Here is a 461,373-nt window from a genome sequence, read left to right as displayed (position 1 = left end):
GTGCTGAACATTGCTCAGCATCAGGCAGCCCACTACGATAAGCGAAGGGGCTGTAATGGCGGACAATCCGGCAACCGCGCCGATCAGCGGACTGAAGAAGGCGGCAACAACGAACAACGCGGCAACGACGACCGCCGTCAACCCTGTCCGACCGCCTGCGCCGACGCCGGCTGCAGATTCCACATAGGCGGTGGTCGGGCTTGTACCGACCATGGATCCGGCCACGGTTGCCACCGAATCGGAGAACATGGCGCGTTCTGCACGAGGCAGCTTGTTATCCTTCATCAGCCCCGCCTGCTCCGCCACACCAACGACCGTGCCTGTGGTATCGAACAGCGTCACCAGGAGGAACGAGAACACAACGGCATAAAGTCCATGCCTGATCACATCGGAGGCAGCGGTAATCGGGTTCCATACCAGAATGCCTTCCGGCAGCGTAGGAACCGACATAATCCCGCTCGTAAAGGACAGCATATCGGCAAAATAAGCAATAATCCCGGTAATAATCATACCGATAAACAAAGCACCCTTTACATCGCGGGACAGCAGCACAAGCGTAACCGCCAATCCCACCAAGGCGAGCACAACCGATGGCTGGTGCAGATCACCGAGCGCTACCAGATTGTCCGGATGCGCTGTAATGATGCCGCTCATCCGCAGACCGATAAAAGCAATAAACAGGCCGATTCCGACCGTGATCGCATGCTTCAAATTCGACGGGATCATCTCAATCAACCTACGCCGCAGGGAAGTCATCGACAATACCAAAAACAGAATACCGGCTATAAAAACAGCCGAGAAAGCCTCAATATACCCAAGTCCGGCATGTCCTTGAACAACGGAATAGGTGAAGTAGGCATTCAAGCCCATCCCCGGCGCCACTGCGATCGGGTAGCGGGCTACGAGCCCCATCAGCAGTGTACCAATCACAGCGGCAATAATCGTTGCCGTGAAGCTCTGCTCAAAAGGTACACCCGCTTGCGACAGAATCAGCGGATTCACAACGGTCACATACGCCATCGTGAAAAACGTCGTGGCCCCGGCAACAACTTCTGTCTTCACCGAGGTACCATTAGCTTTTAAATCAAACACAATATATCCTCCATTCATGTTGCTTGGCCTGGCTTTGTGCTAGACCCTTTTGGTAAGTTATGCAATATTTGATATACTCAAAAACAAATGTACTGTACATCTCTACGTAGCCATTTCGTTCTGAACTCGATAAAAAGTCTTAATTAGTCGCTATATTCAAAATCTTAAGCGAGAGCAAATGACAGGAGGTTTGAATCCATGTGCGGACGCTTTACACTCACGGTCACTTGGGAAGAATTAATGACACGGTATCTCATCGATCCCGAATCGGTATCTCCCTTTCACATTCCCCGGTACAACATCGCTCCTACGCAGATGGTCACGGCGATTATCAACGACGGCAGCGCCAACCGGATCGGTCAGCTGCAATGGGGGCTTGTCCCATCCTGGGCCAAGGATCCCTCAGCCGGAGCCAAAATGATCAATGCGCGCAGCGAAACGCTGGAAGATAAGCCTGCATTTAGGATGCCCTTTTATCGGAAAAGATGCCTGATACCTGCAGACGGTTTTTACGAATGGCAAAAAAACGGCAATGGCAAGCAGCCTTTTCGCATCGGCTTGAGGAACGGGGAAATATTCAGCATGGCAGGTCTGTACGATACCTGGATCACCCCAAGCGGAGATAAACTCAGCACCTGCACCGTCATTACAACCGCACCCAATCGACTCATGGAACCGATCCATAACCGGATGCCGGTCATTCTGAGCCCCGCAGACGAAGCACTATGGCTTGAACGGCAGACATCTTCCCAAACCAATGAAAGCAGCCCTTCCCTTTTGCAAACCCTCAAAGAGCTTTTGAGGCCTTACCCCGCGGAGGAAATGCAGGCCGTACCGGTTAGCACAACCGTAAATTCCGTTAAAAATGACACGGAAGCTTGCATCCGTTCCATTACGGACAGCTAAATACTACGGAAAGATTGGGGGGGCCTCTTCAACTTCCGCACTTTTTCTTAGCTCCCCGGTTCCTCTGCTATCGGGTAGACCACAAATCAAGGGACTTCTTTTATAAAAGTCCGCCAGGAACGTTTCATCCCTGCACATGCCAAATCAAAAGCCCCTGCTCATAAGGAGAAAACACTCCCGAGAGGGGCTTCTTCTATGCAAAGTAAAACCTTGATGTCATCCAATTGTTATCGAAACATCCCCCACAGCTTGATCAAATGGAAGGTGTTGTTCGGATCGATGCGCTGTGCAAGGACGAATTGAACCATTTGCTGCTCCTGCGCGGAGCTCAGCTTTTCATTCATGATGCCGCTGGCCGTCCGGATCAATTGATGTACTTTTGCGCTATTTTGAAGATCTGCCTTGGTCAACCCCTGAGTCAGCCCTTTGATTCTTTCCTTGACTGCCGGGTTTTTCATTTTCAGCTTGATTCGCTCCACCAGCTGCGGACTAATCCCGTACTGCTGATAACTCAATGTTGAAGCACCTCCAGTCATAAATGCTGCTACCCTTTTTGAGTATATGACGAAGGTCTGTCCATTGTGCTAACAGATTCATGTCATTAATCCATGATATCGCCCTGGAAGATCTTTTCCTGCTGCAAAAAGTCGCGCAGCGGCTCATATTCCGGCGACGTCCAGAAAGAACTGTCGCTAACGAGAGCTGCCGCGTCTCCCCGGGCCTCTTCGACCACTTTGAAATCCGCGACCATGTCGGCCAGCCGGAACTCCGGCAGTCCGCTCTGCTTCGTACCGAAAAAGTCGCCCGGTCCCCGTAGCTCCAAATCCCTCCGGGATACCTCGAAGCCGTCCTCGGTTTCCGTCATGACCTGCATCCGCTCCTGGCCCACTTCCGATTTTGGATCAGCCACAAGGACGCAGTAGGATGCATGCTGCCCACGGCCTACACGGCCCCGAAGCTGGTGAAGCTGGGACAGACCGAAGCGATCGGCATCCATAATGATCATCAACGTTGCGTTCGGCACGTCAACGCCAACCTCAACAACCGTCGTAGAAATCAGCAGCTGGACCTCATTGCTGTAGAATTGGCGCATGACCTCATCCTTCTCGGCAGGCGTCATACGACCGTGCAGAAGTCCGACAGCATACGTGGGAAAGGCCTGCTGCATCTGGACATGCAGGTCAATCGCATTCTGAACGTCCAGCTTATCCGATTCTTCAATCAAAGGAGCAATCAAATAGGCCTGACGACCTTGATTTACTTCCCGGGAAATAAATCCAAGCACACGGTCCATGAGTTCATGTTTGACCCAATAGGTCGTAATGGGAATACGACCTTTCGGACGCTCCGACAGCGTGGATACATCCATATCCCCAAAGGCGGTAATCGCCAGCGTTCGTGGAATCGGCGTTGCCGTCATCGTGAGCACATCCGGGTTATAGCCTTTACGGCGGAGTACGCTTCGCTGGTTCACGCCAAAACGGTGCTGTTCGTCCGTCACGACGAGTCCCAGCTCCCGGAAGTACACATCATCCTGGATGAGGGCATGGGTGCCCACGACAACATCCGTCAGCCCCATCTGTAAGGAAGCCAGCAGGTCTTTACGCTTCTTCCCCGTTACACTGCCTGTCAACAGGCCAACGGTAATGCCGAAGGGCTCAAACAGCTTCTGCAGCGAACGCATATGCTGTTCGGCAAGAATCTCCGTTGGCACCATCAAGGCCCCTTGAAAGCCTGAGCGCACCGTTGTAAACAGAGCGATGGCGGCAACAATCGTTTTTCCCGAGCCGACATCCCCTTGAAGCAAGCGGTTCATGCAGTAAGGGGAGCGCATATCATGCAAAATCTCCAGCTCCACCTTCTTCTGCGCATCGGTAAGCTCAAACGGGAAGCTGCGCACGAACTCCCGGATCGTTGCATTGTCAGCCGTATGTACAACACCGTCCATCCGTCCCCGGTTCAGCGCCCGGAACGCCTGCATTTTCAACTGGAACAAGAAGAGCTCCTCATACACCATCCGGCGCCGCCCTTCCTGGCCTTCCCGGGAGTCGACAGGCTGATGGATCGTCATGATCGCCGCTTTACGAGGCATCAGATCATATTTTCGGAGCAGAGATTGCGGCAAAATTTCGGGAATCATTTCCCCGTATTGCTCCAAAGCCTGTCCCATCGTTTTTCGGATCCAGGATTGCGTGATCTTCCCGCCGATGGAATACACCGGCTGCAGCGTTCCGCTGCGGAAGGCTCCCTTATCCGGGAACTCGGACTCGGACACCGTAAGCTGCATTCTGCGCTGATCCCACTTGCCCGTCAGCACGATCTCCCGGCCGGCCGTAAGCTGGTCCTTCAGAAAATGCCGATTGAACCAGGTTGCGGTGAACATCCAGTTTTCGGCCAGCATTTTGCAGGTGAGACGGGATTTGCGCCCGTAGCGCTGCAGTACCGGCACGCTGGCTATCTTAGCTTGTATGGTGATTTTGTCCCCGTCCTTGACTTCGCTTAATGACCGTAGCCGGTAATCCTCATACCGGAAGGGGTAATACTCCAAAAGATCCTTGACCGTAGAGACGCCAAAGGCGTGAAGCTCCCCCTCTTTCAGGGCGCTCACGCCGTTGATCTGTCTGACGGATATTTGATCGAGTTTGAGACTCATATCATCTACCTCACTTAAGCAGGCCATATATATGCTGCAATGGTTCCCGGACCAACGTGCGTACCGATAACCGGACCGATCTCGGAGAACACCGTTTCCTCGATCGTAAACACAGCGGACAGCTGCTGCAGAAAATCCTCAACCTGAGCAGGGTCAGCTGTATGACCCACAGCCACTTTAATATTTTTCACACCGGATAGATCCTGTTGAAACAGTTCAATGATTTTGGCCGTCGCTTTCTTACGACCGCGGACCTTGTCTACCGGAAAGATAATCCCTTCGCCATCAATGGACAGGATTGGCTTAATGTTAAGCAGTGTACCAAGCACGGCTGAAGCCTTGCCGATCCGTCCGCCCTTCTGCAAGTACTCCAGTGTGTCTACCAGGAAGTAGAGGCGGCGCTTAGAGCGAAGGTCCTCAAGCGACGAAATAATATCTGGAACAGCGGCTCCTTCTTGTGCGAGCTTCGCTGCATGAACCACGAATAGTCCGAAACCGTAAGAGGCCGATTTGGAATCCCATACGGTGATATCCGCTTCTCCTTCGATAAGAGAGGTGGCAAGCAATGCGGACTGATACGTTCCGCTCAAGCCGGATGAGATGTGAATGGACATAATGGAGCAGCCGGGGTGCTGTTCCAGAATGGACTCATACACAGCTACAAAATCTGCGGGTGAAGGCTGGGAGGTCGTCGGAAGCTGGGGTGACTGCACCAGCTTTTTGTAGAACTCTCCCGGCGTGATTTCGACTCCGTCCAAATACGTATCTTCCCCGAACATAAGTCTCAGCGGCACAATATGAATGTTGTGTTGCTTCGCCAGGTCTGCCGGAATATCCGCTGTGCTGTCTGTCACAATAACGGTCTTATTCACCGGAACCCCTCCTAATATACCTTGCATAATGTCAAAGCGTTATAAGAAAAACTTTATCGACGTACTTCCTTAGAAGTCAGACCGCATATAGCGGAAGTTTTTCTTGCGAGATAAGGAAGGGAAAACCTCGGAAGTGTATACTTCCTTATCTCTTAGATCAAGACTCCACGGAGAACAGATAGGAATAAATCGGCTGTCCGCCGTAGTGAACCTCAACCTCTGCGTTAGGATACTGCTCGCCAAGCCACTCCGTGAGTGCGTTGGTCGATTCCTCAGTTGCGTCCGCGCCGGTAAGCAGCGTCACGATTTCATCGCCGGACTCCAGCATTTTACCCAGCAAATCCTGGGAGGTCGTAATCAGATCCTCGTTTGCTGCAACGATGTTGGAATTGCGAATACCGATAAACTGGCCAGCCTTGATCTCGAGATCATCAATCGTTGTGTCCCGAACGGCATAGGTTACCTGCCCCGATTGCACGCGAGTGATCGCATCCAGCATGTTGTCGGTGTTCATATCCGCATTCTCGTCTTCCTGGAAAGCAAATGCCGCCGCGATCCCCTGCGGAATCGTCTTGCTCGGTATGACCGTTACGCTGCGTTCGCCTTCAAGAAGCTCTCTCGCCTGCTGGGCGGCCAGCACGATGTTGGAGTTGTTCGGCAGGATGTAAATCTGCTGCGCCGAGATCGAAGAAATCGCATTGACAAAATCCTCGGTGCTCGGGTTCATCGTCTGTCCCCCGGAGAGAACAACGTCTACGCCCAGGCTCTTGAATATATCGGAGATGCCTTCCCCTGACGATACCGCTATGAAGCCGTACGGTGCAATCTCGTCTGCCGGAGGAACAGCCGGAGCTTCCGGCGTCACGGTCTCTGCCGGAATATCTGCAAACAACTCGGGCATCGGTGCAATATCCATTCCCGTTGTCAGCAAATCACGATGCTGCTCGCGCATGTTCAATATATGAACCTGAGTGATCTCTCCATACATTAGCGCCAAATTCAACACTTCACCCGGAGCCTTGGAATGCACATGAACTTTGATCGTCTCGTCATCGGCGATGACAATGATGGAATCACCATTCACTGCAAGCGCTTTCCGGAACTTATCTTCATCAAAGTCTGCGCCCGTTCCTTCTCCGAGCTGCCTATTAATAAAGAATTCCATGTCATATAAAAATTCAATGTCCTCTGTGGACAGTCTGGACTGGGCAGAAGCCGGAGCTTGAACCGCCGAGAAGTCAGGGGCCGCTTGAAAGGCGGGGGCCTTGTTGCTCTGTTCGGCTTGTCCTTCCGCAACAGCAAACGATCCGGTTGGAGCGTCTTTTCTAAGTGCCTGCAAGAAACCTTCATAAATGTAAACCAAGCCCTGTCCACCCGAATCCACGACGCCAACCTGCTTCAGAACAGGGAGCATATCCGGCGTCTGGGACAGTGTTTCTTTGGCTTTGGCCAACACCTGCTCCATCAATTCCACGATATCGTTGTTGCGGCGGGAGAAATAGACCGCATGCTTGGCCGCTTCTTTAGCTACGGTAAGGATGGTACCTTCAACAGGCTTCACAACAGCTTTATACGCAGCTTCTACGCCTGTCTGCAGTGCTGCGGCGAATTGATGAGAATTTAGTTCTGTATAAGGTGCCGCATATCGGCTGAAACCACGGAACAGCTGGGACAGAATAACCCCCGAGTTCCCTCTGGCTCCCATCAGAAGCCCCTTGGACAGCACACCGGCACTATGCCCGACGGACTCCGAGTACTTACTCTTCAGTTCTGCCACACCTGCCGTCATCGTCAAATTCATGTTGGTCCCCGTGTCGCCGTCCGGCACCGGGAACACATTCAGGGAATTGACGTGTTCTGCATGCTGCTGCAGCTGCTCCGCTCCGGCTAGGACCATCGCGGTAAATTCTGTTCCATTCAAAGAACGCTTACTCAATGAGAATTCCCCTTCCTGGCTTGATACCCATAACACTACTTGTTGTAAATTTCATATCTATTTCATAGCTTATAGCTGACGAAATGCCCAGGCAGTAAATAAAAGACTTACCGTGATTAATGGATCATAAATCTAGGTTGGGCTATCCTCTCGTCCTCTACGCTTTCCGGCGGTTCCCAAGCCTCTTGAGAGCCCTGCCGAGCAGCCCACGAACTATTTCTTCGGAAATATTATGGACTAATCAACATTGTACTATAATGGCAAAGAGAAATAAATGTTTTTAGGACAGTTGACGGAGCAATTTTTACTGTGATATTATATTTAAGTATTGTTTCATGCAGGGTTAGGAACAAGGAGGTGTAATGAATGGCTCGCAAATGTTATGTAACTGGCAAGAAACCAAGCAGTGGTAACCATGTTTCTCACGCTAACAATCACAACAAGCGTTCTTGGGGTGTCAACGTTCAAAAGGTTCGCATTTTGGTAGATGGCAAGCCAAAACGTGTATACGTCAGCACTCGCGCTTTGAAATCCGGTAAAGTGACTCGCGTATAATCATCTTGTGTTATATGAAGAAAAACTTCTTAATCTCCAGGCACCATTTGTGGGCGATCCGGGACAAGGAAGTTTTTCTTGCGTTTAGATACATATTCTTCTTCTAAACAAAAAGCACCCTGAGCAGTTAGCAGGTGCTTTTTTTATTTAGATATAAGAAAAATGAAAGAGCAAAACTTCCGCTTTCTTATATCGCAAGAAAAACTTCCGGTCGAACGCGGTCTGTCCTCGATAAGTACGTCGCTAGACACTCTTCTTTTGATATAAGAAAGCGAAGGAGGACTAACGCGTTTTTTGGCTTTCTTATACCGCAAGAAAACTTCCGCATACAGATGCGGTATGTCCTCCATGCGCTCTATCGGAGTGTTCTTGCCTCTTTCCCCAGAACCGGCTAGGCGGCGTCAGTCCCAGGCGGAGGTTTTGTTACGCCGGGACAAGCTGTCAGCTCTTGTGAAACGTATTTAAGATGGCCTTCACAAAACCTCCCAAAAACTTCGGCAGCTTGAACGTATAGAATTTCATGTCTCACCCTCCCCATCATTCTCATGCCTTCCTAGATTATGTTATGCACCAAGCCCTTAGATGTGAACACAGACAAAAAAGGCTACATGAGAACCCAGCTCATGTAACCATATTTATGCGGGAACCCCGCGCCCTATGCATCCCGTTGCTCACGTTCTGGTCAAGATGTTACGCTGTCACGGATTTTGGCAATGGCTGCCGCGCGATCCGGCATGCCGAATACCGCGCTGCCCGCAACCAGGACATCCGCTCCCGCTTCCACCACAAGCGGCGCTGTCTCCGCTGTAATGCCGCCATCCACTTCAATATGGATATTCGGGTTGTCGGAGTTAGAAATCCATTCACGCAGCTGTGAGATCTTGTTTACCGTCCGCTCGATAAAAGCCTGTCCGCCAAACCCCGGGTTCACGGTCATTACCAGTACCAAATCCAAGTCAGGAAGCACTTCCTGAAGGACATGGGCCGGCGTAGCCGGATTGATCGCGACGCCGGCCTTCACGCCAAACTCTTTGATCAGATGGATGACGCGATGAAGATGCGGGCAGGTCTCGGCATGAACGGTGATCAGATCGGCTCCAGCCTTGGCGAAGTCCGCAATATACAGCTCCGGTTGCTCAATCATCAAGTGCACATCAAGCGTCAGGCTCGTATGGGGCCTGATCGCTTGGACGATCGGCGGCCCCAGCGTAATATTGGGTACAAAGTGTCCGTCCATAACGTCCACATGAATCCAATCGGCTCCGCCGGCCTCAGCCTCTTTAATTTCTTGTCCCAGCTTCGCAAAATCCGCTGACAATATGGATGGGGCAATTTTTATCATCATTCAGTACCTCCGTTTCTTGTCTTTCATCTCCGTATAAAACTCCACATAATGCTCATAACGGCTAGCCAGGATGATTCCATCCTCTTTGGCTTGGATCACCCGGCAGCCCGGCTCCTGCAGATGGCTGCAGCCTCTGAATTTACATTCGGCAGCATAAGGAGCAAATTCTCTGAAACAGGTCGATAACTCCTCGACACCCAGCTCCAGAAAATCCAGCTGGCTAAAGCCGGGTGTATCGGCAACATACCCCCCGTTATCAAGCTCAATCAGCTCCACATGACGTGTCGTATGCCGACCGCGGCCAAGACGCAGGCTAATTTCGCTCGTCTCCAGCGAGAGGCCTGGCATTAACGCATTCAGCAGGGACGATTTCCCGACACCGGATTGACCGGAGAAGACACTGATTCGACTGGCCAGGCGTTTCTTCACCTCTTCCGTCCCGATCCCTTGCAGAGAGCTGGTAATCAGCACTTCGTAACCAATCTCTTCATACTGGCGCTTCACCTGCTCCAGCACATCGTCGGTGGCGTCCACAAGATCCTGCTTCGTCAGGCAGATCAATGCCTCAAGGCCCTCATGCTCTATATGTACCAGAAACTTGTCCAGCAGATGCAGGCTCAGATCCGGTTCTTTGACCGAAAACAACAGCACCGCCAAGTCGACGTTCGCGACAGGCGGGCGAATTAGTTGGGAAGACCGTGGAAGAATTTCATCCACGGTCCCTTCCCCATTTTCAGTCAATGAGTACATCACGTGATCTCCAACGAGCGGAGAGATACCTTTCTTTTTGAAAATGCCGCGGGCTCTGCATTGAACCGCTGGGTCCTCCCCGGATATAATGTTGCCATCCTGCAGTGGTTTGACATAATAATATCCGCTTAGTGCCTTCACGATCAGTCCCTCTAGCATATAATAGGCCTCACCTTTCTTGTTGAAATTTAGTGTTCTCACGACTTGTTTCTAATCGTTACCATTACCTTTGCCATTACCCTTACCGTTTCCGTTGTTCCCGGAGTCCCAATGATAAGCAGCATCATCTTCCTCATTCGAGCCTTCCTCGCCATTTCCTTCATCCGGATTCGTGTCCACCGGTACATCAGGTTCAACAGGCGGCTGCTCAAAGGTCGGCTGCGGCACGGTACCATTCTTGACATCGCTGTAACTTACGCTGTACGTATCCACTTGGCGACCGTCACGGAAGATCATGACCGTTGCATGCTTGTCGGGAGCCAGCAGCAGCTTAACAGGTACCATTTCGGAAGTCGTAATGGTCTTATTCACGGCTTCCTGATTTTCTCCCAGCGCATCGCTGAAGACCACCCGGATTTTGCTTTCTTGACCTTCGACGCTCGGCGACACCGGTACGCTGTAATTATACTCAAGCGCATCCGAAGGATAGCCTGAGCTGACGAACAACGTGATTTTGGAGCCTGGAGCAACCTGTTCATTGGCCTCATGCGGCCACTGCTCTACTACGATGCCCTTCTTCACTTCATAACTGGATTTCTCTTTGATTGCCTCAACCTTAAAGCCATTGGATTCCAAAATATTGACGGCATTCTCCTGCTCTAAGCCAACCACGCCCGGCATAGGGACGAAATTCTTCCCCTCACTTACCGTTACGCTGATTACTTCCGTTTCCGGATCGATTTTTGTAGTGGCTTCCGGACTTTGTTTAAAGATCTTGCCTTGTGGCACTTCATCATTTTTTTCGGACGATCGTTTAATGGAGGTTTCCTTAACGCCAATCTCTTTTAACGCAGCAACAGCCTCATCAAACGTCTTCCCATTAAGGTCCGGCATTTCCGGAAGCGGCTTCGCATCCCCAACCGACAATTGAACCGGTGCCCCCTGCCTGAGCATGGTCTCTGGTTCCTTATCCTGGGCAAACACAATGCCTTCATCGACATTTGGTTTATATTCACGAATGACTTCCTCATCCACCGTCAAACCTTGGGCCTCAAGCGTGCGGATCGCATCCTCTTCCGTCATGCCTACTACTGGCGGCACCTTGACCTCCGGCACCTCCAGCATATTGTTCACATACATGACGACACCAAACATAATGCCGAGGAACAGGAGCACTGAGCCGATGATGATGGTCGGCTTGACCCATTTTTTCTTCGGTTTACCTGTCGGCTTTTCCTCAAAGTCCTCATCATCCGAGTCATCGTCTTCGTCATGATGCTGGCTGCTGCGCTGCATCGTTTTGAGCGCCGGCATGACCAGGGTAGAATCGGCATCGTCCTCGAACTCCATCTTCGGTTCGTTGAGTCGCATCGGCATCAAACACGTCTCGAGATCGTCCATCATCTCTTCGGCAGACTGGTAACGCTCCTCCGGGTTTTTGCGCATGGACTTCAGGATGATGTTCTCCACGCTTTGAGGAATGAGCGGATTCACTTCTCTAGGCTCATCAAATTCCTCCTGGAGGTGTTTCAGAGCAACACTAATGGGGCTCTCGCCCAGAAATGGGAGACGGGCCGTGAGCATTTGATATAACACAATACCAAGTGAGTATAAATCCGATTTTTCGCCCGTAACGACGCCCTTGGCGTGCTCCGGGGAAAAATAATGCACAGAACCCACAACAGAGCCTGTCTGCGTAATGGTTGTCGACGTGACCGCTCTGGCAATGCCAAAGTCGGTTACTTTGACCCTCCCATTACGGCCAATCAGAATATTATGCGGTTTAATGTCCCGGTGAATGATCTGGTTATGATGAGCGTGCCCCAGTGCATCACAGATCTGGGTAGCAATCCGCACAGCTTCTTCCACCTGCAGCGGTGCCCGTTCTTTTATAATTTCATTCAAATTCTGACCTTCGATATATTCCATGACGATGTAATGCACATCTTCCTCTTGGCCCACATCATAGATGCTGACCACGTTGGAATGCGACAACGAAGCCGCTGATTGTGCTTCACGCCGGAAACGGCGAATAAATTCCTCGTCGTGCACAAACTGCTGGCGCAGCACTTTGATTGCTACATTCCGGTTCAGCAAAATATCCTGAGCCTTGTAGACCAGCGCCATGCCACCGCCACCGATGCGTTCTATAATTTTATAACGACCAGCCAATTCATGTCCGATCATGAATCCCACCCCTTTATACGTTGCCCGACAACTTCTTCTTGATGTTCAAACATGGCGACCGTGATGTTGTCCTCACCGCCGGCAAGAAGTGCCAGTTGAAGCAGGCGATCCGCTCTTTCTTCCAGAGGAAGGTCAAGTGAACCGGAAATCTGTCCGATCAGCTCGCGGCTGACCCGGTTGCTGAGCCCGTCACTGCAGAGCAGCAGCACTTCGCCTTCTCCGATCGTAACCGGTGTAAGCTCAACCGTCACATCCACATCCGTTCCTAGCGCCCGGCTTAATACATTTTTCCGGGGATGGGTCTCCAGTTGATCTTCCGTAATCTGACCACTCTTAAAAAGCTCATTGACCAATGTGTGATCATCTGTGAGTCGAATCACTTGTCCGGGAACGACTTTGTAAGCCCTGCTGTCCCCGATATGTCCGATATAGCCTTCGGAACCTCGCAGCAGCACCGCTACAATCGTCGTGCCCATATTGTGAAGCCGCTCATCAGCCGAGGCTTCCCGATAGATAACGGCATTGGCATGCAATATGGCATCACCAAGCGCAGCCCGGATACTTTCCATGGACATGTCCTGTTCCAAAGAGGACAAATCCTCGGCCACGGTATCTACCGCAAGCCTGCTGGCGGTGTCACCCGCAAGGTGACCTCCCATACCGTCAGCAACCACACCCAAGGTATAGCCATGCTCCAGTGTGCTAACAAATACCGAATCTTCATTAACAGGACGAACGCGTCCCACATGGCTTACATGAACCGTCTTGATCAAATCTTCTCACCTCAACTCCATATGCTTGGCCCGCAGCTGACCGCAAGCGGCAGCGATATCATGGCCTTGTTCACGACGGATGGTCACATTGACCCCCTTGTCTGCTAACGCACGTTGAAATTTGAAAATATCGTTACGCGATGTGCGAACATATTTCCGTTCCGGCACATGGTTAACCGGAATCAGATTGACGAAGCAGTTCATATCCTTAATGACGTCCGCAAGCTCTTCGGCATGCTCAACCTGATCGTTTACGCCGCCGATCAAGGCGTATTCAAACGTAATGCGCCGCCCGGTTTTTGCCTGGTAATAACGAAGCGACTCAATCACGTCGTCGAACGGGAACCGGCGGTTAACAGGCATTAGCTTGGAGCGCAGCTTATCGTTCGGTGCATGTATGGAGATGGCCAGATTAATCTGGGTATCCTCTTCCGTGAATTTATAGATGTTAGGCACAATGCCACTCGTCGAAACGGTGATGTGGCGCTGGCCGATATTCAATCCTTTTTCATGGATCATCGTGCGCAGAAACTTCATCGTCGCTTCATAGTTCTCAAACGGTTCGCCCGAGCCCATGATCACGATGCTGCCGACACGTTCTCCCGTTTTATCGAGAATCTTCTGCGCCTGAACCACTTGGGCAACAATCTCGCCGGAGGTCAGATTTCGTTTCAAGCCACCCAGCGTGGATGCGCAGAACGTACATCCGATACGGCAGCCTACCTGCGTTGTCACGCAGATGCTGTTGCCGTAATTGTGCCTCATGATGACGGTCTCGATCGCATGGTCATCATGTAAGCCGAACAGAAACTTGACCGTTCCGTCCTTCGACTCCAGCTTGGTGATTTCCGTCAAGGTAACAAAACTGAACTCCTGCTCCAGCTTCGAGCGAAGCTCCTTGGATAGATTCGTCATTTCCGCAAAGTCGTTCACCCGCTTCACGTACAGCCAGTCATAAATCTGGGTTCCGCGAAACGCCGGCTCCCCATTCTCTTGAGCCCATGCTTGAAGCTCTTCCAGTGAATAATCATATATAAAAGGTTTCATTCTCACCACACCTGTCTAATTTAGAGGATGTCCAGCCAGCATTCTTCCGAACTCTCCCTATTACATTCATATGCATCTCTTTTTTCATTCTTCCTATTCTAACATAAATAAAAGAGACGGTAAAAGAGGAAAACCCGCCGGCATTGGCGGGATACGACTATAGTCATGGCGGCAGCGCCCTTATGAGGGGCGTCTGCCGAGTCTTGCAATGTAAAAACCGTCACTATGATAGTGCTGGGGCAGAATTTGAATCCCGCCTCCTTGCAGAAGCGATTTCTTTTCCAGCCGGCTTAAGGCGCCAAGACCATCTTCCGCGATTTCAAACTCGGAATGGCCTTCCAGAAAAGCAGATACAACGCCTTCATTCTCCAGCGGTTCAATCGTACACGTGCTGTATACCAAGAGTCCTCCGGGACGAAGCAAGGTAGAGACCGACTCCAGCAGCCTTAGCTGCAGCGCCGCAATTTCATGAATGTCCTCCTGTGACTTGCCCCACTTCAGATCGGGCTTGCGGCGGATGACGCCAAGGCCCGAGCAGGGAGCATCCAGCAAAATTCGGTCAAAAGACGCAGGCTCGAAGCGGTCAACCAAATCCAGCGCGTCCCCGGTCACGATCGAAATGCTGTCCAGTCCCAAACGGCTGGCCTGATCCGAGATCAGCTTGCCTTTATGCGCATGAATGTCGTTAGCGACAATGCTGCCTTCATCCTTCATCAGCTCGCCCATGTGGGCACTTTTCCCGCCCGGGGCCGCGCAGCAATCCAGCACCCGCATCCCCGGCTCGGGCTTAACAGCCTCGGCGACCAGCATGGAGCTTTCATCCTGGATCGAAATCATTCCGTCCCGGTACCATTCGGTCAAGGCCATATTGCCCGCTCCTTTTACGACAATCCCATAGGGGCTGAGCGACGAAGGGGTGGCATCGAGGCCGTGGCTGCTCATTAATGTCAGCATGTCCTCACGGCTGATCATCGTGGTATTCACCCTGACGCTGACTGCCGGCGGTTCATTGTTTGCGGCACAGATCGCTTCTGTCGTCTCGATCCCGTACTGGGATATCCAGCGCTCCACCAGCCACTGCGGATGGGAGTGCAGCAGAGAAATGCGCTGAGCAGTCGGCATATTCTCCGGAATCGCCAAGCTTTCCTTCTGGCGCAAAATATTCCGAAGCACCCCGTTCACCATACCGGAAATCCCTTGATGCCCGCGGCGCTTCGCCAGATTAACGGCCTCGCTGACAACCGCGTGATCCGGAATCCGATCCAGATATACGACCTGATACAGACTGATGCGAAGCAGCGCCCTTACCCACGGCTGAAGCTTCTGTACCCCTTTTTTGACAAACTTGTCCAAAAAATAATCAAGCGTGTTCAGCCGCGAGATCGTGCCATAGATCAGCTCCGTGGCAAGTCCCGCGTCGCTCTTCGCAAGCGAGGACTTCTGCAGGGCCGTGTTGAGCAGGAGATTGCTGTACGCTCCCTCCTGCTCAACCTGTGTCAATACATTCATCGCCAGCTCCCGCGGGGAGTCCAATCGCCCCTTCGGGCTGCGGTTTCCGCTCACGTCAGCACCGTCCCGGCCGTCAGGCTCGTCCCGCGCACGAATTGCGCTGCATCCATTGCCTTCTTGCCGCTGGGCTGAACCGTAAGCAGCGTCAGCGCGCCGTCTCCTGTTTTCACGACGATCCCTTTCTCCTGCAGCTCAAGCACGGTCCCGGGTTGCGCATCGCCAGCTGGCTTCTGGGCGCTGTCCGGCTTAGCTGCTGCCCATACTTTAAACACTTCGCCGTTCCACAGCGTGAATCCGCCGGAATAAGGAACCAGGCCGCGAATCTGATCGTAGATTTCGCGGGAAGTTCGGCTCCAGTCGATTCTCTCGTCATCCCGGGTCAAATTCGGAGCATACGTTGCCTTCGAATCATCCTGAGGCTCGGCCTCCACCTTGCCCTTCACGAGCCGCGGCAGCTCCCGCCGAAGCAGCTCGGCGCCGGCTTGGCTCAGCTTCTCGAACATGGTTCCGGCCGTATCGTTGTCTTCGATAGGGACCTCGGTGCGGGCGATCATGTCCCCGGTGTCGAGTCCCTCCGCCATATACATCAGCGTGATGCCTGTGACGGACTCTCCGTTGATGATGCTCCGCTGAATCGGCGCTCCTCCCCGGTAAGCGGGGAGCAGCGAGCCGTGGACGTTCAGGCAGCCAAGCGCTGGCATATCCAGCACGGATTTCGGCAGGATTTGGCCGTAGGCGGCCGTGACAATCAAGTCAGGCTTATATTCGGCCAGTTCGGCCACGGCTTCCGGATTCCGCAGGCGCTGCGGCTGCAGAACAGGGATGCCGTGACGAAGAGCGGCTTCCTTAACCGGCGTTGGAGTCAGCACTTTTTTACGCCCTTGCGGACGGTCAGGCTGAGTAACAACGGCAGCTATGGAATAACCTTCGGCAATCAACATTTCCAGGCTGGGTACTGCAAAGGCCGGGGTGCCCATAAATACGATATTCATCGATTCTCCAGCTCTTTTCTCGGCTGTTCCGGAACATACTCATACACCCGGTCAGCGATTTCCGTAAACAGCACCCCGTTCAGATGATCGATTTCATGTTGAAACGCTCTCGCAAGCAGCCCGGTACCCGTAATGACAAGCTCTTTGCCTTCGCGGTCAAGCCCCTTAACCGTCACTTTCTCCGCACGGCGCACATCCCCGTTCCATCCCGGAATGCTCAGGCAGCCCTCCGGCCCGAATTGCTCGCCTTCGCTCTCCACGATCTCCGGATTGATCATCTTGATCAAGCCATGCTCGTCACCGGCATCGATTACGATCAGACGCTTCAAAATGCCGACCTGCGGCGCAGCCAATCCGACGCCTTCCGCATCGTACATAGTGTCGGCCATATCGTCCAGGAGCTTTTGAACGTTCGGCGTAATTTTGGTAACTTCCTTTGCCTTTTTATGAAGAACCTCATCCGGTTCTTTAACGATAATTCGAATCGCCATGTCTATGACACCATCCTTGTGCTTTTCATCATTGTATGCTGTATTACATTAACATTTGCGGATCAACGTCAATACTGATCTGGAGCTTGCTGTCCCGCGCCGAATCCTGAAGCTTCTCGGCAACCGAACGCACCAGCGAGACAGCATCCATCGTTCCCCGCCATTTTATCATACATTGAAATCTGTATCTATTTTTCAACCGTGGAATGGGAGAAGCTACCGGACCCAATATATCGAGCGCGCTGGCGTCGAATCGGTCCAGGCTTCCAAACCATCCCCGGCGGTCGGATTCGCTTTTGATCGTCGCGGCGAAATTCTCCGCCATTCTTACCAGCAGCGGCAGCTGTTCATGCGACAGCGTCACCAGGATCAGCCTGCAATACGGCGGATAATGGAGCGCTTTGCGGTGCTTCAGCTCGTCTTTAACGAAGGATAAATAATCATGGCTGCTTGCATGGATAATCGAATAATGCTCGGGCGTATAGGATTGGATAACCACTTCACCCGGCAGCTGATGGCGGCCTGCTCTTCCGGCAACCTGAGTGAGCAGCTGAAACGTCTTCTCGGCCGCCCGGAAATCGGGCAGGTTCAAGGCCGAATCGGCCGTAATGACACCGACCAAGGTGACATCGGGGAAATCCAGGCCTTTGGCGACCATCTGGGTGCCTAGCAGCACGTCCCCCTTTTTATCCCGAAACTGCTTCAGCAGCTTCTCATGGGAGCCCTTCTCGGTCGTCGTATCGACGTCCATCCGAATGACGCGAATGCCGGGAAACAGCTTGGCCAATTCTTCCTCGACACGCTGCGTCCCCGTACCGAAATAACGTATATGCTCGCTTCCGCAATCCGGGCAAACCTCCGGCGCTTGTGCGGCATAACCGCAATAATGGCATCGCAAATTATTCGATTTCTGATGATAGGTTAGCGAAATGTCGCATTCCGGACAGCCTGCCACATATCCGCAGCTCCGGCACATGACAAACGTGGAGTAACCCCGCCGATTCAACAGCAGCACCGTCTGTTCACCGCGTTCCAGCCTTGTCGAAATCGCGGCATGCAAGGAGCGGCTGAACATGGATCGATTTCCTTCACGGAGCTCCTCCCGCATATCCACGACCTGGACCTCCGGCAGCTTGTTGCCCAGCGCACGGCTCGGCATCTCCAGCAGATGAGGCGCAAAATCATCCTGAGCTTGCGATCTCGCCGCATGGTAGCTCTCCAGCGAAGGGGTTGCCGAACCCAGAATGACGGCTGCACCGGTCAGCCGGGCACGGTGAATCGCAACATCCCTGGCATGGTACTTCGGCGTCTCTTCCTGCTTATAAGAGCCTTCGTGCTCTTCATCCATAATGATCAGGCCCAGACGGTCAAACGGCGCAAATACCGCCGATCGCGCACCCACGACAACGGACGCCCGGCCTTCTCTTATTTTCCGCCATTCATCATAACGCTCCCCATCCGAGAGCCGGCTGTGCATGACAGCTACACGGTCGCCAAAACGGGCTTTGAACCTCTCCACCATTTGCGGTGTCAGCGATATCTCAGGTACCAGGACAATCGCTTGACGCTCCTGTTCGAGACAGCGCTGAATGGTCTGCAAGTAGATTTCGGTCTTGCCGCTGCCGGTTACCCCGTGCAGGAGAAACACGCCATGCTTGCGTTCATCCAGCTTGTGCACGATACTGCGGTACACCGCTTGCTGCTCCGGTGTGAGCGCCAATGGGGTGCTGGGCGTAAAATGCCGCCCTCGATACGGATCCCGGAACACTTCGATATCCTCAAGGGTAATCAGCCCTTTGTCAGCCAGCGCCTTTACGGTGCCTGCGGTGACGCCCAGCGTCTGCAGCAGATCCTTCTGCGATATCGGCAGAAATGCTTCCATCTCCAATATATATTGGAGCACTTCCTTCTGACGCTGGGCCTTGGCAGGAAATGAAGCCAGCGCCTGTTGCGCTTCCTCGCTCGATACGGCAAGCTCTACCGCTTTCATCGTTTTTTTCTGCAGTTTATCCTTGATTTGCTGAAACTCACTCAGCCGTCCTCGGCCGATCAGCGCTTTAATGGTAGCAACTCCATCCGGAAATGCTCGGGTTAACTGCTGGAGCGAAACCTCGCCTCTCTGACTGACAAACCGGATCATTTCCTGCTCCGACTCGCTTTCCGGCAGCAGCGCAAATAATCCGTCGCTTTCCTCCGTCAGACCTGCGTCTGGCTCGCTAAGGGAAATATATCGCTCGGCTTTCCCCTTCAGCGCCGTTGGCAGCATCGATTGCAAGACCGATATATAACGGCATGCATAACGCTCCTTCATCCATTCTCCAAGCTCAATCAGTTCAGGCGAAAGAGGCGGCATCACATCGAGCACTTCCTGAATCGGCTTCATTTTGGCCGTATCCATCTCGGGCCTTGGATGCAAAGAGACCACGAACCCTTGGAGCGTACGGTGCCCAAACGGCACGCCGACCCGGCTGCCTACCTCAACCCAGGGCCGGAGTTCCTCGGGAATCAAATAATCAAAAGGTCGGTCCGTATCCTTGGACGGCACGTCCACAATCACGCGGGCCATTTCCATCAGGATGACCTCCCGGACAACCGATCAGCCGCCAGCGTTAACAGCCTCTGGGCCACTTCCTCCTTGGACATCACTGGGAGCTGGAGGACCAGTCCTTCTGCATCAAAAATATGAACGCTGTTCGTATCCGTGCGGAAGCCCGCTCCTTCCTGTGTAACATCGTTAGCAACGATCAAATCGCAATTTTTACGTTTCAACTTTTCCCTGGCGAACTGCTCCACCGTATCGGTTTCAGCCGCAAATCCGATTAAGAACTGGGAGGTTTTTTGGCGTCCCAGACTCTCCAGAATGTCCGTTGTCTTGACAAGATCCAGCGTCATGGTCTCCCCGCGCTTTTTGATCTTTGATGTCGCTACCTCCGCAGGGCGATAATCGGCAACCGCCGCCGCTTTGACCACGATATCGCTATGATCGAACACGCGCAGCACCGCTTCGTACATATCTTGGGCCGATTCCACCTTTTCCGTCCGGATTCCCTCTGGTGGAGCTTCATCGGTATGAGCGGCAATCAGGTGAACATCCGCTCCCAGCTGCTTGGCCGCTTTCGCGATCGCAAATCCCATTTTTCCGGAAGAATCATTCGTTATATACCGGACCGGATCAATGCGTTCGATCGTGCCGCCGGCCGTGACAACTACCTTTTTACCATGCAATATGCCTGTGGTGCTGCTCGCTATTTCTTCATTCAACGCCACAGGCTGTACTGCACGTTCTCGGAAAAACCGTTCAACCACATCAACAATCGTATCAGGCTCTTCCATCCGTCCCTTTCCGACGTATCCGCAAGCGAGAAGCCCCTCCCCAGGTTCAATCATGGACACCCCGCGGGAGACCAGCGTCTCCATATTCGCCATGACGGCCGGATGCGTGTACATATGCACGTTCATTGCCGGCGAGATCATGACAGGTGCCGTGGTCGCTAGCAGCGTCGTGGTCAGCATGTCATCCGCCAGGCCATGTGCCATCTTGCCGATGACATTGGCTGTGGCCGGAGCGATCAACACCAAATCGGCCAGATCGGCCAAGTGGATATGCGAGACGACCGATGGGTCCCGTTCATCAAAGGTATCGCTATAAACCGGGTTTTTGGTCAGCGTTTGAAGCGTTAATTCCGGAATGAATTGCTTCGCGGATTCCGTCATAATGACATGCACATCCGCCCCCCTCTGGACAAGCCTGCTGCATAAAGTCGCTGCTTTATACGCGGCAATGCCACCTGTAACGCCAAGCACAATGACTTTTCCGTTCAACATGACAATCCCCCGCTTTCCATTGTATAAAGGCTACATTCTCATATCTTCTCAAAAAAATAACAACCTTTCGGTTGTCACATTTTCGCGCGCTAACGCATGTTATTCAAATATTGAAGAAAAAGTCTTAGTCCTGTCCCTTCTCGATTTTCACGTAGTCGCCATAGATTTCTTCCAGAGCGACACCGACAAACTTATGGGATTTCGGATTCTTCAACTCGCTGACTCCGCCTTCACGCAACTGGCGTGCACGGCGGGAAGCCGCAACCACAAGAGAATATTTACTGTCTACCTTATTCATCATTTCATCAATGGATGGATATAACATGGCGAAGCACCTCTTCTTCTTTTACTTGAAAGTTAACACCGTCTATGAATAGACAGGTTACTTTCTCACCTTACAATGTTCGGCAATAATGATAGATTGTATTCTCTCACAAGCGAGATTGATTTCATCGTTCACTACCGCATAATCATAATGCTGCAGCAAATTGATTTCGTCAACCGCTACGGACATGCGGTGGTCGATGGTCGCTTGACTCTCTGTTCCCCGGCCCTGGATCCGATCTTTCAGCTCATCCAGAGACGGCGGCATCAGAAACACAAAGATACCTTCCGGAAACTTCTCCTTGACCTTCAGTGCACCCTGCACTTCGATCTCCAGTATAATATCCTTGCCGGAGGCTAAAGTTTCTTCCACAAAATCACGCGGGGTTCCATAATAGTTCCCGACGTATTCCGCATATTCGAGAAGCTGGTCGTTCTCAATCATATCCATGAATTGTTCCCGACTTTTGAAAAAATAGTTCACACCATTTACCTCACCGAGCCGCGGCGAACGCGTCGTAGCCGACACCGAATACACCAGCTCCGGAACCCGGCTGCGAAGCGCCGTACAGACGGTTCCTTTTCCCACCCCGGAAGGACCGGACAATACAATCAATAATCCTCTAGACATAGTACTCCTCATCTTATTCGTCGTTGTCGTCATCTTTGCTGGACAGACGGTGAGCCACCGTTTCTGGCTGCACAGCCGATAAAATCACGTGGTCGCTATCCGTAATAATAACAGCCCGTGTCCTTCGGCCATATGTAGCATCAATCAGCATATGACGGTCCCGTGCTTCTTGAATGATCCTCTTGATCGGAGCCGATTCAGGACTCACGATTGAGATGATCCGATTGGCCGATACGATGTTTCCGAAGCCAATATTAATAAGTTTGATTGCCATAGTGCGGTTGCTCCCCCTATACATTTGACTCTTACTTGCCGATGAAGCTGCGGTCATTCCACATTAGCGGCTTGTTCACGAATCTTCTCCAGTTCCGCTTTCATTTCGACAACACGGTTTACCAGAGTCAGATGATTGGCTTTCGATCCAATCGTATTGACTTCTCTGTTCATTTCTTGAATCAGAAAATCCAGTTTACGGCCTACAGGGCTCTTCTGATGAAGCAGCTCTCTGCATTGCTCCAAATGGCTGTGAAGTCGAATCAACTCCTCGTCCACATTGGAACGTTCAGCAAACAGCGCGACTTCCATTCCGAATATATGTTCATCAACAGCAAGCGATCCGTCATCAAGAGATTCTATGCGCTGCCGCAGACGCTTCCGGTACTCTTCCTGAACTGCCGGAGCAAGTTCGGTCATCTCTCGGTGAAGCAGCATCAATCGGTCAAGCCTCTGCCCGATATCCTTCACGAGAAAAGAGCCTTCCCTGCTGCGCATCTGGATCAGACCCTCCAGCGCTTGTTCAAGACCTTGAAGAAGCGCATCATTCCATAACTTCTGCTGCGCTTCATCCATGGGAAGTCCGCTCGGACTAACAAGAACATCTGGCAGCGACAAAATATCCCGCACCGCCAGATCTCCCTTGATTCCATATGACTTCAAATCCTCGGCTGCCTGTAAATACGCCTGAACCATGGCGTGGTTCAGCACGGCACCCTGGGACTCGCCGTTGTTTTCCTTGTTAATATAAACATCAATCCGTCCGCGTCCGATTCGGCTCTGTACCATCCGTCGAAGTGAATCCTCGAAGAGAGCCCATTCACGGGGCATACGAAAGACGATTTCACAATACCGATGATTGACTGACTTCACTTCGAAAGAGATACTGTAACCTTGAAAATCGACAACGGATTGCCCATATCCGGTCATGCTCAATGACATCGGAATCACATCCATTACACTATTGTAATTGATAATTATTAATGAAACAAGGGGGTCAATCGGCGGCCCGATTTCTCCCAGACATACTCCATTAATTGTACGCTCATTTCATAGAACATAAACGGCGTCATCAAATATATGCCGTTAAAATGCGCTGTTGCAACATCCAGCAGCTCCTTGCCGATCTTAACGCCCATCGCCCGGCCCGCTTCGCCTTCAAGCCCGGCCATGCGGCTGCGGACTTCGTCCGACAGTTGAATGCCAGGCACCTCGTTATGCAGATACTCTGCGTTCCGTCCGCTTGCCAGCGGCATGATGCCGATAAAGATCGGAATATCCAGATGTGCCGTCGCTTCCCTCAGCCTAACCATTAACTCGGGATCGTACACGGGCTGCGTCATCACATAATCCGCACCGGAAGCAATCTTCTTCTCCAAGCGGGCAACCGCCTTGTCCAGATGCCTTACATTGGGATTGAACGCTGCACCGACAACGAATTTGGCCTTTTGCTTCAGCGGCTTTCCGGAAAAAGCAATGCCCTCGTTCAGCTGTTTAATCATGCGGATGATTTCAAATGAGGTCATGTCGTACACCGAGCTGGAATCCGGCAAATCCCCGAAGCGTGCCGGATCACCCGTCACCGCAAGCACATGGTCGATGCCGAGCGCATCAAAGCCCATCATGTGCGACTGCGTACCGATCAGGTTTCGGTCACGGCAAGCGATGTGAATCAGCGGCCGCAGTCCCGTGCGTGCTTGTACCAGATGTCCAAGGGCCATGTTGCTCATACGGGTTACGGCCAGCGAGTTATCCGCAAGGGTCAAGGCGTCGGCTCCTGCTTTTTTCAAAGCTTCCGCGCCCTTCATGAACTTGGTGATATCCAAATCCCTTGGTGGGTCCAGTTCCACGATCACCGTATGCCGCTCCTTCACGATATCAACAATCGTCGGCTCCCCGCTGCGCTCGTAAAACTGCTCCTGGGCCGTCTCGTGAATCACGATCCGGTTGACCTCAGCCTCCTCGACGATGGGAAGCGGCGCAGGTACATAACCGGACAACGCCGATGAAATTTCAGCGATATGCTCCGGCGTCGTTCCGCAGCAGCCGCCGACAATCCGGGCGCCGCGATCCGCAAACTCCAGGGCTGTCCTGCCGAAATACTCGGGACTCGCACCATACCGGTATTCCCCGTCCACATAATCGGCGATCCCCGCATTAGGGTAGACCGAAGCCGGAAGATTCATCATGCCGTTCAGAGTCTCCAGCGCACGCATAATGCCGTTTGGACCTGTCCGGCAGTTAAAGCCGATCACGTCCGCCCCTTCTTGACTCAGTATGCGGTATGCATCCGGCATCGTGAAGCCGTCCAGCGTGCGGGCAATATCCTCTACCGCAAACTGGCAGATCACCGGCAGGTCGCTTAGCATCCGAGCCTGCGCCAAAGCCAATTGAATTTCATCCACGTCATAGAACGTTTCGAGCAGAATGCCGTCAACGCCTTCCGATATGAGTACCGACAGCTGCTCTTCGAAATAACGCTTGAGCTCGCTCGTGGAGATGTTGCTTCTTTTGCCCGCGCGAATGGAGCCTACCGCACCCACTACATATCCATGATCACCGGCAGCTTCACGCGCAATTCTCACGCCTGCACGGTTAATCTCCCCTACCTTCGCCTCCAAACCGTATTTGGACAGCTTGTCATAATTGGCAGAGAACGTGTTCGTCTCTATGACCTGGGCACCCGCCTCAACATACTGGCGATGAACGTTCCCGATGACCTCCGGGGAGGTTAAATTCAGTTCTTCATAAGAAATGCCTACAGGAAATCCTTTTTGATATAAATAAGTACCCATCGCGCCGTCACCGACCAGTACCTGATTCTCCCATGCCTGCCGAAGATTCGGTTTCATCGCGTTTCTCCTCCACCCGACGTTTATTTTCAACTAATGTATCATAAAACCTCTCAAAAGATAAAGAGACAAAAGGGAGGCCTTCCGAAGGCCTCCCTAATGTGTCCACCCCTACAGGACAAACTTTAGATCATACTGTTTTTTGCTTTTGCGGGCGGGGATTGTCGCGGCTGGCGAAGGCTCTACAAGGCAAGCGTCCCTGCGTACACGACTTCGGCCGGCCCTGTCATGTATACATGATTGTCGGACTCATCCCACTCGATGAATAAGTCCCCGCCTTTAAGAGAGATCGTCGCGCTGCGGTCTGTCAATCCGTTCAGCACCGAGGATACCAATGTTGCGCAAGCGCCGGTCCCGCAGGCCAATGTCGGTCCTGCACCGCGCTCCCATACCCGCATGTCCACTTGACTCCGTGAATTCACCGTCGCAAACTCCACATTAATCTTTCTCGGGAACAGCGGATGCACCTCCAGCTTGGGTCCCCATACACCAAGGTCGAAGTTAATTGCATCGTCCACATAAATGACGCAGTGCGGATTGCCCATGGACACCGCAGTGAAACGGAACTCCTTGCCGTCCGCTTCAATGGGATGATTCACTACCGGATGGAGATCGATTGTCGTGGGCACGCTCAATCCATTCAGGACCGGTTCACCCATGTCTACCCGCACACTGCTTACTTGACCTTCCTGCACCGTAAGGCGTACTTGCTGTACTCCGGCGCCGATCGTTTCTATGGTAATCTCCTCTCGGTCAATATGGCCGTGATCATACACATATTTCGCGACACAACGAATGGCATTGCCGCACTGCTCCGCTTCGGAACCGTCTGAATTCATTATGCGCATCATGAAGTCAGCCTTCGTGGAAGGCAAAATATATACAAGTCCGTCTGCACCGATGCCGAAAAAGCGATTGCACAGCTTCACGGCCCGTTCGGATGCATTGGATGGAAGTTCTTGCTCGCCGTATACAACAACGAAGTCGTTGCCAAGTCCATGCATTTTCGTAAATTCCATCATAAAACCCATCTCCTCTGCAATTGCTATGCTCGTGCTTAGCATATCGCAGAGGTGATGGGCTATCCATTCAATTTATGCCGAAATATTTGCACTCTTCGTCATCATGCTGCGGCGGTTCCGGTTGCGGTTACGTCTGCCGCCCCACACGCTTCCAGCCCCCATCAGGAAGGTAGGGATGCCGGCTGCCACGAGTGTCAGTGCCCACTCCTTCAAGCCAAGCGGAACCGTCTTGAAGATCGGCTGGAACGCCTCGATGTACATGACGCCAAGCATCAGCAATACCGAGGACAGCACAGCCAGAACCAACGCTTTGTTCTGAAGCGGATTGCGGTGGAAAATTGAACGCGAGCTGCGGCAGTCAAACACATGGATCAGCTGGGCCATGACGAGGGTAGCAAAGGCAACGGACTGCGCTTTAGCCAACTGGCCCGCATCATTCGGTGCGATGCGCAGCGTAATCCAAAATGCGCCGAGTGTACACAGGCCGATCAAGATGCCGCGGCTGATGATTTTCCAGCCAAGACGTCTGGCAAAAATATTTTCCTTGGCTCCGCGGGGCTTGTGCTCCATCAGATCCTTCTCCGGCTGATCCACCCCGAGCGCCATCGCCGGCAGCCCGTCGGTAACAAGGTTCACCCACAGAATCTGGATCGGAACGAGCGGAAGCGGCAGACCCATCATCATCGCGAAAAACATCGTCAGAATTTCGCCGACATTGGAAGCCAGCAGATAACGGATAAACTTGCGAATATTTTCATAGATGCTGCGCCCCTCCTCAATCGCCGAAACAATCGTGGAGAAATTATCGTCACTGAGCACCAGCGATGACGCTTCCTTCGTTACGTCCGTACCGGTAATGCCCATGGCAATCCCGATATCCGCGGCTTTGATGGCCGGAGCATCGTTCACACCGTCCCCCGTCATGGCAACCACATGCCCCTTACGTTGAAGCGACTTCACGATGCGGAGCTTATGCTCGGGAGATACGCGGGCATAAACGAAGGTCTGATCCACCCTCGCATCCAGCTCCTTGTCATCCATCCGGGATAACTCCTGTCCCGATAGCGACAGGCCGTTCCTTGGCAGGATGCCGAGCTGGGCCGCAATCGCTTCTGCCGTTGTCCGATGGTCGCCCGTGATCATGACAGTCTTGATGCCCGCGCGGCGGCATGTCGCAATCGCATCGCGCACTTCACGGCGCGGCGGATCGATCATTCCGGCAAGTCCCACAAAGATAAGCTGGCTCTCGGCCTCTTTCTCCGTTTCCGGCTTGTCATAGGAACGCAGATCCCGATATGCCAAACCAAGCACGCGCAGCGCATCGGAAGCCATGCCTTCATTGGCGGTCAGCACCTTCTGGCGGAGCGTGGCGGTAAGCGGCACAACGTTTCCGTCCCACAAAATATAAGTGCATGCATCCAGCAGGACGTCCGGCGCGCCCTTCGTGCAGAGCAAGCGCCCGCCCTGATGGCTGACGATAACGGACATCAGCTTTCGCTCCGAATCAAACGGAAACTCTTTGTCTCTCTGATAGATGGTGTTCAGGCTTCCCTTTGTCAATCCCATTTTGGACGATAGCGTCAGCAGTGCTCCTTCTGTCGGGTCCCCTTTTAACTCCCAAGCAGCAGCTGCCGGCTCTTCCTTGCCCTTGCGCTTGTTCCGGGCTTCCTCCTGCACGTTCTCATAAATCTCCGCATTGTTGCACAGCCCGCTGATTTGCAGCAGTCGGCGAAGCCCCTGATCGGATCTCAGCTCCACCGGCTTGCCTCTGTGAAGAATTTGACCCGTCGGGTCATACCCATGCCCGGTCACTTCCAGCGAGCGTCCTCCCAGCCAAACCTGGGTTACGGTCATTTTATTCTGCGTGAGCGTCCCCGTTTTATCCGAACAGATCACGGATGCGCAGCCCAGGGTCTCCACGGATGGCAGCTTGCGCACGATCGCTTTGCGCTTGATCATGCGCTGCACGCCGAGGGCGAGGGCAATCGTAACGATGGCTGGGAGCCCCTCTGGGATGGCCGCAACCGCCAGGCTGACTCCTGCAAGGAACATGCCTGCGGCAGGCTGTCCATGCAGAATGCCTGCTACGACGACCAGAATCGTAAGCCCCAGCGAAACGGCAATCAGAATTTTGCCCAGCTGTTCCAAGCGATGCTGCAGCGGCGTCTCCTGTGACTCCGTGTTCTGGATCAAATCGGCGATTTTGCCCATCTCCGTATCCATTCCGGTTCGGATGACAACGCCTTTTCCCGTACCCCGGGCCACCATCGTGCCCATAAAGCCGATGTTCTTGCGGTCGCCCAGCGGAACATCCGCATCGTGAATCGGCTCGGCATGTTTGTTCACCGGCAGGGACTCGCCGGTCAAGGCCGATTCCTCGACACTGCAGCTGTTGATCTCGAGCCAGCGAACATCGGCCGGAATGCGGTCTCCGCTCTCCACGAGCACGACATCGCCAGGGACAAGTTCCCTAGCCGCAACCTGTACCACTTTACCGTCCCGGATGACCCTGGACGTCGGCGCAGACAGCTGCTTCAAAGCCCGAAGCGACCGTTCCGCCCTGAATTCCTGGACGAAACCAAGGATCCCGTTGATCAGGATGATAGCTACAATCGTGACGGCATCCAAATACTCGCCCAGCAGACCGGATACCAGGGTGGCGCCAAGGAGCACCAACACCATGAAATCCTTAAATTGATTCAAGAACAGAACAAATGGAGAAATTTTAACGCCCTCGGAGAGCTCATTATAGCCACTGTTTTTTCGTCTCTCCCCGGCTTCCTCTTCCGTGAGGCCCTGCTCCGGATGCATATGCAGCACTTGCTGCAATTCATCCGTATCCATTTGGTGCCATTGCTTTTGTTCCATGCTTCCTTTCCCTCCCGGTTGTTTGCTCCGGCGGATGACAGCTTTTCCACCCTTTCTACGTAAATGTATTCGGACAGGTCCTGAATTATCACAGAAGGGGCCTTAAGTTTTTGAGGGAAATATGGCATCATAGAGAAGTACGATAGGAAGGGTAACAGACAGATAGGAGAATGAAGGATGGCATTAGACGGCATTGTCACGCGTGCGATCGTGCATGAGCTTCAATCATGCCGGGGCGCACGGATCAATAAAATATATCAACCGAACGATCGGGACATCGTATTTCATATACGCACCCAGCAAGGTAACGCCAAGCTGCTGCTATCCGCAAACCCCACGTATCCCAGGGTGCATCTGACGCAGGAGACCTTTCTGAATCCGGCCGAAGCCCCCATGTTTTGCATGATTCTGCGCAAGCATTGCGAGAGCGGCATTATCGAGGACATCCAGCAGGTGGGCATGGAACGGATTATTCATCTTACGATCCGGCAGCGTGACGAACTCGGCGATATTTCCTCCAAAAAAATCATCGTGGAGCTGATGGGCAGACACAGCAACATCATTCTGCTCGATCCCTCAAGCGGCACCATACTGGATGGCATCAACCATGTGACGCCTGCCATCAGCAGTTATCGAGTGGTCATGCCGGGATTCTCTTATACGAATCCGCCGGAGCAGCACAAGCTCAATCCGCTCGAAACCGGGCAGGAAGCCTTCCGGGAATCTTGTCTGATGAACGAGGAGCAGGCCGTTCCATGGCTGGTCGGCGCATTCAGCGGCCTTAGTCCGCTCGCGGCCCAGGAAATTGCCCAGCGCGCAGGGGGAAGCAGTCCAGGCGGGCTTGAAGGGGAAAAAGATTGCGGCAGCCTGTGGAGCGCATTCGATGAGATCATGGAACAAGTCCGCAACCATCAATATACGCCGGTTACAGGCGTCAATGCCAAGGGGAAGTCGGTGTTCTCCGTCATTCCGCTGACATTGCTGGTGGACGAGACTACAACCTACGAATCGGTCAGTCGATGCATGGAGGATTATTACGGAGATAAAGCTCAGCGGGATACAGTTAAACAGAAGGTCAGCGACCTCCTCCGATTCCTGCAGAATGAACGGACGAAGAACATCAAGAAGCTGGATAATTTAAACAAGGACTTGGAAGAAGCCGGGGATGCCGACCGGTATCGGATCTTTGGCGAGCTTCTCTTCGCCTCGCTCCACCAGATTCAGAAGGGCGACCGTGAAGCCAAGCTGGTTAACTTTTATGATGAAGAGCAGGCGACCGTCACCATCCCGCTGGATCCGCTCCTGACTCCGTCGGACAATGCGCAGCGCTATTTTAAAAAATATAACAAGTACAAGAACAGCCTCGCGGTCATTGACGAACAGTTAATCAAAACCCGCGAAGAGATCAACTATATCGAGAATCTGCTGCAGCAGCTGTCGCATGCTTCCTTGAGCGACATCGATGAAATCCGGGACGAGCTGATCCAGCAGGGATACTTGAGAGACCGCAATCGTAAAACGAAGAAAAAGAAGAAAACCGACAAGCCGACGCTCCACGTCTATACTTCATCCGAAGGCATCGAGCTTTATGTAGGCAAAAATAATCTTCAAAACGAGTACGTAACCAACCGTCTCGCTTCCTCAAACGATACGTGGCTGCACACCAAGGATATCCCGGGATCCCACGTGGTCATCCGAAGCAGCGAGTACGGGGATGCAACGCTGCAGGAAGCGGCACAGCTGGCTGCTTATTACAGTCAAGCCAAAGAATCCAGCAGCGTGCCCGTTGACTACACGCTCATTCGCCATGTACGCAAGCCGAATGGAGCCAAGCCCGGATTTGTCATTTATGACAATCAGAAAACGCTGTTCGTCACGCCGGACGAGCAGCGAATCAAAGCGATGCCCAATTCGGTAAAAAACAATCGCAATTAAGATGAACAAAGAACTGGATATATCGTTGGCTTAACCAATAACGGGTACCCAAAAGGTCGTATGACCAGCCGGGATACCCGTTATTTCTTACTGTCATGCCGGGATTCACCAATACGAATCCGCGTTAGCAGCACCAACTTAATCCGCTCGAAATCATGTCGATCTTAGCTCCTTGCCCGCACCTGTTGAAGCTGGTTCAATACCTCGATGGATACCTGACGGCTGCCGATATCCCCATGGAATACCTGGCCCTGCCTCTCGCCATGGTAATCCGATCCGGCGGTCACGATCAAACCGTATTCTTCGGCCATCGCCAAGTAGCGTTTCTCCTCCGCTGCCCCATGGTCCGAATGATAGACTTCAATCCCTTTGAAAGCAGCCTCTTCAATGATAGCTCTCACCAACGCATCATCGTCGTAGAGTCCAGGGTGTGCAAGCACCGGCACGCCCCCGGCTTCACGTATCCATTCGCAGGCCTCCTTGGGATGAATCCGCGGCTGCGGCACATAAGCAGCTGCGCCCTGTGCGAGATAACGGTCGAAGGCATCCCTTAGATCGAGGGCATGACCCTTAAGGACCAGCGCATCCGCAATATGCGGGCGTCCGATGCTCTCATCGGGTTCCAGCGGCCGTCCCAAGCCTCCGATCACTTCTTCCATCGTCAGCTCGATGCCCAGCTCACGGAGCTTGGCCATGATCTTTTCATTGCGCTTCTCCCTCGTTCGACGCAGCTCTGCCAGCCGCTCCAGAAATACGGGATCCCGGTAATCCATGTAATAACCCAGAACGTGAATATCCGTCCCGCCTGCCATGGTACTAATTTCTACGCCAGGGACCACGACCATGTTCAGGCGTTCTCCGGCTTGCAGCGCCTCCTCGACACCGGCTACGGTGTCATGATCCGTTATAGCTAGAGCCCCAAGTCCCCGCTCGAAAGCAAGCTGCACGTTCTCCGAAGGTGTATTCATCCCGTCCGAAGCCTGGGTGTGGGAATGCAGGTCGCAGCCCGTCCGCTCCATCGATTTATCCATGATATTCAATCCCCTTTCGTTGTAAGTGCGGGTGTACTTTATCGCTGGGTTCGCTGGCGTTCCCTTAAATAGGCCAAAAACGTCATTGCCGACATCGGCAGCAGCGCCGACCGTAACTGAATGGAATAAAAGTTACGTTTAAACGAGGCATCCGCAATATCGATCATTTTGACTAACCCGAGCGCGGTTTCATGCTTGACCGTTGAGGTCGACAGCATCGTAATGCCGAGCCCTTCCTCTACCGCCGATTTCACCGCTCCCGTACTCCCAAGCTCCATCACCGTTTGGATGCTTTCCGGATCGTACCCCCGCTCCATCAGCACATCCTCCATCACCTTCCGTGTGCCAGACCCCTTCTCGCGAAGCACAAACGGATACTTCAGCACATCCTCCAAATATATTGCATCCTCCCTTGTTGCTAAAGGATGGCCGGAGGGAACGATCAGTTTCAGCTCATCCTCCATGACCGAATCCAGGACCATATCCGGATGCTCCACAGGTGCCTCAATCAGCCCAAAATTCAATTGATGGCCAGCGATTTCCTCGAGAATCTGCGTGGTGTTCATCACTTTAAGCATGATGGATATATCCGGATATTCCCGGCCGAAGGGCCCCAGCAATCGGGGCAGCACGTACTCCCCAATGGTCAGGCTTGCCCCCAGTTGCAGCCTTCCCTGAAGCTTATTCGAGAAAGCCGCCATCGCCGCGTCCGTTTCCTGTGACAGCTCCAGGCTCTTGCGGGCAAAAGGAAGCAGCGTCCTTCCGGCCTCGGACAATTCCATGCGCTTGGTGGAACGAATGAGGAGTTTTGTCCCAAAATACTCCTCCAGCGATTGCACCTGCATCGTTACGGCCGGCTGGCTCATATGAAGCGCCTGGGCAGCAGCGGAAAAACTCCCGCGCTCTGCTACCGTATAAAATATATGTAGCTGATGAAAGTTCATAGCATCGGTTCCCCTCTCGCTGCCTCTTTTGTTTTTATCATTGTACCGGATCACGGCGGAGCATACAAAAAAGACATCCGCGCTTACGCTCGCATGCCATATGATGACTCTATTTCTTTATTTACGTTTACGGCTGTTCTTAATCAGTGTCATACGACGTGAATGGCGAAGCCATGAGTAATACGACTTCAGGTCTCGAAGCTCAATGGTTTCTGACATACGTCCCAAAAAAGTTACAATAATCATCCGATGCAGCGGATTGCCAATCAGATCACGTTCATGCTCCAGCTCCGAAAACTCCGCCACAACAACCAGGTCGTCGTCAATCAGATAGACATCCTGTTCGTTGCGGTAATAGGGCACGATCCGGTCCTGCTTCAGGCACTCCCACATCCAAGTCCCGATTTCCTCATGGGATGTGTCATTGCCTTGAACCCGGTCCGTATAACGGCTCTTTGCATGATTGGTAATGACGATGTCGGCTACCTTTTTATCATTTAACGTAATATAAAACGGCTCATAGGTGCTCCACCGCTCAGTCCCTTTGTCGCGCATGGAATATCACTCTCCACCAAATGGGTCTTTGTATCTATGTATATATACCCAACATATTACATCATTCCACTGGCATTCACAAGATTGAAACCTCGCTTCTTGTGAACAATCACCGAAAATTTAGAAATATCTCTAGTTGTATCCTGTGCACGGAGGTGCTGCCTGGAATGATGGGTTTGATTAAAATGTAAATTGTACCTTACTTATACTATTTTATCAAACAAGTTTCTGATTTATGCCAATCTATCGCCATCCATCCGTAATAAACTTTATGAGGATATACACATGCTCGAATTTAATACTTTCCGGTATCTTAAAAAAAGCGGCCCCTGCGGGGGCCGCTTTACGCTCTTTTCGCTAACTTATGCGATTTGCGTTAGATTCTCGACAGGCACGTCATGCTAAGGACCGTAAAACTTCGCTTTATCCGGCCCTTTGCTGCTGTATTCCGTCTTTATCTCATTCCGGTAGGAGCGCTCGATCTTACGAACGTAGGACAATCTCCGGATGTTCTTCATTGTTTCCTCGGCGCGGTCAGCATTGACGTACATGACAACATAGTGCATGCGGCGTGATATATAGTGCACGCTGCCGTATTTCTCCAGATTCCTTGCCGCCTTTACATCGCTGACCCATATAATAAAACCGGTCCGTTCAGCCAACATCCTAAGCTCCTCGCCTCACTTTCGTCTCTATCTCTAGTCTATGCCTATTATCCGCACGAACAAGCTCCGCCGCTGCCGCACCCCTTCTTGGGAAGAGGATCGTTGCCCGGAACCTTGATGCTCTCCGAAACCGAAAAAGCAATCTTCTCCGACATCGAATGCAGCAGATCGTCCAGATTCTTCTCCGCCTGCTTGAATCGGGCTACAGGCTCGAAAGCCTCAAGCTCCGCTTCCACTGCGGCTACTTCATCCTTGGCCGAATGGTAATTCGGGTGAAAGTGACCGAACCGCTGAGTCTCTTCGAACAGTTCTTTTTTGGAATCAAGCTTTCTGATCAAAGCCTGAATCGTAGGGTCACCCTCAACTGCCTGCTTCCAATATAGATAATCCGCCACTTCGACGGAAGCATTAATCATGTCGCCTATTTCATAGGCATAGGTGAGCACCTCGGCCATATCGACCGTGTTTATTTCCGATACGCTCATGAACTCATCCCGCTTTTCTATTAGTTTGGCCCACGCTTTGTTCGTGGACTCTTTCATCATAGCATAACGCTCGTATCTTAAGAAGGGGGAATTCATACGCTTTTACGGAATCACAAGCCGCATTTCCCTCCATTCCCCTTCACCCAACTGCACCACGGTTCCCGTCATTTCGGAATCGGAATCGGAATCCGGATCGTATAACGCTCCCGAAATTTTCCATGGCTGCCGCTCGAGCTGAAATGGAATAAACTCCATCCGGCTGCCGTCGACCGCTATTTCTAATTTGACTGACAATTCAAGCGCCTGCTCCATCATTTGCTTGGCCGTCGAACCGTGATAAGAACGCCAATCCCGTGTCCACATGATGGGAATCCGGTTCAAATCCGGAACGATTGACGCTTTATCCGGAAGGCTGTCGTCCAATTCAAGAGCAAGCTCGCTGCGCGTTGGGCGAATCAATCCGCAGGAAGCGCTGCCGGGATAACCCGGTGAAGCGTAACGGTTATCTCCTTCATCACCGGCCCCGATTGCCGTTTCATCATTCGGAACTGCACCGGTATAACGTAAAGGCTCATTCTTCCCCGCGCTCTCAAACTCCTTGCCCCACTGACGCAGAGCGGCGTGCACGTTCTCGGGAATTCCCGCGGCTGCATGCTCCGTGAAAAATGCCGTGATCGCTTCCGGCCCCATTCCTGCTATCGCCGCCTGAAACACCGAATCCCTGGTTAGACGATAGACCGTCATTACGTCATCCGAAAAACGCTCCGTGCAGCAAGCAGCCGTGAATTTGACCGTATAAGGCACGTCAGGCGGAATCAATATATCAAAATCAGGCTGAATAAACAGCCCCGAAGATCCGGTGTTATCCTGGCCGCTTCCACTCAACAAGGAGCAGGGATCCATACGCCACCGGAACAGTAATTGACCATCGTGATCCATGCCAAGATCGGTGTAACCGCAGCCGGTCAATAAACGGAGCCATGAAGCTGCATCCTCCGCGGACAATGCCCTTCCGCTAAGAGGCTCCCCTTTCAGGGGAGCCTTGTCGTTTGCAGACAAGTGCTGAGCATAATACCACATCCCGCCGATCCGTGATGAGTGACAAATCCGCCATGTGAAATGCTGATACTCGGCCGAACCCGGAACATAGCGCTGCATCATGCGCAAAAGAACCAATCGGTCCATCGCTTCGCGCGAGAGTGCGAGCCAATGGCGCAATGCAGTCATGTTCAGCTTAAGCTCCCCTTGCTCCAGGGCGACCAGCTCCAACGAAAACAGCAGATCCAATACGATCGCAATATGCGGTGGGTAAACATCAGCATGGTCATATTGGAGAGCGAGCCCCTCGACATCGGATGGCGTTAGTCCGACCACGCTCCCCAGTTTCTGAATAAACTTCTTATGCAGAACCCCTTTACCGGTCATTGTCACGCGGTTCTTGGCCATATATACGAGAACATTGAACATATCGACTGCTATGCCGCTTCTTCCCTCTTGCTGCAGCTTCACGGCAGCAGCGGGAACGGAACCAGCCTCAAGATCGCCAAAGGCCTCCTGAAGAATCTGAAGCTTATCAAAGGGAATGAAATAGAGCCTCTCGCCCCAGCCCTGTTTTACCGCTTGAACCCACCGCTGCTGCCTCAAGGATAAGAAGGCAAGTTGTACTTCCACGCCGCTTAGGCGCCGAACGCGCAGCGAGCGAAGTTTGTCGTCATCAAATCTCTGCCCGGCAAAGCGAGTCCAGATATGCTGTAGGACCGACCGCTCCTTCAGAAGAAGCCGATCTAAACCTATGGCTTCCGTCACGTCCTGCTGTTCCATCATCTCCACGAGGCCTCCTTCCCGTCAGGGATCTGCAAGCGATTCGTATGCCGCATCGCAATGAGGTCAAGGGAGGCCGGGTGCTTCGCTTGAAGCGCGTGATATTCATACCCCTGCTCGATCAGGAACAGCTGGCGCCGGATCGCAAACATCTCCTCCCGGCTGTCCTCCGTCACCAATGCATAGAAATAAGCCCGATTCTCCCCTTGCTTCGGGCGCAGCAAGCGTCCGAGGCGCTGCGCCTCCTCCTGCCGCGAGCCGTAGCTGCCCGAAACCTCGATCGCAACGGAAGCATCGGGCAGGTCAACCGCGAAGTTAGCCACTTTTGAAACGACAAGTACACGGACGGCTCCTTCCCGGAAAGCCTTATACCATTCATTGCGCTGATCCTGCGTCATCTGCCCCGTAATGAGAGGGGCCTGCAGTTCCTCGGCAATGGCATGAAGCTGATCCAGGTATTGACCAATGATCAGCGTCTGTGCATCCCTGTGGAGATCCACGAGCTGCCGGATCACGCGGAGCTTGGAGGGATTCTCGGCCGCCAGCCGATACTGCTCCCTTTTGCCAGCCTTCTTGCACGCTTCTCTGATCTCATCCGGCAGCGGCACCTTAATCTCCGTACAGTCCACCGAAGCAATCCAGCCCTGCTCCTCCAGCTTTTTCCACGGCATTTCATACCGTTTGGGACCGATCAGCGAGAACACGTCATGCTCCCTTCCATCCTCGCGAACCAAGGTGGCGGTCAGTCCAAGCCTGCGGGTCGCTTGAATATCGGCCGTCGCACGGAATACCGGGGCCGGGAGAAGATGGACCTCATCATAGATGATTAAGCCCCAGCGACGCTCATTAAACAGCTTCATATGCTGCTGTTCATCCCCCTTACCCTGACGGTGGGTCAAGATTTGATAGGTGGCGACCGTTACTGGCCTCACCTCTTTGCGCTGACCGGAGTATTCACCGATTTCCTCCGCGGACAGCGTGGTTTTCTGCAGCAGCTCGGCGATCCACTGCCTTACAGACGTTGTGTTGGAGGTGAGAATCAGGGTCTCGCACTGCAGATCGCGCATGGCAGCGATGCCAATCACCGTTTTCCCTGCACCGCAAGGCAGGACAAGCACCCCGTTGCCGCCTTCACCGCCGACATCCCGAAAGGATTCGGCAGCCTTCTGCTGATAGTCGCGCAGCTTGAATCTCGGATCATTTGAGCCGCCGTTTGAATCCTCGTCTTTCTCCGTGCGCGGTGTTTCGCCTCGCCAAAGGAGGTTCAGATATTGCCCGTCCAAATATCCCGCCTGGTCCAGCACAGGATAACCAAGCCGGGTCAGCTCCTGCTTTAATACGCCGCGGCGGTCTGAGGGCACCTCTGCTTCGTTTGCCGAAATCCACCGAACGCCGATTTCCATCAGGGAACGCTTGGACGTGAGCTCCTGCATCAGGGCTTCCCCATTGCTATGCAGCAGCAATGAACGAGCATGCGTTGGATGCGGGAGCAGCGACAGCTGTCCGTAACGCCCAACGAGCTGGAAAACCTCTTCCAGCAGGGCAGCCGGCACGTCCCAACGTGACAGCGACTGAAGGCTCGAACAAATCGCCTCAGCCGTCATTCCTCCGGCAGCGGCGTTCCATAAGGATAACGGGGTCAGTCGATATGTATGAAAAGACGTAGGACTTTTGATCAAATCCGCATACTGGGCCAGTTGTTCACGTGCGGCCTCAGCATCCGCATGAGCGGTTTCCAGCAATATGGTCCGATCACGCTGGACGATGCATGGCTTGTTATGCACCTTATTCCCTCCTCGTAACCTTTGGTTCTCTATTTTTCATGGCCTGGGTTAAGAAATACGCATATCAACGACCTTTCTCAGAAGACAGACCCGAATTTCTTGCGAGATAGGATGGGATGCCTCTGAAGTCGATACGCTCTTATCCCTTAAAAAAAAGAAGCCCACATCCATATTCATGGATCTGAACTTCCCCTATGATCAATAGGATTTCCAAATTACGAGCGTTCATGCGCTAGGATTGCGATTTTCTTAGAGTCTAGTCCCCGTTCTGATAGCTCGACACCATCTCAACCAGCAGCTTCGCCCCATAACGCATGGCGTCTTCATCAAAGTCGAACATCGGATGATGATGCGGATAGATTGCCCCCTTGTTCGGGTTACCGGCTCCAACGAAAATGAAGCAGCCCGGAATTTCCTTCAAGTAATAAGCAAAATCCTCTGCCGGCATCAATTTGGGCGAGACCTTGACCTGGTCCGCTTCGAAGACTTTAGGTGCCGTACGGAAAAACCGCGCGGTTTCGGTCTCATCATTCACTACAGGCGGATAACCGACGAGATATCGGACCGCGGCCTTCGTGCCGTAGGTTTCCGAAACCGTCCGGGTCATATGCTCGATCCGCTCCCGGATCAGCGTCCGGGTAGATTCGTCAAAGGTGCGTACCGTTCCCGTGATCCGGCAAGAGGAAGCAATCACGTTTTGCGCCGTGCCGGCTTGCATCGTGCCTACCGTAACCACGGCAGGCTGCAGTGGATCTACCGTGCGGCTTACAATGGTCTGGAGCTGCATGACCAGCGCTGCCCCTGCTACCAGGGCATCGGCCGTCACATGCGGCATACCGCCATGTCCTCCGCGCCCTGTAATATCAATGAAAAACTCATCCGCCGCCGCCATTAGCGGACCCGGCGCGCTCGCTGCGGTACCTACTGGAAACGGCGTCCATAAGTGGAGACCATAAACGACGTCGGCTCCGTCAAGCGCTCCATCCTTGATCATCTCGATTGCTCCGCCGGGACAGACTTCCTCCGCCGGCTGGAACATAAAACGAAGCTCGCCCTGGACTTCTTCCGGGTACGTGCTGTAGTATGCTGCGGCCCCCAGCAGCATGGAGGCATGCCCGTCATGCCCGCAAGCGTGCATCACGCCTTGCACCCGGGATTTGTACTCGCAGCTCTTGCCGTCTTCAATCGGCAGCGCATCCATGTCGGACCGCAGCACAACGGTCTTGCCGGGTTTATCCCCTCTTAGAATTCCTATCACTCCATGCCCGCCCACATCGGTCTTGACCTCCAGACCAAGCTCCTGCAGCCGGGCTGCTATAAACGTCGAAGTTTCCTTCTCCTGGAACGAAAGTTCAGGATGCATATGTAAATGACGCCGCCACTCCACCATCCGTGGATACCATTGTTCCCAAAATGCTTCCTTCATCAAGTTCCATCATCCTCCCCCGCGATATGCGGCTCAATCGATCGCAAGAAACCCGTAAAGCTTGCTCAGCAGCAGCCCGTGCCCAACCATGGCATCCATTCGGCCGCCTTCCTTGATCTTGCGATACACATCCCTGAGCGGGACCCACACAGCTCTAACATCCTCGTCCTCATCTTGATTCGACTCTTGTCTCCCGGACACCTTCAAATCGTCGGTGAAATAAAAATGAACGTTCCGGTTGGCCAGAGAAGCCATCGGATAGGCACTGCCCATGTAGGACAGGTCCTTGCACAGTACGCCTGCCTCTTCCTCAAGCTCCCGCTTTACGGCAAGCTTCCGTTCCTCACCAGGTTTCACCGTTCCGCCGGGAAGCTCCCAGGTGATCTCATCCACCGCTTCCCGGTGCTGGCATACCAGGAGCAGGCACCCTTGATGAACGGCCACAACCGCTGCCGATTCCGGAATCTGGTCCATGACGACAATTTCCTTCTGCCCGTTCTCTTCCACTACATAATAATCCGTGCGGTAAACGACGCGATTCATCGGCCATATCCACCCTTCGCTTGAATTGAGGTCCTATGAATATATAACCACCAGGATGGAAAGCGTACATTTCACAGCGTTTTCACTTTCTTTTATTTTAGCAGAAAAGAAGAATGCCTGTCGTTATCAAAATCTCACCCTGGATAAAAGGTCTCAATTGAAGCGTGACGGGCGGTACAGGCTTGCACAAGTTCCTGAAACATACTATCATATTAAAGAACTTTGCAAGGACTATTAAGGGGGTTACGACCACATGATTTTCGAAAATACAGGCTTGGACGGATTGCACAGCGATTTAGCTTACCTCGATGAATGTGCCGAGAAAGTAGGCTTCATTCGTTGGCAGTGGGAATACTACCGCGCTACATATGACTTGAAAATCGAAGATAAAAAGAATCAGGCTGAATATTTCCTGCGCATTAACACCCGCGCTGTTGAAGGCAAGCTCGAAAAACCGGACGCCATCCTCAAAATCGAAGCGGTATACCTGGGTAAAGCCACGTTCCCGCATGGACTCGAATATGAATCCATGGCTCCACAGCCCGTTATGAATGTGGCCACCAAGAAGCTTCAAGAGCTCAAAGCTCTTCTGGAAGCGTAAGGTCGAACATTATGAATACGACCAAACCTCAGCCGAAGAGAGGGACGCCTGATTTTCAACTGCTGATCCTTACCTTGCTGTTAGTGGGATTCGGACTGATCATGGTGTTCAGTTCCAGCTCCAGCTTGGCCGTTTTCAATGAAAAATTCAATAACGACCCGCTGCATTTTACGAAGCGGCAAGCCGCGTTTGCCGTCCTAGGCACGTTGGTTATGTTTGTTGCCATGAACATCAACTATAAGAAGTACAAGAAGCTATTCATACCGGTGTTTTTTCTAACCCTGATGCTGCTGATTCTTGTGGTGATCATCGGTTCCGCAACCAACGGAGCCACAAGCTGGTTTAACCTGGGGAAATTCGGCATCCAGCCGACCGAACTGGCCAAAATAGCGACCATTGTCTATCTGGCAGCGCTGATCACCAAAAAAGGGGAACGAATCCGTCAATGGAAGGGCGGTTTCTTCCCCGTACTCATTATTGTAGGGATTGTAGCGGGCCTGATCATGCTTCAGCCGGACTTGGGGTCCTGCTTCATCCTCGTGGCTACCAGCGGGCTGCTGATCTATGCCGGCGGCGCCAGCCTCAAGCATATCCTCGGGTGTATCTCGCTTGTCGCGCTTGGCCTGGTGCTCACACTGGGGGTCGGATCACTCTTTAACTCCAGCGGAGATCAGGAGCAGGCATCCAAGAACTACAAGATGGGCCGGATCGAGGCTTTCATGGACCCGTTCCACGATGAGTCGGACACGGGCTACAATCTGGTCCAATCGCTGATTGCCATAGGCCAGGGCGGTGTCACTGGGGCCGGTTACGGGGAGAGCGTGCAGAAGCTGCATTACCTGCCGAATCCTTACAACGACTTTATCTTTTCGGTCATTGGCGAAGAATTCGGTTTTATCGGAACCGCGATATTCCTCTTGCTCTACTTATACTTTATCCTGCGAGGGATCATTGTGTCGCTTCGCTGCTCGGATCCGTTCGGAACCTTGACCGGCGTCGGCATCATGGGACTGATCGCCATCCAGGCCTTCATCAATATCGGCGGGGTTACCAATACCATTCCGATTACGGGCGTTACCCTCCCGTTCATCAGTTATGGCGGATCTTCGCTGCTGGTCATGATGCTGAGCATGGGCATCGTGCTTAGCATATCCCGGGACAGCAACCGTCCGATGAAAGAGGAGCAGGTTAAATCCGTAATTAAAAAAGACTACCGGGCAACCGTGTAGTCTTTTTTCTCGATTTTTTTCATCATCAGCGGGGAACGATCCCCCTATGGTTCGTCTTATTTGGTTCGAAGCTGAATATCGTCGATTTCATCGTCTTTAAACGCTACGCCTTCGACCTTCACGTTGACCTCAACCACACGAAGCCCTGTCATGCTTTCGACAGCTTCGCGGACATTCTGTTGAAGCATGCGGCACACTTCATGTATTGGTGTCTCATAGAGCACGATAATCCGCAGGTCGATCGCCGCTTCCAGCTGACCTACTTCTACGGTAACACCCTTTTGCACATTTTTGCCGCTCAGCCGCTTAGCCCAGCCCTCGGACAATCCACCGGACATTGCTGCAATACCTGGGGTTTCCAAGGCAGCCAATCCGGCAATTTTCGAGACGACATCATCCGATATTCGAATCAAACCGTTATCCAGTTGAAGTTGTTCCGTCATGCCATATCCTCCTTCACCTCATTATCCGTTATTGTAAATGGTAACGGACCTAAAAAGCAAATGCTCCCTTCACAAAAGAGGGATAATTTTTCGAAAAATTTGGGTATATTGTAGAAAGCGATACGAGAATCGTCGATTCCACTCGCGCGGACTCATCAGTACATAAACCATAAGGTAGGTGTCGGTTATGAAAAAATGGCTAAATCCCGCGCTTCTCATCTTCACTTTTTTGCTTAGCGCGCTGGGCCACTTTGCAAATTGGAACTTCACGCTCCAATTCATTCTGTCTTCCATCTCGGTTATTTTTGTCGCCGGTTTTCTCGGCAAAGCAACCGAAAGCGTTGCGCATTACGCCGGTCAACGGCTCGGGGGTTTCCTGAACGCCACCTTCGGTAACGCGGCGGAGCTGATCATTGCTATCCTGCTGATCAAGGAAGGCTTGTACGATATGGTCAAGGCAAGCATCACCGGCTCCATTATCGGCAACCTGCTGCTCGTCCTCGGGCTCAGCTTGTTTGCCGGGGGCCTCAAATTTAAAATCCAGAAATACAACGTGACGCTGGCAGGCCTGAACGGATCCCTGATGACGCTGGCCATTATCGCGCTCTTTATCCCTGCTGTCTTTCTCAATACCCACTCTATTACGGAGAGTGAGACCAAGACGCTCAGCCTCATTGTGGCGGGAATTCTGATCGTGGCCTACATCGCATGGCTTGGATTCTCGATGATCACCCACAAAAATTACTTGGCAGATGTCAGCGACGATCACGACCAGGATGCGCTGCCGCATGAGCACGGTCCCACCTGGTCCAAGAAACGCTCGATTCTATACCTTGTTGTCGCCACCGTGATGGTTGCGTTTGTCAGCGAATGGCTTGTCGGGGTGCTTGAGCCCATCAGTCACGAGTATGGCCTCAGCGAGCTGTTTATCGGGGCATTCCTGGTCGCGATTATCGGTAACGCCGCCGAGCACAGTGCAGCCATCATGCTTGCCATGAAGAACAAAATCGGCGCCGCCGTTGAAATTGCCGTCGGCAGCAGCCTGCAGATCGCCCTGTTTGTTGCTCCCGTGCTCGTGTTCATCAGCTTCTTCCTCGGAGATACGATGGATCTCGTGTTTACCACGCTGGAGCTGGTTGCTATCGGTGTCGCCGTATTCATTGCCAGATCCATCACGCAGGACGGTGCCTCCAACTGGTATGAAGGCCTGCTGCTGCTCGCCGTTTACGTCATACTGGGCGTCTCCTTCTTTCTCGTCTAAAGTAAGGAACGCTCAGCTCACACAGCTGTATACATGATGTAGGATCCACAAGTGAAAAAAACGCATGCCGCCTGAGTGCGACATGCGTTTCTCTATGTATGCGCCTGTACAAGTACAGGCTATTTGGATTGATTCATGGCTTCGTACAGGACCGCCAGATTGCGTTCAAGCTTGCTGATCAGCTGCTTTCCCGTACTTTCCGGAAGAAGCCCGGCCCGCACCGCGAAATCAACCTCTTTTGAAAAACCGTACATTTGGGTATCCAGCACTTCCTCATAGAGAGGGCAATAACGGGTCGCCAGATTCTCCATCTGTACTTCAATAAGCTTTAGGATTTTATCTGCATCTTCATGAAGAAGACTGATCGCTTTGAGATTCAGCTGTTCCTGTAAATCAGATGAAGTCATGATCTTCCCCCCTATGTCAAAAATCACAGCACAGTTACTATCTTTAATATTAGTCGAAATCGTTTCTCAATACAAGGACCTGAACAAAATAGACCCTTTCTCTACGAAAAAACACCCTTCCATTCTATGGAAGGGTGTTTTTGGCGACTGTTATTCAGCCACGACGGATACATTCAAACCATGCTTGGTGAATACGTCGATCATTGCTTTTTTAGCTGCATCAGCATCAGGTCCGTGTACATGCAGTTCGTAGCTTTGGCTGTTGACAAGCGTTGTGAACAGACCCAAGATGCTCTTAACATCAATGTACTTGTTCTCCGCCTGCAAAACGATGGAGGATGAGAACTGGCTAGCGGTTTGCGAAATTTCTACGATAGATTGATTGTTATTGGACATACGAATCCCTCCGTAACTTTAGGATCTGAATAAAGCTCATCACTGCACCTTCATGATACATTGAATCCGTTTTCTTATGCAACATTTTTTCCAATCTATTTAAGATTTTCCGGATTTAACGCTGCCAGCTCTGGAATAACAAATATACCATCCTTGCGAATCAGGCGATCGTCAAAGTAGATTTCCCCGCCGCCGTACTCCGGACGCTGGATCAAAACGAGATCCCAGTGAATCGAGGAGCGATTGCCGTTGTCTGTTACATCATATGCTTGACCTGGCGTAAAATGCAGGCTTCCGGCGATTTTCTCATCAAACAGAATATCTTTCATCGGTGTCAAAATGTACGGGTTGAAGCCGATGGCAAACTCGCCGATATATCTTGCACCTTCATCCGAATCCAAAATCTCGTTCAAACGTTTCGTGTCGCTGCCGGTTGCTTCAACAATTTTTCCGTTTTCAAAGCGGAATTTAATATTCTCGAAGGTTACGCCATTGTACAGGGTCGGTGTATTGTATGAGATCGTTCCGTTAACCGAATCACGAACAGGCGCTGTGTACACCTCGCCATCCGGAATGTTTTTCTGACCGGAGCATTTCTCCGCGCCGATGTTTTTGATCGAGAAGCTGAGATCCGTTCCCGGTCCCACAATGCGAACCTTGTCGGTATTTCTCATCAGCTCGGCCAAAGGATCCTGGGCGCGGTCCATTTTGGAGTAATCCAGATTACACACATCGAAGTAGAAATCCTCAAATGCCTCCGTGCTTGTGTTGGCAAGCTGCGCCATGCTGGCGTTCGGATAGCGGAGAACCACCCATTTCGTACGCTTGACACGCTCTTCGCTATGTACGGGGTGCGAGTAAAGGGCATTGTACAGCTTCATGTTTTCCTCAGGCACGTCAGCCATATCGTTGACGTTCTCGCCTGCGCGGATACCGATGTAACAATCCATTTTCTTCATGCGCTCAAGATCCAGCTCAGCCCACAGCTCAAGCTGCTCCTTATTTGCGTTCTTCAGCATTGCACGTTGAACCGTACGATCTGTCAATTGCACGAACGGGCGGCCACCTTGATTCGCAACCTCCTCAATGATGGCATTCAGCAGATCGCGCTCCGATCCAATCATTTCGATGAGCACATTTTCGCCTGGCTGCATATCTACCGAATAGTTCACGAGATTTTGAGCCAGTTTTTGAATTCTGGGATCACGCATATGTCATATCCTCCTTATGATGACTGTTCCCTACATGAATTGAACAGTGGTAAATTTATAAATTATTGTAGCATGCGAACAGCCCTAAGTCAGCGTTCATCGTTAAAAAAATTTTCATGGTTATTCCTTCAATAACCGGTAAACGTAACATCGGACAGCAGTGTTTCCGTGCGTGTTCTGCCTTGTTCGTCTACAAAAAACAATGTTCGTTCCATAGTCAGTTTGGTAGGAAGTTGCTTTTTTTTATTAATGGTTACATGAGAGACCGAAACGGTATCGGCCTTGCTCAACATGTTCTTCATTTCAGTATAGTCCCGCTCCCACACGGCCTTCAGTTGTTTACGAACCTTCGGATCTTCACTGTACAGCGGATCTCCTTTGCGTTCGATCCTCTCCGCCAGCGCCTTCATCTGCTCATCCAGCGATGCGTAGACCATATTGGCAGCCGCCTCCGGCGACAACTCAATGCGCAGCACCTTGGTTCCTCTTGCCGCCCCCAGTTCCTGGGTTACCGTCTTCTCCGACTTTCCGATATACTCCAGCAGTTCAAGCGGATTCAGGCGGGTCATCCACAATTCCTCGGCATGTCCCGAAGAGAGCGTGCTCCACTTGCCTTCCTTGCGCTTCAGCGCCACGGTAAGTCCATCCGATTTATATACCGAATCCGCAGATACCTTATCACTACGAATTGTTGTGCCCTTGTCCCTTGATGATAGTGTCAGATCCTTATGATGCTGCAAATTGCCTTCAAATGCCAAACTTTGCTGAAACGGTCCGTTTTCTCCGCTCCGAATCGCCGCTTCTCCCCGAAAAGAGAAATTATCAATGCCGGACAGCCCCGATAGGGCGCGGTTAAACGATTCTTCGGCAGACAATTGTTCCTGCCAGGCACATCCGGTTAAGCAAAAGACGAACAAAACCATTCCGATGACGCTCCGTGATCTTCCCATTCTCATAATCATCAGCCCCTCGTTGATCTTGTTCTTAGGCTATCCGCGGCTCATCACATTATGCAGATTACATAAAAAACCCTGCAGCCACTAAATAGCTGCAGGGTATTTAATCCAAACCGATTTCAGCCTCGGCTCGCTCCACGACAATCCGGTTGCGGCCGCCGTTCTTCGCTTCGTACAGGGCCATATCCGCTCGATAAAAGAGGGTCTCCACGCTGATCTTCTCATTGGTCCAATTCCATTCAGAAATTCCGCAGGACACCGTTACGCGCGGATCGGTCTCTTCCGATACCCTTATGCGAATCCGTTCGGCGACCTGCATCGCCTGCTGAATGCCGAGTCCCGGCAAATACACGGCAAGCTCCTCGCCGCCCCAACGGGCCGGAATATCGCTGTGACGAATCGTAGTCTTCACGATACTGCTGACCTGCTTCAAAATTTTGTCCCCCCGCTGGTGACCGAACGTATCATTGACCTGCTTGAATTCATCGATATCCACCACAATGAGAGAACCGCAAAAATCACGGTTCTGACATTCATGAATCATTTCATCAAGATAATGCCTCGCATACAGTTCAGTCAGCATATCCCGGTTTGCCATTCTTCTCACTTCCGCATGCAAAAAGGCATTGCCGATAGCCAGACCAATATGGCTTGTCAGGGCTTGAAGCAACCGATAGCTGTCATACGAAAAATAATGCCGCTTCGCATGGGTGAGAAGGACAACGCCCCGTACCTCACCGTTTACAGTAAGCGGAGTAGCAATCATCGAGCTGGAATGAGTGCTCTCCATCAGCCGGGATTCCGCCGGACGTTCTTCGTGATAGTCTGACAGGATGAGCGGCTCCTTGGAATGATAGACTAGGCCGCCTAAACCGTAATCCTTCTCAAAGACCTCTTTGGCAAGCCACTCGGCGTTACAGGATACCACTTCAAGACCGCCAAGCTCCTCGTTATAAATCAAAATGCAGCAGTAATCGGCCTCTAGAATCTTTAGCAGCTCATGGTTGGCAAATTGGAAAATCTCCGCCAAATGCAAGCTTTTGTTCAATCGCTGTGTCAGTTCATTAATCATACGGAGCTCATGAATCATCAGATTGGACTGCTCGTACAATTTGGCATTCTCAAACGCGGTGCCCGCAGCATCGGCCATCATCCCGAGGAGTTCCAGATCCATATCGGGCAGCTCAGACTTGTCCACTTCCACATGGAGCACGCCATAAACGCCCTGCTTGCCTCCCATGGGAATCCCGATTTCCACGATCGAATCGGGTTCCTCATGTTCATGAATCGTGAGGGTACCCTCCATAAATGTGCGGACATAAACCTCTTTCTGCCAATGATGGAGCAGCAGGGGACGCACCAGCGGATGTCCGCTCTCATGGTCCTGAGACATAAACAATTCGACTTTGGCCTTGGGATACAGCGCCAGAACACTGTCTATAGCCTCCACCAGCACACTGTCCACATTAATCTGGACATGCATCCGCTTTACATACTGAAACATGATGGAACGCCTGTGCACCTCACGCTCAGCTTGAGTGTGAACGTTCTCCAGATCATCAGCAAATACGTATTCCAGCTTCCGATAGAAGCAGGAACGAAACAATAACGCGTACGTTTCTGTCAGCATAAGTGACTGTTCCGGCTCCATCGCATGCGAGGAAACACTGACCATCACCGCAAATACATCACCATGAATGCGAGTGAAGAGCGGGACAGCGCACAGCACTTTTCCCTCAAACGAACCTTTCCCCATCCCTTGGGCGGCTTCTTTGGAGTTTAAAACAAGCGATAACGTCTCATCTTCTCTTGCATTAAGGTATTCCGTTATTTCGGACGCCCCTGTCAGCCAAGCTCCCTCATGAGAAAGAAGGGCCCAGCTGAATCTCTTCATCGCCTGTGTGCCTGTGCTTTCTCTTAGCCACTCCAGATAGCTGTCTGATATGAGAGGCTGAATATAAGGGAAATCATGAGGTGTAATATCCAAGCTCTGAAGCCAAAAACGAGGCTCGTTTCCGGGAATTGGCCCGGCATCATTAAACGTAACTGCATCGCCGGGAGAGCTTTCATACACTTTCCGTTGATCTTCTGACATATTGGGCGCTCCTTTGCACCATTATAAAAGGCCTATCCAAGACTGGCGTTCCGATTCATAATGTAAGGATCCTTTTGGCTGCCGCATGAATGGCGGTAACCCAGCTGTTCAACATGTTGGGAGGGTGATGATATACATCAAAAGATGTTACGATATGTAACTAGATAAATGAGACTACTTAATCCAATATCATCTTACTCTTTTCTACCCATTTTTGCATTAGAATTTATGCGTTTTTCACAATAATTTTAGGTCCATGGTCCTATCGACAAAATTAGACAAAAACCAAGTTATAGTAAGTTGCAGGTTGAACTTGACTTTATATCATTACTTCATATAATATTTATTGTTGAGTAAGAATGCAATGCATTCCATGAATTTGGGCGGGTTGTGTCACCCTCACGTTATTTGTTACTGACAGGACAGCGGCTGAACTTTCCTGGCAGATCTTCCGGCGATTACGGTTAGAGCAAACAAATACGGCGCAAATAGAGCCCTAATGAAACTTTAATTAAAAAGGAGTCTATATAACATGGCACGTTACACCGGTCCTAAATTTAAATTAAGCCGTCGTCTGGGAATCTCCCTGAGCGGTACAGGTAAAGAATTGGCTAAACGCCCTTTCCCTCCAGGTCAGCATGGTCCTAACCAACGGAGAAAAGTAAGCAACTATGGTATGCAGCTTCAAGAAAAGCAAAAGCTGCGTCATATGTACGGCTTGGGCGAGAAGCAATTTAAAACTCTGTTTAACAAAGCAACTGGCATGAAAGGTATCGCTGGTGAGAACTTTATGTTCCTGCTTGAGAGCCGTCTGGACAACCTGGTTTACCGTCTTGGCTTCAGCAACTCCCGTGCGGGTGCTCGTCAATTGGTAGCTCACGGTCACGTGACTGTGAACGGCAAGAAAGTCGATATCGCTTCTTACGCTGTAAGCACTGGCGATGTAATCGGTCTTCGTGAAAGAAGCCGCAGCCTCTCTTCCATCAAGGAAGCTTTGGCTAACCGCGTACATCTTCCAGCTTACCTCGAGTTTGATGAAGCAGCAATGGAAGGGAAATACATCCGTCTTCCAGAACGTTCCGAACTTTCCCAAGATATCGATGAGAAGCAAATCGTCGAATTCTACAACCGTTAAGATTAACTCGGAACCCAAAAAACCTGAAGGCCTCGGCCTTCAGGTTTTTTTTATGTGATTAGAGGTATAAACTTTAGTTTTTTTATCCTTTTCTCGCAAGAAAAATCACAGCTAAGTGCGGACTGTCTACTGAGAAAGACATCGACAGTCGTTTTATGAATCCTCTGCATTTTCAATAACCTCAAAAAAGCTTCAATCTGGCAAATTTACGCCTGCCCAGTTGAACCACATCCCCATCCCGAGGAACGATCTCACCGTAGATGTCGCTGCACTTCTCAGCATTCCATTTTACGGCCCCCTGCTGGATGCTCCGTCTGGCCTCACCATTGGAAGCGGCAAAACCGAGCAGTGTCAGCAGTTTGATAAGCGTAATCTTTCCATCTTCCAGTTCTCCGCCCGGTACAACGTAATCCTCGATGTTTTCAGGAAGTGCCTTCCGCTGGAAGACGGTCACAAAATGCTGCTGTGCAGCATCCGCAGCCTCCCTCCCATGATACATGCGAACGAGCGTGTGCGAGAGACTCATCTTGGCATCCCGGGGATGAACGCTTCCGTCCCGAAGCCCCTTCTCCAGTCTGGTTACCTCCTCGCCGGCCATATCCGTGGCCAAGCTGAAGTATTTGAGCGTGAGCTCATCCGGAACGGACATGGATTTACCGTAAATCTCATTCGGCTCTTCATCGATACCGATGTAATTGCCCAAGCTCTTACTCATCTTCTGTAAGCCGTCCAGCCCTTCGATAAGCGGCATCATGATCGCAACCTGAGGTTCTGAGCCATATTCCTTCTGCAGGGTGCGTCCCATCAGCAAGTTAAACTTCTGGTCCGTCCCCCCAAGCTCGACATCGGTCTTAAGCGCCACGGAATCCATACCCTGCATCAACGGGTAAAAAAACTCATGGATGCTGATCGGAAGTCCGCCCTGGTAACGTTTTGTAAAATCATCGCGCTCCAGCATCCGTGCCACCGTAACCTTTGCGGGATAAGCTGACCACTTCGGCAAAAGTCATCGGCGCAAGCCACTCGGAATTGTAGTACACCTTCGTTTTCTCAGGATCCAATACCTTGTATATTTGTTTTTTGTACGTTTCCGCATGCCGCCTCACATCCTCTTCCGACAATTGCTTACGCGTTTCGGATTTGCCTGTTGGATCTCCAATCCTGCCCGTAAAGTCCCCATATGCTTTCCGAAAAAGTCAATCTTCCTCAAAAAAGGACACGCTATATAGGGACACATGATTCAAAACCTTCGATTTATGCTATAATAGGTGCGTTAAAAGGAGGAGTATACATTCATGGTTGAGGAGAAAAAACAAGAGCCTGAAAAACAGAAGAAACCGCGTAAACGGTCCTTTCTGCGGGTGCTCGGATCCGTCATCGGATGGCTCTTTGTGGTAGGTCTGATGGGCGTTTTGTTCGCCGGCGGAGCCGTAGCTGGCTACGTGACCTCTATCGTTGAGAATGAGCCGGTAAGATCCAGGGCTCTCATCGAGAATACGGTGAACGACAATGCCATAACGGGCTTCGCCTACTTCGCGGATGGCTCACCGATCGGGCAGCTTAGAACCGAAGAAGACAGACGACCTGTGGAATTCAAGGATATTCCCCAGCTTGTTAAGGATGCCGTCGTATCCATAGAAGACAACCGTTTTTATACACATAAGGGTGTTGACATAAAAGGTACCGCTCGGGCCGTGAAGGAACGCGTTCTGAACGAGCCGGTTCAAACCGGCGGCAGCACGTTGACACAACAGCTGGCCAGGCTCACTTTTTTAAGTCGCGACAAAACCGATAACCGCAAGGTAAAAGAAATGCTGCTTGCCATGCGGATGGAACGCTTTTTGAGTAAAGACCAAATTTTAACTGCCTACCTGAACAAGGTTCCTTACGGCAACGGTTCCAGCGGATACCAACTGTTCGGGATCAAAGCTGCGGCAAGAGGTATATTTAACATCAACAATCTGAATGATCTGAATGTGGCCCAAGCTGCATATTTGGCAGGTCTTCCGCAGCTGCCGTCCTCCTACTCTGCTTTCAACGGCAAGGGGGAATTTGACGAGAAATCATTCAACCGGGCAATAAACCGCCAACACCGCGTGCTGGCAAGCATGCTGGAAGAAGGTAAAATAACGCAAGCCGAGTATGAAGAGGCCAAGGCATTCGATATCAAAAAATCGCTTGCTCCTCGCACGCAGAAGGCATATGTGACTTATCCTTATCTCATGATGGAAGTAGAACGCCAAGCATCGAATATCCTGATGCAACTGGGCGAGGAAGCCGAAGAGAACGCTAAAGGCACGCAAGCAAACTCCGATCTGATGGATGCTTCCCGAGCTCAGCTCAGCACCGGCGGTTACCGTGTTTACACCACCATCGACCGGACATTATACAAGACCATGCGCTCGATCGCAGAGGATAACAGCAACTACTTGCCTGACAGCGCCGAAAAAGGAATGGAGCAAACCGCCGCGATGATGATCGACAACAAAACCGGCGCCATTCTCGGTATGATTGAGGGCAGGGATTTTAACACAGAACAAATGAACTACGCGACACAAATGAAACGACAACCTGGATCTGCCATGAAACCTATTGCTGCGTATTTACCGGCACTCGATTCGGGAGCGATTCAGCCTGCCAGCGTGGTCGATGATTCACCGATCATCTTAAAGGACTACAGCAAAGTATTCCATATCCCTAAAAACTCGTACGCCGGGTACAGAGGATTGATGACCGCAAGACAGGCGCTGAACGATTCGACCAATACGGTGGCGCTCAAGCTGTTTAACAACACGGTCGGCATTGAGAAGGCCTGGGAGTTTTCCAAGAAGCTGGGCATCACGACCTTGGAGAAAGACGATTATAATGCTTCAACCGGTGTACTGGGGGGATTGCATTACGGCGTGACAGTGGAAGAGCTTACGAATGCATACAGTTCCATCGGCAATCAAGGCAAATTCACGGACGCTTTCATGATTGAGAAAATCGTGGATTCCAAAGGCAATATTGTCTATAAACACGAAGTGAAACCGGAGCAGGTGTTCTCCGAACAAACCGCGTATCTCATGACGGATATGCTGCGTACCGTCATCACGAACGGAACAGCCAGCAAGGTCAGGGACACGTACAAGAAATTCAATGAGGTTCCGGTCGTCGGTAAAACCGGCTCCACCCAGAACTACGGGGATGTCTGGTTCATGGGGTACTCGCCCGATGTTACGCTTGGCGTATGGGTCGGATATAAGGAGCAAAAAAATACGCTCGTTGGAGACCAGCGCAAGCACGCCCAGGCCATTTGGGCCAGAATCATGAACGAAGTGACGGACGTTAAGCCGGAGCTGTTTCCAACCAAAACGTTCGAGAAGCCTGAAGGCATAACGTCCAAGACGGTTTCCGCTTACAGCGGCAAGCTTCCGACTTCCTTAACGGACAAATTCGTAACGGATCTGTTCAACGCGAAGTTTGTGCCTACCGAAAGCGATGATGGTATCGCAAAAGCAAAATACCTCACCTATCGGGGTGTAAATTACATTCCACAGGAAGCAACGCCGTTGGATATGTTGAGAGAACAAATCGTAATCAAGCGTGAAAAGCCTATTGATGAGCTGATTGTGGAGCTCCAGAACGCCCTGAAGGTCATGAAAGGTGAAAAGAGATCGCTGGAATCTTATCTCCCGCAGGACGCGAAAAAAGGGATGCCGAGCAAGGTCGATCCTAGAACAGATGACGGCAAAGCCCCTACCCCACCGAAAAACGTACATTATTCGATGGGCAGCGGGTCCATCAGCTTTAATGCCAGCGGATCTCCTGATGTTGTCGGATACCGGCTCTTTAAGTCCGTTAACGGCAGCCCGTTTACACATCAAGGGCAAGTCGTGCTTGGCGACGAGAGCCTTGTCTTCTCGGGACTTGGAGCTGACGGAATGTTTACTTCCTATTACGTTGTCGCCGTTGACGTAGCCGGCAAAACATCTGAGCCAAGTGCAATTGTGGGCGGCACAGCACCTGGATTCGAAGTTCCAGGCGATAACGGCACGAATCCGGACGACATCGAAAATCCTGGTGACGGCGTCACTGAGGGAGATCCGAATATCGACCTGGAACTTGGGAATGAAGGTGCTGCTACCGTACCGTCTGCACCAGGTCAGCCGACCCTCGCAGCTACCCCTGAGGGCTTTCAAGCCACTTGGAGCGGTAATGCTCCAGAGGAAGAAGTGATGGTCTACAACATCTACATCAGTCCAAACAGTGACGGCAATTACCAGATTCTTGGCTCAAGTAAGAGCACGGAGTTCTACTACTCCTCTGGTAACCCGATCGGCGGTACCTTTAGAGTAACTGCCGTCAATCCAATCGGTGAATCTGCCGCTTCACCGGCCGTATATTTTGAGAAAAAATAGATGATTATATTAAAAAGCCAGCCCCTCTACAGAGATCATCTGTTAGAAGGGCTGGTTTTATTATTAGCTGAAGCAGATGCTTGCAGTTAGTCCATGTCGAAGTTTATACTCTTCGATATCTAAAGAAAAACGTTTATCGACGAAATTCCAAGAGGACAGACCACGCTAAGCTGTACTTTTTCTTGCGACAGAAAAGAAAAAAGACTGACTATGAAAATGGCGGTCACCATCTTCATAGTCAGCCCTGTCTTGATCATGGTTTTAATCTTCAATCGTGGACAGATCGCCTGTCGGAAGATCCAGTTCCCACGCTTTCAATACACGGCGCATGATCTTACCGGAGCGCGTCTTCGGAAGTTTATCCTTAAACTCAATTTCACGAGGCGCTGCATGAGCGGAAAGTCCTTCCTTCACAAAACGGTAAATTTCATCCTTGAGCTCCTGAGTAGGTGTATACCCCTCACGTAAGGAGATAAAGGCCTTAATGATCTCGCCACGGGTTACATCAGGCTTGCCGATCACTCCTGCTTCAGCGACAGCCGGATGCTCAACCAGCTTGCTCTCGACTTCGAACGGTCCGATTCGCTCACCGGACGAATTAATCACGTCGTCTATTCTACCCTGGAACCAGAAGTATCCTTCTTCATCCATATAGGCCGAATCACCTGAAATGTACCAGCCCGGAATTCGGAAGTATTCTTCATACTTCGCCTCGTTATTCCAGATCGCTCTCATCATGGACGGCCAAGGTGTCTTGATTGCCAAGTTGCCCATCGTATACGGAGGAACTTCTTTCCCTTGATCATCCAGGATAGCGGCTGTAATGCCTGGCAGCGGTCGTCCCATGGATCCTGGCTTGATTGCCATCCCCGGGTAGTTACAGATCAGCTGTCCGCCGGTCTCCGTCATCCACCATGTATCATGGATACGCTGGTTATAAGCCTTGTGTCCCCAACGCACTACCTCGGGGTTAAGCGGCTCGCCAACGGATAAAATATGCCGTACATGGCTCAAATCATATTGGTCGATAAGCTCGGAACCCGCACCCATCAGCATGCGGAATGCGGTCGGAGCGCTGTACCATACCGTTACCTTATTGTTTACCAAAGTGCTGTACCAATCCTGCGGGCTGAAACGGCCGCCGCGAATGACATTGGTGACACCGTTCAACCATGGTGCAAAAATGCCGTAGGACGTACCGGTTACCCAGCCCGGATCGGCTGTGCACCAATATATATCATCTTCCCTTAAATCCAATACAACCTTGCCCGTATAATAATGCTGAATCATGGCATTCTGTACGTGATACACGCCCTTCGGTTTCCCGGTAGAGCCTGATGTATAGTGCATGATCAATCCATCTTCCCGCTCAAGCCATTCAATGTCCAGCTCACTTGATGCAGCCTCTACTTCCTCGTGGTAGCTTACTAGCCGCGAGTCCTCTTCCTCAATATCGCCAACGACAAAAATATGCTTCAGTTCAGGCAGCTCATCCCGCTTCACGCGTGACAACAGTGCAGGCGTCGTAATCAGTGCAACAGCTCCACTGTCCTCCAGACGGTCCTTTACAGCCGTCTCCATAAACGCCTCGAACAATGGGCCGACCACGGCGCCAACCTTCAGAATGCCCAGCAAACCGGCATAGAGCTCAGGGCCGCGCGGCATAAAGATAAATACCCGATCACCTTTGCCAACGCCATATTTGCGGAGTACATTACCGAACTTGTCGGATTTCTCTTTCAGCTGCGCATAAGTAATAGATTCCTCACGATTGGCGTCACTGTACAGGAGAGCTACCTTATCTCCTCGCCCCTCTGCTACATGACGATCAATAGCTTCATACGCCATATTCACTTTGCCCGTCTCATACCAAGTAAAATGTCTTTCGATTTCGTCCCATGAAAACTCGGAGCGTGCCTGCTCGTAACTCTTCATATTGGAATGCGAAACTTCACTTGGCAATATTTCGCTATGCGTTTGATTCATGATAACATCCTCCTCATTCTCAAATCGGTCTCCTCATAGTGGACAGCGCTTACAAAATGATTGAATGAAACATACATTTTACACATTGCGGTGGGTCGTCACGTTGTCGCAGTCATCGAGTCATTAACCCCTAGAATTCGCAAGGAAACATATCGTTAAGTACGACACAAATGTGAAGATTTTATGTCGAAAAGATTATATCATAGCTCTTGTTTGCCTGTCATTGCTTTTCATTTTTTTATTTTTTTGCTATAAGTAGGGTATGGAATTGAAAGGAGCGTAACGGATGGAACACTGCAAGGTATACCAGTCTCATGTTCTGTTCCCTGAAGACCGCCGCCTGATCATCGAAGGACCTGTACCTCCCGAGCAACTATCCGAACTAACCATGCACCCTGATCTCAAGGCTTTTCGTCGTCCTGCGGAGCAGCATGAGGCATTGGTGGAAATTGCAGGCCTGCCCGAAGGCAGAATCATCATCACGAGAGACCAAGATATGATCGTTGGATATGTAACGTTTCATCACCCGGATGAGCAGGAACGCTGGTCTGAGGGCAATATGGAAGATTTGATTGAACTTGGTGCCATCGAGGTAGCGAAAGACTACCGTTCTCTGGGACTTGGGCAGCAGATGATCAAGACTGCATTTGAAGAAGAACAGATGGAGCGTTACATCGTGTTTACGACCGAGTACTACTGGCATTGGGATCTAAAAGGAAGCGGCCTTAACGTATGGGATTACCGCAAAATGATGGAACGGTTAATGAAAATCGTGGATATGGAGTGGTATGCAACCGATGATCCTGAAATCTGCTCCCATCCCGCCAACTGTCTCATGGTCAGAATCGGGCGGCACGTACCGCTTTCGTCACAAGAACAATTCGATCGTATCCGTTTCAGACAGCGGTTTATGTATTAAGTTGATATCAAATAAATAAAAAAAAATAAACTCCCCTGAGCTTGCTCAAGGGAGTTTGTTTGAATGCCGGCGCATACTGGAAATGCATACCTACCAAATCCACAAAGTTTTTACTAGAGTTTGCCCAGCATGTAGTTCACGATTTCGTGTGAACGCTTGGAGGCTTTCACTGTAAACTCAGGGAAGTTGACATGGGCAGAGCCGTCTGCCTTATCCGACATGGATCTGATCACCACATAAGGCACACTGTTCATATAACATACCTGGGCAACGGCAGAACCTTCCATTTCCGCGCAAGCTCCGTTCAGATCTTCGTAGAGCGTACGTACCGTTTCACGGCTGGCAATGAACTGGTCGCCGGACAGAACCTTCCCGATGACGTAATGATTCACCGCCTGCTCTTTGCACGCTTCCTGTGCCAGCTCGATCAACGACGGATCTGCGGGAAAATCGGACACTTCCTGATACGGAATTACCCCGCGCGCAAAACCAAGCGGAGTCACGTCCATATCGTGCTGCATGCAGGAGGAAGAGATGACGATATCGCCAATGTTCAGCTCCGGATGCAGCGCACCCGCTACGCCGGTAAACAATATTTTGGAAACGCCATAGGTGTCAATCAAGATTTGCGTGGTAACCGCGGCATTCACCTTACCCACCCCGCTCTTGCATACAACGACTCTCTTGCCATGAATCGTTCCTGAAGCATATGTAACCCCTGCACGGACTGCTGTTTCTTTATTCTCCAGTTGACTGAGCAGCAATTCCACTTCTTCGTCCATAGCCCCGATTAGGCCGATAACCTGTGTTGTCATACCGATATCCCTCCTGAATTCAAGACCACATAAAAAACCCACCAGAAAAAAGCCCCTTAAACCCAGGAGCTTTCTTCAAGTCAATAGATGTCTAAACAACTTTCATTCACACTTCTTACTCGTTCACATGACTAACCGAGAGGCGAAGAATCGTTTCATGCGGCAGAATCACGCGAGGATTCTCCACATTCTCCTTCTTCATCAGCTTGGTAAGCAAACGCATCGCTACGGCTCCAAGATCATACATCGGTTGAGCCACCGTTGTCAGCTGTGGACGAACCATCGAAGCCATCCGGATATTGTCTACGCTGATGATTGAGAAATCATCCGGCACTTTGTAGCCTTCATCCTGAATGCTATGAATAGCGCCAATCGCCATCTCATCGGTAGCAGCAAATATAGCCGTTGGTTTCTTTTTGAGGCCCAGGAAGTACTTCATCGCTTCCACACCGGACTCATAGCGGTAGTTACCGATCCGCACCAAATCCTCTTGATACTCGATCCCTGCAGCTTCCAGTGCTTTTTTGTAGCCTTGGAAACGCGCATAACCGTTCGCCGGATCCTGCAGCGTGCCGCTGATCATAGCGATCTCGCGGTGTCCGTGCCGGATCAGTGTGTTTACCGCATCAAACGCAGCCTGTTCATGATCAATGTCGACCGAAGGATAAGAGCCTCTCTCGTCGCTTGTCGCACAAAGAACAATCGGCACAGCCGATGTTTGGAACGCCTGGATATGCTCGTCCGTCACCGTTCCACCCATAAACAACAACCCGTCCACTTGCTTCTCAAGCAAGGTGTTGATAACGCGGATTTCTTTTTCCTTACGTTTGTCGGCATTACACAAAATTATATTATAGTGATACATGTTAGCAATATCCTCAATACCACGGGCAATCTCCGCAAAGATCGAGTTCGAAATGTCAGGGATCACAACGCCGACGGTTGTGGTCTTCTTGCTGGCCAGTCCTCTGGCTACCGCATTCGGACGATACCCTAAACGTTCAATCGCTTCGTATACTTTTTTCCGGGTCTGAGGCTTAACGTTCGGGTTATTGTTTACAACCCGTGATACCGTCGCCATGGAAACGCCTGCTTCGCGCGCAACATCGTAAATGGTTACCGTCAAATTCCTTCTCTCCATTGCCAATAGATTTTCATTCGTTCAATACCAATTGAATTTATGATACGACAAATTACTGCTTTGTGCAACGACACGGCATTAGATGCCGTCCAATTGAGCTTTCAGCGCTTCAGCCGTAATATGGGAATGGGATGTATGCCAGACTGGCGCTCCTTCTTTTACAAGAATAACTTGTGGCGATTCGTGCTGTATGCTTAGAGTTTCCGCAGCCTGACCCGACACCGGACGGTCGGCAATGACATCAATCCATACATAGTCGATCCGCTCGTTCGGCTGGTCCTCCAGGTAAGCTTGCACTTCCCTATAAGCTCCGGCACTAATTGGGCATCTGGTACTATGTTTGAACAACAGCAAGGGCCTCTGATCCGAAGATTCAAGCGTGTTGCGTAACTCTTCTATAGTAGTCATTTTCGTCAACGTCGCCATAGGATATACATTCCCTTCATTGTATTGAAGTTCCTATCCTCTATCCTAACAAAAAGTGCGTGAAAAATCCAACAACCGCGAAAATTTTCTGAAAATCATCTTGCATAATTGCCCGAATTTTCAGGAATGAGAGATTTTATGGTACTTAATTGTTCAAGACGCCCCTCAATTTGTCTCATCCAATCACCGTCGCCCATGCTCTGGGCATAACGAAATAGATCCAACAGCATATTGATTCGCTCGTCAAAGACTTCCATGCAGCGTGCCTGCCATTCTACCGACGAATCATCATCGTATGTACGGAACACTTCTCGAAGTACGTATGCAGACTCATTAACATCTGCGAACGAAACGTGTATTCGACCGGTCTCATTGCTAATCGATGCGAGATAGCCAAGTAAATCCGGTTTAATAAGAGGCAGAAGCTCATACTTCTTGCAAGCCTGACAGGCATAAACAGGAACATCACATATTCGAGTCTTTCTTTCATGAATCAGCTTTCTTAATTCCAACTTCATCCATTGTCCGCAGTTGCAGGTTTTGAACAAAATGCCCACCCCAAATCCTATCACGTAATCTAATACCAACAGCCCTATGTCACAAATCTGTCACCTGAACTAGTTCTATTCGACTATCATACCAAAGAATCCTGCAAATTTGTGATAATGCTTTATTTACCAGATATGTTTCCAAATGTTTGTCCTTTGGTCGCTCCTATGAAACTGCCCTCCATATTTGTTACAATGAGTACAGTCTTAAGAGACGTATTCGGTCGTTTTACGGATATATCAAGAAATCTGAAGAGAAAGGGGCTATATCGATCATGAGATTGGCTGGAAAAAAAGTGATAGCGCTTGTAGACGAAGAGTTCGAGGATCTGGAACTATGGTATCCCGTTTACCGAGTCCGTGAGGAAGGGGCCGAAGTCCATCTTGCCGGATTGGAAAAAGGAAAAACTTACACGGGCAAATATGGCGTTCCCGCTCAAGCCGAGTATTCGTTTGAAGAGCTGAACAGCAAGGATTATGATGGAATTCTCGTTCCGGGAGGCTGGGCGCCGGACAAGCTGCGCCGTTATGATAAGGTGCTGCAGCTGGTTAAAGAAATGAATGCGGACAAAAAGCCGATCGGGCAGATTTGCCACGCCGGATGGGTGCTCATCTCGGCCAAAATCCTGGACGGCATCACGGTAACTTCCACACCGGGAATCCGGGACGATATGGAAAACGCCGGTGCAATCTGGAAGGATGAAGCGGTCGTCACCGACGGTCATATTATTTCCGCCCGCCGTCCACCGGATCTGCCGCCGTACGGCAAAGCCTTTTGCGATGCATTGGCACAGCAAAGCTAGTAGCTCCCCCTGCACCACGAAAAACAGCCGCTTATTTCACCAAGAAGAGCTCTGGTGAGATAGGCAGCTGTTTTTTTGTGAATATAGCTTGTCCACTCAAAAAAGAAACATGAAAAATTGGAATGTGATCCCGTTTCTTGAAGCTTTTTAAGAGGCCGTGCTGTCCGTACCGTTAGTTCCGTTCAGATAACTGCTCCGTTCGGCAAAGGCGCTTAGACGCTCTTCGACAGCGGAGCTGGTACGCAATTTGAAGCATGCCGCTGCCTCCCCCTTCGCTTCTGCCGCATTGGTATTCAAGATGCGATGCTTCACGCGAAGCAGGGATTGCGGAGACATGCTTAGATCCTTAACGCCAAGCTCCAGCCATATCGGAATCGCCCGCTCGTCCCCTGCCATTTCTCCACACACGCTGACCGGTATGCCTGCCTCATGCGCAGCCTCCACCGTCGTCCGAAGCATGCGCAAGACCGCAGGATGAAACGGATGGTACATATGCGCGATCTGCTCGTTCATCCGATCCACCGCCAGCACATACTGAACCAGATCATTCGTCCCGATGCTGAAGAAATCGGCTTCCTCTGCCAACAAATCCGAGATGGTGACTGCTGCCGGCACCTCAATCATGATGCCGACCTTAATGTTCGGATCGTATGCAATGCCGCGTTGGTCCAAATCGGCCATCGCACACCGCAGCACGGCATTAGCCTGTTTGACTTCATCTACCGAGGATATCATCGGATACATGATTTTGACGTTACCAAAAGCGCTGGCCCTCAGAATAGCGGACAGCTGGGTCTGGAACGGCTCTGTTCGATCCAGACTGATACGGATGGCGCGATATCCCAGGAAGGGGTTCTCTTCTTCCGGCAGCCCGAAATAATCCAGCTGCTTATCGCCGCCAATGTCCAGCGTACGGATCACGACCGAGGCCTGACCTGCGTTCTCGGCAACCAGTTTATACACTTCAAACTGCTCTTCTTCCGAAGGAAAGTTGTGGCGGTCCATGTATAAGAATTCCGTCCGGAACAATCCGACTCCCTGCGCGCCGTTCTTCAGCGCAATCTCCATTTCTTTCACGGAGTTCATATTCGCTGCCAGATTAAAATAGGTTCCATCCTTCGTAACCGCATCAACCGTTGCCAGGAGCTGCAGCTGCTCTTTCTTTTTCCTTTGTTGCTCGCGGATCCCTTCATAACGATCCACGATCAGCGTGTCGGGCTCCAAATACAGCAAGCCTTCATCTCCATCCACAACTAAATGCTGTCCGGTCTGGATCGGATGATCCAGCTTGTTCTCAATCCCGGATACAAGCGGTATGCCGAGAGCGCGGGCCATAATCGCCGAATGAGAGGTCTTGCCACCCGTCATCGTCACTATGCCAAGAACATGGGAAGGGTTAAGGTGCACAAGCTGAGACGGAGAAAGTTCCTTCGCAACCAAAATATAAGGCTGCGTGTCAGCCGGTAGCTTGACTTCCGGAGCACCGAGAAGATGTTTGAGCAGCCGATTGCCAACATCCTTAATATCCAGCGCCCGCTCCTTCATATACTCGTCGTCCAGCAAATCGAACATGGATACGAAGTGATCGATCGCCTCTTTAACCGCCACCTCGGCAGCCTTGTACTGGCGCTCGATGATCCCTTGAATTTCGTTCATGAACACGGGATCCTCCAGTATGGCCAGATGCGCATCAAAGATCTGCGACTCCTCGTGCCCCACCATTTCCTTGAATTCGTTCTTGATATATTCAATTTCATTCTTGGAGGTTCGTATGCCTTCATATAAGCGCTCGAACTCTTTGGCTAAATCGACAGCATCCATTTCGGAATCCGGAAGGTCCAGCTCCCAATGCGGCAGTACGAAAGCCTTACCGATCGCTACGCCTGTTGCTGCGCCAATGCCTTGTATCATGATTCTCTACCCCCAGCATTACTCTCATTTAATACGACGGACATGACAGATGACTGTCCTCTCTTAACGGACTTGAATGGAGCAAAGCTCCAAGATCTTACTTTATCGGGATTGGTGATCACCATAGGTGTGGCCAATGAAGCGGCATGTGTCTTTAAATACGCCAAATCGAACTTGACCAGCAGTTGCCCCGGCTCAACGGTATCCCCTTCGCTTACCACAGCTGTAAACGGTCCTTTCAGTTGAGAGGTATCGATTCCGATATGGATCAACACCTCGAGCCCATCCGGCGTTGAAATGCCAATGGCATGCATCGTCGGATAGACATGCATCACGGTTCCGTATACCGGAGACACAAGTTCCCCTTTTTCCGGAATGAACGCAACGCCGTTGCCGACAAGCTTGGCGGCAAAAATATCATCCGGCACTTCGTCAATCGGAAGCATGCGTCCCTGTACGGGCGCGCTAAACAGAACGCGCGGCAAATCTTGCTGCATCAGCTTATTTATCTCTTCGCGGATGAGCTCAGAATACGTCCCGAATACCACCTGGACGTTACCGCCGCCCAGCTTGATGATGCCGGCTGAACCGAGCAATTTCAGTGCGTCCGAATCAATCTGGCGGTCATTGTATACGGTCAATCGAAGACGCGTCATGCAGGATTGGACCTGAACGATGTTGTCTTTCCCCCCAAGCGCCTCCAGAATAAGCGGTGCCTGATAGGGAATGTCTCCTGCCCGGCCTTCCAGCGCCGAACCTTCTTCACGCCCCGGTGTCGGGATTTCGAAGGTGCGAATGGCCCAGCGGAACAGAAAATAGTAAACGATGCCGTATACCGCCCCGATCGGTATGATGATCCAGGCGTTCTGCGACAAATGAAAATTGAGTACATAATCAATAAATCCGGCTGAGTACGAAAACCCGTGATGGATATCAAACGCATAGGTAAGCACCATCGCGAACCCGGCCATCAGGGCGTGGAGCACATACAGATAAGGAGACGCAAATAAGAACGCGAATTCAATCTGCTCCGATACCCCGGTCAAAAAACAGACAAGCGCAGACCGCATGAATGTTTTTTTCACCTTCGGCTTCAAATCTTCTCGTGCCTCTTGAATAATCGCAAATGCAATCGCCGGCAGGGCAAACATCATAATCGGGAATAACCCCGCCATGAAGTCGCCTGCTGTTGGATCACCCGCGAAGAATCGGGGGAGATCTCCCTGAACGACGGTACCGTCTTCCGTCTCGTACGAGCCCAGCTGAAACCAATACACGTTATTCAACAAGTGATGCAGGCCGAAGGCCGTCAGTACCCTGTACAAAATGCCGTAGAGAAATAATCCGAACGCCCCCATATGTACGGTCAGATCATAAAAAGCATCTAATCCGCGCTGTACAATGGGAGCCATCCCCAGCATGATCCATGCAAATATTGTGGAGAACAGTCCCATGAACAAAAGTACAAATCGGGAGCCCCCAAAAAACTGTATAGCTTCAGGAAGCTTAATATGTTTGAACCGGTTATAAACGTAACCGGACATTACCCCAAAAATAATACCAATCAAGGTCGAGGGCTGTACACTCCCGTCTCCCAGACGGGATATAACCTGATCATAGATGAACATGCCAGCCAAAGCGGCAAGCCCTGCGGGTCCTCCCTGGTTCGAGAGCCCCCATGCGACACCGATGGCAAATAAATACGGCATATAATAAAACACGCCGTGCCCCGCTGCCTGGGCAATCTCGCCCAAGGTTCCGAAGCCCCACGCCGACCATGGCAGACTTCCCACGCTAAGCAGGAGAGCTGCCGCCGGAAGCGCCATTGTAGGGAGCATAACTGCTCTGCCCAGCTGTTGTAATGATCCCAACCAATTCAAGGCGAGCCCTCCTTTCTATCCTTGATGGTAAGCGCTGCGCCTGTTTTTGTCAAAAAGAAATCAGGGCAAATACCACATAGAAAAGCAAGCCTCGCAAGCAGTACGACGGCAGGCACGGATCGTGTCCAGTCTGCCACGGCTGCTTCAACATAAGGCTTGCTCCTAATTCCAATGCACTAATTAAATGTTAACGTCCGCCCAAAGCGATGGAATCCTCCACCTTAATGCAGCGGTCCATGATGGCAATCATGCCGCTCTTCTCCGCGATAGCCGCCGCCTCTTCGCTAATAATTCCCTGCTGCAGCCACAGCACCTTGGCGCCAATCTCGGCAGCTTCCCGCGCCACGTCGGCACAATATTCACTGCGTCTGAACACATTGACGATATGGATCGGCTCCGGAATGTCCTTCAGGGACGGATAACTCTTCTCCCCAAGGATTTCTGTTGCTCCAGGGTTAACCGGGATAATCCGGTATCCGCGTTTTTGCATCGCAGCAGAAACCATATGAGATGTACGGTCCGGCCTGTCGGACAGACCGACAACAGCGATATTGCCTGCGTTTCGCAAAATATCCGCGATTTCTTCGCGCGTAGGATTTTCAAATGCCATGCTTCAAGACCACCTCTCCATTCGTAATAGACGAGCCGCTTGGCTATTCCTTTATTTTACCCATTCTACGTTAGCTCCAAGCGCCTTCATGTGATCAAAATATTGCGGGTACGACTTGGCCACATGATGCGCGTCCTTAATCCGGATCGGCTGATGTGCGCGAAGCCCGACCACCGTCAGAGCCATGATCACCCGATGATCATAATGGGCATTGATCTCCACACCACCCTCAACGCCTTCCGGACGGCCGTGAACGATGATCTCGGCCTGGCGCTCCTCAACGTTGGCTCCTGCTTTTCGCAATTCATTCAAATAATCCGTAATCCGGTCGCATTCCTTATAGCGGAGATTCTCCACGTTGTAGAATCGGGAGGTTCCTTCCGCAAACACTGCGGCCGCTACCATCGCAAGCACCGCATCGGTCGCTGCATCTCCGTCAAATTCCAATGCCTTGAGGGTACGGTTGCCCTGCACATGGACATTTCCGTTCTCGTGCGTGAGCGGTACCTCCATCATCCGAAGGACGTCAATAATGGCCCGCTCCCCCTGCTTGCTGTCCTCCGACAGATTGCGGATGGTTACATCCGACTGCGTAACCGCAGCCGCCGCCAGGACGGCAGCGGAGCCCGGATAATCGCCTTGAGCCGTATAGGTCTTCGCTTCGTAGGATTGACCGCCAGGAACCCGGAAGAAGGTATAATCGTCCTGTGCGTGAATCGTAATGCCCGCCTGCTCCAGCACTTCCAGGGTCTGACCGATAACGACCTTGGATTTCAAATCTCCGGTAACGGTAATTTCGCTGTCTTCGGCAAGCAGTGGCGTTAAGAACAGCAGTGCGCTTAAGTACTGCGAACTCACTTCGCCAGAAACGGTGAGCTGTCCGCCCTTAGGCTGACCGCCACGAATCGTGATCGGCAGCTTGCCCTCGTTATGCTCCACTTCCACACCCAATTGACCAAGCGTATCAATGAGATCATCATGAGGACGTTTGCCCAGTGATTCCGGATAGGTATTGACGAAGGTAACCTCTTTCGACAACGCCGTGATTCCCATCAGGAAACGCAAAACGGCACCGGCATTACCGACATTCAGTTCCTTCACATCCCGCGGCGATTTGCCAAAGCCCGTAATGACCGCCTTCTCCTCGTCCTCCTCGATCACGGCTCCGAGATCTCGAATACAGCGTCTCATGGCATCGCTATCCTCGCTATGTGCTGGGTAATAGATCGTGCTCGTTCCTTCCGCAAGTGCAGCCACCAGCAGGTAACGGGTAGTATAGTTCTTGGAGGATAACGCTCCAATCTCTCCGTTTAATATAGGCGTAGGCTTGACGATTACATCCATCGTATGTATCTCTCCTTGTGTATATTATGTTACGATAACCAACCTTGAAATCTCCCCTAGGATAAATTGACAGGGAAAGAACCGCTTGGTTATCATAGTCATGTGAACTGGAAATTCAGATCGTTACGATCTTAATCATTTATTATCAGAAAAGAGGTCTATATGATGAAACCGATCCCTCAAATGGAAACATCGGAGCTTAGAAGCCGGCTTCAAAACGGCGAAAATGTGTACATGATTGATGTCCGCGAGGATGAGGAAGTTGCCGCCGGCATGATCAGCGGCGCCAAGCATATTCCTATGGGCGAGATTCCGAATCGCCTGGACGAAATTCCACGCGATCAAGAGGTTGTCTTCATCTGCCGCAGCGGTGGACGCAGTCAACATGTATGCGAATTTTTGAATCACCAAGGCTTGACTAATGTAATCAACATGAAGGGCGGCATGCTTCAGTGGCATGACGATGAAGAATAGACAAGCTTATGGAAGGTGCGGGATGATCGTTATCCCCGCCTTTTTTGCTTGTTCCAAACCAAATGCGGTCCCCAGATTCCCCCATAGAGACTAATCCATGATCATCATTCCAAACCCGTTCGCTGACCATCTTAGCCGCGGTAATGCGTTAAAATGTCAGTCGCCACTTCCCCTGCGGATCGGCCAACCGTATCCACGATTACATCCGCAAACAGGTATTTGTCCTTTCGTTCATCCAGGATACGCCGAACTCTATCTTCGACATCACCCGCAAGCAGCGGTCGATTGGCATCGCCCCGTACCCGTTCGACAATGCTGGCAGCATCGGCTGTAAGAGCAGCGACCCAGCCACCACGTTTCATTTGGTCACAGTTCTCGGAACGAAGCACAGCCCCTCCGCCGGACGCTACGACAATGCCTTTCCGTTGCAAAACGCTGCGCAGTGCAGCAGATTCAGCCTCACGGAAATAAGCCTCCCCATCCGCTTCAAACATCTCGGAAATCGTTCTGCCTTCCATCCTCTCAATTTCCGCATCCAGATCAATCAGGGTGTAGCCGAGCGTGTCTGCCAGAAGACGCCCTACAGTTGACTTGCCCGTACCCATCATCCCGATCAGAATGATGTTCCTACCTATCTTATCCAATTTGACACCCCATTTGCTGCTTCACTGTAAAGGTTGCTCATATCATACCACAGCCCCAAATCTTTCGACAATGGACCTGACTCTCTAAATTGTTGTAATGCGAGTAACCCAAGTAAAGCTCCAATTTTAACGAGTCTATCTGGTTCCCTATTGTCATATACTAATTACAAGAATACAAGATTAAAAGAAAGGAGTGAAATTCATTATGTCTTCTCGTCCAACCGGTCTCTCTTCCGCTGCCAAGCGCATCCGCCGGATCCTCGACCCATCCTACCCGCTATGCCGCGAAGATGTGATCTGGGTGCTTCATTTTGTCCAAAAAAAAGTGGCTCTGAAGGATCCTGCACTGCTGGATCTTTCAAAGCCACGTTTGCTGCAAAATTTCAACAGTTACTGCGAAGCCGCGCTGCTCCTGCTCGGAAGCGGAAACCACATCCATACCAAGAACCACGACATCCGCACCTGTCTCTTAGAAGCCATGCACGGACTTCCTGAGCTGGCGGAGGCACACTCCCCTTCTCAAGCCTGCACGGTTGAATCTCTGATCTCTCCCCCGGCGAATGGAATTCGTCCTACCTCCGAGAGTGAAATTAACCCATCCAGCGAGGATGGTATTCATACTCACGTGAAAGAGCAGGATTAATCCATCCAGCGAGGATGGTATTCATACTCACGTGAAAGAGCAGGATTAATCCATCCAGTTATAGTGGAAGGTTCCTTCTTTGTCCACGCGTTTAAACGTATGCGCTCCAAAGTAGTCACGCTGTGCCTGCAGCAGGTTCGCTGGCAGGTTTGCAGTGCGATAGCTATCGTAGTATGCAAGCGCGCTGGAGAAACCAGGAACCGGAATGCCCAGGGACACCGCGGAAGCAACTACCTTACGCCATGCATCTTGATAGGATTCAATAATATCGGTAAAGAACGGATCCAGCAGCAGGTTCTTGAGCTCAGGATTGTTCTCGTATGCATCCGTGATGTTCTGCAGGAAACGGGAACGGATAATGCAGCCGCCGCGCCAGATTTTAGCGAGGTTGCCGTATTGCAGGTTCCAGCCGTACTCATCGGACGCCACGCGAAGCTGTGCGAACCCTTGAGCGTAGGAAACGATCTTGCTTGCAAACAGCGCTTTGCGTACATTTTCAATGAACTCGGCTTTGTCGCCGTCAAATGCAGCCGTTTTTGGACCATTCAGGATTTTGCTTGCGGCCACGCGCTCTTCTTTCATCGCGGAAAGGAAACGGGAGAACACGGATTCGGTGATCATGGAGAGCGGCACGCCCAGGTCCAAGGAGCTTTGGCTTGTCCATTTGCCTGTTCCTTTTTGACCCGCCGTATCCAGGATGACGTCAACCATCGGCTTGCCGGTTTCTTCGTCATATTTGGAGAAAATGTCCGCCGTAATCTCGATCAGATAGCTGTCAAGTTCGCCTTGGTTCCACTCCGTGAAGATTCCGTGCAGATCCTTCGCGTCAAGGCCGAGTACGTCCTTCAGCAACTGGTAAGCTTCGCAAATAAGCTGCATATCGCCATATTCGATACCGTTGTGAACCATTTTTACATAATGGCCGGCACCGTCTGGTCCGATATATGTACAGCAAGGCTCTTCGTTAACTTTAGCAGAAATGGCTGTCAAAATAGGCTCAACCAGCTTGTAGGCACTTTCTTGTCCGCCAGGCATGATCGATGGACCTTTCAACGCGCCCTCTTCGCCGCCGGAAACCCCAGCGCCGATAAAGTTAAAACCTTTTTCAGCCAGTTCTTTGCTGCGGCGCTGTGTGTCAGGGAAATAAGCGTTACCGCCGTCGATGATGATATCGCCTTTGTCCAAATGTGGAATCAGCTGTTCAATCGTAGCATCCGTAGCTTGTCCCGCCTGTACCATGATCAGGATTTTACGAGGAGTTTCAAGGGAATCCACGAATTCTTCGATCGAGAACGTCCCCTTCACTTGCTTGCCTTCGGTTTCCTTCAGCATATCTTCCGTTTTTTGCGGAGAGCGGTTATATACGGAAACGGTGAAGCCTTTGCTTTCGATGTTCAGGGCCAGGTTTTTTCCCATTACAGCAAGGCCAATCACACCGATTTGTTGTTTTGACATCTGGTTCTCCATCCTTTGCTCCAATATATTTTTAAACAACCCATCCCTATCCGAGATGATTTGCAATAATCTTATATTAACGTTTTTCATTTGACAAGTGAACCCCTGTCACAAAATCAGAACACGCGCGAAAACACCCCTTCTGTTTCGGAGTGTTGTTCGTGCTTTAAACTTGTATCCGGGTTGAAGTCATCACCACTCCAGTCTCATCAGCTCCAAGGAAAGCTCACGGAGTCTTTGCTTGCAAGCCGAAATTTTGTCTTCGTCCCCCTCTTGCAGAGCCGCATGGAGCTTCTCAAGCTCATCATCGGTTTCCAGTCTGGACAGCAGTAATCGCTGTTCCCCTACATCCGATTCAAACAACCGCAGCATTTCCTGCTCCGTCATCGGCGTCCCCTTCTGAAACAGCACCCGCTGCCGGTAACCGGATATTTCCACGAGTCTTATGACCTCACCGAACAAAATATTCTCGATCAATATTTGCCGATCCTTGAAACGTTTCACGACAGCATGGCCACGGGTATTCTCGATCAATTTCTCCATCCATTCCGCGAGTTTGGGATCACGGATCATATAATCGCCTACCAGTTTAAAACCGCTTCCTGTTCGTTGAAACCGCAGCTTTACCAGCTTGCGACCTGTTCGGATTGAAATGACAAACTGCGTATCATTCTCGCTCCAATAAAGCGAATATCCTTCCTGGATCAATTCCTTGATTAGGTCCTGGATATGCCGGCGATCAAACCGGAGCTCCAGGTTGCAATACTCCACTTCCTCGCTCTTATTCACGGCACTCCCTCCTCCGGTTTACTACCGATCATTAAACGGCGGTGAAGATTTCCCCCATGGCTGGTTTTGATGTTGTCTTATCTATATCTTATACTCCATCTTATGTAACGGTAACTTGGTTTATTGACTATTTTTAACCCACATGAACATACGGTGAAGCTTTTCTGGGCAATGCGTGATGTCCGTTCGCCTTATGGTATAATAAGTTATCCAAAAACCGAGTTTAGTAACGATATCATCAACAACAGGGAGGCCATCACATCCATGACGGTTACCGGATTTACAGATCAAGATTTCGACGTATTCTCCGTTCCCGGGCTTGAAGCCCGTATGGAGGTTCTCATTGAACGGGTAAGACCCAAGCTGGAAGTGCTAGGGGCTGAGCTCGCCCCCTATGTATCCGCATTGGCTGGGGAAGAGATGTTTGTGCATGTGGCCAAGCATGCTAGACGCACTGTCAATCCTCCCATTGACACCTGGGTCGCTTGGGCTGCGAGCAAACGCGGCTATAAAGCACTGCCTCATTTTGAGGTAGGCATGTTCGGAACCCATCTGTTTGTCATCTTCGCGATTATTTACGAAAGCCCCAACAAAACCGTGTTTGCCAGCAACCTGGAAGCCAAGCTGAAGAAAACAGCGAAGGCGCTGCCTAAACATTTCTACTGGTCCATGGATCACATGAACCCGGCCGGCACCCCTCATCAGGATATGAGCGAGGAGGATTTCACGCGTCTGATTGAGAAGCTGAAGCAGGTGAAAAAGGCTGAAGTCATGTGCGGACTGCGCATCCCGCGCGAGGAAGCCGTCAAGCTTGAAGGGGACGAGCTGGTGCATAAAGTGCAGGAGACGTTTGAGACGCTGCTGCCGCTTTATAAAATGGCGTTTTAATGAGCATGATATGTGGATGAAAAGGGCTGCTGATGCAGCTCTTTTTTTAAGATTATAGAATTTATAAATTTTCAGCGAAGCTGAACAATTCTATAATCGCAAGAAAAACTACCTTTAACCGCGGTCTGTCTTCTGAGAAAGTACGTCGATAGACGTTTTTCTTATGGATGATATTTTAATGAAGGAACGATGAAGATCTTGTTGCTCCTCCGTAATATGTCTAAAGTTTGAAGCGTTGCCGGACAAAGCAAAAAAAGCCGTTCATTCTCCTTGCATTCCCCCCCTATTTTGCTATACTCAATTTTGTTTATATAAAAACAGAAATCAACAAATCATAAGAAAATAAACATAAGGAAAGGTTGTGACAACGTCCATGGACCACAGTCGTACACCGCTCTTCACCGCACTTAAAGAACATGCGGCCAAAAACCCCGTGCAATTTCACATTCCGGGACATAAGAAGGGCCTCGGCACCGATGCCGAATTTCGGGAATTTATAGGGGATAACGCCTTTTCTATAGATTTGATCAATATTGCGCCGCTGGATGATTTGCATCAGCCTACGGGCGTCATCGAGGAAGCCCAAAAGCTGGCCGCCGACGCATTCGGTGCCGATCACACCTACTTCAGTGTCCAAGGAACAAGTGGAGCGATCATGACCATGATCATGTCGGTATGTTCGCCCGGCGATAAAATCATCGTACCGCGCAATGTCCATAAATCCGTGCTTTCCGCCATCATTTTTACCGGGGCCAAGCCTGTATTCGTATCGCCTGCCCAGGATTCCAATGTGGGTATCGATCACGGAATCACCATCAGCTCGGTCCGAAAAGCATTAAAACGTCACCCTGACGCCAAAGCCGTTTTGGTCATTAACCCAACTTACTTCGGGGTTAGCGCGAATCTGAAGGAAATCGTGGATTTGGCTCACAGCTACAATGTGCCCGTTCTCGTGGATGAGGCGCACGGAGTATTGATCCACTTCCATGAAGACCTTCCGATGTCGGCAATGGAAGCCGGAGCCGATATGGCTGCGACCAGCGTTCACAAACTCGGCGGCTCGATGACGCAGAGCTCCGTACTGAACGTGAATACCAAGAACGGATACATCAATCCTTACCGCGTACAAACAATCATCAGCATGCTGACCACAACCTCAACCTCCTATATCCTGCTGGCATCGCTTGATACTTCACGCCGCAGTTTGGCGCTGCATGGACGCGAAATGGCTGCAAGGACGATTGAGTTGGCGCAATATGCACGTCATGAAGTTAATAAAATCGAAGGTTTGTACAGCTTCGGTGAAGAAATATTAGGCGGAGAAGCAACGTACTCCTATGATCCAACCAAATTGACGATCCATGTACGTCATCTTGGCATTACAGGATATGAAACCGAGAACTGGCTGCGGGATCACTACAATATTGAGGTGGAGCTCAGTGATATGTACAATATTCTGTGCCTCATTACACCGGGGGACAATCGGGAGACCATCGATATTTTGCTGACAGCGCTCCGCGAGCTTTCGGATCAGTACATGCATGTGAATGAGATTAACGAGCTGGTTGTGAAGACACCAGAAATTCCGCAGTTATCGCTTATCCCTCGCGATGCGTTTTACGGAGATACGGAAGTTGTGCCTTTCAAGGAATCGGCAGGACGCATTATTGCCGAATTTATCTATGTCTACCCGCCAGGGATTCCAATTCTGCTTCCGGGCGAAGTGATTTCCCAGGAAAACATCGATTACATTATCGATCATGTCGAGGTAGGCCTTCCGGTTAAAGGTCCTGAAGACCGCAGCATCCAAAATGTGAAAGTCATCGTGGAAACAGACCCTATATTCTAAAATGGCAGCTGTAAATACAATAAACCCGGTGCGAGAGGTTCGCACCGGGTTTATTGTTTGGGAGTCTTATTCCTGGTTTGCAGCAGCGACCAGTTCGTTGTAAACCGCCTCTACTTCATTCCATTCTTCTTCGTCCTCAATATTGTAAAGAACCATTTCCTCGTTCTCTTCTTCCATACGTAGAATGACGCCGTCCGCTTCCGGATTTTCGCGTTCAAGCAAAAGCGCGTAAAGTTTCTCGCCGACATCAAATGTCTCCACAAGAACCATCTCTACTTCTTTTCCTTCTTCATCCGTCAATGTCAGCACAAACTCTTCATGTTCGTGATCGTGGTCATGGTCATGACCGCAACCGCAAGCATCTCCGTGTTCATGTTTGTGTTCACTCATTGAAAAAACCTCACTTCGGTTAAATTATCATACTTTCGTATCGTATCACGGATAGCTTCTTCAGGTCAATTTCTGCCAATGGTTTTATCCCCATCAGTTGAGCGTTGTAATGACTTTTTCAGCAATTTTCACAAAATCCGAATCCGCTTTTACTTTTACATAAAAACCAACCGAATACTTACCTGTTGTTTTAAAATCGTACGTGAAGTCATAGGTTCGGAACCAAAAGTTATCCTTGCGGTCCTTCACAACCTCGGATTGAATATCCTTGATATTGCCCGAAGGATCCTCAATCGCTACTTTCACGGAATGAATATCGTTGTTTAAGCTGTCTACCTGGCTAAAAACATTGAATTTCAGCTTCCCCTTGTTCACGTTGCCGAATACAGTATCTCCTTTAAACAGGAAAATATGCACGTTCGGCTTGATGACTTGAACTTGTCCATTCGCGGGATTCCAATCTACAGCCCCGTCAAATTCCCGAACCGGCACATAGGTTTTGCCGTCAATTAAATATCCGCCATCCTTCAATTCATGACCGTTCAGCCAGACACGGACACGCTCATTGACGGAATCTGCAAACAAAAGGGTGCTGCCACCCATTAAAGAGAGCACTAGCATACATGCCATCACTTTTTTCCACTTCATAATAATCATTTCCCTCCATTGGCTCATCTTGTTGTTATATGTGTATACTACATGTCAAAAAACAAGTTGCGGACAATTTTGCACTTTGTGGTAAAATTTTTTCCTCATGCTTTAAGGTTTGTTCCTCTCACGAATTATCCTGCATTTCAGCCCCGATTCGATCATATAATCCGTGTAAATCCACGTGGAATTCGTTAAAATATACATTAGCATACTGGACTGCACATCAAATCATCAGGAGGTTTCATCCATTGACACTGAAATTGCAAATGCTTGGCACCGGCAGTGCGTTTGCCAAGAACTACTATAACAATAACGCACTGATCCATGACGGAAATTTCACACTGCTCATCGACTGCGGCATTACCGCTCCCATGGCACTTCATCAGCTAAATAAAACATTTAACGACCTGGATGCCGTGCTTATCACTCACATTCATGCTGACCATGTAGGCGGACTTGAGGAGCTTGCCTTTATTATGAAAATGAAATATAACCGCAAGCTCCCGCTCTACATTGCTGAATCGCTGGTGGAACCGATATGGGAACATTCACTCAAAGGCGGCTTATATCAACAGGGACATATCTCCTCCCTGGATGATGTATTTGACGTACGCCCTTTGAAACCGGGAGTAAAGGCCAATATTTCATCAGGGATCTCGGTAGAGTTGATTCATACGCAGCATATTCCCGGCAAGGACAGCTATTCGCTTTATCTGAATGACCGGATTTTTTACAGTGCTGACATGGTATTCGATCCTATACTGCTCAACCAATTGGTGAATGAGCGGGATTGTGAAGTGATTCTGCACGAATGTCAGCTGCAGGGCCCGGGCGAGGTTCATACGACACTGGATGAACTGCTGAGCCTCCCTGAAGAAATTCAGGAACGCACCTATCTCATGCATTACAGCGATGAGGTCGAAGCTTTCATTGGCAAGACCGGTATCATGGAATTTGTGGAGCAGCAGCGGGTGTACGAATTGTAGAACAATATAGATGAATAGTTTATGAGGTTTCCCGGGAACACTAATGCCGGGAGGCGATTCATATGGATAATGCACAACAAGAAGTCGTAGGCGTCCGTAAAAATGGCGATGGCGACATCATCGAACTTAAACTGGATAACGGTAGTGTCGTTGACTACAAGACAGCTCAACAGATGGCCAAGAATAAAGAAATTAAAAACCTGAACGTATTCCGTGGACGTGACGGAGACGAACATCTTCGTTCCAATGCGGATGGCGATCCCAGCAACAACCTGGATAATTTGCCAAACTTTTAATTCATGCCTAAAAAGACCTCGAGTCGATACTCGAGGTCTTTTCTTTTTAGAACGATGGGATCATTAGCACCTTATAGTTAAGAAGCCTACAGTTCCTTTTTCATACGAACGTGGGGAATGCCAGCATCATCAAACGGCTCGTCCGAAATCGTTTCATACCCAAGCTTGCGATAAAATGCCTCCGCTTGCACCTGCGCATCCAGCACGGAATACTGCAGTTTCAATTCACGCGCCTGCGCTTCCAATGCCATCATGAGCACACGCCCTATCCCTTTGGAACGGAATGGCTTACGTACTGCGATTCGCTGCATTTTGGCGGAATCCTTATTGTAATAGGTGATGCGTCCGGTTGCCGCGTACTGTCCCTCTGATTTGATCAAGATATGATGCGCATCGGATTCGAGGCGATCGTAATCATCAATCTCCAGGTCAATCGGAACCTTCTGTTCAAGCACGAAGACATCCTTCCGGATATCCAGCGCCTGCTGCAACTGCTCTTCTGTTGATACATTTATGATTTCTGCTGCCATTTCAACACCTCTTTATGTAGAATCAATTCCTTGTGATAACGCAGATCGAGATATTATACAAAATAATCATTTTCCTGTATAGTATAAGCTAACGTTTTCTTGAAAGGAGCATGGCCTTTATGGGCATGGGAACCACGATATTTTGGGCTGTTATCATCTCAGCCATCATCATCTACCCTATTTTTTGGGCGATCAAAAAAGGTTATTCCCGTAAATGGGATGAGGAATAGCATCGGCCGTTTTACAGCAAACCGTCAGCTTGAGAGCCGACGGTTTGCTCTGCTCACTGTTGAGCAAAAGATAAAGACATTGATAGGATCAATCTGTTACAAAACGTTACTGACCCCTTTATGGTTGGAGGTCGCGTAATGTATCTACCGAATCCATCGGCGGCACCGGCTCCAGTGCCCCGCTTCCCTGGTTAGAATAAACGTCCTGATCTACAGAACGGCCGTAAACATCGAGCAATACAGGCGCTGCAGGCCCATGCAGCGGCTCCAACTGCACCGACGTTCTCTCCGGGATACTGCAACCGCTCCCCAGTACAGATACCCCCAGCAACGAGAGCACCAGTCCGGCTCGTTTGAAATAATGGGATTTCCCACCTGCCATGCCATTCACGCTCCTCCATTGGCAAAATCATGCTGTATTTAGTCTGAACCGGAATGTGATTTTTTATAACGAGAAAACCATTGACAGCCACATGGTCTGCTGGTAATATATGAATTACCTTTTTAAATATTTCATGATCTGTTAGCTCAGCTGGGAGAGCACTATCTTGACAGGGTAGGGGTCAGTGGTTCGAGCCCACTACAGATCATAGCCTAGAGCCCTTGCGTAGCAAGGGCTCTTTTCTTTTTCATTCGCAACTATTAGCTCTAAAAATTAAGTGAGGGTAGGTAAAATGAGTTTTTTAGAAGCTATATCGGCTGAAGATTGTATGTATGTCGAACGATATATTATTGCAGTTGGTTATAGCTGCATATGAACGCGATTGTTGTTATATAGAAGCGAATCTGAAAACACCTGAACATATGTCGATACAATAAAATTAGCTGTAGACCGAGCATTGTACGCCAGACCATTTTTACCATCCTCAATTTTGTTCAATCTATGGTGAGCTGACCTAGCAGAGGCCAGTGCTTCTGCTGATGTTTCGTTAGCATTAATCGCTCTGCCTAATTTTCCATCCATGTTGTCCACCTTCGTTTCTACTCTGGTGATTTTTTAGCATTTCGGACTGTACACCGTCCATACCCTTTCCCCCATTCTCTCTAAATAGAACAAATTATTACGCATATAAAAAAAGCAGGCCACATATGACCTGCTTACGTTTAGGTTAATCTCACTGTAAAGTTTTTGCTTTTGAAACAACTACAGAACCCTCTTTTGTTACCTTGCTTTTAAAACTCCAATTCTTTAACTTCATCGCTGGCTTTTCAATAAAATGCCACGACAAGAATGCAAGCCCGAGGACAACAGGGATACTAATTAATATGTTTGCAATCACTGGTATCCCAGCACCCCAAAGATAAGTTACTGTTTGTTGTACAGGAAATGCGTAAATGTATATACCATAAGATAAATCACCGCGCTTCCCAAAATTATGGAATCTAATTTTATTATGGTATGAAAGATAAAATATCAGATATCCACCACAAACAGTAAACACATCGATCAAACCACCAAACTTAATGCTAGTGATAATTAACACCAACGATATGAGTGCATACCATTTATTTAATGGTATCTTATCCCTATATGAATATACCAACATACCGCTTGCAAAAAAGGGAAACAAGTCAATGAGTGATGGGAGATAAACCCAACTTATGTTTTCTGGGACATACGATCTTAAAAAAAGTCTACCGTAAATTGAAAAGACAAATAAAAACAGAAGAATTTCTTTTCTTTTTAAGGCGCCAAATATTCCGATTACTGCGACAATTGCATAACACAAAATTTCGTAAGGGATTGTCCATAACGACCCATTAATAGAGTTATTAAATGAGAATGTATCTTCAAAAACACCTGGCAATGTCCAATGCATCGGAAACATGAAAACCACTTTTAAGTATTCATATGTTCTTTCGTCGCCTAAATAATCTTTCATAGACAGAGTAGTTACTATGGGACCAACAACAAAAGCACAAAAAAACGTAGCTGCAATTAACCCAGGGTAAATACGCAATACTCTAGATTTAGTAAAGGTCCAAAAGTTATTTGACTTGTCGAAGCTTTGAGTTACTAGAAAGCCGCTGATAGTAAAAAATATGGCTACAGCCATTGATCCTAAATCCCACTGTCCATTCGATAATTTTGAAAACAACTCGCCGTTATGAGCAGTCAGAGGATAAGCATGAGAAAAAATCACTAAGACAGCTGCCAAAAACCGCATGATGTTGTAGTTATTGCTTTTATGCGATAACTGTATCCGACTTCCTACCGTTTGTTCTTTACTGATAGTAATTGCCCCCTAGCTGATGTTTGTTCACAATCATAATTATCAGCTAAGGAGGCTAAAAATACCATATATTTTTTTATGTTTCTGGTTTCTATTTTCCACCTATCTCTTCTACTCCTGGGTTTGTTTATCAGCACGAACAAACTTCTAATTTCCTCGATTTTCCATCCTGAATAATCTCTAACAATTTCACCTCCTGACCAGGGTAAAAAATTCCAACCGCCGTGATAACCTAATTGGAAACACTGTGCTCAGTATCACAACGATAAATGAATCGGTTTGAAATACAAGTATAAAAATTCTTTATTTTGGATCAACAAAAATGGCACCCTGCCAGCATTATGCTGGTAGGGTTTTGCTTGTTCTATATTATAAAGATCAAATCTCGATTGATCTTACAAAATCTAACACACTTCGACATATAGATCTGTAGATCAACAAATCGAAACATCCATTATTGTTCATAATATCCCAATGTAATCCAAAATCACTATATACTCGGTGTTAGGTGTATGTTACGGTTAGATCAAGGTTGGCCAACTGATAACTGATATTCTTTTACATCTTGATATTTCACACACGCTAACATACACTGTTATGGTAACGCCACCTGCCAATTTCGATATAGTGCGTGGAGTTATTAAGATGAAAGCAGACGGTGAAGGGACCCATATAGATATGCTCAATGGCAACGGAAGAGGATATCCTGAATCTATTAGTTGGAACGCCAAACCTGGGGAGAAAATTTATTTTAGAGTACTTGATAACGGCTTTAATAATTTCAATGAACCTTATACAATCCAGTTTACAAAAACATAGAAAAGCCTCTGCTGGCGTTTTGCTGACAGGGTTCCTCTACTTCTGCTTCTTTATATCATTACTGAATTGTCGAATACTGACACACAATTTAAAATAGCTATCGGTGAGTAAATTTAATATGTTATCATTCTTAAAAACAATATCTTGCATCAGTAATTCTAAATTCATCAACAGTAGATACTATCCCACGACATCACAATGCTTGTAGATATAAAAAACGTGTTAAATAATGCCCCTTTTGTTTGTTTTCATAAGTGACGTACGCATCGCAAGATCAAACGACACCAAACTTCTACTTATCCATATAAAAAAACGGTACCTAGAAAGGTACCGGAAACCATAACCCACATATTCATACATCGTTTATCTATATCATAACTAAAACGTACCTCAGTCCCCTTACGGATAGGGTCATGGCTTATTTCAAAAGTTCTTCCGGTGTCTCTCCGCTGTACACAAATACGGGACTTGCTGTATTCACTACGAATACGGCTACCATCGTCAGAGCAGATGCGATAAAAGAAAACAACCGATGTCTAATCCTGTGGATCCATAACATGAGCTTGTCCTCCTTTCCAGCGTAATAAACTAATAGCCTGGACCAAATATATGACAGCCAATGTTGGGGACTGAAGTCCAAAATTAAACATAACAATGAGACTGCTAATCATGCGGAGTTTTGCGTAATGCTTCTTCGGTATTCGGGACTGCCTCTCGATTCGGCTGGGAGCGAACACCATCACCAGCAACAGACTGAGAGCATTAAGGATGAGCACACCTTCGGTATCAATATCTACAAAAGATACCAGGGTGAATAATGCTGTCGTGAATGCAATGCAGCCGGCCCCCGTCTTAAGGTGATACCCTCCTGAAAATTGCCTTAATATCGCGAAACCCATCAAGGCTAAAACAGCCTGCTTCACGTTACCCGTTAATATAGAGATAACTAGCGTGAAGACCACAATAAACAATACGTTTAAAATGATGGCGATGGCATGGCTCAAAACAGGAACAGAGGACTTATGGTCGGGTACCTGGCGTTTGATCCCCTCCGCTATCCGCTTTGATATTCCTTCTATGATCATAAGAATCCCGCTCCTCTGTATTGATGGCATAATACAAGAAGATTCCAAATGTTATTCCAAAGAAGAGAAGATGCAGCCATAAACGGTTGAGGTAAAATAGAATCGCAATTAATATCAGCACCACGATAATCAAAGCGATCAGTAGAACATGTTCAAATTTAATCCGCAGCTTTTCCAGATCATACTTAAACCCAATACCAAATCTGTACATAATATAGGATATCAATAGTCCTGTCGCTCCTGACAGGATTTGAAGAATATAACCATTGGCATGATCGGTCTGAATGGAGTCAATCGATCCGAATATCGTTGTCAAATAGGCCGTCTGTACCAACGCATAAAGCATGTATCCAATAATGGTACATATCGCCGACCAGATAACTGGAATCTTAATAATGGCAGAAAATAAGAAAACGAAGATCAGCACGGTAATGAGAGGGGCGAGAAAATCCAATTGCAGCTCGTTGCGCATAATGAAGCTTTGTAAGTTGGCAAGTATCATGACAATCAACGCCTGCCATATGTACTCTGTTGTCTTAAATCTAAGCAATGACATGATTAGTGAATAAATCGCCAGTGTTTCAAATGTTGAAAACACCATAAACCAAATAACTTCCATTCAAAGCTTTCCTCCCTACACCCAAGAAATGGTTAAATGTGTACTACGCCACTTCCCGATTTATCCTGATTACACTGGTGTGTATATCGTCCATAAAGAAACGGTATACCGACAGACCCTCAGTTTTCTATCGAGTCGTCCTAAATGATGCATATTCTTGAGGTCAATTCCGATGGCGCCTGCCACTTCTTATATGTCTGGAAACTGTGATGGAAAATGCCAAACTTTAAACGTCGTTTATAGCTCCGGCTTGGCTCAAAAATTCTAAAACAGAACAGCTTAGAATTTATACACCAACCACTTGCAACGTTCAATCCATATACCAAACGAAAACCAAGCATTAGTTATCAAGAATCCACGACCTTGTGAATATGACTAAGCCAGAATAAACTCAGTTTCTACCATTTAACATCCTGACATCATCTAATTCGATTATATAAGGCCCGGAAGGCATAACAACAGGTAATAAAATACATAAGTGGGGGAATCCATCATGGATCTATGAGGTGAAGAGTGAAATAGGAAGTTAATTTGCTATAATTCTATTATATACGAACATACATTCTTATTCAACTACTATAACATGCAAAAATACAATTATCTAAAAAAATCAAAGAAGAGGCATCGCCATCAACTGCCCCTTCCCTTCTCCATCCACGACCATCTAAAGAGGTTGGTGCCCCTTCTTGTTAGCACCCCCTCATCTTCCCTCTGCTCTTCCTGCCATCCCCAACTTACCTATACAGCTTGGTCCATGCCAAGCCATTGGCAACGAGCAGCAGTAGGATATATGCCAACATACCATAGGGAAACGTGCTGCTTACATAATGCAAACCGCATAATCCACCCACTACAATCATAAATAGCAGCACCCACCAGCCGTCTTTCTGCTGAGCCATATGAAACGCTTGAGAGAACGGCGGATTGCGCAGAACAGCCTTGGCTGTTAGAGGAATCAACACCAAGCCGGTAAGGAATATGATGAGAACATCCGGGAAAATCCGGATACCGAACAGGATCAGGAATACGATCGCATTCACAGCGAACAACGGTAGGAACATTTTTATAGCAAAAGCCTTTAAAGCACCTTGGTATAAGGGACTCATGTTTGACATGGGGGCTGCCCCAAACAACCAGAAAGCCTTGGGCTTCCCTGAGAATTTCAGCATCATCACGACCGTTACAATCATGATGAGCATGACGTGCAGCACATAGTACGACGATCCCCTGCCGATTTCCGCCAGAGAGGAATTGCGGATCGTGGAGAAAAAGAACAAATAGGGCAGCAGTACGGACAATCCGAGTGTAGGATACACCTTCAGCTTGAATTCTCTCTCGTTCTTCAACATGCTGGCAGATAACCGAAAACATGCCTGCTCTGTACGCGAACGGCTTACGATTTTGGCCAAAAACCTGTCAAACCGTCCGCGCTCTCGCCCTTTTCCCGCTTCGCTGTGAGCCAGCTTTTCCAGATACTGCTCGAAGGATGGAATATAACGGAGGTACACCATCATGAGCAGAATCGGAACGAACACGGCCAATAAGGAGAGAACCATCAGCCACCCGCTCCCCTCGCCGAACATCCATTCAAACGGAGCCGCAAACCAGACGGGCGGAAGCAGTACCTGCCACCAGGCCGGCGTAAATACCAAATCGAAATCGATCAGATCAAACGAACGGATCACGAACTGATAGCCGATGGCCAGCGTAGCGGAAAGCCCAATCTGTACATAATTGATCAGATCCTTCAGTTTCTCTCCGTCCCAATATTTAAGCAGCACCAGATAAATCATGGAGGTGCTCACCAGAATGAGCATATTCATCAGAATAAGCTCAAGGATGCAGATCAGAAAGAACAGCACGCCATGCTTAAACAGCCCCACGGCAAGTGAAGCAGCCGATAGCGCCCCGGTCAGCAGCAGCAAATAAATGCCGGCATGAATCGATCTCGCCAACCCGACCGTACGACCGTCGATAGGCTTTGTCATCAAAATGCTGCGATCGCGCACATCCAGCAGCACGGATGAGAAATCCGAAATCATGGAGGTCATGATCAGGAACATGAGGATGGCGGACAGGATGCTCATCGGCATCAGATATTCCGGATCGCTCCAGAACACAAACGGAGTCAGGACAAGCCCGATTAAGCCATACAACCAGAGGGAGCTGACAAACAGATTCTTGTCCTGTTCTTCCGCCTTCCGGCTGTTTGAAGATAATATGACGGGTGCCCGCCTCGAGTCCATGAGCAGCTTGACATGCAGGATCCGACGCAGCGTTTCATAGTCAACGCCCATTCTCGAGATAACCCCTTGAAATCGATCCAACAACTTCAGCATTCGAAATGATGATTCCGATCCGGCCATGTCAACTTCCCTCCCGAACGATCGATACGAACCGTTCAGCGATGCTGGCATGGTCATTGAAGCCCGTCAGCTGATTGAACACCTCTTCCAGCGACCCCTCATGGGAATGCTGCTGCAGTTCTTTGAATGTTCCGTCCGCCACCACCCGGCTGTCGGCGAGCAGGATGATCCGGCTACTGATTTTCTCAACAACGTCCATGATATGTGAGGAATAAAAAATCGTCTTTCCCTGGGCCGAGAGCTGGGCCAATACTTCCTTGACCACCATCACGCTGTTCGCATCCAGCCCGCTTAAGGGCTCATCCAAAAACAATAGATCAGGGTCATGCAGCAGGCTCGAGATCAGGAGCACCTTTTGCCGCATTCCTTTTGAAAAGGTTGCGATCCGTGAGTGATAGGCCTTTTCCATGTCAAAACAGCCCATCAATTGCTTCGCTTTATAATCCGCTGCATCATATGTAAGTCCGTACAACTCGCCTATAAAAGTCAAATACTCGGCAGCGGTTAACTGATCGTACAATTCCGCCACCTCGGGCACATATCCGATTCTCCGTTTATAATCGATATTCCCGTCGGAAATATCCTGACCGAATATGCGGACGGTCCCCGTGTACCCCTCAACCAGCCCGAGCATAATTTTTACCGTCGTGCTCTTCCCCGCCCCGTTCGGACCGATATATCCTATCATCTCACCGCGGTTGACCTTCAGATCAATCCCGTTCAATACATAACGGTTATCATATTTCATGCGCAGGTCTTGAATCCATAACACTTCATTTTCGGACATGATATTATTCTCCCATTCTCTCATTGTCTTCACATACCCACCTTATTATGGAAGTGGAGGAAAATCAACCTTTTGACGCATACTCGCTCTGCAGTATCCCCATATGCACGATGTCATGCCAGACGCCATTCCGATACAAACTTTGTCTGGAGCTGCCTTCGTGGACAAATCCGATTTTTTCATACAGCTTAATAGCTTTATGGTTGAAGGAAAATACCCGTAAGTTCACCCTGTGCAGATTCAGCTCCAAAAAAGCATAATCGAGCAAAAGCGTCATCGCTTCAAAACCGTACCCTTTGCCCCAATAGGTCTTTTCGCCAATGTCGATGATACACTCCGCATTCCGGTTCTTGGTATCGATATGAATCAATGACATAATGCCGATCGGTCTGCCCGTTTCCTTCAACAGGATCAGATAGCTCTTCGAGGAGGAAGAGCCCAGGATCACATGCTGAACAAAGTCCTTTGTTTCCTCCAGTTGATAAGCATCCAGGCAGGGACTGGTGGATTGCATCACTTCGAGATCATTCCGCCAAGTATGATACAGATCCGCGTCATTCAACGTCATTTTTCGACAAGTCAATCTAGCAGAATCAAATAGCATTCAAAAAGCACCCTTTCTATAATCATAATTCTATTGTTATAGGATTTAACATTGCGCAGAGAGATTGAATAAACGTTTCCAGCTGCTCCGGCACGCAAGTCACCGTCGGTCCGAGCTGGAAGGTATCCAGCATGAGCCCGTTCAGAAACGAGATCATATACCGCGCTATGGCTTCCGGTTCCAATCGAGGCCGAAACTCCCCTTGCTCCCGACCCTTCCGAATGACCCGGCCCATGGCCTCAACGGTCAGCTGATAACGTTCGGTTAAATAGGGATAATCCTTCTTGGCATGAACATAAGAGGAAGACAGGAAAAATTCAGCCCTGGCCAATACAAGCGAATGCTGGATTAGCGCAATATCACCCTGCTGTTTCCGAACCCAGTCCATCAACTGATTCCATATCGGATACTGCGGATCCGGTTCAAAAAAACGGAGCGTCTCTTGGTCATCAAAACGCAGGACCTCTATAAAAACATGCTCCACATTATCAAAATACGCATAAACGGCCCCCCGGGACATACCCGCTTCATCCATAATGTCCTGCATCACCGTGCGGGTATAGCCCTTTCTGATAAAGACCCGTCTGGCTGCCGTCAATATTTCAAGTTTCTTCTCCCGTTTGTATTCCTCACTAACCCGTGGACACATAAGTCATTCCTCCCCCGACCTTTATCATGAATATCGATTCCACGAACTTCACCTCATCATAAACGACATCAGTGTCGTTTTTTTAACTCATTTCATCATAAACGACATTAATGTCGTTTTCAAGAGACATCCGTAGTAAACACGAAAAGCCTCTTGAAGAAATCCCTTCAGGAGGTATTTGCGTACAGCCAAGCCACGATCCATGTTAGATAGAATGTTCCTTCCCCCTCCTTATATTTCTCTTTGAAAACAACTTGTTCTATTTTTCGGCTTATGCACATTTCCGTCAACATTCGCGAATAGCTGCATATATATGGGGGAGAACGAAAAGAGGTGATCGGACATCATTAAGAGCATTAGCCGCATACTGATCTTCACCTTACTGCTGGTTTTCTTTTTCCCCGCCGTATCCCAAGGCGCTACCGGACAGAAGCTGGACAGTAAGTACACCAAGTACGCACAGTTTATCGTCATTGATAAATCCACCAACAAACTGACGTATTACGAAAAAGGCAAGGTCATAAAAACGTTTCCCGTCGCCACAGGCAAAAAGCCCTCTTATACGCCGGAAGGCCTGTTCAAAATCCACGAAAAAGTGAAGAACAGACCTTACTACAAGGAAGGCATCAAGGGAGGAGACCCGCGTAATCCGCTTGGGGACCGCTGGCTCGGCATTAATGTGAAAGTGAACGGCAGAGTTAGCTACGCGTACGCCATTCATGGAAACAACAACGCGAATTCGATCGGCAAGTACGTGTCGGCAGGTTGTATACGGATGCATAATAAAGACGTTCGCTGGCTCTACGACAAGGTGAAAATGAACACCCCCGTCCTCATCCAAAAATAAGAGCAAAAAGCCAAACACGTTTATGTGTCTGGCTTTTTTAAAATTTGACGTTTACGATCCATACTTCGCTCCGAATTCAATAATATTGCGGTCTGGATCCAGCACGAAAACTTGCGCAAAGCCGGCAACGCTGTCGGGATTAGCTACATACTCAACGCCCATTCGGTCCAGCCATTCCTTCGTTTCGCGGTAACTTTTCACCCAAATCGAGAAATGCCCGTCCGTCGTATCGATCCCACGCTCCCGCAGCGTATCACTGATCGGATGCTCCAGCAGATGGAGCTGCTGGTCTCCGACAGCGTACCAGACACCCTTGGAGGCAAACGGCGGGCGCGGCAGCTCCTGAAACTTCAGCACCTCCGAATAAAACACCTTTGCTTTCTTCAGATCGCGAACCGCCAAGCTAACATGGTGCAGCCCTTCAAATTGAATCATGAATCACACCCCCAGGTATGTAACTTTATTCTAAAGGATACCTTATACATTATATAACATGAATTAACCATCTAAGGGGGGAGTTTACCATGGACATCCATTCGGAGGAATATAAAATCGCCTCACTCAATGGGAATGAAGGTACCTTGAAAGCGATTGAAGACGCTGAGACCAAGATTGCCGAGCTTACAGGCAAAGACATCACCCTGATTGCTTACGAGAAAGACCAGATCCAAGAGAAGAATCAATAATTAAGCCGAGTAAAATAAAGAGCTGCCCTCCAACCGTCCGCTAAAGACCTAGGGAGAGCAGCTTCTTCATTATAGAAAACAGGATGCGGTCACGGCAGCTTGATAGGTCACGTTAACCTCCAGCGGCTTGTCGGTAAGACCATTCTGATCGAACAGCAGCCGGTCCACCTCAAGCTCCTCAATCTCTTCGATACGTCCCTCCACATAATCCGCAAGCCGGTCCCTCGTGGAGGAGATTCGTGCTAACAGTCCTCCGTAGCGGAGATCCAGCACTTCCCAGCCAAAAGGCTTGTACGTGTCCATCCAAAGCGCCCGGTGCGAAATGCGCAGTGTCTCGATGCGCTGCTTTAATGCGGACAACGGGGAAGCTGCGGCGTTAGCAAGTTCGGCCAGCAACTCCTTTTCTCCTGACTGGTACAGCCTTCTGAGTGTAACGCCCAACGTGCTTTTGATAATGAGTGCCGACGCCAATTTTTCATAAAAATCATACAAGCGGCTAAACGGTGCCGGAAACTGCTCCTTACAGTGCCTCCATTGCTTCTCCAGCTCGGCATAATGTCCAGGCAGCACAGATTCCGCTTCACCTTCAACATGCTTGTCCAGCAGTCCCAGCAAAGGATCCTGCCACAGCAAATACTTCGAGGGATTGGCCATCCAGTGGTTTCCCTCCGATACGCCGGGAACCTCATCCATATATTTCAGCGTGTTCAGCGATCCGAACAGATCGATGCCCGTGCAAGCCGCAAGCCGTCTTCCCAGAAGCTCGTCACTGATATCGTCTCCGTACCCATGCTCGGCAAACAGCTGCAGGCCCGCAAGAACGACCAGGTGGTTGGTTTCGTTGCCGTTATCCCCCCAGGCGGTGGCGATGACTTCGCGGATTCCTTTCGTTTTGGCGGCGCGCAGGGCAGGATGGCTGGTCATCCACGTCTTGCCGTTGTTCGGACTGATGCTGTTCCACATATGAATGCCGCCTGCAAAAATCGGCTTGGAGCCCAGCTTCATATGCTTCTCATACAGCCGCTCATAACCCTGTTCATCCCTACGTCCGTAATCCCAGTACACGAATTGAACGCCTTTGGGAATGCGGCTCATGTTATCGTCCGAGAAATCCGCGTCCACGTTGTACAGCGCCCCCTGATAATCGTTGGCCAGCAAATTAAAGTACATGTCGCTCCAGATCATCGGCTGGAGTCCGAGACGCTCGGTGATGGCCAGCACTCGACTGACATGATCATTCATGATCTGAAACCGGTCCTGATTTCCATTCAGCTTTAAATACTTCCCAAGGCCGACCTGAAACGCCTCGTCCATTCCGATATGAATTCGTTTGGAACGGAACATGCCGGATGCAGCGGTGATCATCTGCTCGATAAAAGCATACGTCTTCGGCTCGCCTGCAAGCAAAATATCGGGATGATCCTTGATATCCGCGGCATACCCCCATTTCAGCGCTTGCTGCAAATGCCCCAGTGTCTGAATGCACGGAATCATCTCGATGCCGAACAGCTCCGCGTAATCGTCACATTCCTTCATTTCCGAAGCCGTGTACCGGCCGCGCATGTATCCAAAATAGGGCTGCTCTTCCACCTCATAGGTATCCTCCGTATACATCATCAGCCCGTTCAGCCCCATCAGGGCCATGTAACGGATAAACTGCTTGATCACCGGGACCTTGAGAACGCCATTGCGCGAAACGTCGAGCATCGTGCCGTTAAAATCGAACTTCGGTTCCTCCGTTAGTTCGAATTGCGCTCGCTCCCTGGCCTGCTCCAGAAACACACCCATGGCACGGAAAAAGTGTATGGTTTCTTGGTAACGGATCGTCCCCTGCCCATCCTTCAATGACACCTGAATCGGTCCTTTCGCTTGAATGGCCCGAATTTGTAAGCCCTCTCCCTCTGTGATTCGGATGTCCAATATTTCCGAGAGTTCGCTGATCCCTTCAAGCAATTTCCCCGGCAGGTTATCAAAATGAATCTTCATGTCATTCCTCCATTATCCACTATCCCATTTTTGAGATGCTGCCTATCATTATGCAAGACAGTAAAGCCCGATCCCTGTAATCTCGGAATCGGGCTTTACTGGGCTGGGACGTTCATCATTCCCAGTGCTAGATAATAAATGCTTACTTGACCGAAACTTTAACGCCCAGTGTCACGATTTCGTGAGGCTTAACCGCCAGCGTGAAGCTTTCTTGATCATCAAAGCTTTGAACCGCTCCCTCTACTTCCAGAATAGAGCTCTTATAAACGCCCTGGGAAGGTAGAGAAGATTTCAGCTTCAGCTCTGTATCCGTGCCTGCCATATTGAACCAGCGCAGCATCAGATCACCGGTCTTCGGATTCACCTTCAGGGAAGAGAACGCAAGTTCTTCATGGCTCCATTCAAGCGGTGCAGATGTCGATGCGACAGCCCCGGCATGGACCCCGGTCTGTGCAACCGTCCATGGGATCTGGAACTGGTAAGCCTCCGCGTATGCGCCTGACTTCATGCCGTCGCCTTGATGCGGAATGACCTCCATACGTACCGTATGAACGCCGATGCACTGAGCTTCAGGCGTAGGGAAGTACCCCCAATCCCCGAGCTCGCCTACGGAACGAAGCAATGTAACAGCGATGGTATTCCGGCCGTCACGCAGGACTTCATATTCATTCAAGCCCTGGTTAGCCACCGTCAATCCTGCAGTAGCTGTCGTAACGTCAACGAAAGCCTGTTGGTGAGCCGTATAGCTCGGGTTCTCCCATTCGGCAGCAGGTTCGTTATCCCGTGTCGCCACTTCAAACATGGAATCCACGTTATGGGACGATGCCTGCAGATCCGTTGGGAACAATGCGCGCACCCGATGATCCTTCGCCTGATTATCCATCGTGGCTTCGATCTCCACGCCTTTGCCGCTGCGGTTCAGACTGACCACGGTACGAATGCGCATTGGCACCATCTCGCTCGATCTTTGCGCTTTGCGGTTCGGATAATATACGAGCTCATGCTGCTCTTCATTCAGCTTGCTGTCCGCCATAGCCGGAATGGACCAGTTATGAACGATTTCAATGGACGCGCGGTAAGGCGTATCTTCCAGAACCGAAATTTGGGCGGTTTGGCCTTTCGTAGTCAATGCAGCTTCGCCATCCGGCTGTTTGTACATATATTCGTTACCGATATCTCCGGTATTTTCATAGACGCCCAGATCGCGGTATACTTGTCCGTTCTTTTTATCCGTCAAGGAGAAGGAGCCGTCTCCTTGGATCTCGACCTTGATCAGCTCATTCTCCATCACATTGGCCTTGCTGATTAAGGATTCTACCTCGGCAGGCTGCACATCGCTCTTCACCCAAGCATACGTGGTCAAGCCCATTGCAGGAATCGCGCTTGCCTCGAAGGTAAGTCTCACACGGCGGCACATATACGGCTGGCGGAAACGGTCGTCCGGCAGATCGTACCCGAACTGAAGACCCAGATCCTCAACGGTGCAAGGTACAGCTTGACCTTGAGCGTTAACCAGCACACGGCCGGACAAATCGATTTCCTTCATTCGGCGGCTGGTTTCCTCCAAAGAGTAACCTTCCCGGAAATAAAGCCGTTTCGCGTCCAGCTCGATGCTGACCGTACCGCTGCGGCTCCATCCTGTCGTATTGAATACAACAAGCGGCAGCGGATCGGATCCCCACTGATCGAAGGCGGTCGTGTCAACTGCATCTGCAATGACGCGAACGCTGTCGTCCACGATATTTTCGGCCACGTGTGCGCTTTTCTCAAAGCGGGTAACCATCTCGCGGTGAACTTCGTCCACGCTGCAGCCGCAAATGCTGTCATGCGGATGATTCTGCATCAGCGTCTTCCACGCATAGGTGAACAGATGATGCGGATACTCTTTGCCCAGCAGACTGGCGTAGGATGCAAGCGGCTCGGCCACTTTTTCCAGTATGGTCTGACCGCGCTGGTTCATCTGCTTCAGGTATACGCGTGCCGAAGCGGTATTCACGAGCGTTCCCCATCCATCGGTACGCTGGCTGCGCAGCTCTCCTTTTACGGAGGAAAGATCCTGCGGCAGCTTCTCGCGAACGGCTTTCAGGTAATCGTCAAAATTGGAATGAATAAACTCCGTATCCGGATACAGCTTCTTCGCTGTACGGATGCCTTCCGGAAGATCGGTCTGTATCGGCTGATGGTCACACCCGTTCATATAGAGCAGCTCAGGCGTGGAAGCATACTTCTCGGCATCCGCCAGCTTGCGGTCCCAGAATGCCTTCGCTTCCGCTTCATCAACGGGAACCTCGTTTCCGTTACTGTACCAGTTGGCAAACAGGATGCCCAGCACCTTGGAGCCGTCCGGACCTTCCCACATCAGCTCTGAGAATGAGGACTCATAGCCGCTGTCGGAGACGGTATTGTTAAAGCCCGTTGGCTTCACGCCCCGGCCAAAGAAGGCATTATCAATGCCGGACTGCAGCATCAACTGCGGAATTTGGCCCGTAAGTCCAAATGTGTCCGGGAAATAACCGATTTTGGCAACCGTGCCATAACGCTCGGCATCCTGGTGCCCGATCTGCATATTTCTCACGTTGGCTTCACTGCTTGTCAGATAGGCATCCTGCAGAATGTACCATGGACCGATAATGATGCGTCCATCCGAGATCAGCTTCTCAAGCTGCTCTTTCTTCTCCGGTCTCACCTGCAAGTAATCTTCGATAATAATCGTCTGGCCATCAAGGAAAAAGCTGCGGTATTCCGAGTCCTTCTCCATCGTCTCAAGCAAGCTGTCCATGAGCTCGATCAGCCGCACATGGTGCTTTTCATACGGTAAATACCACTCGCGGTCCCAGTGAGTATGCGAAATAATATGTGCTTTTCTGGATTGATCCATCTCTGCTAAGTCCCCCTTATGTTAGCCCTTCGATACCGTGATTTCGACCTCATCCGGACGGTACACCGATAACAGGTCACCGCTCGCATCTACTGCGAACAAGACTGAACGATCCGCTTCCAGAACGAATGAATAGATGAGGCCTGTTGAAGGATCCTTCACCTCAACGTTCGTATCCCATGATTGCTCCGAGCCGAATACGAAGAGAGCTCCTTCTTCAAACGTTACCTTGCGTCCATAAACGCCGGAATGTTCTCCGCCTTGATTCCAGATCAGCCCTGTATCGGCAGCAGATAGCTCCAAAGCATACCGATATAAAGCCGCGATGGTGTCGATTCGATCATTTAATTCTACAGGAAGCGGGCTCCAGAGAAGACGTCCTGCCCCGAGCTTCACGTCCACGATGGAGTCGCCGGCTGCATCGGCCGGTTTCGCCCCGCTGCCTGCCGGAATTTCTTTGCTCAGCTCGGCAATCTTCCGATGACCATACGATGCAGACCAAGCGCGTTCCCCAATGCGCAAGCTTTCTTCCCGGCGCACATTCGCCAGCTTACGCTCGCCCAGTTCCTCCGTCATTCGATCGACCGGATGCCAATATGCATCCAGACCAATAGGACCTGTCAGGAGGAGCGTAGCTCCCGTTTCCTTCACGATATCCATCAGCTCAGCAAACGCCTGGTCATCTACATTGTGCGCGCTCGGCAAAATAATGAACTTCACCGGTTGGTTACGCAGCGAGCTTAAATCATACTCTCCGACAGCACGGAATGGCACGTTCAGCTCGTAAGCAAGCGCCCGCGTCGCCTTCGTCGTTGCTTCAAAAGCGAGCTTCCGGTTAGAGAAATCGTTGGAATAAGGGAAAATGACCGCGGTCTCTTCCAGCTTCCGGCCTTTAAACATGTCCCGGATGCCTTCCATGAAGGCGCCGAAATCATACGACACATCCGCTTCCGGCTTCTCCGTGCCGTCAGCGCGGACGGCTCCGATATGCGATTCATTGGCATTATCCATGTAGAAATTCGTGTTCCAGATCCAATGAATGGCTCCTGCGCCCCCTGTGGAGAAGGCGTAAGCATACTTGCGCTCCAGCAGGTTCCGAAGCTCGGCTTCGCTCCGCTTCGCCCGGCCGTCCGGCGTTTCCACGTACATGATGCCCGTTTCCTGAATCAGGTTCGGTTTATCCGGCGTTTTGGCAAAGATGCCGTCCCAGATCAAATAGTCGTTGAACCACCAGGAATGGACCGTCGTATAATCTACGGCTTCGGCATAGAAGAACGGAGATGGACGCTGTGCGCCAAGCGCCTCGTCCTGTCCGACTGTAACCATATGATCCGGGCATACCTCTTTGATATCGTCATATAATTCCTTGGCCCAACGGTTATGCATGTCCATGGAGAACAGGACATAATCGAGCCATTGCGCGCCTTTTTTCCCTTGATGCATGTCTTGAACGTCAAAATTAATGAGTTGAGGCTCCGGAGGAACCACGGAGTCAAAACCCGGCAGCTGATCCGCTGTCATATTCCAGCGTTCCTGCAAACGTTCAATCGAACCATGACGCTTTTTCAGCCAGTCGATATAAGCTTGTCTCTCAAATGGATCCTTCGCGGAGCGCGGACCGTCCGAGAAAATCTGCGGCGGATCGAACATGGATGGTTCGTTAATCAGATCCCAGTCCACATTCTTCGTATCTTTATGTCTAGTAATGATGGAACGTATGAAACGCTTCTGCGCTTCCACGCTTCGAGGGTCGAGGTAAGGATTTTGGCCTTCCCAAGTCTCCGGCGTGAAGGAGAAGAAGGTGAATGTTACCTGCAAATCATGCTTTTTCGCCGTTAACAGGAAGGCGTCGATCGAACGCAAAACCTCTTCGGATGCATGCCCGTCCACCTGCATGATATTGCGGTATGCGGTCCAGATACCGGTACGGATCCAGTTGATGCCGGCATTACGCATTTGCGCCATATCGCGATCCCATACATCCGTATTCGGAAGGAACAGGAACTTACGCGCGACATCCGACGTCATGTAAGTCATCCCGACAACAGGCAGCGGGCGACCGTCCTTAATGAAGTAATCCCGATTGCAGGTTACAGGCGTACCCGCCTGCAAAAGCTCGGGATCTGCTCCCCAGAACCCTTGTCTCAGTCTGCGGATTTCTCCATCTGGTCCTTCGGCCTCGCACACCACGCGATAGGATCCCGGCTTGATATCCAGCATAACCGGAATACGCTCTACATGAAATTGTCCGGTCACATCGACCGTCACGGAATGATGCCATGATAAGGAGTCATCTTGGTCGTGCTTAACGGAGATGCGGAACGTCCAGCTCTGCGGCTCTTGTACGGGCAGATTCCGGCCAAGCCGTTGTGCCTGCAGGGTCAGGATCGCACGCTCACCGGACTCGTAGGCCGCATAATTCGGCTTGATCCACAGCTCGGTAATCCCTTTTGCGCAGAATGCCGCCCAGCTGCGGACCTCTTCTCCTCCATCCTGTTCCCAGAAAGAAGCGGTGAGCGGCTGATTCACAAACAGCCAGCGTCCGCCCAAGAAAGGTCCGCCGACATTTTCCCATAGAACAACCGGAGCGGCGACTTCTCTCCCCTTCGCCGTGCTCCCCTTAAGAAGCGGATAAATCCGGGTATCCATCGGTCCTGCCGATCCCATCTGATGCGGCAGGTCACTGCTTTTGGTAACATGCGGAACCAGGTTCCACGTATCGCTGATGGATAATCGCTCCCGGCTGCTCTCCATCAGCGGTATCACGTCGCTTGCTATCAAATGGTCGACGCGCCCGCTGTCCACGGGCAGCACCTCATGAATATGAAGCTGCTGGTGGTACGCTGTCTGTTCGTGCTCCACCACCCAAGCGCCGTCCTCCTTACGGACAGGACGCTTGAAGGGTGCGCCGCCAACGCTGACCAAGCCGCCGCCGTTTCTCAGAAAGTCCAGAATCGCTCTCCAGGCGGATTTCGGAAAATAAGGCGCGTGCAAATTGACAAAGGTTGCACCTTGTCCGCCTGACGATGCCAGCGCTTCAGCGAGGTCCTCGGCGCCGCACACCGCATCGAATGCATTCAGAGCCGCGGCGCTAGCCGGCAAACCGGCAGCTTCTGCTGCCGGAAAGGACGGATCATAGAATACAATCAGGCGCCCGCTCATAGAATCCCTGCTTTCATCGCCTGGTACACCAATTGCGAGAAGAGGCTGTTGGACCAGGCAAACCAAGATCTGGTGAAGACTTTCGGATCGTCGGCATGGAAACCTTCATGCATAAATCCGGTATCCGCATCGGTCGCTTCCAGCAATGCAATCATCTCCAGCTTCTCTTCTGCCGTCTGTGCCGTAATTCCCTGCATGGACAAGGCCATATGCCAGATATAATCCGGCGGCGTATGCGGACTGCCGATGCCTTTGGCAACAGCGCCCTCGTAATAGAAAGGATTTTCTTTACTGAGTGCAAACCGTCTGGTGTTTTGGTAGATCGGATCATCGGCAGAGCAGTACCCCAGATAAGGAATGGACATCAAACCAGGTGTTCCCGCATCATCCATCAAACAGTAATTTCCGTATCCGTCCGTTTCATAGGCGTAGATCGGTCCAAACTCCGGATGGCGGTAAATGCCGTACAACTGAATCCCATGATCCACGTCGGCTTCGAGACGCTTCAGTTCATCCAGCAGCTTCATATCCCGGAATACCCATTCCGCGAATTCCTGCATTTGACGCAGAGCGACAACGGCAAACATGTTGCCTGGAATATTGTAGTGGAAATCGCAAGCATCATCGCTTGAACGGAAGCCGGACCAAATCATGCCCGTATAATTCACCGGCATGCCGAGCCCGTTATTACGCAAGGAATCCGTTGGAATTCCGTTATCCCGCGTGAAACGGTAAGGCGATTTCTCGAAATGGTGCTGCTCGGTTTTAAACAGCTCGATGATCTTGATCATAGCCGACTTGAAGTTGGCGTCAAACACATCCGTCAGGCCGGTTTCCTTCCAGTACAGGTAGGCCAAGCGGACAGAGAAGCATAGCGAATCAATCTCAAACTTGCGCTCCCATACCCATGGGGACATTTCGGTTTCGTCGGTTGTGTTCCAATGCCAGTCATTCGCCGATTCATTAAAGGCATTGGCATAAGGATCGATATGAATATATTGAAAATGGCGTTTGATCAATCCGCTTAAAATCCGCTGCAACTGCGGATCATTTTTTGCAAACGGAATGTAATGGATCACCTGTTCTACCGAATCGCGCAGCCACATGGCCGGAATATCACCGGTAATCACAAATGTCGTGCCATCCTCCATCAGTTTGGTTGTTGTCTCCAGCGTGTTCGGGAAACAGTTCTTGAACAGCTGAAGCAGCTTCGGACGGTGCGCTAGCTTTTCTTCAGCCTCTTGCAGAACCGCCTGAATCGATTGCGGCAGCTCAAGCTCCGGCATTGGTATTTTGGGGAGTCTGAATTGTTCCATGGTTGTTCTGGCTCCTTTGATTAAGTATGATGTGTAGTCAATTTGATGGTTTTGATCTCATACGGCAAGAATGGAAGGGTTAACCTTCCTTCCGCGATATCCAGTTGTTCGAGTTCTTCTTCCAAGGCGTTGGATAAATGGATGCTCTCATAAGGATAAGGCCAGCTCAGTGCAGCTTCGCCTCTGCCCCCGGCGGATTCATACATCCGAAGGATATACCCTGAACCGTCTTCTGCCGGTTTAACCGTATCCAGAATGACATGATGGCTCTCGAACGGAATAAACGATTGAACAGCAGGCCGAGAACCTTTATTCGAGCTTGTTCTTACGCATGGAAGCTCATGATTGAGCTCGGCAGCTTTACGGACGATTCCAGCACTTCTCCAGTCTCCGTTATGCGGGTATAAGGAATACGTGAACTCATGCTCACCCAAGTCTGCCGTGACATCGGGCCACTTCGGCGCACGCAGCAGGGACAACCGGATCGTGCTCTCCTGAATGTCATACCCGTACTTGCAGTCGTTGATAAGGCTGACACCGTATCCATGCTCCGACACATCCGCGAAGCGGTGGCCGCAGACTTCATATTGCGCCTGCTCCCAGCTTGTATTGCGATGGGTTGGTCTCTCGATGGTTCCAAACGGTATCTCATAAGTAGCCTTATCGGCAACGACCCCGATCGGGAAGCCGACTTTCAGCAGTTTATGTGATTCATTCCAACTGACAAACGTCTTGAAGTCGATCCGCCGGTCATGATGATAAAAAATCATGTCCTGCATGATCTCCGAGTTATGGATGCGCCATCGGAAACGCAGCACATCCTGTACCTCACCCGCATGCACCAGCTTCTTCTCGATCAGCTCCGCCTCTCCGGCCAATTGCTCCTCGTAACGGGTATCGATATCCCATGCGTCCCACAGCGTCGGACGGTCATGGAAGAAGTGGAAGCGGTTCGCGGCTTCGCCCGGCTTGACCACTTCCCGATGAGCCTCTTTATCCCACAGGCTCGTGATTTCGCCGCGCTCATTGAAGCTGACCTTATAAAAATCCGTTTCCCAGGAATCTGCGAATACTGTAGTAGAATTCTCCGCCACCGCTTTGTTTCCTGCCGGCTGCTTTAACCAAATGGTCTTGTATCCCAAAGCCGGGATGCCTTGAACATGAACATTCAAGCGGTGAGAGACTTTACCGTTCTCTTCGGTTTGGGCATCGTACTGCAGCAGCGCTCCATCTGAATCATACGGGGCGAGTCCCTGCCCTCCTTCAATCGAAATGACGGCATCTCTGCTCCATCCAAGTCCGTTGAAGATGACATACGGAATGCCTTCCCCTTCTGTATCGACCTGATCCGCCAATACCTGAAGCCCAACATGGAGGCTGTGGTTTCCTTTTTGGAACACCTCTGCGTATTCCTTCTCAGAGGTGACGTAAGACTCCGTAATGGCAGAGCCCGGAATAATATCATGAAATTGATTCAGCAAAATCAACTTCCAGCCGTCATGCAGCTCGCTCATAATTGCCTGCCGCTTCTCATTGTCCATCGACGGAAATGCCACCGAATTCCATAGCTCCGCCTCGCGGTACAGGATTTCTGCTTTCCGGTTATGACGCTTGTTCCGCGCATGCGTTGTATAGGTACCGCGATGAAGCTCAAGGTATAAGTCCCCGCGCCATTTCGGCAGCTTCGGCTGTGTTTCCTCGATCCCGCCGAAAAACTCGGCAGCCGTGCTGTACTTGCTGGCCGGTTGACCCACCATAAGCTCGGCACGGTCGATATATTCCAACATTTCGCGGGTTACGCCGCCTCCGCCGTCACCATGTCCATAAAGCAGCATCTGCTCCGGATGAACGGCTCTTTGGCGGTAGGACTGCCAATGCTCGTGAACATCTTTTGGCAGCGTGTTTTCGTTCACGCCGTGATTGAGATAGGATAACATCGGTGTTCCATCGATCCCAACCCAATGGAACAGGTCGTAAGGAAACACATTCGTATCGTTCCAGCCAAGCTTGGTTGTCATGAAATAACGAATGCCGCCATGCTTCAAGATCTGAGGCAGGGATGCACAGTATCCGAACGTATCCGGCAGCCATTCAATATGAGATGTCAAGCCAAACTCTTCTTGATAGAAGCGTTGCCCATACAGCATTTGACGCATGAGGGACTCCCCGCTCGGAATGTTCAGGTCCGGTTCGACCCACATCCCGCCGACAAGCTCCCAGCGTCCCTCCTTGATTCTGGCCTTCACTCTCTCGTACAGCTCGGGATCGTGATCCTTCAGGAATTGGTACAGCAAAGGCTGGCTCTGCGCGTACTTAAATTCGGGATACTCATTCATCAGCGCATCCATGCTGGAGAAGGTCCGGCTGGTTTTCCGCACGGTTTCCCGGACGGGCCACAGCCAGGCGATGTCGATATGCGACTGACCCACCATATGCTCGGTGCCTTCGGCATGGCCGCCAATGGCAGTAACCGCCTGTTTCAGATCTTGCTCAATCCCGGTTACCTGAGCGCCATCCCGGATGGCGGCGTCATCCAGGCTGACAAAGCGGTCCATCGCCTGATACAGCGCCTCCAATAAACGGATGCGCCGCATATCGCTATCCGGCAGCAGGATAAGCGAATCCCGAATCACGGTTGCGGTGTACATCAGGCTCTGAACCGGAACATTTACGTTGACGAGCATGCTTTGCACCCTAGTAATCGGAGGCTGTATGACAGCCTGCTGATTCAGCGGGTCCACCGGCTCCGGAATCGGATCGTACAACTCGATCTCAAGCTCCATATTCATGCCGGTGCGTTTCGGATCGAGCTTGACGAAAGTATGATTCCGGTCTAATCCCTGATAAGATGCGCCATTAATGCGCAGTAAGCCCTCGCCCCCGGAGTGGAACACAAGTCCGATCGCACCGTCCACCCAGTGCGTGGGCAATTCAAGGTTTCTCCGAAAAAAGTAGGTTGTCCCTTGCGTACTCGGGAACCTGTTGAAATCTTGTCCTTCAGCATAAGGGGCCGTATCTTCGTACACGCCCGGAACCATGTAAGTGGTCCGGGTAATGTTCCAATCTCGAAGCTCCGTCGACTCGAGCCACTGCCGCTCCGACAGTTCGCGTATAAAGCGTCGAATCCGTTCCATTCATTTAACCCTCCTGTACGGTCAGATCTGCACTCAGCGTATCGTTCACGTGTCTGCCTATCATCATACGGAACAGCCCAGGCTCAACCACCTGCTGGTAATCTTGACCGATATATTGAAGCTGTTCCGGACCGACGGTAAATTCCACTTTGCAGCGCTCTCCAGGCTGCAGGAAAATTTTCTGGAAGCCCTTCAGCTCACGCGCCGGTCTCGTATATTTGCTGGCAGCATCGCTTACGTATAATTGTACAACTTCGGAGCCTTCGCGGTCACCGCTATTTGTAACGTTCACAGAAACAACGGCCGTACCGTCTGTTCCGATCACTTCAGGAGTAATCTGAATATCCGAATAACTGAATTCGGTATAGCTAAGCCCGTATCCGAACGGATAACGCGGCTGAGAATCCTCTTCGAGGTAACGCTTACCGCGCGACCGCTTGCCGTTATAGTAAACCGGCAGCTGTCCGACATGCTTCGGTATCGACATCGTCAGTTTGCCGGACGGATTCACATCGCCGAACAAAATGTCCGCTACCGCATGGCCGCCCTCCTGACCCGGATACCACGCTTCAAGGATGGCATCGGCATGCTCGTCGATCCACGGCTCCGCAATTGGCCGGCCGTTGATATACACAACGATCATCCGCTTTCCAAGCTTATGAATCTCTTGGGCCAATTCCAATTGAACGCCAGATAACTGGAGCGTCATCCGGTCGATGCCTTCGCCGCAATCCATGTCACTTAAAGCGTCATCCGTAACCTTTGATGCCCCTGTGCGCAAATCGATCGTGCCTTCGCCAAAGTCGCGTGCGCTGGAACCGCCCAGTACCATGACCACGGTATCGGCCTGATCCGCACAAGCTAATGCCAATTCAAAGCCCTCCCTGGAATCGTCCTTAATGCGGCAGCCCGGAGCATATAATACACGCTTCGCTTCATCCCCCAGTTTCGCACGAATTCCGTCCAGTACGGTGGTCACGCTTGCCGGCGGCTGAGGAGAAGTATAGTCCCCAAGCTGATTGTATCCTTGATCGGCATTAGGTCCAATGACGGCAATCACGCCGCCTTCCTTGGATAACGGCAGGGCCTTTGCTTCGTTCTTAAGGAGAACGATGCCTTCCGCCGCAAGCTGCCTGGCAAGTCCGACATGCTGCTCGCTGCCGATCACTTCCTCGGCTACCTGCGGATCCACATAAGGATTCTCGAACAATCCAAGTTTGAATTTTAACGTCAATACACGGCGTACAGCCTCGTCCAATACGGAGACTTCCAGCTTATTTGACTCGACTGCCTTCAGAAGGTGCTTGCCAAACATCTCGCCCGACATCTCCATATCGATGCCGGCACGAATGGCCTGAACGGCGGCATCCATTCCGTCTTCAGCGGTATCATGGCCGCTCGCCAGCATATCGATGGCACCGCAGTCGGTGATTACCATGCCGTCAAAGCCCCACTCCTTGCGGAGAATGCCGTCAAGGAGCTCGGTATTGACGGTGCACGGCACGCCGTCAATCTCGTTATAGGCCGGCATAATGGATGCAGCTCCCGCTTCCACGGCTTTCTTGAACGGCAGCATATCCACTTCCATCAGCTCGCGCGTGCCCATATGCACGGGTCCGGCATTTCTTCCGCCTTCGGAGCTGCCATAGCCCACAAAATGCTTCAACGTCGCCGCAACGCTGCTCGGGCTGTCCAGGGACTCGCCTTGAAGGCCTTCGACCGATGCGGCCGCATATTCGCTGATCAGGTATGGATCTTCACCGAAACACTCCTCGGTACGTCCCCATCTTGGATCGCGCACGACGTCGAGCACCGGCGAATAGGTGACCGCTCCGCCCTGGCTGCGTGTTTCCAGCGCGACGGCACGGCACATATCGCGGTATAAATCCACGTTCCATGTGCTCCCGATAGACAGCGGCACCGGGAAGACCGTGCCGCCGATGGCCATATGCCCATGCGAGCATTCCTCCCCGATCAGGATCGGAATACACAGACGCGATTGCTCAATAGCGTAGCGCTGGATGTGATTGACGGCTTCCGCTCCTTCACGCGGAGAAAGACCGGTCTCAAGTGTTACACCGGTCCATGGATCGGCGCGTAGGGTCCCGTAAAGGGATCCGACGCCGCCATTTTTCACTTGCTCTTTAAATGAATCCGTTAAGGTAATCCGGCCTTCATTCACTTCATAGGTCTTCCAGCCGAACGGCTGGATCAGCTGCCCAACCTTTTCCTCCAGGTTCATCAGGCCAAGAAGATGTTCCACTCTTTCCGTAATGGGTTTACTGGAATCTTTATATGTCATCTCATACCCTCCGGTACATGAAGAATTTATTCTTTAACCGCGCCGATGGTCAGACCTTGAATGAAATAGCGCTGGAAGAACGGATAGGCCAGAATAATCGGTCCGGTTGCCAGAACGACCATCGCCATCCGCGAAGTATCCTGCGGCATGCTCTGCAGAGCGGCCATGCTAAGTGATGAATTCTGAGAGTTCTGCAGGATGAACTGCATGCTGGTCTCAATCCGCATGAGCATGGATTGCAGCGGAACCAGGTTCGGATCATCAATGTAGAGCAATGCGTTGAACCAGTCGTTCCAATACCCCAAGGTGCTGAACAACCCGATGGTTGCCAGACCCGGCAGGGATAGCGGCAATACCAGCTTGTAGAAAATTTTAAACTCGCTCGCACCGTCGATTTTACCGGATTCAATGATGGCATCCGGAACGCTGGTGCTGTAGAAGGTTCGAAGAATCATAATATAGAAAGCATTGACCGCCAATGGCAGGATCAAAGCCCAGATCGAATCTTTTAGGCCGAGCAATTGCGTTGCAACGATATAAGTCGGTACCAGACCCCCGTTAAACAGCATCGTGAAAAATGCAAAGAACGAGAAGAAGTTCCGGTATCTGAACCCTTTACGGGAGACAGCATAGGCATACAGCGAAATAATAAACAAACTGATCAGCGTACCCACTACCGTGACAAAAATCGTAACGCCGTAGGAACGAAGAAGCGTATCGCCTGTCTGGAATACATATTTGTAAGCTTCAAGACTCCATTTCTCCGGCCAGATTTGGTATCCGTTGCGGGCCAGTGAGCCTTCATCTGTAAATGAAATGATCATAACGAATAGGAACGGAAATACACACAGGAACGCGAAAATACCGGCAATCAGGTTGAATACGACATTCCACCCGGATGAAAGCTGATGGAAATCCTTCATCTTGCTTTTAGATTTGAACACATCACATACCCCCTTCTTGGTAGATTGATCGATTAGAACAATGCGTTATCCTTGTCATATTTACGAACGACATAGTTCGATACCATAACCAGAATAAATCCGACTACCGACTGGTACAGACCCGCAGCAGTACTCATTCCGATCTCGCCTGTTGTTTTCAGACCACGATATACATAGGTATCAATGACGTTCGTTACGGAATACAAGGTTCCCGAATCCCTTGGCACTTGATAGAAGAGACCAAAGTCTGCGTAGAAGATTTTACCGATCGCAAGAAGAGTCAAAATGGTCATCAGCGGTTTCAGCATCGGAAGCGTGATGGCTTTAATCTGCTGCCATTTGTTCGCTCCGTCAATCATGGCCGCTTCGTACAGGGATTTGTCGATCCCCATAATCGCCGCCAGATAAACGACACTGTTATAACCAACGGATTTCCACAAACTGATTAACGTCAGGAATATCGGCCAATACTTGGCTTCGGAATACCACTGAACCGGCTCCATGCCAAACCAGCCCAAAATCTGATTGAGCATCCCTTTATCCATGCTCAGGAAACTGAATGCGAAATAACCTACGATAACCCAAGACAAGAAATACGGCAGAAACATACCGGTTTGATAGACTTTCGCCAATTTCTTATTCACGATTTCAGACAATACGATAGCCAGCGCTACGGATAGAATGAGACCCAAAATGATGAACACGAAATTATAAAGAACGGTGTTGCGCGTAATGATGTAAGCATCGTTGGTACTGAACAGGAATTTAAAGTTTTGGAACCCTACCCATTCACTATTAACGATACTTGCCCAGAACCCGTCACGGCTAAAGCGGTATTCCTTAAATGCAATAATGGTCCCGAACATAGGCAAATATGAGAATAAGAGAAACCACAGGGTCCCCGGCAAAACCATGAACAGCATGGCCTTATTCGTCATAATATTTTTGAAAAACTGTCCGATCGCTCTCACGCTTACCCCTCCTCGTGATGTGCATGAAATGAACAAAAGAAGGGCGGTGAACATCCGCCGCCCCGTCCTTGTTCATGCTGCAGCGGTATCTGCTGTCCTTGGGACTAGAGAACCGCTTCATGCATTGTTATTACTTGCTTGCTTTCCAAGCATCAATTTGGCTTTGTGCTTCAGCGATGATCTTATCCAGACCAGCAGCTTTCAGCTTTTCATTCGCTTTTGGCAGGAACTCTTCAGGATTCACGGTACCTGTCATCAGCGGCGCCCAGAACTCTTCTTTTACGTTGTTGACAGCTGCGAGCTCTGTGGATACTTTGGTTGGATCGAAGTTGAAACCGAGAAGCGGAGCAGCCTGACCGGACTCGTTAAACTTCTTGAACTCTTCCCATTTGTTCTCAGGATCCTCAGGATTCAAGTAAGTCAGCATGACATTACCAAGCGCGAAGGTAGGCATGTCGTAGTTTTTCGATTCTGGCAAGTTTTCCATTACGTTCTCGCTAAGCTTTTTGTAGTGCACGCCTTCGATACCGGAGTCAACCAGGTTGCGAAGATATACGTCTGTGTTCAGCAGGTTCAGGAACTCCATGGCTTTCTCAGGGTATTTCGAGTTAGCGGAAATCGCTTGCATCGAACCCATTACCGACCAGTTAAAGATTGTTGCGTCGCCAGCCGGAGTGGATACGACCGGATAGCCGTAGCTTTGGCTCCACAGATTGTCTGCGAACGGCTGCGTTGCCGCACGATCCGTGAACCAGTTTCCGGAAGTCATCAGATCTTGCGTCGAAGTTGTTGTAGCTGCTTCTGGGGAAATGTATCCCGCTTTGTAGTACTTGTTCATCAATTTCAGCATGTCCATCGTTTCCGGCATTTCGAGGAAGTTCACGACTTTCAGCTCTTCCTTGTCATCCAGGTATACGGCCATTGGCATTTTTTCGATGATGTAGTCAAACGGAAGCAATGGACCGAAGTCTTTGCTGATCGCCAAAGGAACAACGTTTGGTTCTTTTTCCTTGATCGTTTTCAGCAGTGGCTCCAAGCTTTCCATCGATTTCACGTTCGAAATATCGAGGTTGTATTTATCAAGCAATGTTTTATTAAAGCGCCATGCTTCTTGAGCAGGAAGCTCTTTGTTTGCCGGAATCGCATAATTGTGACCGTCAACCTTGGAACCTTCCAGGAACGCAGGGTCAATCGCGTCTTTAATGCCTTGTCCATGGCTTTCGATCAGCCCGTCCAATTCCATGAATGCGCCTTTACGTGCATTTTGCACATAGTCAAACGCCCATGAGCTTGTGAACAGGATATCCATCGGTTCGCCGGAAGCTGCCATGACTTGCATCTTCTGGTTGTAATCACCGAAGTCGATCATTTTCATGTCAACGGTTACACCAATCTTCTCAGCCGTGTATTTATTGATTTCTTCTTCAACCTTGTCGACATCCTTTTGAGGTGTTCCGATGGTGTACCAGATCAGCTCAACCGGTTTCTCGGCAGTTCCCCCGCCATCTCCTGCACTCTCTTTATTACCCCCACATGCCGACAACAGCATGGATGCGGACAATAGAAGCGTTAGCGGCAGGAGCCATTTCTTTTTCGATTTACTCATGTTTATCCTCCCTTTTGAATCCTTGTGTCTCTACACTTCTAAGGTTATCCCATGAAAGCAGTTTCACATAGGCGAAAAATTAAAGGTATTATGGTGAAAATAAAGAAAAAAAACTCTGATTAAATCAATCAGAGCATTCCTCGAAAATCCCTCGGCGATACGCCGACAAATTTTTTGAACTGTTTATAGAAATAACCAGTTTCCCAATAACCTACATTTTTTGCGATATCTTGTACTTTCGTTGAAGAGTTTCGGAGCAGCTCCTTGGCTCTTTCAATCCGGTACCGGTTAATATACTCCGTAAAGTTCTCTCCGGTCTCTTTATGGAACAGATGCCCCAGATAGACGGGATGAATATGATATTGGGCGCCTAACACCTTCAGCGACAAATCCTCGTTATAATGGTGCTGGATATGATGCAGAATCTGCTGGATGACAGGGCTCTTCACGTCATTGTTGAGCGAATCGACCAGCCCGCCGACCCCGTCCTTCACGGCCGTAATCAGATCGTCGATCGATACGGAATCCATAATATCGGTAATCGTATTTTTCACAAAATCAGGGGCTGCAGTATATTGAATATCGTTCAGCTCCAGTTTCAGGCGAATGACCATCTCGACCGCAATGCTCTTGAGTGTTGTCGGTATCATCCCCTGCGTATGGCGAAGCCGGTCAAAATCACTGTCGATCAAATCAAACAGCACCTGCTTGTCCCTTCCGGCGATGCCTTTGGCATATTCGGGCCACTGTACGGAATAGGATTCCGCCGCTTCTCCCTTCTTGGCTTGAACATCAACATAATCCACGTAGGAAGGCTGCTCCAGAACGAGATAGTATTCCTGTGCCTCCTTGGCGTGAAGATAACTGTCCTTATAATTACCGCCGAGGCTTTCCACGCTGCCAAGCGAGATGGACAGCTCCTCTTCATAGCAGTACTCGCGCACCTGCTGCAGGAGCCGGATGGCTCTCGCTTTTTCCGTGTCCGGATCTTTCATCATAAAAATCACCACGTGATCGCCGTCGTTGTCCCGGAAATATAGGACGCCCGGCTCCTGGTCCATTAATTGATACAGACAGCTCTCCAGCGGCGTGAAATCCGCTCTCAGAATAGACGCCATGACGTAAGGCAAATTCAGATTCAGCCCCAGAAGGGTCGCCCGCTCCTCCAGCTCCTCCGGCTCAATCCGGTCCGTGATCCAGCGATACAGGATATTGCTGCGCAATATGTTAATGTCGTACTCGTCCAGTCTCATTTCTCTTCTGGATTTGTTCATTTTATCCGTTGTGCTGGCAATCGTTTCTTCCAATTCCTTCAGATTGATCGGCTTGAGCAAATAATTCTCGATCCCAAGACGCATGCCTTCCTTCAAATAGGCAAAGTCGTCGAATCCGCTCAGGATAATCACCTTCAGATTACGGTTTAATTTTCGTGCGCCTTCGATCAATTCAAGTCCCGTCATCACAGGCATCGATATATCCGTTATGAGAATGTCAACCGGAATGACCGCCATCTTCTCAAGTGCCTGACGACCATTCTCCGCATGACCGACCACCTCAATGCCATATTTCGACCAATCCACGACATCAACCAATCCCTCGATAATGAACGGCTCATCGTCCACGATAAATACCTTATACATCGTTATTCAGCTTCCCTTCTGCCACCGGAAATTTCACTGTCACCGTCGTTCCGTTACCCGGCTCACTCTGGATGTCCATTCCGTACGAACTTCCAAACGTCAGCTTTAATCGCTCGTTCACACTCCGCAGACCAAACGATTCTTCACTTGATTCGGCCATGTCCAGCCGGGATTTGATCTCTTCCAGCTGCTCCGGCTCGATCCCTTTCCCGTTATCCTTAATCTCGATCACGACATCATCATCCTGCTGGATCGCGTTAATCGTCAGCCAATTGTCATCCTGATCGCTGCGCAGGCCGTGAACGATATAATTCTCAATCAGCGGCTGCAGCGACATTTTGATCATCGGCACATGTTTGATTTGATCGTCGCAGTGCATTTTGTATATATACTTGTCCTTATAGCGAATGCGAAACAGCTCCAGATAGAGCCTGCACGCCTCCAGCTCATCCTTCAGCGTATAGTGGGACTTATGCTGAACGATATTCTTGAACAGCATCGACAAGCTGTAGATCATATCGCCGACATCCTGCGCCCCCTGCGAGAGTGCTCTCATTCGAATCACTTCGAGTGTGTTGTATAGAAAATGGGGGTTAATTCTTGCCTGCAGTGCGGACAGCTCCGCATTCTTCTGGTTAATCTCTGCTTTATACACCTTGTCGATATAACGGGTAAGCTCATCCAGCATTTCATTAAAGCTGCCTGCGATTTGCCCTAGCTGATCCTCCTTGGTATCCTGCATCCGGGCAACGAATTCCCCCTTCTCTACCTTGCGCATAAAGCGGATAATGTTATCGGTACGCTTGGAGTAATTGACGATCGTCAGCGAAGGAATGGATACCGCAATCACGATGCACAGCAGGGCAACAATGATGATGGTGTTTTGCAGGCCATGGAAGGACTCAGCAATCTCACGCTTGGGTGTGATTCCAACCACCGTATAACCTGCCTGATTGTGAGCTGCCGTTGTAATATACGATTCTTCATCGAGGGTCACGGTTTCTTTGGAATTCAGCAGCCGGTCGGCATAAGGATACTTCTCGCCGTAATATTTACCGGAGGAGTCAAACATCACGCGGCCGTCACCCGACAAGACCAGTACGGATCCCTTCAAGGGATCGTCCCCGCTGTTCAGGACGGCATCCAGTGCTTCCGTTCGATATAAAATAACCAGCTGCCCCAGATTCTTGTATGTGGTCATATCATTAATCGGGCTCCGGATCGAGAATAACGGCATACTCACGTCTCCGGCCAGCTTGCGTATCCAGAGATTCGGCAATGTGACGCTTTGGCTTTCGAGCGCCATCACGTCGGGGATGTATGAATGTGTAGCATTCGCCTGATAGAGCCTTGTCATGCTGCCCTGCTTGTATACATACACATACTGTTTCTCCGCGCTGTACAGCATGATATTCTCAATATCCGGGTCATCGTCCAGCCTCTGCTTGAAATAAGCGACCACGCTGTCCGAATTGGACTGCCCGCCGCCCGCGATCCGATCCATTCGCTTGGCCATGTACTCATTAAACGAGTTCATGAGGAAATAGGAAGTGTCAAGGCCTAGAGAACTGTTGCGGTACAAGTCATTTACATAGGACTGCGCATTCTCATATTTTTGATTCAATTGCCGCTCCACCCGCTCTACCGCTCTTCGCTGAATGTCCAGTTCGCTGCGAACGGCCGATTGAAACAAGAAGTAATACATGATGTACGACAAGGAGACAATGGTAACCACCGCAATCAAAGAGATTAACAGCAGCATTTTGGTAAACATATTATTTTTAATATATTTTTGATAAAACCTAGCAGGAGACATTGGTTTCCCCTTCCTGATGTAAACGTTGTTAATGCTTATCCTAAATATAACATCGGTTGGCCGTCATCAATGGGTGAAATTTCTACCAAGTCATGAAGGTGTAATTTGCCTATTTTAGGTCAATTTAGGGGCCGGTCTTCGCCCTGATTCATAGCATGAATCATGAAGGAGATGGATTAAGATGCCCCAATACCGCATTATTGTCGATTTATCCGATTTTCAGCTGCATCTGCTGGATGGCGACATCGTGGTGCGTACGTTCCCGGTCGCCATTGGTAAAATGGCTACACAGACGCCGCCAGGCAGTTACACCATCGTCAACAAGCAGCCGAATCCCGGAGGACCTTTCGGAGCCTATTGGTTAGGGTTGTCCAAACCCCATTACGGCATCCATGGCACAAACGACCCTTCATCCATCGGCCGCTCCGTTTCCCATGGCTGCATTCGGATGTACAACGAGGATGTGATGGAGCTGGCCTCCCTCGTGCCCATCCATACCCGGGTCACCATACGAAACTGATAACATAATCTGGTGATTTCAAATCCCCCCAAATTGGTTAAATACAAATGTTACATGGTATCTATGTATTTTACCTATTCGTTGTTATGGAGGGATTTGCCCATGATGCAGAGCAAATATTTCAGGACATGCTTTGGCATAATCGCACTGCTCTTGATCATTTATCTAGGATCCGAAATCAGCTTTTTGTTCCGGCCAATCGTCTCCATGTTCAATATGCTGATCGTTCCCGTCGCGATGGCCGGCTTCTTTTATTATCTGCTCAGGCCGATCGTCGACTACCTGGAGCGGCGGAAAATCAAACGATCCATTGGCGTCCTGATGCTGTATTTCGTATTTGCCGGTCTCTGCGCCATCTTCGGCATCGTGGTGTGGCCGACACTCCGCGAACAGATCGAAAATTTTATCAGCAATACCCCCTTTCTGGTAGAGGGTGTACAGGAACAGATCGACCAGCTGCAGCAGAATCGATTCTGGTCACGCTATATACCAACGGAATCCGAGCTGTCTACCTCACTGACGGAGTACATGAATCGGATCATTACCTGGATCAGCAACTCCATCAATAACCTGATCACCGTTGTATCCAGCGTTGTCGTTATTATTGCTACGATTCCGATCATTCTGTACTACATGCTGAAGGAAGGCAGCAAGCTTCCGCCCAGGCTGCTCAGTGTCCTGCCAAGACGATACCGCCGTGACGGCAACGAAGTGCTGGGTGAGATCGATACGGCACTCAGCAATTTTATTATCGGCAAAGTGATCCTGAATCTTATACTTAGCATCATGATCTATATCGGATTTCTGATCATCGGGCTGCCCTATTCGCTGCTCTTAACGGTGATCTCCTTCTTCTTGAATTTCATTCCGTATATCGGTGCGCTGCTGGCGACCATTCCTGCCGTCATTATCGGATTTATCGAATCTCCTTCCATCGCGATATGGTCCGTTGTTGTTATTGTCATCGCGCAGCAGATCCAAGATAACATTCTGACACCGGTTATCTACGGGAAACAGCTTGATATTCACCCGTTGACCACGATTGTCCTCATACTTGTAGGCGGCGATTTCTTCGGGCTGCTTGGCATCCTGCTCGCCATTCCAGCCTACATGATCGTCAAAATTATCGTGGTACGGATTTACGAACTGTTCCTTGCCGAAAAAGTAGAGGACGCATAATAAACTCGAGTTACTGGAGACAAACAACTTCCATTTGCAAAAAAAAGGATGTCCCCGCCAACTTCACGATGGCTGCTGGGGACATCCTTTATGTAAAAGAATCACGCATTGCCGCGCAGGGATCGAACCACAAAATCATGCTCGTCCTTGCGCAAAATCATCCCGTTTGACAGGGTAACGGTATCCTCGTCGTGAGAAGTCAGGATGGCCTGTGATGACACCAGTCGATTGTCCCTCCATATCATCACAGAAGATCCAAAATAGACGGCATTATCGAATTGAATGGTATGATTCACGACATAACCGATGGAGTTCAAGGCCGGGTATGCGTTTCTCGGCATAATTCTATGAATAGCGCGAAACGGTATTACAAGCTCACCCGGGCCTAGAATCACTTTTTCCTGAACGGGATCCCACCCTTTCAACACACCTTCAACCGTGCTTTTCGCCCCGTCTAAACGCTGAATGACTACATGACGACCAATCCAATGCTTCATGAAGGTCACCTCTCGCGGATTATTCATCTCCATCGCCCGGTGTGCTCGGGATGTCCCAATTCACCGGATCCATACCCTTTTGCATTAAAAAAGCATTCGATGCTGAAAATGGACGACTACCGAAGAATCCTTTATGTGCTGCAAACGGACTCGGATGACTGGACTCAAGCACCTTGTGCCGGCTTCGGTCTATGAAGGAACCTTTCTTCTGTGCGTAACTTCCCCATAATATAAAAACCATTGGCTGATCACGTTCATTCAGTTTCGTAATGACCGTGTCGGTGAATTTCTCCCACCCGATCCCTTTATGCGAGTTCGGCTCGCTTTCGCGAACCGTAAGCACTGCATTGAGAAGCAAGACTCCTTGATCCGCCCACGATTGTAAGGAGCCGTGATGGGGAATCGAGATTCCCAGATCCGAAGCAAGCTCCTTATGTATATTTCGTAAAGATGGAGGAATCGCAACCCCGGGCGAGACGGAAAAGCTCAGTCCCTGTGCCTGCCTACGACCGTGATACGGGTCTTGTCCCAAAATAACGACTTTGGTTGATTGGTACGATGTTTGCTGAAGAGCCCGAAATATATCTTCCTTGGGGGGATACACCGTGCTGCGCCGGTATTCCTCGTCCACCCGTTCCATCAAATCTTGAAAATAAGGCTTATCCATTTCTCCCTGCAGAATAAGGTCCCAATCATTGTTAAACATCCGCATGTCTCCTCTCTCCTCCTCACACAGGCCAGCATGGAATCATAAAAGAATGCGATTTCTATAATCGGAACACCATTACAACTTCCGTTCATTTTGAATCCAATAACAACACTCATCATGAATTGACCTTGTGTCGATTTAAAAAATAAGCCGGCACCCATACGGGGGCCGACTTATTTTGCATCTTACCAGACGCTGTTATAATGCCGAGGACGGGGGTCGAACCCGTACGGTAGTCACCTACCGCAGGATTTTAAGTCCTGTGCGTCTGCCAATTCCGCCACCCCGGCATATTTATCCGCGCATGTTCCTAGCGTCGTTCACGTTCACTTCCATAGCCTAAGGTACGCGTCGAATTCGCAATAGGTTGCGATCTCATTCCGATATCTAGGTGTGCACATTTCGTCTTAGCGACAAAATTGATAATACCATGTCCAACCATATGATGTCAATATATGAAACTCATAATTTTTCGCATCACCCCCATCTAGGCCTCATTCTCGATTGCTTCGAGCAGCCGCTCTAATTCATCGATTCAAATGCTTCAGTTTGTCATAAAGAATAATTTTACCGTTATCACCAAATGATAAATAGGCTTGCATTGTCATATGCGAAGACTAGAACAGCAGAGAAAAGGATACCGCCCACCATGAAAAAACTCTCAACCATCATATTGTTCGCTATCTCCGCCTCCCTTTGCTACCCGAATGTTGTCAACGCCGAGCGTGCGCCATCCACTTCCAAAGGCAGGGGTTATTATGAAGAACGCGGCGAGATTGTATGGGAAGTCCCCACACACAACAAGGTAATTGCCCTTACCTTTGACGATGGCCCGGACGAGCAGAATACCGTTCAAATTCTGGATCTGTTACAGCAATATAACGCCAAGGCCACCTTCTTCGTTGTTGGCAGCCGGGTGGAGAAACACCCTGAGATCGTAGCGCGAGAGCTGCATGAAGGACATGAGATCGGCAATCACTCTTACTCCCATCCTCCCTTTCACAATATTGACGTCAGCAAGTTAACGAGCGAACTGAACCGGACGCAGGATGCAATCTTTCATGCAACCGGCATTCGAACCGCTCTCTTTCGTCCACCCGGAGGCAGCTATAATGAAGCGATTGTTCGAACGAGCAAGGATTTCGGTATGCTGACCGTATTATGGTCATGGCACCAGGACACGCTGGACTGGCGAAAGCCCGGCGTTAACCGGATTGTCAAAAAAGTGCTGGATAATGCTCACAATGGAGACATCGTACTGATGCACGACTTTGTGCCAAGCAGTACACAGACGGTAGAGGCTCTCAAAGTGATTTTACCGGAGCTGCAAAAGAGAGGCTACGAGTTTGTGACCGTTTCGGAGCTGCTCTCCTATCACGAGAAAACGCGTAAGTTCATTGAAGTTAACCATTAATGAAACAGATGCCACGTTCTGCAATAACCGCTGCCTCCTAATGGTAACGGTTATTTTTTGAAGCTGCTGGATCCGAAAACACACAGTCCAATTTTCTCTTGAACTTATCAATTTCATCTGATAAGATACAGAACGAACGTTCAGTATATAAATTTTGAATATGGCCGAGGGTTATGAGGGGGTGCATGCGTGAACAAAAAACAACAACAAACCGAAGATACCAAGCGACGCATAGCCGAAGCCGCCAAGGCGCTTTTTATGCAGAAGGGTTACAAATCAACGTCTATAGAGGAGATCGTTGAAGCCACCGGAAGCAGCAAAGGGAATATCTATTATCATTTTAAGAGCAAGGAAGGGCTGTTTCTGTATCTGATCGAGGAATGGGACCTCGAGTGGGAACAGAAATGGAACAGTAAAGAGCAGCATTACACCACCACCGTCGACAAGCTGTACGGAATAGCCGAACAATTGGTGTTTGATGATCTGAACCACCCCTTCTCCAAGGCACTTGATGAATTTATGAACAGCAATGGAGCTGTTACCGAGGAAGTAGAGCAACGAATCGTCCAGATTATCCGGAGCCATTTGGAATTCAATCAGAAATTGCTGCAGCAAGGGATGGATCGCGGGGAGTTTGAGAATCATAATGTGGAGCAGCTGTCCGTCATCTTTGAGAGCCTCATTGTTGGCTTAAGCCAGATGTCCCGTATAACTAAGGTGGAAAATGCCCTTTCCCTTTATCATGCCGCCATCAAAGTATTTCTGCATGGCATTGAAAAGAAATCATGAAAAACTGGCCCCTTTTTCATGCTCTATTATAAACCGAACGTTCAGTATATAATCAATCGAATGACGATCATTTTCATCATGGCCTTATTAAATCGTCTTTTATTTTTGGAGGAATCATCATGTCATTACTGATGCGAAACAATGGAGCCATTCTGCTCCTCATGTTCAATATATTTCTAGTCTTCACCGGGATCGGGCTCGTCATACCTATTATGCCAACCTATATGACGGAACTGCATATTAGCGGAAGCACGGTAGGTATGCTCGTTGCCGCTTTTTCATTAACACAGCTGTTATTCTCGCCACTTGCGGGAAGATTGTCCGACACCATCGGACGTAAAAAAATCATCATCTCCGGCATGATTGTGTTCGCCGTATCGGAATGGTTGTTCGGAGCTGCCAGCACACCGCCGCTCTTGTTCGCCTCGAGAATGCTGGGCGGAATCGGCGCTGCACTGATTATGCCCGCTGTCATGGCCTACACGGCTGATGTGACTTCGAATGAGGAACGCGCCAGGGGTATGGGGTTCATTAATGCTGCGATTACGACAGGCTTCATCATCGGACCGGGCATCGGTGGATTTATCGCCGAATTTGGCATTCGCGTTCCTTTCTACGCCGCGGCCGTTGCGGGAGGAATTGCTGCGCTGGTCACACTGCTGCTGCTTCCGGAATCATCCGCCAAGCAGGAAGCACCTACCGTACTGGGACGGAAGAAGGAGAGCCTGGCTGTCCAGCTGGTGCGTTCTTTCAGGGAACCTTATTTCCTGAGTTTGATTATTGTATTTGTGCTCTCGTTCGGTCTTGCCAATTACGAAACGGTGTTCGGCCTGTTTGTAGATCATAAATTCGGGTTCACCCCTAAAGATATTGCCATGATCATCACGTTCGGATCGATTGCGGGTGCCGTCGTGCAAGCGACGATATTCGGTTGGATCCTGAACCGGTTCGGTGAGAAAAGAGTCATTACACTCAGTTTGCTTACCGCGGGGATCTGTATCCTGTTAACCCTGTTTGTGCATAAATACTGGCTGATATTCCTCGTTACCTTCCTGGTCTTCCTGTCGATCGACATCCTGCGTCCCGCCATCGGTACGCAAATGTCCAAACTGGCGAAGGATCAGCAGGGCTACGTGGCCGGCTTGAACTCGGCCTACACCAGTCTGGGGAATATTGCCGGACCGCTGGTGGCAGGGTACCTGTTTGATGTGGACATCAACTTTCCCTACATTTCCGCGTCCATCGTCCTCATCCTCTGCTTCTTCCTGGCCATGCGCGCCGGCAGAGCCTGGGCGGCTACGGAAGCCGTCATGAATGAGCGTTGACGAAGGGTAACGGCCTTCCTCAACGTTTACAGCCAATCATTGAGCAAGACCCCGCCGTAAGCTTCTGGCGGGGTCTTGCTTTTTTTATTTTCCTTCAGGCTATCCACTTATTTGTCAGTAATAATACAAATGGCGACTAATAAAACTACTAAACCATATACTCTATTTAACTATTTTTAGTAGAAACCCAAGCCAGCTTACGATATTTGAATATGTTGAATTATCTAGCAACGGGAGGTGATTTCTATGTCTTGTCGTAAACAAAAGAAAGTAGTCATCATCATCGTTGTAAAGTAAATAAAGGCGTTGTAAGATCGCTTCAGAAGAATCACAATATTATCATTCTTGCTAAAGAGGGCCATTCGCTGGCCCTCTTTAGTCGCTGCTTTGTTCTAACCATTTTCCATTTTGGGCATATTAAACACAAACACGTAAAACACTAATCATCTATTTCTTTGATAGATAGACCATTCCAAAGAGCTCTATAAAACGATGGCCTTCATCTTTAGAAACAAACCCAGTGCCACGGTGCTGGGTCTTATTTATACTGTATTTTCGATTCCTTTGGTTGTTTCTTACGACTTGATGTTAACAGTTAACATTGTATGTATAGGGCTTGTTACAGAATTACATTCAGTAAGCCACCAGGACGATCATCGCCAATAAAGCCACAAGCGCAAACAATAGAGACCATCCCAATTCAAAACGTCGTTTTTCTTTATATGCCTTGAAGGCTTTCCTCGATTCAAATACAAAAACGATCACCAAGAAGGCGAGTAAGACCGGCAATCCCCAAGACTGATTCAATACCCATTCTGACACCTTGATCCCCCATTCTAGATACTAATTTAAGCTGCATCCAACCAGCAGCAGCCGTATAAATAGCTTGTCCCCAACGACTCCATTAAAATGTACCGTAAGTCGCCTCCGATTACAAATCTCGCTTGTCGGAATCTCTGATTGATCTTTCAGGTTCCTCTGGATTTGAACTCCATTTGAATAATGATCATGTTCATTGCATTTTAACTGGCCGGTGCGGACTTAAGCACATTTTTCAGAACAAATTAATACTCTGAATTAATTCATTTCCAAGAGGAGTTCGTTGATGGAGAAAAAATCAACTTATGATTACATTGTGGTAGGCACAGGCCCGGCAGGAGCCGTTATCGCGAAGTCACTTACTGATGACATGCGAACTTCCGTGCTTGTATTAGAATCCGGTGGAAATCATGACAAAGACAAACCGATCAAGGATTCAACCTTTGCACTTGAGCTTGAAGAAAGTTTCTTTCCGAATTACTTCTGGCAGGGAGAAGGCGTTCCCCAAGAAGAACTTGATGGACGCGCATTCGAATGGACGACGGGGCGACTCTCGGGTGGCGGTTCTTCAATCAACGGGGAGCAGTATGTACGACCGACAGCTGCCGTGCTCCTGAAGTGGGAACGACTGCTTGGACCTCAATGGTCACCTGAAAAAGCCACGCAACGATTCAAATCATTGGAGAATTATAACGGTGAAACCACAAATATCAATGCGCATGGGTATCGAGGAAGAATTAACATCAGGCAAGCACCCGAAACTCCGACACCGATGGCTCACAAGCTGACAACTGCGATCGAGCGGGCAACAGGTTATCCTATAATTCTTGACTACAATGATCCGGATACTCCCATGGGACCGTTCACCCGTTGGCAATTATACCAACAACCTGATGGTCGTAGGGAAAGCTCATCCACAGCCTTCCTGTCTCCCGACATTATGACGCCAACAGGTCGGGGAGTTCATAACCGAAAATTAACTGTAATGTTTCGGACAACGGCTCTCCGTATTCTCTTCTCCGGCAAACGTGCCGTTGGTGTTGAATATTTGAAGGATGGCAAATGCATCCGTGCATATTCCCGTAAAAAGGTTATTATATCGGCAGGAATAAATAGCCCTCAGTTGTTAATGTTGTCTGGAATTGGATCCGCTAAAATGTTGAAAAAGGCTGGAATCCCTGTCATCTTCGATAACCCAAACGTAGGGCAAAGATTAAAAAACCATACGCTAAACTTCGCTGTATTTGCTACCAATTCAGAAGATCGTCCCCTCCCTACCCTTGATCCAAATGCACTTTATACGGGAGGAGCTTTCTTGCCAGATCCATCTGGTATCGATCCGGATGAACGGGCGGTTCAACTCGTTGGCATCGATTCTGAAGAAGAATTGACCATAGCGATTTTGTACTTGCGGCCAAAGAGCAAAGGGACGATCCGCATCCAAAGCAAAGATCCGCTAAATATCGTATTGGCAGACGAAGGATTTCTCTCAAATCCAGACGACATGGAGGCTGTAAAAAGAATTTATCGAACGTATATCAGAGATATTGCCTTAGAGTTGGAACAGATTGATTCTTCGTATCAGCTCCTATCCCCAGCATTCGATGTGATTGATGATGATGACAGACTCGAAGAATTTATTAAGGAAAATTTCGACCACAATCATCATCAGCAAGGATTTCTGCGTATGGCTCCTTTATCAAAAGGAGGAGTCGTTAACCGTAAAGGAAATGTACATGGGGTTCAAGATTTGATCGTTGCAGATGCGTCCATAGTTCCATATACAGTCGATGGAAACACCTCTTCAGCTGCATATCTTATCGGCTATACCATAGCGAAGCAATTATGTAAACGCAAAAAAAATCAACGACCACATACGGAATTAGGGGAAGAATGAAAACTGAACATAAAGGGGCAGGATAGCCCCTTTTTCAGTTTCCCGCAAAGGCGATCGGTTTGCACATCGGTTCCCTGTGAATGTACATTAATCGAGGTTTTTCGTATAACCAGCGGCCCTGCTAGCCGATATGGCGTGTAGATGTCGGATGTCTGCATAAAGCTGGACGGGCCCGCTATCTCAGCCGTCGAGAGCCGCGTCCTCATTTATTGATTGACTTCAGCCCCCCTTTTTTTCAATAAATATCATTATGATCAATGGTTTATCACCAAGAATTCACATGTTGCTTATTTCTTCGCGTTAAAGTAGTGCCGGTAGCTTCATAGCACTTCGGTTCATGCCCCTTTAAACAGAAAAAAACCCTTGCTTCCGCAAGGGTCTTCGATAAAGCGGGCCCTAAGGGACTCGAACCCCCGACCAGTCGGTTATGAGCCGACCGCTGACCAATCAATAATGCCATATTACTCTATGTCAATTGGATGTTGAATTTTATCCTTGTAAAAATCGATATATAGTTGTCCGTCGCTCCCCTTCACAGCATAAAAAACATCCTCAATTCTTCTTCCCCGAGTTTTTAATTTTTCCATCATCCAATCTGGTGGTATATTATTGGCTTTTAGATTACCTTCTAATAGCCGACCGTCCATGATAAGCTCAATCGGGAATTTCAAATCCCCTTTCACTCCATTCTTCAAGTCTTTTAATGTTACATTCTGATATTCCTTTTTCTTCATCACTGATATTTTTCCGTTTACCTCCATTAACGCGTACTCAATTTCACTGTAATCAAAAATATCTTTTTGTCGTAACATCTGATTCAAAGTATCTAAAGTCATATTATTTTTCTTAAGATTGTCTTCAAGGATGTTCCCACCCTCAATTAAAATAGTAGGTGTCCCTGCAGTCCACATTCGGAATTTTCTGCTTTTTAAAATGATCTTTGATAATAGGTATGAAGTAACTGTAAAAACTCCGAGAGAGATTAATAAGTGAAGTATTTGTATTTTTTCATTAAAGGCTAAGTTTGCAGCAATTGCTCCCAAAATAACTGCTGTGACAAATTCATGAAAATTCATGTTAGAAAGCGTTTGTTTCCCTAGGAACCTCGTGATAATCATTAGAATTATAAAAGCTGATATACTTCGAATTAATATTATTAAATCTTCAACCATACTCAGGTACACTCCCATATTTCTTTTTTTCTTTTAGCCTAAGTATGATCTTTTATTTATAAAACAATAACAACGAACGGATATGTTCCTCTAATCATGTGCTCGTGTTGGTCATTAAATGATGTTCGGGCATGATAGTTATGGACGTGTGGAACGCCACTTGGAGCTGGTTTAGTTATACCTCCCTTATATTAATGCATGATTTCTTTCTTGTTTACCTTCATGCCAGACAATGAACGATCGAACATGTCAAGAATAAATAAGAAGCGTTCAGCTTCACGAAAAACGTGATCTGCTAATAAAGGGTGAATGATACTTTTAATTCGACACTCCTCAATTAAGTCACGTGCAGTCTTTTTAAAATCTCGCAATGATTTGACTGAAACGCGGTTTTCATCCACAAATTGACTTAGTAATGGATGGGTTTGCGATTGTGGACGCATGGAACTTAAGTCAATGGCTTGAAACATCAGCGTATCAAAGTCTTGGCTAAACTCCCTAGCTTGCTTCACTAATTTTCGCTCGGATGGATCAAGTAGATGACCTATAAATTTTGCATGGTCAGCCATGATTTTTAGGAAAAAGACATTTTCATCGATAATTGCATCAGGTAATGGTTCAAGTCTCCCGTTATTCAGTTCCTCTAGCCGATTTTTAAAATAATTTGCTTCTCGGCTAACATGATCTACAAGCAGAGGGAAATTTGTTCCCCCGGGAAGTTGGCACCGTAATATAAGCCCAAGTACCTTTCTCTTAAATGCCCAAATGTGTGCAGCCGCATTGTGAACTTCTGAATTAAACTGTCTAATGATTTGGGGATCAGTATCTGCTTGAAATGAATGTGATCTTCTTTCAATATCCTCAAAGATTTTATGAAATTGATTTGCCTCATTAATTAACTGCGTGTCCTCGCACCTAAATCCTAGTCGAAGAAAAAAGGAATGTTCTTTCATTATGCGTGACCAAAAACGTATCTCATCTAATGATCTGATTACAAAAGGATCCGACAACCCATATCCCACCTTTCGGGCCACTTAATAAGACAACCATTGATATTTGCTTGATAGCAGAGTATATGGGGATGACATGTTTCAATATGCTATCGGATAATAAAAATCAAGATCAATTAGGGTAAAAAAATTAAAAAGCCTCTCCGGCTTATTTGCCATCTGAGGCAGGAAAATTAACAAGCGAAATCATTATTGTTCTACAATTAAGTTTCGATTTACAGCCTTTGCCGGGTCGCCCTCACCGCCAGTTCTTTTATGCATACCCTGTTATGTATCTTAAAATTGAGGAGGATGTGCAATGAGCGGAGTTGGAGGGGCTTATGGTGGAGGCTCAGTCGGTACAGTGTTGGTCCTATTTATTTTGCTGGTTATTATCGCTGGAGCGTTTTTCGTTTAATTAAGTTGCACGTTCTTAGAAAAAGCTATTTCTACCTAACGGAAACGTTAGTTCAAAAAAGAAAACGGCAAACTAAGACTTAATTCCACTTCTTAGTTTGCCGTTTTTTTGTGTGAGTTCGTAGAACAAGCTTTTTTCAATTATTTATATCCCTAATTGGGATTTGCCCATAGATATGATACTAGGCAAGTGTCGTGAGCAGTTCAGGTTATAGTCCATAGACTGATGTTGTATTACATTTACCTAAGGAGGTTAACTATGGAAACTGATTATAAACAATTATGTTGGAGATTGATGAATCAATATGTTGGAATTAATACAACAGATGGTCACTCTTATGATGGATTTATTACTCATGTCGATAATGAGTATGTCACTCTTGCTGTTCCAACGGATGAAATGATTGAGGAGATGCGTGGGATGCCTGCACAGGAATCAACCTACAGACAATTCGGTTTCCATCCAGGCTTCTTCCCTCGTCGTCGTTTCTTGCAGCGCCGTATTCCTTTTCCCATTAGTGCTATATTCTTGCTTCCATTCTTCATATGATCCAATGGCTGAGAGGGATATGGAGAAAACATATCCCTTTCTCTCTCTATTAAGGCTTTGTCCTTTATATGTACCCTATTATTGTTCTCCGCATAACAGCCCTTTAAACAGCAAAAAACCCTTGCATCGCAAGGGTCTTCGATAAAGTGGGCCCTGAGGGACTCGAACCCCCGACCAGTCGGTTATGAGCCGACCGCTCTAACCAACTGAGCTAAGGGCCCTGAACATACATGTACACATAAACATAAGGACGTCATACATACATCGTTTAAAAATTGGTTGCGGGGGCAGGATTTGAACCTGCGGCCTTCGGGTTATGAGCCCGACGAGCTACCGAACTGCTCCACCCCGCGTCAATGCTGTATCAAACAGCGACAAGGATAAATATACACCATTACCCTGCATCAAGTCAAGTGCTGTTTTAATGGAATTTCCTCAAGGCATAAACCGCACGCCATAGCGGCCCTTTTTGGATCGGTAAACCTCCACCATCCGCGGGTCATGGTATCCGAACAGCCAGCCATCCTGCTCCAAACGTTTAGCAAAGCACCCTGCCTGAAATTTGCTTGTATACAGCTTTCCGTAATATACCCAGTTCATCCTATGCGACTCCTTGCCCGAATGATAATGTGGTGCTGTCATATTATGTCCAAACTTCCACAAAAAAACCGCAGCCTAACAAACTTCTCCATGATTTCCCGATAAAAAAACAATCAGCCATACCTCGTACCACATCGGGATACGAATACGATTGATTGTCACCTTAAGTAAACCGTGCCTATTGGCCGTCAGCCTCCGCAAACCGGGCAGCAATGCTCATAAGCTCCTGCTCCATCGAATTCATCATCTGGATAAAATTCATCAGCTGCGCTTTCGTTTCCTCGGCCTCCGTACGAAACCGCTGCTGGGAAACGCCTTCCCATTCGGCATTCAACGTTTCAATGACCTGGGACAATCGGGCGACCAATTCCCCGCCGTAGTCACTCCCGCTTCGAATGTCTGCCGCAGCCCGGCGCAGCTCCTCGGGGGATACCTCTATACGTCCTGACATGGATCTACCTCACGCTCCTCCCTTTATGGATATACTCTCGTTTGTTATGTAGCCTTCGTCTCAGCCAGTACGGCCTGAAACTGTTCTTCCTCTTCATCCTGGTAACCGGTAAATATAATCTCCTGGATATCCTCATGATTAAAAACGTAGGCAAACTCCGGGCTCACATACCCTTCCGGATACGGGCAAGCCAGATAGTCGAACAATTGCGGCTCCTCTAGCGCCAGAATTTGCTTGCGCCCATAGATCACCAGCTTTTTCTCGCCTTCCTTCAAAATGACAATCGATCCGTTCGGCAGCAGCTGCTGCGTCATAATTACCCTCTCCTTTTCTTGCTCTTCCGGTGCGGTGCCGCCGGCGTGCGGCCCTGATTTATTTTGTTCAGAAACGCGGCGTTCCGCTGCTCCTTCGGCAATCCCAGTACAGGATAATGAGCTTTTAGCTTATCCATATTATTTTGGATGAACCTATACCGATGAATGAACACAACGGCCATGTACAGACCGAGAATCAACAGAACGGAAAAGGCCGCCATGCCCATCACAAATCCGCCAAGATCGCCGGTTACCGCCACCACGACGTAATACCCTGTGTAACCGATGGCCGCTAACAGCAAGGCGGCTTTGCCCGCTTTTCCGACGCCGCCTTTGCGCTCCATGGACTGGTACGTCCCTTGCTGCAGCGCTCTGAAATGCAAAACATAAAACACAACGAGCAGCAGCAGCATCACCGCGATCGAGCTAAGCCCATACCCCATGGAATCAACTCTGGCCATGTCATACATCATTTTCAGTATAGCAAGCTGGCAAGTGACCGCCAGCGCCAATCCGTATATCCCCAAGTACAGCACAAAACCGACCTCAGACCGGTACGGATTTACGCTCAGACCAATCCCCCACAGCAGCATAACCGCCCATACCGCCGCCGCCGCATAAAAATAAACCGACATCATCGGCGCTGCCAGCGTGACTAGTGCGGGGATGAGCATTATAAATAAAAAACATACGATACCGCCCCGAATTTGCTCGGCGGGGATTAACCGGAAATGAAACTGTTCTTCCTCTGAAATCTTCGTGCTCATCTTTGACACTCCCCTTATTTGAACCATCCGGCTATCGTAGAACCTAACTTCTCTGCCCCCATTTTCAATCCTTCGGTGACAGTATCCTTTTTCCCGTCCCCGTCAAAATCCGTGAACTTGATGCCGTCCATGACATAGGAAGCGCCCACCGACACGCCGAAGCCGATAGCCGCACCCGCAAGAGTGCCGATGGGACCGCCTACCGCTGTTCCAATGAGGGCTCCTGCCTTGGCGCCAGCCGCTGCGGAAGCCACGACGGTTCCCACGCCGACACCCACGTCCACAACGGCGTCTCCGGCAATTTTTGCCCCGCTCTTATTGTCGTTGATATTCGTGACCAGATTCCCCACCGTTTGCATGGCGATGCCTGCATAACCAAGCTTGCCACCCTTCCAGCTGAGCGAGTCTTTCACGGCTGCGCCGGGAAGGACGTATTTTGGAATTCGGGGGTGATTCCGCCAATTGTACTCGGCATAGGATTTTTTGCGGATATTGGCCAGCATGCCGTTCGTCACATTGGCTCGCATATTGCCGCGCTTGTCTTTCTCAAGCCACACGCCAAAGCCGTTCCGGTACATATCCCAGTATTTGTACATCGTCCCGGACGCGGTTACCGTACCGAACAGTACGCCGGCGGACGCGAGCGGGTTACCGGTCCATTGATCCGCCGTTCCGCCGAAAGGCGCAAGCGCATTGAATTCAACGCCCGCTGCCGTCACGGGTGGATCCGTTTTCTTATTCCCGTTCTGTGCCAGACTCGCCTGAAGCAGCAGATGCGGACTAACCTGGGCAATCGATTGTTTGCCGAAGGTAAGATTGTTCCCGAGCGATTGATCGGTCTGCGAAAAATCCCCCGCCTTTTTCACCAGGTGCCCTCGATTCTGCTCCAGACGGCCTACCACCGACTGGCAGGCAGCCCTGCATTGGGCCAGGCGCTGTTCGACCTGGGCACGATGACGCGACTCCCAGGACATGCTCTGGATACGCTGCTGCATGCGTTCCTGGAGCTGCTGGACTTCCCGTGCAATATCAGATACCGCTGCTCCTTGCTGGTTCAGCATTTCGGGTACCACACGTATTTTGGTCATATCTAACAATCCTCCATGTCATTGATCGAGAAGGCAAAAATTACAGTATGCGGGATCAGGATGCTACGTTTCTCACTTAATACGCTCGATGACTGCGCCGAGTTCCCGGATGATCTCAGTTACCGTCGCGCCCCAAATTTGATCCTGTTCGCCTTCATTGCGAATCAGCCAATTGGAATGCTTTCCTCTCAACAGTTCGATTCCCTGTATTCTGCAGTTCAGATCCGGACAATAGTACGCCGTGAAGGCAGCATATCTCTCCGGATCGGTGACGCAATCGGCCAAGGCGGAAACGACGGATTCCGGGCAGCCTTGTGCAAGCAAGTACTTCCGAGGCTCCTGCTCCCCTTGCTCGGCACTCATCCATTGCTGGAACCAGCCTTTAGGCATAGCCAATGGAGCTGTATCACGGTTCTTCCTATCCTCCAGCTGCAGGTGACGGATGATTTTAAGCCAAGCTTCCGAAGGGGTTCCCAGCGCTTCCAGCACATAGGCTCTCGCACCGTCAGGCCCGCTTTCAATATCGGCCTTTACCACCAGGCTTGAACTGTAATAAATGAAGCACTCCTTCTGCCCTTCGTCGGAACCGGACACCCTCATATGTATCGTTAGCAGGGTCCGGCTGCATACTTCTATGTATTCCAGCAGTTCCTGCACAAGAACCGGCTCGTTATCAGCCGTATCAATCAAGCCTTTCTCCTGCAGCTCCTGCTCAATCTTAGCCACTTCTACAGGCATCTCCTCGGCCAGCGTTCCGCGAAAAGGGTCCTCTAACCCAATGACAGCCCGCGCACCGACAATGCCGGTTAGTACAAAGAATTGTTTGCCGGTCAGTTGGATCCTGGACGGAATTTCCAAAGATCTCTCCTCCTTACGGTCAGCCCCGCCTATTTTGTCATTATCTTGAGGTTATCATTACTATTATAGGTGAGACATCTCCTTCCCCTCTACCAAGTCGTGGCCCTAAATTTATAGGAACATATACCCAAATCAGCCGGTTTTCAAACCGTTCAGCCATAAAATTTCATAAAAAAACATTCCCGGGTCGAGATCACCTCTGGAATGTTTTTGTTCTCATGTTAGATTAGACGGATCTTCCTGCTGGATTATACCGTGATAAAGAATCGTCATCAGCTGTTCACTGACCGCGTTCAGGCTTCCCAGACCATGGTACCATTCATTCCGTGCCGTAAATTCCTTGATAAAAGTAAGGAACGCGACCAATACCTGGGGAGAGATATCTTTCCGTATTTGTCCAAGCTGCTGACCTTTAAAGATCAGCATTTCAAATTCCGGAACAACGAATTTCTGGTTGAATTGAAGCAGCTTGTCCATCTGCTCCGGGAATTTGGCCAGATCCGCCACAAATTTCTGCGATACAAACGCCGAAAATTTGTGCTGATCCTTGTAGAAGACGGTTAACGCCTCAAGCGGATCATTTGCCTGATCCATGATATCGCGGTAAATCGCCATGAGCTCCTCGACCATCCGGTCCACGACATGATCCAGTAAGCCCTCTTTGCTCTGATAGTAGTTATAAATCGTCATCTTGGAAACCGGGACAGCTTCGGCAATCTGCTCCATACTCGTATGCAAAATCCCCTGCTCCATGAACAGCCGCTTCCCGGCTTCAAGCACCGCTTCTTTCTTTGCATTCATCTGTTAGACTATATCCCTTCTATATCAGCATAAGGACATCATGGCTGGCTACAGCCGCTTACAGTCCTAATGTAACGATCCGGCCTACCGCTGTCAACCCGGCGCCCATCATCTTCGGCCTCGGTATAAAAAAAGCTGTCGCTCTGCGATAACTCACAAAGACGACAGCCTGATTCCTAGCTGGTTTAAGTTGTTTACATGCCAAAGGACGCAGGATTCGATCTCCAGGATTGAAGAAGCTCCACATCCTGTTCCTGAATCCGATTCTCGGATAGCGCTACATCAATCAGCGCACCGTAGTTGGACAAGCTCTGCAGCGGAATCCCGGCTTCGGCGAAGGCTTGTACCGCTTTATCCAGCTGATAGCTGAATATAGCCAGTACCGCCAGCGGCTCGGCCCCTGCATCCTTAACCGCTTGTGCCGCTTTAAGCGAGCTGCCGCCCGTGGAGATCAGATCCTCGATCACAACCACCTTCTGTCCCGGCTTGATCAAGCCTTCAATCAGGTTTTCCTTGCCATGACCCTTTGCTTTGTCCCGAATATAGGACATCGGCAGGTTCATTTTCTGGGATACAAAGGCCGCATGCGGAATCCCGGCTGTGGCCGTTCCGGCAATGGCCTCGGCTTCCGGATATTGCTCCCGGATGACGGCTGCGAACGATTCAGCAATGTAGTCGCGAATCTCGGGATAAGACATCGTCAAGCGATTGTCACAGTATATCGGGGATTTCATTCCCGACGTCCATGTAAACGGCTGATGAGGTCTAAGGGAAACGGCCTCAATCTTCAGCAAATAAGATGCGATCTGATGTGGAATATTCGCGAGTGTACTCATGCTTGAATCATCTCCTCAATAATCTGTTCTGCAGCATGTCTCGGGCTCGGGGATTCCGTGATTGGGCGGCCGACAACCAAATAATGACTGCCCTTGCGAATGGCTTCCCCTGGTGTAAGAACCCGAGCCTGGTCTCCGATATCCGCACCGGCCGGACGGATACCCGGTATAACGGTCTTAAACGCTTGGCCGCATGCGGATCGAATGGCCTCCACTTCAAGCGATGAAGCGACGACGCCATGCAGCCCCGCTTGCTGAGCCAGCTTCGCATATCGTACGACCGCATCCGCTACCAAACCCGGAATGCCGATTTCGTTATTCATGACATCCTGACTCGTACTAGTCAACTGGGTTACAGCTATGATGGTAGGCATGGCAAGACCCGGGGTGTCCGCCACTGCGGCCTCCGCCCCGGCTTTTGCCGCCTGCATCATAAGAGCGCCGCCGCTGGCATGGACGTTAAACATGTCCACACCCAGCCGCGTTACGCTGTCCGACCCGCCTTTTACCGTGTTCGGAATATCATGCATCTTCACGTCCAGAAACACGGAATAGCCTTTGGCTTTCAATTCTTTGACAAAATCAGGACCGGCAGCGTAGAACAGCTGCATGCCGACCTTCATATAACACGGGATACCTTCCAGCTGACGTACCAATGCTTTCGCACGTTCGGCATCCGGGTAATCCAGGGCCACCATCAGGCGGCCCGCCATTTCGTTGTAGCTGGTGTTCATCTATATCCCTCCTTCTCGATTAAACCGGCATCGCTTCAGAAGAGAAGTTGATGGTCTCCAGCATCGTGAGAAGCTCACGAACCGTATCGAGCGAGGTCATACATACCACACCGTTTTCTACCGCTTCACGGCGGATTCGGAATCCGTCACGCTGCGGCGTTTTCCCTTTGGTCAATGTGTTGAAGACGAAATTCGCTTCACCTGTGCGGATCATATCCAGAATGTTCGGCGTTCCCTCGGACAGCTTATGGATGGTGGTCACATCAAGCCCCGCTTCTTTCAATGCTGCTGCCGTGCCGCCTGTGGCGATGATTTTATAACCAAGCTTATGGAAGCCTTTCAGCAGTGCCGCAGCTTCTGCTTTATCTTTATCTGCGATGGTAGCGATAATGGCACCCGTTGAAGGAATTTTCATGCCTGCACCGATCAGACCTTTGTACAGCGCTTTGGCATACTTCACGTCACGGCCCATAACCTCACCGGTGGATTTCATTTCCGGTCCAAGGGTAGGCTCAACGCGGCGAAGTTTAGCAAAGGAGAACACCGGCACTTTAACCGATACATGTTCGCTTTCCGGCCACATGCCTTCCTCGTATCCAAGATCCTTCAGCTTGCTGCCCATGATCGCCTGTGTTGCCAGGTTGGCCATCGGGATGCCTGTAACCTTGCTCAGGAACGGAACCGTCCGGGAAGAACGCGGATTCACTTCGATCACGTACACTTCATTTTTATAGATAACGAACTGGATGTTAACAAGTCCGCGTGTATTCAGCTCTTTGGCAATCTTGATCGTAATTTCGGCAATCTTGTCTTTCAGGTCCTGGGACAAGTACTGAGGAGGATATACCGCAATCGAGTCACCGGAGTGAACGCCTGCGCGCTCTACATGTTCCATGATGCCTGGAATCAGCACCGTATCGCCATCGCAGATCGCGTCAACTTCCACTTCTTTACCCATCATGTAACGGTCGATCAGAACCGGATGGTCCGGGTTGATCTTAACCGCCTCTTTCATGTAGCTCAGCAGCTCGCTGTCAGAGTATACAATCTCCATGGCGCGTCCACCGAGTACATAAGATGGTCTTACCAGAACAGGGTAACCCAGCGATTGCGCGGTTTCTACAGCATCATCAACCGAAGTTACGGTTTTTCCTTTCGGCTGGGCAATCTCCAGTCTGGACAGGAGCGCTTCGAATTTTTTACGATCCTCGGCTTCGTCAATGCTTTCCAGGCTGGTACCCAGAATTTTCACGCCCGCTTTGCTGAGCGGCTCAGCGAGGTTAATTGCTGTCTGCCCGCCAAACTGTACGATGACACCGATCGGTTTCTCCTGCTCGATGACATTCATGACATCTTCAAGGAAGAGCGGTTCGAAGTAGAGACGGTCCGACGTATTAAAGTCAGTGGAGACGGTCTCCGGGTTGTTGTTAATGATAACCGCTTCGTATCCCGCCTTCTGGATTGCCCATACGGCGTGCACCGTGGAGTAGTCGAACTCAATCCCTTGACCGATCCGGATCGGTCCGGAGCCCAGCACGATGACCTTCTCCTTGGCGGATTCGATGACTTCATTCTCCGTTTCGTACGTCGAGTAGTAATACGGCGTCGTTGCTTCAAACTCCGCGGCGCAAGTATCCACCATTTTGTAAACCGGGCGCAATCCATGCTCGCGGCGCAGGAATCCGATCGACTCCTCGGTTGTGTGCGTGCTGGCTTTACCTTCCGTGCGCAGCTCAGCGATGGCGCGATCCGTAAAGCCGAGTCGCTTCGCTTCGTACAGCGTTTCGTAAGTCAGTGACGCTTCGCTGCGAATGTGATCTTCGTATTGGATCAGGCGCTCGATTTTGTCCAGGAACCACCAGTCGATCTTCGTCAGGTCTTGAATCTGCTGAAGTCCATACCCCCGGCGGAACGCTTCCGCGATCAGGAACATCCGCTCATCGTCGGCTTTGATCAGACGCTGCTGGAGCACTTCATCGCTCAGCTCGTTAGCACCTTTCAAGTAGAGGCGGTGTACGCCGATCTCCAGAGAACGAACCGCTTTATGGATCGACTCCTCGAAGGTGCGGCCGATCGCCATCACTTCGCCGGTTGCCTTCATCTGAGTTCCCAGCTTCCGGTTTGCGTGGATGAACTTGTCGAATGGCCAGCGTGGAATTTTGCTGACGATATAATCCAGCGTAGGCTCAAAGCAAGCATAAGTCTGTCCCGTTACCGGGTTGACGATCTCGTCCAGGGTGTAACCCATCGCGATTTTTGCTGCCATCTTCGCGATCGGGTAGCCCGTTGCCTTGGAAGCAAGGGCGGAAGAGCGGCTGACCCGAGGGTTTACCTCGATGACATAATATTGATAGCTGTTTGGATCCAGCGCGAATTGCACGTTGCATCCGCCCTCGATGTTCAGGGCGCGGATGATTTTCAGCGATGCGGATCTGAGCATTTGATACTCGCGATCGGATAGGGTCTGGCTTGGCGCCACGACGATGCTGTCGCCGGTATGAACGCCGACCGGATCAAAGTTCTCCATGTTACATACCACGATGCAGTTATCATTCGCATCGCGCATAACCTCATACTCGACTTCTTTCATTCCCGCGATGCTCTTCTCGACCAAACATTGCGTGATCGGGCTGTAGCGAAGTCCGGAGCTGACGGTTTCACGCAGTTCCTCCTCGGTTGCGCAGATACCGCCGCCGGTGCCGCCCAAAGTGTAGGCCGGGCGCACGATCAGCGGATAACCAATCTCATTTGCGAAGTCAAGCGCCTCTTCCAGGGTCGTTACAATCGTGCTTTCCGGTACGGGCTGATCGAGTTCGCGCATCAGATCACGGAACAGGTCGCGGTCTTCCGCTTTCTCGATGGACTCCAGCTGCGTTCCGAGCAGCTTCACATTCTCCTGCTCCAGAATACCGGCGCGTGCAAGCTCAACCGCCATATTCAGACCCGTTTGTCCTCCAAGCGTCGGGAGCAATCCGTCCGGACGCTCTTGACGGATAATCTGTGTAACAAAGTCGAGGGTGATCGGCTCGATATATACTTTATCCGCCATGTTCGTGTCGGTCATGATGGTTGCCGGGTTGCTGTTAATCAACACAACCTCGATACCTTCTTCTTTCAATGCTTGGCAAGCCTGTGTTCCAGCGTAGTCAAATTCCGCTGCTTGCCCGATGACGATCGGACCGGAGCCGATGACGAGAATTTTTTTCAATGTATCATTTTTAGGCATATTAATGAGCTCCTTTCACGGCTGCGGCCAGAACCGCTTGGCGCGGTTTCCGGATTTCATTCTGTTTATGGTCTCTTATCATCTCAAGGAATTGATCGAACAGATAGCTGCTGTCTTGCGGACCAGGTGCAGCTTCAGGGTGATATTGCACGGAGAAGGCAGGGAATTTCGAGTGCTTCAAGCCTTCGATCGTTTTATCGTTATTGTTGATATGCGTGACTTCCAGATCCGTCCCTGTGATGGATTCTTCGTTGACGGTATATCCGTGGTTTTGGGAAGTGATGTAGCAGCGTCCGCTGGCAAGCTCTTTTACCGGATGGTTCCCGCCACGGTGTCCGAATTTCAGCTTCTCGGTGTCCGCGCCCGCAGCCAGTGCAAACAATTGGTGCCCCAGGCAGATGCCGAAGATCGGATATTCGCCAAGCAGTTCTTTGACCATGTCCACCGCGTAAGGAACATCCTTCGGGTCCCCAGGGCCGTTGGACAACTGAATGCCGTCCGGGTGAAGTCTGCGGATTTCATCAGCCGTCGTGTCATGCGGAACGACCATCACATCACAACCGCGGGAAGTCAGTTCGCGCAGAATTCCGCTCTTTGCACCGAAGTCAACCAGAACGATCCGCTCCTTGGAGCCCGGGCTTGTAAACATTTGCGGTGTAGAGGTTTTTGCCACCTGGTTGCGGAGTTCGGCGATCGTCGTATCGCCGAGCATTTCCTTAAGTTCTTCCACCGGCTTGTTGGAAGTTGTCAGAATGCCCTTCATCGTACCGTAGTGACGGATGATCCGGGTCAACATCCGTGTATCAATCTCGCTGATTCCTGGAATGCCATATTCTTTCAATAAGCTGTCAACGCTATATTCTGCACGCCAGTTGCTAGGAACAGGCTCATGACGACGAACAACGAATCCGTGGACGAACGGCCGGATGGATTCAAAGTCATCCCGCGTGATGCCGTAGTTTCCGATCAAAGGGTACGTCATGGTCACGATCTGTCCACAGTAAGACGGGTCGCTCAGCACCTCTTGATATCCTGTAATTCCTGTATTGAAAACAACCTCTCCGGTCATTTCAGCATCCGCGCCGAAGGATTTTCCGCTGAACAGCGTTCCGTCCTCCAGTAACAATCTTGCCTGCATCCCGATCACTCCTGTCATCTATGTGTAATTTATTTTATAAGTCTTTTGCCTACGTGTTACTCAAAATCCGTTTTGCTCTGACCATTTCACTTCGCCGTCCACCCAAGTCATCACGGGCCAGCCTTTCAGCTTCCAGCCCGTAAATGGCGTGTTGCGGCCTTTCGTTGCGAACTCTTCCGGATTCACTTCTTTCTCTGCATCGAGATCAATCATGGTCAGATCCGCTGCTTTACCGGCCTCCAGCACGCCCGTTGCAAGACCGAATACTCTTGCCGGATCGCTGGTCATCCGCTTCACGAGCAAGGCGAGATCCCATTTGCCTGTTGCGACGAATTTGGTATAGAGCAGCGGGAAGGCTGTTTCGAATCCCACGATACCGAATGGTGCAAGCTCCATGCCTTTCGCCTTCTCTTCCGCGCTGTGCGGTGCATGATCCGTTACGATCATATCGAGCGTTCCATCCAGCAGACCTTCTATACAAGCCTCCACATCACGCGGGGTGCGCAGCGGCGGGTTCATCTTCCAGTTGGCATCCAGGCCGGGAATATCTTCGTCCGAGAGAACCAGATGGTGCGGGCATACCTCGGCCGTTACCGAGATGCCAATCGCTTTTGCCTGGCGGATCAAGCGTACGGACTGCTCTGTGCTCACATGGCATACGTGGTAATGTACGCCGGTGGCTTCGGTCAGCAGAATGTCCCGTCCAACATGGATCGCTTCCGACTCGTTTGGTATTCCTTTCAGGCCGTGCTGCTGAGCGAATTTGCCTTCGGTCACGAAAGCTCCTTTTACCAGCGAGTCATCCTCGCAGTGCGCAATGACCGGCATGCCCAGCGCTTTCGCTTTGTTCATGGCATCTTTCATCATCTGTGCGTTCTGCACACCAACGCCGTCGTCCGTAAACCCGATTGCACCCGCGGCCTTCAAGGCCTCAAAGTCCGTCAGTTCGCGGCCCAGCTCGTTCTTCGTAATGGCTGCATAGGGCAGCACCTTCGCAAGACCAGCCTCGCTAGCCTTATCCAGCACAAGCTTCACCGTTTCCGGCGTATCGGTCACCGGTCTTGTGTTCGGCATGCAGGCAATGGTTGTAAAGCCGCCTTTGACTGCCGAGCGGCTGCCGCTCTCGATCGTTTCCTTGTGCTCATATCCCGGCTCTCTCAAGTGCACATGCATATCGATGAATCCCGGTGTGACCAGTTTCCCCTCGGCATCGATTATCTGAACGTTATCGCCCGGTTCCGGCAAGGCTGCGATATCACTCGCAACCGAATGAATCAATCCGTCTGCAATGACGATATGTTTATCTTCGAGCTGTCCTTGTTCATTGATCACTTTGGCATTCTTTATCACTTGCATTTGCATCTTGGTTCCCCTCCGCAGCAGAAGCACCGCTCGCTTCTTAGTATATTGTATAATAAAAATACATATTTGTGTATAAATATTAATATTTATTCATTCTGTAAACCGTATTCCGCGTTTTCGAATCAGACCATCGCCCGTTCCATGACTGCCATGCGAATCGGCACTCCGTTCGCCATCTGCTTGAATATCATCGATCTTGCGCTTTCCACGACCGCGTCGTCGATTTCTACGTTCCGGTTCACCGGTGCCGGATGCATAATGATCGTGTGCCCCGACAGCTTGGCCGCCCGCTCTTCCGTCAAACCGTACTGTTCCCGGTATTCCGCGCTGGATTTGAATACTCCTTCATTATGCCGTTCCAGTTGAACTCTCAGCATCATCACTACATCCGCCTTGAGTGCCGTTTCCATCGATACGTAAGGTGCATACCGGGCCAGCTCCGGAGCCTGCATCGTTTCCGGTGCGCAGAACTGTACATGGGCACCGAATTTCTGCAGGGCCCACAGGTCCGAACGAGCAACCCGGCTGTGCTTGATGTCTCCGATGATGGATACCGTTAATCCCTTAAGCTCGCCGAAGCTTTTCTTCATCGTATAAAGATCAAGCAGCGCCTGCGTGGGGTGCTCATTGTTGCCGTCGCCCGCATTGACCAGCGGAATCGAGATCCGCTCCGCTAGCTCCTGCAGTACTCCGGCTGGCTTCAGCCGGATGACGCCCGCGTCGATTCCCATGGATTCCAGCGTTCTAACCGTATCGTAGATCGACTCGCCTTTCTCGACGCTGGATGCTGCCGCCGCAAAGTTCATGACCTCAGCACCGAGTCTTTTCTCAGCCATTTCAAACGAAAATCTCGTTCTGGTGCTGTTCTCGAAGAACATATTAACCGCAAATTTCGATTGAAGTACCGGCACCACTTTCTCGGACTGCGCTTCCCAATATGCCGCCCGATTCAGGATCGATCCGATTTCGTCTCTGCTAATATCCTTCAAACCTAAGAGGCTGCGTTCTTTCAATGAAATGGCTGTTGTCATGATTATCGTTCCTCTCTTTGGCTAATGGTCACTTCGTCCTTGCCGTCGATTTCGGTTAATGCCACCGTAATTTCCTCGTGTTTGGAGGTAGGAACGTTCTTTCCGATATAATCCGGCCGGATCGGCAGTTCGCGATGTCCCCGGTCTGCCAAAACCGCAAGCTGTATCATTCTTGGCCGTCCGCAGTCCATCAGGGCGTCCATTGCAGCACGGATCGTCCGTCCGGTGTACAGCACGTCATCAAACAAAATGACCTTCTTGTCATGAATGTTCAGATGTGCAAGGCTGAGCTTCGCTCCTTCTCCCCGTTCAGCAGCGGCTCCCTTGCTGTCCCGGTCATCGCGGTAGGAAGTCACGTCGATCTCTCCCCATGGAATCGGCGTACCTTCAATCTCATTCATTCGCTCAGCGATCCGCTGGGCAAGGAACACGCCGCGTGTGCGGATGCCGACCAGGACGCAGTCCTCAATCCCTTTATTCTTTTCCAATATTTCATGGGCAATTCTCGTTAGGGCGCGGCGGATGGCCGTCTCGTCCATAATCACATGCTGTTCGTTGCTCATCCTTAAGTCCTCCTTCTAAACGTTTGATTAGCCCTTTTTAGTTCAGACGATCCGTGAGTTCATTACACACAAAAAAACTCCTTGCCCGGCTGGACAAGGAGTTGATCTCATAGAGATAGTGTGGAAAGCGCAGCATCTATCCGCAGACAGAACTATGCCTCCTGTTAATGAACCTCGGTTCACGTTACCTTGCCAGCCTCACGGGACTGATTTAAAGGTGCTATTCGATTGATTTCATTATGACAGACCCTACAGGAGCTGTCAACAGCAATCATGTCGAATGATGTCACGTACTACGCGGAGTTTATAACATGTCATTAAAATTCAAATTCAACATCGCTAAGTCTTCTGCGAATTTCGGAAATGACGCGTTTCTCTTCTTCCTCACCGTCAGCAATGAAGGTAACGGAGAAGCGTACGAAATGTCCCGCATCATCCCAAGGCACGGTGGAGATCAATTTCTCGCGAATCAGATACTGGGAGAAATCTTCGCCGGATTCAAAGCGGCGCCCGCCTTTAACGCCTTTTGGAGCTTCAACGTAGAGGAAGAAGGAGCCCTTCGGCTTCTCGGCCTTAAAACCAAGCCCGTTCAACACGTCTACCAGCATGTTGTGGCGGCGGGAATACTTCTCAGCGATCTTCTCCGTAATTTGCGGATTGTCCAGACCGTATGCGGCAGCCTTTTGAATGGCTATAAATTGTCCTGAATCGTTGTTGTCCTTCACATCGCCAAACGCTTTAACCACAAGCGGATTACCGGCGATGAAGCCAATGCGCCATCCCGTCATATTGTAAGATTTGGACAGGGAGTGAAGCTCCACGCCAACATCCTTCGCACCGGGGACGGAGAGAAAGCTGAGCGGCTTCAAGCCATCGTAAGTCAGCGCTGCATAAGGAGCGTCATGGACAACAACAACACCATACTTGCGGGCCCACTCGACAACCTCGGTGAAAAACTCGACCGTTGCGCTGGCACCCGTCGGGTTGTTCGGATAGTTCAGGTAGAGCAGTTTGGCACGGTGGGCAATGTCCTCAGGGATCGAGCTGAGATCCGGAAGGAATCCGTTCTCTTTTTTCAGCTCCACATTGTAAACCTCACCGCCCAAGTACTTGGTATGCGTACCGAGTACAGGATATCCAGGAACCGTCATGATGGTGATGTCCCCAGGGTTAATGAAGCAGGACGGCAGCATGGCCAGTGCCGGCTTGGAACCGATGGAATGCAGAACTTCTGTAGCGGCATCAATGCCTTCAACCCCAAATACATTCTTCAAGTAGCGAACAGCTGCTTCCTTGAACTCCGGAATTCCGTTATCCGCATAGCCCCGGTTTTCCCGCTTCGCTGCTTCTTCTGCCAGCTTCGCCACGATGCCTGCATCGGCCATCTCATCCGGCTCGCCAACCCCCATATCGATCAGCTCCGTCCCAGGATGTTCCTGCTTCGCAGCTGCCTTCGCTCTTTTGATTTTCTCGAATTTATAAATGGCTGTATCTTTGCCATAATTAGCGCCGCCGATCCGGTTGGCAAAGCTCTGTTGAATGTACGTTTCCTGATACTTATCCATACTCATGATTTGTATTCATCTCCTACTCTAGCTTTCATACTCATCCTAAATATGCAGGAAAATCACAACGGGAGCCATGCATTATATATCAAATGATTTGTACTTTTTCGGCTGGGTGGAGCTGGTAGATCCTATGGTGTTCCTATTTGAAAACACACTTAAGTTAGCTCCAGCCATTCCGCGAGAAGCTCGTCACGACTCGCGGATAGCGACTCCCGCTCGTTCCACCGCTGCTCGAGCAGTGACAGATCCGTATCCTCGTGTAAATCGTCGCCTTCCATCTCAAGCCAGCCGTCAAGCTGCCGGATACGGGTTTCTAGACGAGCAATCTCCTCCTCCAACCATTTGGACCTTTCGGCGGAAGAGCGATCCGGGTTTACGCGTTTGGAAAGCTGAGCAGAGCTATCCTTCGCTTGGGCCTGCTGGATCACCTTCTGTTTGGGAATAACATCAAATCCCGCTGATAGCTCCCTTGCCTGCAATTCCGCGTCAAGCCGGTCTTTCTTATCCCGGAAATCATCATAATTTCCATGATAGACAGTCAGCTTCCCTTGATTCAAATCCCATACTTTACGAGACACTTGATTCACGAAATAACGGTCATGGGAAATGGCAAGAACGGTCCCCGCATACCCCTGCAGCGCATCCTCCAACGCTTCGCGGGAGGCAATATCCAGATGGTTCGTGGGTTCATCCAGAAGCAGCAGGTTCGGCTTCTGATGGATGAGCAGCGCGAGCCTCAATCGTGTCCATTCCCCGCCGGACAGCTGCCCCACCGATCTGAACACGGCCGCACCATAGAACAGATACCTTGCCAATATCCCTCGAGCTTCCCCCTCTTCAACTCCGGCCTTCTCCCGGAAATATTGAAGCACCGTTTCCTTCGGATTGTCCGGTTCCTCCTGCTGAGCCAAATAACCCACATCGACACGCGAACCCCATTCAAGCGAACCGGAATCGGGCGTCAGCTCACCCAACAGCACTTTGAACAGCGTTGTTTTCCCGCTGCCGTTCGAGCCCATCAGTGCAATTTTTTCGCCGAATTCGATTAGACCGGATGCGCCTCTCAGCACCGCCTGATTCCCATAGGAAACCTTAACTTGATCAAAGTATGCCACGCGGCGACCGGAACGATCTTGAGGATTCAGTTCAAAATCAGCCTGTCTGCGTTCCAGTACGGGCCTCTTGACCCGCTCCATTCGCTCCAGTGCTCGCCTCATGGAAGCCGCGCGCTTGAAAAACTTCTCATTGCCGCCAATCCGGCCGAACTCTTCAAGCTGCTTGATGGATTCCTTCATCTTCTTGATTACTTTCTGCTGTTCTTGGTAGTCGGCGAACTGCTGCAGCAAACGCTCTTCCTTATCTTTCATGAACGTGGTGTAGCCACCTTGCGCAGTGAAAGCTTCGCCATCTTCAAGCTCAATCGTTTTGGACACGACCCGATCCAGAAAATATCGGTCGTGAGAGATCATGACGCAGGTTCCCGGATATTCGCGCAAGAATTCCTCCAGCCATTCCGTGCGTGCCAAATCCAGATGGTTGGTCGGTTCATCGAGCAGGAGCAAATCCGGCTGTACGATCAGCTGCGATGCCAGCACGACTCGAGTCTGTTCTCCACCGGACAACGAGCCAAAGGCCAGTCCGTATTCGCTCTTGGGTATTTGCAGCCCGGTAGCGATTTTGTCGATGCTTGCTTCCAGCTCATAGCCGCCCTCTGTTTCAAAGCGTTCCTGAAGGGCTGAGTATTTCCGCAGCACTCGATCGAGCTGCCCAGCATTTCCGGCAATGTCCGGGTCACTCATTTTTCTCTCAAGCTCCGTCATTTCCGCTCGGTAATCCTTTAAGTGACTCAACCCCTGTTCAAGTACATCCAGCACCGTCCAGGAATCCATATGGCTCGGAATCTGCTCCAAATATCCGATTTTTGCCCCCTTCTTTATGGCCAGCTGCCCTTCGTTTGGCTGATCGAGACCCGCAAGCAGGCGCATCAGCGTCGACTTTCCGCTGCCGTTCCTTCCGATAAGCGCGACCTTCTCGCCTTCCTGTATTTCAAACGATATCTGGTCCAGTACCAGATGAGCACCGTGATATTGCGTCAGTTTCTGTACATTGATCATATTCATTCTAGGTTTCCTCCTGTATGCTGCGAACAGTCAACCTGTTCGCTAAAGCGTATAGATTAGGGAGAAGACCCGGACTGCAAACGCAAAAAGGGCCCACAGAGCAAGCTCCGCGGACCCTTAAGAATGGTAAGCCTAAATAGGCTTAATCCGTGCAGGCAGGCAGGTGACTTCTCGCGATGGTACAAACCGTATCATTAAAATTGGACAGACCTCTCCCGTTGTAGAGAAATGCATGAACAATGCCAGCCATAGCTATAGGCAGCTGGCTAATACGGTTGTTAACCATCTCGATATTCATCCTGCTCACCTCCTTCATCAAAGTTATCGTCACTATAACATTCCTTGGATAAAATGGCAAGGAAAATAGCCCCACAAAGTAGAGCCAATACTTCGATGCTTTCTCCAAATACTTTGCGGGGACCCAAAACATCTAAATGCAAAAAGGAACCGCTAGCGGCCCCTTAGAATCGTCAGCAGTTCTTCCATATCATTCGGCATCGGTGCCGAAAACTCCATATACTCCCCGGTCGAAGGATGGACAAAGCCCAAAATGGCGGCATGAAGCGCCTGACCGTTTAATTTAATCCCCTTGCTCTTGCCGTATACAGGATCACCTACGAGAGGATGGCCGATATACTTCATATGCACGCGGATTTGATGCGTACGTCCCGTCTCCAGCTTCAGCTCGAGAAGACTGTAATCCCCGAACCGTTCCACAACGGTAAAATGAGTAACCGCATGTTTGCTGTTCCGGTCCGTGACGGTATACAGTTTACGATCCTGCGCGTCACGGCCGATAGGGGCATCAATGGTGCCTTGATCATGACTGATGTTGCCGTGCACCAAGGCCAAGTAACGGCGGTTCACGCTGTGATCCTTCAGTTGGCCGGCAAGAGAAGCATGAGCTTTATCATTCTTCGCTGCCATGATTAGACCGGTTGTATCTTTGTCAATCCGATGGACGATGCCAGGACGAAGCTCCCCATTAATTCCCGACAAGTCTTTGCAGTGAAACATCAACGCATTCACAAGTGTACCCGACGAATGTCCCGGAGCCGGATGGACAACCATCCCTCGAGGTTTGTTTACAACAATCACATCCACGTCTTCAAACGCGATCTCAAGCGGGATGTCCTCCGGAATAATCTCTACTGCCGATGGCTCAGGAACTTTCAGCAGGATGCGGTCACCCTGACTCACTTTGTAATTGGACTTAACCGGACCTTCATTAACGATGACATGTCCATCCGTAATCCATAACTGCACCTGGGAGCGTGAAACATCCTCACCAAGGTTCTCCGTTATGTATTTATCTATGCGGGTTTTGGCAGATTCGGCATCCACCGTCCACTCACAGGTTTCCGATTCGTGCCCCGTTTCGCCTGTCCATTCCGTATCAGTATCCATACCGTCTTGCAACATTATTCATTCCCTTCTGTGCCAGAAACTTCACTTGTTGTCTGTATCTTCTCGCGTCTTCCTTCCAGAAGCGTGTCCAATATGATCAATCCCACACCGATGACGATACAAGAATCGGCGATATTAAAAATCGGGAAGGTGTAGCTGCCAAAATTAAATTGCAGGAAATCGACAACCTCTCCCATCAACAAGCGATCGATGAAGTTTCCAAGTGCCCCGCCCAGTACAAGCGCAAGAGCCGTAGGCAGCAGCTTACGTCCTTCTTTCGATACCTTCCGGAGGTACCAGACTATCCCGCCCACAACGATTAGCGTCACAACAATGAAGAACCATAATTGATCCTGCAGTATGCCAAACGCGGCACCCCGGTTTCGGCTGGACGTAATCAGGAAGAAGTCTCCGATCACAGGAATCTGTTCATAAAGCTCAAGCCTCGAGGCAATCAAGTACTTGGTTCCCTGATCAATAAGAAATAAAACAAATGCAATCAAATAATACACCACTTGTTTATGTCACTCCGTTCTTGTCTTCTCCAATCAGGCGATCACCTTCGCTGATCGGTCAGTAACTCGTCTTATTGTAGCACAGCGGCTCAGAAACCGTCCATTCCTGTCCAATGGCGAGAACATTTTCCGTCAGTAAAACCATCTCAATGGGTGCACTCTATACATATGAACCAGAAGGTCAACTTCGGACCATGAAAGGAGCCTGACATGTCGCATCTAACTCAGGAGCAACTCAATAATTTGCAACAAAAGCTGATGGATCGAAAGGTTGAGCTTGAACGGCGCATGGTATATAACGACCAGCATGGGCTGGGGGAATCAGAGAGAGATATGACTGGCGAGCTGTCCCATATTGATAACCATCCTGGCGATTTGGCAAGCGAGATGTATGAAAGAGAAAAAGACCTTGCACTCCAGGACAGGGTGGATCAGGAACTGCAGCGGGTTATTTTTTCGCTTGAAGCGATTCATCACGGCCGTTACGGCGTGTGCCTTACCTGCGGCCAGCCCATTCCGTACGAGCGGTTGGAGGTTCTTCCGGATACGCAATATTGTGTAAAAGATACGCCTCGTGAACGAGTTTCCCGCGATCGTCCGGTTGAAGAGGAAGTCCTTGCTCCCGCTTTTGGAAAATCCAGTATGGACGAGCATGAATATGCTGCGTTTGACGGCGAAGACGCGTGGCAGATCGTTGAAAGCTGGGGGAATTCCAATTCCCCTGCTCTGGCCGAAGGCAACGAAATTGACAGCTATAACGAGATGGATATCGAGAATGGCGATGATCAAGGTGGATTCGTTGAAGTGTATGAAAATTTCGTTGCAACCAATATCGATGGCTCCGAAGTGTTTATCGTGCGAAGTCCGCAATATGTCGATTACCTAAACCGGGGCGAAGGAAGCTACCTGCTAGATCCCCATGGCGACCCTGATGATGAATCATTCAGCTAAATAAGTTTTTACGACCGGCAGCATAACAAATTGGATGCAGCGCTGCCGGGCATTACATATTCATATAGGACAAACTCACGTTAGTTCAAGCTGACGCTGAACAATCCGCACAATATCCGCAATGTAGTCGCCGATAATAGGCAAGTTCAACGCGCCAAGCGCCTGTAGGACGTATATAATGGTCGCCGCAAAAAAGGTAAAGCCAATCGCGATTCCCACACCTCGGGCTGACCCCGCCAGCAAATTGGTCCATATCAATTTCCATGGCCGATTTAGCAGCTGGGTGTATTCTGCGATTCGGGCCTTCTCCAGCTGCTGTGCAATGTCCGTAGTCATACGGTGTATGGCGCTCAATTGGTCCCGCTCTTTCTCCATTGACTTTTTTTGATCAGCTGACACCCCAGCATCCGGCTTCTCCGCCATGTCTACCGCCCCTTTGCCTATACAAATCGACATCAGATAAATTAGATCCAGAGCAGCTCCACTATCATGTGTGCTCGTTGCCTGCTTATCATTACATTTGAATTCGCTGATTATTATGCATCTATTGGAAGCATCTCATTCGTTCGTAAGAACGCCCTTGAAGATATTCGTTACCTCATTTGAACAAGAAAAAACCACTGCCCCTGTTGATAAGGGCAGTGGTTACTAACCAATTTAATACTTAGGCGATGTGGATGCCGATGGTTTTGCCGCCAAGCTCAACCCGCTCCATGCCTTCGCTTTGTCCGAATTGCAAATCGTTTACAAGGACATTCTCGCGCAGTACATCTTCAAATGCGGTGATCGCAGCTTTAAGCTCATCATCTGTATCCAGAGTCAAATTAACCCGCTTCTCGATCGGCAGATCCAGTTTCTTACGCGTATCCTGTACGGCACGCACCACTTCGCGAACCCAGCCTTCTTGCTCCAGCTCTGGCGTGATATCCGTATTGAGTGCCACGGTTAAACCATAACCTGAAGCCGATGCGAAACCTTCCTTCGCCTTTTTCTCCACCAGCAGCTCTTCGGACGTGATCTGTAATTCTTCACCCTCCGGCGATGTAACGTTCACGCCGCCCGTTTGAACCACCTTGCGGGTCTCGTCACTGCTCATGCCTTTCAGGAACCCTTGCAGGAACCCGATATTTTTACCGTATTTCTTGCCTGCGACTTTCAGGTTCATTTTCAGTGTGAAATCGACGAAGCCACTATCGCTGGTCTCCACCTCAATCACTTTGACATTGATCTCATCCTTGATGATATCTTCATAACCGGAGAGATCAAACTCGCGATCCATGGACACAATCAGCTCAGACAGCGGCTGACGCGTTTTGATCCCTGTCTCGTTGCGGACGTTACGCGCAAGCTCCACGATCTGTCTTGCCGTCTCCATGTCCTGCTCGAGCGCCTTGTCGATCAACGCTTCGTCGGCTTGCGGGAAGTCGGCCAGATGTACGCTTTCTCCTCCGCCCATATTCACAAAAATATCTTCAGACAGCATCGGCGTGAATGGAGCCATCAGCTTGGAGAGGGTCAACAGCACATGTGTAAGCGTTCCGTAAGCCGCCAGCTTATCTTCTCCGAGTCCGCTGCCCCAGAAACGGTCACGCGAACGGCGGATGTACCAGTTGCTCAGCTCATCCACATAAGCTTCGATTGCTTTTGCCGCATTCAGGAAGTCATTCACGGCCAGTCCTTTATCAACCACCTGAATCAAGCTGTTCAGACGGGACAGAATCCAGCGGTCCAGCTTATGGTCCGATCCCTTGAACTCATGCTCCTTCGGATCATAGCCGTCAATACCGGCATACAGGGTCAGGAATGCATGAGTATTGACCAGCGTATCCACAACCTTGGATTTAGCTTCGCCTACAATTCCCTTCGAGAATCGTTTGCTGTTCCATGGCGCACTGTCAGCCAGCAGAGCCCATCGGAACGCATCCGTGCCGTACTCCTCGATGATTTCCCAAGGATCGATAACGTTGCCTTTGGATTTGGACATCTTCTGTCCATTCTCATCAAGGATATGACCTGTGGCCATAACCGCTTTATAAGGCGCTTTACCCGTGAAGAGAGTCGATACGGCGAGCAAGCTGTAGAACCATCCGCGGGTCTGATCGATCCCTTCGCAGATCATATCGGCAGGATACTGCTGTTCGAATTTCTCCTTGTCCTCGAATGGATAATGGTATTGTGCATACGGCATCGATCCGCTGTCAAACCATACATCAATGACTTCCGAGGTCCGTTCCATCACGCCGCCTTCACAGTGGGGGCATTTCACTTTCACTTCATCCACATAAGGCTTATGCAGCTCCAGATCCTCCGCTACCTCACCTACCGCGTTGGCGCGAAGCTCCGCAATGCTGTGCGGCGAGAATTGCCCTTCACAAGAATCGCAGACCCATACATTGAGCGGCGTTCCCCAATAACGGTTCCGGCTGATATTCCAATCCACCAGATCTTCAAGGAACTTGCCGAAGCGGCCTTCACGCACATGGCCCGGATACCAGGTTACCTCATTGTTGTTCGCGATAAGTTGATCCTTAACGGCTGTCGTTTCGATAAACCAGCTCTCCATCGCATAATAGAGCAGCGGGGATTTACAGCGCCAGCAGAACGGATAGCTGTGCTCGTATTTCTCTTTGCTGTACAGAAGTCCTTTTTCAGACAATGCCTTCACAATGTCCAGATCGCAATCTTTGACAAAGCGTCCGGCAAAATCCGTCACTTCATCGGTATAACGACCTTGGCCGTTCACGACACTCACGAAACTGATGCCATTCTCGCGGCATACGCGATAATCGTCTTCACCATGCGCAGGAGCCATGTGCACAATCCCCGTACCGCTTGCATCGGTAACAAAGGATGCGCCGACGATGAGATTCGCTTTCTCGGCTTTTATATACGGGAACGGAGGATCGTAAGTTTTGCCGACGAGTTCGGAACCTTTCAGCGTCGATAGAACGGTAAAGTCGCCCTTCATAACATCCTCTACCAGATTCTTAGCCACGATATAGATGCCGTCCTCCTGCTCAACGCGGGCGTAATCCATATCCGGATTAACGGCCAGCGCCACGTGGGATGGAAGCGTCCAAGGCGTAGTCGTCCATGCCAATACATACTCTCCATTGTCATGCAGCTTAAACTTCGCCGTTGCGCTGAGATCTTTAACATCCTCATAACCCTGAGCCACTTCGTGGGAACTGAGCGTGGTCTGACAGCAAGGGCAGTATGGGCTTACGCGATGACCGCGGTACAGAAGCCCTTTATCATGAATCGTCGCCAAAATGTTCCATACACTCTCGATATAGTTGTTCTCGAGCGTGATGTACGGATGATCCAGATCGGTCCAATAAGCAATCGCTTCAGTCAGCTCGCGCCACTTATGCTCATATTCAAATACGCTGGCTTTGCACTTTTTGATAAAGGCTTCAACGCCATAATTCTCGATCTCCTGCTTGCCGGAGATGCCCAGCTGCTTCTCTACGCCAAGCTCTACCGGAAGTCCGTGCGTATCCCAGCCCGCTTTCCGAACGACATGGAAGCCCTTCATCGTCTGATAACGGCCCACAAAATCCTTGATGACCCGGCCAAGCACGTGACCGATATGAGGCGCGCCGTTTGCAGTTGGCGGACCTTCGTAGAATACATAGTTCGGCTTACCGGCCCGCAGCTCGATTGATTTCTTGAACGTGTTCTCCTCGTTCCATTTGTTCAAGATGCGCAGCTCTCTTGCCCGCGCCTTCTCCTTGACGTCTACTCTGTTCATGCAGATCTTCCTTTCACTCTTTTCGTAAATGTTCTGTGAAAATAAAAAAAGGCCTCATCCCCCAAGGGACGAGAACCTGTTCTCGCGTTACCACCCTAATTTCGCTTAACCGACTTTTTGCTAAAAAGCCTGCACAAGCGACACCTCAATGTCCATGCCTTTGTTGTAATAGGCAAGGTCCGATGTAACGTTCGGCTGACGGTTCAGCTTACGCACGCGGTTAAACGCTTCAGCTTCACTTCTCCGGGATGATCTTCTGCTTGGTCTGAACGCCGGGCTTTCAGCAACTGCCGGCTCTCTGAGGGACAGATCCTTCGCGTACTATTCCCATCAACGAATTCTTGTATGAATCAACAATATGTTATTAGTTATAGACTCTTTCGCGGAAAAAGTCAACCGGATATCCGTCTAGTATACCTCTTTTGGTTCAAGACTCGGTTCCCGGTTCTCGAGCGTCTCCCAGCCTTCTTGTTTCAACAGCTCGAGCTGCGCCTCAACCAAGGAACGGAAGCGGGTGCGGTAGATGGAAGCCTGCTTCTTCAGCTCTTCCACCTCAAGCGCGATTTTGCGGGATTTACTGAGCGCATCGTTAATGATCCGGTCTGCATTCTTCTCGGATTCCTTAATGATCAGCTGAGCTTCCTTTTTCGCGTTGTTCTTCAACTCATCCGCCGCCTCCTGGGCGACAATGATGGTCTTAGACAAGGTTTCCTCAATATTCGAAAAATGATCCAGTCTTTCTTGCATCGCAATAAGCTGGTTGCCCAACTCTTTGTTCTCCCGGATCACACTTTCATAATCCTTAATAATCTGATCCAAAAACTCGTTGACCTCGTCCTCATCATAACCCCGAATTCGACGGGCAAATTCCTTGTTATGTATATCAAGCGGCGTCAATGGCATGGTGTGCACCTCCTAAATATATGGGCCTTACAGGACGGTTCATCCGCTGTGTTAGCCAAACCACCCGTCCGTGAAGACAATAGCGGTCATTTACGATTTATCGGTAAATCTATTGTAATTTTGAATAACTCTTTGTACTCATTCGACAAAAAAACGGCAATTCCTTCAAAGGTCAGGCATATTTCCCAACCTTGATACGGTACCGCCCTTTTTTCGTCAGGCTTCCTGTCTCCAAAACTTTAAACCGTCCAAATCCTTGGATGGAAACGACATCGCCTTCTTTTAAATTCGTTGAGGGATCCTCTTCCACTTTCCAGTTCACGCGGCATCGGCCGGCCTTGATCGACACCACGATTTTCGTACGGCTGATTCGGTAGGCATCACTGGCGATCCCGTCGAGTCTCATGGAAGATACCGTAATATCCATCGTTTCGAAATTCGTTCGGGCAACCTGAAGCTTGTCCTGCGGCAGCAATTCCGTCATCACGTGCACCCGGTGGACCTGGCTGAGATTCAGATGCAGGAACGCGCTGATATCGTCGGCAACGACCGCATGACAGCCGTCCGCGAGCACATGGATGTCTCCGATCTTCGATCTCTTAATGCCAAGACCCAAAATCGAACCCATGTAGTCGCCATGCTCCAGCTCCAGAAACTTCTGGTCTCCAGAAGAGATGCTGAGCACCTTCATCTTTAAATCCTCGCCTTCAAGCTCTCGGTAATCCGGAGCAATCAGCGCCCGGACGCGTTCTGCATCAGCATGTCCGCCATCAAACATGGCATGTACATCCGGATGACGATTCACGAGCGATTCCAGAATGAATCGCTGGCGAGGATCCAGAAAATCCGTCAGCTTCGCTTCATGGTATTGTCCGGCATTGACAACCCATTCCCAAGCCCGGTCCACAAACTCCCGTTCATCCTTATGAAAATGATCGTAGATGTCCAGTTTCATCGCTCATTCACCCCAGGAGATATCCGAGAATAGCGTATACGCCTCGCTCCGCTAACTGGAGCACAAACAATGCAATAATGGGCGAAATGTCAATCATCCCCATGATCGGGGGAATAAACCGGCGAAATGGTGCTAAATACGGTTCCACCAACTTGCCCAGCAATTCTCCGACAAAGCTTTCTCTCACATTCGGAAGCCAAGACATCAAAACATAAACCAAAATCATGTAGAAGTAAATACGGAATAGCGTGCTAACAACGCTAATAATTTCGTAGGTCAAAGCCTAAATCACCTCATTCTGTTATATTCATGCTCGTCTGCTAGAATCTCCGAGATCGAACCCTGGATCTCCACGGTATCCGGCGTGCATAGGAAGATGTTCCCGCCCACCTTCGAGATTCCGCCGCTAAGCGCATAAACGGTTCCGCTAAGAAAATCGATAATGCGCAGCGCCTGATCATTCCTCACACGCTGCAGGTTGACTACAACGGTTCGGAAGGACCGCAGATGATCTGCAATCTCCTGTGCTTCATCATATGAACGAGGCTCCACTAATACCACCTTAACGTTCTTCTGTGAATGAATGCTAACGATATTACCGCTCTTTTGGTTCTTCCGATGATCAAACGGCGTTGCCTCCACCGGCTCTTCCTGCGAGGCCAGAACCTCGCGTTCCACAACTTCTTCTTCCTCTTGCAGTCCCAAGAAATTCATAAACCGGTTCATCACGCCCATCGTCAATCCTCCTCTTTCCCTACTAAAATCGAGCCGAGACGCACCCAGGTCGCCCCTTCCTCTATGGCTACTTCAAAGTCATTGGACATGCCCATGGACAATTCGGTCAATGGCTCTGCCGTAAGCGCCTGCTCGTTCAGCTCATCTCTTAGTTGTCTTAAACCACGAAATACAGGACGCGTCTGCTCCGCCGATGATTCGTATGGAGCCATGGTCATGAGTCCGGTCACCTTTACGTGTGAAAGACTGTTGATTTCCTTCAAAAACTCGGCTGCTTTCTCAGGAGGCAAGCCATACTTGGATTCCTCACCCGAAATATTGACCTGCATAAAGGCGGATACCTGCAAATTGAGCGCAGCAGCTCTCTTCTCCAGCTCATGGGCTAAGGATAAGCGGTCGAGCGAATGAATATATTGAAATTTATCAATGACATCCCGAACCTTATTGGTCTGAAGATGGCCGATGAAATGCCACGTGCCGCGGTTTCCAAGAGCATTCCACTTCGCTTGGGCATCCTGCCAACGATTCTCGCCGATATGCTGCAGTCCCTGATCCAGTACCGAAGCTGTCATATCCAAGGAGACATATTTCGTGACCGCAATTATATTTACATCACTCCGGTCCCTGCCGCTTCTTGCGCAAGCCTCCGTTATTCGCTGTTCTACTTGATCGATACGTTCCTTCAAACTCAAGGGACGACTCACCTCTTTCTCATCCCGATCCAACTTGCCATACGACCCGTAGTCCCTCCATCTTTACGATAAGAGAAGAACAGATCATGATTGCAGCTTGTACACCATGATGTACATTCGATATGTTCCGCCAATATTCCTGCTTTAATCATAATGTGTCTGTTTATTTCTTTCAAGTTCAGCATGTATTTCCCTTGTCCCTTGTCGATATAAACAGCTGAATTTGTAACTTCCTCGGATATAAACTCCCCGATCCCCATATCGCGGACACGATCCATTACCCGATCATCCACCTCGTAGCAGCACTCGCCTATGGATGGACCAATCGCTGCGTGGATGTGCTGAGGCAGACTTCCGTATTCCACAGCCATCCTGTCCACCATTTTCTTGGCGATGCTTCCCACGGTCCCCTTCCAGCCAGCGTGAGCCAAACCAACAGCACCCGTAACCGGATCCCAAAAATAAAGCGGCACGCAGTCGGCATAGAAGGACGTCAATAAAACGCCGGGAACATTAGTTACAAGTCCATCCGTATCTTGGAAAGCCGAGGCTCGGTCCAGACTCCCTCTGCCCCTGTCCTTATCCTGAACCACGCCAATCTGAACATCATGGACCTGTTCACCGCAAGTCCAGTCTTCCAGAGAAAAGCCAAGCGCGGCAGCGGTCCTTTTCCGGTTCTCTACAATGTCACCCGGCTCGTCGCCGACATGAAAAGCTAAATTCAAACTGTCATAGGGGGCACGGCTAACGCCGCCATGCCGGCCTGTAAAACCGGCCGTGAGTGCGGCGCTTCCCGATCCCCCACTCCATTTTTCGAGCACAAACAGACTCGGTGTCTGCTGATCTTGCCTAACAAACGGTTCCATGAGCATCTCACCTCTATGACCAGTGTAACAGAAAACCTGCGCCGGAGACACATTAACCCATCTGTCTGTTTAGAAGGATCGCCGGTCCGGCCGTTCAAGGTATTCCACCGATTCCGGATCATCGGGCGTTCTTCGCAATTCCTCCATTTTGACAAGGACGACATCCGAGCCAATCTTGACGATATTACGCCACGGAATGATCAGGTCACTCCCTCCGCCGAACAGCCCCATGAATTTACCGTAGCTTGGCACCACAATCGCTTCAATCCGGCCCTGCCTCAAGTCCAGCTCCAGATCGCTGATCTGTCCGAGCCGCTTGCCATCAATGATATTAATAACATCCTTCGTTTGAAAATCGGAAATTTTCATCTTTTTCCCCACCATTTGATTTTCAGGTATCATGCGCATCACACCTTAGATGTATTTGAACGTCTAGCCGTCCATCCATTTTCAATCATCCATATCCCTCTGTTCAATATATGAGCCGCTTGGGTAAAATAGCTTATTTAAAATTAAAAAAACGATCCCATAAACGGGATCGTTGTCTGTTCGATTGATTGCTGGTCTTCTTAAGTTTTGACGTGCTTCTGCATCTGCTTGATCGCTGACTTCTCCAGGCGGGACACTTGAGCTTGGGAGATGCCGATTTCATCCGCAACTTCCATCTGGGTCTTGCCTTCATAAAACCGCATGGATAAAATCATTTTCTCGCGTTGTCCGAGCTTGTGCATCGCTTCCCGGAGCGCAATTTCCTCAATCCAGGACACATCCTTGTTCTTATCATCACTGATTTGATCCATCACATAAATCGGATCGCCACCGTCATGATAAATCGGCTCAAACAGCGAAACGGGATCTTGAATAGCATCAAGTGCAAAAACAACGTCTTCCTTGGGCACGTTCAGCGCTTCGGAAATTTCAAAAATCGTCGGTTCACGCGAGTTCGCATTTGTCAGCTGATCCCTGACCTGAAGTGCCTTGTAAGCAATATCACGCAGTGACCGGGAGACGCGAATCGGGTTATTGTCCCTTAAGTATCGACGTATTTCTCCGATAATCATCGGTACGGCATAAGTGGAAAATTTAACATTTTGCGATAAATCAAAATTGTCGATGGCTTTCATCAATCCGATGCAGCCTACCTGAAACAGATCATCAACAAACTCTCCCCGATTGTTAAACCTTTGGATGACGCTGAGCACCAGTCTCAGGTTGCCATTCACCAGTTTTTCTCGAGCCGATCGTTCATTATTCTGCTGCAGATTATGAAACAGTTCCCTCATTTCCACATTCGTCAAAACAGGCAGTTTTGACGTATCCACACCACAAATTTCAACTTTGTTTCGCGTCATGATGACTAACCTCCCAAGGAGAAACATTACTGTACATTATCTCCGAGGGGGGCTATTTTATTCCTTACGATTTCCAGTTACACCATCTTGTTGAATTCTTTGCGGAGCCGTTTAATAATTCTCTTCTCCAATCGGGAAATGTAGGATTGTGAGATTCCAAGCAGGTCTGCCACGTCTTTTTGCGTCTTTTCCTCGCCGTCCTGAAGACCAAAACGAAGCTCCATAATCATGCGCTCCCGGTCGCTTAATTTATCAAGTGCTTTTTGCAGCAGCTTCCGGTCGACCTGCTCCTCGATGTTACGGTAGATGGTATCATTCTCAGTGCCCAATACGTCGGACAAGAGCAATTCATTGCCGTCCCAATCGATATTCAGCGGTTCGTCAAAAGAAACCTCGCTGCGGGTTTTGTTATTCCGGCGCAAATACATCAAAATTTCGTTTTCAATACAGCGCGAGGCATATGTAGCCAGCTTGATTTTTTTCTCCGGATCAAAGGTATTCACCGCCTTAATCAAACCGATGGCACCAATCGATACCAAATCCTCGATGTTAATGCCGGTGTTCTCGAATTTGCGGGCAATGTAAACAACCAGACGCAGGTTACGTTCGATAAGCATGGCACGGGTGGCCGCATCGCCGGTAGGCAGCTTCTTGAGCAAGAACTCCTCTTCCTCTTTCGTAAGCGGCGGCGGGAGTGCCTCGCTTCCTCCGATATAGTAGATTTCCTGACTCTTTAGGCCTAGCAAAAAAAGTACGCGATAATACTGCAGCTGCAATGCTAATCTCCATTTAACGGGCATCTCTTATCCTCCTAAACGTTTTCCCGTAGGGATAACTGACTTCGTAAGCGTAATTTTAATTCTTCTAGTCCGGCATGTTCCGGAAATGTCATAAAGGTTTTCAAAGACTTATCCTTAACGTTCGGCCGTAAGAATGGCAACACGCGAACACTATGAAAATGGCTTCATCGTATCATCCTGCATTCTTGGCTTCACCTGGTTCCGAACCGGTTCCCCCATTGTGCGACGGTGCGTCCATATCGGCGGAATGTGCATTTATCTTCGGCGTACCTTCTCCTTCCGTCAACGCCGGATGAATGATGGCCCTGTATGCCCTGTCACCCGAGAGCGTCCCGCCATCAAGACCAATCAACACCTTGGATGCCGAATATTCAAATCCTCCCAGTTCGATTCGTACCCTGTCGGGCTTCAACGCAAGCATGAAAGCAGCCCCCCGGTTGACACCGCGGTACGGAACAAGCCGCAGACGGTCCTGCCATTCAAATTCCTCTGCCGCCAGCCCCATAATTAATTTGTCCGGTTCCCCCTCCATCAACTGTTTGCTCCATCCCTGGGGCAGGTGGGCTTCCCACAGTGCTGCTTCCATCACCATAACCGGCGTGCGCGTTAAGGGATCGCTCAATTGGTTACCAGTATCGAGCAGCCCCACACAGGATATTTTGGCGCTGCCGATCCATACGGACACCTCTCCCAATAAGGCCTCCCGGTTCTCGGTTTTGCGTTTCGTGGTCTGAACGGCTTTAAACGCGAATACAACTACAAAAAAGGTAATGCACGCAAACCAGAATCCCACCTTCAATTCAAACGATAGCCCTCCCGATGTCGTATACCATATCCCGCTGAACAATTCTCCCGAATTTTGGAGCAAGTAATGAACACCGATAATGCCTCCGGCTGCGGCAAAATTCACCATATAAAATGCTCCCAAATTCCGCAGATAACTCTGTAAGCTTGCAAAGCCGAAAGCGATCCACAACATGATCAACGAAAGTCCAAATTTGATGAGAAAGGTAAACAAAAATGAGAGTTGCGGGACAAACATCATGACGACATACAATGCGCCTACCACAGAGGATAATACAAGTCTCCACCACCTTGGCTTGACCCTGCGCATCCAGGCGGTCAAAGCCAGCAAAATGCCGTCAATGACGAGGTTTGCCAAAAATATGAGATCAATATAAACAACCAGGTTATTCACCTGCCTAGTCGAAGAATCACTTCGGTTATCCTTCTGTTGTTTTCTGGGCAATGGGAGATGTTACTAGTATAAGAAGAATAGAATTCAAAGTCTGTCTAAACCTGTGGGCGGATTACAGACTTTTTTTGTCGATGAAGGGCAGTTTTTAGAGCCGAGAACCAAGAGCAGACCTCTTGGCGTTATCAGCGATCTCTTTTCTAGGAAGGAAAGCTTGGGGAAAATCTTTAAAGTCCACTGTAATTTCGCATGGGGCTCTTATTCGTGAAAGTGTGACAGCATCAGCCGTATGGTCCTGACAATGATGTGAAAGGAAGATGGCGAGGTTGGGTTACAAAAATAAGCCTGTCTTCATCATGATGACGAAGCACAGGCTTACTGATTTTAATCATTATTGCGGGAACGATTGCGAAGGAAAGTAGGAATATCAAGCTGATCATTGCTGTTCTGATTGCCAAATGGCTTCAGATTCACATTACTCTTGTCCGTTGCCGGCTGCTGTTGCTGCTGCTGTTCCCCTTGAGGCACAGGACGACGTCCAGGAGGGATTGGAGAAGGCTTGCCTTCAAAGCCGGTAGCGATCACCGTTACCTTGATTTCATCCTTCATGTTTTCCTCAATAATCGCACCGAAGATCATGTTCACTTCCGGATCGGAAGCTGAAGTCACGATCTCGGCCGCTTCATTCACTTCATACAAGGAGAGATTGGTTCCTCCCGTAATATTCATGATCACACCGCGCGCACCTTCGATAGAGGTTTCAAGGAGCGGGCTCATGATCGCCTTGCGGGCAGCCTCGGAGGCACGGTTCTCACCAGTAGCCAATCCGATACCCATCAGGGCCGAGCCGCGTTCTGTCATGATCGTTTTCACGTCGGCAAAGTCAAGGTTGATCAGACCCGGTACAGCAATCAGATCAGAGATGCCTTGGACTGCCTGGCGAAGAACATTATCCGCTTCACGGAAGGCTTCCAGCATGGGTGTTTTCTTGTCGACAATTTCGAGAAGTCGATCATTCGGGATGACAATCAGCGTGTCGACCTTCTCTTTCAGAGCTTCAATGCCAAGCTCAGCCTGAGAAGAGCGCTTGCGTCCTTCAAACGTAAACGGTCGAGTCACCACGCCTACGGTCAGTGCGCCGCATTCCTTGGCGATTTCAGCAATGACAGGAGCAGCACCCGTTCCTGTTCCGCCGCCCATACCGGCCGTAACGAATACCATATCGGCACCCTTCAGGGTGTTCATGATCAAATCGCGGGATTCTTCCGCAGCCTTCTTGCCTACGTCAGGATTGGCGCCGGCACCAAGACCGCGAGTCAGCTTGTCCCCGATTTGCAGTTTATGTTCGGATTTAGCAAGGTGGAGTGCCTGAGCATCCGTATTGACCGTAATAAATTCAACACCTTGCACACCATTTTCAATCATTCGGTTAACCGCGTTGCTTCCGCCGCCACCTACTCCGATTACTTTTATTTGAGCTAAGCTCTCCATTTCAAAATCAAATTCCAACATCTAATCCATCTCCCCCTCAATGTGCGTGGATGGCACGTCCACAGTCGAATGAATCCGCTATATAAACTCGCTGAACATCTTTTTCAGGCGTTCAATAAATCCCGGCTTCTGGCTGGTCTCCTGAGTTGCTGCGACAGGATTTTGCTGCTTAGCACGGTTCACCGGTTTCTTGCTATTTCCGCTGTTGTTGTTGCTTCCTCCTGTATTGCGTACACGTACGTTCCGGATTGCATTATGGAGGATGCCGACTCCGCTGCAGTATCCCGGATCACGAACACCGATGAAATCGGGAACCGCAATCCGTACGGAAGTCGCCAGCTCATTTTGTGCCACCTGCAGCACACCAGGCATGGACATAGTGCCCCCAGTAAGTATATAACCACCAGGAAGCTCACTGTAACCCAAGCGCTTGATTTCTTGGCGCACCAATTGGAAAATTTCCTGAACGCGAGGTTCTATGATAGCTGCCAAATCTTCTTGCGTGAACTCCTTGTCCACATTGCTTCCAATTCTAGTTACCTTAAACGTTACTTCTTGTGCGGCACTCTCGATCAGTGCGCATCCGTACTTCAGTTTAACCTTCTCTGCTTGATCCGTCAGCGTTCGCAGGCCATATGCAATATCATTCGTGACGAAATCTCCACCAACCGGCAGCGTCGAAGTTGCGGCAATACTGCCTCCCTCGAACACGGCCAAGGTGGTTGAGCCCGCCCCGACGTCAACCAGCACCGAACCCATCGTTTTCTCATCCTTGGACAAGGCTAGCTGCCCGGCTCCAAGCGGAATCAGCACCAGATCCTTCACTTTTAGACCTGATTTCTCCACACAACGTAACAGGTTATGTATTGCCGTTTTGGCGCCAGTAATAATCGTCGCTTCAACTTCTAGCCTTACGCCGATCATTCCTCGCGGATCAGAGATTCCTTCCAAACCGTCAACTACAAACTGTTTAGCAACCACATCGATAATTTCACGATCCGGAGGAAGCGCCACGACTTCCGCTGCTTTCAGCACGCGGTCGATGTCCTCTTCACCAATTTCGCGATCCTCGTTCGATACTGCCACAACTCCATGGCTGGATTGAAGTCCGATATGATTTCCAGAAATGCCGACATATACTTCGGATATTTGAATACCGACCATACGCTCCGCATGATCAACAGCGCTGCGAATGGATTGTACGGTCTGGTCGATATCTACAATTGCACCTTTGCGAATTCCCTCCGAGTCGGCAGATCCAACTCCAATAATATTAAAGGTTCCATTATTAACTTCCCCAATAATAGCACGAACTTTGGATGTACCGATGTCCAAACTAACAATGATGTCATTGTTGCTCAAGCCCTGGCACCTCCTGTTTTTAGCAAATTAATTTTGATAATAAAGAATACATTTCTACTTATTCAACACTCGTAGGTCTTTCCCTCTTTTTTCAACATTTTTTTTACTGCCAACATTTGCTATAACAGGCCGTAAAAGTCATTCAAAAAAGAAGTGCCGAAACAAGTTGTCAATACTTTCAATTGTACCATTTATTCCAACCCCTGAGTAGGGGGTTATTGCCCTTCTTCCGTGCCTTCTTCAACTTCTTCTACAAACGGCACGTAAGAGTCCGCTTCCAGCATCGTAATGACACCCGGCCGCTCCATTTCGGTAACCTGATTCAGGTACTCTACTTTGTCACGGAGCAAGGCAACCGAAGTAATGACTTCGAACTTGGAACGTGTATACATCTTGATCCGATCCGGAAAAGATAACGTCGGCGACGGCATGATTTCCGAGATATCGGAGGTCAGGCTGCCCGAAATCTCGGCAAGCACTTCGCTAAGCTCGGCCTTGTTCGGATCGTCCGGGTCCCAATTGGTCAAAATCGGCTTCTCAACGGCAATGCCGCTCGCTGTAACGGGAACCGAGGTGCCGCTGGCCAGTATGGCTTGAAGTTCCCCGCTTTCGGACAACTCGTAGGCCACCGTAGGATGCTCCGTCACTACGATGCTGACTTCGCCCGGAAAGCTCTTGACCACTTCAGCCGACTTAATCGTTCCCAGCTTCATCAGGCGTTCCTGCACATCTTTCGGTTCAACGCCAAAGTACTGGTCTCCGATATGGAGTCCGCTTTGCTTGATAAGCTGCTCATTTGTATTAAACGTATTGCCTGTAAAATGAATCTCGGTAACTTGGCTGACAGACGACCGGAAAAACAGAATCGTCAGCAGGGCTACGAACAGCAGCAAAAGTATCCATATGATTTTTTTGGCTGTTTTCGGTTTGGGCTTGTCCTGCTTAAGGACAGGCATATGTGTCTTGGACATATCCACTCTCTCCATAAAGACCTGTGATCCCCTCCTTTTTCGGAGGGGAAGCCCAGGACCTCAATTGGCTAAATCAAGCGGTTTTGGCACCGGGGATTGACGATAGATCCGTGCGCCTAAACCTTGGAACATGTTTTCAATACGATCATAACCGCGATCAATATGGTGAACTTGCTCCACCACGGTCGTTCCCTGCGCGGCCAAACCGGCAATGACGAGCGCCGCTCCAGCCCGAAGATCGGTTGCCTCCACAGTAGCTCCATAAATTCTCTGAACGCCGCGTATGAACGCATAGTTCAGATCCGTGGAAATGTCCGCTCCCATACGGGAGAGCTCCTCCACATGCTTGAACCGTCCTTCGAATACCGTCTCTTTCATCACGCTAAATCCGTCCGCCAAGGACAGCAGGACCATGACCTGGGATTGCAAATCCGTCGGGAACGAAGGATACGGTGAAGTCACAATACGTTCTACCGCTTTAGGACGGCTCATACAGCTTATGTTTATTATATCATTGCATATACTGGTTTGAACACCGGCGCGCTTTAGCACATGTATAAGGGAAGTTAAATGAGATGGATTGGTCTTCGTAAGCGTTACACTACCGCGGGTAACTGCCGCTGCTATCATGACGGTGCCAGCTACGATCCGGTCCGGTATGATCTCGTACTCGCAAGGCTCCAGACGCTCCACCCCATGGATCGTGATGGTATCCGTTCCTGCGCCGATAATGTTCGCTCCCATCTTGTTCAGGAAATGCTGAAGGTCCTGAATTTCAGGCTCTCTGGCGGCATTGGTGAGCACCGTTGTGCCAAGCGCCGTTGCTGCTGCCATCATGATGTTCTCCGTTGCCCCTACGCTGGCAAAATCCAGATGAATATCAGTCCCGACCAGCCGGCTTGCCCTGCAATGGATCTTATCGTTACTCTCCTCGATTTCCGCACCAAGCGCCTGCAGCCCCTGAAGATGGAGGTCGATCTTGCGTTCTCCGATCGCGCAGCCTCCAGGCTGATAGATCGTCACTTCACCAAAACGGGCCAGCAGAGGTCCCATCAAAAAGATGGAGGATCGCATCTGCTTCATTAAATCTTCCGGGACATGAAACGAATTGGCAGACGAGGTATCCACGGTAACCGTCTCCAGCTCATGCTTGCATTTGGAGCCAAGACGGCTGAGAATGCTGAGCATCACTTCAATATCCAGCAGGTGCGGGACATTGCTTAACCTTACAGTCCCTTCTGCCAGAAGACTTGCTGCTAGAATAGGTAAAGCTGCATTTTTTGCGCCATGGATACGAATGGTTCCTGATAGGGGCCTTCCACCCTCAATCACCAATTTGTCCAATGTATCACCTCCGAGTTTACCGCTCGCCCAGAACGTACACCTCAGGCACCATATGAATTCCGTTCTTTTCCGAGATGGTTTCCTTGATGCGTTCCATCAAAGCGAGCACGTCCTCTGCTGTCGCTTGACCGGTGTTCTCAATGAAATTGGCATGCTGTAAAGAAACTTCTGCGCCCCCGATCCGTAGGCCCTTAAGACCGGCAGCCTCGATCAACCTCGCGGCATGATCGCCGGGCGGGTTGCGAAACACACTGCCTGCCGTTGCGGATTGGAGCGGCTGTGTACGCCGGCGACGGTCCTTGTAGGAGGCCATAACAGCTGAAATTTCTTTGCGGTCTCCTTGACGGAGCCCAAATACCGCTTCAGTCACAATCCCTTTTCGTTCATGCAGAATGGAGTGTCGGTAATCAAACGCCATATCTTTCGCAGCATACGTAACCAATTCCCCTGTTTCCAGTACAATGTCAGCGGACTTGAATATGCGTGACACATCAGACCCATGGGCACCTGCATTCATGTAGACGGCCCCTCCGACCGATCCAGGAATGCCTCCGGCAAATTCAAGACCGGATAATCCTTCTTTTCCGGCCAGAACACTGAGCTTGACAAAAGACAGACTGCCGCCTGCAGTAACCGTCTCTCCGTCAAAATGAAGCTCCTCAAATCCCTGGCCCAGCTTGATGACCGCTCCCCGAATGCCTTTATCGGCAACCAACATGTTAGAACCGCGGCCCAATTGTGTCCAAGGTATGTGATGGGCATGGAGAAGAGTGACCAGTTCCCTGAGCTGTTCCTTGTTCTCAGGAATAATTAGGCAATCGGCTGGTCCGCCTATTTTCCACGTCGTGTATTTTGCCAGCGGTTCATTCCATAACACTGTTCCGATATTGGCCTCTGATAGTAGCGATTTCCACTGCTGCATTTTAAATAAACCTCCCCTTGACTTTCAAAACCAAAAGGCCATTCCTTCAACTTGATGAAGAGATGGCCGCTGTCAGTAATGCCGGCCTCATGGGTGTGTCACGATTATAGAGTATCTTATGTCAGGCTCCATAGGTGTGTGACAATCGCCCAGCCGTTTTAGCGTTTGCCGGTTAACCGGCGGATTTCTTGAACAATGACGGTAGCCGAATCCGGTTTGCCGAGCTTTTTCGAAGCCGCGGACATCGCCTCTCTTGTAGAGCGACTGGTCATGATCTCCTCAAGCTTTCCGAACAGCGATTCAGCCGTCAAATCCTTTTCAAGAATCATGCTGGATGCGCCCGCTTCCTCCAATTGCCTCGCATTCGCCTCCTGATGGTTATTGGTGACGTTAGGTGAAGGTATAAGTACGGATGGAATGCCAAGCGATGTAATCTCCGCCAGGAATGAAGCTCCTGCACGGTTTACAATCAGCGAAGTAGCCGCAAGCACTTCCGGCATATTATGAACGTATGGCACGATATGAAGTTGATTCGGCATGGTACCGAGCTGCGACAGGATAGATTCCCGCGTGTTCTCAAAATAAGTATCGCCTGTAACAAACACAAAATGTACGCCCGGCAGCTTCTGTATGAACGGCGCCATCCCGATCATCGCGTTATTGATCGCCTTGGCCCCCCGGCTTCCGCCGACGATCAGTACGACCTGGCTGTCCATCGGAATGCCGAGCGTAGCAAATCCACGTTCACGATTGGCGGATAATACCGTTGTCGCACGTGGATTTCCTGTATATACCGTTCTTTTGGCTTTGGGAAAAGAAGACTCTGATCCCTCAAAGCTGACGGCAACCGTATCCGCATATCGACTGAGGAACTGGTTGGTGAGGCCCGGGATCGCATTCTGCTCATGAATCATGGTCGGTATTCCGAGCTTGGCCGCTGCATAAACCACCGGACCGCACACATAACCTCCGGTACCGATCACAACATCGGGTTTAAACTCCTTCAGGAGGGCCTTCGATCGCTTCACGCCTTTGAAAAAACGCATAATGGTCTTCACGTTATCCAGCGACAGCTTGCGCCGGAACCCCGTGATATCGATGCTCTCAAACGGCAGCTTCTCTTGGGGTACCAGCTTGCTTTCGAGACCCCGCTGGCCTCCGATATATAAAAACTCCGTTTTCGGATCTTCCTTTTCACATTGTCTTGCAATGGCAACGGCGGGGTAAATATGCCCCCCCGTTCCGCCGCCGGTCAATACGACACGCATACCCTTCACCTCGCATAACGGGAAATATTTAATAGAATGCCCAGCGCCGTCAGCATCAGCGTCAGTGAGCTGCCTCCGTAACTGATGAGCGGCAGCGTAATCCCTGTCACCGGCATTAAACCGATAACGACACCGATATTGATAACGACCTGGATGGCGACCATGCCTACGATACCAACAGCCAGCAAACTTCCAAAACCATCGGATACGGTCATGGCCACCCTCATGCCCCGCCACACCAAGGCAGCGAACAAGAGCAGGACAATCAAACCGCCAATGAACCCAAGCTCTTCGGCCAAGATCGAAAAAATAAAATCAGTCTGCGGTTCAGGTACATAAGCGTACTTCTGACGGCTCATGCCAAGTCCGAGTCCGCCAAGTCCGCCCGGCCCTATGGCATAGAGGGATTGGATGATCTGATAGCCTGCGCCAAGCGGATCGGACCATGGATCGAGAAATCCGGTTATCCGCTTCAGCCGGTAAGGGGCTGCCAGAATCAAGCCAATGAAACCGGCTACCCCGCCTAATGCGAGAAAGCCCAGATGCTTCATCTGTGCCCCTGCGGTAAATACGATCATCATCGCAGCTCCGAGCATAACGGCACCCGTACCCAAATCAGGCTGCAGCATAATCAATCCGAAGGCCAGTCCGATTAAACCAAGCGGCGGCAAAAGCCCCCTGGTAAAAGACGTAATATCATAATCTTGCTTACTAAGCCAGCGCGATAGAAACAGAATCATGCCCAGCTTCATAAACTCGGAGGGCTGAATGCCGAACGAGCTGATGCCGAGCCAGCTTCTGGCTCCGCCGCGAACAACGCCGACCCCTGGAATAAGTACGATAATCAGCATAAAAAAGCAGACCAGCAGTACAAGCTTGCTGTATTTCTTCCAAACCCGATAGTCGATCCTCGATGTGAAATACATGGCAGCAAGCCCCAGACAGGCAAAAAACAGCTGACGCTTCACAAAATAAAACTTATCGCCGTAGTCATGAAAGGCGAGGACGGATCCTGCACTGTATACCATGACGATTCCGATGGCCAGCAGGGCCAAAATACAGATAAGCAGCCACAGATCGGGCGCCTGGCGGTTCTTGTTCATGGAAAGGCCACCTCGTACATCCTTAGTAGGGGCTTATCCACCCCCCTACTTAAAGGTTATGCACCGCCTCTTTAAAAATGCGTCCTCGTACCTCATAGGAAGGAAACATGTCCCAGCTCGCACATGCGGGTGATAGTAGAACAATATCCCCGCTCTCTGCCAGCCCGGCAGCCTTCTGGACAGCCGAGGTCAAAGTCGCGGCGGCGTCCTCTCCATTATCGACGAGGATGATGTCCTTTAATCCGGCTTTGGCAGCAGCATTCGCGATTTTCTCCTTCGTTTCGCCAAGAAGCACAATGGCTTTCACCCTTCCTTGCAAGGAAGGAATCAATTCCTCGTAATCCGACCCACGATCAAGCCCACCTGCGATTAATACGATAGGCTCCTTGAACGAAGTCAATGCCATGTGCGTCGCCTTGGAGTTCGTTGCCTTCGAGTTGTTGTAATAGGATACGCCCTGAAGTTCGGCAACGTATTCCAAGCGGTGTTCAACGCCGCGGAAGCTGGACAAAGCATCTTCCAGCTTATCGGGAGCAACGCCGGCCGCTATCGCAATCGCACAGGCCGCCAATGCATTCCCTACATTAAATCTTCCGGGCAGTCCGATGTTCTCCACACGGATGATCTCATGCGTAAACCCTTCGCCATCTGTATAAATCAGGGTACGTCCCTGATCGTCTTCAATCGAGTCCTGAGCACCGGCAACATATGGCGGCATTACGTGAACCCCTTCACGAAGGCTCTCACTCATCGAAAAAGGCACGATGCGCGCCTTGATATATGGAACAAGGTTTCTGCACACGGGATCATCCCAATTGAGCACAGCGGTATCATCCGCAGTCTGGTTGGCGAACAGCTTGGCTTTGGATGCAACATAATCATCCATACCGCCATGGTAATCAAGATGCGTTTCCGCAATGTTGAGAAGGCAGGCAATGCTCGGCCTGAACTTCTCTGTTCCTTTTAACTGAAAGCTGCTCAGCTCAACAACCATCCAGTTGTTTTCCGTTGCTTCTGCTGCAGCCTCGGATAGAGGCGTGCCGATATTACCGGCTACAATCGGGGAAAGACCTGCGCTTTCCAGCATTTTGCCTACCCAGGTTGTCGTCGTTGTTTTGCCGTTCGAGCCCGTAATGCCGATCATCGGAGCTTCACACAGGTGATAGGCGATTTCAACTTCGGTCACGACAGGAATCTTAAGCTCAAGCGCCTTTTGGACAGGCGGGACGGAATACGGAATCCCGGGATTTTTGACAAGAAGCGTCACACCGGGATGAATAAGATCATCGGGATGTCCACCGCAAATAACAGAAATACCCAAAGCCTCGAGCTCCGAAGCTTCAGGACACTGTTCTCTTTCCTTTCTATCGTTCACAATGACGGAGGCACCGGCTTGATGCAGCACTTTAGCTACCTGTACTCCGCTTTTGGCCAGTCCCAGTACGACGATATTCTTATCCCGATAATCATCTAGCTGCTTCATATGTTACAACCCCTTGTTGATATAAAGTCCGAGTCCCGCAAGTATCAGTCCCACGGCCCAAAATGTAAAGACGACGCGCCACTCCGACCACCCGGATAGTTCATAATGGTGATGGATCGGGCTCATTTTGAATATTCGTTTGCCTCTGGTTTTGAAGGAGACCACCTGAAGCACAACGGATAACATCTCAATGACGAATACCCCGCCAATAATGAGGAACAGCAGCTCACTCTTGGTAACGATCGCAATGGCGCCAATAGCACCCCCGATTCCTAAAGACCCCGTGTCTCCCATGAACACCTTGGCAGGGTGAGCGTTAAATACCAGGAAACCGAGAACCGCACCGATCATCGCCGCTGCACAAAATGCCGCCGCGAACGAAGTAGACTGAATGGCCACAATGGCATAAGCGCCGAAGGCAATCGCGCTGACACCGGACAGAAGACCATCCACTCCATCGGTAAAATTGACCGCGTTGCTGATCGCAAGCATCATGACCACGATAAACGGATAATAGAACCAAGGCCCCCAATCAAAGGACCAATCCATCCCTGGAACGCTTATCGCCGTGCTATGCCCGTTGGAGATCAACAGCCAGCACATAATACCGGAAAACAGAAGCTGTCCAAACAGCTTCTGCCTGGCCGTGAGTCCTAATGATCTGCGAAATACGATCTTAATATAGTCGTCAAGAAAGCCGATCAAACCGAAACCGAGCGTCGCTACGATCATCACATAGAAATCAGTATCGACAGGAGAAAACTTAATATAAGTCAGTGTAAAAGCAAGCAAAATCACAACGCCGCCCATCGTTGGCGTTCCGGCTTTTTTCAAGTGGCTCTGCGGACCGTCACTCCTGACCTGCTGGCCGAACTTCATCCGCCGCAGCAGCGGAATGAGCAGCGGAGCCGATATCACCGCAAGCACAAACGCTACACCGATTGTCAATAACAGCAATTGAAAGTCCATCTGCTCACCCCCTCACTCCGTTGTTGCCGCCAGGCAGGGCCTTCAAGGCGTCAACCACATGTTCCAGCCTCATGCCGCGCGAGGCTTTCACCAATACGATATCCTTCTCCGTTACCCGCTCCAGCAAGGCTTCGATCAGTCTTTCTTTATCCGTAAACGGAAGCACAGCCCCTTCAGGGAAGCGATCTTTCGCTTTCTTCGCCGTGTGAAGCGACAATGGGCCGTAGGTGAACACAAAATCCGTATTGTCCGGAGATAAGTAATCTCCAATCTCGGCATGGAATTCCTCTTCCCGCTGACCAAGTTCCAGCATGTCCCCGAGAACGGCAATTCGTCGGTGGTAGCCTTTCATATCCCCAAGCACGTCCAATGCCGCCTTAACCGCGGTAGGACTGGAATTGTAAGCATCGTTCAGCACGGTGACCCCGAACGCAGTCTCCACGGCTTCGATCCGCATGCTCGACAGCTTCAGATTGGCAAACCCGCTGCGAATCGCTTCATCGCCGATTCCCAAATGGGCCGCTACAGCCATAGCCGCCAGCGCGTTGACTACATTATGACGGCCGAGAAGCGGCAGGCTGAAGCCTTCGCCCGCATGCCGGTTCGAAGTGAATATGATTCCTTTTGCATGGAACATGAGTCCCGTCGGATAATCATCATTGGTTTCTTGATTGCCAAACGTAAACGTTCGCAGTCCTTCTGGCTTCACCGTCGTTTCTTCAGCAAGCACCTGACGGATCAACGGTTCGTCCCCGTGATAGATCAGCAAGCCGCCCGGCTTCATGCCGCTGATGATTTCAAGCTTGGCGCGGGCGATTTCCTCACGCGAGCCGAGCTGAAGCATATGCGCTTCCCCCACGTTGGTAATCACCGTCATATCCGGACGCGCAATGGTCGAAAGCAGTTCTATCTCGTGACGTCCGCTCATGCCCATCTCAAGCACGATCATATCGGTATCTTCCTTCATCGCGAGTACAGTTAACGGAAGACCGATATGATTGTTGTAATTGCCTTGCGTCTTGTGAACGTTAAACGTGGTTTCAAGCAGTGCGGAGACCATGTCCTTCACTGTGGTTTTCCCGTTACTGCCGGTAATGCCGATCACCTTTGCGCTGCTTTCGGACAAATAAGCCGCCGCAAGCGACTGGAGCGCCGTTAATGTATCCTCAACGAGAATGAGCGGGAGGTCGGGAATCGGTTGATGATCTCTCTGCCAGAGCACTGCGCCAGCTCCGCTGGCGAGCACGCTCTCCGCGAACTCGTGCCCATCAAATTTCTCGCCAACAATCGGAACAAACAGATTTCCCGGCTGTATGGTTCTGGAGTCGGTACCGACCCCTTGAATGATAATGTTGTCATCTTGGTTACGTGAGAGCGTCCCGCCGCACATGTCGGCGATGCTCTTTAATGATTTATGGATCACTATTGTCTGCCCCTTATCGCGTCTTTGGCTACGATGCGGTCGTCAAAATCTAGCACTTCGCCCGCAATCAGCTGGTAGGTCTCATGACCTTTCCCCGCAATCAATACTACATCGCCCGGGCTTGCCATTTCAATAGCCTTTTCGATCGCTTTCCGGCGATCAACGATGAGCTTGTAGCTTTCTGTTGACACTCCGTCTTCAATCAAGCCGGCTTCGATATCCTTCAGGATCAAATCCGGGTCTTCCGTACGGGGATTATCGGAAGTCACGAATACAATATCGCTATATTTCGCAGCAATTTTACCCATGATCGGCCGTTTGGTCCGATCCCGGTCACCGCCGCAGCCGAATACCGTAAGCACCCGGCCTTCAGCAAATTCATTAACGGTTCGCAGTACATTTTCGAGCCCGTCCGGCGTATGCGCATAATCCACGATCACGGCGTACGGCTGACCTTCATCCACGACCTCAACGCGGCCGTCAACTCCGGGTACGGACTCCAGGCTGTTCTTGATATCCTCGAGCGGGATTCCCTCAAGAAGCGCGGCAGCAATCGCCGCCATCGCGTTGTACACATTGAATTTCCCTACCATTCGAATCGAAATATCCGCACTGCCGCGGAATGTATCCACATGGAACGAGGTGCCTTGAGCGGTGATCGAGATGTTGCTTGCCCGTATATCCGCATCGTCTCCCAAACCATAGGTAATCACTTCCGCCGCGGTCTGCTTGGCAAAATAAGCTGAAGCCTCATCATCCGCATTCAGGACGGCATATTTGCGCGACGATTCATCCTTGGCAAAAGCGTTGCCCAGCCGGGAGAAAAATAACCCTTTGGCCCCGCGGTATTCTTCCATCGTATGATGATAGTCCAGATGATCCTGCGTCAGGTTAGTGAATATAGCTGTCCGGAAATCCGTTCCCTTCACCCGCCCCTGTTCGAGCGCGTGCGAGGATACCTCCATTACGCAGCACTCGGTGCCTGCGTTCGCCATATCGTTCAAATAACGCTGGAGTTCCAGCGCCTCAGGCGTCGTTCTCGGCATCGGGAACGAACGGCCGTCGTATCTCATCTGAATGGTGCCGATCAACCCGGTCTTCAAACCGTAATCGTTCATGATCGACTCGATCAAATACGTTGTTGTGGTCTTGCCGTTCGTTCCGGTCACGCCGATCATCTTCATGCGGGAGCTTGGCTGATTAAAAAAGGCATTCGCCAAACCCGCCATCGCAAAGCGGCTGTCCTTCACAATGACTTGCGGAAGGTCTATCTCAAGCTTCCGCTCAACGACCAAGGCCGCAGCGCCTTGGTCTGCAGCCTGGGCTGCAAACTGGTGTCCATCTACCGTATGGCCCGGCAGACAAATGAACAAATCCCCCGCCTTCACTTGTCTCGAGTCTGTCTCAATCCCTGTTATTTCAACATCTCCGGACCCCTCGATAACAGCAGCAGCCAATACGGATGATAATTGCTTCAATTTCATTTGTTATCCCTCTCTCTATATATCTGCACCATCCGTCCTCACTCGTGAATCGGATGATGCCTTAATGTTCGTGCTTGGATTCCTCCGGATCTTCACCCATATAAATCCGAATGGTGGATCCTCGCTCCACCCGGCTTCCCGGCTTCGGTGCCTGGGAAATGACCGTGTTGCCGGTTCCGGACTTGGCCAGCATGAAATTCATATTCAGGTCCTCATACAGATCCTGAACGGTCGCTCCGACCAGGTTCGGCACAGTCACGGTTGGCGTCTCGCCATATTTGTATTCACGGGCAAGCTGGTCTTTGCGCGGCGGAACATTCATGTAATGCAGCGCATCCTCCAGGATGTTCTGGACGATGGGAGCAGCCACGACTCCACCGAACTGAATGCCCTTCGGGTTATCTACCGCTGTGTACACCACAATCTCAGGATCATCGGCAGGTGCGAATCCGATAAAAGATACGATATGCTCAGTTGAGGAGTATCTGCCGTTAATAACCTTCTGGGCGGTACCCGTCTTCCCTCCGACACGATAACCGTCGATGAAGGCCGGGCGTCCGGTCCCTTTTGCAACGACGCTTTCGAGTGCCTCGCGCACTTGCTTGGACGTTTCTTCCGAAATGACTTGTCTGACGAGCTCCGGCTTGATTTCCTCGACCGTCTCGCCCGTCTCCGGATTGACCCACGCCTTGGCCACATGCGGCTTAAATAATTTGCCGCCGTTAATGGCGGCGGACACTGCAGCAACCTGCTGGATCGGCGTAACCGATACCCCTTGCCCAAATGCCGTTGTGGCCAGCTCAACAGGACCGACCTTATCAAGCTTGAACAGGATGCCATTCTCTTCACCGTTCAAATCGATGCCCGTCTTCGCCCCAAAGCCAAAATCGCGGATATACTGGAACAGGCTTTCCTTGCCCAGCTTCTGACCTAACGCCACAAAGCCCGGGTTGCAGGAGTTCTGGACAACCTCCATGAAGGACTGGCTGCCATGGCCGCCTTTTTTCCAGCAGCGCAGTCTCGCTCCACCGACTTCTACCGCTCCACTGTCAAAGAAGTGGTCGTTCTTCAGATCGACCTTGTCCTCTTCAAGGGCAGCGGCAAGCGTAATAATCTTGAACGTCGAGCCCGGCTCATAGGTCATCCAGATCGGCAGGTTGCGATTGTACGTCTCGGCCGAAAACTCCTGGTAATTGGCTGGAGAATAACCCGGCCTGCTGGCCATCGCCAAAATCTCGCCTGTCTTGGGATTCATGGCAATCGACCATGCCCCATTCGCCTGATACTTCACCATGGCCTGGTCAAGCTCCCGCTCCATAATGGACTGTATGGATTTATCGATCGTTAGCTCCAGGTTCAGACCATCACGAGGCTCGACATACTTTTCCGAGGAGCCCGGCATGATTCTTCCGCCTGCATCGGACAGATAGGATATTCCGCCTTCGAAGCCTTTCAGCTTATCGTCATGCATGGCTTCCAAGCCGGTAAGTCCCTGGCTGTAGGCCCCCGTGAACCCCAAAATATGGGCTGCGAGATCGCCATAGGGATAATACCGTTTGTTATCCTCAGCAACAACGATACCCGGCAGCTTCAAATCACGAATTTCCTGAGCCAGCTCCATCGTAATTTTTCGTCCACCGGGATTTATCCGTTCCAACCTCGAACGTTTCGTAATGATTTTCTTGATATCGGCTTTGTCCATGCTGATAAGCCCAGCCAAGGTTTCGGCCGTATGGTCCGGATCTTTGATTTGTACGGGAATCGCCCAAATGGTCGGTGTCGTTATATTCGTAACCAATGCGGTTCCGTTACGATCCAAAATCTCACCACGCTGTGCCGCAAACGGAATGTCGCGGCGCCAAAGATCCTCCGCCTTCGCCGACAGCTCCGCGCCTTTCCCAATCTGCACATAAGCCAGTCTGATAATCAGTGCAGAGAACAGCAGGAGCAGCAGCAGCAGGCTCCAGAGCAGTCTTCTCCGCTGCGATACCTTGGATACTTTCACCTAAGCTTCCCTCCCTGTTTGAACCCGAAAGCTCATGATATGCGTTCTTCACATGAGTATTCGGGACAAACCCGGGTTAGAACAAGCTATTCCCCTTCTGTATTGCCTTGCCCTTGGTCGGTTGCCTCGGCATCGTTATCGGCAGTTCCTTCCGACTCTTTTCCACCGGCTTCTTCCCCGTTCGCATTTTCGGTGCCAACGGAGGAAGTTTCATCGGAACTGCTCTTTCCCGTTATCAACTCTTGAGCCGATTTGAGCGTCAAATGTACGGTTCGCTGACCATTCTCGGTCGTTTCCAATTGTTCAGCAACGTAGCCTTCACCTTGTACACTTACCTTCACCTTCATCAAGGTGAGTACTTCCATGGCATCCCGGAGGGATTCCCCCTGTAAGTGCGGGATTTCCATGGATGCATTGTCCTCGGTGATTAGATAGATATTCTGTCCGCTGCTCAAAGGCACACCAGCAGGCGGATACTGTTGTTTAACCGTGCTGCCGCTCCCCAGCGTTTCGAAAGTCATGCCCTCGTCAAGCAGCTTGGTCTTCACTTCGCTGACTTTCATGCCCTTCAAGTTAGGAGATATGCGAGCATTATCCGGAATTGTCGCTGTTTTGGACTTGTCTGATTGCTGGGTCGTATTCGATTTAGGGACACCCCAGTATGTTAGTGTCTTTGATACAATCTCTTTAAATATCGGAGCAGCCAATGCACCGCCACCTTGTTCATCATTCGCTTCGTCAATAATGACCAGTACGGCTATCTTCGGATTTTCCACAGGTGCATAGCCGATGAATGAAACAATTTGTTTGGAACGATCTGCATATCCGCCATTGGATTTAATCGCGGTTCCTGTTTTCCCTGCTACACGGTAACCATCGATATACGCTTTTCTACCCGTACCAATTGATTGGTCCGCAACAACCTGTTCCAGATACTTACCTGTCTCTTTGGCTGCTTCTGGAGAAATAACTTGCCGAATCATTTCCGGCTCAATCTTCTCGATCTTGCCCGTATTCGGATCCTCGATTTCCTTCACCATGTGCGGTTTCATCAATTTACCGCCATTCGCTACGGCCGAGATGGCAGCGATTTGCTGAATGGGCGTTACCGAAACGGCATAACCGTAGGTCATGGTTGAAATATCGGAATCATAAGTCATATTAAGACTACCCAGAATCTCACCCGGAAGATCGATGTCGGTCTTCTCCGTAAACCCAAACTCCTTGATGTAATTGGTGAAACGCTCCTTGCCCAGCATTTCGAATCCGAGCTTAACAAAGGCCACGTTACTGGACCTCTTAACACCTTCCAGATAAGAGATCGGCCCCCACCCTACGCTATTAATGTCTCGGTGGGTTCTTCCCCCTACCCGAATGGAACCGGATTGGTAGGCAGCATTCGGATTAAACAGCTTTTCCTGCACGGCGCTTGCCAGGGTTACGATTTTAAAGGTGGAGCCAGGTTCATATCTTGAGCTTACGGCATGATTGATAAAACTCTTTTGATTCCATTCCGAATATGTATTGGGATCAAAAGTCGGCATGTTGGCCATCCCCAGTATTTCCATCGTGTTCGGATCCGCTGCGATTACCGTCATACTGATTGGTTTATATTGGTTATACGTGTCGCGCATCGCTTCCTCGATATAATACTGGATTGTATCGTCGGTCGTCAGTACTAAATTTTTCCCATTTATTGCAGGCTGGTATAAATCGTCTTCACTCGGCAGCTTGACCCCCTTCTTGTCACTCTTGTAAGAAGCGAATCCGTCGGTTCCCTTCAGCTTGTCGTCATAACGTTGCTCAATGCCTCCGATTCCCTTACCCTGACGATCGGTATAACCCAAAATATGTGCAGCCAATGTCTCTTTGGGATAAAATCGTTTGGACTCTCGCTGAAAGCCTATGCCCGAATCGGGAACTTTACCGGCAGCCTTTAATTTTTGATTCAAGCTTTCACTAAACGCTTTAACCTCTTCCATCTTCTCCTGGTCAATCTTCCATCCTTCGCTGCGGACTTCGCGGCCCTTGAGGTATTCCCCCTTATCGTCTTTAGCCTTAACCAGTTCACGGAGTTCGTCCTCATCCTTGCCAAGAATCTCATGCAGCCCTTTAACTACCTCATTCTCCAAGCCGTTAGCCTGAATGACCGCAGGGTTCACAATGACCGTAAAGGCAGGCGCGTCCATAGCAAGAATATCGCCGTCCCGGTCCGTAATCGTTCCTCGCGTGGCCGGAAGATCCTGTTTTCGCGACCATTTCGATAAAGCTTGTTCCTTCCAGAAGTCGTTATCGATCACCTGCAGCCAAAACACCCGACCAATCAATAAAGCAAAAAAGAGGGTTATACATCCCCCTATTAGCACGGTACGCAGTTTGATTTTTTTTATCATCGGTCAAAACCTCACACTTCAATCATTTTGTCCCGAGTCCGAATTCTGTGTCTCGGATGACCCCGAGACGGGTGATAGCTGGATCGTATGGTTGTCCTCAATAGGGACATACCCCAACTCTTTCGCCTTGTCCAATATTTGCGTCTCCAGTGTTTGCTTTTCCACCTGAAGCTGATCAATATCTCGTTTCGCCTTGACTATTTTATTGTCGGTATCATGGATCTGCCGGTTCAAATCATAGGAATGAACATGACTCATGCCAATGACGCCCATGATGGCTACCACAAACACCACGGACAACAAATACAACAGCTTTTCTTTTTGCGGAAGCTGGGAACGACGCTTGACGACTTTTGTCTTCTCAAGATAAGCGGACTGCTGCGTTTCCTTCTGTCTCTCCTGTACGGCTAAATTGCCGCGCGTGTAAGCCATAGCTGATTCTCCTTCTTTCAGGGATTTTATGTTTCTACAGTTTCTCCGCAATCCGCAGTTTTGCCGAACGCGCCCTTGGATTACTCTCAATCTCTTCCGCCGATGGGATCTGCGGTTTGCGGTTAACCAGCTTCAGATCACCTTGGCCGCCTCCGCATACACACATCGGAAAATCCGGGGGACACGTACACTTGGGAATATAGCTGTTAAAAATCTGTTTGCATATTCGGTCTTCGAGCGAGTGAAATGTGATAACCGAGACTCTTCCTCCTGGTGCAAGACATCTCACAGCTTGGTGAAGCGCGTCTTTGAATGCGCCAAGCTCATCATTTACCGCAATGCGAAACGCTTGAAAGCTTCGTTTAGCTGGGTGGCCGCCCGTTCTCCGAGCTGCGGCCGGAATCCCTTCCTTAATCATTTCGACAAGCTCGCCGGTTGTCTGAATAGGACTCTGTGCCCTTCTTTCAACAATGACCTTGGCAATTCGCCTTGAAAATTTCTCTTCGCCGTATTCATACAATATTCGTGCGATTTCCTGTTCCGGCCATTCGTTTACAATTTTGGCTGCGGTAAGCTCAGCGGACTGATCCATCCGCATATCCAGCGGGGCATCGTGATTGTAACTAAACCCTCTCTCCCCTTCATCGAACTGCGGTGAGGATACGCCCAAATCGAACAGTATACCGTCAACTTGCGGCTGCCCGTTCTCGTCAACCTCCACTTCGTTTCGGAGCACCTCCTCCAAATCACGAAAATTGGTTTTGACGAGAGTAATCCGGTCCACATAAGGCTTCATGGCTTCCCGGGCGTTATTCAATGCCCAATCGTCCTGATCCAATGCGATTAACCGGCCTTTTGAACTTAGTTGGGAAGCAATAAGCGAGCTGTGCCCTGCTCCCCCGAGCGTACAGTCAACATATATACCGTCTGGTTTGATGCGCAGCCCTTGTGTCGCTTCTTGCTTAAGCACTGTGATGTGATGGAACAAAGCTGCAGCCCTCCATTGTGTCTCATTCATGATTTTAAGTGTAACTTGTCCATTTCAATACGATGTTCCTACGCTTGTCATAAATCAAAATCAAAGTCTACCAGCTTCTCAGCAATGTCGTTGAATGCTTCCTCCGACTGCTGATAGTAATTCTGCCACTGCTCCTTGCTCCAGATCTCCACTCGGCTCGATACGCCGATGACGACGCATTCCTTCTCGAGCTTGGCGAACTCGCGCAAATTGCCCGGCAAATTTACCCTTCCCTGTTTATCCCATTCACATTCCGTCGCCCCGGAGAAAAAAAACCGTGTAAATGCGCGTGCATCCGACTTCATGAGTGGCAGGGATTTGAGCTTCTGTTCCATGATGGCCCATTCATCTTTGGGGTATACAAAGAGGCAATTGTCCAATCCGCGGGTTACGATAAACGAGGTGCCCAGGAGGTCACGAAACTTAGCAGGGATAATGATTCTCCCCTTATCGTCGATGCTATGTTGAAACTCCCCCATGAACATCAGGCACTCCACCCCTTAACCCCGATTCCCCACTTTGCACCACTTTCCACCACTTTAGGATAATAGATTCGGCGTCAAGAATCAAATACCTTCTAACGACTAGTTGTTTTTTTGGAACTTTCTCTCAGAACAATCGCATAAAAAACCTCCTTTCATCCCGCTCGGGGATGGAAAGGAGGTTTGGAAATGATCTAAAGCTGCTGCTGTTTAGTGCTGAGCCCAGCTGTCCAAGTACGACTTCTGTTCAGCGCTCAGGCTGTCGATGGCAATACCTAGACTTTCCAGTTTGTATAAGGCAACCTGTTCATCCAATTCGTAAGGAACATTAACTACGCGGTTACCGATGCTCTTGTACTGATCATTCACGTGTTTGAGCGACAAGGCCTGAAGCGCAAACGTCATATCCATAATTTCTGCCGGATGTCCGTCACCTGCCGCCAGATTCACCAAACGGCCTTCGGCAAGCAAATAAATCTTACGGCCATCTTTCAGATGATATTCTTCGATATTGCGCCGAACCGTCCGAACCGATTGAGAACGTTCTGATAAATCCGGTTTATTGACTTCCACGTCGAAGTGACCGGCATTGGATAAAATGGCACCGTCCTTCATGACATCAAAGTCTTCCCCACTGATGACATCGCGGTTACCCGTGACGGTCACAAAGAAGTCTCCCAATTTGGCTGCTTCGCGCATTGGCATAACGCGGAAGCCGTCCATATAAGCCTCAACGGCCTTAATCGCATCAATCTCGGTCACAATGACGTTGGCTCCAAGACCTTTGGCACGCATGGCCACGCCCTTGCCGCACCAGCCATACCCTACGACAACGACCGTCTTGCCTGCAACCACCAGGTTGGTCGTCCGGTTAATTCCATCCCAGACCGATTGTCCGGTACCGTAACGGTTATCGAATAAGTATTTGCAGTATGCATCATTCACGGCAACCATCGGGAATTTCAGAGAGCCTTCTTTCTCCAAAGATTTCAGACGCAGGATGCCTGTCGTTGTCTCTTCCGCTCCGCCTCGAATTCCTTCAAGCAGATCCGTACGCTCGGAGTGCAGGATCGTTACGAGATCCCCGCCATCGTCGATGATTAGATCCGGTCTGGTTTCCAGTGTTGAAATGAGGTGCTGCTTGTATTCCTCAGGATCCGGGTTATATTTGGCAAACACCGTGATCCCGTCTTCTACCAAAGCGGCACATACATCATCTTGAGTGGACAACGGATTACTGCCCGTAATCGTCACTTCGGCTCCGCCAGCCTGAATGACTTTCGCCAGATATGCGGTCTTGGCTTCCAGATGCAAGGAGATGGCGACTTTCAATCCTTTGAATGGCTGTTCTTTCTCGAATTGTTCACGCACCCGGTTCAGTACCGGCATATGTGCCTGGACCCAATCAATTTTCAGATGACCTTCCGGTGCCAGTTTCAAGTCGGTAATATTGCTGGTTTGTATTGATGATGAGCTCATTTAACAGCCTCCTATGATCTGATGATTGAATTCCTGATCGTTATACGTAAACGACCCTGTGAATGCCCGAAGCTTCGTAAGGGATTTCCATCAGGCGATCCACCAGATTCAATCCATAACGATTCATGTATTCCAGGATGTTGTACACCCTCTCCTGAGGTTTCCCTTCCGGCAGCAGTGTCTGTTCAATGCGCTTCCACTGTGCCAGTGCGGCCTCATGCTGCTGTTCCAAGGCATTCCGGGATTTACTTAACAGGTAATCCATCTGCTCCAATATTTTATCTTTATTGGTTAGACCTAATTTTAACAGTCCACTTTGCATTTTGCCAAGATCTTCTATTAAAGGCTGATACAATGCTTCAAATTGTTCCCGGGTTTGACTGAATCGTTCTTCCAGATTCAACTCATCCTTGCTGGCAAGCCAAGCCTCACGCTTTTCAGACAAGCGAAGCTGAACATCCTCGAAGGACAATCCGTATTTCTCCATAAGCTTATGGACGGTTCCATCTACGATGGAGAATGACATTCTCGGGATGATCAACGGCATCTGCAAACCCAAGTCGGTAAATGCATAGCGTGTAATCGCCCAATAGGAAATCTCGCCTGGACCGAGTATCGTCCCGAGCACGGGCAGCAGCGAATCCTGCATGATCGGACGGGTCAGCACATTGTTGCTGAAGCGTTCAGGATGCTGATGCAAATCCTGAAGCAGTTCTTCTTCCGTCAGCTTAACGATGCCTTTCCGGTCTGAGAATACATGTCCTTCTCGGTAAAGCAGCAAGCGTCTGCCTTCATGCAAGTAGAACAAGTTGGCCCCATTCTCGGATACATCAGCCTGGACTTCGTAACCCCGTCCCGCGATATCCCTTGCCGCCTGCTGGTACGAAAGTCCCAGGGTTTCGTTGCGGGTAATCAGCGATTCGAATATGGGCACTTCCAACGCCCGAAGTCCCGGGTCGGCGGAATCCAGGAGTATTAGCCCATATTTGCCGAACATACAGCTGATTAGTTTAGCGAATGCCTCGCTGAGCCCAGCCGAACCGTGAAGCGATTCCTTTGCCATTTTCAGCAGATCGGCCTTATATTCGCTGTCTGCCAACTGGGTCTGGAGTGCTGCCAGCATCGCATTCCAATCTTCCGCAGCAACGTCGGTATAACTAACCGACGTCCTGAGTCCGTCCTTGGCATCAAGCTTGATCTTGGATAGCTGCTGATCCTGACTCAGAAAGTACGTATGGTTGACTTCATCCCAATCATGGTCCTCCCCGGCGATCCAAAATACAGGCACGACAGGACGATTCAAGCGCTCTTCCGCTTCGCGGGCCGCTTGAATGACGGTAATTGCTTTATATATGACAAGCAATGGTCCGGTGAACAAACCGCTTTGTTGTCCACCAACCATGGTAACCGTTCCTGGCTGCTCCAGAAGTTGAAGGGATTTATGTACAGCGGGATGATCATTGTGTTTCTGATTGTACGTCCGAAGACAATCCGCCAGCGCTTTACGCTGAATTCGTTTGTCTTCCGAAAGATCCAGCCATTGTACCCGTTCTGCATAGCTGTGCTCGCCGCGGTAATCTTCACCGTAGAACCCGCTTACCCGGTCGAAATGATGAATATAATCCTGAGCGAGACGCGAAGCGAGGGATAATGGTTCCGGAACGATATTCATGAGGTATGCCTCCTATTCTACGTCGCAACCAAATCTAGATTGTGCATGGAATTTAATTTCTTCTATATCATTTTGCCTTTCTTGATTGTACCGAATGTTGGCATTCTGCGTCAAAGGAAAAGAATAGCCGCCGGCACGATGCCAGCGGCTATTCTTGAAGCAGCTTCCTCATATTGAGGTTCGTTTACTCAAGCGTAGGCTTTTGCAACCCAGTGTCCTTTGGACACTTCGACCAATTCCGAATCCTTCACGTCCAGTTGAACCGTTCCGTCTTCGCCTTTGGCGGCCGAGATCGGACCCTGCGTATCGTCTTCCAGCTTGAGACGCTTTTTGTTAGCCTCAATTTCCGGATCCGGAATCGGAATCGCGGACAGCAAGGTTTTAGTGTAAGGATGGATCGGATTCGCATACAGCTCTTCACTGTCTGCCAGTTCCACCATTTTGCCCAAGTACATAACCGCTACCCGGTCACTGATATGCTTGACCATGGACAGGTCATGCGCAATGAAGAGATAGGTCAGGCCAAGACGATCCTGCAAATCCTTGAGCAGGTTGACCACCTGCGCCTGAATCGAAACGTCAAGCGCCGAGATCGGCTCGTCACATATGATAAATTTAGGGTTTACCGCAAGAGCACGTGCAATCCCGATCCGTTGACGCTGACCGCCCGAGAATTCATGAGGGTAACGTGTGGAGTGGTCACTATTCAAGCCGACCATATCCAGCAGTTCCTCAATCCGCTTCTTGCGTTCAGCCCGGCTGCCGGCCATTCCGTGAATATCCAAAGCTTCTCCGATAATATCCGACACCGTGAATCTTGGATTTAGCGAGGCATACGGATCCTGGAAGATCATCTGCATATCGCGGCGCATCGCCTTCATCTTGCCCGGAGACAGCTTGTAAATATCCGTTCCGTTAAAATTAACGCTGCCAGCCGTAGGTTCATAGAGACGGAGAATCGTCCGTCCTGCTGTTGATTTACCACAACCCGACTCTCCCACCATGCCAAGCGTTTCGCCTTCACGAATATAGAAGTTCAGATCGTCAACCGCTTTAAGAACCTGGCCTTTGCCGACGTTAAAATACTTCTTCAGGCCCTTTACCTCAATCAAGTGGTTATCCTTCATGAACCTTGCGCCTCCTTCGCCATCGGATGCAGATTCCAGCAGCGCGCCATGTGCGTGTCGCTGAATTCTGTTGCGCCCGGATCCACCCGTTCACAAATTCGCATAGCTTCATCACAGCGGGCGGCGAACGGACAGCCTACAGGCGGTTTAATAAGATCCGGAGGTGTTCCGATAATCGGAATCAGCGGTTCGTCTTTCTTCTGATCCAGACGCGGCATGGAACGAAGCAATCCTTTAGTGTAAGGATGCTGCGGATTTTTGAAAATCTCCCATTTCGTTCCCGTTTCCACCACTTCACCTGCATACATCACGATGACACGGTCACACATGCCGGCAACAACGCCGAGATCATGCGTGATCAGAATGATCGAGGTGCCCAAGCGTTCTTGCATTTCCTTCATAACGTCCATAATCTGTGCCTGTATGGTCACGTCGAGTGCTGTCGTCGGTTCGTCCGCAATCAGCAGGGTCGGCTTACATGCAAGCGCAATGGCAATCATCGCACGCTGCCGCATACCGCCGGAGAACTCATGCGGATACTGATTGAAGCGCTCCTCCGCATTTTTGATTCCCACCAGCTTCAGCATTTCAATGGCGTGCTTTTTGGCTTCGGAAAAAGACATCCCCTGGTGCTTGATCAGCACCTCCGTGATTTGTTTACCTATTCTAATGGTCGGATTCAGCGACGTCATCGGATCCTGAAAAATCATCCCAATATCCTTGCCGCGAATCGCTTCCATCTGTTTATTCGTTTTTTTGAGAAGGTCTTGTCCTTGGAAAATGACCTCACCCTTTTTTATTTCTGAGGGCGGGGACGGAATCAATCGCATAATGGTCTGGGCGGTAACACTTTTACCGCTTCCGGACTCACCGACGATGGCAACCGTCTCCCCCTTGCCGACTTCAAAATTCATGCCGCGAACTGCCTTTACTTCACCGCCGCGAACACGAAACGATACGTTGAGGTCCTTCACCTGCAAGATCGGTTCCATACCTTCCCACCTCCTATTTTTTCAATTTCGGATCAAGGGCATCACGCAATCCATCACCGAAAATGTTAAATGCTAACATCGTCAAGCTGATAAATAGAGCAGGGAACAACATCCGCCATGGATAGTACATCCATCCGGACAGGGCATCATTAATCATGGAGCCCCATGAAGCAACCGGTGCTTGAACTCCAAGACCAAGGAAGCTCAGGAAAGCCTCGGCAAAGATCGCACTTGGAACCGACAGGGTCAATGTAACGATAATCGGCCCCATTGCATTCGGAATCAAATGCCGGAACAATAGACGCGCAGTTCCCGCACCCATCGAACGTGAGGCGAGGACATATTCTCTGCTCTTAAGCTGCATAATCTCGCCCCGCACAATCCAGGACATGTTAATCCACCCGGTGATGGTTAAGGCGAGTATGATCGTTCCTAAACTCGGTTCAAATACAACCAGCAGCAAAATCGTAACGAGCAGATAAGGAATGGAATACAAAATTTCTGCAAACTTATTCATGAACTCATCGACACGGCCACCGAAATAACCCATGATGCCGCCATATATTACACCAATCATCAAGTCAATCGCAGCTGCTGCAAGACCAACGGTCAAGGAAATCCGAGCTCCCATCCAGGTACGTACAAAAACGTCGCGGCCCAGATCGTCGGTTCCAAACCAATGTTCTGATGAAGGCGGCATATTCGTATTCATCAAATCATTCGTTTCATAATCATAGTTAGAGATCATCGGGCCGATAATGGCCATGATGACAATCAGAATCATAATAACCAAGCCCGTCATAGCAAGCTTGTTCTTGCGCAATCTTTCCCAGGAATCTCTCCAAGAGGACAAACTTTCACGCTGTATTACCTCGGATTGTTTCTCATCAGGACCAATCTTCTGAAAATCTTCAGGCTTCAAGTTGAGTGCCGCAGGATGAGGCATACGTTGTTCTTTCTCCATGTCTACCTCTCCTTTCCGCCGGTCAATTTAATGCGTGGATCCACAAATACATACACGATATCTGTAACGAAACGCGCCAGCATCAGCAAGATGCCGTAGAATATGGTAATCCCCATAATGACTGTATAATCGCGGTTTGTGATACTTTCAACGAACTGCTTGCCTATGCCGCCAATACCGAAGATCTGTTCAATAACGACCGAACCGGAAATGATGTTCGCTGTCATTGGGCCGACGTACGTTACGACCGGCAAGATGCCGTTACGGATAACGTGACGGAACATAATGGCGAACCAGTTAAGACCCTTGGCCTTCGCCGTCTTGATATAATCCGAATGCAGTACTTCCAGCATGCTGGATCGCGTTAATCGCGCGATAAATGCAATCGGTTGAGCAGATAGGGCCATTACAGGAAGCACATAGTCTAGCGGTCCTTCAAAACCCATGACATTGAAAATGCCCGCTTTCTCTGCGAGAACGAATTGCAACAATGACGCGAGTACAAAACTCGGTACTGCGATGCCGAGAACCGAGATAATCATGGCGATGTTGTCAATCAGCTTGCGGTGATACAGAGCTGCAAGCATCCCCAGCAGGACACCCACGATAACGGATACTACGATCGCGATAAGACCCAATCGGAGTGAAGGGCCAAATGTATCAACAATAATATCAGTGACGGATTGCCCCTGTTTCTTCATAGACAAACCAAAGTCACCCTGAACGATATTGCCCAAGTATTTCGTATATTGCTGAAATACCGGTTTATCTAAATCATACTGCTCCATCAGCCTCGCCAAAATTTCAGGCGATGGCTTTTTCTCTCCCATAAACGGATCGCCCGGTATGGCTTTCATAAGAAAAAAAGTGGCTGAGATCAGTATGAACAACGATACAAGCATATAAAAAAACTTACTCGCCACATACCTCAGCATTTCGCTAGCCTCCTGATCAGTTGTTCTAAACCAAGCCGTCTATATAATTGTATTATTCTAGAACGGAACTGGCATCCCTTAACTTTCACCAACGGACACAAGATTTGGAAACCTTGTGCTCATACAAAAAAATCGGGATATATATGAGGTTTAAATGCCCCACATATATATCCCGAACCGTAACCTTTTATAAATGGCTTACAAAAGACTACTCGATATATGCACGTGTGAAATCGATATCACCCTTATAATCCAGATGAAGGTTCTTCACCCATGGTTTAACCAGGGACACGCTAGAGTAATAGTAGATCGGCATTACAACTTGGTTGTCTTCAACGAGAATTTTCTCAGCTTTGGACATCAGCTCCATGCGTTTAGCGTTATCGCTAGTTGCATAAGCATCCTTCACAAGTTTGTCATATTCTTCGTTCTTGAAGCCAGTATCGTTGTTACCACCGTTGGATGTCCACATATCGATATAAGTCATCGGGTCGTTATAATCTGCTCCCCAACCGGAACGGGCAATTTGATAGTTCAAATCCGTACGGTTCTTCAGGAATACGCCCCACTCTTGGTTTTGTACCTTCACAGTAACACCGAGGTTATTCTTCCACATATCAGCAATAGCAAGCGCAATTTTCTTGTGGTTGTCATCGGAGTTATGGATCAGAGTAACTTCCGGTAATGTGGTATAGCCTTTTTCCTTCATACCTTGCTCGAGCAGTTTCTTAGCTTCTTCAAGATTTTCATCGAAGTAAGAATCCGCTACCTCTTTACGGTACTCGTCGGACTCACCCTTGATGCCAGGAGGAACAAATCCAAAGGCAGGAAGCTGTCCACCTTGCGTGATTTTCTCTACGATCGCCTTACGATCAATCGCCATGGCAAATGCTTTACGGATGTTCACATTATCAAACGGTTCTTCTGTTGTGTTAAAGATATAGAAATACGTCGATGAAATACCTTTGATCATCAGTTCATCGCCCAATTCCTTCTTGATCGCATTCAGCTGATCCGTCGGAATATTTCCTGTTGGATGTCCTGCATAATCCAATTCATCGTTACGGTAGCTTGAAAGTTCCGTTGCAGAGCTGTTCACGATACTCATTTGAACTTTTTCAAGTTTGATTGAATCCTTATCCCAATATTGGTCGTTCTTCACAAGCTCGATCTTTTGACCTTTGGTCATTTGTGAAACTTTGAACGGACCATTGCCGATCAACGTTTCCGGTTTGGTTGCCCAAGAAGCATTACCTTCAACGGAGCTGTGAATCGGGAAATAAGTTTGGAATGACATCAAGCTGAGGAAGTATGGCGTTGGGTTTGCCAGCGTAACTTCGAGCGTATAATCATCGGTTGCTTTTACGCCGACTTCATTGGCGTCTTTGATCTCTCCAAGATTGTAAGCTTCAGCGTTTTTGATGTAATAGAGCTGATACGCATATGGTGATGCAGGAGTAAAGTTCGGATCAAGTACGCGTTTCCATGCATACTCAAAATCTTTTGCCGTTACTGCATCGCCGTTACTCCATTTGGCATCTTTGCGAAGGGTGAAGACATATTTCAATCCATCTTCAGAAATATCCCATTTTTCGGCTACGCCGGCCTCTTCAGAACCATCTGCACCCTTGCGAACCAAACCTTCAAACACAGCACTGATTACCGTGTTCGACGTGTTATCCTGAGCCAAGCCCGGATCCAATGTAGGAGGGTCGGAAGCAAGGTTCATCCGGAAGACTTGCTCTTTAGGCTTGTCCGCCGTTCCGCCGTTATTGGCGCCTTCGTTCTTGTCAGCTCCACACGCGGCCAAAACTGAGCTGAAAGCAAGAATTAGCGTCATGAGAAGCAGTAATTTCTTTTGTTTCTTCATCTTGCGGTATCCCCCTCATAGATTTTAGGTATATGCTTATCGATTATACAACCAGTGGTCAAAAAAATCCAGAAATCAATAAATTGAAAAATCTGCCTGACCCAATGATCAAACAGATTTATCATATAATTCTAGTTATTAGATTGTTCTTACATCATCTTAATTATGTAGGAGAGGATGCCAAAAAATGTGAATACTATGTACCCGAAGCTCATGCTGACAAACCCGAGACGCCACACGGCGCGCAGCAGCCTTTTACCGTTAACCTTGCCTTTCCAGCGGTTCTGCGCACTGCCGATCAGCCCCGCTGCAATGAGCAGCATGAGGAGAATGAGATAGAAACCGAATTTGGACTGGAATGTATTATTAAACAAGGCGGAGACCGAAAACAGCATAAAAAATGTGGTGACATCCATGGCCAGCTCCAGCGCTTGCTTTCGATTTTTATTTCGTTGCAAGACAATGAAATAAACCAGTAAAAACGGAATGAACGGAAAAAGACTTAATGTGTGAAACAGCCCCTGCAAGAAACCCATGCTAAGACCCCCTATGTATTCATCCCCTCGATGAGCTGCGTTATCAGCTCGTGTGTTGGCACTGAAACGCCATATTTTTGACCCAAACGGACAATACTGCCGTTAATCCAGGCAACTTCCGTCGTTCTGCCGTCCATTACATCCTTAAGCATGGAAGACGTGTTACCTGAAGTCGATTGGCAGACAGATACAATCCATTCCCACAGCCCGCTTCCATAAGGAATTCCACCCGCGTCATATACGGCGATCCCTTCATTATATAACTGCCTCATAAGCCTGACTCGTTCAGGGGAAGATAACAGCTCTCCGTTAGGAATCCGCCACAATGCAGTCAAAGGATTAATGACTGCGTTCATCAGCAGTTTGCGATAAATCATCTCCTCCATTTCATTCGACAAAAAAGCTTCAAATCCTGCTCTATTCAGCTGTTTAACAAGCTCAATTTCATGATCTTCTTGAGAGAAAGCATCGAATGGGCTCCCGGCAGGTTTCATTTTGCCGATTGTCGTCGTTCCCTGACCGGCGTGCAAAACAGAGACGCTGCTTGTACGCTTGGCCCCTTCCGTAGTAATGGCTGCGTAGATCGTCCACATCGGCAGCAGGCCTTGAAGCCGCTCCAAATGGCCTGTACCGTTCTGAAAACATAGGAGTCTGCGGTGATCTTGCCCAAATAGAGCCAGCATCTCCGTTGCCATCTCTTCGATCCCTTGCTGCTTCAACATGAGGAAAAGATAATCCGCATCCGCCGCGCCACCCGACTCGGAAAAGGATGACCATGAGCAGATCGAGAAAGTATGGGCGTCAACGACCTGGTGCTGACCCATGTCCTCGATGGTTATGCCGGAAGCCCGAAGCTTGTCCGCCTGCTCCTCGCTGCGGCTCCATAACGTGACACGGCAGCCTGACGCCGCAAGTTTGCCCGCATATAATAGCCCCAATGAGCCAGCTCCGATAATATGGATATTCATGATAATCCCCCATTATTGTAATCGAACACGAAGTACTAGTCCTAGTATATATCAGAATAATCTCCTATACGCACAAATAACCCGCCAAAGCGCATGAAATGCACTAATGCGGGTTACGGCTAGAGCAAGATAACCATTACCTATTCAATTCGTTCCAGATTACCGTTTGCGTCCATTTTGAAGCGCGTCTTCAGTTCCTCGTCTTCTTCATTTAAGAAAGCAAGCCTGCGTGCCCGATCCATAATCTGAATCAGTGCCTTATAATCGTCATTGACCACATGATAGTCCGTTTTCACTTCGCTGACTTCCTTCAATAACCGTTGATTCTCACTGCGGAGCCTTGAAAGCTCTTCCTCTTTTTCACGCAAATTCTTCTCGAGCAATTTATACTGACGTGAACTTTCCTGAAGCCCGCCCTTCCACTGCCGAAGGAAACGGATAACGGCATCGATGGACAGTGTCTCTTCACTTGCACCATCATTCTTATAGACATCGTGCTCCAGTTCCTGAGCAGCCAAGCCGGCAACCTGCGGTCCGCTTACCGAAGGCTGTTTTTTATAATAACTTCTCTTTTGACGCTGAGATTTCGCCAAGCTGATAGCATCCTCATATTTCTTGCGAACGCAGCTATTCCAACGAAACCCACAAGCTGCCGATGTCCGGCCGATTCTTTCTCCCACTTCCTCAAAGGCAGCCAATTGGGTGCTGCCCTCACGAATATGACGAAGGGTCACCTCCGCCAATATCAGGTCGTCCTCTGCACTCCATGCATCCTGTCTCACTGCTGACATACCATAAAACCCTCCTAACGACATCCTAAAATAACCGTCTTCAATACCGTAAATCGGCTGCTGAATAGGGTATAAAAACTGCTTAATTCATTTCTATGCCTCTCATAGAGTTCATAGAATCTATTTGATACTAAAATGTATTTCCATTTTGGTTACAGATCATACTCTTACGAAGGGAAAAGGGAAGATTCGTCCAAATTTATTCTCGAATTCAATGCCTTGTTTCTGGTTAATAATAAAAAATAAAGGGTTTTCTCGAGTTAGGCGTTTACACGTTTTTCCCATAACGCTATAATGTTCATAGCAGCATTATGTGCGTACATACGAGAGGAGGATATAATCGTGGCACGGATGTTTCGAGTCCTTGGCTTTTTTACCCTGACCATCGGGTTGATGGCCTTTGCCGGAGATCATATTGAAATGGCACTGCTTTTCTTCCTGCAGACTGCATTTTTCGTGATCCTGGGATATTTGAAATTCACGGAGAGAACCTATATTCTTCTCTTCTGGGCTTATATGATCGTGACCTTCACAGGCTTTAGCTATTGGACGGTCTTCATTATGGGCAAACCACTCTAATAGGTAAACCATGCAAGCGATGCTTGAAATCCGCCGGCTCAACTTGGACAAACTGAGGAACGCTGGTGGTTTTTCCTTGCAATTAGAGAACGAGAGTACTTAAAAGAGCGATCAGGTGCTTTAGCTGCCGGATCGCTTTTTTAATGCCTAAAGGTTGATAATTGAGTCGTATACGTCATATATTGGTTAAAATGAAGGGACAAACAGCGGTTGGATTCCTTTCGACTAACAACCATTCAAGGAGGACTCCCGTTTGAATGTACGAGTAAAAAAACCTCTCCTCCCGGTCATGCTGTGTATAACCCTGTTGTTCTGCTTCATAGGGACGCCCGCTTCCGTATATTCCGAGCAGGAACTAAGCCCGGTTATGCCTGATTCGGAAGAGGCCCGCAAACTTCTGGAGGACAGCCTCTCCATCGTCGAGATTGATCATGAAATCGAACGGATAACCAAACGCATCGCCGAATTGCAGCTTCTCCAGAGCGAACTGCAAATCAAAATTCAGGATATGGGCTTGCGTATCGAAGACCGCCGCGATCGGGCGGGAGCTGTTCTTCGGTCTTATTACATGGGTGAACGGGATCATTTATTCTTCATGCTGTTGTCTGCAAAAGACGTAGCCGGTTTTTTCCGGGTCATGGACTTTTACGATATGATCATTCAAAACGACCGGGATACCCTTGCGGTATATAACAATCAGTACCGCTCACTTGCCTCCGCTCAGGCTGAAGCGGAACGCAATACAGCTCAGCTCGCCGAAGTGAAGGACAGCCTTGTCAAGCAGCGTGAACGGGTGCTGGCGCTTGAACAGCAGGTTAACGGAGCACTGACAGCCAGCGGCAACCCGGATGCTATGAAGAAGTTGATTGAGGAATTCACCCTCTACTGGGAGAACGTGGGGCTGTACGAAGTAAAGCGTCACTTCCAGGCTCTGGCTAGCGCCATGGAAAATCTGCCGCAATTCGTCCAAGGAAGCAAGAATATGTTGAAAACAAACGGCAAGGAGTACACCATCGATATCCATGAGGATGATCTCAACGCATTTTTAAGATCCGAAGATGAAATCTTTAACAGCTTTGCTTTCCATTTTGACAATGGAAAAGTAATAGCTTCAGGTGAGAGCGGAAATCTGTCGCTGCTGATTGAAGGAAAATACACCGTGATTAACGAACCGGAGAATGCCATCATGTTTCAAGTCGACAAACTTGTGTTCAATCGGCTGGAATTGCCTGACACCACACGCAAGGCGCTGCAGGAAGAATTCGACATGAACTTTTATCCTAAGCAGTTGGTGTCTTTCTTAAAAGCAACGCAGGTCTCCAGCCAAGAACAACGATTAGTGGTCAAAATGGAGCTGGATTTATAGAAAAAAGGCTGCCCCTCGCTGGGCAGCTTTTTTTCTTTCATGGTTGGGCAGGCTTGTACAATTCTCTATATTCTTCTATCGTGATTTCGCCATGCAGCAATCGATTCGCTGCTTCGCTGTACGTTTGAAAGCCTTCCGATTCGCCGAAATCCAAAGCTGCCGGCTCATTTCGAGAGAGCAGCACTTGGGCTGGAACGGCCGCTTTTTGCCAAATGCCCCGCTCACTTAGGTTGGTACCCGTGACATACAACTCAGAAATAACGGGAAGCGTTCCTGCCGCTCTGCTCCATTCGCGCTGCATTTCTTTGCCAGTCATATACGTAATCCATTTCATGGCAAGCGACGATGATTCCGTGTGTGCGGCTACCGCAAAACTTCGGGTTCGGACAACGGGCGTATCCAGTTGCGCCTTCCCCATCGCCAATGCAAGCGACACTCCATCCGTGTCCTGATCTGAAAAGCTCGAATACGGCTCAATCACCACGGCTGCTTCCGTCTTACCGGAGGTGGTCGACGCTTGGCCGTTATCCTCTGCATCCGTCGCGTCTTGCACGGATTCTGCCCGTGCTCCGTGATTGCGAATCAGCATATCAAGCACCTCATGATCCGGCTTGGAGGGATCGCCTTCGAGCAAATGAACCGCCGCACCGAACGCGTAAGGATCATTCCAATCAAATGAGAGGATAGGGCTTACCTTATTCAGCTTCAAATACTCCTGCCATGCCTGACGGCTCTCCGGCACTTTAAATGGTTCGCCGTCCTTCCCCTTGGTCTTCCAGGTCATAATATAGGGGTCTATATCAAACGGCATTCCCCATTGATATCCGTTCCACTGCAGCGGTGGCAGAAGGCCATTTAAGATGTCTTCACCCGGCATCGTGCCCTGAGAAGAATCAACGGGCAGTAAGCATCCATTCATTGCAAGCGCTTTAATAAAGTGTGAATCCGTTAATACAATATCAGGACCTTCACCAAGAGACATCTCGAGAAGAAACGACTCTTTGTGTGTTTCACTGATCTCCAGAGGCGTAATTTCAATCTCAGCACCGGTCTCTTCCATAAAACGCTCATTAAGAGCTTTTAGTTGTCTCAGTTCATCCGGGTTTAACTGAACACCGACCTTGATCGGACCCAGATCGGTCTCCGGCACCTCCGGCCTTTGCAACGGAGGATTAGGTTCATCCCCCGGGGGCTCTCGTCTAGTATGGTGAGTGAAGTCAAAGCTGGGAGATAAACTGGATAAAGACAACAGTAAAATGGCAAATAAGAACCAATACTTCTTCCGCTTCATATCCCATCTTCACTCCTTCAAATAGTCGCATGTCCTTATTTTACCAAACTTCTAGTGCTCTTGTCCTATCTTTTTTGTTAATAATCTAGTCCAGATTTTACTAATAACGCTAGGAAGGAAAAAAGACTGTCCTATGAATCTTGAACAGTCTTTATCCTGCAAGTTATTTTGCCGTAATCATTTCTCGGGAAATATATGATTATAACAAGTCTGCAGCCAGCTGAGCCAGCTTGGATCGTTCCCCTTTTGTCAGCGTAATATGCCCGCTCAGATTTTCCTGCTTGAAGCGTTCAACCACATAGGTCAACCCATTGCTCACAGCATCCAGGTAGGGATGGTCAATCTGCTCCGGGTCTCCCATCAGGATTACCTTACTCCCTTCTCCCGCCCGGGATACAATCGTCTTAACCTCATGACGGGATAAGTTTTGCGCCTCATCCACAATGATGAACTGACCTGGTATCGAGCGGCCCCGGATATAAGTCAGTGCTTCCACCTGGATGCTGCCGAGTCCCATCAATATTTTATCAATATCACCCGATTTTTTGGTGTCGAACAAATACTCCAGATTGTCATATATCGGCTGCATCCATGGTCTTAATTTCTCTTCCTTTTCGCCTGGCAAATAACCGATATCCTTCCCCATCGGAACAACCGGACGGGCAATCAGCAGTTTTTTGTATTTATGCTCATCCTCCACCTTGGAGAGGCCTGCTGCCAACGCCAACAAGGTTTTTCCCGTTCCGGCTTTCCCGGTAATGGTGACAAGCGGAATATCGTCATTCAGAAGAAGCTCAATCGCCATGCGCTGTTGGGCGTTACGGGCGCTGATGCCCCATACAGGTTCGTTGCTTAAATGGAGGGGCTCCAATCTAGTTGCATCCTCATTCACATGAAGGAGAGCTGACTTTCCTGTCCCCATCTCATCCTTCAGAATAACAAATTCATGCGGATAAAGCGGATAAGACAATTGAAGAGGTTTAATCGGCAAGTAACGATAGCTGTAAAATTCATCGATCACCGAAGGATGTACCTTTAATGTAGAGAATCCAGGATACAATTCACTTGGATCGGCTGTACGGTCCGATAAATAATCCTGTGTTGTGAGTCCAAGCACATCCGCTTTAATTCGAACAAGCACATCCTTGCTGACCAGAACGACGTGGCTTCCGTCCTCCTTCGGCTCCTCCTCCAATTTATAATTTAACGCGACAGCCAAAATTCGGTTGTCGTTGGATGCTTCGCTAAATAACTCCTGTACCTTGACGAAGCTGCGATGATTAAGCTCAACCTTCAATGTCCCGCCATTCTCCAGAAGAACCCCGTCATGAAGATGACCATGTTCTCTTAGCCCATCGAGCAATCGGGAGACCGTTCGGGCGTTGCGGCCGATTTCATCAGCATTTCGCTTCTTTGAGTCAATCTCTTCAAGAACCACCGCAGGAATGATGACTTCATGCTCCTCGAATGCATAGATCGACTGAGGATCATGCAGCAATACGTTCGTATCCAGCACAAATATTTTTTTCATCTTATCCCTCCACTGCTTCTTCATCAGGTACACACATAAACCTTTCCGTCCCGGACATAATAAGCGTAGCGACTGGAGTAATTTAGTGAACTCTACTACGAAAGGACAGATCAATCCATGAGAGCTGCTCTATCCATAATACTAGCGGTGTTGTTGCTCGCAGGCTGCGGGACCGCCAATCAGAATGCATCACCCTCTCCTCGTAATCAAACCAATGGAACTACTGCTAACAATGCTCCCAATATGAATGGGAACAGAGGTTATACCACTAACAATGTAGACGGTTGGGCTCCGGATAACGCGAATCCGGGACGAGTCGGCAACGCAAATGATAACAACGGACAAGTTGACGCTACAACCGCAAATCACCTAAAATCACTAGCCGAGAGTGTGCCCGGCGTAAAAAACGCGAACTGTGTTGTCATGGGAAATACGGCTGTTGTTGGACTTAATGTAGATGGAAATTTAGATCGGGCAGAAGTCGGAACCATTAAATACACAGTCGCAGAAGCCCTTCAATCCGATCCGGCAGGTGCCAATGCACTTGTTACGGCTGATTTAGACGTTACAAACCGGATTGCCGATCTTGGCCGGCATATTCAGGAAGGAAACCCCATTTCAGGACTTGCCAGTGAACTCGCTGACATCGTGGGCCGCATCATTCCTCAGCTGCCTAAAGATGTAACACCTCGAGATCGTAATGCACAAGATAACGGTGCACAAACGGTAAAGCCGAATAACCGAAGCAACGCACCAGCCAATCCACACCAGAATAAATAGACCCATGGTGAGCGTAAACCCGCCTATAAGCGGAAGACAAATCCGGTCATAACCCGAGTTTGTCCGTCACCCATCTCCAAATTTCATACAAAAAAAGCCCAGTGAAGCTCACTGGGCTTTTTTAAGGTCATAACAACGCCACTAGCGAGCATTTCTGCTTCGTCAGAGACATGACCCCTATCATATTCAGAGTTTTGTTGTCTGTTCGGTGTGAAATGGACACCCATGTCGAATGAACACGCCTGAGAAGACATGGAATCAGAAGGATGACATCTGAAAGGCTCCCATCCCCAAATGGAATCTGCTCGCACAAATGCATGGGCAAGGTAATCCGTCTGCCGATTACAGATCAATGGGTGTGTTGTATGCATCATAAGGTAGGACATGCCTTCGGCCTCCTGTACAATGATCTCCATCTGATACATTGTATTATAGCATACAATAAAACTTGCCTTCAATTGTCACGGAGTTGTTGCAGAATCCGCTTCTGTCCCCTGCCCGCCAGCGTTATGCTTGCCGGCAAGCTCGTCTTGCAGCGCTTGTTTGGCCGCGTCCAGCTCGCTTCTGCTTATATACACATAAGGACTCTTCCAATTGCCTGTGACCGGCATAAATTTGACGTCATCTTTTCCGATATCATAATAAGTCGCAAGCAAATTTCGGATCTGCTCCTGCTCGAAATCGGTGGTCATGTTATCGCTGACCGCATCCAGAGCATTGCCTACCTTCGCAACGCCCCCGAGCGATTTCATCTTATCGAGGAGGGAATGCAATACTTCGCTTTGGCGGGCATTACGCTCAAAATCGCTTGATTCCTTCGTTCTCGGCGAACAGCTGTCACTGGATTTACGGTAACGAACATAATCCAGCGCCTTCTTGCCATCCAGCTTCTGAGGACCCACAGTGAGGTTAATGTCGGTCTTGTCCGCAGTATCGCGGTAACACATATTGTATTGAACGTTAACATCCACTCCCCCGAAGGTGTCCACAACGTCACGGAATCCCTGGAAATCGATTACCGTTACATAGTCGATATTAACGCCAAGGTACTTGCTCATCATGACTTTCATTTCTTTTTCAGCCGGAATGCCGCTGCCCAGTTCCTTTTTCTCGGCAGCATTGTAGGCCGCTTTAAACCTTGGGTAATAAGCGTTCAGCTTCGTCGCTTTATATCCATCGAGTTCAATGAGCGTATCCCGCGGCAGAGAAACCAGCGTCGACGTATTGGTTTCCGGATGCATGGTGGCGACCATGACCACATCCGTCAAGTAAGTCCCCGTTTCCGGGCGATGATCCGTTCCCAAGAGAAGCACCGTGATCGGTTTTTCCTTAGCGGATTGCCCTGGAGCTACAGGTTTGTCGATCCCGCTTTTTTCAATGACCTCATTGCCCTTGATGTACAAGTATCCGGCATAACCTGCTGCAGCCAGAACTGCGATTAACAAGACGATCAGAATGAATTTAAAAAATGATTTCCATGCGCTTTTTTTCTTTTTTGGAACTGGCTGTTTCTTGCCCTTCCCCCCACTTTTGGCTCTCGGAGGGAGATTGGTATGAGTAGGATTCATATCATAACACCTGATTTCATTCAAATTAGATGAATGTCCGATAAACGCTTCAAATTTCGAAGCATTTACCGGACCATGGTTGACTTCTCTCTCTTATAAACGATGGGGACTGACAAAAAGTTGCCGTATTGTTGTTACCTGAGCTGCTAAAATTCTACAAAGCTTATGACTTCGGCTCGGCTTGAGCCTTCTTCTTCTGACGATCTTCAACAAAATATCGAATACGCACCATCAGCATCAATGCCACAGCTACTAACAAGCACTGGATAATCGGCAGCTTATCAATCTGAAACACAAGCAGTATCGCCGAACCCAAGGCCATCAAGATATACAGGAGAATCTCCTTCAACAGAGGGAGCTTCTGCTTCACCCGGAATACCTTGTTGTAAACGTAGGTGATCAGCACAAAAATCACGATATAAGAGATGAGTGGGTGCGCGGCAAACCATTCTTGCATGATAGGTTCACTCCTTTTGGACAAGTAGATCTCTATCTATTATAGATTTGCTTGCGCCATTTTACGATGTTTTTCTGCACGTTCGCGCTCACTCTTGTTCAAAATCTTCTTGCGAAGACGAACGGACTTCGGCGTAATCTCACAATACTCGTCATCGTTCAAGTATTCAAGTGCTTGCTCCAGTGAGAAAATAACCGGTGTTTTCAATTTAACCGTGTCGTCCTTCGTTGCCGAACGAACGTTGGTCAGTTGCTTCTCTTTACAAATATTAACGACGATATCGTTATCGCGGGTATGCTCCCCGACGATCATGCCTTCATAAATCTCAGTCCCCGGTTCCAGGAACAGGGTTCCGCGGTCTTCCACCGACATCATGCCATAGAACGTTGAAGATCCGTTCTCCGTGGAAACCAGCACGCCTTGGTGACGTCCACCCACTTGACCGCCGATAAGCGGACCGTAGCTGTCGAATGCGTGGTTCATAATGCCATAACCGCGTGTCAGCGTCAGGAAATGGGTACGGTAACCGATAAGTCCGCGAGCAGGAATCAGGAATTCCAAACGCACTTGTCCATTTCCGTTATTCACCATGTTCACCATTTCAGCCTTGCGTGTTCCGAGGCTTTCCATAACCGAACCCATGCTTTCTTCTGGTACATCGATCATAAGACGTTCGATCGGCTCCATTTTGACGCCATCAATTTCTCTAACGATAACTTCCGGCTTGGATACTTGAAGCTCATAGCCTTCACGACGCATATTCTCAATCAAAATACTGAGGTGAAGCTCACCACGTCCCGATACGATATAAGCATCAGGGCTGTCCGTCTCATCCACTCTCAAACTTACGTCCGTTTCCAGTTCTTTGAAGAGACGGTCACGCAGCTTACGGGATGTTACCCATTTGCCTTCGCGTCCGGCAAAAGGACTGTTGTTAACAAGGAACGTCATTTGCAGGGTTGGTTCATCAATTTTAAGGACAGGAAGTGCCTCCGGATGCTGTGGATCCGCAATGGTCTCTCCAATGTTGATGTCTTTGATCCCTGCGATAGCCACGATGTCGCCGGCGCCTGCTTCGGCAACCTCGATCCGCTTCAGTCCCTGGAAGCCGAACAGCTTCTCGATACGGGCATTCTTGGTGGAGCCGTCACGAAGCATAACGGTTACCGGTTGGCCTTGCTTAATTACACCGCGGTTCACGCGGCCGACGGCGATACGGCCCAGATATTCATTGTAATCCATCAAGGTAACGAGGAACTGGAGAGGCTCGTCCACTTTCTCAGTAGGGGAAGGGATATGGTCAATAATGGTTTCATAAAGAGCAAGCATGTTATCATCTTGCTTCTCTGGATCCATACTTGAAGTACCGTTTAAGGCTGATGCATATACAACGGGGAAGTCCAATTGGTCGTCATTCGCTCCAAGTTCAATGAACAGATCAAGCACTTCATCGATCACTTCTGCTGGGCGGGCGGCCGGACGGTCAATCTTGTTCACAACGACGATTGGAGTCAAGTTATGTGCAAGAGCTTTACCAAGCACAAACTTGGTCTGAGGCATACATCCTTCATAAGCGTCAACAACGAGCAGAACGCCGTCGACCATTTTCATAATACGCTCAACTTCACCACCGAAATCGGCGTGTCCAGGCGTATCTACAATGTTAATCAAGAAATCTTTATACGTAATAGCCGTATTCTTGGCTAGGATGGTAATTCCGCGTTCGCGCTCCAAATCATTGGAGTCCATCGCGCGTTCCTGCAGTGTCTCATGCTCCCGGAAAATACCGGACTGCTGCAGCAGTTGGTCTACAAGTGTTGTTTTGCCATGGTCAACGTGAGCAATAATGGCAATGTTGCGAATCTGATCTCTTGATTGCATAAATATATCTCAAATCCCTTCTGTTCGAATGAGCCACAAAGAAAGCGCCGGACGACATGCCGACGCTTCAACATACATCCTATAATATAGGTAAACGAGCGGGAAAATCAAGTCTTTTCAGAAAACTTCCAGCAACTTTTACCTCTTACCAATTACCAACCTCTGCTCCATTTATTATTGCGCCCGGAACGATTGCGGCCGAAGATCATCCAAATGCCCGCTGCGATCAAGATCAGGGCAATAATGTAGAACGCCCCAGTCTCCAGCCAGGTAAAGATGAAAATCAAAACGGAAAGCACCGTCAGTCCAAGCGCAACCGGCAGAACTGCGCCAGGTCGCGGGCTCTCGTACAGATAATATTCATACAAGCCGACAGCCACGCCAAGAATCAAGACAGGCCATAAAGAAGCCATCAGCCCCCATCCCCCAATATTACATATGAAGAACAGAAGGCCATATACCGTCAGAATTCCGCCTGGAATGAGAACTGCGGCAGAGGCACGGCGACCAAAAAACATGATATGCAAAAAAATACCCGGCAGCAGCAGGACGAGCGGCCATAACGTTCTTCCCAGAAATCCAAACACACCAAGCTTACCGAGCAAAATAACAACTCCAGCAGCAACGATGAAAATACCCAGCGCCAAATCTTTTCTGGAGGACATTTGATCACCCTCTCTTCAATATATGTATCACCAAAAATAGCGGTTTCTAAAAGAAGCAGTTACGTTAATTTTAGCCCAAACCGACAAAAAAAACCATATCCCGAGCTTGTTCCACTTGAAATAACCTTGGCCCGTCCCATATACCTGCCTGAACCCAACAAAAAATGGACAACTGCACGAAACAGTCATCCATCTTTCCACGCACTCCCTTACGCCAATGGGGTGTGTTTAAATAAAACCCCGTTACGTGCTAGGCCGTCTTACCGTCTGTAATCCGCCAATGAGAACGACAGCTCCTGCAATGACAATCGGCAGCAGACTGTGGGCATAAGGCATCCAGTAAGCCAGAAGCAGCCCTACGCGGGAATCCTGTATGAGCATTTCGCCTGCTGTAAAAGCTAGAATACCGGCACCTATGTAAAGCAGCACCGGAAACTTGCGAAGCAGGCTGGAGATCATTCCGCTTCCCCATACAACGATGGGAATGCTTAATAATATTCCGATGACAATTAAGGCGAGATCGCCTTTTGCCAGCCCCGCAATGGCCAAGACATTATCCAGGCTCATCACGAAATCGGCAATCAATATCGTATTGACTGCGGCCCATATCGTTGAAGCTTTGGCCAAGTTTGCATGGTCATGTTCCTTTTGCATCATGAGTTTGACTGCGATCCAGATCAACAGTAAGGCGCCGCCAGCCTGTAAGAAAGGGATTTTTAGCAGCAAAACCGCCAAAAAAGTCAGAATACACCGTAAGAGAACAGCCCCTGCAGTCCCGATCCAGACCGCCCGTCTGCGGTGTATTTCGGGAAGGTCTTTGCTGGCCATCGCGATGACCAAGGCATTGTCGCCACTGAGCACAAGATTGATCATCAAGATCTGTCCCAACAAAAAAATCGTCTCCACCAGAACAACACCCCCACTCTACACATATGTGGTAATTGTCCAGGCTATGCTTGCACATCGGGAAAAATAGGCCTATAATAAATCCACTTTGTTTAAGTGGTGGAACCGTATTCTAAGAGGAGTGACATTCATGGAAACCACAACCGCTGAATTTTTTCTTGCATTAATCAACATTGTATTCTTGGATCTAATCCTGGCCGGGGACAACGCCATTGTAATCGGTCTTGCAGCACGCAATCTTCCGAAGGAAACCCAGAAAAAAGCAATTATCTACGGCACTGCCGGAGCTGTTATTCTTCGTATCATTGCCACCATCCTCGTTGTCTGGCTGCTTAACATCCCTTGGCTGCTGCTTGTGGGAGGCGTACTCCTGATCGGCATTGCCTACAAGCTGATGACCGACGACAATGAAGATCACGGCAATATAAAGGCCGGCAAAAGCCTCGGTGCTGCCATTCGTACCATCATTGTAGCGGATGCCGCTATGGGCCTGGACAATGTCATTGCCGTCGCCGGCGCAGCCAAACACAATATGATCCTTGTAACGCTGGGCCTGCTCATCAGCGTACCTATCGTGGTATGGGGCAGCACGCTGTTTATCAAACTGATCAACCGTTTCCCATGGATTATCTATGTAGGTTCTGCGGTACTTGCGTACACGGCGTCCTCCATGATTACCGAGGAAAAGCACTTTCTGGGATATTTCGAAGCGCACCAGATCATTAAATATCTCTTCATTGCTGCCATCATTATCGGTGTGCTGACTGCAGGACATCTGAAAAAAAGATCCGCTGGACGCCGTCAGTCATCCAGCCAGTCATAATTTAAATCCATGAGTAGAACAAAACACCCCAAGGCTTCTGAGAAGCCTTGGGGTGTTTTAAGTTAGCAGATCATCGAACGGTGCACACTCGTTCGCTTCGCCGCAACATCATGTTGACCTTCGTTCGATACTCGATTAAAACCAGTCTTCGTTTACCACGGGCTCCGCATGCTTCTCGCCAAGCTCACCGATTGTACTATCCGGGGTTATGATCACGGTCTCCGTACCTTCAATCGCTGCCTGGATCCGTGCAGGAAGCTCCGTAATGGAAGCCTCCACCTTCTCGATGATCTTCAAATTCGGATTCGTGGTGGGCGATTTAGGCACAAACAACGTACAGCAATCCTCATACGGCAAAATCGATGTCTCGAATGTGCCGATGTCCATCGCGATATTGATGATGTCGTTCTTATCCATCATGACGAGCGGCCGCAGCAGCGGCAGCTCGGTAGCTCTGCCGATCACATTCATGCTCGGCAGCGTCTGACTGGCGACTTGTCCGAGACTGTCCCCCGTCACGATCGCCAATGCCCCTTCCCGCTCAGCAAGCGAGGAAGCAATCCGTAACATCGCTCTGCGCATAAACGTAATGATCAGATTATCCTGGCCGATGCCGACAAATGAAGTCTGTACATCGGTAAACGGAACGAGGTGCAGCTTGATTTTGCCCGTGTAGCCCGATAACAGCCTTGTTAACTCCATTACCTTTTCCTTCGCTAGTTGGCTGGTGTAAGGGAAGCTGTAGAAGTGTACACACTCAATTTCAAGCCCTCTGCGCATAGCCGACCAGCCCGCTACAGGACTGTCAATCCCGCCCGAGAGGAGCAGCATTGCCTTCCCATTCGTACCAATCGGGTACCCGCCGGCGCCGGGAATCACTTCATAATACAGATACGTCTCGTTCTCCCGAATTTCCACACGAAGCTCCATATCGGGCTGCTTTACCTTTACTTTAAGCTGGGGATAGGTTCGCAGCAATGGCGATCCGACTAAATGGTTCATCTCCTGCGAGGAGTGAGGGAATTGTTTCCACACCCTTCTCGCGTTGACTTTGAAGGTCGACGGGTCAGCTAGTTCCTTCTGTCCCACAAAATCAACCGCTGTTTCGATAATGCGGTCAAGCTCGGAAGGACATACGCGTACCGGACTGATGGACACAAGGCCAAATACTTTTTTAAGGACATGGATCAGAGCCTCGGGAGACTCCCCGTTAAGCTCGACGTACAAGCGGCCGTACTCCTTAACGATTTTTGCTCCCGGAAACGGTTTTAGCACGCTTCGAATATGATTCAATACCGATCTCTCGAATCGGTTGCGGTTTTTGCCTTTTAGGGTAAATTCGCCAAAGCGAAGCAACAGTTTATCGTAAGTCATCATCTCCGGTTACCCTCTCTTTCTATAATGGGACGCAGGTTCCCGCAAACTTTAGCCAAGACTTCGACGAGTCGCGCTGCATCGCCCAACTGATGCTCTTTGCCAAGACTGATGCGGATTCCGGAGGAAGCAACGTTCATGTCCTTCCCCATCGCTAACAGGACCCGGCTCGGTTCGCTTAATTTAGAGGAGCAAGCGGATTTGGTCGATACGAGCATCCCCATCTCTTCCAGAGCATGGACCATCACCTCGGGTTTTAATCCCGGATACGAAAAATGGATGATATGAGGTGCATTCTGCTCGCTGCTGTTTAAGACCAGTCCCGGAATTTTTTCGATGCCCTGAAGCAAAAGCTCCCTTAATTCCGTCATCCTTGCATAATGCTCGGGCTGACGTTCTCTGGATAATCGCATGGCCTTCGACATCGCTACTGCTCCGGCAACATTCTCCGTTCCTGCCCGGTGCCCATTCTCCTGCGATCCGCCCGATACCAACGGGAACAACTGCACGCCTTGCTTGACGTACAGCACGCCCATTCCTCTCGGACCGTTGAATTTATGTGCAGACAGGCTGTATAAGTCGGCCTGCCACTGGGAAAGTGTCACCGGCAGCTTGCCAAATCCCTGTACGCCATCGATATGGAGCAGCGTTCTTGAATTCCGCTCCTTGACGATACGCCCCACTTCAGTCAGCGGCTGAACGGCCCCTGTCTCATTATTGACATGCATGATGCTGACAAGCACGGTATCTTTGCGCACAGCATCCGCCAGGGCAGCCAGATCCACCACGCCGGCGTGATCAACCGGCAGATAGGTCACTTCCCATCCGAGTGTTTCCAGCTGCTTGCAGCATTCATATACGGAAGGATGCTCTGTCCCCGTTGTGATGATATGCCGGCCCCGGCTGCTATACTGCATCGCAGCCCCTTTTATCGCCATGTTATTGCCTTCGGTTGCCCCGGATGTGAATACGATCTCCGTCGGCTGAACGTCTAGCGCGGCTGCACACACCTCTCTTGCTTTTTTCAGCAGTTTAGCGGCAGCCTCGCCTGAACGATGAAGTGCTGACGGATTAGCATAATGCATCTTCATCACTTCCGCCATCGTCTCCACTACTTCATCATAGGGAGGGGTCGTTGCAGCGTGGTCCCAATATATCAAGGTAATTTCCCCTTTCCATCATACGCATCGCACGTTGTAAAACTTAGTCCAGACCTTTATATTTACACAAAAAGACCAAACGGTAAAGCCGCACTCCATCTTTAGATCGGACAAAGTGGCGTTTATCGTTTGATCCTTTATCAGGTTACTATTTATCCCCATGCGGGTTTATAAAGTGTATTTGGATCGAGCATTCATAACTTTACCAATGTATGCCTGGGTTTCCTCGGGTAATTCATGTGCGACGGACATCAGCTCTTCATCGCTGGAGACACCCAAATTCGCGATACGGGTTGGACCAGCATTATAGGCTGCGAGTACCATAGCCATTTCTCCGCCAAACCGCTGAATCAGATTGGACAGATATTTAGTACCGCCTTCGATGTTCTGAGCCGGATCAAAAGGGTTGCTTACCCCAAGTCCCCTTGCTGTTCCGTCCATCAGCTGCATCAGCCCCTTGGCTCCCGCGGAGGACACCGCATTCGGATTAAAGGAAGATTCCGCATCAATGACCGCTTTGATCAGCGATACCGGCACTCCGTATCGTTCCCCGGCCGCCGTAATTAAATCCTCAAAGGTCGTTGGCTTTGTTGCTCCCGTGTCATGCACGGCCCCCTCGATTGGTAAAGACGAAGCGGACTCATCCACAGCACCCAGCTGCTGCCATAACAGTCCATCCTTAAAGGTTACGCCAGGCGCAAGCTGTGTAATCGAACGTTCAACCGGCTTGGAGGCGGAATCTTCGGTAAGCAGGCTGCTTAGCACATTGACAAATCCGGTTGCCGACTCGGTGGAATTCGTATTCATCTGTGGTATATCCGTCATTTGCTTCCATGATATCGGATCTATTTGCATCGTTTAACTCACTTTCTGCAGCAAAATTTCAAACTTGTCCTTTATTTTATCATGGAACTGGAACAATCTGCTATACCCATTCGGCAAAAAAATAAGCGAATCAACCGTTCTCACTAGTTGACCCGCCCATATTTTTCATCATTACAAAATGAATTATCTACTGAAAGGAATCAAGATAAAATAACTGAGCGTTGCCAATATGCCGAGTCCGATCGACCACGCGCCTGTCGTTCTGCTGCCTTTGCTGTAAGCGTAATATCCAACAACGGCTGCGATTGGCCCCAGAATTACCGACCACATGAACAACGAGGCAATGCCTAATACCAAGCCCACATATCCGACGGTGCGACCCGTAGACACGTCTGCCTTATCCTCGTCTACTCTTCGTGCCGAGGCATCCATAGGGGGAGCAACCTCGGCTGCATATTCTTCACGGTGATCTTTGCGCGGGAAGTCTACCCTGTTTCGCTTGCCTTCAACAACCTTCATTTTATGCTTGCGATGTTTTTTATCCATAAACTAGCTTCCTCCATTTCCATCATCCTAAAGTGCCCAGCACCCGGACTTTATCCGGCTTATTTCCCGTCAGCCCTTCGGCTTGAAGGTCAAACAGCAGGTCTCGGAAGACTTGTCAGCAACATCCTGATGGTCGTCTACATAAGGCTCTGCTCCATACTCTTCATTGAGTTTCACATTCGCATGACGGTCAATTTCAATCATGATCATCTCGGCATGACATAAGTTTTGTTCTCCCCAGTAATGGCAATTGCTGACACTGCACTTCACTAATGGTTTGGCTTCGTTGGCCATTTTAGCATCACCTCGTCAACATTTTTTCCTTAGTTTACTGCCGGTATGCACAAGAACGATTGTCAGTTGGTGCCTAAGGAGCGAAACGCAAAAAGAGATGCCAATGGTTGGCATCTCTTACGTATTCCTTTATATGCTAGGCGTGGCTTTTCTCTGATTGCATCCGGCGTTCCGTTAAATAATCGCTTTCGTAGTAAGCAAGATCATCACGGAGCTCTTCATAAATCTTGGTAATGTTCATAATGACATCACGGGCAGGACGAACCGGCTTCTTCCGGAAACGAATCGCATCCTGTCCAGTATAGGCGTAACGACCATCTTCGGAATAACTTTCATTTTTGGGATAGAAGAAACTGTTAACACAGCGGTGATACAAATTATACAAAGCCTTCTCGGCAAAATCGATATCAAAATTAGGGCGACGCTGTACAACACCTAGCTTCTCATAGGAAACTTCAGAAAATACAAGCAAATGGCGAACATCCGACAGAAATCCTTTGTAAAAATGAACGGTTTCCTCGTCCTGTTCCGTTACCAATTGGGATAAAGCATGTTCATTCAAAAACGTTTCCATAATCGAAATAGCAGATTTCAACTTTTCTCTGGACTCTGAGCATAATTTCTGAAGATTGTCTGCTGGCATTACGATAGATCCCCCTTAAATGGTCGTGACCCTACAGGTTATACAGCCTGACGGTCGTTATAATATGTACTATCCTAACACAAATTTTGGGATAACGAAATCCCTATCATGAATACACTTACAAGGTTATTTTTAGCACATTTCATTTTGCGCATGCACATCCGTTTTCCTCACGAATTAAACGCATAAAAAGGATTCACTCTTCCCACGCTAAGACTACTTAAATCATGAAATGCGGCGAGGAGGAAAATTTGTGAAATCTCGTACTCTGTGGAGCATCCTAGGTGCCGCGTCAGTTCTTGGCGCGCTTCTGATCTTACTGTTCATCCCCGGCTCCAAACAGCCGGCTCCAACGGCTGAACCAACACAGCCTTTAAGGCCCCAGCAGGAGAACAAGGCCAAGCACTTTACCATGTTAAGCGATATCCATGCAACGGATCAACTCAACCGTCTTGATGCAAAAGGTCACCTGAGGAAGATGCTGAACAATAACGCTTTGCGCAGCCCGGGTCAAATAAAAGCCTATACGCAAAAAGAACAAAAGCTGCACAAGCATTTTCAGCAAGTACGGTGGTATAACCTTAAACAAAACAAAATGACGGATATCCAGGGTCTGCTTCCCAAAATGAACAAAAAAGATAAAAATCTGATTACGCATCATTTTCAAATGGCGCAGCAGAAGCTGAAACGGGGAGAAACTTATGATTCACCCAAGTTCAATGTCGCGGGGCAGCCTTATTTTGTTGTTGCCGAGCCGTCAAAGGATGGTAAATATGGCGCGGCCGCATTGGTTAATCAAGGCGTACTGCATGAAGTAAGCAATCACCAGAAGCGGAATCTTCGCTTGATTCCGTACCCGAAGGAAGGAAAATTCCAGGTCGAATCCATTCATGCGGATACCCTCTCCGACATCACCGTCAAAACCGGACATGATAATGAAAAAGCCAGTCACTTTTACGAAAATGAAATTGTGGTGTCCTTTCAAAATGAGCCGTCAAAGCAGCAGCTCCTCGATATCTCTAAGGAAATAGCGTGTGAAACTCCAAGGAAACTTGGCTATGCCTATGTTTTTCGTTCCAAGGATATGGATTACCTTAAACTCCGCTCCTATTTCCAGCAGAAGTGGAAAACCAAATATACCGAGCCTCACTATATCTATTTAACCAATGACCGCCCTCCTCAATCCAGGGTAAACTCGGATTCCTTACCGGATGGAGCCAACGCGCAGGTCAATATCCCGAATGATTTGCTGTTTTCCCAATATCAATGGAATTTGCCCGTCATTGAGACGAACCGGGGCTGGGATCTGTCCAAGGGCAGTGAAGATGTGATCATTGCCGTCGTGGATACGGGAGTGGATCTTCAGCATTCCGATTTGGATGGGCAGTTGGTGGAAGGGTACAACATCGTAGAGAAAGACAAGCAGCCGCTCGATGATGTGGGCCACGGGACGCATGTAGCCGGGATCATCGGTGCCCTTGTTAACAACGGTGAAGGCGTTGCGGGAGTTAGCTGGTACAACAAAATCATGCCGGTCAAGGCGCTTGACGGATCCGGATCCGGAACAACCTATGCCGTCGCGGAAGGCATTATTTGGGCCACGGATCACGGAGCCAAGGTGATCAATATGAGTCTCGGCAACTATGCGGACTCCCAGTTCCTGCATGATGCCGTGAAATATGCCTATGATCGCGATGTAGTCCTTGTTGCCGCCTCAGGTAATGACAACACGGAGCGCCCCGGTTATCCTGCCGCCTATCCGGAGGTGCTGGCCGTCGCCGCAACGGACTCCAATCAGAAGCGGGCGGAATATTCCAATTACGGCGACTACATCGATGTGGCTGCACCAGGGACCAATATCGCGAGCACCTTTCCAGGCAATCAATATGCGGCTCTATCCGGAACCTCCATGGCAAGCCCCCACGCAGCCGCCATGGCTGGTCTCATTCGTTCCCTTAACCCTGACCTGACCAATCAGGAAGTCATGGACGTCATGATAAACCAAGCAGTCGATCTTGGGGATAAAGGAAAAGATAAATATTACGGTCATGGTCAGATTGATATTTTCCAAGCCTTGAAAGCTGTTGGATCCCCCGACGTCCCTCTCCAGATGTGGCCAGGTCAAACGCTGCAGAATCTGGAGAAGGAGCTTCGCAAGTTAAACGGCTCAGGATCAAACGAATAAAATTCACGAAATAAAGCAGCTTTCGCCTCCAGCGTTAGCTGCTTTATTCATAATCGGAGGCAAAGAGCCCGTTACATTTATTTCTTCCGGCGGGAACGGCTAGTACGTACTGCAGCTTTCTTCGAACGCTTGCCGGATACCGTAACTCCGCCATAGCCTCCAGGGCCCTCTACAACTTCTTCTTCGCTGTAAGTGTACAGATGTTTTTCTACCGGTACGCAGTGAATCTTATCGACCACTTTTATCGGATGAATAACAGGCACGATTTGCGGTACATAATGGTCTCTAACAACAACGATCGGTTCGCATACAATCGGTGACACAGGAGGACATGGGTTTTCGTTATGACAAGACATGTTTTTTGCATCTCCTTTCCCTTGATGATTACAGCTTATTATCCCGGGGGCTATTTGGTATGGACGATTATCCTTAAAGGGCAGATGAACTCCCAATATTTTCACAAAACCATAAGAAAAACGTCTATCGACGTACATTCTCAGAAGACAGACCGCGGTTAGAGGAAGTTTTTCTTGCGATATCAGGAAGACCCAAGCTTCGATGTTTATACTTCCTGATATCTAAAAGAAAAACGTCTATCGACGTACTTTCTCAGAAGACAGACCGCGGGTAGAGGAAGTTTTTCTTGCGATATCAGGAAGACCCAAGCTTCGAAGTTTATACTTTCTGATATCTTGAAAAAAACGCGCATTTCCTTTACACACCTGACGAGGCATGTAAAGAAAATGCGCGTTTGTACCATTACGGTATTCGTAAAGCAATATGTTGTTCAGTTGGGAAAGCTTTCCGTAAGCCGGGTTCTGTGCTCTTCGTGGTCATAGCGGGAACTACCCTGCCACCATGAGCGACAATCATCTATCTAGGCCGATCATTACTAATCGACTCAAGCGACCAACCCGGACGCGCCTCGGGCTAAGGCTGTCTCCTCGAAGGAGACTGCGTCCCATTAGGTCTTGCTCCAGGTGGGGTTTACCAGGAACGAAGTCACCAGCGTTCCTCGGGGTCTCTTACACCTCGGTTCCATCCTTGCCTGTGCCGCCCTTAGGCGGCCATCGGCGGTCCATTTCTGTGGCACTATCCTTCAACTCGCGCTGACTGGACGTTATCCAGCACCCTGCCCTATGGAGCCCGGACTTTCCTCTCGCGGCTTTGACGCCGCCAGCGATTGTCTGTCAAACTTTCCGGACAACATTATATATTATACAGTGATTTGAAGCGGTACACAACCCATTAAACATTAACAATAGCTGATTAATTTCCCAGCATGGATGAGGTACTCTTCCTGGCCAACGGTGTCAAAAAGAGACTCTTTTCCTTGCCTCACGATTCTGTTCTTCAAACGAACTGGAACGGCTCTGTATTGATACGAGAAGCCACCACCCGGGTTTCGTACTTATGTTCCTGCAGCTTCTGCTCCATCCACTCGGCAACTTTGACCTTCATGATCTTCTCGGCATTATGACCCGGATCAATGATCGTAAGTCCCGCTGCGAGCGCATCCTGTGCCGTATGATAATCCACATCTCCCGTTACCAGCACATCGGCTCCACGGAACAGTGCTTTCATCATGTAGCGTCCTCCGGAACCCCCTATGACGGCCGCCTTGCGGATCGTGCGGTCGAGTTCTCCCACGACCCGAACATGAGGGACCTCCAGCTTCTCTTTTACCACGTCTACCAGCTCAGCCAACGTCTTAGGCTCTTTTAGCTTTCCAACCCGGCCAAGACCAAGGGATCTCCCCTTTAGGTCCATGGCATACAGATCATAAGCAACCTCTTCATAAGGATGTGCCTTTAGCATCGCCTGGATCACTTTATTTCGGATGGCATGAGGAACAATCGTCTCGATTCGAACCTCATTTGCACGTTCCATCTTGCCTTCCTGACCTTGAAAAGGGTTGCTGCCTTCTCGCGGGACAAAGGTGCCAAAGCCCTCGATGTTGAAGCTGCAGTGGCTGTAATTTCCGATCCAGCCTGCACCGGCGCCGAGCACGGCATCCAGCACCTCTTGATGATGGCTCTTCGGGACAAATACTACCAGCTTGGACAACTGTTCATTATGCATGTCATGAATAGGCGACGTATTCTCGATTCCCAAGGCCTCCGCCATCCAATCGTTCATCCCGCCTTCGGTTACGTCCAGATTGGTATGACTTATATATACCGCAATGTCGTGTTTGATCAGCTTTTCGTATACCTTGCCCATCGGCGTATCCGTCTGCAGTTGTTTCAGCGGACGGTATATAATCGCATGATGCGCGATAATCAGGTCAGCCCCAAGCTCAATGGCTTCATCCACCACTTCCTCATTAACATCCAATGCAATCAGCACCGTGCGAATGTCCTTTTGCAATGTTCCAAGCTGGAGTCCGATCCGGTCATCGGGTTCGGCCACGTGCTTCGGGGCCAATTGCTCCATATATTGAATTACGGTTTGTCCTTTGGCAAGCATGCCAGCACCTCCTGAATAAACTCGATATCCGATCGAATCTCACTCGCCTTATCGGCGGCCGTGGTGAGATCTGAACGCGAAAGCGATTGAAGAATATACCCCATCTTCTCCATCTCCGACTTCCATTTCTCACTGAAAACCGGATTCGGGGACTGTGTCAGCCAAGGTCCCATACGGAAAAGCCAGTCCGTAGATAACCGGACACCGTCTCCAATCGCCCTTTCCGTGTAAACCTGCTCATTCGTCAGGTCTGTTAAATGCAAAGGCTCGGCGACCAGCACTTCGTAAATTTTGCCGTCTTCCTCCAGGATCATTTCCTCGATCAGCACCCAGCCATGGGAATATAGCCATCTACGCAAGATATCTTCTCCCACATTCGGCTGCAGGACCAGCCTGCGGACGCCTGCCAGCTTATCGATGCCGCGGTCCAAAATCGCTGCAATCAAGCTGCCGCCCATACCGGCAATCGTAATGACGTCGGCCTCACCGGCTGAGAGTACGTTCAAACCGTCTCCTCTTCGCACGCTGATGACATCCGTCATCCCTGATTCGATGACCTGCTTGACGGCAGCATCATAAGGGCCGGGATTGACTTCACCGGCGATCGCTTGAATGGCTGCTCCGCTCTCTACGGCAGCCACAGGCAGCAGGGCATGGTCGGAACCGATATCTGCAAGTCGGCTGCCGCGCGGAATCTTCTCCAGTATTTGTGTTAATCTTCTTGATAATTTCACGGTCGACACACCTTACCATTCCATATTTTCGTCCAAATCACGACCTATTCCTTACCCTAACAGAGACGATACCAAACTGCAAACCGGCAAATCCGGTGAACATAAGTTGTGCCTCGCCATTTGCAATGGGTCCGAAAAAGAGCTAAAATAAAGACCAATAAAACAAATGCAGGAAGAAATTCCATAACCAAGAAACTTATACATGCCATGCATGAATTCGAAAAAAAGGACCTGCTGCGATTACTGCAGAAGGTCCGTGGATTAAGCTATTCGAGGAAATCCTTTAACCGCTTGCTGCGGCTCGGGTGACGAAGCTTACGGAGCGCTTTCGCTTCAATCTGTCGAATCCGTTCGCGTGTAACACCGAACACTTTGCCGACCTCTTCCAGTGTTCTCGTGCGGCCATCATCGAGTCCGAAACGAAGACGTAGTACGTTCTCCTCGCGCTCTGTCAGCGTATCCAGCACATCTTCGAGCTGTTCCTTCAGAAGCTCGTAAGCGGCCGCATCGGCAGGAGCGAGTGCTTCCTGATCCTCGATGAAATCTCCGAGATGGGAGTCATCTTCCTCACCGATCGGCGTTTCCAGCGAAACCGGCTCCTGAGCAATCTTCATAATCTCCCGGACTTTCTCAACACTGAGTTCCATCTCGGCAGCAATTTCCTCCGGCGAAGGCTCACGTCCGAGCTCCTGGAGAAGCTGTCTGGATACACGAATCAGTTTGTTGATGGTCTCCACCATATGCACAGGAATTCGGATGGTACGGGCCTGGTCAGCAATAGCGCGCGTGATTGCTTGGCGAATCCACCATGTCGCATACGTACTGAATTTGAAACCCTTTTTGTAATCGAACTTCTCTACGGCTTTGATCAAACCCATGTTGCCCTCCTGAATCAAATCCAGGAACAGCATTCCTCGTCCGACATAACGCTTCGCGATACTTACAACGAGACGCAGGTTGGCTTCGGCCAGACGGCGCTTGGCTTCCTCATCCCCCTGTTCAATCCGGTTGGCAAGTTCAATCTCATCATCAGCTGACAACAGCGGAACCCGGCCAATTTCCTTCAGATACATCCGTACCGGGTCGTTAATCTTGATCCCAGGAGGCAGTGAAAGATCGTCGTCAAACCCAAAATCCTCATTATCATGGGATTCGGAATCTCCCGATTGCCGGTGAGTACCCTCTTCGTCATTCTCATTTACCACATCGATACCCAGGTCGGCCAGCTGCTCGTAGAACTCTTCCATCTGCTCCGTGTCCTGATCAAATGGCGATAATTTCTCCATAATGTCTTTATAGCTTAATACGGATCTCTTTTTACCCTGTTCAATCAACTGATCCTTGACTTGATCCAGCGTAAATTCCGTTTCTAGTTCAGTATGCTGATCATTCGCCATCATTCGACTCCCTCCTCCCTAGAAACAGCAATGTGCGGGGCTTCATTGTCTTTCTAGGGCGATAATCTCACTTGCAATTTGCGCGGCTCGCAAAAAATCACCTGAGCGCTCCGCTTTTATCATTTCTTCTTTTTTCTGGTCGATCTCTCTCTGCTGCGGAAATTTCAGCACCTCACGTATGCAATCATCGAGCACTTGAACATTCCACTCGGCTGGTGCTTCCATCATCATGATCGAGCTGACCGTCATTTCCAAACGATCGTCGTGGAGCGATGACATGAAACGGCTGATATCCGGAGATTTACCTTGTGCGTAAAAAGCATATAGATAAGCAGCAATTGCCGCATGATCTTCAATATTAAACGCTTCTCCCAGGCGATCGCCTACGTATCGCGCGGCCTCCGCATCCTGCAGCATCAGCGACAGCAGCCGCCGCTCTGCGGCATGGTAAGCAGGCAGAAGTACCGGGGCGGGCTGGCGCCCTTTTTTATGCCTACCATTATTCCACCTTTTTTCCTTATTATCCCCATCACCCATCTTTTTTTGCATCGATTGCCGAAGCAGATTGCAATCCTGCTTAAGACTCTCATAGGAAAGATGGAGCTCGGAGGACAATTCCCTCAAGTAAACTTCTCGTTCAGTCGAGGAATTCAGTACGGCGATAATGGGCAATGCCTCTTTGGCGTACGCAATCTTACCATCTTCTTCTAGCAGTATATGGTTTTTCTTCAGATATATAAGTTTAAATTTTGTTGTTGAAACAGCTGTCTCTACGACATGCCTGAAACGCTCGGCACCGAATTTGCGGATGTAATCATCCGGATCCATTCCTTCGTTCACCAAAGCGATTCGTACCCTGAGACCAACGCCTTCGAGCATTGGAATGACTTTTAACGCAGCAGCCATACCGGCTTTATCACCGTCATAGACAACAACAACTTCTTCAGCCACCGATTTCATGATTGCCACTTGGTTTTCCGTTAGAGAGGTCCCCATGGTTGCCACACCGTTGTGAAGTCCTGCTTCCCATGACGAAATTACATCGCCGTAACCTTCGAATAACAGAATTTGACGCAATTTGCGTATGGATGTCTTCGCCTGGTGCAGGTTGTACAATGTGCGGCTCTTATTAAATAGAAGTGTCTCCGGGGAATTCAGGTACTTCGGTTGACCGTCCCCCAGTATTCTGCCAGCAAACGCGATGACCTTGCCGCTGCGGTCATGTATCGGAAACATGATTCGTCCGCGAAAACGGTCGAGATAGCCTTCTTGTTCATGTCTTGCGGATAATAAACCGCCCTTTTCCATCTCTTTCAAGTCAAAGGATCGCTTCGTCAGGAACTGAACGAGCGTGTCCCAACGATCTGGCGCATAACCGATTTGGAACTGGTCAATCATTTTGTCGCTCATTCCGCGGGATCGTAAATACTTCATGGCTTCCGTACCATGCTCCGTATTCTTCAACAGAAAATGGTACAGCTTGGCGCTAAGCTCATAGGCTTCAATCAAACGTTCTTTTTCCGGATTACGAGGAATTACGGGAACTCCTTGACCTTCCGGCAACGAGATATCATTCTCTTCTGCCATTGTCTTGACGGCTTCGGGAAAAGAAAATCCTTCGATTTCCATTCTAAATTTAATGGCGTTTCCGCCCTTACCGCAGCCATAGCAGTAAAAGATTTGGCGTTCCGGTGTAACCGTAAAGGAAGGAGTTTTCTCTGAGTGAAACGGGCACAAGCCCTTCAGGTATTTCCCCTGTTTGGTAAGATGCACGTATTTGCTGACCGTGTCCACAATATCGCTTTTGGCCAGTACTTCCTCAATGACATCATCCGGAATATTACCTTGTCCGGTACTCATCCAAACCACCTTCATCTCTTTTGGCACGTAAATAGTATTCGCTACGGGTGGACATTCTCCTGCAATTCATGCAAAAGTTTTGTCAGTTTATGTTGAAAAAAACTCCGGTCCTCGTCAAGCAGCTTTTTGGGCCCTTTGCCATACTTTCCCTGCTTCCTCGCCCTCGCCTGATGGTGACGGGAATCCAGCATGAAATCGATATCCGTATTATGAAAAATACGACCGCGAAAGGAGATCACATGGCATGATTTGGCAAGCGCAAGTGCAGCCAGTCCATAATCCTGCGTCACCACGATATCCCCCCTGGATATGTGGTTAGCGATGTATAGGTCCGCACTTTGATCACTCCGATCCACCTGGACCGTCGTAACCCCATCTTCTGCCTGCTGCAGATGATCATAAGAAGAAACAAGCAGTACCGGCACACGAAATGTACGAGCAGTCTCTGCGATTTCCTTCTTGACTGGACATGCATCACCGTCAACCACGATCGAAATGGAGTTGCTTTCGTTCATTCGCATCACCGGCTCTTATCGTTAGTCTTGGATTCATCTTTATGCTGTATATTATTATATACGTCTTTGGCAGATTAAAATCCTTCTTCTAAGAAAAACGTCTATCGACGTACTTTCACAGAAGACAGACCGCGTATAGCGGAAGTTATTCTTGCGAGATAAGGATGGTAAGCCTCTGAAGCTTATACTTTCTTATCTCATCAAATAAATAATGACCCTGCCCTTGCTTGATTCAGGCCGTTCATAGCGAAAGCGCCATCCCGTGCATAACCGCGGGCTGTCGCTTTCACTGAACAATGCATTATAACATTTGTAAAATCATGCTGTCACTACTACCACACCAATTTTGTGAAATCGGCGTAACGCTTCAAATCTCCATCGATACCGGAGAGCAGTGCGAGACGATTGGCCCGAACCGCTTCGTCCTCTGCCATGACCATAACGGAGTCGAAGAACCCGGTAATCGGTTCTTTGAGTCCACCCAGCAAGGACAAAGAGCGTTCGCCGTCAGCAGCTTTCAGCGCAGCATGGTAATCTTCGCGAATCGCGTTCCAAGCTTCATAAAGCTTGCCTTCTTCCGTTTCCGTGAACAGTTCAGGATTGACAGCAGCCTTGCCGGCCTTGGCTGCCAAATTGCTGACCCGGTTGAAGGATTCTACCGTTGTTTTGAAATCCTGGACATGATCCACAGCATTCATCAGCGCATGACCGCGGGACACAACCGACACCACATGATCAAATCCAGCGGTAATGACGGCATCCACCACATCATAGCGCTGATCTTCGGACAGGAGCTTCTTCACGCGAAGTCCGAAGAACTCTTTGAGGTCCTTGCGGATTTCGTCCGTCGAGCGCTTCAAAACGCGAATGTTTTCGTGAACCTCCAGGGCCACACCGAAGACATCCGATAGCGTCACCGGGAGTTTGTGCTCCAAGATGATCTGAACGATGCCCGCAGCCTGACGGCGCAGTGCATAAGGATCCTGGGAGCCTGTCGGAATGATGCCGATGGAGAAGCATCCCACGATCGTGTCGATTTTATCCGCGATGCTTACGATGGATCCCACCGAGGTGGAAGGCACCGCGTCACCGGCGAAGCGAGGCTGGTAATGCTCAAACACCGCTTTGGCTACCTGCTCCTTCTCACCGGCTTTTCTTGCATAATCCTCTCCCATAACACCCTGCAATTCAGGGAATTCATAAACCATCTGGGTCACCAGATCGAATTTGCAAATATCGGCTGCACGGCTTACAGAATCTGCTTCGTCAGCCGAAATGCTAAGCTTCGCGGACAACTGATCGGAAATCCGGCGGATTCTGCGGACTTTATCGCCGATGGTCCCCAGCTCCTCATGGAAAACGATGCTCTCCAGCTTCGATAAAGCGTCTTTGATCTGAAGCTTCTGATCCTCCTCATAGAAGAATTTCGCGTCCGACAAACGAGCCCGCAGCACCTTTTCATTCCCTCTTGCGATAACGTCCAGGGAACGGCTGTCCCCGCTGCGCACGGTTACGAAGAACGGAAGCAATTGTCCCTGCTTATCCAGCACAGGGAAATACCGCTGATGCTCACGCATTGAAGTAATTAATACTTCCTGCGGAATATGAAGGAATGAGGAGTCGAATGCTCCGTACAGCACGGTTGGGGTCTCAACCAGGAACAATACCTCTTCGAGCAAATCATCCTTGATGGCGATATTCCAATCTTTCTCTTGGGCCAATGCCTGGATCTGCGATACAATCATCTCTTGGCGTTCATTCACATCCACGATGACATGCTGTTCGCGCAATACGTCGCGGTAGGCCGATGCCTCTGGAATAACGGCTTCTCCGCCAAGGAAACGGTGTCCACGGGTCACGTTACCGGCCTTCACGCCCGTAATTTCCAGATCAATCGTCTCACTGCCGAGCAAAGCGACCATCCACTTAATCGGACGGACGAATTTAAATTCGTGCGCCCCCCAGCGCATATTTTTCGGGAAGGTCATCGAAGTCAAAATACCAAGAAGTCCTTCGGACAGGATCGACTTCGTATCCACGCCGACGCTGTTCTTCGTCACATAGATATATTCTACTCCGCCGAGCTCCTTGAACGTAAAACTCTCGGGATCCACGCCCTGGCTTTTTGCAAAACCAAGCGCAGCCTTGCTCCACTGTCCGCTATCATCCAACGCGATCTTGCGGGAAGGCCCTTTCACTTCCTCGCTGACATCCTCTTGTTTATCCGCAACGTTCTGTACCCATACCGCCAAGCGGCGCGGCGTAGCAAATGCCGTCACTTCTCCATGTCCGATTCTAGAAGTTTCCAGCCATTTGACTAATTTGTCCTGAAGCTGTTCCATCGCGGCGCGCAGAAATCTCGCCGGGACCTCTTCCAGACCGATTTCAAACAATAAATCCTTAGACATGGTCTGCGCCCCCTTTCTTAATCAGCGGGAAGCCCAGCTTCTCGCGTTCCTCCAAATACGTAGCTGCAACCTGACGAGCCAGGTTTCGCACGCGCATAATGTACCCCGTTCTCTCCGTTACACTGATCGCCCCTCTGGCATCCAGCAGGTTAAACGTGTGGGAGCATTTTAAAACATAGTCGTATGCCGGGAATACCAAACTTTGGTTCATTGCTTTGTTCGCTTCTTCTTCATACATGTTAAACAGCGTAAATAGCATCTTAACGTCGGACACCTCAAAGGTGTACTTCGAATGCTCGAATTCCGGCTGATGGAATACATCTCCGTAGGTAATGCCGTCTACCCACTCCAGATCGAACACATTCTCTTTATCCTGGATATAGGATGCAAGACGCTCCATGCCATAGGTAATCTCTACAGCGACTGGGCTTGCGTCGATGCCGCCAACCTGCTGGAAGTACGTAAACTGCGTAATTTCCATACCATCCAGCCATACTTCCCAGCCTAGGCCCCATGCACCAAGCGTCGGCGCTTCCCAATTGTCCTCAACAAAACGAATGTCATGATCGAGCGGATTAATGCCAAGACGCTTCAAGCTCTCCAAATACAGCTCTTGAATATTGTCCGGTGAAGGTTTCAAAATAACCTGAAATTGGTGATGCTGATAGAGACGGTTCGGGTTCTCTCCATAGCGGCCGTCAGCAGGCCGACGGGAAGGCTCTACATACGCTACGTTCCAAGGCTCGGGTCCGATCGAACGCAAATACGTCATCGGGTTCATCGTACCGGCACCTTTTTCCGTGTCGTACGGCTGCACGATGATGCAATTCTGTTCCGCCCAAAATTGCTGCAGCGTCAAAATCATCTGCTGGAAGTTCATGATTTTAGCTCCTTTACATTCTTTTTCAAATTCATTCCACCATAATTTTCCATTCTCTGTACAACAAAAAGCTCTCGCCCTACGCCTGTTGTACAGACATAGGGACGAGAGCTGTAGCTTCCCGCGGTTCCACCCTACTTGGCCCTGCTGATTCGCCGACACAATTCAGTCTTCAGCGATAAGCAAAACCCACTTTATCGTTTCACCATGCTCCCGGGTGCCCTGTTCATGAATATCTCCCACCAGGCTTCCACCGCCCCCGGCTCGCTATTTCGCGGATGATCATTCACTACTTTCCCGTTCAATGCATGTCAGTATTCAAAAAACTAATAAACTGATAAATATAATACCTCATTCTATATCTTACGTCAAATATTGTACTTGTCCATTTGGTCCAAAAAGTTTTGCGATTTCAGACGCAGCCCGAGCTGCATATCCATTAAGGCCCGCATGACTTTTTTGAGCTCGGCCTTGGTTTCGTCCTTTACATCCACATTGCCCAGGCGTCTTAAATCCAGACGTCCAAACAGGCGCAGCAGCTTCAGCGTTCTGGGCGAGATCGCCATCGCCGGCGGATCCAGATGTTTGCAATAACGGCACAGGACGCCGCCTAGCCGGGGGCTCACCAACATATCCTCGTCTTTTCTGGGCTGATTGCACGATATGCACACATCCAGCTCCGGCCCGTACCCTGCAGTCTGCAGAATTTTCATCTCGTACAGATTGATGATAATTTGAGGATCCTTATCCTCCTGAAGCGCCTCCAGACAGGCTTTGAGCTGATGAAACCAAAAAGCGCCCGTCTCCTCATCCTGCAGCACCCGATCCAAGAGCTCGCAGGCATAAGAAGCATAGGCCGCTTTCACAAGATCCTCCCTGAGCCCGTGGTGAGACTCCATGATCTCACCGGCATTCAAGTTGCCGAGCCCCGTACCATTTCGGAAGAAAACATACTCTCCATAGGTAAATAGCTGTGTCAGAGCAGCATGTCGGCTTTTCACCTTCTTTGCTCCTCTGACCAGCACGCCTACCTTGCCCGATTCTTTGGTGCAAAGTGTAATGATTTTGTTCCCTTCACCGTAGTCCATGCTGCGGATGACAATCCCTTCCGCCCGATATAGCATGCGCTTTCCCCCAACCATTCCTGGAACAACCAATAATTACTCGTCTTCTTCATGCGGGGCCGCCTCATCTTCAACGGATGCAGCTGTAAGAACCGACTCGCCCTCGGTTTCCTTATACAGCAAATACGCATCGACATCTCCAGTCATCGCAAAATACTTCCACGAAAAATCTCGCATTCGTATTCATCCTCTCTTCGGAAATGACGTTTCGCATCTACGAAAATTAGGATGTGCGCCTAGAGCAGATTTATGAAATGCAATTGTTGGCAGGCGGCACCGTGTATGATTTGCCTCCGATTTGCACTGCGGCTTTATTACTCCCCGCGGTGAAATCCGAGATCGCGAAGAACGCGTTCTTGATTGCGCCAATCTTTTTTAACTTTAACCCAGAGCTCCAAGAAAATCTTGGATCCGAGCAGCCTTTGAATATCCTGACGGGCTTGTCTGCCAACTTCTTTTAGCAGAGCACCCTGCTTGCCGATAATGATACCCTTCTGGGAGTCGCGTTCAACAAAAATAACGGCTGAAATATATACAGTTCCGTTCTCCTCCACCCGCATATCCTCAATGGTAACCGCTATGGAATGAGGAATTTCCTCTCTTGTCATGTGCAAAATTTTCTCGCGAATCAGCTCTGCGCACACGAACTGCTCCGGATGATCCGTCACCTGATCTTCAGGATAATACTGTGGGCCAGGAGGCAAATACTTCTGTATCTGTTCTAGCAGCGTGTCAACATTGCTGCCGAGCTTCGCGGAAATCGGGACGATCTCTGCAAAATCATGCAGCTTCCGATACTGCTCAATCAGAGGCAGCAGTGCGGGCGGCTCAATCTTGTCGATTTTATTCATCACCAGGATGATCGGAGTCTTGATCTTTTGCAGCTGCTCGGCGATGTAACGGTCTCCCCCGCCGATGCCCTCCGAAGCGTCTACCAGAAATAAGGCGGCTTCCACTTCACCCAGCGTGCTCAAAGCAGTCTGATTCATGTAATCCCCAAGCTTGGATTGACGCTTATGAATCCCCGGCGTATCCAGAAAAACCACTTGGGAATCGTTGGTCGTATATACGCCATGAATTTTATTTCTTGTTGTTTGCGGTTTGTCCGACATGATGGCAATCTTCTGACCGATCACCTGATTCATCAGCGTTGATTTTCCTACGTTCGGTCTCCCGATAATAGCCACAAACCCGGACTTAAATTGTTTTTTTTGCATACATTCCTCCGCTACTGTTCCTGTATCTACGTGTTGTGTAAACCTTGATTTGATCCTATTCATTTACAGACTTACTGCTTGTTTAAATCCCATGGACCGAACGCTCCCGGCAGCAGTTCGCTGACGGTCGTCTCCTTGATGTCACCCTTCATATTGCCCATGATCACCTTCATATCCGGCTTGCACAGCTCCACCAGCACTTGCCGGCATACCCCGCATGGCGTGCACGGGCCGTCCGTATCGGCAACAATGGCAATGGCTTGGAAGCTCCCTGCTTCATGACCGTCGGCAATCGCACGGAACAATGCAGTGCGCTCAGCACAATTGGTAGGACCGTATGCGGCATTCTCTACATTACAGCCAAGATGTACCTCTCCACGCGAATCGAGCAGGGCTGCTCCCACACCAAATGTTGAATAGGGTATGTAAGCCCGCGTACGTGCTTTAATCGCTTCCTGCATTAACAATCCTGCTTCCATGTCTAGTTCCTCCTATTTATTTAACTTGTCATTGATTGTATCCATTCCCATACCGGTTCATAGAAGACCAGAATGCCGATCACGACGGCAAACACCGCTGCAACTAACGCTGCACCGGCTGCTGTATCCTTAGCCACCCGAGCTAATACATGTTCTTCTGGCGAGATCAGATCGATAATGGCCTCTACCGCAGTATTTACCAACTCCGCGATAAATACGAGGGCAATCGCCAATACCAAAAACAACCAACTCACTCGGTCCAATTGCAGCAAAGCTGCTGCGATGAATACAATCAAGGCAGCAGCAATGTGGATTTTCATATTGCGTTCCGTTTGTACAGCCGTCAAGATGCCTCGCATCGCGCACCCAAATGCCCTGTATAACGATTGTCTGTGCGGCTTCACTATCTTGTCAATCCTACTTCTGCAAGTACAGCCTCCTGTTTGCCCATCATTTCCGCTTCGCTCGCCTCATCTTGATGATCATATCCGAGCAAATGTAGAAATCCGTGAACAAACAGAAAACCGAGTTCCCGTTCCAACGAATGGCCGTATTCTTCGCTTTGCAGCTTGGCCCGAGGAACCGAGATAATGATATCACCCAGAACATCCGGCACGCTCTCCAGTTCTTCTCCCTCTTCCAGCTCATAAATGATCTCGAGCTCATCGTTCGTAATTTCATTCATCGCAAAAGAGAGGACGTCGGTCGGACGATCGATTCCCCGGTACTCCCGGTTCAATTCATGGATCTGTTCATCATCGACAAAGGTCAGATCCACCTCTCCGTCGGTTACTCCTTCAGCCTCTCCGGCCTTCTGAAGAATCACCTCAAGCAGGGCGATCAATTCCTCGCTAATCTGAAAATCCTCTTGTTCATTATTCCATGCCAGCTGCAGGCTCATTTTATACGCTCCTTCTCTGTTCCTCACTCGTTGCGGATGTCTCGGAAGCAGTCGATATATCGCCATTTGGGGCGGACGGCTTGGGACGCTTCACATCTTCCGGGTATTCGATCCGGGAATGGAAAATCCCCATCACCGTCTCCTTTAACGTCTTGGCGATAATATCCAATTCCTTCATCGTTAAATCGCAATCATTAAACTGATGGTCATCCAGGCGGCCTTTGATAATCTTCTCGATCATCGATTCAACCTGTTCCACCGTCGGTTTACGCAATGAACGGACAGCCGCTTCCACGCTGTCGGCGATGCCGACAATTGCAGACTCCTTGGATTGAGCCTTCGGCCCTGGATAACGGAAATCATCTTCGGTGAAATCCGGTTCGATGCCCTGCTCCTCAGCCTGGCGAACCGCTTTATGATAAAAATAGTGTAAAAACGTTGTGCCATGATGCTGCTCTGCGATATCCCGTATCGGTTTAGGGAGCTTGTACTCCTTGAGCATTTCCACGCCATCCCTTGCGTGAGCAACGATAATGGATTTGCTCAGCTTCGGTTCAATGGAATCATGCGGGTTCTCCATATTGTTCTGGTTCTCGATAAAATAGATCGGCCGCTTGGTTTTTCCGATATCATGATAGTAGGAACCGACGCGGCACATCAGTCCGTTGGCGCCAATCGCTTCCGCCGCAGCTTCGGACAAGTTTCCGACCATGACACTGTGATGATAAGTGCCTGGCGTCTCCGTCAGCAGTTTACGAAGCAGCGGATGGTTCGGGTTCGATAATTCCACCAGCTTCAGTGCCGACAGAATACCGAAGGTGACTTCGAAGAACGGCATTAACCCGATAACCAGGATGGCCGTTAACAATCCGCCCGCGATGGCAAAACCGATCGAATACAGCGTTTCGCTCGTAGTCCATGTATCGTTATTGAGCAGCAGCATAATGAACACGATCAAGGCGCCGAAGAGAGAAGCCATAATGCCGCCCTTCAGCATCGTCGACCGCTGGCTTGCGCGGTGAATCGAGAAGATCGCCACGCAGGAAGTCACGGCTGCGAATAACCCGAATTTGAAGTCAAACAATTCGCCTTGGACGTTCAATATGACACTTGCCATGATGCTGAAAATGATGACGCTGAAATAGGCCAACGAGGTTTCCAGCAGCAGGGTAACCAGAATCGCGCCAATCGCGACCGGCGCAAGATATCCCACATACATCTGGGAATCGCTTTGCAGAAATGCGGTCAAATGCATGGTGATCAGCGTGATCACATACACCAAGACCAGCATCAGCAGCTGCGAGTTGTTATATTTGAATTTGCCGGGTTCCGACTGCCGGATGAAAGTCAGTATGCCAAGAGACAGCAAGACGGACAGTAGCAGAACGCCCAGCTCCGGCCAGTAATTAATATCGTCCTTCAGCAGGCCGTTTTTACCAAGCAGCTCATACAGCTCCGGTGTGATAAGCTGGCCTTTCGCCACGAGAATGTCCCCTTGTTTGATAAATACGGGCGGGGTATTCTCCCGGGCCTCAACCTTCGCATTCTTCGTGGCAACCTCATCGTAGAACTTATTGGCCGTAATCGTTAAACTCGCCAATTCCTGAACGACTTCCCTGGCGGTCCGATCATTCAACGAACTTGTGTTCACTCTCTCAGCCACGCGGGTACGGGCCGTATCGGCATCGACGATCTCGTTTAGCATCAGCCTGGATACGATCTCGCGAGCTACAGGCTTCATCTGAATAATATCTTCGGAATTCAACCTCGGCATCTTAATGAATGTTTCCTCGGGAATCCGATAGGTTTGTTCTTCGATGACCCGCTGCATTTCCTGAAGCAGCTCTTTGGAATAGGCTTCGTTCGTGCTGTTGGCCGACACGAAATTTTGCACGAATTCTCTAGCCATTCTCGGAATTTCATTTCGATAAATTTCAACTTTTTCGGCGGAGCTGATATCCACGTCCTGGTTCAAACGTTCAATCCGGTCAAGGATTTGCGTGACCAGAACGTCGTTTCGCAGAGGAACGAGAGGGTAAATCGGCTGGACGTTCTCCGCAGCCGCCTCCTGTGCCTTCAGCGTTGCCTTGCTATCCTCAATTTGTACTGGTGCTACGATATTTTTTTCGCTTTTCGTATTGACCTGTATGTCATACCGCTCCGGCAAAAGCTTGGATGCTAGACTGATATAAAAGAGTAAAGCAAGCAGCAAAAACAGAATATAGCGTGTTGCCACGCTATATTTCCATCCGCTGTTTTTACCCCATATGGACTTGTCCGTCGATGGTTCTTTGGAGGCCATTGCGACAATCCCCTTTAATCTTGGTTTTCTGCTGCTTTATCATAAGCGACGATGATTTTTTGTACTAAAGAGTGACGTACAACATCCTGTTCGGCAAAATAGACGAAGCCGACTTCCTCAATTCCGCTTAATATCGTTTTAGCTTCGATAAGTCCTGATTTTTTGCCCCGCGGCAGGTCAATCTGGGTCACGTCCCCTGTAATGACCATCTTCGAGCCGAATCCAAGCCGTGTCAAAAACATCTTCATCTGTTCCGGCGTGGTGTTCTGTGCTTCATCCAAAATAATAAATGAATCATCCAGCGTCCGCCCGCGCATGTAAGCAAGCGGAGCGATTTCAATCAAGCCACGCTCTAGCGCCTTGGCCGTTTGATCCGGGCCCATCACATCGTATAAGGCATCGTACAATGGTCTGAGATAAGGATCGACCTTCTCCTGCAGGTCTCCGGGCAGGAAGCCCAGGCTCTCTCCAGCCTCTACAGCCGGCCTTGTCAAAATGATCCTTTTGACGGATCCTTCCTTTAGTGCGGCAACAGCCAGAACGACGGCCAGGTAAGTTTTCCCTGTACCGGCAGGACCGATACCGAATACAATATCCCGCTTCTTGATGGTGGTCACATAGTGCTTCTGACCGATGGTTTTTACACGAATAGGCTTACCCTTGAAGGTTGTCGTAATCTCGCCCTTGTACAGATCCAGCAGCTGATCGGCCCTCAGATCCTTGGCGAGTTCCACAGCATAAAGAATATCACGCTCGGTCAAAATGTAGCCGTTGCGCACAAGCTGGAGCAGCACTTCAAACAGCTGCTGAAGACTCTCCACATTTCGATGTTGTCCCCGAATCGTGATGACCGCTTCCCGTGAATCAATCGTCGCAGGAATTTCTTTTTCGATTAATTTAAGAAATGTATCTTGTGGTCCGAATAAGGACAGACCCTCTGACGCGCTTTGAAGTAAAATTTGAATGCTGGTCGTTTGCTGTGACAAATAGCCTCATTCTCCTTGATCGTATACTATGGGAAGTTCTTTTGCGATGGTCTCTTCCACCTCAAAAAGCACTTTCATATAAACTTTACCATTCTCTTTCTTATCATGCAAAATTTTTTGGCTTACGAATTTTGAATCTGTTCCATATTTCGCCAAAATATCCCGGCGTGCCCCCTCGATTCCCTCTTTTTTCGCTTCTTCCTCGCTTATGGTCCGCTGGACCTCGGTAACCTCCATAATCTTTTCGGTCATCCAGCCCAGCGGAAGCACGCGCGTCCTCCACGTAAGCGGATCATAGAAGGTCAAGGTCTCCTGCTGGGAGAACGGAATATCCCCGTAGCCCCACAACTGAACGGCCCGATCGCCAAAAACGATATAGGAGCGCTTCTTCCCTTCCCCCGTATACACCTTATGGGTCTTTACCAATGGGATTTCGATATCGTATTCATGCCATACAAGGCCTTTCACTTCCCCTTTGGCTACAATTCGTTCCGAATTTTCCTCATCCCCAAGGACACCGGAGATCAGAATATCGCCCTTCTTCACCCGGCTGTTGATCCCTACTTTGGGAACCCCCTTCTCAGCGTATATATAGGTGATGACAGCGTCCTGCGTACTGATCAGATGCCTCGGACTCTGGAGCGGCGGTTTCTCCGGTACGGCCGCCTCCACAATCTGTATGCGTATGCGTGTCCCATTGCGTTCCACCCCTACCCATGAAGTTCCCGGAAGGCGGGCGGTCATATTCCCGGACAGCTTGTCCATCGATTGCAGCTTGAATATCCATTGAAACGGGTAGATGCCCTCCTGCTTCGCCGCATCAAGCACATCTTCCGAAGCGATCGTTTCATTCCCCTCGACTTCTACGTTCCACACCATCGAGGAAAGCGTCAACAGAATCATAAAAAACGCAACAACGCCAATAACAAACGCTTTGCGTTTCAACAGGCGGCGGGCTTTGAAGGGGTATCCGTAGCGCCCCTTGATACGCGTACGGCAGCCTGTCCGTTTTAACAGCGGACGGAGCCCTCTGAAATCCTTCAGCAGCAGCTTAAGCTCTGCTGAGTGGGCTCCTGTCGGTGTTACATCCCAAACCGGAATCCCCGCCTCCGCCAATGAATTAATGAATGCTTCCACATGCTCACCGCGAACAGCGAGCTTCAAATATCCTCGAAGATGGATCATCGTCGGAATCTTCACGGTTTCTCCCCCGTTCCTATGTATTGAATATGATGAATGGTGCCAATGATGGTCACTTCATGACTTTGAATAGCCTGAATCGCAAGTCCGGTCCCCGAAATCTCCAAAGAACCCTGCGTTAAAGACAACACAAGTCGTTCCTCGGAAAAATGCCGGACTCCGCGATGATTTTCGATATGCAGCTCTTTATTGCCAATCAGGGTCAACCGCGGCAAATCAAATAACAGGTCCTGTGGCAAATCAAGCATTTCTTGGGTCCATTTCTGCAGCTTGCGGCTGATGCGGGACATATGGAGACTTTCCCCCTTCCTGTACTGTACACCTTATGCCCCAAGAAGCTGTTTTATGAGATCAAAAGTAAAAAGACCGCCCCGTCAAAAAAATCTGACGAGGCGGTCTCCCGCTTCTATAAATCTATGAATTGAGTCTAATTTACGCTGATCTTGTACAAGAAATTTGGCTCGAAGAGCTCGAAAGAATCCGTCAAGTTAACGACGAGGATTCATGGGGCGCTTGGCACGCGGAGTTCCCAGAATTTCGGCCCAAACAATGCCGTTTCGAGCTTGCTCTGCAAGAAACGATCCACTGCCCCTAGACTGTTCACGATCTTCATCACGGCTTTCGACAACCGTTTCAGGTAATGCGATGGTCATCCGGTTCAAATTCGAGTGAATTCGGTTCAAATCCCTCTCCATCATCTCGATTCTATGATCTATGCTATCAGAGTGAGATCTCATCTCTTCCTCACGTCTCGCTCGGTCAATCTCTTGATGTTCCAGAGAGTATCCGTTCCCGGTATCCATTTCTTCTTCATCCATCCGCTCGATCCGGGTGCTTTCCTGAACAGGTGCCGGACGGGAAACTTGCGGAGTCGTCTGCACCCGTCTAACTTCAGGCCGCTGAGGCCGCTGCTGCCCCGGTCTTGCAGGACGGTCCCCTTCGCCGCCGAAGGACGGCATACGGGGATTTTTCCCCTCCTCAGGGTTCTTGCCGCGTCTTCCGAGGGCGGAGATGATGAAGAAGCCTATAACAGCTACAATGTAAAAATTTTCGATTAACCAGCTCACTATAGGCTCACCTCATCGTTACTTGGTTTTGTTGTCTCCGGAATTGTCATTATTTTCACCCATCTTACCGAAGGAACCCCTCATTTGCGTGTCGGCTTCGATATTCTTCAGGTTCATATAATCCATCACGCCCAGTTGACCGCTGCGAAGGGCTTCAGCCATAGCCAATGGAACTTGGGATTCCGATTCCACAACGCGCGCTCTCATCTCTACGACGCGAGCTTTCATCTCTTGCTCTTGGGCTACCGCCATCGCGCGGCGTTCTTCGGCCTTCGCTTGGGCAATGCGCTTGTCGGCTTCCGCCTGTTCTGTTTGCAGGTATGCACCAATATTCTTACCTACATCCACGTCCGCGATATCGATGGACAGAATTTCAAATGCTGTTCCCGCGTCGAGTCCCTTGGACAGGACCGTTCTTGAGATCAGGTCCGGATTTTCAAGGACATCTTTATGCGAATTACTGGAACCTACCGTCGTTACGATACCTTCACCGACACGAGCAATAATCGTCTCTTCGCCAGCACCCCCGACCAAACGGTCAATGTTAGCACGTACGGTTACACGGGCTTTAACTTTGACTTCAATACCGTCTTTGGCTACGGCTGCTACAACCGGCGTTTCGATAACACGTGGGTTAACGCTCATTTGCACCGCCTGCAGAACATCACGTCCGGCAAGGTCAATCGCCGCAGCTCTTTCAAACTCGAGCGGAATATTGGCGCGTTGGGCTGCAATCAAGGCGTTGACCACCCGGTCTACGTTACCGCCTGCGAGATAGTGACTCTCCAGCTGGTTGATGTTAAGGCCAAGTCCTGCCTTGGTTGCCTTGATGAGCGGATTCACAATCCGGCTTGGGGTTACGCGCCGCAGGCGCATGGCCACCAATGTAATAATCCCGATGCGCACGCCGGAAGCGAGCGCCGAAATCCAGAGCATTAACGGGAAGAAACTGAAAAACACGCTAAGCACGATAATCGCGACAACACCGATTAGAAGAATCGGTACCAATGAACCATCCAATTCCATATTCGTTTACCCTCCATTATTAAATATTTGCCTTCATCACTTGGATCGTTTAAACACTAGCCCTTTTAATACTACACAATTCCGTGACGAGGTTCACCCTTTTTCTTCCTCTACCACAATTCTGGTGCCGTCCGTTTTGATGACGCGGACCGGTCGACCGGAATCGATGAATCCTCCGAGGGTAACCACATCAAGCCGCCGTCCCTCAAGCTCCATCGTTCCAGCCGGTCGAAGCGGCGTAATCGAAGTTCCGACCAGACCGATCAGTACATCCCGGTCTTCATTCGGAATATACCCCTGCTCTTTGGATAAGCTGTCACTGAGAATAAACTTCCGCCATATTCCCCGTTCCTTAAATACGAGAGCGACCACGATGATAGCCACCAGAGCACAAGCCGCCCCAATACCTAGGGATAGAGCCACATGAGACGTGCTGTAGGCCGCCATAACAACGCCGGCAATCAAGCTGGCTGATCCAATGATGCCCAGTATCCCGAAGCTTGGCACAAACAGCTCCATTGCCAGCATCACAATACCGATGATAAACAGCAGCCAGGTCTCCCAACCGGCAAATCCAGCGACCTGGTTACCGAAGAAATACAGTACGAATGCAACCACACCAAGAATTCCCGGCACACCAAAGCCCGGAACGATCACTTCGATAATGACACCTGCAATACCGATGAAGAGCAGGAGCGCCATGACACTGGGATGCGTGAGGAAGGTAGCCAGCTTCTCTGAGAAGGTCTGCTCCATCCGAAATACGTCCTGCGTGGAGTAGTCCATCCACGTGATGACTTCTTCCGTGCTGTTCGCAATCGTATCCGCATAGCCCGTCTTCAGCGCTTCATCATGCGTCAAGGATATGATCTCCCCGGGTTGCTTTGTCAATCCAATGTCAGGTAGATCCATCTTCATCTTGAGATCAGCCATCCCCTTGGCAATCTCCGGATTTCGACCTGAAGCTTCAGCGGCACTCGCCATGCTTGTTTTCCACCAGGAAACCATCTTGGCATCCTCGATCGGATTTCCCCTGGCATCCACCATATAAGCCGCGCCAATCATGCTGCCTTCCGACATGGCAATCTTGTCTGCGTTCAGCGCAATGTAACTCCCAGCCGATGCGGCATCACCCGTGATGTAAGCCACAATCGGAATATCGCTGGCCTTCATCAAGGATGCAATTTTACCCGCTTGATCGACCAGGCCTCCCGGCGTATCAATTTCCAGGATGATCAGTCCGGCCCCCATCTTCTCGGCTTCCTTAAATCCACGCTCCATGAAGCTGGTTAAGCCGCGCTCGATCTGCTGCTTGACCGGAATGACATACACCGATCCGATGTTCGCAGCCACCGCGGATTTCATCGGACCTACATACATACCGATCGATATCAGCATCATAACGACGGCTGCCGTGAATGTCAGGAATTTGCGGATCCATAACGGTCTGCTCATCTGTTCCCCTCCTTTTCGACGTATTAAGCCATCTGTACCCTAACTTCGACAAAAAGGGTTCAGCGGCCTGCCTTTTGCATAAGCATATGTATCTACTTGCCCTCATATGGTAGTTATTACGAATCAGAAACGATTTCGTTTCAAAAAGTATGCCCATCCTTAAAAAAAACCATCGCGAAAAGGCGATTCTCGAAAACATCCCTCGGATAAAAAGAAAAAACACCCCTTGAGAAAACAAGGGGTGTTTCACTTATGTTGTTACAGAAATTGTTGAACAACTTGATTGACAAGCTTTCCATCTGCACGCCCTTTAACTTTCGGCATGAGAGCGCTCATTACTTTACCCATCTCGGCTTTTGAAGAAGCACCGGTTTCCTGGATGGTCTGCTGTACAATGACTTTAATTTCTTCTTCAGTAAGCTGTTCCGGGAGGTAGGCGCTAAGGAGCTCAATTTCTGCTTTTGCATCGGCGGCAAGATCGTCGCGTCCCGCTTTTTCAAATTCTTGGAGGGCATCTTTGCGCTGTTTGATTTCACGACTAAAAATATCAAGCACTTCGTTGTCATCCAAACTTCGTTTCAAATCTATTTCAAGATTTTTTATCGTCGAACGAACCATTCGAATCGTTGAGAGTTTGAACTTGTCCTTACTCTTCATCGCTTGCTTCATATCTTCGTTCAATCGTTCGCTAAGATTCATGCTAGTTCAGATCCTCCTAAAACTTTCTCTTACGAGCAGCCTCGGACTTTTTCTTGCGCTTTACGCTTGGCTTTTCATAATGCTTGCGTTTCTTCACTTCAGCCAATACGCCATCTTTAGCAATGGAACGCTTGAAGCGACGAAGTGCAGCATCAATTGTCTCGTTTTTGCGAACTTTAGTTTCAGACACCAGTTTTCCCTCCCTCCGACCAGACCGTCCAAGAGCATTAACACGGTTCATCAAACTTCATTATAGGGCAAACGGAAATAAGGTGTCAACCTTAGGCGTCTATTTTACGATAGTCGAAAAAATTGGAACAACCCCGCTGCGACATTGGACAGCGAGGCTGATCTATTTCTTCATTGGCCCGATGTTATGTATGAGCGGGCGAAATGCCTGTTAAAGCGCCTAAACGGCGACCGCCCATCAGATGATAGTGCACATGAAACACCGATTGTTCCCCATCGGGTCCGCAGTTGTTAATTAATCGGTAACCGCTCTCCGCAATGCCCAGCTTCGCAGCGGCTTCTTTAGCCGCTTTGTGCATCTCGCCAATCAGCAGCAAATCTTCATCCTGAATATCGTTCATGGATGCGATATGCTTCTTGGGAATAATCAGGACATGAACCGGCGCCTCCGGATTAATGTTTTGAAATACAAGCACCTTATCATTTTCGAGTACCTTCGTGGAAGGAAGCTCACCCTCTACGATTTTGCAAAAAAGACAATCCATCACGGTTACCCCTTTCATACGTTACATGCTTTTATCATATAAGAAATTAGGCAATGCGTCCAATAGATGACAATTAGGGACGACACAAAAAAAAGAGAAGCACCCCTGGAACGCAGCTGTCCAGTAAGGAGGCGCTTCATCACGAGAGCAAGGGAAAAGATAGGAATCTCTCATGATCAAGCGCCTGCCCGGTGCTTCTTATATATGTCGGCTTATCTGTACTATAACAGTGCCATGTTGCTGTTTCCGTGATTTAGATCACATCATCCATTGGTTCGCTGCTACATCGATTCGATTGCAAGCTTCGAGCCCGCACCCGCTTGCTCTGCCGGCCGTACGACCAGCTTGCGCGGCAGACGTGCCCGAAGCTCGGGCACATGACTGATGATGCCGACGGTCAGCTTATCCGTATGGAGGCGCTCAAGCGCGGTAATAACCGTCTCCAGCAGCTCCGGATCCAGCGTACCGAAGCCTTCGTCGAGGAAAAAGAACTGCAGCGGATATTGCCCGCGCAGCTGAATCTGTGCCGAGAGTGCCAAAGCCAAGGCTAATGAAGTCAGGAATGTCTCGCCGCCCGATAACGTGGATACCGGTCGCCGGACGCCGCCGTTGGCATCGTCCCGAATGACGAATCCTCCACCGGAATCCACCTCAAGCGAGTAGCGCTGCTTGGTCAAGTAGCGAAGACGCTGGGAAGCCGACTGACTTACCTGCATCAGCTGTTCCTCCGCAATGTATTCAACAAACGCGTTTCCGCGCAAGCAGGACTGGAGTTTGGACAAGCGCTCGCTCTCCCGTTGAAGGCTAAGACGCTGCTCTTCCAATTCCATAAACCGGATGTGACGTTTATTCAGGTCTTCCAAGTCCCGCTCGGCTCGGGCCCTCGCCTGAAGAGCCTCCTCATCGGCTGTACGGGCCGCCTGAAGCTCGGCTGAGCACCGTTCCCACTCCTCTTCATGAAAAGGGCTGGCGCCAAGCTTCTGTTCGACGTCGCGAAGTCTCAGCGTCCATTCCCGCTGTCCTTCCCGGTGTGCTTTCACTAACTGGACACAACGTTCAATTTCTTCCGCGGTTAAACAGGCTTCCATGACGGCACGCTCCGTAGCGAACGGTGAGGCTGCCAGTTGGTTCTCCCAAGCAAGCTTGGCGGCTTGATGCTGCTCCTGCGCAGCTCTCTCAGCCTGTTCTGCAAGAGCCGCTTCCTTGGCTGCATGCTGAGCCTTCTCTTCCGCCTTCCTGCACTCGCTTCTGGCTTGTTCAGCGGATTCCTTCAGCATCGACATCCTGGTCCGGCATTCGCTCAGCAATTCCTCAGCCGACCGGTCACCAATCCATGCCTGAAGACGCTCTTCTTTATCCTTCAGCCCCTCCGTCTTTCCTTCACGCTGCGCGTCCCATTGAATCAGCTGCTTCTCCAGCTCACGAAGCTGCTGCTCCAAGCGAAGGACGGCCTGCTTCTTCTCCTCAATAAATGGTACGCTGCGCTCAAGCCCTTCCTTAATCGACTCGGATTCCGCATCCTTCTCCTGCATGAGCTGAAAACGGCCGACTGCCTCCTCCAGAGAGAAATCCGGCTTGCCTTCCTGCCAGGAATTCAGAATGCCCTCAGCTTCTGCTTCCAATCCTGCAAGCTGATCGCGCAGCTGGTTCCATATCATTTGACCATTCTCAAGCGCAGCGTTCTGTTTCATTAGCTCCTGCTGGCATGTAAAGAGGCTCTGCTGTACCTTGGACGCTTCCGTACGGCATTGCCCGATGGCAGCAGCCTGAGTTTCGGCTGCTTTCATGAGCCGGGCCGTATCGGAGGCAAGCCTTTCGACATCGTACGCTTTATCATCGGCAGGTATAGCTGACACTGCCGCTTCCATCCATCCGCGTTCCTGTTCCTGCCCGTCGGGTCTGACGGTAAGCAGGTCGTCATCTGCGTACGGCTCAATCTGCGAACGCGCTTGGCTTGCCAGCGCTTCCGCTTCGTTAAGCTGCCCCCGCAGGGTTAATCTGACCTCCTGGATCTGATGAGTGATCTGCGTCAGCCGATCCATGCTCTCATCAAGATCATCTTCAGGCTGCCCTGATGAGGCGGCAGGGAGAGGATGATGTTCACTTCCGCAAACCGGACAAGGCGCTCCTTCCTGAAGCTCGGCGGCCAGTGAAAGGGACAGCGCATGAAGCTGTTTGTCGCGAAGCGATTGGCTCATCGCCTGGTTTACATAAGCTGCCGCGGCTGCCATCCGATCGGCAAACGACGAGGCTTCGGCTGCATCACGCTGCAAGCTGTCAGCTTGCACGGAGAGCTGTATGTAGTGCCGTTGCAATTCTTGCTCCTGCTTCTGCAGGGCAACACGTCTTGCCTCTTGCTCTTTCAGCCTGCTCTCCTGCGACTTTAACTCGAGCTCAGCTTTTTGCTTCTGTCTGCCGGCTGACTCAAGCGCTTGAGCCTTCTGCATCGCCATATGAAGCACCTGGCGATCACCAGAGCGAGTCTCAAGCCCTTTCAGCTTGTCCTGCAGCTCCTCCTGCCGCTTTCGCCCTCGTTCGAGCAGCTCCTGCTCCTTCTGCAGTTGGGCAGTTACCTCATCAAGCTCTTTACGGGCATTCACTCGCTGTGCGTCGAGTCTAATCAGTTCGTCCCGTAATCCATCACGTTCCCGCTGCAATAAAACAGCTTGCTCCAGCTGCTGCTCCCGAAGCACCAGCTTCGGCTCCTCGGCCCGAAGGGCTGCCTGGGCTGCTTCATCCGCCTTTACAGCCTGCTCCGCCGCCTGCTGAGCGGATGCAGCTTGTGCGGTGAGTCCTTCGGCAATCTGCCGCCGATGATCCCAGGCCTTGCCGGATTCGCGCCATGCTTCAAGCGCAGGGAGAACAGCGGCTGCCGCCCCTGTCAGCTCAAGCCGTCGTTCCAGCTCCTTCATCTCTTCCTCATGAAGGGCGAGTTCATCCAGCTTCCCCTGCAGCCGCCGTTTTTCCATATCCAGCTCACGGATTTTCCCCATAGCTTCATGGGCTTCCATGGCGGCCCGGAGAAGATTCCGGGATGACGCCGCGTGTTTCTTGGCATCTTCCAGCACCGTAGTGGCTTCCGCCAAAGCTTCTTTCCCTGCACTGCCCAACCCCTGCTGTTCAGCTTCGACGGATTTCAGCGAACCCTCTGTATCCTTAACACGCCGGCTGAGCTTGATTGCGAGCTGGTCTCCGTACCGTTCCAAATGAAACAGCCGCTGAAGCATCTGCCGACGCTCACTCCCCTTCAGGGAGAGGAATTCGGCGAACTTTCCTTGAGGAAGGACAACCGCGCGGGTAAAATCATCCATTTTTAGTCCGATTTTCTCTTCTACGCAGCGGGTGACTTCGGCCAGTTTATCCGCCATCACTTGATCCCCATCGGGAGTAACGTGAATAAAACGACTTATTGTATTGCTTATAGAGAGCTCGTTGACCCGTTTGAATCGGCGCTCTACCCGGTATCGCTCCAGCCCGGCAGCGGAAGACAACTCAAACGTAAAGGAAACGGACAAGCTGTCCTCTGAATGGTTCATGATGCCCTGGGTTCCGTTAACCGCACGCTCCACCTTTCCGTACATGGCTAAGGTAATAGCATCCAGCAGCGTGGATTTCCCGCTTCCCGTCGGTCCGAAAATACCGAAGAGTCCGGTTTCGCACAACGTCTCAAAATCAATCTCCTGCGTATCTCGGTAACTCTGCAGTCCGGATAACTTCAACAAGATTGGTTTCATCTACGACTTCACCTCCATCCCGTCAGACTCCTCTTCCTCTACGAGCTCCAGAAACAAATCGACCAGATGATCCTCGGGCTCCGCCCCGCCGGATTGCCGCTGGTAGAACTTTCGGAACAGATCCGGCAGCGGCAGTCGGGAGCGCTCGCTCTCCAGCTCCAGCGCCTCCATCTCCGGGTAAACCGGACGGATGTGAACAATGCCGTCCCTGCTCTTTCGGAGTCGCTGAATGTCGGCAAGCCCCATGGCCTCCGTTAGGGATACCTCCAGATCTATGAAGGCTTCGGGATCACGCCCCTCATCAAGCCAACGATACACTTCTTCCAATCCGCCCTTGGCCTTCCAGCGAACAAGCGGGCGGCCGCTGCTAAGAAACAGCTCCTCGATCACGGGGGCTCCTCCTGGCGATACGTCAACCAGAGTCACCGATTTGGCCTGTCCCGCTTCCGAGAAGCTGTAGGCGAGAGGTGAACCGCTGTAACGGATCATTCCCTCTCCTTTGACTGCCTGAGAACGATGCAGGTGACCAAGCGCCGTATAGGATGCGCCTACAGAGAGTGCCAACGGATCAACCGTGTACGCTCCACCCACCTGAATCGGTCGCTCGGAATCGCTCTCGACGCCGCCAAGCACATAGATATGGCTCATGGCCAGATTGACCGTCTGCGGAGAAAAATCCCTTGCCATCATCCTCATCAGTTTTCCGACTCTCTCGCTATAGGCACGCCGGAGCTGATCCTCGTCTCCATCGATCGAAAGCAGCTCGTTAAGCCTGGCCTCCGACGGATAAGGGAGTGCTGCAATCTTGGCCGTTTCTCCGGTACGTGCCGCTGAAACAGTGATTGCATCGGCAACAGGGGTACCAATCAGGGTTATGCCCCTGGTTGCAACAAGCGGCGTGACCGATGCAACCCGTTCCGGCTGATCATGGTTGCCCGCAATGACCACCATAGGGCGCCCCCCCTCCGTAAGTCTGGCGGCCGCATCGTAAAACAACTGCTCTGCAGCCGCAGGCGGATTGACGGAATCATAAACGTCCCCCGCCATGAGGATCAGATCGGCCTGCTCTTCATCTGCCAGCTTAACCAGCTCATCCAAAAAGCGCTCCTGCTCTGCAAGCCTGCTCCGGCCTTCGAGTGTGCGCCCCAGATGCCAGTCTCCGGTATGCAATATACGCATCGCTATTCTCCTCTCCCGCTTCAAACTTCCCAATCAAACCAATAGAAATGACTATAATTGAACGGCATGTCCCCCATCAAAAAAGTACAACCATTTTTCATGCACGGGCTCGTCTAAAATATCCTCCAAGGCCTTCGCATATAGATCCAGCTGAAAACGATACTGCTCTGCCAAGGCCGAAACGCCGCCGCGATGCTCCAGGACCCGGTCCGTTTTATAATCCAGCAGCACAAGTCTACCACCCTGCCTGAACAGGCAGTCCACAACCCCTTGGATCAGCACGGTTTCGTCCTGAAGGAGCTGCACATCCGGTGCTTCGGCCGCTTGGTCCGAGATTTGGTCCATGAAAGCGAGCCCTTGGTATGCTTCAGCTGCGGGGAGTGCATATGAAAACGGCATCTCGCGCCAGACATCCTCTGCCGTCAGCAGCTGCTTCCCTACCTCGCAAGCGAACAGGCCGCTGATCTCCGTGGCTTCCACCGCGGCTGCCTGCTCACCGGTTAAGATTTCTTTTTCCACAAGGTAGCGGATCGTGTCTTCAATCTCCGGCGTCGGTTCCGCGGCTCCCTCCAATCGTTCAAGAGGCACATGCTGCATGATCGTATGATACACGGTTCCCCGTTCCGCGGGTGTCAGCTTTGGTGACTCCATAAATTTCGGCCGCCGCAAGCTTAGTGTGAAGGATGAGCCTGCCCCGATATTTTCCTTGCTCTGGCGTTTTACGGCCTGCTCCTCCAGCAGATCCAGGGAGGGGCTGTCCTGCAAGGCAAGCAGCTTCTTCATCTCCGTTACGGACGTTTTGGCGGATATTTGGCTGACCGTTTCATAACGATATTTCCAAGACAAGCGCTCATAGATGCTTGCACGTTGACCATCTGTGCTTTTATCTTCCTCTTCGGCTATAGCAGCCACGGGAACAACCGGCTCGAGCTTGCGCAGGGCATCCAGCTTATTCAACCGATCATCGCTATCCGCCTGCACGTCATCCTCAATGCCGGTCATGCCCTGCGCCAAGGATTCCGGTGTCTCAATCGAAATTATCCATTGCGATCGATCTTCCCTCAACACGCGTGAGCTCGTCTCTCCGGGTAATCCCGCCTTTTCGCGGAGCACACCTGCGGATGGATGGCGTATCACGGCCGGGCCGATCCAATCCAAGTAACTCCGGCCACGGGCAAGGACGTAATCCGGCAGAAGAAGCTCCGGGTTAAAATCGGCTTGTGCCCACGCAGCCGCCTTCTTCGGCAAATCCTTCACCGTGCCGACCAGGATCATTTTCTCTTTGGGCCGCGTAAGGGCAACATAGAGGACGCGCATCTCCTCAGCCAACAGCTCCAGCTGCGACCTGCGCCGGATCGCCAGATTCGGCAGCGTCGGGTAGCTAACGCGCATGCCTTCATCCACAAACTTCGGTCCAAAGCCAAGCTCCTTATGCATCAGGAATGGGGAGTTCAAATCCTGCTGGTTGAAATTTTTGGACAATCCCGCTACAAAAACAACCGGGAATTCCAGCCCCTTGCTCTTGTGAATGGTCATCAGGCGCACTGCGTTGCCCTGACTTTCCGTACCGCCGGCCGTGCCGAGATCCCCGCCTCGCTCCCGGAGCCGGGAGATAAAGGTCAGGAATCGGAAGAGACCTCTGGAGGCGGTATCCTGTTCATACTGCACAGCCCGGTCATACAAGGCGGTCAGATTACCCTGACGCTGCTTGCCGCCGGGCAGACCGCCAACCCAATCCAAATAACCGGTTTCGCTGTAAATTCGCCAGATCAGATCGCTCAAACTTCCTTGGCGCGCTTCCTGCCGCCAGCGCTGAAGCTGATCCATAAACAATCCAAGTTTTGAGCCCAGCTCCGGAGATATTTCGATATTCTGACTTTCCGCTGATAACGGAGCATCCGAAAGAAGGCTGCCTGCCACGAGCTCATGACCTGCTGCTGCTTCGGCCAAGCCTTCCAGTTCTACGCCCGGTGTCCATTTGCCATCCACGAAGCCCGCAGAGCGTGCAGAATCCATGACCGGCGGGGCGACACTTAACGCGACTGCTGCCTTAAGCGCATCGTAGTAAGTCCCTTTGGCACACAGACGCACCTGCGCCATCTCTTCTTCGGATAATCCAAGTATTGGCGAACGCAATACGGAAGCCAGGGGAATATCCTGGCGGGGATTATCAATCACCTGCAGCAGCGATAAAATGATCTCCACTTCCGTCGCCTGAAAGTATCCCTTGTTCTGCTCGCCGAACGCCGGAATGCCTTCCTGCCGCAGCTCCTCCATAATTAACGGTGCCCATACCATGGCTGAGCGCAGCAAAATGACCATGTCTCCATATCCCGCGGGCCGCATCGATTTGAGTCCCTTATCGTACACCATAAGCGGCTTCCCGCTTTCGCCTGTCATCTCACGGATTCTACGGGCAATGGCGCGTGCCTCCAGCTGGGCGGTTTCCATTTCAAGCGCCTCAACCTCAAGCTGAACCCCATCGTCTTCGGAAGCCGATTCTTCGGGCTGCGCCTCCGTCCCTTTTCCAAGACGGTCGATGAGGAGTAATTCAGGGGTGTAAGGGTTCGTGCCACCCTGAACCTCCTGCTCCGGAAAGGAAGCGCCGCATACAAGCTCTGCCCGTTCGTCATAGGCAATCTCGGCTACGGATTCATTCATGATCTGCCGGAACAGCAAATTGACGGCATCCACTACTTCCATTCGGCTGCGGAAATTACGGGCCAGATCAATCCGGATACCGGCTTGGGCAGTGCTTGCGTCAGAAGAAAACGTCTTATATTTATCGAGAAACAATCCCGGCTCCGCCAAGCGGAACCGATAAATACTCTGCTTCACGTCTCCGACCATAAACCGGTTGCCCGGCATTTCCCGGGAGATCAATCGTACGATGTCTTCCTGTACGCTGTTCGTATCCTGATATTCGTCCAACAGCACTTCATCAAACTGCTCGCGGTATTCCATGGCCGCATCGGAAGGCATCATACAGCCCGGCACGGAATCGGGGTGGCGAAGAATATGGAGGCAATAATGCTCAAGGTCATTAAAGTCGACCATACCTTTGGCCGCCTTGGCTTCCCGATATCGCTCGCCAAAAGCGATAACCGTCTCGGCCAGCTCCATCATCAGCGGCGCTGCCGTGTGAAGTTCCTGCAAAAATTCCGATGCCGGACGGCCAAACAATGCACTTTTCAGCTCGTTGACGATTTTCTTCACGTTGTCGCGCAGTTCCTTAACCTGTTCCTGAAGCTCCGGCAGCACCTCATCCTTCCGAACGGATTTGAGCTTGCCAAAAGACGCCTCGCGGAAAATGCCGTACAACGATTCCCACGGCGAAATATCGATGGCCTCAAGCAGGGAGGCGACCAGCCGTAAGTCGTCATCCAGATTATCCACATACGGCGCAGGCCCTCCCGGCTGCATGGCGATCGCCCTGGCTTGCTGCAGCAAGCCGGCTGCTCCATTCAAGGCCAACCGAGCATCGGCCAAAATGCTTTGAACCCATGGCGTTTGTCCGAGAGCCTCCGTACCTTGTACCTGGAAGCCGGCAGCCGTTTCCCTAAGCCAGTGTGCCGGCCACGAATGGCTGCGGGAGAAATCGTAGAGGCGCTGCACAAGACGGTACAGCGCGTCATCCGTTCGCTCGCCGCTGAACCAGTCCGCCAATCGTACAAAATGACTCTCCGGATCGCCTTCGGCCTCGCCGTATTTCTCTTCGAACAGCTCCTCCAGCATATCCTGCCGCATTAAATCCGCCTCATGTTCATTCAGAATGCGGAATCCCGGATCCAGCGGTATTAACTGATAATATCGACGAATGACTTCCATGCAAAAGGAGTGCAGCGTCGTAATGGACGCCCTGCCAAGCAAAGCGAGCTGACGCCGGATATGCTCATTGTCCGGATCCCGGTCCAGCTCACGGTCCAGCGCTTCTCTTATCCGCCCCCGCATTTCGGCAGCAGCGGCCTTGGTAAACGTAGCCACAAGAAGCCGGTCTACGCTGAACCCTGCGGAATCGTCGAGGATTTTGCGAATGATCCGTTCAACCAGCACGGCGGTCTTCCCTGAACCTGCTGCAGCTGCAACCAGCATGTCATCGCCCGACATTGCGATGGCTTTCCACTGGTCGTCACTCCACATGCTGCCCTCGGGTTTTGCTATCATCTCTCTCACCGGCCATCTCCTCCCTTCGGATGTCCGAGCAGATCCCAAACCTGATCTTTACCCGGTTTACCCAGCAGCTGATACTCGCTGCCCTCAATCGCGTCGTCGAACTGGCATACCGGCCGGAAGGAACAGTACGTGCAGGCAGTCTCCTGCTGAATCCGGTATGGCACAATCGCGACATCGCCCCCCGTAATTCGGGAGCCGATATTCAGCATGTTCTCTCGCACGGCGGATAACAAGGTCTCCCACTGGTCAGGCGTTGCAACGGCTGCGCTGCTGTAGAAGCTGCCGTCCGTTTTGACGGCGACAGGCAGAATGGCCGAGTGCCCTTTTTCAAGGAACGAATCCATAAGGGAAACCGCTTCGCGGTCTGCCAGCAGCAAGCCCTTCATTTTGTAACGTTTGAGCAGCTCCTCTGCCGCCTGCTCCGGCGTCATGCCATTTGCCGATTGCAAGACCGGATCATGAACATGGAAATACAATGTTCCCGCAGGCAACGCCTGTTCGCCGAGCCAGTCCTCGGCAAACGTCAGCAGCACGTCCAGATAGGTCAGCATCTGCAAGGATAAGCCGTAATAGACCTCATGCAGCCGCAAATCCTTCTGGCTCGATTTATAATCAATGACGCGCAGCATGATCCCATGCTCTCCGCGTGCCATGTCGACGCGGTCAATACGCCCGACAATCTCCATCTTGACCCCGTTCGGCAATTCAAACGTCAGCGGCGGCAGCGGCTTCCCGGGACCGAAATCGAGTTCGAGGCCGATCGGCTCGAATTTGCCGCGCCTTGCTTGTTCACCCAAAATCACGGACGCTCTGCCCACGATGTTTTTCAGCTTGCGCGAAATATATCCATATCGCTTGGAGCTAAGCAGGATTTCACCCTGCAGCATCGGAGCAAGCCGATCGACCGTTGCTTCCGCCTCGCGCAGGCATTCCTCCGCGGTCAAGTCTCCCCAGCTTCGATGCTGCGATTGAAACTTCACGGCCATGCTGCTTAAGGCCGCATGAAATAGCTGCCCGATATCAGGAGCCTGAAGACGGTACAGCTGCCGTTCTTTCAGCTTCAACCCATGGGAGGCAAAATGGGAAAACGGGCACGCAACAAAACGCTCCATCCGGGATACGCTTGTCCGCAGCTTCGTTCCGTACAACTGCCTGCTGGTTTCCTGCTTAAGCGGCCGGGCTTCATTCCGGTAAGACAAGGATGAGAGCATCGAAGAAAGACGCGGTCTTACATCCGGCTGCTCCGCATACCAATTGTACACGTGCCACCAAATGTCCGGGATCTCCTCTCCATTCCTCCAGTCGCGAAGCCGACCCGTTAAATAAGCAAGCGTCTTGTCCGGACGGGCCGCGTAATGCTCCTGCTCGCTGGCCGATTGCCCGGCATGCGGTCTTGCAAACAATGGCACCTCTTCCATCTGAAACATCAGCTTCAAATGGCGGATGACCTCGGATGGCAATAGCGTCTTGCCTTCATCGTCCGCCGCAGGATAACTGACCCATAGCTGCTTACTGGCCGAAGTCAGAGCATTATAGATCAGGAAACGTTCATCCAGCAGTCTTCGGGATATGCTTGGAGCAAGCTCCAAACCGCGGTCTTCGAGCTGAACACGCTCCGGTTCTGTTAGGATACCATCGTCCTGAAACTGGGCTGGGAGAACACCGTCGTTAATGCCGAGCAGAAAAGCATATTTCACGCCGCCCGTCCGTGTCCGGTCCATGCTGCCGATCAGCACTTGATCCAGAGACGGAGGCACCAGAGCCATTTTCATTTCCGTAAGTCCCGTACCCAGCACGCCCGTGAACAATTCGGTGCTTAACTTCTCCGCACCCATCATCTCCACAATCTGGTCGAGCAGGTCAAGCACAGCCCCCCATACCTGGCGGTGCTCCCTGGCTTCCTCAGGACGCCCGGCATCCAGAGCTGCCCGGCTTAACAGCTCCAGCTTTTCAGGAACAGCGGTTTCCTCCAGAAGCCGATAAACTGCGGTGCTCTGATCCATTGCACTTGCAGCCTTTTTCATCCGTTTCTCAAACGCATGCAGCGGCTCCGTAATCACCTTTCTGGCATACTCAATCACCTGCATGCCATCGGGATTTCGCGCCTCGCTCTCCCCGTCTTCTAATGAGAGGCTTGGAATTCCCTTCCACGGACGGCCATCCGTCCAGCGCGTGCCCTGGATTCCGGAAGCCAGCACATGGTTCTCCAGACGGTCCATGTCCTCACGGGTAAGCGAACCGTCCAGCGGCAGCAGCAGATCTGTCTTCACGCAGCGGAATACATCCTCATAACGCCAGCGGCGTCCGATGATATCGAGCGCAGAGCGAATAAATTCGACCAGCGGATGATGCAGTTCGCTTCGCTTCTGATCCAGGAAATAAGGAACGCCGTGTTCCCTGAACAAAGGACCTATCAGATGTTCATATTCCCCCATATTCCGGACAAACACGGCCATTTCCCGGTATCTTGCTCCTTCTTCCCGGGCGAGACGCACCATTTCACGTAAAGCCCCTTCAATTTCAGCCCGTCGGTGACTGGCAGCATGAAGAAGAAGACCTGCGCTTCTACCGTCCGGATTGCTCACTGTAACTCCGTCCCGGGCAGCTTCAGTCCAACGTTTCTTCCGATCATAACCGCGTTCGAGGTGGGCAAGCAGAGGGGATTCTTGAAACCGTGGAAGAACATCGGGCTGCAGGATACGATGCGCCGTATCCACCCCGATCTCATCGGCAATGCCTTTAAGCTTTATGTACGTCACCGCGGTAGGATGAAAGAGATCCAGCTCATGTGGAGCATTCCCGTTCGTATAAGGCTTGTCCAGTGTCAACGCGATCGTTACGCGGTTGGCATGGGTCATAATCTCCTGGAGCACCCGGTACTCCTGCGGCGTAAAGCCGTGGAAACCATCAATCCAAATGTCCGCGCGCTTGATATAGTCGGATTGGGTCACTCCCTCTGCCAAAGAGGCCAGCGTATCTTCCTCATCCATGTAAAACCGTGAAATCTCAAGCTCAAAATCGCGAAAGACTGTTACGATGTCCTCCAGCTTGCGCCGAAGCATCGGTGAATTCCCGGAACCTGATACCATCTGTTCCAGCTGCTCCTCCACGCAGGAAGCGTCAATGCAATAGCGCTTCATTTCCGTATACAGCTCGCTCAGCTTGCCGACAAAACCATGCTGCTCCCCCGAAGCCCCGAACAATTGGAGCTCTTCTTTGCGCCTCCGCAAAATTTTATACAGCAGCATGCGCTTGCCTTCTTCGCTGATCGCCACTTTCGCGGCCCCGCCGGCTTCCTGCATGACACGGTAAGCCAGTCGACGGAAACTGAGCACTTGCGCGCGCATCATCCCGCGAATGCCTCCTGCATTAACGAGTGCATGCTCCGCTTCATAAGACCCTTGCTCGGGAACGATCAGTATCATCGGATTCCCCTTGGGATCTTGCTCCAATCGCTCGATCATCTCTTGGCGGATCGACGTGCTTTTGCCGCTGCCCGACCTGCCGATAACAAATTGAATGCTCATGCTATGCCCCCTTTACATCGTCTTTCGAAAGGGAACTCCTTCACCTTCAAAACCAGCTGCGTGCCCGGTGAAATCATGCCCTTGAATCTATTGGTCAAATCTATCAAAATTCATGTGAAATCCACGTCTTGGTTCGTTCTCTATCAAAAAAGATGCTGATTACTAGTATAGCATAAGTAACGTTTAATGGAACATACGTTTGGATTTCATTCCCATTCCAAAATATTGCGGGCAACCAAAAAAGGACCCCGCCATCGTGGTTCACCCACCATGGCAAGACCCTTCGCATTAACCGGTAGCTGCGGCAATTTAAAGCTTTGATTTGCTGCGCACTTCGAACACGGCAAATTTCAAATAATGGCCCTCGTCGACCCCAAGAATTTGCGGATGATCCTTGCCAGCCGCACGCCATTCCACAAGTCTTAAAATTTTGCCGGCATCTTTCGCCGCATCCTGAATCGTCTCCAGAAACAAATCCGGCCGCATATGGTACGAGCAGCTTGCGGTAACCAAATAACCGCCCTCATTCACCAGCTTCATGCCATGAAGGTTGATATCCTTGTACCCGCGGCAAGCCCCTTTGACGGCAGACCTGGTTTTGGCAAACGCCGGCGGGTCCAGGATGACCACGTCCCAGGAACGTCCACCTCCCGCGGTCAGCGGTTTGGAGGTATCCACTTTCTGGTCCCCTTGCGCACGTTGTTCGCGTTCTTCCAAGCCTTTTACCTGGTTGCGCAAATATTGGAAGGCGTCGTCCACTACAAACTCCACGCGATCCTGGAATCCGTTCAATTCCACATTCTCTTTGGCGCTTTCAATGGCATGCTCCGATATGTCAAGACAGGTTACTTTCTTGGCCCCATAAAGGCATGCATGCAGCGTAAAACTGCCCGTATGCGAAAAGCATTCCAGCACCGTGGCTCCGTCCCAATAGGGAAAAGTGACTTCTTTTCCGCTTTTGTTCACCGGTAAGGTCTTCATCTCACCGTCCCGTTCCACAGTCTGGAGCGTGATCCCGCTGCGGCTTCCCCAACCATTCATTAACGGCTTAATGGATGCCCGATTCTCCCGCTGATCAAAGAAATAGCCCGTCTTCTGCCCTTCCTCGATATCCACCTTGATCTTCAAGCCGTTCTCCGTCACCGTTACGTGGCGCGGACACTCCCCGTAGAGAATGCCTGTGCGCTGCTCCAGCCCTTCCAGTTCCCGGATGGATACATCGCTCCGTTCATAGATTCCTTTCGGCTGGACCACCTCGACAAGCGCGTTCACGATGTCCTCGCGGCAGCGATCCATGCCCAGCGTCAGCAGCTGCAAGACCAGTACATCATCAAAACGGTCCACAATCAGCCCCGGCAGAAAATCCGCCTCGCCATATACCAGCCGGTAGGCGTTCTCATCTCCGATAAACCGTTCCCGGTGTTTCAGGCATTCCTGGAACCTGGCGATGAAAAAAGCCTTGTCCATCGTCTCAACCGGCTCATACGAAACGGTGCGTACGGTGATTTGAGATTGCGGGTTGTAATAACCGGAGGCGAGAAAACGGCCCTGATGGTTTAACACCGATACGATATCACCTGGCTTGGGTTCACCCTCGACAGAGGCAATCTCGCTTTTATAAACCCAGGGATGCCCCTGCTCCAGTCTCTTTTTTCGACTGCGCTCCAAAATTACCGATGGCACTGTATTTCACTCCTTAAGTTAGCCCCTGGCCATTTCAATAGGCATGCATGTCCGCCAAGGGTCATATACGTAATTAAGAAAAAAGTCTATCGACAGACTTTCACGGTAGCGGTTGCTTCATATCCAATCCACCACTTTATTTCACAAAAAGGAGAACATCATGCTATCCTCACTCTGGTTTCCCATCTGTTATGGTCTTGTCCTGTTCCTGTTCGGCATGAAGGTCATGGAGGTTGCCCTCCAACGCTGGGCCGGTCCGCTGTTGCATAAGTGGCTCCATAAAGCGACATCCACGCCCCTTAAAGGCATGATCGCCAGCACAGCGGTCACGGCCCTGCTGCAGAGCAGTACCGCCGTTACCGTGCTGGCTATAGGTTTCGCCAATGCCGGATTGTTAAGCCTCGCCGGTACGCTGGGCGTTATCCTCGGCACCAACATTGGGACAACGGTAACCACCGAACTCATCAGCCTGCAGATCGGACAAGCCGCCATGCCCCTGCTTGTCCTCTCGCTGATGTTATGGGTCGGGGCCGTCCTCGTCAGCGAGCGCGTGCCTCTGAGCTACGATAAGTTAAAAAACAATTTGATCCGCAGCCAGTTTTTATGCCTTGCTGTCGCCGGATTCTCGCTGGTGCTGCTTGCTATCCAATTCATGCAATCCATCGGCCCGACCCTTCAAAGCCTCGGTTTGTTCCAGTGGTTCCTGGACCACGCTTCGCGGAGCGTCCTCTGGGGCATTGCAGCCGGAACGATATTGACTGCTCTGATGCACAGCAGCGCCGCTGTCATCGCAATGGCTATGGGACTTGCAGCCAGCGGTGCGCTGCCTCCGGAGATCGGTGTTGCCATCGTTCTGGGCTCCAATGTCGGCACCTGTGCAACAGCACTTATAGCAGCGATTGGCAGTACCCGAGCAGGACGATTCGTGGCCTGGTCCCATATGGGGCTGAATATCGGCGGAGTCCTGCTCTTTACTCCGTTCATAGCGGGTTTAACCACCGTATCCGGATGGTTAGCGGCGGATCCGGCCGGACAAATCGCCCATGCGCAAACCCTGTTCAATGTCGTATGCTCGCTCATCGCCCTTCCACTATGCTATCTGCCCTTCTGGAACAAGCGGGCAAAGATCTAAAATTTCATATCTTCATCCGCAGGAATGCTTACTTCAAGCAGCGTTAACGCTTTCCGCAGGATGATATCATTGTTGTTGTATCCGTTGCTGCGCTGCTTCCTCCAAGCGGCCAGAGGCTCAAACCAGTCCACCCCGTTGATTTCCTCGATTTGGGGCTTCAGGTCACCTTTTTCTGCCTTAACCAGATAGTAGTGAACTTCCTTGTCTACCTGGCCGAATTCGGGATGATGGTATTTATATGCAATAATGTCCACTGGAGAGGTGATGGATCCGACTATACCTGTCTCCTCGCAAATTTCTCGAAGTGCAGTCTGCTCGACGGTTTCACCGGCTTCCATCTTGCCCTTGGGAAGCGAGGTTTTTCCATAACGGTCCAAAATAAGCTGGATCTGAAGCGCCCCTTCATGATGACGGTATACCACGCCGCCTGCGGAAATCTGTGTATATGCCATGTCCTATTCCTCCTTCATGTACAACAAGGATTCCACTTCCGGTAGCCAGGAAATGAAATCCTTGTCTGGTATGGCCGCTATGGGAGTTACTGAGCAGCTGCCTTTAGTCCATGATCCATGACGCTTAGGAGTTCGCCCTCGCATTCATTTACACCGGCTTTGGTTACTTTTACACGGCACAGTTTGCCTTCGAGATCAGACGATCCGTTGAATACAAGCTGCAGATAATTATCGCTGTAACCCTGCATCTTTCCGCCCTGAGGGGCACCCTTGTACTCACGTTCCGGTATCACTTCCAGAATCTGACCCACAAAACGTTCAGCATAAGCAAGCTGCAGCTGCTCCGACAAGTCAATCAGATCATGGACGCGTGCATTCTTCACTTCCTCGTCCACCTGATCCTCCATCCGTGCTGCCGGCGTACCGGTACGCTTCGAATACGGGAATACATGCATTTCGGAGAACTGAATCGCCTTCATCAGGTCATAGCCGTTACGGAACATTTCATCGGTTTCGCCAGGGAAGCCAACGATAACGTCCGTCGTAATGCCCACATCGGGCATCGCTTGACGAATCAAGCCCATCTTGTTATAGAACTCTTCGGTTGTATATTTACGGTGCATCCGTTTCAATACCGTATCATCCCCCGCTTGCAGCGGAATATGAAGGTGGCGGCACATTTTACTGGAGCGGTTCAGCACATCCAGCATCTTCTCATCGATCTGGCTTGCTTCGATGGAGCTGATGCGGATCCGTTCCAAACCGTCTACCCGGTCAAGATCCCACAGCAAATCGGACAATCTGTAATCTTCAAGATCATCTCCGTATCCGCCTGTGTGGATTCCGGTCAGCACGATTTCCTTATAACCCGCTCCAACCAGCTGATGCGCCTGAGTGATGATGCTCTTCGGATCACGGCTGCGTGACAAACCGCGGGACCAAGGGATAATGCAGAACGTACAGAAGTTGTTGCAGCCGTCCTGGATTTTCAGAAATGCACGAGTGCGTTCAGCAAAATCCGGAACGTCCATTTCTTCAAATACCCGGGTCTTCATAATGTTGCGAACAGCATTAATCGGCTGGCGCGTCTTTTCAATATCATGGATGAAATCCATGATCTTATCGCGATCCTGGTTCCCGATGACAAGATCCACGCCCGGTATGTCCAGAATTTCTGCAGGCGAGGTTTGAGCGTAACAGCCCGTTACGGCCACGATGGCCTCGGGATTGCGGCGAACCGCGCGTCTGATCATCTGACGGCTCTTCTTGTCCCCTGTATTGGTAACGTGGCAGGTGTTAATCAAATAAACATCTGCGGTTTGTTCGAAGTCCACCTGGTCGTAGCCTTCATTTTTGAAGTATTGCCAGATGGCCTCGGTATCGTAAAAATTGACTTTGCAACCCAACGTATAAAACGCTACGGATGGCATGTTCAAACGCCCCCCATTTCTCCAGATTCGTATAGTGCGCAGGCAAGCGCCGTCATGCCGGCAGTCTCGCAGCGAAGGATCCGCCTTCCAAGTCCAACGGATACGGCTCCTGCATCTTCCGCCGCTCGGCATTCCTCTTCCGTAAAGCCGCCCTCGGGTCCAACGACCAGCAGCAAGCTGGCCTTCTCGGCCGACTCCGGCAGCGCCTGCTCTACAAAAGGCTTCAGCACGTCCCTCAGCTGGGAGCCATGCTCTTTTTCATAACAAAAATATACGGCATCATAGCCGGCAAATGCTGCAAGCAGATTTTTCCACGACAGAGGCTGTTCAATAGACGGTATCCGGTTACGATGCGCCTGTTCAGCCGCCTCCTTCGCAATCTTCCGCCAGCGCTCCAGCCGCTTCCCTTCCTTCTTGGCATCGTACTGAACAATCGTTCTGTCCGATAGGAAGGGCACAAAGGACACCGCTCCAATCTCGGTGCACTTTTGGATGACGGTCTCCATCTTGTCGCCTTTCGGCAAGCTCTGAGCGATGCTAACTTGCAGACGCGGTTCCTGCGTCATCTCCATGGGTTCAATTACAACGGCAGTGACACTGGCCGCTTCGATGCCTTCAATCTCCACCATGGCTTCGCGGGATACCCCATCGCTTACAATCAATTTATCACCAAGCCTGCCTCGCATGACCTTGGTAATATGACGGGCGTCGTCGCCCGTAATCTCAACACGGTCTCCCTCGAATTGTGCGGGAGTCACAAAATATCGCTGCATCTTTATCCTCACCTAACTCCAAAATCGCCAAACCCCATCATACAACTTTTCGTGCAAACTGACCAGAGAAAATCCGCACCTCTTACCTCCCGAACATCTTAATGAACAGATTCAAAAAGTCGATGGATAATGCATGCGCCGCATCATATAATGGCTTAATCGTATATCTCTGAAAGGTTGGCAGCAATATGATCAATAGGAATATAAGTATCGACCACTGCTCGAACTTCTGAATCCTCGCGCTTACGCGCGGAGGAAGCACATTCTCAAGAATCCGGTAGCCGTCAAGCGGTGGCAACGGAATAAGATTAAAGAGGCACAGAAAGAAATTGAGCAGTATAAAGGTATTGAAAAACAAATGGATCGCTTGATCTGTTTTGGTAACGCCGATCGGCTCGATCACACCGAACTGATAGAGGCCCGCATAGATCAGCGTTCCAAGTATACCTAACATGAGATTGCTCAGCGGGCCAACCGCCGCCACAATGATGCTCATACGGCGCGGGTTGCTGAAATTCTCACGATTGATCGGAACCGGCCGTGCCCAACCGAAACCTGCTATCAGCAAGAGAATAATCCCCAGAAAATCAAAGTGCACCGCCGGATTCAGCGTGACCCTGCCCAGCAGCTTAGCCGTTGGGTCTCCAAATTTATTCGCAAAATAGGCATGCGAGAACTCATGCACAGTAAAGGCAATAATTAAAGCAATCAGATAAAAAGGAAGTTGTTCCAGCGGATAAAATAACAGTTGATCCAAAAAATCCATAATCAGTTTTTCCTCGCTACGAACGCAACCCAATCATCCTCGCGGCAGATGTCGGCAATTTCGAAACCGGAGGCAATCAGCGCCTTCTCTACGATCTCTTCTTTGTTCTTGTAAATGCCCGAGGCAATATACGCGCCTCCCGGTTGAAGAGCCTGGTATACATCGTCTACAAACAACAGGATGACCTCAGCCAAAATGTTAGCTACTACAACTTGTACCGGCAGCGTCACGCCCAGATCCGATTGATTGGACGAATGGGTGAGTACCGATAGCAGATCACTTTCCTTCACCGTAATCCGATCTTCCAAGCCGTTAAGACGGGTGTTCTCCATTGCGCTGGATACGGCAACCGGGTCCAGATCGAGAGCCAGTATCCGTGAAGCTCCCAAATGCGCTGCGCCGATGGAGAGAATACCTGAGCCTGTCCCTACATCGATGACTTCCTCTCCGCCCTTGATCACCATCTCCAGTGTGCGCAGGCATAACGAAGTTGTCGGATGCGTTCCTGTGCCGAATGCCATGCCGGGGTCCAGCTCAATGATCGATTCTTGATCGGATTCCGGCGTGTACTCTTCCCATGTCGGCTTGATCGTTAACCGCTCGGACACGCGGATCGGCTTGAAATACTGCTTCCAGGCCGTTGCCCATTCATTCTCATCGACCGTCTTCATCTCATACTTGACTTCACCTGTATCAATCCCGAATTCCTTCAGTTCATTCACGCGCGGGGCAATCTCATCACGGATCGCTTCCAGGGTAACCGTCTCATCAAAGTAGCCTTTAATAACGGCTTGCCCTTCAGGAATATCGTTAAACGGAACGATCTCATCAAACCACTGTCCAAGGGATGTGTCCCGCTTCTTGTTCGTCGTACCGGATTCTTCAATCGAAACGCCGCCGGCTCCCGCCTCATGCAGGAAATTCGTAATCATCTCCACGGCTTCCTCCGTGGTATGTATCGTTAATTCATGCCATAACATGTGCTACTGTTCCTCCTCATTCATACATAAGTATTATTGTACTATATTGAGGACCCCGGATACAAAGTTTGTACTAAAATACCATGATGACTTTTCTTGCAAGTCGTTCGAATAAGAAAAACGCTATCGACGTACAATCTCAGAAGACAGACCGCATACGGCGGAAGATTTTCTTGCGAACGAACGATGGTAAGCCACCGATGTTTATACTTTCTTATCTCTTCAAAAAAAGCCCTGCTTACCACCTCTGTAACAAGTAGGTAAGAGGGCTCTTCGTAAGCTGTAACCATAACGATTAATCTACATTTTTACTGGTTTCATCGAGAATCTTCTTCAATTGGCGTTCATCCGCAGCCTCGCTTCTACGCAGCGCTTCCACATCATCGTGGTCGGCTGCCATTGCCGAGAATTCAACATCCTCCGCTTTGGCGGATTGCAGCGCAATCATCTTCTCGGTTTTGCTCGAGATCTTCCCTTTTTTTACGCGTCTCATCATGGGTGTTATTCTCCTTTCCGATATAAACACTCAGAGTTTGTGCCTGTAACCTCAAATCATGCCGCCGGATTCTTCGATTAACCGCATGGCTTGCGGGAAGACACCTTCGTCCAGTACAACCGTCAGCAAAATATCCCGGCCTTCGGTTCCGTCCTCCCCGGCGCGGCTCATCCCGCTGGCGGACGGGTCCGCCGCCCCGAGAATACCGGCCCCCGGGCCCGAAATATCCGCATTTAAGGTCAGTGTTGTTAAGCTTGCAATGTTGCCTGTCAACGGATTCATCGGATTGTTGAGCTCCCCGCCGGGATCGGCGCTAAACCGGTCGATGGACATATCCGCAACGCGCAGCGACTGTAATTTACGGGCTGCATGCTGGGCTTCTTCCGGACTTTTGAAATATGCCAAAATATTTTTCTCTGCCATTTCATATCACCTGCATTTCCTATTCAAGATTGCATCTTCCGAGATGGAACTACCCTAGGTTGCTTCATCGTCAAACGTTTTATTCTTGAGAAACGGGCCTGTTTAAGCTGACAGAACACCTAAAGGCACCCTTCCGTTCCCAGAAACAAAAAAACAGCAGGCCCAAGGTTGATTACCTTAAGCCTGCTGCTGTTCTTTAAGCTATGAGGGGGGTTAACCCCATAAGTTTGTATTAGTCACCGCGGAAAGCTTTTTTTACACGGTCAAAGAAAGACTGTTCCTGCTCATGGGTCTGTTCGCCATCAAGGGAAGCAAACTGACGAAGCAGCTCTTTCTGTTCATCACTCAGCTTGCTTGGCGTAACGACCACAACCTTGACGTGCTGGTCACCCTGTCCCATGCCGCGAAGCCGAGGTACCCCTTTGCCTTTCAAACGGAAGAAGGTCCCCGTCTGCGTGCCAGCCGGGATCTTCAGCTTCACTCTCTCCGTCAGCGTCGGGATCTCAATCTCGTCGCCAAGTGCAGCCTGCGCAAAGGTAAGCGGCACTTCACAATAAATGTCGTCCCCTTCGCGTTCGAAGAAATCATGCGGCTTCACGCGGATGACGATATACAAGTCACCGGCCGGACCGCCGCGGAAACCGCCTTCGCCTTCACCTGTCATGCGAAGCTGAGCTCCGTCGTCCACGCCGGCAGGCACGCGAACATGAATCTTGCGCTGCTTCTTCACTTTGCCGTTGCCGTTACAGGTCGAGCAGCGGTCTTTGATGATTTTCCCTGTTCCGTTACAGTTTGAGCAAGCACGGCGGTTTACCATGCGTCCAAACGGCGTATTTTGCACGACTTCTTGCTGCCCGCTGCCGTTACACACCGAACATGTATGCGGCTGCGTGCCCGGCTTCGCCCCGGAACCGTGACATGTATCACATGTCTCCGTTCTCGGAATGGTAATATCCGTTTCCTTACCGAATACTGCTTCCTTAAATTCAACCGTCATCGTATATTGCAGATCGTTCCCCCGCTGAGGCGCATTCGGATCACGGCGTCCATTGCCGCCAAAGAACATATCGAATATATCTCCAAAACCGCCGAAATCACCGGAGAAACCGCCTCCGCCCATGCCTTGGTTCGGATCGACATGACCGTACTGGTCATAACGCGCACGCTTCTGACCATCGCTCAATACGTCGTAAGCCTCTTTCACTTCCTTGAATTTGGCTTCCGCGTCAGCGGCTTTGTTCACGTCCGGATGATACTGGCGAGCCATTTTGCGGTACGCCTTCTTGATCTCATCGTCCGATGCATCCTTGCCGACACCGAGCACCTCATAATAATCACGCTTATCAGCCACGGTTTCACCCCAATCTCTTTATTACTCTTTTACATAAGGAAAGCCAAAGTGCGAAGATGCGCAGCTTTGACCTTCCCATACAATCTATTCAGATTAACCTTTGTTTTTATCTTCGTCAACAACCTCGTAATCTGCATCTACGACATTGTCTTTATTAGCAGCACCTGAGTCGGCGCCTTCAGCACCCTGCTGCTCTTGTGCTGCTTGCTCATACAGCTTCACGGACAGCTGCTGTACGATTTGAGTCAGCTCCTCTACCGAAGCGTTAATCTCTTCGAGGTTATCGGATTCAAGGGCCTTCTTCACTTTGTCTTTCGCTTCGTTCGCTTTTTCCACTTCGGAAGCGTCGACTTTGTCGCCCAGATCCTTGAGTGTTTTTTCGGTCGTGTATACGAGTTGGTCCGCATTGTTGCGAGCTTCTACCAGCTCTTTGCGTTTACGGTCTTCTTCGGCATGAAGCTCGGCGTCCTTCATCATTTGTTCAACTTCAGCATCGCTCAAGCCGCTGGAGGACGTGATCGTGATCTTCTGGCTCTTGCCTGTACCTTTATCCGTCGCCGAAACGTTTACGATCCCGTTCGCATCGATATCGAAGGTAACTTCGATTTGCGGCACGCCGCGTGGTGCTGGAGGAATGTCTCCAAGCATGAAGCGTCCCAGCGTTTTGTTGCCGGCAGCCATTTCGCGCTCACCTTGCAGCACGTGAATTTCAACGCTCGGCTGGTTATCGGCATACGTGGAGAATACTTGGGATTTGCTTGTCGGAATCGTGGTGTTGCGGTCGATCATTTTGGTGAATACGCCGCCTGCTGTCTCGATACCGAGGGACAACGGAGTTACGTCGAGCAATACGACGTCTTTAACGTCACCTGTCAATACGCCGGCTTGAACAGCTGCTCCAAGAGCAACCACTTCGTCAGGGTTTACGCCTTTGTGAGGCTCTTTGCCTGTCAATTTCTTAATCGCTTCCTGTACGGCAGGAATACGAGTGGAACCGCCGACAAGGACGATTTTATGAATATCGTTAGCTGTCAAACCTGCATCGCTAAGCGCTTGACGAGTCGGGCCAAGCGTACGCTCTACAAGGGAAGCAGACAATTCTTCGAATTTAGCACGAGTCAGGTTGATCTCAAGGTGCTGAGGCACGCCGTCAGCAACCGTGATGAACGGCAGCGAAATCGTAGTTGTCAGTACGCCGGACAATTCCTTTTTCGCTTTTTCCGCAGCGTCTTTCAGACGTTGGACGGCTGCCTTGTCTTTGCTGAGATCGATGCCTTGCTCTTTCTTGAATTCGGCTACCAGGTAGTCAATGATCACTTGGTCAAAGTCGTCGCCGCCAAGCTGGTTGTCCCCGCTGGTTGCTTTTACTTCGAAGAAACCATCGCCCAATTCCAGAATGGAAACGTCGAATGTACCGCCGCCAAGGTCATATACCAGGATGGTTTGGTCTTCGGATTTCTCCATGCCGTAAGCCAATGCAGCAGCAGTTGGCTCGTTGACGATACGGAGAACCTCAAGACCTGCGATTTTACCGGCATCCTTGGTCGCTTGACGCTGGCTGTCATTAAAGTATGCAGGAACCGTAATAACCGCCTGGGTTACAGGTTGGCCCAGGTAAGCTTCCGCATCGGATTTCAGCTTCTGCAGAATGATGGCAGAGATTTCTTGCGGCGTGTAGTCTTTGCCGTCGATCGTTTCTTTGTGATTTGTACCCATATGACGCTTAATGGAGATAATGGTGCGATCCGGGTTGGTGATCGCTTGACGCTTCGCTGTATCCCCAACGATACGCTCGCCGTCTTTCTTAAATCCGACAACGGATGGAGTCGTACGAGCACCCTCCGGATTCGGAATAACTACTGCTTCCCCACCCTCCATTACGGCTACGCAGGAGTTGGTTGTTCCTAAGTCGATACCAATAACTTTGCTCATGTAAAATTTTCCTCCTTATTCATTCACGCGAATCCTCGCATGATCTTCATCAATTTTTATATGATAAACGACTATCGAAAGTCGCTTACATGCTCACTTTAACCATCGCAGGTCTTAATACTTTATCTTTTAGCATATACCCCTTCTGCACTTCCTCAACCACGATGCCTTCCTCGTATTCATCGCTTTCCACCTGCATGATCGCTTGGTGATACTCCGGATTGAATGGCTCGCCTACGCTCTTCATTGCCGTCAAGCCTTCGGTAGCGAGGACCGATTCCAACTGGCGGAAGATCATGCTGACTCCCTTGGAGAAGGATTCAAACTCCGGATTCTCCTCGGATGCCTGAAGGGCACGCTCAAAGTTGTCGATGACAGGCAGAAGCTCCGTAATCAGTTTGGAGGAAGCATATTTGCCCAGATCTTCTTTCTCCTTCTGGGTGCGACGACGGAAGTTATCGAAATCCGCTTGTACTCGCAGGGTACGCTGCTGGTGCTCCAGCACCTCGGCCTGAAGCTTCTCAAGCTCGGCTGATCCGGCTTCATCAGCCGAATCCGTTACAGGAATCTCCTGTTCGGGATTTACGGCTTCCTCCGCAGACCCGCTCTCACCCGAGTTTGGCGTGTTTTCGAAAGTTTCTTCCATCGTTTCTTCTGTAACTGTATCTTGAACGGCATCCTTATGCTCATTATTCAAGACGCCTTCACCTCCTTCATATTATAAAACAGACTGTCTGTGATTCATTTTATCCTTTAAGCGTTATTCGCCTATTTCTTTCATCTTGATCACGTGGTGAATCCGCAGCACGGCTGCGGCAACTTCGCCGGCTGCCCGCAGGCCGTGAAGTTTGACCGGAGCCGGATCCAGCACGCCCAGCTCCTCATAATCCACAACCCGGCCGCTGTCGCAATCAATGCCCATGCAATCCGAGTCTGCACGGATTTGCGCTGCTCGAACTTCTTCCATCTTCTCGAGCGGATTGTATCCGGCATTGAGAAGTATCTGCGACATCGGCTTGCGCAGCGCCGCCGAAACGGCTTCCATGCCGAAGGCTTCCATGCCTTTCTGAGCCTCCCGGATTCGTTCCAACTCGTAGGACACCGCGAGTTCGCTTGTCCCGCCGCCCGGAAGGACACCGCCGGAAACGGCAGCCTGCAGTGCCGAGGCCGCATCTCCCGCAATTCGGGCCGCCTCGCCTACTACTTCCGAAGTGCTTGCCCCAACAATGACCGTCACGATACGGTCCCGGTCTTGGCTGCCGCTGGCCAGCCTGATTTTCTCGATGCCTTCATCATAAGCGACACGCGGGGTATCACCCAGAAGGGCCGCAAGCTCCTTCGAGTCTTTATGTAACGCCTTGCGGCGTACGGGAGTAGCTCCCGTCATATCGCTTACCCGGCGAAGATCCGCACGTGACACGCGCGGCACAACCATCATGCCGTGATCCAGGCAAAACTGCTCCGCATCCGGATGGATGCCTTTTTCAAGCAGGATGAGTTTTACGGACAGTTCGGCCAATCTCTCTAAATCGGAAGCGAACACTTTTCGGAGGTCCATATACTGCGCAAATCCGGCTTCGGTTGTGAGCGCCTCTTCATCCATCTCATCCGGCTCCAGGGAATCAAACAGCACCAACACTTTTGCATCGTCATAAGACTTGGACTCGCGGGCGAAGATCGGCCGCTGCCGGAGCAGCACCCCCTCGAACACTTCATTCTCGGCATTCTCCAGGGCAATTATACTGTCTGCAAGCGAGTAGGATGGGTCCTGAAGACGGGTGATTCCGGCTTTCCGCGCGGCTTGCATAATCAGCTCCACGATGTCCTTCCGTTCCCGCCCCGCAACGTACACCGTCCGTTCCAGAAGCGGATCATCCAATCCGTCAATCTGCCGAACCCGTTTGGTTAAGAGCTGCATCGACTTCTCAATTCCCTGACGCAGTCCTTCCACCACCTTGGAAGCAGGCACCCCGCGGGTTATGCGGGAGACTCCTTCCTGCACAAGTGCGCCTGCAAGCACGGTAGCGGTTGTGGTTCCGTCGCCGATTTTCTCCTGCTGCGCTCGTGCCACCTGAATGAGAAGGCGCGCTGCCGGGTGGGTGACATCCATTTTATCCAGAATCGTCACCCCATCATTGGTAATGACCACTTCGCCGCGGGGACCCACCAGCATCACGTCGAGCCCCTTGGGACCAAGCGTGCCTTCTACAGCGGACGTGACGGCCCGGACGGCATTACTGTTGTTCAACAGCGTAGAATAACGTTCATCTCCGTCCACTTGGCTATGTTGTCCTTGGCTCATCTGTCTCACTCCTTTATTTGTACCAGTGTGACAGCAGCTTCGTCAGGTCATGGGATAACACATTCAAGATGCCGATCACCCGTGCATATTCCATTCTTGTAGGACCGAGAATGCCAATCGAACCTAGCGCTTTTCCGTCGATCGAATAAGTCGCAGTGATCAAACTGCAATTGGAAATCGCTTCATGCGTATTCTCCGTACCGATCTTCACCTGGACACCATGCTCACCGGGAGCAGGGGCCATGAGCTTCATCAGCGCGGGTGTCTGCTCCAGAAGCTCGAAAATTTCCCTTACCTTATCAACATCCTTGAACTCCGGCTGATTCAGCATGTGGGTCGTGCCGCTGAGATATACGCCGCGATGGTCTGGTTCATTGTTGAGGGCGATATCCAGCATACTCATGAGATCTTCATAATGTGAAATATGCCGCTGCATTTCCTCACCAATCTCCGTATACAAACGGGTCTTGAGTTTATATAGAGGCACATTGACCAGCTTCTTGTTCAGAAGATTTACCACTTGCTCCAGATCCGAAACGGATACACCCTGCGGAATCGAAACAATCTTGTTCTCGACTTGCCCTGTGCTGGTTACGATGATGGCTACCGCTTGATCCTCATGAAGAGGAAGAAGCTGGAAGTGACGCAAAGACGTATGAAAAACTTCCGGTCCCAGCAGGATGGAAGTGTAATTAGTCATCTGAGACAGAATGCCGGCTGTATGCTGTATCATCTGCTCCATCACGTTCAGCTTCTCTGCAAAAAAGGATTTCATCATATGCAGTTCCGCAGGGTTCAAGGAAAACGACGACGTGAGATGATCAACATAATAACGATATCCTTTATGTGACGGAATTCGTCCAGCTGATGTATGAGGCTGCTCCAGAAAGCCGAGTTCCTCCAGATCAGCCATCTCGTTACGAATGGTTGCCGGACTGTATCCGACATCCCCGCGTTTGGAAATGCTTCTTGAACCAACCGGTTCGGCAGAACGGATATAGTCATCCACAATGGCATTCAAAATCATGCGTTGACGATCTGTTAACATGTCGCTCCCCTCCTTGCTGACTGCTTATTTTCACTTTCGTTAGCACTCATCGCCATCGAGTGCTAACCGATATAACAAAAATACCAAACCGACCTGAGGATTGTCAAGTCAGTTCAGTACTTTAAGAACAGCTATTTCGTCACATGCATGCTGCTTCTTGCAGTGAATGCAGTCGGTCCATACTTTCTCCGGAAAAATCTCCTTCTCCACGACGGCAAAGCCGTTTTTGATGAAAAAGGATACCTCATACGTCAAGGCCATCACTTTCGGAAGCTCACGACGTTTCGCTTCTTCCAGAAGGGAGTCCACCAGCATGGAGCCGATTCCTTGCCCTTTATACCCATCAGAGATACCGAGTGAACGAATCTCCACCAGATCATTTCCCAGCTGACACAACGAACCGCAGCCGATCACGTTCCCTTCGGATTCGGCTACAACGAATTCCCCGATTTGTTTCTCCAGCACTTTTTTGGACCGGGGCAGCATAATCCCCTTTTCCGCATAACCCTGAATCATCTGATACAGCGGCTCGACATCCTCTAACTTCGCCTTTCTGCATACCGCCGACATGGTGTCCGTCTCCCCTTTACACGCTCCGTCATGTTATGAATAAATATACAACAGAGCGCATATAAGTTCAATAGATTAATTTGCTGACAAGCTGCCTATAAATTCGGCGAACACATCGTTGCCAAACAAAATGCCTTTACTGCTCAGTTTATATCCGTCATCAGTGGAGTCGAGAAGTCCCGCACCTACCATTTTATTCAGCGGGCCGGCAAATACTTCTTCCATGGAAGTCCCGAATTGCTGCCGGAATCGGCTGCGCGAGACGCCATCCAGCACTCGGAGTCCAACCATGAGGAAATCCTCCATCGCTTCTTCCCTTGATATCTCAAAGCTCTCCAATCGCGGAAGTCCTTGATTCGCTGCTTCATTATATGGGTTGACGCCTTTAATGTTCACATGGCGCTGACGACCGACGTATCCGTGCGCTCCCGCGCCCAAGCCATAATAATCCTCGTTGCGCCAGTACGTCATATTATGCCGGCTCTCAAAGCCGGGTTTGGCAAAATTACTGATCTCATACTGTTTATATCCGGCAGCCTTCATCCGCTCCATTAATAGAAGATACATATTCAGCTCGTCCTCCTCATCCGGAAGCGGCAGCTGGTTTCGCTGGTACATCGTATGGAACAGCGTATTTTCTTCAACCTTCAAGCTGTAGATTGAATAATGCGGGAGTCCAAGCTCTAGCGCCTTATCCACGCTTTCCGCAAGCATGTCCAGCGTTTGGTTCGGGAGCCCGAACATCAAATCGATGGACATGTTATCAAAGCCTGCCGTTCTCGCGTTCTCGAGACTTCGATACACATCATCCGTATCGTGAATCCGGCCGATGCCGGTCAGCAAGCTGTTCTGGAAGGCCTGCACCCCGAAGCTGATCCGGTTCACGCCGCCTTCGCGCATGACGGACAGTTTCTCCAAATCCGTGGTGCCGGGATTCGCTTCCATCGAAAATTCAATACGATCGGACCATTCCGGAAAATGGCGCTTCACACTCTGCAGGAAGTATTCCATTTCATTTGGCTTCAGCACCGTAGGGGTCCCGCCGCCTACAAAAATGCTTTTGATTCGTCCCGGCGGGTTGGCCTGAACGGTCAGCTCCATCTCCTTATCCAGCGCCCGCAGATAATCCATCACCGGCTGATCCTTCAATACATAGGAATTGAAGTCGCAGTAAAAACATTTATTGGTACAAAACGGAATGTGAATGTACACCGCTTCCGTCCGTTGATCGTTTGCCGTCATTCTTTTCTTGCCCCCTCATGTACACCTCTAGCATGACTTACTTTAAGTGCGAGTTCAAAAAGTCAGGTTTTCAGCACCGAGAAGGTTGGATGAAGCTAGGGACTGAGGAGCGGAGCGTAGGCAAAACCTACGTGAGCACCGGAAGGCCCGGCTGAATTCAATATTCGATGTCGATTTAGCTTCATGTGCTGCTTCGTGATCAAAAGATGACTTTTTGAACAACCTCTTTAAGTAACTTCTCAGAAGTTCCTTCTCTACTATAACGCGATGCCTCTTGGAATGAAAGAAAGGAAAGCCGAGAATCGGCTTTCCCCATCATTTACTTCATCAGACTATATCCGTAGGACCAGCCCAGCCCGTTACCTCGCAGGCCTGCCATTCCTAGGCAAAATTACTTGTCGTCGATTTTCAGTACCGCCATGAAGGCTTCCTGCGGCACTTCCACGCTGCCGACTTGCTTCATCCGCTTCTTACCTTCCTTCTGCTTCTCAAGGAGTTTCCGTTTACGGGAGATGTCACCGCCGTAACATTTGGCAAGAACGTTTTTTCGCATCGCTTTAACCGTTTCACGGGCCACAACCTTGGTACCGACAGAAGCTTGAATCGGCACCTCGAACATTTGACGAGGAATCAGCTCGCGCAGCTTCTCGCAAATCGCCCGGCCGCGGTGGTATGCACGGTCCTTATGCACAATAAAGGACAAGGCATCCACTTGCTCGGCATTGAGCAAAATATCCATTTTGACCAGGTTGGATCGACGGTACCCGGACAGCTCGTAGTCAAACGAAGCATATCCTTTGGTGCTCGACTTCAACTGGTCGAAGAAATCATACACGATTTCCGACAACGGAATTTCATAGGTAATGGTAACGCGCGTTGTGTCCAGGTATTCCATATTTACGAATTCGCCGCGTTTATTTTGGCAGAGTTCCATGATCGCTCCGACGTAATCGTTCGGAACGATAATGCCTGCTTTAACATAAGGCTCTTCGACATAATCGACCTTGCCGACCTCAGGATAATGGGACGGGTTATCGATCTGGATCTGCTCCCCGTTCGTCAGCGTAATGCGGTAAATCACGCTCGGCGCCGTTGTAATCAGCGGTATATTAAACTCGCGTTCAATCCGCTCCTGAATGACATCCATGTGCAGCAGGCCCAGGAATCCGCAACGGAAACCGAATCCGAGCGCGCTGGATGTCTCCGGCTCGAAGCTTAGCGATGCATCATTAAGCTGCAGCTTCTCGAGCGCCTCGCGCAGATCATTGTAGTCTGACGTTTCGATTGGATACAGACCGCAGAATACCATCGGGTTGATTTTGCGGTAACCCGGGAGCGGCTGGGCCGTCGGACGCTTGGCATCCGTTACCGTATCGCCGACCTGCGTATCGCCAACGCTCTTGATGCCAGCCACGATGAAACCGACATCTCCGACGTTAAGCTCGTCCACGATGGACATGCGCGGCTTAAACGCCCCCACCTCAATGACCTCGAAGGTTTTGCCGGTGGCCATCATCTTGATCTTGGAGCCGGCTTTAATACTTCCGTCAATAACGCGCACATATACGATGACACCTTTATAAGGATCATAATGGGAGTCGAAAATCAGCGCTTTCAACGGTTCTTCCGAATCGCCTGTTGGCGCAGGCACTTTCTGAACCACCTGCTCCAGAATTTCCTTGATTCCGATACCCGCCTTGGCAGAAGCTAATACCGCATCGCTGGCATCCAGTCCGATGACATCCTCAACCTCCTGCTTCACCCGCTCGGGATCGGCGCTTGGCAGGTCAATTTTGTTAATGACGGGCAGAATTTCAAGATTGTTATCCAGTGCCAAATATACGTTGGCCAATGTCTGCGCTTCAATTCCCTGTGCAGCATCCACTACGAGCAGCGCGCCTTCACAAGCGGCCAGGCTTCGGGATACCTCATACGTAAAGTCGACGTGCCCTGGAGTATCAATCAGGTTCAATATATACTCCTCGCCGTCATCGGATTTGTAATTCAGGCGAACGGCCTGCAATTTGATGGTAATCCCGCGCTCTCTCTCCAGATCCATCTGATCCAGTACCTGCTCTTGCATTTCACGCGAAGTTAATGCCCCCGTAAATTCCAAGATACGGTCAGCAAGCGTCGATTTCCCATGGTCTATATGTGCAATGATACAGAAATTACGAATTTTTTGTTGTCTAACTTGTACGTCTGTCATGCCTAACCCCCAACAACCACCAGATGTTTGAATCAACTTATTATACCAGTTGAGGGGATGCACAGCAATGCTGAGAATAAAGGTGAATTTATTCCGTGATCGATCCGAACATCGACACGACCCAGCGTATGCTTTTGTCAGACAGCTGCTGGAGCAGTCCTGCCGTCTTGTCGGCAAGCACATCGGCAGGCGGCTGCGAGCGTTCGGGAAGCAGGATGTCGCTAGGCATAGGCTCATATTCGGGCAGTGTCTTACGGGCGTCTTGTTCTAGAACAGTGGACTCTGATACGGGAGGGTTCTTGCGTGTCCCTCCCCATCCATTCCCTTGGGCAGCCCCGCCTTGCGGATCCTGAATATGGTCTTGCTGCACAGTTTGTACGGCTCCGGTACCGTCTCCCGGTACTGGTGCCTTTGCCCCGCCAAGCTGCATGCCGACCAATATGCCGATGCCTGTCCATATGATAAGAGCCACCAACCGTTTTCCCATTCTTGACATCACTGAGTCCCTCCCCGATTTACCCGTTCACGCTTGCTCCAGCAGTTGCCGCCGGGCTGTTAACCTGCTTTGGCTGCTTGATCCTCCGTACCTTTTTTGCTTCCGCCTTTGTGTGCCGCCGAAACGGACTGCTTCTTCGTTTGATCATCGTCTTTTTTCACGCTGGCTTTTTCCGCCTCTTGTTCCTGCCAGTACACATCTGCAATGATGTCCGCCAACGCTTCAGCCGTCCGCTGCAATTCTTCCTTCGTATTATCGATGCCGCCGATTTCAATCAGGATGCTGTTCGGTGACAGGGATTGATTATATTCCCCGTTCCCTTGATCCGCCGATTTGCCCCACACGCCCCGGGATACCCCGGGATAGGACTGTTCCAGCTTGGCATTGATTTTGCTTGCAAACGCCTCGTTCTGTCTCCAGTTCTCGTTCGCATGTCCGATGATGAAGTAAACCTTGGCGTAGTTAACGCCGTTGACGGTTGCCGTCGTTTTTTTATAGCGCTGCGAATCCCGATGGATATCAATCAGGTAATGAATGCCGTCGTTCTGGGACATGGCCTCCATGACCATCTGGCGCGAGTATTTATAAGAAAAGTTGTAATTGTACCCTTCGATGGTAGATTGGTAGTCGCTTTTATCATGCAGGGTGCCAATTCCGTTTGCTTCAAGTCTTTTACTCAGAAAGCTGCCTACCAGCATGACGTTTTTACTCGGGGATACAGCCCCCGGATTGTCAGATGGATGCGATAGCAGCGGGTTATATGCTTCCTGTGGGTGAGAATGATAGATGAGAACGGCTTTCTTTCCATTCGTGGACTTTCCGTACTTAGATGTGTTTCCAGGCTCATTCTTACTGCCCGGCTCGTCCTCCGTTCCCTGATCCGGGGCATCCTCGCCATTGCCTTCATTGCCGATATCTCCCTGATCACCTTGCGGCGGCTCTTCCCCGGCATCGGCAGGATCGCCTTCCGCCTGCCCCTCCGCTGGATCCGGCCGGTAATCCGCCGGTGCCTCCCCATCCTCGTTACCGGAGCCGTGAGACAGCTGTACCGGTTGGTTTGCCTTCATGCCTGGCAGTTCTCCCGCAAGAAGGCTTTTCGGGTCCCTGGGGTTCACGCTCGTAAGCAGTTCAAAGACGAAGGTCGACATTTTCTCGCCGGAGAAGCTTGAGGTCTCTTTGGAAGCCGTCATATGCGGCATCTCCATGCCGATCATATCGATGAAAAAATGGCTGGATAACGAAGCCGCCAATCCTTTCATTGACGATACGGGCGAGGAATTCATCCGCTGTTCCGCCATCCCTCCGAGCCCTAGCAAAATAAAAAATATAAGAGAGCCTAGCATCAATATAACGAGCGTTCGACCCATGCTCAGACCTTCCATAACCTTTCGTTTCAGTCTGGCAATATTCCAGATGCGAAACTTGCGATTGTTCATAACGATGTCCTCCTCGGTTCGCCGGGAGCTATAACGGCCATCATTCCGCCGTTCCCGCGACTTTCGTAATCTCTTATATTTCAAATCTATGAACCGGGGAGAATCGATAGAACTAGATCCATGAAAAATATAAAAGCTCCGATAGATTCGGAGCTTTTATACCGGGTTAGTGAGTGTACGCACCTACATTGCCTGGATCCACAGCCTCATGCAGCGCTGCGTTCAGGCCGGTTGCCACGATGTTGGCGATGTCCTCTATAAATTCGTCAATCTCCTTGGGCGTTACGATAAGGTCATGGCCCAGCGGCTCCAGAACTTCCTTCACCAGCGCCAGGCGGTCACCTTCAGGTATATCATGGAGCATGCCCATAATTTTGCCCGTCTCCGGCGCGCCTTCGCCAAAATGGGATTTCATGAGCTCAATCGCGTTATTAACGATGGTGGAAGCATAGCAGACGGTCGGAACTCCGATCGCAATGCAGGGGACCCCGAGAATCTCCTGCGTTAATCCCTTGCGCTTATTGCCGACGCCAGAGCCGGGGTGGATTCCGATATCCGCAATCTGGATGGTCGTATTCACCCGCTCCAGCGAACGCGAAGCTAGAGCGTCAATGGCGATGATCAGCTCAGGACGGATTTGTTCCACAATGCCTTGAACCGTTTCGCTTGATTCAATCCCTGTCAGACCGAGCACGCCTGGCGCTACGGCACTGACCTGACGATAGCCTGGCGCCACGCGATCCGGCATCAACTCGAAATACTGACGGGTGACCATCACGTTCTCCACCACAAGCGGTCCCAGGGAATCCGGCGTCACGTTCCAGTTCCCGAGCCCGACAATGAGCACGCTTGCCTTGGGTCCGATCCCGATCCGGGACATGAATGCCTCAAACTCACGGGCGAAGACAACAGACACTTGATCCTGAAGCCCCGTATCACCCTTGCGAAGATCGGGCACCTCCAACGTGACATAATGGCCCTTTACTCTTCCGATTTGCTTAGAGGCCGCATCGTTCTCCACGTCCAGCCTTGTAATCTTGATTCCGTCCTCCTGCACCACATCCTCCATTACACCAGGAATGGGCGCACTCCCTTTGCCTCCCGCCAGTTCTCTTGATTCCACCGCCAGGTCCGTTCGGACCGAATATTTTTGCAGATCCAGATCCATATAAATTCACACTCCTCCTCATATTGCTAGTAGTGTGCGAGAGTAGGGGAGAGATTATGCAGAAGTCCGAATGAGTATTGCTTTTTGTCCACCCCCATGCTAAAATATTTTAAGTTGTGAATCATTTCGCTCTATTGAAATGCCTTACAGGAGGTGAATGTAATGCCAAACATCAAATCCGCGATTAAACGTGTAAAGACAAGTGACAAACGCCACGCGCTTAACATTTCTCAAAAATCCGCGCTTCGCACAGCTGTTAAAACTGCTGACGTAGCGTTGAACGGTACAGAAATCGAAGCTGCTAAAGTTGCTTTCCAAGCTGCTTCCAAGAAGCTTGATAAAGCCGTTACGAAGGGCCTGATCCATAAGAACGCAGCTGCCCGCAAGAAGTCCCGTCTGGCGAAAAGACTGAACGCTCTTACGTCCCAGGCGTAAGTAACGTTTGTTGAATACGACATGGAAAAAGCCCTGAACAGTTCACGCTGCTCAGGGCTTTTTGTGGTATGTTGATCGACGTACTCTTCTCGGTAGACAACCGCATATAGCGGATTTTTCTCTTGCGAGATCAAGTTGGTAAGCCTCTGAAGTACATACTTTCTGATCTCCAGAGAAAAAGAGCGTACGACTGCTCCCGCGGCCATACGCTCTTAACTTGTTGCGGATATGTTATGTTAAGCCCCAAGCCGCAGCAGAAACAATTCAATCCCCAGCACCTTATCCACAGCCCCCGTCTTCATCTGGTAATCCAGATTCGCCAGGTGGTTCAGTATGCCTTCAAGGCGCGCCGTCTCAAACTTGCGGGCTTGCTCGCCCGCAATCTTCACCGCATAGGGATGCAATCCGATCTGGGAAGCAATTTGCTGCTGCGAGTAGCTCTGGGTAGATAGAGTCTTCACCTGCAGAATAATCCGAAACTGTCTGGTAATCAGCGCCGCAATCTTGATCGGCTCCTCGCGCTGCTTCAGCAGCTCGTAATAGATGCCGAGTGCCTTGTCCAATCGGAGATTCGCAATATCCTCTACTAGCGCAAACACATTCTGTTCCGTGCTGCGCGCCACCAGCATATCCACGGTTGCGACATCAATCGCTCCGCCAGCACCGGCATATAAACACAGCTTTTCGATCTCGCCTGACAAGGCCTGAAGACTGGTTCCCGCATTTCGCACGATCGCCTCTGCCGCACCTTCCCGCAGCGTGCAGTCACTTTTCTTCACCTGCTTGTCCACCCAACGAATCAAATCCTCTCCGCCCAAAGGCATGAAGGACAATGCAACCCCTGATTTCTTGACTGCCTTGACTACCTTTTTGCGTTCATCCAGCTTTTCTTGTCCAACCATAAAGACAATCACGCTATAATCAGCAGGATTGGTCAAATAATCCAGCAAAGCCTCTGGACGATGATCCACTTTCCCGTTATCTTTTGCTGCGGTAAAAAATGCCGTATCCCTCACCATGATCAGTTTTTTCTGAACCATAAAAGGAACCGTCTCCGCTTCTTCAATAACCGTTTGAATCGGAACTTCCCCTAAATCCATATGAACAAGGGCAAAATCACGGTCTTCTTTCGGGATCAGCTGGGCTTCCAGAAATTCGGCGAATTCCTTCATTTGAAATTTCTCGCTGCCATACAACAAATAGACGGCAGACACATCTCCCTGCTTAACCGCCTTGGCCGCCGCTTTGGCATCCATCGGCGTCCCCCCCTTTCTACTCTGTACACTATACCAAAAAAGAGTGCCTGAATGCGATAGACGACAAGCATAAAAATGACATCGCCCATACGAAAACAAAGAGACCTCGGCTTTTGGCAGCGGCAAGGTCCCTTCGTCCCAACACATCTATATAAACGCCGGCAAGTATGCTCTAGAAACACCTCGCCGCCGGTCATACGACGGTAGTTGGTATCATGCTCTCTCTAATATATAGTGTATTCATATCTCCCGGCATTGGTGCACCGATTGTATATATCTCTGAACATTTCTATGGTTTAGGCTGCTTCTGCCCCGTAGACGCCGGTGGCTTAGACTTCTCAACGGAATAGACGGATTCAACCAATTCGTTATGGGTCTGCACCTTGTACTTAAACGTTAAGCCGTCCTCCGACCATTGACCGGATACCCAGCTTCCGCCGAGCGGAATCGTCTCAACCGTTTCAACCGCCTCAGGCGAAGTTTGGCTTCCCGATGGCAGACGATAGATAATCAGATGATCGGCTTCAAGCGAAGCTCGGTAGAGACCGTCCGGGGACGACCACTGTTCCGGTACCATCGCCAGTCCTTGGTACGATCCGGTTGACCTGTCGGATGATTCCGTGCTTCCCGTGCCTGCATCGCCGGAAGGATCGCTAATTGGAGGCACCATCTCTGACGAGGTATCTGCCGATTCCGTAGGCGAAGTCTGGGCATCCATGGTCTCAGAGCCCTGCTCCGGTTCACTGGCGGGAGGGTCAGACGGACTTGTGGTATTGTTTTTTGGCACCTCATTGTTGCTCGTTGCAGGTTGGTCTGACACTTGAGGTTCCCCATCATCTTTCTTTTGGACCGAAGTATCGGGTGCTGTGACATCTTTTTTGGTGCCATTAGCCGCATCCGATGGCTCCTGTGTTGCCTTCGTATCATCCGGGGCAGTGTCGGCATTAGCTTCCGATGACGATTCCGATGGCGAACTCCGCAGACTTGCGGAAGAATCGTTTCCCTCATTCGATTCGCCACCCGTCTCCGTACCGCCTTCGGCGGCAAACGGCTGAGCCATTTCCTGACTCTGCGTCGCAGCCGATTCGTCATTCGCCCCGGCACTGGTCGTGCTAGCCTCTTCGTATGGAATCTCCGCATCGGATAACATCTTCGGTTCATGATTAAAGATCGCTACGCCGAAAATAAGTACAGCCGCGGCGGCCCCGATAGCAGTTCTCCCGCCAATCGTGCTCCACCAGCTGCCCGCACGTCGCGGACGCCGCATTTCCGGCATCATTTCGGCTGGCTCCTGGCTTTTCACGACTGGAGGTTCAACAAGGTTCTGGCGATCACGGTCGATGGCATCCAGTCTAGGCATAATAGCGTCTACCAGACTGACAGGCGGGGTTACGGCCGGAAGATCCTCAAGCTCTCTGTTCAATGATTTCAATATATTAAAGGTCTCCGCACACATGGGGCACACGGCAATATGCTGGTACATTTGGGCCGTCTCCTCCGAAGTGAGATCCCGGTCCAAATACCGGTGCATACGTTCCACCACCTCTTGGCAATTCATCCTGATACACCACCTTTCTGATGCTCTTGGAGCATATTCTGCAGCTGCTGCCTGGCCCTGAACAAATAGGATTTCACCGTATTGAGCGGGAGGTTCAGACAATCAGCAATTTCGTTGTAGGATAGATCCTGCAAATACCTTAAGACAATGACCGTGCGATGATGATCCGGCAGTTGATTAATGGCTTCCTGAATATCCTGGGCCAAATATCCCGACATCACTTCCCGTTCTACATCGAGATTATCCCGAAACACCAGATCATGTTCATCGATGGAAACCGTCGGCTTGGTCCTGCGGAATTTATCAATGCATATGTTGGTGACAATCCGTTGGACCCAAGTTTTGAACTGAGCCTTCTCCTCGTAGGAGTTAATCTTCGTATATACACGTATAAGTGCTTCCTGGGCTGCATCCATGGCATCCTGTTCATTGTTTAAAATATAATAAGCAGTTCGGTAAACATGTTGCTCAATTTCTCGCAATAGGGTGATTAGAGCGTCGCGATCGCCCGATTGAGCGGCTCTTATGAGTCCCTGCTCCACCACAGTGGATCCCCCTCTCCCTGCATACATACAGACGGATAGAATAAAAAAAATGTTGCAGTATGTAACCTATTATTTTTTTAGAAACTTCATCTAACTATACCAAATATAAAGATGATAGTCACCGCTGCATTTTCCTATAAAAGATCATACTACGAATCGATGTCCCAAGGACAGCGGCTGCCTTTACGGAAGCTTCGTACGCGTCTCAATTTGTCCCTCCTTGATCCTCATCTGTATTTCACCTTGAAGGTTTGTCTGATAGATGAGCGTCGAGGAACGTTCCAACCGGCCTACCACATCCGGATGAGGGTGGCCGTACATATTGTTGACGCCAGCGGAAATAACCGATGCCTTCGGCTTCCATGCATTCAACCATAGCGCGGATGTCGAGGTTTTGCTTCCGTGATGGGCAACCTTCATGACATCGATCCGGTCATCGGCAGCAGCACCCCGTGAAACTAAATCATCTTGTGGAGATCGTTCCTCCAGGTGCAGCAATATTTTATGTTCGGCGGCTTGGTCCGTGTCACCTGTAAATAAGAAACGACTGCCGTTCATCTGAAGGACAAATACTAGTGAAGCATGATTCTGCTCCTTAATCAACGGTAATGGTTTTATCGTTTCTCCACTTTCCGGGAAAACAGGTGCTAAAAATTGTATTTCCGTATGACTGTCAAGCTTCCATACTTCCCGATCAACTCCTGCTTCGTAAATGGGAATGCCCTGCTGAACGGCCGTTAACATCAGTTTTCTGAAGGTGGCGGATTCGGTCAAGGTCCCATTGAACACAACCGATTTTACGGGGATTTCCTGCAAAACCGCCTGCAGACCGCCTATATGATCCTGGTCTCCATGGGTCATGATGACAGCCTCAAGCTGGTGCACGCCCCGTTTTTTCAACAACGGAACCACCACCTTCGCTCCCACCTCGTATGGAGCCTTTCTTTCCTTCCAGGCATCCTTTTCCTTCCGAAAATTCACCGTTCCACCACCGTCAATGAGTACGTGCTTGCCTTCAGGTGTTGTTACCAATATCGCATCCCCTTGTCCCACATCCAGGAATTGCACGAGTCCCGCTCCGTGCATAGATGGAGATTGATAGCCGCCGTACAGCAGAAAAACCAAAGCTCCGGACAGCAGCACGATTGCAGTTCTCGCTGCGTAGCGTTCGATATAATCACTGGCGCGAAGAAACCCTCTCCATCGCAACGCACCGGCCCATTGATCCACAAGCGGAAACATGCCGGTTGCCCCAGACAAGCTTCTTTTATTATCCAAGGGTACGTGTCCAGCCAATGGAACGGTATCATCCGACCCGCTCCGCTCTTCTTGGCGACTTCCGGATCTCTTCTTCAGAATGGACAGCAATGAATACAGAACAACAAAATAACACAGAATCCAGGCTAACGACGGGGATGGCCACAATGTCATAAAAGCGGATGAACCATTCATCCATTCAACGATTCGGAACGTTATTTGGTTTAGCCATTCCACTACAGCCGCCAACCAGCTAGCTCCTCCCATCCATACCCACCCCATCAGCAAAGACACCATTCCTAACGGAAGAACCACAAGGCTAATAACCGGAACCAGGATCAAATTGGCAAAGACCGATATCAGCGACACTTGGTTGAAATAATAAATGGTAAGGGGAAAGGAGATCAACTGCGCTACGACCGTGATTCCGACGGTTCCCGCAAGCCAGCGGGGCAAGAATGTCAGCAGCAGCATCAGCTTCGGTACGAATATCATCAAGCCCGCAGTCACGATGAATGACAACTGAAAGCTGACGTTTACAAGAAAATACGGGTTCCACAGCAGCATAGCGAGCGCGGCAACACTAAGAATATGCAGTCCATCCTTCAAAAGTCGCCGCCGTGCGGCATACAAACCGATCATCCCCATGATGCCGGCACGGACGATAGAAGGACTCGCCCCGGTAAGCAGGACATATACGGGAATCAGCCACATGACCACAGTCAGCGAGGTCTCCCTCGTCATTCGAAGGGTTGTGCATACGAATAAGAGGCATCCCACAACCACAGCCACATGCATGCCCGATATCGCAAGAATATGAGTCAATCCCAAACGCGAGAACTCCATAAACGTATCGGGATCCAGATCATCCTGATTGCCAATGACAAGTCCCTTCATATAACCTGCATGGATTCCGTCGTACAATTGATCCAGCTTGCCCCCGAGCTTCTCGCGAACGGCATCAGTCCATCGTAGAATATGACCTAAATTCCAGCTTTCAGGCGGGGTAACCTGCGCTTGTTCAGAGCCTTTCACTTTGATCATCCAATGAATGTTCTGGGTTCGCAAATATTGAAGATAATCAAATCCGTCAAAATTGCGGGCTTCTCCAGGTTTTTGCAACTCTCCCGTCAGCTCGATGCGGTCCCCGCGCTGCCAACGGTTAACGATCTCCAGCTCCTTTTTGTCCAGAAGTTTTACTTGAACCCTCACGATATCATCCGTCTTCAGCATGGAGCCGTTATCCGGATTCGCTTGCTTTTGCGACGCTGGAGGCTCGGCTAGCGTGAGAGCAGCTTGATGCAGTGAAACATTGAAATCCGCACGGTCACCATCCGCTTCTATAGGGGATGTGATTACACCGAACGCAGTAACAGGAACGGTATCCGTCGATGTCTCCCCGGAGAGGACCTGCTCGAAATCACTTACATTCACCGCGTCATGCCATTCCCAGTAAGTACCCGACACGCACAAGGAGAACAGCATGCAGAGTGAAAAAAGACGCCCCGCCCCCGCCCAATGACATACAGCAAGCAGTATGAGAATCAGCCCGGCAGCAATCACGGCCAGCCTCCATCCATCGTACAGGCATGCGGCACCACTGCCGATTACCCAAAACACGGTAAACACAAGTAACGGCCTTCGCTTCATGATCTGAACAAATCCCTTCATCATTAAATGAAAAAGAACCTTTGCCTGCATATCGCAGTCAAAGGTCCTTCCTCTGTGATTTTCTATTCATTTTTTTCCGTAACCCTTATATTCATGAATCATTCCGCTACCGTCATCAAGGTTTCGCGCGGCGGCTCATACGCTTCAAGCTGCCGGAACAAAATCCCCTTCTGTTCCATCATGCGGGACACCTTGCCCGAATCCTTCGGATAAGGACGGTGGAACACAACCTCGACAATGCCGCTGTTGGCAAGCATATTCGCACAGGTCCAGCAGGGCTCATCCGTCACGTACACCGTACTGCCTTCCCTATCGATCCGGTCCGTGAATAGCAGCAGATTCTGCTCGGCATGAATAGTCCGGATGCAGCGCTGTTTCTTCACCATGCTCTCCTTACCGTCCTGTACAACCAATTCATAGTCCTCAGCGATCATACAACCCGCTTCCGAGCAATCAGGCACTCCCATCGGCGCACCGTTATAAGCCGTTCCGAGCAGTTTCTTCCCCTGCACCAGCACCGCACCGACATGACGCCGCGGGCATTGAGAGCGGGTAGAAACCATAAAGGCAATATCCATGAAATAAGTATCCCAATCTTTACGTTGATCTGCACTCATCATCTGTCACCTGTTCCTTATCAATATCCCCTTTATTGTAGCACATAGCTAAAGTCCGACGTAAGGCTTCATCTTCTCCAGCATTTTGGGCCCGATGCCTTTTACGTTCATCAAGTCAGCCTGACTTCGAAATGGACCGAACTGATTCCGGTAATCGATAATGGCCTTGGCCTTCGCTTCGCCAATGCCAGGCAGCTCCATAAGCGCTGCAGCATCCGCCGTGTTGACATTAATCAACCCGGATGAATCCGGAGCTGCTGGTGGCTGCGCTGTACGGTTAACAGGGGCTTGTTGCTGTAACTGCTGACCGACATCTTCAGCCTGAGGCGGAACCGAAGACGAAGCAGATTGGGCAGAAGCTGAAGAAGGAGCCGTATGATCTGCTCTACTGCTCCCTGCCGCACCTTGGTCGTGGTTTGGCATGGGGTCCTTCACGTTACTTGCAGGTTCGATTTGCCCAGCCTGAGCGGTCTCTGCAGCATTCTTCGAATCTGTTCCGGCTTCAGCAGAGGCTTCAGCCTGTTCCACATCCTTATGCCGGGAATCAGCCCCGGACGTCTTCACACCCGCATTGTCTTCGATGGCAACCACCTGCTCCAGCTGATCGTTTAGCGGCTGCCAGCCCTCGATCCCCCGATCCGTACCGCCGGCAAACAAGATAAACCCACAGCCGGCAATCGTCGCGGCTAGACTCCAACCTAAAGATATCCGTTTCATCTATGACCCCTCCTTAACATTAAAGTTCATCTGGTACAAACCCATGAATATTCTTCGGTTTCCCCACCGAAATCGCATGAAAAACCGTCATGAATCGGCATCTTCCCCGCATACATTAAACGTAAGGACGGTACATTTCTGCCGTAAAGCGCGAAAGGAGGGAACATACACATGAAGGTCGGTTTTATCGGTACGGGCAGCATGGGTAGTCTGTTGATCGATGCCTTCATTCAATCGGGCGCACTCCTGCCTGAGCAGATTCGGGTCAGCAACCGAAGCCCTGAAAAGCCGCTGCAGCTGGCAACACGCCATCCCGGTCTGACGGTATGCAGCTGTAACACGGAGACGGCTTCTCAGAGCGACCTGCTATTCCTATGTATCAAGCCGCTCGAATTCAAATCGGTCATCAGCGAAATCAAAGACCGGCTTGAAGCCCGGCAAATCGCGATATCCATCACGAGTCCGGTCCAATTGATCCATCTGGAATCATCGCTGCCCTGCAAGGTGGCGAAAATCATACCGAGCATCACCAACTTAACTGGAGGCGGAGCATCGTTATGCATGTATGGTTCCCGAATAAAAGAAGAAGACAGGCAGCTTATAGAAAGCCTCCTGTCTTATATCAGCAGGCCGCTCGAGATACTGGAATCGCACACGCGAATCACTTCCGATTTCTCCAGCTGCGGGCCTGCTTTTTTAAGTTTATTCATGGAAAAATGGATTGACGCTGCCGTTGAAATGACCGGAATCGACCGCAGGACCCTGAATGCATTAGCCGGTGAAATGCTGCTTGGCACCGGCAAGCTGCTAACGGAGGAGGGCTTCTCCCCCGAACAGCTGCAAGAGCGGGTGGCGGTTCCCGGAGGCATCACGGCCCAGGCTTTGGCACTGCTGGATTCAAACCTGGACGGATTGTTCTACCAATTGATCAAAACCACACACGACAAGTATGAGGAGGATTTGGCCAAACTGGATGCTGCCTTCGGTTTTACGATTAACCGGCCACGATATTGACCAGTTTACCCGGTACGGCAATGACTTTGCGAATACTCTTTCCTTCCAGCGCCTGCTTGACATTTGGAAGGGAGAGGCTATGTTGTTGCATGGCTTCTTGGTCCATGTCTTTCGAGATTTTGGCACGTTCTACGATTTTGCCGTTAACTTGAACGACAATCTCAACTTCGGCCTCTACAGTCCAAGCCTCGTCGTACTCCGGCCATGGCACGTAGGTTACGCTCTCCGTGTAGCCTAAACGGCTCCACAGCTCTTCAGCCAGGTGAGGGGCCAGCGGGGAAAGCAGCTGAACAAAGTTCTCCATCGCTTTGCGCGGAAGCTCTTCCGTCTTGTATCCCTCGTTGATGAATACCATCAGCTGGCTGATCGCTGTGTTAAAGCGCATATGCTCAAAGTCTTCCGTTACTTTCTTAATCGTTTTGTGCAGCGTACGTTTGAATTCGTCCGTACCCTCGCCTTCCACGATTTTAGGGTTCAATTGACCGTCGTCCCCGATGAACAGACGCCATACCCGGGAGAGGAAACGATGTGTTCCTTCAACGCCGTTGGTGTTCCATGGTTTGGTCGCTTCCAGCGGCCCCATGAACATCTCGTACACGCGCAGCGTGTCGGCACCGTATTCGTTCACAATATCATCCGGATTGATGACATTGCCGCGGGACTTACTCATTTTCTCATTATTGTTGCCCAGGATCATACCCTGATTGACCAGCTTCTGGAAAGGCTCCTTCGTATCGACAACGCCCAGGTCATACAATACTTTGTGCCAGAAGCGCGCATACAGCAAATGAAGCACCGCATGCTCCACACCACCGATGTAGAGGTCAACCGGCAGCCATTCCTTCTGCTTCTCCTTAGAGCACAATTCATCATTATTACGGGGATCGATGTAACGCAGGTAGTACCAGCAGCTGCCAGCCCATTGCGGCATCGTATTGGTCTCGCGGCGGGCTTTCATGCCGGTTTCGGGATCTACCGTTTCCACCCACTCCGTAACGTTAGCCAGCGGCGATTCGCCGGTACCGGAAGGTTTAATCTGATCCACATCCGGCAGCAGTAATGGAAGCTGATCCTCAGGCACGGTCTTCATCGTTCCGTCTTCCAAATGCAGAATCGGAATCGGCTCACCCCAGTAGCGTTGACGGCTGAACAGCCAGTCGCGCAGACGGTAAGTTACCTTCTTTTTGCCCTTGCCCTCTTTTTCCAGCCATTCATTCATCGCCTGGATAGCCGCTTCATTGTCCAACCCGTTCAAGAAGCCGGAATTCACATGCGCGCCACTGCCGCTGTATGCTTCCTCCTCGACATTTCCACCCTGAACGACTTCAATAATCGGAAGACCGAATTGCTTCGCGAACTCCCAGTCGCGGCTGTCATGACCCGGAACCGCCATGATGGCCCCCGTTCCGTAGCCGGCAAGCACATAATCCGCGATCCAGATCGGCACCTTAGCGCCGTTTACCGGATTGATGGCGTATGCACCCGTAAATACACCGGTTTTATCCTTGGCCAAATCCGTCCGCTCCAAGTCGCTTTTACGGGCTGCTTGATCTTGATAAGCCTTGACGGCTTCACGCTGATCGGCTGGCGTAATTTTATCGACGAGGTCATGCTCCGGCGCCAGGACGCAGTAGGTTGCCCCGAACAGCGTATCCGGACGGGTTGTGAACACCTCCAGATGACCATCGTAACCTTCGATGTCAAAACAGACCTCAGCGCCTGTGGATTTGCCGATCCAGTTGCGCTGCATATCCTTCAGGCTTTCGCTCCAGTCCAGTTCATCCAGATCCTCAAGCAGACGATCCGCATATTCGGTAATACGCAGAATCCATTGGCGCATCGGTTTACGTACGACCGGATGGCCTCCGCGTTCGCTCTTGCCGTCGATGACCTCTTCGTTCGCAAGCACGGTACCGAGCGCTTCGCACCAGTTCACCGGCACTTCAGCCACATAGGCAAGACCGCGCTTATAGAGCTGGATAAAGATCCACTGGGTCCATTTATAATATTCCGGATCGGTTGTGCTGATCTCACGGTCCCAATCATACGAGAAGCCGAGAGATTTGATCTGGCGGCGGAACGTATCAATATTCTGCACGGTAAACTCGCGAGGATGTTTGCCTGTATCCATTGCATACTGCTCCGCTGGCAGACCGAAAGCATCCCATCCCATAGGATGAAGCACGTTGTATCCGCGCATCCGCTTGTAACGGGACACGATGTCAGTCGCTGTATACCCCTCCGGATGTCCTACATGCAAGCCTGCGCCTGATGGGTACGGAAACATATCCAGTGCGTAAAATTTCGGTTTGGATGATGAATCTTCCGTTTTAAAGGTTTTGTTCTCATCCCAGTATTGCTGCCATTTCGGTTCGATGGCCTGCGGCTGGTAGCCGTGGCCGGTTGGTTGATTGTCCGTCATACTTCATTGCTCCTCCTTCACAGTCGAGAGACAAGGCCTATGCCATTGCCCAAAAAACAAAAAAACCTCATCATCCATAGCGCTGATCGCTAGGGACGAGAGGTTTGATTCCCGTGGTACCACCCTAGTTAGCCAAAGGCATGCTTTGCCTTTCACTCCCTTTGCATCCTTATCGCGGATGAGACGACGGTGCTTCAGCGGCCGAATCTGCCGGAATACAGCCCTCCAGCGGCCGGGTTAACACCATTGCTCCGAGGCGAGTTCATCCCTATCGTCAACCGGTTTTCACCAGACACCGGCTCTCTGCATGATCGAAAGTGGAACGATTGATCCTCATCATCGCGTTCATATTACCGTTTTAATGTGGCTATTATACCCAAAAAGTCCGATCAAGTCAACGGAAGCTCTTCACCGTTTCTGCGATAATATTCCGGCGTCGTCCCGACCATGGCCTTGAACATCCGGCTGAAATGAGCCAAATGCTTGAAACCTGATGCCTGGCTGATTTCCGTGATGCTGAGATGCGGGTGGAGCCTGAGCAAAATTTTAGCTTGGTTAATCCGCCGGTGATACAAATATTTAAACACCGTCGTTCCGGTAACCTCCTTAAACAAGGAGGATAAATAGTGTTTCGTAATATGCATATCGCGGGCGATTCGCTCCAGCGTCAGATCATGCATGTAGTTTTCCTCGACAAACGATACGACATGCTGGACATGCCGCTCTTTCTCGGAGATGGAGTCCTGATCCTGCACAGCGTCCTGGCACCAGTCCGCGATGACGTACATCATCTCCTGAATACGCAAGGTCATCCGCTCCTGGCGAAAACCGGTCGTGGATGCCGAGAGACGATGTATATCGGCCAGCATCCCTTCGAATTCGTCACGGTTTGCCCCTGTCAGTGTCATGCGATGATTACGCAGCGTTTCGAAGGGGTCCAGCAATATCGATCTGGCCGTCTCCGAAAGCCCCTTGCAAATCCAGGCAGGATCGAAATGCAGAATGCTTCTGACGTATCTGGAATCAGGCTCTACATTCGGACAATGGAGCGTGAGCCCGTTCATCAGGAGCAGATCCCCCGGCTTCAGGGCAAAAATGGAATCACCGATCAAATAAGTGCAGCGTCCTTCGTGAAAGTAATAAATCTCATAAAAAGCATGCGAATGAAACTGCCCGCCCGACAACGGCCGTTCATTGTAATAGATCAGATCAAACGGCGCTTGCAGCTGCATGCGATCAAATCCCGGCATCATATGGGAAGATGAGGTCATCTAGAGAATCGCCCCTTTAGCGATTTTGGAGTTATATAACCCTCAACGTAACGGGGTTTTCTCTATTATATATGATTTTATGGAATGCGCACGGCTTCATTTTGGGCAATCACGCACAACTCTCCGGCTTTGAAGGCGTGCTCCTGGGACATGGCATGTTCCGTACGTTCCAGACAATCGAGGATAAGCTCTCCGAAGAATGGGTAGCCTACCTTGCCTCGAAGCTCCATATGAAACTCTCCCTCGCCATTAACCAGGTACAGATGATCGCCCTGCGGATTCCTTGCGATATCGATGTATTTGCGAAGCTCAATGTATCCTTCTGTGCCCAGAATAAAGGTTCTTCCGTCGCCCCAGGTGCCAAGGCCTCCAGGTGTCAGCCAGTCGACACGGAAATAATTCGTGGCCCCGTTGTCCCCCACTAGCGTTGCATCTCCGAAATCCTCCAGCTCCGGGTACTCCGGATTCGCATAATTGCCCACCTTGCTGCTGAGCACCTTGGCATCGCGGCAGCCCGCATAAAACAAAAACTGTTCAATCTGGTGGGAGCCGATATCACACAGAATGCCGCCGTACTGTTGATGACGGAAAAACCAGTCCGGACGGGAGGGCGCATTTAATCGGTGCGGTCCTGTTCCCATCACCTGCACCACTCGCCCGATTGCCCCGTCCTGGATCAGACTTCCTGCATGGACGGCACTCTCCACATGCAGCCGTTCACTGTAATAGACCATGTACTTCTTACCTGTCTCCTCGGCTTTCGCGCGAGCTGCGTTCACCTGCTCCAGCGTGGTGAAAGGCGTTTTATCCGTAAAATAATCCTTGCCATGCGACATGACCTTCAGGCCAAGCTCGCATCTTTCCGAAGGAATGGCGGCAGCCGCTACCAGATGAACCTCCGCATCCTGAAGCACTTGTGCCTCGGACGAAGCGACCGTTACACTCGGATAAGCCTTGCAAAAAGCCGCAACCTTCGCGGGGTCTGAGTCATACACCCACTTCAACGTCGCCCCGGCCTCGATTAATCCGTTACACATGCCGTATATATGGCCATGCTCCAGCGACATGGCGGCAAACATAAACTCTCCGGGCTTGCACACCGGCTGGGCTTTGCCCACCGGCGCATAGAGCATTCCATTACTGCGGTCCATACCACGCGCCCCCCGATTATAATTTAGTAGGATCCAAACGTTTTGCTCATATCCACCGCCCCGATCTCCTTGACCGTTTTCTGAGCGGAAGAATGTGTGATCCGTTCCTGCAGCATTTCGTAATACAGGTCTTCGTTAAGAGGCAGATCAACCCAATTGTCGGTCCAGGTGGACAGATGCATGGCATTGGACAGCGTCAATCCATGGATTCCCTCTTCACCCGGGGCAATCAATGGCGTTCCATGCAAAATGGCATCCGCAAAGTTCTGGATAATGCCGCTATGATGCGGATTATCCCCCCAGATCGGCACCTCGCATTTCCAGCATTCCGGTTCGCCGAAGCCCCCGGTAAACTGCCGATTGAATTCCGGCTCAGGCACACGGAGGCGCCAGAAGGTAAGCTTGCCGTCCTCGATGACGATTTTTCCGCGGTCCCCCGTCACTTCATATCGGTTAGTGCCCGGCGCTTCACCCGTTGTCGTAATAAACACGGCCGTAGCACCATTCTCGTATTCCGCATAAGCCGTCACGTCATCTTCGACTTCGATGTTCCGGTACTTGCCGAAGGCGCAAAATGCACGAATTCTCTTTGGCATCATGCCGGTCGTCCACTGCCAGAGGTCCAGCTGATGCGGGGACTGGTTAATCAGCACCCCTCCGCCTTCACCAGCCCAGGTAGCTCGCCATCCGCCTGAATCATAATAGCTCTGGGACCGGTACCAATTCGTTATGATCCAGTTCATCCGCCGGATCTCCCCGAGTTCACCGTCTTCTATGAGCTCTTTCAGCTTCTTGTACAGCGGATTGCAGCGCTGGTTGTACATAATCGAGAATACTTTGCCGCTGGCTTCAGCCGCGCGGTTCATTTCCCGTACTTGCTTCGTGTAAACGCCTGCCGGTTTCTCGATCAGGACATGGAGTCCATGATTCAGGCACTCGATCGCCACTTGAGGATGGGCATAATGGGGCGTCGCAATAATGACTGCATCGATCTCCCCCGATGAGATCATAGCGCCCGTATCACTCCATATTTTCACGTCCGAAGGCAGCGTTTCCCTCGCTTCATCCTGTTTGGCAGGATTCAGATCGCATATCGCGCTAAGCCGCGCGCCCTTGATCCGCCCGGACGCTAGCGTTCTGGCATGCGAAAAACCCATCCCCAGTCCAATAACCCCTACTCTTACCTGATCCATATCTGTAGCCTCCTTCAAAAGTGACCTACGCGTTTTGTTTCTGCTCTGACCACAGCTTCATCTGCTCGGCAAAACGAAGAAGCATTTCCCTGGACTCAAACGTTCCGCTAAAATCTTCGATTCCGTAGTAACCTTCGTAACCAACCGATTGCAGATCCTGTATGACCTGCTTCCATGGCACGGCCCCCTGGTCAAGCGGAACCCATTCCCCGGACCACGCCGCAGAGGTACCATCCTCGGCAGGCATTTTGCGATAACCCCCGTTTTTTACATGGACATGAGCCAGGTAGGGACCAAGAAGCTCCAAGCCCATCCGGTAGTTCTCGTAACCCTCATGGACCATGTTGCCCGGATCATACAGCACGCCGATATGCTGCGGATTGAAGTGGGATACAAGCCTGTGCGTCAGTCCGGCGCTCGGGGTGATCGTAAGATGATGCGTTTCCACCACTCCCTTGACACCGTAAGCCGCAGCGAGATCCTGTACCTCATGCAGGTAACGGACCGCCTGGTCGTACAGCTCGTTGTAATTGCGCTTTCGGTCATATCCCGGAATACCCACGCGTATAAAGGAGGCTCCGATCAGCTTGGCCGCCTGCATGACCTTCTCCGTCCCTTCCACATCACCGCAGGTCAGATAAGGAACGACCGCCAGACTGCGCAGTCCATGCTTGTCGGCTGCTTGCTGAAACCTGAGCCAATCCTCCTGCGTGCCGTTCGGATCCATGGAGCAGCGGTTATGCCGCCAGAAGGAAGGCTTCTCCTCGGCAGCATCGGCAGGAATCTCTTTAAAGCGCCATTCGATCCCTTCAATACCGGCATCCGCCGCGGCTTTTGCCAACTCCTCAGGCTGTAAATCAGGGGTTGCGACTGTGAATACGGACAGTTTCATGACTCATTCATCCTCTCTTAACCTAATGAACTAGCTTATGCATCATTTGACCATCATTGAACTATAGTGACATTCAGAGCGTACCGGATGCATAGAATCATTCTTTTAGATAGCGCTCTCATTTCTGTTCATCTTATCTATCCCTCATCGTAGCACAGTCCTGGAAGCAAACCCATATCCCTTCCAATGAACCTTAACCACAGTCAAATAAAGCAGAAAAGAAATGTCTTTGAATATAATGAATCCCTACACAACGAAAAGAAGCATTTTCTTTCGTCTGTACAGACAAAGAAAATGCTTCTCGCAAAAAGGATATTCGTTTATTTGACGGCAACGTAGAACAGCCGGGATGCATCCTGGTCCGCTTCCAACCACTCAAAATCGGCATAACATTTCACATCCCGGAATCCGGCCTTAACCAGCTCGACCTTCATCCATTCCGGTTCATATCCCCGCTGCACATGCGTTTCCTCAAAGCGACGGTAGACCGTAGGATCTTGGTTATCCCGCGCAAAGATGGAGAGATGATGTTCAATCTCCATCCGGCGTTCATCCAGGTCGCATGTCCAAATGTAGGATACTTCCCGTTCATCCAGCACAAATGGCTGTTCTGCGTCGTAACGTAGGAGCGTGTTCGGGTGATGCACATCAAACAGGAACGTGCCGCCATCCTTGAGACCGTTGTAAGTCCTGGCAAAAGCGGAGCGTATGTCTTTTTCTTCCAGCAGGTAGTTCACACAATCACAAAATGAAATGACGGAATCCACCTGCTCGGGCAGCTCCCATGAACGCATGTCCTGTTGTACCCAGCGGACGCTGCCTTCTCGGAACAATCGATGCCCCTGGGGTGTACCCTCCAGCTTGCGTCTGGCAACCGAGAGCATATCTGCCGACAGATCTATTCCTGTCACCTCGAAACCGGAGTTTACAAGCGGAATGGTGATACTGCCCGTCCCGCATCCAAGCTCAACGACGCTTTTTGGCATTCCGTGCTTATCCCAGGCGGTTCTCGCAAAGCGAATCCAATCCGGGTACGGCATGTCTTCCATGAGTTGATCATATACGTAAGCAAACTTGCGGTAAGACAACATGATGACACCACTTTCCTTAGAAGCTTCCCCTACCTTGCCGGGTTATTCGTTTGAACCGGAGTTCTCCTCTTGATTGACCATGTACGTCCAGCTGTCCTTTTGCGTAACCAAACCGTCCTTCATCAACTTGCCCAGCGCGCGTTTAAAGGCGGATTTGCTAATGCCGAACCGCTGCTTGATAATGTCGGGCGGCGTTTCATCCGAATACGGCATCGCATGGCCCGGACGCTCCTTCAGAAAAGCAAGCAGCCGGTCTGCATCATCCGTCCGGCCGATCTCTTTTTGCGGAACCATCGACAGGTTGACCCTGCCATCTTCCCGGATATGACTGACCCGGACCTTCACCTCTTCGCCAAGCCGCAGCATGCGCGTCCGTTCCGAGGAGTGGATCATGCCGATTGCGCCGAAACCGATCACACCGCCATCGATGATGACAAACGTCCCCATCTGGAGCGGTTTGTACACCAAGGCAGTGAACCATTGCCCTTTCCACGATTCAGGCGCATGGAACGCAAGCGGAGCAAGCTCTTGTTCTCCGGCGAGTTTGGCGCGAAGTCGTCCTTGCTTATCATGCTCCATGATGACAAACACATGATCTCCCACTTGGGGGTGAAGCTCCCGCATCTCCGGCAATTCCCGGATCGGAAGCAGAAGCTGCCTGCCAAGCCCCATCTCGAGGAAACAGCCAAGGCGCGGATGAACGTCCGCCACCTCAAGCTTAGCGGTTTCGCCCAGCGTAAGGTAAGGCTTCTTCATCGTTGCGGCCAGGCGGTCTTCCGTATCGAAGAATATAAAGACCTCTACCGTATCCCCAGGCTCAATTTTACCCGTGAGCTCCGAATAGTGAAGAAGCACATCCCGATCTCCGCCATCCAGAAAATAACCGTAAGGGGACACTTCTCTGGAAACGACGAGTTTCGTTAATGTGCCGGCAATCAAACTCATACGTTCTCCACCACTTTAGCATCCGACCACAGTCGCTCGATGTTGTAATATTCGCGCTCATCGCGATGGAAGATATGAACGATCACGTCTCCGAGGTCCATCAGCACCCAGCGGGCTGCATCCATTCCCTCCAGTCCGCGCAGAGCTACTCCCGCATCATGAGCCTGTTTACGGATTTCGGTTGCAATTGCCTGCACCTGTGTATCCGAGTTACCGTGGCAAATGACAAAATAGTCGGCGATCAGGGAAATTCCTCTGAGATCCAGGACCACGATATCCATCGCTTTTTTATCTTCAGCGGCAGTTACTGCCACATTTAACAATTCATTCGGGTTCAACGTCATGAATTCGCCTCCAATTGCTTAATTAGATCGTTGCGGGCTTGTACCGTCAACGGAAAAATGATTTGTCTGCGCGAAAGCAGATGTCCGATCGTCGAATCAAAACCGGCTGCAAGCGCCTCTTCAAGGCTATGGTTGGCCAGTTCGCGAATATTATTCACGCCGGGGAAATCCCGTCCCGGTTCCATATAATCCGCAAGGCAGACCACTTTGTCAAGCAGCGTCATGCCTATGCGTCCTGACGTATGGTAACGGATGGCATCAAGCACCTCCGCATCCGTCACGCCATATTCGTGCTCCGCTACGAACGCACCGACCTCAGCATGCCAAAGCTGCTTATCGTAATGGAGCAGCTCTTCGGAGAGCGCGTGCTCCACCATCATTTGATGAAGCTTTTGCACGGGCCAGTATTTGGCCACATCATGCAGGATGGCGGCTAATTCCGCCTTAACCGGATCGGCCCCGAACCTCTTCGCAAGGATGACCGCGGTTTCCATTACGCCTTTGGTGTGCTCCCAGCGCTTTGCCGGCATCTGAGAGGATACCGCTTCAATGAGTTCTTCACGGCTGTACTCCATAAATACCGCTCCTAACAATATAATCGTATACACGGTCCGGCACCATATAACGGATGGACGAGCCTGACGCGGCTCTGCTCCGAATCAGGGTGGAGGATATTTCGATCAGCGGCATCTCCGCTGTCACTACCACCTTTTGCAGGAAATCAGGCAGATCCTCCACCGATAGTCTGGTTCCGGGACGGTTAAGCCCAATAAAAGTCAGCATTTCCGCCAGCTCCCCGATCCGGTTCCACTTGGGAAGATACGCTACCATATCCGCCCCGATAATGAACGAGAAATCATGCTCGGGATACGTGTCCCGCAGCTCTCTAACCGTGTCTACGGTATAGGATACGCCGCCGCGTTTCACTTCCCAATCCAATGTACGAAAAGATGGATGGTCGGCTACAGCCTCCGCGGTCATCTCCAGCCTCATCAGGCCGGTTACGCCGGCATCTTCCTTGTGCGGGGGAATATGGCTGGGCATAAACCATACCTCTTCCAGATCGTAAGCGTCCCGCGCGCACTCGGCTGCGAGCATATGCCCGATATGAATGGGATCAAAGGTTCCGCCCATTATCCCTACCTTCATCCGGGTTCACCTCCCCTAATAAGAGAGTTATTCTATATCCGCCAAGTTGGAGCGATCAGGGCTCCTTTACGGCAATTCGATGGTTTTGTGGTCTTTCGATTCCTTATAAAGCACGATCGTCTTGCCGATAACCTGAACCAGTTCCGCCCCGGCACCTTCAGCAAGCTCCTCGGCGATTTCGCGGGGATCTTCGAGACAGTTGTTAAGCACGGATACTTTCATGAGCTCCCGCTTCTCAATGGCCTCGGAAATGTGCCGGATCAGATGCTCATTGCTGCCTCCCTTGCCTACCTGGAACAGCGGATCCAGATGATGCGCAAGCGAACGTAAATGTCGTTTTTGCTTTCCTGTTAACATGCTTGGTCATTACTCCTTAAATATTCAATTATTAAAGCCTGCTGCTTGTCGAAAGCTATATTGTAGCTTTTGCATAAGCATTAATCAATAAACAAGATATTAAACCTCGGATCGGAAGCTGGTCAGAACCGCTTCCTTCATAGCCTGTACGGGCGCCGTCAGACCTGTCCAATACTCGAATGCATACGCCCCTTGGTTGATGAACATTCCGAGTCCGCCATGCACCGTGCATTGCCGAAGCGCGCTTTCCCGTAACAGCTCGGTCTTCAACGGATTATAGATCAGATCGCTGACAACGATCCCTTCCGGTATATATTCCGCTGGAACGGGAAGCTCGGAAACCCGGGGAAACATCCCCACCGAGGTGGTGTTGATCAAGACATCGGCATCCGACAATGCCTCTCTGGCATGATCCTCTCCGTATCCCCTCAAGTCGGCAAGCGCACTCCACTCCTCGGCCAATGCCAGCGCTTTGTCGGATGTCCGATTCACTATGGAAATCTTCTCGGGCTCTTCACCGGTAAGAGCATAGATGATCCCCCTGGCCGCTCCGCCGGCGCCGATGACGACGATGCGTTTTCCCTTAAGATCGGGGCAGGCTTCATCCTTTAATGAACGAACATAGCCGATGCCGTCCGTATTATAACCGGTCAATTTGCCATTGTCGTTAACGATGGTATTCACGGCACCGATGCGCCGCGCCCCTTCATCGACGACATCCAGATACTTCATAACCTCCACCTTGTGCGGGATCGTTACGTTCACTCCGCGGAATCCCAGCGCTTTAACAGCTTGGATGGCGTCACCAAGCCCCTCCGGACGTATATGAAGGGGTACATAGGCCCCTGACAAACCCAGGGCGGTAATGGCCGCATGATGCATAGCCGGTGATTTCGAGTGACCGATAGGGTCCCCCATTACGCCTAGGAGCAAATAATCACGCTCGATCATTGGATTCACTTTCATTTCTCCCCTATCTCTCCCATGATAAACCGGGCGGTGTACCAAAGCGATGTTAACACTTATATCAAGGATGGACGCGACAGAACTTTGATTCCTTTAGGTACATGAACCGCCACGAGCGCTCCTTGTTCACCATTGATCTTGATCCAGCCGAGCCCCGAGATAAACACGTCTTGGCGGGTCCCCTTAGGAATACGGATTTCATGTCTTGTCCACTCCGGCAGTTCTTCAATTCGTTCCTTGGTCGGCGGTGAGAGGAGCTCTCCGGCATGCTCGGCGAATAACGAATCCGCCCGTTCCAGCTTGGTCCGATGAATGCCTAATCTGCCGCTGATAAAGCAAGTAAAGGATTGGTGCTCTCCTTGCAGAAAATCAAAACGGCCGAAACCCCCGAAGAAGAGCGTCTGTCCTTCGTTCAACTGGTACACCATCGGCTTCAGCGGATGCTCCGGCATGACCGTCCCCAAATCCTCACGGCTCACAAGCTCGCTATAGCGCCATGGATACACGATGCCTGGCGTATCGATAATATACCGGCCGTCGTCCAGCGGAATATTGACCATGTCCAGCGTCGTTCCCGGATAACGGGAAACGGTCAGTTCCTGATCCAGATCGCTGTAGTCGCGGATCAGACGATTGATCAAGCTGGATTTACCCACATTCGTGGCGCCAACCACGTAGACGTCCCGGTCGCCTCGGTAATGCGCAACCGTCTCCAGCAGCCGCTCAAAGCCTTGATTCTTCTTCGCGCTGCAGAGCACGATGTCTTCGGTCCTCAGTCCATGCTCCTTGCACTGCTTCTGCACCCAATTAAGAACCTTGTTCCAATTGGTGACCTTCGGGAGAAGATCGGTCTTGTTAACGGCCAGAATCACCGGATTGTTGCCGACAAACCGCTGCAGTCCCGAAATAAGACTCCCTTCAAAATCGAAGAGGTCCACGATATGAATGACAAGCGCGTTCTTGCCGCCGATCTGTCCCAGCAGCCGTAAAAACTCATCCTGGTCTACGGCGACCGAGGACGCTTCATTATAATTCTTAATCCGGAAACAGCGCTGGCAAATAACCGGGTCGCGGTCCCAAGCCTTCTCCGGCAAATAGCCCGGCTTGTCCTGTGCTGCACTCTGTAGCTGTATGCCGCAGCCGCTGCACTTCTTGATGTCTTCTCCGCCAGTAGGCAACGTCATGATTTCGGTTCCTCCTCCATCCATAATCCTTTCTTGCGCAAACGGGTCAATGCGATGCGCTCCACCCGGCGATTGACCAGGCGCGTAAACCACCCCTCATCGTTGATGGCGATGGGCATAACCAATACCGTATACAGACCCAGCCGATTTCCGCCATATACGTCGGTCAGCATCTGGTCACCGACAACAACCGTTTTATCCGGCGTGAGCTCCATCATCTTCATCGCTTTGCGAAACGGGGTATTGCTTGGTTTACGGGCTTCATGCACATATTGGATATCCAGCGGCGTCGCAAATTTAGACACGCGTTCAAGCTGGTTATTCGAGACGATGATTAGCTGGAAACCGATCTCCTTCACCCTTTTGAACCAAACGACCAGTTCGGGCGTGGCTACCGGTGCCTTGGCCCCCACAAGGGTATTATCCAAATCGGTAATGATCCCCCGATACCCCTGCTCATATAATTCCTCTAGGTTAATATCAAAAACCGTATTGACACGGAGCTTTGGGATTAACATTTCAAACAAGTTCGTCACCTCAATTTCATACGAAAAACTATACCATATTCCGGTTCCTTAGTAAAAATAATCACGAGCCTTTTTCTTCCCTTTTACCGTACCGTTGCCTTTACCTGCAAAAGACCACCCGGCGGCTGTTTGGAAGCGGACCGGGCGGCCTTGAAATGATCGGATATCAGAACGTATGCATACCGAGCTATCCTGATACACCCAACAACAACCACCATCACGCGGTCTGTCTTCTTGGATTAGGTTGATAGACGTTTCTCGGGTACGATGCGGACCTTCTTAATGAACTTTTTCAGCTTCTGAGCATCCTGTTGGACGGAGCGCCACTGCTCCTCCTTCACTTCAGCCGGGCTGTAACGAGCGGCTTCAAATTGCTGCAGCAGCGGTCTCAGCTCTGCTCCCAGCTCAGGGTGTGCACTTACCCAGCGGCTAACCGATTCACGGAGCGTTTCATGTTCCTGCCTCACCAAGCCTCTGCGCTGCACGGAACGAATCCATCGTTCGGTTTCGGCAATGACTTTATCCGCTGCCGTCAGCGGCTTGCCTGCCCGAATACGCGCCCCGGCAAAACGCAGGCTGATGCGCATTCTCCATACGATGTACAGAATCCACAATACGATAACAACCACCGCGGCCGTTACAACAACTTTAACCCAGCCGGGCTGCTGGTGATCAGAGGTTGCTGCTGGCGTAGTCTTGCCCTCTGCGTTCTCTTCTTCTTCAACTTCTTCCTCAATGACAGGCTCAGCGTCTGCGTCGGCCGTCAGAATCGGCATGCTGAAGCCCGGTGTCGCTTCAATCGGAACCCAGCCGTAATCGCCGAAGTATACTTCAACCCAGGAATGAGCGTCGGCATTCGTAACGGTATAGTTTCCGGGCTCAATCGAGGTTTGACCATCGGCCGGTACATACTCCGAAGCCGTCATTCTTCCCGGCGCGTAGCCTTTGACCCAGCGTGCAGGGATATCCAGCGACCGTGTCATCATCACCAGGGACGTCGAGAAATAATCGCAATACCCTTCCTGGATTTCAAACAGAAACGCATCCACAAAATCATCGCTCTGCTTACGCGAAAGATCGGGCGTGTTGGTATAGGTAAAGTTGCTCGATAAATATTGTTGCAAGAGCATGACCTTCTCATACGGCGTATCTCCGCCCGCGGTAATTTCTTCGGCGAGATCGGAAACGCGGTCAGGGAAGTTTCTCGGCATCTGGATATAAGCATCGTCAATTGAGCCGGAATATAGTTCATCATAAGTTCTGGTACTCAGCTCATCGATTGGAATCACCGGCACTTCGGACGTTAAAGTATAACTCTTCGGATAGTCCGCATTACGAACGTCGTCCAGATGCATTTCCGCGCCTTCCTGCAGCCAGCTGAGCCGATCCGGATCGATATCCTCATCCATACTTTCCAACTGACGCACGGTATAGGCACCGAACAGTACCGGATACACCGTATCGCTCAGCATCGTTACCGACTGCTCCAACGTTTTGGTAGGAACGGATGCGCTGGCTTCTCCCGGCAATTCCTCACCGATGCCCACGCCCGTGCCGGAACGCCGGCTGCTGGCTCCGTCCGCCCAACCCGTTCCCGAATATACGGCTCTGGTTTCCCCTCGCCAATAGCTGCGTTCATCCGAGGTAATCGACATCACCGGTGAATAGTCAAAATTAAAACCGCCGCCAAGGTCGTTGTCCTCACGTCCATATCCGGACATGCTTTCAGACGGTGACTCGATAAGGGTTCCGGTTCCGGTTGTACTGCCGCCGGATAACGGTACCCCGTTCCACTCTCTCCACGCCGTGTAAGGATCCGTTAACGTGGGCTTCACATGCGGCATGTTCACGCCGGCCACAATGATCAACGAGAAGATGACCAAAATGTTGGCGATAATCTTAAAGGGATACTTCGATAAATTGACCCATCCCTGCGGAAAGCGTCTGCGAAACCGGTTAAAATGGCTGGATACGAGCCAGCCCATCCCCGCTCCGACAACCCAAGCGATCTCATCCCACAGCACGATTTTCGTAAAGGAATCGAGCACGGCAAAACCGATGACGTTGATCCCGACTACAAAAAGCACGCGCCCCTTGGTTTTGGCCCATCGCGCAAGGAACAGAAAAGCGGCCCATGCGGCGATAGCAAACCACAAATAAGGAAAAAGATACATGATTTCCTCGGTCAAAGCCCCTTCAGCGCCAAAGGCAGGAACCGGATTACCGTAAGTTTTCAGCAAACTGTATACACAATACAGGATCAAAATAAACTGGATAAGCACCCGGTACCCTTGCTTGATCGGCAGCAGCGCTTCGGTAACCGCCGTAATGGTTAACGCTGCAATAACGATGGCTGTTGTTTCCGAGAGCCATATCGTCTCCGTAAAGGACACCCACTGCATCCCGATGATCCAGATCCATAGCATCGTTAGCGTACTAAAGAATGTCGTAGATAGTTTGTCCAGCCATAACTTCATCATGCACCACCTCCCAGCGCAGCCGGAAGCTCGTCAAGAGAAGCAACCGAATAGCTTGAAATCCCCCGGGATTGCAGAAGCGAAATGGATTCATCGCGTTTATTCGTTTCATTGGAATTGGTTACTTGCAAGAAGCAAGGGTTCATTCCCCTGGTCTCCACCCAGCGCATGATCTCCGAAGCGTCCTTGCCGCTCATCGGGCTGATCAGCAGAAACAGGGCCCCTTTTGGAAAATGGCGATAGGATTTCTCCAGGGAAGCAATCAATTTGGTTTTTCGGTCATAATCCACGTCAACCAAATGCTGAATCATGCGCATCCGCTCTCCGGCGTGATCGGCGGGAGCGAACATCTGAGCTTCGCGGGTAGCCGTGAACAGGCCTGTACCCGCATGCTCCTTGGCACCATATTCGATCAGCGACGCGGCTGCCGATACAGCCAACTCGAATTGCTGGGCATGATCATATCCGTCCGCGGTGCAGTCGAGCACGATCATCGTTCTGGGAAAGGATTCATGCTCAAATTCCTTCGACTTCCACGAGCCGGTCTTCGCCGTTGCATTCCAGTGAATCCGGGAGATCCGGTCGCCATATACATAATCGCGGACCCCGTTGATCTGCGTTGTTTCCCGTCTTGAAGCCGAAACTGTTGTATGCGTGCCGCCCAACCTGGAATTCCGTATATTTCGCTGCCATTTGGGAATATATATGGTTCTCGGCAGAACGCGGAAATCGGTCTGGACTTCAATGCGTCCCTTGTGCTCCATTAATCCGAATATATCCTCGCTAATGCATTCCGTCTTTGAAAAAGCATACCGCCCCCGTTCAAGCGGAGGGGTCTGAAATACAAGCTTGCCCGCACCGCGGAGGTTCGGAATGACGCTATCTTCAAAAGACCAGGAGTCGCCGTTGTGCCTCTGCAATACTTCACGCACGATCATATAGGGCATCGGCAGCAATCCCGGAACATGGACCTCCAGCTTCACGCGGACTTGTTCACCCGCATGAAGAAGTTCTCCTCCGCGCTCCGATCCTCCCAGCACGCTTCGCTGGGCTTTTACGCGATTGACTCCGCCAAAGCCTGCACCGATCAAATAGATCGTCAGAAGGCTGACCATGGAGAAAAGCATGAGCGAGGTTTTGCCCCCCTGAAATAATACATACAAAAGACATAGGCACCATACCGCCAATACCGCTGCGAGTCTAGACGGCTGCATGCCATTCAAAAATAACGAAACCGCGCGGCGCATGCCTATCTCCCCATCTGAACAGGCACTTTGACCTGACGCAGTATAAACTCGAGCACCGATTCGGGACTCGCATTGTCGAGCCTGGCTTCCGGACGCAGCATGATCCGGTGCGAAAGCACGTATGGAGCCAGCGTCTTCACATCATCTGGCAGAACGTAATCCCTCTCTTGCAAGAAGGCATAGGCTTTAACGGCATTCATGAATGACAGCGTCGCCCGGGGACTTGCGCCCAGCATTACGGAAGGGTGCTCGCGGGTCGACCGGGTTATATTCAGCAAGTAATCGGCGACAGGGTCACCGATGAATACCTCGCGAATTTCACGTTGAATAGTCGAAATCTTATCCATATGGGTCACCGGCTGAAGTTTGTCTGCCAGTTGTCCGTCACGTGAACGGTACATCAGCTGCTTCTCCGTGACAGCATCAGGGTAACCCAGGCTCAGCTTCAGCATAAACCGGTCCAGCTGTGCTTCCGGGAGCATATAGGTGCCTTCAAAATCGATCGGGTTCTGGGTCGCGCACAGCATGAAGGGATGCGGGAGTTCGTGGGTAGCCCCGTCCACCGTTACACTGCGCTCCTCCATGACCTCAAGCAGGGCCGATTGCGTCTTGGTTGTCGCTCGATTGATTTCATCCGCCAGCAAAATGTTGGTCATGACCGGACCTGGACGGAAGTAAAACATTTCATCTCTCGGGTGGAATACCGAAACGCCCGTTATATCACTCGGGAGAATATCCGGGTTGCACTGAATCCGGCGGTAGTCTCCCTGCATGGATTTCGCTAATGCTTTGATCAATTGGGTCTTTCCTGTACCGGGCACATCCTCGATCAGTACATGTCCGCCAGCGAGCAGCGCCGTAAGGAGCAATTGGATCTCAAATTCTTTGCCTAGCAGGCACGACTCCAGATTGGTTCGCACCGAGGTAATGATTTTCATGGATTCTTGGCTTACGGGCATGTATGACTAACCTCCTGTAAGGGAATAAATACTTATTTTAGTACTATTGTACATGATCGAGGTCCCGGAGTACATTCGAAGAGATATTTTGCCTATTCACCTTTTTGTTGTCCCTCTCAACAGAAAAAGACCCCGGCATGAAGCCAGGGTCCTTTCCTTCTTGATGATTCAGTTTTATCCCTTCGGACGGACGAACAGCGCTGCCAGGAAAGAGAAAATGATGGCCGAGGATATCCCCGCACTGGTGACTTCGAATATCCCCGTCACGACCCCGATCCAGCCGTCCCTCCCCAGTTCCGTCAAGGCGCCATGCACAAGCGAATTACCAAAGCTGGTGATCGGGACGGAAGCTCCCGCTCCCGCGAATTTAACAAGCGGCTCATACAATCCGAACCCATCGGCGATGGCTCCGGCGACCACTAACGAACTCATCGTATGTGCCGGTGTCAGTTTAATAACGTCCATCATAATTTGCCCAATGACGCAAATCAGACCGCCAATAATAAACGCCCATAAAAACTGCATTGTGTTATCCTCCCATCTCTAAGGCTACGGCGTGAGCGATGCACGGAATGCTCTCACCCTGCTGGTAAGAAAGAGGCGACAGCAAGGCCCCGGTTGCAACGACCAGCACCTTTTTCAATTCGCCTTTACGCATCCGTTTCAAAATATGGCCATACGTGACAACGGCCGAACAGCCGCAGCCGCTGCCCCCTGCATTAACGTATTTCTGTGTTTCCAAGTCGTAGATCATTAAGCCGCAGTCGGCAAACACCGTACCGTCCATGATGACATCATTTTGTTTCAAGAGATCTTTGGCTATCGGAAGCCCAACGGAGGCCAGGTCACCGGTCACGATCAGATCATAATCCTTCGCTTGCCGGCCTGTGTCTTTAAAGTGCTTTGTTATCGTATCGGCTGCCGCCGGAGCCATTGCCGCCCCCATATTGAACGGATCCTTGATGCCCAGATCAACCACTTTGCCGATAGTGGCATACGTGACAGCAGGACCGTCTCCCTTGTCCGAAATGACCGAGCAGCCTGCTCCGGTAATCGTATATTGCGCATACGGCGGTTTCTGCGATCCGTACTCCGTCGGATAACGAAACTGCTTCTCGACCGTACAGTTGTGGCTTGCCGTGCCGGCCATGACATACTTGGCCCCTCCTGAATCCACGAGCATGGAGGCCACCGCGAGGCTCTCCATCGATGTAGAGCAAGCTCCGAATACGCCGATGTAAGGCACACCCAACTGTCTTGCGGCAAACGAGCTGCTGATGATCTGGTTCATCAAGTCCCCGCCCACAAAAAACTGCAGCTGGTCTTCCTTGATGCCCGCCTTTTCGACCGCCTTGCTTGAAGCATCCTCCAGCAGTTTTCGTTCCGCTTTTTCCCATGTTTTTTCGTTGATCTCAATATTGTCGTAGATGTAGTCGAAATCATCGGCGAGTGGCCCTTCGCCTTCCTCAGGTCCTACAATCGTCCCCGTGCCGATAATGACGGGTTTGTTCTCGAACTGCCAGGTTTGGCCGATCACCTTCATCTCTCGTTACCTCCCCTCGATGCCAAAAATAGCGTAAATGATACCGATGATAAACGCTGCGACGGTACCAAATACAATGACAGATCCCGCCAGCTTAAACATGCTGGCCCCGACCCCCAGTACCAAACCCTCCGCGCGGTGCTCAAGCGCTGCGGAGCACATGGAATTCGCGAACCCCGTAACCGGCACGGCGCTGCCTGCTCCCGCCCATTGCGCGATTTTGTCATACACGCCGAAGCTGGTCAGAATGACGGAGAGTATAATCAGCACGGCTACCGTCGGATTGCTCGCTTCGGTGGTGCTCATGTCGAATACGGACATAAAAAACCGCTGAATGCATTGGCCGATCAAACAGATGAGACCTCCCACCAAAAAAGCGCGCAGACAATTTTTAAGTACGGCGCGGGGAGGTTCATGCTTTTTGGCAATTGCCTGATATTCCGACGAGCTCATTGTGGTGATATCAGACTTCGGCTTTTGGTTAGAGCCTGACATTTCAATACACCTCCGCTTTTATTTAAGTATGGAATCCTCTAAAAAGGCTAAAGAGCCGCTATGGATATCACTCGATATCATTATGCTTTGAATGAACTCCCTTTATGTTTGGAAAATCATCCTTCTCACGTGGTAATCACAGCTTGTCCTAACGCCAAGATTGCCCCACACGAAAAATCAGCCTCCAGGAGTATCCCTGAAAGCTGAAATAAGAGTCGCCTGTCATCATTGCTGGAGCCGGTCATTATATAAGAATGTATTTCAGCAAAATGACGAGGAGGATGAACAGAACCATAATGAGCAGAAGTTCTCTGACTTCGGCATGATAGACGTTTACCTCAATCCCATGGTGCTTCATACTCTGCTCCTTCCCTCGGACAACCAAAATTCCACTTCGTTTCTACATCGTATTCCTTTCCCGGATGCAGGGTGCTTGTTCCAATTACTAATAAATGACGTGTCTTTAGCGGTACGGGTTTTGTAGACTTTTCAGATATATAGGGGCATACTAGAAAAGGAAAAACTCTTACATACCTTTTTTAAAGGAGCGATTTCGTAATGAATGAATCAACACTGGAATTATTTCGTACTTTGACGGAATTCCCGGCTGCACCAGGCTTTGAGAGGGAACTACGTTCCTGGTTGAAGGATGCCCTCTCTCCATATACAGATGAGTTCGTGCAGGATCGGCTGGGCAGTCTGTTCGCCGTTCTTCGCGGTAACGATGAAGGTCCGAAAGTCATGGTGGCCGGTCACATGGATGAGGTCGGTTTCATGGTAACCGGCATAACCGAAGCGGGTATGGTCCGTTTCCAGCCGCTCGGCGGCTGGTGGAGTCAGGCCGTGCTTGCTCAGCGCCTGCAAATCATCACGGACAACGGCCCTGTTGTCGGAGTTGTCGGCTCCATTCCTACGCATCTGCTGGATGAAGCGCAGCGCAGCAAGCCGGTCGACATCAAGACCATGTATATCGATATCGGTGCCGACAACAAGGCGGAAGCGGAAGCGTTTGGCATTCGTCCCGGATTGCAAGTGGTTCCGATCTGTGAATTCACGCCGCTGGCCAATCCGAAAAAAATCATGGCCAAAGCGTGGGATAACCGCTATGGCGTTGGCCTGGCAATCGAGCTGGTCCAGGCGCTCCATGGCGAGAAGCTGCCTAACACCGTTTACGCCGGCGCAACCGTCCAAGAAGAGCTCGGACTGCGTGGAGCACGTACTTCAGCCAACCTGATTCAGCCGGATATTTTCTTCGGATTGGATGCCAGCGCGGCAAACGACATGATGGGGGACAAGAGCCAGTTCGGCCAATTGGGTCAAGGCGCACTGCTCCGCATCTTCGATCCGACAATGCTGACTCACCGCGGAATGGTCGAGTACGTTCAAGATACGGCGGAGACAAACAAAATCAAATACCAATACTTCGTCTCGCCGGGCGGCACGGACGCAGGCCAAGTGCATCTTAGCGGCATCGGCGTTCCGTCTACCATCATCGGCATTTGCTCCCGCTATATCCATACATCTTCGTCCATCATCCACACGGACGACTACGAAGCTGCTAAAGAACTTCTGATCAAGCTCGTGAAAGGTTTGGATCGCACGACACTCCAGACGATTCTCGACCGGGCATAATCTATCTATAAGAAAAGGATATCCTGCAGGTTCAAAGAGACCTGCGGATACCCTTTTTCTTACTTCTTCCTTATGAAGATAACGTCTCTTTATGCCGTGCGAACCGAAAGGATAAAATCATCGTTAAATAGACAATAACAACCAGCGCTGTATTCAGCACAAATATCATGCGAAATCCTATAAGTCCCCCTGCCGACTGGCCCGGGAGCGCCAGCATGGCACCCCCCGCGGCCGTACCAAACATCATCCCCAGATTTCGTGACAGCGCCAAAATGCTGCTGATCAGGCCGAGGTCCGTTTTGGCTGTCCTGCCCATCACCAGGGAATTGTTCGGGGGCGTAATCATGCCCATGGAACCGCCGAGCAGGACGATAAGCAGAATCAGAAAGAAGATCGGATATGCCGGCGATACAAAACCGAGCACTAATAACGCTGCCGTCATGAGCAGCAGGCCGGCAGACAATAACGGGAATGTCCCCAGCTTGTCCGACAGGCTCCCGCTCAGGGGCGAGAAAATAATCAGGGACAACGGATATCCCATCATGATGAGCCCTGCCGTGGCAGGTTCAACGCCCAGCTCGCTCAGCAAAAACACGGGCAGCACAAGCTGTGCGGAGAAGGCCGCCATATAGGTAATGATCGTAATGATGATTCCTACGCTAACGCCTGTATCCCGAAACAGATCCAGCTTCATAAACGGGAGTTTCCCCTTCCCTACTCGTTCCCACCGCGACGATAGACACCACCCGATGAATGCAGCAGCTCCCGCTCCAAACACGATGAACAGCACGGCAACCTGCCATGAACCCCATCCCCACTGAGCCCCCAAATTGACGGCCGTAACCAGTCCGGTTAAGGATGTTGCAAAAAAGGCAGCCCCCGGGACATCCAATCGGCTTACGCCTTTTTCCGGTTCGTCCTTCGGAATGAAGCGCCGGGCAAACAACCATGCAATCAAGGAAACAGCCGTCAGCAGCCAGAAATTGCTCCGCCACGAAAACCACTGAATCAATATCCCGCCAAGACTCGGTCCGACCATCGAGCCTGCGGCAACAAACGTGCTGATAAGCCCGAGCGCTTTGCCGCGCTGTTCCTTCGGAAACACGGAGATGATCAGCGCCATATTGGTGGCTTGATACATAGCCGCTCCTACGCCTTGTAGAATTCGGGAAGATACTAGTCCGTTTAATGAAGGAGACAAGGCGCAGCAGAGCGCACCTGCCATAAACACAAAATAGCCGATATTGTGGATTTTCCGCCTGCCCAGCATATCCCCGAGTTTTCCCATGACCGGAAGCAATATGGAGATAACAAGCAAATAGGCGGTGACGATCCACTGGGCCGTAGGGATGGTGGAATCAAACGTTCTGGCGATATCAACAAGCGCAATGTTGAACATGCCGGCCGACAGATTGGACAGAAATGCCCCTAAACATATGGTATATTGGACGATCATCCTTGATCTGTTATTCATGCAGGACTCACCAGCTTTATTCATTAATTTCTGTGCCGTTCATAGAAAAAGCTCCCGCATGCGGAGAGCTTCCCTCTGTTAGAACCACGTTCTGACAAGCTAGCCGATGGCCGGCTGAGCCGTCGACATCGGCCGCAGCGGCTCTTCGGGCATTTGATCCATCCAAATATCGATAAGCTCCGCTACCTCACTAACTTTCCCGAAATAGCCTTCAATATTCTCGAGCGTCATTTCATGGGCCGTTGTCGAATACGATGCGCAAGCATCGGCTACAAGCACGATATGATAATCCAGCATAAACCCGTCACGGGCCGTCGATTCCACACACACATTGGTGCTGACCCCCGTCATGATCAAGGTCTCGATCTTCAGCGTCTTCAATACCGAATCCAGCCTTGTATTCACAAAAGCGCTGTACCGGTGTTTATTGACAATAATATCGTCCTCCTCCGGCGATACCTCGTAAAATTCCGCTCCCCAGCTTTCCCTCCGGCATACGTTAGCCGAACGTCCCGAGGACCGGGTGGTCCATGCGTCGGAGTCCGTCGCTTTCTCGTGAAGTGTCTGAATGAAGATAACGGGGACGTTCAGCTCTCTGGCTGAATGCAGCAGCCTATGCAGCTGCGGCATCATCGCTGCCACCCCGCTCACATCGCATCCCGCTCGAGGCAGTGCCCCCTCGGGATGGCAATAATCATTTTGCACATCAACGACAATGACAGCCGCTTTACTCCCAAGCATCAGCTGATTTAAAGATTTCATCGTGTATCTCCCCTTCAGACCTGTATTGGTAAGAATGAACCCTGCCGCTTACTTGTTGGAATGGTTCACAAACTGCATATCCACCAGCGCATCATAGGTGTAATCCCCTTTAAAAATCCCGGTCTCGATCATGACATCCATATCATGCTTCAACGCCTCTTCCGAGATCATCCCGTCCAAGCTCCAGAGATTGTCTGCATAGGCCCGGTCCAGCGCAGCTTGGATGGCATCGTCAGACAACGTCGGGAATTCGGCTTTCAGGTTCTTCTTGGCCAGCTCTTTATCCGTCTGCACGACTTCCAGCGCTTCGATAATGGCATCGGTAAAGCTTTGCACGGCTTCCGGATCCTTCTCGATGGTAGACTTCTTCACGCTGAGCACCGAATACGAGAAATCTCCCAGATCATGAAACTTGTAAAACGGCTCTTCCCATACGTTCTTCGATATCCCGTCACTGATCTGCGGCTCGGCTCCGTTCGCTATGTCGGCTGCACCCTGCTGAACCATCGTCACCACCGTTGAGCCATCTGCCGGCTCCAGCAGCTGCACATCCTTTTCCGGATCGAGTCCAAGCTGAATCAAGAGATAGCGGGTCAGAAGGTTTGGCGTACCGCCGTGGCGACCGGCGTTAATCTTTTTCCCTTGCAAAAATGCCTTCAGGTCTTCGGGAGAATTGCTCGCAGGCGCGGTGCCTTTCTTGGCCATTAAATACACGTTCGCCCGATTGACAACATTCACGACCGAGATGATTGGATCGGAATTGTTGTTGTTAGCCAAGGCGTTGGACTCTGTCCCGCCGATAACACCCCAGGCATCTCCGCTGACCACGGCCGTTACGTGCGCCCCTCCGGCCGCTTGGATGACCTCGACGTCCAGCCCTCTTTTCTCAAAGAAACCTTCGCGCTGTGCGACGTACAGTGGCAGATAGCCCGTGGAGTGAAGCGGCTCGGCGATCACGATTTTCTTCAGCTTCCCGTCACCCGAGGCGGACACGGTGCTGGCGTCGTTTTTTTCATTGCCGCAGGCGCCAAGCAGACCGGTGACCATGACCAGTGCAAACAACAGTGAACGTTTCCTCATTTTTTGGTTCATATGAATTCCCCCTTTAATAGAAATAATGAGTTCGATTATTGTGTCTATTGTTTGGTCAATCCCTTGGATAACCACTTCTCCATCACGACCACGCCCCAGTACATCACCATGGACAGCAGCGACAGGACAACGACGCCCACCCACACGAGATTGATATCGAGTATCGTCCCTGCATACATAATCATTCGGCCGACGCCCTGACTTGAAGCGATAAACTCGCCTACGATAGCACCTGCCAGCGCAAGGGCAATGTTAATCCGCAAACTGCTGATAATCCAGGGCATGGACCAGGGGACAACGACCTTGGCAAAGACCTGATGCCGCTTGGCGCCGAGGGAATACATCAGCTTCTCCATATCCGGATCCACGCTCTTCACACCGCTGTAAGCAGACAGCGCCGAAACGACAACCGTCATGGAGAACGCCAGCGCCACCTTGGAAAAGAACCCAATACCCAGCAGTATGACGAGTACAGGCGCCAAAGCGAGCTTGGGCATGGCATTCAAAATGATAAGATACGGCTCGCTGATCCCTGCATACGATCTTGACCACCAGAACGATAGCCCGAGCAGTGCACCGAGGAAGGTGCCGAACACAAATCCGAGTATGGTTGACCCTGAAGTGTACGTAATATCCCTTAACAACGTCCCCTCGGTCATTTGGGTCCAGGTTGTGCGAAGGATCGCGCTTGGGCTGCTCCAATAATAGGAGTCCAGCAGGCCGAGCCGGGTGAACACTTCCCATACCAGAAAAACAAGTACGGCCACAGCGGCCCGCCCCCAGACGATCCGCCTGCTCCTCCGGCGCTCCATCGCCTCTTCATCCAAGATGTAGGGCACAACCTCCGGCCGTTTGGATGAACCCGTGGCAGGTTCCGCTGGTGTTACGGCATGTACGATAAAAGCCTCTTTGCGTGCAGTTTCCATCGGTTTCCCTCCTCATTCGTTCTTATTCCCTACGATATTAGTTCCTCATCATGTCCGGCTGACAACAAATCCATAAGATGATGCTTCAGCTCCATGAATGCCGGGGACGTCATGTCTTCGGTTTTGCGCGGACGCTCCATCGTTACGGTGATTTTGGACTTGATCCGTCCGGGTCTGGACGAGAACACGTAGATGTCATCCGACAGGTAAATCGCTTCGTCGATGTCATGGGTAACAAACAGCACCGTTTTCCCAAAATCCTCCCAGATCTGCAGCAGCCAGTTCTGCATGGTCAGCCTCGTTTGGGCATCCAGTGCGCCGAAGGGCTCGTCCAGCAAAATGATATCCCGGTCGTAGAGCAGCGTCCGCAGCAGCGCGGCGCGCTGTTTCATCCCTCCCGACAGCTCCTTCGGATAATGCTTGTCAAAGCCCTTTAGTCCATACTTTTCCATCAAGGGCAGCGCCCTCTCTGCGGCTTCCTTATAAGGAACGCCTCGGACCTCCATGCCTAAAATGATGTTGTCGAGGATGGTGCGCCAAGGCAGAAGCATGTCCTTTTGCAGCATATAGCCCACGTAACCGGTGGTGCCCACGATATCTTTGCCGTCAGCCATCACCTTGCCCGTGGAGGGCGGCATCAAACCGGCGATAATGTTAAACAGGGTGGATTTGCCGCACCCGCTGGGGCCGATAATGCTGACAAAACGCCCCTCCTCAATCGCCAGACTCGTCTCCCGCATGGCCGCAATCTCTTCCCCATTTCTGCGGAACCATTTGCTGACGCCCGAAATTTCAATTTTGTGAGTCATGCCCCTTCCTCCTCTTTTTTGATTTCATGATTTTTCAGAAACATCAAACATGTATTTTCAAAAGCGGATGTAACAAAAAATCGCCAGTCCAGCCCCAAGCCGCACACATGTGTGTGCCTTGGTACCAAACTGACGATCGGCCCGCTCTCTACTCGAGGTTGTTCAAAAAGTCATCTTTTGATCACGTAGCACCTACGCTCCGCTCCTCAGTCCCTAGCTTCATCCAACTAAAGCGTTTTGAAAAAACGCACATCGGAAGCATAAGCTTCAGTGCTGAAAACCTGACTTTTTGAACCCGCACTACAAGAGTTCCGGCATGTCGTTCAGATATGCTTCTACATCCTTCTCCAAAAATACGATGGTACCGGAAAACTCGGTCTCTGCATCATAGTCTTTAAGAATGGAGATGATTTTAAATTGAAACTGCTGTTCCAAGGAGGTTCTAATCTCCTGCTTGAACACCTGAAATAAAAGGTGGTCCAACTGCCGGGTAGAGAGGGGGTAATTCTCATCCAGCAGTTTGAGGACGGGGACTCTACTATTCCTCGATACAATGATGATTTTGTTGCCAACGAAATCGACTTTTTGCTGCTTTACACCCACGTTAAATATTTTCTTATTTATCGCGTTGTAAACCCTCAAAAGATCCTGTTTGAGTTCGCCTGCTGTCATCATGGTTCAACATCCCTTTTGTGTAAATTAATATTACATTGACCGGGGTAGGTATAGGGTGTTTATCGAGTTTTTTCTGTCCTTGGGTATAATTATAGGCGATATCGGGCTGTTGTCAATACATAAACGTCAAAAAAGATAACAAAAACTTAATTAATGTCAATTTATATAACATTAAAATAACATCTTTTTGAGTGTGGTTCCGTTTACTTTACTTCTGCCCTCTTCCTAAATAAAGAGTAATCCTGATCGGGCGTCGGGCCCCGTGCTCACGTCCTAAATCTATCACCTTGTTCTATTCCCCGCTAAAAATCCGTTCCAGGAACAAGACGCCCTCCCGCTTCTGGTGCTCATTGACTTCATGGCCGGAGAACGGATAGTCTCTTATTTCTTTTGCCGATTTCATTCGATTGTAAGCTGCATATATGGTTTCAGGCATGCAGACCGTATCCTTCCATCCAACGGATACCATGACCGGCACCTGGATTCGCGGCGCAAGATTCAGCATGTCAAAGTACGATAGATGCTCCAGGATCTGATCCAATTGCTCCGGGTACCGCTTTATGTATTGGGCGATTTCGCTCAGCGAGCTGACCGAATGCAGAATCCCGTAATCCATTCTGCACATGTTGGGAATATCGGCCACAATGGCCGCGACCTTCGGATTCAGGGCCCCTGCCAGCAGAGACAGTCCGCCACCCTGACTGCCGCCTACCACGGCAATTTTTTTCGGATCCACTCCGGGTTGCTGCGATGCCGCATCCACCGCTCTCACAGCATCCATAACGACTGCCATGTAATAGGAGCGACGAATATCTGTAATCCCCTGTGTCACCCAGCCTTTAACCACGCCGCTGTCCAATGGCAGCAGATTCCCGGTCTCCCCGCCCTGTCCCCTGACGTCAGCGGCAAACACCGTATAACCCAGCATCAGCCAGTGAGCATACCGCTCTGGAAGTCCACGGTCTCCGGAATAACCCGGGAAGGTTACGATACACGGTCGGGGTTTTTCGTCCGAAGGTTGCATAGCTGGAGCGATATACCAAGCATGGATGGGCGTATCATCATAGCCATGATAGGTTACCTTGGATACCTTCATATGGGGATATGGCGTCGCTTCCGGCTGAATGGCCATGTGAAGCGGCTTGCCGCTATACGACTTCAACACTTCCTCCCAAAATCGATTCAATGCCTCCACGTTGATCGTAGGTTCCGGATACAAGTTGCCAAGCTCTTTCTTACGCAGGTTAATGGTATTCATTCTGAGTTAAATCTCCTTTTCGCGAGTGAAGTGAAGGTTCTTGTAACATGGTTATTTCGGCAACACATCCGCAATCCCTTTCGAAACGGTAGGAATTCATGCCGGTTTATTACGTTTTCTCTCAAAATAACGAATTGATCGGGGCTCCAATCGTTATCTTTTCTAAAAAAATTAAAAAGCGATCATAGATTTATAGAGTTGAACATATCATAATAGAAACTATGAAAAACCAACGGGTTGATATAAACGATGCGCCCGCCAGAGCAATACGACATCTTATAGCGAATGGAGACGATGAATATGCTGCAAGGTTTAACAAGCGCAGGACTCGGAAAGCTTGAAAGCGATTTACAGTTTATCGAGCTCGCGGCCAAATATGAATTCCAATGCGTCGATATCGATGCCAAAGGTCTTGTAGACCGCCTAGGCACAGAAGCGGCGGCCGATATGCTGAAATCCCACCAACTGGAAATCGGGGCGATCGGCCTTCCCGTGGAATGGAGAGGGTCGAACGAGCAGTTCCTAAGCGGACTTGAGAAACTGCCGGCAGCAGCGGCAGCGGCCAGGGCCCTTGGCTGCACTCGCTGCTGTACATACATTCTTCCTTCCACTGATGCACCCGCAGCTCATTTCATGGCTCTGGCCACCACAAGGCTGCGGGCTTGTGCCAGCATTTTGGGAGCATACGGAATTCGATTGGCCCTGGAGTTCGTAGGCCCGCATCATCTGCGCACCCAATGGAAGAACCTGTTCATCTGGACGGTACAAGAAACATTGGATTGGATCGATGCCATCGGGGAACCGAATGTCGGGCTGCTATATGATGCCTATCACTGGTACACCAATGAGATGACGGTTTCGGATATCCGACAGCTGCGGGCTGAACAAATCGTTCATGTCCACATTAATGATGCGAAGAATATTCCCGTGGGGGATGTTCTCGATAATGATCGGGTTTATCCGGGTGAAGGCGTAATTGATCTGCCAGGGTTTCTTCAGGCACTGAACGATATCGGCTATGCAGGCCCGGTTACACAAGAAATTCTGACGCCTTCCACACCAACGGGCACGCCGGAAGAACTCGTTGCCAAATCACGTCAAGCCTTCAACAACGTATTCGGGGCTGCAGGATTATAATTAGAGGTTCCACGCATGCTGAGAGCGGTTAACTGACTAGCAGATACTCAGGACAGGCAAATCTCTCCTTGTCACGAGTTGGGATGCCACGTCACATAACGGAATGATTCCACCTGTTCAGGGGAACACTGAAATGGTAGGTTAAGCACCTTTTCAGGAGGTCTCAGGAATGAACGGATTTAAGAAGGAAGAACGGGATAACTTTACGGATCTGTCTACCGTTGAGTCACAGCGAAACGATCTGGTGGCCGAGGAATTTCCCGAGGGACCTTACGGTTCCGATCTCCGGAGCGATTCCCTTGGAAAGAGCACCCCATGGCGCAAGGATCAGCGGCCTCCGAATCGGTTTGATTATGAGGATCGCAACCTGCATATGGGCATTGAACGGGAGTATCCTGGCGAAGACGAGAGCATTCAAGCAGACCCGGGACAAAAGAAACCCGAGTAGAGCCAACCTAAAAAACCAACCGTCGTTCTTTGGACAAGACGGTTGGTTTTTGTCGTAACCAGGCTTGTAACCTCCGCTTCCTAAGCATAATGGCCTATAAAAACACATAAAATGGCAAAAGAAAAACGCCGATCATCATACTTTCTCAAAAGGCGACCGCATGTGGCGGATGTTTTTCTTGTGAGAACCTTCTATCGACTCGCGGTCCCATGAAGAGATACACCGTCGGCTGCGGTTAGAGAGAGAGGAAGGAGTGGAGGGAGGAGCACATGCCTATTAATAAGGAAAAGGATGAATTCGTGATTTATGTTGTTACGTTATCCAGCGTAAAGCGCTACATGTCCATTGAATTTATCGGGGGGTCTTGCGGTTATATTATCGCTCAAAAAGCGCTCCAATCCGATCTGCTCGGCATGATTGGCAGTATGATCGCTCCAATGGCGATTCGCCGCGTGCTGCAATGGCAACAGCGCAAATCCGAGCGTCAGGTGCGCTTTGGGCTGCATTCACTGACCAAGCCGAGCAAGCTGAGCCCTACATAAATCATGCGGCAGCAGCTCACAGGCTGCCCAGAACAATTATTTGAACCTGTATGGTAAAAGCCTCTTGCCAAGCATGCGGTTTGCGGCCCCGAGAAAACAAGCTAAAGCCACTTCCATCACAGGAAGTGGCTTTAGTAGCTCTATATCGACATTCCCGTTTCGGTCATCAGTGGTTAACACAGCTTGCTTCCTACCGCTTCTGCTTGTAAAACTCATGATACAGCTTCATCAGCGCCCGCTTCTCGATCCGCGATACATAGCTGCGCGAAATGCCGAGTTCCTTGGCAATCTCACGCTGCGTCCGTTCTTCTCCGCCAGCTTCCAGTCCGAAACGTCCAATAACGACTTCCTTCTCCCGGTCGTCCAATATATCGAGGTTCCGGTAGATTTTACTCTTCTCAATCTTCAACTGCACGGCATCCACGATATCATCCGCTTCGGTCCCGAGGATATCGATAAGTGTAATCTCATTCCCCTCTTTGTCCGTTCCAATCGGATCATGAAGAGATACGTCTTTTCGTGTCTTCTTCAAGGAACGAAGATGCATCAGTATCTCATTTTCTATGCAACGGGCAGCAAATGTCGCCAGCTTCGTGCCTTTATTCGGCCTGAAGCTTTCAATCGCCTTGATGAGTCCTATCGTCCCGATGGAAATCAAGTCTTCTAAATCCTCGCCGGTGTTATCGAACTTTTTGACGATGTGCGCAACCAGCCGAAGATTATGCTCAATCAGTTTATTGCGCGATTGAGGATCGCCTTCGGCCATTCGCTGCAGATGTTTAGCTTCCTCTTCCTCGGTCAGAGGCTGGGGAAACGCGTTGTTTTTCACGTACGAAACGAGCAGGGTCAACTCTTTTATGAACAAAGCAATTGCGGTAAACAATCCAGGCACTTTAGGACACCTCCTGCGAAGTTACAATGCAACCGGCCCTTATCGCGCTCGGTCTCTCGGTCTTCTCATTGTATGTAGGCAACGGCCCAGAAGTGCCTGTACGCGGGAAAGTGATTCGTAAAAACGTTTAATCTCCCACATCTGTCCGACCATTCATAAAAGAAGGCCCGCAATTATACGCCATTTGTTTTTTTGTAGATTCCTCAACCAAGCAACGAACTACCGCAATGTCGATAATTCATTCAACACATACCAATATATCATGTTATGAAAATAAGCTATAACAACCGATGAATTTCATTTGCCGCACGGTACATTTCCGAATCTAATACAAAACTTTTTGGCTCAAATCAATCATTCAAGTCCAGCATTTCTACCCTCATAATGAGGGAGGTTGACTTTTTGTAAATATAAGCGACGGACCCACAGATTGATCGATAAGACATTCATTACACTCCACAATATAACAGCCATAATTTTTCTCAATATAATATATTGACATTAAATTGGTATGTAATTATATTAAATGTAAGCGTTTTATATAATGACCTACAAAACGATCAACACCCTGAAGAATGGAAGGGAGAAGAGCTTACATGTACACGTTGGACTATTTTTCTGTACTGCATGATTTGAACCGCACGATAACCGAAGGCACCTCAGCTTACCCGAAGCTCGGACATATGTTCAGGAGCATGCTGGACAATACGCTGGGTTCGACCATTCAAAAACAGCCCGACGGTACCACCTTTGTCATTACCGGCGATATTCCGGCCATGTGGCTGAGGGATTCGGCTGCCCAAGTCCGCCCCTTCCTCGTTCCCGCGGGCCAAGACGAGAAGCTGGCCGATTTGATCGAGGGGCTCGTACGCAGGCAAACAGCATTCATCCTGCTTGATCCATACGCCAATGCATTCAATGATTCGCCTTCCGGTCAAGGCCACCAGAACGACCGCACCGCCATGAATCCATGGCTATGGGAGCGCAAATATGAGATCGATTCGTTATGCTATCCCATCCAGCTTGCTTACCTGCTATGGAAAGAAACCGGCAGGACCTCGCATCTGGATCAAACGTTCCATTCAGCCGCTAAGGTCATTCTGGACATCTGGCGAACCGAGCAGCATCATGAATCGAAATCGCCGTATTACTTCGAACGCTTCGATTGTCCTCCAAGCGACACGCTGCCGCGCGGCGGAAAAGGGACGGAGGTGGCTTATACAGGAATGACCTGGTCCGGCTTCCGCCCGAGCGACGACGCCTGCGCCTACGGATACCTCATTCCATCCAATATGTTCGCCGTCGTTGTGCTTGGATATCTGGCGGAGATTTCCCGCGATGTCCTGCGCGATCCCGAGTTGGAAGCGGAGGCGGAGAAACTTGCCGGAGAGATCCGTCATGGCATTGAGTCGTACGGCGTTCTCGAGCATCCCGAATATGGCAAAATTTATGCCTATGAAACGGACGGGATGGGAAGCCACCTGCTAATGGATGACGCCAACGTCCCCAGCCTTTTGTCCATTCCGTATTTGGGTTACACAAGCGCTGATGACCCGGTCTATCAAAATACCCGCAGGTTCGTGCTGAGCCACGCCAATCCGTATTATTATCAGGGCACTGCCGCTGCGGGCGTTGGAAGCCCCCATACGCCTGATCGTTATATCTGGCCGATTGCGCTGGCGATTCAAGGCTTGACGACTACCGATCGGGAAGAAAAATTTCGGCTGCTTCGGCTGATGGCGGATACCGATGCAGGCACCGGCATGATGCATGAAGGATTTCTGGTCGACGACCCTGCCCGTTATACCCGCCCATGGTTTTCCTGGGCTAACATGATGTTTTGCGAACTGATCATGGATTACTGCGGCATTCGAGTCAAAGCGATAGATATTGGAGGAGGTCATCGAGATCACCATGGGAACCAATAGGAAGCTTCGCGGCTGGGTCATCGGATATCTGTTCATTTTACCGTCCATTATCGGCTTCAGCGTTTTTGTCGCCTACCCCCTGTTGTCGTCCATGTATTACGCGTTGACAGAATGGAGCGGGTACGATTCCCCCCGTTTTGTCGGATTTGAGAACTTTAGATACCTCTTCACCGAGGATCCGGCTTTTTGGCCTTCGATCCGTGCAACGTTTTACTTCGTGATCCTGAGTGTTCCTTTATCGCTGATCCTAGGCTTGTTATTGGCCATGATGCTGAACAAAAACTTGACCGGCATCAAATGGTTCCGCACGATCTTTTATCTTCCCGTTGTCGTTCCCTCCATCGCCACGCTCACGTTGTGGCAATTTATTTATGAGCCGCAATATGGTCTGGCGAATTCGCTGCTAAGAGAGTTCGGACTGCCGCCGGGCACTTGGTTGACCAGCGAAACGACAGCGCTTCCATCCATTGTGTTAATCGGTTTATGGCAGGTCGGATCCAGTGTCATCATTTTTCTGAGCGGTCTGCAGTCGGTTCCCCAGGAAATGTACGAAGCGGCGGAAGTCGACGGCGCCTCCAGGTGGCGGATGTCGTTAAACATTACGCTGCCCATGATCACCCCGATCCTGTTCCTGCAGCTTATACTCGGCATCATCGGCGCATTCCAGGCGTTTAACCAGGTTCAGGTGCTGACCGGAGGCGGCCCGAACTTCTCCACCTCCCTGCTGAATTACAAAATCTATACCGACGCCTTCAACGGAAGAATGTTTGGTTATGCCATTGCGGAGGTGTGGGTACTGTTTGTCATCATCATGATTTTTACCGTGATTTCTTATCGGTACTCCAACCGGTTCGTTTATTACGAAAGCGACAAATAAGGGGGTAAGAAGTGATGCAAGCGGAAGTACGGCCCAAACAACGAGGAAATTTGAATACAGCGGACATACGCGTAAAGCGAAGAGTACGGTTTAACTGGATAGACGCCATTCGTTTTATCTTATTGGCGATCGGCGCCATTGCGATGCTGTTCCCCCTCTTCTGGATGGTTACCATTGCGCTGAAGAGCAACAACGACGTGTTCAAAATTCCGCCCGAATGGTTTCCGCGGGAATTTCATTGGTCCAATTTTGTCACCGGAACAAAAGAAATCAACTTTTGGCAAACGTTTGGCAACTCCCTGTTTATCGCGATTACCTGCACAATCGGACAGATTATAAGCTCGGTGCTGGTGGGCTACGGGCTCGCACGGCTCAAGTTCCCGGGACGTAAGCTGTGGTTCTCGCTTTTTATAGGGAGCCTCATGCTTCCCGGATTTGTAGGCATGATCCCTATGTTTAACCTGTACACCAGCATTGGATGGTACGATTCCTGGCTGCCGATTATCGTACCCGCCTTTTTTGGAAACGCCACATTCTCGTTCCTGTTTGTACAGTATATAAAAACAATCTCCGTTTCATTTGACGAGGCTGCCAAAATAGACGGAGCATCGGACCTTTATGTGCTGCTTAAGGTATTGGTGCCGATGTCCATGCCGGTCATCATGACCATGGTAATATTTGCGTTCCAAGGGGCATGGAATCAATATTTGGAACCTTTGCTCTATATTATCGATCCAAGCAAATGGACGTTGTCGCTGGCGATGGCTACCTATACGGGCACCTATGCGACAGCCTGGAATCTGTTTATGGCCGCGGATTTAATTTATATCCTGCCGATGCTGCTGCTCTTCTTCTTTGGCCAGAAGTTTTTTATGCAGGGGCTCGGCTCCATGAATTCCGCGGGTTTAAAGTAAAGCTTCCGACCATATGGGAGGTGATGCCGACCGGGATTGACTGAAGTAAAAAACAGGTGATGCTCAGTTCATTAAATTTACCATTGGGGAGGTCTTTCAATGAGACAGGGTGCAAGAAAGTGGGCCAGTGGAATCATCGCTTTACTGTTATTTTCAAGTCTGCTGGCCGCTTGCGGCGGCAACAGCGGCGGAGGCTCCGGTTCGGCGAGTCCCGGGAACACACCATCCGGAGAAGATAACGCCGGGTCCAAGAAACCCGTCGAAGTCACGATGATTACTTGGGAGTCGGCGGCCATGAACGAAAAAATCATGGCATCCATGAAAAAATTCGAAGAGGATAACCCTGACATCAAAGTGAAGCTCATCCCTACTCCATTGGACAATTACGGTGTCAAAATTAACGGAATGATCACGGCGAAGAAAGCACCCGACATCTTCATGACCGGTAACGACATGCTGCTCGATAATGCCGGCAAAGGACTTCTCTATGACTGGACGGAGCTTGCAACACAGGACAAAGCGTTCATGGAGGGCTTCTACGAGGGCGTGGTAGACAGCTGGTACTATGAAGGCAAGTTGGTCGGATTGCCGGGCCTTTTGAACACATACGGCATTTTTTACAATAAAAAATCATTCCAGGATGCAGGTCTTCCGGAACCGAAGATTGGCTGGACCTATGATGAATTCTTCACGGCGATGGAGAAGCTTTCGAGCAATCAGGGCGGCGTGCAGCAATTTGGTTATTACGCCCCCCTTGACCCCTTCCATGTCTCTCTCTATTCGGTTTCCGCAGGCGGTGCTCCCTTCGCTGATGCCATCATCAATCCAACGAAGGTGGAAATCAGCGACCCGTTCAGGGAAGGCGTCGAAAAATATAAGGCTGCCATTGCAAATGGTTACATGAATCCTCCTACCTTTGATTTAACGAATGCCATGAGTTCGTTCAAACAAGGTAAAGTCCCGATGACCCTGCAAGGGCAATGGGTAGCCGACGATTTGATCCGTACGGCTCCGAAGGAATTGGAGTGGGGCTACGTGCCGATGCCGGTGGTTAACAGCCAGACCGAGATTTATGACGCCGTAGGCTGGTCCAGTCCGGCAACGCTCAAAAATCCGGAAGCGGTATGGAAAGTGCTCAAGTATCTGGATTCCAAAATGTACGAGGAAGTTCTCCCTTCAACCCCGGTGGCTCCCGCAGCCTATCAAGCTTCTTCCGCAGCTTATTACGAAGCGCTGAAAACGGCCGGACATCCTGAAGTGGGCGAAGGACTGGATCATATCCTGAAATCCCAGAATACGCAGCCGGTTCGTTTCCTGTCGACGTGGGCTGGCAAAGCGTACCCGTTCATTGAAGCATCATGGAAAAACATTCTGATGGGCAAAGCCCCGATCACCGAACTGGATGTGATGGCCGAAAAAATCAACAAAGTGATTACGACCGGCAAGTAGTAACCGGAACCGTTAAGCTCATGAAGCCGATCATGAATGGAACGGATCGGCTTCGATTTGAAAATAGAGGAGGAACATTCATGTCACTAAGATCAGGTCAACTTTTCAGGTTTCTGGCGGTGCCTCTGGCTATCGCGCTCATGCTCGGTTCCATGCCGGGCATCGGAACGTCCAAAGCCTACGCCTATACCGCATCAGATGGGGATACAGCGATGAAAGCTTTTAACGATACATTTTGGGATCCGAACGCCAAGATGTTCTGGAAGGACTCGAAGCGCGAAAAGCATCAAGACTTCTGGGTGGAGGCTGAGCTGTGGGAATTGGTCATGGATGCGTATCAGCATACATCCGATCCTGCTTTGAAAGCCGAGCTTAAAACGCAAATCGACGATGTATATGACGGCACCGTCGCCAAGTACGGGCAAGATTGGACGAATAACCCGTTCAATGACGATATTATGTGGTGGGCGATGGGAAGCGCCAGAGCCTATCAAATCACCGGAAACCCAAGATATTTGGAAGCCGCGAGGGATCATTTCGATTTTGTGTACGATACGCAGTGGGATGAAGAGTTCGCAAACGGCGGCATTTGGTGGCTGAACAGCGACCATAATACCAAAAATGCGTGCATTAATTTCCCGGCGGCGCAAGCGGCGCTTTATCTTTACGATATTACGAAAGATGAGCATTATCTAAACGCGGCAACCAAAATATTCAGATGGGGCAAAACGATGCTTACGGACGGAAACGGAAAAGTGTTCGACCGCATCGAAATTGAACATGGCGCGGTTCCGGATGCCACTCACTACAACCAGGGTACATACATCGGGTCGGCCGTCGGATTGTATAAAGCGACCGGAAATGCCGTTTACCTCGATGACGCGGTCAAAGCCGCTAAATTCACCAAAAACCATCTGGTGGATTCAAACGGGATTTTGAATTATGAAGGTCCCAACGGGGATCTGAAAGGCGGCAAAACGATCCTTATGCGCAATCTGGCCCATCTGCAAAAGACACTGGATGAAACCGGCCAGTACCCGGAATTCAGTGCTGAATTCGACGAATGGCTTGCATTCAATATCGAAATGGCCTGGAGTCACCGGAATTCGGATCATATCGTGGATGGAAACTGGGCGGGACAACTGCTGTCCGGAACCTATGAATCCTGGTCCTCGGCCGCAGCCGTTCAAGCTTTAAACGGTATCAAACCGATGGAAGCGGAGCTTCATTATGGCGTTAAAAACCCCTTCGATAAAATCGAAGCGGAACGTTACAATATCGGGTCCGGTTTCGTTCTGGAAGGCGCGTTCGAAGGTTCGCTGCAATTAGGCGGAATACAGCATGGCTCTTATGCCGCTTACAAAAATGTGGACTTCGGATCAGACGGTGCGATCGGGTTCATTGCCAGAGCGTCCAGCGGAACAGGCGGAGGTAACATTGAGATCCGGCTTGATTCCAAGGATGGCCCCAAAGTCGGGACCTTGAACGTAGAGGGAACGGGCGACTGGAATCAATATATCGATGCCGTCACCCTCCTTAAAGATGACCAGGGAGCGCCGAGCGCGATAACCGGCGTCCATGATGTGTATCTTGTCTTCACCAAGACGAACGACGATTATTTATTCAATTTGAACTGGGTTAAATTCACAACGACGGACCCGACGGAAACCGACGCCTATGCCAAGCTTAAGGCCGGAAATTACGACAGCAGCGAAGGACTTAGTAAACATGCCGAGTTCGGATATTTGGACGCAATCCATCACAATGCCTATGCCTCTTATGAAGGAATTGATTTCGGATCTGGCGCGGCTGGCATCACGGTGCATGTGGCCAGCGGCAATCAAGGCGGCACGATCGAGGTTAAATTGGACAGTCTGGATGGACCTACCGCAGGGGTCATTCAAATTCCGGCGCTGGGAAGCTGGGATAACTGGGTCGATATCATGGCGAATATCGATGACACCTTAGCTGTAGGTGTTCACGACGTATACCTTGTTTTCAAGGGAGCGAACGGCAGTGACTACCCTCTCAATCTGGAGTGGTTCACCTTTACCACCATGAAAGGAAAAGCAAGGGATGCTTACGACAAGCTGGAAGCCGAAAACTATACAAACGGAGTAGGCTTCGGCAGAGAAACCGGCGGCGGGGAAACTTACCTGGCCGGGATGTTTGGACCGAATAACCCTTATGCTATGTACAATTACATCGATTTTGGCAGCGAAAGCCCTACCCAATTCCATGTCAATGCAGCCAGCGCCACGGCTGGCGGGACAATCGAGGTCAGACTGGACAGTCTGGGCGGTCCGGTCATTGCAACAGCCACCGTCTCAGGAACCGGGGGCTGGCAAAATTTCAAAGTTTCCTCGACGGATGTAACGACCCCTGTAACGGGAAAACACATTGTATTCCTGTCTTTTAAAGGCGGAGACTGGTTATATAACTTTGATAAATTCACTTTTGGCGATCCGGCCGTATTCACAGAGACTCCGACTCCTCCTATGCCTGAAGAGGACCATGTTGCTCCGGGCGAGGTAGAGAATGTTCAGGTGAAGCGCGGCGAGGGCAAGATGACGCTGTCTTGGGATGGTCCCTACGATATCGATGCTCAAAAAGTGCAAATTACGCTGCGGAGTAATGGACAGCAGGTCGGCGACGTCATTGAGGTAAATCGGGGAATTCAAACAGCGGTGATACAGGGAATCGAAGCGGGCAAGGACTATTCGCTCTTCATCCGGTCCATTGATCGGTCCGGGAATGTATCGCAGGGAGTCACCATCGAGGTTACCGATTCTCCTTCCTTCTCTTTGACTGTTAATGGCAAGAGCTTGGAAGATGGCGATTCTTTGGAGGATTACATGGCTCTCAGCTTCAAAATCATGGACACTTCTGCCATCCAATTAGCCGAAATAACCATCGGCGATAAAGTATATACGCTGGATCCATTGACCAAGGACGCTATCGACATCGATTTGGCCGGGAATTTGGGCGACATAACGGCAACGGTTACGACTGAAGACCGCTCCGGTAACAAAACTCAGAAGACAGTCCAGTTCCGGGTCATGACCAGCGTGTTTTCCATGAAACAATTAATCGACCGATTCGCGGATTCTGGGGATGTAAGCGGAGCGCTCATTCCTCAGCTGACCAACGCTCTTAACCAGGTACAGCATCAACTGGATCTGGGAAGAGTGGATCATGCCGTCAAGCATATGCAGAATTTCACCAAGCATCTGAATAAGGAGGCGATGGGACGCAACGTCAGCGATCAAGCCAAAACGGTATTGAATACCGATGCGAACTCCCTGCTCCAAGATTGGCAGGATGGCTTGGAGTAAACATAAAGCGCTATAGCGGCGACCATGCATAACGTATAAAAAAGGGACTCCTGATGTTCAGGAGTCCCTTTTTGTTCTATTTCAACTGTACCCATAGTCTCTTGCGGCCCATACGTGCGATGCCCTGTTACAATTAGTGTCTGATTAGAATCGGCTAGGGAAGAGTACCCTTCACAAATCCGGGCTGCTTAACCGTTCAAACAACCAGTCGTACGAATACCGGCCGCTAATTTCGTGCGCTCCGGAGAACAGATCGGTTCGAAGCCTCTCCTCAGCACCGTTGTGCCGATATATTTCCCTGAGCTCATGAGCTGCTGCTTCAAAGCCGGCAGCCGGAAATATCCGATCATGGGTTCCCGACTCCAGAAACAAGGGCCTAGGACAGATCAGTCCCAACCATTCCGGCAGCTCGGCATAGTTCAAGATGCCGGGGATGTAATTGCATACACAGTGCTGCATCGCCATAATGCTGTCCTTGAAAGTATTGGGGTACCCGGCAAGCACGGCAGCCCGTATTCGGTCATCCAGCGCCGCGCTCAAAAACGAGATAAACCCGCCTCCCGAAAAACCCATGATGCCGATTCTGTCAGCCTGAACCTCCGGGCGTTCGGCCACATACTCCAATGCCTTCAGTGTCTCGGTTACGCGGAGACCGGCGAGCGTCTTGCCATGCATCATCAGCTGGGTGGACAGCCGGTGGCAGGAATTCGGGGCATCCGGATTCCGTGCGAGATCCGCCGCAAGCCGGCGCTCACCGAAACCGGCTACATCCGGAGCGATCACCACCATGCCCCGCCGTACCAACTGGACAGCGAAATGCCGGTGTATACAGGGCATATCGGAATCCCTTGATCCGTCCTGCTTCAACCCTACGATCTCCCTGCTTCCATAGCCATGGCCATGAACGGCGACGGCTGCCGGCATCGGCTTCCCTTGGTTTCCCTCCGGAATTAACACATACGCCGCAAAGGACACGCCCGGTACGGCGGATAGCTCCACCCTCTCCCGAATATACCCGTCACACGGCTCCTGTTCGAGCAGTACAGGCTTATGCCTTTCATTGGATTCGAATTCGCCGATCAATTGCCGAAGTGCCTGCTTTAAATGCCCTTTGCGCTCTTCGGCGCTCATGGAAACCTGCCTGTCTTTCATTCGTCCCATAGCCTCGTTATACATGGACTCCAGCAAAGCATCTGCGCGCCACATCACCGTACTCACCGCCTTCAATTTACTCATTGTTTTTAGACACGGCGTTTCCCTTGGATAACTTATTTCCCCTGTATGCCTGGGCATCAAGGCCCCATATTCACCAGGACGGCTTCAGGCCCGGTCGGTCTCCGGCTCCCCCCTTTGGGTTCCATGCTGACCACAATCCGCTTCGCTTTCTCCGCTCCGAAACCGTAATAATAGCTCTTCCCATGCGGGCCTTGCACCAGCATAAAGCCCGCGCTCGACAGCCGATCCTCATCCTGAAGCCACACCTGATAGTCTTTCTCCTCCAAGGAATGCAGGCCGTTCACAACGATCAGCATTTCTCCCGAGCCACGTTTTAGCCACACCGAGCCGCTGCCGTAAAAAGGCTCAACCGGCTGTATGACATACCGCTCGGTATCCTCGCTTTGCATATCGGCAATCCGCTGGCTCACCGTATGTTCGAAGGCCGCATGGGTCTGAGCGTCGTTTCCCTTCAAGGTGAATAAACCGGCTATCAACAAGATGAACAGTACTCCGGATATCGCCTGCCATGCAACATGCTTCCTGATTCGGATTTTGCTTCGGAAGGACCGGATATAAGCCGCAAGCAGGAGCCTGCTGCGCAGTCGTTTGGGAGGCATGTGTCCATCCGCGGCTTGATTCTTCATTGACTCCCGAATGGCCGCCCTCGTACCTGCAGGCTGAGTCGATCCGACAAGCGGTTCGCCATGAATATCACCGCTTCGAAACAGCTCCTGCTCGATGACATCGGATTCATGTGATGGCGTTGCGATACCTTCTGCTCCCATAAGGTCGGCCCATTCCGCCGCTGTCCCGGAACATGTCTTGCATTCCTTAAGATGGTGCTCGACATTCATCCTCTCCGCGTACGGCAATCGCTTCATAACGTAATCAACAAGCTTCTCCTCGGGATATAACGGGCAGTCAAAGTTGTCTTGAGCGAAACGCTCATGGTCTTGCTTTGAATGTTTCATGCTGCGAGCTCCCCCCTTCCTTCCCGTTCATCGCATCCAGCCGCCGTCTAACATTGTGGATGCCGTACCGGATTAAGGATTTGACGGTTCCAACGGGCCGGTTTAACAATTCCGCCATTTCCCGGTGGGAGCGCTGCTCGACGTAGCTTCCGTAAACCGCCATCCTCTGAAGGGGCGGAATGCCCTGGAGCGCCTCCTTTACCTGCTCCAGCTCCAACCGGCGCAAGGCGGCCAACTCTACCGATTCCTGCTCTTCGCTCCATGCCGTTTCCGGCAGCGCCTCTTCGATCCATTCGGCTGCAGCCGTGCGCTGCCGCTTGCGCATTCGATCCATCGCCCTGCACCGTGTTCTCACAGCCAGCCAAGCCTCGACGCTTCCGCGTGCAGGATCATACTGATCCGCCTTATGCAGCACTTCCATGAAGATATCCTGGCATAATTCCTCCGCCTCGGCCGAATCCTTGGTCATCTGCAAAGCCAGCCGGTAAACCAGGCGGGCATAGGCATCATAGAAACGCCTGAACGCTGCGGCCGAACCTTCTGCAATCTCCTCCAACCACATCGCAGAATGATCGTTCATCCCTGAACCCCCCTAACCTGTTCTCCTCTCAAAGAATCATGATGGCCTGCCTTTCGCACTGCCATTTTCGATTCAATATTTTAGCAAACGCTCCTTGTCTTTTGAATAAACCGGGACACTTTTCAGCTTCCTTTAATGAATTTTTTAGCTAATTTTAATCTTTCCGATAAATCCAAACCCGGTGCTTCTAACGTACTCATTATGAATTCATAAATTAGGAGGGGTAGTGTCATGAAATCGCTTAGAAAAAGAGCAAAGCAGCTGAACCTGCTGCTCTTGTTCATCCTGGGTACTTACTTGTTAAGTGGAGGAAATACCGCATTCGCGGCAGGGGAAATCACCTTGTACACACCTTACACCTCGATTTCCGTTCCGCCGGGGGAAGTCATCAATTATCCCCTTGAAGTCAAAAACAATACGAGCGGCGTCATTACGGTTCCGCTCCAAATCAACAGCCTGCCGAGCGGCTGGAGCACCAAGCTTAACGGCGGAGGCTGGCAGCTAAAGGAAGTGTCCGTGAAGCCGGGCGAATCGGAATCGGTGTCCTTGGAGGTTACCGTGCCGCTCAAAGTTGATAAAGGCTCCTACCGGTTTCAAGTAACGGCGGGATCCCTGGCCACTCTGCCATTAACCGTGGATATTACGGAAAAAGGAACCTATCAGACCGAGCTCACAACCGATCAAGCCAATCTGGAGGGGCATGCCGATTCCACGTTTACCTACACGGTGAATCTGCAAAACCGAACTGCCAATAAACAAAACTATGCTCTGCAGGCCGATGCCCAAGCGGGATGGGACGTTACATTCACCTCCGGCGGCAAGCAGGTATCCTCCGTCGAAATCGAAGCGGGTGCAAGTCAATCCATTACCGTCGATGTCAAACCGCCTGCCGAAGTAACGGAAGGCACCTTCTCCATTCCGATCCGCGCTTCCAATTCATCGACATCCTCCGAGCTTGCGCTGGAAGCTGTCATTACGGGATCTTATGGGCTGGAGCTGACAACACCAAGCGGTTTGCTCAGCACAAACGTAAATGCGGGCGGCAGCAAAACCATTGAGCTGCTGGTCAAGAATACGGGAACAGCGCCCCTCTCGGATATTAATCTTAGCTCCGATACGCCGGTGGACTGGGAGGTAAGCTTCAATCCGAAAACGATCGAAAATCTGCCCGCAGGCAAATCCACAACGGTAGAGGCCAAACTGACGTCAAGCGACAAAGCCATTGCGGGCGATTATGTTACCAGCCTGAAGGCCGCAGCGGCTGAAGCAAGCGCCGACGCCCAATTTCGCGTAGCCGTCAAAGGCTCCATGCTGTGGGGTTGGATCGGCGTGCTCGTCATTGTTGCAATTCTGGGAGGCATCTATGTTCTCATTCGTAAATACGGAAGGAGATAACCTTGATGGATACGGTCATTGACATTCACGAATTGACGAAGAGCTACAATGAAACGAAGGCGGTGGACCGTTTATCCCTCCAAATTAAACGCGGCGAGATCTTCGGTCTGCTCGGCCCGAACGGTGCGGGCAAATCCACCACGATCCTGATGCTGCTCGGACTCAGCGAGCCGGATTCAGGAACCATTAACGTGCTTGGCCTCAATCCGACCAGAGAACCGATCCCGGTCAAGCGGCGGGTCGGATATCTGCCCGATGACGTCGGCTTTTACGAGGACCGAACCGGGCTGGAAAATTTGATGCTTACGGCCCGGCTGAATCGAATCCCCGATTTCCAAGCCCGGGAAAGGGCGCTGGAGCTGTTGGAGCAAGTAGGGCTCACGCAGGCAGCCCACAAGAAGACGGGGGCCTATTCCCGCGGGATGCGACAGCGTCTCGGACTTGCGGACGTCTTGATGAAATCCCCGGAGATTATCATTCTGGACGAACCGACCTTGGGCATCGATCCAACAGGAATGGAGGAGCTGCTGCGTTTGATACGGAAGCTAAGCCGTGAGCAAGGTCTTACCGTACTGCTGTCCTCCCACCAGCTGCACCAGGTTCAGCAGATTTGCGACCGCGTCGGCCTGTTCGTGCGGGGACGGCTGCTTGCCGAAGGGGATGTCGAGGGGCTGTCCCGGACCCTGTTCGCGGATGATCCGATTATGATCACCGTGGAGCTGGATGAGCTTCGACTCGAATTGCGGGATGAGATCAGCAACATCGAAGGAGTTCACCAGATCGAGGTTCCGTCTATCGAAAGCGATCCGGCTGAGCATGCGGACATACCGATCAGATCGGCTAAGGTTCTGATCCGGGCCGATAGGGATTGCAGCCCTGAGATTGCCCGCGCGGTCGTGAATGCAGGTGCCCAGCTGTTCTCGCTGAACCGCCAGCAGTATGGTTTGGACGAAATCTACCACCGTTATTTTGCAGGAGGTGATGAGCATGGCAGAGCGAAGAGTGCTGAGCGTACAGGATAAGCTGGCCGGCATTGGGCGCCGGCTGCAGTCCTTCTCCGAAAACATCAAAAAAATTGTTTCCAAGCGGACCAGCACCCCCGGCCAATCGGTGACAGTAGAATCTGCCAAATCGTCCACGCCTTCAGCCTTCGGCGTGCTGGTCCGTAAAGAGATCGCGGACCATATCCGGAGCTGGCGCTTCATTTTACTGCTGGGCATCATTGCCTTAACCTGCGTGGCTTCCCTATATACGGCTATGAACAGCATCCGGGAAGCCCTCGGGTCGGAGAACGGGGGCGATGATTTTGTCATCCTGAAGCTGTTCACCCTCTCGGATGGCACCCTCCCGACCTTCATCGGATTTGTCGGTTTCTTAGGTCCATTGCTCGGAATCGGCATGGGCTTTGATGCCGTCAACAGTGAACGGAACAAAGGGACGCTCAGCCGCATCATGGCCCAGCCGATCCACCGCGACGACCTGCTCAATGCCAAATTCGCCGCTTCCCTGATCGTCATCAGCATCATGTTTATCACGCTCGGGCTGCTGACCATGGCGCTGGGCACCCTGATTATCGGCATACCGCCAACCTTTGAGGAATTTTTGAGAATCCTCAGCTTTCTGGTCGTGACCATTTTTTACGTTGGCTTCTGGCTGAATCTGTCCATTATGTTCTCCGTAAGATTCCGCCAGCCGGCGACTTCCGCCCTGTCAAGCATTGCGGTCTGGCTGTTCTTCAGCTTCTTTTTTGATATGATCCTGCAATTGCTGGCACGAGGATTGGCTCCGGATTCTGCCTCGGCCACGGTCCATGATGTCATGAGCTATCAGAATCTGATGCTCTGGCTTGGCCGGCTGTCGCCGTATACCCTGTTCAATGAAGCGACGACCACCCTGTTGATGCCGTCCATCCGCAATCTCGGACCGCTCACGCAGGAGCAGGTGTACGGTGCCATCGCAAGTCCGCTGCCGTTTGGCCAAAGCCTGCTGCTCGTCTGGCCGCAAATTACCGGACTGACCGCAGCCACGTTGATCTGCTTCGCCATCTCTTACGTCCTGTTCCTCCGACAGGAAATTAGAGGCCGGTCCTGATCTTTAGGTTATATGAACAAGCTCATCTGAATGATTTTTCAGATGAGCTTGTTTTTTTCATGGGTTCAATTTAGCTGCATCCGTCTACCTTCCCTGAACGACCGCTTGCGACAGGAATCCGATCTTCTGCAGCCAACTCGCGCACAGGCCCGTCCATTGCGAAACACTGGCGTCTTCTTCCGCAAGGCCAAGGCCATGCCGGCCTTCCGGGAAAACATGAAGCTCAAACGGAATACGCTGCTGGCTTAGTGATCCGGCATACATCAGGCTGTTCTCGACCGGAACCGCACCGTCGTCGGCGGTATGCCACATAAAGGAAGGAGGGGTGTCCGGTTTTACCACAAGTTCGAGGGACATTTCATTTCTCAAGTCTTCCGGCGGGTCCTCCCCCAACAAATTGGTCATGGAGCCCTCATGGTAATAATCCTTAAATGAAATGACCGGGTAACAGAGAATGGAAGCGTTCGGACGGGAACTCTGCCGGTCCACAGCATCCACGGCCTCCGGGTTTCCTTCATCGAAATGAGTGCTGGCACTCGCTGCGAGATGTCCGCCTGCCGAGAATCCGAGGATTCCGATGCGGTCCGGATCGATGTTCCATTCCTTGGCGTGATGCCTTACAAGCCGGACCGCACGCTGGGCATCGCCCAGCGGATACGGATGGCGATAAGGGGCAACACGGTAATGAACAACAAAGGCCGATAGACCAATCGAATTCAGCCACAAGGCAATCGGACCGCCCTCATGATCCGCGCGCCCCCCGTATCCGCCGCCCGGAAGTACAAGCACGGCCCCGTGAGGCGTTTCATTTTGCAATAGATAAGGTGTCATGTAGGGTGTGAATGTCTCTTCCACCGACTCATGTCCGGGAATATCCCGTTCCCAAAGCTTCATCATATCCATTCCTTTCTGTCTCTCATATCAAGTCGTTTATTCATTTATTCATTCATTTCTTCATTTCCTTCAGCTTTAGCCACTCAGGAACCAAGCAAATCCAGTCTCAGCGGTGTAAACGCATCCAAAAGAGCGGAGGGTTCCAGTGCTTTTACCCCATGCTTCGCTCCGCCGGGAATGACGATGGTGTCTCCCTGACGCACCAGGGTCGTCTCACCGTTGATATAGAATTCGATGGCGCCCTTCAGACAGTAACTCATCTGCTCATGGGGATGGCTGTGCAGTGCACCTTCCGCCCCTTCTTCAAAATGCACCTCCATCATCATCAGCCCGGTCCCGGGTTTAAACACCTTCCTTGTCACCCCGGGCTCCGCTTGTTCCCAAACTCCGATTTCCGCCATGATCCTCCTCCTCTGCTAATCAAGCTCCGAATTTTCGCGTTCATCGGTTCATTAAATTAAAGACCCTTCATAACTTCTTCGCCGAAGAGTCTGCGTATTCCTATTATCCATGTCATAAAATTCAGAAAAGTCATCTCGACTGAGTCGATAACATTTATTTAGAGGGTCCAGACGCATACATGTTCTACACGTATCTGCTATGTAGGGATGAGAACACAGAATCGGGAATATCCAGCTTTCGTTCCTGCATCCCCCCGAGTTCACGCAGCGAATAGCGGATAAGAATCGCCTGCGTTCCCGCATTCATGTCCCCTTCAACCTCACCTCTGCCCAGCGGAACCGCCTCCGGCATGTCAGGATAATACTCACCTTGCTTCACTTGGGCCACATTGGGTGCCGGCGGGGAATGATCGATCTCCCTGGAAAATCCCCCGTCCGCCTGCTTGAGCCGCGCCATATTCCATAAGGTGATTTCCGCGATCTCCAGAACGTCCTCCTCCGGAATGCGCAGCTTCATCGATGTCAGGAGGCTGATCGGGTTCCGGATATAACACATATCAACGGCCTCCTCGTTCCGTAGGGCGTGGAGCAGGGATCGGTATATTTCCGCAGTCCGGGGCAAGGGTGCTTGAAATCGGTTATAGAACGTTAACAGCTTGAAGGTTCCCGATATTCGCACATAAAGGGTGCCTTCGCCCCATAGCCCCGTCGCCGGATCTTGAATACTCGCAAAATACGACAGCGCCTCATGCAAAAACGGCTCCCTCTCACCTTGCGGCATTTGGGATAAATAAGGGGCCGAATTACACAGCCGGTCGCAGCCGCGCCAGCTGTTCGCAAGACTGATCGAACGCAGCCACTCCGCATAAGCCTCGGGAGAACGGCAGTATGCCGGAGCCATATTTCGATTGCCCGGCAGCGGATGCAAAGGGGCTGCACCCAACTTGCGAAGTGCTCCTACGCTGTAGCCAAGTGCACGTCCCACCATCACATCGTCTTTTCTCATCCTGGGATCGGCATCATAGAAATACCCCGTCGCAGGGTCTTGCTTAGACTGAAAAAAACGCACGATACCCGTCTTAATATCATCGGCCAGCCTTTGCTGAAGCCCGCAGCGCTCGATAATACCCAAAGCTTGCGCTGTCGATTCGATGTCCGGCGTGAACGTCCCGGAATCCCTGGAACTGCGGGCATAATAAAAACCGCCGGAAGCAGCGTCATATTGTCCCTCAAGCCATTCGAAGAATCCTTCGAACAGTCCGTCGCCACCCTCCAGAACGTCCTCTAATCGCTGTGTCATGCCCTATCCCTTCTTTCAGCTCTTTATGACGTTATATGAAAAATCCCGAAAAATTACCCTGCCTTTACCGATAGCATCCAGTCCGATGCGGAGGCTCTGAAACCCGCCAAACGTGTTGTGATGAAACCCTGAAACATCCACCACTTTGTCGTATCGGTGCCATTCGAACCCATCGAAGCTGTAAAAGAATGAAACGATATGCTTATCGTTTACCAATCGCAAAAATGCCCTGCGCTGATCATTCGGCATCGTGCCATAGCCCTTGAATGACCGGAAATGCCTGACTCCGCGCTCGTTGACTCCCATACCAAGATATGCCGCATCGTTATAGTAGAGCAGCAGGCGGCCTTCTGCCGGGCCCTCCACGATCATCTCGACCTCTGCCGAATAACGTTCATGACCCGCCATATAAAGCAGTGGGGAAGCCTTTGCTTCCTCGGATGCTGCCTCGGCAACCAGTTCCTGATTCCCCGAACGGAACCGGGCGGAAGGCTCCACGCCTTCGCACTGCCAATGCAGACCCAGCTCAGGTCCGGCAAAGGTATCCCTGAATGAAACTCCTTGCTGCACAACATTGGTTTCTCCTTCGTAACGCTGCCGATCGTGCTGGTCAAGTCCCTCACGGCCTCCCGCAGCTCGAAACCATCCGTCAGAAGTCCATTCGATCGGTTCGAGCAAGGTCTGCCTGCCCAGCGAATGGAACCCGCCCGCATAAGCATGGTAGACCATCCACCACTGGCCGTCAGGGGTGTCGATTAACGAGGCGTGTCCTTTGGACCACCAGGGCTCATCCCTGGACTCCGTATGGATGATCGGGTTGTACGGAGAGTGCTCCCAGGGGCCCCATGGCGTTCTGGATCTTGATGACACGGCCATATGGCTTGTAGGCGGGCCGGCCGTCCCCCCGACGGCCACCGTCAGGTAGTAATATCCATCGTGAACGGTAATCTTCGGCCCCTCCAGGCTGTAAGCCTCCACGACCCAATCGTCCGGATACCGCCAGCCGTTATACACATGTCTGACTTCGCCTGCGACCGCGAGTCCGTCCGCCGTAAGCTCTACAAAATCACCGCCCGACATATGCAAATAACGCTTTCCGTCCGGTCCTGCCGTATGCCCCGGATCGATTCCCTTGATCCCCAGATTGATCGGTTTGCTCCAAGGTCCCGCCGGACTGGACGCCGTTACGACCCAGTTCGTGCGCCCCGCCGGATAATAAATATAATACATGCCGTTATGCGCAACGAAGTCCGGTGCCCATACATCCCCCTCGTAATGAGGCAGGGCAGCCCCAACTCGGCTCCAATTCAGCAGATCGCGCGAATGCCAAATGACGAGTCCGGGCGTCAGCTTGTAGGAGGAATGCGTCATGTAATAATCCTCGCCGACCCGGATGACCGACGGGTCGGCATAATTGCCGGCAATGATTGGCGCATACCGTTTCTTTTCCAACACCTTACCTCACTCCTCTCTATCCTTTGATGGATCCCAGCAGCGCACCCTTCGCAAAATGCTTCTGCAGGAACGGATACACGCACAGAATCGGCAGCGTGGCAATGACGATAACTGCCATCTTCACCGTCTGCTCCGGCGGCCGGACGAATTCGTCCATGCCGGAGGTGTCTGCCGCCAAACCGCTGGCAAGGATGACGATCTGCCGCAGAATGACCTGCACGGGCCATTTGGCCGCATCATTCAGGTACAAAATCGCCGACATATACGTGTTCCAGTAGGTCACCGCATAAAAGAGCGATATGGTTGCAATGGCAGGCATCGACAGCGGAATCACGATTCGGAACAGGATGCCCCAATCGCCGGCCCCGTCGATCTTCGCGGATTCCTCCAGTCCCTCAGGCAGGTTCTGAAAGAAGTTTCGCATGATGATGAGATTGAAGGCATTGATCGCCGTCGGGACAATCAGCGCCGCATACGTATCGATCAGCCCCATCTCCTTCACCACGAGAAACGTGGGGATCATTCCGCCGCTGAACAGCATCGTGAACAATACCATGAACATGATGAAATTACGGCCATCCAGATCCCTGCGCGACAGTCCGTAAGCCATCAGGCAGGTTAGCAGCATGCTGAACAAGGTGCCCAGGAAGGTGACGCCCACGGAAACGCCAAGCGAGCGAAACACCGTATTGGTTGAAAATACATATTTGTAGGCATCAAGCGACCAAACGGTCGGAAACAGGACAAACTGCTTCTGCGCCAGCTCCGTCACGGTTGTGAAGGATCCCGCGATGACGTGCAGGAAAGGCAGGATGGTAACCAGGCCGATGATCAACAGCAGCGTATAGTTCACAATATCGAAAATTCGGCTCGATATCGTTTTATCTTGTACCATAGCGATCCACCTTTCTGTAGTTAATAGATGCCTTCTTCTCCGGCTTTTTTGGCCAGCCAATTGGCCAGCATCACCAGAATGAGACCGATCAGCGATTTAAAGAACCCGACCGCCGTACTGAAGCTGAACTGTCCTTGCTTAAGACCTGCGGTATAAACATACGTATCGAAAATCTCCGCCACATCCCGGTTCATTGAGTTTAAGAGGAGATAGATATGTTCGAACCCAAGTTCCAGCACATCGCCGATTTTCAAAATCAACAAAACGACGATCACGCTTCGAATCGAAGGAAGCGTAATATGCCACATTTGCCGAAAGCGGCTGGCTCCATCAATCCGGGACGCTTCGTATAAACCGGGATCAATCGCCGCCATGGCGGCCAAATAGATGATCGTGCCCCAGCCTGCCTCCCGCCAGATGATCTGCATGACATACATCGGCCTGAACCATTCGCTGCTCATCAGGAAATTGATTTTTTCGAATCCGGCCATAACCAGCAATTCATTAATGATTCCGCGATCCATCGAGAGCATGACAAACGAAATGGATACGATAATGACCCAAGACATAAAGTGGGGAATGTACACCAGCGTCTGGATAAAACGTTTAAATACTTCGCGCCGGACCTCGTTGAGCATCAAGGCGAGGATAATCGGCACGGGAAAATAGAATGCCAGGTTCAAGAAAAACAGCAGCAGCGTGTTGCCCAAAATCGTGAAGAACATCGGCTCGGTAAACAGCCGCTCAAAATGCTTGAGCCCCACCCAGGGACTGCCCGTGACGCCAAGATAAGCCTGATAATCCTGGAAGGCTATAATCAATCCCGACATCGGGATGTATTTAAAGATCAGGAAGTATAAAAATCCCGGAAGAATCATGAGGTAGATCGCCCGGTTTTTTATTATTCTTCTCATTCGACCGGACTCCGGTATTTTGGGGGCGCTCTTGCTCATCCCGGTCTTCACTGCGGTTTCGCTCATGATCTCAGACTTCCTTTCTGTCCCGAAGCCTGCCGGAAACTGCAGCATCGCAGTCCCCGGCCATTCGGGATGCTGGCATGTTCGTTATTTGGATGATTCGTAGGATACGTTGAACTCATCGATGATTTGCTGACCGCCGCTCTTAAGCCAGTTATCCACGACCGCCTGGAATCCGGCCTCATCGATATCGCCAAGCATAAATCGATACGTGCCGTCTTTAATCATCTCCTGCAGTTGTACGCCCTTTTCGTTAAACGTCTTGGAATCCAGCGAAGCCGAAGGATCCTCAATGAGATAATCATTGTTTTCCGTGATCATTTCCTCGGATTTCGCTTTAACAGGGAGCAAGTGCTTCGGTTCATAAAAACCTTCAATCGTTAACGGCCCGCCGACCTGCATGGCTTGGTACGGCTTCACTTCACGATCGGTCAGCTTGACGTCCTCCGAAGGAACGACCTTACCTTCCTCCAGCTTGTGATGCTGTCCTTCCACGCCCCAATAAATCAGGTTGCCGAGCTCCGGGCTCATCAACTGATCCATGAAGGCAAGCACTCCTTTCAGCTCCTCCTCCGATTTGATGGCCGTTTTCGGAAAGAGAATCACCGAACCATAGCCGGGCACAGACCAGATCCCGAAGCCGTTCGGTCCTCCCTCGATTTTATTCTGAACATCGAGCTCCGCATCCGGATTCACTTCGACGACCTTGGGATGCAGGCTGGATACGTCCCCCATCGCTCCGATATAAACGCCCGACTTGCCGGTAATGAACAGATTTTGTTGGTCGGTTTTGCTGGTAACCGGGAAATCCTGATTGATCAGGCCTTCCTGGTGAAGCTTCTTGAAGAATTTCATCGTCTCCATATATTCGGGGAACATAAACTCGGGAGCCAGCTTGCCGTCCTTCTCGCCCCAGTTATTCGGCGTGCCGAGCCACGAGCTAATCGTTTTGAACGCGCCATAGATCAGGTCATTCCGGTCCGTGAGCGGAATGGTGTCGTCTTTGCCATTGCCGTCAGGGTCCTTCTCCTTAAACTGCTTCAACATATTATAGAATTCGTCCACATTGGTCGGAGCGCTGAGCCCAAGCTTGTCGGCCCAATCCTTGCGGTAAATGATGCCCTGGCGCGACAAAGGCACTTCACGGTACAGCGCATAGATTTTGCCGTCCACCGCCGTGTTCTTTAATACCTCGGGTTTCAGCTTGCTGAGGTTCGGGTACTGATCCAGCAATGGCCCAATTTCCCAAAATTGCCCGTTGCGGATCGCATCACGCATATTCACAAGCGAGGCAGCATTCTTCAGGTACGTCACCTGCGGCAGCGTTCCGGTTGCAAAGGATGCATTCACCTTTTCATCATAAGTGCCGTCCGGCACCCACTGAATGTCAAGCTTGGTGCCTGTTTTCTCTTCCAGCAGCTTCTCAATCATGTCGGAGGGAACTTCAGGAGTATGGAGGTTGGCCATAATCGAGATGGTTACCGGATCGCTCGCTTTCTCGCCTTGCGCTGGACTGCCATTTGAGCTGCCGGTTGCTGCAGGAGCGGAGTTGCCGCCACAGCCCGCCAACACGGATAAAGCGGTTACAATTGCCAGGATGGTACTGGCTTTCTTCTTCTTCATCTTCTGACCTCCGTTTTTAAATTTGAATATGGACTGACAAGAAACAGCTTAGATGACGGAAGCCCGGTACGTATATAATCCTGAGATTGGATATGGGGAGTTCGGTCGCGTCCAGCATGGAATGCCGTGGAATCAAATCTAATGATTATGTTGTCAATGAGATTGATCACGCATGGCACAACAAAAATACCGCTGGGGATATCCATCCCCTAGCGGTATTGCTCATGCAAATATGGTCCGGCCGTGCTTTGGTATGAAGTATTATATTCCTCGATAATTTGGCGGCCCCCCTCTTCCAGCCAACGGTCGGTCTCGGCCTCAAAGCCCTGCTCATCAATCATCCCGAGCATGAATTGATAGGTTGCATCCCGCATGCGTTCATTCAATCTGACGCCGATCTCGTTATACAGCGGAGATTCCAGCGGTGCGGTGGGATCATAGACGAGGAAGCTTTCGTTATCATAAATCAGCCGCTCGGCCTTATCCTTCACCTGATTCGTGTTAACCGGCTGCAGCATGCCCGGTATGGTGCTGAAGCCTCCGGCCATCAAAGCCTGGTAAGGCTTTACGTCCTTTTCCCTCAGCTCAAAAGCATCCACCGCCATCGCTTTGTTATCTTGAACGGTATAGTGAGTCCCTTCGATTCCCCAATACATCAGATTCGCAAGCTCGGGACGCATCAGCGCATCATAGAGGGAGAGCACACTCTTCAATTCCTCTTCCGTGGCAATGGCGGTCTTCGGAAACAAGATGACCGTTCCGTACCCCTGCGAAGCCCAAATCCTGTACCCATCGGGTCCGAGAATCCGGTTCTGAACATCCAGCACTGCCTTGGGATCATTCGCAAGCAGCCTTGACTCCAGGGACAGGACGTCCCCCATCGCGCCGATATAGACGCCGGCTTTTCCCGTTACGAACAGCTCCTGCTGGTCGGTTTTGCTGGTAATCGGGAAGTCTTCATTTATCAGTCCCTCGCTATGAAGCTTCTTGAAGAACTTCATCGTTTCCATATACTGTGGAAAGACGAACTCCGGCTGCAATGAATCGTTATACCATCCCCAATGGTTCGGTGTTCCATAATAGGAGCTGATGGTCTTGAAAGCCCCGTAGATCAAATCGTTGCGATCCGTCAAACCTATGGTGTCATCGATACCGTTGTTGTCAGGGTCCTCATATGTAAACCCTTTCAACATTTCATATAATTGATCAAGCGTTTCCGGTGCCGGCAGCCCCAGCCGATCTGCCCAGTCCTTACGGTAAATGATGCCTGAACGGGCTAAGGCTCGTTCCTGATACAGGCTGTACAGTTTACCGTCTATAGCCGTATTCTTCAAAACCTCGGGCTTCAATCTCTGCAAATTCGGATAGTCCTTAAGATAAGGGCCGATTTCCCAGAATTGCCCGCTCCGAATCTCGTCCCTGAAATAGGACAAGGATGCGGCATTCTTAAGATACAGTGCTTGCGGCAAAGTCCCCGTTGCAAGCGAAGCAAACACCTTCTCATCATAACTCCCGTCGGGCACCCACTGAATGTTGAGCTGAACACCCGTTTTTTCCTCTATCCATTTCTCGATCCGATCGGAGGGAACCTCAGCGGTGTGCAGGTTGGCCATAATCGAAATGCTGGTTTTGCGATGAGAAGACGTACTTCCGCCATCCGCTCCCGATGATCGGGCCATGCTGATACACGCAGCCGACACCATCAGGATAGCGAGCGAAAGAATGACATAGTTAGACAGACGGGTCATGAATCCGTTCTACCTCCGTTCCCCCATGTTTCTTGCGGTTCCTATGTGATTGGGATGATTTTAACATATGTACATCTTTTTTCATGACAAGCCATGATGATCAAATACAGTGATTATTCTTTTTGAAATGATTATTGAATGTAACCCGGGTTGCCCATACAATGATTATACACTTTGTTAAACAGGAAGGTGTACCTATTGCATCCAAAAAGTAGCTTTTATTCTAAAATGGTCCTGTTCGGCTGTTTCATCAGCATCATTCCTCTTGTGGCCCTCGGCTTCTTCTCGTTCATGAAATCATCCACCTCCGTACAAAACCACGTAAACAGCAGCAATATCCAGATTATGAATCAAACAAACAGCAATCTCGAACAGGTGCTGCGGACCGTGGACTATACACTGAATTACGTCATTAATTCGAATATTCTGCAAAGCGCATTGTATCGGCCCCTGTCTTACTATGACTTCCAATTGTATAACAAACTGAGAGAAGAGATGAGTCTGCTGCAATCTCCCGAAACCAAGGTTACGGATGTCATCCTTGCGAATACAACAACCAACTGGCTGATCAATAACCGGGGCATGTACGAATTTAATGAATACGCTTCCAAGGATACGCTGCTGACACTCATGGAGCTTCAAGGGAACTCCAATTGGGTGATGCTCGAGACGGAATCCCTCGGGTCCAGCGATACGCTCAGTTATGCCTGCCCCTACACGATTGCGCTTGTGAAGAAAATGCCGCTCTCCTCCTCCAGCGCCCGGGGTGTCGCACTCGCCACCATCCCCAGCTGCAGTCTCGCGGCTATGATGGATACCCCTTCCGAACCCCGGGAGGTGATGGTTCTGGACCACAATTACCGGATCGTCGTACATCCCGAGCAAGGAAAGCTTGGGCAATATCTGACCGAGACGGGGTATGCGGAGGCGGAGCTGGACCATTTTGACAATAAATCGGGGCAGTTCGAGACGAAGATCGACAACAAGCCGGTGTCCGTTACGTACGTCCGGTCCGATTTTAACGGCTGGCTGTATGCCTCCTTTACCGAAATGTCCGCCATTACCAAGGAGTCCCGCTCCATCGGCTGGTTTACACTGTATATCTGCCTGCTGATGATCGGTTTCAGCATTCTGCTGGTATGGCTTGGAACGCGGAAGATGTACACGCCTATCCGGCACATTTTTGAAAATATCGTGGAGCGCCTGCCGGAAATTCAAGCGAATAAAAAGAGCGAGCTGCAAATCATCGACGAACATATCCGGGATATGTTCCATTCGAATACCAAGCTCCGCAGCGAGCTTCGGCAGACCAGCCAGCAGGTGCGCACCTTTTTCCTCCATAAACTGTTCCTGGGCAAGATCAGTCCGCCCGAAGTAATGGAACAGATCGAGCTGTTCGGCTTCAAGGAGCAAGTGTCCGCATGGGAACGGCTGGCGGTATTCACCCTCCAGATCGACATGCTGGACGAAACCCGCTATGAACGCAAGGATAGGGATCTGCTGCTCTTTGCCGTCAACAATATCATCGAGGAGATGATCCCCTCCTCCCATCGTCTCCCCTCCGTCATTATCGATCTCACACAGGTTACGCTCATCGGACGAGGCGGTATCACGCTGGAAGAATTCAATGACTATATCTATACGTTATCGGAGGAGATCCAGAAGACGACGCGCAGCTTTCTCGATCTGGAGGTCAGCATTGGCATCAGTTTGCCATACGAGAACCTATCCAAAACGTCACGCGCCTACCAAGAAGGGCTTGAAGCCCTTAAACACCGCATCAAGCTGGGTACCGGCGTCATTATCCCTTATTTCAGCCTGAACTCCGGCAAGCATACCCGGGTCTATTTCTACCCGATGCAGGTGGAGAACGAGCTGATTGATGCCATCAAGCTGGCTGATGAAGATCGGGCCGTAGAGCTTCTGAAGCAGTGGCTGCACGAAGTGTTTCGCAAGGATCGGACCCCGCATGATTATCAAATCTCACTCATCCGGCTGTTGAATGATCTGATGATCGTGATGCAGGAGAATGGCATTCTGCTGGAGCAACTCGACATCCGGGACAGCTCTCTCGTGGAGGAGCTTCTTCGACTCTACACCAATCCCGATATCGAAAGCTGGTTTAAATCCCGGATTATCCGGCCGATGGTGAGTGTATTCCGGGATCGCCAGGACTCTCAATACCAGAATCTCTCCGAGCAGATGATCGAGATCATCCGCAATGAGTTTGACCGCAATATTACGCTCGAGGAATGTGCTTCGCGCCTCCATTACAACAATTTTTATCTAAGCAGCGTGTTCAAGAAGGAAACCAATATGTCCTTCAGCGAATACCTGTCCCAATACCGCTTCAAAATGTCCAAAAAATGGCTTGTTGAAACCGATATGCCCATTAAGGATATTGCGGAGAAGCTGAGTTACAACAATTCGCAGAACTTTATCCGGTCCTTCCGTAAGCTGGAGGGGATGACACCCGGGCAATATCGCGGCAAATACAAAACCGGACAATAAACCTTGTAAAACGGCATCAGATTACCAAAAAAGGTCACCTGTTTCCCGTACTTTTCCTAAGGGTAAGCATCTACAATTAGAAATAGTCACTTGTTGTGCTGATCTTGTTGATCATTTATGAAACTATCCCAAAAGGAGAATCTGTCAATGATACGAGAAATGCAGGCCGATATCGTCATTCTCGGCGGCGGGACCGGAGGAACAGCCGCCGCACTTGCCGCCGCTAAATCAGGAAAGACGGTCATCATGACCGAAGAGACCACTTGGATCGGGGGACAGCTAACCAGCCAGGCGGTTCCGCCCGACGAGCATCCGTGGATTGAATCCTTTGGCTGCACGCGCAGCTACCGGCAGTTCCGCGAAGGTGTCCGCCAGTACTACCGCGATTTTTTCCCCATGACGCCCAAGGCCAGATCCAATGTGCAATTGAACCCCGGCAGCGGCATCGTCAGCCGGCTGTGCCATGAGCCGCGCACGGCTCTCGCCGTGCTGCATCAAATGCTGGCCCCGTACATTCATAGCGGACGGCTTACGATCCTGTATCAGTATGCGGCGGAATCTGCCGACGTTTCAGGGGATCGCGTGAACAGCGTAACCGTTCGTCATCTTGAAACGCAGGATCAAATCGCGCTCCGCGCCCCGTTCTTCGTGGATGCCACCGAGCTCGGCGATTTGCTTCCGCTGGCGGGTATCGAGTATGTTACCGGCGCCGAGTCCAAGTCCCAGACAGGGGAGCCGCATGCCGTTGACGGCGATCCACTGCCGCAGGACATGCAGGGCTTCACGTATTGTTTTGCCGTGGATTATCTGGAGGGTGAGGACCACACCATCGAGAAGCCTGCCCTTTACGATTTTTGGCGGGAATATAAACCCGAATTCTGGCCGGATAAACTGTTAAGCCTGACCGCCGTCAAGCCGTCCACGAATGAGCCGATCGAGTATGAGATATTCCCGGGGCACGGCAAGTTCCCGCTCTATCAATACAGGCAAATCCTGGATCCCAAGCATTTCGCCGAAGGTACGTTCGAAAGCTCGGTGTCTCTAGTGAACTGGCCGCAGAACGACTACTGGCTGGGCTCCATTATCGATGTTCCGAAGGAAGAGGCTGACCATCATATCTACCAAGCCAAGCAGCTTAGCTTGTCCCTGCTGTATTGGCTGCAGACCGAGGTGCCGCGGCCGGATGGCGGGCAGGGTTACCCGGGGCTGCGCCTGCGTCCCGATGTGGTCGGAACGGAAGACGGCATGGCGATGTATCCTTACATCCGTGAGTCGAGAAGAATTCAGGCCGAGTTCACGGTGCTGGAGCAGCATGTGGCAACCGAATCGCGGCCAGACGGAGCTTCGGAAACGTTCCCTGATTCCGTCGGCATTGGCTGTTACCGGATCGATCTGCATCCGAGCACGGGCGAGCGCCCTTACATTGATATCTCGTCCCTGCCGTTCCAAATCCCGCTGGGCAGCTTAATTCCGAAACGGATGAAGAATGTGCTGGCTGCCAGCAAAAACATCGGGGTCACCCACATTACGAACGGCTGCTACCGGCTGCATCCCGTAGAGTGGAACATCGGCGAGGCCGCAGGATACTGCGTCAGCTATTGCCTGGACCATGATATTCTGCCGACGGATGTGCGCAGCGATGAAGAAAGGCTGGCCAGCTTCCAGCAAAGGCTCGTTAGCGAAGGCATCGAGCTGGCATGGCCGGCACTGCGGCCTGTATGATCATCAGCTACAATAGAAATGCCAAAAAACCAGCTCATGGGCATCGTCCTCAGGCTGGTTTTTTCTAGTTCCGTTCATAACTCCTCAGCAGTTACGAAATGGACGTTCTTAGGGAAATGACGGCTAATGCCGCAGACCGACAGCTTGTAACCTTCTTCCACCGCATACTGTTTAAAATAGTAGGTCTCTCCGTCCTCCCCAACAATAGGATCCCACTCGCCTTCTTGCAGCGCCAAAGCAAAAGAATCCAAAGGCAAATGAAGGCCTTTGCCAACGGCCTTGATATAGCTTTCCTTTAACGTCCATAAATCAAAGAAGCGGGAAAGCCGGACGGAAGGATCACAGCTTAGCAGCGAGTTAAACTCGGTTTTATGGAAATAGCGTTTAGCGATATCCATATCGATGGCCTCTATTTTCTCCACATCAATCCCAACCGGCTCGTGGCTAACGGCGCACACGATCCAATGCCCGGAATGGGAGACGTTAAAATGCAGGTTGTCATGATCCTTTAAGAATGGCTTGCCATATGCGTTCCTTACGATTTCTATATTCTTCGGATCAAGACCCAGTTTATCCCGAAGGATTCGATAGACCATGGCATCACCAAGCACTGATCGTTGGTAATCACTCGCTCTTCTGAATTTGGACACATAGTCCTGTCGATCGGGCGATAACGTATGGAACAAGACACGGAACGTCTCATCGCGAATTTGGTCCGAATTCTGAATTGCATATACTTCAATATGGCTTGGTTGGTCAGCATGAAAAGTATCCATAACTCCGTCCTTTCACTAAAACTTAGTCCCCTGTTCACTTCGATATGCACATTCAATTCCCCTGCTTGCCTTAGGCTCCCTGCCGCCATTGCAAATATAAACGGACGAACGGATCGATGGATTGACAAGGGAAAGAATTCCCGAACATAATGGATGAATATCATACAGAGTGAAAGGTAGGTATTCGATTGGACACGCAATGGATTTTGGATCAAGCGGTCGACTTGTTTAAGGAGGAGCTCGGCGACAATCTGGTCGGCATTTACTTACATGGCTCGTTAGCTATGGGCTGCTTCAACCCGGACACAAGCGATATCGATCTGCTGCTCGTCGTAGCGGACAAGCTGACCCGGGATCATATGAGACGGCTGGCCAAGAAAATCATAGCGTTCCACGATGATATGCCCAATCAGCAGGGGTTGGAACTCAGCCTTGTCCTGGAGTCCAGTCTGCAGAGGCTCGTCTATCCGCCTCCATTCGAGTTCCACTATTCCGCCTTTCATCGGGAGAAGTACTTGGCCGATGACGATTACTTATGCGGCGGATCCCTAGACGCCGACCTCGCGGCCCATTACACCGTTATCTATCATCGAGGCATTACCCTGTACGGCAAACCGGTTCAAGAGGTCTTTACATCCGTTGACCGGGAGCATTACATACAAGCCATTCTCCATGACGTGGAGGGTGCGGTACAAGACATCACTGGCTCCCCTATGTACTACACGCTAAACCTGTGCCGGGTGCTGTACTATCTGAGGGAAGGCGTGGTGTCCTCCAAAAAAGAAGGAGGCGAATGGGGGCTTCGCGCACTTCCCTCACAGTATCACCCGATGATCGAGCATGCCCTGCATCAATATACCGGCGGAGCCGGGAAACCTGCGGAATCCGCACCGGATGGTCTCATCGCGTTTGCCGGCGATATGCTGGAGCGAATCCGGAAGGCTTTATGATTGACAAGGATGCTCACCATGACTTAAATCCAAAAGGTGCTTAATACAATCACCAACAGAATAAACAATACCAGAACAATGCCTACCGAAGTTCCGTATCCGCCGCCGTAGCAACATTTATCGTAGCTCATCGATATAAACCTCCTTGCGAAGTGGTATGGTACAGTTTATGTAAGCAGATGCCCTTAGACAGGGCATTTCGGCAATGATGATCAGAATGTGCATGAGTCCAAAAAAGGACGTGATTAAATTGAAGATTATACTCAAACTGTATTCGGAATATTTAATTATCCCGCGTCCTTTTCGATTATGGGTTCTGTGGGGTTGGATCATTTTATTTATAGCTGTTGGAATTAGATTTAGTTGGTTCTTCTAACTCACTTCTACTTGCTTACTGATACTGTTGATTGTTATGTACAACTCTCTGGTACATAACAAAGACCCGTTCGATAGGATCGAACGGGTCTTTAGCTTTAACGGTTAATGAATTCTGCCATCTGCAGCATTCGGGTTAATACGACTGCGCCTTCAGCCCGGGTAGAATGGGCTTCCGGTACGAACCGGTCAGAAGAACGTCCTTCCATCAACCCTGATTTGACGATGGCCGACACGGCCTCTTCGGACCAGGACGCAATGCGTTCGCGATCCTTAAATCCTTCCAATATGGAGTCCGAATCTCCTGTCTCCATATCCGTACCGGCAAGCTTCAGTGCACGGAGCAGCAGGACACTCATCTGCTCACGGGTAATCTCCTCGTTCGGACGGAACGTTCCATTGCTGAAGCCTTCGATAAGTCCATGCTCCACTGCCGTAGCAACAGCGGCTGCATACCAATCGTTTGCCTTCACATCCTGGAAGCTCGCATGATCTCCCTCATCCTTCAATCCTAGCGCACGGACGAGCATCGCCGTGAATTGCGCTCTCGTGATCGTCTCGTTTGGACCAAAATGCGTATCGCTTAATCCCTCGATCAATTGTTTCGAGGCCAGCAGCGAAATGTCCTCGCGGGCCCAATGGCTGCTTAAATCCTCAAATGTCTTCTCTTGGGAAACAACGGAGTAAACGCCGCTTTCCCTCCACTTAAACTCCGCTTGGGATTTGCCGTTCGACGTGCGAATGAGCGCCGGTACGAAGACCAGCTTGCCGGATGCCGGATCCATCCGCAGCACCGTCGTTTGGGATGGACTGACGACACTGGATAGTCCCTTGGTAAACTTAGCATAAGGTCCCTTAAGCGCCGGCAACGCAGTTAACGTATCTCCCTGTTTCCAAGCCAAGTTTATGGAAAGTGATGCATCCAGTACGGAGGCTCCGGCCTCCAACGCTGCCTTCACCCGATCCTCTTCTTCTTTCGAAGCTAAACCGATGCGAATTTGCAGACTTTCCGCCGTCCCCCGCTGTTGCATAGCTTCCGTTAGCGACTGCAGCTGAATTTCCAATCGGCCTTGGGAGGATTCCAACACGATGGAGCCCCCCGGCAGGTCCTTCACAGCAGCGCTCAACCCCTGAACCGGCAAGTGAAGAACAACGGAATCCGAAGCGTCGGTCACCGAATACGTAAGCACGCGTGATGCCGCGGGCAGCTTGCTGAGCCGTTCCACGTCCCCGAGCATGCCTTTCTCACTCGCATCCGCTACGATGACCGTCCCACCGCCCGGTGCTGTCTCTTTCTTGATGCTCAAGCGCTCGGGCTCCGATGGCTTAGGAGGTGGTGGTGTCGATCCTCCACCGGGTGAACCGGAACCGCCACCCGGAGAACCTGGATCGGATCCGCCGTCTCCCGTAGAGGTCCGGATTACCTCGAACGTTTTGCTGTTCGTTTTGAATTCGTCAACGAACACGTCCACGGTAATCGAATTGACGCCCGTTTGCAGAGGCACATTAGCTGTAAATTCACCTTTCGCCGACAGGGTCGCATCGGCACCGTTCACCTTCACGGCCGCTTGGCCGGGTCCGAGAACTTCCACCAGCCCTTGCAGCGCAAGCTGGCTGTCGCGCGTCTCTTTGCCCTCGTCATCCATCAGCCCGCTTAATACGGCTGAGCGAACCTGATCCCCGGTATTGTAGGCATTGGCCACAAGCTGACGCAGCGTTCTCGTGCCTGACGGGTCCAGGGTGGAAATGACAAAGCCTCCCTGCGGAATAACGCTGTTATTCTCTTCCGGCGCTCCCCAGCTCCAATTGATCGCTTGGTTCCGGTTGACCACCCGGGTCACGTGGCCCGTGTTGTCAACCACCACTTCAACCCCAAAGCGATTCGTGCCCGTGGAGTATCCGAAGGCTTCCGTCATCACATTAACGTTGCCCTCAATCCGGTTGATATTATAGAAATTGCCTTCCAGGAACGAATCCGGACTTCCCGGCAAGCTCATGCCGAGCTGGTAATCCTTCACCCACTCCTTATCTTGGAGAGCAGCCGCCGCGATCGGCCAGTTGACCTGGGATGCGTCAAACAGCATCAATCCGTTCGTGGACTTCAGCCCCGCCTGGAACACTTCGCGCTGGACGGCCGGCGCCTGCACGTTGTTCATGGCAATGCCTGCATACAGCGGAATTTCCCCGTTCGTTACGATATTGCCAAGCGTAATGTATTTCTGGATTTCCTGACTGGTCGTTTGATAAGCCCCGATCATCAGAAAATCCAAATACTCGATGTATCCGGTTTGGTAATATTCCTCCGTATACACCGACTCGTCCGGCATGCCGAGTGCGGGATTGAACCGGAAGTTCTTGCTGCCCCAGTTGACGCCGTTTAGATAATACGTCTCATACCAGGATCCTACATAAGAGGATACCTCGATCTTTCTGCCTTCTGAGACTTCATAGGAATCCACCAGCGCCTTCACTTCGCCGAAGAAGCTCTGAATCGTGCCCGAGCGGAATTCCCACCAGTCCTGAATCAGCGGGCCGTATACCCTTACATTGTTTTCATAGGAGAAGATATCGTTTGGCCAATTGACAAGCTGCTTGCCCCGGGCCTGCAAAAACTGCTCGAATTTCACGCGGGTTTCGTCGCTGAAATCGGCCCCTTCGTTGTCATACCGGCTTCGGTCATGGACAACCCCGTCCACGTCGTAGTTCTTGATGATTTCCTCGAACGTTCTAAGCTGGTAATCGCGGACCTCGTCATTGGACGGATTGACAAAGGCAACCAGGCCCTGCTTTTTGCTTTCGCGCAGACGCTTGATCTCGCCGTTGTTTTCAGGGAAATACACGCGTTCTTCCCAGTCGAGGTGGTCGTTCAGAACCGCATACTCGTTATGGGCGATCGATCCTTCGGCAAACACGTTGATCGCCGCATGGATCTCTAATCCCAGGGCATGGCCATGGTCAATGAACTCCTGCAGCAGATCCAGATCCGGACTTGCCCCCGCCTTTTCGGGTGCCTTGATCTCGCTGACGTAAGGTCTGCCCGTCAAATCGTTCTTTTTGTACGAAACATAGCCTTCAACGCCCTTCACGTCAAACGCGACCGACGTCACGCCCGTTTCCTTGGCTTTTTGCAGAAATGCCAAAACATCCTCGCTGGTTTTGAACTTTCTCGCATTGGATGCCTGGTCCACCCAGAGAATGACTTCTTTTTCCGGAGAAAAACCAGGTCTGGCAAACACGGCCAAATGACGCACATCCTGCTCGATGTCATTCTTCATCACTTTCACTTCGATATAGTTGGTGCCGTTCGTTAACGTATAATTATGAGTGAAGGTGCCATCCGCTTCAAACGGAATCTCGTTCCCGTTCACCAGCAGCTTGATCGCCGCAACATCGTCTATGTTGTCGATGCGCCCCGTGATGGCGGTGCTGCCTTCCGTTACGGTGTACATCGTCTGGTTATCCAGCGTGAGCCGTGCAATGAGGCCGTTGCCGCTCATGATGTCGCGTACCTGAACCACTTCCCCGTTCTTGCGCAGCTTGATCATGTCGCCGACCTTAAAGTTCTCGGCCAAATACCGCTTGATGTTGTTGCCTGCATAGCTGTTGTCCTGTGCCATCAGCACATAACCGCCTTCGGGAATTTCAAGATCGGTCGGTCCGGTCCAAACCGGGGGCTTGCCGTTGATCGAAGGATTGACCACCAGCAATACGCGGTTGTTGGCATCCACCTGCACGGCCACATTGGTCTGGGGAATCGTGATGGAGCTGCCGTAATCTCTCGTAAATACCGCCACGATGTTCGGCACGCCCGTGACATCCTTATCGACGTAATCCAGCTTCTTGCGCGGACCTTCGATGTCGATCGTAATATCCTTCGGAGCCGCCTCGACTTCAATATAATCCTGGTTCTCGATCGGTTCGTACACGATGTTCAGCGTTTGAACGGCCAATTCGCCGTCTCCCTTAAACAGCTTTACCTCAGCTGCGTTCGGGCCCGGCTCCAAATACACATTTGTGCGGAACACCCCATCCGCCGTAAGCGCCGTTTCATCGCCATTGACGGTCACGCTTAAATCCAGGTCCTCGGCATAGTTCGCCACAAAACCCGCAATCTCAATCACCGGGATATCCACGGTCGCATCGTTTGGCGTAAGCAGATGCAGCTCCGGCGGCAGCGGATCCGGCCCAGGCCCCGGCAGATCCGGCAGGTAATCGGCTGCCCTCACTTCGACGCCCGCGCGCATCAGCTTCACCGAATCTCCTGTTTTGTTTTGATTAAAGAGAGGCTTTTGAAAAGCGGATTGCTCCCACGGAAACGTGCCGCCTGCCACGACGACATAACCGCCGGCCGGAATCGGCAGCAGCGTGCCCGGATCCCAGGCCGTCGGAGGATCGGCGTCCGGTCCGAGAATGTCCAGTACTTGACCGCCGGCATCCACCGAGACCGCCACATGAAGCGTGGGAACCCATACCTCATCGGTGTACACGGAGCCCGTAACCGAAGCGCCGCTCGTGTACAGCGCCAAGTAGTCATTTTTGCTCTCCAGGGCGTCGCCTGCCACGTTGATATCCGTGAATTCCAGACTGTCTCCGTCTTGGGAGACCAGCGTAACCGGGTCGGGAACCGCGCTTTGAGCCGGGGCAATTTCGTTATCCGCGAACGCGGAGGAACCAATCGGCACGATGAGCGATACGATCAGCGACAAACTGAGGAGCAGCGCGATCCGCCTGCGAAATAAACGATACATCAAGGAATACCACCCTTCTTTTATTCAGAATGAACGATCACGTGAATATAAATTCAACAGTCACCCCCTTTACGAATTTTGAAAAAGCAGCTGCTTGCGCAGACTGCTTTTTCGTTTAGGTCATTTACTTCGTGGATTGGAACCATTCATTTGCTGCGGTCACCATATCGGCTCCACCTTCGGCTCTCCATTGAGCCAGGAATTGATCGTAAGCATCAATCGGCTTCGCTCCGGAAATGAATTGCAGCACATTGTCATCGAGCAAGGTCGTCAATTTCAGCAGGTTTTTGGATACAGCTTCAATTGGCGGTGCGGTGGACATCGGATCCACTACGATAATGCCCTCGGCATTTTTCTGGAAGGCTTCGAAATGCGCTTGCAAAATCGGATCCTTACGCACGCGTGCCTGCCAGTAGATCGGGTACTTCTCTTCGTCTACCCCTGTCAGGAAGCTGCTTGCATTGTTCAATTCATCATTAAAGATCGGCAGAATTGGATAGTACTTTCCGTCCTTCACTTCATGATGGACGCCCTCTTTACCCAGCGCGATGCCTTTAAATGTCTCCGGCTCCAGCTTCGCGTTCAGGAATTCCATGGCGGCTTCCTTATTCTTTGAGGATTTCAGAATGGCAACATACCAAGTGGTATTCGCTTTTGCCCCGACCACGGCTTTGCCGTCCTTGCCTTTCAGATAAGGAATGATGGACGTTTTGGCTTCCGGGAAGTTTTTCTCCAGCGCAGCAATCGTCGTGCCAGCATTCCACCATGCTAACTTATACATGGCCGCATTGCCGCCCGAGAATTTCTCGATGGACTTCTGGGCAGTATTGATCGGTGTTTCGGTGTCCAGTAGGCCTTCTTTATACAGTTTGTTCATAAAGGTAATGTATTCTTTCATCTCCGGCTGCTCGGCACGATGCACCAGCTTGCCGTCAACCTCTTTCCAATCCGTCAAAATGCCGAATGTCGTGGCGATATCACCGTACAGGGAATCCTTGCTCATGGTGAGCGGAATTACCTTTTTCTTCTCTTTGATCGTTTTAAGCACATTGTAAAGCTCATCGGCAGTGGTCGGCATGGACAGTCCCAATTCGTCCATCCAATCCTGTCTGACTACCAATTCCTCCCCAATGCTTACGCCAGCCCCAGTTTCAGGAATGCCGTAAATCTTCCCGTCGATGGTGGCACTGCCGAAGGATTCCTGCTTGATGGATTGCTTAATATAGTTGCCGTGGGATTCCAAAAGCTCATCGATCGGCTCGAGCGCTCCCGCAGAGGCCAGATTGTAGAACTGGGCTGCATTCAATTTCACCAAATCATAGTTATCTTTGCTGGATACGAGCAGGTTCAGCTTCTCATCCGCGTTCTCAGCCGGCAGCAGTTCGTATTCCACATTGAATCCGGTTCTTTCCTGGATGTACTTGGCCACATATTCAGTCTTCGGATCAAACAATCCATATTGCATGATCATGCGCAGACCCGGTTTTTCGGCCGTTGTGTCTTTGTTCCCCTCATCTTTCGGGGTGCTTGCCGGTGTGTCCGATGGTTGAGCCGCCGGCGTGTCCGTCGTGCCGCCTCCCCCGCCGCCGCATCCGGACAGTGCCAGCGTGAATCCGAGAATCCCGGCCAGTACCGCGGATTTTTTAATCTTGATCATGGATAACCCTCCTTGTGATTGAGAAATTCAATGAATTCTGCCATCTGAGCAATACGAAGCGCATCACCACCTTTATAAAGTAAGGCCGGATGACCCTATCCTTTAACCGAACCTACCAGCACGCCTTTGACAAAATACTTTTGCAGGAATGGATACACCAGCAAAATCGGGATCGTTGCCAGCAGGATCGAGGAAGCTTGAATGGACTGCGGCGTTGCGTTAATCGCGGCGTCGACATTATCCTTCAGGAAGTCCCCGCTGGACGAAACCAGCAGTTCCTTCAGGTACAGCTGCATCGGTTTGATTGCCGGATCGGTAATGTAGATCATCGCCGCAAAATAGTCATTCCAGAAAGCGACTGCAAAGAATAATCCAATCGTTGCCATGACGGGAAGCGAGAGCGGCACAATGACCGAGACCAGGATGCGGATATTCCCCGCGCCGTCCAGCTTGGCGGACTCCTCCAGCTCATCCGGAAGCCCCTCGAAATAGTTTTTAATGATGAGCATGTTGTACACGTTCACCATTGCCGGCAGGAATAACACCGGGAAGGAGTTCACCAGATTCAAATTCTGCATGAGCAGGTAAGTCGGAATCAATCCGCCGCTAAAGAGCATCGTGAATACGAAAATCAACAGCAGCCCTTTTCGTCCCCGCAGCCGATATTTGGACAACGGATAAGCCGTCAGCGTGGTTAGAAACAAACTGCAAGCTGTTCCGATGATCGTCAGAAAAATGGATACCTTGAGCGAATTCAAGAACATGGAATCCTGCAGCACATACTTGTACGTTTCGAATTGAACCCCGACCGGGAGCAGTCCAACCTGGCCCGATATGACGGCTCCCTCGCTGCTCAAGGATTTCGCGATCAGGTTCATGAAAGGAAGCAGGGTCGTTAAACCCATCAAGATGAAAAAAGCATAATTGAATACCGAGAAGCATTTTTCCGAAAACGATGTTTGGATGACACCTCGGGTGGTGTTTGTTCCTTCCAAAGCTTTTTTGTGATCCATTTGCGCCACCCTTTCTTTACCAGATTCCGCGCTGTAAGTATTTTCTGCTCATGGCATTGCCCATGATGACCAATGTGAAGGATATTACGGCTTCGAACAAACCAACCGCGGTCGAGAAGCTGTAATCCTGGTTCCCGAGACCCTGCCGGTATACATAGGTTCCGATGACATCCGACACCTGGTACACGACCGGATTGTACATGACGAGAATCTGTTCCGTTCCCGCTTCCAGCACGTTTCCGAGACGCAGGATGAACATCAGGACAATAATCGGGGCGATCCCCGGGAGCGTTATGTGCCACAGCTGCTTCCATCGTCCGGCCCCGTCGATCTTCGCCGCTTCATACAGCATCGGGTCGATCATTGTAAACGCTGCCAAATACACGATCGTGCTCCAGCCCGTTTCCTTCCAGCCTGCCGAGGTGATCAGCACGCCTCGGAACACGCTGTTATCCAGGAAAAACGCAATCTGCTCCATGCCCAGGGATACCAAAACTTTATTGACGATTCCTCCGTTCGTTGAGAGGATATCGATAAACAATCCGCCAACAATTACCCAGGACAGGAAATGCGGCAAATAGATGACGGTTTGCACCGTGCGTTTAAATACCATATTCCTCAGCTCATTGAGCATCAGGGCGATAATGATGGGGAGCGGAAACAAGATCACGATTTTCAGGAAGCTGATGATGACCGTATTTTTGAATACCTGAGCAAAATCCGGTGACGTGAACAGCTTCTCAAAGTGCTTCCATCCCACCCACGGGCTGTCGGCAAATCCGGTGAAGATGTTGAAATCCTTAAATGCGATCGTAATGCCGTACATCGGCGTGTATTTGAACAGTAAAATGAACAAGATGCCCGGTACGAGCAGCAGATAAAGATCCCACTCTTTCCATATGTCCGACCCTAAGCGGCCCCAGTAACCTCGTTTTTTCTTCATCTCTCTATACGGTGCCGGCGATGGTTCTATCGTGGGTTTCATCGACTCGTCTCCCCCTTTCTATTGATTCAATCTCCTTGGTTACTACAAATTGTAATTCCCGGAGGAGGGACTGAGTAGGCGAGGATCATTACTATTTATGGTAATATGATGTTGTGTTGAGGCTTGGACGTCAGTAAATGTGCCATGAGGTTGCGGTGGGTGTTTCATGCGATGTTAACTTGTGAGGATCGGCCACCGTTGCCAACCGAAATTCATAACTGAAATTCAAACCCTTTGCTTTCAAAACTCCTAGGACCATTTGCACCTTTTGAACCCACATCGAAAAAAGAGGATGGTTCAGCACTCCGCATGCGGATTGTTCTTCCGATCCCTGTTACCCCCGGATTTCTTCTGAATGGATAGATAAAGTGGAAATCCGGGGATGGCTTATGCTTCCGAAGCTAGCTTTCCAGAGGAAAGCTTTCAGGGGACCGCTGCCGCTTCTCCAGAACAATTCCGCCTGCTCCGTTGAAGCTTGCTCAAGAATGATGTTGGCATTCGAAGCACGGTGTTGCCCTGCTTCGTCGCCATAGCGAGGCCTCGTCTGCTCTGCACCGACCTTGGCCTCCGTACATCACCCCCAACCATACCGCGCGGGTGATTACTTCCGCCCTGCCGATGGTTTAGGCTGGGGGTAATAGCAAACGAGCCGTTCGGGATGGATGCCCCGAACGGCTCGTTTGGTTAGTTTATGTACTGCGCAGGCTCTGCCGCGCTGCGCTTCCCCTCTCCCCCCACCCAAAGGGGAGGAGGCTTTTGGGTGGTTTGGACCCTCACCGAACCAGCGGAGAGGGCGAATCGATTCCGGAAAAGCGTAGCGGTCGCCTTTGGAGCCGAATTTCTTCCTCTGTCATCATCATTCCGGAAATTCGGCGACAACAGCGATTGGAGGAACGATACGACCGCGGAGCGGCTTTCAATCTCTCCCTTTCCCCAACCTCAAGGGGAGGCTTTTGGGTGGATTGAACCCACGCGAACCAGCGGAGCGGGCGAATCGATTCCGGAAAAGCGTAGCGGTCGCCTTTGGAGCCGAATTTCTTCCTCTGTAACATCCATTCCAGGAAATTCGGCGACAACAGCGATTGGAGGAACGATACGACCGCGCAGCGGGCTTTCAATCTCTCCCTTTCCCCAACCTCAAGGGGGAGGCTTTTGGGTGGTTTGGACCCTCACCGAACCAGCGGAGAGGGCGAATCGATCTCGGAAAAACGATAGTGGTCGCCTTTGGAGCCGAATTTCTTCCTCTGTCATCATCATTCCGGAAATTCGGCGACAACAGCGATTGGAGGAACGATACGACCGCGGAGCGGCTTTCAGGTGTGTAAAGCAGTGCCGTACAGCCTCTCCCGCATCCTCACCCCTTAAACTCCCCCGGATTCACCCCCCAATACTTCCGAAACACCTTGGTGAAATAACTGACATCGCGGTACCCGACCAGCCGGGCGGCATCGTACACCTTGAGTCCCTCCTGCAGCAGCGACTTGGCGCGCTCCATTTTGCGTTCCAGCACATAGGTTGAGAAGACAACCCCCATTTCCTGCTTGAACAACCGGCTGAGGTAGGAAGAATTGACGTAGAGCCGGTCCGCCACCGTATGCAGCGTAATTTCCTGGTCCATCTCCTCCTCGAGCAGGTTCAGAATATCCTTCACCACCTGATTGCTCGTCGTTTTCCGCTGCTCGCTCATAAAGGAGACGATATGCTTCACCGTTCGCTCCAAGAGCGACCAGGTTTGCATTTTGGTGCTCAGCAGCTTGACGTTATGAAAATATTCGATATCCTCACCGACGACTCTTTTTACTGTCCAGCCCTGCTTCTGAATCATCCGGGTAAAGAAGCTGTTCATGTATAAAACCGCCTCATGAAATTCGTCCGAGGATTCGGATCTGGAGAAGGCTTCTTCCCATAACCCCTTCAGCGCCTCCAGGGCTTTCGTCTCGTCGGCCGTTTCCAGCGCAATCTCCAGCGTCTTCTCCAGATTCTGCTGCACGATCACGCCCTGGATATCCCGCCTCAGCTGTTCACGGTAAGGAATCGCAAGATCGTGTCCGTACACGACGCGGTCTTGAAGCGCCCGGCAGGCTTGCGCATACAGCAGGCTCATATCTTCAATCGCGCCGATCGAAGCACAGATGCCGGCACTTGCCGTTAACTTCAGCACTTCCTTCGTCTGGGAGAGCAGCTTGGATACATCCGCATTCAGTCGCAGCATGGCCTCCTTGGCGTCCTGGTTTTCCTCCACGATCAACACCATCAGCAGCATATTGCCGGAATCCGATGTGATCCAGCGGGAAGGATGGGACAATAGCTCCTTGGCCAGGCACTGCATCGTAAACTGCAGCAGCTCGACATCCCCACGTTGAAACCGGGTCTCATGCTCCGGCAGCGGGTCCAGGTCCACCACGGCCACCGCAATGCGGTCGTCCTCCTTCAACGGAATATATAGTTCCTTGCTTTTGCTAAGAACGTCCTGTTTGGTATATTTGCAGCTCACCCATTGGATAAAAAAGAGATTTTGCAGGTGCGGAAGATTGTCCTTCCATTTCTGTTCCAACGCCGCCTTGCGCTGCCACTGCTCCAAATCCTCCCGCAGCTGCTGCCTCGCTTCAAGCACCGCTTCGAGAATATCCTCCTCGCCGGCAGGCTTCAGTAAATATTTGGACACCCCGTATTCCAGCGCCAGCTGCGCGAACTCGAAATTATCATGCCCGCTCAGGATGATCATTTTCGTCAATCGACTGATGTCCTGCCGGCTTCGCAGCTCGCCGAGGAGCGTCAGTCCATCCATTTCAGGCATCTGCACATCGATCAGCATAATATCCGGTTTCTTCCGGCTTACAAGCTCAAGGGCTTCGATGCCATTGGACGCCATACCGACCACTTCAATTCCATGCTTGTCCCAAGGGATATTGTAAGCCAGTGCATTACGCAGCCGGGGTTCGTCTTCCACAATCATGAGATTCATTTATGTCCTCCCCTTTTGAGCGATCTATATATGAATACCTACTTCAGGTTAACTTCCTTGCAGCGATCCAGCGGAATGGAAATCGTGACGGTTGTGCCTTCGCCTGAGACACTGTGAACCGTGAGTTGGGCTTCCCTGCCATAATACAGCTTCATTCGGCTCAGCACGTTCCGAAGGCCGAACAGATCCTTTACATGGTCCTCATCCTGAGAAGACGCCGGCACACTGCGGGAACCCATCATCTCCAGCTCATGCTGGATATAACGCAGCCGTTCTTCCCTAATCCCCGGCCCGTTATCCTGTACGCTAATGACCACGGTCTGCCCCTTTTCGATCCGACTGGATATGACCAGGCTCCCACCTGAGGATTTACCCTCCATGCCATGAATGATCGCATTCTCCACCAAAGGCTGGAGCAGGAGCTTGAGGAGCGGAACGTCCTTGCTCTCTTCCGATATGTGATAATCCACGGTGAAATTGTCCATGAAACGAAGCTGCTGAATTCGTAAATAGTAGTGCAGATGGGTGATGCTCTCCTCAATCGTGAACACCTGCCTGCCCTTGTTCAGGCTCAACCGGAAAAACTTCGACAGATTCATCACCATCTCGCTGATCTCATCCGCATCGTAGTTTTTGGCCGTCCAATAAATCGAATCAAGGGTGTTATACAGAAAATGCGGGTTGATCTGGGATTGCAGAAACTTCAGCTCCGTTGTCGTTAATCGCAGCTGCTGCTCATAATGATCCTCGATCAGATGCTTCTGTACGACGGCCATCTTGTTAAACGACTGAATGAGAAAGCCGAACTCGTCCTTCCGCTTGGTATCGACATGAATATTCAGCTCCCCGCTGCTGAGCCGCTTCATCCCGCGCGACAATTTCAACACAGGTGAGGCAATTCCGCTGTAAACCACCCATGAAATAATGATGGCCAGCAGGATGCTCAGCCCGATGATCGCAACCGTGAACAGGCGCAGCTGATCCGTCTCTTCGTACAGCTCACTTTTCGGCTGCACCAGCGCGAGGCGCCATGCGGAGTAATCCGAGTCAATCGCTACGGTCATATCCTTGTGGGAAATGTTATCCTCGTATTTTCTGCCTGTCTCCACCACCACTTGTCCCTTTTCGTTCAACAGGGCGATACGACTGTTCTCGGAGGGAAGCAGCGTCTTGATGATATTTAACAGCTTGCTCTTGTTAAAAGACACCACCAGCAGATTCGACTGCCGCTCGCTGTTGTACAGATCCATGGCCCGGATTAAGGAGACGCTGTCCGTATTCGTCATCTGGCCAAAAGTGATGCCCTCCGCCACTGGGGATTCCGACATCACGTAGGAAATCCCCGTTCCGTTCCTCCGGGCAGCTTCAACAAGCCATTCCCGCTGCGTCTCACCCGTCAGCTCTTTGACGCCATAATGAGTAGAGATTAACCTGCTGGACGCCGGATGATACACCGAAATTTGGGATACAAACCGGTTCACCGAAACGGAATTCAATAACTGATCCAATATATCCGAGAAATCCACGATCGAATGAGGGGAGAAGTTGGTGCTGTTTTTGTTCAGCAGCTCATTCATTCCAGGGTCGCTTGCAATCAAAGTGGATATTTCCTCTACGTTTTGCAGCGCCAGATCAAAATGATTCATCGCTGACGAAAGTGCCATCTCCGTCCGCTCAACTGCCTGTTCATAGAGAATATCCCGGGACCGTTCCACCGCAAACAGGCTGATGATGACCAGCGGCAGCAGGATCAGCAGAAAATAACCGGTCAAGCGGGTTTGAATATTTTGCGAAAACCGATCCCGGACCCAGCGAATCAACGCCATCATTCGAGTCCCCCCTCCCTTGGCGGCCGACATCATTGTTTGGAGTACCATTCATTCACTTCCTTCGTGATTTCATCTCCTCCTTCTTCCTTCCACCTCTCCACATAGTCATCGAAGGCATCCAGCGGTTCCAGCCCCATAATGATCTTCGTAAACACGTCCTCCAGATTTTTAAGCTTATTGCTGTACTTCGTCATGGCAGGTGTGGGAACTCCGTAGAATGCGTTAGGAACGATATGCTGATTAATCATTTGCAAGTTGTTGTATAGATTGAAATCGCCTAGGGAGTCAAGCCGCTCCTTAAACAGCATTTGGTCCGGCACATCAACAAGCGACTGGTAAATGCCACGGTACAAATGCTTGTCGTGAAGCGCAAAATCCGTAACGATCGCCCCGTCCTCCCAACGCCAGATTTCGTTCTCGAAGCCGAGCTTCAGCGTCTTATAGTCGCTGGCGATAAAGTCCAGAAACTTAATCACGTCGGCTGCTTTCTCCGATTCAGCGGGAATGACATTGTAACCGCGGATAATATCCTTGCCTTCTACCCCTTTAAATCCGTCCGGTCCCGTGGGATACGGAAGCGGCATCCATACAGCCTCCGGGTCTTTGCTCATATTGGCCGCAATCGGCCCCCGCGTGTCGTACCATGCTGCGGAGAAGAGGCCCACCGTGCCATTTTCTATCTTCTCGAACAGATTATTTTGCAGGTTTAAAGGAAACTCCCGATCGAGCAGCTTCTCCTGATACAGCTTGGCAAAAAACGCGAGGGTTTCCTTCGTTTCAGGCAGAATGCTTCCGTTCACCAGCTGCCCGTCCCGTTCAAACCATGTATTCCGCTGCGTTCCGAAGGCGCCGAAGAACGGGGAAGACCTGCCTAATTTCGATGTCAGGGTAAGGCCGATCGTATCCTGCACGCCGTTGCCGTCCGGATCATCGAGCGTAAAGGCGCGGATGACTTCGTAATATTCGTCCAGTGTTTCGGGCGGCTCCAGACCAAGCCGATCAAGCCAATCCTTTCGGACATACATCAGCTCTGCCCCAGTCACCTCATTCAAGCTCGGAACCGCGTAGATTTTACCGCCATATCGAACCCGATCCCAGACCTCCGGCGGAATCTTCTCCTTTAGATGGGGACCATACTTGTCGATTAACTCATCCAGCGGCATAAATGCCTTTTGCTTGACATAATTGTCGAACCAAACTGGTTCATACGTATGAAGCATATCCGGCAAGTTGCCCGAGGACATAATGACATCCAGCTTCTCGTTGTATACCTCAGGCGGCGGAAGATTAACTCCGATCTCAAGCCCCGTGCGCTCTTCAATGTAATTCAGATACGGATTGTCATTCTCGTCCATCCCGGCAGGGAACGTCATCCCGAGACTGGAAATGACGATGCTGATGGATGCGCTTTTCGGTTGATTCTCCAGCGGATGATCATCCTTAGGGCCTGTACTGTTACACCCAGCAGCAAGGAGCATCAGAAATACACAGACGGGAAGCAATAGAACGTTACCTTTAAGCAGCCTTGACACCTTTCGATTCCCATGTTGAAAAAACTCATCATTACAGGCCTTGTTCATCGGCATATGTCCTCACTCCCTCAGCTAGTAAGCTAATATTACTATATAACGATTTATGGCGAGTAAGATCACCTTTATAAATCATTCTGTAATGATTTGCGGCTTCCTTCACCCGGGACAAAAAGAAAAAGAGCCGCCCCCGGTCATTCCCAAACCAGGGGCGGCTCGATCTTTAGCAAAAACATTCATCCTAACATCAGGTCAATTAGAACAACACTACTTCGGTTCCTCTTGGTCGCCACCATCCTTCAGCAGCGGAACCTCTTTGCGCTCCTCTTCCGATTGCACTTGAATCACCTCGAACGTACGGCCACAGTGGGCACAGAACTTAGCGTTCATAGCGGAGCTGTTCCCACAGCCTCTGCATACCTTTTCATCCGTAAGATTGGCGATATGAAGCAGATTTTGTTCGATTTCAAAATTCAATTGATGAATCTTGGCCACGTAGCTCTGAATACTCTCCTGATCAGGCGGCCACTTCCCAGCTTCGGTTGAAGCAAATACAACCTTGCCGATTTCCAGAAGCTGCTCATCGATGTCGCTTTTTTTACCGTTGTTTTGCAGCTTTAACCGATTGATCTCCACCAGTGTTTTGGCTTTGTTTCCGGCGTCGGACACACCTGCCTTAAATTTATCAAAAAAACTCAAGTATGCTCTCCCCTCTCTGTTCACCCGTTTAAAGCTGTATTTATTTTATTCCTATAAGGAGATTCTAAGAATTTTATCATGATCGGTATAGTTCACGCCAGCACCAAGGCCCCTTGCAAACACCTGAATCGGAACATAAGTCACGCCGTCGATCACTTTGGGAGCGACCGTAACGGTTTCCGACTTGCCGTTGTAATAGACGGTTTTGCTGCCCATCGTAAGTGTGATTTTATGATTGCCTCTTTGCACGCCAATGGTGGCAGCTTCGCGATTCCAGGTAACCTCGGCTCCCATTCCTTCAGCGATTTCCCGCAGCGGTACCAAATTGATGTTGTTATACACTAACGGCTCACTCTCAAACTTCACCACGCTGCCGTTAACGTAAACTTTAAGTCCGGACTTGGCATAGGCCGGAGCTGCCGGCTTCGGCACAGTGGATTTTGTTGTACTATTCTTCGATGATTTGGCTTTAGGCGTGGATGAAGATGACTTGCTGCCTGAAGAGCTTCCTCCGCCGTTATGATAATGGTACTCGCCATAGGACAGACCCCAGCGTTCGCAATTGGTACGGCAGGTATGCCCTCCGTTGGCATCTGTTCTTCCCGGATGAGCCGAAACGACCGAGCCTGACACAAGTAATAAAGCGATGGTGCAGCACAGCATTTTTTTCTTCATATCTAACATTACCCCCTGGTATAATATTCCTCCACTACATTCTAGCATATTTCTTATATAGCAGATGGATATATAGGAGTTACCTAATATAGAAGGAAGACGGTTACCATGTTGATGATCGATTGCATTGTTTCATTTTCACCCCCCGCGTTTATTCGTTACATATAACGAAAGCTTTTGTGCCAAAATATTGCCAGAAAGGAATGAGACCCTAATGAGCAAAAAGAAACCTGAATATGACGGACAGTTCCCCGGCGTAGACCCTATTCCCGAGCCCGACCGTCCGAATCAAGCCGCAACCGATAAACTCGACGATTTGGTCCTTGGCATTTTGGAAGATAAAGATGAATCGAAAGTTGATATCAATCCCGATACGGAAAATTACGATAAACTTCGCAAAAAGTAAGACAAGTCTCGCTTCAATATAATGTAAAAAATGAAATTGATCTGTAAAAGTGTTCAAAAATAATTTATCGTTCTCATTTTGAGAACGATTATTTTTATGTTATGATTAACATAGAAGCTTGGGACGAAGGGGGAGTAACCGTGAACCGTTTCTTAAAAACAGCAAGAATTCTTTGGATGCTGGTACTTGTTCTGGTTACGGCATTTGCCCTTTACATTCCCGTCCAGGAGTACTACAGCAGCGAAACCCATGATGAGCGGTATGTATACAAGCACGACCATCATCTGAAAGCGGCTGTTCTGAAACACTCTCAAATTCTCTCCAAACTTAAGGCAGCCGGCAATACCTTGCCGCTGTTCTTATTGATGTCGGCCGTTCTTATGCTGCAGGCTCCCAAAACACGTCTGCCGTATCGGCCGATCATTCCGCTTCGGCTCCGGCTTTTATTACTATTCCCCATTAAATACACATCGAAGTTCGTATAGTGTCCTCCCCTTTTTCGCATTCAAACTGACTGCGGTTTCTTAAATTCGCCAATTTTTCATCTCTCATGCAACCCTACCCTCAACCTGTGATGATTGACGTATGCACATAGGTTTATTAAAAACGGTGCAATTTCATCCTGAATGGATTGTTTTATTTGGCTTCGTATATTTTTGATATCCGTATGATCGGTCTGCAAAAAAAAACTAAAAGTGTATTTTTAGGAGGATTTTAACCTATGCATGTTCGCGAAACAGATTTGCCCGGAATTGGTAAGAAGTTCGTCATCGATACCCGCGGTGGCGATAAACTGGTCATTATCATTCATGACGACGGCCGCCGTGAAATGTACCATTATGAACATGACGATCCGGACGAAAGCATCTCCATGATTTCCCTGGATGATGATGAGGCTCGCCAAATTGCTGCCATTGTTGGCGGTCTCACTTATAAACCTAAGGCGCTGGAAACCATCGACATGGCGCTGGACGAATTGATTATCGAATGGTACCGCATCGAGCCCCACTATTACGGGGCAGGTAAATCGATTGGTGATTTGGGCGTACGCCAAGCCTCAGGCGCAACCATCATTGCGACAGTTGATAAAAACAGTAAACAAATCAATCCCGGACCTGACGTTATCATTACACCGGACTCGACACTCGTCGTTGTCGGTGAGCGTCAACAACAGCGGCTATTTAAACAAATCTTGATGAACGGACGTGGTTGATGAATGGATCATTTGGTTTTGGAAGTTGGACTGGCGATTGCTCTGATCGCCCTGGCGGGGTTGCTATCGGCTAAACTCCGGTTTTCCGTCGTCCCTTTCTATATTCTGATAGGGATGGCGGTAGGGCCTCATGCTTTTCATTTTGGATCATTCGATTTTCGTTTTATAGAAAGTGCTCCGTTCATCGACTTTATGGGTCGAATCGGCGTACTGTTCCTTCTGTTCTATCTTGGCCTCGAATTCTCGGTCGGCCGGTTAATCAAATCAGGGAAGTCCATCGTTGTTGGTGGCAGCATCTATATTGCCATTAACTTTACGCTTGGGCTGATGATCGGGATCTTTTCCGGATTCCCCGTGGCGGAAACACTCATTGTTGCGGGAATAACCACCATCTCCTCAAGCGCTATCGTAGCCAAGGTGCTGGTTGACCTGAAAAGAACGGCGAATCCCGAAACTGAAATGATTCTCGGTATTATCATGTTCGAGGATGTATTCCTGGCTGTATATATCTCTATTCTCTCCGGCCTCGTATTAAGCGGATCATCATCACTGGGCGGAGTACTGATATCTGCGGTGATCGCTCTCGGATTTATGCTGCTTGTCCTCATTATTGGCCGTAAAGCCGTACCGCTTCTGAATAAGGTATTAAATATACGGTCTAACGAATTGTTTGCCTTGGTTGTTTTTGGCGCGTTGTTCCTGCTCGCAGGATTCGCCGAAACGATTCATGTTGCCGAGGCCATCGGCGCTCTGCTCGTCGGGCTCGTCCTGGCTGAGACGGAGCATCGAGAACGCATTGAGCATTTGATTTTACCATTCCGTGATTTCTTTGGAGCCATATTCTTCTTTAGCTTCGGTTTAACGATTGTACCTTCCGAGCTTGGCGGAGCTGTGTGGTTATCGCTGATCGCCGTTGTCATCACGCTCCTTGGTAACTTTATTGCAGGTATGCTTGCAGGACGCAGTGCAGGATTGTCCTCCAAAGCATCCTCCAATATCGGTCTGACCATCGTATCCCGCGGGGAATTCTCCATTATTCTCGCTAATATGGGTAAAGCGGGCGGACTTGCAACCTTCATCCAGCCGTTTGCAGCCTTGTATGTGCTGATACTAGCTATACTCGGACCGCTGCTGACCAAGGAGTCCAAGCACGTATATAACTTCTTAAACAAAATATTTAGATTTAAAGATCATAAGGAGAAGAAACCGGTTAAACCGAAGCTAAAGGATGAAAGTGCCAGCGGATAAAGGAGGGTACATTGCCTATGGTTCAAGCCCCGGTTCGGGTAACGAACGGTCCACAAGAGGCCGTAAGTAAGGCAAGTACACGAAGAAGGATGAGCATGGCTGCCATCGGAGGCCTGATCGCGGCGTTCGGTTTAGATTTATTTCTAGTTCCTAGCGGCATCATCGCGGGCGGCGTAACGGGAATCTCTGCGCTCGCTTCGCATCTGACGGGGCTTCATACGGGCATGTTTCTGTTTGCATTAAACCTGCCTCTGCTCCTGCTGGTCTACCGTAGGTCCAACCGGGAAAAAGCCGTCATTGCCACCGTCGGGCTGCTTACGTTTTCCATATGCTCGATCCTGTTCTTTCCGGTTCCCGCACTCATCGACAGCAACATCGGGAGTGCAGGCATCGGCGGCATTTTCCTTGGGCTGGGCATCGGTATCGGCCTTCGTTACGGCGTTGTCCTGGACACACTGCAAATGCCCAAAATTCCGCAGCAGCTATCGCATCTGCTAACCCGCCTAAAGCTGCCGTACATCCATGTCATGGTCAATACATTCGTACTGACATTGGCAGGGCTGCTTCTCGGGTGGGAACGAGCGATGTACTCTGCGATCGCATGCCTGATGGCGCTGGAGACCGGACGTATTACGACTTCAAGCCTTCCGCTTAAACGAGAGGTCCGGATTCGTAGCGTAAGCGCAGCGGAAATCAGGCAGAGCATGAAAACCATCATGGGGTATGAATCCCAAACTGCTAACGCTAAAGATGACTCTACGCATGACGGTGACACCATCGGTTCGACGCAGCTGGTTTATCGGGTTCACATTCTGGAGATGCCCAGGTTCAAATCCATCGTGAGAAACCTGGATCCGAATGCCGAGATTACCATCATTCAGAAGTAAGCTTCTCTTTCCATGTAAACAGGCCGGCTAAGGGTTCACCCTAGCCGGCCTGTTTTTTTAAGATATCAGAAAGTATAGACTCCGAAGCTTAGGCCTTCCTGATATCGCAAGAAAAACATCCCGTCTTCTGAGAAAGTACGTCGATAGACGTTTTTTTATGAAATTCCTGCTATTTACGAAACTGCTGGATCAGAAACAGAATCAACGAGCCCACCACGCTGATGACGAGGCAGGTTACGATCGGGAAATAAATTTTGACATGGGGTTTATCCACCACGATGTCACCCGGCAGCCGGCCGACAAATCGTCCAATGACAGGCCAGAGCAGCCCAATCACGATCAGAGCGCCGCCAATCCATAATAGAGCCCGAGTTACAGGATGCACGATACGGTCACCTCATTCATCATATCAAACATGAAAACACGCAGGTTTCTTTGTATCATAATGGATTTGAGGTGCCGCCTGCAAGGTCAGGCCCTTCCTATCGACCGAGCGGTCATCCTTTCACCGCCCCCGCTGTCATCCCGTCGATAAAATACTTCTGGAAGGCCATGAACAAAATAAAGATCGGAATGATCGAGAAGAAGGAGCCGACAATCAATAAATCATAGTTGTTCCCGTAAGGGGTCAAGAGCGTCTTTAATCCGATCGGAAGTGTATACTTGCTATCGTCGCTGAGCACCATGAACGGCCACAGAAAATTGTTCCAGCTGTTCATGCCGTTCAGGATCGCCATGGCAGCGAAGGAAGGCTTCATCACAGGCAAGATCAGCCGCACATAAATTCCATATTCCGTCGCGCCGTCCACCCGCCCTGCCGCAATCATTTCTTTTGGAACCCCTCTTAAATACTGCCTGAAGAAAAAGATCGTAGCTGCGCTTGCGATTCCCGGCAGCACAATCGCCGAGTATGAATTCATAAGGCCAAGGTTGTACGTCAGGGAGTATAACGGAAGAAGAAGAATTTCAAAAGGAACCATCATAATCAGAAGCACGCAGATAAACAAGAAATTCTTGCCGATGAAATCATAGGCTGCAAACCCATAGGCAACGGTTGCGCTGACCAGCAGGGTCAATGTAACCTGAACCACCGTGAGGAGCAAAGAGTTAAAAAACCACATAAAGTAAGAATGATCGCCCGTAAACAAGTATGTGAAATTGTCCAGGCTCATCACCGTCAAGTCAAATTTCAAATTCAGCCCATACCGGATCAAATCCTCCCCGGGTTTGAAGGAAGCGATGGTGACGGCATAAAAAGGCACCAGGATCAGAAAGCAAAGTATGGAGAATAAAATGAAGAGGATGATTTTGATCAGCGTTTCTCTTCTCATTCTCAATCCTCCTTCTTGAACATGCCGGAGAGTGTCAGCTGTGTAAGATTAATGATCATGGTAATCGCCAGCAGCACGATCCCTACAGCGGCCGCATAACCCAGATTGTTCTTCTCAATGCCTTGACGGTACAAATAACCGACAATGGTGAGGCCGATATTTTTCGGGGAGTTGTTGCCGTTCCAGAGCATCATGCTCTCAATAAACATGGCAAGCCCCGCATAAATGCTGATCGTTAACACGTAAATCGTGGTTGGCTTCAACAAAGGCATCGTGATTTTGGTGAATTTCTGAAAGGCCGAAGCCCCGTCGATGGATGCCGCCTCATAATATTCGCCCGGGATGTTTTTGAGCCCCGATAAAAAATAGAGCATATTGACTCCCGTCCACCGCCATGTGGCAAGAGCCACCAAAGCAATAAAACCGGTAACCTGTCCCTTCAGAAACTTCACGGGGTCGATCCCGAACCATCCTAGTAGACTGTTGATGAGGGAACCTTCCATCTCGCCGAACATCAGCCGAAATATGGTGCCTGCGACAACAACCGACGTCAGTGCCGGGAAGAAAAAGGACGATTTAAAAAACTCTCTTCCCCACATGAACTTATTGTTAATCAGGACCGCGAACAGCATCGGAAACGGAATCAGGATCAGGAGCGTCAGGATCATGTAAATCGCGCTGTTCGTGACCGCCTTCAGAAAGACGCCGTCTCCCATCAGCTTTCCGTAATTAGCTAAACCGATCCAATCCGCTTCCTGCCCCAGCTGCGTCTTCTGAAAGCTCATGCCAAACGAGCTGCCCAGCGGTAATACCCAGAATATAAGGAACACCAGAATAAACGGCAGAACAAACACGTAAGGAGCAACCTTTTGCGAGTACAGAAATTTTTTAATCATGATTCTACTCCTTTAATGAGAGCCGCTCATTAACGGTCCATGAGCAGCTCTTTGTTTTGGTACCCTATGAGCGAGTGTCATTTTAATTCCTGTTCGATTTGTTTCTGGGCATCGTTCAAAGCTTCGGTAATGTCCTTGCCATCCTCAAAAATCTCGTTGAAGGTCGTAGTGCACAGAACGTTGTTGATGGTAGGTGATGCGGAGGTCGATTTGATTAAGCGGATTTCATCCCGGATCTCATTCAAGACATCAAACGGGTTATTGACAAAATACTTGACGAACTGATTCTCGGCATTGTGCGTAACATCCTTCATATCCCAAACGTCCATATTGACCGGATCGAATCCAAGCGTATTCCAGATCTCTTTATTGGCATCCAGGGACAGCTTGGCGAATGCCAGAAAGTCTTTCGCCAGCTGTACGTCTTTTGCGGTCTTGGTAACGACCGTGCCGGTGCCGCCTCCGCCAACCGATCTCGGCATACCTTCTTCAATGACCGGAATCGGCGCGATGGCTATTTTCCCGGACAAGTCGGACATGTAGTTGGTGTATCTGGACATTTGCCACAGCGGCATAAAGGCCGTAGCGTAATTTCCTGCATTAAACTCTCCATAGGCTTCTTCGGTATCAGGCTGGCCGCCGGCAATGGTTGCTATGACATTGTTATCCTGCAAGTCCTTGAGCAGCGTCATGGCTTTCACCATCGCTTCCGAGTTCACGATCGGATTGCCGGAATCGTCCGTCAGATCCGCGCCTTGCTGCGCCAATAGCATGGAGGCTTGCCAGGCTGCGCTTGTATCGGCTGTTCCCATGTACTTGCCTGTTTTTTCATATACCTGGATACCGGCCTGCTTAAAGTCCTCCCAAGTCACGATATCCTGATAGTTAACGCCGGCCTCCTCCAAAATCTCGGTATTATAAAAGGCAACGGATGCACCCACATGGGTCGGGATGCCGTAATTCACATCTTCCTTGCTGTATAGGTCAATTCGGGATTTAACGATGGTGTCACGGAATGGATCAATGACGTCATTGAGCGGTTCCAGCTGCGGCGTGCCGGACAGGAAATCCGGAAACTTCCCAAGCTCGATATCCGCAATGTCGGGTGCCCCCGTCCCCGATTGAACCGCAATGGATAATTTGTTATGCATGTCGTCATACGGCATGACCGTCACATTCAGCTTAATCTGGCGTTCGGGATTCTCGGCATTCCACTTGCCCAGCATTTTCTCGAAATGCTGTCCATGCAGCTCGACAAACGTCCAATAAGACAGCTCCGTAGCGCTTTCCCCTGCCCCTCCATCCAGAACCGAGGTTTCACCGCCGGCATTGTTCGATTTACCGCACCCCCACAGAAACAACGTCATACATAACACCATGAATACAACCATCCATTTTTTCATCATCCTACTGGACCTCCCCTAATTTTCGTTCATACAAACCTACACTTCAAAAATCGGTACTTCTGCTATCCCTCCAGAAATAAAGCGCTTTCATATTAGGTGTAATTTGATATGAGTTTGGGAGATGGGGCAGTCCATGGTGAGGACTGCCCCCTGTTTTTCCTTAAGCTTTTTTCAAGCGAATAACGTTCCATGATGCCTTGGCCAGCCTTGCGGTAACCATACCGTTATCGAGTTTAGCCCCGCCCTGATGATGAGGTTTCACTCTTTCCTCGGATGCGGTATTCACCGCTTTCAGATCGTCGTGCTCCATCACGATATGCTCCAGCAGCCGGTAGCCTTCAAAGCTGCGCACATCGCATTCCAACTCCAATGCTTCCTCCAGATGACGGTTCACGGCAAAAATCGTAATTTCTTCATCCTCTTCGTTATGAACGACCGCGCTGTCCAGATACGGAACATCGGTAAAATCCTTGGAATCATACTTCGGTGACTCGACAATCGGCAGCAGCGATACGCCACGGCCATATTTCGAAGCGTGAAGATACGGATAAAAGATGGTCTGCTTCCATGAACGACCGCCGCTCTCGGTCATAATCGGCGCAATGACGTTTACGAGCTGTGCCAGGCAAGCCATCTTCACCCGGTCTGCGTGGCGCAGGAAGGTAATCAGCATGCTGCCGACAAGAATCGCATCCTCGAAATTATACACATCCTCCAGCTGAGGCGGAGCGATGCTCCATGGATCAATCTGTCTGTCGGCGTCATTGGAATGATACCAGACATTCCACTCGTCGAAGCTGAGATACATTGTCTTTTTGCTGCGTTTCTTGGCCTTGATGTAATCACAAGTGGATTTGACCGTATGAATAAAGTGATCCATATCCAGAGAAAGGGCCAGATAGTTGGCGGTATCGTTATCACGGTTACCGTAATATTGATGCAGCGATATGTAATCAACCGCCTCGTACGTATGATCCAGCGTCACGGCTTCCCATTCAGGGAATGTCGGCATCCCCGTGCTCGAGCTTCCGCATGAAACCAGCTCGATGGTCGGGTCGACAAGCCGCATGGCTTTTGCCGTCTCCAGCGCAAGCCGGCCGTATTCAGTCGAGGTCTTGTGTCCGATCTGCCAAGGTCCGTCCATCTCGTTACCAAGACACCAGGTCTTGATCTTGTGCGGCTGTTCATAGCCATGACTGCGTCTTAGATCGCTCCAGTAAGTACCTCCGGGATGATTCGTGTATTCCAGCAGATTTCTGGCAGCGTCGATCCCACGAGTACCGAGGTTTACGGCCATCATAACGTCAGAGCCCACTTCCTTAGCCCAGGAAATAAACTCATTTGTGCCAACATCGTTCGGCTCCAGCGTCCTCCAGGCCAGTTCCAGCCGTTTCGGCCGTTCGGCTACAGGACCTACGCCATCTTCCCAGTTATAGCCTGATACAAAATTCCCGCCGGGATATCTTATAATCGGGACATCCAGTTCCTTGATCAATTCCTTCACGTCGTTACGAAAACCACCTGCATCCGCAGATTCATGGCCGGGCTCGTAAATCCCGCCATATACAGCGCGGCCTAGATGTTCAATGAACGAGCCATAAATACGGTTATCAACTTGCGCGATCCGAAACGACTTATCCACGATCATTCGTGCTTTCAATTTCTCAGCTGCCAAGTCCTTCACCTTCCGTTGATATAATTATGAAACAATTCAAATAACATTGAATGAATTCGTTTTCAAATATAAAATATCATATGAAGCACACTCTGTAAATATACAAATATAAAATGATTTATATAAATTAGAAATGAATTCATTTTTCAACTGAAAAGGCACTTAATTCTGGTCAAAAAAACAATTTTCTTCTGTTTCCTGAGTTATTCCTTTCATAATAATTTCAAATAAAATGATTTTTAGTATTCAAATTCTTATTTTATCTGTGAATTTTTCGAAGAATTAGATGACATCTTTATTTAGCGCACAGATTGATTTATAATTATTTGAAATAAACCTCTTTACCTATACCATCGTTATATAAATCCTTTAATCGGAAGAAGGTTCGAGATAAGATGATCTACATTAAAGATTTAATGAGCGGGCTTGATATCTTTAAAGCGCTCAGCTCGGAAATTCGCATTCAAATTCTGGAGCTGCTGGCCAAGAATCAAAGTCTGAACCTCAACGACCTCGCCAACAGGCTGAACCTCAGCAATGGCGCTATCACTATGCATATCAAGAAACTGGAAGATAGCGGCCTGATCGAAATCAATACCACGGGCGGGAAGCATGGCATTCAGAAGATCTGCTACCTGAACAAAGATACCTTGATGGTTGATCTTCGCAGCAAGGATATTGATAACTTGTACGAGGTGGAAATTCAGGTTGGCCATTACAGCGATTACCAAGCGATCCCGACCTGCGGGCTTGCGACCAAGGACAGTATCATCGGAGATTTTGACGATCCGCGCTATTTCGCCGATCCGGAACGGATCAACTCGGAGATCATCTGGCTTACCGAAGGATTCCTGGAATACCGGATTCCGAATTATTTGAAGTCCAACCAATCGTTCCGCGAGATTCAATTCTCCTTAGAGCTTGGCTCTGAAGCGCCGGGACATTGCGACAATTACCCATCGGACATTTTCTTTTACGTAAACGGGATCGAGATTGGCAGCTGGACAAGTCCGGGGGATTTCGGGGACAAACGCGGTACCTTCAACCCCGAATGGTGGCCGCCCCACTTGAACCAATACGGCATGCTGAAGCTTATTCGAATTAATAAGGAAGGCAGCTTTATCGATGGATGCCGCATCTCGGATGTCGGTCTGGACCAGATTCAGCTTGATTACAAGAGCGAGCTCACCTTCAGGATCGCCGTTAACGAGCGATCTGTTAATAAACGGGGCTTAACCATTTACGGCAAACATTTCGGCAACTACAGCCAGGACCTGTTAGCTCGCGTGCTGTATGATGTGAAGGAAGGATAAGAGGAAATGTCTTGATATGGCGGGTATCGCTGGATTACAAGCCTCACGCCAACAAGAATCGATTTATTTTGATTCGTCTGTTTGAGTACTTTGAGACACACGGGACACATAGGAATTCAACAAAAAGGGGCTCTCCATGATCATTCGATCATAAAGAGTCCCTTTTGCTTGGATGCAACGATATTTCTTATTAAAAAAACAAAAATGACAATTCCACTGTTTTCTTGGACGATTTCAGTTTATGATGTATCCACTTCCATGCACCGTTCCGTCTTTTCTACCCAACATTACCCTCGTTCAGAGCCCTCAAGATGGTATGGCGATCGCGCAGCGTGTGCGCCTCCCGCAGGCTCTCCCGGAACAGCACGTCATCAATGCCAAGCTCCTGCAGGGTGGACGGACCTCCGGCTTGTCGCAGCAGCTCGGCAATCTTCTCCTTCGAAGGGACCTTGCGCAGCCATTCTCGAACCTGCTCTCTATATGTCTCCCAATGTATAGGCTCGGCATTAGGATACACTCCCTTATCAGCCGCATCGTGATAAAGACTCGATATTTCGCTGCAGGCTACCCCCACTTTGGCACCATGCAGCAGCGCCCGGTTGCCGCGGCGCAAGTACTCCATCTCCCAGTAATGCGACAGATGATGTTCCGCCCCGGAGGCAGGGTGGGACTGTCCGAACAGCAGCATCGCGATACCCGATTCGATCAAAGCCGTCATCAGAATGCGAATCCCTTCCTCCGTGCGCTGGCCGATCGCCTCTACATGCTCAATGCAAGCTTGGAGCGCCTTCTCCGTAATGGCCGCCACTTGATCATCATAAGGCTCGCCGGCCGTGGTCGAAGAGAATTTCCAATCCAGCAGGGAGGTATATTTGCCGAGCATATCGCCAAAGCCTGCCGCTACCAGCGGCTGCGGTGCCTTCACAAGAATGTCCGGATCCGCGAATATCGCGATCGGGGCCGTAGCCGCAAAGGTTTGCTTGACTCCCCGGACCACGATCGGCGCGCCCGCCGAAGTAAAGCCGTCGACCGAAGGTGCCGTAGGGACCGAGATGAACGGTTTGCCGCTCCGGTGACTCACAAAGCGGGTAATGTCATGAATGGTCCCGGAACCCACAGCGATTAAGCATCCTGTCCCTTCAGGCTCCACTTCGATAAACAGCTGCATCAATGAGCGTTCATCCGCCACAACATCGCCTTGCTCATCAGGCTGAATCAGGCACAGCTGGGGCTTCTGACCATCGGTTTCCAGGATCTCCACCAGCTTTTGACCCGCTGCTTCATACGTATTCGCATCCGCAACAACGATTGGTGAACCAAGGCCCTGCCGTTTAAGATACGGAGGCACGTCAAGCATAGCGCCAGGCTGAAGCACCATGGTTTCAAGTCCGCGGAACCCGGGCTGGACTACCCTTATCCGGCTCATTAAACCTTTTGCATCGTTCAAGTAATCCGTCATGCTGTTCCTCCCCTTCATCCCATCCTGCTGTGTTTATTCAAGCTTCTAGTGCCAGGGGCTATTCTGCCGTTTGTTTAATCCGCTTTAGCCGCTTCATCACGTCGTTTTCGCCCCGGCCAAAATAGTCATGCAGCTTGCTGTACTCCTGATACAGCTGCTCATATACTTCTACATGCTCCGGAATTGGCTTGAAGGTCTCTTCCTTCACCCGCGCCATCTTCTCGGCAGCATCGATAATCGAATCATACCCGCCTTGCGCCTGACCCGCTGCAACTGCGGCGAACATCGCGGCTCCAAGCGCCGGCGTCTGTTTGGAATCAGCCACCACAATTTCACGATTGGTAACATCCGCATAAATCTGCATCAAGAGACGGTTCTTCTGCGGTAGTCCGCCGCATGCATACAAGACATCCACAGCCACGCCGTTCTCGTGAAAGGCGTCCACGATTTTGCGCGTGCCGAATGCGGTCGCCTCAAGCAAGGTGCGGTAAATTTCCTGCGGCTTTGTCAACAGGGTCATCCCTAACATCAGCCCGGTCAGATCCGTATCCACCAACACGGAACGGTTGCCGTTCCACCAATCCAGCGCAAGCAGACCGGTTTGACCCGGCTTGTACGCAGCCGCTTCCCGCTCAAGCCATTGGTGTACCCCGATTCCTTCCTCGGACGCAGCTTCTTTTACATACGCGGGAAGCGCTTCCTCAACGTACCATTCAAAAATATCGCCTACTGCCGATTGCCCTGCTTCATAACCGTATAATCCGGGAATGATCCCGTCCTCGACGACACCGCACATCCCTTCAACCTGCTTCTCTTCCGTACCGAGCAGCATATGGCAGATCGATGTGCCCATCGCCATAACCAGCTTGCCCGGTGTGACGACACCAACCGCAGGCACCGCAGCATGAGCGTCAACGTTGCCGACGGCCACGGCAATCCCTGGCGTTAAGCCCATCATCTCCGCCATCTTTTCCGTCAGATCGCCTGCGCTGCTCCCGAGGGGACGGACCTCTCCGCGCAGCTTCGTATCGGCCAGATCCTCCAACCGGGGATCCAGCGCTTTAAAATATTCCCTGCTTGGATATCCGTCTTGTTTATGCCATATCGCCTTGTAACCAGCCGTACAGCTGTTACGGACAATCTGCCCGGTCATTTGGGAAATGACCCAATCGGTAGCTTCCAGGAACCTGTCCGCACGTTCATAGATCGCCGGTGCCTCGTCAAGAATCTGCCAGACCTTTGCGATCATCCATTCCGATGAAATCTTTCCGCCATAACGGGGCAAAAAGGCTTCTCCGCGCTCGGCGGCAATCGCGTTGATCTTGTCTGCTTCCGGCTGGGCGGCATGATGCTTCCACAGCTTCACCCAGCTGTGCGGCTGGTCGGCCAGCTCCGGATGGAAGCAGAGCGGCTCCCCAAGCTCGTCAACGGGCAGCATGGTGCAGGCCGTAAAATCAATGCCGATGCCAATCACGTCCGCCGGGTCAATCCCGGATTGTTGGATGACAGCAGGTACAGATGCCTTCAGAACCTCCAGATAATCTCCCGGATGCTGAAGCGCCCAGTCGTGCTCCAGCTTCTTCCCGGTACCCGGCAAAAACTCATCGATGACATGATGCCGGTAAGGCGTAACATGATCCGCTACTTCCTGCCCGTCAGCCAGATTAACCAACACCGCACGCCCGGACTGTGTTCCGTAATCGACACCAATGGTGTATTTATTCCCCATCTCATTTCCTCCTACAGATGAAATCATGAATGATGAATACAAGTGTTACTTTTGACCGTAATAGGCATTAACGCCATGCTTCCGCAAAAAATGACGATCCAGCAGCGTCTGATCCATCGGTTCGGTTTCCGGATTAATCTGCTGCATCCGGGCTGCAATCTTGGCGCACTCCTCCAACACGACCGCATTATGAACCGCGTTATGCGCATCCTTGCCCCACACGAACGGCGCATGCGAATGGACAAGCACCCCGGGCACCATGTTCGGATCCAGGTCAACAAATCGCTCGACAATGACGTTGCCCGTCTCCAGCTCGTAGGCTCCCTCGATTTCATCGCGAGTCATGGGCCGCGTAACCGGAATCTCTCCGTAAAAATAATCGGCATGCGTCGTTCCGTAGGCAGGAAGCGCACGTCCGGCTTGAGCCCAGCTCGTTCCCCATGGAGAGTGGGTATGCACAATCCCGCCGATCTCTTTAAAGTTCTGATACAGCACCAGATGAGTCGGAGTATCGGAGGAAGGTCGCAAATTCCCTTCAACGACATTTCCCTTCAAATCCAGCACGACCATGTCGTCCGCTTTTAAATCCTCGTAAGGCACGCCGCTTGGCTTAATGACAAACAGTCCCCGTTCACGGTCGATGCCGCTTACATTTCCCCATGTAAAGGTAACGAGTCCGTGCTTCGGAAGGTCCAAATTCGCCTCCAGCACCTGCTGCTTTAAATCCTCCAACATGAACAACCGCTCCTCTCTATATTTGAAAAATATAGTTGTACGTACAAGTTGGTAAGCAAGGGTCCGATATTTCGGACCTTCAGCTCCCTTATTCTCTACCGTTTCTTCACCGATTCTCTCTCCACCAGCTCCGGTTGAAACACCGTATCCTCTATAACGGTATGATGTTCAATCATGCTGATCAATTGTCTGGCCGCCATGATTCCCATCTCTGTCTTCGGGTGGGTCATCGTTGTCAGCTTCACACCTGAAGCAACGGCTAGCGTCGAATCATCAAAGCCGACCATGGACACATCCTGCGGAATTTGCAGCCCGCATTGCCCGGCAGCCTCCGCCAAAAACACAGCCAGCTCGTCGTTATAGCATACAAACCCCGTCGGTCGCTGCTCATCCGGCTGCTTCAGCAATTGGACGGCCTGATCATACGGAAAACTTCCCTTCTGTTCCGTGGTATACGTAACCACCCGCTCCGGCGAAACGGGAATTCCCGCCTCGCGATGCGCACGCAGGAAGCCTTTCAGCCGGTTCACGCCCTGAAGATCGTCCCGTTTGAAAAATCCGGCTATCGCCAGGTGCCCGTTCTCGATCAAATGACGTGTGGCCTTGTAGCCGCCAAGCTCATCGTCAAGCTTCAGACAAGGACATTCCAGCTCCCGATACTTCTCATTAATCATCAAAAACGGAATTCCCTTCTCCTGCAGGGACAGGAAATACGTCAGATTCGGGTTGCCCTCCGCACTCTTGGTCGGCTCGATAATCAGCCCGCTGAGCGGCTGGCTGGTCATGAGCTGAAGACTCTCCATCTCCTTTTCCTTGTTGTTATCGGTACTGGAGAGCAGCAGGCGGTATCCCTTGCTGCGCAGCTCCGCCTCCGCTCCCCGAACGATATGCGGGAAGATATAATCCGAGATGTACGTAGTCATGATGCCGATCGTCTTAACCTGCTCGCTCTCCCGCCGCTCGGGATTTCTAGCGAACGTCCCTTTGCCCTGAATCCGTTCCAGCCAGCCTTCCTTCTCCAGCTCGCCGAAGGTTTGGCGGACCGTCTGGCGGCTTACGCCGAACTGGTCGGCGATTTCATGCTCCGAAGGAACCTGTTTGCCCGCTTGTAGCCGGCCGGATTCAAACCAGGAGAGCAGTTCGTTTTTTAATACAATATATTTGGGTATCCGTCTATTATTCATCATTCACCTCTAGCCTCACGCACTCATTATGTTAGGATCCCTTGCAATCCTAAGTTATCTCGCTATTGTAACACAGGCCAGGGGAATGCCGACAGAACCAGTTACCGCAGACGATACGCGGCTTCGCTCCAGCGGAGCTCGTTCTTGAAGCGCGGTATCGTTGTATCCTTATCGATAACGACCGCTTCAATGCCAACCATCTCCGCCCAATCGCTCAAATGCTCAGCCGTCATGGCATAAGAGAGAACGGTGTGGTGCGCTCCGCCGGCCAAAATCCACGCTTCCGCAGATTCGCGAAGCGATGGCTGCGGTTTCCACAGCACGCGGGCTACCGGCAGCTTCGGCATCGGCTGCTCGACCTTGACGCCATCCACCACATTCACCAGCAGTCTGAAGCGGTGGCCCAGATCAACCAGGGAAGCATTGACGGCCGGGCCGTCCTGGCCGTTAAACACGAGTCGTGCCGGATCTCCCTTGCCTCCAATGCCGAGCGGGTGTACCTCCAGCGTCGGTTTATCCAGTGCGATGGTCGGACATACCTCCAGCATGTGCGATCCAAGAATCATATGATTCCCCGGCTCGAAATGATAGGTGTAGTCCTCCATGAAAGAAGTACTTTTATTCCCCGCAAGCACCTTCAATACGCGTGTCAGGGCAGCGGTTTTCCAGTCCCCTTCCCCGCCGAAACCGTAGCCGGACTCCATCAGACGCTGTACGGCGAGTCCCGGAAGCTGCTTCATTCCATGCAGATCCTCGAACGTCGTCGTGAATGCGCCGAAGCCGCCTTCCTCCAGAAAACGACGCAGCGCAATCTCGATCCGGGCTTGATACGCAATCGAATCGCGCACAGGACCGTCGCTAAGCCCTTCCTTGGTTATCGAATATAACTCGGCATATTCGTTCAGGAGCGCTTTTACCTCCTCATCGCCGACTTCATTCATGGACTGCACAAGATCGCCAATGCCATAACCGTTGACGGACCAGCCAAGCTTGATTTGCGCCTCCACTTTATCCCCTTCGGTTACCGCCACCTGGCGCATATTATCACCGAAGCGAGCCACCTTCAGCCTGCGGCTTTCGGCATAGGCCGCGGAAGTCCGCATCCAGCCTGCTATGCTGTCGCGAACCTCCCCGTCTTCCCAATGGCCCACGACGACCTTGCGGGCAATACCGAGACGGGCGCCGATATGACCATACTCGCGGTCACCGTGCGCGGACTGGTTCAAATTCATAAAGTCCATATCAATCGTTTCCCAAGGGATATCCCGGTTGAATTGGGTATGGAAATGAAGAAGCGGCTTCTGCAATTGGGATAGGCCCGCGATCCACATTTTGGCTGGGGAGAAGGTGTGCATCCAGGTCATAATGCCTGCGCAGGACTCATCGTTGTTGGCCTCAAGAATCAGGTTGTATATTTCATCGGGTGTGGTTACGATTGGCTTGAACACAATGGGATACGAAAATACAGGATCTTTGTCAAACTCCGTTGCCACGATGCGGGAATGCTCAGCGACCTGCTCCAGCGTTTCGGGGCCATACAAGTGCTGGCTTCCGGTGACGAACCAAAAAGAATGCGGTTTCAAATTCATAATCATAACGCCTCCTGTATGAATGCTTGCTCACTAACTTGTACATACCTATATAATAAAACAAGCGATCTATAATTACATGTACGTACAAGTTGAATCACTCACATTCTAACCCCACGCCTCCAAAATAGCAAGATCAAAATAAAAAAAGAGCTGTCTCCGCAGGTGAAAAAACGAACCCATTCAGAGACAACCCTCTATCATCAGCGTTTCATATGTTGCTTCGTTCTCTAATACATGATATTTACCCTTATAAATAAACTTCATACCGTCAAATAATGCTCGAATTGCTCCATATCGATGGCATCTTGAACCCCTTCGGCGACAATTGTGCCTTTATCCATGACATAGATATAGTCGGCCACGCTCCGGACGAACTCGATGCTCTGCTCCACCAGAATGACCGACGTTTCCCCTTTGGCTTTGATGCCCCGGATGACGTCTTGAATTTCCTCTACGATGGAAGGCTGGATTCCTTCGGTCGGCTCATCGAGCAGCAGCACCTTGGGCCGGGAAGCAAGCGCCCTCGCGAAGGCGAGCTGCTGCTGCTGTCCGCCGCTTAAATCGCCGCCCTGACGGTGGTACATTTGCGGCAGTACTGGAAACAGGGCTAACACATCCTCCGGAAATGCCTTCCTCCTCGGCGCACATGGCTCAAGTCCGAGCAGCAGATTCTCCTTCACTGTAAGCTGTGGAAAAATCTCGCGCCCTTGCGGGACATACCCGATGCCGCCTCTCGCCCTTTTTACGGAATCCCAGCCGGTAACCTCCTGCTCGCCAAGAGTCATCCGCCCCTGCCGGATTTTCAGCTGCCCGGTTAAGGTCCGCATCAGTGTGGTTTTCCCGACGCCGTTGCGCCCTACCAGACACACGACCTTCGCCGGGTCGACAACCATGGATACGCCGCGCAGGACGGGACTCTCCCCGTAGCCCGATTCAATGCCCTGCAGCTTGAGCATTCGCCTCCCTCCTTCTTCCCAGATAAACCTCGGCTACCAGCGGATCGCGCTGAATCTCCTGCATGGAGCCTTCCTTCAGCAGCTTCCCTTCATGCATCACGGTAACCTTGGCGGCAAAAGAGCGCACAAACTCCATGTCGTGCTCAACCACAACGACGGAGCATTCCTTGGCGATACGCTGGAGGAGCTCACCGGTCTTCATCGTCTCCTCGTCCGTCATCCCGGCTACCGGCTCATCGAGAAGCAGAAGCCGCGGCTTCTGAAGAAGCAGCATGCCGATCTCCAGCCATTGCTTCTCCCCATGCGACAGAGAGCCTGCCCGAACGTGAAGCCGATCGGGCAGCCCGATCAACTCCAGAACCTTCTTCATCTCGAACGTGGTGCACCGATTTCTCCTGGCCTTCAGCGCCCGGAACACGCTTCGATCGGGATCGACCGTCAGCTCCAGGTTTTCTTTGACGCTCAGATTAGGAAATATCGATGGCGCTTGAAATTTTCGGCCCACGCCGAGACGTGCGATTTCATACTCCCGCTTTCTCGTGATCTCAAGGCCGTCTCCGAGCAGCACCCTTCCTGCAGCAGGCTTTGTCTTCCCGCAGATCACGTCCAGCATCGTGGTTTTTCCCGCGCCGTTCGGGCCGATCAGAAAATGCAGCTCATGCTGGCGCAGCGCCAGATTCATGCCGTTTACCGCCACAAACCCGCCAAACGTGACCGTCATGTTCTCCGCGGACAGCACGATAGGGGAAATACCGATGTCTCTGACTTCTCCATGGACGGCGAGCGGCATATCAGCTCTCTTTGCGTACGGCTGCATGGACAGTCCCTCCTCTTTTGGATAATGACGAAACCACCTTGCTCCACAATCCGATCAAGCCTTTTGGCATCAACACAACAACGATGACAAACAAAGCGCCCAATACGAGCAGCCATCCTTCCGGATAAGCCTCGCTGATCCCGGTCTTGGCCGCGTTCAGCAGCACGGCGCCAATAATCGCGCCGATCAGCGTTCCCCTGCCGCCGAGAGCAACCCAGAGCACCATTTCAATGGACGGGACGATGCCCATCATCGACGGCGAAATAATGCCGACCTGAAGGACAAACAGCATGCCTGCAAGGCCGGCCAGACCGCCCGATACGGCAAAGGCAAAGGTCTTGTAACGGGAAGGGTCAAATCCCAGAAACCGCACCCGGTTCTCTCCATCTCTTGATGCTTCCAGCACCTGACCCACCCTGCTGTTCACAATTCTTCTGCACAGAATATAGGCTCCTGCCAGAGCGGCCAGTGTAACAAAATACAATCCGATTTTCGTTGACGGAGCATTCAGATTAAAACCCAATATGGAGTTGTATCCCGTAAGCCCGTTCGTGCCACCCGTCCACTCCTGCTTGCCTACAAACAGCGTAACCACGATCATGACCAGGGCCTGCGTCAGGATCGTAAAATACACGCCAACGATCCGATTGCGGAACGTAAAAAATCCGAGGATTAACGCGAGCAAGGCCGGAAGCAGCATTCCGAGTATCAAGGCCGCGGGGAACGATCGGAAAGGCTCCCAGAACCAAGGGAGAGACGTTACCCCGCTCCATCCCATAAAATCAGGCAGGGACGAGCCGCTGGCGTCCAGCTTCAAATACATGGCCATGGCATAAGCGCCTAATCCAAAGAACACGCCGTGCCCCAGACTTAGAATGCCGCCATAGCCCCAGATCAGGTCCAGCCCGACCGCCAGGATCGCCAAAGCCAGAAATTTGGTCAACAATCCGAGGCGAAAAGGGGTCGTGAACAAAGGCGCCATACACATCAGAAGCAGCACAACGCTCCACAAAATCCGTTTCGATCGGCTGCCGGGGGTTCCTGTCAACCATTTCAGCACCATATCATCCCCTCCTCTCTAATCCAGGCTGCGTGTTCGTAGCGCAACAAGCCCGCGTGGCTTCCACTGCAGGAAAGCCACGATGCAGGCGAATACCAGCACTTTGCCGATAGATGCCGAAGTGTAGGTCTCAAACAGCGTATTGAACACGCCGATGCCCAACGCCCCGGCAACCGTGCCGATCAACTTTCCAACGCCGCCAAGCACCACCACCATGAAAGCATCGACGATATAGTAGGTGCCGATCGAAGGACCGATCGGGCCGAGCAGCGTCAACGCGCAGCCGGCAATACCGGCAATGCCCGAGCCGATCGCAAACGTGAGGCCGTCCACGCGCCGGGTTGAAATGCCGAGACACCCGGCCATGCTGCGGTTCTGCATGACCGCCCGCATTCTTCGGCCTTGAACCGTTCTGTAAATATAGAAATACATGGCCGTCAGAACGGCGGCCACCAATAGGATAATGAACAGCCGCTTGTAAGGAAGGACGATGCTTGGGGTGATCGCAAGCCCGCCGTTCAGCCAAGAGGGACTGGTTACGGCCACGTTGGGTGCGCCGAAGATAAACCTTGCGATTTGCTGCAGCATCATCCCGACGCCCCATGTGGCGAGCAAACTGTCCAGCGGCCTGCCGTACAGATGGCGTATGAGAACCATTTCAAGCAGCCAGCCGACGGCGGCTGCAACCAAGAAAGATACAAGCAAAGCTGCAATGAAATAGGTGTCGAACCAGGATTTCGGCATATACGCAGTGAACAAGCCTTGGGTGACGTACGTGGAGTAAGCACCGATCATGATCAACTCGCCATGGGCCATATTAATGACATTCATCAAGCCGAACGTCACCGCCAAGCCAAGAGCAATCAATAACAGGATCGAGCTGACGCTGAGTCCGTTAAACACATGCAGGATCGTCATTTCCATCTGGGGTGAACCTCCTTTCACGAAAAAGCCCGAGGGCCATCTATGCATGAGATGAAGCTTTATTCTCCGCTTAACCCCTTCGCCCAATCATAGGTTTTCAGATAGGGATCCGGTTTAACGGGTTCTCCCGAATTCCAGAGCTCCTTAAATTGCCCGTCAGCCTGCACCTCGCCGATGCGCACCGTTTTATGAATGTGCTGATTCTCGCCATCAATGGTTACTTTTCCTTCCGGAGCGGCGAATTCAATGCCTTTTGCCGCTTCCTTCACCTTAGCCACCTCTGTTGTTCCTGCTTTCTCCACCGCGGCCTTCCATAAGTACACCGCGGTATATCCCGCTTCGATCGGGTCGGCCGTCACGCGGTCAGCGCCGTATTTTGCTTTGTATTTGTCAACAAAAGCCTTGTTCTCCGGAGTGTCGGTAGACTGATAATAGTTCCAGGCTGCCAGATGACCCTCCAGTATATCGGCGCCGATGCCGCGGATTTCCTCCTCCGCAACGCTGACGGACAGCGTGGTCATATCTTTGGAAGTAATGCCCGCATCCTTCAGCTGCTTGAAGAAGGCCACATTGCTGTCGCCGTTCAGCGTGTTATAGACGATATCGGGCTTCGCCTCTTTGATCTTGGCTATAATCGTGCTGAAATCGGTATGGCCCAGCGGCGTGTATTCCTCGCCAGCCAGCTCGCCGCCCTCGGCCGTCAGCTGGGCCTTGATGATCTTGTTGGCCGTTCTCGGAAACACATAATCGGAGCCGAGGAGGAACATTTTTTTGCCGCGGTTCTCCAGCAGCCAAGACACCGAAGGCACGATCTGCTGATTGGTTGTTGCGCCCGTATAGAAAATGTTGGGGGAGGATTCCAACCCCTCATATTGGACCGGATAAAATAAAAGGCCGTTATTCTGTTCGAAAACAGGGAGCATGGCTTTCCGGCTGGCGGAGGTCCACCCTCCGAATACGGCGGCAACCTTATCCTGCTGCAGCAGTTTGCCCGCCTTCTCCGCGAAAGTCGGCCAATCCGAGGCACCGTCCTCAATCACGGGTTCGATCTGCTTGCCGAGCACGCCGCCTGCCGCATTGATTTCTTCGATGGCAAGCATCTCCGCATCCTTAACCGATACCTCGCTGATGGCCATCGTTCCGCTGAGGGAGTGAAGAATACCGACCTTAATCGAATCGCCTGCGGTTTCTACCGGCGGGCTGCCGTTATCCGCTCCGGCGGTTGGGGCGGCTTCCTTTTCCGTCACGCAGCCTGACATCAAAATTGCACATAAAACAAATGAGGCCCATCCTTTAACGATCACGCTTTGTTTCTTCATTCGCTCCCAACTCCCTTTTTTCTGTTTCCGAACATTTCTTCTGCAACCTAACTTCTCTGTTCGTTATTCCACATTATAGTTGCCTTTTATTTTCTATGTCAATAATTATGACATTATTTTATTTATAATTTATAGAAATGTCGTGTAAATCCGTAGTCTATGTAATATTATATAACATTGATATAAAGCATCCCCTCAACTTACTTTGAATCCGGACAATATTGTTATTTTAACTAACACAAATAAGACAACCTTTTATCCTCAAAAGGTTGTCAACACCGCTGCGCAATTTATCTGATCATTTTCCTGTTCGAAATCGATATCGGCACCCGGTCCGGATAATCCGTAATAATCCCATCCACATTAATTTGAAGCACATACGGAATTTGCAGCATATCCCGGATGGTCCAGACCATCGTTTTCATCCCGGATTGATGTATCTTTTGAACCAGTCCTTTGGATACCAGCCTCATCGATACATTCACATACTCCGCATAGGCCTTCATATCTTCCAGCCGCTGCTTGGATAAGTCGCCCGCACTGGTGATGATAACGCCCAGCGGGATATCGGGCATCAGCTTGCGGAACCGAAGCAGCGAGTCCGTATCTGCTGACTGCACGATGATCAGGTCCTTATACCTCTCGCCACCATCAGCGCCGATGTTGTACCTATTCAAATCGTCTGCGACCTTTTGCTCGATGCCCGGGTAAAGGGAGGGAGATTTCAATTCGATCAACAAACCGATTCGTCCTGCGAAATGCTCAAGCACCTCCGCTAATGCAGGAATGACTTCTCCTTTAAATGCCGAATCGTACCATGAACCTGCATCCAGCATACGCAGCTCCTCGAAGGTTAAATCTCCTACTTCTCCTTGCCCATCAGTGGTTCGCTCAACGGTGGAATCGTGAATCACAACGACCTGTCCATCCTTGCTCAATTGGACATCCAGTTCCAGCATATCCGCTCCCATATCAAATGCTTTACCAAAAGAAGCCATCGTATTTTCCGGGGCATACCCCGATGCCCCCCGGTGGGCAATATTGACCCAGGACTGATCGCGTTCATCCTCGGACCTCATCCAGACTTCCTGCTCCCTGGTTTGATGAAAAGGATAATGCGGGACGTCTGCCGTATTTTGAGAACCGGTCACTGCAAGCACAGCTGCTGCGATAATCATCATTCTTTTCATTAGGCTATCAATCTCCTAGTTGTACCTTGTTTACTTCATGGCAACCTCGCTGGAGGATCATTTCGGGACAGCCTGCCCCATTCCCATCTAATGCTAATTCTTCCCCTTCCGCTCCAAGTTCAGTCAGATATACATGAAGTCAGCACGATGTTCACCAGGTATAATTCTTGTTCATTTTTATTTTATCTCTTGTAATATGAACGCAAATGGAGTAATTTGTACTTATATGAACATTATAAATTCATTAAAAATAGAATTATGAGGAGATGAATGAAAATGGAAAGACGTTATGCCTCACACCCCAACGAAGTGAAACAATTTGACACAGAAAGACTCCGCAAGGAATTCCATATCCCTGTCCTGTTTACGCCTGACAAGCTGGAGCTTGTCCTGACGCATGAAGATCGTTTGATTATCGGTGGCGCAGCCCCCGTTCGAGAACAGGTTAAACTGGAAACGGACCTGAAAGAGCTGGGTGTTTCCTCTTTTCTGGAACGCCGTGAGCTTGGCATTATCAATATTGGCGGACACGGTACCGTACTCGTTGACGGTGCGGAACATGAGCTGAACAACAAAGAATGCTTGTACGTTGGCATGGGCACGGAAGAGGTTATTTTTAAAAGCACGGATCCAACCCATCCGGCCAAATTCTATTTGAATTCTGCCCCGGCGCACCAATCTTTCCCGACAGCCAAAGCCACTTTGGAGGAAGCCGATTCCAGCGCATTGGGCGATATCAAAAATTCCAATGATCGCGTGATCTATCGTTTCATCCATCAAAAAGGCATTGAGAGCGCCCAGCTTGTCATGGGAATGACCCTGCTGAAAGAAGGAAACATGTGGAACACGATGCCTGCCCATACGCATCCAAGACGCATGGAGGCTTATCTCTATTTTGATTTACCGGAAGAAGCGGTTGTCATCCATCTGATGGGCGAGCCTAATGAAACGCGGCACATCGTCATGCGCAATGAACAAGCCGTGATTTCGCCAAGCTGGTCGATCCATAGCGGCGTAGGCACAAGCAACTATACCTTTATCTGGGGCATGGCTGGAGATAATAAACGTTATGATGATATGGACCCGGTGTCCATGAAAGATTTAAAATAGAGGGGATTATCCATTAACCCACGGAAGAGTTGAGATTCATATGAACCCGTTACGACGCTACGAAAAAATAATGGAGTACCTTCTAACCCATAAAGAAGTGACTGTCGCCGATCTAAGCCAGCAGCTTCAAGTGACCGGAAAAACCATTCGGGAGGATCTGACCAAGCTGGAGGAACAGGGTCTAATCGTTCGTGTGCATGGCGGAGCTGTGCTTGCGCACAGCGATCAATTCGGCATCCTGCCATCCAAAGAACCGCTTGCCAAGAACCCGAATGAAAAGACCGAAATCGCCCTGAAAGCGCTGAAGCATATCCATACCGACGACATTATTGCCTTAGACGGAGGCAGCACCACGCTGGAGATCGCCCGGAGGCTGGAGGACGTGCCCTTAACAGTCATTACGAACGATGTCTATATCATCAGCGAACTGGCGACCAAGAATCATATCCGTTTGGTCGTTCCGGGGGGCTACCGGGTCCGGAACATGCTCGCAGGCCCCGAAGGCGTATCGTATGTAACGCAGCTGAACATTCAAAAAGCATTCATATCCGCCACGGGTGTCCATCTTAATCATGGATTGTCCGTATATACCGGGGACCTGATCCCTTTCAAACGGGCATTAATCGAAACCTCGCTGGAGGTTTATGCCGTTGTCGACCATCATAAATTCGGGCAAACGGCATTAAGGACTTTTTCATCCCTGCAGGAGATCAGCGGCATCATTACCGATGCGGGACTGTCTCCCGAGACGGTCAAACAATATGATGGGGCCGGCGTTACCATGCTGTAAACGCACGACGCATGAAACTCAAAGACCGGCCTAGCTTCATACTTATTCTAATAGAGAGCAAATGAGAGGGGATTTACGGAGCATGAACAGGTTTGATTTATCAGGCAAAACGGCAATTGTCACCGGTTCCGCCAGAGGACTGGGGCAAGGCATCGCGATAGCTTTAGCCGAAGCCGGTGCGGATATCGTTGCCGTGTCCATGAATACAAGCGCCGAAACCATAAATGCCATCACTTCACTCGGTAGAAAAGCTTCCGAAATCCAGGTCGATCTAAGCGACCAGAGCAAGCTCCAGCCGACGTTTGACCAAGCGCTGGAGCTAACGGGGCACGTGGACATTCTCGTCAATAATGCCGGCATTATCCGGCGGACACCGGCCAAGGATCATGGCACGCAGGATTGGCTGGACGTGATTGACTTGAATCTGAACACCGTATTCTTACTGTCCCAATTGGCCGGAAGACATATGATTGAACGCGGCAGCGGCAAAATCATTAACATTTGCTCCATGCTGTCCTACCAAGGCGGAATCAACGTACCCGGATATACAGCAAGCAAGCATGGGGTTGCCGGTCTCACGAAAGCTTTGGCCAATGAATGGGCAGCCAGCGGCATCCAGGTGAACGGCATTGCTCCCGGTTATATCGAAACCGATAATACGGCAGCCATCCGTCAGGATGAGGAACGGCGCACTTCCATTACGGACCGTATCCCTGCCGGACGCTGGGGTAAACCCGAGGATATTGGCGGACCAGCCGTATTCCTCGCTTCCGCCGCTTCGGATTATATGAACGGACATGTACTTTGTGTTGATGGCGGATGGATGGCCCGTTAAGGATCATAAAGCGCTGGATCAAAACCATGTCAACCTAAGCTTCAACCCAATCTAACGAAAAGAGGCTGTGCATGTCCGCTGCTGCTGCAGGCAGAGAAAGCACAGTCTCTTTTCCGTCCATTTTCCTCTTAAATTGGATTATCGCCCCTAAGTTCTTGCCGGGTACCGACATTTCACGAATATACGAACCATCCTTTGGGACATCCTAACTTTACGAAATGGGCCTCGAAGGACCGTGAATAAAGAAAGGATGGTTTCTGGAGTCATGCGCGGAACAATATCGATACGTTGGATTAGTTTTGCCTGTTTACTCACACTGATCGGGTCAATTATACTTACCGGATGCACGCCTGACAGCAATGACCGGGTGCCAACCCCCAACATGGGCGTAAATCCTTACCGGGTGAACACCGGCTTCCTGCTTCGGAATGCTGTGGAACGCGGAACGCTGCGAATTGCAACGGAACGGGATTATCCCCCCTTCAGTTATCATGGAACGGGCGGAAGACTTACAGGTTTCGATGTGGAAATCGCTGAAGAGGTTGCCCGTCATATGGAGTTAAGAGCGGAATTCGTTGAAACCGAGTGGGAGAATCTGCTGTCAGGGCTGACGGAAGGCAAATACGACGCCGTATTCAACCAGATTGAAGACCGGCCGGACCGGCGGGCCCTCTATGATTTTTCCGTCGCTTATCTATCCTCTACCCCGGTTCTGCTTGTGCGTTCCTCAGGCGAAGATCAAATCCGTACCTTCTCGGATATCAAGGGCAAGCGTGTCGGCCTGAACCCGACCGGAATCTATAAGGATATGGCCAAGAAGCATGGAGCGGAAATCGTCCCGATCAAATATATATCAGACGCAGCCAACAAGCTCGCAAATGGAGACCTGGATGCTGTCATTTCGGACCAGTTATCCGTGACCAACCTGAAGCAGCAGTTCCCGGATCTTCCGGTCGCTGCCGCCGAATCCGCCGATCAGGTGTTCGAGATTTCCGCAGCCTTTGTCAAAGGGAATCCGGATCTCGTGGCCGCCGTTGACAATGCACTGGCTACCATGCAGCAGGACGGAACATATTTGACCATTTGGAACAAATACTTTGGAGACGCCCCAATGAGTTATAAAGGCATCCATGATCGAAAGGGTAAATAGAGTTATCAATATCACTGACAAAAAGGCGCTTGCTCCGCTGGATACCAGCAAAATGCAAGCGCCTTTTTAATGTGCATATTATGACTCTTCGGTTGTCTCTCCCGCATTCGCTTCCTCAGCGTCCGCTTCATCCTCTGTCTCTGCAGCCTCAACGGCACGAGGCACGATGACGGTTGCGAGAATCTCCTCATCCGAAGCGTGTAATGTAATACCTTCCGGTACTTTAATATCTGCAACCGTAAGCTTGTCGCCAATCTCCAGAGCGGATACATCCGCTTCGAGGGTAGAAGGCAGCTCGCCTGGCAATCCCTCTACTTCGATTTCGGTCACCTGGGTTTGCAGAATACCGCCAGATTTCGTTCCGGCAGCAGTGCCTTGATAATCCACCGGAATGCTGACACGAACCGGCTTATTCATGGAGATCCGCAGAAAGTCCACATGGGATACAGTGCCGCGTCTCTTTTGAATATCCTTAATCAAAACCGGAATTTTACCGGAGCCTGGAATATCAAGCTGGAACACCTCCGACCTTCCGGTGTGGAACAGCTTGGCCGTATCCTTGAAATTAACAGCAACGGGGATGCTTTCCTCGCCCGCACCGTATACTACGCCAGGGATTCCGCCATTTTCGCGAAGCACTCGGCGAGAAGCCCGGGTAAACTCATCACGAACATCTGCTTGGAGTTGAACTGTGTTTCCTTTTGACATGAGTGACATCCTCCTTTATCGAAAACAAAGTCTATCTCATTATTACCCTATTTACCTGCTAACTAATCATGAGTTTCAGATGTTTTAAATTTCAATCCAGTGGGTAATGAATGGTACCCCTTTTGAAATATAAATAATGGGAGCCCCCCTTTCAGTACAAAAGGAGGGCTCCTTATTTTTTTTACAATACAATCCTCAACTCGCCATATCCCGCTGCTCTTGGCCCGCGGAGCCGTTTTCTTTGGCGCTTGGCAGCGAAATCCGTACCTCTGTTTCGTCTGGCGGAATATCGATAAACCAGTCTTTCTCGCCTTCCCGATCCTCCCAATCATTCAACCTGACGATACAGCCGACCCGCTTGGTTCCGGAAGCTGCATGGAAGACCGCTCGGGCTTTGCCGCTGTCCGCCTTAGTGAATGGCACGCTGCCATCCTGCACACCCGTTCCCCACACCCATACATTCCAGCCATCATATGCTTGATCACGTCTCTCGTATTCGATCTCAACGGTAATCAATCCCTGCTTCTTCTGGGTCTGATCCTCGTACAACACCATCAGCGACAGCCCTGGGACCGCGATAGCTCCCTGGTCCAACGTGTCGATCGTATCTGTACCTGCCTGGCAATCGTTCACTACGATGTTCCAGCGGTAAGGGGTAGGCGGCAGATCAACCGTCATTTCATGCTCATTCCCGTTCACGATCACTACAATTTGTCCCCAGCTATCTTGTGCGGCATGATGCGTTAACCGGTAAGCGATAATCCGATCGCTGCTGCGCAGCACTTCCATATGTTTCTCGATCTCTTCTCTTGCCGCCATGCGAAATGCCGGATGGGCTTTGCGCAGGGCAATAAGGCCTTTGTAATAATCAAACACAGGTTTGAATCGTTTCTTGTTCGACCAGCGGATGGCATTAACGGCATCCCCGCTGCGGTAGCTGTTATGATCGCCAAATTTCGTGCGAAGCAGCTCATCGCCGGCATGCAGCAGCGGAATCCCCTGAGAGAGCAGTACAACGCCGTTAGCCAGCAAGCTGCGGCGCACAGGCGCTGCCGACATCACAGTTTCATCAGGAATATCGATATAAGGCTTGGATGCAGCGGTTGCCTGCCATATATCGCCGCCGTTAACCAGCCTACCGTCCATTAGACGGAGCAGTCCTGCCTGTTCCTCCATCCCGTGTGCCACTAAAATTTTGTCCCACAGATTCAAGTTATCATGCACGGTGACGTAATTGACCGTCTCTTCCGGATGAAGCGCAAAATCATGGATCGAGCCCATCATCCCTTCAACGATAGCACCCTCGCACCACGGTTCGCCCGTAGCAAATCCAGGGCCGCGCCCGTCATTGTCACCTTTGATGGCCTGCCGAAAATGATCATTAAATACAGCGAAGCCTTGACCCTTCTGGCTTCCTTTGACGGTCTGCTCCGTTAACGGGCTTAAGCCTCCCGTCCAGGGCTCACCATAAAACAGAAGAGAGTGATCCACTTCACGCCGCAGCTCGCTTACAATCTCTTTCATCGTTGTTGTATCGATCAGAGCCATCAGATCAAACCGAAATCCGTCGATGTGATACTCCTCGGCCCAGTACCTTAGGGAATCCTTGATGTATTTGCGTACCATCGGCTTCTCCGTAGCGAGCTCGTTGCCTACGCCTGAACCGTTCGATAAATTTCCGTATCCATCCTTACGATAGAAATACCCAGGCGCCAATCGTTCAAACGGACCGTCATCCACCGTATACGTATGGTTGTAAACCACGTCCATGACGACACGGATTCCCCTTGCATGCAGAGCCAGAATCATCTCCTTCAGCTCCCGGATGCGCACCATCGGATCCATAGGGTCTGTCGCATACGAACCTTCAGGAACATTGTAATTCTGCGGATCATAGCCCCAGTTATATTCGCGGCTCAAGCAACCGGTTGCATAGCCATCCAGCTCATTGACCGTTCGAAAATCAAATACCGGCAGCAGATGCACATGGGTCACACCCAATTCTTGAAGATGATCCAGTCCAATGGTATTCCCTTCGGAATCCCGCAGGCCCCCCTCCGTGAATGCCTTGTATTTCCCTCTATATTTCATTCCCGAATCGGTATGAATCGAGAAATCGCGTACGTGAAGCTCATAGAGCACCGCATCCGTAGGTTTCAGCAGCGTGGGTCTAACATCCTGCTCCCACCCCGGCGGATTGCTCTTCGCCAGATCAACAACCGCGCCGCGGCATCCATTGGCGGACACCGCCGTTGCATAGGGGTCAACGGCATAACAAACGACGCCGTCCGCTGACTCGATTTGGTACATATAATAGGTTCCGTGAAGATCCCTGTTTATGACAGCCGACCATATGCCGTCGCTATTACATTCCATCGAATATAAAGTACCGCTCTCGTGATCCGTTACGAGACCCTGCTCGTTATACTCTCCCGGACCTTCATACAAAGCCAGTTTCACATGAACCGCATCCGGAGCCCACACCTGAAAGGCCGTTCCCTCTCTTCGGTAGGTAGCCCCCAGCTTAACACTTGTACAGCTCTTGATCATGTCCATAGTCATCATCACCGTCACTTATAAGTAGATTTACTTCCTAGTATGGGCGCCTGAATCATAAGACAGACCTCTAGCACATGAATGTAGAACGCTTTCATATATCATGATATGCCAAAAGCCCTGTTTTGGTTTGGGTTTGATGCCAAATAACTATATATTTAGGCTATTATACTAGCAAATATGCCGGGTGTCTTTCTTTAGACAAAAAAAACATCTGCCCAAATGGACAGATGTTGTCAATGTATGGCTATCGTGGAAAAAGATTGGTAGAGTCCCAGAACAAACGAAGTGCTTCATTAATTTCTCACATCGCTCAAGGCGTCTTCCGTTTACTCGCCTGTTACCTCAATGGATTCCACCAGAGCCACTACTTCCTCTGCGGTACCCATTTCAAGCGCTTTGGCAGCAAGTGCCTGCATATCACTGCGGGACAGCTTCCCGATCTGGCTGCGCGCCGGAAGAATGGATGTAGCGCTCATGCTAAACTCATCCAGCCCGAGACCAAGGAGAATCGGAATCGCCGTGGCGTCACCTGCCATTTCACCGCACATACCAACCCAGCGGCCTTCGCGATGAGCGGCATCGATGACCATTTTAACCAGTCGCAGGATCGCCGGATTATAAGGTTGATACAGATAAGCAACCCGTTCATTCATGCGGTCAGCCGCCATCGTATACTGGATAAGATCATTCGTTCCGATACTGAAGAAATCAACCTCTTTGGCAAACTGATCCGCGAGCACCGCAGTGGATGGAATCTCCACCATGATCCCGAGCTGGATCTCCTCAGATACCGGAATGCCTTCGCTTACCAGCTTGGATTTCTCTTCCTCCAGAAGCGCTTTGGCTTCGCGGAACTCACCGAGCGTCGCGATCATGGGAAACATGATTCGCAGATTGCCGTGGACGCTTGCGCGGAGCAGTGCCCGAAGCTGTGTTCTGAAAATATCCTGACGGTCCAGGCACAACCTAACGGCCCGGAATCCCAGGAACGGATTCATTTCCTTAGGAAGATCCAAATAAGGCAGCTCCTTGTCCCCGCCGATATCGAGCGTGCGGACAACAACCGGCTTGCCTTCCATTTTCTCCAGTACCGATTTATAGGCGACATACTGGATCTCTTCGGAAGGAAGTTTATCCCTGCCCATGTACAGGAATTCCGTGCGATACAGTCCTACCGCTTCTCCGCCATTCTCCAACACGCCGGTTACATCGTTCGGCGTCCCGATATTGGCGGCCAGCTCCACATGGATCCCGTCCTTGGATACCGTCGGTTCGGAACGGAGTTTCTTCCATTCCTCGACCTGTTTGGCGTAGGCATCCTGCTTCGCACGGTACTGGGCCACGATGGCTTCCGTAGGATTAATGATGACGTCCCCTTCCAGTCCGTCAACGATGATCAAATCCCCGTTTTGGACCGAAGAGAGCACGTTTTTCGTTCCGACGACAGCCGGAATTTCAAGCGAACGGGCCATGATGGCAGAATGCGAGGTACGCCCGCCAATATTCGTCGTGAATCCTTTAACGTAGTTACGGTTCAACTGCGCGGTATCCGAAGGAGTCAGGTCCTCTGCAACCACGATGACTTCTTCGCTGATTTCTGAAGGACTGACATAATTCAGGCCGAGCAGATGCTTCAGAATACGTTTGGTTACGTCGCGCATATCCGCTGCCCGCTCCTGCAAGTAGGCACTCTTCATGTTCTCGAACATTTGAATGAATTGGGTTGCCGTTTCATTTAAGGCGTATTCCGCGTTAAGCGACTCAGAGGCGATTTTCGCTTTAACTGGTTCAATCAATTCAGGATCATTCAGGATGAGAAGGTGAGATTCGAAAATCTCAGCCTTCTTCTCCCCGAGTTCCTGAAGCGTGCGGGCTTTGATCGCTTCAAGCTCAGCCTGGGACTGAGCCAGCGCCGCATCCAGCTTCGCAAGCTCAGCATCCGTGTCTGTCACTTGCTTTTCCGTAACCGAGTAATCAGGATGCTCCAGTGTAAATGCACGTGCAATCGCGATGCCAGCGGAAGCCGCGATTCCTTTCAGATTATTCATGAAGCTCGCCTAACCCTTCGTTCACCATCACTTCTTGCAGTGCTGTCAGCGCTTCGCTCTCATTGCCGCCTTCCGTGATCAGTGTCAATGTATCACCTTGCTCCAATCCGAGGGACAGAACGCCCAGGATCGATTTCAGCGTTACTTTTCTGCCGTTCGCTTCGGCAAATGAATTGGTGTCCTGGAATTTGTTAGCCGTATTTACCAATGCTGTTGCCGGACGTGCGTGAATTCCATCTTCGTCAATAATTCTGAATGTTTGTTGCATGTTCATCATCCTACTTTCGTATATTTTAATTTTTTAGAATCCTTGAGATAACCGTGAAGTTAAGGTTTCGATATCGTAATGATCCCTTTTTCACCGCTTTTTACTTCACCGGTCTTGTTCAGCTTCACGGAAGCTCCCTCCGGCAAATTCGAGAAGATCACAGGAGAAATAATCGATTTGGCATTCGCCTTCACATAATCCAGATCCACTTGCATGATCGGTTGTCCCGTGGATACCAGATCCCCCTCTTGTACAAGAACTTCAAATCCTTGCCCCTTCAGCTTAACGGTATTAACGCCGATATGGACAAGCACTTCCTTGCCGCCATCCGACATAATGCCGACCGCATGCTTGCTCGGGAATACGTTAAACACGGTTCCGTTAACAGGAGAAGCGATCGTTCCGTTATGAGGTAATACCGCGAATCCATCCCCCGTCATTCGTTCTGCAAACACAGGATCAGGCACATGGGAAATATCCATAAGCTCCCCATCGACTGGGGATACGATCTCCTCCATGACAAGCGTTTCTCCGTCCTGACCAGCCTGCTGCTCCTCTTTAGCAGTCGGCATCGTCTCCACATCCGCTGCTCTAGATGCGGTAGTCGGTGTTATACCCGACATAATGTCCTGGATTTGCGATTTAATCGTATCGGAACGGGTGCCGAATATCGCCTGGATATTATTCCCCACCTCCAGCACACCTGACGCACCCAGCTGTTTCAGCCTAGCCTTGTCGACATTGCCCTTGTCTTTCACCTCTACCCGTAGCCGGGTAATGCAGGCATCCAGATGCGCAATGTTAGGCTGGCCGCCAAGCGCAGTCAGAATGTTAAGCGGCAGATCATTTTTGCTGTCACCGCCTGCTCTCTGAGAGCCCGTTTCCGACTCAGGTGCGGAAGCGTCCTCCCGGCCCGGCGTCTTCAGATTGAATTTCCGAATGACAAACCGGAAACCGAAATAATAGATTACCGCCATGATAGCACCAACAATGAGTACATTCCACCATGGCGTCCGGTTCGGAATGACACCGAATATCATGTAATCGATCAGACCGCCGGAGAAGGTCATGCCAATCTTGGTACCCAGAATATGCATGGTCATAAAGGATAGACCTGCGAACAGTGCATGCACGGCGAACAAGATCGGTGCAACGAACAGGAAGGAGAACTCAAGCGGTTCCGTGATCCCCGTCAAGAAGGAGGTCAGCGCTGCCGACCCCATAATACCGGCGACAAACTTTTTGTTCTCCGGTTTCGCTTCATGATAGATAGCAAGCGCAGCGGCAGGAAGACCAAACATCATAAACGGATACTTACCCGTCATGAAGGTGCCTGCCGTAAACTCGACGCCATCCCGAAGCTGAGCCATGAATATATTTTGATCACCGCGCACCATTTGACCTGCCTGATTCAAATACTCCCCGAACTCAAACCAGAATGGAGAATAGAAAATGTGGTGCAGACCGAACGGGATCAATCCGCGTTCCACAACGCCGAACACAAAAGCGGACAGCGTCAGGTTTTGTTCCAGCATGAAATGGGATGCAGTGTTAAGCGCAGACTGGATCGGAGGCCATATAAAGACCATTAACAGACCAAGCAAAACGGACGTTGCAGCCGTCATAATCGGAACAAACCGTTTTCCTGCAAAAAAGCCCAGATAAGACGGAAGCTCTATTTTGAAAAATCTCCGGTACATGCTTGCCGCTAATATACCTACAATAATCCCGCCGAATACCCCGGTGGCCAAGGTCGGAATGCCAAGCACGCTGGCATATTCGTAATTCGTGCCAATCATCGATGACGTCACACCTATAACGCTGCCCATGGTAACGTTCATGACGAGGTAACCGATGATAGCAGCAAGCCCGGCCACTCCTTCGCCTCCGGCCAAGCCGACGGCAACCCCCACTGCAAACAGCAAGGATAAATTCGTGAACACGATTTGTCCCGCATTCATCATGACCGTGGCAGCTGCTTGAACCCAAGCCGCATCAAGCCACGGTGCATATTGCAGGAAATCGGGGTTGACCAGCATATTTCCAAGGCCGAGCAATAGTCCGGCCGCCGGCAATATGGCCACGGGCAGCATCAGAGCTTTACCGACCCTTTGCAGTACACCAAAAAGCCGCTTAAACATGAAAATTCTCACCCTCTATCTCGTTGTGGTCACAAAGTTGAATGTAGAGCATCATAAAACAACCAAATCAAAAAAAGGCATGAGTAACCACGGGAAAATGGATGGCTAATCTCATGGATTAGATTACCCAAAAATGGGTAATAACAACCAAATTCCTGTAATACTCATGCCTGATCGAATCAGTTACACGTTTGATTTGAAGTTTTATGCTTCTTAACTGTTCGTATTGTAACACCGTTCATTTTTCGTTGCAACCACATGGTGAGGGACTTAATAAAATCTTCACATTTGCTCGCCCTGCTCTTTACGCTGGACCAGCCGCTCCAGATGAATGGTCAAATAACCGGCCTCGGCGGGATATACGGGCTTCTTCAGCCGCTGCTCCATCATCTTCGTCAGTTTCCATGCCAAGGAATACGTCTCGGGATATTCACGCTTCAGCAGACCGTCCAATGAACTCGTCTCGTTCACCGCTTCTCCCCGCCGAATCCGCTCCAAGGCAAACCGGAGGTGAGTCAACAGGCGGGAATAGTCCAGCGTATCCCTCGGGATGACATAATCCAGCTGCTGTTCAACAGTGTGTACTAGATCGGCGATCAGCTCCGAATGTTTGCGGACCTCCGAAATGTGCTGGTTTGTAAGCGCACCGTGAAAATGAAGGGCAATGAATCCGATCTCCTCTTGGCCCAAGTCCACCCCAAGCTTCTCCCGGATGGTACGGACGGCATATTCCGCCATCTCGTACTCCTCAGGATACATCTCTTTGGTTTCGTATAAAAAGGGATTATGAATATAGAGACCTTGGGCATGGCGTTTAATGGCAAATGCGATATGATCAGTCAACGCAATGTGGATATGCTCATTCAGAGGAGCGTCGCTGGATTTGGCAGCATTCAGAATAATGTCATTCATCGCCTCAATCAGCTTCTCATCGATGTGAGGCACCAACTGCTTATACTGCTCCTGCTCCTCCGGTTTGGTCAAAATGAACATCTTCTCGGCAGCGGAGGCTAGAATACGGTCTTTATTCTTCCGGTTAAAGCCGATTCCCTTGCCTATAACAACAACCTCGCCATGTTGAGGATGCTTCGCTATGATTACATTATTGTTCAACACTTTAGCCACTTGTAAGCTGCTCACGTTTGCACCTCTTTTTGATTCATACGCGTATACTCGGATATCTTATCAGAAATATAAGAGCGCGGCAAAATCATATGTGGTTGCCAAAGGTCTCCAAAGCGCTGTACCGCTGCCTGTGACCACTATTCCAATCCTACTTGCCGTTCGTTCTATTCTTCCTTCGCAGCACTTGTCTCTACAGCTACAGGTGCCGGGACAAGCTCCTGCTGGGCGGCTACCGGCTTTTGGACTGAAGCAGCTTTCTTCGTCGTCAGGCCCTTAATCAGTTCTTCCACATCAATCCCTGACACACTCTTCAGCATTTCAGGCGCCGTGGACATCAGCTCGGTCACATAATTGCTCACGCGAGCCGCTCCTTCGCCTTTGCCTGTATCAACAACCGTCAGCTTGTCGATGGATGAGATTGGCTGCGCAATCTTGCCGGCAAGCTCAGGCAGCATTTTTACGATGATGTCGAGCACCGCAGCTTCTCCGAACTTCTGGAATGCTTCGGCGAGTTTCTCCTTGGCATCGGCTTCGGCAAGACCGCGCAGGCGAATGACTTCGGCTTCGGCCGTACCTTTCGCACGCTCGGCATCCGCAACCGCCAGACCATCCAGGCGCTTCTGTTCGGCAGAAGCTTTAGCTTGAGTTTCGATGGAGTACTGCACCGCATCCGCTTCGCGCATCTTGCGGATTCTATCCGCTTCGGCCGCCTGCTCAACAGCATAGCGATCCGCTTCGGCTTTTTTCTTCACGTCAGCGTCGTACTGCTTCTCGCGAATCATGATTTCTTTTTCCTGCAGATCGATTTCGCGTTCTTTACGAACGAGCTCAACCTTCATCTGCTCTTCAACCGCCGTTTGTCTGGCACGGGCTTCCTGGATATGATAGGCTTGGTCCGCTTCGGCCTTGGCCGTATCCTGCTCCTTTTTAAAGGAAGCGACCTTCAGCTCCCGTTCCTTCTCGGCTTCCGCAATATTCGTATCGCGAATTACCTCGGCCTTCTGTCCTTCTTCTTCCGCGCGCGCTTTCTGAATCCGCGCGTCGCGCATCGCTTCCGCTTCGGCAATCTCGGCATCCCGCTTTACCGTAGCGATCCGCGGTTTACCCAGCGCTTCCAGATATCCATGCTTGTCGCGAACGTCCTTAATGGTAAAGGAAACGATCTGCAGTCCCATTTTCTTCAGGTCTCTTGCAGCCACACCCTGAACCTCCTGTGCGAACTTGTCGCGGTTACGGTATACTTCCTCTACCGTCATGGAGCCGAGAATGGCACGAAGATGGCCTTCCAGCACTTCCTGGGCTTCGCCCTTCAGCGCTTCAATCGGCTTGCCCATGAATTGCTCGGCTGCCGTTGCCACGTCTTCGATCGAGCTTCCCACTTTAATGATGGCTACCCCATCGGCCATAACCGGAACGCCTTGCTCCGTGTACACTTCAGGTGTCATGACATCCAGCTTATGAGATAAGAGCGATACAAATTCGGAGCGCTGAAATACGGGGAGTATAAAAGCGCCGCCGCCGCGCACGATTTTGATTTTGCGGCCGGATTCATCCTCCGACAAATTTTTGCTTCCCAAAAAAGAACCGGTTACGATCATCGCTTCATCCGGACTCACCGTTTTGTAACGAGCCCAGAACGCAAGTCCTAACACGACAATGACCCCTACAACAATCGACGGAATTACTAAGTACTCTGGCATTGAATCAATCCTCTCCTTTTCGTTCTTCCAGTTCGGACACTCTCAAGACACCCTCAACAACGTCGACTACCACCACACGGACACCTGCGGCAAGATTTTGACGATCAAAGCTAGACGCGATGTGCGTTGTGTTGCCTGCGCCAATCTTAACCATCACTTCACCGAATCCTTCTGCAGGAAGCGGTACGGTGACAACGCCGATCATGCCCGCCAGCTCCTTTATGGAGAAGCCCGTCGAGTTCTCGCTGTTCTCCATCGGTTTAACGTAGCCGAAGTAGACGAGAATCGAAATGACGATAGCCGCTAAGACAGACAGCGTTACATGGGCACCTGCCGCTAATTCCGTGTATTTCGTCAGCATGATTCCGGTACCGCCAAATACGGTGATTCCCCCAGCGATTACAACCGGATTGAAAAAATCCACTGACAAAAAGTCCAACAATCCGTCAAGCGCCGAGCTAAGTATGTCGCCAAGCACCACGGTTACGATGGCAAATATCACGCCTCCGATTAGACAGCCCCAATATAACGCTTCCATGTTGATTGCCCCCTCTAGAATTCCTTACTGTGTATAACAAGTAATACGGCAAAATGTTTGCTAAAGTTTCAATTATTTCCCTCAAACGTATGAAAATCTCTTCATATCTATATTCCACGTCCCAATTAAAAAGCCTGCACGGCATGAGCCGGCAGGCTTTGAAATGATTCTATTCCTTGTCATATAACGACAGGACAACCCTTATAGTGACATCCGATAAATCTCCACGACGTCTTCACGCTGCAGCTTGCGGAAGTTGCCAAAAGGACCAAACCGCATCGCCTTATCGGCCATAGCCTCGATCTGGCTGTCGTCAATATCGTACGCTCCCAGTGTGCTAGGCGCACCGATGGAAGTCCAGAAGCTGCGAAGCGCTTCAATTCCTTCCAATCCGATGGCTTCATCGCTTTTTCCTGCCGGGTCCACTCCGAATACGTTCACGGCAAGTGACTTGAAGCGCTGAGGATCCGCACTTTGATTATATTTCATCCAATTCGGGAACAGGATCGCCAGTCCACCGCCATGCGGAATATCGTATACGGCAGATACCGCGTGCTCGATGTTATGGGTTCCCCAGTCACCGGCCATCCCCATATTGATCATGCCGTTGAGCGCCATCGTTCCGCAGTACATGATCGTCTCGCGGTGCTCATAGTTCTCCAGATCCTCAACCAGCTTCGGTGCCGTATCGATAACGGTACGAAGTATCGTTTCGCAGAATCCGTCCTGCACGGGCGTGTTGGTGTCTTGGTGGAAGTAGTGCTCCAGCACGTGAGACATGATATCTACGATACCGTACACCGTTTGATCCCGCGGAAGAGAGAACGTATGTACAGGGTCCAGAATCGAAAATGCGGGGTACGCATGAGGACTTCCCCAGCCCATCTTCTCTTGGGTTACTTCATTGGTGATAACGGAGCCTCCGTTCATCTCCGATCCCGTTGCAGCCATCGTAAGCACCGTTCCAAGCGGAAGACCCGCTTGCGGAGCGGCTTTGCGCTCTACGAAATCCCACATATCTCCGTCATATTTGGCGCCAACGGCAATGGCCTTGGAGCAGTCAAGGACGCTTCCGCCGCCAACGGCCAGAATGAGATCAATGTTATGCTCCCGGCACAATGCCACACCCTTATGAACCGTCGACAGGCGCGGGTTCGGTTCCACACCGGCAAGCTCCGTGACTACCGCATTTGCTTCCCGTAGTAACGCGATAACCTGGTCGTACAGCCCGCTGCGCTTAATGCTGCCGCCACCATATACAAGCAATACGTTCCGGCCGTATTTGGCCACTTCACTACTTAAAGCACTCAGCTTGCCCTTTCCAAAAATCAACTGAGTCGGATTATGAAAGACAAAAGGTCTCATGTACATTACCTCCATGGCATCTTGTTTGCATCTATATTCTATCGTGCATGCTTTTTAATTCTATACCATTCCCATTATGCAAAACAAACAGCCGTCCTTCTCCAGAAAGAATCGGCTGTTTGAATGATGATCCTAGTTATCGTTAACTTCAATATCTCATATATCCATCAATGAATGTCTATCGGCTGTCTGGAACGTATCCCATATGGCTCAGGAATCGCTGAAATGCCTGTTGTCCTTCCGCCGTCTGTTTATATACCCCGGCATGCTCCAAAATGGTCGTGAATTTGCTGCCGACCTCACGGCGTATCAGTTCGGTGGCCCCGGCTTTATCGGATGCGGTCATTCCCCGTCCTCGCAGCTCCTCGATCCAGTCGCCATGGACGGCGAGCGGATGGTCAGCGGCCTGGCTGTCCGCATACAGCGCCTCGTCCCCCGCCAGAATCTCGGCGATTTGGTCCAGCTCTTCCTTGAGTCTGCCCGGCAGGATCGCCAGTCCCATCACTTCGATCAAGCCGATGTTTTCTTTCTTGATGTGGAACATCTCCCGGTGAGGGTGGAAGATCCCTTCCGGATATTGCTCATTCGTCCGATTGTTCCGCAAAACCAGGTCCATCTCATAGATGCCCTCGTCATTTCGGCGGGCAATCGGAGTCACCGTATTATGGCGGACCCGCTCTCCGTCCACTTCGCTTAACGCTTCAATGTCTGCAGAAGGATCACTGTAGATTTTCCACCCCTCGTATATACTGTTCGCGCATTCAAGGAGGGATTCCCGGTCCTTTGAGGATAGCCGGATAACCGACATCGGCCACTTCACGATGGCCACGGATACGTCCGGATAATCCCCATGCGCAAATCCGGCCACCTTCGGCGCTTTCTGAATCGGGAAGGTATGTCGTCCCCCTTGAAAATGATCGTGCGTGAGAATCGAGCCCCCGACAATCGGAAGATCCGCATTCGAGCCGAGAAAGTAGTGCGGGTAGGCATCGACGAAGCTCAAAAGGCGGGCAAGCGTCGCTTTGGTCAGCTTCATCGGTACATGGTCGTGATGGAATACAATGCAGTGCTCGTTATAATAAACATATGGAGAATATTGGAAGAACCATGGCTCACCGTTCAACTCCAGCGGAATAATGCGCAGGTTCTGCCGCGCCGGGTGATTGACCCTGCCTGCATAACCCACATTCTCCCGGCAGAGCTGGCACTTCGGATAGATCGGCGGAGGCAGCAGTTTGGCCATGGCGATTTCCTTCGGGCTCTTCTCCGGCTTGGATAGATTGATGGTAATCTCAATATCGCCGTACGCGCTGGCATGCCGCCAGTATTCGTTTTTGGCTACGCGATCCATCCGAATATAGTTGGAATCGATGCACAAATTGTAAAATTGTCGGGTAGCCTCGACGATCCCCTGCTCATGCTCAACCGTCCGGAACCGAGCGGCCACTTCCGAAGGTCTTGCCATGAGACGGCCCATGATTTTGGCGTCCAGCAAGTCCCGGTACGTATCTGTATTTTCCGGGATCATGCCATGCGCCGCACCGTAATCAATCAGGATGTCGAGCATAGCCTGAGGCCCATCCGGTATTAGGTCGTTCACTTCGTCACCGTACGGTTCGCTGAACCCGAAATCCTCCAGCAGCAGATTGCGGCTGTAATCCGCATCCGCTGCCTGGATCAGGCCTTTATGAAGCGCAAATCGCACCAGCATTTCAATCGCATGAAGGACCTGCTTGGATTCGGGAGTACTTGATGTTGCAGCATTCATGTTCATCGTCCCCCTTGGATTAATTGTCACCGTAACCGTCCGGACGGCTGCTGTGCCACTTCCATGCGCTCTCGATAATCTCCTCAAGCGTCGTTCTGGATGGCGTCCATCCGAGAACCGTTCGCGCTTTATCCGATGACGCCACCAATACCGCAGGGTCACCTGCACGGCGAGCTTCCATGACAACCGGAATATCGGCACCCGTCACCTGCTTCGATGTCTCGATTACTTCCTTCACCGAGAACCCGAGGCCGTTCCCGAGATTAAACACATTGCTGGATTCCCCGCGGCGGAGGTAATCAACCGCGCGCAAATGCGCATTTGCCAGATCGCTGACATGAATGTAATCACGGACACACGTGCCGTCAGGCGTTGCGTAATCGTCGCCAAACACCGAGATGCTTGGGCGCTGCTTCAAAGCGGTTTGCAGAACAAGCGGGATCAGATGGCTCTCCGGCCGATGATCCTCGCCGATCTTTCCGCTGGCATGCGAGCCGGCTGCGTTAAAGTAACGAAGGGATACATACTTCACCCCAAGCACGGTATCGAACCAGGACATCATCCGTTCCATCATCAGCTTGGTTTCCCCGTACACGTTCGTCGGCTGGGTCCGGTCCGTTTCCTCGATCGGCACCTTCTCAGGCTCGCCGTAGGTTGCGGCCGTTGACGAGAAGACGATCTTACGCACGCCCGCTTCATTCATGGCTTCCAGCAGGCACAGCGTTCCGTATACGTTGTTATCGTAATATTTCACCGGATCTTTCATGCTCTCGCCAACCAGAGAATTCGCGGCAAAATGGATAACGGCATCAATCTCATTTTCCGAGAACAATTGCTTCAGCAGCGCCTTGTCGCGCAAATCGCCGACATACAGCTTTCCGCCCAGCAGCGCTTCGCGATGTCCCGTCTCCAGGCTGTCGATCACAACAACTTCTTCCCCTTGCTCCAAGAGCTCCGCTACGGTGTGAGAACCGATGTAACCCGCTCCGCCAGTCACTAAAATAGCCATATTATTCGCCCTCCTTCACTTCATGCACGCCTTGACCTACGCCACATACGTAGAAGTCGGGCTTCAGTCCCGTTCTGGCTTCGTACTGCTGTCCCACTTCCGCGATGAAACGTTCCACCGCGTCCTCGTGTACGAGGGATACCGTGCAGCCTCCAAAGCCGGCTCCGGTCATTCTGGAACCGATCGTACCCGGAATCCGCTGAGCTTCTTCCACCAGCGCATCCAACTCGTCGCCCGTAACTTCGTACAGATAACGCAAAGAGTCATGGGACTGGTTCATGTATTGTCCGAATGCTTCCAGATCACCGTTCTTCAAGGCCTCCACGGAATCATGCACACGCTGGTTTTCCTCGACGACATGCTGGGCGCGTCTTCGGACCGTTTCATCGCGGATGCTGTCCTGCAAGGTTACGAATTGATCCGGATTCAGTTGAGCGAGATACGATAACGCCGGCAGCTCCTTCTGCAAAATTTCCAAAGCGCGGTCGCACTCGCTGCGGCGTTCATTGTATTTGGAATCGACGAGTCCGCGCCGTTTGTTGGTATTCGAAATCACGATTTTGTATGCTCCGGTTCGGAAAGGCACCAGCTCATACTCCAGCGTATCGCACATTAACAGAATGGCATGATCCTGCTTGCCGTTGGCTACGGCGAATTGATCCATAATGCCGGAGTTGACGCCGACGAACAAGTTCTCCACCCGCTGCGAAAGCTTCGCGATCTCCACCGTATCCGTCTCCTTGCCTTCCATTTTCAAGAAGGCGTAAGCCGTGACCACTTCGATGGACGCCGAGGACGAGAGGCCCGCGCCGTTCGGGATATCCCCATGGTAGAGCAGGTCGTAGCCGCTGCTAAGAGTGCAGCCGATTTTATTCAGCTCCGTTATGACGCCGACCGGGTAATCCGTCCATTGATCGCTTTTGTAGCCATAATCCTCATCCAGGCTGATTGTTAGTTCATAGGGGATATTGGTGGATGAAAAGCTCACCTTGTTATCGTCACGCGGTCTGATAATCAAGGTTGTGCCAAACTCCAAGGCTGCCGGAAGCACATAACCCCCGTTGTAATCCAAGTGTTCCCCGATCAGATTCACGCGTCCGGGCGCGTTAAATATGCGAACCTTATGCTGACTCTCACCGTGCTTGTCCATAAATCTTTCCATAAGCTGTTGCGTCGTCACTGCCCATCACTCCATCCTGTACATATGGTAGTTTTACTGTCTTCAGTATAATGGAAATCTCGTTAACCGATAATGAAATCTTGTGCGTTACATATGGATTTATGTGACTTCCGGGGGTACAATGAATTTATAAAATCAACGATGTCCCCGCAGTTCCTCTTTTTCCCAAACTTATTGTAAAGGAAAATGAATGATGAAACCAACCTATTCTGTTGCTTCCAATCCTGCGCAGCAAGGCAGCGGTTCGCTCCACGTCCGATTCGCCGGCGAGAGCCAGACCCGGCCGGAACATGCATTGGGGCCGAAAATATACGATCATTACTTATTGCATATCATCGAGTCGGGACATGGCGTATTTCGAACCGAAACCGACAGGTATCAGCTTGGCCCCGGCGACTGCTTCCTGATCCATCCCGGCCAAATTGTCAGTTATGTATCCGATGCGAGCCATCCCTGGCGTTACCGGTGGGTCGCCTTTGATGGAGAACACGCCGGCGAAGGCGTATACCATTCGGGACTCACACAAGATAAGCCTGTTCTCCATCTCATGGAGAACAATCCGATTCCCGGCTATGTGTCCCTCATTCAAAGCCATTTTCAATCCAGGGAAGAAAGCTCCCATATCGCTGCCATCGGTTATCTGCATTTAATCTGGGCTGAGATCATGAATCGGAGTGATCGGCCGTCCCGTTTAACGCTGGCAGAACCGCAGGTTCAGCGTACGGTGAAGCAGATGATCAATTACATGGCTTCTCAATACGCTCATCCCGTCTCGATTGAACAAATGTGCGCAAGCCTGGGCTACAACCGCGCGTACCTGTCGCGCATCTTCAAGCAGGAAACGGGCATGACTCCGATTACGTATCTGCTTAAATTAAGAATCGACCAATCCAAGCGGCTGCTGCGCGAACGTCCCGACTTGTCCATCGAGCAGGTTTCCGCATCCGTCGGGCTCACCGATCCGCTCTATTTCTCGCGTCAGTTCAAGCGTCTCGTCGGCCGATCCCCGACGCGGTACCGCAAGGATATCCTCTCATCATCCGCACATACTTAACGATATCGTCTGCCCGATAGATCTAAACGAAAAAGGAGCGCCTGTCAGGTCTGTAATCATCCTGAGGCGCTCCATTCATGTATGTTGGTATCTATGATATTCTGTTCAAAATCCATTCATAAATGGTACATGATCTACCCCTCTGCAGAAGAGGCGTTTTCCGTTTTCAGGATCGCTTCAATGCGATCCAGTTCTTCCTTCGAGAACTCCAGGTTGTTCAAGGCAGCCACATTGTCTTCGATCTGGCTCACCTTGCTTGCCCCGATCAAAGCAGATGTCACCCTGCCGCCACGGAGGACCCAGGCGAGGGCAAATTGGGCGAGACTCTGGTTCCGCGCTTGGGCGATTTGGTTCAAAGCTCTGATCTTGCGCAGCACCTCGGGGGTGATATTGCTTTCGTTCAAGAATACGGATGCACTTGCGGCGCGTGAATCGCCAGGCACGCCGTTCAAATACTTGTTGGTGAGGAGTCCTTGAGCAAGCGGAGTGAATGCGATGCTTCCGACCCCGTTCTCTTCCAGACAATCGAGTAATCCGTTCTCCACCCAGCGATCCAGCATGGAATAGCTTGGTTGATGGATGAGCAGCGGAGTTCCCAGGCTTTTCAGAATCGATATCGCTTCCCGCGTCTTCTCCGGCGAATAATTGGATACTCCAACATAAAGCGCCTTGCCTGAACGAACAAGATGATCCAGGGCTGCCATGGTTTCCTCCAGCGGCGTTTCCGGATCCATCCGATGATGATAGAAAATATCGACGTAGTCCAGGCCCATTCGTTTCAAGCTCTGATCGAGACTTGCTACCAGATATTTGCGCGACCCGAAGTCACCGTAGGGTCCCGGCCACATATAATAGCCCGCTTTGGACGAAATGACGATTTCATCACGGTAAGCCTTAAGATCCCTTGAGAGAACTTTACCGAACGTCTCTTCGGCAGAGCCTGCAGGCGGTCCGTAATTGTTCGCCAGATCGAAGTGGGTAATGCCCAGATCGAAGGAGCGCGTAATCATATTACGCCCGTTTTCATACGAGTCGACACCACCGAAATTATGCCATAATCCAAGGGAGATCGCCGGAAGTTTCAATCCGGATCGCCCCACGCGGTTATACTTCATTCCTTCATAGCGGTCTTCACTAGCCACATAGGTCACTTGCAATCCCTGCCTCTCTAAGTGATAGGTCCATTGCTAAATTCCATCTTAACGTGTTTGAACGTCCTTTGACAAGAAAACGATTACAGACATAGATGCAGCAGCACGCCTCCGCTGTCGCCGTTACATACGGATCAGCTTATCCACCTGCGTCATGACCTGACCGATCCGATCCGCAATCAAGAGGCCTGCCCGGTGATCGTAAGGGGTTGGATCTGCATTCAGCAAAGCTACCTTGCTTCCATGAAAATAGGATATCAAACTCGCAGCGGGGTGTACCGTCAGGGAAGTCCCGCCAATAATCAATAAATCCGCCGTCGATATTTCCTGAATCGAGCGCATGATGATGTTCTGGTCCAATTCCTCTTCATACAGTACAACATCCGGCCTCACCAGCCCTCCGCAATCCTTGCAGCGCGGGACGGTTTCCTTGATGTCCAGAATATCCTGCAGGCTGTAGTGCCTGGAGCAATCCATGCAATAATTGCGATGCACAGAGCCATGAAGCTCCAACACCTCGGAACATCCTGCGGTCTGATGCAAACCGTCGATATTTTGCGTAATCACCGCCTTCAGCTTACCGTCATGTTCCAGTCTCGACAATAGACGGTGACAGCCGTTCGGCTGTGCATGCGGGTGAAGCATCTTGCTTCGGTAAAAGTCGTAGAACACTTCCGGATGCTTCATGAAAAAAGTGTGGCTGAGCATGACCTCCGGCGGATACGGAGATTGGTGCTCGCTCTGGTATAGTCCGGCTGCCGAACGGAAGTCAGGAATCCCGCTCTCCGTGGAGGTACCGGCTCCCCCGAAAAAAACAATGTAGTCGCTCGCTTCGATCCATGTTGCCAACTGCTCGATTTTTTCCCTGTTCTCCACTCTTTTACACCTCCGTACAGCCCTTAAAATAACACGTCTACCTGTGCACGTCTAATTCATTATAATCGGATATGACGACATCGGCATCTGTCAGATGTACAGGTTCCCCTTCATCTGTCAATAAACCCACAGCCAGAGCGGCGCCTGCTTGCTTCGCCATTTGCATATCCGCGTTGCTGTCACCGATCACCACCGCTTCCTCGGGCAAAATCCCAAGCAGTCGGCATGCAGTCTCCGTCATTTCCGGGTGCGGCTTGCCGTTTCGAACCTGATCTCTTCCCAAAATGGCCGTAAAGGAAGAGTGAAGCCCCATCCACTCCAACTGTTCCACGGCATTTGAAGTATCATCCGAAGTAACCACGGCCATCTTCACGGAAGCCAAGCTGCACTTCTTCAGAAAATTCTCAAGCCCCGGCATCGGGAATGCCGGCTTCTGCTGACGAACTTCATACATGGCATTTTTCGTAATTTGATGGACCTGCATAATTGCCTCGTTCCAGGGCATTCCTGCAGCATACAGCTGCCAAGCTAGCAGCCCGTTTGTCTCCTCCACGGTGCCCATGGCGAGCGGACCCTGAACATCGTAACCCGACACCCGCCCGTTAGCATCATGATTTGTCCCCAGCACCTGCTCTTTCGGCAGCGTGAAGCCGGCTCCCATTAATTCCAGCCGTTCCTCCATGAATTTGAGCACATAATCGGCCCATCCTCCCCACAGCGCCATGAAATGGAGCAGCGTTCCGTCTTTATCAAACAAAATCCCTTTGCAGGGAACGGTTCGTCCCTTCACTTGAACAAACGGCAATGTAAAAAACCTCCCTATCCTATTCTTGATCATACTCTTATTAAACCATGAAATAAACTCTGATTTAAACGGAATTAACGCTGGGACTCAGAAATCGATCCGATATGGAAATTTACCAATCTTTAGTCGAATGTTTTGATTCATGACAAATAAGCCGTGGTAAGTAACATATACGCATAGCAAATACGACGGTAAAGGAGTGATTTGTGATGGCAAACAGCAGCAATCGAAAGATGACCCGCGAAGAAGCAGGACGTCTTGGCGGCGAAGCGACCGCGAAAAAGCATAGCCGAGAATTCTACCAGGAAATCGGCAAAAAAGGCGGCAAAGCGACGTCCAAGAACCATAGCCGCGAGTTTTACCAGGAGATCGGTCAAAAGGGCGGCGAAGCTACCTCGCGGAATCATAATCGTGAATTCTATCAGGAAATTGGCCGCAAAGGCGGCAAGAAATAGCATCATCACTCAAAAAGAAGCCTGTTCCCGCCCTAGGGGAGCAGGCTCTTTACATGCCATCGCGACAGGCTTCTTTCCATCGCTTCCTATTAATATCATGTAGAAAAACCTACCTTTTTGTGATAGACTCATTTAAAACCTATTCGCTGTTTACAGGTACCCGGCTGCTTTGCCGGAAGACCGCGCTAAAGCGTAACAATTTTATAATAGATCTGGGGGGAAATCGACATCATGACAACCAAAAAAATGCGTTCAGACATGATCAAAAAAGGCTTTGACCGCGCGCCGCACCGCAGCCTTCTGCGTGCAGCAGGCGTTAAGGAAGAGGATTTCGGCAAACCGTTTATCGCCGTATGTAACTCTTACATCGACATCGTTCCAGGTCATGTGCATCTACAGGAATTCGGTAAAATCGTGAAGGAAGCGATCCGTGAGGCCGGCGGCGTTCCGTTCGAATTCAACACCATCGGCGTGGATGACGGAATTGCCATGGGACATATCGGCATGCGCTACTCGCTGCCAAGCCGCGAGATCATAGCGGACTCCTTGGAAACCGTCGTATCCGCTCACTGGTTCGACGGTATGGTATGTATCCCGAACTGTGACAAAATTACGCCCGGCATGCTGATGGGTGCCCTGCGCGTTAATATTCCGACGGTGTTTGTCAGCGGCGGACCGATGAAAGCCGGCGTGGACAGCAAAGGCCGTAAATTGTCCCTGACCTCCGTATTTGAAGGCGTGGGCGCTCACCAGGTCGGCAAAATCAATGATGATGAGCTCCTGGAATTGGAACAATTCGGTTGTCCAACCTGCGGATCCTGCTCCGGCATGTTTACCGCCAACTCCATGAACTGTCTCGCCGAGGCGCTCGGTCTGGCTCTCCCAGGCAATGGTACCATCCTTGCCATCGCCGAAGAGCGCAAAGAATTCGTTAGACAATCCGCCAAACAATTGATGGAGCTCGTAAAAATGGACCTCAAGCCGCGTGATATCGTTACCGTTGAAGCGATCGACAACGCGTTTGCGCTGGATATGGCGATGGGCGGCTCCACCAACACGGTGCTTCATACGCTGGCTCTCGCTCAAGAAGCCGGTCTCGATTACCCGCTGGAGCGGATCAATGAAGTTGCTGACCGCGTTCCTCACATCTCCAAGCTGGCTCCAGCTTCGGATTACTTTATTGAAGACGTACACTTGGCGGGCGGTGTGAGCGCGGTTCTGCATGAGCTTCTCAAGAAGCCGGGCGCACTGCACGGGGATTGCATCACCGTAACAGGCAAGACGCTGGCCGAGAACGTAGCGGGCTGTGAAATCCAGGATCAGAACGTCATCCATCCGATCGATTCCCCGTATTCCGAGCGCGGTGGTCTCGCAGTACTGTATGGTAATCTGGCTCCAGAAGGCTCGATCATCAAAGTCGGTGCCGTTGATCCATCGGTTGGCGGATACCATAAAGGGCCTGCCATCTGCTTTAACTCGCAGGATGAAGCGCTTAGCGGTATTGCTAACGGGAAGGTCAAGGAAGGTCACGTGGTTGTCATTCGTTATGAAGGGCCGAAGGGTGGACCGGGCATGCCGGAAATGCTGGCGCCGACCTCCCAGATCGCAGGTATGGGGCTTGGAGCTAAAGTCGGTCTGATCACAGACGGACGCTTCTCCGGTGCTTCCCGTGGCATCAGCATCGGGCATATCTCGCCGGAAGCGGCAGAAGGCGGACCTATCGCTTTCGTTGAAGACGGAGATATCATTGAGCTTGACCTGAATAACCGGACCATACAATTGCTGGACGTTTCCGATGAGGAAATGGCTGTACGCCGCAGCAAATGGGTTGACTTCGAACCGAAGGTAAAAACCGGTTATCTCGCTCGCTACTCGAAGCTTGTGACGAACGCCAGCTCAGGCGGCGTATTGAAAATCTAACTCATACAAAGCAAAGGGGTTATCCCTCGCAGGCATTGGTAAGCCTGCGGGGATAACCCCTTTTTTATATCCAAATTACATCTTAGAGATAATCCATACATAATGACAGTAAACAAATCGGTTCGATGAACTACATGCCCTGCGATGCACTGGCAACCGCCAGGTCACCCACATGTTCCTGTTGTATTTCCTGCTGCTCCTCGGATGGAGGCTGAAGCTGACTCTTCTTCTCAGCATAACGCCCGATCAGAACATCCACCGGCATCATGAGCATCTTCGGCTCCATAATATGACTGCCCTCTTTAAGACGGGCCTGCCCTTTCGGGTGGATGACGCTAAGCAGCAGTTTCAGATAAAGTCTGGACGAGCTGGCAAACAGTCCCCGCGGTAAATCCATGACAAGGAATCCGAATTGCTCCGGTCCCCGTGAAATCATAGTTACAGCATACAATCCCTTGATATCCTTGTACTCGGGCCGTTCCAATACCATATTAGCCATAGAAGGCAGGTCTTTCTGCACGGCACGAATCATTTTGATGGCGAGCTGTACTTCCGAACGGGAGCGGCTGCCGATCTCGAACAATTTTTTGTTATCAAAATGGAGCTCCAGCACCTGGTCTCCCTTTTCAAGCCGGCTGCCATCTTCCATCACAACCGTTTTACCGGTAAAAGCACGCTTCCGGAAATGCAGCATCGGATCTGCCGGAGTAACCGTTTCGAGTGCAAATACCGCATGAAATCCTTTTTCCCACAAAAGCCACAACGAGACGATCATACGCTTGAGAGGAGACAGCTTCTTCGCTTTCGCTTTGCTTTCCTTCGCCATCATGTCGTCGATTCGGATGCTTCTCATTCCCTTCTGCTCTGCGACTTTGAGAACACGTTCCAACGCGATCAGCATTTGCTCTGGTGCATCGGGGTTCGCCCCCATCGTCGTGCCGCAGTCATGAAGGAGCATGACCTCGCCACCGCTAAGCTTGGCAAGCATTCGCTGCGTTAGCTTGTCGGCGCCAATCTTGCTCCGCCAATCATTAAACATCGACGACCATAGGATAATGCGGCAGCCGGTATTCTTGGCAAAATCGAATAAATTCACGATTCCCCATGGCGGTCTGTAATAACTCGAACGTTCACCGGTGATGGAGTAAATAATATCATCCGTGCGCTTGACTTGTTTACGGACGGTGACCGGCCGCATGAACCAATTGCTCTTGTGAACATAGTTGTGAATCCCGATCAGATGACCTTCACTATGAATGCGTTTTACAACCTCTGGATGTTTCTCGGCATGAGAACCCACCAGGAAAAACGTCGCCTTCATATTATACTGCTTCAAAAGATCCAGCAGTCTTGGTGTATAGAACGGATCAGGACCATCATCAAAGGTTAAGGCGAAGTCGTTCGAGCCTGTTCCCCTGCGAAATACTCGGAAACCAAATATCCGGGTCAAGATGCCGGGAATGAATGCATAAAAAGATGAAAGGTAAAACAACCATAGCAGTAATGTTTGCATGCTTACTCCCCGCTTTTTATTTCTTTTTCTAATGAACCCACTATTATTATTTTAGCATAGCACTTAAAGAAATAGGCTTTTTTTTCACAAATCGTGTACAATGATATCAATTAATAAAGTATAAAGGAGCCGATATCCCACTATGCTTCCCTTGTATAAAAAATATTGGAGAACCGCCTTCGATATAGGTTTAATCGTGCTTACGGTTTACCTGATCATGTTCATATTCAGCAAGCTGTACCAAATTGCGGCTCCGGTGTTTTTATCTTTCCTCGTTTTCCTGATTATCGAGCCTTTCTCCAAATTCTTGCACCGCAGGGGGTTGCCAAAACCGTTTGCCGCCGCGATATCCGTTCTGCTCTTCCTGCTCGTTATCCTGGGCATCCTGTTCGGAGCCGGGGCGCTCATCGTATCGCAGTTCATGAATCTGCAGGATAATTTGCCGGGTTATACCAAAACGATCCAGAAGCATTTCTCAGAGAGCCTGATGTTTCTCCAATCCAAGCTCGACGCGCTGCCACCGGATCTGACCGACCGTCTGAACGGTTATTTTCAGGACATTACCACTTTTGCCCAGGGTGCAGCCGAGTCGTTCTTCCATTATGTCGTTGGCTTTATGGGGTCGTTCTCCTCGTTCATCGCGAATTTCGGGGTTGCGATCATCCTTGCCTTCTTCCTGAGCATTGAGATCGGCAGCTGGCGGAGAATTGCCAAAGACAAGACGCCAAAGACCCTCAAGACGGCTTTTGTTTTCCTCAAGGAAAATGTATTCAAGGCGATTGGCTCGTATTTAAAAGCCCAGATGAAGCTGGTCAGCATTACCTTTGTCATTGTATACATAGGACTCTTAATATTAGGTACGGGAAATTCCTTGTCCGTTGCGCTCATCTGCGCTGTGTTCGATGTACTGCCGCTGCTGGGTGTTCCCGTTATTCTTATTCCGTGGATTACCTATTTGTTCATCGTCGGCAACACCGGGCTTGCCATTGGCTTGATCGTACTGCTTGCCGTAGTTGTGATTTCCAGACAGCTGCTTGAGCCAAAAATTACAGGAAACTCGATCGGCGTATCCTCTGCATTTCTGATGCTGTCCTTCATGATGATCTCGCTGTCCATTTTTGGAGTTGCCGGTTTGATCCTGGCTCCCATCCTGCTGATTCTCATCAAGGAATTGCTTACCCAAGGATATCTGAAGCAGTGGATCCGGCTGCCGAGCGAAGAATTCGATGTGTCCCCTTGGGACATGTCCCGCTCTTACGCAGAGCCGGAGGCCGATTCAACGGAAGCCAAGAAATCGGAAACCTGACCGAATACGTCGGTTGCCTGATTGCTGCTGTTCGGGCTCCGATTCTCAACCAATACAGCCACGGCATAACGTGGCTTTTCCACTGGGCCGTACCCGACAAACCACTGGTTGTTTCGGGGACGGCCTTTTACTGTTACCTGAGCCGTTCCGGATTTACCGGCAAGAGTCCATTTGCGATTTTTTAATGAGCTGCCAGTTCCCTCTTCGACAACATCCTTCATCCACTCGAGCAGGATGGAAGAGGTTTCACGGGAAATCCCCTTTCCTGATGTTTGCTCCTTTAGCGGATCCGTATCTTGAAGCAACTGGCCGTTAGCATACCGGATCTGCTGTAAAATACGGGGCTTGGTCTTCACCCCGCCATGAAGGAGCGTTACTATCGCATTAGCAGCTTGCAGCGGGGATACGGCAGCGTCTCTTTGGCCTATGCCTGTCTGAACCCTGACACCTGCATCAGAGGCGTCCACAGAACTGGAAAACACCGTGCCCTTCTCTTCATGATCCAATGGCGCGAAGGAACGGAGCCCCAGAAACTGCTGGGATTTCCAACCTACCGTTTGCCCGAAACCCAGCGCGGAGGCCGCCTCCGCCATTTGCTGAGCAGATAATCTCTCCGCAAGTACAGCAAATACGACGTTGCATGACTCCGCGAAGCCTTCACGAAGATCAATCGTTCCATGCCCTCCCTTTTTCCAGCAGGACATTCCGAACTTACCGTATTCGCCATCACAATGGAAGTGTTCACCTTCAGAGCTTAACCCATTGTCAAGTATGGCTGCAGCCGTGACTAACTTGAAGATGGACCCTGGCGTGGCTGCTTTCAACCCGCGGTTCTCCCACTGACCATCCTTCGGGTGAATCTGCTCCGGATCGTAGAAGGGTCTGGAAACCATGGCCACGATGTCCGCATTTCGGGCATCCAGTACAACAACCGCCCCTTCTTTCATGCCCGCTTTCTCCGTTATGGCCTCAATCCCTTGTTGAATATCGATATCAATCGTGGTGGTTACCCGTAACGGATAGTACCGATTGTCAGGCGCCTTCACCATCGGCTTGATATCCTGAATGACTTCATTGGTGCTGTTAACCGGAAAATAGACGATAGTCGGCCCTTGTCCCCGTATCAATGAATCCATCGTTTTCTCCAATCCACTGGTTCCGGTAACCTCCGGATCATCGTCAAAGAACAGGCTTTCCTTACGCTGACCGGACACAAAACCAAGCCACTGCATTCCCGATTGGCGATGGCCGTACCGCTGCTCATAAGGAAGAACCTTGAGTTTAGGTAGTTCAAGTTCTTGAATCTGCGTTATCTGATCTTTGGTTAAGGAACGAGGAATGAGGGAGTTGTCTCCATGCCACAATTCTGGCTCCTTTAACTTGCCCCAAGTCTGTATCAAATGATCCTTATTCGTTCCCAGTATACGGGCCAGCTTCACTAACTGTTTATGGGAATTCTTCAGTTCCTTCTCGCCAGCAGGAAACAACACGGCTGCCCAGATGAGTTTGCCCGTGAGCGGTTTTCCGTTCCGATCCGTAAAATGTCCGCGACCGGAATCCAGTACAATGCCCCGCTCCCTCTGTATCAGCGATGCCTCTACCATCGTATGCCGGCTGCCGGGAACCCGCTGATGCTTCATCACGAGTTGTACCCATCCAAGACGCAGCGTCAAAACGGCAATTAAAATCGTCAGTATCAGCCATCCGTATGTAATTCGCTTATTGCGGATAAGCCTCATGTCTTGCTCCTCCAATATGGTCTATGGTCTCATCATTATTTCCATATGGAACCTGACTCAATCACGTTCACTTCTCTACCAAAAATGAGCTCTCCAAAAAAAGACCACTCTTGATTAAAACATTGACTTTTAATCCGGTTTCTTTGGTTGCTTCCAGGGCGGGTCACCATATTTATGCAAATACTGATTTATTTTGAACAGGGTGAAAGGAACAATGATGAGCAGCAGCGAGCATATTATTACAAGCGGATTTAACAAAAGATCGTAGCGAAGGTCCATCATTTCCCCTCTTTTCTATTCGGTACCGGTAATGGTTCCAATGGTTCTGACTTTTGCGTCAACGTTCACATGAATCTTGCATTGCGAAAATATATTTCGACCACGGTCCCAGTCATTCTTATAACGCATCCATGTGCCATATTCACGCTCTTGGCATTTTTTCCAAAATCCCAGGAAGTCGGTTTTATAATCGTTCTGCGCCTTAAGAATAACGTCCATGGCAATTTGCTTGATCCGTTGCTCTGCCTTGCGTTTGATTTCTCCGTTTAATTCGCGTAGGTTTTCATTCTCATCCAGCTCTGATTCCCCAATATTGCCTCTGACCGAAATTTCAACATGAAACTCAGGAAGTCCCCGGTCATCCAGATGAACGCGAACGATCCGGTTGAATTCCCTGACCTCATAAACGAGCTGCTTGCCTTGAACAACAAGTTCCAATGATGCTGTTTTAACCGTTCCTTGCATCATATTGCGGCCCGTGGTTTCATCATTGTCCAGAAAGCCTTTGAACTCGTAGTTCTCACCGTTAAACACTGCGGCACCACTGGTGGATATTCTGTCATCTTCCGTGATGGAAACCTTGGGTAGTGCATAACTGGACTTGGATAACAGAAAATTATGCAGCTCCCCAATATTGGTAGGAGGCGTGATGGATTCACTCTTGTCTTTATTCTCTTGCGTTGAACGAATGTATTGCACGGGCAAGGTTTCAATTTTCGAATGGATCTCCAGTATCTTGCTTGCCTCTCCATGAGCAACCATAATATTGGAAGCTCTTCGGTTCTCCGGATCCCTGACGAATAAATCCAGTACATCACCTACGTGCTCCGTTCCAACCAGCCCCTCCGAGATGATGATTACTTGGTTATGGGCAAGATAAGGAGAGCGGCTGATCTCATTCGACATCTTCCGCGCCGCCTTGAATACGCTGTCCGCCGTTGCGGACAGATTGATAAAAGGGCTTCCTCCCTCATTCTTCTGGCCGCTGGACCCTTTCATCTGCGTAGGCACGACAATTTGAAATGTAAGCTTAATTTGTCCACCCTCTGCTGCATCAAGGGCAGTACCTACTACAAATCCACGCTCCTCAATTTCCATGCGGTCCCAGCAGCCTGCGATAGGCCACACCAGCATGAACACGATGAGGATCCGAAGCATGCTAGCCATCACCCTTCACCCCCCGAACCTTGGCCACCAAAAGCAGCAGAGCCGGAAGCACCCAAGCGAATCCAATTCCCATATAACTGATCCATTCGGCAAATACATTGAGCTCTCGAAGTGTGCTTGGCAATAAACCGAGGATGAACAGGATCGGTGCCATAACAAGGATCATCGTAAATCTACGATATTTAGGGAACACGGATTCCAGTGCCAGTAAAGCTACATCAAACGCCATCGCATTCGTGCTGAATAACGTCATCAGCCAGATGACAAAAAAGAAAAATTCAAACCGTTCAAATATCCCTCCAGGGACCTCAACCTCTTTAGCCAATTCGGCTAACGGATACAGCGTATTGGAGACCACCATCGGTCCAAAAACGCCAATGACAAAAACGAAAATAATGAAGTAGATCAAGATGGGTATCAATACCCCCCGGAAGATGGAACCGAGAAGCTTGCTTTTCCTAACAACGTAAATGTTATAGAACAGCATGATCTCCAGCCCTAAATAGGAGAATACCGTATCCTTTGAAGTGATAATGATTTTTTTCCAATCGGTTTTAAACACAGGTAACAGATAATGCACGTTTAAACTTCCGAGATTCAAGAAAACGATGAGCAGCATGATCGATACAACGATGGGGAAAAAAATCAGATTCAAGCGCAGCAAAGCGATGCTTGGCCCCGCGACAGCGTAGATGAGCACTAGTAAGTAAACCAAACCGATGATTTCCTCTGGCGTGTTATCAAATAGATATAGTCTCGTGATTGTGGATACCCCGCGCACTTGATAACTGACAAACAACAAGAGGTAAAGACTGATCAGCAGCGTCACCACATGGGCTGCTTTTCGATTCATGATGATCGTTGCCATCGTATGATAATTTTTACCGGGAAACCTCGAAGCCAACGTCCCGATCGCCCCTGCAAATCCAAGAGCGATCATGCCGCCGAGCATGATCGACATCCAGCCATCCGAGAAAAGGGTATTCCTTGCAATCGTATTGGGGAGCGTAAGGATCCCGAGCCCTATCAACATATTGCTAACTGAATATACAATCTCTTTACTGCCAATCGTTTGATTACTTAGTTGGTTATGGTTCATTTCGAATCACCGCTTTTTTGCCCGATGGATGTCTTGGGGCTTCATAAATAAAGGTCTGCGCGTAAGCCAAGTCACCGGCACGCGGATGAACATATCCTTCCAATCGTGCTGAACAGAGGGAGCAACGGGGCTCAGATATGGGATTCCAAAGCTATGCAGCCTCATCAAGTGGATACAGATCATGATAAAGGTCAGCACAATCCCATACAGTCCCAGAAAGCTTGCAGCAATCATGATCGCAAAGCGCAGCATTCGAAAAGATATGCCTGCGCTGTATGACGGAATGGCAAAAGACGATATCGCTGTCAGAGCCACAATGATAACCATAATCGGGCTCACGATCCCCGCCTGAACCGCAGCCTCGCCTATTACAAGTCCACCGACAATGCCAATCGTCTGACCTATCGGCTTGGGTAGGCGGATTCCCGCTTCACGCAGCAATTCCAGTGTAACCTCCATCAGTAAGGCTTCGATCACCGCAGGAAAGGGTACCCCTTCCCGAGAAGCAGCAATCGAGAATACGAGCTTAAATGGGATCATCCCAGGATGAAAAGACAGAATGGCAATATACAGCGCGGGTAGAAACAAGGTAATTCCGATAGCCGCAAGGCGCAGCAAACGTATTAGCGAGCCAATACTCCATCGTTCATAATAATCTTCGGGGGAATGTAACAGAGAAACGAAAGTAAAAGGAAGAAGAAGCGCAAAGGGGGTACCATCCAGCAAAATCGCAACTTTTCCCTGCAGCAATGCTGATGTCACTTTATCAGGTCGTTCGGTATTCAGAATCTGAGGAAACGGCGATAAAAAGCTGTCTTCAATCCATTGCTCAACCGTCCCGGATTCAGGGGCATAATCAAGATCCAGTGACTTCAGCCTGCGGTTAACTTCTTTGATCAGATCCGGATTCGTCAGCCCTTTCATATAGACGACCGCAAGTGACTGATTCGACCGCCTGCCGATGGTGTGGGGCTCGATCGTCAGATTAGGCTCACGAATATGTCTTCGCAGCAAGGAGATGTTGGTGTAGATACTCTCCGTGAATCCTACTCTCGGACCGCGAACCAGCGCTTCCGTTTGAGGCTCCTCAATACTGCGTGCCGGCCACTTCCGGCTCTTGATCAGTAAGGCCTCATCCGTCCCCTCCAACATGAGAACCGTATCGCCCGACAGTATGACTGGAATGACTTCATCCCAGCGTCTCGTTCGTTTGGTGATCTGCGGAGATATCATCCGGTTCTCAATCTCATGGAGCATCATATGAGTATTCATCATGGATTCCTGGGAGAGTTCCTGATTATGCTGGATCGGCTGGATAATCTGCTCCTTAATCAACAATGGATCAGATAACCCCTCGAGGCTGACAATAGCAGAGGTATAAGTGCTCCCTCCAACCTGCAGCACTTTCGTGGTGAGGTCGCTAGGATCGTTGAGTAACAAGCTAAATGTTTTCAGGTTATCTTTAAGATTCGTTGACAGGAATTCAGGTGTATGACCAGGCTGCCTTGTATTCAAGTGACCTCGACTCCTTCAACCATATTCTTTGTTATCATTTCCTCTGAAAGTTATTTTTATCCGGTATCGAAAATAGCCGCGCAAAGTGGAGCCTATGCTTCTTATGCTTATTCCAAATACTTTGCGAGGCCCCCAACCTATAAATGCGAATACAGAATGGCTTTGGCTTCGCTGAAAGCTTATACATTCTGTAATCTGAAAAAAAGGCTGTTCCATCAGCTTAAACTGATGGAACAGCCTTTGAATTATGCAATCAATCTTACAGTCTAAAACGAGACAAGGTCTCTTTCAGTTCATTCGATACATTCTCCAGCTGCGATGATAGATTAACCAGCTGACTGCTGACGCTTTGCTGCTCTGTGGAGAGAGAAGCCACCTCTTCCGAAGTTGCAGAGGATTCCTCGGCTACCGCGCTCACATTACTCATCGCTTCCGAAAGAACATTCTGAGATTCATTCAGTTCATCAATCGAATGCGTTACCGAATCCAAGGACTCGATAAAGTCGACCATCTGCTGCTGAACGGATACGAAGATATCGTTCGTTTCCTTAACAGCATTCATCTGTCCTTTGAAGAGTGGGTTCGCATCCAGCAACACCTGCACGGTCTCATTCATCTCGGTCATGATGCGATCGGTAATCTGGCTGACCATATCGATGGATTGTCTGGATTGGTCTGCCAACTGACGGATTTCATCGGCCACGACCATGAAGCCTCTGCCAGCCGCCCCAGCGCGGGCCGCTTCGATTGTTGCATTCAATGAGAGGATATTCGTTTGCTTCGTAATGTTTTGAAGTACGTCAAGCACTTTGACAACCGATGAAGTCGTCTCCTTCAAGCCATCGACCTTGTGCATCATCGAGCGGGTCATATCCTCGGTCTGATGGGTCTTATCCAGCAAGTCACTCAAATGCTTCGTTCCAAGCTCACTCGCGCTTTCCACGTGACGGGCCGATTTGCCCATCTCTTCGTTGGCTGAAACGACCATTTGCATCTGCTTCGAGATGTTGTTGGTCAGATCGCTGCCGCGTTCGGCTTCTACCGCCAGACTGCTGGCACCGTTGGCAATTTCCTCGGTAGCTACGGCAATTTCTTTGGCGGAAATAGCCGTCTTCTTCGAGGCATCGCTTAACTCGGTTGCCGTTCTAAGCACTTCCTGAGCGGTATTGCTCGTTTGCTGCACGAGTCCGGTGATCTGCTCCATCATATCGTTAAAGCTTGCGGAGAGCTGACCGATTTCATCCTGACTCTTATGGTCTGTACGAACATTCAAGTTGCCTTTGGCGCCTTCCTTCATCAACAGGTTAAGCTTGCCTAACGGACGGGCAATCATTCTTACCATCCAAATCCCGATCAGAATGGCAAAGATAACGTCGATGGCAGCCACGATAAGCGTGATGACCAGTATGCTGGACGCATCCTTCGTGAGCTCGCTGGTTTGGACAGAACCTACGAGCTTCCAATCGTTGGTGTTCAGCGTATTATAAACCGCCAGCACATTTCTTCCTTGCTCATCCTTCGTTCTTACGTCATCCGTTTTGGTGTCGGCCGGGAACTCCTTCGCAAACGTCCAGGCGGTTTCCGAACCCACAATGGAGGACTCGCTGGAGGAAACAACGATGCCTTCCGGACTGATCAATTGCAGTTGGCCGTTCTCGCCCAGGTTGATTCCCTTCAGCTGCGTATCCAGCACCGAGGCGTTAAGTTCAAACATAACCACATACGTTGAAGTTAGATCATTCATAGACCCCAAAGAACGGGCAATCGTGAAATATGGAGCTCCGCTGTTCTGCATCGTTGGCAGCCACATAATCTTCTTGTCGCCTTCCTTCAGCTCGGTATACCAGCTTTGCTCAAGGACGGTTTTGGAGGATTCCGAGGCCTGACCTGCCGATATGATCTTCTCTCCCTTGGTAGGAATCAGATATATGGCTCTGATCGACGAATCCGATGTGATCTGATTGGATAGTTTATCCCGAATGCTGCGTTCCACCGTAAACGAATCGTAATCGCTTAATTTTTTATCCGTGTACTCCGACAATAACTTCTGCAATTCAATGTCATAGAAGATTTGTCTACCGGCATTCTCGTACTTCTCCAGAATGATGTCGATTTTCTCAGAGGTTTGAATGATCGTCTGCTGATTGCCGTTCGCAGCATTCTTCTCAATCGTGCTCTTCGCCTTATCGTACGACAGATAACCCAAGACGATCACAAAAAATACAATCGCTGACAAAAAGATCAGGAACAACCGGATACCGACGGATTTCGCCGGGTTCATCGGCATCCGGCCTATAGCCGTTCCCACGTTTGAAAAAAACGACTTGGCAGTATGTATCCCTGTTGATGCCGAAGGTTTTTTCTTTTTCTCTTTGATTCCTCCGGGCTTCTTGTCCTTCTTCGGTTTCTTATCATGCTGCTCAACTTCTGACATTAGCTGTTCACCTACCACAATCATATTATTAATACGTCGGTCCAATCCCTTGAAACGTATTCGTTACTCTTTATTTCGACAATTGGAGGTGTTTTCCTTTGGCTTTTCGCAAAAAAATAATTCCTAATCCCTAATTTTTTTACAAACAAAAAGAATCCGAGGTCCATCCACAGACCCGGATTCTCAATTGTGTAGTTCTTAAGCACTAAATTTTATTACCCTTTACGTTTTCTCATCATATCAAAGTGACGCACCGGCTGATCCACCTTCATGCGAATAAGCTGCAAAGGATGACGAGCTGCATCGAGTTCATTGCCATTCTCATCTCCGATAGGACCAACTGCCTGCTTAAAGAAGGTTCCTTCCGGTCCGAAAAACTCGATTTCATCCCCGGGCTTAAAGTGGTTCCGCTGCTGAATGACGGCCGTTCCCGATTTCTCATCATACTCCATCACCAATCCGGCGAAGTCATAAGGAACCGCCTTCTCTTCGGGTTCATAGATATGATCCTCATGGTCCGGTGTATCATAGAAAAATCCGGTATTCAGCGGTCGGTTGGCCGCTTTATTGATTTCCTCAATCCATTCCGGCTTCAATACATATTGATCAGGGTCAGCCATATAGGAATCAATGGCCTGTCGATATACATTGACCACAGTCGCTACGTAATGGATCGATTTCATCCGTCCTTCAATCTTGAAGCTGTCGATTCCCACCTCAATCAGATCCGGAATATGCTCGAGCATGCAGAGATCCTTCGACCCCATCGTAAACTGGTTGTCCTCCGGCTGGAACAGCGGGATTTGCGTAACGCCCGGTTGGAATGGGGACGGTGCAGGGGCCGGCTGCTCCATCAACTGCTGCTCTTCCGATACCCACTGGCCTTGCTCTTCTCTTTCATCTACAAACAAATCGTATTTCCAACGGCAGGATTGGCAGCATCCGCCCCGGTTGGAATCACGATCCGTAAAATGATTGGACAACACGCAGCGACCGGAAAACGAAGAGCACATCGCGCCATGGATAAAGGCCTCGATCTCAATGTCGACATGCTCTTTAATCGCTGCGATCTCCTCCAGGCTCGCCTCGCGTCCCAGTACGACCCGCGGCAATCCTTCGTCCTTCCAGAACTTCACGGCCTGCCAATTAAGTGTGGATTGCTGTGTGCTCAGATGAACTTCGAGCTTGGGCGCAGCACGTTTAGCCATCTCAATAATAGCCGGATCTGCAGCGATGATTGCCGCAATGCCTGCTTCCTCCAAACTTCGCAGGTAGGATTCAATTCCCTCAATGTCCTCATTATGCGCATAGATGTTGGTGGCCACAAAAACTTTGGCGCCGTATTTCTTGGCGAACTCCACGCCTTCTTTCATTTCTTCAAAGCTGAAGTTGTCTGCATTTGAACGAAGGCCGTATTTCTGCCCCCCAATATAAACTGCATCGGCGCCATAATGCACCGCAAATTTCAATTTTTCCAAATTACCAGCCGGGGCGAGCAATTCCGGCTTGTCCAGGCGATAGCGTTTGCCCTTGTATTTTGGCTGTGCCATTGCTTCCATGCTGTCCACTCCTTAATAAACTTGTTCCTTATAGAAAAATCCAAACGACAATTCACGTTCCGGATCCTGAATCGCACGGATTCCGTCCATCCACTCTTCCTGAAATGCATAAGTGGAAGCATCTGCAGCATATAAATCAATCGCTTGACGATAGGTTCGAATCACCAGCTCATTGTAATGCCGCGGCTTCAGCAGCGTCTCCACCTTAAAGCTGTCCATGCCTGCTGCCATTAACAGATGCAAATCCTCCAGAATGCAAATATCCTCCGAGCTCATAATATGGGTTCCGTTGATATCCTCATAGATCGGATACTTCTCTTCTTGACGCTCAGCTTCAATGAGAAACAAACCGCGCTCCTTGCCAAGGTTGCCTTCATTCACGGGTCTGCCCTGCTGCTGCATATAGCTGTTCACCAGGCGCCGCTTGGAATGATAGATGTTGGTCATGCCATGAACCTGAACCTGTGCTTCCAGCTGAAGCTGCGGCTTCATGTCCGTTACCTCGTCCATATTTAATTCACGCGCAAGAATAACCCGGGAGGCGCCTTTGCTTCCCCAATAATTGGCCGTTGAATAGTTGGTGGCGGTCATTTCTGCATTCCAATGAAGTTTGACCTGTGGAGCCAGCTCTTTTACGGTAGTGAGCACGGAGGGATCGTTAAATTCCACCGCATCAACGCCGATTTCTCCGAGCGCCTTAACATAGGCGGGGAGCTCGGGCAGCAAATCATTTGTCATCAAATTGTTCAAGCTTACGTATACTTTACTTCCTCGTTCGTGTGCAAGCTGTACAACTTGCGTTATTTCGTCCAATGTCAGACTGCCAGGCAATCTCATGCCGAATCGATCCTCGCCGACAAGCAGTGCATCGGCTCCCGCTTTCAGGTAAGCAGCAGCATCAGCCACGGACCCGGCTGCCGCTAATAATTCAGGTTTGATACTCATTTAAAAATTCCTCCCTAGTTAGAGGTTGTACAACAAGACTCTTCTGAGTACAGCTGGATCTCTTCCTTGTCTTCTCAGCGTATCAGGGACTTGCTCAACACGTAATATTATTGTTGTGCCATCTTCTTGCTGGTCTCGATATTCTTCAAGTGCTCTTTATACGTTTTGGCAAACAGATGCTCTTGTGTACCGTCTTTCTTTGTCACATAGAATAAATAATCGGATTTCTCCGGATTCAGGGCAGCCTGAATGGATTCCAGGCTCGGGCTCGAGATGGGACCGGGCGGCAAACCCTTTTGACGATACGTGTTATACGGGCTCTCAACCTCGAGGTCGGCATAAAGCAACCGTTCCTTCGGTTTATCTAACAGATATTGAACCGTGGCATCGATTTCCAGCCTCATATCCTCTTCCAATCGATTATAAATAACGCCGGCCACCAGGGCGCGCTCCTGATCTGCAACCACTTCGCGCTCCACCAGTGAAGCGATGGTCATGAGTTCATGGAACGTTACGCCGCGAGCCTCCAATTGACTCTCCCAACCCGGAATATCGGCCAAACGTTTCTCCGTTTCTTTCAGCATCGTTTCGACAATGCCTTTTGCCGTGATATCCTTCTTCGGCAATTCATAGGTCGCAGGGAACAAGTATCCCTCGAGATGATGCCTGAGATGTGCTTCTTGGGGAATTTCTCCCGCAATCGGAACATCCCAGCCGGTAGGCTGATCCACAACTTTCAGAAATTCCTTCTCATCGATTCCGCTCTCTTTCGCGATGGTCTCTGCCATCTGAAGGATCGTATACCCCTCAGGGATCGTGAAACGAACCATCTCCTCGGGCTTCACTTCGCCTTTGTTCATCTTCGATAACAGTTCCTTGAACGGAGTGCCTGGGGTTGCCTCATAGGTCCCTGCCATCAGACGGCTTCCTTCCCCGCTAAGCTTTAAATAACCTTTAAGTATAAGGGCATTCTTGATCAGTCCCTTTTCCTCAAGCAGATCGGCGATAGAGGACGTGCTCATGCCGGACTCCACGGTGAATTCGACAGGAGTTTCCGAGCTTTGAACGGGCTGTAAACCATTCCATACGTAGAATACGGCCCCACCCGCAACTAGGATCAGGACCAATACTGCTATTGCCAGTTTCTTCAATCTACTCATCCCTTCACACCAAAAGGGGCGGACAGCTCCGCCCCTTCCTGAACTTTCATTTGAAAATTAAGCATGTGCTCCTGCAGGAGAGAACTTAATCCTCGTCTCCTTCGGGAAACGTCAGCTCATCATAGAGCTCCGACACATTCTCCCATTCCTCGTCGTCATCAATGGTTGCCAGCTGCAATCCGCCGTCCTCGCCCTTGACGATACGGAGCACCTCGTACTCCTCATCAGTTCGATCCGGCTGAACCAGAATGGCATACCCTTGACCATCCACTTCAAATTCGGCGGCAATATCATAAACCTCGATATGGCCTTTATCGTCCTCAAGCTCTACACTCTCACCGAATGCTTCCTTAAGTACTTGGGTCCATACGATATTCTCAACCGAAAAATCAGACATCATTCGTCTCTCCCGTCCAGCTCTTCCACGAGCGTATTGAAGGTTTCTTCAACAATGGCCCATTCTTCATCGTCTTCAATCATAAACAATTTCAAGTCGTCTCCGTCTTCCTCATAACGGAAGGCGTAGACCTCGTCTGTCTCTTCGTCGGCAGACTCCCTTGGTACGACCATCATATATTTAGCATCCGAGCCATCCACTTCGAATTTCATGATGACTTCGAATTCTTCCTCGTTGCCTTCATCGTCGGGAATATAAATAATTTCCGGTTCTTCTTCCATACCAATATGCTCATTAGCCATTGTAATCACCCTCACCTTTACCTTTTAGAATCCAAGTAGTTTTGCAAAATCAAGCTTGCCGCCATTTTATCTACAACCTGTTTTCGCTTCTTTCGGCTGACATCGGCTTCAAGCAATGTCCTTTCAGCGGATACTGTTGATAGCCGTTCATCCCAAAGGTGAACGGGTAAGGATAGGGACTCTCGCAATGTACTTGCGAATTCCATGCAGATTTCGCCCCGCGGACCAATCGTGCCGTTCATATTTTTAGGCAAGCCGACCACAATTTCACCGACCTCGTTGTCTTTGACGAGGGTGGCAATTCTGTCCAGTTCGCCTTCATCACGGCGGCGCTCGATAACTTCAACCCCTTGGGCCGTCCATCCGAACGCGTCGCTTATGGCAACACCGATTCTGCGGTCCCCGTAATCTAATCCCATGATCTTCTTCATCCCTGTGTGCTCCTAACGGTGACTGGCTAAATAGAACCGGACCAGTTCTTCAATCAATTCATCTCGCTCTTTTTTCCGGATCAAACTTCTGGCATTATTGTGCCGAGGTATATAAGCGGGATCCCCGGACAAAAGATACCCTACGATTTGGTTAATCGGATTGTATTCCTTCTCTACCAGCGAATCGTATACCGAAAGTAGAATGTCCTGGGCGGAAGCCTCCTTTTCATCACCTTTTACATTGAACTTGACTGTCTTATCCATGGAGTCCATGTGTGACACACCTCGCTTCTTCAAAGAACATGTTTACCATGCTTCGTCGAATAAATATTTACCAGCTTGATCTAGTTATATCATAACATAATCCTAAGTCTCTACGGAAATCGAAAGCGAAATATTTAGAGAGTGTTCCAAAAAATTCAGGATTGTGTACAGCAAAATGTTGGATCCCGCTTACTATGGCTTGCTGTACACAATCTGGACAAATCTGTTACACGCCCTGGGCTATGAGATCCTCAGCATGCTGCAGCGCCTGGGCTAGTTTGGAAGCATCCTTGCCTCCGGCTTGCGCCATATCAGGACGGCCTCCGCCGCCTCCGCCGCATATCGAAGCCACTTCTTTCACAAGCTTGCCGGCATGATAGCCCTGCTTCACCAGGTCCTGCGGAACGACTACGACGAAATTCACCTTGTCGCCCGCTTTGGAGCCGAGCACCAGGATGGTCTCCGGCAGCTTGCCCTCCAATTCGTCAGCAATGCCGCGGAGTCCGTCCATGCTGCCAGCCTGTACTTCAGCTGCAAGCAGCGACGTGTTCCCGACCTGCTTCACTTTATCGGTCAACTGGCTAGCCTCAATTGCTCCCAGTTTGCCTTGCAGGGACTCGTTCTCCCGGGCAAGATCCTTCACCTGTTGGTTCAGGCCCTCGATCCGCTTCGGCACGTCTGCAAGATTGCTCTTCAACAAGCCGGCGGCTTGCTTGAGCAGGTCCATTTGCCCCTCCAGATGCTCATAAGCGTAGCGTCCCGTTACGGCTTCAATGCGGCGAACGCCGGAGCCGATGCCGCTCTCTCCAAGCAGCTTGAAGATTCCGATCTGGGAGGTATTGCCTACATGGCATCCGCCGCACAGCTCAATGCTGTAATCCCCGACCTGGACAACACGGACGATGTCCCCGTATTTCTCGCCGAACAATGCCATGGCACCCATCGCCTTCGCTTCGTCAATGGCCTTGCGCTCGATAACGACCGGAATGCTCTTCCATACCTGTTCATTTACGCGGCGCTCAATATCGGCGAGCTCCTCCTGCGTAATGCTGCCGAAGTGGGAGAAGTCGAAGCGCAGACGCTGTGGTTCAACAAGGGAACCTGCCTGATTGACATGATCGCCCAGCACTTCCTTCAAAGCTTTATGCAAAAGATGTGTGGCTGTATGGTTCTTGACAATATCATTGCGCATGGCGGAGTCCACCTGCGCCTTGACCGTATCGCCCACTTTAAGCTCGCCGAGCTCCACGGTTACGAAATGCACATGCTGTCCATGCGGAGCCTTGAAGAGACCTTCCACTCTGGCACGAACGGATCCGCCTTCCAAAATCCCCTGATCGCTGACCTGGCCGCCGCTTTCGGCATAGAACGGGGTCACGTCCAGAATGACCTGACAAGTCTCGCCTTCACTGACGCTGTCTGCGAAGCTGTCACCGGAAACAATGGCGAGCACTTTAGCCTCGCTGACGGTGTCATTATATCCAACAAATTCACTTTTAACCGTATAATCGGAAAGAACGCCGCCTTGGACCTTCATGCTTTCCGTTTCATGACGAGCCGCACGCGCACGGTCACGCTGTTCCTTCATCGCGGCATCAAAGCCTTCACGGTCCACGGTCAATCCGTGTTCGGACGCATAATCCTCCGTTAAATCAAACGGGAAGCCATACGTATCATACAATTTGAAGGCGTCGCTGCCGCTGATTACCGATTTGCCCTGCTTCTTCGCTTCTGCGCTGACGTCAGCCAAAATGTTCAAGCCGTCAGAGAGCGTTTTGTGGAACTGTTCTTCTTCCGTTGCAATGACCTTTTCGATAAAGGCGCGCTTCTCAACGACCTCTGGGTAGTATACGCCCATAATATCGCCTACGGTTCCGGTCAAAGTGTACATGAATGGTTTGTCCAGCCCGAGCACCTTTCCGTAACGAACCGCACGGCGGAGCAAACGACGGATGACATAGCCGCGTCCTTCGTTGGAAGGCAGCACGCCATCGCCAACTGCAAATGCAACCGTACGGATATGATCTGCAATGACTTTCAGCGCGATATCGTATTCCGTCTTCTCATTGTATTTAACGCCGGCAAGCTCTGCCGTCTTCTGGATGATCGGCTGGAACAGGTCGGTATCGAAGTTGGACGCCACGTTTTGCAGGATAGAAGCAAAGCGCTCGAGCCCCGCACCCGTATCTATGTTCTTGTTCGGAAGCGGTGTGTAGCTGCCGTCCTTGTTGTGGTTGAACTGGGAAAATACAAGGTTCCATACTTCGAGCCAGCGTTCATTCTCACCGCCAGGAAACATTTCGGATTCCGGAGCATCCGTGTCGTATCCTTCTCCACGATCATAGAAAATCTCGGTACAAGGTCCGCACGGTCCTTCGCCGATATCCCAGAAGTTATCTTGCAGCTTAATGATGCGTTCCTTCGGGAGACCGATTTTTTCGTTCCACAATTTGTAGGCTTCCTCGTCTTCCGGATACACGGTAACGGACAGCTTCTCCGGATCGAATCCGATCCATTTCTTGTCCGTCAGGAATTCCCAAGCCCAGGTGATAACCTCTTCCTTAAAGTAATCCCCGATGGAGAAGTTGCCTAACATTTCGAAAAATGTATGGTGACGACGGGTTTTGCCGACATTCTCAATATCATTGGTCCGAATGCATTTCTGCGAGTTCGCAATTCTCGGATTTTCCGGCTTCACACGCCCGTCAAAATAAGCTTTGAGCGGAGCCATGCCTGCATTAATCCAGAGCAGGGACGGGTCATTGTGCGGAACAAGCGATGCACTTGGCTCAATATTGTGGCCTTTCTCTGCAAAAAACTCTAGCCATTTGGAACGGATTTCACTAGCTTTCATCTCTACACTTCCTCCAGTCATAATATAGGGCCCGGATCACTTGGCTCCGAACACAAAAAACGCCCCTGAATTGAATTCAGGGACGATGTTCTCGCGGTACCACCCTGGTTATCGTCCATTCATCCTCCAGCAGGGTTCCCCTGGAAAAGCATATGTGACGATCGCCTCGTAACAGCTGGATAACGGGAGCCACCCGGTGAATTTGAATCACACTCAAAAATTAGCATTCGGCTAAGGTTCACTTCCAGGTTCTCGCAGCCAGCCGGAAATTCTCCGGGCAGGAACCTGTTCTCTGGGCAAGGTACGCAAAGCCTACTCGATTTTCTCATCGATTTGTACGGTTATAGGTTTATCATTTCAAGTATATATAGGGTGAAACTATCTGTCAATGCATGAACATTGCGACTACAGACTGGAGCCCTCAGCCGGATTTCCTTCTGACATAATAAGCGAAAAAATGCTGCAGCAGCACTTTGATGACGGCAAAGACGGGAACAGCCAAAATCAAGCCCACGGTACCTGCGAGCTGACCGCCGACAAGGAGTGCAAAAATGATCAGGAGCGGATGCATATGCAGCTTTTTCCCCACCACTTGGGGTGAAATGATGTTGCTTTCCAGCGTCTGGCAGATCATATTGACCACCACCACCAGCAGCACCATCTTCCAGGAAATCGTGGATGCCATCACAATTGCTGGAGCCGCCCCGAGAAAGGGACCCAAATACGGAATGATGTTAAACACCGCCACGATGCTTGCCAGCAGCAGTGCGTACGGCATGCCCACGATCATATACCCCACATAAGCCAGTACGCCGATGATTAAGCATACCAGGAATTGTCCGCGGACATAATTTCCAAGGGCCATGTCAATCTCTTTAAGCAGCGTGACAATCGACTTCCGGCGGCTCCGCGGCAGATAGGATACGGCGGTCCGCTGGAACACCTCAAAATCTTTTAATATGTAGAAGATCAAGAAAGGAACAATTAACACGTTAAACAGAATATTAATCATGTTGCCGATATTGTCCATGAAATCCGAGATTCCCCCGGCCAACCTCGATTCCATCTGCAAGAACCAGCTGTTGACGCCTGTCCTTACTCCCGGAGGCAGGAGCCTGCTGTCCAGATTGGTCATCAGACTTTGGGCATTCATCGTTAATTCAGGCAGGTGCTCGTTGAGCTCCTCCAGCTGCCGGATCAGCATCGGAATCATGTTAATTAGAATGACGGCGAGCGACGTCAGAAAGACGGCATAGATGAGCAGCACCGCCATGCTCCGCGGAACTTTGCGGTCGGAGAGCATGCATACAACCGGATTCAACACATAAGATATGATCATGGCAACCAGAAATGGCGCCAGGACAGCCTTGAGAAATCGATAGACATCCAGAAACAGCGGACGCAGCAGCCAGACAAAGTAAAGAGAGATGAGTCCAAGCATTAACCATACCAACAATCGAAACCATTTGTTCTCGGTCAGCTGTTCCACACAGGCACCCTCCTTTTTCGAAAGCTACCCTGTAGTATATGTACAAGCTTCCAGAAATAAACTAACATTTCCGCCGGCCAAAATGAAAAAGACTCCTGCGCTTCAGCCGTACAGGCCTTCAGCAAGGAGTCGTTATCTTACAATATGTACGCGTTCTTTAGGAAGACGCGTGCATAGGAGGGAAATCCGGCTGCATGTCATCACCGAAGAACAAATCATCCAGCGAGCTGAGTGTGCCGTCCTCTTCTACCTGGTATACGGACATTTTCTCTCCGTTGACTGTCAATTCGATAAAGCAACCCCAGCAATAAAACTGGTGGGAGCCGATTTTTCCGATATCTTTGGAACTACAGTTTGGACATTTCATCCTACCTCACCCTATCCGTTCACAGAATTAATGGCTTTTTCCAGACGCTGTTCGCTCATCGGAGGTACCATGACGGCACTTTCGCCGATAGCCATTTCCGCTGTGCAAGGCAGCCATTTGCGACCTTCGATCAAATCCGAGACAAATCCATCGGATATTTCCAACCCTAGTATTGTATTGCCCTGTTCCTGCTCAAAATAAACATCCGATATACGCCCGAGCAGGACACCATCCTCTGTCAAGACCTGCATCTCTTTCAGTTTGCGCTTGCCCAAAAGGTACGTAAGCGGTATATCATTGGCGCCCAGCTTGCGGACAGCCTCTTGGCTCCGGATCATGACGGCATCTTCCCCGTACGCTACGATATCTTCCCATGAGACGCTTTTCACATGCGAGGAAAACAAAGCCTTGCCTTCCAGCTCCAACCCGGTAATCAACCAGTTCTCATCTAGTATAAAATCGTGGATTTTGCCGATTTCCTTACCGTTCTCCACGTCGAATACAGCCAGTCCAATCATTTCTTGAAGTTTCATATACAGTGGACACCTCCTCATCCTTCATGGTTTGAAATCAGCCGCCGGTCAAAATTTCGTTAGCCTGACGGGCCATTTCCAAGGATGAAATGGACGAACGCATACCCCCTATTCCCTAGAAGGAGAAATCCCTTAACATCTATTTACGTAACCGATTAAGGATGGTTCCAATTTTTTGGGCAGTGTACTCCATTTCTTGAGTAGTATTACCCAAACCGAAACTAAAACGAATCGCGGAGCGCAAAACAGGATCAGAAAGTTTCATTGCTTGGAGTACATGGGATATTTCCAGAGATCCCGACGTACAAGCCGAGCCGCTTGCCGCCGCAATTCCTTCCATATCGAGGTTCATCAGCATCGTCTCCGTATTGGCACCGGGAAAGCTGATATTTAGGATGTGAGGTAGGTAATGTTCCGAATTTCCGTTGATCACAAAAGCATCCTCGCCAATCTCCTGACGAAGCCCTTCAAGCAGCGTCGATCTCAGCTCACGATAATGCTGGATCCGCGCTTCCATATTCTTAACGGTCCATTCCACTGCTGCTGTAAAACCGGCGATTCCAGCCATATTCTCTGTTCCGGCACGACGTTTCTTCTCCTGCAGCCCTCCGAACAGACGTGGAGATACGCTGAGTCCTCTGCGGACAACCAAGGCACCGACGCCTTGGGGCCCGTTGATTTTGTGGGCGGAAAAACTCCACATATCCACCGGCAGCTCGCGGCAGTTGATCGGTTCCGATCCCAATGCCTGAACAGCATCGGTATGGAATACGATGTCCCGGCTGCGGCAGAGCTCGCCGATTTCGAAAATCGGCTGAACGGTGCCTACTTCATTGTTGCCATACATGATGGTGACCAGCACCGTGTTGTCCTGAATCGCGCCCGCAATGTCCTCCACAGAGACACGCCCAGTAGAGTCGACGGGGACATAGGTAACCTCGCAGCCCCGCCGTTCCAGCTCATGACATGTATGAAGCACCGCATGGTGTTCAACCGCCGACGTAATCACATGCTTGCCCTTCACGCCAAGCGATTCCAGCAATCCAAATATAGCCAGATTATCGCTCTCGGTTCCGCCTGCGGTGAACACCAGCTCGTCCGATTGGCATCCTAAAAGGGACGCAATTCGATCACGCGCCCCGTTCACGATCTTCTTCGCTTCCCGTCCAAAAGCGTGAACGCTTGAAGCATTGCCGTATTGGCTTGTCATCACATTCATCATCCGCTCGGCAACCTCCGGATGTACCGGGGTTGAGGCGGCATGATCCAAATATACTGATCTCATATCCGTCGTCACCCTTAAATGTAGAACATATAGTTGTCTGCAGCAGACTGTTCCTGATAGTTGATCAGATAGTCCAGCGTCGTGGAATCCAGCACTTCAGCGATGCTGTCGCGGATACGAAGCCATAGATCCCGCTTCGCCGGATCGTCCTCTTCCGTGAAATCCACAGGGGATATCGGTCCTTCCAGCACGCGGATGACATCTCCAGCCGTTATGGATGCCGGATCACGGGAAAGGATATATCCTCCGTATGCGCCGCGGATGCTTTTGACCAGACCCGCATTCCGCAGCGGTGCGATCAGCTGCTCAAGATAATGTTCCGACAGCTGGTTCTTCTCAGCAATGCTCTTCAGCGAAGTCGGCCCTTCCCCAAACCTGGCGGCCAGCTCCATCATAATCGTTAATCCGTATCTTCCTTTTGTTGATATCTTCAAAGGTGACACCTCTTTCGGCAATTTGTATATTATGTCCATCCTGTACATGAATTGTAGGTGGCGGGTGAGCGACAAATACGGCGTAATCCACACGTGAAGCGGCTTATCCTGTGTTTTTCTCCGTATTCCGATCATTACCCTCAGCTTATGGTAACATATCCTGAACCTCAATGGGTAATATTCCAATCGGAAACCTGAAAAATGTTCACCCTGAGTGGACAAAATGAAACGTGTGAACCTTGTTCCAATATGTTAAAATACCTCCATGGGCACAATTCAATATGAAAATGGTGATAACGATGTCAAAAGAAAAACATAACACTCGTATCGTTGTCGGCATGTCGGGAGGAGTCGACTCCTCCGTAACAGCGCTCCTGCTCAAACAGCAGGGCTATGAAGTGATCGGCATCTTTATGAAAAACTGGGATGATACCGATGAGCTTGGCTACTGCACAGCTGAAGCGGACGCTGAAGACGTGCGCCGCGTGTGCGAGCAGCTCGACATTCCCTACTATACCGTCAATTTCGAGAAGGAATACTTTGATAAAGTATTTTCCTATTTCCTCGATGAATATAAAGCCGGGAGAACGCCGAACCCCGATGTCATGTGCAACCGTGAAATCAAATTCGGCGAATTTCTGAACAAGGCCATGGATCTGGGAGCCGACTACGTGGCTACCGGCCATTACGCCCGCGTCATCGAGGAAGACGGACAGTACCGGTTACTGCGCGGCGTCGACAGCAACAAGGATCAAACCTACTTCCTCAATGCGCTGAGCCAAGAGCAGCTCTCCAAGGCGATGTTCCCAATTGGGCATCTGCCGAAACCGGAGGTTCGCCGACTCGCTGAGGAAGCCGGACTGTACACCGCCAAGAAAAAAGACAGCACCGGCGTTTGCTTCATCGGCGAACGGAATTTCAAAGAATTTCTTGGACAATACCTCCCCGCCCAATCCGGCGATATGGTGGACATTGTCACCGGCGAAGTGAAGGGCCGTCATGATGGTTTGATGTACTACACGCTGGGACAACGCCAAGGTCTCGGAATCGGCGGATCAGGCTCCGGAGAGCCTTGGTTTGTTGCCGACAAAGATTTAACTAACAATATTCTGTACGTTGTTCAAGGCGATCATCCGAGTTTGTATTCAACCGGACTCGTTGCCTCCGGAATCAACTGGATTGCAGGACAAGACGCTATGCCCAAAGACGCCTACACCTGCACCGCGAAATTCCGCTACCGTCAGCCGGATCAGGAAGTTACGATAACTCCGCGCGAAGACGGAACCGTTCATGTCGCTTTTGCGAAGCCGCAAAAAGCAATCACGCCGGGACAAGCCGTTGTCTTCTACCAAGGGGACGACTGCCTTGGCGGAGGAACGATCGAAACGGCGGATAAAGTTCCATATTAATCCGCTGGCCTGAACGAAAAGAGCACACACTTAACACGGAGGAATCCGTAAAGTGTGTGCTCTTTTTTTACCTGCTAGCGAAGAACATATTCTACCGTTTCTCCCCGTTCTAGGCTGACGGCTACGTCAATGAAACGCTGATTGGAGCTGCCTCGAAAGGGAAGCGAGACATCCCTTAACTCCAGCTGGAATTTGCCATCCACGATTACATCGCACTGCATCGCCAATTCGCGCAGCTTCGGCTGCCTCAGCAGCGCTTCAAAGGTGAAGCCCGTGTAGGCCCATACACTTTTCCCGGGACAGAGGGTTCTGAGCTTGCGTACAAATACCGTGCATTCCTCCGGCGAGAAGAACGGGTCTCCACCGCATAAGGTCACGCCATCCAGCAAGGGGTTGTCGATGATATCCTGCAGGATGGACGCGGACAACTCTTCTGTAAACGGCTCCCCCGCTTCAAAGTCCCAGGAATCTGTATTAAAACATCCGGCGCACGCATGACGGCAGCCGCTCACGAATAGAACTGCCCGAAGTCCCGGACCTTCATTGATGCTCTCGGGAATGTATCCGCACACATTCACAGATGCTTCACCCGATCCCTGACCTCAGCCTGCTTGGCCGAATTGAAGCGCTCGGTATAATTGCCCGTTAAGTATCCCGTCACTCTCCGCAGCCGCTGGAAGTTTCCATCCGCCTCCAAGGCGCCGCATCCAGGGCAAGCACTTCCGATAATCCCTTCGTAGTTGCATGCCGGACAACGGTCGACGGGATGGTTTACAGAGAAATATCCAATGTTCTGCTTCAGCGCAAACTTCACGATGTCCTGAAAAGCAGCCGTATTCTGCCTTGCGTTGCCGTCCAGCTCCACATACGAAATCGCTCCTGCATTACACAGCTCATGGAAAGGAGCTTCGGAACGGATTTTGCGGTACGCGGCCATCGGATAGTACACCGGAATATGAAACGAGTTCGTATAATATTCGCGGTCTGTCACACCCTCGATCACCCCGAAGGTTTGCCGGTCCAGCTTCGTGAATTTTCCGGACAACCCTTCTGCCGGCGTGGCAAACAACGTGATGTTCAGGTTATATCTTTCACTGGCTGCATCGCAAAACTGGCGCATATGCCGGATGATCTCAATTCCCAGAACGCGACTGTTCTCATCCTCTCCGTGATGCAGTCCGGTCAACGCCTTCAGGCATTCGGCCAGCCCGATAAATCCAAGCGCCAGGGTACCGTGCTTAATCAGTTCGCGTACCTTGTCCTCCGGGGCCAGGGTTTCGCCGCCTTCCCACACGCCTTCCCGCATCATAAAATCCGACGCTTTGGCCGGTTGGTCGGCCTGCAGCTCGTAACGGTGAATCAAACCCTCTACCGCAATGGTCATATACTGATCCAGCTGCTCATAGAAGAGATTCAGGTCAGGCATATCCCGTTTCCCTTCGATGATGCCATGCTCAATGCCGAGACGAACCAGATTGATCGTATTAAAGGATAAGTTGCCTTTGCCGCTCAGGCGGTTTCGCCCGAACCGGTCTGAAATTGTCCGTGTCCGGCAGCCCATGGTGGCAATAATCGTGTCTGGCTCGTCCGGGTTATAGTAGACCAGATTAAACGACGCATCCACATTGACAAAATTCGGGTAGAGCCTGCGGCTGGAGCACTCAACGGCTTTCAGGAACAGATCGTAATTGGGCTCCCCTTGCGCCTGGTTAACCCCTTGCTTGCACTGAAAAATATGCTGCGGAAATATCGGCGTCTCGCCGCCGCCGAGCCCTTTCATCGTGGCATCCAGCAAAGCGTGGGATACCAGCCTACCTTCGGTTGACGTGCACATGCCGTAGTTCAGCGATGTAAAGGGAATTTGCCCGCCGGCCCGGCTGCTCATCGTGTTTAAATTATGGATCAGGGATTCCGCAGCCTGCTTTACTTCATTTACCGTTTCGTTATATGCGTAGTGATATATTGTCGGGTACATGTCCTTCAGTAGCCCATTGTCTATGTATATTTCGTTATCCTGAAGAGCTCGTTCATATGACCAATCCTCTCCATGCTCCGCTTCCCCGAAGTAGGCAAGCCCTTTGCGGAAATGCCGACGAAACGATTTGCCGACATACGGCGCCAGATCCCAATCGATTTTATTTCCGGACACGCCGCCGAATTGACTGTTCTGCTGGGATTGAAAGATGATGGCCACCAGCGCCATCGCGGTCATGATGCTCTGCGGCGGCCTGACCGATCCGTTACCGGTATTGAAGCCCTTGGCCAATAGACGGTCAAATGGGATGAAAATGCAGTTCGTCGTTCCGAGTGCATACTGGTCCAGGTCGTGCACGTACACATAGCCATCCCTCACCGCTCTCATGAGTTCTCCAGGCAGGATGAATTTGCTTGCCATCCATTTGGCGTACTCGGAGCCGATCCGACTCATTTTTCCACTGAAGGATTCTCCGTTCAGATTTGCATTCTCCCGGAGCAGATCCAGATTCGTTACCCCAATCACATCCCTGCTGATCTTGTAGAGTTCTCCCCGCCGCATCCGCTCCAGATCACGGGTTTCCCTGTAATGTTGATAAGCTGACGCCACCTTTGCGTATCCTGTACTTTGCAAATGCTCGACAACGATATCCTGAATTTCCTCCACGCTCACCTGTTCCATACCCGCGGTGGCATGAGCAACCTCATCCCCAATCCGCAAGGAGGCTTCCTTGCGGGAAGCACCCTCAACCGCAATAAATGCTTTATCCACCGCCTCCACGATCCGGCTTATCTCAAAATTCACCAGGCATCCGTCTCTCTTCATAACTTTCATGAATATAATCAACTCCTCGTCTACATCTCATCAACATACTATATATAGTTTTATTTTATTAATTTACATCCATATATAGTTTAATGCTGTGAGATAGATCACGCTTATTAATCCGAGAAACGGATCAGGCGATTCCTGAAAACATCCAAGAAGGGCCTGATACCCAACAGCAAAAAGGCACTCGAGCGATCATATCGATCACATCGGGTGCCTCTTGGTTTAGCTGCAGTAGGATTAACTTTCGGCAGGCGGCATCGGGGTTGGTGTCGGCTTAGCATAACCTGTGCTGTATTTTTCGTCGATTGCGATCCGAATCTCCATCAGACTCTTGCCCTCGCTGCTCATTTTGGCAGATTCCACGGCAATGTCCAAGCAAACCCCGCAGCGGGTGCCATGATCGTCCCACACCACGCTGCCGTCCTCCTGAATCTCATCAATAAAACAGTTCAGGTTGCTCTCATGACCGGCACTGTCCCCGCAGCCGCAATAACAAGGAATATATTTCAGGACATCACTCACCTGGGCGGATAATGCATAGATCGTTTGGAGCTCGCTGGTCTGGCTCTTCAAAAAGGCAGGCAGCTCGTCTATCGAGGCCGTCGCCTCCTGGATATCCCCATTGGACAGCTGGGTCTGATGCCCATGCTCATGCACGGCCTCGGCCTGTCCATTGGAGACCTGTTCCGAAGCGCTTTTTCCCGAGCAGCCGCTCAGCACCATGCCGACGGACAGCAGCAGGATGGCAAACCGTTGTTTCCCTGTTTTCATCATTCATTTCCCCCATTTGCGCGGCCGTAGTTACCATTCATGTTAATACGACCCTATTCTTCGCGTCGTAATCGCTGATTATGTGCGATCTTGGCTTCGTTCCCCTGCTCCGTCGCCTGATAGAACACCCGGCGGGAGAGCTCCTTCGGCAAATATTCCTGCTTGACGTAATGGCCCGGATAATCGTGCGGATACTTATAGCCGACATGTCCCAGCTTCACCGCCCCCGAGTAATGCGCATCACGCAGATGAAGCGGAACCTCTGCCGATTTCACTTCATCCATGGCGGACATCGCCCGGGATATGGCTGACACAACGCCATCGGATTTCGGGCTCTCCACCGCAAACAGGATGGCCTGGGCAATGTTAAGCTTGGCTTCCGGCCACCCGTTGTTCCGGTAGGCATCAAGTGCACTCACCGCCTGCACCATCGCTTGCGGATTGGCAAGTCCGATATCCTCGCTGCTGGCAGCAATCAAACGGCGGATGAACACCATCGGGTCCATCCCCAGCTTTTCGACCGCATACAAGAACCAGAACAAGGCCGCATCGCTGGAACCTCGAATGCTCTTATGAAAGGCGGATAGCACGTCATACTGCGTGGACTCGTCCGCCTTGACGAGCGGCTTGCGGATCGATTCCTCGGCCACTTCGAGCGTAATATGAACCGTACCGCCTGCATCAGGCGGGGTCGTCATCGCCGCCAGCTCAAGCGCATTCAGTGCACGCCGGATATCCCCGTTCGCCATGGTTGCAATATGCTCCAATGCTTCCTCATCGGCCTGGAGATCCATGAAGCCAAGACCTTTATCTGGGTCGGATAGCGCGCGCAACATGGCGATCATGGAATGGTTCTTAGTCAGCGGCTCAAGCTGGAACAAGGTTGAACGGCTCATCAAGGCCCCATTTACGTAATGAAAGGGGTTCTCTGTCGTCGCGCCGATAAATATAATCGTCCCGTTCTCCACGGCAGGCAGCAGCGCGTCCTGTCTTGAGCTGTTAAAGCGGTGAACCTCATCCAGAAACAGGATCGTTTTGGTGCCGTACAGGCTGCGGTTGCTTTGGGCTTGCTCGATGACTTCCCTCACGTCCTTAACCGAGGCTTCCACCGCATTCAGCCGAACGAAGTACCCCTTCGTTTGCTGTGAGATAATATGGGCCAGCGTTGTTTTGCCGCATCCCGGCGGCCCGTACAATAAAATGGAAGAAACCTGGTCTGCCTCTATGGCCCGTCTAAGCAGCTTGCCCGGACCGATAATGTGTTCTTGTCCTATATATTCATCCAGCGACGAAGGGCGCATCCGATCGGCCAGCAGCCGGGAATCACGGTCCCCTTCACGCCCGATACTGAATAAATCCATTGCTACACTTCCTTGTCTGATATCAATGCAAAGATAGCCGGTTTCAATCAAATCCGTCAGCCTCTATCATACCATATTCGATTTCGTTATGCCTGTAGCTAGCCTATGAGATCCAATCTGGTGATTCGAATAATCCATCGATATTCGCTGCTCGTTTAACATGATAACCAACTTTTATCTTTCCAGAGCGTTCAATATTATAGGAGACTATAGAGAATCCTTATCCAAGGAGAGTGGCTATGACAACTCGCAAGAAGTCCAAACGTAATTTATCAAACGGGGCTATCAATATGGGGATCAGTTTACTTGGACTCTATACCCATGTTAACCATAACAATCTATTAAAAGAGATCTTTGGGCCCGAATACCTCGACGATGAGAGACTCGCGATAAACCTGCTGTATGCCATCCTCATCTTGCAGTTCCTGGTCGGCCTTTATGCCTTCACTCGTTCATCCATCATTCTCTATAAATATAAGCAGGGCATCCGAAATGAGGAAGAGGACGAGGTTTCATTATAAACGTATCACTCGAATACCACGCACGAAGGGAGGCTATTGAATTGAAACGAAAGCCTATGCGAAAAATGACACTCTTCATCATCCTGGCAACTGCAGGTTCCATCCTCGCTGTATGGACTTTGATCCGGTTTATCGAAAATCTGGGCTCTTCCTACCAAATGCTTGGTTAAGCACAAGCACAACAAAAAGACCCGCAGAGACAAGCACATGCAGACATGTACCACCCCACGGGACATTTTCCGTTCTTTTCTCTTCACGCTTAACGTTTACTAAGTTAGTAACACCATCTCACCTTACTCCGCTGGCCAGCCGCTGGCCGTAATTTCTGAGGTCTCCGTCATGATATACGAAGGCAGCGGCTCCCCATGCAGCAGCCACAGCTCATGCAGTGCCCGCGTACATCCCACATACATCAGCTTAGCATCCCAAGCTTTCTCCGCATAATGCGCCTGATCTGCATCCGCCACCACAACCGCATCGAACTCAAGCCCCTTGGACAAATAAACAGGAAGCACGGAATAACCGCCCTGATACGTTCCTTTGCTGCCATCAATCAGGTTCAGCTCCGGCCATTTCGAACTTAACCCCTCATGCAGCTCTTGCGCTTCTCGCAAGGTCCGAGTGAGTATAGCGACCGTCCGATATTCCTTAGCGATGAGTGCCTCCATCGCCCGTTCCAAATCTCTCGTTCTGGATTTCGCCGAATCATAAGGAATCAAGCGAACGGCATCGCCGCTTCGGAATACGGGTACGGCGAGCAGATCACTGCTAACCCCCTTCTCCAAAATGCCGTTCGCAAATTCGATAATCTCCATCGTGGAGCGATAACTGCGTGTCAAGGCAAAATAGGCTGTCTCCTCTTCCTTGAACAGGGAGCTCATCTCTTCCCACGCATGAACGCCGCGATAGGCATGAATGCCCTGCGACAAATCACCTAATATAGTGAAGGAATGTCCTCTGACGAACAGGTCCAGCACAGCCACCTGGAATGGCGAGAAATCCTGAGCCTCATCAATAACGATATGGTCAAAACGCTGCTCTCCGGTAATATCATTCAATAAACAGTGGAAATACAGCAAGGCAGGCAAATCCTCTTCGCGGACCACGTTCTTCTTCAAATCTTTACGCGTTGCGGCGAGCACCTCGGGCGGAATCAGAGCGGATAGCTCTTCAAACCACGATCCGGTTGCCTTAACCGCCCCAAACAATTGTTTATATAGTGAGACCGGCTCAAATTTAGGCCATCGGTTCGCATAAGCCTTTTCTCGTTGAGCCGCTTTTTTCTTCCGTTCTTTCATCGCGGTGACTGATGGCGATTTCTTCAGTTCCATCTCGACCCAGCGGTGCAATCTGGCCAGCAGCCGTTCCTTCCGTTTTGCTAATGGGTATGGTTTATATTCCTGGTAGAACCATTCCGCGATCGTCTCCTGTTTCAGAACGGCCCCCTCCCATGGAGAGAAGTCCCCGTCCGGGAGAGCTTCGGATTCGATAGCCACCACGCAGCGCCGGATGATCTCCATCAGTCTCAATGAGCCTTTATAGCGCCCGCTGACATTATCGTCAATATCCGGTGTCCTCTGACCCGGCTCCGTCTCGAACCATTGATGAAGCGTGTGGGTATGATCGTCCGAAGCGAGCTGAATATCGAGCAGCTCCGCTGCCCAATCGCCAAAGGTCCGCTGCTGTATATCACCGACTCCGAGCTCCGGCAGCACGTCGGATATGTAATCCAGAAACATCAGGTTGGGCGCGAATATGATCATTTTCTCCGCGGTTACCTGCTCTTTGTACTGATAGAGCAAATAAGCCAGCCGATGCAGTGCCACCGTCGTTTTTCCGCTTCCCGCCACCCCTTGGATGATGAGGGCGGTGTTTTTGGCTGCCCGGATGATTTTGTCCTGCTCGGCTTGAATCGTGGACACGATGTCCCGCAGCCGGTTATCCTTGTTCTCCCCGAGACGGTAAACCAAGAACTCATCGGATACCGCAGGCCCGCCGCTTTCCCGATTGTACGTATCCGATACCCGTTCCAAAATTTGCTTTCGGATCACGACGTTGCGTTTTAAATACACCAGCCCCTCGATGATTCCTTCGGGTGCTTCGAACGAAGCCGGGTCGGTACCGCCGGTAAACGAATAAAAAAGACTCGCAACCGGAGCTCGCCAATCAATCACCATCGGGTGATCCCCGGCATCTTCCTTATCGAAGCCGATCTTCCCGATGTAGAGCGGTTTTTTCGCTCCCGTTCCGCTCTCCTGAAAATCCAGCCTCCCGAAGTAAGGCTCCGGCAAACTTTTGGCGAGGGCCTGCCGTTTCTCTTCACGCCCCGCTTCGAGCACCTGCTCCGTAAAATCATGGCCCGTGTATACCGGAATCCCGCGCAAACGTTCAAGCTGACGGTCAATTTCAACGATAACCTCGTTTAGCCTTGACTCTTCTTCTTGATAGGCACTTTGAAAAGATTCTGACACTTTCAGTTACCTCCTAAGAAACATATTTTTTTTCGCATCGAAAGTCTGGCTTTAAGGGCCCTGACACAAAAAGGAGTTCCATTGTAGCACACCTGGCCCGGATATACTAGCAAAGCTCTGTCATCGGAATCCCATGGTGCCGGCTTGCCATCATAATCGTTTCGTTAATGACCATAAAAAAACGCAGCGTCCCTTGCTTGGGACACTGCGTTTTATTAACCACGCTAACCTTTGCCGAAAGGCTGTTTCTCCCTGCCTTCCGTTTGTCTATCGTTTTCTCGATCCGAGCTTGAGTTTGTCTAGATGCCTGTTACAACGAGACGCCGCCTTTTTCGAGCAGTTCTTTCACCGTCACGCTGACCATAATAAGTCCGGCCACGGGCGGAACGAAGGCATTGCTTGCCGGCGGCTGCTTCGCCTTCCGGATTTCAGGGGCGTTCTCGGGTACGATCTTCTCCGTAACGTCCTGGCGGGGTTTCATCGGCTCCTCTAGAGAGAATACGACCTTGACCCCTTTCTTGATGCCATCTTTGCGCAGCTTGGTGCGTACAATACGGGCAATCGGGTCCATGGAGGTTTTGGAGATGTCGGCTACCTGGAACTTCGTGGGGTCCATTTTGTTGGCTGCCCCCATGCTGGAGATGATCGGAATACCGCGCCGCAGGCATTCCTTGATCAGGTGCACTTTATAAATAATCGTATCCGATGCATCAATCACATAATCCAGTTCGAATTTAAACAACTCTTCATACGTTTCTTCAGTGTAGAACATGTTCAGGGCAATCGCTTCACATTCCGGATTGATCAGTTTAACCCGATCCACCATCAGATCCGCTTTCTTCTGACCTACCGTGGTCGTTAACGCATGTATCTGCCGATTGATGTTGGTGATATCCACCACGTCTTTGTCGATCAGAATGATACGGCCGACCCCGGTACGGGCGAGGGCCTCCACCGCAATGGCGCCCACGCCGCCGATACCGAGCACCGCCACGGTGCTGTTCTTCATGACTTCAAGGCCTTCAGGCCCTATGGCTAATTCCGTACGGGAAAATTGGTGCAGCATAATTCAAGCAACCTCCTTTTTCAAGAACAACAGGCTTATTATTTCTCGTCGCCCGGCTTCTTGGCGAGTTTGATATGCAGCTGCTCCAGTTGTCCTCCGTCCACCTGGGAAGGAGCGTCCATCAACAGGTCCGTTGCGCTTGCCGTTTTCGGGAACGCAATCGTTTCACGCAGGTTGGTGCGTCCGGCAAGCAGCATCACCAAACGGTCCAACCCGAAGGCGATTCCGCCGTGCGGAGGAGTGCCATACTCAAAGGCGTCCATAAGATAGCCGAATTTGTCGTGCGCCACTTCCGGCGACATACCAAGAGCCGCAAACATTTTCTCTTGGATCTCGCGTTTGTAAATCCGCATGGAACCGCCGCCTACTTCGTATCCATTCAGCACGATGTCATATGCTTCTGCGCGTACGGCAAGCGGATCCGTATCCATCAATTCCAGATCTTCGTCTTTTGGACGGGTGAACGGATGATGCTCGGCCACATAGCGTTTCGCTTCTTCATCATAACTGAACAGCGGGAAGTCCAGCACCCAAGCAAACTTGTATTCGTTGTCGTTGATCAGGCCAAGCTGACGTCCGATTTTCAAGCGGAGCGCGCCTAGGACATCGGCAACCACTTTTTTATTGTCTGCGGAGAACAACAGCAAGTCGCCGTCTTCGGCACCTGTACGTTCTCTTACCGCTTCAATTTCCTGTTCGCTGAAGAATTTCACGATAGGCCCCTTAAATTCGCCTTCTTTCACTTGAATCCAGGCAAGACCCTTCGCTCCGTAACGGGCTGCATATGGCCCCAGATCGTCAATTTCCTTACGTGTCCAAGTCCCGCAGCCTTTAGCGTTCAAGCACTTCACTTCGCCGCCTTTTTCAATGACGGAAGAGAATACTTTAACGCCGCTGCTTGCAACGATATCGTTCATTTCGATCAATTCCAAACCGAAGCGAAGATCCGGCTTGTCGGAGCCGTATTTGCCCATCGCATCGGCATAACTGATACGCTGGAATGGCGTTGCAAGTTCAACGCCGATGGTTTCCTTGAACAACTTCACCATCAGCTGCTCCATCATGTTAAGGAGATCGTCGCGTTCCATGAAGGACGTCTCGATGTCGACCTGGGTAAACTCAGGCTGACGGTCAGCACGCAAGTCTTCATCACGGAAGCAGCGTGCGATTTGGTAGTAACGCTCAAGCCCGCTCACCATGAGGAGCTGCTTGTAAATTTGCGGAGATTGCGGAAGGGCAAAGAATTCACCTGCGTGTACGCGGCTCGGTACGAGATAGTCGCGTGCGCCTTCTGGCGAGCTCTTGGTCAGAATTGGCGTTTCCACATCCACAAAGCCTTCGTCATCGAGGAAGTCGCGGAATATTTTCGATGCTTTGGAGCGCAGCATCAGCGTTTTTTGCATCTCTGGACGGCGCAGGTCGAGATAGCGATATTTCAAGCGAAGCTGCTCATCCACCTCCACGCCGTCTTCGATAAAGAACGGAGGTGTTTTGGCTGCATTCAGCACTTCAATGCTTGTCACTTGGACTTCGATTTCGCCAGTCGGCAGGTTCGGGTTGAACGTTTCAGGATCACGTTTTACGACTTTACCGGATACGGCCACCACGAATTCGCTGCGGACCTTATCAGCGACGGCCAAAGCCTCGCCGGAGAAATCCGGGTTAAATACGATTTGCATGATGCCGCTGCGATCGCGAAGATCGATGAACAGCACGCCGCCCAAGTCGCGGCGGGTCTGTACCCAGCCGTTCAGTGTTACAGTTTCTCCAATGTTCGCGGTTGTCAGGTGACCGCAATGATGCGTCCTTTTCATCGTTTATCATTCCCCTTTAATATAATGAAGTCGCTTCATGCGACGATTAAACCAATTCTTGAACCAGACGATCCAATCTCACCGTACGCTGCTCGCCGGTCTCCATCGACTTGAGGGCAATTTCTCCTCGTGCCAGTTCGTCTTCACCCAAAATGGCGGTATAACGAGCTTGCAAACGGTCGGCGGATTTCATCTGGGCTTTCATTTTCCGGCCGAGGTAATCGCGTTCAGCAGCTACCCCTTTGCTCCGCAGTTCGTAGATCAATTTTGCCACTTCCTGCTCGGCAGCTTCACCCAGCGCCACCAGATAGACATCCAGCGGTTTGGCGGCCGACAGATTGACCCCTTGATGCTCCAGAATCAATTGGATTCGCTCAAGACCAATCCCGAACCCGATGCCAGGCTGATCCGGTCCGCCAATCTGATCGACCAGTCCGTTGAACCGTCCGCCGCCGCCTACCGTATCAATCGCGCCGATGCCCTGGGCCTTGAATTCAAATGCGGTATGCGTATAATAGTCCAATCCCCGAACAAGTCTTGGATTGATCTCATACTCGATGCCCATAGCGTCCAGATACCCTTTCACTTTCTCAAAGTGCGTGCTGCATTCCTCGTCCAGGCTGTCCAGGATCGAAGGCGCATCACCGAACTTCCCTTGGTCCTTCTTGCAATCCAACACGCGCAGCGGGTTGCGTTCCATGCGCGATTGGCAATCCGAGCATAGGTTCTCTTTCATCGGTTCCAGGAAAGCAAGCAGCGCACTGCGGTAAGCCGCCCGTACCTCAGGCGTCCCAACAGAGTTAATCTCTGCTTTTACCCCATTCAGCCCAAGCTCCTTGTAGAAGCTGTATCCCAGCGCAATCACCTCGGCATCGATAGCCGGATCTGCCGTCCCGAACACCTCGACGCCGAACTGATGGAACTGACGGTAACGTCCAGCCTGTGGACGCTCGTAGCGGAACATGGGACCCATGTAATACAGCTTCGTGACGTCAGGCTCCCCATACAGCTTGTTCTGCACGTAAGCCCGGACGACGCCTGCTGTTCCTTCTGGACGAAGGGTCATGCTGCGATCCCCTTTATCCTTGAACGTATACATTTCCTTCTCTACGATGTCGGTGGTTTCGCCCACCCCGCGTTCGAACAACTCGGTCTGTTCAAAGATCGGTGTGCGGATTTCGCGATAGTTGTATCTCCGGCACAAATCGCGTGCCTTCTCCTCGATAAACTGCCATTTCTCGACGGCACCTGGCAGGATGTCCTGCGTGCCTGTTGGTTTCTCGAATTTCTCGTTTGCCATCTTCATCCCTCCACGTCCTATGACATCTTCACCTTTTGAACATGTCCCTTACCTTGATCTGGTTCATCACTTAGAACTAACTTTAGAACTAACTATGGAAAAACTCCTAGGGAGTCATTTCGCAATACGTCGTGAAAACTAAAAAATCTCCCGCCCCGTTGTTCTAAGACAACAGGGACGAGAGATATCATATAATCACCCGTGGTACCACCCACATTCCGGCGTTGACACACCCTGCAGTGCGTTCAACCATCCGCTTCATCCGTTTAACGCCCGGCCGCGCAGTTCGGCTACTGTCTATCCCACCGGGTAACCGGTGCTTGCTTCGCCGTCTGTTCTCGGGGAGGTCATTCGTCCACTCATCAAGCGAATCCTTACAGCCAAAGGGATTCTTCTCTGGTCTTGTGGGGATGGAGTACTTGTTCCCGTCATGAAATCTGTTATTCATAAATATAGTATACCCAAAACATTATATTTTTAGATTCTAATGAACTGCCACACTAAAGTCAAGAAACTTTGTTGAATTTCCCCGAAAAAAGAAAAAAACCTACAAACCACGTTGTAGGTCCAAAACATATATTATATAAAAAAGGGGGTCATGCTGTTATTATAAACAGGGAATATTAAAGGAACATTGAACAAACATTACAGTTATGTTACAAGCGAGAAAGCGCTTTTACTATTAAAACCATGAAAGGGCTGCTCCAGCAGCGGAACAGCCCTTTTTCGTTCCCAGGGATACGCGGCCCCACGAGAATGAATATCCTTTATCTTAATAAGGAGATAACGCTGCCGGCTTCTACTCTAATTAATCAAATCGCTCCACATAAGCGTTATTCGCCCGCAAATCATGCACGATCTGATCGTAATCCTCGTCCCTTACCTTAACGGACAGCGTATATCTCAGATCATCATAGTCCCGGTCGGTCACGTCCGCTTCGCGCCATGTGTCGCCCAGCGTGTCATCGCCGTGCGGCCGATCTTGCGCTATATCGCGGCTGGCATTGGCATCCCGGGAGCCCACGATAACCCCGGGAGCCCCGACGACTCCGCCGGGAGCTCCCATCGTTGTAGCACCTGCGGTCGCTCCACCCGTGCCGGAATTACCCCATGGCACCAGCGGCACGAGGATATTCCCTCCACCTCGAACCGGATCCTGAAGCTGTCCCACCTCCAGCTGCTCCGTGTTGTACGTTAACAGCTTTGTCCTTGCGCCTTCCGCGTCGTCTTCTGTTCTGAAATAAGCTTGAATTTGTCTAGACATGTCCATTCCTCCTTTTTTTCAACCCACTTGTTTGAAAGACCGGTATAACATGGACAACCATTGCAGCTTGCAGCTGCTATCCACTTACAGTGCCTTTAACAGCTCGCGCACGAAGGCTGGCTCGTCTTTCGGCGTCCGGGAAGTAATGAAGTTGCGGTCCACGACGACTTCCTCATCCTTAAAGTTTGCGCCGGCATTTACCATGTCATCTTGAAGCGGAGGATAGGAAGTAATCGTGCGTCCCTTCAGCAGGTCGGCACTTGCCAGAATTTGCGGACCGTGGCATATCGAGGCAATCGGTTTGCCTGCCTTGTCCGCTGATGCAACAAACTGCAATATATGGGAATCCAGACGCAAATTTTCCGGAGAAGAGCCGCCTGGAATAACCACCGCATCATAATCGTTTATATTGACGTCGGCAATGGCTTTATCCGTTGTATACGATGCGTTGCCTTGTTTACCCTTTACCTCTTGTCCTTGTTTCAATCCAATAATATCAGCTTGATGCCCCGCTTCCTTCACGGCATCATAAGGAGTTTTCATCTCGGAATCTTCGAATTGGTCAGCTAGTAGAAATGCAACTTTACTCATCTGGCATGTCTCCTTTCATGATCGTCCTCGATTTGTTATTACCCTGGAATGTCCTTTTTATAACAGCGGAATGGACGGAAGTCCTACGATCTACACCGTTCAGGTACAGTACATGGGCATTACAAGGACTGTAAGAACTCCCGGTTTATGAGTGAAATAAAAAAAGGCCTGAAATGTTCTCAGGCTCTGCTACGTCGTCACCAGAAGTGACTCACTATCCTATTTAGCTCTACGATCTCGGCAGCTGCTTCCGCATATTTCCCTTTATGCTAATGAGTTGTACAGGATCTTCCGAAGCCGTAACCATGCGTTCTGTGCTCGCTGCTTCCCTAATGTCTCCTGACCCGACCATCGTAGGCAAACTGCTCCATATCGAAAATTTGGGAGGTTGACGCATAACGAACACGACTCCTTTTTAAGTGTGAATACCTAACAAGCGATTATCCACTCAGGATGCCCCAACTCTCCAATATGATGCATGCTGCCCGCCTATTTAACCGTTTATGATCTGCTGTCAATAATCAGGGTTACCGGTCCCCAATTGGTTAGCGACACGTCCATCATGGCTCCGAATATCCCGGTCTCAACCTGCAATCCCTTCGCTAAGAGCTCGCGGTTAAAGGATTCGTACAATGCATTCGCTTCATCCGGTTTGGCGGCGGCCATGAAGTTCGGACGTTTTCCCTTGCGGGTGTCGCCATAGAGTGTAAACTGGGATACCGACAGAATGGCTCCGCCCACGTCCTGGACGCTAAAATTCATTTTTCCATCCTCATCCTCAAAAATCCGCAGCCCTGCAACCTTCTCGGCAAGGTATTTGGCATCCTTCTCTTCATCCTCGTGCGTAACACCAACCAGCACCATCAATCCCGCTTCAATCTTGCCAACGATTTCATTGTCAACCGTGACTTGCGCATGCTTACATCTTTGAATAACCACTCTCATTGGTTTAGCTCCTTCATTTCCATAAGAAAAATGTCTATCAATGTACTCTCTAAGAAGACAGACCGCGTTTAGCGGTAGTTTTTCTTGCGATATCAGGCAGCAGAGCCTCCGAAGTCTATACTCTGATATCTTAAAATAAAACGGCCTGTCTCCCGCAGGATAACAGACCGCCCATTCGTTTAATATCCGAGACTATCCATGTTCATGAACCCCGGTGTCCGTTAACCACGCAAGCGTGCCGTCATAGCCATTACTGCATGATTCGATGAACGGTATAAACATCCTTCACCCGCTTGATTCGTTCCACAACGGAATGGAGGTGATCCGTATTGCGGATCAAAATCGTCATGTGGATCATCGCCATTTTGTTCTTATCAGATCGGCCGGTCACAGCGGAAATATTCGTCTTGCTCTCTGACACCGCCTGAAGAACTTCATTTAACAGTCCGTTACGATCATGGCCCGTCACTTCGATATCGACGCTGTAATTAGCCTCAACGGCCGTTTCCCACTCCACTTCAATCACGCGCGCGGCATCTTCGCCTTCACCCATGGACGGCAGATTGGCACAATCCGAACGATGGACCGATACCCCGCGTCCGCGGGTAACGTAACCGACAATATCATCGCCGGGAACAGGATTGCAGCATCGCGCAAAACGCACAAGCAGATTATCAATCCCCTTAACGCGAACGCCGTTAGTCGGACGGCTTCGTTTCTCCGCCGGCTTGATTTCCTTCATCTCGGAGGTCAATTCAAGCTGATTCGCTTCCTCCTGCTCCTTACGGAGCTTCTCGGTCACTTTGGTGCAGATTTGAGCGGCCGTGATCCCGCCGAAGCCAACCGCGGATAACATATCCTCGATATCATTAAAGGCAAATTTCTTGGCCGCCTCCATTAATTTATCATCGGTCGTCCACTCGGACACATCAAGACCGAGGCGCTTGATCTCGCGCTCCAGCATCTCGCGCCCTTTCTCCACGTTCTCTTCCCGCTTCTCTTTCTTGAACCATTGCTTGATCTTACTGCGGGCATGCGAGGATTGGGCAATCTTCAACCAGTCCTGGCTAGGACCGTATGAATGTTTCGATGTTAAAATTTCCACAATGTCTCCGGTCTTGAGCTGATGATCCAGCGGAACAATCCTGCCGTTGACCTTCGCACCAATGGTGCGGTTTCCTACTTCAGTATGAATTCGGTAAGCAAAATCGAGAGGGACGGAGCCTGAAGGCAGCTCGATCACTTCGCCTTTTGGCGTAAACACAAAGACCAAATCAGAGAAAAAGTCCATCTTCAAAGATTCTACAAACTCCGAGGCATCCTTCGTCTCATGCTGCAGCTCCAATATTTCACGGAAGAACGTCATCTTATTATCGAAGCTGCCTCCGTTGCCTGCGGAACCTTCTTTATAGGACCAGTGTGCCGCAATACCGTACTCCGCCGTACGATGCATCTCCCAGGTCCGGATCTGAACCTCCGTCGGTTCCCCGTTCGGTCCAACCACCGTCGTGTGAAGGGATTGATACATATTCGTTTTTGGCATGGCGATATAATCTTTGAAACGGCCAGGCATCGGCTTCCACAGGGTGTGGATGATCCCCAGCGTAGCATAACAATCCTTAATATTGTCCACAATAATGCGGATCGCAAGGAGATCATAAATTTCGTTGAATTGTTTGTTCTTGACCGTCATTTTCTTAAACACGCTGTAGATATGCTTCGGTCTGCCGGATAAGTCGGCTTGTATGCCCATCTCGTCAAGCTTCTCACGGATACAGACGATGACGTTGTCGATGTATTGCTCTCGTTCAGCCCGCTTCTTGTGCATCAAATTCGCAATGCGGTAATACTGCTGCGGATTCAAGTAACGAAGCGCAATATCCTCCATCTCCCACTTGATCGCGGAAATACCTAGACGATGGGCGATCGGGCAAAAGATCTCTAGCGTTTCATATGAAATACGGCGCTGGCTTTCCTCGGACTGATACTTAAGAGTGCGCATATTATGAAGCCGGTCCGCCAGCTTAATCACGATCACCCGGATGTCCCGTGCCATCGCGATAAACATTTTACGATAATTTTCGTTCTGCTGCTCTTCTTTGGATCGGAATTGGATACGTTCGAGTTTCGTTAAACCATCCACCAGCAGTGCACAGGTATCCCCGAAGCGCTCGCGGATCTGCTCGAGCGATACGGTTGTATCCTCAACGACATCATGAAGCAACGCAGCAATAATAGACAACGTGTCCATCTGCATATTCACCACGATGTCTGCAACCGCAAGCGGATGAAGAATATAAGGTTCTCCCGATTTCCGCACTTGTCCGTGGTGGGCTTGCTCCGCAAATTCATAAGCTTCCTGGATGCGGAGAAGATCGGGTTCTTTTGTATAGGCGCTGGCCTTTTCGAGTAATCGCTCTATGCCCATTTTGGAGTCCTTCTCTTCCCTTTCTATATAAAATGGAACCCGCCCTTGTCAAAACGTGCAGGTTCCCTCGTGATTGTTTTCCTATCATTATGACGCTTGTGACGTTATACGTCAACATGTCGAGCGTTCAGACACTTATAGTATGCCCGTTTCCATCGCGGAGACATCAAAACTTGGCATGAATTGAATATTTTGACGAACTGTAAAAATTATTGTTGAAAAAACGAACGATTGTATTTAATCTATTAAAGATCGTACGCGAACGGTCCTATATTTAAAGTCCTAAGAGGAGTGAAATGGTTTGCAACGTGAAATTCAAGTAGATGAGAAACTTCCGTTTGGCCCCGGGTTCCTTCTGAGCCTGCAGCATTTGTTCGCCATGTTCGGAAGTACGGTGCTTGTACCGAACCTTTTTGGTGTGGATCCCGGCATGATCCTGCTGATGAACGGTATTGGTACACTGCTCTACATTTTCTTATGTAAAGGAAAAATTCCGGCTTACTTGGGATCCAGCTTCGCCTTTATATCACCGGTTCTGATCGTACTGGCCAAAAATCCGGAAGCCAACTATGGCAAAGCTTTAGGAGCCTTTATCGTTACCGGTATCATCTTCTGTCTCGTAGCTCTCATCGTTAAATATGCAGGTACCAAATGGATCGACTTCGTATTCCCGCCTGCGGTCATGGGTGCCATTATTGCCATGATCGGGCTTGAGCTTGTTCCGGTTGCTGCTGGCATGGCAGGTTTTTTACCAGAAGAGGGGCAATCCATTGATCCAAAAATCATTACGATTTCACTCGTGACACTTGGTGTCACCGTACTCGGGTCCATCCTGTTCCGCGGTTTCGCCAAAATCATTCACATTCTGATCGGAATCGTTGTCGGTTATGCTCTCTCTTTTGCTCTTGGTGTCGTGGACACGGAGAAAATTGCGAACGCGAATTTCCTGTCGGCTCCGGAGCTGACAACCCCAGTATTTGATGTCGCAGCAATATTCACCATTATTCCGGTTGCTATCGTTGTTATCGTGGAGCACATTGGGCATTTGCTTGTAACCAGCAATATTGTAGGCAAAGACCTCTCCAAAGACCCTGGCCTGCATCGTTCCCTGCTCGGTAACGGTATATCCACCATTCTGTCCGGCTTCGTTGGCTCCACCCCTAATACCACCTATGGTGAAAATATCGGGGTCATGGCACTCACTAGGGTATACTCGGTATTCGTAATTGCCGGAGCAGCCATTATTGCGATTATACTCTCCTTCTCAGGAACGTTCTCCGCCGTTGTAGCGAACATTCCTACACCTGTAATGGGCGGCGTATCTCTGTTGTTGTTCGGGGTTATCGCAGCTTCCGGTCTTCGGATCTTTGTTGAGCAAAAGGTCGATTTCTCCAAAGCAAGCAACATGATCCTGGCTACGCTGGTACTGGTAACAGGGATTAGCGGTGTAACCTTGAAAATCGGTACCGTCGAGCTGAAGGGTATGGCCTTGGCAACCATCGTAGGTGTCCTCATGGCTCTCCTCTTCAAAGTCTTCGAAATTACCGGGCTCTCCAATGAAAAAAATGATGAGCCCCTCGTAGAAAAAACGCCGGATTGAAACTAACAACCTTATCACAAATTGAAAATCGCCCTGAGCTGGTTGCTCAGGGCGATTATTATTTCCCGGGAAAATCGGGAAGCATTTTGTCGATTACTCGTATTGCATCAATGTAAATACATCGATTCCATCCAGCTTCGAACGGCCATTGAGATCAGCCAGCTCGATCATGAATGCAGCTCCAACGACGTTTCCGCCCAATTGACGGATGAGGTTAACCGAAGTCGCAATCGTACCGCCTGTTGCAAGAAGATCATCCGCAATCAATACATTTTGCCCCTTCTCGATCGCATCGGTATGCATCGCCAAGCGATCTTTACCATATTCGAGGTCATATCCCACTTCGATCGTTTCGTAGGGAAGCTTTCCGCTTTTGCGAATGGGCGCGAATCCTACTCCAAGCGCATAAGCCAGCGGAGCACCCACGACAAATCCACGGGCTTCGGGACCAGCTATCACATCAATTTTGAGATCGGATACCAAGACCTTCAATTCTTCGATGGCTTTGCGATACACCTCACCATTCTTCAGCAGTGTAGTAATATCTTTGAAGCTGATCCCCGCCTGCGGAAAATCGGGAACGACACGAATATAATCTTTAAAATCCAAAATAATCTCCTCCTGTATAGTTGCGGTTAAGATACGCCTTTTGTGCGGGACATCATCCATTGGGTTAATTGTTCCGTACCGGCATGCAGCAGATGCTGCTCCATATCCGCCAAATCGCTTAGTTCACGGAAGTGACGGGAAGCGTCCAGCGGTTTTTTCTCCGGCTTCGGTATGAAGGTTATCTGTCCCTGGACGCGCTGGATGAACGCCAATTCCTCAAACACATCCAGTACTTTGAGCAGCATGCGTGTGGACAAGGACGTCTGCTTCTGCAGACGTGTTACAACCTCATTCTCCGACATGGGAGCGGACGTCATTCCGGCAAGTGAAACATACAGCTTTTTAAACTGTTCGCGGTCCGGAACTTGCAGCCGATCACGCTGGTTCCGGGTCGGATGCAGCATGAATATATTGGGAACGGAATGGAAGGCTGACATGAATGCATCCAGTTGTTCAGCCGTTTCCGGTACATCCAGTACAAACAAAACGGAAATATCTTCTTGACTGCTCTCAGCAATATCATTTTCCGGCATGATGCCAGCATTCCTATCATATACCCAAAGGCACATATCATACAATTGACTTTTTATTTCCGGATGTGAATCTTTTGCGTACACCACTGCCGAACGGATTGCCGGGCAACGCAGATGCGGCTCCAGCTCGGCTCTCCACCGCTGAATTTCCTGTAACGGTTCTTTGATCCCGCGGTAATCAAACACCTGCTGATAAGGTGCGCAGATATCCTGAATCATAAGCTGTACTTTACGGCTCCCGTTCCATTCATTCACGGAAAGCTCGCCAAGCACATCCACAACCGATCCCACCGGCAAAATATCGGCAAGATGTCCCCAGCCGAATGAGATTGCATCGATAACCTCCCGCTTCTGCTGCAAACGAAGCTTCAAATGTTTCCCCTCTTTGCCAATTTTGCGGACGTCCTTGATGACAACATCCCGAAAGACGATCTTCGGTACGGCATTGGCCATACCAAATGGACCTAACTGTTCGATCTGTTCAATAACGGGCACCGATACATCCGACAAGCTGGCCTCCAGGTCCGCTTCACAGGTTGCAATTAAATGTTCTTCTTCGAGTGCTTCTTCCGCATATCGATGAAGTCCCTGTTCAAATTCCTCCAAGCGATCCCGATGGAGGCTCATGCCCGCTGCAGATGGATGACCGCCAAAATGGTCCATGACGTCCTTGCAGGAGTGCAGAGCCGCATAAATATCGAATCCAGGAATCGATCGGGCGGAACCTTTACAGTTCCCCGTCTCGTGATCAATCCCGAGGATAACGACAGGCCTGTAGAATCGCTCCAGTATTTTGGAAGCCACGATGCCAACCACGCCAACGTTCCAGCCTTCACCCGCCAATACGATGACAGGAGGAACCTCCTGTCCTCTCCAACGGTTTTGAACCATGCCAAGCGCTTCCTGGACGATGTTTTCGACCACTTGCTGCCGATCCTTGTTCAGCCCATCCAATTCCCAGGCAAGCCGCTCCGCCTCTTCCCGGTGTTCTGTTGTAAGCAGCGTTACGGCACGTCCTGCATGATCCAGACGGCCACTGGCGTTAATCCGGGGTGCCATGGAGAATGCCACATTAACGGCTGTCACCTGCTCCACATGGATCCCTGACACCTCAAGCAGGCATCGAATGCCTTCATACCTCGTATTCCGCATCGATTCAATCCCATGCTTCACAAGCACCCGATTCTCCCCCGTGAGCGGCATCAAGTCAGCAATGGTCCCGATTGAAACAATCTGTAACCATTCCTCCGGCGGTTCTCCAACGAGAGCCTGTGCCAGCTTGTAAGCCACGCCTACGCCTGCCAGCCCCTTAAAGGGATAAGGGCATGTAGGGATTTTCGGGTTGATCAGCGCGTAAGCCTCTGGCAGCACTTCAGGCGGCTCATGATGGTCCGTAACAATCACGTCGATGCCAAGGCTGTTCGCATACGCAATTTGCTCGACTGCGCTAATCCCGGTATCGACGGTAATGACCAGACTGACCCCTTGCTGATGGGCCCAATCCAGCGCGTGATTATGTAAGCCATAACCTTCATTGGATCGGTGAGGTATATAAATATCATAAGATGCGCCCAAGTGACGCATCAGATGAATCATCAATGACGTGCTGGAAACCCCGTCTGCATCATAATCGCCATAGATTAGAATATGCTCCCGATCCTCCAGCGCTTTACGAATACGCGGTACAGCCTCCTGCATCCCCTGCATAAGATAAGGGTCATGCGTCAGCTCAAACGTTCCATGTAGAAATCTCCGTCCATCCTCGGCTGATTGTATCCCCCGTGACGCCATGAGGGAAGCCACCATGGGTGGCAGCGACAGATCCTGGGCCAGCCTATCGGTGATCGATGACTCTGCCGAGCGTATTCTCCATTCATATTTGGAATACAGCACAGGGACTCACCTTCCTTTTCCTGCCTTTTTCCTGCTGTCTTATACCTATTAGCTCCAGACGCTACTGCGGAAGTGTCGGCATATCGTTGTCCATCAAGTCATAGTTCGTTTTATATGGATAACCCGGTTCATAGGGTACAACGTGAACCTTGGCATCCGTAACCTGAATAAAACGATGAGTTAACAGCTTCCGGATTCGCTCGGCAATTTCTTGAGCCTCCAATACGGACGTCCGCGGATTCACGGTAACTTTCACTTCAATGTTCACATGACGGATCTGCCCGTATTCTTGTACTTTCAGTTCCTCGATCGTGATCACGCCATGCACTCGCTGAATCGTATCCATGAATTCGGCTTCGTGCTCATGCCGCTTCTCTTCCACGAGCGTTCCATAGACGGAATGAACGATTAGTATATACCCTTTGCGGACCACGAGACAAGCTACAATCAGAGCCGCAACCGAATCCATGTAGAGCAGGGGTGTCCATTCAAAGTAGGAGCCACCCATCGCTAGTGACACGCCGATCAATACCGTAAGCGAAGAGTACAGGGCAAATCGATGATCAGCGGACAGCAACTCGTACCGGGGGTCATTGTTTCTTTTTATCTGCCGGCATTGGTACTGAAACACCGCTTCATTCACCGCGAGTGAGATGAAGACCGCAAGCAGTGCCGATTTGGTTGGCGGCTCCAAGTCGCCTGATGCCATGGTCTGAATCGCGGATACCGCAATTTGAATACCGCCCATGATCAATAAAACGGCAAATAGAATCGAGATCACGGGCTCCGTCGTGTCCGAAACGTTCCGTTTGTCCCGAAGGGAGCTTTTACTTCCGAATATGCCCAGGCTTGGCAAACGGTCCACCAATAAAGTTACGGCATTCGCCGCAGAATGCAGAGCATCTCCGATTAGAGCCTTGCTGCCGGATAAATAACCGGCGATCCCTTTGCACAAGGCTAATGCAAAATCCGTTACAATGCCTGTCCAAAGGACAGTCTCCGTATGATTCAAACGTTCATTGCTCACTTGAGGCCCCCCTCAATGTCACTATCGATCCTGTGCTAATCGTACTGTTAACTTTAGAAAGCCGCGTCGCCTGCGACGCGGCTTTCCACTTGTATAGGATCCTCTGCTATCTAGACTGCTACGCCAACAGCGGCTGAATTAGATTTCAATCTTATCTTTGCTTGGCTTCGGTGAATTTGGTTTATTGCCGGCATTGCGCCCTTTAAGGAGAAGCCACAACGGACTCGCGATAAAGATCGAAGAGTACGCGCCGAATGCCAACCCGATACAGATGGCCAGCGAGAACATCTGTATCGACTCGCCGCCAAGCAGGAGCATGAAGAAAGCAGCGATGAATACAGACAATGCCGTATAGATCGAACGTCCAATCGTCTGGGACAAACTTTTGTTAACCAGATCCTTAAGATCCGAGACTCTCTTAATCTTGGCAAATCTCAAGTTCTCTCTGATCCGGTCAAAGATAACGATCGTATCGTTTATCGAATAACCGATGATGGTCAGAACGGCGATAATGAATGTTAGATCCACCTCTAATCCAAGGATGGAGAAGATACTGATGACAACAAATGCATCATGCAGCAGCGCTACGATCGCTGCAATCGCAAATCGCCATTCAAAGCGGATGCTGACATAGATAATAATCCCGATACAGGAGAGCAGCACGGCATAAATGGCGTTCCGTCCAAGCTCATTGGCCATCTCGGGGTCAACCGTATTGATCTCGAAGGTTGCCTTATTATCCAGCTTCTCAATGCCGGAACGGAGCTTCAGGTCCTGATCCTCGGTCAGCACCTCGCTGAATCGAATATTGACGCGGTCATTACCGGGAGTAACGCTCGCATCTTCACCAATTCCAGCCTCTTTTAATACGGTATTAATCTGCTCCGTAGTCAAGGGCTTGGAGAGTGAGATGTCTACGTTCGAGCCGGATTGGAAATCAACTCCGTAGTTAAGACCACGAGTCAAGAGGAATACCAAGCCCAGAATCGTAATTGCAATGGATAGGATATAGAAAAATCTGCTTTTGCCTACGAAATCAAAGTTCTTAAAGCTCACGAATGTCACGCTCCTTTACGCCATAATGGCTCGGTTTGCGGGCCCAACCAATATTCACGAGCAGATTGAGCAAGAAACGGGAGAAATAAACGTTCGTGGCTATACTCACGATGATCTCCAGAATCAATACAAGCGCAAAACCTTTAACCGCGCCGGTACCAAATCCGAACATGACAGCGGCAACGAGTATCGTTGTCAAGTTGGAGTCCATAATCGCTCGCAGGGATGACTTACCGCCTGCTTTCACAGCTGACGGAACACTCTTGCCCGTTCTGATCTCTTCCCGAATGCGCTCATAGGTGATGATATTAGCATCAACCGCCATACCAATACCTAATATAAATGCCGCAATACCTGGAAGCGTCAGCGTAAAGTCAGCCCATACGAAAATAAGAATGAGAAGCCATGTATGCAAAATAAGTGCAAAGCTTGCCAGCAAACCCGGTACGCGATATCTAATAATCATGAACAGCAGAATCGCAACCGATGCGATAAGACCTGCTTGTACCGTTTTCGTAAGAGACTGCATACCGAGCGTAGCTCCTACGCTCTGAGAGTACTTCTCAACCAGTTTCAGCGGCAGAGCACCGAGATTAATCGTATCCCGGATCTGCTTCGCTTCATCCAGCGAATAATTCCCTGTAATTTGTGCGGTACCGTCGGTTAATACGGCCCGTACCGTCGGAGCTGACAGCAATTGGTCGTCCATGAAGATAGCCAGCTCTTGACCGAGAAGACGTTCTGTAATTTCAGCAAACTTCCCTTTGTCCTTCACTTTAATATCTATCATAGGCTGATTAAGCTGGTCATAGGCAACCGATGCGCCGTTCTCGACGAAATCGTCGCCGCGGAGCTCGATTTTACAGAACTCCTCGCCTTCTTTACAGCCGTCATTGCTTCGGAATGTGAGGTTCGCAGGTTCTTTCATTGTTTTTCGAACTTCCGCCTCATCAGTTACGCCTGCCACCTTTAAGCGAATTCGGTTCGTCCCTTCGGGCGTAACCTCAGGCTCCGATGTTCCCATTGCATCCGCACGCTTTTGCAAGCTCTTTGCGGTTTCCTGCAGTGCTTCTTTTGTGACTTGCTGCCCTTCCATCAAAGGCTCTGCTTCATAAAGGATTTCGAATCCACCCTTAAGATCCAAACCTAGACGGACGTCTTTCAGCAAGCCTGGAGTTGTAACGGCCATTAAAACAGTGATCACGAGTACGGTTCCGACGAAACTGATAATTCTCTTCATGCCGTCCTTTGTTCCCCCTTTTTACTCAATATTCCTATTATAGCGATGTCATAAAACCCAGTCAATTTATCAAAATTTGTCGGGCTTATGAATGAACCCTTATATCCGCAAGGCAAAAGGGACCTCTTCGATTAATCGAAAGAAGATCCCTTATATGCTGATATTGTCATATAGTTCATTAACGCTGTCGCCTTCAAGGACAGAATGTCATTGACCAGTTTGTGGAGGGAGGGAACGCCTTCCTTTTCATATTTGCTGCTGACACAGTTCCAAATATCGTCGCTCGTCACATACTCGTACCCAATCAAATGCATTTCCTCAACCTTGCTCAAGCATACCATCTCAATGGTGCTCATCAATTCTTCCTCGCTCATTTGCTCGAGTTCCATGCATATGGCCTCCTCACTGACTCCCTGTTGTCCCTAAGTTACATTCGACATGATACATTGCTTTCCTTCTATTCCTACCATGTCCTGAAAAAAAAGTAAAGTCATCAGATGGGACAGGTAGGGCATATCCATAAGAATAGCCATGTCGTGTCACCGTATTCAGTCTTAACCAGGGAGTGGGATGGACAGTGAACAAGCAATCATTTATTAAAGGAACGCTGATTTTACTTGCAGCCGGCATATTAAACCGCCTACTCGGTTTTATCCCCCGGATCGCCCTCCCCCGGATCATTGGACCCGAGGGTGTCGGAATTTACCAACTGGGCTACCCCTTCTTTATCGTGCTCGTGACGATCATTACCGGTGGAATTCCGCTTGCCATCGCCAAAATGGTTGCCGAAGCAGAAGGTGCCGGGAAGAGGGATGCTTCCAAACAAATTCTGCATGTCAGCCTGATGCTGACGCTTACAGCAGGCACCCTCTTTATGGGACTCAGTCTGCTCCTTGCCCCTTGGGTAACCGGCGTGCTCTTGCCGGACGAGCGTGTATACCAAACCTTTATCAGCATGACACCCATGATGATTATCATTGCCGTTTCGTCGGTCTACCGCGGATATTTCCAAGGTAAACAGAACATGATTCCCTCCGCGAGCTCCTCCGTGATCGAGACGATTGTCCGAATTATTTGCATGCTGTGGTTTGCGCATCTCCTGATGCCCAAAGGCATCGCTTATGGGGCGGCGGGTGCCATGCTCGGAACAGCCGTAGGAGAACTGATTGGCATGATCGCGCTGCTGCTGCAATATTCCGGCGAGGGACGACGCACGAACAAACTTTTACCCAAATCCCAAGAACCCATTTCTGAAAAAAAAACAAAAGAAGACTCTCCATCGAATCAAGGCATCCTGAAACGTTTACTCGGCATTGCATTGCCGGTAACGGGAGGCAAGATGGTAGGTTCCTTCTCCTACCTGCTGGAGACGATTCTGACCAATCGCAGTCTCGCCATGGCAGGTATAGCGACATCCGTAGCCACAGCCCAGTACGGTGCACTGCAAGGGATGATCATCCCCCTCCTGCTGCTGCCCGGTGCATTGACGGTTTCTTTGGCCATCTCTCTGGTACCTTCACTCTCGGAAGCAGCCGCCCGTAATGATCGGTCTACGATCCACAAACGTATGAATCAATCCCTTCGGTTAGCCCTGGTCTCCGGAGCTCCGTTTGCCATCATTATGTTTGTTCTGGCTGAGCCATTATGCCTGCTCCTGTACGACAACGCGGAGATTAGCGATATGCTCAAAATCATGGCGCCGTTTGCCTTGTTCCTGTATGTGCAGTCCCCGCTTCAAGCTGCTTTGCAAGCACTAGACCGTCCGGGCCGGGCACTGCTCAATACGTTATTCGGGGCGATCATCAAAATGAGCCTCATCGTGTATTTGGCATCCAATCCCGCCTTTGGCATAAAAGGGGCCGTCATTGCCATTATCGTAAACAGCATTGCAGTTACATTACTCCACGGTTTCAGTCTATCGAGACTGATCGGCTTTCGATTCCGTCTGCTGGATTATGTCAAAATCGGGGCCGTTATGATCATTATGGGTGCCTGCGTCCTCTATGGGTACAAACATCTTCCGTTTTCGACCGCGCCATGGCTGCAATTTTGGACCTCCATCGCCGTTGGTATTCTGATCTATTTCATCATGATTTTTATGACCAAGCTGGTCACGCCGCGGGATCTGGAGCGTGTGCCTGTCATCGGTCCCTGGTTCAATAAATTCAGCCGCCGTTAGATCCTGTCTTTACGATCAATGTAAATCCGGCCTTTATGGTCAATGGAGCATAGAAAAATATCTTTAAAATCCTTAGCACCGTAATTCTGTATCTCGTTCTTAAGCCAGAACCGCGTTTTTTGGATCAACTCAAGATTCTCGTCCTGCACCTTTCCATCCAATATAAGCGGAATGGGCAGGCCTTCATACGTAATTTTATCGTAAGGAATATCTACGACTGTAGGGTTATTTTCGGATTGGAATGAAGTGGATGAAGAATTGTTGGCAGTTGAGGTGTTGGAAGAACGTGAAGAGCTATTCGAACTGCTGTTGGAGCTGTTGCCCGTATCTTTTGGAATCACGGTGAGCTGACCGGATGTTTCAAGTATCGCAAATTCCACATCCGCCAGACTGTCAATATCTTTGCCCCTGAGCTGCTGCATCAGATCATCCAGATTATAGCGAAGCCTTGCCATCTCTTTGCGGTGCAGCCTGCCCCTGGACACCAATACACTTGGCTTTCCGTCGGCAAACAGCCGTATACTTCGATTTTTTAGTCCGATGTAAGCAAGACCTACCTGTATGGCAACCAAAACGGCGATAGGAGCGAGTCCCTCCCAAATCGGCTTATGGACATCTTCAAGAACAAAAACGGCGATCTCTGCAATCATAACGGATATGACCAAATCGAAGATGGACAGCTTTCCGATTTCCCGTTTGCCCATGATTCTCATGGTAACAAAGATGACCACGTACATCAGAATGGTCCGCAGAATCAGAATAGTCATATGAGACATAAACAATCCCTCCTAGCTTGTCGAACATTCTCATGTACAGCTATTCTGACCTGCTATAGCTTTTCCCATTCGATTACAACGGATTAATTAATGGAAATCATGCAAAACCGGCAGCAAAATGCTCAGTTTGTACTATATGTACAGGCTTGGCCATACAATTTAATGATCAAGATTAGTTAAGGGGGATGATTCATGGAACCGATCCGGCGAGTATTCACTTTCAGGATCACCAATCCGATTCTTTCAGGATTATTGTATTCTTTTTTCTGGATGTTTCTTGGCGCGTTGGCGTTATCCCTGCTTCTATGGGGCAGCGGTCTAGCCGAAGATGATTTATCGTTCTACACATTTCTCGTACATGCTATCGCAGCCTTTATCGGTGGTTGTGTCAGCGGTAAGCGTGCAGGAAACAGAGGTTGGTATTACGGCTGCCTGACAGGGCTGATATACGGCATTACGCTGCTCGTCATTGGCTTTCTTGCCTTGGATAGTTCCTTATCTCTCGGAGATTTGACGTTGATTGCCACGGTTTTTGCTGGGGGCGCCATCGGGGGAATGTTCGGGGTCAACTTAAAAAAATAATTTTAGTCTCTAATGCTCATCAGAGCATCTCACATCATGTAAAAAACAAAGGCTGATTCCTAAAAGGAATCGGCCTTTGTTTTGACGATTACATTCCATATGTAGGTGAAACGTCATGATGCATCCGCATTCACACTATGGCTGATAGAGTTACGATCGAACGTCAACTTCGTTACATCGTTCACTTTCAAAACCACGATGTCGTCGGTAATCTCCACGATTGTGCCGTGAAGGCCTCCAATGGTTACCACTTTATCGCCCTTTGACAAGGCGCTAAGCATTGCGTTCCTGGTCTTCTGTTTCTTCTGCTGTGGACGAATAAGCAGAAAATAAAAGATGACAAACATCAGAACGAACGGCAAAATCAAACCTAAAATGCCGCCTCCGCCTTGACCTGCACCAGCTGCTAAATCAAATGAAGTTCCAAACATATCTTTCCCCCCTTTCACAAACTTATCATGATGGCCATGAACTTGCTTTAGAACCCTTTTTCATTATCATGAAGGCCGTACTTATCAAAAAACTCATCGCGGAAATCAAGCAGACGGTCTTCCATAATACTCTGACGCACGTTACGCATCAAATTGAGCAGGAAATGCAGGTTATGATACGTCGTCAATCTTAATCCAAACGTTTCATCACTTTTAATCAGATGACGCAGATAAGCACGCGAGTAGTTACGGCAAGTGTAGCAGTCACATTCCGGATCCAGCGGTCCGTAATCCCTGGCATATTGAGCATTTCGAACGACAAGACGGCCTTGACTTGTCATCGTTGTCCCGTTGCGAGCGATCCGCGTCGGAAGCACGCAATCGAACATATCCACACCACGAATCGAGCCCTCAATCAACGCATCAGGTGATCCGACTCCCATCAAATAGCGAGGTTTATTGTTCGGCAGCAGGGGCACCGTGTAATCCAGCACTTCGTACATAAGCTGCTTCGATTCTCCCACACTAAGTCCACCAATAGCATAACCCGGGAAATCCATGGAAGTCAAATCACGGGCGCTCTGACGGCGCAGATCCTCATGCATGCCTCCCTGAACGATGGCGAATAGCGCTTGGTTTTCCGGTCTGGCATGACTCTTCAGGCAGCGTTCAGCCCAGCGAGAGGTCCGCTCGGTGGATTGTTTGACGTATTCATACTCTGCAGGATAAGGCGGGCATTCATCAAAAGCCATCATAATATCAGATCCGAGCGCGTTCTGAATCTCCATCGCAACTTCCGGGGAAATAAACAGTTTATCTCCGTTCAAGTGGGAACGGAAATGTACGCCTTCTTCCGATATTTTTCTCATTTCTGCCAAGCTGAATACCTGGAAGCCGCCGCTATCGGTCAAAATCGGCCGGTCCCAGTTCATGAATTTGTGCAGTCCGCCTGCTTCCTTCACAATATCATGTCCCGGACGCAGGAACAGGTGATAGGTGTTGCTCAAAATAATATGGGCATCCATGGCTTTTAACTCTTCCGGGCTCATGGTTTTTACGGTTGCCAATGTTCCCACAGGCATGAATGTCGGCGTATCGATCACGCCATGCGGAGTGTGCACTCTGCCGAGCCTGGCGCCCGATTGTTTACACGTTTTAATATGTTCATAAGTAACAGCTGCTGCCATTGTGATAACCAACCTCCGAATTAATAGATAAACATCGCGTCGCCAAAGCTGAAGAATCGGTATTCCTTATCAACCGCTTCCTTGTACGCTTTCATAATGTGTTCGCGACCGGCAAGCGCACTGACCAGCATAACCAGCGTGGATTTCGGCAGATGGAAATTCGTAATCAGCGCATCCACGACGGTAAAAGCATATCCGGGATATATGAAAATGCTTGTCCAGCCGCTGCTCTCGCGCAGAGGCTCGCCGTTCAGCTCCGATCCAACCGTCTCCAGCGTTCTGCAAGAGGTAGTCCCTACAGCGATAACCCGGCCGCCGCGCCGCTTCGTTTCATTCAACAGCTCAGCGGTTTCCTGGGAAAGGGAATAGTACTCTTCATGCATGACATGATCCTCAACCTGTTCCACGGACATCGGACGAAATGTCCCCAATCCCACGTGCAGGGTGATGAAGGCGATGTCCACTCCCTTGGCCCGGATCTGTTCTAGGAGAGCTTCCGTGAAGTGCAGGCCCGCCGTCGGTGCGGCTGCGGACCCTTCATGCTTCGCGTATACCGTCTGATAACGATCACGGTCATCCAACTTTTCCTTAATATATGGCGGGAGTGGCATTTGCCCCAGTTCATCCAGGATTTCTTGGAAAATCCCTTTATACGAGAAGGATAAGGTGCGAGCACCCATCTCGCCTTCTTCCTCAATTACAGCTTTTAATTTCCCGTCACCGAAGGAAATTATGTTTCCTTTTTTCAGCTTCTTGCCGGGTTTTACAAGTGCTTCCCACCGGTCTTGTCCCCTATTTTTCAGCAGAAGGACCTCTGCTTTCGCACCGGTGTCTTCCTTTACACCAAACAATCGGGCCGGTATAACCTTCGTATCGTTTAATACGAGCGTATCTCCCGGATTCAGGCTGTCTATGATGTCCGCAAACGTCTGGTGGCTTATGTGTCCGCTCTCTTTGTTAAGCGTGAGAAGCCTGGAAGAACTTCGATCCAGCAGCGGTGTCTGCGCAATTAAATGTTCGGGTAATTCAAAATCATACAAATCCACATTCATATCGGTCAGTCCTTCGTAATAGTCGTGTTGCGGTAATAGTGTTGGAGTATCTGCTTATAATCATACCCTTCGTCTGCCATTCCCTTGGCACCCCATTGGGACATGCCCAGTCCGTGACCAAAGCCTTTACCGGTAAATTTAAAGCCGGAAGAGCTTTCAATTACACGGGCTTTTCCCGTTCCATTCATCACAACGGTACCGGAACCTTTGACATTACCGTTACCGCTCCCTGAGATGACGGATACCGTTTGGCCGCTTGAAACCGTGGATACCGCACCATTCGCGCTCAATACAGTATAACTTCCGGTTGATTCAATATCAAACAATGTGCTTGGTAGACCGTTAAAAGCCGAGCGGAACATATCCGGATATTTTACGTCCAGCACTTGACCGTTGGCTTTCACCGTAAGGGCGCGTCCGGACGGGCCTCGCTCCGTTACATCCAGCGAAGTAATGGAAGCAGGCAGAGTGTTGGAGGTTTTCCCTTTTAGAGAGGCCAGCAGTTGATCCGAAGTATAGGGACCGCGAACCCAGTCATAACTATTGGATTCCGCCACTTTCTCAAGGACAACGGCAGTTTCTCCGGGATTCATCTTGCCTACAGGCTCAACGTTGGATTGGATCAATGGCAGTGGACGTACGTTCGTATCCTTGGCGGTAACGGTCATATACAGGAGTCCTGCCGATGTTTTGTTGCCGGTTTCCTTCACATTGTCCTCACGTACATAACCTGTAATGCCACTCGGAAGAAGTACATGATACCAGGATTTAAGCGCTGCTTGAGATGAGGAATCTCCAGGGCTTTCCACCGCGGCAAACAGATCGTTACGGTTACCCCACACCTCGGTGGAGTCTGCCGTCATTCCTCCGCTATTGGAAGAAAACACGGTTTCCACGATTTTGCCGTCCTTCATGACCACTTCGCCGTCGGTTGCATCCACTGCCTGAATAATGCTCGGATACTCATAGGCTGTTCCGTAATAGGCCTGGCTTAGCGTTGTGTCGACGACATGAGCTACTTCGAATTTATTTCCTTGGAATAGCGCATAGCTGCGCGCTGCCACAGCCTGGGCTTTCAGAGCTTCAGCCCCCCAAGTAGACGGCACCTCGGCTCCAACGACGGAATACAGGTACTGCTGGAACGGCAGTTCATTGACAAGATACAATTGACCGTTCTTTTGTCCGATCTCCAAAGCGCCTCGATACGAACGATCCGATCGTTCCTTCACATTCGTCCCGGCTCCTGAACTCCCCTCCACCCGCAGAACGGACTGATCGCCCGACAACATATAATGCTGTGACTCTTGAGGAGTCGCCAGGTTCAGGCTTACATCTCGTCTCACAATCAGACCCGGGGTGGCGCCATTCTGTTCAACGAGGGAACCGGATATTGCAGCAGCTTCCAGTTTGATTGCAGTCAGATCGGCTGTGTTGGCAGCCTCGCCTACCCACACCTCATAAGCGGATGCACCTCCGTTCGGTACCACAACATTGAAAGCATCCATACCGGCATCTGCATACGTCTTACGCACAGACTCCGCCTCGGCCTCCGATCTGTATGATCCTGCAGACAGATGCAGTCCTCCTTTAACGGAAGGCTTTTGGCCATTCAGATAAGCAGCCGCCGTTTTCGCAGTTCGCGCAGCCGCTTCCACGGCCGCTTTCTCTGTACCGTACATACCGGCATATAGTTTGTATACACTGCCGTCCGCAAACAGCATCGGTTTGTCATTCGTCGCCTGCAGTTTTTTCGCTGCTTCGGAAGCCGTTTTCCAATCCGCGGTCTCAAGCACCTTGACGCGGTATGTATCCACACTCATCCGGACCTGCTGGTTTGCAGGGATGTTCATCAAAGTCTGCTGAGCACCGGATGCAAGCAGCGATGCCGTCAGAGCCTCAGCGGATTTTAGCGTAACGGCATTGGTTGTCGATTTATACTGACTGCCCAAATCCAAAAACATCGCAACTCGAATCGTGTCTAATGAAGGAGCGGCCGCATGTACCGCAGGCGCGCTCCATAAGGTTCCGGCAACAGCCAGTGACAATAGTCCCTTAGTGGTCCAACCGAATAATGATTTCGTCCAGTTCCTATCCATTTACGTCTTTCCTCCTGTAGCTATTAGGATTGGGTATGAATGTATTGGTTCTATAATCTAACGGCGATCCTCAGGGAAAGGAATACCTAAATGTTGATAAGCTGTAGGCGTCACAACCCGTCCCCGGGGTGTACGCTGCAAGAAACCGATCTGCAGGAGATACGGTTCATATACATCTTCAATGGTTTGACTTTCTTCCCCGATGGTTGCCGCGATGGTATCCAGGCCTACAGGTCCCCCGCGGAAGCTTTTGATCATGGCGTTCAACATTTTATGATCGATAAAGTCCAGACCCATCGGATCGATCTGCAGCATCTTCAGCGCTTCCTGAGCGATGCTTGGCGTTATCATGCCATCTCCTCGAACCTGGGCATAATCACGCACCCGTTTCAAGAGGCGGTTGGCAATGCGGGGCGTCCCGCGCGATCTCAGGGCAATCTCTTCCGCTGCCTCTCCCAATATCTCGATCCCCAAAAGATCGGCATTGCGTGACACGATGTAACTCAGCTCGTCGACCGTATAGAATTCCAGACGGCTTACCACACCAAAACGATCCCTTAGCGGCGCAGAGAGCAATCCAGCCCGGGTAGTGGCGCCAATTAAGGTAAACGGTGGCAGATCCAGACGAACCGAACGTGCGCTTGGCCCTTTCCCGATCATAATATCCAGCGCAAAATCCTCCATCGCTGGATACATCACTTCCTCTACCGTCCGGTGCAGCCGATGGATCTCATCAATAAACAGGACATCTCCTTCCTGCAAATTGGTGAGAAGCGCAGCCAGATCCCCCGGACGCTCGATTGCCGGACCGGACGTCGTACGGAGATTAACGCCAAGCTCATTGGCGATAATATTCGCCAGCGTCGTTTTGCCAAGTCCCGGAGGACCGTACAACAACACGTGGTCAAGCGCTTCGTTTCGCATTTTTGCCGCTTCGATATATACCTTGAGATTTTCCTTAACTTGATTCTGTCCTATATATTCAGCCAAATAGCGTGGACGCAGACTAAGCTCGACAGCCTGTTCGTCCATCATCAGATTGGCGGAAATAATTCGATCGTCCATCTAAATAAACTCCTCTCCTGCAGCGATCCTCTAACCGGAGTATAGCTGCTGCAGTGCCCGTTTCATCAGCACATCGACGGATTCACCGCTTGCGGCAGAATCCTTAATCTTGAGCCAAACCTTGTCCAGCTCGCTATCCGTATAACCAAGAGCCTTCAATCCCTCACGTGCCTCAGACCACGCCGAGCCATCTGCTTCCGGTTCAGGCTCCTGTATGGCAAAAAGACCGGTCATCATGCTCGCATTCCCGAATCCCTCAAGCTTGTCCTTAAGGTCCAGAATCATGCGCTGCGCCGTTTTCTTACCGATTCCGGGAAGTTTGATTAAGAAGGATACATTCTCCTGGTAGATCGCGGAAACTACATGATCCGGAGATCCGCCGCCCAATATGCCGAGCGCCACACGCGGACCGATTCCTGAGACTTCGATCAGTTTACGGAACAGCTTCTGTTCCTCCCGTGTCGGAAATCCAAACAACAGGATGGCATCCTCCCGAACATGATGATGGGTAAACACCGTGATGGTTCCTTCAGTTTTGGCAAAGGCATACGGATTCGGGCAGAACACCCGATATCCTACCCCTTGAACATCCAATACAATATATTCACTCTCTAAGTGGACAACCTGTCCCCGTAAAAAATCGATCATTTTCGCAATACCTCATTTAACTTGGAATTCAGTGTATAGGAATGAGCGTGACAGATCGCAACAGCCAATGCATCCGCCACATCGTCTGGTTTGGGAATGCTCTGCAGCTTCAGGAACATCCTGACCATCTCCTGTACCTGTTTCTTCTCCGCCTTGCCATAGCCGACAATCGCCTGCTTCACCTGCATCGGCGTATATTCTGCAATCGGGAGTCCTCGCTGGACCGCAGCCAGGATGAGAACCCCTCTGGCCTGGGATACGGACATCGCCGTGGTTACGTTGCGGTTAAAAAACAATTTCTCGAAAGCAACGGCCTCAGGCTCATATTTATCAATGAGCTGCAGCATGCCTTCGTACACGTGTTGCAGCCTCTCTTCATCCGGTGTATGGGCTTCCGTCTGGATGCAGCCATACTGTACAGGCGTGACTTTACTTCCAACCTTATCTACAAACCCGAAACCTACAATCGCGATTCCGGGGTCGATCCCTAAAATACGCAAACCAATCTCTCCTCTGATGAAGCGAACATATGTATCGTTCTCCCATTATAACAAAAGATCGACCTCTGTTGAGGAAAAACTTTGATCCTTTAAGCACCAGTTGCGTATCCTCTATATTGAGACCGTTGACATACCCATAGAACGTAAAAAAACTGCCCGGACAATTTCCGGGCAGCAGCATCTTCGGTCACGAAGCGACAAGTATGGGACGATCTAAGGGGTCGGGCTCATGACATTCTCAGCCATATCCCGTGCATAGTCGCTAAAAGTTGACAGAACACTGTTATACTCTTCCATATCTTGAATGCGAATACCTTCTTCAAGCTGTTGAATCACATCTTTAGGCAAAGAGGACTCCATCGAACCGACATCCAGCTGAAAGAAGGTCCGCATCACTTTCTCTTCCTCCGGCGGGCCATCAAACAACGTTAAGTTTCCGTTGGAATCGATGCTCATATAGGCTTGCCGCTTACAGGTCGGTGAAAGGTCAGATACGGCGTGCTCCAGCCAGACTTCGCCTTTGTTATCCAATCGTCCCTGCCATAAAGGATTTTTATTCATCAGTTCATAAATACCGTCCGCCGTAAGCTTTCCCATATCCTGCTCTTCGATGCCACATACATAAGTGATGCGAACATGAACATGCTTCTTTCCCTTCGAGGTATTCAGCTTCTGCATGAATTCCCTCTGATCCTGCCTGCGTTCTTCCTGCTTTTCATCCTCGATCTGCAAGTAATGCATCGTTTCTACGGCCAGCGGCGTTTCGTTGGATGCTGCAGTGAGCAGCCTTTTCATCTGATCCTTTATATTCTGGCCGGACCATATCATGATACCTGCGATCAAAATGATCGCACAGGACCAAATCGCGCGTCTCCAGCGTCTCCAGCGTTTTCTGAACAGCTTCTTAAAAAAATGAAAAACACTCAAGGTTATCCCCTTCTATTCAATGTTTTTCATATTGTGACCGGGAAGCTGCCAAATTATTCAGTTCCGCTTTTGCCATTAGCATCATTTTCAACCCATAACAAAGAAAGACTGCCTTCAGTTACACTGAAAGCAGTCTTTCGATTCGAATCGGGATGACACGATTTGAACATGCGACCCCCTGGTCCCAAACCAGGTGCTCTACCAAGCTGAGCTACATCCCGTTAATTAATGCCGGTGAAGGGACTCGAACCCCCACGGTTTCCCTCACGATTTTGAGTCGCGCGCGTCTGCCAATTCCGCCACACCGGCACAATGAAATTTCATAAAGAGTAAGTAATTGATTGAAAAATGGCACGCCCTGAGAGATTCGAACTCCCGACCTTTTGATTCGTAGTCAAACGCTCTATCCAGCTGAGCTAAGGGCGCAAAATGGAGCGGACGACGGGAATCGAACCCGCGACCCTCGCCTTGGCAAGGCGATGCTCTACCGCTGAGCCACGTCCGCAATGAAATATGTATTCCGTCTCAAGCTCTCTTGGTAAAGATGGTGAGCCATGAAGGACTCGAACCTTCGACACCCTGATTAAAAGTCAGGTGCTCTACCAACTGAGCTAATGGCTCTTATTACTAAGAGTAAAGAATGGCGGAACTGACGGGATTCGAACCCGCGATCTCCTGCGTGACAGGCAGGCATGTTAGGCCTCTACACCACAGTTCCATGAGGCATTATCGCTACCGCGATATAAATTGGTTGCGGGGGCAGGATTTGAACCTACGACCTTCGGGTTATGAGCCCGACGAGCTACCGAACTGCTCCACCCCGCGTCATTATAAGGATTGCCTGTATGAGTTCCCCGAAAAGCAATCGGAATTACCTGCGAAGCATGAGCTTCACTTTTTGGGGATAATTATGGTGGAGGCTGAGGGGATCGAACCCCCGACCCTCTGCTTGTAAGGCAGATGCTCTCCCAGCTGAGCTAAGCCTCCGTCTGGAATAATGTTAGTGGTGACCCGTAGGGGATTCGAACCCCTGTTACCTCCGTGAAAGGGAGGTGTCTTAACCCCTTGACCAACGGGCCATATATGAAGTCCTTGCTGGCGGAGAGAGAGGGATTCGAACCCTCGAGACGCTTTTGGCGCCTACACGATTTCCAATCGTGCTCCTTCGGCCAACTCGGACACCTCTCCATAAGTGGCTCCCCGAACAGGACTCGAACCTGTGACAACTCGATTAACAGTCGAGTGCTCTACCAACTGAGCTATCAGGGAATATGTATTCGCTTGGCGACGTCCTACTCTCCCGGGACCCTTCGGTCCAAGTACCATCGGCGCTGGAAGACTTAACGGTCGTGTTCGGTATGGGTACGCGTGGAACCCTTCCGCTATCGCCACCAAACGTATATTCAGGATCCGGCATCGCCAAATGCCGTGATCATCCTCCTTGCAAGTATAGCTTGTACACTTACAAATCAGTTTTGATCACCTGAAAACTAGATACGAAACGAAACTTGCAGCACATTGAAATATGTTGGATAAGCCCTCGACCGATTAGTATTGGTCAGCTCCATGCATTGCTGCACTTCCACCTCCAACCTATCTACCTCGTCGTCTTCAAGGGGTCTTACTA

Annotated in this window: 403 protein-coding genes, 15 tRNA genes, 2 rRNA genes, 1 other RNA gene, 3 pseudogenes and 2 other annotated features (1 of these 426 only partly in view); of the genes and pseudogenes, 73 read left to right on the top strand and 351 right to left on the bottom strand. The window is 50.5% G+C overall.

Features of this window, described 5'->3' with window-relative positions:
* Positions 1 to 1,092, bottom strand: partial view of an NCS2 family permease gene (locus OHJ21_RS02120; RefSeq protein ID WP_326112348.1) — the 5' portion only. It extends 210 nt beyond the left edge of the window; the window shows 1,092 of its 1,302 coding nt (coding positions 1-1,092); it begins with the start codon at positions 1,090 to 1,092; its stop codon lies beyond the left edge, outside the window.
* Between the two features lie 198 nt (positions 1,093 to 1,290).
* Here OHJ21_RS02120 and OHJ21_RS02115 point away from each other — a divergent pair, with 198 nt between their 5' ends.
* Positions 1,291 to 1,998 carry an SOS response-associated peptidase gene (locus OHJ21_RS02115; RefSeq protein WP_127591847.1) on the top strand — a complete coding sequence of 236 codons (708 nt, stop codon included), beginning with the start codon at positions 1,291 to 1,293 and terminating at the stop codon, positions 1,996 to 1,998.
* Positions 1,999 to 2,225: 227 nt separating this feature from the next.
* Here OHJ21_RS02115 and OHJ21_RS02110 read toward each other — a convergent pair whose 3' ends face one another.
* The 4 genes from OHJ21_RS02110 to OHJ21_RS02095 all read right to left on the bottom strand — a co-directional run bounded on the left by OHJ21_RS02110 (position 2,226) and on the right by OHJ21_RS02095 (position 7,459).
* Positions 2,226 to 2,513, bottom strand: coding sequence for a stage VI sporulation protein F (locus OHJ21_RS02110; RefSeq protein ID WP_100536111.1), 288 nt, complete (start codon positions 2,511 to 2,513; stop codon positions 2,226 to 2,228).
* 86 nt (positions 2,514 to 2,599) lie between these two features.
* Positions 2,600 to 4,651 carry an ATP-dependent DNA helicase RecG gene (recG, locus tag OHJ21_RS02105; protein WP_100536110.1) on the bottom strand — a complete coding sequence of 684 codons (2,052 nt, stop codon included), beginning with the start codon at positions 4,649 to 4,651 and terminating at the stop codon, positions 2,600 to 2,602.
* 14 nt (positions 4,652 to 4,665) lie between these two features.
* Positions 4,666 to 5,523: a DegV family protein gene (locus tag OHJ21_RS02100; RefSeq protein ID WP_100536109.1), complete on the bottom strand. Its 858-nt coding sequence runs from the start codon at positions 5,521 to 5,523 to the stop codon at positions 4,666 to 4,668.
* A 157-nt stretch (positions 5,524 to 5,680) separates the two neighbouring features.
* Positions 5,681 to 7,459, bottom strand: a complete 1,779-nt coding sequence (locus tag OHJ21_RS02095; RefSeq protein ID WP_486019243.1) for a DAK2 domain-containing protein — start codon at positions 7,457 to 7,459, stop codon at positions 5,681 to 5,683.
* 366 nt (positions 7,460 to 7,825) lie between these two features.
* On the opposite strand from OHJ21_RS02095, the gene rpmB reads away from it, so the two are divergent.
* Entirely contained in the window at positions 7,826 to 8,014 is a 189-nt protein-coding gene (gene rpmB, locus OHJ21_RS02090; protein WP_006209230.1) for a 50S ribosomal protein L28, read from the top strand.
* A gap of 441 nt (positions 8,015 to 8,455) precedes the next feature.
* Here rpmB and spoVM read toward each other — a convergent pair whose 3' ends face one another.
* The 18 genes from spoVM to OHJ21_RS02000 all read right to left on the bottom strand — a co-directional run bounded on the left by spoVM (position 8,456) and on the right by OHJ21_RS02000 (position 29,062).
* Complete coding sequence (gene spoVM / locus OHJ21_RS02085) at positions 8,456 to 8,536, bottom strand: stage V sporulation protein SpoVM (protein ID WP_034273235.1); 81 nt, start codon at positions 8,534 to 8,536, stop codon at positions 8,456 to 8,458.
* A gap of 160 nt (positions 8,537 to 8,696) precedes the next feature.
* Positions 8,697 to 9,356 carry a ribulose-phosphate 3-epimerase gene (rpe, locus tag OHJ21_RS02080; protein WP_100539299.1) on the bottom strand — a complete coding sequence of 220 codons (660 nt, stop codon included), beginning with the start codon at positions 9,354 to 9,356 and terminating at the stop codon, positions 8,697 to 8,699.
* Between the two features lie 3 nt (positions 9,357 to 9,359).
* The gene (gene rsgA, locus OHJ21_RS02075; protein WP_100536107.1) at positions 9,360 to 10,268 is read right to left on the bottom strand and encodes a ribosome small subunit-dependent GTPase A; all 909 of its coding nucleotides are present in this window, start codon (positions 10,266 to 10,268) and stop codon (positions 9,360 to 9,362) included.
* Between the two features lie 51 nt (positions 10,269 to 10,319).
* The gene (gene pknB / locus OHJ21_RS02070) at positions 10,320 to 12,455 is read right to left on the bottom strand and encodes a Stk1 family PASTA domain-containing Ser/Thr kinase (protein WP_394057052.1); all 2,136 of its coding nucleotides are present in this window, start codon (positions 12,453 to 12,455) and stop codon (positions 10,320 to 10,322) included.
* Positions 12,452 to 13,228, bottom strand: coding sequence for a Stp1/IreP family PP2C-type Ser/Thr phosphatase (locus tag OHJ21_RS02065; protein WP_076320735.1), 777 nt, complete (start codon positions 13,226 to 13,228; stop codon positions 12,452 to 12,454). Before OHJ21_RS02065 ends, pknB begins: the two co-directional genes overlap by 4 nt.
* Before the next feature lie 6 nt (positions 13,229 to 13,234).
* Positions 13,235 to 14,275 (bottom strand): dual-specificity RNA methyltransferase RlmN, encoded by a 1,041-nt coding sequence (rlmN, locus tag OHJ21_RS02060; RefSeq protein ID WP_100536104.1) that lies wholly within the window; start codon positions 14,273 to 14,275, stop codon positions 13,235 to 13,237.
* A 180-nt stretch (positions 14,276 to 14,455) separates the two neighbouring features.
* Positions 14,456 to 15,838 (bottom strand): 16S rRNA (cytosine(967)-C(5))-methyltransferase RsmB, encoded by a 1,383-nt coding sequence (gene rsmB / locus OHJ21_RS02055; RefSeq protein ID WP_486019242.1) that lies wholly within the window; start codon positions 15,836 to 15,838, stop codon positions 14,456 to 14,458.
* Positions 15,835 to 16,776, bottom strand: coding sequence for a methionyl-tRNA formyltransferase (gene fmt / locus OHJ21_RS02050; RefSeq protein ID WP_486019241.1), 942 nt, complete (start codon positions 16,774 to 16,776; stop codon positions 15,835 to 15,837). The genes rsmB and fmt overlap by 4 nt, the downstream gene beginning before the upstream one ends.
* Positions 16,773 to 17,267 (bottom strand): peptide deformylase, encoded by a 495-nt coding sequence (def, locus tag OHJ21_RS02045; RefSeq protein WP_100536101.1) that lies wholly within the window; start codon positions 17,265 to 17,267, stop codon positions 16,773 to 16,775. The genes fmt and def overlap by 4 nt, the downstream gene beginning before the upstream one ends.
* Before the next feature lie 43 nt (positions 17,268 to 17,310).
* Positions 17,311 to 19,839: a primosomal protein N' gene (gene priA / locus OHJ21_RS02040; RefSeq protein ID WP_486019240.1), complete on the bottom strand. Its 2,529-nt coding sequence runs from the start codon at positions 19,837 to 19,839 to the stop codon at positions 17,311 to 17,313.
* Positions 19,839 to 21,092, bottom strand: a complete 1,254-nt coding sequence (coaBC, locus tag OHJ21_RS02035) for a bifunctional phosphopantothenoylcysteine decarboxylase/phosphopantothenate--cysteine ligase CoaBC (RefSeq protein WP_326112362.1) — start codon at positions 21,090 to 21,092, stop codon at positions 19,839 to 19,841. The genes priA and coaBC overlap by 1 nt, the downstream gene beginning before the upstream one ends.
* A 124-nt stretch (positions 21,093 to 21,216) precedes the next feature.
* A complete protein-coding gene (rpoZ, locus tag OHJ21_RS02030) occupies positions 21,217 to 21,417 on the bottom strand; it encodes a DNA-directed RNA polymerase subunit omega (protein WP_100536098.1) in 201 nt (66 codons plus the stop codon).
* Between the two features lie 57 nt (positions 21,418 to 21,474).
* Positions 21,475 to 22,047 carry a guanylate kinase gene (gene gmk / locus OHJ21_RS02025; protein WP_326112364.1) on the bottom strand — a complete coding sequence of 191 codons (573 nt, stop codon included), beginning with the start codon at positions 22,045 to 22,047 and terminating at the stop codon, positions 21,475 to 21,477.
* A gap of 13 nt (positions 22,048 to 22,060) precedes the next feature.
* Positions 22,061 to 22,321, bottom strand: coding sequence for an extracellular matrix/biofilm regulator RemA (remA, locus tag OHJ21_RS02020; protein WP_006209218.1), 261 nt, complete (start codon positions 22,319 to 22,321; stop codon positions 22,061 to 22,063).
* A gap of 53 nt (positions 22,322 to 22,374) precedes the next feature.
* Positions 22,375 to 23,262, bottom strand: coding sequence for a YicC/YloC family endoribonuclease (locus tag OHJ21_RS02015; RefSeq protein WP_486019239.1), 888 nt, complete (start codon positions 23,260 to 23,262; stop codon positions 22,375 to 22,377).
* A 38-nt stretch (positions 23,263 to 23,300) separates the two neighbouring features.
* On the bottom strand, positions 23,301 to 25,172 hold the full coding sequence (locus OHJ21_RS02010) for a bifunctional homocysteine S-methyltransferase/methylenetetrahydrofolate reductase (RefSeq protein ID WP_100536096.1): 1,872 nt from the start codon (positions 25,170 to 25,172) through the stop codon (positions 23,301 to 23,303).
* Between the two features lie 182 nt (positions 25,173 to 25,354).
* On the bottom strand, positions 25,355 to 26,191 hold the full coding sequence (gene dapF, locus OHJ21_RS02005) for a diaminopimelate epimerase (protein WP_100539298.1): 837 nt from the start codon (positions 26,189 to 26,191) through the stop codon (positions 25,355 to 25,357).
* A 75-nt stretch (positions 26,192 to 26,266) separates the two neighbouring features.
* Positions 26,267 to 29,062, bottom strand: coding sequence for a calcium-translocating P-type ATPase, SERCA-type (locus OHJ21_RS02000; RefSeq protein WP_100536095.1), 2,796 nt, complete (start codon positions 29,060 to 29,062; stop codon positions 26,267 to 26,269).
* 177 nt (positions 29,063 to 29,239) lie between these two features.
* Here OHJ21_RS02000 and OHJ21_RS01995 point away from each other — a divergent pair, with 177 nt between their 5' ends.
* A complete protein-coding gene (locus tag OHJ21_RS01995) occupies positions 29,240 to 30,997 on the top strand; it encodes an Rqc2 family fibronectin-binding protein (protein WP_486019238.1) in 1,758 nt (585 codons plus the stop codon).
* 164 nt (positions 30,998 to 31,161) lie between these two features.
* Here OHJ21_RS01995 and OHJ21_RS01990 read toward each other — a convergent pair whose 3' ends face one another.
* The 9 genes from OHJ21_RS01990 to OHJ21_RS01950 all read right to left on the bottom strand — a co-directional run bounded on the left by OHJ21_RS01990 (position 31,162) and on the right by OHJ21_RS01950 (position 40,251).
* Positions 31,162 to 32,028 (bottom strand): PHP domain-containing protein, encoded by an 867-nt coding sequence (locus OHJ21_RS01990; protein ID WP_326112369.1) that lies wholly within the window; start codon positions 32,026 to 32,028, stop codon positions 31,162 to 31,164.
* A gap of 38 nt (positions 32,029 to 32,066) precedes the next feature.
* Entirely contained in the window at positions 32,067 to 32,972 is a 906-nt protein-coding gene (locus OHJ21_RS01985) for a selenium metabolism-associated LysR family transcriptional regulator (protein WP_100536092.1), read from the bottom strand.
* 117 nt (positions 32,973 to 33,089) lie between these two features.
* A complete protein-coding gene (locus OHJ21_RS01980; RefSeq protein ID WP_071223691.1) occupies positions 33,090 to 33,527 on the bottom strand; it encodes a hypothetical protein in 438 nt (145 codons plus the stop codon).
* Positions 33,528 to 33,928: 401 nt separating this feature from the next.
* Complete coding sequence (locus OHJ21_RS01975) at positions 33,929 to 34,192, bottom strand: YlbG family protein (protein WP_006209210.1); 264 nt, start codon at positions 34,190 to 34,192, stop codon at positions 33,929 to 33,931.
* Between the two features lie 47 nt (positions 34,193 to 34,239).
* Positions 34,240 to 34,677, bottom strand: coding sequence for a YlbF/YmcA family competence regulator (locus OHJ21_RS01970; protein WP_100539297.1), 438 nt, complete (start codon positions 34,675 to 34,677; stop codon positions 34,240 to 34,242).
* Between the two features lie 102 nt (positions 34,678 to 34,779).
* Positions 34,780 to 36,501, bottom strand: coding sequence for a helicase-associated domain-containing protein (locus OHJ21_RS01965; protein WP_486019237.1), 1,722 nt, complete (start codon positions 36,499 to 36,501; stop codon positions 34,780 to 34,782).
* Positions 36,498 to 38,282 (bottom strand): DNA repair helicase XPB, encoded by a 1,785-nt coding sequence (locus tag OHJ21_RS01960; RefSeq protein ID WP_486019236.1) that lies wholly within the window; start codon positions 38,280 to 38,282, stop codon positions 36,498 to 36,500. The genes OHJ21_RS01965 and OHJ21_RS01960 overlap by 4 nt, the downstream gene beginning before the upstream one ends.
* A gap of 256 nt (positions 38,283 to 38,538) precedes the next feature.
* Positions 38,539 to 39,708, bottom strand: a complete 1,170-nt coding sequence (locus OHJ21_RS01955; RefSeq protein ID WP_100536089.1) for a M20 family metallopeptidase — start codon at positions 39,706 to 39,708, stop codon at positions 38,539 to 38,541.
* Between the two features lie 33 nt (positions 39,709 to 39,741).
* A complete protein-coding gene (locus OHJ21_RS01950; protein ID WP_100536088.1) occupies positions 39,742 to 40,251 on the bottom strand; it encodes an NUDIX hydrolase in 510 nt (169 codons plus the stop codon).
* A gap of 253 nt (positions 40,252 to 40,504) precedes the next feature.
* Here OHJ21_RS01950 and OHJ21_RS01945 point away from each other — a divergent pair, with 253 nt between their 5' ends.
* Positions 40,505 to 40,852 carry a YugN family protein gene (locus OHJ21_RS01945; protein ID WP_100536087.1) on the top strand — a complete coding sequence of 116 codons (348 nt, stop codon included), beginning with the start codon at positions 40,505 to 40,507 and terminating at the stop codon, positions 40,850 to 40,852.
* 11 nt (positions 40,853 to 40,863) lie between these two features.
* Positions 40,864 to 42,081, top strand: a complete 1,218-nt coding sequence (gene ftsW, locus OHJ21_RS01940) for a putative lipid II flippase FtsW (protein WP_100536086.1) — start codon at positions 40,864 to 40,866, stop codon at positions 42,079 to 42,081.
* A 56-nt stretch (positions 42,082 to 42,137) separates the two neighbouring features.
* On the opposite strand, the gene OHJ21_RS01935 is transcribed toward ftsW, so the two are convergent.
* Positions 42,138 to 42,524: an Asp23/Gls24 family envelope stress response protein gene (locus tag OHJ21_RS01935; RefSeq protein WP_100536085.1), complete on the bottom strand. Its 387-nt coding sequence runs from the start codon at positions 42,522 to 42,524 to the stop codon at positions 42,138 to 42,140.
* A 187-nt stretch (positions 42,525 to 42,711) separates the two neighbouring features.
* On the opposite strand from OHJ21_RS01935, the gene cax reads away from it, so the two are divergent.
* Positions 42,712 to 43,785, top strand: a complete 1,074-nt coding sequence (cax, locus tag OHJ21_RS01930; RefSeq protein ID WP_100536084.1) for a calcium/proton exchanger — start codon at positions 42,712 to 42,714, stop codon at positions 43,783 to 43,785.
* Positions 43,786 to 43,904: 119 nt separating this feature from the next.
* On the opposite strand, the gene OHJ21_RS01925 is transcribed toward cax, so the two are convergent.
* From OHJ21_RS01925 to OHJ21_RS01905, 5 genes are all read right to left on the bottom strand, one after another.
* Positions 43,905 to 44,192 (bottom strand): Fpa/YlaN family protein, encoded by a 288-nt coding sequence (locus OHJ21_RS01925; protein WP_009589686.1) that lies wholly within the window; start codon positions 44,190 to 44,192, stop codon positions 43,905 to 43,907.
* 150 nt (positions 44,193 to 44,342) lie between these two features.
* Positions 44,343 to 44,588, bottom strand: a complete 246-nt coding sequence (locus tag OHJ21_RS01920) for an HPr family phosphocarrier protein (RefSeq protein WP_071223684.1) — start codon at positions 44,586 to 44,588, stop codon at positions 44,343 to 44,345.
* A gap of 95 nt (positions 44,589 to 44,683) precedes the next feature.
* Complete coding sequence (locus OHJ21_RS01915; RefSeq protein ID WP_100536083.1) at positions 44,684 to 45,799, bottom strand: aminopeptidase; 1,116 nt, start codon at positions 45,797 to 45,799, stop codon at positions 44,684 to 44,686.
* 128 nt (positions 45,800 to 45,927) lie between these two features.
* On the bottom strand, positions 45,928 to 46,755 hold the full coding sequence (locus tag OHJ21_RS01910; protein WP_243390613.1) for a hypothetical protein: 828 nt from the start codon (positions 46,753 to 46,755) through the stop codon (positions 45,928 to 45,930).
* Positions 46,756 to 46,858: 103 nt separating this feature from the next.
* Positions 46,859 to 48,850, bottom strand: coding sequence for a sensor domain-containing diguanylate cyclase (locus OHJ21_RS01905; RefSeq protein ID WP_100536081.1), 1,992 nt, complete (start codon positions 48,848 to 48,850; stop codon positions 46,859 to 46,861).
* A gap of 532 nt (positions 48,851 to 49,382) precedes the next feature.
* Here OHJ21_RS01905 and rpsD point away from each other — a divergent pair.
* On the top strand, positions 49,383 to 49,985 hold the full coding sequence (gene rpsD / locus OHJ21_RS01900; RefSeq protein ID WP_100536080.1) for a 30S ribosomal protein S4: 603 nt from the start codon (positions 49,383 to 49,385) through the stop codon (positions 49,983 to 49,985).
* A 181-nt stretch (positions 49,986 to 50,166) separates the two neighbouring features.
* Here rpsD and tyrS read toward each other — a convergent pair.
* A pseudogene (tyrS, locus tag OHJ21_RS01895) lies at positions 50,167 to 51,163 on the bottom strand (tyrosine--tRNA ligase); the annotation flags it as partial.
* Positions 51,164 to 51,280: 117 nt separating this feature from the next.
* On the opposite strand from tyrS, the gene OHJ21_RS01890 reads away from it, so the two are divergent.
* A complete protein-coding gene (locus OHJ21_RS01890) occupies positions 51,281 to 54,385 on the top strand; it encodes a transglycosylase domain-containing protein (protein WP_394057078.1) in 3,105 nt (1,034 codons plus the stop codon).
* 261 nt (positions 54,386 to 54,646) lie between these two features.
* On the opposite strand, the gene acsA is transcribed toward OHJ21_RS01890, so the two are convergent.
* On the bottom strand, positions 54,647 to 56,371 hold the full coding sequence (gene acsA / locus OHJ21_RS01885; RefSeq protein WP_394057079.1) for an acetate--CoA ligase: 1,725 nt from the start codon (positions 56,369 to 56,371) through the stop codon (positions 54,647 to 54,649).
* 286 nt (positions 56,372 to 56,657) lie between these two features.
* Here acsA and OHJ21_RS01880 point away from each other — a divergent pair, with 286 nt between their 5' ends.
* A complete protein-coding gene (locus OHJ21_RS01880) occupies positions 56,658 to 57,290 on the top strand; it encodes a GNAT family N-acetyltransferase (protein WP_071223676.1) in 633 nt (210 codons plus the stop codon).
* 113 nt (positions 57,291 to 57,403) lie between these two features.
* Here the strand turns inward: OHJ21_RS01880 and OHJ21_RS01875 are convergent, their stop codons facing one another.
* The 4 genes from OHJ21_RS01875 to OHJ21_RS01860 all read right to left on the bottom strand — a co-directional run bounded on the left by OHJ21_RS01875 (position 57,404) and on the right by OHJ21_RS01860 (position 60,190).
* Positions 57,404 to 58,105 carry a 5'-methylthioadenosine/adenosylhomocysteine nucleosidase gene (locus tag OHJ21_RS01875; RefSeq protein ID WP_100536076.1) on the bottom strand — a complete coding sequence of 234 codons (702 nt, stop codon included), beginning with the start codon at positions 58,103 to 58,105 and terminating at the stop codon, positions 57,404 to 57,406.
* A gap of 115 nt (positions 58,106 to 58,220) precedes the next feature.
* Entirely contained in the window at positions 58,221 to 59,231 is a 1,011-nt protein-coding gene (ccpA, locus tag OHJ21_RS01870) for a catabolite control protein A (protein WP_015734310.1), read from the bottom strand.
* 93 nt (positions 59,232 to 59,324) lie between these two features.
* Complete coding sequence (gene ytxJ / locus OHJ21_RS01865) at positions 59,325 to 59,672, bottom strand: bacillithiol system redox-active protein YtxJ (protein ID WP_100536075.1); 348 nt, start codon at positions 59,670 to 59,672, stop codon at positions 59,325 to 59,327.
* Between the two features lie 95 nt (positions 59,673 to 59,767).
* Positions 59,768 to 60,190, bottom strand: coding sequence for a hypothetical protein (locus OHJ21_RS01860; RefSeq protein ID WP_243390612.1), 423 nt, complete (start codon positions 60,188 to 60,190; stop codon positions 59,768 to 59,770).
* Positions 60,191 to 60,495: 305 nt separating this feature from the next.
* Between OHJ21_RS01860 and OHJ21_RS01855 the strand changes: the two genes are divergently transcribed.
* A complete protein-coding gene (locus OHJ21_RS01855) occupies positions 60,496 to 61,023 on the top strand; it encodes a type 1 glutamine amidotransferase domain-containing protein (RefSeq protein WP_207797441.1) in 528 nt (175 codons plus the stop codon).
* 147 nt (positions 61,024 to 61,170) lie between these two features.
* Here the strand turns inward: OHJ21_RS01855 and ptsP (OHJ21_RS01850) are convergent, their stop codons facing one another.
* The 4 genes from ptsP (OHJ21_RS01850) to aroA all read right to left on the bottom strand — a co-directional run bounded on the left by ptsP (OHJ21_RS01850) (position 61,171) and on the right by aroA (position 66,768).
* Positions 61,171 to 62,934, bottom strand: coding sequence for a phosphoenolpyruvate--protein phosphotransferase (gene ptsP, locus OHJ21_RS01850; protein WP_486019235.1), 1,764 nt, complete (start codon positions 62,932 to 62,934; stop codon positions 61,171 to 61,173).
* Positions 62,931 to 64,814 carry a glucose PTS transporter subunit IIA gene (locus OHJ21_RS01845; RefSeq protein ID WP_100536073.1) on the bottom strand — a complete coding sequence of 628 codons (1,884 nt, stop codon included), beginning with the start codon at positions 64,812 to 64,814 and terminating at the stop codon, positions 62,931 to 62,933. Before OHJ21_RS01845 ends, ptsP (OHJ21_RS01850) begins: the two co-directional genes overlap by 4 nt.
* 187 nt (positions 64,815 to 65,001) lie before the next feature.
* Entirely contained in the window at positions 65,002 to 65,424 is a 423-nt protein-coding gene (locus tag OHJ21_RS01840) for a CoA-binding protein (RefSeq protein WP_100536072.1), read from the bottom strand.
* A gap of 51 nt (positions 65,425 to 65,475) precedes the next feature.
* The gene (aroA, locus tag OHJ21_RS01835; RefSeq protein WP_486019234.1) at positions 65,476 to 66,768 is read right to left on the bottom strand and encodes a 3-phosphoshikimate 1-carboxyvinyltransferase; all 1,293 of its coding nucleotides are present in this window, start codon (positions 66,766 to 66,768) and stop codon (positions 65,476 to 65,478) included.
* Positions 66,769 to 66,933: 165 nt separating this feature from the next.
* Here aroA and OHJ21_RS01830 point away from each other — a divergent pair, with 165 nt between their 5' ends.
* The gene (locus OHJ21_RS01830; protein ID WP_174819205.1) at positions 66,934 to 67,242 is read left to right on the top strand and encodes a rhodanese-like domain-containing protein; all 309 of its coding nucleotides are present in this window, start codon (positions 66,934 to 66,936) and stop codon (positions 67,240 to 67,242) included.
* 131 nt (positions 67,243 to 67,373) lie between these two features.
* Here the strand turns inward: OHJ21_RS01830 and OHJ21_RS01825 are convergent, their stop codons facing one another.
* Entirely contained in the window at positions 67,374 to 67,886 is a 513-nt protein-coding gene (locus OHJ21_RS01825) for a shikimate kinase (RefSeq protein ID WP_279300438.1), read from the bottom strand.
* A gap of 205 nt (positions 67,887 to 68,091) precedes the next feature.
* On the opposite strand from OHJ21_RS01825, the gene OHJ21_RS01820 reads away from it, so the two are divergent.
* On the top strand, positions 68,092 to 68,529 hold the full coding sequence (locus OHJ21_RS01820; RefSeq protein WP_394057091.1) for a hypothetical protein: 438 nt from the start codon (positions 68,092 to 68,094) through the stop codon (positions 68,527 to 68,529).
* A 45-nt stretch (positions 68,530 to 68,574) separates the two neighbouring features.
* Here OHJ21_RS01820 and gndA read toward each other — a convergent pair whose 3' ends face one another.
* Both gndA and OHJ21_RS01810 read right to left on the bottom strand, forming a co-directional pair.
* On the bottom strand, positions 68,575 to 69,984 hold the full coding sequence (gene gndA, locus OHJ21_RS01815; RefSeq protein ID WP_207797440.1) for an NADP-dependent phosphogluconate dehydrogenase: 1,410 nt from the start codon (positions 69,982 to 69,984) through the stop codon (positions 68,575 to 68,577).
* Positions 69,985 to 70,176: 192 nt separating this feature from the next.
* Positions 70,177 to 70,773, bottom strand: a complete 597-nt coding sequence (locus tag OHJ21_RS01810; RefSeq protein ID WP_100536070.1) for a hypothetical protein — start codon at positions 70,771 to 70,773, stop codon at positions 70,177 to 70,179.
* Positions 70,774 to 71,037: 264 nt separating this feature from the next.
* Between OHJ21_RS01810 and OHJ21_RS01805 the strand changes: the two genes are divergently transcribed.
* The gene (locus OHJ21_RS01805) at positions 71,038 to 71,661 is read left to right on the top strand and encodes a DUF1054 domain-containing protein (protein ID WP_394057094.1); all 624 of its coding nucleotides are present in this window, start codon (positions 71,038 to 71,040) and stop codon (positions 71,659 to 71,661) included.
* 373 nt (positions 71,662 to 72,034) lie between these two features.
* Positions 72,035 to 73,510: an aminotransferase class I/II-fold pyridoxal phosphate-dependent enzyme gene (locus OHJ21_RS01800; RefSeq protein ID WP_100536068.1), complete on the top strand. Its 1,476-nt coding sequence runs from the start codon at positions 72,035 to 72,037 to the stop codon at positions 73,508 to 73,510.
* A 66-nt stretch (positions 73,511 to 73,576) separates the two neighbouring features.
* Here OHJ21_RS01800 and OHJ21_RS01795 read toward each other — a convergent pair whose 3' ends face one another.
* Together OHJ21_RS01795 and OHJ21_RS01790 are read right to left on the bottom strand one after the other, a co-directional pair.
* Complete coding sequence (locus OHJ21_RS01795; RefSeq protein ID WP_071223049.1) at positions 73,577 to 73,900, bottom strand: DUF1292 domain-containing protein; 324 nt, start codon at positions 73,898 to 73,900, stop codon at positions 73,577 to 73,579.
* A 93-nt stretch (positions 73,901 to 73,993) separates the two neighbouring features.
* Positions 73,994 to 74,548: a stalk domain-containing protein gene (locus tag OHJ21_RS01790; protein WP_100539292.1), complete on the bottom strand. Its 555-nt coding sequence runs from the start codon at positions 74,546 to 74,548 to the stop codon at positions 73,994 to 73,996.
* A gap of 251 nt (positions 74,549 to 74,799) precedes the next feature.
* On the opposite strand from OHJ21_RS01790, the gene OHJ21_RS01785 reads away from it, so the two are divergent.
* On the top strand, positions 74,800 to 75,537 hold the full coding sequence (locus tag OHJ21_RS01785) for an MBL fold metallo-hydrolase (RefSeq protein ID WP_326112387.1): 738 nt from the start codon (positions 74,800 to 74,802) through the stop codon (positions 75,535 to 75,537).
* A 62-nt stretch (positions 75,538 to 75,599) separates the two neighbouring features.
* Positions 75,600 to 75,833: a DUF3892 domain-containing protein gene (locus OHJ21_RS01780; RefSeq protein ID WP_100536066.1), complete on the top strand. Its 234-nt coding sequence runs from the start codon at positions 75,600 to 75,602 to the stop codon at positions 75,831 to 75,833.
* 86 nt (positions 75,834 to 75,919) lie between these two features.
* Here the strand turns inward: OHJ21_RS01780 and OHJ21_RS01775 are convergent, their stop codons facing one another.
* Positions 75,920 to 76,363, bottom strand: a complete 444-nt coding sequence (locus OHJ21_RS01775; RefSeq protein ID WP_090912986.1) for a GNAT family N-acetyltransferase — start codon at positions 76,361 to 76,363, stop codon at positions 75,920 to 75,922.
* Between the two features lie 348 nt (positions 76,364 to 76,711).
* Positions 76,712 to 76,975 (bottom strand): hypothetical protein, encoded by a 264-nt coding sequence (locus OHJ21_RS01770; protein ID WP_100536065.1) that lies wholly within the window; start codon positions 76,973 to 76,975, stop codon positions 76,712 to 76,714.
* 135 nt (positions 76,976 to 77,110) lie between these two features.
* On the opposite strand from OHJ21_RS01770, the gene OHJ21_RS01765 reads away from it, so the two are divergent.
* Positions 77,111 to 77,183, top strand: a tRNA-Val gene (locus tag OHJ21_RS01765).
* A gap of 152 nt (positions 77,184 to 77,335) precedes the next feature.
* Here OHJ21_RS01765 and OHJ21_RS01760 read toward each other — a convergent pair.
* Complete coding sequence (locus OHJ21_RS01760; protein WP_165789588.1) at positions 77,336 to 77,557, bottom strand: hypothetical protein; 222 nt, start codon at positions 77,555 to 77,557, stop codon at positions 77,336 to 77,338.
* Between the two features lie 151 nt (positions 77,558 to 77,708).
* The gene (locus tag OHJ21_RS01755) at positions 77,709 to 78,761 is read right to left on the bottom strand and encodes an acyltransferase family protein (RefSeq protein ID WP_486019233.1); all 1,053 of its coding nucleotides are present in this window, start codon (positions 78,759 to 78,761) and stop codon (positions 77,709 to 77,711) included.
* Between the two features lie 711 nt (positions 78,762 to 79,472).
* Between OHJ21_RS01755 and OHJ21_RS01750 the strand changes: the two genes are divergently transcribed.
* On the top strand, positions 79,473 to 79,646 hold the full coding sequence (locus OHJ21_RS01750) for a hypothetical protein (RefSeq protein ID WP_165789600.1): 174 nt from the start codon (positions 79,473 to 79,475) through the stop codon (positions 79,644 to 79,646).
* A gap of 418 nt (positions 79,647 to 80,064) precedes the next feature.
* Here OHJ21_RS01750 and OHJ21_RS01745 read toward each other — a convergent pair whose 3' ends face one another.
* From OHJ21_RS01745 to OHJ21_RS01710, 8 genes are all read right to left on the bottom strand, one after another.
* Complete coding sequence (locus OHJ21_RS01745) at positions 80,065 to 80,205, bottom strand: cyclic lactone autoinducer peptide (protein ID WP_098742799.1); 141 nt, start codon at positions 80,203 to 80,205, stop codon at positions 80,065 to 80,067.
* Positions 80,183 to 80,731 (bottom strand): accessory gene regulator ArgB-like protein, encoded by a 549-nt coding sequence (locus tag OHJ21_RS01740; protein WP_486019232.1) that lies wholly within the window; start codon positions 80,729 to 80,731, stop codon positions 80,183 to 80,185. Before OHJ21_RS01740 ends, OHJ21_RS01745 begins: the two co-directional genes overlap by 23 nt.
* A complete protein-coding gene (locus OHJ21_RS01735) occupies positions 80,667 to 81,350 on the bottom strand; it encodes a hypothetical protein (protein ID WP_326112392.1) in 684 nt (227 codons plus the stop codon). Before OHJ21_RS01735 ends, OHJ21_RS01740 begins: the two co-directional genes overlap by 65 nt.
* 734 nt (positions 81,351 to 82,084) lie before the next feature.
* A complete protein-coding gene (locus OHJ21_RS01730) occupies positions 82,085 to 83,689 on the bottom strand; it encodes a hypothetical protein (RefSeq protein WP_486019231.1) in 1,605 nt (534 codons plus the stop codon).
* A gap of 28 nt (positions 83,690 to 83,717) precedes the next feature.
* On the bottom strand, positions 83,718 to 84,503 hold the full coding sequence (locus OHJ21_RS01725) for an ABC transporter ATP-binding protein (RefSeq protein WP_486019230.1): 786 nt from the start codon (positions 84,501 to 84,503) through the stop codon (positions 83,718 to 83,720).
* A 64-nt stretch (positions 84,504 to 84,567) separates the two neighbouring features.
* Positions 84,568 to 85,107: a GNAT family N-acetyltransferase gene (locus OHJ21_RS01720; protein ID WP_486019229.1), complete on the bottom strand. Its 540-nt coding sequence runs from the start codon at positions 85,105 to 85,107 to the stop codon at positions 84,568 to 84,570.
* Positions 85,108 to 85,129: 22 nt separating this feature from the next.
* Positions 85,130 to 85,756, bottom strand: a complete 627-nt coding sequence (locus OHJ21_RS01715; RefSeq protein WP_486019228.1) for a TetR/AcrR family transcriptional regulator — start codon at positions 85,754 to 85,756, stop codon at positions 85,130 to 85,132.
* Positions 85,757 to 86,135: 379 nt separating this feature from the next.
* The gene (locus tag OHJ21_RS01710) at positions 86,136 to 86,345 is read right to left on the bottom strand and encodes a hypothetical protein (RefSeq protein ID WP_486019227.1); all 210 of its coding nucleotides are present in this window, start codon (positions 86,343 to 86,345) and stop codon (positions 86,136 to 86,138) included.
* Between OHJ21_RS01710 and OHJ21_RS01705 the strand changes: the two genes are divergently transcribed.
* Positions 86,250 to 86,603 (top strand): L,D-transpeptidase, encoded by a 354-nt coding sequence (locus tag OHJ21_RS01705; RefSeq protein WP_253300999.1) that lies wholly within the window; start codon positions 86,250 to 86,252, stop codon positions 86,601 to 86,603. The genes OHJ21_RS01710 and OHJ21_RS01705 overlap by 96 nt on opposite strands.
* Before the next feature lie 51 nt (positions 86,604 to 86,654).
* On the opposite strand, the gene OHJ21_RS01700 is transcribed toward OHJ21_RS01705, so the two are convergent.
* The gene (locus OHJ21_RS01700) at positions 86,655 to 87,038 is read right to left on the bottom strand and encodes a VOC family protein (RefSeq protein ID WP_326112399.1); all 384 of its coding nucleotides are present in this window, start codon (positions 87,036 to 87,038) and stop codon (positions 86,655 to 86,657) included.
* A gap of 89 nt (positions 87,039 to 87,127) precedes the next feature.
* Between OHJ21_RS01700 and OHJ21_RS01695 the strand changes: the two genes are divergently transcribed.
* Complete coding sequence (locus tag OHJ21_RS01695; RefSeq protein ID WP_164817388.1) at positions 87,128 to 87,289, top strand: hypothetical protein; 162 nt, start codon at positions 87,128 to 87,130, stop codon at positions 87,287 to 87,289.
* Positions 87,290 to 87,358: 69 nt separating this feature from the next.
* Here the strand turns inward: OHJ21_RS01695 and OHJ21_RS01690 are convergent, their stop codons facing one another.
* From OHJ21_RS01690 to OHJ21_RS01640, 11 genes are all read right to left on the bottom strand, one after another.
* Positions 87,359 to 89,275, bottom strand: coding sequence for a family 20 glycosylhydrolase (locus tag OHJ21_RS01690; protein ID WP_486019226.1), 1,917 nt, complete (start codon positions 89,273 to 89,275; stop codon positions 87,359 to 87,361).
* Between the two features lie 142 nt (positions 89,276 to 89,417).
* Complete coding sequence (locus OHJ21_RS01685; RefSeq protein ID WP_486019225.1) at positions 89,418 to 92,153, bottom strand: alpha-mannosidase; 2,736 nt, start codon at positions 92,151 to 92,153, stop codon at positions 89,418 to 89,420.
* A 21-nt stretch (positions 92,154 to 92,174) separates the two neighbouring features.
* Complete coding sequence (locus OHJ21_RS01680; protein WP_486019224.1) at positions 92,175 to 95,315, bottom strand: beta-galactosidase; 3,141 nt, start codon at positions 95,313 to 95,315, stop codon at positions 92,175 to 92,177.
* Positions 95,312 to 96,631: a glycoside hydrolase family 125 protein gene (locus OHJ21_RS01675; RefSeq protein WP_326112404.1), complete on the bottom strand. Its 1,320-nt coding sequence runs from the start codon at positions 96,629 to 96,631 to the stop codon at positions 95,312 to 95,314. The genes OHJ21_RS01680 and OHJ21_RS01675 overlap by 4 nt, the downstream gene beginning before the upstream one ends.
* Before the next feature lie 20 nt (positions 96,632 to 96,651).
* Entirely contained in the window at positions 96,652 to 99,765 is a 3,114-nt protein-coding gene (locus tag OHJ21_RS01670; RefSeq protein WP_486019223.1) for an alpha-mannosidase, read from the bottom strand.
* A 4-nt stretch (positions 99,766 to 99,769) separates the two neighbouring features.
* Positions 99,770 to 102,067 carry a glycoside hydrolase family 3 N-terminal domain-containing protein gene (locus OHJ21_RS01665; RefSeq protein WP_486019222.1) on the bottom strand — a complete coding sequence of 766 codons (2,298 nt, stop codon included), beginning with the start codon at positions 102,065 to 102,067 and terminating at the stop codon, positions 99,770 to 99,772.
* Positions 102,068 to 102,093: 26 nt separating this feature from the next.
* Positions 102,094 to 102,990 (bottom strand): carbohydrate ABC transporter permease, encoded by an 897-nt coding sequence (locus OHJ21_RS01660; RefSeq protein WP_164817402.1) that lies wholly within the window; start codon positions 102,988 to 102,990, stop codon positions 102,094 to 102,096.
* Between the two features lie 53 nt (positions 102,991 to 103,043).
* The gene (locus OHJ21_RS01655; protein WP_165789694.1) at positions 103,044 to 103,973 is read right to left on the bottom strand and encodes an ABC transporter permease; all 930 of its coding nucleotides are present in this window, start codon (positions 103,971 to 103,973) and stop codon (positions 103,044 to 103,046) included.
* A gap of 139 nt (positions 103,974 to 104,112) precedes the next feature.
* The gene (locus OHJ21_RS01650; RefSeq protein ID WP_100535998.1) at positions 104,113 to 105,588 is read right to left on the bottom strand and encodes an ABC transporter substrate-binding protein; all 1,476 of its coding nucleotides are present in this window, start codon (positions 105,586 to 105,588) and stop codon (positions 104,113 to 104,115) included.
* Between the two features lie 128 nt (positions 105,589 to 105,716).
* Positions 105,717 to 107,228 (bottom strand): response regulator transcription factor, encoded by a 1,512-nt coding sequence (locus OHJ21_RS01645; protein WP_127591945.1) that lies wholly within the window; start codon positions 107,226 to 107,228, stop codon positions 105,717 to 105,719.
* Positions 107,221 to 109,044, bottom strand: a complete 1,824-nt coding sequence (locus OHJ21_RS01640) for a sensor histidine kinase (protein WP_326117748.1) — start codon at positions 109,042 to 109,044, stop codon at positions 107,221 to 107,223. Before OHJ21_RS01640 ends, OHJ21_RS01645 begins: the two co-directional genes overlap by 8 nt.
* Before the next feature lie 181 nt (positions 109,045 to 109,225).
* On the opposite strand from OHJ21_RS01640, the gene OHJ21_RS01635 reads away from it, so the two are divergent.
* Positions 109,226 to 109,564, top strand: a complete 339-nt coding sequence (locus OHJ21_RS01635; protein WP_100535995.1) for a L,D-transpeptidase — start codon at positions 109,226 to 109,228, stop codon at positions 109,562 to 109,564.
* A gap of 102 nt (positions 109,565 to 109,666) precedes the next feature.
* Positions 109,667 to 110,743 carry an AI-2E family transporter gene (locus OHJ21_RS01630; RefSeq protein WP_326117745.1) on the top strand — a complete coding sequence of 359 codons (1,077 nt, stop codon included), beginning with the start codon at positions 109,667 to 109,669 and terminating at the stop codon, positions 110,741 to 110,743.
* A 101-nt stretch (positions 110,744 to 110,844) separates the two neighbouring features.
* Here the strand turns inward: OHJ21_RS01630 and OHJ21_RS01625 are convergent, their stop codons facing one another.
* The 3 genes from OHJ21_RS01625 to OHJ21_RS01615 form a co-directional block, all read right to left on the bottom strand.
* Positions 110,845 to 111,240: a hypothetical protein gene (locus OHJ21_RS01625; protein WP_100535993.1), complete on the bottom strand. Its 396-nt coding sequence runs from the start codon at positions 111,238 to 111,240 to the stop codon at positions 110,845 to 110,847.
* Between the two features lie 19 nt (positions 111,241 to 111,259).
* Positions 111,260 to 111,946: a uracil-DNA glycosylase gene (locus OHJ21_RS01620; protein ID WP_326117744.1), complete on the bottom strand. Its 687-nt coding sequence runs from the start codon at positions 111,944 to 111,946 to the stop codon at positions 111,260 to 111,262.
* Positions 111,947 to 112,153: 207 nt separating this feature from the next.
* Positions 112,154 to 112,239, bottom strand: a tRNA-Leu gene (locus OHJ21_RS01615).
* A 359-nt stretch (positions 112,240 to 112,598) separates the two neighbouring features.
* Between OHJ21_RS01615 and OHJ21_RS01610 the strand changes: the two genes are divergently transcribed.
* The 3 genes from OHJ21_RS01610 (at position 112,599) to OHJ21_RS01600 (ending at position 115,477) form a co-directional block, all read left to right on the top strand.
* Positions 112,599 to 113,363 (top strand): polysaccharide deacetylase family protein, encoded by a 765-nt coding sequence (locus OHJ21_RS01610; protein ID WP_326117742.1) that lies wholly within the window; start codon positions 112,599 to 112,601, stop codon positions 113,361 to 113,363.
* Between the two features lie 189 nt (positions 113,364 to 113,552).
* Positions 113,553 to 114,152, top strand: coding sequence for a TetR/AcrR family transcriptional regulator (locus tag OHJ21_RS01605; protein WP_326096913.1), 600 nt, complete (start codon positions 113,553 to 113,555; stop codon positions 114,150 to 114,152).
* A 119-nt stretch (positions 114,153 to 114,271) separates the two neighbouring features.
* Positions 114,272 to 115,477 carry an MFS transporter gene (locus OHJ21_RS01600; protein WP_100535990.1) on the top strand — a complete coding sequence of 402 codons (1,206 nt, stop codon included), beginning with the start codon at positions 114,272 to 114,274 and terminating at the stop codon, positions 115,475 to 115,477.
* Between the two features lie 633 nt (positions 115,478 to 116,110).
* Here OHJ21_RS01600 and OHJ21_RS01595 read toward each other — a convergent pair.
* A complete protein-coding gene (locus tag OHJ21_RS01595; RefSeq protein ID WP_071223022.1) occupies positions 116,111 to 116,299 on the bottom strand; it encodes a hypothetical protein in 189 nt (62 codons plus the stop codon).
* Between the two features lie 283 nt (positions 116,300 to 116,582).
* Between OHJ21_RS01595 and OHJ21_RS01590 the strand changes: the two genes are divergently transcribed.
* Positions 116,583 to 118,193 carry a GMC family oxidoreductase gene (locus OHJ21_RS01590; RefSeq protein WP_486019221.1) on the top strand — a complete coding sequence of 537 codons (1,611 nt, stop codon included), beginning with the start codon at positions 116,583 to 116,585 and terminating at the stop codon, positions 118,191 to 118,193.
* Between the two features lie 461 nt (positions 118,194 to 118,654).
* On the opposite strand, the gene OHJ21_RS01585 is transcribed toward OHJ21_RS01590, so the two are convergent.
* The 3 genes and pseudogenes from OHJ21_RS01585 to OHJ21_RS01575 all read right to left on the bottom strand — a co-directional run bounded on the left by OHJ21_RS01585 (position 118,655) and on the right by OHJ21_RS01575 (position 120,375).
* Positions 118,655 to 119,365 (bottom strand): DUF421 domain-containing protein, encoded by a 711-nt coding sequence (locus OHJ21_RS01585; protein WP_486019220.1) that lies wholly within the window; start codon positions 119,363 to 119,365, stop codon positions 118,655 to 118,657.
* Between the two features lie 83 nt (positions 119,366 to 119,448).
* Positions 119,449 to 119,547, bottom strand: a pseudogene (locus tag OHJ21_RS01580) (YmaF family protein); the annotation flags it as partial.
* 9 nt (positions 119,548 to 119,556) lie between these two features.
* Positions 119,557 to 120,375 carry a DUF2935 domain-containing protein gene (locus tag OHJ21_RS01575; RefSeq protein WP_486019219.1) on the bottom strand — a complete coding sequence of 273 codons (819 nt, stop codon included), beginning with the start codon at positions 120,373 to 120,375 and terminating at the stop codon, positions 119,557 to 119,559.
* A gap of 298 nt (positions 120,376 to 120,673) precedes the next feature.
* Here OHJ21_RS01575 and OHJ21_RS01570 point away from each other — a divergent pair, with 298 nt between their 5' ends.
* Positions 120,674 to 120,772 carry a YjcZ family sporulation protein gene (locus tag OHJ21_RS01570; protein ID WP_207797436.1) on the top strand — a complete coding sequence of 33 codons (99 nt, stop codon included), beginning with the start codon at positions 120,674 to 120,676 and terminating at the stop codon, positions 120,770 to 120,772.
* A gap of 258 nt (positions 120,773 to 121,030) precedes the next feature.
* Positions 121,031 to 121,321: a phosphatidylinositol kinase gene (locus OHJ21_RS01565; RefSeq protein WP_100535988.1), complete on the top strand. Its 291-nt coding sequence runs from the start codon at positions 121,031 to 121,033 to the stop codon at positions 121,319 to 121,321.
* 147 nt (positions 121,322 to 121,468) lie between these two features.
* Here the strand turns inward: OHJ21_RS01565 and OHJ21_RS01560 are convergent.
* The 21 genes from OHJ21_RS01560 to lspA form a co-directional block, all read right to left on the bottom strand.
* Positions 121,469 to 121,542, bottom strand: a tRNA-Ile gene (locus tag OHJ21_RS01560).
* A 55-nt stretch (positions 121,543 to 121,597) separates the two neighbouring features.
* A tRNA-Met gene (locus OHJ21_RS01555) sits at positions 121,598 to 121,674 on the bottom strand.
* A gap of 82 nt (positions 121,675 to 121,756) precedes the next feature.
* Positions 121,757 to 121,921: a hypothetical protein gene (locus OHJ21_RS01550; RefSeq protein WP_164817394.1), complete on the bottom strand. Its 165-nt coding sequence runs from the start codon at positions 121,919 to 121,921 to the stop codon at positions 121,757 to 121,759.
* A 178-nt stretch (positions 121,922 to 122,099) separates the two neighbouring features.
* A complete protein-coding gene (locus OHJ21_RS01545; RefSeq protein ID WP_071223018.1) occupies positions 122,100 to 122,372 on the bottom strand; it encodes a WXG100 family type VII secretion target in 273 nt (90 codons plus the stop codon).
* 44 nt (positions 122,373 to 122,416) lie between these two features.
* A complete protein-coding gene (locus OHJ21_RS01540) occupies positions 122,417 to 122,686 on the bottom strand; it encodes a DUF4176 domain-containing protein (protein WP_100535987.1) in 270 nt (89 codons plus the stop codon).
* Between the two features lie 2 nt (positions 122,687 to 122,688).
* Positions 122,689 to 123,453 (bottom strand): hypothetical protein, encoded by a 765-nt coding sequence (locus tag OHJ21_RS01535; RefSeq protein WP_326112414.1) that lies wholly within the window; start codon positions 123,451 to 123,453, stop codon positions 122,689 to 122,691.
* Between the two features lie 14 nt (positions 123,454 to 123,467).
* A complete protein-coding gene (locus tag OHJ21_RS01530; RefSeq protein ID WP_326112415.1) occupies positions 123,468 to 124,541 on the bottom strand; it encodes a WXG100 family type VII secretion target in 1,074 nt (357 codons plus the stop codon).
* Positions 124,542 to 124,613: 72 nt separating this feature from the next.
* Positions 124,614 to 125,399, bottom strand: coding sequence for a hypothetical protein (locus OHJ21_RS01525; protein WP_326112417.1), 786 nt, complete (start codon positions 125,397 to 125,399; stop codon positions 124,614 to 124,616).
* Between the two features lie 216 nt (positions 125,400 to 125,615).
* Positions 125,616 to 126,200 carry a TetR/AcrR family transcriptional regulator gene (locus OHJ21_RS01520; RefSeq protein ID WP_100535983.1) on the bottom strand — a complete coding sequence of 195 codons (585 nt, stop codon included), beginning with the start codon at positions 126,198 to 126,200 and terminating at the stop codon, positions 125,616 to 125,618.
* A 194-nt stretch (positions 126,201 to 126,394) separates the two neighbouring features.
* On the bottom strand, positions 126,395 to 127,036 hold the full coding sequence (gene pyrE / locus OHJ21_RS01515; protein WP_326096894.1) for an orotate phosphoribosyltransferase: 642 nt from the start codon (positions 127,034 to 127,036) through the stop codon (positions 126,395 to 126,397).
* Positions 127,033 to 127,770 (bottom strand): orotidine-5'-phosphate decarboxylase, encoded by a 738-nt coding sequence (gene pyrF, locus OHJ21_RS01510; protein ID WP_486019218.1) that lies wholly within the window; start codon positions 127,768 to 127,770, stop codon positions 127,033 to 127,035. Before pyrF ends, pyrE begins: the two co-directional genes overlap by 4 nt.
* Before the next feature lie 19 nt (positions 127,771 to 127,789).
* Positions 127,790 to 130,996 (bottom strand): carbamoyl-phosphate synthase large subunit, encoded by a 3,207-nt coding sequence (carB, locus tag OHJ21_RS01505; protein WP_486019217.1) that lies wholly within the window; start codon positions 130,994 to 130,996, stop codon positions 127,790 to 127,792.
* Between the two features lies 1 nt (position 130,997).
* Positions 130,998 to 132,134: a carbamoyl phosphate synthase small subunit gene (locus OHJ21_RS01500; protein WP_100535979.1), complete on the bottom strand. Its 1,137-nt coding sequence runs from the start codon at positions 132,132 to 132,134 to the stop codon at positions 130,998 to 131,000.
* Positions 132,135 to 132,194: 60 nt separating this feature from the next.
* The gene (locus OHJ21_RS01495) at positions 132,195 to 133,496 is read right to left on the bottom strand and encodes a dihydroorotase (RefSeq protein WP_326112422.1); all 1,302 of its coding nucleotides are present in this window, start codon (positions 133,494 to 133,496) and stop codon (positions 132,195 to 132,197) included.
* Between the two features lie 122 nt (positions 133,497 to 133,618).
* The gene (locus OHJ21_RS01490; protein ID WP_272868143.1) at positions 133,619 to 134,530 is read right to left on the bottom strand and encodes an aspartate carbamoyltransferase catalytic subunit; all 912 of its coding nucleotides are present in this window, start codon (positions 134,528 to 134,530) and stop codon (positions 133,619 to 133,621) included.
* Positions 134,530 to 135,090, bottom strand: a complete 561-nt coding sequence (gene pyrR / locus OHJ21_RS01485) for a bifunctional pyr operon transcriptional regulator/uracil phosphoribosyltransferase PyrR (RefSeq protein ID WP_100535976.1) — start codon at positions 135,088 to 135,090, stop codon at positions 134,530 to 134,532. The genes OHJ21_RS01490 and pyrR overlap by 1 nt, the downstream gene beginning before the upstream one ends.
* 317 nt (positions 135,091 to 135,407) lie before the next feature.
* Positions 135,408 to 136,661: an LL-diaminopimelate aminotransferase gene (locus tag OHJ21_RS01480; protein WP_394057117.1), complete on the bottom strand. Its 1,254-nt coding sequence runs from the start codon at positions 136,659 to 136,661 to the stop codon at positions 135,408 to 135,410.
* A 152-nt stretch (positions 136,662 to 136,813) separates the two neighbouring features.
* A complete protein-coding gene (abc-f, locus tag OHJ21_RS01475) occupies positions 136,814 to 138,778 on the bottom strand; it encodes a ribosomal protection-like ABC-F family protein (protein WP_486019216.1) in 1,965 nt (654 codons plus the stop codon).
* Positions 138,779 to 138,920: 142 nt separating this feature from the next.
* Positions 138,921 to 139,076, bottom strand: a complete 156-nt coding sequence (locus tag OHJ21_RS01470) for a hypothetical protein (RefSeq protein WP_164817395.1) — start codon at positions 139,074 to 139,076, stop codon at positions 138,921 to 138,923.
* A gap of 152 nt (positions 139,077 to 139,228) precedes the next feature.
* Positions 139,229 to 140,200 carry an RluA family pseudouridine synthase gene (locus OHJ21_RS01465; RefSeq protein ID WP_100535973.1) on the bottom strand — a complete coding sequence of 324 codons (972 nt, stop codon included), beginning with the start codon at positions 140,198 to 140,200 and terminating at the stop codon, positions 139,229 to 139,231.
* Positions 140,200 to 140,700 carry a signal peptidase II gene (lspA, locus tag OHJ21_RS01460; protein ID WP_100535972.1) on the bottom strand — a complete coding sequence of 167 codons (501 nt, stop codon included), beginning with the start codon at positions 140,698 to 140,700 and terminating at the stop codon, positions 140,200 to 140,202. Before lspA ends, OHJ21_RS01465 begins: the two co-directional genes overlap by 1 nt.
* A gap of 210 nt (positions 140,701 to 140,910) precedes the next feature.
* Between lspA and OHJ21_RS01455 the strand changes: the two genes are divergently transcribed.
* On the top strand, positions 140,911 to 141,651 hold the full coding sequence (locus OHJ21_RS01455; RefSeq protein WP_100535971.1) for a TraR/DksA C4-type zinc finger protein: 741 nt from the start codon (positions 140,911 to 140,913) through the stop codon (positions 141,649 to 141,651).
* 75 nt (positions 141,652 to 141,726) lie between these two features.
* Here OHJ21_RS01455 and OHJ21_RS01450 read toward each other — a convergent pair whose 3' ends face one another.
* The 38 genes from OHJ21_RS01450 to OHJ21_RS01265 form a co-directional block, all read right to left on the bottom strand.
* A complete protein-coding gene (locus tag OHJ21_RS01450) occupies positions 141,727 to 142,074 on the bottom strand; it encodes a DUF5665 domain-containing protein (protein ID WP_100535970.1) in 348 nt (115 codons plus the stop codon).
* Between the two features lie 241 nt (positions 142,075 to 142,315).
* Positions 142,316 to 145,405, bottom strand: coding sequence for an isoleucine--tRNA ligase (ileS, locus tag OHJ21_RS01445; RefSeq protein WP_326112427.1), 3,090 nt, complete (start codon positions 145,403 to 145,405; stop codon positions 142,316 to 142,318).
* 61 nt (positions 145,406 to 145,466) lie between these two features.
* Positions 145,467 to 145,748, bottom strand: a binding site (T-box leader).
* 65 nt (positions 145,749 to 145,813) lie between these two features.
* On the bottom strand, positions 145,814 to 146,308 hold the full coding sequence (locus tag OHJ21_RS01440; protein ID WP_100535968.1) for a DivIVA domain-containing protein: 495 nt from the start codon (positions 146,306 to 146,308) through the stop codon (positions 145,814 to 145,816).
* A 172-nt stretch (positions 146,309 to 146,480) separates the two neighbouring features.
* Positions 146,481 to 147,263, bottom strand: a complete 783-nt coding sequence (locus OHJ21_RS01435) for a YlmH family RNA-binding protein (protein ID WP_486019215.1) — start codon at positions 147,261 to 147,263, stop codon at positions 146,481 to 146,483.
* A 7-nt stretch (positions 147,264 to 147,270) separates the two neighbouring features.
* A complete protein-coding gene (locus OHJ21_RS01430) occupies positions 147,271 to 147,543 on the bottom strand; it encodes a YggT family protein (RefSeq protein ID WP_486019214.1) in 273 nt (90 codons plus the stop codon).
* Positions 147,544 to 147,551: 8 nt separating this feature from the next.
* Entirely contained in the window at positions 147,552 to 147,998 is a 447-nt protein-coding gene (locus tag OHJ21_RS01425) for a cell division protein SepF (protein WP_009589651.1), read from the bottom strand.
* 2 nt (positions 147,999 to 148,000) lie between these two features.
* Complete coding sequence (locus OHJ21_RS01420; RefSeq protein WP_100535965.1) at positions 148,001 to 148,690, bottom strand: YggS family pyridoxal phosphate-dependent enzyme; 690 nt, start codon at positions 148,688 to 148,690, stop codon at positions 148,001 to 148,003.
* Positions 148,691 to 148,698: 8 nt separating this feature from the next.
* On the bottom strand, positions 148,699 to 149,556 hold the full coding sequence (pgeF, locus tag OHJ21_RS01415) for a peptidoglycan editing factor PgeF (protein WP_326117731.1): 858 nt from the start codon (positions 149,554 to 149,556) through the stop codon (positions 148,699 to 148,701).
* A gap of 69 nt (positions 149,557 to 149,625) precedes the next feature.
* The gene (locus OHJ21_RS01410) at positions 149,626 to 149,925 is read right to left on the bottom strand and encodes a YlmC/YmxH family sporulation protein (protein ID WP_243390607.1); all 300 of its coding nucleotides are present in this window, start codon (positions 149,923 to 149,925) and stop codon (positions 149,626 to 149,628) included.
* Between the two features lie 200 nt (positions 149,926 to 150,125).
* Positions 150,126 to 150,908, bottom strand: a complete 783-nt coding sequence (sigG, locus tag OHJ21_RS01405; RefSeq protein ID WP_006209087.1) for an RNA polymerase sporulation sigma factor SigG — start codon at positions 150,906 to 150,908, stop codon at positions 150,126 to 150,128.
* Positions 150,909 to 150,985: 77 nt separating this feature from the next.
* Positions 150,986 to 151,708: an RNA polymerase sporulation sigma factor SigE gene (gene sigE / locus OHJ21_RS01400; protein ID WP_071222992.1), complete on the bottom strand. Its 723-nt coding sequence runs from the start codon at positions 151,706 to 151,708 to the stop codon at positions 150,986 to 150,988.
* Positions 151,709 to 151,880: 172 nt separating this feature from the next.
* A complete protein-coding gene (spoIIGA, locus tag OHJ21_RS01395; protein ID WP_246059433.1) occupies positions 151,881 to 152,897 on the bottom strand; it encodes a sigma-E processing peptidase SpoIIGA in 1,017 nt (338 codons plus the stop codon).
* A 390-nt stretch (positions 152,898 to 153,287) separates the two neighbouring features.
* Entirely contained in the window at positions 153,288 to 154,415 is a 1,128-nt protein-coding gene (gene ftsZ / locus OHJ21_RS01390) for a cell division protein FtsZ (RefSeq protein ID WP_100535962.1), read from the bottom strand.
* A gap of 57 nt (positions 154,416 to 154,472) precedes the next feature.
* Entirely contained in the window at positions 154,473 to 155,756 is a 1,284-nt protein-coding gene (ftsA, locus tag OHJ21_RS01385) for a cell division protein FtsA (RefSeq protein ID WP_100535961.1), read from the bottom strand.
* 215 nt (positions 155,757 to 155,971) lie between these two features.
* Positions 155,972 to 156,727 (bottom strand): cell division protein FtsQ/DivIB, encoded by a 756-nt coding sequence (locus OHJ21_RS01380; RefSeq protein ID WP_100539286.1) that lies wholly within the window; start codon positions 156,725 to 156,727, stop codon positions 155,972 to 155,974.
* 60 nt (positions 156,728 to 156,787) lie between these two features.
* Positions 156,788 to 158,071 carry a UDP-N-acetylglucosamine 1-carboxyvinyltransferase gene (murA, locus tag OHJ21_RS01375; protein ID WP_071222989.1) on the bottom strand — a complete coding sequence of 428 codons (1,284 nt, stop codon included), beginning with the start codon at positions 158,069 to 158,071 and terminating at the stop codon, positions 156,788 to 156,790.
* A gap of 16 nt (positions 158,072 to 158,087) precedes the next feature.
* A complete protein-coding gene (gene murB, locus OHJ21_RS01370) occupies positions 158,088 to 158,993 on the bottom strand; it encodes a UDP-N-acetylmuramate dehydrogenase (protein WP_100535960.1) in 906 nt (301 codons plus the stop codon).
* Between the two features lie 158 nt (positions 158,994 to 159,151).
* Positions 159,152 to 160,261, bottom strand: a complete 1,110-nt coding sequence (gene murG / locus OHJ21_RS01365) for an undecaprenyldiphospho-muramoylpentapeptide beta-N-acetylglucosaminyltransferase (RefSeq protein WP_100535959.1) — start codon at positions 160,259 to 160,261, stop codon at positions 159,152 to 159,154.
* 5 nt (positions 160,262 to 160,266) lie between these two features.
* The gene (gene spoVE / locus OHJ21_RS01360) at positions 160,267 to 161,364 is read right to left on the bottom strand and encodes a stage V sporulation protein E (RefSeq protein WP_326117728.1); all 1,098 of its coding nucleotides are present in this window, start codon (positions 161,362 to 161,364) and stop codon (positions 160,267 to 160,269) included.
* Positions 161,365 to 161,413: 49 nt separating this feature from the next.
* Complete coding sequence (gene murD / locus OHJ21_RS01355; RefSeq protein ID WP_486019213.1) at positions 161,414 to 162,847, bottom strand: UDP-N-acetylmuramoyl-L-alanine--D-glutamate ligase; 1,434 nt, start codon at positions 162,845 to 162,847, stop codon at positions 161,414 to 161,416.
* Positions 162,848 to 162,850: 3 nt separating this feature from the next.
* On the bottom strand, positions 162,851 to 163,816 hold the full coding sequence (gene mraY / locus OHJ21_RS01350; protein WP_100535956.1) for a phospho-N-acetylmuramoyl-pentapeptide-transferase: 966 nt from the start codon (positions 163,814 to 163,816) through the stop codon (positions 162,851 to 162,853).
* A gap of 4 nt (positions 163,817 to 163,820) precedes the next feature.
* On the bottom strand, positions 163,821 to 165,239 hold the full coding sequence (locus tag OHJ21_RS01345) for a UDP-N-acetylmuramoyl-tripeptide--D-alanyl-D-alanine ligase (protein ID WP_486019212.1): 1,419 nt from the start codon (positions 165,237 to 165,239) through the stop codon (positions 163,821 to 163,823).
* On the bottom strand, positions 165,239 to 166,723 hold the full coding sequence (locus OHJ21_RS01340; protein ID WP_486019211.1) for a UDP-N-acetylmuramoyl-L-alanyl-D-glutamate--2,6-diaminopimelate ligase: 1,485 nt from the start codon (positions 166,721 to 166,723) through the stop codon (positions 165,239 to 165,241). Before OHJ21_RS01340 ends, OHJ21_RS01345 begins: the two co-directional genes overlap by 1 nt.
* Before the next feature lie 61 nt (positions 166,724 to 166,784).
* Positions 166,785 to 168,728 carry a stage V sporulation protein D gene (locus OHJ21_RS01335; protein WP_100535953.1) on the bottom strand — a complete coding sequence of 648 codons (1,944 nt, stop codon included), beginning with the start codon at positions 168,726 to 168,728 and terminating at the stop codon, positions 166,785 to 166,787.
* A gap of 86 nt (positions 168,729 to 168,814) precedes the next feature.
* Positions 168,815 to 171,121: a penicillin-binding transpeptidase domain-containing protein gene (locus OHJ21_RS01330; protein WP_486019210.1), complete on the bottom strand. Its 2,307-nt coding sequence runs from the start codon at positions 171,119 to 171,121 to the stop codon at positions 168,815 to 168,817.
* 18 nt (positions 171,122 to 171,139) lie between these two features.
* Positions 171,140 to 171,553, bottom strand: a complete 414-nt coding sequence (locus OHJ21_RS01325) for a cell division protein FtsL (protein WP_100535951.1) — start codon at positions 171,551 to 171,553, stop codon at positions 171,140 to 171,142.
* A gap of 34 nt (positions 171,554 to 171,587) precedes the next feature.
* Positions 171,588 to 172,541 (bottom strand): 16S rRNA (cytosine(1402)-N(4))-methyltransferase RsmH, encoded by a 954-nt coding sequence (gene rsmH / locus OHJ21_RS01320; RefSeq protein WP_486020988.1) that lies wholly within the window; start codon positions 172,539 to 172,541, stop codon positions 171,588 to 171,590.
* Between the two features lie 77 nt (positions 172,542 to 172,618).
* Complete coding sequence (gene mraZ / locus OHJ21_RS01315) at positions 172,619 to 173,056, bottom strand: division/cell wall cluster transcriptional repressor MraZ (RefSeq protein WP_009590832.1); 438 nt, start codon at positions 173,054 to 173,056, stop codon at positions 172,619 to 172,621.
* Between the two features lie 207 nt (positions 173,057 to 173,263).
* Entirely contained in the window at positions 173,264 to 174,532 is a 1,269-nt protein-coding gene (locus tag OHJ21_RS01310; RefSeq protein WP_100535949.1) for an adenosylhomocysteinase, read from the bottom strand.
* A 40-nt stretch (positions 174,533 to 174,572) separates the two neighbouring features.
* Positions 174,573 to 176,204, bottom strand: coding sequence for a bacillithiol biosynthesis cysteine-adding enzyme BshC (gene bshC, locus OHJ21_RS01305; protein ID WP_486019209.1), 1,632 nt, complete (start codon positions 176,202 to 176,204; stop codon positions 174,573 to 174,575).
* A 188-nt stretch (positions 176,205 to 176,392) separates the two neighbouring features.
* Positions 176,393 to 177,331, bottom strand: a complete 939-nt coding sequence (locus OHJ21_RS01300) for an ABC transporter ATP-binding protein (RefSeq protein ID WP_100535947.1) — start codon at positions 177,329 to 177,331, stop codon at positions 176,393 to 176,395.
* Positions 177,328 to 178,323 (bottom strand): ABC transporter ATP-binding protein, encoded by a 996-nt coding sequence (locus OHJ21_RS01295; protein WP_076320625.1) that lies wholly within the window; start codon positions 178,321 to 178,323, stop codon positions 177,328 to 177,330. The genes OHJ21_RS01300 and OHJ21_RS01295 overlap by 4 nt, the downstream gene beginning before the upstream one ends.
* Positions 178,324 to 178,336: 13 nt before the next feature.
* Positions 178,337 to 179,287 (bottom strand): ABC transporter permease, encoded by a 951-nt coding sequence (locus tag OHJ21_RS01290; RefSeq protein WP_127592036.1) that lies wholly within the window; start codon positions 179,285 to 179,287, stop codon positions 178,337 to 178,339.
* 2 nt (positions 179,288 to 179,289) lie between these two features.
* Complete coding sequence (locus OHJ21_RS01285) at positions 179,290 to 180,222, bottom strand: ABC transporter permease (protein ID WP_486019208.1); 933 nt, start codon at positions 180,220 to 180,222, stop codon at positions 179,290 to 179,292.
* Positions 180,223 to 180,430: 208 nt separating this feature from the next.
* Positions 180,431 to 182,092, bottom strand: a complete 1,662-nt coding sequence (locus OHJ21_RS01280) for a peptide ABC transporter substrate-binding protein (protein ID WP_100535944.1) — start codon at positions 182,090 to 182,092, stop codon at positions 180,431 to 180,433.
* A 149-nt stretch (positions 182,093 to 182,241) separates the two neighbouring features.
* Entirely contained in the window at positions 182,242 to 182,628 is a 387-nt protein-coding gene (locus OHJ21_RS01275) for a DUF3397 domain-containing protein (protein ID WP_100535943.1), read from the bottom strand.
* 11 nt (positions 182,629 to 182,639) lie between these two features.
* Entirely contained in the window at positions 182,640 to 183,596 is a 957-nt protein-coding gene (locus tag OHJ21_RS01270) for a ketopantoate reductase family protein (protein WP_486019207.1), read from the bottom strand.
* A gap of 140 nt (positions 183,597 to 183,736) precedes the next feature.
* Positions 183,737 to 184,387, bottom strand: coding sequence for an RsfA family transcriptional regulator (locus OHJ21_RS01265; protein WP_100535941.1), 651 nt, complete (start codon positions 184,385 to 184,387; stop codon positions 183,737 to 183,739).
* A 342-nt stretch (positions 184,388 to 184,729) separates the two neighbouring features.
* On the opposite strand from OHJ21_RS01265, the gene OHJ21_RS01260 reads away from it, so the two are divergent.
* Positions 184,730 to 184,966, top strand: a complete 237-nt coding sequence (locus OHJ21_RS01260) for a DUF2626 domain-containing protein (protein WP_006209059.1) — start codon at positions 184,730 to 184,732, stop codon at positions 184,964 to 184,966.
* A gap of 253 nt (positions 184,967 to 185,219) precedes the next feature.
* The gene (locus OHJ21_RS01255) at positions 185,220 to 186,332 is read left to right on the top strand and encodes a coiled-coil domain-containing protein (RefSeq protein ID WP_100535940.1); all 1,113 of its coding nucleotides are present in this window, start codon (positions 185,220 to 185,222) and stop codon (positions 186,330 to 186,332) included.
* A gap of 37 nt (positions 186,333 to 186,369) precedes the next feature.
* Here OHJ21_RS01255 and OHJ21_RS01250 read toward each other — a convergent pair whose 3' ends face one another.
* Together OHJ21_RS01250 and OHJ21_RS01245 are read right to left on the bottom strand one after the other, a co-directional pair.
* Positions 186,370 to 187,623 (bottom strand): extracellular solute-binding protein, encoded by a 1,254-nt coding sequence (locus tag OHJ21_RS01250; protein WP_486019206.1) that lies wholly within the window; start codon positions 187,621 to 187,623, stop codon positions 186,370 to 186,372.
* A gap of 199 nt (positions 187,624 to 187,822) precedes the next feature.
* Entirely contained in the window at positions 187,823 to 189,154 is a 1,332-nt protein-coding gene (locus OHJ21_RS01245; protein WP_326112445.1) for a PhoH family protein, read from the bottom strand.
* A gap of 117 nt (positions 189,155 to 189,271) precedes the next feature.
* Between OHJ21_RS01245 and OHJ21_RS01240 the strand changes: the two genes are divergently transcribed.
* Positions 189,272 to 189,934 carry a YhcN/YlaJ family sporulation lipoprotein gene (locus tag OHJ21_RS01240; protein WP_486019205.1) on the top strand — a complete coding sequence of 221 codons (663 nt, stop codon included), beginning with the start codon at positions 189,272 to 189,274 and terminating at the stop codon, positions 189,932 to 189,934.
* Between the two features lie 83 nt (positions 189,935 to 190,017).
* On the opposite strand, the gene OHJ21_RS01235 is transcribed toward OHJ21_RS01240, so the two are convergent.
* The 6 genes from OHJ21_RS01235 to OHJ21_RS01210 all read right to left on the bottom strand — a co-directional run bounded on the left by OHJ21_RS01235 (position 190,018) and on the right by OHJ21_RS01210 (position 195,411).
* Positions 190,018 to 190,350, bottom strand: coding sequence for a hypothetical protein (locus tag OHJ21_RS01235; protein ID WP_486019204.1), 333 nt, complete (start codon positions 190,348 to 190,350; stop codon positions 190,018 to 190,020).
* 45 nt (positions 190,351 to 190,395) lie between these two features.
* The gene (locus OHJ21_RS01230; protein WP_486019203.1) at positions 190,396 to 191,502 is read right to left on the bottom strand and encodes an LCP family protein; all 1,107 of its coding nucleotides are present in this window, start codon (positions 191,500 to 191,502) and stop codon (positions 190,396 to 190,398) included.
* A 163-nt stretch (positions 191,503 to 191,665) separates the two neighbouring features.
* Positions 191,666 to 191,959: a YlaH-like family protein gene (locus OHJ21_RS01225; RefSeq protein WP_100535934.1), complete on the bottom strand. Its 294-nt coding sequence runs from the start codon at positions 191,957 to 191,959 to the stop codon at positions 191,666 to 191,668.
* 39 nt (positions 191,960 to 191,998) lie between these two features.
* Entirely contained in the window at positions 191,999 to 193,840 is a 1,842-nt protein-coding gene (gene typA / locus OHJ21_RS01220; RefSeq protein ID WP_071222960.1) for a translational GTPase TypA, read from the bottom strand.
* A 152-nt stretch (positions 193,841 to 193,992) separates the two neighbouring features.
* A complete protein-coding gene (locus OHJ21_RS01215) occupies positions 193,993 to 194,505 on the bottom strand; it encodes a hypothetical protein (protein ID WP_486019202.1) in 513 nt (170 codons plus the stop codon).
* Positions 194,506 to 194,748: 243 nt separating this feature from the next.
* Entirely contained in the window at positions 194,749 to 195,411 is a 663-nt protein-coding gene (locus tag OHJ21_RS01210) for a TerC family protein (RefSeq protein WP_100535932.1), read from the bottom strand.
* Between the two features lie 130 nt (positions 195,412 to 195,541).
* Here OHJ21_RS01210 and OHJ21_RS01205 point away from each other — a divergent pair, with 130 nt between their 5' ends.
* Positions 195,542 to 196,234 (top strand): TerC family protein, encoded by a 693-nt coding sequence (locus OHJ21_RS01205; protein ID WP_100535931.1) that lies wholly within the window; start codon positions 195,542 to 195,544, stop codon positions 196,232 to 196,234.
* A 135-nt stretch (positions 196,235 to 196,369) separates the two neighbouring features.
* Here OHJ21_RS01205 and thiI read toward each other — a convergent pair whose 3' ends face one another.
* The 6 genes from thiI to OHJ21_RS01175 form a co-directional block, all read right to left on the bottom strand.
* The gene (gene thiI / locus OHJ21_RS01200; protein ID WP_326094143.1) at positions 196,370 to 197,608 is read right to left on the bottom strand and encodes a tRNA uracil 4-sulfurtransferase ThiI; all 1,239 of its coding nucleotides are present in this window, start codon (positions 197,606 to 197,608) and stop codon (positions 196,370 to 196,372) included.
* Positions 197,608 to 198,768 carry a cysteine desulfurase family protein gene (locus OHJ21_RS01195; RefSeq protein WP_486019201.1) on the bottom strand — a complete coding sequence of 387 codons (1,161 nt, stop codon included), beginning with the start codon at positions 198,766 to 198,768 and terminating at the stop codon, positions 197,608 to 197,610. Before OHJ21_RS01195 ends, thiI begins: the two co-directional genes overlap by 1 nt.
* A gap of 168 nt (positions 198,769 to 198,936) precedes the next feature.
* Entirely contained in the window at positions 198,937 to 199,623 is a 687-nt protein-coding gene (locus tag OHJ21_RS01190; RefSeq protein WP_486019200.1) for a lytic transglycosylase domain-containing protein, read from the bottom strand.
* Between the two features lie 153 nt (positions 199,624 to 199,776).
* Positions 199,777 to 200,139 (bottom strand): hypothetical protein, encoded by a 363-nt coding sequence (locus OHJ21_RS01185; protein ID WP_100535928.1) that lies wholly within the window; start codon positions 200,137 to 200,139, stop codon positions 199,777 to 199,779.
* Between the two features lie 69 nt (positions 200,140 to 200,208).
* Positions 200,209 to 200,433, bottom strand: coding sequence for a DUF1540 domain-containing protein (locus tag OHJ21_RS01180; RefSeq protein WP_006209042.1), 225 nt, complete (start codon positions 200,431 to 200,433; stop codon positions 200,209 to 200,211).
* 136 nt (positions 200,434 to 200,569) lie between these two features.
* Positions 200,570 to 201,076, bottom strand: a complete 507-nt coding sequence (locus OHJ21_RS01175) for a YpuI family protein (RefSeq protein WP_006209041.1) — start codon at positions 201,074 to 201,076, stop codon at positions 200,570 to 200,572.
* 253 nt (positions 201,077 to 201,329) lie between these two features.
* On the opposite strand from OHJ21_RS01175, the gene OHJ21_RS01170 reads away from it, so the two are divergent.
* Positions 201,330 to 203,261: a S8 family peptidase gene (locus OHJ21_RS01170; RefSeq protein WP_486019199.1), complete on the top strand. Its 1,932-nt coding sequence runs from the start codon at positions 201,330 to 201,332 to the stop codon at positions 203,259 to 203,261.
* 77 nt (positions 203,262 to 203,338) lie between these two features.
* Here the strand turns inward: OHJ21_RS01170 and OHJ21_RS01165 are convergent, their stop codons facing one another.
* From OHJ21_RS01165 to OHJ21_RS01020, 30 genes are all read right to left on the bottom strand, one after another.
* Positions 203,339 to 203,584 carry a hypothetical protein gene (locus OHJ21_RS01165; RefSeq protein WP_243390606.1) on the bottom strand — a complete coding sequence of 82 codons (246 nt, stop codon included), beginning with the start codon at positions 203,582 to 203,584 and terminating at the stop codon, positions 203,339 to 203,341.
* Positions 203,585 to 204,053: 469 nt separating this feature from the next.
* Positions 204,054 to 204,460, bottom strand: an RNA gene (gene rnpB / locus OHJ21_RS01160) — RNase P RNA component class A.
* Positions 204,461 to 204,614: 154 nt separating this feature from the next.
* Positions 204,615 to 205,730 carry a Nif3-like dinuclear metal center hexameric protein gene (locus OHJ21_RS01155; RefSeq protein ID WP_486019198.1) on the bottom strand — a complete coding sequence of 372 codons (1,116 nt, stop codon included), beginning with the start codon at positions 205,728 to 205,730 and terminating at the stop codon, positions 204,615 to 204,617.
* A complete protein-coding gene (locus tag OHJ21_RS01150) occupies positions 205,706 to 206,464 on the bottom strand; it encodes a tRNA (adenine(22)-N(1))-methyltransferase (RefSeq protein WP_326112453.1) in 759 nt (252 codons plus the stop codon). The genes OHJ21_RS01155 and OHJ21_RS01150 overlap by 25 nt, the downstream gene beginning before the upstream one ends.
* A gap of 266 nt (positions 206,465 to 206,730) precedes the next feature.
* Positions 206,731 to 207,861, bottom strand: coding sequence for an RNA polymerase sigma factor RpoD (gene rpoD, locus OHJ21_RS01145; protein WP_076321292.1), 1,131 nt, complete (start codon positions 207,859 to 207,861; stop codon positions 206,731 to 206,733).
* A 42-nt stretch (positions 207,862 to 207,903) separates the two neighbouring features.
* Positions 207,904 to 209,721 carry a DNA primase gene (dnaG, locus tag OHJ21_RS01140; protein ID WP_100535922.1) on the bottom strand — a complete coding sequence of 606 codons (1,818 nt, stop codon included), beginning with the start codon at positions 209,719 to 209,721 and terminating at the stop codon, positions 207,904 to 207,906.
* A gap of 41 nt (positions 209,722 to 209,762) precedes the next feature.
* Entirely contained in the window at positions 209,763 to 210,242 is a 480-nt protein-coding gene (locus OHJ21_RS01135; RefSeq protein ID WP_486019197.1) for a YaiI/YqxD family protein, read from the bottom strand.
* A 326-nt stretch (positions 210,243 to 210,568) separates the two neighbouring features.
* Positions 210,569 to 212,644 (bottom strand): glycine--tRNA ligase subunit beta, encoded by a 2,076-nt coding sequence (glyS, locus tag OHJ21_RS01130; protein ID WP_486019196.1) that lies wholly within the window; start codon positions 212,642 to 212,644, stop codon positions 210,569 to 210,571.
* Positions 212,637 to 213,524 (bottom strand): glycine--tRNA ligase subunit alpha, encoded by an 888-nt coding sequence (glyQ, locus tag OHJ21_RS01125; RefSeq protein WP_127592080.1) that lies wholly within the window; start codon positions 213,522 to 213,524, stop codon positions 212,637 to 212,639. Before glyQ ends, glyS begins: the two co-directional genes overlap by 8 nt.
* Before the next feature lie 368 nt (positions 213,525 to 213,892).
* Complete coding sequence (recO, locus tag OHJ21_RS01120; protein ID WP_100535918.1) at positions 213,893 to 214,648, bottom strand: DNA repair protein RecO; 756 nt, start codon at positions 214,646 to 214,648, stop codon at positions 213,893 to 213,895.
* Between the two features lie 36 nt (positions 214,649 to 214,684).
* Positions 214,685 to 214,825 (bottom strand): YqzL family protein, encoded by a 141-nt coding sequence (locus tag OHJ21_RS01115; RefSeq protein WP_074961956.1) that lies wholly within the window; start codon positions 214,823 to 214,825, stop codon positions 214,685 to 214,687.
* A 137-nt stretch (positions 214,826 to 214,962) separates the two neighbouring features.
* The gene (era, locus tag OHJ21_RS01110) at positions 214,963 to 215,865 is read right to left on the bottom strand and encodes a GTPase Era (RefSeq protein ID WP_100535917.1); all 903 of its coding nucleotides are present in this window, start codon (positions 215,863 to 215,865) and stop codon (positions 214,963 to 214,965) included.
* A 71-nt stretch (positions 215,866 to 215,936) separates the two neighbouring features.
* Positions 215,937 to 216,344, bottom strand: a complete 408-nt coding sequence (gene cdd, locus OHJ21_RS01105; RefSeq protein ID WP_486019195.1) for a cytidine deaminase — start codon at positions 216,342 to 216,344, stop codon at positions 215,937 to 215,939.
* Positions 216,345 to 216,364: 20 nt separating this feature from the next.
* Complete coding sequence (locus OHJ21_RS01100; protein ID WP_486019194.1) at positions 216,365 to 216,748, bottom strand: diacylglycerol kinase family protein; 384 nt, start codon at positions 216,746 to 216,748, stop codon at positions 216,365 to 216,367.
* On the bottom strand, positions 216,748 to 217,245 hold the full coding sequence (ybeY, locus tag OHJ21_RS01095; RefSeq protein ID WP_100535915.1) for an rRNA maturation RNase YbeY: 498 nt from the start codon (positions 217,243 to 217,245) through the stop codon (positions 216,748 to 216,750). The genes OHJ21_RS01100 and ybeY overlap by 1 nt, the downstream gene beginning before the upstream one ends.
* Before the next feature lies 1 nt (position 217,246).
* A complete protein-coding gene (locus OHJ21_RS01090; protein ID WP_486019193.1) occupies positions 217,247 to 219,547 on the bottom strand; it encodes an HD family phosphohydrolase in 2,301 nt (766 codons plus the stop codon).
* Between the two features lie 14 nt (positions 219,548 to 219,561).
* Positions 219,562 to 220,533 (bottom strand): PhoH family protein, encoded by a 972-nt coding sequence (locus OHJ21_RS01085; protein WP_009590792.1) that lies wholly within the window; start codon positions 220,531 to 220,533, stop codon positions 219,562 to 219,564.
* 6 nt (positions 220,534 to 220,539) lie between these two features.
* The gene (yqfD, locus tag OHJ21_RS01080; protein WP_486019192.1) at positions 220,540 to 221,733 is read right to left on the bottom strand and encodes a sporulation protein YqfD; all 1,194 of its coding nucleotides are present in this window, start codon (positions 221,731 to 221,733) and stop codon (positions 220,540 to 220,542) included.
* Positions 221,730 to 222,023, bottom strand: coding sequence for a sporulation protein YqfC (gene yqfC, locus OHJ21_RS01075; RefSeq protein WP_071222936.1), 294 nt, complete (start codon positions 222,021 to 222,023; stop codon positions 221,730 to 221,732). Before yqfC ends, yqfD begins: the two co-directional genes overlap by 4 nt.
* A 198-nt stretch (positions 222,024 to 222,221) precedes the next feature.
* Positions 222,222 to 222,800 (bottom strand): hypothetical protein, encoded by a 579-nt coding sequence (locus OHJ21_RS01070; RefSeq protein ID WP_486019191.1) that lies wholly within the window; start codon positions 222,798 to 222,800, stop codon positions 222,222 to 222,224.
* A gap of 18 nt (positions 222,801 to 222,818) precedes the next feature.
* Positions 222,819 to 223,826, bottom strand: coding sequence for a flotillin-like protein FloA (floA, locus tag OHJ21_RS01065; protein ID WP_113060205.1), 1,008 nt, complete (start codon positions 223,824 to 223,826; stop codon positions 222,819 to 222,821).
* A gap of 93 nt (positions 223,827 to 223,919) precedes the next feature.
* Complete coding sequence (locus OHJ21_RS01060) at positions 223,920 to 225,281, bottom strand: NfeD family protein (RefSeq protein WP_486019190.1); 1,362 nt, start codon at positions 225,279 to 225,281, stop codon at positions 223,920 to 223,922.
* A 258-nt stretch (positions 225,282 to 225,539) separates the two neighbouring features.
* On the bottom strand, positions 225,540 to 225,980 hold the full coding sequence (locus tag OHJ21_RS01055; RefSeq protein ID WP_006209020.1) for a GatB/YqeY domain-containing protein: 441 nt from the start codon (positions 225,978 to 225,980) through the stop codon (positions 225,540 to 225,542).
* A 16-nt stretch (positions 225,981 to 225,996) separates the two neighbouring features.
* On the bottom strand, positions 225,997 to 226,170 hold the full coding sequence (gene rpsU / locus OHJ21_RS01050; protein WP_005547957.1) for a 30S ribosomal protein S21: 174 nt from the start codon (positions 226,168 to 226,170) through the stop codon (positions 225,997 to 225,999).
* Positions 226,171 to 226,354: 184 nt separating this feature from the next.
* Positions 226,355 to 226,714: a histidine triad nucleotide-binding protein gene (locus tag OHJ21_RS01045; protein ID WP_071222932.1), complete on the bottom strand. Its 360-nt coding sequence runs from the start codon at positions 226,712 to 226,714 to the stop codon at positions 226,355 to 226,357.
* Positions 226,715 to 226,995: 281 nt separating this feature from the next.
* Positions 226,996 to 230,448: an AAA family ATPase gene (locus OHJ21_RS01040; protein WP_486019189.1), complete on the bottom strand. Its 3,453-nt coding sequence runs from the start codon at positions 230,446 to 230,448 to the stop codon at positions 226,996 to 226,998.
* Positions 230,449 to 231,627, bottom strand: a complete 1,179-nt coding sequence (locus OHJ21_RS01035; protein ID WP_486019188.1) for an exonuclease SbcCD subunit D — start codon at positions 231,625 to 231,627, stop codon at positions 230,449 to 230,451. It abuts the gene before it with no gap.
* 51 nt (positions 231,628 to 231,678) lie between these two features.
* Positions 231,679 to 235,791 carry a helicase-exonuclease AddAB subunit AddA gene (addA, locus tag OHJ21_RS01030; RefSeq protein WP_486020987.1) on the bottom strand — a complete coding sequence of 1,371 codons (4,113 nt, stop codon included), beginning with the start codon at positions 235,789 to 235,791 and terminating at the stop codon, positions 231,679 to 231,681.
* A 5-nt stretch (positions 235,792 to 235,796) separates the two neighbouring features.
* Entirely contained in the window at positions 235,797 to 239,327 is a 3,531-nt protein-coding gene (gene addB, locus OHJ21_RS01025; protein ID WP_486019187.1) for a helicase-exonuclease AddAB subunit AddB, read from the bottom strand.
* Between the two features lie 309 nt (positions 239,328 to 239,636).
* Positions 239,637 to 241,010, bottom strand: a complete 1,374-nt coding sequence (locus tag OHJ21_RS01020; RefSeq protein ID WP_326112461.1) for a class I SAM-dependent rRNA methyltransferase — start codon at positions 241,008 to 241,010, stop codon at positions 239,637 to 239,639.
* A gap of 160 nt (positions 241,011 to 241,170) precedes the next feature.
* On the opposite strand from OHJ21_RS01020, the gene OHJ21_RS01015 reads away from it, so the two are divergent.
* Positions 241,171 to 242,142 carry a Na/Pi cotransporter family protein gene (locus tag OHJ21_RS01015; RefSeq protein WP_100535905.1) on the top strand — a complete coding sequence of 324 codons (972 nt, stop codon included), beginning with the start codon at positions 241,171 to 241,173 and terminating at the stop codon, positions 242,140 to 242,142.
* Here OHJ21_RS01015 and OHJ21_RS01010 read toward each other — a convergent pair.
* The 18 genes from OHJ21_RS01010 to gpr all read right to left on the bottom strand — a co-directional run bounded on the left by OHJ21_RS01010 (position 242,139) and on the right by gpr (position 261,216).
* On the bottom strand, positions 242,139 to 242,594 hold the full coding sequence (locus OHJ21_RS01010; RefSeq protein WP_326112462.1) for an NUDIX hydrolase: 456 nt from the start codon (positions 242,592 to 242,594) through the stop codon (positions 242,139 to 242,141). The genes OHJ21_RS01015 and OHJ21_RS01010 overlap by 4 nt on opposite strands.
* Positions 242,595 to 242,680: 86 nt before the next feature.
* Positions 242,681 to 244,024 carry a tRNA (N(6)-L-threonylcarbamoyladenosine(37)-C(2))-methylthiotransferase MtaB gene (mtaB, locus tag OHJ21_RS01005; RefSeq protein ID WP_486019186.1) on the bottom strand — a complete coding sequence of 448 codons (1,344 nt, stop codon included), beginning with the start codon at positions 244,022 to 244,024 and terminating at the stop codon, positions 242,681 to 242,683.
* 2 nt (positions 244,025 to 244,026) lie between these two features.
* Complete coding sequence (locus OHJ21_RS01000) at positions 244,027 to 244,797, bottom strand: RsmE family RNA methyltransferase (RefSeq protein ID WP_486019185.1); 771 nt, start codon at positions 244,795 to 244,797, stop codon at positions 244,027 to 244,029.
* Positions 244,798 to 244,879: 82 nt separating this feature from the next.
* Positions 244,880 to 245,563 carry a site-2 protease family protein gene (locus tag OHJ21_RS00995; protein WP_486019184.1) on the bottom strand — a complete coding sequence of 228 codons (684 nt, stop codon included), beginning with the start codon at positions 245,561 to 245,563 and terminating at the stop codon, positions 244,880 to 244,882.
* Positions 245,564 to 245,565: 2 nt separating this feature from the next.
* Positions 245,566 to 246,543, bottom strand: coding sequence for a 50S ribosomal protein L11 methyltransferase (prmA, locus tag OHJ21_RS00990; RefSeq protein WP_486019183.1), 978 nt, complete (start codon positions 246,541 to 246,543; stop codon positions 245,566 to 245,568).
* 295 nt (positions 246,544 to 246,838) lie between these two features.
* The gene (locus OHJ21_RS00985; RefSeq protein ID WP_100535899.1) at positions 246,839 to 247,039 is read right to left on the bottom strand and encodes a YfhD family protein; all 201 of its coding nucleotides are present in this window, start codon (positions 247,037 to 247,039) and stop codon (positions 246,839 to 246,841) included.
* Between the two features lie 51 nt (positions 247,040 to 247,090).
* Positions 247,091 to 247,462 (bottom strand): hypothetical protein, encoded by a 372-nt coding sequence (locus tag OHJ21_RS00980; protein WP_100535898.1) that lies wholly within the window; start codon positions 247,460 to 247,462, stop codon positions 247,091 to 247,093.
* A 232-nt stretch (positions 247,463 to 247,694) separates the two neighbouring features.
* Positions 247,695 to 248,813 carry a molecular chaperone DnaJ gene (gene dnaJ, locus OHJ21_RS00975; RefSeq protein WP_127592122.1) on the bottom strand — a complete coding sequence of 373 codons (1,119 nt, stop codon included), beginning with the start codon at positions 248,811 to 248,813 and terminating at the stop codon, positions 247,695 to 247,697.
* Positions 248,814 to 248,906: 93 nt separating this feature from the next.
* The gene (gene dnaK, locus OHJ21_RS00970) at positions 248,907 to 250,745 is read right to left on the bottom strand and encodes a molecular chaperone DnaK (RefSeq protein ID WP_100535896.1); all 1,839 of its coding nucleotides are present in this window, start codon (positions 250,743 to 250,745) and stop codon (positions 248,907 to 248,909) included.
* Between the two features lie 85 nt (positions 250,746 to 250,830).
* Positions 250,831 to 251,442, bottom strand: a complete 612-nt coding sequence (gene grpE / locus OHJ21_RS00965; protein ID WP_326117708.1) for a nucleotide exchange factor GrpE — start codon at positions 251,440 to 251,442, stop codon at positions 250,831 to 250,833.
* A 63-nt stretch (positions 251,443 to 251,505) separates the two neighbouring features.
* On the bottom strand, positions 251,506 to 253,047 hold the full coding sequence (locus OHJ21_RS00960; protein ID WP_486019182.1) for a TCP-1/cpn60 chaperonin family protein: 1,542 nt from the start codon (positions 253,045 to 253,047) through the stop codon (positions 251,506 to 251,508).
* A gap of 13 nt (positions 253,048 to 253,060) precedes the next feature.
* Positions 253,061 to 254,095: a heat-inducible transcriptional repressor HrcA gene (gene hrcA, locus OHJ21_RS00955; protein ID WP_100535893.1), complete on the bottom strand. Its 1,035-nt coding sequence runs from the start codon at positions 254,093 to 254,095 to the stop codon at positions 253,061 to 253,063.
* A 108-nt stretch (positions 254,096 to 254,203) separates the two neighbouring features.
* Positions 254,204 to 254,665 (bottom strand): N-acetyltransferase, encoded by a 462-nt coding sequence (locus OHJ21_RS00950; RefSeq protein ID WP_100535892.1) that lies wholly within the window; start codon positions 254,663 to 254,665, stop codon positions 254,204 to 254,206.
* A 75-nt stretch (positions 254,666 to 254,740) separates the two neighbouring features.
* Positions 254,741 to 255,907, bottom strand: a complete 1,167-nt coding sequence (gene hemW / locus OHJ21_RS00945) for a radical SAM family heme chaperone HemW (RefSeq protein ID WP_486019181.1) — start codon at positions 255,905 to 255,907, stop codon at positions 254,741 to 254,743.
* A gap of 391 nt (positions 255,908 to 256,298) precedes the next feature.
* The gene (gene lepA, locus OHJ21_RS00940) at positions 256,299 to 258,116 is read right to left on the bottom strand and encodes a translation elongation factor 4 (RefSeq protein ID WP_100535890.1); all 1,818 of its coding nucleotides are present in this window, start codon (positions 258,114 to 258,116) and stop codon (positions 256,299 to 256,301) included.
* Positions 258,117 to 258,204: 88 nt separating this feature from the next.
* Complete coding sequence (locus OHJ21_RS00935) at positions 258,205 to 258,615, bottom strand: hypothetical protein (RefSeq protein ID WP_486019180.1); 411 nt, start codon at positions 258,613 to 258,615, stop codon at positions 258,205 to 258,207.
* 56 nt (positions 258,616 to 258,671) lie between these two features.
* Complete coding sequence (locus OHJ21_RS00930) at positions 258,672 to 260,048, bottom strand: stage II sporulation protein P (protein ID WP_486019179.1); 1,377 nt, start codon at positions 260,046 to 260,048, stop codon at positions 258,672 to 258,674.
* 166 nt (positions 260,049 to 260,214) lie between these two features.
* Positions 260,215 to 261,216 carry a GPR endopeptidase gene (gene gpr / locus OHJ21_RS00925; RefSeq protein WP_100535887.1) on the bottom strand — a complete coding sequence of 334 codons (1,002 nt, stop codon included), beginning with the start codon at positions 261,214 to 261,216 and terminating at the stop codon, positions 260,215 to 260,217.
* A 162-nt stretch (positions 261,217 to 261,378) separates the two neighbouring features.
* Here gpr and rpsT point away from each other — a divergent pair, with 162 nt between their 5' ends.
* Positions 261,379 to 261,651, top strand: a complete 273-nt coding sequence (rpsT, locus tag OHJ21_RS00920; protein WP_053489175.1) for a 30S ribosomal protein S20 — start codon at positions 261,379 to 261,381, stop codon at positions 261,649 to 261,651.
* 236 nt (positions 261,652 to 261,887) lie between these two features.
* On the opposite strand, the gene holA is transcribed toward rpsT, so the two are convergent.
* The 6 genes from holA to OHJ21_RS00890 all read right to left on the bottom strand — a co-directional run bounded on the left by holA (position 261,888) and on the right by OHJ21_RS00890 (position 269,272).
* Complete coding sequence (gene holA, locus OHJ21_RS00915) at positions 261,888 to 262,907, bottom strand: DNA polymerase III subunit delta (RefSeq protein ID WP_100535886.1); 1,020 nt, start codon at positions 262,905 to 262,907, stop codon at positions 261,888 to 261,890.
* Between the two features lie 289 nt (positions 262,908 to 263,196).
* Complete coding sequence (locus OHJ21_RS00910) at positions 263,197 to 264,465, bottom strand: zf-HC2 domain-containing protein (RefSeq protein ID WP_486019178.1); 1,269 nt, start codon at positions 264,463 to 264,465, stop codon at positions 263,197 to 263,199.
* A complete protein-coding gene (locus tag OHJ21_RS00905) occupies positions 264,462 to 265,010 on the bottom strand; it encodes an RNA polymerase sigma factor (protein WP_036644490.1) in 549 nt (182 codons plus the stop codon). Before OHJ21_RS00905 ends, OHJ21_RS00910 begins: the two co-directional genes overlap by 4 nt.
* A gap of 183 nt (positions 265,011 to 265,193) precedes the next feature.
* Positions 265,194 to 267,896: a ComEC/Rec2 family competence protein gene (locus OHJ21_RS00900; protein WP_486019177.1), complete on the bottom strand. Its 2,703-nt coding sequence runs from the start codon at positions 267,894 to 267,896 to the stop codon at positions 265,194 to 265,196.
* 140 nt (positions 267,897 to 268,036) lie between these two features.
* The gene (locus OHJ21_RS00895; RefSeq protein WP_100535884.1) at positions 268,037 to 268,555 is read right to left on the bottom strand and encodes a deoxycytidylate deaminase; all 519 of its coding nucleotides are present in this window, start codon (positions 268,553 to 268,555) and stop codon (positions 268,037 to 268,039) included.
* Positions 268,556 to 268,603: 48 nt separating this feature from the next.
* Positions 268,604 to 269,272, bottom strand: a complete 669-nt coding sequence (locus tag OHJ21_RS00890; protein WP_486019176.1) for a ComEA family DNA-binding protein — start codon at positions 269,270 to 269,272, stop codon at positions 268,604 to 268,606.
* Between the two features lie 171 nt (positions 269,273 to 269,443).
* Here OHJ21_RS00890 and comER point away from each other — a divergent pair, with 171 nt between their 5' ends.
* Complete coding sequence (gene comER, locus OHJ21_RS00885) at positions 269,444 to 270,286, top strand: late competence protein ComER (RefSeq protein WP_486019175.1); 843 nt, start codon at positions 269,444 to 269,446, stop codon at positions 270,284 to 270,286.
* Here comER and leuS read toward each other — a convergent pair.
* The 20 genes from leuS to spoVAC all read right to left on the bottom strand — a co-directional run bounded on the left by leuS (position 270,267) and on the right by spoVAC (position 290,499).
* A complete protein-coding gene (gene leuS, locus OHJ21_RS00880) occupies positions 270,267 to 272,708 on the bottom strand; it encodes a leucine--tRNA ligase (RefSeq protein WP_100535881.1) in 2,442 nt (813 codons plus the stop codon). The genes comER and leuS overlap by 20 nt on opposite strands.
* Positions 272,709 to 272,796: 88 nt before the next feature.
* Positions 272,797 to 273,057 (bottom strand) — a binding site (T-box leader).
* Between the two features lie 40 nt (positions 273,058 to 273,097).
* On the bottom strand, positions 273,098 to 273,979 hold the full coding sequence (locus OHJ21_RS00875; RefSeq protein WP_100535880.1) for an AraC family transcriptional regulator: 882 nt from the start codon (positions 273,977 to 273,979) through the stop codon (positions 273,098 to 273,100).
* Positions 273,980 to 274,056: 77 nt separating this feature from the next.
* Positions 274,057 to 275,130, bottom strand: coding sequence for a Gfo/Idh/MocA family protein (locus OHJ21_RS00870; RefSeq protein ID WP_100535879.1), 1,074 nt, complete (start codon positions 275,128 to 275,130; stop codon positions 274,057 to 274,059).
* Between the two features lie 23 nt (positions 275,131 to 275,153).
* Positions 275,154 to 276,323 (bottom strand): Gfo/Idh/MocA family protein, encoded by a 1,170-nt coding sequence (locus OHJ21_RS00865; protein ID WP_486019174.1) that lies wholly within the window; start codon positions 276,321 to 276,323, stop codon positions 275,154 to 275,156.
* Between the two features lie 25 nt (positions 276,324 to 276,348).
* Complete coding sequence (locus OHJ21_RS00860) at positions 276,349 to 277,215, bottom strand: sugar phosphate isomerase/epimerase family protein (RefSeq protein ID WP_100535877.1); 867 nt, start codon at positions 277,213 to 277,215, stop codon at positions 276,349 to 276,351.
* A 320-nt stretch (positions 277,216 to 277,535) separates the two neighbouring features.
* Positions 277,536 to 278,306, bottom strand: coding sequence for a class I SAM-dependent DNA methyltransferase (locus tag OHJ21_RS00855; RefSeq protein WP_326112485.1), 771 nt, complete (start codon positions 278,304 to 278,306; stop codon positions 277,536 to 277,538).
* 42 nt (positions 278,307 to 278,348) lie between these two features.
* Complete coding sequence (locus tag OHJ21_RS00850; protein WP_100535875.1) at positions 278,349 to 279,251, bottom strand: CvfB family protein; 903 nt, start codon at positions 279,249 to 279,251, stop codon at positions 278,349 to 278,351.
* Positions 279,248 to 279,595 carry a ribosome silencing factor gene (rsfS, locus tag OHJ21_RS00845; protein WP_127592159.1) on the bottom strand — a complete coding sequence of 116 codons (348 nt, stop codon included), beginning with the start codon at positions 279,593 to 279,595 and terminating at the stop codon, positions 279,248 to 279,250. The genes OHJ21_RS00850 and rsfS overlap by 4 nt, the downstream gene beginning before the upstream one ends.
* Complete coding sequence (yqeK, locus tag OHJ21_RS00840; RefSeq protein ID WP_326093948.1) at positions 279,592 to 280,170, bottom strand: bis(5'-nucleosyl)-tetraphosphatase (symmetrical) YqeK; 579 nt, start codon at positions 280,168 to 280,170, stop codon at positions 279,592 to 279,594. Before yqeK ends, rsfS begins: the two co-directional genes overlap by 4 nt.
* Positions 280,154 to 280,744 carry a nicotinate-nucleotide adenylyltransferase gene (nadD, locus tag OHJ21_RS00835; RefSeq protein ID WP_100535873.1) on the bottom strand — a complete coding sequence of 197 codons (591 nt, stop codon included), beginning with the start codon at positions 280,742 to 280,744 and terminating at the stop codon, positions 280,154 to 280,156. The genes yqeK and nadD overlap by 17 nt, the downstream gene beginning before the upstream one ends.
* A 66-nt stretch (positions 280,745 to 280,810) precedes the next feature.
* Positions 280,811 to 281,101, bottom strand: a complete 291-nt coding sequence (yhbY, locus tag OHJ21_RS00830; protein ID WP_076320548.1) for a ribosome assembly RNA-binding protein YhbY — start codon at positions 281,099 to 281,101, stop codon at positions 280,811 to 280,813.
* Between the two features lie 99 nt (positions 281,102 to 281,200).
* Positions 281,201 to 282,067 (bottom strand): shikimate dehydrogenase, encoded by an 867-nt coding sequence (locus tag OHJ21_RS00825; RefSeq protein WP_486019173.1) that lies wholly within the window; start codon positions 282,065 to 282,067, stop codon positions 281,201 to 281,203.
* Positions 282,068 to 282,123: 56 nt separating this feature from the next.
* On the bottom strand, positions 282,124 to 283,251 hold the full coding sequence (gene yqeH / locus OHJ21_RS00820) for a ribosome biogenesis GTPase YqeH (RefSeq protein WP_394057175.1): 1,128 nt from the start codon (positions 283,249 to 283,251) through the stop codon (positions 282,124 to 282,126).
* Positions 283,248 to 283,778 carry a YqeG family HAD IIIA-type phosphatase gene (locus tag OHJ21_RS00815; RefSeq protein ID WP_100535870.1) on the bottom strand — a complete coding sequence of 177 codons (531 nt, stop codon included), beginning with the start codon at positions 283,776 to 283,778 and terminating at the stop codon, positions 283,248 to 283,250. Before OHJ21_RS00815 ends, yqeH begins: the two co-directional genes overlap by 4 nt.
* 239 nt (positions 283,779 to 284,017) lie before the next feature.
* The gene (locus OHJ21_RS00810; RefSeq protein WP_486019172.1) at positions 284,018 to 286,258 is read right to left on the bottom strand and encodes a DUF4129 domain-containing transglutaminase family protein; all 2,241 of its coding nucleotides are present in this window, start codon (positions 286,256 to 286,258) and stop codon (positions 284,018 to 284,020) included.
* Positions 286,255 to 287,502: a DUF58 domain-containing protein gene (locus tag OHJ21_RS00805; RefSeq protein ID WP_326117687.1), complete on the bottom strand. Its 1,248-nt coding sequence runs from the start codon at positions 287,500 to 287,502 to the stop codon at positions 286,255 to 286,257. The genes OHJ21_RS00810 and OHJ21_RS00805 overlap by 4 nt, the downstream gene beginning before the upstream one ends.
* Positions 287,503 to 287,504: 2 nt before the next feature.
* The gene (locus tag OHJ21_RS00800) at positions 287,505 to 288,461 is read right to left on the bottom strand and encodes an AAA family ATPase (protein ID WP_100535867.1); all 957 of its coding nucleotides are present in this window, start codon (positions 288,459 to 288,461) and stop codon (positions 287,505 to 287,507) included.
* Between the two features lie 174 nt (positions 288,462 to 288,635).
* A complete protein-coding gene (spoVAE, locus tag OHJ21_RS00795) occupies positions 288,636 to 288,986 on the bottom strand; it encodes a stage V sporulation protein AE (protein ID WP_100535866.1) in 351 nt (116 codons plus the stop codon).
* A 4-nt stretch (positions 288,987 to 288,990) separates the two neighbouring features.
* Entirely contained in the window at positions 288,991 to 290,004 is a 1,014-nt protein-coding gene (spoVAD, locus tag OHJ21_RS00790; protein ID WP_100535865.1) for a stage V sporulation protein AD, read from the bottom strand.
* Positions 290,005 to 290,010: 6 nt separating this feature from the next.
* Entirely contained in the window at positions 290,011 to 290,499 is a 489-nt protein-coding gene (gene spoVAC / locus OHJ21_RS00785) for a stage V sporulation protein AC (protein ID WP_486019171.1), read from the bottom strand.
* 558 nt (positions 290,500 to 291,057) lie between these two features.
* Here spoVAC and OHJ21_RS00780 point away from each other — a divergent pair.
* Positions 291,058 to 292,131: a M42 family metallopeptidase gene (locus tag OHJ21_RS00780; protein ID WP_100535863.1), complete on the top strand. Its 1,074-nt coding sequence runs from the start codon at positions 291,058 to 291,060 to the stop codon at positions 292,129 to 292,131.
* Positions 292,132 to 292,201: 70 nt separating this feature from the next.
* On the opposite strand, the gene OHJ21_RS00775 is transcribed toward OHJ21_RS00780, so the two are convergent.
* The 7 genes from OHJ21_RS00775 to OHJ21_RS00745 all read right to left on the bottom strand — a co-directional run bounded on the left by OHJ21_RS00775 (position 292,202) and on the right by OHJ21_RS00745 (position 299,127).
* Positions 292,202 to 293,605 (bottom strand): MFS transporter, encoded by a 1,404-nt coding sequence (locus OHJ21_RS00775; protein WP_486019170.1) that lies wholly within the window; start codon positions 293,603 to 293,605, stop codon positions 292,202 to 292,204.
* 99 nt (positions 293,606 to 293,704) lie between these two features.
* Positions 293,705 to 294,367: a cysteine hydrolase family protein gene (locus OHJ21_RS00770; RefSeq protein ID WP_486019169.1), complete on the bottom strand. Its 663-nt coding sequence runs from the start codon at positions 294,365 to 294,367 to the stop codon at positions 293,705 to 293,707.
* 48 nt (positions 294,368 to 294,415) lie between these two features.
* The gene (locus OHJ21_RS00765) at positions 294,416 to 295,459 is read right to left on the bottom strand and encodes an ABC transporter substrate-binding protein (RefSeq protein WP_326112492.1); all 1,044 of its coding nucleotides are present in this window, start codon (positions 295,457 to 295,459) and stop codon (positions 294,416 to 294,418) included.
* A 44-nt stretch (positions 295,460 to 295,503) separates the two neighbouring features.
* Positions 295,504 to 296,385, bottom strand: coding sequence for an ABC transporter permease (locus tag OHJ21_RS00760; protein ID WP_326112494.1), 882 nt, complete (start codon positions 296,383 to 296,385; stop codon positions 295,504 to 295,506).
* Positions 296,386 to 296,414: 29 nt separating this feature from the next.
* On the bottom strand, positions 296,415 to 297,194 hold the full coding sequence (locus tag OHJ21_RS00755; RefSeq protein ID WP_486019168.1) for an ABC transporter ATP-binding protein: 780 nt from the start codon (positions 297,192 to 297,194) through the stop codon (positions 296,415 to 296,417).
* Positions 297,195 to 297,494: 300 nt separating this feature from the next.
* Complete coding sequence (locus tag OHJ21_RS00750) at positions 297,495 to 297,869, bottom strand: Na-translocating system protein MpsC family protein (protein WP_100535857.1); 375 nt, start codon at positions 297,867 to 297,869, stop codon at positions 297,495 to 297,497.
* A gap of 292 nt (positions 297,870 to 298,161) precedes the next feature.
* Positions 298,162 to 299,127: an acetylxylan esterase gene (locus tag OHJ21_RS00745; protein ID WP_486019167.1), complete on the bottom strand. Its 966-nt coding sequence runs from the start codon at positions 299,125 to 299,127 to the stop codon at positions 298,162 to 298,164.
* 300 nt (positions 299,128 to 299,427) lie between these two features.
* On the opposite strand from OHJ21_RS00745, the gene OHJ21_RS00740 reads away from it, so the two are divergent.
* The 3 genes from OHJ21_RS00740 to OHJ21_RS00730 all read left to right on the top strand — a co-directional run bounded on the left by OHJ21_RS00740 (position 299,428) and on the right by OHJ21_RS00730 (position 301,254).
* Positions 299,428 to 300,264, top strand: a complete 837-nt coding sequence (locus OHJ21_RS00740; protein ID WP_486019166.1) for a sugar phosphate isomerase/epimerase family protein — start codon at positions 299,428 to 299,430, stop codon at positions 300,262 to 300,264.
* 169 nt (positions 300,265 to 300,433) lie between these two features.
* Complete coding sequence (locus OHJ21_RS00735; RefSeq protein WP_100535854.1) at positions 300,434 to 300,712, top strand: hypothetical protein; 279 nt, start codon at positions 300,434 to 300,436, stop codon at positions 300,710 to 300,712.
* Between the two features lie 269 nt (positions 300,713 to 300,981).
* Positions 300,982 to 301,254 (top strand): hypothetical protein, encoded by a 273-nt coding sequence (locus OHJ21_RS00730; protein WP_326112500.1) that lies wholly within the window; start codon positions 300,982 to 300,984, stop codon positions 301,252 to 301,254.
* Positions 301,255 to 301,444: 190 nt separating this feature from the next.
* On the opposite strand, the gene sigK is transcribed toward OHJ21_RS00730, so the two are convergent.
* Positions 301,445 to 302,146 (bottom strand): RNA polymerase sporulation sigma factor SigK, encoded by a 702-nt coding sequence (sigK, locus tag OHJ21_RS00725; RefSeq protein ID WP_006208952.1) that lies wholly within the window; start codon positions 302,144 to 302,146, stop codon positions 301,445 to 301,447.
* Positions 302,147 to 302,742: 596 nt separating this feature from the next.
* Here sigK and OHJ21_RS00720 point away from each other — a divergent pair.
* The 5 genes from OHJ21_RS00720 to OHJ21_RS00700 all read left to right on the top strand — a co-directional run bounded on the left by OHJ21_RS00720 (position 302,743) and on the right by OHJ21_RS00700 (position 310,649).
* A complete protein-coding gene (locus tag OHJ21_RS00720) occupies positions 302,743 to 304,074 on the top strand; it encodes a glycoside hydrolase family 125 protein (RefSeq protein WP_486019165.1) in 1,332 nt (443 codons plus the stop codon).
* Positions 304,061 to 304,951, top strand: a complete 891-nt coding sequence (locus OHJ21_RS00715; RefSeq protein WP_071222856.1) for a carbohydrate ABC transporter permease — start codon at positions 304,061 to 304,063, stop codon at positions 304,949 to 304,951. Before OHJ21_RS00720 ends, OHJ21_RS00715 begins: the two co-directional genes overlap by 14 nt.
* A gap of 14 nt (positions 304,952 to 304,965) precedes the next feature.
* Positions 304,966 to 305,865 carry a carbohydrate ABC transporter permease gene (locus tag OHJ21_RS00710; protein ID WP_326112506.1) on the top strand — a complete coding sequence of 300 codons (900 nt, stop codon included), beginning with the start codon at positions 304,966 to 304,968 and terminating at the stop codon, positions 305,863 to 305,865.
* 99 nt (positions 305,866 to 305,964) lie between these two features.
* Positions 305,965 to 307,314, top strand: coding sequence for an ABC transporter substrate-binding protein (locus OHJ21_RS00705; RefSeq protein ID WP_100535851.1), 1,350 nt, complete (start codon positions 305,965 to 305,967; stop codon positions 307,312 to 307,314).
* An 80-nt stretch (positions 307,315 to 307,394) separates the two neighbouring features.
* Positions 307,395 to 310,649, top strand: a complete 3,255-nt coding sequence (locus OHJ21_RS00700) for a carbohydrate-binding protein (RefSeq protein WP_394057199.1) — start codon at positions 307,395 to 307,397, stop codon at positions 310,647 to 310,649.
* A 171-nt stretch (positions 310,650 to 310,820) separates the two neighbouring features.
* On the opposite strand, the gene OHJ21_RS00695 is transcribed toward OHJ21_RS00700, so the two are convergent.
* The 3 genes from OHJ21_RS00695 to OHJ21_RS00685 all read right to left on the bottom strand — a co-directional run bounded on the left by OHJ21_RS00695 (position 310,821) and on the right by OHJ21_RS00685 (position 313,418).
* Entirely contained in the window at positions 310,821 to 311,855 is a 1,035-nt protein-coding gene (locus OHJ21_RS00695) for a dienelactone hydrolase family protein (RefSeq protein ID WP_394057470.1), read from the bottom strand.
* A gap of 86 nt (positions 311,856 to 311,941) precedes the next feature.
* Positions 311,942 to 312,838 (bottom strand): anti-sigma factor, encoded by an 897-nt coding sequence (locus OHJ21_RS00690; protein ID WP_394057201.1) that lies wholly within the window; start codon positions 312,836 to 312,838, stop codon positions 311,942 to 311,944.
* Positions 312,813 to 313,418: an RNA polymerase sigma factor gene (locus OHJ21_RS00685; protein WP_394057203.1), complete on the bottom strand. Its 606-nt coding sequence runs from the start codon at positions 313,416 to 313,418 to the stop codon at positions 312,813 to 312,815. Before OHJ21_RS00685 ends, OHJ21_RS00690 begins: the two co-directional genes overlap by 26 nt.
* Positions 313,419 to 313,649: 231 nt before the next feature.
* On the opposite strand from OHJ21_RS00685, the gene OHJ21_RS00680 reads away from it, so the two are divergent.
* Genes OHJ21_RS00680 through OHJ21_RS00670 form a run of 3 tightly spaced genes read left to right on the top strand, consistent with a single transcriptional unit; the run spans position 313,650 to position 316,904 of the window.
* A complete protein-coding gene (locus tag OHJ21_RS00680; RefSeq protein ID WP_394057205.1) occupies positions 313,650 to 314,813 on the top strand; it encodes a COG1470 family protein in 1,164 nt (387 codons plus the stop codon).
* Positions 314,814 to 314,818: 5 nt separating this feature from the next.
* Entirely contained in the window at positions 314,819 to 315,835 is a 1,017-nt protein-coding gene (locus OHJ21_RS00675) for an ABC transporter ATP-binding protein (protein WP_486019164.1), read from the top strand.
* A complete protein-coding gene (locus OHJ21_RS00670; protein ID WP_394057209.1) occupies positions 315,801 to 316,904 on the top strand; it encodes an ABC transporter permease in 1,104 nt (367 codons plus the stop codon). The genes OHJ21_RS00675 and OHJ21_RS00670 overlap by 35 nt, the downstream gene beginning before the upstream one ends.
* Positions 316,905 to 316,988: 84 nt before the next feature.
* Here the strand turns inward: OHJ21_RS00670 and OHJ21_RS00665 are convergent, their stop codons facing one another.
* From OHJ21_RS00665 to OHJ21_RS00630, 8 genes are all read right to left on the bottom strand, one after another.
* Positions 316,989 to 317,798: an alpha/beta hydrolase gene (locus OHJ21_RS00665; RefSeq protein ID WP_394057472.1), complete on the bottom strand. Its 810-nt coding sequence runs from the start codon at positions 317,796 to 317,798 to the stop codon at positions 316,989 to 316,991.
* An 83-nt stretch (positions 317,799 to 317,881) separates the two neighbouring features.
* The gene (locus OHJ21_RS00660) at positions 317,882 to 318,199 is read right to left on the bottom strand and encodes a cupin domain-containing protein (protein WP_486019163.1); all 318 of its coding nucleotides are present in this window, start codon (positions 318,197 to 318,199) and stop codon (positions 317,882 to 317,884) included.
* A 184-nt stretch (positions 318,200 to 318,383) separates the two neighbouring features.
* Complete coding sequence (locus OHJ21_RS00655; RefSeq protein WP_486019162.1) at positions 318,384 to 319,499, bottom strand: hypothetical protein; 1,116 nt, start codon at positions 319,497 to 319,499, stop codon at positions 318,384 to 318,386.
* 15 nt (positions 319,500 to 319,514) lie between these two features.
* Entirely contained in the window at positions 319,515 to 320,951 is a 1,437-nt protein-coding gene (locus tag OHJ21_RS00650) for a family 43 glycosylhydrolase (protein ID WP_394057474.1), read from the bottom strand.
* 19 nt (positions 320,952 to 320,970) lie between these two features.
* Positions 320,971 to 321,849, bottom strand: coding sequence for a carbohydrate ABC transporter permease (locus OHJ21_RS00645; RefSeq protein WP_071222846.1), 879 nt, complete (start codon positions 321,847 to 321,849; stop codon positions 320,971 to 320,973).
* A gap of 20 nt (positions 321,850 to 321,869) precedes the next feature.
* Positions 321,870 to 322,763, bottom strand: coding sequence for an ABC transporter permease (locus tag OHJ21_RS00640; RefSeq protein WP_394057475.1), 894 nt, complete (start codon positions 322,761 to 322,763; stop codon positions 321,870 to 321,872).
* Positions 322,764 to 322,913: 150 nt separating this feature from the next.
* On the bottom strand, positions 322,914 to 324,449 hold the full coding sequence (locus OHJ21_RS00635; protein WP_394057214.1) for an extracellular solute-binding protein: 1,536 nt from the start codon (positions 324,447 to 324,449) through the stop codon (positions 322,914 to 322,916).
* Between the two features lie 209 nt (positions 324,450 to 324,658).
* Positions 324,659 to 326,197, bottom strand: coding sequence for an extracellular solute-binding protein (locus OHJ21_RS00630; RefSeq protein ID WP_394057216.1), 1,539 nt, complete (start codon positions 326,195 to 326,197; stop codon positions 324,659 to 324,661).
* 198 nt (positions 326,198 to 326,395) lie between these two features.
* Between OHJ21_RS00630 and OHJ21_RS00625 the strand changes: the two genes are divergently transcribed.
* Positions 326,396 to 328,708, top strand: coding sequence for a helix-turn-helix domain-containing protein (locus OHJ21_RS00625; protein ID WP_486019161.1), 2,313 nt, complete (start codon positions 326,396 to 326,398; stop codon positions 328,706 to 328,708).
* Positions 328,709 to 328,855: 147 nt separating this feature from the next.
* The gene (locus OHJ21_RS00620) at positions 328,856 to 330,430 is read left to right on the top strand and encodes an FAD-dependent oxidoreductase (RefSeq protein WP_127596279.1); all 1,575 of its coding nucleotides are present in this window, start codon (positions 328,856 to 328,858) and stop codon (positions 330,428 to 330,430) included.
* Positions 330,431 to 330,504: 74 nt separating this feature from the next.
* Here OHJ21_RS00620 and OHJ21_RS00615 read toward each other — a convergent pair whose 3' ends face one another.
* A complete protein-coding gene (locus OHJ21_RS00615; protein ID WP_100535839.1) occupies positions 330,505 to 331,206 on the bottom strand; it encodes a 4'-phosphopantetheinyl transferase family protein in 702 nt (233 codons plus the stop codon).
* Between the two features lie 188 nt (positions 331,207 to 331,394).
* Between OHJ21_RS00615 and OHJ21_RS00610 the strand changes: the two genes are divergently transcribed.
* Entirely contained in the window at positions 331,395 to 332,156 is a 762-nt protein-coding gene (locus tag OHJ21_RS00610) for an aminoglycoside adenylyltransferase domain-containing protein (protein ID WP_100535838.1), read from the top strand.
* A 23-nt stretch (positions 332,157 to 332,179) separates the two neighbouring features.
* On the opposite strand, the gene OHJ21_RS00605 is transcribed toward OHJ21_RS00610, so the two are convergent.
* From OHJ21_RS00605 to OHJ21_RS00585, 5 genes are all read right to left on the bottom strand, one after another.
* Positions 332,180 to 332,287: a hypothetical protein gene (locus tag OHJ21_RS00605; protein ID WP_015734120.1), complete on the bottom strand. Its 108-nt coding sequence runs from the start codon at positions 332,285 to 332,287 to the stop codon at positions 332,180 to 332,182.
* Positions 332,288 to 332,629: 342 nt separating this feature from the next.
* Positions 332,630 to 337,279, bottom strand: a complete 4,650-nt coding sequence (locus OHJ21_RS00600; protein ID WP_486019160.1) for an S-layer homology domain-containing protein — start codon at positions 337,277 to 337,279, stop codon at positions 332,630 to 332,632.
* 124 nt (positions 337,280 to 337,403) lie between these two features.
* A complete protein-coding gene (locus OHJ21_RS00595) occupies positions 337,404 to 338,936 on the bottom strand; it encodes an extracellular solute-binding protein (protein ID WP_326112529.1) in 1,533 nt (510 codons plus the stop codon).
* Positions 338,937 to 339,031: 95 nt separating this feature from the next.
* The gene (locus tag OHJ21_RS00590) at positions 339,032 to 339,949 is read right to left on the bottom strand and encodes a carbohydrate ABC transporter permease (RefSeq protein WP_076320516.1); all 918 of its coding nucleotides are present in this window, start codon (positions 339,947 to 339,949) and stop codon (positions 339,032 to 339,034) included.
* Positions 339,950 to 339,965: 16 nt separating this feature from the next.
* The gene (locus tag OHJ21_RS00585) at positions 339,966 to 340,934 is read right to left on the bottom strand and encodes an ABC transporter permease (protein ID WP_071222838.1); all 969 of its coding nucleotides are present in this window, start codon (positions 340,932 to 340,934) and stop codon (positions 339,966 to 339,968) included.
* Between the two features lie 756 nt (positions 340,935 to 341,690).
* Between OHJ21_RS00585 and OHJ21_RS00580 the strand changes: the two genes are divergently transcribed.
* Positions 341,691 to 341,900: a hypothetical protein gene (locus tag OHJ21_RS00580; protein WP_486019159.1), complete on the top strand. Its 210-nt coding sequence runs from the start codon at positions 341,691 to 341,693 to the stop codon at positions 341,898 to 341,900.
* 388 nt (positions 341,901 to 342,288) lie between these two features.
* On the opposite strand, the gene OHJ21_RS00575 is transcribed toward OHJ21_RS00580, so the two are convergent.
* From OHJ21_RS00575 to OHJ21_RS00555, 5 genes are all read right to left on the bottom strand, one after another.
* Positions 342,289 to 343,899, bottom strand: a complete 1,611-nt coding sequence (locus tag OHJ21_RS00575) for a response regulator transcription factor (RefSeq protein WP_486019158.1) — start codon at positions 343,897 to 343,899, stop codon at positions 342,289 to 342,291.
* Positions 343,900 to 343,937: 38 nt separating this feature from the next.
* Entirely contained in the window at positions 343,938 to 345,728 is a 1,791-nt protein-coding gene (locus OHJ21_RS00570) for a sensor histidine kinase (RefSeq protein WP_486019157.1), read from the bottom strand.
* A 29-nt stretch (positions 345,729 to 345,757) separates the two neighbouring features.
* Positions 345,758 to 347,314, bottom strand: coding sequence for an extracellular solute-binding protein (locus OHJ21_RS00565; protein ID WP_486019156.1), 1,557 nt, complete (start codon positions 347,312 to 347,314; stop codon positions 345,758 to 345,760).
* A gap of 210 nt (positions 347,315 to 347,524) precedes the next feature.
* Entirely contained in the window at positions 347,525 to 347,956 is a 432-nt protein-coding gene (locus OHJ21_RS00560) for a zinc ribbon domain-containing protein (RefSeq protein ID WP_326114880.1), read from the bottom strand.
* Positions 347,957 to 348,007: 51 nt separating this feature from the next.
* Positions 348,008 to 348,631, bottom strand: a complete 624-nt coding sequence (locus OHJ21_RS00555) for a copper amine oxidase N-terminal domain-containing protein (RefSeq protein WP_100535831.1) — start codon at positions 348,629 to 348,631, stop codon at positions 348,008 to 348,010.
* Positions 348,632 to 348,845: 214 nt separating this feature from the next.
* On the opposite strand from OHJ21_RS00555, the gene OHJ21_RS00550 reads away from it, so the two are divergent.
* The 5 genes from OHJ21_RS00550 to OHJ21_RS00530 all read left to right on the top strand — a co-directional run bounded on the left by OHJ21_RS00550 (position 348,846) and on the right by OHJ21_RS00530 (position 352,385).
* Complete coding sequence (locus OHJ21_RS00550) at positions 348,846 to 349,037, top strand: hypothetical protein (RefSeq protein ID WP_100535830.1); 192 nt, start codon at positions 348,846 to 348,848, stop codon at positions 349,035 to 349,037.
* A 140-nt stretch (positions 349,038 to 349,177) separates the two neighbouring features.
* Positions 349,178 to 349,522: a hypothetical protein gene (locus OHJ21_RS00545; protein ID WP_100535829.1), complete on the top strand. Its 345-nt coding sequence runs from the start codon at positions 349,178 to 349,180 to the stop codon at positions 349,520 to 349,522.
* A 236-nt stretch (positions 349,523 to 349,758) separates the two neighbouring features.
* Positions 349,759 to 350,250 (top strand): cation:proton antiporter regulatory subunit, encoded by a 492-nt coding sequence (locus tag OHJ21_RS00540; RefSeq protein ID WP_100535828.1) that lies wholly within the window; start codon positions 349,759 to 349,761, stop codon positions 350,248 to 350,250.
* A gap of 3 nt (positions 350,251 to 350,253) precedes the next feature.
* Positions 350,254 to 351,498, top strand: coding sequence for a cation:proton antiporter (locus OHJ21_RS00535; RefSeq protein ID WP_326114879.1), 1,245 nt, complete (start codon positions 350,254 to 350,256; stop codon positions 351,496 to 351,498).
* A gap of 17 nt (positions 351,499 to 351,515) precedes the next feature.
* Entirely contained in the window at positions 351,516 to 352,385 is an 870-nt protein-coding gene (locus OHJ21_RS00530; protein ID WP_326117660.1) for a YitT family protein, read from the top strand.
* Positions 352,386 to 352,554: 169 nt separating this feature from the next.
* On the opposite strand, the gene OHJ21_RS00525 is transcribed toward OHJ21_RS00530, so the two are convergent.
* The 5 genes from OHJ21_RS00525 to arfA form a co-directional block, all read right to left on the bottom strand.
* Positions 352,555 to 352,770, bottom strand: a complete 216-nt coding sequence (locus OHJ21_RS00525; protein WP_071223055.1) for a DUF2905 domain-containing protein — start codon at positions 352,768 to 352,770, stop codon at positions 352,555 to 352,557.
* Between the two features lie 112 nt (positions 352,771 to 352,882).
* Entirely contained in the window at positions 352,883 to 353,716 is an 834-nt protein-coding gene (locus tag OHJ21_RS00520) for a carbohydrate ABC transporter permease (RefSeq protein WP_100535825.1), read from the bottom strand.
* Between the two features lie 2 nt (positions 353,717 to 353,718).
* Positions 353,719 to 354,612: a carbohydrate ABC transporter permease gene (locus OHJ21_RS00515; RefSeq protein ID WP_098742633.1), complete on the bottom strand. Its 894-nt coding sequence runs from the start codon at positions 354,610 to 354,612 to the stop codon at positions 353,719 to 353,721.
* Between the two features lie 77 nt (positions 354,613 to 354,689).
* Entirely contained in the window at positions 354,690 to 356,018 is a 1,329-nt protein-coding gene (locus OHJ21_RS00510; protein ID WP_394057237.1) for an ABC transporter substrate-binding protein, read from the bottom strand.
* A 160-nt stretch (positions 356,019 to 356,178) separates the two neighbouring features.
* Positions 356,179 to 357,666 (bottom strand): arabinosylfuranosidase ArfA, encoded by a 1,488-nt coding sequence (gene arfA / locus OHJ21_RS00505; RefSeq protein WP_486020986.1) that lies wholly within the window; start codon positions 357,664 to 357,666, stop codon positions 356,179 to 356,181.
* A gap of 422 nt (positions 357,667 to 358,088) precedes the next feature.
* Here arfA and OHJ21_RS00500 point away from each other — a divergent pair, with 422 nt between their 5' ends.
* Entirely contained in the window at positions 358,089 to 359,006 is a 918-nt protein-coding gene (locus OHJ21_RS00500; RefSeq protein ID WP_100535822.1) for an ArsR/SmtB family transcription factor, read from the top strand.
* Between the two features lie 277 nt (positions 359,007 to 359,283).
* Here the strand turns inward: OHJ21_RS00500 and OHJ21_RS00495 are convergent, their stop codons facing one another.
* From OHJ21_RS00495 to OHJ21_RS00445, 11 genes are all read right to left on the bottom strand, one after another.
* Positions 359,284 to 360,465: a sn-glycerol-1-phosphate dehydrogenase gene (locus OHJ21_RS00495; protein WP_100535821.1), complete on the bottom strand. Its 1,182-nt coding sequence runs from the start codon at positions 360,463 to 360,465 to the stop codon at positions 359,284 to 359,286.
* 58 nt (positions 360,466 to 360,523) lie between these two features.
* Positions 360,524 to 362,194 (bottom strand): ribulokinase, encoded by a 1,671-nt coding sequence (locus OHJ21_RS00490; protein WP_486019155.1) that lies wholly within the window; start codon positions 362,192 to 362,194, stop codon positions 360,524 to 360,526.
* Between the two features lie 45 nt (positions 362,195 to 362,239).
* Positions 362,240 to 362,929, bottom strand: coding sequence for an L-ribulose-5-phosphate 4-epimerase (gene araD / locus OHJ21_RS00485; RefSeq protein WP_486019154.1), 690 nt, complete (start codon positions 362,927 to 362,929; stop codon positions 362,240 to 362,242).
* Positions 362,930 to 363,024: 95 nt separating this feature from the next.
* Positions 363,025 to 364,113 (bottom strand): GntR family transcriptional regulator, encoded by a 1,089-nt coding sequence (locus OHJ21_RS00480; protein ID WP_326114874.1) that lies wholly within the window; start codon positions 364,111 to 364,113, stop codon positions 363,025 to 363,027.
* 101 nt (positions 364,114 to 364,214) lie between these two features.
* Positions 364,215 to 365,702, bottom strand: a complete 1,488-nt coding sequence (araA, locus tag OHJ21_RS00475; protein WP_486019153.1) for an L-arabinose isomerase — start codon at positions 365,700 to 365,702, stop codon at positions 364,215 to 364,217.
* A gap of 263 nt (positions 365,703 to 365,965) precedes the next feature.
* Positions 365,966 to 366,661 (bottom strand): urea ABC transporter ATP-binding subunit UrtE, encoded by a 696-nt coding sequence (gene urtE / locus OHJ21_RS00470; RefSeq protein WP_486019152.1) that lies wholly within the window; start codon positions 366,659 to 366,661, stop codon positions 365,966 to 365,968.
* A complete protein-coding gene (gene urtD, locus OHJ21_RS00465) occupies positions 366,639 to 367,478 on the bottom strand; it encodes an urea ABC transporter ATP-binding protein UrtD (protein ID WP_100535815.1) in 840 nt (279 codons plus the stop codon). The genes urtE and urtD overlap by 23 nt, the downstream gene beginning before the upstream one ends.
* A complete protein-coding gene (gene urtC / locus OHJ21_RS00460; protein WP_100535814.1) occupies positions 367,453 to 368,541 on the bottom strand; it encodes an urea ABC transporter permease subunit UrtC in 1,089 nt (362 codons plus the stop codon). The genes urtD and urtC overlap by 26 nt, the downstream gene beginning before the upstream one ends.
* A 15-nt stretch (positions 368,542 to 368,556) precedes the next feature.
* A complete protein-coding gene (urtB, locus tag OHJ21_RS00455; RefSeq protein WP_486019151.1) occupies positions 368,557 to 369,462 on the bottom strand; it encodes an urea ABC transporter permease subunit UrtB in 906 nt (301 codons plus the stop codon).
* A gap of 59 nt (positions 369,463 to 369,521) precedes the next feature.
* Positions 369,522 to 370,781 (bottom strand): urea ABC transporter substrate-binding protein, encoded by a 1,260-nt coding sequence (gene urtA, locus OHJ21_RS00450; RefSeq protein ID WP_486019150.1) that lies wholly within the window; start codon positions 370,779 to 370,781, stop codon positions 369,522 to 369,524.
* A gap of 290 nt (positions 370,782 to 371,071) precedes the next feature.
* A complete protein-coding gene (locus OHJ21_RS00445) occupies positions 371,072 to 371,971 on the bottom strand; it encodes a glycerophosphodiester phosphodiesterase (protein ID WP_127594723.1) in 900 nt (299 codons plus the stop codon).
* A 276-nt stretch (positions 371,972 to 372,247) separates the two neighbouring features.
* Between OHJ21_RS00445 and kduI the strand changes: the two genes are divergently transcribed.
* The 4 genes from kduI (at position 372,248) to OHJ21_RS00425 (ending at position 375,856) form a co-directional block, all read left to right on the top strand.
* Complete coding sequence (gene kduI / locus OHJ21_RS00440) at positions 372,248 to 373,081, top strand: 5-dehydro-4-deoxy-D-glucuronate isomerase (protein WP_100535810.1); 834 nt, start codon at positions 372,248 to 372,250, stop codon at positions 373,079 to 373,081.
* 40 nt (positions 373,082 to 373,121) lie between these two features.
* Complete coding sequence (locus OHJ21_RS00435; protein ID WP_100535809.1) at positions 373,122 to 373,871, top strand: DeoR/GlpR family DNA-binding transcription regulator; 750 nt, start codon at positions 373,122 to 373,124, stop codon at positions 373,869 to 373,871.
* A gap of 82 nt (positions 373,872 to 373,953) precedes the next feature.
* Positions 373,954 to 374,706 (top strand): 2-dehydro-3-deoxy-D-gluconate 5-dehydrogenase KduD, encoded by a 753-nt coding sequence (kduD, locus tag OHJ21_RS00430; protein ID WP_100535808.1) that lies wholly within the window; start codon positions 373,954 to 373,956, stop codon positions 374,704 to 374,706.
* Positions 374,707 to 374,971: 265 nt separating this feature from the next.
* The gene (locus OHJ21_RS00425) at positions 374,972 to 375,856 is read left to right on the top strand and encodes a transporter substrate-binding domain-containing protein (RefSeq protein WP_100535807.1); all 885 of its coding nucleotides are present in this window, start codon (positions 374,972 to 374,974) and stop codon (positions 375,854 to 375,856) included.
* Positions 375,857 to 375,934: 78 nt separating this feature from the next.
* Here the strand turns inward: OHJ21_RS00425 and OHJ21_RS00420 are convergent, their stop codons facing one another.
* The 12 genes from OHJ21_RS00420 to OHJ21_RS00365 form a co-directional block, all read right to left on the bottom strand.
* On the bottom strand, positions 375,935 to 376,564 hold the full coding sequence (locus OHJ21_RS00420) for a 50S ribosomal protein L25 (protein WP_100535806.1): 630 nt from the start codon (positions 376,562 to 376,564) through the stop codon (positions 375,935 to 375,937).
* 195 nt (positions 376,565 to 376,759) lie between these two features.
* A complete protein-coding gene (pulA, locus tag OHJ21_RS00415; RefSeq protein ID WP_486020985.1) occupies positions 376,760 to 379,120 on the bottom strand; it encodes a type I pullulanase in 2,361 nt (786 codons plus the stop codon).
* Positions 379,121 to 379,449: 329 nt separating this feature from the next.
* Positions 379,450 to 381,171 (bottom strand): phosphoenolpyruvate--protein phosphotransferase, encoded by a 1,722-nt coding sequence (ptsP, locus tag OHJ21_RS00410; protein ID WP_486019149.1) that lies wholly within the window; start codon positions 381,169 to 381,171, stop codon positions 379,450 to 379,452.
* Positions 381,164 to 381,439 carry an HPr family phosphocarrier protein gene (locus OHJ21_RS00405; RefSeq protein WP_100535804.1) on the bottom strand — a complete coding sequence of 92 codons (276 nt, stop codon included), beginning with the start codon at positions 381,437 to 381,439 and terminating at the stop codon, positions 381,164 to 381,166. Before OHJ21_RS00405 ends, ptsP (OHJ21_RS00410) begins: the two co-directional genes overlap by 8 nt.
* 59 nt (positions 381,440 to 381,498) lie before the next feature.
* On the bottom strand, positions 381,499 to 383,580 hold the full coding sequence (gene ptsG, locus OHJ21_RS00400; RefSeq protein ID WP_486019148.1) for a glucose-specific PTS transporter subunit IIBC: 2,082 nt from the start codon (positions 383,578 to 383,580) through the stop codon (positions 381,499 to 381,501).
* 282 nt (positions 383,581 to 383,862) lie between these two features.
* Positions 383,863 to 384,720, bottom strand: a complete 858-nt coding sequence (gene glcT / locus OHJ21_RS00395) for a glucose PTS transporter transcription antiterminator GlcT (RefSeq protein ID WP_100535802.1) — start codon at positions 384,718 to 384,720, stop codon at positions 383,863 to 383,865.
* A gap of 149 nt (positions 384,721 to 384,869) precedes the next feature.
* Complete coding sequence (gene floT / locus OHJ21_RS00390; RefSeq protein ID WP_486019147.1) at positions 384,870 to 386,405, bottom strand: flotillin lipid rafts scaffold protein FloT; 1,536 nt, start codon at positions 386,403 to 386,405, stop codon at positions 384,870 to 384,872.
* 4 nt (positions 386,406 to 386,409) lie between these two features.
* Positions 386,410 to 386,943 (bottom strand): NfeD family membrane protein, encoded by a 534-nt coding sequence (locus tag OHJ21_RS00385; protein ID WP_127594714.1) that lies wholly within the window; start codon positions 386,941 to 386,943, stop codon positions 386,410 to 386,412.
* 201 nt (positions 386,944 to 387,144) lie between these two features.
* Positions 387,145 to 388,308 (bottom strand): iron-containing alcohol dehydrogenase, encoded by a 1,164-nt coding sequence (locus tag OHJ21_RS00380; protein ID WP_326114853.1) that lies wholly within the window; start codon positions 388,306 to 388,308, stop codon positions 387,145 to 387,147.
* Between the two features lie 178 nt (positions 388,309 to 388,486).
* Positions 388,487 to 390,076 (bottom strand): UDP-glucose--hexose-1-phosphate uridylyltransferase, encoded by a 1,590-nt coding sequence (locus OHJ21_RS00375; RefSeq protein WP_486019146.1) that lies wholly within the window; start codon positions 390,074 to 390,076, stop codon positions 388,487 to 388,489.
* Positions 390,077 to 390,095: 19 nt separating this feature from the next.
* On the bottom strand, positions 390,096 to 391,085 hold the full coding sequence (galE, locus tag OHJ21_RS00370; protein WP_100535797.1) for a UDP-glucose 4-epimerase GalE: 990 nt from the start codon (positions 391,083 to 391,085) through the stop codon (positions 390,096 to 390,098).
* Between the two features lies 1 nt (position 391,086).
* Positions 391,087 to 392,247 carry a galactokinase gene (locus OHJ21_RS00365; RefSeq protein WP_394057254.1) on the bottom strand — a complete coding sequence of 387 codons (1,161 nt, stop codon included), beginning with the start codon at positions 392,245 to 392,247 and terminating at the stop codon, positions 391,087 to 391,089.
* A 208-nt stretch (positions 392,248 to 392,455) separates the two neighbouring features.
* On the opposite strand from OHJ21_RS00365, the gene OHJ21_RS00360 reads away from it, so the two are divergent.
* The gene (locus OHJ21_RS00360; protein ID WP_100535795.1) at positions 392,456 to 393,319 is read left to right on the top strand and encodes an AraC family transcriptional regulator; all 864 of its coding nucleotides are present in this window, start codon (positions 392,456 to 392,458) and stop codon (positions 393,317 to 393,319) included.
* A 134-nt stretch (positions 393,320 to 393,453) separates the two neighbouring features.
* Here the strand turns inward: OHJ21_RS00360 and mgrA are convergent, their stop codons facing one another.
* The 3 genes from mgrA to OHJ21_RS00345 form a co-directional block, all read right to left on the bottom strand.
* Entirely contained in the window at positions 393,454 to 394,470 is a 1,017-nt protein-coding gene (gene mgrA, locus OHJ21_RS00355; RefSeq protein ID WP_100539274.1) for an L-glyceraldehyde 3-phosphate reductase, read from the bottom strand.
* Positions 394,471 to 394,593: 123 nt separating this feature from the next.
* Positions 394,594 to 395,346 carry an NAD-dependent protein deacylase gene (locus OHJ21_RS00350; RefSeq protein WP_486019145.1) on the bottom strand — a complete coding sequence of 251 codons (753 nt, stop codon included), beginning with the start codon at positions 395,344 to 395,346 and terminating at the stop codon, positions 394,594 to 394,596.
* Between the two features lie 37 nt (positions 395,347 to 395,383).
* Positions 395,384 to 396,151: an HAD family hydrolase gene (locus tag OHJ21_RS00345; RefSeq protein ID WP_486019144.1), complete on the bottom strand. Its 768-nt coding sequence runs from the start codon at positions 396,149 to 396,151 to the stop codon at positions 395,384 to 395,386.
* Between the two features lie 209 nt (positions 396,152 to 396,360).
* Here OHJ21_RS00345 and OHJ21_RS00340 point away from each other — a divergent pair.
* Positions 396,361 to 396,600: pseudogene (locus OHJ21_RS00340) on the top strand (KGG domain-containing protein); the annotation flags it as partial.
* A 237-nt stretch (positions 396,601 to 396,837) separates the two neighbouring features.
* On the top strand, positions 396,838 to 398,526 hold the full coding sequence (gene ilvD, locus OHJ21_RS00335; RefSeq protein ID WP_100535791.1) for a dihydroxy-acid dehydratase: 1,689 nt from the start codon (positions 396,838 to 396,840) through the stop codon (positions 398,524 to 398,526).
* Between the two features lie 130 nt (positions 398,527 to 398,656).
* Here ilvD and OHJ21_RS00330 read toward each other — a convergent pair whose 3' ends face one another.
* The gene (locus OHJ21_RS00330; protein ID WP_100535790.1) at positions 398,657 to 400,039 is read right to left on the bottom strand and encodes a polysaccharide deacetylase family protein; all 1,383 of its coding nucleotides are present in this window, start codon (positions 400,037 to 400,039) and stop codon (positions 398,657 to 398,659) included.
* A 142-nt stretch (positions 400,040 to 400,181) separates the two neighbouring features.
* Here OHJ21_RS00330 and OHJ21_RS00325 point away from each other — a divergent pair, with 142 nt between their 5' ends.
* On the top strand, positions 400,182 to 401,345 hold the full coding sequence (locus tag OHJ21_RS00325; RefSeq protein WP_100535789.1) for an AI-2E family transporter: 1,164 nt from the start codon (positions 400,182 to 400,184) through the stop codon (positions 401,343 to 401,345).
* Here OHJ21_RS00325 and OHJ21_RS00320 read toward each other — a convergent pair.
* From OHJ21_RS00320 to cymR, 18 genes are all read right to left on the bottom strand, one after another.
* Positions 401,294 to 403,084: a peptidoglycan D,D-transpeptidase FtsI family protein gene (locus OHJ21_RS00320; protein ID WP_100535788.1), complete on the bottom strand. Its 1,791-nt coding sequence runs from the start codon at positions 403,082 to 403,084 to the stop codon at positions 401,294 to 401,296. The two genes, OHJ21_RS00325 and OHJ21_RS00320, sit on opposite strands and share 52 nt — an antisense overlap.
* A gap of 294 nt (positions 403,085 to 403,378) precedes the next feature.
* A complete protein-coding gene (locus OHJ21_RS00315; protein ID WP_486019143.1) occupies positions 403,379 to 404,530 on the bottom strand; it encodes a Ger(x)C family spore germination protein in 1,152 nt (383 codons plus the stop codon).
* A complete protein-coding gene (locus tag OHJ21_RS00310) occupies positions 404,523 to 405,629 on the bottom strand; it encodes a GerAB/ArcD/ProY family transporter (RefSeq protein ID WP_486019142.1) in 1,107 nt (368 codons plus the stop codon). Before OHJ21_RS00310 ends, OHJ21_RS00315 begins: the two co-directional genes overlap by 8 nt.
* Before the next feature lie 6 nt (positions 405,630 to 405,635).
* A complete protein-coding gene (locus OHJ21_RS00305; RefSeq protein WP_326114839.1) occupies positions 405,636 to 407,144 on the bottom strand; it encodes a spore germination protein in 1,509 nt (502 codons plus the stop codon).
* A gap of 259 nt (positions 407,145 to 407,403) precedes the next feature.
* Positions 407,404 to 409,578: a methyl-accepting chemotaxis protein gene (locus OHJ21_RS00300; RefSeq protein WP_100535784.1), complete on the bottom strand. Its 2,175-nt coding sequence runs from the start codon at positions 409,576 to 409,578 to the stop codon at positions 407,404 to 407,406.
* A gap of 215 nt (positions 409,579 to 409,793) precedes the next feature.
* Positions 409,794 to 411,137: a peptidase U32 family protein gene (locus tag OHJ21_RS00295; RefSeq protein WP_486019141.1), complete on the bottom strand. Its 1,344-nt coding sequence runs from the start codon at positions 411,135 to 411,137 to the stop codon at positions 409,794 to 409,796.
* 12 nt (positions 411,138 to 411,149) lie between these two features.
* Positions 411,150 to 412,082 carry a peptidase U32 family protein gene (locus tag OHJ21_RS00290; RefSeq protein ID WP_486019140.1) on the bottom strand — a complete coding sequence of 311 codons (933 nt, stop codon included), beginning with the start codon at positions 412,080 to 412,082 and terminating at the stop codon, positions 411,150 to 411,152.
* A 107-nt stretch (positions 412,083 to 412,189) separates the two neighbouring features.
* Complete coding sequence (gene mltG, locus OHJ21_RS00285; protein WP_326117916.1) at positions 412,190 to 413,233, bottom strand: endolytic transglycosylase MltG; 1,044 nt, start codon at positions 413,231 to 413,233, stop codon at positions 412,190 to 412,192.
* A 94-nt stretch (positions 413,234 to 413,327) separates the two neighbouring features.
* Positions 413,328 to 413,639, bottom strand: coding sequence for a DUF1292 domain-containing protein (locus OHJ21_RS00280; protein WP_174819256.1), 312 nt, complete (start codon positions 413,637 to 413,639; stop codon positions 413,328 to 413,330).
* Positions 413,639 to 413,941, bottom strand: coding sequence for a DUF1292 domain-containing protein (locus OHJ21_RS00275; protein ID WP_071222779.1), 303 nt, complete (start codon positions 413,939 to 413,941; stop codon positions 413,639 to 413,641). The genes OHJ21_RS00280 and OHJ21_RS00275 overlap by 1 nt, the downstream gene beginning before the upstream one ends.
* A gap of 17 nt (positions 413,942 to 413,958) precedes the next feature.
* Positions 413,959 to 414,372 carry a Holliday junction resolvase RuvX gene (gene ruvX, locus OHJ21_RS00270; protein WP_100535780.1) on the bottom strand — a complete coding sequence of 138 codons (414 nt, stop codon included), beginning with the start codon at positions 414,370 to 414,372 and terminating at the stop codon, positions 413,959 to 413,961.
* A gap of 12 nt (positions 414,373 to 414,384) precedes the next feature.
* On the bottom strand, positions 414,385 to 414,645 hold the full coding sequence (locus OHJ21_RS00265) for an IreB family regulatory phosphoprotein (protein WP_006208869.1): 261 nt from the start codon (positions 414,643 to 414,645) through the stop codon (positions 414,385 to 414,387).
* Positions 414,646 to 414,862: 217 nt separating this feature from the next.
* Positions 414,863 to 417,490 (bottom strand): alanine--tRNA ligase, encoded by a 2,628-nt coding sequence (alaS, locus tag OHJ21_RS00260; RefSeq protein ID WP_486019139.1) that lies wholly within the window; start codon positions 417,488 to 417,490, stop codon positions 414,863 to 414,865.
* A gap of 421 nt (positions 417,491 to 417,911) precedes the next feature.
* Positions 417,912 to 418,979, bottom strand: a complete 1,068-nt coding sequence (locus tag OHJ21_RS00255) for an AI-2E family transporter (RefSeq protein ID WP_100535778.1) — start codon at positions 418,977 to 418,979, stop codon at positions 417,912 to 417,914.
* Between the two features lie 157 nt (positions 418,980 to 419,136).
* Positions 419,137 to 419,346: a hypothetical protein gene (locus tag OHJ21_RS00250; protein ID WP_100535777.1), complete on the bottom strand. Its 210-nt coding sequence runs from the start codon at positions 419,344 to 419,346 to the stop codon at positions 419,137 to 419,139.
* An 11-nt stretch (positions 419,347 to 419,357) separates the two neighbouring features.
* Positions 419,358 to 419,879 carry a PRC-barrel domain-containing protein gene (locus OHJ21_RS00245; RefSeq protein WP_009592754.1) on the bottom strand — a complete coding sequence of 174 codons (522 nt, stop codon included), beginning with the start codon at positions 419,877 to 419,879 and terminating at the stop codon, positions 419,358 to 419,360.
* Between the two features lie 139 nt (positions 419,880 to 420,018).
* Complete coding sequence (locus OHJ21_RS00240; protein WP_394057269.1) at positions 420,019 to 421,164, bottom strand: cysteine desulfurase family protein; 1,146 nt, start codon at positions 421,162 to 421,164, stop codon at positions 420,019 to 420,021.
* 14 nt (positions 421,165 to 421,178) lie between these two features.
* Positions 421,179 to 421,598, bottom strand: coding sequence for a cysteine metabolism transcriptional regulator CymR (cymR, locus tag OHJ21_RS00235; RefSeq protein WP_071222772.1), 420 nt, complete (start codon positions 421,596 to 421,598; stop codon positions 421,179 to 421,181).
* A 299-nt stretch (positions 421,599 to 421,897) separates the two neighbouring features.
* On the opposite strand from cymR, the gene mnmA reads away from it, so the two are divergent.
* A complete protein-coding gene (gene mnmA / locus OHJ21_RS00230; protein ID WP_326093786.1) occupies positions 421,898 to 423,007 on the top strand; it encodes a tRNA 2-thiouridine(34) synthase MnmA in 1,110 nt (369 codons plus the stop codon).
* 74 nt (positions 423,008 to 423,081) lie between these two features.
* Here the strand turns inward: mnmA and nrdG are convergent, their stop codons facing one another.
* The 4 genes from nrdG to OHJ21_RS00210 form a co-directional block, all read right to left on the bottom strand.
* A complete protein-coding gene (gene nrdG / locus OHJ21_RS00225; RefSeq protein ID WP_100535775.1) occupies positions 423,082 to 423,585 on the bottom strand; it encodes an anaerobic ribonucleoside-triphosphate reductase activating protein in 504 nt (167 codons plus the stop codon).
* Positions 423,582 to 425,816 (bottom strand): anaerobic ribonucleoside triphosphate reductase, encoded by a 2,235-nt coding sequence (locus OHJ21_RS00220; protein ID WP_100535774.1) that lies wholly within the window; start codon positions 425,814 to 425,816, stop codon positions 423,582 to 423,584. The genes nrdG and OHJ21_RS00220 overlap by 4 nt, the downstream gene beginning before the upstream one ends.
* A 234-nt stretch (positions 425,817 to 426,050) precedes the next feature.
* A complete protein-coding gene (locus OHJ21_RS00215; protein ID WP_100535773.1) occupies positions 426,051 to 426,587 on the bottom strand; it encodes a PCYCGC motif-containing (lipo)protein in 537 nt (178 codons plus the stop codon).
* Positions 426,588 to 426,637: 50 nt separating this feature from the next.
* Positions 426,638 to 427,945: a replication-associated recombination protein A gene (locus OHJ21_RS00210; protein WP_100539272.1), complete on the bottom strand. Its 1,308-nt coding sequence runs from the start codon at positions 427,943 to 427,945 to the stop codon at positions 426,638 to 426,640.
* Between the two features lie 239 nt (positions 427,946 to 428,184).
* On the opposite strand from OHJ21_RS00210, the gene OHJ21_RS00205 reads away from it, so the two are divergent.
* Positions 428,185 to 428,466, top strand: a complete 282-nt coding sequence (locus OHJ21_RS00205; RefSeq protein ID WP_486019138.1) for a hypothetical protein — start codon at positions 428,185 to 428,187, stop codon at positions 428,464 to 428,466.
* Between the two features lie 41 nt (positions 428,467 to 428,507).
* Positions 428,508 to 428,636: a hypothetical protein gene (locus OHJ21_RS00200; protein WP_272868173.1), complete on the top strand. Its 129-nt coding sequence runs from the start codon at positions 428,508 to 428,510 to the stop codon at positions 428,634 to 428,636.
* Between the two features lie 123 nt (positions 428,637 to 428,759).
* On the opposite strand, the gene OHJ21_RS00195 is transcribed toward OHJ21_RS00200, so the two are convergent.
* The 8 genes from OHJ21_RS00195 to OHJ21_RS00160 form a co-directional block, all read right to left on the bottom strand.
* Positions 428,760 to 430,937, bottom strand: a complete 2,178-nt coding sequence (locus tag OHJ21_RS00195) for a HelD family protein (protein WP_486019137.1) — start codon at positions 430,935 to 430,937, stop codon at positions 428,760 to 428,762.
* A 310-nt stretch (positions 430,938 to 431,247) separates the two neighbouring features.
* Positions 431,248 to 432,003, bottom strand: coding sequence for a tRNA threonylcarbamoyladenosine dehydratase (locus OHJ21_RS00190; protein ID WP_100535770.1), 756 nt, complete (start codon positions 432,001 to 432,003; stop codon positions 431,248 to 431,250).
* 38 nt (positions 432,004 to 432,041) lie between these two features.
* On the bottom strand, positions 432,042 to 433,817 hold the full coding sequence (gene aspS / locus OHJ21_RS00185) for an aspartate--tRNA ligase (protein ID WP_100535769.1): 1,776 nt from the start codon (positions 433,815 to 433,817) through the stop codon (positions 432,042 to 432,044).
* Positions 433,818 to 433,863: 46 nt separating this feature from the next.
* Positions 433,864 to 435,117, bottom strand: coding sequence for a histidine--tRNA ligase (gene hisS / locus OHJ21_RS00180; protein WP_100535768.1), 1,254 nt, complete (start codon positions 435,115 to 435,117; stop codon positions 433,864 to 433,866).
* 808 nt (positions 435,118 to 435,925) lie between these two features.
* Positions 435,926 to 436,381, bottom strand: a complete 456-nt coding sequence (locus OHJ21_RS00175; RefSeq protein ID WP_326114830.1) for a hypothetical protein — start codon at positions 436,379 to 436,381, stop codon at positions 435,926 to 435,928.
* Positions 436,382 to 436,465: 84 nt separating this feature from the next.
* Positions 436,466 to 436,972: a type 1 glutamine amidotransferase domain-containing protein gene (locus OHJ21_RS00170; RefSeq protein WP_326114829.1), complete on the bottom strand. Its 507-nt coding sequence runs from the start codon at positions 436,970 to 436,972 to the stop codon at positions 436,466 to 436,468.
* Positions 436,973 to 437,473: 501 nt separating this feature from the next.
* Positions 437,474 to 437,917, bottom strand: coding sequence for a D-aminoacyl-tRNA deacylase (dtd, locus tag OHJ21_RS00165; protein WP_100535765.1), 444 nt, complete (start codon positions 437,915 to 437,917; stop codon positions 437,474 to 437,476).
* A 250-nt stretch (positions 437,918 to 438,167) separates the two neighbouring features.
* A complete protein-coding gene (locus tag OHJ21_RS00160) occupies positions 438,168 to 440,345 on the bottom strand; it encodes a RelA/SpoT family protein (RefSeq protein WP_100535764.1) in 2,178 nt (725 codons plus the stop codon).
* A gap of 301 nt (positions 440,346 to 440,646) precedes the next feature.
* On the opposite strand from OHJ21_RS00160, the gene uraA reads away from it, so the two are divergent.
* Positions 440,647 to 441,945, top strand: a complete 1,299-nt coding sequence (gene uraA / locus OHJ21_RS00155) for a uracil permease (protein ID WP_100535763.1) — start codon at positions 440,647 to 440,649, stop codon at positions 441,943 to 441,945.
* Between the two features lie 93 nt (positions 441,946 to 442,038).
* Here the strand turns inward: uraA and OHJ21_RS00150 are convergent, their stop codons facing one another.
* The 6 genes from OHJ21_RS00150 to OHJ21_RS00125 form a co-directional block, all read right to left on the bottom strand.
* Positions 442,039 to 442,554 carry an adenine phosphoribosyltransferase gene (locus OHJ21_RS00150; RefSeq protein WP_100535762.1) on the bottom strand — a complete coding sequence of 172 codons (516 nt, stop codon included), beginning with the start codon at positions 442,552 to 442,554 and terminating at the stop codon, positions 442,039 to 442,041.
* A 26-nt stretch (positions 442,555 to 442,580) separates the two neighbouring features.
* A complete protein-coding gene (recJ, locus tag OHJ21_RS00145) occupies positions 442,581 to 444,980 on the bottom strand; it encodes a single-stranded-DNA-specific exonuclease RecJ (RefSeq protein WP_486019136.1) in 2,400 nt (799 codons plus the stop codon).
* 61 nt (positions 444,981 to 445,041) lie between these two features.
* On the bottom strand, positions 445,042 to 446,007 hold the full coding sequence (locus OHJ21_RS00140; RefSeq protein ID WP_486019135.1) for a cation diffusion facilitator family transporter: 966 nt from the start codon (positions 446,005 to 446,007) through the stop codon (positions 445,042 to 445,044).
* Between the two features lie 138 nt (positions 446,008 to 446,145).
* Positions 446,146 to 447,063, bottom strand: coding sequence for a protein translocase subunit SecF (secF, locus tag OHJ21_RS00135; protein WP_486019134.1), 918 nt, complete (start codon positions 447,061 to 447,063; stop codon positions 446,146 to 446,148).
* On the bottom strand, positions 447,053 to 448,303 hold the full coding sequence (secD, locus tag OHJ21_RS00130) for a protein translocase subunit SecD (RefSeq protein WP_100535758.1): 1,251 nt from the start codon (positions 448,301 to 448,303) through the stop codon (positions 447,053 to 447,055). The genes secF and secD overlap by 11 nt, the downstream gene beginning before the upstream one ends.
* 131 nt (positions 448,304 to 448,434) lie before the next feature.
* On the bottom strand, positions 448,435 to 448,692 hold the full coding sequence (locus OHJ21_RS00125; RefSeq protein WP_006208841.1) for a post-transcriptional regulator: 258 nt from the start codon (positions 448,690 to 448,692) through the stop codon (positions 448,435 to 448,437).
* Between the two features lie 188 nt (positions 448,693 to 448,880).
* Here OHJ21_RS00125 and spoVB point away from each other — a divergent pair, with 188 nt between their 5' ends.
* Positions 448,881 to 450,482 (top strand): stage V sporulation protein B, encoded by a 1,602-nt coding sequence (gene spoVB, locus OHJ21_RS00120; RefSeq protein ID WP_100535757.1) that lies wholly within the window; start codon positions 448,881 to 448,883, stop codon positions 450,480 to 450,482.
* On the opposite strand, the gene OHJ21_RS00115 is transcribed toward spoVB, so the two are convergent.
* On the bottom strand, positions 450,479 to 451,258 hold the full coding sequence (locus tag OHJ21_RS00115; RefSeq protein ID WP_100535756.1) for a YetF domain-containing protein: 780 nt from the start codon (positions 451,256 to 451,258) through the stop codon (positions 450,479 to 450,481). The genes spoVB and OHJ21_RS00115 overlap by 4 nt on opposite strands.
* 192 nt (positions 451,259 to 451,450) lie before the next feature.
* On the opposite strand from OHJ21_RS00115, the gene OHJ21_RS00110 reads away from it, so the two are divergent.
* Positions 451,451 to 451,840 carry a TIGR04086 family membrane protein gene (locus OHJ21_RS00110; protein WP_100535755.1) on the top strand — a complete coding sequence of 130 codons (390 nt, stop codon included), beginning with the start codon at positions 451,451 to 451,453 and terminating at the stop codon, positions 451,838 to 451,840.
* A 113-nt stretch (positions 451,841 to 451,953) separates the two neighbouring features.
* Here OHJ21_RS00110 and yajC read toward each other — a convergent pair whose 3' ends face one another.
* The 21 genes from yajC to OHJ21_RS00005 form a co-directional block, all read right to left on the bottom strand.
* The gene (gene yajC / locus OHJ21_RS00105) at positions 451,954 to 452,271 is read right to left on the bottom strand and encodes a preprotein translocase subunit YajC (RefSeq protein WP_100535754.1); all 318 of its coding nucleotides are present in this window, start codon (positions 452,269 to 452,271) and stop codon (positions 451,954 to 451,956) included.
* A gap of 47 nt (positions 452,272 to 452,318) precedes the next feature.
* Positions 452,319 to 453,458 (bottom strand): tRNA guanosine(34) transglycosylase Tgt, encoded by a 1,140-nt coding sequence (gene tgt, locus OHJ21_RS00100; protein ID WP_394057287.1) that lies wholly within the window; start codon positions 453,456 to 453,458, stop codon positions 452,319 to 452,321.
* A 20-nt stretch (positions 453,459 to 453,478) separates the two neighbouring features.
* A complete protein-coding gene (queA, locus tag OHJ21_RS00095) occupies positions 453,479 to 454,510 on the bottom strand; it encodes a tRNA preQ1(34) S-adenosylmethionine ribosyltransferase-isomerase QueA (RefSeq protein ID WP_100535752.1) in 1,032 nt (343 codons plus the stop codon).
* A gap of 5 nt (positions 454,511 to 454,515) precedes the next feature.
* Positions 454,516 to 456,606, bottom strand: coding sequence for a SpoIID/LytB domain-containing protein (locus tag OHJ21_RS00090; RefSeq protein ID WP_394057290.1), 2,091 nt, complete (start codon positions 456,604 to 456,606; stop codon positions 454,516 to 454,518).
* 57 nt (positions 456,607 to 456,663) lie between these two features.
* Positions 456,664 to 457,671 carry a Holliday junction branch migration DNA helicase RuvB gene (ruvB, locus tag OHJ21_RS00085; RefSeq protein ID WP_071222748.1) on the bottom strand — a complete coding sequence of 336 codons (1,008 nt, stop codon included), beginning with the start codon at positions 457,669 to 457,671 and terminating at the stop codon, positions 456,664 to 456,666.
* 30 nt (positions 457,672 to 457,701) lie between these two features.
* A complete protein-coding gene (ruvA, locus tag OHJ21_RS00080) occupies positions 457,702 to 458,319 on the bottom strand; it encodes a Holliday junction branch migration protein RuvA (RefSeq protein ID WP_394057292.1) in 618 nt (205 codons plus the stop codon).
* The gene (gene ruvC, locus OHJ21_RS00075; protein WP_100535749.1) at positions 458,316 to 458,819 is read right to left on the bottom strand and encodes a crossover junction endodeoxyribonuclease RuvC; all 504 of its coding nucleotides are present in this window, start codon (positions 458,817 to 458,819) and stop codon (positions 458,316 to 458,318) included. The genes ruvA and ruvC overlap by 4 nt, the downstream gene beginning before the upstream one ends.
* Positions 458,820 to 459,032: 213 nt before the next feature.
* Positions 459,033 to 459,746 carry a BofC C-terminal domain-containing protein gene (locus tag OHJ21_RS00070; protein WP_100535748.1) on the bottom strand — a complete coding sequence of 238 codons (714 nt, stop codon included), beginning with the start codon at positions 459,744 to 459,746 and terminating at the stop codon, positions 459,033 to 459,035.
* Between the two features lie 147 nt (positions 459,747 to 459,893).
* A tRNA-Pro gene (locus OHJ21_RS00065) sits at positions 459,894 to 459,967 on the bottom strand.
* An 8-nt stretch (positions 459,968 to 459,975) separates the two neighbouring features.
* A tRNA-Leu gene (locus OHJ21_RS00060) sits at positions 459,976 to 460,055 on the bottom strand.
* A 40-nt stretch (positions 460,056 to 460,095) separates the two neighbouring features.
* Positions 460,096 to 460,172 (bottom strand) — tRNA-Arg (locus OHJ21_RS00055).
* Positions 460,173 to 460,176: 4 nt separating this feature from the next.
* A tRNA-Gly gene (locus OHJ21_RS00050) sits at positions 460,177 to 460,251 on the bottom strand.
* A 40-nt stretch (positions 460,252 to 460,291) separates the two neighbouring features.
* Positions 460,292 to 460,367: transfer RNA gene (locus OHJ21_RS00045), tRNA-Lys, on the bottom strand.
* Between the two features lie 20 nt (positions 460,368 to 460,387).
* Positions 460,388 to 460,464, bottom strand: a tRNA-Asp gene (locus tag OHJ21_RS00040).
* Positions 460,465 to 460,494: 30 nt separating this feature from the next.
* Positions 460,495 to 460,571: transfer RNA gene (locus OHJ21_RS00035), tRNA-Met, on the bottom strand.
* A gap of 86 nt (positions 460,572 to 460,657) precedes the next feature.
* Positions 460,658 to 460,733: transfer RNA gene (locus tag OHJ21_RS00030), tRNA-Val, on the bottom strand.
* Between the two features lie 17 nt (positions 460,734 to 460,750).
* A tRNA-Glu gene (locus tag OHJ21_RS00025) sits at positions 460,751 to 460,825 on the bottom strand.
* Between the two features lie 17 nt (positions 460,826 to 460,842).
* Positions 460,843 to 460,934: transfer RNA gene (locus OHJ21_RS00020), tRNA-Ser, on the bottom strand.
* 5 nt (positions 460,935 to 460,939) lie between these two features.
* Positions 460,940 to 461,015: transfer RNA gene (locus OHJ21_RS00015), tRNA-Asn, on the bottom strand.
* Positions 461,016 to 461,025: 10 nt separating this feature from the next.
* Positions 461,026 to 461,142: ribosomal RNA gene (gene rrf / locus OHJ21_RS00010) — 5S ribosomal RNA — on the bottom strand.
* Positions 461,143 to 461,274: 132 nt separating this feature from the next.
* Positions 461,275 to 461,373 (bottom strand): 23S ribosomal RNA (locus OHJ21_RS00005); the annotation flags it as partial.

The sequence above is a fragment of the Virgibacillus sp. LDC1 genome (assembly GCF_025792345.1).
Taxonomy (GTDB): domain Bacteria; phylum Bacillota; class Bacilli; order Paenibacillales; family Paenibacillaceae; genus Paenibacillus_AQ; species Paenibacillus_AQ lautus.
The sequence above is the reverse complement of the archived record's forward strand: the minus strand, read 5'-3'. Positions and strand labels throughout refer to the sequence as shown.

Bases quoted from the DNA above. Each gene is read 5' to 3' on its own strand.
- OHJ21_RS02115 (WP_127591847.1), top strand. From the start codon at position 1,291: ATGTGCGGACGCTTTACACTCACGGTCACTTGGGAAGAATTAATGACA.
- recG (WP_100536110.1), bottom strand. From the start codon at position 4,651: ATGAGTCTCAAACTCGATCAAATATCCGTCAGACAGATCAACGGCGTG.
- rpmB (WP_006209230.1), top strand. From the start codon at position 7,826: ATGGCTCGCAAATGTTATGTAACTGGCAAGAAACCAAGCAGTGGTAAC.
- spoVM (WP_034273235.1), bottom strand. From the start codon at position 8,536: ATGAAATTCTATACGTTCAAGCTGCCGAAGTTTTTGGGAGGTTTTGTG.
- rpe (WP_100539299.1), bottom strand. From the start codon at position 9,356: ATGATAAAAATTGCCCCATCCATATTGTCAGCGGATTTTGCGAAGCTG.
- rsgA (WP_100536107.1), bottom strand. From the start codon at position 10,268: ATGCTAGAGGGACTGATCGTGAAGGCACTAAGCGGATATTATTATGTC.
- pknB (WP_394057052.1), bottom strand. From the start codon at position 12,455: ATGATCGGACATGAATTGGCTGGTCGTTATAAAATTATAGAACGCATC.
- rlmN (WP_100536104.1), bottom strand. From the start codon at position 14,275: ATGAAACCTTTTATATATGATTATTCACTGGAAGAGCTTCAAGCATGG.
- fmt (WP_486019241.1), bottom strand. From the start codon at position 16,776: ATGAATATCGTATTTATGGGCACCCCGGCCTTTGCAGTACCCAGCCTG.
- def (WP_100536101.1), bottom strand. From the start codon at position 17,267: ATGGCGATTCGAATTATCGTTAAAGAACCGGATGAGGTTCTTCATAAA.
- priA (WP_486019240.1), bottom strand. From the start codon at position 19,839: ATGGAAATGGCCCGCGTGATTGTGGACGTGCCGTCCAAGGATACGGAC.
- coaBC (WP_326112362.1), bottom strand. From the start codon at position 21,092: ATGTTGAACGGAAAAGTCATTGTGCTTGGCGTTACAGGTGGCATTGCC.
- rpoZ (WP_100536098.1), bottom strand. From the start codon at position 21,417: ATGTTATATCCATCCATTGATGAAATGATGAATAAGGTAGACAGTAAA.
- gmk (WP_326112364.1), bottom strand. From the start codon at position 22,047: ATGTCTAGAGGATTATTGATTGTATTGTCCGGTCCTTCCGGGGTGGGA.
- remA (WP_006209218.1), bottom strand. From the start codon at position 22,321: ATGGCAATCAAACTTATTAATATTGGCTTCGGAAACATCGTATCGGCC.
- OHJ21_RS02015 (WP_486019239.1), bottom strand. From the start codon at position 23,262: ATGTCATTGAGCATGACCGGATATGGGCAATCCGTTGTCGATTTTCAA.
- OHJ21_RS02010 (WP_100536096.1), bottom strand. From the start codon at position 25,172: ATGAAACCGAATCTTCGGCAGGCATGGGAGAATCAGGTACTGGTCGGT.
- dapF (WP_100539298.1), bottom strand. From the start codon at position 26,191: ATGGAATTTACGAAAATGCATGGACTTGGCAACGACTTCGTTGTTGTA.
- OHJ21_RS02000 (WP_100536095.1), bottom strand. From the start codon at position 29,062: ATGGAACAAAAGCAATGGCACCAAATGGATACGGATGAATTGCAGCAA.
- OHJ21_RS01995 (WP_486019238.1), top strand. From the start codon at position 29,240: ATGGCATTAGACGGCATTGTCACGCGTGCGATCGTGCATGAGCTTCAA.
- OHJ21_RS01990 (WP_326112369.1), bottom strand. From the start codon at position 32,028: ATGGATAAATCGATGGAGCGGACGGGCTGCGACCTGCATTCCCACACC.
- OHJ21_RS01985 (WP_100536092.1), bottom strand. From the start codon at position 32,972: ATGAACTTTCATCAGCTACATATATTTTATACGGTAGCAGAGCGCGGG.
- OHJ21_RS01980 (WP_071223691.1), bottom strand. From the start codon at position 33,527: ATGCGCGACAAAGGGACTGAGCGGTGGAGCACCTATGAGCCGTTTTAT.
- OHJ21_RS01975 (WP_006209210.1), bottom strand. From the start codon at position 34,192: ATGTTGGCTGAACGGACCGGTTTTATTATATGGGTCAGCGATGTAAAG.
- OHJ21_RS01970 (WP_100539297.1), bottom strand. From the start codon at position 34,677: ATGAGCGTATCGGAAATAAACACGGTCGATATGGCCGAGGTGCTCACC.
- OHJ21_RS01965 (WP_486019237.1), bottom strand. From the start codon at position 36,501: ATGATGGAACAGCAGGACGTGACGGAAGCCATAGGTTTAGATCGGCTT.
- OHJ21_RS01955 (WP_100536089.1), bottom strand. From the start codon at position 39,708: ATGAAGGAAGCATTTTGGGAACAATGGTATCCACGGATGGTGGAGTGG.
- OHJ21_RS01950 (WP_100536088.1), bottom strand. From the start codon at position 40,251: ATGAATCGCGTCGTTTACCGCACGGATTATTATGTAGTGGAAGAGAAC.
- OHJ21_RS01945 (WP_100536087.1), top strand. From the start codon at position 40,505: ATGATTTTCGAAAATACAGGCTTGGACGGATTGCACAGCGATTTAGCT.
- ftsW (WP_100536086.1), top strand. From the start codon at position 40,864: ATGAATACGACCAAACCTCAGCCGAAGAGAGGGACGCCTGATTTTCAA.
- OHJ21_RS01935 (WP_100536085.1), bottom strand. From the start codon at position 42,524: ATGACGGAACAACTTCAACTGGATAACGGTTTGATTCGAATATCGGAT.
- cax (WP_100536084.1), top strand. From the start codon at position 42,712: ATGAAAAAATGGCTAAATCCCGCGCTTCTCATCTTCACTTTTTTGCTT.
- OHJ21_RS01925 (WP_009589686.1), bottom strand. From the start codon at position 44,192: ATGACTTCATCTGATTTACAGGAACAGCTGAATCTCAAAGCGATCAGT.
- OHJ21_RS01920 (WP_071223684.1), bottom strand. From the start codon at position 44,588: ATGTCCAATAACAATCAATCTATCGTAGAAATTTCGCAAACCGCTAGC.
- OHJ21_RS01915 (WP_100536083.1), bottom strand. From the start codon at position 45,799: ATGCGTGATCCCAGAATTCAAAAACTGGCTCAAAATCTCGTGAACTAT.
- OHJ21_RS01910 (WP_243390613.1), bottom strand. From the start codon at position 46,755: ATGAGAATGGGAAGATCACGGAGCGTCATCGGAATGGTTTTGTTCGTC.
- OHJ21_RS01905 (WP_100536081.1), bottom strand. From the start codon at position 48,850: ATGTCAGAAGATCAACGGAAAGTGTATGAAAGCTCTCCCGGCGATGCA.
- rpsD (WP_100536080.1), top strand. From the start codon at position 49,383: ATGGCACGTTACACCGGTCCTAAATTTAAATTAAGCCGTCGTCTGGGA.
- OHJ21_RS01890 (WP_394057078.1), top strand. From the start codon at position 51,281: ATGGTTGAGGAGAAAAAACAAGAGCCTGAAAAACAGAAGAAACCGCGT.
- acsA (WP_394057079.1), bottom strand. From the start codon at position 56,371: ATGAATCAAACGCATAGCGAAATATTGCCAAGTGAAGTTTCGCATTCC.
- OHJ21_RS01880 (WP_071223676.1), top strand. From the start codon at position 56,658: ATGGAACACTGCAAGGTATACCAGTCTCATGTTCTGTTCCCTGAAGAC.
- OHJ21_RS01875 (WP_100536076.1), bottom strand. From the start codon at position 58,105: ATGACAACACAGGTTATCGGCCTAATCGGGGCTATGGACGAAGAAGTG.
- ytxJ (WP_100536075.1), bottom strand. From the start codon at position 59,672: ATGGCGACGTTGACGAAAATGACTACTATAGAAGAGTTACGCAACACG.
- OHJ21_RS01860 (WP_243390612.1), bottom strand. From the start codon at position 60,190: ATGAAGTTGGAATTAAGAAAGCTGATTCATGAAAGAAAGACTCGAATA.
- OHJ21_RS01855 (WP_207797441.1), top strand. From the start codon at position 60,496: ATGAGATTGGCTGGAAAAAAAGTGATAGCGCTTGTAGACGAAGAGTTC.
- ptsP (WP_486019235.1), bottom strand. From the start codon at position 62,934: ATGATACAAGGCATTGGCGCAGCAACAGGCGTAGCGATCGGTAAGGCT.
- OHJ21_RS01840 (WP_100536072.1), bottom strand. From the start codon at position 65,424: ATGGCATTTGAAAATCCTACGCGCGAAGAAATCGCGGATATTTTGCGA.
- aroA (WP_486019234.1), bottom strand. From the start codon at position 66,768: ATGGATGTAATCGTCAAGCCTACGCCTATATTAAACGGAGAGATTGGA.
- OHJ21_RS01830 (WP_174819205.1), top strand. From the start codon at position 66,934: ATGAAACCGATCCCTCAAATGGAAACATCGGAGCTTAGAAGCCGGCTT.
- OHJ21_RS01820 (WP_394057091.1), top strand. From the start codon at position 68,092: ATGTCTTCTCGTCCAACCGGTCTCTCTTCCGCTGCCAAGCGCATCCGC.
- gndA (WP_207797440.1), bottom strand. From the start codon at position 69,984: ATGTCAAAACAACAAATCGGTGTGATTGGCCTTGCTGTAATGGGAAAA.
- OHJ21_RS01805 (WP_394057094.1), top strand. From the start codon at position 71,038: ATGACGGTTACCGGATTTACAGATCAAGATTTCGACGTATTCTCCGTT.
- OHJ21_RS01800 (WP_100536068.1), top strand. From the start codon at position 72,035: ATGGACCACAGTCGTACACCGCTCTTCACCGCACTTAAAGAACATGCG.
- OHJ21_RS01795 (WP_071223049.1), bottom strand. From the start codon at position 73,900: ATGAGTGAACACAAACATGAACACGGAGATGCTTGCGGTTGCGGTCAT.
- OHJ21_RS01790 (WP_100539292.1), bottom strand. From the start codon at position 74,548: ATGAAGTGGAAAAAAGTGATGGCATGTATGCTAGTGCTCTCTTTAATG.
- OHJ21_RS01780 (WP_100536066.1), top strand. From the start codon at position 75,600: ATGGATAATGCACAACAAGAAGTCGTAGGCGTCCGTAAAAATGGCGAT.
- OHJ21_RS01775 (WP_090912986.1), bottom strand. From the start codon at position 76,363: ATGGCAGCAGAAATCATAAATGTATCAACAGAAGAGCAGTTGCAGCAG.
- OHJ21_RS01770 (WP_100536065.1), bottom strand. From the start codon at position 76,975: ATGGCAGGTGGGAAATCCCATTATTTCAAACGAGCCGGACTGGTGCTC.
- OHJ21_RS01760 (WP_165789588.1), bottom strand. From the start codon at position 77,557: ATGGATGGAAAATTAGGCAGAGCGATTAATGCTAACGAAACATCAGCA.
- OHJ21_RS01755 (WP_486019233.1), bottom strand. From the start codon at position 78,761: ATGCGGTTTTTGGCAGCTGTCTTAGTGATTTTTTCTCATGCTTATCCT.
- OHJ21_RS01750 (WP_165789600.1), top strand. From the start codon at position 79,473: ATGAAAGCAGACGGTGAAGGGACCCATATAGATATGCTCAATGGCAAC.
- OHJ21_RS01745 (WP_098742799.1), bottom strand. From the start codon at position 80,205: ATGTTATGGATCCACAGGATTAGACATCGGTTGTTTTCTTTTATCGCA.
- OHJ21_RS01740 (WP_486019232.1), bottom strand. From the start codon at position 80,731: ATGATCATAGAAGGAATATCAAAGCGGATAGCGGAGGGGATCAAACGC.
- OHJ21_RS01735 (WP_326112392.1), bottom strand. From the start codon at position 81,350: ATGGAAGTTATTTGGTTTATGGTGTTTTCAACATTTGAAACACTGGCG.
- OHJ21_RS01730 (WP_486019231.1), bottom strand. From the start codon at position 83,689: ATGCTGAAGTTGTTGGATCGATTTCAAGGGGTTATCTCGAGAATGGGC.
- OHJ21_RS01725 (WP_486019230.1), bottom strand. From the start codon at position 84,503: ATGTCCGAAAATGAAGTGTTATGGATTCAAGACCTGCGCATGAAATAT.
- OHJ21_RS01720 (WP_486019229.1), bottom strand. From the start codon at position 85,107: ATGCTATTTGATTCTGCTAGATTGACTTGTCGAAAAATGACGTTGAAT.
- OHJ21_RS01715 (WP_486019228.1), bottom strand. From the start codon at position 85,756: ATGTGTCCACGGGTTAGTGAGGAATACAAACGGGAGAAGAAACTTGAA.
- OHJ21_RS01700 (WP_326112399.1), bottom strand. From the start codon at position 87,038: ATGATTCAATTTGAAGGGCTGCACCATGTTAGCTTGGCGGTTCGCGAT.
- OHJ21_RS01695 (WP_164817388.1), top strand. From the start codon at position 87,128: ATGGACATCCATTCGGAGGAATATAAAATCGCCTCACTCAATGGGAAT.
- OHJ21_RS01690 (WP_486019226.1), bottom strand. From the start codon at position 89,275: ATGAAGATTCATTTTGATAACCTGCCGGGGAAATTGCTTGAAGGGATC.
- OHJ21_RS01685 (WP_486019225.1), bottom strand. From the start codon at position 92,153: ATGGATCAATCCAGAAAAGCACATATTATTTCGCATACTCACTGGGAC.
- OHJ21_RS01680 (WP_486019224.1), bottom strand. From the start codon at position 95,315: ATGAGCGGGCGCCTGATTGTATTCTATGATCCGTCCTTTCCGGCAGCA.
- OHJ21_RS01675 (WP_326112404.1), bottom strand. From the start codon at position 96,631: ATGGAACAATTCAGACTCCCCAAAATACCAATGCCGGAGCTTGAGCTG.
- OHJ21_RS01670 (WP_486019223.1), bottom strand. From the start codon at position 99,765: ATGGAACGGATTCGACGCTTTATACGCGAACTGTCGGAGCGGCAGTGG.
- OHJ21_RS01665 (WP_486019222.1), bottom strand. From the start codon at position 102,067: ATGACATATAAAGATTCCAGTAAACCCATTACGGAAAGAGTGGAACAT.
- OHJ21_RS01660 (WP_164817402.1), bottom strand. From the start codon at position 102,990: ATGAAGGATTTCCATCAGCTTTCATCCGGGTGGAATGTCGTATTCAAC.
- OHJ21_RS01650 (WP_100535998.1), bottom strand. From the start codon at position 105,588: ATGAGTAAATCGAAAAAGAAATGGCTCCTGCCGCTAACGCTTCTATTG.
- OHJ21_RS01645 (WP_127591945.1), bottom strand. From the start codon at position 107,228: ATGTATAAGGTATTTATCGTGGACGATGAGCCGTTCATTATCGAGGGA.
- OHJ21_RS01640 (WP_326117748.1), bottom strand. From the start codon at position 109,044: ATGTCTCCTGCTAGGTTTTATCAAAAATATATTAAAAATAATATGTTT.
- OHJ21_RS01635 (WP_100535995.1), top strand. From the start codon at position 109,226: ATGCCCCAATACCGCATTATTGTCGATTTATCCGATTTTCAGCTGCAT.
- OHJ21_RS01630 (WP_326117745.1), top strand. From the start codon at position 109,667: ATGATGCAGAGCAAATATTTCAGGACATGCTTTGGCATAATCGCACTG.
- OHJ21_RS01625 (WP_100535993.1), bottom strand. From the start codon at position 111,240: ATGAAGCATTGGATTGGTCGTCATGTAGTCATTCAGCGTTTAGACGGG.
- OHJ21_RS01620 (WP_326117744.1), bottom strand. From the start codon at position 111,946: ATGTTTAACAATGATTGGGACCTTATTCTGCAGGGAGAAATGGATAAG.
- OHJ21_RS01610 (WP_326117742.1), top strand. From the start codon at position 112,599: ATGAAAAAACTCTCAACCATCATATTGTTCGCTATCTCCGCCTCCCTT.
- OHJ21_RS01600 (WP_100535990.1), top strand. From the start codon at position 114,272: ATGTCATTACTGATGCGAAACAATGGAGCCATTCTGCTCCTCATGTTC.
- OHJ21_RS01590 (WP_486019221.1), top strand. From the start codon at position 116,583: ATGGAGAAAAAATCAACTTATGATTACATTGTGGTAGGCACAGGCCCG.
- OHJ21_RS01585 (WP_486019220.1), bottom strand. From the start codon at position 119,365: ATGGTTGAAGATTTAATAATATTAATTCGAAGTATATCAGCTTTTATA.
- OHJ21_RS01570 (WP_207797436.1), top strand. From the start codon at position 120,674: ATGAGCGGAGTTGGAGGGGCTTATGGTGGAGGCTCAGTCGGTACAGTG.
- OHJ21_RS01565 (WP_100535988.1), top strand. From the start codon at position 121,031: ATGGAAACTGATTATAAACAATTATGTTGGAGATTGATGAATCAATAT.
- OHJ21_RS01550 (WP_164817394.1), bottom strand. From the start codon at position 121,921: ATGAACTGGGTATATTACGGAAAGCTGTATACAAGCAAATTTCAGGCA.
- OHJ21_RS01545 (WP_071223018.1), bottom strand. From the start codon at position 122,372: ATGTCAGGACGTATAGAGGTATCCCCCGAGGAGCTGCGCCGGGCTGCG.
- OHJ21_RS01540 (WP_100535987.1), bottom strand. From the start codon at position 122,686: ATGACGCAGCAGCTGCTGCCGAACGGATCGATTGTCATTTTGAAGGAA.
- OHJ21_RS01535 (WP_326112414.1), bottom strand. From the start codon at position 123,453: ATGAGCACGAAGATTTCAGAGGAAGAACAGTTTCATTTCCGGTTAATC.
- OHJ21_RS01530 (WP_326112415.1), bottom strand. From the start codon at position 124,541: ATGACCAAAATACGTGTGGTACCCGAAATGCTGAACCAGCAAGGAGCA.
- OHJ21_RS01520 (WP_100535983.1), bottom strand. From the start codon at position 126,200: ATGAATGCAAAGAAAGAAGCGGTGCTTGAAGCCGGGAAGCGGCTGTTC.
- pyrE (WP_326096894.1), bottom strand. From the start codon at position 127,036: ATGAGTACACTCGCGAATATTCCACATCAGATCGCATCTTATTTGCTG.
- pyrF (WP_486019218.1), bottom strand. From the start codon at position 127,770: ATGAACACCAGCTACAACGAAATGGCGGGCCGCCTGATGGTGGCCCTG.
- carB (WP_486019217.1), bottom strand. From the start codon at position 130,996: ATGCCTAAAAATGATACATTGAAAAAAATTCTCGTCATCGGCTCCGGT.
- OHJ21_RS01500 (WP_100535979.1), bottom strand. From the start codon at position 132,134: ATGCAGGCAAGATTGTTACTGGAGGACGGAACGCTGTTCAGCGGAAAA.
- OHJ21_RS01495 (WP_326112422.1), bottom strand. From the start codon at position 133,496: ATGCAAATGCAAGTGATAAAGAATGCCAAAGTGATCAATGAACAAGGA.
- pyrR (WP_100535976.1), bottom strand. From the start codon at position 135,090: ATGAGCAACGAACAGCATGTGATTATGGACGAGACGGCCATCCGCCGC.
- OHJ21_RS01480 (WP_394057117.1), bottom strand. From the start codon at position 136,661: ATGAGTATGGATAAGTATCAGGAAACGTACATTCAACAGAGCTTTGCC.
- abc-f (WP_486019216.1), bottom strand. From the start codon at position 138,778: ATGAATATGATCAATGTACAGAAACTGACGCAATATCACGGTGCTCAT.
- OHJ21_RS01470 (WP_164817395.1), bottom strand. From the start codon at position 139,076: ATGAATATCGAGATGGTTAACAACCGTATTAGCCAGCTGCCTATAGCT.
- OHJ21_RS01465 (WP_100535973.1), bottom strand. From the start codon at position 140,200: ATGTTGCAAGACGGTATGGATACTGATACGGAATGGACAGGCGAAACG.
- OHJ21_RS01455 (WP_100535971.1), top strand. From the start codon at position 140,911: ATGTCGCATCTAACTCAGGAGCAACTCAATAATTTGCAACAAAAGCTG.
- OHJ21_RS01450 (WP_100535970.1), bottom strand. From the start codon at position 142,074: ATGGCGGAGAAGCCGGATGCTGGGGTGTCAGCTGATCAAAAAAAGTCA.
- ileS (WP_326112427.1), bottom strand. From the start codon at position 145,405: ATGAACAGAGTAGACGTCAAGGAGAAGGCGCGGGCAAGAGAGCTGCGC.
- OHJ21_RS01440 (WP_100535968.1), bottom strand. From the start codon at position 146,308: ATGCCATTGACGCCGCTTGATATACATAACAAGGAATTTGCCCGTCGA.
- OHJ21_RS01435 (WP_486019215.1), bottom strand. From the start codon at position 147,263: ATGAAACTGGACATCTACGATCATTTTCATAAGGATGAACGGGAGTTT.
- OHJ21_RS01425 (WP_009589651.1), bottom strand. From the start codon at position 147,998: ATGGGCGTGATGAACCGGTTTATGAATTTCTTGGGACTGCAAGAGGAA.
- pgeF (WP_326117731.1), bottom strand. From the start codon at position 149,556: ATGGAACCGTTTGTTAGGCAAGATCAGCAGACACCGAGTCTGTTTGTG.
- OHJ21_RS01410 (WP_243390607.1), bottom strand. From the start codon at position 149,925: ATGAAAATTTCCGATTTTCAAACGAAGGATGTTATTAATATCATTGAT.
- sigG (WP_006209087.1), bottom strand. From the start codon at position 150,908: ATGACGCGAAACAAAGTTGAAATTTGTGGTGTGGATACGTCAAAACTG.
- sigE (WP_071222992.1), bottom strand. From the start codon at position 151,708: ATGCCCGTTAAATGGAGATTAGCATTGCAGCTGCAGTATTATCGCGTA.
- ftsZ (WP_100535962.1), bottom strand. From the start codon at position 154,415: ATGTTGGAATTTGATTTTGAAATGGAGAGCTTAGCTCAAATAAAAGTA.
- OHJ21_RS01380 (WP_100539286.1), bottom strand. From the start codon at position 156,727: ATGTCCAAGACACATATGCCTGTCCTTAAGCAGGACAAGCCCAAACCG.
- murB (WP_100535960.1), bottom strand. From the start codon at position 158,993: ATGCAGCAGTGGAAATCGCTACTATCAGAGGCCAATATCGGAACAGTG.
- murG (WP_100535959.1), bottom strand. From the start codon at position 160,261: ATGCGTGTCGTATTGACCGGCGGCGGAACGGGGGGGCATATTTACCCC.
- spoVE (WP_326117728.1), bottom strand. From the start codon at position 161,364: ATGAACAAGAACCGCCAGGCGCCCGATCTGTGGCTGCTTATCTGTATT.
- murD (WP_486019213.1), bottom strand. From the start codon at position 162,847: ATGAAGCAGCTAGATGATTATCGGGATAAGAATATCGTCGTACTGGGA.
- mraY (WP_100535956.1), bottom strand. From the start codon at position 163,816: ATGGACTTTCAATTGCTGTTATTGACAATCGGTGTAGCGTTTGTGCTT.
- OHJ21_RS01340 (WP_486019211.1), bottom strand. From the start codon at position 166,723: ATGAAATTGAAGCAATTATCATCCGTATTGGCTGCTGCTGTTATCGAG.
- OHJ21_RS01330 (WP_486019210.1), bottom strand. From the start codon at position 171,121: ATGATAAAAAAAATCAAACTGCGTACCGTGCTAATAGGGGGATGTATA.
- OHJ21_RS01325 (WP_100535951.1), bottom strand. From the start codon at position 171,553: ATGGCTTACACGCGCGGCAATTTAGCCGTACAGGAGAGACAGAAGGAA.
- mraZ (WP_009590832.1), bottom strand. From the start codon at position 173,056: ATGTTCATGGGGGAGTTTCAACATAGCATCGACGATAAGGGGAGAATC.
- OHJ21_RS01310 (WP_100535949.1), bottom strand. From the start codon at position 174,532: ATGAGCTCATCATCAATACAAACCAGCAATATTACCGACTTGAAACTG.
- bshC (WP_486019209.1), bottom strand. From the start codon at position 176,204: ATGAATATCGTTCCGGAACCATTATCCCTCGCTTCGCGTCTCGCTCAG.
- OHJ21_RS01300 (WP_100535947.1), bottom strand. From the start codon at position 177,331: ATGAAGGATAACCACTTGATTGAGGTAAAGGGCCTGAAGAAGTATTTT.
- OHJ21_RS01295 (WP_076320625.1), bottom strand. From the start codon at position 178,323: ATGGAACCGATCTTGCAGGTGAAGGACCTCAACGTATCGTTTCGTGTT.
- OHJ21_RS01290 (WP_127592036.1), bottom strand. From the start codon at position 179,287: ATGGAGAAAGAACAACGTATGCCTCATCCTGCGGCACTCAACTTGAAG.
- OHJ21_RS01285 (WP_486019208.1), bottom strand. From the start codon at position 180,222: ATGCTGAGGTATGTGGCGAGTAAGTTTTTTTATATGCTTGTATCGTTG.
- OHJ21_RS01280 (WP_100535944.1), bottom strand. From the start codon at position 182,092: ATGAAGAAACAAAAGAAATTACTGCTTCTCATGACGCTAATTCTTGCT.
- OHJ21_RS01275 (WP_100535943.1), bottom strand. From the start codon at position 182,628: ATGGGTTTCTTGCAGGGGCTGTTTCACACATTAAGTCTTTTTCCGTTC.
- OHJ21_RS01270 (WP_486019207.1), bottom strand. From the start codon at position 183,596: ATGAATATCCATATTATCGGAGCTGGCTCATTGGGGCTATTATATGCG.
- OHJ21_RS01265 (WP_100535941.1), bottom strand. From the start codon at position 184,387: ATGTCAGCAGTGAGACAGGATGCATGGAGTGCAGAGGACGACCTGATA.
- OHJ21_RS01250 (WP_486019206.1), bottom strand. From the start codon at position 187,623: ATGAAGCGGAAGAAGTATTGGTTCTTATTTGCCATTTTACTGTTGTCT.
- OHJ21_RS01245 (WP_326112445.1), bottom strand. From the start codon at position 189,154: ATGAAAAAAATATTTGTGCTGGATACGAACGTATTGCTGCATGATCCT.
- OHJ21_RS01240 (WP_486019205.1), top strand. From the start codon at position 189,272: ATGAGAGCTGCTCTATCCATAATACTAGCGGTGTTGTTGCTCGCAGGC.
- OHJ21_RS01235 (WP_486019204.1), bottom strand. From the start codon at position 190,350: ATGGAGATCATTGTACAGGAGGCCGAAGGCATGTCCTACCTTATGATG.
- OHJ21_RS01230 (WP_486019203.1), bottom strand. From the start codon at position 191,502: ATGAATCCTACTCATACCAATCTCCCTCCGAGAGCCAAAAGTGGGGGG.
- OHJ21_RS01225 (WP_100535934.1), bottom strand. From the start codon at position 191,959: ATGCAAGAATGGTTTGCCGCGCACCCACTCATCTCTTATATCGTGATT.
- typA (WP_071222960.1), bottom strand. From the start codon at position 193,840: ATGCAATCAAGAGATCAGATTCGCAACATTGCCATTATTGCTCACGTT.
- OHJ21_RS01215 (WP_486019202.1), bottom strand. From the start codon at position 194,505: ATGTCCTCCAGAAAAGATTTGGCGCTGGGTATTTTCATCGTTGCTGCT.
- OHJ21_RS01205 (WP_100535931.1), top strand. From the start codon at position 195,542: ATGGAAACCACAACCGCTGAATTTTTTCTTGCATTAATCAACATTGTA.
- thiI (WP_326094143.1), bottom strand. From the start codon at position 197,608: ATGACTTACGATAAACTGTTGCTTCGCTTTGGCGAATTTACCCTAAAA.
- OHJ21_RS01190 (WP_486019200.1), bottom strand. From the start codon at position 199,623: ATGCAAATAGATCCGATATCATGGAAGCAAATGACGGATATACCACAG.
- OHJ21_RS01185 (WP_100535928.1), bottom strand. From the start codon at position 200,139: ATGGATAAAAAACATCGCAAGCATAAAATGAAGGTTGTTGAAGGCAAG.
- OHJ21_RS01180 (WP_006209042.1), bottom strand. From the start codon at position 200,433: ATGGCCAACGAAGCCAAACCATTAGTGAAGTGCAGTGTCAGCAATTGC.
- OHJ21_RS01175 (WP_006209041.1), bottom strand. From the start codon at position 201,076: ATGCCAGCAGACAATCTTCAGAAATTATGCTCAGAGTCCAGAGAAAAG.
- OHJ21_RS01155 (WP_486019198.1), bottom strand. From the start codon at position 205,730: ATGCTTGCCAAAGGACAAACCGTAATTCAATATATGGAGCAATTGGCC.
- rpoD (WP_076321292.1), bottom strand. From the start codon at position 207,861: ATGGCGAATGATCAGCATACTGAACTAGAAACGGAATTTACGCTGGAT.
- dnaG (WP_100535922.1), bottom strand. From the start codon at position 209,721: ATGAGTACCGGACAAGGTAATATTCCGGATGATGTCATTGAGGAAGTA.
- OHJ21_RS01135 (WP_486019197.1), bottom strand. From the start codon at position 210,242: ATGCGAATGAACGAAAGCAACTCCATTTCGATCGTGGTTGACGGTGAT.
- glyS (WP_486019196.1), bottom strand. From the start codon at position 212,644: ATGTCTAAGGATTTATTGTTTGAAATCGGTCTGGAAGAGGTCCCGGCG.
- glyQ (WP_127592080.1), bottom strand. From the start codon at position 213,524: ATGAACTTCCAGCAGATGATTTTGACGCTGCAGCAATTTTGGGCGGAA.
- recO (WP_100535918.1), bottom strand. From the start codon at position 214,648: ATGCTATATCGGGCGGAAGGGATTGTCATCCGCAGCATGGACTACGGT.
- OHJ21_RS01115 (WP_074961956.1), bottom strand. From the start codon at position 214,825: ATGCGAGATTTTTCGTGGAAGTATTTTGCGATGACTGGAGATGTCGAT.
- era (WP_100535917.1), bottom strand. From the start codon at position 215,865: ATGCAAAAAAAACAATTTAAGTCCGGGTTTGTGGCTATTATCGGGAGA.
- cdd (WP_486019195.1), bottom strand. From the start codon at position 216,344: ATGGAAGCAGGATTGTTAATGCAGGAAGCGATTAAAGCACGTACGCGG.
- ybeY (WP_100535915.1), bottom strand. From the start codon at position 217,245: ATGAGCCTGCAGCTGGCATGGAATAATGAACAAGAGGATTTTCAGATT.
- OHJ21_RS01090 (WP_486019193.1), bottom strand. From the start codon at position 219,547: ATGGCCTCCAAAGAACCATCGACGGACAAGTCCATATGGGGTAAAAAC.
- yqfC (WP_071222936.1), bottom strand. From the start codon at position 222,023: ATGTCCCGCATCAGCCGCAAGCTGCAGAAATGGACCCAAGAAATGCTT.
- floA (WP_113060205.1), bottom strand. From the start codon at position 223,826: ATGGAATTGGATGGTTCATTGGTACCGATTCTTCTAATCGGTGTTGTC.
- OHJ21_RS01060 (WP_486019190.1), bottom strand. From the start codon at position 225,281: ATGAGCAGACCGTTATGGATCCGCAAATTCCTGACATTCACGGCAGCC.
- OHJ21_RS01055 (WP_006209020.1), bottom strand. From the start codon at position 225,980: ATGAATCTTAGCGAACGATTGAACGAAGATATGAAGCAAGCGATGAAG.
- OHJ21_RS01045 (WP_071222932.1), bottom strand. From the start codon at position 226,714: ATGGATTGTCTTTTTTGCAAAATCGTAGAGGGTGAGCTTCCTTCCACG.
- OHJ21_RS01040 (WP_486019189.1), bottom strand. From the start codon at position 230,448: ATGAAACCAATCTTGTTGAAGTTATCCGGACTGCAGAGTTACCGAGAT.
- OHJ21_RS01035 (WP_486019188.1), bottom strand. From the start codon at position 231,627: ATGCGTATATTGCATACCGGAGACTGGCATCTGGGGCGCACACTCGAA.
- addA (WP_486020987.1), bottom strand. From the start codon at position 235,791: ATGATAGCAAAACCCGAGGGCAGCATGTGGAGTGACGACCAGTGGAAA.
- addB (WP_486019187.1), bottom strand. From the start codon at position 239,327: ATGAGCATTCAATTTGTTATCGGCAGGTCGGGCAGCGGCAAAAGCACG.
- OHJ21_RS01015 (WP_100535905.1), top strand. From the start codon at position 241,171: ATGCTATCCTCACTCTGGTTTCCCATCTGTTATGGTCTTGTCCTGTTC.
- OHJ21_RS01010 (WP_326112462.1), bottom strand. From the start codon at position 242,594: ATGGCATATACACAGATTTCCGCAGGCGGCGTGGTATACCGTCATCAT.
- mtaB (WP_486019186.1), bottom strand. From the start codon at position 244,024: ATGCCATCCGTAGCGTTTTATACGTTGGGTTGCAAAGTCAATTTTTAC.
- OHJ21_RS01000 (WP_486019185.1), bottom strand. From the start codon at position 244,797: ATGCAGCGATATTTTGTGACTCCCGCACAATTCGAGGGAGACCGTGTT.
- OHJ21_RS00995 (WP_486019184.1), bottom strand. From the start codon at position 245,563: ATGGATTTTTTGGATCAACTGTTATTTTATCCGCTGGAACAACTTCCT.
- prmA (WP_486019183.1), bottom strand. From the start codon at position 246,543: ATGTTATGGCATGAATTAACGATACATACCACGGAGGAAGCCGTGGAG.
- OHJ21_RS00985 (WP_100535899.1), bottom strand. From the start codon at position 247,039: ATGATGAGACGCGTAAAAAAAGGGAAGATCTCGAGCAAAACCGAGAAG.
- OHJ21_RS00980 (WP_100535898.1), bottom strand. From the start codon at position 247,462: ATGGCAGAGAAAAATATTTTGGCATATTTCAAAAGTCCGGAAGAAGCC.
- dnaK (WP_100535896.1), bottom strand. From the start codon at position 250,745: ATGAGCAAAGTTATTGGTATCGACTTAGGAACAACCAACTCCTGCGTA.
- OHJ21_RS00960 (WP_486019182.1), bottom strand. From the start codon at position 253,047: ATGAGCCAAGGACAACATAGCCAAGTGGACGGAGATGAACGTTATTCT.
- hrcA (WP_100535893.1), bottom strand. From the start codon at position 254,095: ATGTTAACAGATCGTCAACGCATGATTTTGAATGCCATTGTGGATGAC.
- OHJ21_RS00950 (WP_100535892.1), bottom strand. From the start codon at position 254,665: ATGTCGGCGGTATGCAGAAAGGCGAAGTTAGAGGATGTCGAGCCGCTG.
- hemW (WP_486019181.1), bottom strand. From the start codon at position 255,907: ATGACGGCAAACGATCAACGGACGGAAGCGGTGTACATTCACATTCCG.
- lepA (WP_100535890.1), bottom strand. From the start codon at position 258,116: ATGACAGACGTACAAGTTAGACAACAAAAAATTCGTAATTTCTGTATC.
- OHJ21_RS00930 (WP_486019179.1), bottom strand. From the start codon at position 260,048: ATGAACAATCGCAAGTTTCGCATCTGGAATATTGCCAGACTGAAACGA.
- gpr (WP_100535887.1), bottom strand. From the start codon at position 261,216: ATGGATCTGGATCTGCAAAAATATTCGGTCCGAACGGACCTGGCGGTG.
- rpsT (WP_053489175.1), top strand. From the start codon at position 261,379: ATGCCAAACATCAAATCCGCGATTAAACGTGTAAAGACAAGTGACAAA.
- holA (WP_100535886.1), bottom strand. From the start codon at position 262,907: ATGGATGCCAAAGCGGCGGCCAAGGCGGTTAAGCAGGGAGATGTGTCT.
- OHJ21_RS00910 (WP_486019178.1), bottom strand. From the start codon at position 264,465: ATGAATTGCCAAGAGGTGGTGGAACGTATGCACCGGTATTTGGACCGG.
- OHJ21_RS00895 (WP_100535884.1), bottom strand. From the start codon at position 268,555: ATGAGTGCAGATCAACGTAAAGATTGGGATACTTATTTCATGGATATT.
- OHJ21_RS00890 (WP_486019176.1), bottom strand. From the start codon at position 269,272: ATGAAACGGATATCTTTAGGTTGGAGTCTAGCCGCGACGATTGCCGGC.
- comER (WP_486019175.1), top strand. From the start codon at position 269,444: ATGAAGGTCGGTTTTATCGGTACGGGCAGCATGGGTAGTCTGTTGATC.
- leuS (WP_100535881.1), bottom strand. From the start codon at position 272,708: ATGACGGACAATCAACCAACCGGCCACGGCTACCAGCCGCAGGCCATC.
- OHJ21_RS00875 (WP_100535880.1), bottom strand. From the start codon at position 273,979: ATGACCTCATCTTCCCATATGATGCCGGGATTTGATCGCATGCAGCTG.
- OHJ21_RS00870 (WP_100535879.1), bottom strand. From the start codon at position 275,130: ATGGACCGCAGTAATGGAATGCTCTATGCGCCGGTGGGCAAAGCCCAG.
- OHJ21_RS00865 (WP_486019174.1), bottom strand. From the start codon at position 276,323: ATGGATCAGGTAAGAGTAGGGGTTATTGGACTGGGGATGGGTTTTTCG.
- OHJ21_RS00860 (WP_100535877.1), bottom strand. From the start codon at position 277,215: ATGAAACTGTCCGTATTCACAGTCGCAACCCCTGATTTACAGCCTGAG.
- OHJ21_RS00855 (WP_326112485.1), bottom strand. From the start codon at position 278,306: ATGTTGTCTTACCGCAAGTTTGCTTACGTATATGATCAACTCATGGAA.
- OHJ21_RS00850 (WP_100535875.1), bottom strand. From the start codon at position 279,251: ATGAGTTTGATTGCCGGCACATTAACGAAACTCGTCGTTTCCAGAGAA.
- rsfS (WP_127592159.1), bottom strand. From the start codon at position 279,595: ATGACGTTGAACCCGAATGAATTGTTAAATGTGGCAGTAACTGCCGCT.
- yqeK (WP_326093948.1), bottom strand. From the start codon at position 280,170: ATGGAGTACAGCCGTGAAGAACTCATTGAAGCGGTATCCTCTCAGATG.
- nadD (WP_100535873.1), bottom strand. From the start codon at position 280,744: ATGAAGGTAGGGATAATGGGCGGAACCTTTGATCCCATTCATATCGGG.
- yhbY (WP_076320548.1), bottom strand. From the start codon at position 281,101: ATGTTAACAGGAAAGCAAAAACGACATTTACGTTCGCTTGCGCATCAT.
- OHJ21_RS00825 (WP_486019173.1), bottom strand. From the start codon at position 282,067: ATGAAAGTGAATCCAATGATCGAGCGTGATTATTTGCTCCTAGGCGTA.
- yqeH (WP_394057175.1), bottom strand. From the start codon at position 283,251: ATGACGTTGCCTACTGGCGGAGAAGACATCAAGAAGTGCAGCGGCTGC.
- OHJ21_RS00810 (WP_486019172.1), bottom strand. From the start codon at position 286,258: ATGATGAAGTTATGGCTGGACAAACTATCTACGACATTCTTTAGTACG.
- OHJ21_RS00805 (WP_326117687.1), bottom strand. From the start codon at position 287,502: ATGCGCCGCGCGGTTTCGTTATTTTTGAATGGCATGCAGCCGTCTAGA.
- OHJ21_RS00800 (WP_100535867.1), bottom strand. From the start codon at position 288,461: ATGCCCGTAAGCCAAGAATCCATGAAAATCATTACCTCGGTGCGAACC.
- spoVAE (WP_100535866.1), bottom strand. From the start codon at position 288,986: ATGCAGTTTTTATGGGCGTTTATTATTGGCGGTCTGATTTGCGTCATT.
- spoVAD (WP_100535865.1), bottom strand. From the start codon at position 290,004: ATGAAGGTGATCGGCCAAACCTGGCAGTTCGAGAACAAACCCGTCATT.
- spoVAC (WP_486019171.1), bottom strand. From the start codon at position 290,499: ATGTCAGGCTCTAACCAAAAGCCGAAGTCTGATATCACCACAATGAGC.
- OHJ21_RS00780 (WP_100535863.1), top strand. From the start codon at position 291,058: ATGAATGAATCAACACTGGAATTATTTCGTACTTTGACGGAATTCCCG.
- OHJ21_RS00775 (WP_486019170.1), bottom strand. From the start codon at position 293,605: ATGAATAACAGATCAAGGATGATCGTCCAATATACCATATGTTTAGGG.
- OHJ21_RS00770 (WP_486019169.1), bottom strand. From the start codon at position 294,367: ATGAAATCTTTAAATCAGCTGATGCTTGGGAGTAAAGCGGCTGTCATT.
- OHJ21_RS00765 (WP_326112492.1), bottom strand. From the start codon at position 295,459: ATGAACCAAAAAATGAGGAAACGTTCACTGTTGTTTGCACTGGTCATG.
- OHJ21_RS00760 (WP_326112494.1), bottom strand. From the start codon at position 296,385: ATGGAAACTGCACGCAAAGAGGCTTTTATCGTACATGCCGTAACACCA.
- OHJ21_RS00755 (WP_486019168.1), bottom strand. From the start codon at position 297,194: ATGACTCACAAAATTGAAATTTCGGGCGTCAGCAAATGGTTCCGCAGA.
- OHJ21_RS00750 (WP_100535857.1), bottom strand. From the start codon at position 297,869: ATGATGACAGCAGGCGAACTCAAACAGGATCTTTTGAGGGTTTACAAC.
- OHJ21_RS00745 (WP_486019167.1), bottom strand. From the start codon at position 299,127: ATGAATACCATTAACCTGCGTAAGAAAGAGCTTGGCAACTTGTATCCG.
- OHJ21_RS00740 (WP_486019166.1), top strand. From the start codon at position 299,428: ATGCTGCAAGGTTTAACAAGCGCAGGACTCGGAAAGCTTGAAAGCGAT.
- OHJ21_RS00735 (WP_100535854.1), top strand. From the start codon at position 300,434: ATGAACGGATTTAAGAAGGAAGAACGGGATAACTTTACGGATCTGTCT.
- OHJ21_RS00730 (WP_326112500.1), top strand. From the start codon at position 300,982: ATGCCTATTAATAAGGAAAAGGATGAATTCGTGATTTATGTTGTTACG.
- OHJ21_RS00720 (WP_486019165.1), top strand. From the start codon at position 302,743: ATGTACACGTTGGACTATTTTTCTGTACTGCATGATTTGAACCGCACG.
- OHJ21_RS00715 (WP_071222856.1), top strand. From the start codon at position 304,061: ATGGGAACCAATAGGAAGCTTCGCGGCTGGGTCATCGGATATCTGTTC.
- OHJ21_RS00710 (WP_326112506.1), top strand. From the start codon at position 304,966: ATGCAAGCGGAAGTACGGCCCAAACAACGAGGAAATTTGAATACAGCG.
- OHJ21_RS00705 (WP_100535851.1), top strand. From the start codon at position 305,965: ATGAGACAGGGTGCAAGAAAGTGGGCCAGTGGAATCATCGCTTTACTG.
- OHJ21_RS00700 (WP_394057199.1), top strand. From the start codon at position 307,395: ATGTCACTAAGATCAGGTCAACTTTTCAGGTTTCTGGCGGTGCCTCTG.
- OHJ21_RS00695 (WP_394057470.1), bottom strand. From the start codon at position 311,855: ATGTGGCGCGCAGATGCTTTGCTGGAGTCCATGTATAACGAGGCTATG.
- OHJ21_RS00690 (WP_394057201.1), bottom strand. From the start codon at position 312,838: ATGAAACATTCAAAGCAAGACCATGAGCGTTTCGCTCAAGACAACTTT.
- OHJ21_RS00685 (WP_394057203.1), bottom strand. From the start codon at position 313,418: ATGAACGATCATTCTGCGATGTGGTTGGAGGAGATTGCAGAAGGTTCG.
- OHJ21_RS00680 (WP_394057205.1), top strand. From the start codon at position 313,650: ATGAAATCGCTTAGAAAAAGAGCAAAGCAGCTGAACCTGCTGCTCTTG.
- OHJ21_RS00675 (WP_486019164.1), top strand. From the start codon at position 314,819: ATGGATACGGTCATTGACATTCACGAATTGACGAAGAGCTACAATGAA.
- OHJ21_RS00670 (WP_394057209.1), top strand. From the start codon at position 315,801: ATGGCAGAGCGAAGAGTGCTGAGCGTACAGGATAAGCTGGCCGGCATT.
- OHJ21_RS00665 (WP_394057472.1), bottom strand. From the start codon at position 317,798: ATGAAGCTTTGGGAACGGGATATTCCCGGACATGAGTCGGTGGAAGAG.
- OHJ21_RS00660 (WP_486019163.1), bottom strand. From the start codon at position 318,199: ATGGCGGAAATCGGAGTTTGGGAACAAGCGGAGCCCGGGGTGACAAGG.
- OHJ21_RS00655 (WP_486019162.1), bottom strand. From the start codon at position 319,499: ATGACACAGCGATTAGAGGACGTTCTGGAGGGTGGCGACGGACTGTTC.
- OHJ21_RS00645 (WP_071222846.1), bottom strand. From the start codon at position 321,849: ATGGTACAAGATAAAACGATATCGAGCCGAATTTTCGATATTGTGAAC.
- OHJ21_RS00640 (WP_394057475.1), bottom strand. From the start codon at position 322,763: ATGAGAAGAATAATAAAAAACCGGGCGATCTACCTCATGATTCTTCCG.
- OHJ21_RS00635 (WP_394057214.1), bottom strand. From the start codon at position 324,449: ATGAAGAAGAAGAAAGCCAGTACCATCCTGGCAATTGTAACCGCTTTA.
- OHJ21_RS00630 (WP_394057216.1), bottom strand. From the start codon at position 326,197: ATGACCCGTCTGTCTAACTATGTCATTCTTTCGCTCGCTATCCTGATG.
- OHJ21_RS00620 (WP_127596279.1), top strand. From the start codon at position 328,856: ATGATACGAGAAATGCAGGCCGATATCGTCATTCTCGGCGGCGGGACC.
- OHJ21_RS00615 (WP_100535839.1), bottom strand. From the start codon at position 331,206: ATGGATACTTTTCATGCTGACCAACCAAGCCATATTGAAGTATATGCA.
- OHJ21_RS00605 (WP_015734120.1), bottom strand. From the start codon at position 332,287: ATGAGCTACGATAAATGTTGCTACGGCGGCGGATACGGAACTTCGGTA.
- OHJ21_RS00600 (WP_486019160.1), bottom strand. From the start codon at position 337,279: ATGTATCGTTTATTTCGCAGGCGGATCGCGCTGCTCCTCAGTTTGTCG.
- OHJ21_RS00595 (WP_326112529.1), bottom strand. From the start codon at position 338,936: ATGATCAAGATTAAAAAATCCGCGGTACTGGCCGGGATTCTCGGATTC.
- OHJ21_RS00590 (WP_076320516.1), bottom strand. From the start codon at position 339,949: ATGGATCACAAAAAAGCTTTGGAAGGAACAAACACCACCCGAGGTGTC.
- OHJ21_RS00585 (WP_071222838.1), bottom strand. From the start codon at position 340,934: ATGAAACCCACGATAGAACCATCGCCGGCACCGTATAGAGAGATGAAG.
- OHJ21_RS00575 (WP_486019158.1), bottom strand. From the start codon at position 343,899: ATGAATCTCATGATTGTGGAAGACGAACCCCGGCTGCGTAATGCACTG.
- OHJ21_RS00570 (WP_486019157.1), bottom strand. From the start codon at position 345,728: ATGATGGCGTTGATTCGCTGGGTCCGGGATCGGTTTTCGCAAAATATT.
- OHJ21_RS00565 (WP_486019156.1), bottom strand. From the start codon at position 347,314: ATGCCGATGAACAAGGCCTGTAATGATGAGTTTTTTCAACATGGGAAT.
- OHJ21_RS00555 (WP_100535831.1), bottom strand. From the start codon at position 348,631: ATGAAGAAAAAAATGCTGTGCTGCACCATCGCTTTATTACTTGTGTCA.
- OHJ21_RS00550 (WP_100535830.1), top strand. From the start codon at position 348,846: ATGAGCAAAAAGAAACCTGAATATGACGGACAGTTCCCCGGCGTAGAC.
- OHJ21_RS00540 (WP_100535828.1), top strand. From the start codon at position 349,759: ATGCATGTTCGCGAAACAGATTTGCCCGGAATTGGTAAGAAGTTCGTC.
- OHJ21_RS00535 (WP_326114879.1), top strand. From the start codon at position 350,254: ATGGATCATTTGGTTTTGGAAGTTGGACTGGCGATTGCTCTGATCGCC.
- OHJ21_RS00530 (WP_326117660.1), top strand. From the start codon at position 351,516: ATGGTTCAAGCCCCGGTTCGGGTAACGAACGGTCCACAAGAGGCCGTA.
- OHJ21_RS00520 (WP_100535825.1), bottom strand. From the start codon at position 353,716: ATGAGAAGAGAAACGCTGATCAAAATCATCCTCTTCATTTTATTCTCC.
- OHJ21_RS00515 (WP_098742633.1), bottom strand. From the start codon at position 354,612: ATGATTAAAAAATTTCTGTACTCGCAAAAGGTTGCTCCTTACGTGTTT.
- OHJ21_RS00510 (WP_394057237.1), bottom strand. From the start codon at position 356,018: ATGATGAAAAAATGGATGGTTGTATTCATGGTGTTATGTATGACGTTG.
- arfA (WP_486020986.1), bottom strand. From the start codon at position 357,666: ATGATCGTGGATAAGTCGTTTCGGATCGCGCAAGTTGATAACCGTATT.
- OHJ21_RS00500 (WP_100535822.1), top strand. From the start codon at position 358,089: ATGATCTACATTAAAGATTTAATGAGCGGGCTTGATATCTTTAAAGCG.
- OHJ21_RS00495 (WP_100535821.1), bottom strand. From the start codon at position 360,465: ATGACGGATTACTTGAACGATGCAAAAGGTTTAATGAGCCGGATAAGG.
- OHJ21_RS00490 (WP_486019155.1), bottom strand. From the start codon at position 362,194: ATGGGGAATAAATACACCATTGGTGTCGATTACGGAACACAGTCCGGG.
- araD (WP_486019154.1), bottom strand. From the start codon at position 362,929: ATGTTGGAGGATTTAAAGCAGCAGGTGCTGGAGGCGAATTTGGACCTT.
- OHJ21_RS00480 (WP_326114874.1), bottom strand. From the start codon at position 364,113: ATGAATAATAGACGGATACCCAAATATATTGTATTAAAAAACGAACTG.
- araA (WP_486019153.1), bottom strand. From the start codon at position 365,702: ATGAATTTGAAACCGCATTCTTTTTGGTTCGTCACCGGAAGCCAGCAC.
- urtE (WP_486019152.1), bottom strand. From the start codon at position 366,661: ATGCTCAAGCTGCAGGGCATTGAATCGGGCTACGGGGAGAGTCCCGTC.
- urtD (WP_100535815.1), bottom strand. From the start codon at position 367,478: ATGCAGCCGTACGCAAAGAGAGCTGATATGCCGCTCGCCGTCCATGGA.
- urtC (WP_100535814.1), bottom strand. From the start codon at position 368,541: ATGGTGCTGAAATGGTTGACAGGAACCCCCGGCAGCCGATCGAAACGG.
- urtB (WP_486019151.1), bottom strand. From the start codon at position 369,462: ATGGAAATGACGATCCTGCATGTGTTTAACGGACTCAGCGTCAGCTCG.
- urtA (WP_486019150.1), bottom strand. From the start codon at position 370,781: ATGAAGAAACAAAGCGTGATCGTTAAAGGATGGGCCTCATTTGTTTTA.
- OHJ21_RS00445 (WP_127594723.1), bottom strand. From the start codon at position 371,971: ATGAAAAGAATGATGATTATCGCAGCAGCTGTGCTTGCAGTGACCGGT.
- kduI (WP_100535810.1), top strand. From the start codon at position 372,248: ATGGAAAGACGTTATGCCTCACACCCCAACGAAGTGAAACAATTTGAC.
- OHJ21_RS00435 (WP_100535809.1), top strand. From the start codon at position 373,122: ATGAACCCGTTACGACGCTACGAAAAAATAATGGAGTACCTTCTAACC.
- kduD (WP_100535808.1), top strand. From the start codon at position 373,954: ATGAACAGGTTTGATTTATCAGGCAAAACGGCAATTGTCACCGGTTCC.
- OHJ21_RS00425 (WP_100535807.1), top strand. From the start codon at position 374,972: ATGCGCGGAACAATATCGATACGTTGGATTAGTTTTGCCTGTTTACTC.
- OHJ21_RS00420 (WP_100535806.1), bottom strand. From the start codon at position 376,564: ATGTCAAAAGGAAACACAGTTCAACTCCAAGCAGATGTTCGTGATGAG.
- pulA (WP_486020985.1), bottom strand. From the start codon at position 379,120: ATGGACATGATCAAGAGCTGTACAAGTGTTAAGCTGGGGGCTACCTAC.
- ptsP (WP_486019149.1), bottom strand. From the start codon at position 381,171: ATGAATAATCTGAAAGGAATCGCGGCTTCCGCTGGCATCGCGATTGCA.
- OHJ21_RS00405 (WP_100535804.1), bottom strand. From the start codon at position 381,439: ATGCAACAAACATTCAGAATTATTGACGAAGATGGAATTCACGCACGT.
- ptsG (WP_486019148.1), bottom strand. From the start codon at position 383,580: ATGTTTAAGCGGCTTTTTGGTGTACTGCAAAGGGTCGGTAAAGCTCTG.
- floT (WP_486019147.1), bottom strand. From the start codon at position 386,405: ATGCCAGAGTACTTAGTAATTCCGTCGATTGTTGTAGGGGTCATTGTC.
- OHJ21_RS00385 (WP_127594714.1), bottom strand. From the start codon at position 386,943: ATGGAAGCGTTATATTGGGGCTGTCTAATCGGAGGCGTGATATTTGCC.
- OHJ21_RS00380 (WP_326114853.1), bottom strand. From the start codon at position 388,308: ATGAGACCTTTTGTCTTTCATAATCCGACTCAGTTGATTTTTGGAAAG.
- OHJ21_RS00375 (WP_486019146.1), bottom strand. From the start codon at position 390,076: ATGAATGCTGCAACATCAAGTACTCCCGAATCCAAGCAGGTCCTTCAT.
- galE (WP_100535797.1), bottom strand. From the start codon at position 391,085: ATGGCTATTTTAGTGACTGGCGGAGCGGGTTACATCGGTTCTCACACC.
- OHJ21_RS00365 (WP_394057254.1), bottom strand. From the start codon at position 392,247: ATGGAAAGATTTATGGACAAGCACGGTGAGAGTCAGCATAAGGTTCGC.
- OHJ21_RS00360 (WP_100535795.1), top strand. From the start codon at position 392,456: ATGATGAAACCAACCTATTCTGTTGCTTCCAATCCTGCGCAGCAAGGC.
- ilvD (WP_100535791.1), top strand. From the start codon at position 396,838: ATGACAACCAAAAAAATGCGTTCAGACATGATCAAAAAAGGCTTTGAC.
- OHJ21_RS00330 (WP_100535790.1), bottom strand. From the start codon at position 400,039: ATGCAAACATTACTGCTATGGTTGTTTTACCTTTCATCTTTTTATGCA.
- OHJ21_RS00325 (WP_100535789.1), top strand. From the start codon at position 400,182: ATGCTTCCCTTGTATAAAAAATATTGGAGAACCGCCTTCGATATAGGT.
- OHJ21_RS00320 (WP_100535788.1), bottom strand. From the start codon at position 403,084: ATGAGGCTTATCCGCAATAAGCGAATTACATACGGATGGCTGATACTG.
- OHJ21_RS00315 (WP_486019143.1), bottom strand. From the start codon at position 404,530: ATGGCTAGCATGCTTCGGATCCTCATCGTGTTCATGCTGGTGTGGCCT.
- OHJ21_RS00310 (WP_486019142.1), bottom strand. From the start codon at position 405,629: ATGAACCATAACCAACTAAGTAATCAAACGATTGGCAGTAAAGAGATT.
- OHJ21_RS00300 (WP_100535784.1), bottom strand. From the start codon at position 409,578: ATGTCAGAAGTTGAGCAGCATGATAAGAAACCGAAGAAGGACAAGAAG.
- OHJ21_RS00295 (WP_486019141.1), bottom strand. From the start codon at position 411,137: ATGGAAGCAATGGCACAGCCAAAATACAAGGGCAAACGCTATCGCCTG.
- OHJ21_RS00290 (WP_486019140.1), bottom strand. From the start codon at position 412,082: ATGAGTATCAAACCTGAATTATTAGCGGCAGCCGGGTCCGTGGCTGAT.
- OHJ21_RS00280 (WP_174819256.1), bottom strand. From the start codon at position 413,639: ATGTCTGATTTTTCGGTTGAGAATATCGTATGGACCCAAGTACTTAAG.
- OHJ21_RS00275 (WP_071222779.1), bottom strand. From the start codon at position 413,941: ATGGCTAATGAGCATATTGGTATGGAAGAAGAACCGGAAATTATTTAT.
- ruvX (WP_100535780.1), bottom strand. From the start codon at position 414,372: ATGAAGAAGATCATGGGATTAGATTACGGGGACCGCAGAATCGGTGTT.
- OHJ21_RS00265 (WP_006208869.1), bottom strand. From the start codon at position 414,645: ATGGACTCCATGGATAAGACAGTCAAGTTCAATGTAAAAGGTGATGAA.
- alaS (WP_486019139.1), bottom strand. From the start codon at position 417,490: ATGAAAGCTAGTGAAATCCGTTCCAAATGGCTAGAGTTTTTTGCAGAG.
- OHJ21_RS00250 (WP_100535777.1), bottom strand. From the start codon at position 419,346: ATGAAATGTCCAAACTGTAGTTCCAAAGATATCGGAAAAATCGGCTCC.
- OHJ21_RS00245 (WP_009592754.1), bottom strand. From the start codon at position 419,879: ATGAAACTTCAAGAAATGATTGGACTGGCTGTATTCGACGTGGAGAAC.
- OHJ21_RS00240 (WP_394057269.1), bottom strand. From the start codon at position 421,164: ATGAGATCAGTATATTTGGATCATGCCGCCTCAACCCCGGTACATCCG.
- mnmA (WP_326093786.1), top strand. From the start codon at position 421,898: ATGTCAAAAGAAAAACATAACACTCGTATCGTTGTCGGCATGTCGGGA.
- OHJ21_RS00220 (WP_100535774.1), bottom strand. From the start codon at position 425,816: ATGAAAGTTATGAAGAGAGACGGATGCCTGGTGAATTTTGAGATAAGC.
- OHJ21_RS00215 (WP_100535773.1), bottom strand. From the start codon at position 426,587: ATGATGAAAACAGGGAAACAACGGTTTGCCATCCTGCTGCTGTCCGTC.
- OHJ21_RS00210 (WP_100539272.1), bottom strand. From the start codon at position 427,945: ATGGATTTATTCAGTATCGGGCGTGAAGGGGACCGTGATTCCCGGCTG.
- OHJ21_RS00205 (WP_486019138.1), top strand. From the start codon at position 428,185: ATGACAACTCGCAAGAAGTCCAAACGTAATTTATCAAACGGGGCTATC.
- OHJ21_RS00190 (WP_100535770.1), bottom strand. From the start codon at position 432,003: ATGCTGCACCAATTTTCCCGTACGGAATTAGCCATAGGGCCTGAAGGC.
- aspS (WP_100535769.1), bottom strand. From the start codon at position 433,817: ATGAAAAGGACGCATCATTGCGGTCACCTGACAACCGCGAACATTGGA.
- hisS (WP_100535768.1), bottom strand. From the start codon at position 435,117: ATGGCAAACGAGAAATTCGAGAAACCAACAGGCACGCAGGACATCCTG.
- OHJ21_RS00175 (WP_326114830.1), bottom strand. From the start codon at position 436,381: ATGTCTAGACAAATTCAAGCTTATTTCAGAACAGAAGACGACGCGGAA.
- OHJ21_RS00170 (WP_326114829.1), bottom strand. From the start codon at position 436,972: ATGAGTAAAGTTGCATTTCTACTAGCTGACCAATTCGAAGATTCCGAG.
- dtd (WP_100535765.1), bottom strand. From the start codon at position 437,917: ATGAGAGTGGTTATTCAAAGATGTAAGCATGCGCAAGTCACGGTTGAC.
- OHJ21_RS00160 (WP_100535764.1), bottom strand. From the start codon at position 440,345: ATGGGCATAGAGCGATTACTCGAAAAGGCCAGCGCCTATACAAAAGAA.
- secD (WP_100535758.1), bottom strand. From the start codon at position 448,303: ATGAAGAGAATTATCAGTTTCGTCGGAACCGTACTCGTGATCACTGTT.
- OHJ21_RS00125 (WP_006208841.1), bottom strand. From the start codon at position 448,692: ATGGAACTCGAGCAAATGAGCGAGGAAGAATTGATGAGCACCATTGAG.
- OHJ21_RS00115 (WP_100535756.1), bottom strand. From the start codon at position 451,258: ATGTCTCATATGACTATTCTGATTCTGCGGACCATTCTGATGTACGTG.
- OHJ21_RS00110 (WP_100535755.1), top strand. From the start codon at position 451,451: ATGGAACCGATCCGGCGAGTATTCACTTTCAGGATCACCAATCCGATT.
- yajC (WP_100535754.1), bottom strand. From the start codon at position 452,271: ATGTTTGGAACTTCATTTGATTTAGCAGCTGGTGCAGGTCAAGGCGGA.
- tgt (WP_394057287.1), bottom strand. From the start codon at position 453,458: ATGGCAGCAGCTGTTACTTATGAACATATTAAAACGTGTAAACAATCG.
- queA (WP_100535752.1), bottom strand. From the start codon at position 454,510: ATGAATGTGGATTTGTATGATTTTGAATTACCCGAACATTTAATTGCG.
- OHJ21_RS00090 (WP_394057290.1), bottom strand. From the start codon at position 456,606: ATGGATAGGAACTGGACGAAATCATTATTCGGTTGGACCACTAAGGGA.
- ruvB (WP_071222748.1), bottom strand. From the start codon at position 457,671: ATGGACGATCGAATTATTTCCGCCAATCTGATGATGGACGAACAGGCT.
- ruvA (WP_394057292.1), bottom strand. From the start codon at position 458,319: ATGATCGATTTTTTACGGGGACAGGTTGTCCACTTAGAGAGTGAATAT.